General features: G+C 37.8%; 414 protein-coding genes, 6 tRNA genes and 1 riboswitch (2 of these 421 running past the window's edge). Of the genes, 182 read left to right on the top strand and 238 right to left on the bottom strand.

The features are described from left to right. The 3 genes from pruA to AC2S94_RS00995 all read left to right on the top strand — a co-directional run. On the top strand, positions 1 to 9 hold the end of the coding sequence (gene pruA, locus AC2S94_RS00985) for an L-glutamate gamma-semialdehyde dehydrogenase (RefSeq protein WP_484629652.1). The gene continues 1,635 nt to the left of window position 1, outside the view; the window shows 9 of its 1,644 coding nt (coding positions 1,636-1,644); its start codon lies off the left edge, out of view; the stop codon is at positions 7 to 9. A 294-nt stretch (positions 10 to 303) separates the two neighbouring features. After that, the gene (locus AC2S94_RS00990) at positions 304 to 10,413 is read left to right on the top strand and encodes an Ig-like domain-containing protein (RefSeq protein WP_484629653.1); all 10,110 of its coding nucleotides are present in this window, start codon (positions 304 to 306) and stop codon (positions 10,411 to 10,413) included. Positions 10,414 to 10,564: 151 nt separating this feature from the next. Next, a complete protein-coding gene (locus tag AC2S94_RS00995; RefSeq protein WP_484629654.1) occupies positions 10,565 to 17,107 on the top strand; it encodes a LamG-like jellyroll fold domain-containing protein in 6,543 nt (2,180 codons plus the stop codon). A 1-nt stretch (position 17,108) separates the two neighbouring features. Here the strand turns inward: AC2S94_RS00995 and rsmG are convergent, their stop codons facing one another. After that, a complete protein-coding gene (gene rsmG / locus AC2S94_RS01000) occupies positions 17,109 to 17,738 on the bottom strand; it encodes a 16S rRNA (guanine(527)-N(7))-methyltransferase RsmG (RefSeq protein WP_484629655.1) in 630 nt (209 codons plus the stop codon). Between the two features lie 159 nt (positions 17,739 to 17,897). Here rsmG and AC2S94_RS01005 point away from each other — a divergent pair, with 159 nt between their 5' ends. After that, entirely contained in the window at positions 17,898 to 19,085 is a 1,188-nt protein-coding gene (locus AC2S94_RS01005) for a pyridoxal phosphate-dependent aminotransferase (protein ID WP_484629656.1), read from the top strand. Between the two features lie 121 nt (positions 19,086 to 19,206). Then, positions 19,207 to 19,821: a hypothetical protein gene (locus tag AC2S94_RS01010; RefSeq protein WP_484629657.1), complete on the top strand. Its 615-nt coding sequence runs from the start codon at positions 19,207 to 19,209 to the stop codon at positions 19,819 to 19,821. Here AC2S94_RS01010 and AC2S94_RS01015 read toward each other — a convergent pair whose 3' ends face one another. Together AC2S94_RS01015 and trkA are read right to left on the bottom strand one after the other, a co-directional pair. Then, a complete protein-coding gene (locus AC2S94_RS01015) occupies positions 19,822 to 21,318 on the bottom strand; it encodes a TrkH family potassium uptake protein (protein ID WP_484629658.1) in 1,497 nt (498 codons plus the stop codon). Beyond that, a complete protein-coding gene (trkA, locus tag AC2S94_RS01020; RefSeq protein WP_484629659.1) occupies positions 21,318 to 22,667 on the bottom strand; it encodes a Trk system potassium transporter TrkA in 1,350 nt (449 codons plus the stop codon). The genes AC2S94_RS01015 and trkA overlap by 1 nt, the downstream gene beginning before the upstream one ends. 133 nt (positions 22,668 to 22,800) lie before the next feature. On the opposite strand from trkA, the gene ubiE reads away from it, so the two are divergent. Beyond that, on the top strand, positions 22,801 to 23,529 hold the full coding sequence (gene ubiE / locus AC2S94_RS01025) for a bifunctional demethylmenaquinone methyltransferase/2-methoxy-6-polyprenyl-1,4-benzoquinol methylase UbiE (RefSeq protein ID WP_484629660.1): 729 nt from the start codon (positions 22,801 to 22,803) through the stop codon (positions 23,527 to 23,529). 4 nt (positions 23,530 to 23,533) lie between these two features. Beyond that, positions 23,534 to 24,241 carry a type IX secretion/gliding motility protein PorT/SprT gene (porT, locus tag AC2S94_RS01030; protein WP_484629661.1) on the top strand — a complete coding sequence of 236 codons (708 nt, stop codon included), beginning with the start codon at positions 23,534 to 23,536 and terminating at the stop codon, positions 24,239 to 24,241. Here the strand turns inward: porT and AC2S94_RS01035 are convergent. Beyond that, positions 24,228 to 24,971, bottom strand: coding sequence for a TrmH family RNA methyltransferase (locus tag AC2S94_RS01035; protein WP_484629662.1), 744 nt, complete (start codon positions 24,969 to 24,971; stop codon positions 24,228 to 24,230). The genes porT and AC2S94_RS01035 overlap by 14 nt on opposite strands. 37 nt (positions 24,972 to 25,008) lie before the next feature. Between AC2S94_RS01035 and tamL the strand changes: the two genes are divergently transcribed. The 9 genes from tamL to AC2S94_RS01080 all read left to right on the top strand — a co-directional run bounded on the left by tamL (position 25,009) and on the right by AC2S94_RS01080 (position 35,948). Further along, entirely contained in the window at positions 25,009 to 27,573 is a 2,565-nt protein-coding gene (tamL, locus tag AC2S94_RS01040; RefSeq protein ID WP_484629663.1) for a translocation and assembly module lipoprotein TamL, read from the top strand. Positions 27,574 to 27,618: 45 nt separating this feature from the next. Further along, positions 27,619 to 28,686 carry a class II fructose-bisphosphate aldolase gene (gene fbaA, locus AC2S94_RS01045; RefSeq protein ID WP_484629664.1) on the top strand — a complete coding sequence of 356 codons (1,068 nt, stop codon included), beginning with the start codon at positions 27,619 to 27,621 and terminating at the stop codon, positions 28,684 to 28,686. An 86-nt stretch (positions 28,687 to 28,772) separates the two neighbouring features. Then, positions 28,773 to 29,630 (top strand): acetyl-CoA carboxylase, carboxyltransferase subunit beta, encoded by an 858-nt coding sequence (accD, locus tag AC2S94_RS01050; RefSeq protein WP_484629665.1) that lies wholly within the window; start codon positions 28,773 to 28,775, stop codon positions 29,628 to 29,630. Positions 29,631 to 29,741: 111 nt separating this feature from the next. After that, positions 29,742 to 30,011: a 30S ribosomal protein S15 gene (gene rpsO, locus AC2S94_RS01055; protein ID WP_484629666.1), complete on the top strand. Its 270-nt coding sequence runs from the start codon at positions 29,742 to 29,744 to the stop codon at positions 30,009 to 30,011. A gap of 201 nt (positions 30,012 to 30,212) precedes the next feature. Continuing rightward, positions 30,213 to 32,462 carry a polyribonucleotide nucleotidyltransferase gene (locus AC2S94_RS01060; protein ID WP_484629667.1) on the top strand — a complete coding sequence of 750 codons (2,250 nt, stop codon included), beginning with the start codon at positions 30,213 to 30,215 and terminating at the stop codon, positions 32,460 to 32,462. 330 nt (positions 32,463 to 32,792) lie between these two features. Next, positions 32,793 to 33,656 carry a sigma-70 family RNA polymerase sigma factor gene (locus AC2S94_RS01065; protein ID WP_072552879.1) on the top strand — a complete coding sequence of 288 codons (864 nt, stop codon included), beginning with the start codon at positions 32,793 to 32,795 and terminating at the stop codon, positions 33,654 to 33,656. A gap of 192 nt (positions 33,657 to 33,848) precedes the next feature. After that, complete coding sequence (locus AC2S94_RS01070; protein ID WP_484629668.1) at positions 33,849 to 34,250, top strand: BLUF domain-containing protein; 402 nt, start codon at positions 33,849 to 33,851, stop codon at positions 34,248 to 34,250. Positions 34,251 to 34,309: 59 nt separating this feature from the next. Further along, a complete protein-coding gene (gene rpe, locus AC2S94_RS01075) occupies positions 34,310 to 34,972 on the top strand; it encodes a ribulose-phosphate 3-epimerase (protein WP_484629669.1) in 663 nt (220 codons plus the stop codon). Further along, on the top strand, positions 34,959 to 35,948 hold the full coding sequence (locus AC2S94_RS01080; RefSeq protein ID WP_484629670.1) for a YpdA family putative bacillithiol disulfide reductase: 990 nt from the start codon (positions 34,959 to 34,961) through the stop codon (positions 35,946 to 35,948). Before rpe ends, AC2S94_RS01080 begins: the two co-directional genes overlap by 14 nt. Positions 35,949 to 36,004: 56 nt before the next feature. On the opposite strand, the gene AC2S94_RS01085 is transcribed toward AC2S94_RS01080, so the two are convergent. Next, positions 36,005 to 36,364: a hypothetical protein gene (locus AC2S94_RS01085; protein WP_484629671.1), complete on the bottom strand. Its 360-nt coding sequence runs from the start codon at positions 36,362 to 36,364 to the stop codon at positions 36,005 to 36,007. 231 nt (positions 36,365 to 36,595) lie between these two features. Here AC2S94_RS01085 and AC2S94_RS01090 point away from each other — a divergent pair, with 231 nt between their 5' ends. After that, on the top strand, positions 36,596 to 38,542 hold the full coding sequence (locus AC2S94_RS01090; protein ID WP_484629672.1) for a sensor histidine kinase: 1,947 nt from the start codon (positions 36,596 to 36,598) through the stop codon (positions 38,540 to 38,542). Positions 38,543 to 38,546: 4 nt separating this feature from the next. Next, a complete protein-coding gene (locus tag AC2S94_RS01095) occupies positions 38,547 to 39,212 on the top strand; it encodes a DNA-binding response regulator (protein ID WP_484629673.1) in 666 nt (221 codons plus the stop codon). Positions 39,213 to 39,326: 114 nt separating this feature from the next. Here the strand turns inward: AC2S94_RS01095 and AC2S94_RS01100 are convergent. Both AC2S94_RS01100 and AC2S94_RS01105 read right to left on the bottom strand, forming a co-directional pair. Next, a tRNA-Arg gene (locus AC2S94_RS01100) sits at positions 39,327 to 39,400 on the bottom strand. Positions 39,401 to 39,413: 13 nt separating this feature from the next. Further along, positions 39,414 to 39,863, bottom strand: coding sequence for a GatB/YqeY domain-containing protein (locus AC2S94_RS01105; protein ID WP_484629674.1), 450 nt, complete (start codon positions 39,861 to 39,863; stop codon positions 39,414 to 39,416). Positions 39,864 to 39,967: 104 nt separating this feature from the next. Between AC2S94_RS01105 and AC2S94_RS01110 the strand changes: the two genes are divergently transcribed. Continuing rightward, positions 39,968 to 40,882, top strand: coding sequence for an alpha/beta hydrolase (locus AC2S94_RS01110; protein WP_484629675.1), 915 nt, complete (start codon positions 39,968 to 39,970; stop codon positions 40,880 to 40,882). A gap of 277 nt (positions 40,883 to 41,159) precedes the next feature. On the opposite strand, the gene bglX is transcribed toward AC2S94_RS01110, so the two are convergent. From bglX to AC2S94_RS01145, 7 genes are all read right to left on the bottom strand, one after another. Then, positions 41,160 to 43,433 carry a beta-glucosidase BglX gene (bglX, locus tag AC2S94_RS01115; RefSeq protein ID WP_484629676.1) on the bottom strand — a complete coding sequence of 758 codons (2,274 nt, stop codon included), beginning with the start codon at positions 43,431 to 43,433 and terminating at the stop codon, positions 41,160 to 41,162. A 6-nt stretch (positions 43,434 to 43,439) separates the two neighbouring features. Next, positions 43,440 to 44,237 carry a carboxylesterase family protein gene (locus tag AC2S94_RS01120; RefSeq protein WP_484629677.1) on the bottom strand — a complete coding sequence of 266 codons (798 nt, stop codon included), beginning with the start codon at positions 44,235 to 44,237 and terminating at the stop codon, positions 43,440 to 43,442. Beyond that, the gene (locus AC2S94_RS01125; RefSeq protein ID WP_484629678.1) at positions 44,227 to 45,606 is read right to left on the bottom strand and encodes a glucoamylase family protein; all 1,380 of its coding nucleotides are present in this window, start codon (positions 45,604 to 45,606) and stop codon (positions 44,227 to 44,229) included. Before AC2S94_RS01125 ends, AC2S94_RS01120 begins: the two co-directional genes overlap by 11 nt. A 26-nt stretch (positions 45,607 to 45,632) precedes the next feature. Further along, on the bottom strand, positions 45,633 to 47,006 hold the full coding sequence (locus tag AC2S94_RS01130; protein WP_484629679.1) for a glucoamylase family protein: 1,374 nt from the start codon (positions 47,004 to 47,006) through the stop codon (positions 45,633 to 45,635). 1 nt (position 47,007) lies between these two features. Then, positions 47,008 to 48,456, bottom strand: a complete 1,449-nt coding sequence (locus AC2S94_RS01135) for a RagB/SusD family nutrient uptake outer membrane protein (protein ID WP_484629680.1) — start codon at positions 48,454 to 48,456, stop codon at positions 47,008 to 47,010. A gap of 10 nt (positions 48,457 to 48,466) precedes the next feature. Then, complete coding sequence (locus tag AC2S94_RS01140; RefSeq protein WP_484629681.1) at positions 48,467 to 51,460, bottom strand: SusC/RagA family TonB-linked outer membrane protein; 2,994 nt, start codon at positions 51,458 to 51,460, stop codon at positions 48,467 to 48,469. A 228-nt stretch (positions 51,461 to 51,688) separates the two neighbouring features. Further along, entirely contained in the window at positions 51,689 to 54,427 is a 2,739-nt protein-coding gene (locus AC2S94_RS01145) for a helix-turn-helix and ligand-binding sensor domain-containing protein (protein ID WP_484629682.1), read from the bottom strand. A gap of 90 nt (positions 54,428 to 54,517) precedes the next feature. Here AC2S94_RS01145 and AC2S94_RS01150 point away from each other — a divergent pair, with 90 nt between their 5' ends. From AC2S94_RS01150 to AC2S94_RS01170, 5 genes are all read left to right on the top strand, one after another. Beyond that, the gene (locus AC2S94_RS01150; RefSeq protein ID WP_484629683.1) at positions 54,518 to 56,218 is read left to right on the top strand and encodes a sulfatase family protein; all 1,701 of its coding nucleotides are present in this window, start codon (positions 54,518 to 54,520) and stop codon (positions 56,216 to 56,218) included. A gap of 90 nt (positions 56,219 to 56,308) precedes the next feature. Then, the gene (locus AC2S94_RS01155) at positions 56,309 to 57,568 is read left to right on the top strand and encodes a putative DNA modification/repair radical SAM protein (RefSeq protein WP_484629684.1); all 1,260 of its coding nucleotides are present in this window, start codon (positions 56,309 to 56,311) and stop codon (positions 57,566 to 57,568) included. Beyond that, positions 57,568 to 58,344 (top strand): TIGR03915 family putative DNA repair protein, encoded by a 777-nt coding sequence (locus AC2S94_RS01160; protein ID WP_484629685.1) that lies wholly within the window; start codon positions 57,568 to 57,570, stop codon positions 58,342 to 58,344. The genes AC2S94_RS01155 and AC2S94_RS01160 overlap by 1 nt, the downstream gene beginning before the upstream one ends. 84 nt (positions 58,345 to 58,428) lie before the next feature. After that, positions 58,429 to 58,647, top strand: a complete 219-nt coding sequence (locus tag AC2S94_RS01165; RefSeq protein WP_484629686.1) for a hypothetical protein — start codon at positions 58,429 to 58,431, stop codon at positions 58,645 to 58,647. Positions 58,648 to 58,721: 74 nt separating this feature from the next. Further along, positions 58,722 to 58,967 carry a hypothetical protein gene (locus AC2S94_RS01170; protein ID WP_484629687.1) on the top strand — a complete coding sequence of 82 codons (246 nt, stop codon included), beginning with the start codon at positions 58,722 to 58,724 and terminating at the stop codon, positions 58,965 to 58,967. A 47-nt stretch (positions 58,968 to 59,014) separates the two neighbouring features. Here the strand turns inward: AC2S94_RS01170 and AC2S94_RS01175 are convergent, their stop codons facing one another. The 14 genes from AC2S94_RS01175 to AC2S94_RS01240 form a co-directional block, all read right to left on the bottom strand. After that, positions 59,015 to 59,992, bottom strand: a complete 978-nt coding sequence (locus AC2S94_RS01175) for a polyprenyl synthetase family protein (protein WP_484629688.1) — start codon at positions 59,990 to 59,992, stop codon at positions 59,015 to 59,017. Between the two features lie 58 nt (positions 59,993 to 60,050). After that, complete coding sequence (rlmN, locus tag AC2S94_RS01180; protein WP_484629689.1) at positions 60,051 to 61,094, bottom strand: dual-specificity RNA methyltransferase RlmN; 1,044 nt, start codon at positions 61,092 to 61,094, stop codon at positions 60,051 to 60,053. 117 nt (positions 61,095 to 61,211) lie between these two features. Next, positions 61,212 to 62,261 (bottom strand): tRNA preQ1(34) S-adenosylmethionine ribosyltransferase-isomerase QueA, encoded by a 1,050-nt coding sequence (queA, locus tag AC2S94_RS01185; protein ID WP_484630883.1) that lies wholly within the window; start codon positions 62,259 to 62,261, stop codon positions 61,212 to 61,214. A 90-nt stretch (positions 62,262 to 62,351) separates the two neighbouring features. After that, entirely contained in the window at positions 62,352 to 63,569 is a 1,218-nt protein-coding gene (gene aroA, locus AC2S94_RS01190) for a 3-phosphoshikimate 1-carboxyvinyltransferase (RefSeq protein ID WP_484629690.1), read from the bottom strand. A gap of 30 nt (positions 63,570 to 63,599) precedes the next feature. Then, a complete protein-coding gene (locus tag AC2S94_RS01195; protein WP_484629691.1) occupies positions 63,600 to 63,854 on the bottom strand; it encodes a hypothetical protein in 255 nt (84 codons plus the stop codon). Then, entirely contained in the window at positions 63,854 to 64,180 is a 327-nt protein-coding gene (locus AC2S94_RS01200) for a nucleotide pyrophosphohydrolase (RefSeq protein ID WP_484629692.1), read from the bottom strand. The genes AC2S94_RS01195 and AC2S94_RS01200 overlap by 1 nt, the downstream gene beginning before the upstream one ends. After that, a complete protein-coding gene (locus AC2S94_RS01205) occupies positions 64,146 to 66,191 on the bottom strand; it encodes a DUF3857 domain-containing protein (RefSeq protein WP_484629693.1) in 2,046 nt (681 codons plus the stop codon). Before AC2S94_RS01205 ends, AC2S94_RS01200 begins: the two co-directional genes overlap by 35 nt. Before the next feature lie 4 nt (positions 66,192 to 66,195). After that, positions 66,196 to 68,112, bottom strand: a complete 1,917-nt coding sequence (locus AC2S94_RS01210; protein WP_484629694.1) for a DUF3857 domain-containing protein — start codon at positions 68,110 to 68,112, stop codon at positions 66,196 to 66,198. Positions 68,113 to 68,164: 52 nt separating this feature from the next. Continuing rightward, positions 68,165 to 68,617 (bottom strand): D-aminoacyl-tRNA deacylase, encoded by a 453-nt coding sequence (gene dtd / locus AC2S94_RS01215; RefSeq protein ID WP_484629695.1) that lies wholly within the window; start codon positions 68,615 to 68,617, stop codon positions 68,165 to 68,167. Next, on the bottom strand, positions 68,617 to 69,564 hold the full coding sequence (gene rsgA / locus AC2S94_RS01220) for a ribosome small subunit-dependent GTPase A (RefSeq protein WP_484629696.1): 948 nt from the start codon (positions 69,562 to 69,564) through the stop codon (positions 68,617 to 68,619). Before rsgA ends, dtd begins: the two co-directional genes overlap by 1 nt. A gap of 97 nt (positions 69,565 to 69,661) precedes the next feature. Further along, on the bottom strand, positions 69,662 to 70,750 hold the full coding sequence (locus AC2S94_RS01225) for a chorismate mutase (RefSeq protein ID WP_484629697.1): 1,089 nt from the start codon (positions 70,748 to 70,750) through the stop codon (positions 69,662 to 69,664). After that, positions 70,740 to 71,624, bottom strand: coding sequence for a prephenate dehydrogenase (locus AC2S94_RS01230; protein WP_484629698.1), 885 nt, complete (start codon positions 71,622 to 71,624; stop codon positions 70,740 to 70,742). Before AC2S94_RS01230 ends, AC2S94_RS01225 begins: the two co-directional genes overlap by 11 nt. Beyond that, complete coding sequence (locus AC2S94_RS01235) at positions 71,621 to 72,766, bottom strand: pyridoxal phosphate-dependent aminotransferase (protein ID WP_484629699.1); 1,146 nt, start codon at positions 72,764 to 72,766, stop codon at positions 71,621 to 71,623. The genes AC2S94_RS01230 and AC2S94_RS01235 overlap by 4 nt, the downstream gene beginning before the upstream one ends. After that, positions 72,763 to 73,590 carry a prephenate dehydratase gene (locus AC2S94_RS01240; RefSeq protein WP_484629700.1) on the bottom strand — a complete coding sequence of 276 codons (828 nt, stop codon included), beginning with the start codon at positions 73,588 to 73,590 and terminating at the stop codon, positions 72,763 to 72,765. Before AC2S94_RS01240 ends, AC2S94_RS01235 begins: the two co-directional genes overlap by 4 nt. 349 nt (positions 73,591 to 73,939) lie before the next feature. Here AC2S94_RS01240 and gldA point away from each other — a divergent pair, with 349 nt between their 5' ends. Continuing rightward, on the top strand, positions 73,940 to 74,857 hold the full coding sequence (gene gldA, locus AC2S94_RS01245) for a gliding motility-associated ABC transporter ATP-binding subunit GldA (RefSeq protein WP_484629701.1): 918 nt from the start codon (positions 73,940 to 73,942) through the stop codon (positions 74,855 to 74,857). On the opposite strand, the gene AC2S94_RS01250 is transcribed toward gldA, so the two are convergent. The 19 genes from AC2S94_RS01250 to AC2S94_RS01340 form a co-directional block, all read right to left on the bottom strand. Then, positions 74,844 to 75,593, bottom strand: a complete 750-nt coding sequence (locus AC2S94_RS01250; protein ID WP_484629702.1) for a head GIN domain-containing protein — start codon at positions 75,591 to 75,593, stop codon at positions 74,844 to 74,846. The two genes, gldA and AC2S94_RS01250, sit on opposite strands and share 14 nt — an antisense overlap. Beyond that, positions 75,590 to 76,693, bottom strand: a complete 1,104-nt coding sequence (locus AC2S94_RS01255) for an acyloxyacyl hydrolase (RefSeq protein ID WP_484629703.1) — start codon at positions 76,691 to 76,693, stop codon at positions 75,590 to 75,592. Before AC2S94_RS01255 ends, AC2S94_RS01250 begins: the two co-directional genes overlap by 4 nt. 59 nt (positions 76,694 to 76,752) lie before the next feature. Further along, entirely contained in the window at positions 76,753 to 77,709 is a 957-nt protein-coding gene (gene metF / locus AC2S94_RS01260; RefSeq protein WP_484629704.1) for a methylenetetrahydrofolate reductase [NAD(P)H], read from the bottom strand. A 140-nt stretch (positions 77,710 to 77,849) separates the two neighbouring features. Beyond that, positions 77,850 to 80,528, bottom strand: a complete 2,679-nt coding sequence (gene metH, locus AC2S94_RS01265) for a methionine synthase (protein WP_484629705.1) — start codon at positions 80,526 to 80,528, stop codon at positions 77,850 to 77,852. A gap of 1 nt (position 80,529) precedes the next feature. Continuing rightward, complete coding sequence (locus AC2S94_RS01270; RefSeq protein WP_484629706.1) at positions 80,530 to 81,543, bottom strand: homocysteine S-methyltransferase family protein; 1,014 nt, start codon at positions 81,541 to 81,543, stop codon at positions 80,530 to 80,532. 50 nt (positions 81,544 to 81,593) lie between these two features. Next, positions 81,594 to 81,698: riboswitch (SAM riboswitch) on the bottom strand. Between the two features lie 76 nt (positions 81,699 to 81,774). Then, a complete protein-coding gene (locus tag AC2S94_RS01275; protein WP_484629707.1) occupies positions 81,775 to 82,197 on the bottom strand; it encodes an OsmC family protein in 423 nt (140 codons plus the stop codon). 144 nt (positions 82,198 to 82,341) lie between these two features. Continuing rightward, the gene (locus AC2S94_RS01280) at positions 82,342 to 83,406 is read right to left on the bottom strand and encodes an NAD(P)/FAD-dependent oxidoreductase (RefSeq protein WP_484629708.1); all 1,065 of its coding nucleotides are present in this window, start codon (positions 83,404 to 83,406) and stop codon (positions 82,342 to 82,344) included. After that, positions 83,399 to 83,992, bottom strand: coding sequence for a precorrin-2 dehydrogenase/sirohydrochlorin ferrochelatase family protein (locus tag AC2S94_RS01285; protein ID WP_219550446.1), 594 nt, complete (start codon positions 83,990 to 83,992; stop codon positions 83,399 to 83,401). The genes AC2S94_RS01280 and AC2S94_RS01285 overlap by 8 nt, the downstream gene beginning before the upstream one ends. Positions 83,993 to 84,074: 82 nt before the next feature. Then, a complete protein-coding gene (gene cobA / locus AC2S94_RS01290) occupies positions 84,075 to 84,866 on the bottom strand; it encodes a uroporphyrinogen-III C-methyltransferase (RefSeq protein WP_484629709.1) in 792 nt (263 codons plus the stop codon). Beyond that, complete coding sequence (locus AC2S94_RS01295; protein WP_484629710.1) at positions 84,859 to 86,952, bottom strand: HEPN domain-containing protein; 2,094 nt, start codon at positions 86,950 to 86,952, stop codon at positions 84,859 to 84,861. The genes cobA and AC2S94_RS01295 overlap by 8 nt, the downstream gene beginning before the upstream one ends. Positions 86,953 to 87,236: 284 nt before the next feature. Continuing rightward, positions 87,237 to 88,481: a sulfate adenylyltransferase subunit 1 gene (locus AC2S94_RS01300; RefSeq protein WP_484629711.1), complete on the bottom strand. Its 1,245-nt coding sequence runs from the start codon at positions 88,479 to 88,481 to the stop codon at positions 87,237 to 87,239. A 10-nt stretch (positions 88,482 to 88,491) separates the two neighbouring features. Then, the gene (gene cysD / locus AC2S94_RS01305) at positions 88,492 to 89,391 is read right to left on the bottom strand and encodes a sulfate adenylyltransferase subunit CysD (protein ID WP_484629712.1); all 900 of its coding nucleotides are present in this window, start codon (positions 89,389 to 89,391) and stop codon (positions 88,492 to 88,494) included. Between the two features lie 10 nt (positions 89,392 to 89,401). Then, complete coding sequence (locus AC2S94_RS01310; RefSeq protein ID WP_484629713.1) at positions 89,402 to 90,031, bottom strand: phosphoadenosine phosphosulfate reductase domain-containing protein; 630 nt, start codon at positions 90,029 to 90,031, stop codon at positions 89,402 to 89,404. Positions 90,032 to 90,033: 2 nt separating this feature from the next. Further along, positions 90,034 to 90,291, bottom strand: coding sequence for a DUF2061 domain-containing protein (locus AC2S94_RS01315; protein ID WP_484629714.1), 258 nt, complete (start codon positions 90,289 to 90,291; stop codon positions 90,034 to 90,036). A 116-nt stretch (positions 90,292 to 90,407) separates the two neighbouring features. Continuing rightward, the gene (locus AC2S94_RS01320; protein WP_484629715.1) at positions 90,408 to 90,824 is read right to left on the bottom strand and encodes an RrF2 family transcriptional regulator; all 417 of its coding nucleotides are present in this window, start codon (positions 90,822 to 90,824) and stop codon (positions 90,408 to 90,410) included. A 35-nt stretch (positions 90,825 to 90,859) separates the two neighbouring features. Beyond that, positions 90,860 to 92,077 (bottom strand): trans-sulfuration enzyme family protein, encoded by a 1,218-nt coding sequence (locus AC2S94_RS01325; RefSeq protein ID WP_484629716.1) that lies wholly within the window; start codon positions 92,075 to 92,077, stop codon positions 90,860 to 90,862. Between the two features lie 6 nt (positions 92,078 to 92,083). Further along, entirely contained in the window at positions 92,084 to 93,157 is a 1,074-nt protein-coding gene (locus AC2S94_RS01330) for a homoserine dehydrogenase family protein (protein ID WP_484629717.1), read from the bottom strand. Next, positions 93,120 to 94,133 carry an alpha/beta fold hydrolase gene (locus AC2S94_RS01335; protein WP_484629718.1) on the bottom strand — a complete coding sequence of 338 codons (1,014 nt, stop codon included), beginning with the start codon at positions 94,131 to 94,133 and terminating at the stop codon, positions 93,120 to 93,122. The genes AC2S94_RS01330 and AC2S94_RS01335 overlap by 38 nt, the downstream gene beginning before the upstream one ends. A 66-nt stretch (positions 94,134 to 94,199) precedes the next feature. Then, on the bottom strand, positions 94,200 to 95,492 hold the full coding sequence (locus AC2S94_RS01340; protein ID WP_484629719.1) for an O-acetylhomoserine aminocarboxypropyltransferase/cysteine synthase family protein: 1,293 nt from the start codon (positions 95,490 to 95,492) through the stop codon (positions 94,200 to 94,202). A gap of 947 nt (positions 95,493 to 96,439) precedes the next feature. Here AC2S94_RS01340 and metK point away from each other — a divergent pair. The 11 genes from metK (at position 96,440) to AC2S94_RS01395 (ending at position 109,088) form a co-directional block, all read left to right on the top strand. After that, positions 96,440 to 97,702 carry a methionine adenosyltransferase gene (gene metK, locus AC2S94_RS01345; RefSeq protein ID WP_484629720.1) on the top strand — a complete coding sequence of 421 codons (1,263 nt, stop codon included), beginning with the start codon at positions 96,440 to 96,442 and terminating at the stop codon, positions 97,700 to 97,702. A 125-nt stretch (positions 97,703 to 97,827) separates the two neighbouring features. Continuing rightward, positions 97,828 to 99,192 (top strand): acyl-CoA dehydrogenase family protein, encoded by a 1,365-nt coding sequence (locus AC2S94_RS01350; protein ID WP_484629721.1) that lies wholly within the window; start codon positions 97,828 to 97,830, stop codon positions 99,190 to 99,192. A 21-nt stretch (positions 99,193 to 99,213) separates the two neighbouring features. Continuing rightward, entirely contained in the window at positions 99,214 to 100,143 is a 930-nt protein-coding gene (locus AC2S94_RS01355) for a 2-hydroxyacid dehydrogenase (protein WP_484629722.1), read from the top strand. 18 nt (positions 100,144 to 100,161) lie between these two features. Next, positions 100,162 to 100,608, top strand: a complete 447-nt coding sequence (locus tag AC2S94_RS01360) for a universal stress protein (protein WP_484629723.1) — start codon at positions 100,162 to 100,164, stop codon at positions 100,606 to 100,608. Between the two features lie 95 nt (positions 100,609 to 100,703). Continuing rightward, entirely contained in the window at positions 100,704 to 101,612 is a 909-nt protein-coding gene (locus tag AC2S94_RS01365; RefSeq protein ID WP_484630884.1) for a threonine/serine dehydratase family protein, read from the top strand. A gap of 47 nt (positions 101,613 to 101,659) precedes the next feature. After that, a complete protein-coding gene (locus AC2S94_RS01370) occupies positions 101,660 to 105,004 on the top strand; it encodes an amidohydrolase family protein (protein WP_484629724.1) in 3,345 nt (1,114 codons plus the stop codon). A 28-nt stretch (positions 105,005 to 105,032) separates the two neighbouring features. After that, complete coding sequence (locus AC2S94_RS01375; protein WP_484629725.1) at positions 105,033 to 106,838, top strand: SLC13 family permease; 1,806 nt, start codon at positions 105,033 to 105,035, stop codon at positions 106,836 to 106,838. Between the two features lie 2 nt (positions 106,839 to 106,840). Then, positions 106,841 to 107,173 carry a DUF202 domain-containing protein gene (locus AC2S94_RS01380; protein ID WP_484629726.1) on the top strand — a complete coding sequence of 111 codons (333 nt, stop codon included), beginning with the start codon at positions 106,841 to 106,843 and terminating at the stop codon, positions 107,171 to 107,173. A gap of 5 nt (positions 107,174 to 107,178) precedes the next feature. Next, complete coding sequence (locus AC2S94_RS01385; protein ID WP_484629727.1) at positions 107,179 to 107,538, top strand: DUF6122 family protein; 360 nt, start codon at positions 107,179 to 107,181, stop codon at positions 107,536 to 107,538. Positions 107,539 to 107,792: 254 nt separating this feature from the next. After that, on the top strand, positions 107,793 to 108,407 hold the full coding sequence (locus AC2S94_RS01390) for a deoxynucleoside kinase (protein ID WP_484629728.1): 615 nt from the start codon (positions 107,793 to 107,795) through the stop codon (positions 108,405 to 108,407). 12 nt (positions 108,408 to 108,419) lie between these two features. Further along, complete coding sequence (locus AC2S94_RS01395) at positions 108,420 to 109,088, top strand: sterol desaturase family protein (protein WP_484629729.1); 669 nt, start codon at positions 108,420 to 108,422, stop codon at positions 109,086 to 109,088. 69 nt (positions 109,089 to 109,157) lie between these two features. Here AC2S94_RS01395 and AC2S94_RS01400 read toward each other — a convergent pair whose 3' ends face one another. Together AC2S94_RS01400 and AC2S94_RS01405 are read right to left on the bottom strand one after the other, a co-directional pair. Next, positions 109,158 to 110,195, bottom strand: a complete 1,038-nt coding sequence (locus AC2S94_RS01400; RefSeq protein WP_484629730.1) for an App1 family protein phosphatidate phosphatase — start codon at positions 110,193 to 110,195, stop codon at positions 109,158 to 109,160. 103 nt (positions 110,196 to 110,298) lie between these two features. Next, positions 110,299 to 110,547 carry a DUF7218 family protein gene (locus tag AC2S94_RS01405; protein WP_484629731.1) on the bottom strand — a complete coding sequence of 83 codons (249 nt, stop codon included), beginning with the start codon at positions 110,545 to 110,547 and terminating at the stop codon, positions 110,299 to 110,301. A 309-nt stretch (positions 110,548 to 110,856) separates the two neighbouring features. Here AC2S94_RS01405 and AC2S94_RS01410 point away from each other — a divergent pair, with 309 nt between their 5' ends. Further along, positions 110,857 to 111,324 (top strand): hypothetical protein, encoded by a 468-nt coding sequence (locus AC2S94_RS01410; RefSeq protein WP_484629732.1) that lies wholly within the window; start codon positions 110,857 to 110,859, stop codon positions 111,322 to 111,324. A gap of 51 nt (positions 111,325 to 111,375) precedes the next feature. Here the strand turns inward: AC2S94_RS01410 and AC2S94_RS01415 are convergent, their stop codons facing one another. The 4 genes from AC2S94_RS01415 to AC2S94_RS01430 form a co-directional block, all read right to left on the bottom strand. Next, complete coding sequence (locus AC2S94_RS01415; protein ID WP_484629733.1) at positions 111,376 to 113,787, bottom strand: sodium-translocating pyrophosphatase; 2,412 nt, start codon at positions 113,785 to 113,787, stop codon at positions 111,376 to 111,378. Between the two features lie 133 nt (positions 113,788 to 113,920). Further along, positions 113,921 to 114,433: an inorganic diphosphatase gene (locus tag AC2S94_RS01420; protein ID WP_484629734.1), complete on the bottom strand. Its 513-nt coding sequence runs from the start codon at positions 114,431 to 114,433 to the stop codon at positions 113,921 to 113,923. A 68-nt stretch (positions 114,434 to 114,501) separates the two neighbouring features. Next, the gene (locus AC2S94_RS01425) at positions 114,502 to 116,994 is read right to left on the bottom strand and encodes a DUF5686 and carboxypeptidase-like regulatory domain-containing protein (RefSeq protein ID WP_484629735.1); all 2,493 of its coding nucleotides are present in this window, start codon (positions 116,992 to 116,994) and stop codon (positions 114,502 to 114,504) included. Between the two features lie 59 nt (positions 116,995 to 117,053). Continuing rightward, a complete protein-coding gene (locus AC2S94_RS01430) occupies positions 117,054 to 118,031 on the bottom strand; it encodes a pyruvate dehydrogenase complex E1 component subunit beta (RefSeq protein ID WP_484629736.1) in 978 nt (325 codons plus the stop codon). A 307-nt stretch (positions 118,032 to 118,338) separates the two neighbouring features. Here AC2S94_RS01430 and AC2S94_RS01435 point away from each other — a divergent pair, with 307 nt between their 5' ends. From AC2S94_RS01435 to AC2S94_RS01490, 12 genes are all read left to right on the top strand, one after another. Next, complete coding sequence (locus AC2S94_RS01435) at positions 118,339 to 119,085, top strand: electron transfer flavoprotein subunit beta/FixA family protein (protein ID WP_484629737.1); 747 nt, start codon at positions 118,339 to 118,341, stop codon at positions 119,083 to 119,085. 50 nt (positions 119,086 to 119,135) lie between these two features. Beyond that, the gene (locus tag AC2S94_RS01440) at positions 119,136 to 120,104 is read left to right on the top strand and encodes an electron transfer flavoprotein subunit alpha/FixB family protein (protein WP_484629738.1); all 969 of its coding nucleotides are present in this window, start codon (positions 119,136 to 119,138) and stop codon (positions 120,102 to 120,104) included. Between the two features lie 85 nt (positions 120,105 to 120,189). Further along, complete coding sequence (locus AC2S94_RS01445; protein WP_484629739.1) at positions 120,190 to 120,816, top strand: bifunctional nuclease family protein; 627 nt, start codon at positions 120,190 to 120,192, stop codon at positions 120,814 to 120,816. A gap of 6 nt (positions 120,817 to 120,822) precedes the next feature. Beyond that, positions 120,823 to 122,529 carry a NupC/NupG family nucleoside CNT transporter gene (locus tag AC2S94_RS01450; protein ID WP_484629740.1) on the top strand — a complete coding sequence of 569 codons (1,707 nt, stop codon included), beginning with the start codon at positions 120,823 to 120,825 and terminating at the stop codon, positions 122,527 to 122,529. Positions 122,530 to 122,654: 125 nt separating this feature from the next. Beyond that, positions 122,655 to 123,629 (top strand): YihY/virulence factor BrkB family protein, encoded by a 975-nt coding sequence (locus AC2S94_RS01455; RefSeq protein WP_484629741.1) that lies wholly within the window; start codon positions 122,655 to 122,657, stop codon positions 123,627 to 123,629. A 116-nt stretch (positions 123,630 to 123,745) separates the two neighbouring features. Further along, positions 123,746 to 124,570 carry a thymidylate synthase gene (locus tag AC2S94_RS01460; protein WP_484629742.1) on the top strand — a complete coding sequence of 275 codons (825 nt, stop codon included), beginning with the start codon at positions 123,746 to 123,748 and terminating at the stop codon, positions 124,568 to 124,570. 28 nt (positions 124,571 to 124,598) lie between these two features. Then, positions 124,599 to 124,976, top strand: a complete 378-nt coding sequence (locus AC2S94_RS01465) for an energy transducer TonB (RefSeq protein WP_484629743.1) — start codon at positions 124,599 to 124,601, stop codon at positions 124,974 to 124,976. A gap of 17 nt (positions 124,977 to 124,993) precedes the next feature. Next, entirely contained in the window at positions 124,994 to 125,404 is a 411-nt protein-coding gene (locus tag AC2S94_RS01470; protein ID WP_484629744.1) for an energy transducer TonB, read from the top strand. A gap of 1 nt (position 125,405) precedes the next feature. Beyond that, a complete protein-coding gene (locus AC2S94_RS01475; RefSeq protein WP_484629745.1) occupies positions 125,406 to 126,179 on the top strand; it encodes an energy transducer TonB in 774 nt (257 codons plus the stop codon). Between the two features lie 90 nt (positions 126,180 to 126,269). After that, complete coding sequence (gene egtB, locus AC2S94_RS01480) at positions 126,270 to 127,433, top strand: ergothioneine biosynthesis protein EgtB (RefSeq protein WP_484630885.1); 1,164 nt, start codon at positions 126,270 to 126,272, stop codon at positions 127,431 to 127,433. A gap of 6 nt (positions 127,434 to 127,439) precedes the next feature. Beyond that, positions 127,440 to 128,408, top strand: a complete 969-nt coding sequence (locus AC2S94_RS01485) for an L-histidine N(alpha)-methyltransferase (protein WP_484629746.1) — start codon at positions 127,440 to 127,442, stop codon at positions 128,406 to 128,408. Between the two features lie 17 nt (positions 128,409 to 128,425). After that, the gene (locus AC2S94_RS01490; protein WP_484629747.1) at positions 128,426 to 128,707 is read left to right on the top strand and encodes a DUF427 domain-containing protein; all 282 of its coding nucleotides are present in this window, start codon (positions 128,426 to 128,428) and stop codon (positions 128,705 to 128,707) included. 4 nt (positions 128,708 to 128,711) lie between these two features. Here the strand turns inward: AC2S94_RS01490 and AC2S94_RS01495 are convergent, their stop codons facing one another. Together AC2S94_RS01495 and AC2S94_RS01500 are read right to left on the bottom strand one after the other, a co-directional pair. Then, on the bottom strand, positions 128,712 to 129,002 hold the full coding sequence (locus tag AC2S94_RS01495) for an isoamylase early set domain-containing protein (protein WP_484629748.1): 291 nt from the start codon (positions 129,000 to 129,002) through the stop codon (positions 128,712 to 128,714). Positions 129,003 to 129,161: 159 nt separating this feature from the next. Then, positions 129,162 to 130,238 (bottom strand): aminotransferase class V-fold PLP-dependent enzyme, encoded by a 1,077-nt coding sequence (locus AC2S94_RS01500; protein WP_484629749.1) that lies wholly within the window; start codon positions 130,236 to 130,238, stop codon positions 129,162 to 129,164. Between the two features lie 63 nt (positions 130,239 to 130,301). Here AC2S94_RS01500 and AC2S94_RS01505 point away from each other — a divergent pair, with 63 nt between their 5' ends. The 6 genes from AC2S94_RS01505 (at position 130,302) to AC2S94_RS01530 (ending at position 136,272) form a co-directional block, all read left to right on the top strand. Next, positions 130,302 to 130,769: a 2TM domain-containing protein gene (locus AC2S94_RS01505; RefSeq protein WP_484629750.1), complete on the top strand. Its 468-nt coding sequence runs from the start codon at positions 130,302 to 130,304 to the stop codon at positions 130,767 to 130,769. Between the two features lie 6 nt (positions 130,770 to 130,775). Continuing rightward, positions 130,776 to 131,258 (top strand): dihydrofolate reductase, encoded by a 483-nt coding sequence (locus AC2S94_RS01510; RefSeq protein ID WP_484629751.1) that lies wholly within the window; start codon positions 130,776 to 130,778, stop codon positions 131,256 to 131,258. Then, positions 131,245 to 132,105 (top strand): fructosamine kinase family protein, encoded by an 861-nt coding sequence (locus AC2S94_RS01515; protein ID WP_484629752.1) that lies wholly within the window; start codon positions 131,245 to 131,247, stop codon positions 132,103 to 132,105. The genes AC2S94_RS01510 and AC2S94_RS01515 overlap by 14 nt, the downstream gene beginning before the upstream one ends. Positions 132,106 to 132,203: 98 nt before the next feature. After that, positions 132,204 to 132,704 carry a pyridoxamine 5'-phosphate oxidase family protein gene (locus AC2S94_RS01520; protein ID WP_484629753.1) on the top strand — a complete coding sequence of 167 codons (501 nt, stop codon included), beginning with the start codon at positions 132,204 to 132,206 and terminating at the stop codon, positions 132,702 to 132,704. Between the two features lie 91 nt (positions 132,705 to 132,795). Then, entirely contained in the window at positions 132,796 to 133,677 is an 882-nt protein-coding gene (gene fabD / locus AC2S94_RS01525) for an ACP S-malonyltransferase (protein WP_484629754.1), read from the top strand. Positions 133,678 to 133,884: 207 nt separating this feature from the next. Then, entirely contained in the window at positions 133,885 to 136,272 is a 2,388-nt protein-coding gene (locus AC2S94_RS01530; protein ID WP_484629755.1) for a hypothetical protein, read from the top strand. A 31-nt stretch (positions 136,273 to 136,303) separates the two neighbouring features. On the opposite strand, the gene AC2S94_RS01535 is transcribed toward AC2S94_RS01530, so the two are convergent. Together AC2S94_RS01535 and AC2S94_RS01540 are read right to left on the bottom strand one after the other, a co-directional pair. Continuing rightward, entirely contained in the window at positions 136,304 to 137,593 is a 1,290-nt protein-coding gene (locus AC2S94_RS01535; RefSeq protein ID WP_484629756.1) for a metal-dependent hydrolase family protein, read from the bottom strand. A gap of 114 nt (positions 137,594 to 137,707) precedes the next feature. Then, complete coding sequence (locus tag AC2S94_RS01540) at positions 137,708 to 138,838, bottom strand: DegT/DnrJ/EryC1/StrS family aminotransferase (protein WP_484629757.1); 1,131 nt, start codon at positions 138,836 to 138,838, stop codon at positions 137,708 to 137,710. A gap of 97 nt (positions 138,839 to 138,935) precedes the next feature. Here AC2S94_RS01540 and AC2S94_RS01545 point away from each other — a divergent pair, with 97 nt between their 5' ends. The 3 genes from AC2S94_RS01545 (at position 138,936) to AC2S94_RS01555 (ending at position 140,880) form a co-directional block, all read left to right on the top strand. Next, positions 138,936 to 140,159 carry a 3-deoxy-D-manno-octulosonic acid transferase gene (locus AC2S94_RS01545; RefSeq protein ID WP_484629758.1) on the top strand — a complete coding sequence of 408 codons (1,224 nt, stop codon included), beginning with the start codon at positions 138,936 to 138,938 and terminating at the stop codon, positions 140,157 to 140,159. A 109-nt stretch (positions 140,160 to 140,268) separates the two neighbouring features. Continuing rightward, the gene (locus AC2S94_RS01550) at positions 140,269 to 140,508 is read left to right on the top strand and encodes a hypothetical protein (protein WP_484629759.1); all 240 of its coding nucleotides are present in this window, start codon (positions 140,269 to 140,271) and stop codon (positions 140,506 to 140,508) included. 51 nt (positions 140,509 to 140,559) lie between these two features. Beyond that, a complete protein-coding gene (locus tag AC2S94_RS01555; protein WP_484629760.1) occupies positions 140,560 to 140,880 on the top strand; it encodes a hypothetical protein in 321 nt (106 codons plus the stop codon). A gap of 49 nt (positions 140,881 to 140,929) precedes the next feature. Here the strand turns inward: AC2S94_RS01555 and AC2S94_RS01560 are convergent, their stop codons facing one another. The 5 genes from AC2S94_RS01560 to AC2S94_RS01580 form a co-directional block, all read right to left on the bottom strand. Further along, entirely contained in the window at positions 140,930 to 141,697 is a 768-nt protein-coding gene (locus tag AC2S94_RS01560; protein WP_484629761.1) for an XRE family transcriptional regulator, read from the bottom strand. A gap of 82 nt (positions 141,698 to 141,779) precedes the next feature. After that, positions 141,780 to 143,768, bottom strand: a complete 1,989-nt coding sequence (locus tag AC2S94_RS01565) for a heavy metal translocating P-type ATPase (protein ID WP_484629762.1) — start codon at positions 143,766 to 143,768, stop codon at positions 141,780 to 141,782. 87 nt (positions 143,769 to 143,855) lie between these two features. Then, positions 143,856 to 144,272 carry a Fur family transcriptional regulator gene (locus tag AC2S94_RS01570; protein ID WP_484629763.1) on the bottom strand — a complete coding sequence of 139 codons (417 nt, stop codon included), beginning with the start codon at positions 144,270 to 144,272 and terminating at the stop codon, positions 143,856 to 143,858. Between the two features lie 105 nt (positions 144,273 to 144,377). After that, positions 144,378 to 144,572, bottom strand: coding sequence for a hypothetical protein (locus tag AC2S94_RS01575; RefSeq protein WP_484629764.1), 195 nt, complete (start codon positions 144,570 to 144,572; stop codon positions 144,378 to 144,380). A 109-nt stretch (positions 144,573 to 144,681) separates the two neighbouring features. Next, positions 144,682 to 145,023, bottom strand: coding sequence for a hypothetical protein (locus AC2S94_RS01580; protein WP_484629765.1), 342 nt, complete (start codon positions 145,021 to 145,023; stop codon positions 144,682 to 144,684). Between the two features lie 602 nt (positions 145,024 to 145,625). Between AC2S94_RS01580 and AC2S94_RS01585 the strand changes: the two genes are divergently transcribed. The 15 genes from AC2S94_RS01585 (at position 145,626) to AC2S94_RS01655 (ending at position 165,479) form a co-directional block, all read left to right on the top strand. Continuing rightward, positions 145,626 to 146,375: a LytR/AlgR family response regulator transcription factor gene (locus AC2S94_RS01585; protein ID WP_484629766.1), complete on the top strand. Its 750-nt coding sequence runs from the start codon at positions 145,626 to 145,628 to the stop codon at positions 146,373 to 146,375. After that, positions 146,353 to 149,322, top strand: coding sequence for a sensor histidine kinase (locus AC2S94_RS01590; protein WP_484629767.1), 2,970 nt, complete (start codon positions 146,353 to 146,355; stop codon positions 149,320 to 149,322). Before AC2S94_RS01585 ends, AC2S94_RS01590 begins: the two co-directional genes overlap by 23 nt. A 514-nt stretch (positions 149,323 to 149,836) precedes the next feature. Beyond that, positions 149,837 to 150,952 (top strand): DUF2914 domain-containing protein, encoded by a 1,116-nt coding sequence (locus tag AC2S94_RS01595; protein ID WP_484629768.1) that lies wholly within the window; start codon positions 149,837 to 149,839, stop codon positions 150,950 to 150,952. 498 nt (positions 150,953 to 151,450) lie between these two features. After that, positions 151,451 to 152,686, top strand: a complete 1,236-nt coding sequence (locus tag AC2S94_RS01600) for a tyrosine-type recombinase/integrase (RefSeq protein ID WP_484629769.1) — start codon at positions 151,451 to 151,453, stop codon at positions 152,684 to 152,686. After that, entirely contained in the window at positions 152,671 to 153,825 is a 1,155-nt protein-coding gene (locus AC2S94_RS01605) for a hypothetical protein (protein ID WP_484629770.1), read from the top strand. Before AC2S94_RS01600 ends, AC2S94_RS01605 begins: the two co-directional genes overlap by 16 nt. A 181-nt stretch (positions 153,826 to 154,006) precedes the next feature. Next, positions 154,007 to 154,297, top strand: coding sequence for a helix-turn-helix domain-containing protein (locus AC2S94_RS01610; RefSeq protein WP_484629771.1), 291 nt, complete (start codon positions 154,007 to 154,009; stop codon positions 154,295 to 154,297). Positions 154,298 to 154,398: 101 nt separating this feature from the next. Beyond that, positions 154,399 to 155,607, top strand: coding sequence for a primase-helicase family protein (locus AC2S94_RS01615; protein ID WP_484629772.1), 1,209 nt, complete (start codon positions 154,399 to 154,401; stop codon positions 155,605 to 155,607). 218 nt (positions 155,608 to 155,825) lie between these two features. Next, the gene (locus AC2S94_RS01620) at positions 155,826 to 156,728 is read left to right on the top strand and encodes a toprim domain-containing protein (RefSeq protein WP_484629773.1); all 903 of its coding nucleotides are present in this window, start codon (positions 155,826 to 155,828) and stop codon (positions 156,726 to 156,728) included. Positions 156,729 to 156,837: 109 nt separating this feature from the next. After that, complete coding sequence (locus tag AC2S94_RS01625) at positions 156,838 to 157,137, top strand: plasmid mobilization protein (RefSeq protein WP_484629774.1); 300 nt, start codon at positions 156,838 to 156,840, stop codon at positions 157,135 to 157,137. Next, positions 157,134 to 158,006 (top strand): relaxase/mobilization nuclease domain-containing protein, encoded by an 873-nt coding sequence (locus AC2S94_RS01630; protein WP_484629775.1) that lies wholly within the window; start codon positions 157,134 to 157,136, stop codon positions 158,004 to 158,006. Before AC2S94_RS01625 ends, AC2S94_RS01630 begins: the two co-directional genes overlap by 4 nt. Positions 158,007 to 158,023: 17 nt before the next feature. Then, positions 158,024 to 158,383, top strand: a complete 360-nt coding sequence (locus AC2S94_RS01635) for a hypothetical protein (RefSeq protein ID WP_484629776.1) — start codon at positions 158,024 to 158,026, stop codon at positions 158,381 to 158,383. A gap of 1,073 nt (positions 158,384 to 159,456) precedes the next feature. After that, the gene (locus tag AC2S94_RS01640; RefSeq protein ID WP_484629777.1) at positions 159,457 to 162,594 is read left to right on the top strand and encodes an Eco57I restriction-modification methylase domain-containing protein; all 3,138 of its coding nucleotides are present in this window, start codon (positions 159,457 to 159,459) and stop codon (positions 162,592 to 162,594) included. Positions 162,595 to 162,604: 10 nt separating this feature from the next. Then, entirely contained in the window at positions 162,605 to 163,186 is a 582-nt protein-coding gene (locus AC2S94_RS01645; RefSeq protein ID WP_484629778.1) for a hypothetical protein, read from the top strand. Then, a complete protein-coding gene (locus AC2S94_RS01650) occupies positions 163,183 to 164,523 on the top strand; it encodes a restriction endonuclease FokI C-terminal domain-containing protein (protein WP_484629779.1) in 1,341 nt (446 codons plus the stop codon). Before AC2S94_RS01645 ends, AC2S94_RS01650 begins: the two co-directional genes overlap by 4 nt. 44 nt (positions 164,524 to 164,567) lie before the next feature. Further along, the gene (locus AC2S94_RS01655; RefSeq protein ID WP_484629780.1) at positions 164,568 to 165,479 is read left to right on the top strand and encodes an FRG domain-containing protein; all 912 of its coding nucleotides are present in this window, start codon (positions 164,568 to 164,570) and stop codon (positions 165,477 to 165,479) included. Positions 165,480 to 165,803: 324 nt separating this feature from the next. On the opposite strand, the gene AC2S94_RS01660 is transcribed toward AC2S94_RS01655, so the two are convergent. The 11 genes from AC2S94_RS01660 to AC2S94_RS01710 all read right to left on the bottom strand — a co-directional run bounded on the left by AC2S94_RS01660 (position 165,804) and on the right by AC2S94_RS01710 (position 178,064). Then, a complete protein-coding gene (locus AC2S94_RS01660; protein ID WP_484629781.1) occupies positions 165,804 to 166,862 on the bottom strand; it encodes a DNA adenine methylase in 1,059 nt (352 codons plus the stop codon). After that, positions 166,850 to 168,586 (bottom strand): hypothetical protein, encoded by a 1,737-nt coding sequence (locus AC2S94_RS01665; RefSeq protein ID WP_484629782.1) that lies wholly within the window; start codon positions 168,584 to 168,586, stop codon positions 166,850 to 166,852. The genes AC2S94_RS01660 and AC2S94_RS01665 overlap by 13 nt, the downstream gene beginning before the upstream one ends. A 2-nt stretch (positions 168,587 to 168,588) precedes the next feature. After that, a complete protein-coding gene (locus AC2S94_RS01670; protein WP_484629783.1) occupies positions 168,589 to 170,154 on the bottom strand; it encodes a hypothetical protein in 1,566 nt (521 codons plus the stop codon). A gap of 13 nt (positions 170,155 to 170,167) precedes the next feature. Next, positions 170,168 to 171,250, bottom strand: a complete 1,083-nt coding sequence (locus AC2S94_RS01675) for a hypothetical protein (RefSeq protein WP_484629784.1) — start codon at positions 171,248 to 171,250, stop codon at positions 170,168 to 170,170. 155 nt (positions 171,251 to 171,405) lie between these two features. Further along, positions 171,406 to 171,494, bottom strand: a tRNA-Leu gene (locus AC2S94_RS01680). A 15-nt stretch (positions 171,495 to 171,509) separates the two neighbouring features. Then, a tRNA-Gly gene (locus tag AC2S94_RS01685) sits at positions 171,510 to 171,582 on the bottom strand. A 303-nt stretch (positions 171,583 to 171,885) separates the two neighbouring features. Beyond that, positions 171,886 to 174,465, bottom strand: a complete 2,580-nt coding sequence (gene mutS, locus AC2S94_RS01690) for a DNA mismatch repair protein MutS (protein WP_484630886.1) — start codon at positions 174,463 to 174,465, stop codon at positions 171,886 to 171,888. Between the two features lie 125 nt (positions 174,466 to 174,590). Further along, a complete protein-coding gene (locus AC2S94_RS01695; RefSeq protein WP_484629785.1) occupies positions 174,591 to 176,423 on the bottom strand; it encodes an ABC transporter ATP-binding protein in 1,833 nt (610 codons plus the stop codon). 181 nt (positions 176,424 to 176,604) lie between these two features. Next, the gene (locus AC2S94_RS01700; protein WP_484629786.1) at positions 176,605 to 177,165 is read right to left on the bottom strand and encodes a Pycsar system effector family protein; all 561 of its coding nucleotides are present in this window, start codon (positions 177,163 to 177,165) and stop codon (positions 176,605 to 176,607) included. 32 nt (positions 177,166 to 177,197) lie between these two features. Further along, on the bottom strand, positions 177,198 to 177,530 hold the full coding sequence (locus tag AC2S94_RS01705) for a hypothetical protein (protein WP_484629787.1): 333 nt from the start codon (positions 177,528 to 177,530) through the stop codon (positions 177,198 to 177,200). 102 nt (positions 177,531 to 177,632) lie between these two features. Then, positions 177,633 to 178,064, bottom strand: a complete 432-nt coding sequence (locus AC2S94_RS01710; protein ID WP_484629788.1) for a hypothetical protein — start codon at positions 178,062 to 178,064, stop codon at positions 177,633 to 177,635. 159 nt (positions 178,065 to 178,223) lie between these two features. On the opposite strand from AC2S94_RS01710, the gene AC2S94_RS01715 reads away from it, so the two are divergent. Next, a complete protein-coding gene (locus tag AC2S94_RS01715; RefSeq protein ID WP_484629789.1) occupies positions 178,224 to 178,769 on the top strand; it encodes an RNA methyltransferase in 546 nt (181 codons plus the stop codon). Here AC2S94_RS01715 and folK read toward each other — a convergent pair. Then, positions 178,766 to 179,902 carry a 2-amino-4-hydroxy-6-hydroxymethyldihydropteridine diphosphokinase gene (gene folK / locus AC2S94_RS01720; RefSeq protein ID WP_484629790.1) on the bottom strand — a complete coding sequence of 379 codons (1,137 nt, stop codon included), beginning with the start codon at positions 179,900 to 179,902 and terminating at the stop codon, positions 178,766 to 178,768. The two genes, AC2S94_RS01715 and folK, sit on opposite strands and share 4 nt — an antisense overlap. Positions 179,903 to 180,056: 154 nt before the next feature. On the opposite strand from folK, the gene AC2S94_RS01725 reads away from it, so the two are divergent. Continuing rightward, positions 180,057 to 180,713 carry a queuosine precursor transporter gene (locus AC2S94_RS01725; protein ID WP_484630887.1) on the top strand — a complete coding sequence of 219 codons (657 nt, stop codon included), beginning with the start codon at positions 180,057 to 180,059 and terminating at the stop codon, positions 180,711 to 180,713. A gap of 33 nt (positions 180,714 to 180,746) precedes the next feature. Then, the gene (locus AC2S94_RS01730; RefSeq protein ID WP_484629791.1) at positions 180,747 to 183,452 is read left to right on the top strand and encodes an AsmA family protein; all 2,706 of its coding nucleotides are present in this window, start codon (positions 180,747 to 180,749) and stop codon (positions 183,450 to 183,452) included. Positions 183,453 to 183,503: 51 nt separating this feature from the next. Here the strand turns inward: AC2S94_RS01730 and AC2S94_RS01735 are convergent, their stop codons facing one another. Continuing rightward, positions 183,504 to 184,301 (bottom strand): DUF2797 domain-containing protein, encoded by a 798-nt coding sequence (locus AC2S94_RS01735; RefSeq protein ID WP_484629792.1) that lies wholly within the window; start codon positions 184,299 to 184,301, stop codon positions 183,504 to 183,506. Between the two features lie 113 nt (positions 184,302 to 184,414). Here AC2S94_RS01735 and AC2S94_RS01740 point away from each other — a divergent pair, with 113 nt between their 5' ends. Continuing rightward, a complete protein-coding gene (locus AC2S94_RS01740) occupies positions 184,415 to 185,926 on the top strand; it encodes a GH3 auxin-responsive promoter family protein (protein ID WP_484629793.1) in 1,512 nt (503 codons plus the stop codon). Positions 185,927 to 185,937: 11 nt separating this feature from the next. After that, positions 185,938 to 186,534: a sugar O-acetyltransferase gene (locus AC2S94_RS01745; RefSeq protein ID WP_484629794.1), complete on the top strand. Its 597-nt coding sequence runs from the start codon at positions 185,938 to 185,940 to the stop codon at positions 186,532 to 186,534. Between the two features lie 57 nt (positions 186,535 to 186,591). Here AC2S94_RS01745 and hemL read toward each other — a convergent pair whose 3' ends face one another. The 4 genes from hemL to AC2S94_RS01765 form a co-directional block, all read right to left on the bottom strand. Continuing rightward, positions 186,592 to 187,881 carry a glutamate-1-semialdehyde 2,1-aminomutase gene (gene hemL, locus AC2S94_RS01750; RefSeq protein ID WP_484629795.1) on the bottom strand — a complete coding sequence of 430 codons (1,290 nt, stop codon included), beginning with the start codon at positions 187,879 to 187,881 and terminating at the stop codon, positions 186,592 to 186,594. An 86-nt stretch (positions 187,882 to 187,967) separates the two neighbouring features. Beyond that, positions 187,968 to 188,786 carry a glucosaminidase domain-containing protein gene (locus AC2S94_RS01755; protein WP_484629796.1) on the bottom strand — a complete coding sequence of 273 codons (819 nt, stop codon included), beginning with the start codon at positions 188,784 to 188,786 and terminating at the stop codon, positions 187,968 to 187,970. 1 nt (position 188,787) lies between these two features. After that, the gene (locus AC2S94_RS01760) at positions 188,788 to 189,717 is read right to left on the bottom strand and encodes a 1-aminocyclopropane-1-carboxylate deaminase/D-cysteine desulfhydrase (RefSeq protein ID WP_484629797.1); all 930 of its coding nucleotides are present in this window, start codon (positions 189,715 to 189,717) and stop codon (positions 188,788 to 188,790) included. Between the two features lie 151 nt (positions 189,718 to 189,868). Beyond that, complete coding sequence (locus AC2S94_RS01765; protein WP_484629798.1) at positions 189,869 to 190,195, bottom strand: hypothetical protein; 327 nt, start codon at positions 190,193 to 190,195, stop codon at positions 189,869 to 189,871. Between the two features lie 32 nt (positions 190,196 to 190,227). Between AC2S94_RS01765 and AC2S94_RS01770 the strand changes: the two genes are divergently transcribed. The 4 genes from AC2S94_RS01770 to AC2S94_RS01785 all read left to right on the top strand — a co-directional run bounded on the left by AC2S94_RS01770 (position 190,228) and on the right by AC2S94_RS01785 (position 194,838). Beyond that, a complete protein-coding gene (locus tag AC2S94_RS01770) occupies positions 190,228 to 190,398 on the top strand; it encodes a C1orf53 family protein (RefSeq protein WP_484629799.1) in 171 nt (56 codons plus the stop codon). 6 nt (positions 190,399 to 190,404) lie between these two features. Then, positions 190,405 to 192,393, top strand: coding sequence for a urocanate hydratase (locus AC2S94_RS01775; RefSeq protein WP_484629800.1), 1,989 nt, complete (start codon positions 190,405 to 190,407; stop codon positions 192,391 to 192,393). 26 nt (positions 192,394 to 192,419) lie between these two features. Continuing rightward, the gene (locus AC2S94_RS01780) at positions 192,420 to 192,962 is read left to right on the top strand and encodes a DUF4136 domain-containing protein (protein ID WP_484629801.1); all 543 of its coding nucleotides are present in this window, start codon (positions 192,420 to 192,422) and stop codon (positions 192,960 to 192,962) included. Between the two features lie 118 nt (positions 192,963 to 193,080). After that, positions 193,081 to 194,838, top strand: a complete 1,758-nt coding sequence (locus AC2S94_RS01785; RefSeq protein WP_484629802.1) for an aromatic amino acid hydroxylase — start codon at positions 193,081 to 193,083, stop codon at positions 194,836 to 194,838. Here the strand turns inward: AC2S94_RS01785 and AC2S94_RS01790 are convergent. The 3 genes from AC2S94_RS01790 to alaS all read right to left on the bottom strand — a co-directional run bounded on the left by AC2S94_RS01790 (position 194,835) and on the right by alaS (position 199,378). Beyond that, positions 194,835 to 195,449: a DUF4230 domain-containing protein gene (locus AC2S94_RS01790; RefSeq protein ID WP_484629803.1), complete on the bottom strand. Its 615-nt coding sequence runs from the start codon at positions 195,447 to 195,449 to the stop codon at positions 194,835 to 194,837. The genes AC2S94_RS01785 and AC2S94_RS01790 overlap by 4 nt on opposite strands. Positions 195,450 to 195,766: 317 nt before the next feature. Further along, positions 195,767 to 196,717, bottom strand: coding sequence for a GSCFA domain-containing protein (locus AC2S94_RS01795; RefSeq protein WP_484629804.1), 951 nt, complete (start codon positions 196,715 to 196,717; stop codon positions 195,767 to 195,769). A 45-nt stretch (positions 196,718 to 196,762) separates the two neighbouring features. After that, complete coding sequence (gene alaS, locus AC2S94_RS01800) at positions 196,763 to 199,378, bottom strand: alanine--tRNA ligase (protein ID WP_484629805.1); 2,616 nt, start codon at positions 199,376 to 199,378, stop codon at positions 196,763 to 196,765. Positions 199,379 to 199,509: 131 nt separating this feature from the next. On the opposite strand from alaS, the gene AC2S94_RS01805 reads away from it, so the two are divergent. From AC2S94_RS01805 to AC2S94_RS01830, 6 genes are read left to right on the top strand one after another with little or no spacing between them, the layout of a single operon-like run. After that, on the top strand, positions 199,510 to 200,487 hold the full coding sequence (locus tag AC2S94_RS01805) for a M23 family metallopeptidase (protein WP_484629806.1): 978 nt from the start codon (positions 199,510 to 199,512) through the stop codon (positions 200,485 to 200,487). Beyond that, a complete protein-coding gene (locus tag AC2S94_RS01810; RefSeq protein WP_484629807.1) occupies positions 200,487 to 200,816 on the top strand; it encodes a MerR family transcriptional regulator in 330 nt (109 codons plus the stop codon). The genes AC2S94_RS01805 and AC2S94_RS01810 overlap by 1 nt, the downstream gene beginning before the upstream one ends. 1 nt (position 200,817) lies before the next feature. After that, entirely contained in the window at positions 200,818 to 201,402 is a 585-nt protein-coding gene (locus AC2S94_RS01815) for a LemA family protein (protein ID WP_484629808.1), read from the top strand. Positions 201,403 to 201,406: 4 nt separating this feature from the next. After that, a complete protein-coding gene (locus tag AC2S94_RS01820; protein WP_484629809.1) occupies positions 201,407 to 201,850 on the top strand; it encodes a TPM domain-containing protein in 444 nt (147 codons plus the stop codon). After that, positions 201,810 to 202,646, top strand: a complete 837-nt coding sequence (locus AC2S94_RS01825; protein WP_484629810.1) for a TPM domain-containing protein — start codon at positions 201,810 to 201,812, stop codon at positions 202,644 to 202,646. The genes AC2S94_RS01820 and AC2S94_RS01825 overlap by 41 nt, the downstream gene beginning before the upstream one ends. 31 nt (positions 202,647 to 202,677) lie before the next feature. Beyond that, a complete protein-coding gene (locus AC2S94_RS01830; protein ID WP_484629811.1) occupies positions 202,678 to 203,250 on the top strand; it encodes a pentapeptide repeat-containing protein in 573 nt (190 codons plus the stop codon). Positions 203,251 to 203,319: 69 nt separating this feature from the next. Here AC2S94_RS01830 and clpX read toward each other — a convergent pair whose 3' ends face one another. The 8 genes from clpX to AC2S94_RS01870 all read right to left on the bottom strand — a co-directional run bounded on the left by clpX (position 203,320) and on the right by AC2S94_RS01870 (position 211,625). Then, positions 203,320 to 204,552, bottom strand: a complete 1,233-nt coding sequence (clpX, locus tag AC2S94_RS01835) for an ATP-dependent Clp protease ATP-binding subunit ClpX (protein ID WP_484630888.1) — start codon at positions 204,550 to 204,552, stop codon at positions 203,320 to 203,322. Positions 204,553 to 204,598: 46 nt separating this feature from the next. After that, positions 204,599 to 205,276 carry an ATP-dependent Clp endopeptidase proteolytic subunit ClpP gene (gene clpP, locus AC2S94_RS01840; protein WP_309560307.1) on the bottom strand — a complete coding sequence of 226 codons (678 nt, stop codon included), beginning with the start codon at positions 205,274 to 205,276 and terminating at the stop codon, positions 204,599 to 204,601. Between the two features lie 109 nt (positions 205,277 to 205,385). Then, complete coding sequence (gene tig, locus AC2S94_RS01845; protein WP_484629812.1) at positions 205,386 to 206,708, bottom strand: trigger factor; 1,323 nt, start codon at positions 206,706 to 206,708, stop codon at positions 205,386 to 205,388. Positions 206,709 to 206,793: 85 nt separating this feature from the next. Next, a complete protein-coding gene (locus AC2S94_RS01850) occupies positions 206,794 to 207,135 on the bottom strand; it encodes a phage holin family protein (protein WP_484629813.1) in 342 nt (113 codons plus the stop codon). Positions 207,136 to 207,220: 85 nt separating this feature from the next. After that, positions 207,221 to 208,771, bottom strand: coding sequence for a G-D-S-L family lipolytic protein (locus AC2S94_RS01855; protein ID WP_484629814.1), 1,551 nt, complete (start codon positions 208,769 to 208,771; stop codon positions 207,221 to 207,223). A gap of 7 nt (positions 208,772 to 208,778) precedes the next feature. Further along, on the bottom strand, positions 208,779 to 210,029 hold the full coding sequence (locus AC2S94_RS01860) for an OmpP1/FadL family transporter (protein WP_484629815.1): 1,251 nt from the start codon (positions 210,027 to 210,029) through the stop codon (positions 208,779 to 208,781). 120 nt (positions 210,030 to 210,149) lie between these two features. After that, entirely contained in the window at positions 210,150 to 210,911 is a 762-nt protein-coding gene (locus AC2S94_RS01865) for an alpha/beta fold hydrolase (protein ID WP_484629816.1), read from the bottom strand. Further along, on the bottom strand, positions 210,912 to 211,625 hold the full coding sequence (locus tag AC2S94_RS01870) for a pyridoxine 5'-phosphate synthase (RefSeq protein ID WP_484629817.1): 714 nt from the start codon (positions 211,623 to 211,625) through the stop codon (positions 210,912 to 210,914). A gap of 90 nt (positions 211,626 to 211,715) precedes the next feature. Between AC2S94_RS01870 and AC2S94_RS01875 the strand changes: the two genes are divergently transcribed. From AC2S94_RS01875 to murI, 8 genes are all read left to right on the top strand, one after another. Further along, on the top strand, positions 211,716 to 212,372 hold the full coding sequence (locus tag AC2S94_RS01875) for a CBS domain-containing protein (protein WP_484629818.1): 657 nt from the start codon (positions 211,716 to 211,718) through the stop codon (positions 212,370 to 212,372). Positions 212,373 to 212,375: 3 nt separating this feature from the next. Continuing rightward, entirely contained in the window at positions 212,376 to 213,260 is an 885-nt protein-coding gene (locus AC2S94_RS01880; protein ID WP_484629819.1) for an NAD kinase, read from the top strand. 100 nt (positions 213,261 to 213,360) lie between these two features. After that, positions 213,361 to 214,062 (top strand): type IX secretion system protein PorG, encoded by a 702-nt coding sequence (gene porG / locus AC2S94_RS01885; RefSeq protein WP_484629820.1) that lies wholly within the window; start codon positions 213,361 to 213,363, stop codon positions 214,060 to 214,062. Further along, positions 214,063 to 214,803 (top strand): undecaprenyl pyrophosphate synthase, encoded by a 741-nt coding sequence (gene uppS, locus AC2S94_RS01890; protein ID WP_484629821.1) that lies wholly within the window; start codon positions 214,063 to 214,065, stop codon positions 214,801 to 214,803. Positions 214,804 to 214,810: 7 nt separating this feature from the next. Continuing rightward, on the top strand, positions 214,811 to 217,432 hold the full coding sequence (locus tag AC2S94_RS01895) for a BamA/OMP85 family outer membrane protein (RefSeq protein WP_484629822.1): 2,622 nt from the start codon (positions 214,811 to 214,813) through the stop codon (positions 217,430 to 217,432). A gap of 31 nt (positions 217,433 to 217,463) precedes the next feature. Next, the gene (locus tag AC2S94_RS01900) at positions 217,464 to 218,273 is read left to right on the top strand and encodes an OmpH/Skp family outer membrane protein (protein WP_484629823.1); all 810 of its coding nucleotides are present in this window, start codon (positions 217,464 to 217,466) and stop codon (positions 218,271 to 218,273) included. Positions 218,274 to 218,310: 37 nt separating this feature from the next. Continuing rightward, positions 218,311 to 218,820, top strand: coding sequence for an OmpH/Skp family outer membrane protein (locus AC2S94_RS01905; RefSeq protein WP_309560294.1), 510 nt, complete (start codon positions 218,311 to 218,313; stop codon positions 218,818 to 218,820). A 73-nt stretch (positions 218,821 to 218,893) separates the two neighbouring features. Further along, positions 218,894 to 219,685, top strand: a complete 792-nt coding sequence (gene murI / locus AC2S94_RS01910; RefSeq protein ID WP_484629824.1) for a glutamate racemase — start codon at positions 218,894 to 218,896, stop codon at positions 219,683 to 219,685. Here murI and AC2S94_RS01915 read toward each other — a convergent pair. Further along, positions 219,682 to 220,731, bottom strand: coding sequence for a PorP/SprF family type IX secretion system membrane protein (locus AC2S94_RS01915; protein WP_484629825.1), 1,050 nt, complete (start codon positions 220,729 to 220,731; stop codon positions 219,682 to 219,684). The two genes, murI and AC2S94_RS01915, sit on opposite strands and share 4 nt — an antisense overlap. Before the next feature lie 61 nt (positions 220,732 to 220,792). On the opposite strand from AC2S94_RS01915, the gene AC2S94_RS01920 reads away from it, so the two are divergent. Then, a complete protein-coding gene (locus tag AC2S94_RS01920) occupies positions 220,793 to 221,707 on the top strand; it encodes a NifU family protein (protein ID WP_484629826.1) in 915 nt (304 codons plus the stop codon). 52 nt (positions 221,708 to 221,759) lie between these two features. On the opposite strand, the gene AC2S94_RS01925 is transcribed toward AC2S94_RS01920, so the two are convergent. After that, positions 221,760 to 224,030, bottom strand: a complete 2,271-nt coding sequence (locus AC2S94_RS01925; protein ID WP_484629827.1) for an anion permease — start codon at positions 224,028 to 224,030, stop codon at positions 221,760 to 221,762. Between the two features lie 170 nt (positions 224,031 to 224,200). Here AC2S94_RS01925 and AC2S94_RS01930 point away from each other — a divergent pair, with 170 nt between their 5' ends. Both AC2S94_RS01930 and AC2S94_RS01935 read left to right on the top strand, forming a co-directional pair. Then, on the top strand, positions 224,201 to 226,243 hold the full coding sequence (locus tag AC2S94_RS01930; RefSeq protein ID WP_484629828.1) for a thioredoxin domain-containing protein: 2,043 nt from the start codon (positions 224,201 to 224,203) through the stop codon (positions 226,241 to 226,243). A 72-nt stretch (positions 226,244 to 226,315) separates the two neighbouring features. Continuing rightward, positions 226,316 to 227,179: a mechanosensitive ion channel family protein gene (locus AC2S94_RS01935; RefSeq protein WP_484629829.1), complete on the top strand. Its 864-nt coding sequence runs from the start codon at positions 226,316 to 226,318 to the stop codon at positions 227,177 to 227,179. A gap of 10 nt (positions 227,180 to 227,189) precedes the next feature. Here the strand turns inward: AC2S94_RS01935 and tsaB are convergent, their stop codons facing one another. The 7 genes from tsaB to AC2S94_RS01970 all read right to left on the bottom strand — a co-directional run bounded on the left by tsaB (position 227,190) and on the right by AC2S94_RS01970 (position 234,990). Beyond that, the gene (gene tsaB, locus AC2S94_RS01940; RefSeq protein WP_484629830.1) at positions 227,190 to 227,849 is read right to left on the bottom strand and encodes a tRNA (adenosine(37)-N6)-threonylcarbamoyltransferase complex dimerization subunit type 1 TsaB; all 660 of its coding nucleotides are present in this window, start codon (positions 227,847 to 227,849) and stop codon (positions 227,190 to 227,192) included. Positions 227,850 to 227,860: 11 nt separating this feature from the next. Then, positions 227,861 to 229,141, bottom strand: a complete 1,281-nt coding sequence (locus AC2S94_RS01945; protein ID WP_484629831.1) for an efflux RND transporter periplasmic adaptor subunit — start codon at positions 229,139 to 229,141, stop codon at positions 227,861 to 227,863. A 3-nt stretch (positions 229,142 to 229,144) separates the two neighbouring features. Continuing rightward, entirely contained in the window at positions 229,145 to 230,581 is a 1,437-nt protein-coding gene (locus AC2S94_RS01950; protein WP_484629832.1) for a TolC family protein, read from the bottom strand. A 61-nt stretch (positions 230,582 to 230,642) separates the two neighbouring features. After that, positions 230,643 to 231,761, bottom strand: a complete 1,119-nt coding sequence (locus tag AC2S94_RS01955) for an efflux RND transporter periplasmic adaptor subunit (RefSeq protein WP_484629833.1) — start codon at positions 231,759 to 231,761, stop codon at positions 230,643 to 230,645. Between the two features lie 26 nt (positions 231,762 to 231,787). Then, positions 231,788 to 233,050 carry an ABC transporter permease gene (locus AC2S94_RS01960; RefSeq protein ID WP_484629834.1) on the bottom strand — a complete coding sequence of 421 codons (1,263 nt, stop codon included), beginning with the start codon at positions 233,048 to 233,050 and terminating at the stop codon, positions 231,788 to 231,790. Then, a complete protein-coding gene (locus AC2S94_RS01965) occupies positions 233,043 to 234,296 on the bottom strand; it encodes an ABC transporter permease (RefSeq protein WP_484629835.1) in 1,254 nt (417 codons plus the stop codon). The genes AC2S94_RS01960 and AC2S94_RS01965 overlap by 8 nt, the downstream gene beginning before the upstream one ends. Further along, positions 234,289 to 234,990 carry an ABC transporter ATP-binding protein gene (locus AC2S94_RS01970; protein WP_484629836.1) on the bottom strand — a complete coding sequence of 234 codons (702 nt, stop codon included), beginning with the start codon at positions 234,988 to 234,990 and terminating at the stop codon, positions 234,289 to 234,291. Before AC2S94_RS01970 ends, AC2S94_RS01965 begins: the two co-directional genes overlap by 8 nt. 183 nt (positions 234,991 to 235,173) lie before the next feature. Between AC2S94_RS01970 and AC2S94_RS01975 the strand changes: the two genes are divergently transcribed. Then, complete coding sequence (locus AC2S94_RS01975; protein ID WP_484629837.1) at positions 235,174 to 236,367, top strand: acyloxyacyl hydrolase; 1,194 nt, start codon at positions 235,174 to 235,176, stop codon at positions 236,365 to 236,367. A 9-nt stretch (positions 236,368 to 236,376) separates the two neighbouring features. Here the strand turns inward: AC2S94_RS01975 and AC2S94_RS01980 are convergent, their stop codons facing one another. From AC2S94_RS01980 to AC2S94_RS02055, 16 genes are all read right to left on the bottom strand, one after another. Beyond that, entirely contained in the window at positions 236,377 to 236,613 is a 237-nt protein-coding gene (locus tag AC2S94_RS01980; RefSeq protein ID WP_484630889.1) for a hypothetical protein, read from the bottom strand. A gap of 45 nt (positions 236,614 to 236,658) precedes the next feature. Further along, positions 236,659 to 237,198 carry a DUF420 domain-containing protein gene (locus tag AC2S94_RS01985; protein ID WP_484629838.1) on the bottom strand — a complete coding sequence of 180 codons (540 nt, stop codon included), beginning with the start codon at positions 237,196 to 237,198 and terminating at the stop codon, positions 236,659 to 236,661. Then, positions 237,195 to 237,929 (bottom strand): SCO family protein, encoded by a 735-nt coding sequence (locus AC2S94_RS01990; RefSeq protein ID WP_484629839.1) that lies wholly within the window; start codon positions 237,927 to 237,929, stop codon positions 237,195 to 237,197. The genes AC2S94_RS01985 and AC2S94_RS01990 overlap by 4 nt, the downstream gene beginning before the upstream one ends. Beyond that, on the bottom strand, positions 237,930 to 238,574 hold the full coding sequence (locus AC2S94_RS01995; RefSeq protein WP_484629840.1) for a hypothetical protein: 645 nt from the start codon (positions 238,572 to 238,574) through the stop codon (positions 237,930 to 237,932). A gap of 84 nt (positions 238,575 to 238,658) precedes the next feature. Next, on the bottom strand, positions 238,659 to 239,021 hold the full coding sequence (locus tag AC2S94_RS02000) for a cytochrome C oxidase subunit IV family protein (RefSeq protein WP_484629841.1): 363 nt from the start codon (positions 239,019 to 239,021) through the stop codon (positions 238,659 to 238,661). Between the two features lie 17 nt (positions 239,022 to 239,038). Further along, positions 239,039 to 240,019, bottom strand: coding sequence for a cytochrome c oxidase subunit 3 (locus AC2S94_RS02005; RefSeq protein WP_484629842.1), 981 nt, complete (start codon positions 240,017 to 240,019; stop codon positions 239,039 to 239,041). Between the two features lie 45 nt (positions 240,020 to 240,064). Beyond that, the gene (locus AC2S94_RS02010) at positions 240,065 to 240,646 is read right to left on the bottom strand and encodes a cytochrome c oxidase subunit 3 (RefSeq protein ID WP_484629843.1); all 582 of its coding nucleotides are present in this window, start codon (positions 240,644 to 240,646) and stop codon (positions 240,065 to 240,067) included. After that, positions 240,637 to 241,539 carry a heme o synthase gene (cyoE, locus tag AC2S94_RS02015; RefSeq protein ID WP_484629844.1) on the bottom strand — a complete coding sequence of 301 codons (903 nt, stop codon included), beginning with the start codon at positions 241,537 to 241,539 and terminating at the stop codon, positions 240,637 to 240,639. The genes AC2S94_RS02010 and cyoE overlap by 10 nt, the downstream gene beginning before the upstream one ends. An 88-nt stretch (positions 241,540 to 241,627) precedes the next feature. Then, entirely contained in the window at positions 241,628 to 243,748 is a 2,121-nt protein-coding gene (locus AC2S94_RS02020) for a gliding motility protein RemB (protein WP_484629845.1), read from the bottom strand. Positions 243,749 to 243,870: 122 nt separating this feature from the next. Then, on the bottom strand, positions 243,871 to 244,593 hold the full coding sequence (locus tag AC2S94_RS02025; protein ID WP_484629846.1) for an energy transducer TonB: 723 nt from the start codon (positions 244,591 to 244,593) through the stop codon (positions 243,871 to 243,873). A gap of 112 nt (positions 244,594 to 244,705) precedes the next feature. Beyond that, complete coding sequence (locus tag AC2S94_RS02030; protein ID WP_484629847.1) at positions 244,706 to 245,422, bottom strand: energy transducer TonB; 717 nt, start codon at positions 245,420 to 245,422, stop codon at positions 244,706 to 244,708. A 33-nt stretch (positions 245,423 to 245,455) separates the two neighbouring features. Continuing rightward, positions 245,456 to 245,854: a VanZ family protein gene (locus tag AC2S94_RS02035; protein WP_484629848.1), complete on the bottom strand. Its 399-nt coding sequence runs from the start codon at positions 245,852 to 245,854 to the stop codon at positions 245,456 to 245,458. Next, on the bottom strand, positions 245,844 to 246,224 hold the full coding sequence (gene gcvH / locus AC2S94_RS02040; protein WP_484629849.1) for a glycine cleavage system protein GcvH: 381 nt from the start codon (positions 246,222 to 246,224) through the stop codon (positions 245,844 to 245,846). Before gcvH ends, AC2S94_RS02035 begins: the two co-directional genes overlap by 11 nt. A 61-nt stretch (positions 246,225 to 246,285) precedes the next feature. Then, positions 246,286 to 253,440: a T9SS outer membrane translocon Sov/SprA gene (gene sov / locus AC2S94_RS02045; protein WP_484629850.1), complete on the bottom strand. Its 7,155-nt coding sequence runs from the start codon at positions 253,438 to 253,440 to the stop codon at positions 246,286 to 246,288. A 5-nt stretch (positions 253,441 to 253,445) separates the two neighbouring features. Then, complete coding sequence (gene ruvA, locus AC2S94_RS02050) at positions 253,446 to 254,027, bottom strand: Holliday junction branch migration protein RuvA (RefSeq protein ID WP_484629851.1); 582 nt, start codon at positions 254,025 to 254,027, stop codon at positions 253,446 to 253,448. Between the two features lie 90 nt (positions 254,028 to 254,117). Beyond that, positions 254,118 to 256,406: an NADP-dependent malic enzyme gene (locus tag AC2S94_RS02055; protein ID WP_484629852.1), complete on the bottom strand. Its 2,289-nt coding sequence runs from the start codon at positions 256,404 to 256,406 to the stop codon at positions 254,118 to 254,120. A 138-nt stretch (positions 256,407 to 256,544) separates the two neighbouring features. On the opposite strand from AC2S94_RS02055, the gene AC2S94_RS02060 reads away from it, so the two are divergent. Then, positions 256,545 to 257,318 carry an energy transducer TonB gene (locus AC2S94_RS02060; RefSeq protein WP_484629853.1) on the top strand — a complete coding sequence of 258 codons (774 nt, stop codon included), beginning with the start codon at positions 256,545 to 256,547 and terminating at the stop codon, positions 257,316 to 257,318. On the opposite strand, the gene queG is transcribed toward AC2S94_RS02060, so the two are convergent. From queG to AC2S94_RS02075, 3 genes are read right to left on the bottom strand one after another with little or no spacing between them, the layout of a single operon-like run. Beyond that, positions 257,315 to 258,244, bottom strand: a complete 930-nt coding sequence (gene queG / locus AC2S94_RS02065; RefSeq protein WP_484629854.1) for a tRNA epoxyqueuosine(34) reductase QueG — start codon at positions 258,242 to 258,244, stop codon at positions 257,315 to 257,317. The two genes, AC2S94_RS02060 and queG, sit on opposite strands and share 4 nt — an antisense overlap. Positions 258,245 to 258,285: 41 nt before the next feature. Then, the gene (locus tag AC2S94_RS02070) at positions 258,286 to 258,831 is read right to left on the bottom strand and encodes a hypothetical protein (protein ID WP_484629855.1); all 546 of its coding nucleotides are present in this window, start codon (positions 258,829 to 258,831) and stop codon (positions 258,286 to 258,288) included. Positions 258,832 to 258,863: 32 nt separating this feature from the next. After that, positions 258,864 to 259,283, bottom strand: coding sequence for a cupin domain-containing protein (locus AC2S94_RS02075; protein WP_484629856.1), 420 nt, complete (start codon positions 259,281 to 259,283; stop codon positions 258,864 to 258,866). A 91-nt stretch (positions 259,284 to 259,374) separates the two neighbouring features. Here AC2S94_RS02075 and AC2S94_RS02080 point away from each other — a divergent pair, with 91 nt between their 5' ends. After that, positions 259,375 to 259,974 (top strand): TetR/AcrR family transcriptional regulator, encoded by a 600-nt coding sequence (locus AC2S94_RS02080; RefSeq protein ID WP_484629857.1) that lies wholly within the window; start codon positions 259,375 to 259,377, stop codon positions 259,972 to 259,974. Between the two features lie 2 nt (positions 259,975 to 259,976). Here the strand turns inward: AC2S94_RS02080 and AC2S94_RS02085 are convergent, their stop codons facing one another. The 11 genes from AC2S94_RS02085 to AC2S94_RS02135 all read right to left on the bottom strand — a co-directional run bounded on the left by AC2S94_RS02085 (position 259,977) and on the right by AC2S94_RS02135 (position 275,664). Further along, positions 259,977 to 261,308 (bottom strand): cytochrome P450, encoded by a 1,332-nt coding sequence (locus AC2S94_RS02085; protein ID WP_484629858.1) that lies wholly within the window; start codon positions 261,306 to 261,308, stop codon positions 259,977 to 259,979. A 3-nt stretch (positions 261,309 to 261,311) separates the two neighbouring features. Further along, on the bottom strand, positions 261,312 to 262,340 hold the full coding sequence (gene ruvB / locus AC2S94_RS02090) for a Holliday junction branch migration DNA helicase RuvB (RefSeq protein WP_484629859.1): 1,029 nt from the start codon (positions 262,338 to 262,340) through the stop codon (positions 261,312 to 261,314). 6 nt (positions 262,341 to 262,346) lie between these two features. Further along, positions 262,347 to 263,519: a S41 family peptidase gene (locus AC2S94_RS02095; protein WP_484629860.1), complete on the bottom strand. Its 1,173-nt coding sequence runs from the start codon at positions 263,517 to 263,519 to the stop codon at positions 262,347 to 262,349. Between the two features lie 97 nt (positions 263,520 to 263,616). After that, the gene (locus AC2S94_RS02100; RefSeq protein ID WP_484629861.1) at positions 263,617 to 265,440 is read right to left on the bottom strand and encodes a cytochrome c oxidase subunit I; all 1,824 of its coding nucleotides are present in this window, start codon (positions 265,438 to 265,440) and stop codon (positions 263,617 to 263,619) included. 17 nt (positions 265,441 to 265,457) lie between these two features. Beyond that, entirely contained in the window at positions 265,458 to 266,645 is a 1,188-nt protein-coding gene (locus tag AC2S94_RS02105) for a cytochrome c oxidase subunit II (RefSeq protein ID WP_484629862.1), read from the bottom strand. Between the two features lie 33 nt (positions 266,646 to 266,678). Next, positions 266,679 to 268,076, bottom strand: coding sequence for a quinol:cytochrome C oxidoreductase (locus AC2S94_RS02110; RefSeq protein ID WP_484629863.1), 1,398 nt, complete (start codon positions 268,074 to 268,076; stop codon positions 266,679 to 266,681). A gap of 18 nt (positions 268,077 to 268,094) precedes the next feature. Then, positions 268,095 to 268,805, bottom strand: a complete 711-nt coding sequence (locus AC2S94_RS02115) for a c-type cytochrome (protein ID WP_484629864.1) — start codon at positions 268,803 to 268,805, stop codon at positions 268,095 to 268,097. Between the two features lie 12 nt (positions 268,806 to 268,817). After that, positions 268,818 to 269,339, bottom strand: a complete 522-nt coding sequence (locus AC2S94_RS02120; protein WP_484629865.1) for a DUF3341 domain-containing protein — start codon at positions 269,337 to 269,339, stop codon at positions 268,818 to 268,820. Positions 269,340 to 269,344: 5 nt separating this feature from the next. Next, positions 269,345 to 271,159, bottom strand: coding sequence for an NrfD/PsrC family molybdoenzyme membrane anchor subunit (gene nrfD / locus AC2S94_RS02125; RefSeq protein WP_484629866.1), 1,815 nt, complete (start codon positions 271,157 to 271,159; stop codon positions 269,345 to 269,347). A 35-nt stretch (positions 271,160 to 271,194) separates the two neighbouring features. Further along, the gene (locus tag AC2S94_RS02130) at positions 271,195 to 274,257 is read right to left on the bottom strand and encodes a TAT-variant-translocated molybdopterin oxidoreductase (protein ID WP_484629867.1); all 3,063 of its coding nucleotides are present in this window, start codon (positions 274,255 to 274,257) and stop codon (positions 271,195 to 271,197) included. 48 nt (positions 274,258 to 274,305) lie between these two features. Continuing rightward, positions 274,306 to 275,664: a c-type cytochrome gene (locus AC2S94_RS02135; RefSeq protein WP_484629868.1), complete on the bottom strand. Its 1,359-nt coding sequence runs from the start codon at positions 275,662 to 275,664 to the stop codon at positions 274,306 to 274,308. 226 nt (positions 275,665 to 275,890) lie between these two features. Here AC2S94_RS02135 and AC2S94_RS02140 point away from each other — a divergent pair, with 226 nt between their 5' ends. Further along, positions 275,891 to 276,280 carry an SPOR domain-containing protein gene (locus AC2S94_RS02140; protein ID WP_484629869.1) on the top strand — a complete coding sequence of 130 codons (390 nt, stop codon included), beginning with the start codon at positions 275,891 to 275,893 and terminating at the stop codon, positions 276,278 to 276,280. A gap of 68 nt (positions 276,281 to 276,348) precedes the next feature. Here the strand turns inward: AC2S94_RS02140 and infB are convergent, their stop codons facing one another. Genes infB through rimP form a run of 3 tightly spaced genes read right to left on the bottom strand, consistent with a single transcriptional unit; the run spans position 276,349 to position 280,875 of the window. Next, positions 276,349 to 279,117 carry a translation initiation factor IF-2 gene (infB, locus tag AC2S94_RS02145; RefSeq protein WP_484629870.1) on the bottom strand — a complete coding sequence of 923 codons (2,769 nt, stop codon included), beginning with the start codon at positions 279,115 to 279,117 and terminating at the stop codon, positions 276,349 to 276,351. A 51-nt stretch (positions 279,118 to 279,168) separates the two neighbouring features. Further along, positions 279,169 to 280,401, bottom strand: coding sequence for a transcription termination factor NusA (gene nusA / locus AC2S94_RS02150; RefSeq protein ID WP_309560249.1), 1,233 nt, complete (start codon positions 280,399 to 280,401; stop codon positions 279,169 to 279,171). 12 nt (positions 280,402 to 280,413) lie between these two features. Next, on the bottom strand, positions 280,414 to 280,875 hold the full coding sequence (gene rimP, locus AC2S94_RS02155) for a ribosome assembly cofactor RimP (RefSeq protein WP_484629871.1): 462 nt from the start codon (positions 280,873 to 280,875) through the stop codon (positions 280,414 to 280,416). Between the two features lie 157 nt (positions 280,876 to 281,032). Here rimP and AC2S94_RS02160 point away from each other — a divergent pair, with 157 nt between their 5' ends. After that, positions 281,033 to 281,860, top strand: a complete 828-nt coding sequence (locus tag AC2S94_RS02160; RefSeq protein WP_484629872.1) for a universal stress protein — start codon at positions 281,033 to 281,035, stop codon at positions 281,858 to 281,860. Here the strand turns inward: AC2S94_RS02160 and AC2S94_RS02165 are convergent. Beyond that, the gene (locus AC2S94_RS02165; protein ID WP_484629873.1) at positions 281,857 to 283,386 is read right to left on the bottom strand and encodes a hypothetical protein; all 1,530 of its coding nucleotides are present in this window, start codon (positions 283,384 to 283,386) and stop codon (positions 281,857 to 281,859) included. The two genes, AC2S94_RS02160 and AC2S94_RS02165, sit on opposite strands and share 4 nt — an antisense overlap. A 183-nt stretch (positions 283,387 to 283,569) precedes the next feature. On the opposite strand from AC2S94_RS02165, the gene AC2S94_RS02170 reads away from it, so the two are divergent. From AC2S94_RS02170 to AC2S94_RS02180, 3 genes are all read left to right on the top strand, one after another. Next, the gene (locus tag AC2S94_RS02170; RefSeq protein WP_484629874.1) at positions 283,570 to 283,785 is read left to right on the top strand and encodes a hypothetical protein; all 216 of its coding nucleotides are present in this window, start codon (positions 283,570 to 283,572) and stop codon (positions 283,783 to 283,785) included. Positions 283,786 to 283,870: 85 nt separating this feature from the next. Further along, the gene (locus tag AC2S94_RS02175; protein WP_484629875.1) at positions 283,871 to 284,488 is read left to right on the top strand and encodes a metallophosphatase domain-containing protein; all 618 of its coding nucleotides are present in this window, start codon (positions 283,871 to 283,873) and stop codon (positions 284,486 to 284,488) included. 137 nt (positions 284,489 to 284,625) lie between these two features. Then, on the top strand, positions 284,626 to 284,955 hold the full coding sequence (locus AC2S94_RS02180) for a hypothetical protein (RefSeq protein WP_484629876.1): 330 nt from the start codon (positions 284,626 to 284,628) through the stop codon (positions 284,953 to 284,955). 55 nt (positions 284,956 to 285,010) lie between these two features. Here the strand turns inward: AC2S94_RS02180 and AC2S94_RS02185 are convergent, their stop codons facing one another. The 25 genes from AC2S94_RS02185 to AC2S94_RS02305 all read right to left on the bottom strand — a co-directional run bounded on the left by AC2S94_RS02185 (position 285,011) and on the right by AC2S94_RS02305 (position 309,766). Continuing rightward, complete coding sequence (locus tag AC2S94_RS02185) at positions 285,011 to 285,397, bottom strand: response regulator (RefSeq protein ID WP_484629877.1); 387 nt, start codon at positions 285,395 to 285,397, stop codon at positions 285,011 to 285,013. Further along, positions 285,394 to 287,745 carry a PAS domain S-box protein gene (locus tag AC2S94_RS02190; protein ID WP_484629878.1) on the bottom strand — a complete coding sequence of 784 codons (2,352 nt, stop codon included), beginning with the start codon at positions 287,743 to 287,745 and terminating at the stop codon, positions 285,394 to 285,396. The genes AC2S94_RS02185 and AC2S94_RS02190 overlap by 4 nt, the downstream gene beginning before the upstream one ends. A 159-nt stretch (positions 287,746 to 287,904) precedes the next feature. Then, positions 287,905 to 289,260 (bottom strand): capsule assembly Wzi family protein, encoded by a 1,356-nt coding sequence (locus tag AC2S94_RS02195; protein ID WP_484629879.1) that lies wholly within the window; start codon positions 289,258 to 289,260, stop codon positions 287,905 to 287,907. Between the two features lie 48 nt (positions 289,261 to 289,308). Continuing rightward, a complete protein-coding gene (locus AC2S94_RS02200; protein WP_484629880.1) occupies positions 289,309 to 291,714 on the bottom strand; it encodes a GumC family protein in 2,406 nt (801 codons plus the stop codon). A 2-nt stretch (positions 291,715 to 291,716) separates the two neighbouring features. Then, a complete protein-coding gene (locus tag AC2S94_RS02205) occupies positions 291,717 to 292,508 on the bottom strand; it encodes a polysaccharide biosynthesis/export family protein (RefSeq protein WP_484629881.1) in 792 nt (263 codons plus the stop codon). A 60-nt stretch (positions 292,509 to 292,568) separates the two neighbouring features. Next, positions 292,569 to 293,693 carry a glycosyltransferase family 4 protein gene (locus AC2S94_RS02210; protein WP_484629882.1) on the bottom strand — a complete coding sequence of 375 codons (1,125 nt, stop codon included), beginning with the start codon at positions 293,691 to 293,693 and terminating at the stop codon, positions 292,569 to 292,571. A gap of 51 nt (positions 293,694 to 293,744) precedes the next feature. Next, positions 293,745 to 294,455 (bottom strand): WecB/TagA/CpsF family glycosyltransferase, encoded by a 711-nt coding sequence (locus AC2S94_RS02215; RefSeq protein WP_484629883.1) that lies wholly within the window; start codon positions 294,453 to 294,455, stop codon positions 293,745 to 293,747. Beyond that, the gene (locus tag AC2S94_RS02220; protein ID WP_484629884.1) at positions 294,452 to 295,021 is read right to left on the bottom strand and encodes an acyltransferase; all 570 of its coding nucleotides are present in this window, start codon (positions 295,019 to 295,021) and stop codon (positions 294,452 to 294,454) included. Before AC2S94_RS02220 ends, AC2S94_RS02215 begins: the two co-directional genes overlap by 4 nt. Next, a complete protein-coding gene (locus AC2S94_RS02225) occupies positions 294,996 to 295,943 on the bottom strand; it encodes a glycosyltransferase family protein (RefSeq protein ID WP_484629885.1) in 948 nt (315 codons plus the stop codon). The genes AC2S94_RS02220 and AC2S94_RS02225 overlap by 26 nt, the downstream gene beginning before the upstream one ends. Positions 295,944 to 295,945: 2 nt before the next feature. Next, complete coding sequence (locus tag AC2S94_RS02230) at positions 295,946 to 296,785, bottom strand: glycosyltransferase family 2 protein (protein WP_484629886.1); 840 nt, start codon at positions 296,783 to 296,785, stop codon at positions 295,946 to 295,948. Next, the gene (locus AC2S94_RS02235) at positions 296,748 to 297,995 is read right to left on the bottom strand and encodes a hypothetical protein (protein ID WP_484629887.1); all 1,248 of its coding nucleotides are present in this window, start codon (positions 297,993 to 297,995) and stop codon (positions 296,748 to 296,750) included. The genes AC2S94_RS02230 and AC2S94_RS02235 overlap by 38 nt, the downstream gene beginning before the upstream one ends. Continuing rightward, on the bottom strand, positions 297,992 to 298,942 hold the full coding sequence (locus tag AC2S94_RS02240) for a glycosyltransferase family 2 protein (protein ID WP_484629888.1): 951 nt from the start codon (positions 298,940 to 298,942) through the stop codon (positions 297,992 to 297,994). Before AC2S94_RS02240 ends, AC2S94_RS02235 begins: the two co-directional genes overlap by 4 nt. Positions 298,943 to 299,038: 96 nt before the next feature. After that, positions 299,039 to 299,542, bottom strand: coding sequence for an acyltransferase (locus AC2S94_RS02245; RefSeq protein ID WP_484629889.1), 504 nt, complete (start codon positions 299,540 to 299,542; stop codon positions 299,039 to 299,041). Between the two features lie 9 nt (positions 299,543 to 299,551). Then, a complete protein-coding gene (locus AC2S94_RS02250; RefSeq protein ID WP_484629890.1) occupies positions 299,552 to 300,361 on the bottom strand; it encodes a glycosyltransferase family 2 protein in 810 nt (269 codons plus the stop codon). After that, entirely contained in the window at positions 300,355 to 301,827 is a 1,473-nt protein-coding gene (locus AC2S94_RS02255; RefSeq protein WP_484629891.1) for a lipopolysaccharide biosynthesis protein, read from the bottom strand. The genes AC2S94_RS02250 and AC2S94_RS02255 overlap by 7 nt, the downstream gene beginning before the upstream one ends. A gap of 18 nt (positions 301,828 to 301,845) precedes the next feature. Further along, positions 301,846 to 302,178, bottom strand: coding sequence for a hypothetical protein (locus tag AC2S94_RS02260; protein ID WP_484629892.1), 333 nt, complete (start codon positions 302,176 to 302,178; stop codon positions 301,846 to 301,848). 144 nt (positions 302,179 to 302,322) lie between these two features. Next, positions 302,323 to 302,865, bottom strand: a complete 543-nt coding sequence (locus AC2S94_RS02265; RefSeq protein WP_484629893.1) for a GDP-mannose 4,6-dehydratase — start codon at positions 302,863 to 302,865, stop codon at positions 302,323 to 302,325. Position 302,866: 1 nt separating this feature from the next. Next, the gene (locus tag AC2S94_RS02270; protein ID WP_484629894.1) at positions 302,867 to 304,303 is read right to left on the bottom strand and encodes a nucleotide sugar dehydrogenase; all 1,437 of its coding nucleotides are present in this window, start codon (positions 304,301 to 304,303) and stop codon (positions 302,867 to 302,869) included. 71 nt (positions 304,304 to 304,374) lie between these two features. Further along, a complete protein-coding gene (locus AC2S94_RS02275; protein ID WP_484629895.1) occupies positions 304,375 to 305,328 on the bottom strand; it encodes a GDP-L-fucose synthase family protein in 954 nt (317 codons plus the stop codon). 53 nt (positions 305,329 to 305,381) lie between these two features. Continuing rightward, on the bottom strand, positions 305,382 to 306,497 hold the full coding sequence (gene gmd, locus AC2S94_RS02280) for a GDP-mannose 4,6-dehydratase (protein WP_484629896.1): 1,116 nt from the start codon (positions 306,495 to 306,497) through the stop codon (positions 305,382 to 305,384). A 4-nt stretch (positions 306,498 to 306,501) separates the two neighbouring features. Then, positions 306,502 to 307,500: a mannose-1-phosphate guanylyltransferase gene (locus AC2S94_RS02285; protein ID WP_484629897.1), complete on the bottom strand. Its 999-nt coding sequence runs from the start codon at positions 307,498 to 307,500 to the stop codon at positions 306,502 to 306,504. Between the two features lie 365 nt (positions 307,501 to 307,865). Then, complete coding sequence (locus tag AC2S94_RS02290; protein WP_484629898.1) at positions 307,866 to 308,123, bottom strand: NAD-dependent epimerase/dehydratase family protein; 258 nt, start codon at positions 308,121 to 308,123, stop codon at positions 307,866 to 307,868. Positions 308,124 to 308,275: 152 nt separating this feature from the next. Next, positions 308,276 to 308,953, bottom strand: coding sequence for an outer membrane beta-barrel protein (locus tag AC2S94_RS02295; RefSeq protein WP_484629899.1), 678 nt, complete (start codon positions 308,951 to 308,953; stop codon positions 308,276 to 308,278). A gap of 67 nt (positions 308,954 to 309,020) precedes the next feature. Beyond that, entirely contained in the window at positions 309,021 to 309,494 is a 474-nt protein-coding gene (locus AC2S94_RS02300) for a UpxY family transcription antiterminator (protein WP_484629900.1), read from the bottom strand. A gap of 199 nt (positions 309,495 to 309,693) precedes the next feature. Then, positions 309,694 to 309,766: transfer RNA gene (locus AC2S94_RS02305), tRNA-Gln, on the bottom strand. A 201-nt stretch (positions 309,767 to 309,967) separates the two neighbouring features. On the opposite strand from AC2S94_RS02305, the gene AC2S94_RS02310 reads away from it, so the two are divergent. Continuing rightward, positions 309,968 to 313,273 (top strand): glycosyltransferase family 117 protein, encoded by a 3,306-nt coding sequence (locus tag AC2S94_RS02310; protein ID WP_484629901.1) that lies wholly within the window; start codon positions 309,968 to 309,970, stop codon positions 313,271 to 313,273. A gap of 129 nt (positions 313,274 to 313,402) precedes the next feature. Then, complete coding sequence (locus tag AC2S94_RS02315; RefSeq protein WP_484629902.1) at positions 313,403 to 314,014, top strand: polysaccharide deacetylase family protein; 612 nt, start codon at positions 313,403 to 313,405, stop codon at positions 314,012 to 314,014. Here AC2S94_RS02315 and AC2S94_RS02320 read toward each other — a convergent pair. Beyond that, positions 313,998 to 314,294 carry a thioredoxin family protein gene (locus AC2S94_RS02320; RefSeq protein ID WP_484629903.1) on the bottom strand — a complete coding sequence of 99 codons (297 nt, stop codon included), beginning with the start codon at positions 314,292 to 314,294 and terminating at the stop codon, positions 313,998 to 314,000. The genes AC2S94_RS02315 and AC2S94_RS02320 overlap by 17 nt on opposite strands. 75 nt (positions 314,295 to 314,369) lie before the next feature. Beyond that, positions 314,370 to 315,596, bottom strand: coding sequence for a metallophosphoesterase (locus AC2S94_RS02325; protein WP_484629904.1), 1,227 nt, complete (start codon positions 315,594 to 315,596; stop codon positions 314,370 to 314,372). Positions 315,597 to 315,752: 156 nt separating this feature from the next. Between AC2S94_RS02325 and AC2S94_RS02330 the strand changes: the two genes are divergently transcribed. The 3 genes from AC2S94_RS02330 (at position 315,753) to AC2S94_RS02340 (ending at position 320,168) form a co-directional block, all read left to right on the top strand. Beyond that, the gene (locus AC2S94_RS02330; protein WP_484629905.1) at positions 315,753 to 316,730 is read left to right on the top strand and encodes a glycosylasparaginase; all 978 of its coding nucleotides are present in this window, start codon (positions 315,753 to 315,755) and stop codon (positions 316,728 to 316,730) included. Between the two features lie 90 nt (positions 316,731 to 316,820). Further along, positions 316,821 to 319,649, top strand: coding sequence for a DNA polymerase I (polA, locus tag AC2S94_RS02335; protein ID WP_484629906.1), 2,829 nt, complete (start codon positions 316,821 to 316,823; stop codon positions 319,647 to 319,649). Between the two features lie 9 nt (positions 319,650 to 319,658). Continuing rightward, on the top strand, positions 319,659 to 320,168 hold the full coding sequence (locus AC2S94_RS02340; protein ID WP_484629907.1) for a DUF3124 domain-containing protein: 510 nt from the start codon (positions 319,659 to 319,661) through the stop codon (positions 320,166 to 320,168). A gap of 205 nt (positions 320,169 to 320,373) precedes the next feature. Here AC2S94_RS02340 and AC2S94_RS02345 read toward each other — a convergent pair whose 3' ends face one another. Continuing rightward, positions 320,374 to 320,943, bottom strand: a complete 570-nt coding sequence (locus AC2S94_RS02345) for a DUF5004 domain-containing protein (RefSeq protein WP_484629908.1) — start codon at positions 320,941 to 320,943, stop codon at positions 320,374 to 320,376. 360 nt (positions 320,944 to 321,303) lie between these two features. Between AC2S94_RS02345 and rplM the strand changes: the two genes are divergently transcribed. The 9 genes from rplM to AC2S94_RS02390 all read left to right on the top strand — a co-directional run bounded on the left by rplM (position 321,304) and on the right by AC2S94_RS02390 (position 327,825). Beyond that, entirely contained in the window at positions 321,304 to 321,759 is a 456-nt protein-coding gene (rplM, locus tag AC2S94_RS02350) for a 50S ribosomal protein L13 (protein ID WP_484629909.1), read from the top strand. Next, positions 321,759 to 322,145 (top strand): 30S ribosomal protein S9, encoded by a 387-nt coding sequence (rpsI, locus tag AC2S94_RS02355; protein ID WP_484629910.1) that lies wholly within the window; start codon positions 321,759 to 321,761, stop codon positions 322,143 to 322,145. The genes rplM and rpsI overlap by 1 nt, the downstream gene beginning before the upstream one ends. 166 nt (positions 322,146 to 322,311) lie before the next feature. Then, on the top strand, positions 322,312 to 323,211 hold the full coding sequence (gene rpsB / locus AC2S94_RS02360) for a 30S ribosomal protein S2 (protein ID WP_484629911.1): 900 nt from the start codon (positions 322,312 to 322,314) through the stop codon (positions 323,209 to 323,211). A gap of 88 nt (positions 323,212 to 323,299) precedes the next feature. Beyond that, on the top strand, positions 323,300 to 324,124 hold the full coding sequence (gene tsf / locus AC2S94_RS02365; protein ID WP_484629912.1) for a translation elongation factor Ts: 825 nt from the start codon (positions 323,300 to 323,302) through the stop codon (positions 324,122 to 324,124). 117 nt (positions 324,125 to 324,241) lie between these two features. Next, positions 324,242 to 324,964 carry a tRNA1(Val) (adenine(37)-N6)-methyltransferase gene (locus AC2S94_RS02370; RefSeq protein ID WP_484629913.1) on the top strand — a complete coding sequence of 241 codons (723 nt, stop codon included), beginning with the start codon at positions 324,242 to 324,244 and terminating at the stop codon, positions 324,962 to 324,964. 156 nt (positions 324,965 to 325,120) lie between these two features. Further along, entirely contained in the window at positions 325,121 to 326,296 is a 1,176-nt protein-coding gene (locus AC2S94_RS02375) for an acyl-CoA dehydrogenase family protein (RefSeq protein WP_484629914.1), read from the top strand. 38 nt (positions 326,297 to 326,334) lie between these two features. After that, positions 326,335 to 326,538, top strand: coding sequence for an SRPBCC family protein (locus tag AC2S94_RS02380; protein ID WP_484630890.1), 204 nt, complete (start codon positions 326,335 to 326,337; stop codon positions 326,536 to 326,538). Positions 326,539 to 326,555: 17 nt separating this feature from the next. Further along, the gene (locus tag AC2S94_RS02385; RefSeq protein WP_484629915.1) at positions 326,556 to 326,744 is read left to right on the top strand and encodes a hypothetical protein; all 189 of its coding nucleotides are present in this window, start codon (positions 326,556 to 326,558) and stop codon (positions 326,742 to 326,744) included. 295 nt (positions 326,745 to 327,039) lie between these two features. Next, on the top strand, positions 327,040 to 327,825 hold the full coding sequence (locus AC2S94_RS02390; protein ID WP_484629916.1) for a DUF3050 domain-containing protein: 786 nt from the start codon (positions 327,040 to 327,042) through the stop codon (positions 327,823 to 327,825). 69 nt (positions 327,826 to 327,894) lie between these two features. Here AC2S94_RS02390 and AC2S94_RS02395 read toward each other — a convergent pair whose 3' ends face one another. The 7 genes from AC2S94_RS02395 to trmB form a co-directional block, all read right to left on the bottom strand. Next, positions 327,895 to 328,230: a 2Fe-2S iron-sulfur cluster-binding protein gene (locus AC2S94_RS02395; RefSeq protein ID WP_484629917.1), complete on the bottom strand. Its 336-nt coding sequence runs from the start codon at positions 328,228 to 328,230 to the stop codon at positions 327,895 to 327,897. Positions 328,231 to 328,288: 58 nt separating this feature from the next. After that, on the bottom strand, positions 328,289 to 329,350 hold the full coding sequence (locus tag AC2S94_RS02400) for an NAD(P)/FAD-dependent oxidoreductase (RefSeq protein ID WP_484629918.1): 1,062 nt from the start codon (positions 329,348 to 329,350) through the stop codon (positions 328,289 to 328,291). Between the two features lie 27 nt (positions 329,351 to 329,377). Then, positions 329,378 to 329,620: a NifU family protein gene (locus AC2S94_RS02405; protein ID WP_484629919.1), complete on the bottom strand. Its 243-nt coding sequence runs from the start codon at positions 329,618 to 329,620 to the stop codon at positions 329,378 to 329,380. After that, a complete protein-coding gene (locus tag AC2S94_RS02410; RefSeq protein ID WP_484629920.1) occupies positions 329,621 to 330,757 on the bottom strand; it encodes an Mrp/NBP35 family ATP-binding protein in 1,137 nt (378 codons plus the stop codon). A gap of 145 nt (positions 330,758 to 330,902) precedes the next feature. Beyond that, positions 330,903 to 331,235, bottom strand: coding sequence for an MGMT family protein (locus AC2S94_RS02415; RefSeq protein ID WP_484629921.1), 333 nt, complete (start codon positions 331,233 to 331,235; stop codon positions 330,903 to 330,905). Next, the gene (locus tag AC2S94_RS02420; RefSeq protein WP_484629922.1) at positions 331,235 to 331,858 is read right to left on the bottom strand and encodes a LysE family translocator; all 624 of its coding nucleotides are present in this window, start codon (positions 331,856 to 331,858) and stop codon (positions 331,235 to 331,237) included. The genes AC2S94_RS02415 and AC2S94_RS02420 overlap by 1 nt, the downstream gene beginning before the upstream one ends. Positions 331,859 to 331,864: 6 nt before the next feature. Then, entirely contained in the window at positions 331,865 to 332,539 is a 675-nt protein-coding gene (gene trmB / locus AC2S94_RS02425; RefSeq protein WP_484629923.1) for a tRNA (guanosine(46)-N7)-methyltransferase TrmB, read from the bottom strand. Positions 332,540 to 332,605: 66 nt separating this feature from the next. Between trmB and AC2S94_RS02430 the strand changes: the two genes are divergently transcribed. Then, a complete protein-coding gene (locus AC2S94_RS02430; RefSeq protein ID WP_484629924.1) occupies positions 332,606 to 333,667 on the top strand; it encodes a glycosyltransferase in 1,062 nt (353 codons plus the stop codon). Here the strand turns inward: AC2S94_RS02430 and AC2S94_RS02435 are convergent. Together AC2S94_RS02435 and AC2S94_RS02440 are read right to left on the bottom strand one after the other, a co-directional pair. Next, entirely contained in the window at positions 333,605 to 334,684 is a 1,080-nt protein-coding gene (locus AC2S94_RS02435; RefSeq protein WP_484629925.1) for a sensor histidine kinase, read from the bottom strand. The two genes, AC2S94_RS02430 and AC2S94_RS02435, sit on opposite strands and share 63 nt — an antisense overlap. After that, positions 334,684 to 335,367: a response regulator transcription factor gene (locus AC2S94_RS02440; protein WP_484629926.1), complete on the bottom strand. Its 684-nt coding sequence runs from the start codon at positions 335,365 to 335,367 to the stop codon at positions 334,684 to 334,686. Before AC2S94_RS02440 ends, AC2S94_RS02435 begins: the two co-directional genes overlap by 1 nt. Positions 335,368 to 335,544: 177 nt before the next feature. On the opposite strand from AC2S94_RS02440, the gene AC2S94_RS02445 reads away from it, so the two are divergent. The 4 genes from AC2S94_RS02445 to AC2S94_RS02460 all read left to right on the top strand — a co-directional run bounded on the left by AC2S94_RS02445 (position 335,545) and on the right by AC2S94_RS02460 (position 341,942). Further along, positions 335,545 to 338,343 carry a TonB-dependent receptor gene (locus AC2S94_RS02445; RefSeq protein ID WP_484629927.1) on the top strand — a complete coding sequence of 933 codons (2,799 nt, stop codon included), beginning with the start codon at positions 335,545 to 335,547 and terminating at the stop codon, positions 338,341 to 338,343. A 61-nt stretch (positions 338,344 to 338,404) separates the two neighbouring features. After that, positions 338,405 to 340,381, top strand: coding sequence for a hypothetical protein (locus AC2S94_RS02450; protein WP_484629928.1), 1,977 nt, complete (start codon positions 338,405 to 338,407; stop codon positions 340,379 to 340,381). 164 nt (positions 340,382 to 340,545) lie between these two features. Next, positions 340,546 to 340,884, top strand: a complete 339-nt coding sequence (locus tag AC2S94_RS02455) for a T9SS type A sorting domain-containing protein (protein ID WP_484629929.1) — start codon at positions 340,546 to 340,548, stop codon at positions 340,882 to 340,884. Between the two features lie 83 nt (positions 340,885 to 340,967). Next, positions 340,968 to 341,942, top strand: a complete 975-nt coding sequence (locus tag AC2S94_RS02460) for a LuxE/PaaK family acyltransferase (RefSeq protein ID WP_484629930.1) — start codon at positions 340,968 to 340,970, stop codon at positions 341,940 to 341,942. A 340-nt stretch (positions 341,943 to 342,282) separates the two neighbouring features. Here the strand turns inward: AC2S94_RS02460 and tyrS are convergent, their stop codons facing one another. Beyond that, a complete protein-coding gene (gene tyrS / locus AC2S94_RS02465; RefSeq protein WP_484629931.1) occupies positions 342,283 to 343,578 on the bottom strand; it encodes a tyrosine--tRNA ligase in 1,296 nt (431 codons plus the stop codon). 81 nt (positions 343,579 to 343,659) lie between these two features. On the opposite strand from tyrS, the gene AC2S94_RS02470 reads away from it, so the two are divergent. Further along, positions 343,660 to 344,673, top strand: a complete 1,014-nt coding sequence (locus AC2S94_RS02470; protein WP_484629932.1) for an NAD-dependent epimerase/dehydratase family protein — start codon at positions 343,660 to 343,662, stop codon at positions 344,671 to 344,673. Here the strand turns inward: AC2S94_RS02470 and AC2S94_RS02475 are convergent. The 3 genes from AC2S94_RS02475 to AC2S94_RS02485 are packed head-to-tail and all read right to left on the bottom strand — an operon-like array spanning position 344,670 to position 347,291. Next, entirely contained in the window at positions 344,670 to 345,227 is a 558-nt protein-coding gene (locus AC2S94_RS02475; protein ID WP_484629933.1) for a DUF4296 domain-containing protein, read from the bottom strand. The two genes, AC2S94_RS02470 and AC2S94_RS02475, sit on opposite strands and share 4 nt — an antisense overlap. Next, a complete protein-coding gene (locus AC2S94_RS02480) occupies positions 345,217 to 346,560 on the bottom strand; it encodes a dihydroorotase (protein ID WP_484629934.1) in 1,344 nt (447 codons plus the stop codon). Before AC2S94_RS02480 ends, AC2S94_RS02475 begins: the two co-directional genes overlap by 11 nt. Then, positions 346,560 to 347,291, bottom strand: a complete 732-nt coding sequence (locus AC2S94_RS02485; protein ID WP_484629935.1) for a polyprenol monophosphomannose synthase — start codon at positions 347,289 to 347,291, stop codon at positions 346,560 to 346,562. The genes AC2S94_RS02480 and AC2S94_RS02485 overlap by 1 nt, the downstream gene beginning before the upstream one ends. A 102-nt stretch (positions 347,292 to 347,393) precedes the next feature. Here AC2S94_RS02485 and AC2S94_RS02490 point away from each other — a divergent pair, with 102 nt between their 5' ends. Then, complete coding sequence (locus tag AC2S94_RS02490) at positions 347,394 to 348,047, top strand: DUF4271 domain-containing protein (protein WP_484629936.1); 654 nt, start codon at positions 347,394 to 347,396, stop codon at positions 348,045 to 348,047. A 24-nt stretch (positions 348,048 to 348,071) separates the two neighbouring features. Then, positions 348,072 to 348,818, top strand: coding sequence for a uroporphyrinogen-III synthase (locus AC2S94_RS02495; RefSeq protein ID WP_309560182.1), 747 nt, complete (start codon positions 348,072 to 348,074; stop codon positions 348,816 to 348,818). An 80-nt stretch (positions 348,819 to 348,898) separates the two neighbouring features. Here the strand turns inward: AC2S94_RS02495 and pckA are convergent, their stop codons facing one another. Together pckA and AC2S94_RS02505 are read right to left on the bottom strand one after the other, a co-directional pair. Further along, complete coding sequence (gene pckA / locus AC2S94_RS02500) at positions 348,899 to 350,497, bottom strand: phosphoenolpyruvate carboxykinase (ATP) (protein WP_484629937.1); 1,599 nt, start codon at positions 350,495 to 350,497, stop codon at positions 348,899 to 348,901. Between the two features lie 78 nt (positions 350,498 to 350,575). Then, a complete protein-coding gene (locus AC2S94_RS02505) occupies positions 350,576 to 350,965 on the bottom strand; it encodes a DUF423 domain-containing protein (RefSeq protein ID WP_484629938.1) in 390 nt (129 codons plus the stop codon). Between the two features lie 66 nt (positions 350,966 to 351,031). Between AC2S94_RS02505 and AC2S94_RS02510 the strand changes: the two genes are divergently transcribed. Together AC2S94_RS02510 and AC2S94_RS02515 are read left to right on the top strand one after the other, a co-directional pair. After that, complete coding sequence (locus tag AC2S94_RS02510) at positions 351,032 to 352,405, top strand: saccharopine dehydrogenase family protein (protein ID WP_484629939.1); 1,374 nt, start codon at positions 351,032 to 351,034, stop codon at positions 352,403 to 352,405. Positions 352,406 to 352,455: 50 nt separating this feature from the next. Continuing rightward, positions 352,456 to 352,926 (top strand): Lrp/AsnC ligand binding domain-containing protein, encoded by a 471-nt coding sequence (locus AC2S94_RS02515; RefSeq protein WP_484629940.1) that lies wholly within the window; start codon positions 352,456 to 352,458, stop codon positions 352,924 to 352,926. A gap of 56 nt (positions 352,927 to 352,982) precedes the next feature. On the opposite strand, the gene AC2S94_RS02520 is transcribed toward AC2S94_RS02515, so the two are convergent. Continuing rightward, the gene (locus AC2S94_RS02520) at positions 352,983 to 353,675 is read right to left on the bottom strand and encodes a zinc metallopeptidase (RefSeq protein WP_484629941.1); all 693 of its coding nucleotides are present in this window, start codon (positions 353,673 to 353,675) and stop codon (positions 352,983 to 352,985) included. Between the two features lie 196 nt (positions 353,676 to 353,871). On the opposite strand from AC2S94_RS02520, the gene pyrH reads away from it, so the two are divergent. The 8 genes from pyrH to AC2S94_RS02560 all read left to right on the top strand — a co-directional run bounded on the left by pyrH (position 353,872) and on the right by AC2S94_RS02560 (position 364,765). Then, a complete protein-coding gene (gene pyrH / locus AC2S94_RS02525; RefSeq protein ID WP_309560176.1) occupies positions 353,872 to 354,579 on the top strand; it encodes a UMP kinase in 708 nt (235 codons plus the stop codon). Between the two features lie 25 nt (positions 354,580 to 354,604). After that, positions 354,605 to 355,156 (top strand): ribosome recycling factor, encoded by a 552-nt coding sequence (gene frr, locus AC2S94_RS02530; protein WP_484629942.1) that lies wholly within the window; start codon positions 354,605 to 354,607, stop codon positions 355,154 to 355,156. A gap of 90 nt (positions 355,157 to 355,246) precedes the next feature. Then, positions 355,247 to 357,706, top strand: coding sequence for a DUF5686 family protein (locus tag AC2S94_RS02535; protein ID WP_484629943.1), 2,460 nt, complete (start codon positions 355,247 to 355,249; stop codon positions 357,704 to 357,706). Positions 357,707 to 357,782: 76 nt separating this feature from the next. After that, entirely contained in the window at positions 357,783 to 360,197 is a 2,415-nt protein-coding gene (locus tag AC2S94_RS02540) for an efflux RND transporter permease subunit (RefSeq protein ID WP_484629944.1), read from the top strand. 73 nt (positions 360,198 to 360,270) lie between these two features. Further along, positions 360,271 to 361,713, top strand: a complete 1,443-nt coding sequence (asnS, locus tag AC2S94_RS02545) for an asparagine--tRNA ligase (RefSeq protein WP_484629945.1) — start codon at positions 360,271 to 360,273, stop codon at positions 361,711 to 361,713. Positions 361,714 to 361,717: 4 nt separating this feature from the next. After that, entirely contained in the window at positions 361,718 to 362,587 is an 870-nt protein-coding gene (locus tag AC2S94_RS02550) for an RluA family pseudouridine synthase (protein ID WP_484629946.1), read from the top strand. An 82-nt stretch (positions 362,588 to 362,669) separates the two neighbouring features. Beyond that, complete coding sequence (gene rpoN, locus AC2S94_RS02555) at positions 362,670 to 364,127, top strand: RNA polymerase factor sigma-54 (protein WP_484629947.1); 1,458 nt, start codon at positions 362,670 to 362,672, stop codon at positions 364,125 to 364,127. Next, complete coding sequence (locus AC2S94_RS02560) at positions 364,127 to 364,765, top strand: hypothetical protein (RefSeq protein WP_484629948.1); 639 nt, start codon at positions 364,127 to 364,129, stop codon at positions 364,763 to 364,765. The genes rpoN and AC2S94_RS02560 overlap by 1 nt, the downstream gene beginning before the upstream one ends. Here the strand turns inward: AC2S94_RS02560 and AC2S94_RS02565 are convergent. The 11 genes from AC2S94_RS02565 to AC2S94_RS02615 all read right to left on the bottom strand — a co-directional run bounded on the left by AC2S94_RS02565 (position 364,728) and on the right by AC2S94_RS02615 (position 372,700). Next, the gene (locus AC2S94_RS02565) at positions 364,728 to 365,444 is read right to left on the bottom strand and encodes a porin family protein (protein ID WP_484629949.1); all 717 of its coding nucleotides are present in this window, start codon (positions 365,442 to 365,444) and stop codon (positions 364,728 to 364,730) included. The two genes, AC2S94_RS02560 and AC2S94_RS02565, sit on opposite strands and share 38 nt — an antisense overlap. A gap of 86 nt (positions 365,445 to 365,530) precedes the next feature. Beyond that, entirely contained in the window at positions 365,531 to 366,013 is a 483-nt protein-coding gene (locus AC2S94_RS02570) for an ExbD/TolR family protein (RefSeq protein ID WP_484629950.1), read from the bottom strand. Between the two features lie 30 nt (positions 366,014 to 366,043). Then, complete coding sequence (locus tag AC2S94_RS02575; RefSeq protein WP_484629951.1) at positions 366,044 to 366,652, bottom strand: biopolymer transporter ExbD; 609 nt, start codon at positions 366,650 to 366,652, stop codon at positions 366,044 to 366,046. Position 366,653: 1 nt separating this feature from the next. After that, positions 366,654 to 367,091 (bottom strand): hypothetical protein, encoded by a 438-nt coding sequence (locus AC2S94_RS02580; RefSeq protein WP_484629952.1) that lies wholly within the window; start codon positions 367,089 to 367,091, stop codon positions 366,654 to 366,656. 13 nt (positions 367,092 to 367,104) lie between these two features. Further along, positions 367,105 to 367,908 carry a MotA/TolQ/ExbB proton channel family protein gene (locus AC2S94_RS02585; RefSeq protein ID WP_309560164.1) on the bottom strand — a complete coding sequence of 268 codons (804 nt, stop codon included), beginning with the start codon at positions 367,906 to 367,908 and terminating at the stop codon, positions 367,105 to 367,107. A gap of 67 nt (positions 367,909 to 367,975) precedes the next feature. Next, a tRNA-Ser gene (locus AC2S94_RS02590) sits at positions 367,976 to 368,063 on the bottom strand. Positions 368,064 to 368,129: 66 nt separating this feature from the next. Beyond that, positions 368,130 to 369,158 (bottom strand): asparaginase, encoded by a 1,029-nt coding sequence (locus AC2S94_RS02595; protein ID WP_484629953.1) that lies wholly within the window; start codon positions 369,156 to 369,158, stop codon positions 368,130 to 368,132. Next, positions 369,148 to 370,284: a 1-acyl-sn-glycerol-3-phosphate acyltransferase gene (locus tag AC2S94_RS02600; protein WP_484629954.1), complete on the bottom strand. Its 1,137-nt coding sequence runs from the start codon at positions 370,282 to 370,284 to the stop codon at positions 369,148 to 369,150. Before AC2S94_RS02600 ends, AC2S94_RS02595 begins: the two co-directional genes overlap by 11 nt. A gap of 50 nt (positions 370,285 to 370,334) precedes the next feature. Further along, on the bottom strand, positions 370,335 to 371,102 hold the full coding sequence (locus tag AC2S94_RS02605; protein ID WP_484629955.1) for a TatD family hydrolase: 768 nt from the start codon (positions 371,100 to 371,102) through the stop codon (positions 370,335 to 370,337). 2 nt (positions 371,103 to 371,104) lie between these two features. Beyond that, a complete protein-coding gene (locus tag AC2S94_RS02610) occupies positions 371,105 to 372,145 on the bottom strand; it encodes a flavin-containing monooxygenase (RefSeq protein ID WP_484629956.1) in 1,041 nt (346 codons plus the stop codon). 57 nt (positions 372,146 to 372,202) lie between these two features. Beyond that, positions 372,203 to 372,700 carry a DUF456 domain-containing protein gene (locus AC2S94_RS02615; RefSeq protein WP_484629957.1) on the bottom strand — a complete coding sequence of 166 codons (498 nt, stop codon included), beginning with the start codon at positions 372,698 to 372,700 and terminating at the stop codon, positions 372,203 to 372,205. A 109-nt stretch (positions 372,701 to 372,809) separates the two neighbouring features. Here AC2S94_RS02615 and AC2S94_RS02620 point away from each other — a divergent pair, with 109 nt between their 5' ends. The 5 genes from AC2S94_RS02620 (at position 372,810) to AC2S94_RS02640 (ending at position 376,897) form a co-directional block, all read left to right on the top strand. Beyond that, positions 372,810 to 373,172: a BlaI/MecI/CopY family transcriptional regulator gene (locus AC2S94_RS02620; RefSeq protein ID WP_484629958.1), complete on the top strand. Its 363-nt coding sequence runs from the start codon at positions 372,810 to 372,812 to the stop codon at positions 373,170 to 373,172. Beyond that, positions 373,172 to 374,617, top strand: coding sequence for a M56 family metallopeptidase (locus AC2S94_RS02625; protein WP_484629959.1), 1,446 nt, complete (start codon positions 373,172 to 373,174; stop codon positions 374,615 to 374,617). The genes AC2S94_RS02620 and AC2S94_RS02625 overlap by 1 nt, the downstream gene beginning before the upstream one ends. A 17-nt stretch (positions 374,618 to 374,634) precedes the next feature. Beyond that, positions 374,635 to 375,135: an energy transducer TonB gene (locus AC2S94_RS02630; RefSeq protein ID WP_484629960.1), complete on the top strand. Its 501-nt coding sequence runs from the start codon at positions 374,635 to 374,637 to the stop codon at positions 375,133 to 375,135. A 19-nt stretch (positions 375,136 to 375,154) separates the two neighbouring features. Then, on the top strand, positions 375,155 to 376,300 hold the full coding sequence (locus AC2S94_RS02635; protein ID WP_484629961.1) for a tetratricopeptide repeat protein: 1,146 nt from the start codon (positions 375,155 to 375,157) through the stop codon (positions 376,298 to 376,300). A gap of 123 nt (positions 376,301 to 376,423) precedes the next feature. Continuing rightward, positions 376,424 to 376,897: a hypothetical protein gene (locus AC2S94_RS02640; protein WP_484629962.1), complete on the top strand. Its 474-nt coding sequence runs from the start codon at positions 376,424 to 376,426 to the stop codon at positions 376,895 to 376,897. Between the two features lie 9 nt (positions 376,898 to 376,906). Here the strand turns inward: AC2S94_RS02640 and AC2S94_RS02645 are convergent, their stop codons facing one another. Further along, on the bottom strand, positions 376,907 to 377,197 hold the full coding sequence (locus AC2S94_RS02645; RefSeq protein WP_484629963.1) for a YciI-like protein: 291 nt from the start codon (positions 377,195 to 377,197) through the stop codon (positions 376,907 to 376,909). 19 nt (positions 377,198 to 377,216) lie between these two features. Then, positions 377,217 to 378,359 carry a glycosyltransferase gene (locus AC2S94_RS02650; RefSeq protein ID WP_484629964.1) on the bottom strand — a complete coding sequence of 381 codons (1,143 nt, stop codon included), beginning with the start codon at positions 378,357 to 378,359 and terminating at the stop codon, positions 377,217 to 377,219. Between the two features lie 97 nt (positions 378,360 to 378,456). On the opposite strand from AC2S94_RS02650, the gene ruvC reads away from it, so the two are divergent. From ruvC to AC2S94_RS02705, 11 genes are all read left to right on the top strand, one after another. Next, positions 378,457 to 379,008: a crossover junction endodeoxyribonuclease RuvC gene (ruvC, locus tag AC2S94_RS02655; RefSeq protein ID WP_484630891.1), complete on the top strand. Its 552-nt coding sequence runs from the start codon at positions 378,457 to 378,459 to the stop codon at positions 379,006 to 379,008. Beyond that, positions 379,008 to 380,138, top strand: coding sequence for a radical SAM family heme chaperone HemW (gene hemW / locus AC2S94_RS02660; protein ID WP_484629965.1), 1,131 nt, complete (start codon positions 379,008 to 379,010; stop codon positions 380,136 to 380,138). The genes ruvC and hemW overlap by 1 nt, the downstream gene beginning before the upstream one ends. Before the next feature lie 153 nt (positions 380,139 to 380,291). Beyond that, on the top strand, positions 380,292 to 381,044 hold the full coding sequence (locus AC2S94_RS02665) for a cyclase family protein (protein WP_484629966.1): 753 nt from the start codon (positions 380,292 to 380,294) through the stop codon (positions 381,042 to 381,044). Further along, positions 381,041 to 381,391, top strand: a complete 351-nt coding sequence (locus tag AC2S94_RS02670; protein WP_484629967.1) for a DUF4260 domain-containing protein — start codon at positions 381,041 to 381,043, stop codon at positions 381,389 to 381,391. The genes AC2S94_RS02665 and AC2S94_RS02670 overlap by 4 nt, the downstream gene beginning before the upstream one ends. Before the next feature lies 1 nt (position 381,392). Beyond that, positions 381,393 to 382,013 carry a DUF4230 domain-containing protein gene (locus AC2S94_RS02675; RefSeq protein ID WP_484629968.1) on the top strand — a complete coding sequence of 207 codons (621 nt, stop codon included), beginning with the start codon at positions 381,393 to 381,395 and terminating at the stop codon, positions 382,011 to 382,013. 61 nt (positions 382,014 to 382,074) lie between these two features. Next, positions 382,075 to 382,437, top strand: coding sequence for an MmcQ/YjbR family DNA-binding protein (locus AC2S94_RS02680; protein ID WP_484629969.1), 363 nt, complete (start codon positions 382,075 to 382,077; stop codon positions 382,435 to 382,437). Beyond that, positions 382,434 to 384,212: a MutS-related protein gene (locus AC2S94_RS02685; RefSeq protein WP_484629970.1), complete on the top strand. Its 1,779-nt coding sequence runs from the start codon at positions 382,434 to 382,436 to the stop codon at positions 384,210 to 384,212. The genes AC2S94_RS02680 and AC2S94_RS02685 overlap by 4 nt, the downstream gene beginning before the upstream one ends. Next, the gene (locus AC2S94_RS02690) at positions 384,213 to 385,217 is read left to right on the top strand and encodes a metal-dependent hydrolase (protein ID WP_484629971.1); all 1,005 of its coding nucleotides are present in this window, start codon (positions 384,213 to 384,215) and stop codon (positions 385,215 to 385,217) included. Between the two features lie 24 nt (positions 385,218 to 385,241). Further along, the gene (locus tag AC2S94_RS02695) at positions 385,242 to 386,951 is read left to right on the top strand and encodes a DUF885 domain-containing protein (protein WP_484629972.1); all 1,710 of its coding nucleotides are present in this window, start codon (positions 385,242 to 385,244) and stop codon (positions 386,949 to 386,951) included. Between the two features lie 58 nt (positions 386,952 to 387,009). Beyond that, positions 387,010 to 387,588: a PhnA domain-containing protein gene (locus AC2S94_RS02700; RefSeq protein WP_484629973.1), complete on the top strand. Its 579-nt coding sequence runs from the start codon at positions 387,010 to 387,012 to the stop codon at positions 387,586 to 387,588. Positions 387,589 to 387,590: 2 nt separating this feature from the next. Continuing rightward, the gene (locus tag AC2S94_RS02705; RefSeq protein ID WP_484629974.1) at positions 387,591 to 387,809 is read left to right on the top strand and encodes a VF530 family protein; all 219 of its coding nucleotides are present in this window, start codon (positions 387,591 to 387,593) and stop codon (positions 387,807 to 387,809) included. A gap of 58 nt (positions 387,810 to 387,867) precedes the next feature. Here AC2S94_RS02705 and AC2S94_RS02710 read toward each other — a convergent pair whose 3' ends face one another. Both AC2S94_RS02710 and AC2S94_RS02715 read right to left on the bottom strand, forming a co-directional pair. Further along, positions 387,868 to 389,967, bottom strand: a complete 2,100-nt coding sequence (locus tag AC2S94_RS02710; protein WP_484629975.1) for a dipeptidyl-peptidase 3 family protein — start codon at positions 389,965 to 389,967, stop codon at positions 387,868 to 387,870. Positions 389,968 to 390,094: 127 nt separating this feature from the next. Then, a complete protein-coding gene (locus AC2S94_RS02715) occupies positions 390,095 to 391,486 on the bottom strand; it encodes a dipeptidase (RefSeq protein ID WP_484629976.1) in 1,392 nt (463 codons plus the stop codon). A 304-nt stretch (positions 391,487 to 391,790) separates the two neighbouring features. Between AC2S94_RS02715 and AC2S94_RS02720 the strand changes: the two genes are divergently transcribed. Continuing rightward, positions 391,791 to 391,872: transfer RNA gene (locus AC2S94_RS02720), tRNA-Leu, on the top strand. Between the two features lie 232 nt (positions 391,873 to 392,104). On the opposite strand, the gene AC2S94_RS02725 is transcribed toward AC2S94_RS02720, so the two are convergent. Then, a complete protein-coding gene (locus AC2S94_RS02725) occupies positions 392,105 to 392,533 on the bottom strand; it encodes a lipocalin family protein (RefSeq protein WP_484629977.1) in 429 nt (142 codons plus the stop codon). 844 nt (positions 392,534 to 393,377) lie between these two features. Between AC2S94_RS02725 and AC2S94_RS02730 the strand changes: the two genes are divergently transcribed. The 4 genes from AC2S94_RS02730 to AC2S94_RS02745 all read left to right on the top strand — a co-directional run bounded on the left by AC2S94_RS02730 (position 393,378) and on the right by AC2S94_RS02745 (position 396,303). After that, a complete protein-coding gene (locus tag AC2S94_RS02730) occupies positions 393,378 to 393,920 on the top strand; it encodes a hypothetical protein (protein WP_484629978.1) in 543 nt (180 codons plus the stop codon). Between the two features lie 227 nt (positions 393,921 to 394,147). Further along, on the top strand, positions 394,148 to 394,696 hold the full coding sequence (locus AC2S94_RS02735; protein WP_484629979.1) for a hypothetical protein: 549 nt from the start codon (positions 394,148 to 394,150) through the stop codon (positions 394,694 to 394,696). Between the two features lie 228 nt (positions 394,697 to 394,924). Next, complete coding sequence (locus AC2S94_RS02740) at positions 394,925 to 395,926, top strand: NADP-dependent oxidoreductase (RefSeq protein ID WP_484629980.1); 1,002 nt, start codon at positions 394,925 to 394,927, stop codon at positions 395,924 to 395,926. Positions 395,927 to 396,120: 194 nt separating this feature from the next. Continuing rightward, a complete protein-coding gene (locus tag AC2S94_RS02745; protein ID WP_484629981.1) occupies positions 396,121 to 396,303 on the top strand; it encodes a Lacal_2735 family protein in 183 nt (60 codons plus the stop codon). A 48-nt stretch (positions 396,304 to 396,351) separates the two neighbouring features. On the opposite strand, the gene AC2S94_RS02750 is transcribed toward AC2S94_RS02745, so the two are convergent. The 3 genes from AC2S94_RS02750 to AC2S94_RS02760 all read right to left on the bottom strand — a co-directional run bounded on the left by AC2S94_RS02750 (position 396,352) and on the right by AC2S94_RS02760 (position 400,357). Further along, positions 396,352 to 398,394: a response regulator gene (locus AC2S94_RS02750; RefSeq protein WP_484629982.1), complete on the bottom strand. Its 2,043-nt coding sequence runs from the start codon at positions 398,392 to 398,394 to the stop codon at positions 396,352 to 396,354. 153 nt (positions 398,395 to 398,547) lie between these two features. Then, the gene (locus AC2S94_RS02755; protein WP_484629983.1) at positions 398,548 to 399,669 is read right to left on the bottom strand and encodes a Gfo/Idh/MocA family protein; all 1,122 of its coding nucleotides are present in this window, start codon (positions 399,667 to 399,669) and stop codon (positions 398,548 to 398,550) included. Between the two features lie 58 nt (positions 399,670 to 399,727). Further along, positions 399,728 to 400,357, bottom strand: a complete 630-nt coding sequence (locus AC2S94_RS02760) for a class I SAM-dependent DNA methyltransferase (protein WP_484629984.1) — start codon at positions 400,355 to 400,357, stop codon at positions 399,728 to 399,730. A gap of 177 nt (positions 400,358 to 400,534) precedes the next feature. On the opposite strand from AC2S94_RS02760, the gene AC2S94_RS02765 reads away from it, so the two are divergent. Together AC2S94_RS02765 and AC2S94_RS02770 are read left to right on the top strand one after the other, a co-directional pair. Further along, positions 400,535 to 401,005: a hypothetical protein gene (locus AC2S94_RS02765; protein ID WP_484629985.1), complete on the top strand. Its 471-nt coding sequence runs from the start codon at positions 400,535 to 400,537 to the stop codon at positions 401,003 to 401,005. A gap of 8 nt (positions 401,006 to 401,013) precedes the next feature. Further along, a complete protein-coding gene (locus tag AC2S94_RS02770; RefSeq protein ID WP_484629986.1) occupies positions 401,014 to 402,861 on the top strand; it encodes an adenylate/guanylate cyclase domain-containing protein in 1,848 nt (615 codons plus the stop codon). 47 nt (positions 402,862 to 402,908) lie between these two features. On the opposite strand, the gene AC2S94_RS02775 is transcribed toward AC2S94_RS02770, so the two are convergent. Both AC2S94_RS02775 and AC2S94_RS02780 read right to left on the bottom strand, forming a co-directional pair. Continuing rightward, entirely contained in the window at positions 402,909 to 403,094 is a 186-nt protein-coding gene (locus AC2S94_RS02775; RefSeq protein ID WP_484629987.1) for a hypothetical protein, read from the bottom strand. A 205-nt stretch (positions 403,095 to 403,299) separates the two neighbouring features. Beyond that, positions 403,300 to 403,923 carry a CatA-like O-acetyltransferase gene (locus tag AC2S94_RS02780; protein ID WP_484629988.1) on the bottom strand — a complete coding sequence of 208 codons (624 nt, stop codon included), beginning with the start codon at positions 403,921 to 403,923 and terminating at the stop codon, positions 403,300 to 403,302. Between the two features lie 249 nt (positions 403,924 to 404,172). Here AC2S94_RS02780 and AC2S94_RS02785 point away from each other — a divergent pair, with 249 nt between their 5' ends. Together AC2S94_RS02785 and AC2S94_RS02790 are read left to right on the top strand one after the other, a co-directional pair. Next, positions 404,173 to 404,691 (top strand): DUF4494 domain-containing protein, encoded by a 519-nt coding sequence (locus tag AC2S94_RS02785; protein ID WP_484629989.1) that lies wholly within the window; start codon positions 404,173 to 404,175, stop codon positions 404,689 to 404,691. Between the two features lie 194 nt (positions 404,692 to 404,885). After that, positions 404,886 to 406,286 (top strand): glycosyltransferase family 2 protein, encoded by a 1,401-nt coding sequence (locus AC2S94_RS02790; RefSeq protein ID WP_484629990.1) that lies wholly within the window; start codon positions 404,886 to 404,888, stop codon positions 406,284 to 406,286. 89 nt (positions 406,287 to 406,375) lie between these two features. On the opposite strand, the gene AC2S94_RS02795 is transcribed toward AC2S94_RS02790, so the two are convergent. From AC2S94_RS02795 to AC2S94_RS02815, 5 genes are all read right to left on the bottom strand, one after another. Next, on the bottom strand, positions 406,376 to 406,621 hold the full coding sequence (locus tag AC2S94_RS02795; RefSeq protein ID WP_484629991.1) for a DUF4256 domain-containing protein: 246 nt from the start codon (positions 406,619 to 406,621) through the stop codon (positions 406,376 to 406,378). Between the two features lies 1 nt (position 406,622). Continuing rightward, positions 406,623 to 407,846: an outer membrane beta-barrel protein gene (locus AC2S94_RS02800; RefSeq protein WP_484629992.1), complete on the bottom strand. Its 1,224-nt coding sequence runs from the start codon at positions 407,844 to 407,846 to the stop codon at positions 406,623 to 406,625. Between the two features lie 110 nt (positions 407,847 to 407,956). After that, positions 407,957 to 408,865 (bottom strand): carbohydrate kinase family protein, encoded by a 909-nt coding sequence (locus tag AC2S94_RS02805; RefSeq protein WP_484629993.1) that lies wholly within the window; start codon positions 408,863 to 408,865, stop codon positions 407,957 to 407,959. A 14-nt stretch (positions 408,866 to 408,879) separates the two neighbouring features. Next, complete coding sequence (locus AC2S94_RS02810) at positions 408,880 to 410,484, bottom strand: glycoside hydrolase family 32 protein (protein ID WP_484629994.1); 1,605 nt, start codon at positions 410,482 to 410,484, stop codon at positions 408,880 to 408,882. Position 410,485: 1 nt separating this feature from the next. Then, entirely contained in the window at positions 410,486 to 411,826 is a 1,341-nt protein-coding gene (locus AC2S94_RS02815) for a sugar porter family MFS transporter (RefSeq protein WP_484629995.1), read from the bottom strand. A gap of 374 nt (positions 411,827 to 412,200) precedes the next feature. On the opposite strand from AC2S94_RS02815, the gene AC2S94_RS02820 reads away from it, so the two are divergent. Both AC2S94_RS02820 and AC2S94_RS02825 read left to right on the top strand, forming a co-directional pair. Further along, positions 412,201 to 412,689 (top strand): hypothetical protein, encoded by a 489-nt coding sequence (locus tag AC2S94_RS02820; RefSeq protein WP_484629996.1) that lies wholly within the window; start codon positions 412,201 to 412,203, stop codon positions 412,687 to 412,689. Between the two features lie 82 nt (positions 412,690 to 412,771). Continuing rightward, positions 412,772 to 413,488, top strand: a complete 717-nt coding sequence (locus tag AC2S94_RS02825) for a TerC family protein (protein WP_484629997.1) — start codon at positions 412,772 to 412,774, stop codon at positions 413,486 to 413,488. On the opposite strand, the gene AC2S94_RS02830 is transcribed toward AC2S94_RS02825, so the two are convergent. Genes AC2S94_RS02830 through AC2S94_RS02845 form a run of 4 tightly spaced genes read right to left on the bottom strand, consistent with a single transcriptional unit; the run spans position 413,485 to position 415,917 of the window. After that, positions 413,485 to 414,063: a DUF1989 domain-containing protein gene (locus AC2S94_RS02830; protein WP_484629998.1), complete on the bottom strand. Its 579-nt coding sequence runs from the start codon at positions 414,061 to 414,063 to the stop codon at positions 413,485 to 413,487. The genes AC2S94_RS02825 and AC2S94_RS02830 overlap by 4 nt on opposite strands. Before the next feature lie 10 nt (positions 414,064 to 414,073). Beyond that, entirely contained in the window at positions 414,074 to 414,691 is a 618-nt protein-coding gene (locus AC2S94_RS02835; protein ID WP_484629999.1) for an FMN-binding negative transcriptional regulator, read from the bottom strand. 3 nt (positions 414,692 to 414,694) lie between these two features. Continuing rightward, on the bottom strand, positions 414,695 to 415,384 hold the full coding sequence (gene gntA, locus AC2S94_RS02840) for a guanitoxin biosynthesis heme-dependent pre-guanitoxin N-hydroxylase GntA (protein ID WP_484630000.1): 690 nt from the start codon (positions 415,382 to 415,384) through the stop codon (positions 414,695 to 414,697). 11 nt (positions 415,385 to 415,395) lie between these two features. Further along, positions 415,396 to 415,917, bottom strand: coding sequence for a DUF421 domain-containing protein (locus AC2S94_RS02845; protein ID WP_484630001.1), 522 nt, complete (start codon positions 415,915 to 415,917; stop codon positions 415,396 to 415,398). Positions 415,918 to 416,123: 206 nt separating this feature from the next. Between AC2S94_RS02845 and AC2S94_RS02850 the strand changes: the two genes are divergently transcribed. Both AC2S94_RS02850 and AC2S94_RS02855 read left to right on the top strand, forming a co-directional pair. Then, a complete protein-coding gene (locus AC2S94_RS02850) occupies positions 416,124 to 416,837 on the top strand; it encodes a glycerophosphodiester phosphodiesterase (RefSeq protein WP_484630002.1) in 714 nt (237 codons plus the stop codon). A 60-nt stretch (positions 416,838 to 416,897) separates the two neighbouring features. After that, positions 416,898 to 418,127, top strand: a complete 1,230-nt coding sequence (locus AC2S94_RS02855; RefSeq protein WP_484630003.1) for a BaiN/RdsA family NAD(P)/FAD-dependent oxidoreductase — start codon at positions 416,898 to 416,900, stop codon at positions 418,125 to 418,127. Here the strand turns inward: AC2S94_RS02855 and AC2S94_RS02860 are convergent. Then, positions 418,096 to 418,575, bottom strand: a complete 480-nt coding sequence (locus AC2S94_RS02860) for a TspO/MBR family protein (RefSeq protein ID WP_484630004.1) — start codon at positions 418,573 to 418,575, stop codon at positions 418,096 to 418,098. The genes AC2S94_RS02855 and AC2S94_RS02860 overlap by 32 nt on opposite strands. Before the next feature lie 97 nt (positions 418,576 to 418,672). Here AC2S94_RS02860 and AC2S94_RS02865 point away from each other — a divergent pair, with 97 nt between their 5' ends. The 8 genes from AC2S94_RS02865 to AC2S94_RS02900 all read left to right on the top strand — a co-directional run bounded on the left by AC2S94_RS02865 (position 418,673) and on the right by AC2S94_RS02900 (position 426,878). After that, entirely contained in the window at positions 418,673 to 419,761 is a 1,089-nt protein-coding gene (locus tag AC2S94_RS02865) for a diphosphomevalonate decarboxylase (protein ID WP_484630005.1), read from the top strand. A gap of 49 nt (positions 419,762 to 419,810) precedes the next feature. Further along, complete coding sequence (locus tag AC2S94_RS02870; RefSeq protein WP_484630006.1) at positions 419,811 to 420,749, top strand: mevalonate kinase family protein; 939 nt, start codon at positions 419,811 to 419,813, stop codon at positions 420,747 to 420,749. 9 nt (positions 420,750 to 420,758) lie between these two features. Then, positions 420,759 to 421,664, top strand: coding sequence for a geranylgeranylglycerol-phosphate geranylgeranyltransferase (locus AC2S94_RS02875; protein ID WP_484630007.1), 906 nt, complete (start codon positions 420,759 to 420,761; stop codon positions 421,662 to 421,664). An 80-nt stretch (positions 421,665 to 421,744) separates the two neighbouring features. Next, entirely contained in the window at positions 421,745 to 422,584 is an 840-nt protein-coding gene (locus AC2S94_RS02880; protein WP_484630008.1) for a pseudouridine synthase, read from the top strand. Positions 422,585 to 422,858: 274 nt separating this feature from the next. After that, on the top strand, positions 422,859 to 424,262 hold the full coding sequence (locus AC2S94_RS02885; RefSeq protein ID WP_484630009.1) for an arginine decarboxylase: 1,404 nt from the start codon (positions 422,859 to 422,861) through the stop codon (positions 424,260 to 424,262). Positions 424,263 to 424,308: 46 nt separating this feature from the next. Then, on the top strand, positions 424,309 to 425,184 hold the full coding sequence (gene speB, locus AC2S94_RS02890) for an agmatinase (RefSeq protein WP_484630010.1): 876 nt from the start codon (positions 424,309 to 424,311) through the stop codon (positions 425,182 to 425,184). Then, positions 425,177 to 426,148, top strand: coding sequence for a deoxyhypusine synthase family protein (locus AC2S94_RS02895; protein WP_484630011.1), 972 nt, complete (start codon positions 425,177 to 425,179; stop codon positions 426,146 to 426,148). Before speB ends, AC2S94_RS02895 begins: the two co-directional genes overlap by 8 nt. 82 nt (positions 426,149 to 426,230) lie before the next feature. Continuing rightward, positions 426,231 to 426,878, top strand: a complete 648-nt coding sequence (locus AC2S94_RS02900; RefSeq protein ID WP_484630012.1) for a lipid-A-disaccharide synthase N-terminal domain-containing protein — start codon at positions 426,231 to 426,233, stop codon at positions 426,876 to 426,878. Here the strand turns inward: AC2S94_RS02900 and AC2S94_RS02905 are convergent. The 5 genes from AC2S94_RS02905 to AC2S94_RS02925 are packed head-to-tail and all read right to left on the bottom strand — an operon-like array spanning position 426,875 to position 433,370. Continuing rightward, entirely contained in the window at positions 426,875 to 428,233 is a 1,359-nt protein-coding gene (locus tag AC2S94_RS02905) for an MptA/MptB family glycosyltransferase (RefSeq protein ID WP_484630013.1), read from the bottom strand. The two genes, AC2S94_RS02900 and AC2S94_RS02905, sit on opposite strands and share 4 nt — an antisense overlap. A gap of 36 nt (positions 428,234 to 428,269) precedes the next feature. Continuing rightward, a complete protein-coding gene (locus AC2S94_RS02910; protein ID WP_484630014.1) occupies positions 428,270 to 429,736 on the bottom strand; it encodes a cellulose synthase family protein in 1,467 nt (488 codons plus the stop codon). Continuing rightward, positions 429,733 to 430,437, bottom strand: coding sequence for a glycosyltransferase family 2 protein (locus AC2S94_RS02915; RefSeq protein ID WP_484630015.1), 705 nt, complete (start codon positions 430,435 to 430,437; stop codon positions 429,733 to 429,735). The genes AC2S94_RS02910 and AC2S94_RS02915 overlap by 4 nt, the downstream gene beginning before the upstream one ends. Before the next feature lie 48 nt (positions 430,438 to 430,485). Further along, positions 430,486 to 432,081 (bottom strand): 4Fe-4S binding protein, encoded by a 1,596-nt coding sequence (locus AC2S94_RS02920; RefSeq protein ID WP_484630016.1) that lies wholly within the window; start codon positions 432,079 to 432,081, stop codon positions 430,486 to 430,488. Between the two features lie 2 nt (positions 432,082 to 432,083). Continuing rightward, positions 432,084 to 433,370: an NAD(P)/FAD-dependent oxidoreductase gene (locus AC2S94_RS02925; protein WP_484630017.1), complete on the bottom strand. Its 1,287-nt coding sequence runs from the start codon at positions 433,368 to 433,370 to the stop codon at positions 432,084 to 432,086. A 100-nt stretch (positions 433,371 to 433,470) separates the two neighbouring features. On the opposite strand from AC2S94_RS02925, the gene AC2S94_RS02930 reads away from it, so the two are divergent. Both AC2S94_RS02930 and AC2S94_RS02935 read left to right on the top strand, forming a co-directional pair. Next, complete coding sequence (locus AC2S94_RS02930) at positions 433,471 to 434,217, top strand: glycoside hydrolase family 113 (RefSeq protein ID WP_484630018.1); 747 nt, start codon at positions 433,471 to 433,473, stop codon at positions 434,215 to 434,217. A gap of 37 nt (positions 434,218 to 434,254) precedes the next feature. Beyond that, positions 434,255 to 434,503 carry a hypothetical protein gene (locus AC2S94_RS02935; protein ID WP_484630019.1) on the top strand — a complete coding sequence of 83 codons (249 nt, stop codon included), beginning with the start codon at positions 434,255 to 434,257 and terminating at the stop codon, positions 434,501 to 434,503. Here the strand turns inward: AC2S94_RS02935 and AC2S94_RS02940 are convergent. From AC2S94_RS02940 to AC2S94_RS02975, 8 genes are read right to left on the bottom strand one after another with little or no spacing between them, the layout of a single operon-like run. Beyond that, positions 434,493 to 435,179 carry a TIGR04283 family arsenosugar biosynthesis glycosyltransferase gene (locus AC2S94_RS02940; protein WP_484630020.1) on the bottom strand — a complete coding sequence of 229 codons (687 nt, stop codon included), beginning with the start codon at positions 435,177 to 435,179 and terminating at the stop codon, positions 434,493 to 434,495. The two genes, AC2S94_RS02935 and AC2S94_RS02940, sit on opposite strands and share 11 nt — an antisense overlap. A 9-nt stretch (positions 435,180 to 435,188) precedes the next feature. Continuing rightward, positions 435,189 to 435,980, bottom strand: coding sequence for a DUF547 domain-containing protein (locus AC2S94_RS02945; protein ID WP_484630021.1), 792 nt, complete (start codon positions 435,978 to 435,980; stop codon positions 435,189 to 435,191). 18 nt (positions 435,981 to 435,998) lie between these two features. Further along, the gene (gene arsM, locus AC2S94_RS02950; protein ID WP_484630022.1) at positions 435,999 to 436,967 is read right to left on the bottom strand and encodes an arsenosugar biosynthesis arsenite methyltransferase ArsM; all 969 of its coding nucleotides are present in this window, start codon (positions 436,965 to 436,967) and stop codon (positions 435,999 to 436,001) included. Position 436,968: 1 nt separating this feature from the next. Continuing rightward, complete coding sequence (locus tag AC2S94_RS02955) at positions 436,969 to 437,781, bottom strand: purine-nucleoside phosphorylase (protein ID WP_484630023.1); 813 nt, start codon at positions 437,779 to 437,781, stop codon at positions 436,969 to 436,971. Next, the gene (locus AC2S94_RS02960; protein ID WP_484630024.1) at positions 437,781 to 438,395 is read right to left on the bottom strand and encodes a TIGR04282 family arsenosugar biosynthesis glycosyltransferase; all 615 of its coding nucleotides are present in this window, start codon (positions 438,393 to 438,395) and stop codon (positions 437,781 to 437,783) included. Before AC2S94_RS02960 ends, AC2S94_RS02955 begins: the two co-directional genes overlap by 1 nt. After that, positions 438,396 to 438,890, bottom strand: coding sequence for a rhodanese-like domain-containing protein (locus tag AC2S94_RS02965; protein ID WP_484630025.1), 495 nt, complete (start codon positions 438,888 to 438,890; stop codon positions 438,396 to 438,398). A 10-nt stretch (positions 438,891 to 438,900) separates the two neighbouring features. Beyond that, on the bottom strand, positions 438,901 to 439,956 hold the full coding sequence (gene arsS / locus AC2S94_RS02970) for an arsenosugar biosynthesis radical SAM (seleno)protein ArsS (RefSeq protein ID WP_484630026.1): 1,056 nt from the start codon (positions 439,954 to 439,956) through the stop codon (positions 438,901 to 438,903). Positions 439,957 to 440,004: 48 nt separating this feature from the next. Then, positions 440,005 to 440,340 carry an arsenosugar biosynthesis-associated peroxidase-like protein gene (locus AC2S94_RS02975; RefSeq protein ID WP_309560090.1) on the bottom strand — a complete coding sequence of 112 codons (336 nt, stop codon included), beginning with the start codon at positions 440,338 to 440,340 and terminating at the stop codon, positions 440,005 to 440,007. Between the two features lie 512 nt (positions 440,341 to 440,852). On the opposite strand from AC2S94_RS02975, the gene AC2S94_RS02980 reads away from it, so the two are divergent. Next, positions 440,853 to 441,899, top strand: coding sequence for a helix-turn-helix domain-containing protein (locus AC2S94_RS02980; protein WP_484630027.1), 1,047 nt, complete (start codon positions 440,853 to 440,855; stop codon positions 441,897 to 441,899). A gap of 95 nt (positions 441,900 to 441,994) precedes the next feature. Here the strand turns inward: AC2S94_RS02980 and groL are convergent, their stop codons facing one another. From groL to miaB, 7 genes are all read right to left on the bottom strand, one after another. Then, complete coding sequence (gene groL / locus AC2S94_RS02985; protein WP_484630028.1) at positions 441,995 to 443,632, bottom strand: chaperonin GroEL; 1,638 nt, start codon at positions 443,630 to 443,632, stop codon at positions 441,995 to 441,997. 109 nt (positions 443,633 to 443,741) lie between these two features. Next, a complete protein-coding gene (locus AC2S94_RS02990) occupies positions 443,742 to 444,017 on the bottom strand; it encodes a co-chaperone GroES (protein ID WP_484630029.1) in 276 nt (91 codons plus the stop codon). Positions 444,018 to 444,171: 154 nt separating this feature from the next. Beyond that, on the bottom strand, positions 444,172 to 444,516 hold the full coding sequence (gene secG, locus AC2S94_RS02995; protein WP_484630030.1) for a preprotein translocase subunit SecG: 345 nt from the start codon (positions 444,514 to 444,516) through the stop codon (positions 444,172 to 444,174). Between the two features lie 2 nt (positions 444,517 to 444,518). Continuing rightward, positions 444,519 to 445,397, bottom strand: coding sequence for a hypothetical protein (locus tag AC2S94_RS03000; protein ID WP_484630031.1), 879 nt, complete (start codon positions 445,395 to 445,397; stop codon positions 444,519 to 444,521). Next, positions 445,397 to 445,903: an LptE family protein gene (locus AC2S94_RS03005; RefSeq protein WP_484630032.1), complete on the bottom strand. Its 507-nt coding sequence runs from the start codon at positions 445,901 to 445,903 to the stop codon at positions 445,397 to 445,399. The genes AC2S94_RS03000 and AC2S94_RS03005 overlap by 1 nt, the downstream gene beginning before the upstream one ends. A gap of 17 nt (positions 445,904 to 445,920) precedes the next feature. Then, complete coding sequence (locus tag AC2S94_RS03010) at positions 445,921 to 447,186, bottom strand: sigma-54 interaction domain-containing protein (RefSeq protein WP_484630033.1); 1,266 nt, start codon at positions 447,184 to 447,186, stop codon at positions 445,921 to 445,923. A gap of 30 nt (positions 447,187 to 447,216) precedes the next feature. Continuing rightward, positions 447,217 to 448,662, bottom strand: a complete 1,446-nt coding sequence (gene miaB / locus AC2S94_RS03015) for a tRNA (N6-isopentenyl adenosine(37)-C2)-methylthiotransferase MiaB (protein ID WP_484630034.1) — start codon at positions 448,660 to 448,662, stop codon at positions 447,217 to 447,219. A gap of 143 nt (positions 448,663 to 448,805) precedes the next feature. Here miaB and AC2S94_RS03020 point away from each other — a divergent pair, with 143 nt between their 5' ends. Then, complete coding sequence (locus tag AC2S94_RS03020) at positions 448,806 to 450,032, top strand: LVIVD repeat-containing protein (protein WP_484630035.1); 1,227 nt, start codon at positions 448,806 to 448,808, stop codon at positions 450,030 to 450,032. Positions 450,033 to 450,083: 51 nt separating this feature from the next. On the opposite strand, the gene AC2S94_RS03025 is transcribed toward AC2S94_RS03020, so the two are convergent. From AC2S94_RS03025 to AC2S94_RS03045, 5 genes are all read right to left on the bottom strand, one after another. After that, positions 450,084 to 451,640, bottom strand: coding sequence for a carboxylesterase/lipase family protein (locus AC2S94_RS03025; protein ID WP_484630036.1), 1,557 nt, complete (start codon positions 451,638 to 451,640; stop codon positions 450,084 to 450,086). A 35-nt stretch (positions 451,641 to 451,675) separates the two neighbouring features. After that, positions 451,676 to 451,975, bottom strand: a complete 300-nt coding sequence (locus AC2S94_RS03030; protein WP_484630037.1) for a TIGR03643 family protein — start codon at positions 451,973 to 451,975, stop codon at positions 451,676 to 451,678. Positions 451,976 to 452,073: 98 nt separating this feature from the next. Then, a complete protein-coding gene (rpmA, locus tag AC2S94_RS03035; protein ID WP_108170641.1) occupies positions 452,074 to 452,334 on the bottom strand; it encodes a 50S ribosomal protein L27 in 261 nt (86 codons plus the stop codon). A 26-nt stretch (positions 452,335 to 452,360) separates the two neighbouring features. Next, positions 452,361 to 452,882, bottom strand: coding sequence for a 50S ribosomal protein L21 (rplU, locus tag AC2S94_RS03040; RefSeq protein WP_484630038.1), 522 nt, complete (start codon positions 452,880 to 452,882; stop codon positions 452,361 to 452,363). A 116-nt stretch (positions 452,883 to 452,998) separates the two neighbouring features. Continuing rightward, positions 452,999 to 453,463 carry a DUF4199 domain-containing protein gene (locus AC2S94_RS03045; RefSeq protein WP_484630039.1) on the bottom strand — a complete coding sequence of 155 codons (465 nt, stop codon included), beginning with the start codon at positions 453,461 to 453,463 and terminating at the stop codon, positions 452,999 to 453,001. Between the two features lie 169 nt (positions 453,464 to 453,632). On the opposite strand from AC2S94_RS03045, the gene AC2S94_RS03050 reads away from it, so the two are divergent. Together AC2S94_RS03050 and AC2S94_RS03055 are read left to right on the top strand one after the other, a co-directional pair. Further along, complete coding sequence (locus tag AC2S94_RS03050; protein WP_484630040.1) at positions 453,633 to 454,955, top strand: M16 family metallopeptidase; 1,323 nt, start codon at positions 453,633 to 453,635, stop codon at positions 454,953 to 454,955. 20 nt (positions 454,956 to 454,975) lie between these two features. Next, positions 454,976 to 457,042: a M16 family metallopeptidase gene (locus AC2S94_RS03055; protein ID WP_484630041.1), complete on the top strand. Its 2,067-nt coding sequence runs from the start codon at positions 454,976 to 454,978 to the stop codon at positions 457,040 to 457,042. A 44-nt stretch (positions 457,043 to 457,086) separates the two neighbouring features. Here AC2S94_RS03055 and AC2S94_RS03060 read toward each other — a convergent pair whose 3' ends face one another. The 5 genes from AC2S94_RS03060 to mutY form a co-directional block, all read right to left on the bottom strand. Continuing rightward, positions 457,087 to 457,983, bottom strand: coding sequence for a DMT family transporter (locus tag AC2S94_RS03060; protein ID WP_484630042.1), 897 nt, complete (start codon positions 457,981 to 457,983; stop codon positions 457,087 to 457,089). 249 nt (positions 457,984 to 458,232) lie between these two features. After that, positions 458,233 to 458,799: a gliding motility lipoprotein GldD gene (gldD, locus tag AC2S94_RS03065; protein ID WP_484630043.1), complete on the bottom strand. Its 567-nt coding sequence runs from the start codon at positions 458,797 to 458,799 to the stop codon at positions 458,233 to 458,235. Further along, positions 458,796 to 460,118 (bottom strand): gliding motility-associated protein GldE, encoded by a 1,323-nt coding sequence (locus AC2S94_RS03070; RefSeq protein ID WP_484630044.1) that lies wholly within the window; start codon positions 460,116 to 460,118, stop codon positions 458,796 to 458,798. The genes gldD and AC2S94_RS03070 overlap by 4 nt, the downstream gene beginning before the upstream one ends. Positions 460,119 to 460,139: 21 nt before the next feature. After that, on the bottom strand, positions 460,140 to 460,610 hold the full coding sequence (locus AC2S94_RS03075; protein ID WP_484630045.1) for a single-stranded DNA-binding protein: 471 nt from the start codon (positions 460,608 to 460,610) through the stop codon (positions 460,140 to 460,142). Between the two features lie 109 nt (positions 460,611 to 460,719). Next, a protein-coding gene (mutY, locus tag AC2S94_RS03080) for an A/G-specific adenine glycosylase (protein ID WP_484630046.1) crosses the window boundary here: on the bottom strand, positions 460,720 to 461,373 show its 3' portion. The gene runs 399 nt beyond the window's last position; the window shows 654 of its 1,053 coding nt (coding positions 400-1,053); its start codon lies off the right edge, out of view; the stop codon is at positions 460,720 to 460,722.

The following is a 461,373-nucleotide window of genomic DNA, read 5'->3' on the forward strand; positions in this document are numbered from 1 at the left end:
GGCGAATAATTTTTCAATTAAGCCACAATTTCATAAAAACCGCTGCATGAGCAGCGGTTTTTTTATACCTTATTTTAAATCAGACCCTTAGAACCTAAGTAGTATTTTTCTTCTGTCTTTGTCGACTTTTAACGTTTTTTAGCGAATAATTGGCTAAAATTCAGAAAATTAAATTACATTTATCTGCTAAATCACTTTGCCCCAGTCCATTGTGATTGCATTTTTTAATACTGCCCCACAGTTTATTGCCCCTATTTAATACCCCTACACGTAAATTATTTATTGTAATTAAACCTTGAGACTATGGGTAAAAAATTACATGAGAAACTTTTATTTTTACTATTCTTTTTTCCCATTTTAGTTTGGGGACAGGAATGTCCAACTTCAGTTTCAATTAGTAGTAGTGAAGGGAATACTATATGCCAAGGGACTTCAGTAACGTATACCGCAACAACTAGCGGAGGAAGTGGAACTTTTACTTACCAATGGAAAATAGATGGGACCAATCAGGGCTCTGCTACCACAAGTAATACGTTTGTCACCAGCTCTTTATCGAATAATCAGTCTGTTTCTGTAGTTGTTACAGGCATAGACGGCACCTCTACAACTTGTAATTTAAGTAGCGAGATTTACACTATGGTGGTTAACCAAAATCGTACGGCCAGCGTAAGTATTGCTGCGGATAATACTAATGTATGCCCTGGGCAGACGGTTAATTTTAGTATTAATAATTCTGCGAATTTAGGATCCAACCCCGAATATACATGGCAACTTACTCGAGGAGGTAGCACCTCAACATTAGGCGATTCCAGTAGTTTCAGCTCTACAAATCTTCAAGACGGTGATCAAATACAATTGTTGGTCAACTCAAACATACCTTGTGTTAGTCCGATACCGGCGGTAAGTAACACCATAATTATTACATTAAAAACAGGAACCCCAGCCCAACCATCATCAATATCTGGCGCCGACTCTGTTTGCCCTGGCATTTCACAAACTTATTCTATCGCTTCTGTTACAAACGCTACTGAATACGAATGGAATTTGCCATCAGGATGGAGCGGTTCGTCCACTTCAAATTCTATTGACGTTATTACCGGTAGCAATGGGGGAACAATTAGTGTTACAGCAAAAAATGAATGTGGAACTAGCGAAGCAAGAACATTGACTGTAACCACAGAATCTCCTTCACCAGCTACACCGGGAACAATCACCGGGGATAACGCTGTATGCCCTGGAATATCAAAAACTTATTCTATTACAGATGTTACCGGCGCTACCGAATATATCTGGAATTTACCTTCAGGTTGGTCTGGTTCAAGTACAACTAATTCTATTACTGTTACAAGTGGATCTACTGGAAATGACGGGAATATTTCTGTGATCGCAAAAAATAGCTGTGGAGAGAGTTCTCCGCGCACATTACCCGTAACTGTAAAATCTGGAACGCCTTCTACTCCCTCCATAATTTCCGGAAGCCTTGAAGTGTGTCCAGGAATTACTCATACTTATTCGGTTCAAAATACAGCTGGAGTTACTTACAACTGGTCATTACCATCTGGATGGACAGGTTCCAGCACTTCAAACTCGATAGAGGTAGTGACCGGTACAATTGGCGGAGCTATCACCGTAACCGCTCAAAATGATTGCGGCACCAGTACTTCTTCAATTTTGAATGTCTCTATGAAAGCGGGCACACCTGCTACTCCGGGAAATTTTACTACAGGTCCTGCTGAAGTTTGTCCGGGAACTCAAGCCACATATACAGTTCCAGCCGTAACTGGAGCAAGCCAGTATATTTGGACCTTGCCAGAAGGGTTTTCAGCATCTAACCTTACCACTTCAACACCAACCATAATCGTCAATGCCGCCAATACTGGTTCTGGAAACATTGCGGTTAAGGCAACCAATGATTGTGGAATAAGTGCGGAAAGATCAATAGCAGTTAATATCAGCAATCCAGCGCCTGTGATGAATGGCAGTATAACCGGACCTGCAAATGTTTGTGCTGGCAGTACTAATCTTACTTACTCCATTCCTGCCATAGCGAATGCAACTTCTTACACATGGACCTTACCAGGCTCTGGATGGTCTATAACCAGTGCTCAAAATAATACAAATGTAATAACGGTAAAAGCAGGTACACTTTCCGGAAATATTACCGTTAAAGCATCAAATTCCTGTGGAACTAGTACTGCTACAACTTTCGCAGTAACAACGACCAGTGGGGTTCCTAACCAACCAGGAATTATAACCACAAATCTCACAAATTCAAAAATATGTCCTCCTCTAACAGGAGTTACTTTTGAAGTAGCCGGAGTTACAGGTTTATCTTATAAATGGACCTTGCCGGCAGGATTTGAAATAACTTCAGGCGAAGGAACTCGTAAAATAACAGTGAGAATTAATGCCAACACAGCATACGCAAGCAATTTAAAGGTTGAAGTTCAGGCTGTTAATGTTTGTGGCTTAAGTACTAAAAGAATCTACGAACCAATAGCAGTCGATAATTATGTACTGGCAGATCTGGGAGAGGATAAAACGGTATGCTCCGAAATAAGTCCTATTTCCATAGATGGATTTGTAAAATTTGGTAATGGAGCTGGAAAAATGAGGGTTACAAGTATTACCTCAACGGGTTCAGGAAGTTTTCAAAACTTACCAAGTAGTAACCAAAACGTTAATGATTTCACCTTTACTTATACGCCATCTACCGCAGACCTCAATGCAGGAAGCGTAACTTTAAATTTAACCACTGAGAAGCCTGGTGGAGCATGTCAGGCCGGAAAGGATGAAATGACCATCTATTTCAAAGATACTCCCACTGCTACAATTTCAGCTGATTCACCAATTTGTGCTGGAAATACTTCGACAGTTACTTTTGAAGGAACTCCTAATACAACAGTCACTTATACTATAAACAATGGAGCTGATCAAACCATTATTATTGGCAGTAGTGGCAGCGCAACTCTCACTACCGCGAACCTTAACAGTGATAGTATTTATAGTTTAAAAAGCATAAAATATTCCGAAGAACCGGAATGTATTGCTACAATTTCGGGAAGTGCGACCGTTGTCGCAACACAATTACCTACAGCGAATATAAGTTATGCTGGCCCCTTCTGTACATCTGAAGATTTAGCTCAGGAAGTTAACTTATCTGGAACCAATAACTACACCGGGGGAACATTTTCACAGCCTTCAGGTCTGAGTATTGATAGTTCAACGGGTGCCATCATCCCTAGTGCCAGTACACCGGGAGAATATACAGTAACTTACACTAGCCAATCTTCAGGTGGGTGTGAAGCTATTACCACAGAAACAACGGTTGTAATTCAACAAGAAACTTTTATCACAGGCCAACCTGTAAATACCAGAGCTTGTGCAGGCGACGAAATTAGTTTTGAAGTTATCGCTACAGGAGAAAACCTTAATTACCAATGGTATTTTGGATCTGTTGCAGATGGTAACGAAGTATCCGGAGGAAATTCTTCCGTTTTAACAATTTCTGGAATCACTAAATCTCAGCAAGGAAATTATTATGTAGTTGTAGATAACGCGGAAACCTGTTCTCCCGTAGAATCGGCTCCTGCAGAATTAATTGTAGATGATGAGATCATAATTGAAACTCAACCTGTCAGCACTAATGTTTGCGAGGGTGAAAATACCAGTTTGATCGTATCTGCCACAACTGGCGGTGAAGAACTTGACGGAACTTTTTCCTATCAATGGTACAGAGGTAATCCGGGATCAGGAACTGCTTTAACAGGATCAAACGCTGCTAGCTTACCGTTCAACAATGCAACTACAGATCTTTCTGGTGATTACTACGTAATTATTCAGGGCTCAGCTAATTTTACCTGTCAATCAATAACCTCAGAAGTAATAAATCTTACCGTAAGGCCTACTCCTACAGTTGAAATCAGCGGGAACACTTCAATTTGTGAAGGTTCTTCTGGTGAGATATTTTTCATCAATGGATCACCCAATACTGTTGTAACCTATACCCTTAACGGCGACAATACTAATCCAAAAACAATAAATCTTGATGCCTCTGGCGAGGCAGTTCTGGATACTGGTATTTTAAATGCTACTTCAAATTCAAATACTGAATTTGTTTATACATTAACTTCGGTTGCATATGCAGATGATCCTAATTGTTCAAATATTCTTTCCGGCAGTGCAACTATCACAGTTACTCCAGATCCAAGCGCAAATCTAAATTTTGCTGGAGATCAATTAGAATTCTGTACAAAAGATGATACAAAATACACTCCTATTTTGGATGGCCTGGGTAATTATTCTGGCGGAACATTCAGTGCTTCCAATGGCTTGAATGTTGATGCGGCAGATGGTTCTTTCACACCTTCAGCAAATTCTTCGGGAGATTATACAATTACTTATAAAATTCCTGCATCTGGTGGATGTGCGGAGAAGGATGTAAATATCGACATCAGCATATATGAGGAGGTATTGATTACTTCAGAACCTTTCAATGTTGGAATTTGTTCTACTGAAAACGCTGAATTTTCTGTTACTGCAAGTGGCGATAATTTGACTTACCAATGGTATAAAGATGGAAATCCAGTTTCCGGAGGTACTTCTGCCACGCTAAGCCTGCCGGTTGCAACTTCTGAAGACGCCGGAAGTTACTATGTTATAATTTCTGGAACTAACGCCTGTACTCCAACAGAAGATTCTCAGGTTCAGTCTGAAACTGTTACTCTGGTTGTAGATGAAGATATTGTTATTCTTGAACCAGCAGAAGACGTTGAGGTTTGTCTAACTGATGTAGCTAGTGAACAATTCACCTTTGTAGCTCACGCTAATGGTAAACCACTATTATTTGAATGGGTTTATGATGATGGCACTTTAGTTCCGGTAGACGGCAGTAAGTTTGTAAGTGAGGTCGAACAAGTTTCTGATTACAACGGAACAGGAATAGATGTTTATATGGGTACTTTGACCATTAATAATATTACTGAAGACGATGATGCTGCCTATGCTGTTAGAATTGATGGATCGGAAAATGATTTTAGCTGTCCTATAGCCGTTTCAAATTCGTTCAATCTAGACGTAAATCCATTACCCGGAGCACCTGTAGTCAATAACCCTGCTGAGTTTTGCTTAAACAGTGCTTCAACCCAGTTAACTGCAACTGGCTCAAATCTTACCTGGTATGATGCCGATGGTAATGAATTAGCAGATGCGCCAACACCTTCAACCGAAACCGCAGGTACTACTACTTATTTTGTAACTCAAAAGGATAGCTTCTGTGAAAGTCCGCAAGCCCAAATAGATGTCATCGTTCATGGTTTACCTTCTGCTCCACCAATCACTGCTGAAGAACAACTTGTTGAATACTGTCTTGGTGAAACTGCAACACCGTTAACTGCTACTGCAGATACAGGTCATACTATTAATTGGTATAATTCTGAAACCGATACCGAATCATTGAGCGAAATTCCAACTCCACAGACAACTGCACCAGGAGACATTGATTACTGGGTTAGCCAGACAAACGATATTACAGGTTGCGAAGGTCCAAAAGCAAAAATTATTATTTCAATAAAAAAGCTGCCTTCTGTAGTAGTTCCTGAAGAACAAACAATTTGTAGCGGTGATACAGTAATAGTAAATTTATCTGATCTCAATGATTCCGATCCTTCCTCAACCTCCTATAGCTGGAATTGGGAAGGCAATGATGGTGAGCCTTTAAGCGGCGCAGATCAAAGTTTATCTCCTGCTGTTTCAACTACTTACAATATAACTGCTTCTAATGAATTTGGCTGCGTAAACACTGCAACGATAATAATCAATGTTGATGATAGACCTGTAGGGGGAAGTATTGAAGGTACTGAAAGTGTATGTATTACTGGAAGCAGCCTTAATCTTAATCTTGTCAATTCAAACGGACCTATTGATCGCTGGGAATATCAGGAGGCTGGTTCAACTGAATGGATAGCGATAGCTGAAGAAAATCCAGATACAAATTATCAATCTGATAATATTTCTTCGGCAATGAGCTTTAGAGCAGTACTTGTTAATGGAGTATGTGAAGAGGTTTATTCAGAAGTCCATACGATAAGCGTTGATCAAGAGCCTGTAGCAGGAGAAATATTATTCAGAGGAACTGATAGAATGTTCATGATGTGTGAATTTCCAACCGAAGATTATTTAGTACCTCTTGAAACAGTAGGCACTTACATTGGTGAGATTGTTTCATGGCAGTATCGAAGAAATTCAGCTTCCACTTGGAATACTATTAAAAATTCTGATGGCTCCAACTTTACTGGTACATCACTTTCCGGAGGTCAGGTAAATACTGCAAGTAACAATGAATCAACCTTATTCAGGGTAGAAGTTAAAAGTGGCGCCTGTATGCCTAATGTTTTTTCAGATTATGCGACTTTAAGTGTAATCCCTTCTGACATCGCGCCATCTCCTGTTACAGTTCAGCCGGGAGAGATATGTTTTGGAGAATATGTAACGTTAAGTTCCAGCACTGGATATGGTGGTTCTGGAACATTCCAGGGAGGAGCATTTGATAATTCATCTATCGCCAATCACGGCTGGAGAGTTATGAGATATCCAGGTAATACTACTTATACATTTGAATCAGCAGCGGATAATATCAGACCAGATCGTTGGATGAGAACAAATCCACATGATTATCTAATGGCAAATCCGAATGGCAATGGCAACAATATTTACCAGAGATTTGATTCATGTTCATGTGATGATGGAAACAAAGGTTTTGCGATTGTTTCGGGTGATAACCCTTCTACGCTGGAAACTCCTGTTTTCAATCTTTATACTATGGATAATCCTGAACTAACCTTTGATCAAGCATATAATCTTACCTATGGTGATACACTTAGGGTTGAAATTTCTTTGGATGGAGGAAACACTTATACTGAAGAACCATTATTTGAAATCGGCGGACCTGCGAATCCAGGAGACCCACCGGTAACCAGTGGAAATTATGATAGGTTTGGTGATGACGGCCTGGGTTATCCAAATAACATGGTGATTGATTTGAGCAATTATGCCGGTTTAGGTAACCTTCGAATAAGATGGTTATATGACGGAACCACAGGTGGTATTTATACCATTGATGATATTGGTTTGCCAGAAGATCCTCAAAATGTTCAGCTAATTTGGTATTATGATGATAATCTTGAAGATCCGAATAATGCATTGGAACAAATTGGAGAGGTTAATGAGGCAACAGTGAGTTTTCAGCCCTATAAAATAGGTTGGAATTATTTTGAAGTACAGACCGCTCTGGTTTTCGATACCAATGGAGATCCATGCGAAAGTGCTGAAAACCGAGCTCCTGCAAAGGTTTATGTTTTTGATGCCTACACAACTACGGCAGAAGCTAACGTAGGAAGTTGTGGAAGTGCAGAGGTCCCATTGAAAGGAGTACTAACAGGTGGTCAGCAAGGAGTTATTACAGAATTCCCATTAGACGACAACTCTTCAGTGGCTTGGACTGTACTTCAATCTCCAGACGGTTACATTTTCTCTGAAGATCATTTTACAACTACCGGAGATGGATTAGCCATTGAAGATCCAAATGCCGTTTTCCTTCCACCAATTGAAGGAGATTATACTCTAGAATATACGATTACTCCAGATGAAAGAAACACTTGTACTATTGTTAGTGGATCTGTAAGCTTTTCTTTTATAGATTGTGTTACTCTTGATTTTGACGGAGTTGATGATTACGTAGATCTGGAAACTAATTATACTGGAAATTATTTTGTTGAAGCATGGATAAGACCATTTGACAGACCACTTCCAGGAGAAGCTGGAAATACTGATGCTACCAAAGGCTCTATTATTAGTGGACCTGGGTTTGATATAAGTATGGATAATCTTCCGTCTACAATAACACCGAATGGAAGATGGTATCACATTGCGGTTGCTAATAATGGTCAATTATGGATTGATGGTATTCCGTCGGGTTCTATTACAGTAAACGGAAATGGAAATAATAAGACTCTAATTGGAGCCAGGTGGAATGCTAATGAAAAAGTATCAGAGAATCATTTCTCAGGATGGATCGAAGAAGTTCGCATCTGGACTTCGCCTCCAGACGAGAGAGAAATCAGGTTCATGATGAACCAGAGAATTAAAATTGAAACCGGAGCTACAGCAGGTACCCCTATTGAAGGTGAAATAGTTCCAAATAAATCGGTTCCGGGAAGCTATTTAACAGACGGAAATGGTAATAACCTCCATCTTGAAAATGATAAATTAGAAACTTTCTACGATCAAACCTGGGGTGACCTCGCCGGATATTATAGATTATACTCTAATGATCCTGATCCTGATAACTTATTACCGGGTTATTTTGACGACGCTCTCAAACCTTCCGGCGGATACACACCAGACCATTCTATAAATAAAGTTCCAGGAAGGATGTATAATATTACAACAGATCAGGAAAACACATCTCCAACACCATATTATTCAGGGACAGACGCAACTTGGGCTGCTAATACAACCTGGTTACGACCAGATGTATGGGATTATCCAAATAGCGAATTTGATGGAACTGCTATAAATTGGAATATTGCAAAAATCAATCATAACATCACTTCTGATAGTAAAACGATTACCATGCTTGGATTACTTTCTGAAACTGAAGGCAAATTGCTAAAGATCAATGGAGACCATCCAATCACCATCACACATTATTTACTGCTAGATGGAAATATGGACCTTGTTGGAGATTCCCAATTATTACAGGATCATGGAAGTATTCTGGCTAACAGTAGTAAAGGCTGGGCTGAAATTGATCAGGAAGGTAGAAGAAGCAGTTTCAATTATAATTACTGGACAAGTCCACATAGTAACCAGGGCACAGATAACAATTCTGGTTTCATGATCAATAAGGTTTTAATGGATGGTACAGATCCTAACAACCCGAAAGCAATTAATTTTGGAAATGGATATTTTGTAGCTGATGGCGCTAGAACCAATCCTATAACAATTAGTAACGAATGGATATGGGATTTTAGAGGTGGACGAAACGATGATTATTCTGACTGGTTACACCTTGGATCAGATTATATGGAGATCGTTGGCGCCGGTTATTCGATGAAAGGAACAGATGGAACCGCAGGCCTTAATGCAAAACAAAATTATGTATTCCGCGGTAAACCAAATAATGGTAATATTCCAACAACAGATTTAAACATTGTAAGCGGAAGAGACTTTCTAGTTGGAAATCCTTACCCTTCTGCAATTGATGCTAATATATTCATTAAAGATAATCTTACGAAAGTAGGTGAATCAACAGGTAATAATGAAAATGGAGATAATGTTTTCAATGGCTCACTATATTATTGGGATCATTTTGGCGGACAAACACACATTTTAGCTGAATATATTGGAGGTTACGCTACCTGGAATTTATCTGGAGGATTGAAGGCTATTTCTAATGACTGGAGAATTAATGCAAATGATAACAAGCCTGGTGATGAGCACATACCGCAGCAATTTATTCCTGTAGCTCAAGGATTTTTCTTAAGTACCGTTGGTGGTGATGCATTTGGAGGCGATATTATATTTAAAAACACACAGAGAGTTTTTAAAACCACTACATCAGATCCTTCTGTATTTATGCAGCAAGAAGAGGAATATATAAAAGGACAGGTAAATAATCTGAAAGCTCCTTTAAATGATGATTCGAGGATGAAGATCAGATTAAAATTTGAATCTCCTAAAAAGTATTATCGTCAGATACTTGTAACTATGGATGAGAATACTACCAATGGATTCGATTTTGGTTATGATGCACCGCTCATAGAAAACAACATTGAAGACATGTACTGGTATTTCGATGAAAAAGCATATGTGATCCAGGGTGTTCCTAATTTTGAAAAAGAGCAGGTTTTGCCATTAGCCATCAAATCTCAGGAAGGTGGAGAATTTATTATTAAGATAGATGAGACAGAGAACTGGCCAACTGGTAAAGAGCTTTATTTAAAAGATAAAGCAAATGATAGTATTCATGATCTGCTGGCAGGTGAATATATTGGAAGCACTGATAAAAAAGGAGAAATCTCAGATAGATTTGAAATTGTATTCTACAAAGAAAAGGCTGAAATTCCAAATCCTGATGAAATCGTAAATCCTGATGGATTACCTGAAATTGACGGACTTGTAGGAATAAGTTATAGCACCTTTACAAAGCAGGTTAAAATTAGCAATTTTGATATGCTGGATGTTTCGAAAGTGATGATCTTTGACATGGGTGGTAAATTAATACAGGAATACGACGAATTACCTACTCAAAGAGAAATCTTATTAGGTATGCGCCCTGTAAGGTCTGGAATATATATCGTAAAAGTTTTTAGTGAGAATGGTATCTCAAATAAAAAAGTAGTTATAAAGTAAATTTTAATAGTGGAAATTCAGAAAATAGAAGCTTCTAATTCATTTCTATTCTACTGATTCAAAGAGCCTTATTATAACATTTTTTTAAATTTTTTATCCGTTTATCGATTTTATATGTATTTTTACCGACGAAAATCTAGATCGGTAGCCTATGTACAAAACTACTTGTGGACCCCAATTCCATAGTTTTAAGGCATTTTATATAATTCTATTCACCTTACTTAGTTGGTCTGGTGCTAGCCTGAATGCTCAAAACCTTAGTATTGACGTTAGTTCAAAAACAAATGCATCCTGCCCGGGAGCGTCTGATGGTTCTATTACTATTTCAGCCAGTGGCGGAGTCACCCCATATACCTATAACTGGTCTGGTCCCAACGGATATTCCACTAATGGTGTTAATTCAATTTCTGGAATAAAAGCTGGTTCCTACACCGTAGAAGTTACCGATAGTTCCGAGCCTGAACAGACTGCTTCACTACAGATAAGTATTAGTGATACAGATGATATTTCTCCAGAAATAACCGCACCTAACGATATTAGCGACTTTACCGATTCAAATAATTGCTTTGCCACCAATATTAATTTAGGAACTCCTTCCGCAAGTGATAATTGCGGGGTGGCTTCCGTAGAAAATGATGCTCCGGATCAATTCCCTATAGGCAGTACAACCGTTAAGTGGACTGTGACAGACCAATCAGGTAACGTTGCTACAGATACTCAAGAAGTAGTAATTTCTGATAATATAGATCCAACTATTACCGCTCCTGCAGACGTTCAGGCGAATACAGATTCAAATGACTGTATTGCCTCAAGTGTAAATATTGGATCTGCAACCACAAATGATAACTGTAATGTAGCATCTGTTGAAAATAACGCGCCTGCCGAATTTCCTTTAGGTGAAACAATTGTTACCTGGACAGTAAAAGATGACGCAGGGAATACGGCAACAGCTACTCAAAAGGTTTTTATTTCCGATAATACTAATCCAACAATTACGGCTCCTGCAGATGTTCAGGCAAATACAGATTCAAATGACTGTAATGCTTCTAACGTAAATTTAGGAACACCAAATACTAATGACAATTGCGGTGTAGATACTGTCGAAAATGATGCTCCCACTGATTTTTCAACAGGGGAGACTATAGTTACATGGACTGTTAAAGACAACGCCGGGAATACGGCAACAGCTACTCAAAAAGTAATAATATCCGACAAAACCAATCCTACGATTACAGCACCCGCAGATGTTCAGACTTTCACAGATTCTGACGATTGTAGCGCTTCAGGGTTGAATCTGGGTACACCTACCACTAGCGATAACTGCGAAGTAGCTTCTGTGGAAAATGATGCGCCTGCCGAATTTCCTTTAGGTGATACAATTGTAACCTGGACCGTTAAAGACGCTGCCGGTAATACAGCAATAGCTACTCAAAAAATTACAGTTTCAGACAATGTATTACCTATTATTACTGCAGGAAATAAAGTAGAAGCGACCAATGATACCGGATTATGCCAGGCTGGTTTGGGAATCGCTCCCGCTACAGCATCAGATAATTGTAGTGTGGGTAACCCGGTTGGAACTAGAAGTGATGGGCTTGGTCTAGACGAACCTTATCCAGTAGGAACCACCACGATTTCATGGAATGTAAAAGACGCTCAAGGGAATGCTGCAGAAACCGTCATTCAGGAGGTGATTGTAGCCGATAATGAGGCACCAGAAATTCCAACCATCGAAGATATTACTTGGGGCTGCGAATACACCGTTGATGCCCCTGTCACTATTGATAACTGTTCCGGCGAAATTACAGGAACTACTACAGATCCTATTACCTATTCTAACGCAGGAACTTATACAATTACCTGGAATTTTACCGATGAGAATGGTAACACTGCCCAGGCCACTCAAAAAATAACCATTCAGCCAATAGAAGCTGAAGCATCTAAGGTTGATGTACTTTGTAATGGTCTAGCTACCGGGGAAGTTGAAGCGATTGCCACGGGTGGAGTTGCCCCATTAAGTTACGATTGGGGTTCTCTTGGAACTGGTGCAAAAAAAACAGATCTGCCCGCAGGTAGCTATACAGTTACGGTTAGTGATGCTAATGGATGTGAAGCAGAACCTATTACGGTTATAGTAGAAGAACCAGACACTTTTGTTGAAATCACAGGAGTTCAGACAACTACAGGTTGCTTTGGGGAAAATAATGGTACTGCCACTGTTACAGTTCAGGGAGGTGTTGGATCTTATACTTATCTATGGGATAATGGTCAAACTGATGAAACCGCAACTGGACTAAGTCCGGGTGAGCATACGGTTACGGTTACTGATGCAAATGGCTGTTCAAAAGAAAGAACTTTTACAGTATCTGAGCCAGCCGAACTTTTAGTAACAGGATTTTTAACTACTGAAACCACTTCATTTGGATCTAACACAGGTAGTGCTACGGCGCAGGTTACCGGTGGAACACCAAACTATACTTTTGAGTGGACTGGAGGTCCAACCGGCAAGAAATATACTGGTCAAACTGCAAGAGATCTGGCGGCTGGAATATATACTGTTACCGTTACTGACGCCAACGGATGTACTGCAACTGGTAAAGTTGAGGTTGTAGATTCCCTAAGTGCTAACATTGTTCCAATTTCCCTTTGTGAGGGAGAGGATGTAATTAGAACTTCTACTTTTAGTGTGGACGGCGGTTCTGCTATTGGAGGAACTGCTCCTTATACGTATGAATGGAATTTTGGAGAAAGTGCTTCTCCAGCTACAGGAACCGGGGCCGGACCAATTGATGTGAAATACGGTCAGATTGGTGATAAATTGATCACCCTTACTGTAACCGATGCTAAGGGTAGAGAATTCACTCAACAAGTTATTCAATTTGTAGGAGGTTGTTTTGCAGATGACTGTGGATCTAATGACCTTGGACTTGATTATTACTTTATAGGTGATGCCAATCAGAATCCTATTTCTTCTAACGATCAGTGCGAACAGGTTGATCAGAAATTTATTTACATCAATTTTCCTACACAGGCCACTAGATATTCACTTCAGATAGAATTGATCTATTCCATAGAAAACCTGGAAACAGGAACTATAAATAATTATAAGGTTAAAGATTGCTTTTATGAATATGAAGCAATCCCTAAAACGGCCAAAACCTTTCCAATAGAATACAATTGCGGAGATGAGGTAAAAGTGGAAGGTGTTTATCTAACTTTTCAGAATAATGTGAATCGTGCATGCGGTACCACTGCTACTAACGGTAATGGAAATGGAAATGGAAATGGTGGCGATGGCGGAAATAACCCTAAATGTTTTTCAACCAATAATGAATCCACTGTAAGATCTCCTCTGTTTGCAATTGCCTTTGCCAATGAATTGCTTTGTAACGGAGCAATGAATGGAACTGTTACTTCAAGAGCTTCAGGTGGATCTGGTAATTATTCATTCGAATTACTTGATGAAAATGGAAACCTAGTTGAAGGTCCGCAATCTGACGGAACATTTGAAGAACAATACGGTGGTGATTATTTTGTAAGAGTTACAGACACCGACTCTAATGAAACTTTTACTTCTAAGAAGGTAACAATTGAGGAACCTTCAAACCCACTTACCCTCGAAATATCTTCACAGACAAATGTGAGTTGCTTTGGTGGAACTGACGGACAGGCTACATTAGTGGCTTCTGGCGGAACACCAGATTATATTTACGTATGGCCTGATGGTCAAACCACTGCAAATGCTACAAACTTAACTGCAGGTGAGTATGACGTAAGGGTTGTAGATGCCAATGGCTGTGAAGTTATCACTACAGTCGTAATTGAACAGCCTGTTGAAATTACACCGAATGCAGGACCAGATCAGGTTCTTGGATGTGGTTTCAGTTCGACTCAATTAGAAGCTGAAGAGAATCTTGATGAAAATGGTGAACCTGTGACTGGAAACTGGACAATTGTAAATGGTCCTGCAGGTGGTAGCTTCACAGACAGCACAGATCGCAATACTATATTTACAGGAGCTCAGGGAACTTATACGCTTAGATGGAGCGTTAGTTGCGGTAAATCTGATGATGTAAAAATTAGTTTCACATCCTGCAGCACCCTTGATTTCGATGGAGTAGATGATCACGTTAATTTTGGAGATAATTATGGTTTTACAAATGGTGCATTCACTGTTGAAGCTTGGATCAAACCTAAGTCTGATGACGGCACGAGAACTATCATGTCCAAAAAAGATATTGCTGATCCTACCTCAGGATTTGAACTAGTAATGGAAAATGGGGTGCCGAATTTTAAAACTTCAGGCTCTTCAAGTTTTACTAGTGATAAAATTGGAACTGATCGCTGGTACCACGTAGCCATTTCCTATGATGGATCTGCTTATAGTCTTTATGTAGATGGTTTGTTATTAGGCACTAATTCCGGAACAAGGCCATCTCCTACCTCAGCACCATTTTTACTGGGAGCTGTATACGATTCTGCTGAACCTAACTTACCTAAAAACCCATTCCATGGCTGGATAGAAGAAGTGAGATTATGGTCGAAGGCACTTTCAGCTAATCAGATTCAGTTAATGATGAATCAGCATATTTCTGAAAATAACAGTTCAGTAAAAGGTGAAGTATTACCAATTGTAACTCCAAACCTAGCCTGGAGCGATCTACAAGGATACTATAGATTACAACCTTCAGAAATTACAGGAGGCTTCACTGATGATAGAGCGTCAAATAAGGTGAAGGGTAGATTAATAAATATTACCACAACCCAGGAAACTACCGCACCGTTGCCATATTATTCAGCTAAGAACGGCAATTGGTGGGACAGCAATAATTGGGAAGAACCGGCAGTCTGGGATGCTCCTAACTCAACTGGAATAAACGGTGAAAAAATCGATTGGAACATTGCGGTTACATCTCATACGCTCACTTCAAATTATAAGGATATTGTCTTACTCGGTTTGATCTCTAAAAGCGGAACAGCTAGCAAATTAGATATGCAGGGTTCTGTAAATGACCAAACCGGAAATGAACTTTATATAAGTCATTATCTTGAACTAAACGGATTTATTGATCTTAATGGTGAATCACAACTGGTTCAACCTGAAGGAAGCATTTTGAAAGGATCACCAACCGGATACCTTGATCGCGACCAGCAAGGAACGGCAAATAGTTTTAATTATAACTATTGGACTCCTCCTGTTTCACTTCAAAGCAGTGATAACAATGCAGGATTCAAGCTTGAAGAAGTACTTCGAGATGGGACAAATACAAGTGAAGCTCCAAAAATAAGCTTTAATGCTCAATATCATTGGGCTGATGGAAACTACTCCGGAGTTAAAAGGATTAGTAGATATTGGTTATGGACTTTCAATGGTTTATCTAATGATTATAGCGATTGGACACCGATTTCTGAAACAGATCTAATTCCTGCTGGTCTGGGTTATACTATGAAAGGGACCACAGGCTATGTTGATGTAAATAAAAAACAAAATTATACCTTCCGTGGTAAACCGAATAATGGTGATATTCAACTTTCCGTAATCGCTGGAAATGATATTTTAATTGGTAATCCATATCCGTCTGCTATCGATGCAGTTCAATTTATCAATGATAATAGCAGCTCAATAAATGGGTCTATTTATTACTGGGACCACTTTGGTCCTTCTAATTCGCATTATCTGGAGGATTATGTGGGAGGCTATGCTGTATTCAATAAATCAGGTGGTGTAGCTACAGCTTCAACCAAAGGCTCAAGGGCTGTATCTGATGACTGGAGAATAGATGATACCGGAGAAGTCAGTGGAAAATCTGCTCCTGGCAGATACATTCCTGTAGGTCAGGCATTTTTTGTAACATCGAGTTCTGGTGGTAATATTACTTTTAAAAATAGCCATAGAGCATTTATACCTGAAGGTGATGGAAGATCCTTATTTCATAGCCAGGAACCTACAAATACTAAAGCACAGAAACCAAGGCAGAAGTATTCTGATGATAGCCGTTTTAAGATCAGGCTCAAATTTGAGTCTCCTAAAGGTTATCACAGGCAGATTTTAGTCACCGCAGATGCTAATAGTACTTCAGATTTTGATTTTGGATATGATGCTCCGCTTATTGACAATAATGTTGAGGATATGTACTGGATGATTGATGAAACCGAATTTGTGATCCAGGCTGTACCAAATTTCAATTTAGACCAGGTATTACCTATAGGTTTCAAAATTGCCCAAACAGGAGATTATGTCATCAAAATAGATGAACTGGAAAATATCAAAATGGAATTTGATATCTACCTAAGGGATAAACTGAACAATACCTATCATAATTTGAAAGAAGATTATAAAGCAACAGCTGAAGAAACGGGTATTTTTAATGACCGTTATGAAATTGTCTTCCAGAAACCAATGACTGAAAAGCCGGAAGAAGAAATTCCTTCTGAAATAGTTGAAGGACCTAATCTGGGCTTAAGCTATTTTAGGGATACTGATGAGATCGCGGTTATTAATCCTGATTTATTAGAAGTTGATTATGTTGAACTATATAGTATTTCAGGTCAGTTGATCAAAACTTTTGACGAAGTACCAACAGAAAGTTCTATTCTTTTAAGTATAAATCAAAAATTAAGTTCGGCAGTTTATATTGTGAAAATGTATTCTGGAGAAAAGACATATTTCAGAAAGGTCATCATCACGAAATAATTTAACCTCTATATTTCATTGGAAGATAGACCACTTTTTTAGTGTCAAAGAATTCTTCCTCAAAATAATCGGATAGCTCATAGACCTTCGCAGTGCGATAGTTTTTGAGCTCTTCGGTTAAATCACCACCCTTTAAATATAGAATACCATTTTTCCGATCGTGAATACTATCTTTTGCAATCTTTCCTTTTACCCATCTAACAAAAGTCGGCATTATAGCGACTGCTCTACTTACTATAAAATCGTAAGTGCCATTTAGTTCTTCCACTCTTTGATTGAAAGAGGTAACATTTTCGAGTCCTAATCCTTCCGTAACCTCATCAACAACTTTAATTTTCTTTCCGATAGAATCTACTAAATGAAAAGTGCTTTCCGGAAACATGATTGCCAAAGGAATTCCTGGAAAGCCACCACCAGTTCCAACATCAAGAATTTTAGAACCTGGTTCAAAATTTTGCACTTTAGCAATCCCAAGAGAATGGATCACATGTCGTAAATAAAGCTCATCGATATCCTTTCTGGAAACGACATTGATCTTTAAGTTCCAATCCTTATAAAGTTCTTCTAATTTCTCAAATTTTGAAATCTGATCTTGTGATAAATCAGGAAAATATTTCTTTAGTAATTCCAAGGCCATACATTTTCTGCAAAAGTAGTTATTTTTTATTGCTATTTTTTTTGAAAATGAGATTGACGGAATTTATAAAATTATAACTTTGAAATTATTCTCAACTACACTGAGAATCACGCGCAAAAAAACAGTTGCATCAGAAATTAAAAAATTAGAATCATGCAAGAAAAATTATCAGATCGCATTAACTCAATGGCTACCTCTCAAACCCTCGCAATGGCTGCGAAGGCGCGTGAATTAAAAGCAGAAGGAAAGGATATAATTGGCCTGAGCCTGGGAGAACCAGACTTTAATACGCCAGATTTTATTAAAGACGCAGCTATTCAGGCTATTAATGACAACTACAATTCATACACCCCTGTTGATGGTTACGTAGAATTGAAGGATGCTATCATTAATAAGTTCAAACGTGATAATGATCTTACATATGACAGATCGCAGATCGTAGTATCTACGGGAGCTAAACAATCGCTTGCGAATGTAGCGATGGTTGTACTAAACCCTGGAGATGAAGTGCTTCTTCCATGCCCTTACTGGGTTAGTTATGCTGAAATCGTGAAGTTAGCTGAAGGTGTGCCGGTAGAAGTCCCTACAAGTGTAGAAACAGATTTTAAAATTACTCCAGAACAATTAGAAGCTGCGATTACTCCTAAGACAAAAATGATCTGGTATAGCTCTCCTTGCAACCCTAGTGGAATGGTTTACAGCAAGGAAGAATTGAGAGCTCTGGCAGATGTTCTAAAAAAATATCCGGATATAATTGTGGTAAGTGATGAGATCTATGAGCATATTAATTTCGTTGGAGATCATGCTTCTATGGCGGGATTTGAAGATATGTATGATCGAACAGTTACGGTTAATGGAGTATCCAAAGCATTTGCGATGACTGGATGGAGAATAGGTTATATAGGAGCTCCGGCATATATCGCCAGGGCTTGTAATAAAATGCAGGGACAAATCACCAGTGGAGCGAATTGTATCGCTCAAAGAGCAGTTATCACTGCCCTTGAAGCACCGGTTAGCAAGATCAGTCATATGATCGATACTTTTAAAAGCCGTAGAAAACTAATCATTGATTTATTGAACGAAATTGACGGATTCGTGACTACAGAACCTGAAGGTGCTTTTTATGTATTCCCAAATGTTTCTTCATTCTTCGGAAAAAGTATAAATGGACATGAAATTAAGAATGCCACTGACTTCAGTATGTTTTTGCTAGAGGAGGCAAATGTAGCAACCGTTACCGGTAATGCATTTGGAAATCCTGAATGTATTAGAATTTCTTATGCTGCCAGCGAAGATCAGATCACTGAAGCCTTATCAAGGATCAAAAAGGCTTTATCTTAAAATTTACCTTCCATATAAAATTGAACCGGCTTTTATGCCGGTTTTTTTATGCTCTTAATTCGGAAAACTACTGTATTTAAAATTTAGCTTATTTTTAGAATATACTCTTCAGAATCTTTTTATGAAAAAACTGAAAATTACAACTTCAGCCAAAAAATATTTTTTTGAAATTTTGGTCGTTGCCTTCGGAGTGTTCTTGGGAATCATTGTAAGTGAAGCTATAGCCACTAACAAACAGAATAAACAAACTAAAAAGTCCATTGATTTTATAGTCAAGGAATTAAAACATAATCAGGAGGCTTTGGAAAGCTCTATTGCCTATCATGAAAAGCTCAAGGTGAGTTTTCAGAATCTAACCAGCGATGTGACAGAAGAGGAACTTCAGGAACCTTATTTCAAATCAAGATTCGCTCCCTTTAATAAAATTGAAGAATGGAAAGGCCCATCGATCCCAAAAATGCAAAATAGCATGTATGAAGCTGCCAAAACAGCTAATATTTTCCAGAATCTGGATCTGCAGAATCTTCAAGCGGTTTCACGAATTTATATTCGAATAAACGGATTTAATGATTTTCTGAATATCTGGTGGAATCGGTTTATGATGTTAGGAGCTGACACAAAAACGATGGATGTATTCATCAATTTCAATATACTTTTTTCAGATATTCTGGAATCTGAAAAAAATTTATCAAAAGATCTAGAAGCAGCAATCAATCAGCTGCAAGAAATAGATTAATTACCTATTTCTCCAGAAAAACGGAGTCAGGATAATAAGTACTGTAAATAATTCCAGCCTTCCTATAAGCATTAAAAAGGCAGTCCACCACTTTCCAAAATCTGGCAGCATATCAAAATTGTTCACGGGACTTAATCCGCCAAATGCCGGACCAATGTTACCAAGAGACGACGCGGCACCACCAATAGCAGTTTCAAAATCCAGACCTAAAGATGCTAAAACTACGGCCCCAATAATGAAAGACAGCATATAAAGAATAAAGAAGCCAAGAATATTGAATACAATCTCTTTGCTAATCGATTTGCCATTGAATCTCACCGGCAAAATAGCATTTGGATGCAACGTTCTCTTGAATTCTATGATTCCATTTTTGATCATAATGATGTGTCGCATTACTTTCACACCTCCGGCTGTTGAGCCAGCAGAACCTCCAAGAAAAAAAAGTCCGAAATATAAAATGGTGAGAAATGGAGTCCACATTGTATAATCTGCAGAAACAAATCCTGTTGTAGTGATCACGGTTAATACCTGAAAAAGTGAATGCCTGAAAGCACTTTCACCTTCTCCCCAGACCATTGGATGGTCTATGGATGAAATACTCACATCAGCTTCAAAATAAACGATTAAAGCTGAAATCGCTGTAAATCCAGCGATGAAAAAAATATACCACTTGAACTCATCATCATGTAAAACTTTACTAATTCTACCTTTAAAAGCGAAGTAGCTCAAAACGAAGTTACTTCCTGCAAGCAACATGAATAATATAATGATGTATTGAATAACAGGGTTGTCATTCCAGAATGCAAGGCTCGCATTTTTAGTAGAGAAACCACCCGTAGAGAGCGTACTAAAAGCATGATTTATCGCATCGAAAAAGGTCATTCCAGCCGCCCAGAGTAAAATGGTTTCAGCCACTGTGTAAGACACATAGATAAGCCATAATCTTTTTGCGGTATCGGTAATTCTAGGTTTTAATTTGTCTGCACTAGGCCCGGGAGATTCTGCGGTAAAAAGCTGCATACCCCCAATTCCCAATAAAGGCAGAATAGCAATTGCCAGAACAATAATTCCCATCCCTCCTATCCAATGTGTAAGACTACGCCAGAAAAGAATACCTTTTGGAATCGCTTCAATATCATTTAATATTGAAGCCCCGGTAGTGGTATAACCAGACATTGTTTCGAAAAAAGCATTAGTAAAGCTAGGAATCGATTCACTTACCAGATAGGGCAAACAACCGCTCAAAGCCATAAATATCCAACCAAAGGTCACAATTATATAACCTTCACGAATTTTCACTTCTTTGCTATGTCCACGCGTTGTGAACATCAACAAGGTACCTATAAACAAAGTGATTAGAGCTGCCGTTGATATTTCAAGGGTTACTCCGTCCTGGTAAAACCAACTTACTAAGGTCGCCAAGAGCATGAAGCCACCGTTGCAGAGTAGCAGCAAACCCATTACATGCAGAATTATTTTATAATTCAGTCTGGGCATTATAGAAACAGTTTTTCAACTTTATTGATAGATCTTGGCAAACAACACACTACAATTCTGTCACCTGGTTTGATAAGGAAATCTCCCAGGGCGATAAGACCTTCGCCATTTCTAATAATCCCACCGATAATAGCAGAACGCGGGAAATCCAGATCTTTAATCTTTTTATTACTTACCTGAGATTTTGGCTTCACAATAAATTCCAGGAGCTCAGCATTCATATTGTTCAATTTGGTCATGGCGACCACCTCTCCTTTACGAACAAATCTGAAAATATTATTTGCGGCAAGAAGCTTTTTATTTATTAAGGTATCGATCCCGATAGAATGACTTAACTGGAAGTAATCCATGTTTTCCACCAGGGAAATAGTTTTCTTAACACTTTTAGATTTAGCAACCAGACATGACATAATATTGGTTTCGGAATTTCCAGTTACCGCTATAAAAGCATCCATATCATGGATATTCTCTTCCTCGAGAAGTTCCACATTTCTACCATCACCGTTTATGATCAAAGTATCAGGCAATTCATCGGCTAGTTCATATGCTTTATCCCTGTCTTTTTCGACTAATTTAACTTTGAAATTGTTTCGACAAAGATCTCTTGCTGTTTTTCTTCCAATTTTACTTCCTCCAAGAACCATAACGTTCTTGATCTCCTGCTTAACCTTACCAGTTAATTTATATAATTCCTCCACCCCATTTTTTAGGGTAATAAAATATACCTGATCTCCATCCTTAAATTGGGTATCTCCCCTTGGGATCAATGTATATTGAGTTCCAAATCTTTGTATGGCAATGGGAACAAAATTTAATTCTGGAAAAATTTTGGCAGCTTCCTTCACAGTTTTACCAACAAAAGTTGCCGTTCTAGATAAGCTAACACCAATCATAGTTAATGCTCCTTCTTCAAATTCATAACTATCATTGAAAGCCGACTGATTGAGAAGCAATTCAATTTCTCGAGAAGCCAAAGCTTCCGGAGAAATTAGCTCATCAATTCCAAACCGGGTAAAACCAAGTTCTCCCTGGTTTTCCAAAAATTCAGTATTCGAAATTCTGGCAATCGTTCTTTTAGCTCCTAATTGTTTGGCTAGAACGCATACAGTAATATTAGTCGCCTCGCTGGAGGTTACACTAATTACCATATCGGTATGTTTTACCTGAGCTTCTTTTAGAATTTTAATAGAACTGGCATCACCCTTAACCGTTCTAATATCCAAGTGAGTATCTGCATAAGCCAGATTATCTCTGTTTGGGTCAATTAGCGTGATATCCTGAGATTCAAAGGAAAGTAATTTAGCTAAATGAAATCCTACTTCACCTGCACCGGCGATAATTATTTTCATATAACAGCTTCAAATTGTGAGGGCAAAGTTAAGCTATTTTAGAGAAACCAAAAATCAGATTTTAAAAGATAAAATTTTATTGATTAACAAGGTATTTTAAGCATATCGGTTATCTTTGAACCAAATTTTTTCTATGAGTAAGAAGGTAACACCTTATAAGGATTCTAAACTCACAAAGAAAAAACAGGTTGAGCAGATGTTTGACAACATATCCGGCAATTACGACGGACTCAACAGGGTTATTTCTTTAGGCACAGATGTAAAATGGAGAAAAAAGGTGGTTGCGACTGTTGCTGCGACCAATCCAGAAAGCATCCTTGATATTGCAACCGGAACAGGTGATCTCGCAATTCAGATGGTGAATACTGGCGCTCAGAGAATCGTAGGTTTAGACCTGTCTGAAGGAATGCTAAAGGTTGGACGACGAAAAATCGCTGAAAGAGGTATTGATGCAAAAATTGAAATGATCCAGGGAGATTCAGAAAATCTACCGTTTGAGGATAATTCATTTGATGCGATCACTGTGGCATTTGGGGTACGTAATTTTGAAAATCTGGAAAAAGGACTTGAAGAAATCTTAAGGGTTTTGAAACCCGGTGGTATTTTCGTAGTATTGGAAACTTCGGTGCCAACCAAATTTCCCTACAAACAGGGTTACCGTTTATATTCTAATCTTATTTTACCTGTTATCGGAAAAATTTTCTCGAAAGACAAAGACGCTTATTCCTATTTAAGTGAAAGTGCCGCTAATTTTCCATACGGAATTACTTTCAACAATATTTTAAAGAAAATCGGGTTTATAGATGTAGAAGATCTGCCACAAACATTTGGCGTTTCAACAATTTATATTGCTTCAAAGTAATACCATGAGAAAATTAATTGCGATAGTTCTTATTGCTTTAAGTTATAATACTGCTCAGTCGCAGATATTTTCCGGCGAACGTGTACTCAATCAACAGAATTTTGATCAGCAGCGTTGGTCTTGGGGATATTTTCTTGGACTTAACAGTTATGACTTTAATTTCGATTATGAAGAATACAATCCCAGTCCTGTAACCGGTCAGGATCTTATAGTTGAGACAAGAATGGGTTTCAATGTTGGGTTAATTGGGAATTTGCGATTAAATAACAATGTTGATCTAAGATTAGAGCCGGGAGTGAATTTCAGTACTCGAGGTTTTCAGGCGATCAGAGCGGATGCTGATACTTATAGGGAGATCAGTTCTACCTACGTTCATATTCCGTTATTGGTAAAATTCAACGCAAACAGGCTAAATAATTTCAGGCCGTTCGTTACAGGGGGTATCTCAACCTCTATTAATTTGAGCAGTAACGAAAATAACCCTGACGACAATAGTGCAGGCCAGTTTCGAATGACCACCAATACTTACTACTACGAAATTGGTTTTGGAATTGACCTATACCTGTATTATTTCAAATTATCTCCTTCCATTAGAGGCGTATTCGCCATTAACGATGAGTTAATTAGAGATGTTGATCCAAATAGTCTTTATACGGGAAATGTAGATAAAATGTCCACTAGAGCTATATTTGTCAATTTTACTTTTCAATAGTAAAAGACCTGCGTCTGAACTCACTTAGAACGATGGAAGTCGCTGTAGCTACATTTAAACTTTCAGTTTCCTGAAGGCTTCCAAATTGCGGGATGGTTATTTTTTTAGTAATAAGTTTTTGGATTTTTTCTGAAATTCCATTCGCCTCATTACCCATCACGATTATTCCTTCCTTTGGTAACTCTTGTGAATATATATTTTCACCATTTAACAAAGTTCCAATTATTGGAATTTCAGAATTATTTCTGAGAAGAATCTCCAGATCAGTATAACTTATTTTCACGCGAGTCATAGATCCCATACTTGCCTGAATCACTTTAGGATTATAACAATCAACAGTATCATTGGAACAGACTAGTTCATCAATTCCAAACCAGTCACATAAACGAATAATTGTTCCCAGATTTCCAGGATCACGAATACCATCAAGACAAACGATCAATCCCGAAATTTTTAAATCTGAAGGTCTCGGAATTTTGAAAATCGCCAATGCTTTTTGTGGCGATGAAAGAAAACTGATCTTTTTTAATTCATTTTCGGAAACCTCTTGAAATTTCTCATCCTCTACTTCAAAATTCAATTCGGTTGAAAATAGTGAAACCAGCTCAAAATCAGAATTCAGGAATTCCTTGACGCCTTTCACTCCTTCTACTGCAAAAAGTTCATGTTTATTTCTATACTTTTTTTGGGAAAGACTTTTTATTAACTTAATCTGGCTTTTGCTAAGCATTAAAAAAATGTATTTTTGAGCCACTAAACATCTTTGTTTGAAACGGCTTTTCGCAAAAATATTATTATTTTTTTTAACCTTCGTCTTAATAATTAGCTGTAACGCCGTAAAAAGACTGGATGCTGACCAAAATTTACTGGTCAAAAATGAAATATTCAGGAATGGTGAAGAAATAAAAGATTCCAGAATCTACAATCAGCTTTACCAAAAGCCTAATACCCGTATCCTAAACTTCCCTCTTGGGCTGCACGTTTACAACCTGGCTAGGCCTGATATCGATAGTATTCTCACGGTAAAATTTCTAGAAAACGAAAACAAGAAAAGAAAGTTGATAGGATTACTTTCTAAAAAACAGTTTGATAAATACCTGCATTCCCGAGGAGAATTTAACGACTGGCTGAAACGTACCGGAGAGTCGCCTGTTATCGTTAGTGAAGAGGATACAAAAAAATCTGTCAACAGGCTACAATCATGGTATTGGAATAATGGGTGGTTCAACGTAGAGACCGATTATAAAATTTTCCCGATCGAAGACAAAGAAAAAAGAGCGAGGGTTGAATATTATGTTACTCCTCATACACCTTACATCATAGATTCGATAAACACTGATATCACTTCCAAAGCATTGGATTCTTTGTACGAATTGCATAAAAACGAAAGTGCAATTAAATCTGGAGTTCAATACAACACCCTTGATTTTAATGCTGAAAGGGACCGACTTTCAGAACTTTTCAGAAATAATGGGGTTTATAATTTTGACCAGGAATACATCAGTTTTGATGCAGACACCGTTGAAACCGATTATAAAGTAAATACCACGCTAATCATCAAAAATCAGCGGAATAATGTTGGCGATAGCACTTCCAGAGTTCCGTTTAAGATACATAAAGTTAGCAAGGTTAATATTTTTACAGATTACGCGTACGCAAAGAGAAACGAAGTTCTTACAGACAGTTCTTTTCATGAGGGTTACTCTATGTACAGTTTCGACAAAATGCGGTATAAACCTGAAGCGATTAGCGATGCCATTTTTGTCAAGCCAGGAAATGTATATAGCGATACCGACAGAACACGGACTTACAACAGGTTAAATGCTTTGAGGATTTTTAAATATCCCGATATTCAATATACTTTAGATCCTGAAGATAGCACCAGAACTGACCTGGTTACGAATATTTTCCTTTCTCCTCTGCCTAAATATTCTTTAGGCTTTGATTTTGATGTATCGCAAAGTAACATTCAGGAATTTGGAATTGGTTTTGGAGGTTCATTCCTGATAAGGAATATTTTTGGCGGACTGGAAAATCTGGAATTATCCGGAAGGGGAAGTATCGCCTCTTCAACCGATGCTGCCGGAAGTAATAACGATAATCGATTTTTTGATATTACTGAAGTGGGTGCCGATATGAAATTAAGTCTGCCCAGGATATTTCTACCGATAGACACAGAAAGGATCATTCCTAAATATATGTCGCCCTTCACCAATATGAGCCTCGGTTTCAGTACCCAAAGAAATATAGGACTTGATAAACAAACATTTTCCGGAATACTGAATTATAGCTGGAAACCTTCAAGAAAGCTTTCCAATAGCTTTGATCTCTTGAATATTCAGTATGTCCGAAATTTAAATACTGAGAATTACTTTAATGTCTACCGAAATTCATTTGAGGAGCTGAATGAAATTGCCCGATCAAGTAATTTTCAATTCAACGATCCCAATGCACAACCAACATTGGAAATTCCTGACGAGGCTGATGAATTCATCAATTATGTGATTTCTGATGATTTTCCCAATACTGGACTGAATCTAGATAATTTTCTGAACGTCTTGGATATCTATGAGCGTAAGCTTAGACTTACCGAAAACAACCTGATTTTCGCTTCCGCATATACTTACTTATGGAATACCAGAGAAAGCCTATATGATAAGGAATTTTCACGTTTCCGATTTAAAATTGAAACTGCAGGAAATGTTCTTTCAGCATTATCGGGAATATTTGATTATGAACAAAATGAACAGGGTAAAGACAAAGTTTTAGGTGTTGCTTTTTCTCAGTATGTAAAAACTGAACTTGATTTTATCAAACATTGGGATATTGGCAAGGACCAGGTTTTTGCCGTTAGAAGTTTTGGAGGAATAGCAATTCCTTACGGTAACGCAACCAACATTCCGATAACTAAAACTTTCTTTGCTGGGGGACCTAACGATAACCGAGCATGGCAGGCTTACGATTTAGGACCAGGAAGTAGCGGAAGTATTTTAGAATTCAATGAAGCGAACATGAAACTGGCCTTTAATGCCGAATATCGCTTTGGTTTGATAGAAGATTTTAAAGGAGCTTTGTTTGTAGATGTTGGTAATATCTGGAATGTTCTGGATTCTAATACACTTGATGAATTTGTTTTTGAAGGATTTTCAGACCTGAAAGAGTTGGCAGTCGGGAGCGGTTTCGGACTCAGATACGACTTTAACTTTTTTGTACTTCGATTCGATATTGGCTTCAAAACACACGATCCCGCAAGAGCTGAAGGCGATCGATGGTTTCAGGAATATAATTTTAACCATGCCGTTTATAACGTAGGTATCAATTATCCTTTTTAAGCCAGTTTATTTTCTTATTTTTGTAAGTCTAATCAATAAAAAGTTATGAATCACAATATTAAACCAGGCGTAGCCACGGGAAAAGAAGTTCAGGAAATTTTTAATTATGCAAAGGAAAAAGGTTTTGCATTGCCGGCAGTAAATGTTATTGGATCAAGCAGTATTAATGCTGTTCTGGAAACTGCTGCTGAATTGAAATCTCCGGTTATCATTCAATTTTCAAATGGTGGTGCCCAGTTTAATGCTGGTAAAGGACTTTCAAATGAAAATGAAAAGGCTGCTATCGCTGGTGGTATTGCCGGTGCAAAGCATGTTCATGAAATGGCTAAAGCCTATGGAGCTACAGTAATTATGCACACAGACCACTGTGCGAAAAAACTACTTCCATGGATTGACGGTTTACTTGATGCCAGTGAAAAGCATTATGAGCAATTCGGAAAGCCTCTATACAGCTCACACATGATAGATCTTTCAGAGGAACCTCTTGAAGAAAACATCGAGATCTGTAAAGAATATTTACAAAGAATGTCTAAAATGGGCATGACTCTGGAAATTGAATTAGGAATTACCGGTGGTGAAGAAGACGGAGTTGATAATACAGATGTAGATTCTTCAAAACTTTATACCCAGCCAGAAGAGGTTGCTTACGCTTATGAAGAATTAAGCAAAGTAAGTGATCAATTTACGATTGCCGCAGCATTTGGAAATGTTCACGGAGTGTACAAACCGGGAAACGTAAAACTAACTCCAAAAATTCTTAAGAACTCTCAGGAGTATATCACAAAAAAATACAACGTAGAAGAAAATCACATAGATTTCGTCTTCCATGGAGGAAGCGGTTCTACAGTTGAAGAAATTAGAGAAGCAATTGGTTACGGTGTTATTAAAATGAATATTGATACAGATCTTCAATATGCCTTTTTGGAAGGAATTAGAGATTATATGGGTGAGAAGAAAGATTATCTTGCTACTCAAATTGGTAATCCTGATGGTGACGACGTACCAAATAAAAAATATTATGATCCTCGTAAATGGCTTCGTGAAGGAGAGCTTACTTTTAAAGCCAGACTTAAGAAGGCATTCGAAGATCTTAACAATGTAAATACATTATAGAACAAAATAAAAACAGCCCTTTTTGTATTGAAAAGGCTGTTTTTTATTGCCATAAGTTGAGAATCGGCAGATAAAAATTGAAAGAAATGGCTTGGTTTAAAAGGACACAAAAAGGAATACAGACCCCTACTGAACAGAAGAAAGATGTTCCTAAAGGTCTATGGTATAAATCACCAACAGGAAAGATTGTAGATGCTGAACAGCTGGAAAGCAATTTCTATGTTAGCCCTGAAGACGGATACCACGTTAGAATTGGAAGTAATGAATATTTCAAAATTCTTTTTGACGATAATAAATTCAAGGAATTAGATAAAGGGATGACTTCAAAAGATCCGTTGAATTTTGAAGACACGAAAAAATATACAGATAGACTTAAGGCAGCACAAGACAAAACCGGATTGAAAGATGCGGTTAGATGTGCCGTTGGAAAGTCTAAAGGCAAAGACCTGGTAGTTGCCTGTATGGATTTTAAATTCGTTGGTGGAAGTATGGGTTCAGTAGTTGGGGAGAAAATTGCCCGTGCTGCAGATCATGCTTTAAAAAATAAAATACCATTCATGATCATCTCAAAATCTGGAGGTGCAAGAATGCAGGAAGCCGCTTTATCTTTAATGCAGCTGGCAAAAACTTCAGTAAAGCTGGCGCAGCTGGCCGATGCTAAAATCCCTTATATATCCCTGGCTACAGATCCAACAACTGGTGGAACCACAGCTTCTTTTGCTATGCTTGGAGACATCAATATTTCTGAACCGGGAGCTTTGATAGGATTTGCAGGTCCTCGTGTGGTAAAAGATACTACAGGGAAAGATCTTCCAAAAGATTTTCAAACTGCTGAATTTTTAAAGGAAAAAGGCTTTTTAGACTTTATCACCAAGAGATCAGAATTGAAAGATAAAGTAAACCTTTATTTGGATCTTATTCAGAATCAACCTGTAAGAGCATAATTTGCCATAAATAAAAATACGGCATTCAATAGGTAATATTTAAATTAGTATTATCTTTGCCGCCTGACAGAAAAACTGTCAATACATAAAAATCATTTAAATAATATTGGAATGTATTTAACTAAAGAAAAGAAAGAAGAGATTTTCTCTAAGCACGGTAAAGGAAAGAATGATACCGGTTCAGCTGAAGGGCAAATCGCATTGTTCACTCACAGAATTGCTCACCTATCAGAACACCTTAAAACTAATCGTAAAGATTACAACACAGAACGTTCTCTAGTAAGATTGGTTGGTAAAAGAAGAAGTCTTCTAGACTACTTGATGAAAAAGGATATCATGAGGTATCGTGCCATCGTGAAGGAACTAGGATTAAGAAAATAATTTTCAGGGGGCTTTGTGCCCCCTTTTTTTATATATTAGATTGGCCTGATTAGGCTTTCAAAAATTGTCGCCCAGAGGGGTAGTTTTTCATTGGTCCACAAACAACTACACACAACACAACCCGGCCGTCCGGATGGCGGAGACCTTTGTTTAACTAAATGATCTGGTTGAAGTTATTCAGATCAAGAATTCGAAATTATTATGATTCCAAAAACATTTAAGGAGGTTATCGATTTAGGAGATGGTAGAACCATTTCCCTCGAGACCGGTAAATTGGCAAAACAGGCTCACGGGTCGGTTGTTGTTCAAATGGGTAATGCCATGTTGCTTTGTACGGTAGTGTCTTCATACACTCCTACCACTATGGATTTCTTTCCATTAACATTGGATTACCGTGAAAAATTTGCTGCTGCAGGTCTATTCCCAGGAGGTTACTTCAAAAGAGAAGCAAGACCAAGCAGTGAAGAAATTTTAGTAATGCGTTTAGTAGACCGTGTTTTGCGTCCACTTTTCCCTAAAGACTACAAATTCGAAACTCAGGTAATGATCCAGTTAATGTCTCATGACGATGAAGTTATGCCAGACGCATTAGCCGGACTAGCCGCATCTGCCGCTATTCAATTATCTGACATTCCTTTTGAAACTCCAATTTCAGAAGCAAGAGTTGCGAGAATTAATGGCGAATTTGTTCTAAACCCGAGTAGAGAAAAATTAGCTGAAGCAGATATGGACATCATGGTTGGTGCTTCTGCAGATTCTGTAATGATGGTTGAAGGACAGATGGACGAATGTTCAGAAGAAGAAATGGCTGAGGCTATCAAATTCGCACACGAAGCTATAAAAGTTCAGTGTGAAGCTCAGACTAGACTTGCTGAAGCATTTGGCAAAAAAGAAACTCGTGAGTATGAAGTAGCGGAAACCGATGAAGATCTTGAAAAGAAAATTCATGAGGCTACATACCAAAAAGCTTACGATATCGCGAAAAGCGGAACTAGCAAAAAAGAAAGAAGCCAGGCTTTTTCTGATCTGAAAGAAGAAGTTAAAGCTATGTTCTCTGAAGAGGAGTTAGAGGAGAAAGGTAAAATGATCTCTGGTTATTTTGCAGCAGCACATAAAAATGCTGTTCGTGACCTAACTCTTAAAGAAGGAATTAGACTTGACGGTAGAAAGACAGACGAAATTCGTCCTATCTGGTGTGAAGTTGATTACCTACCATCTACACATGGTTCAGCGATCTTTACACGTGGAGAAACGCAGGCATTAGCAACGGTAACGCTTGGTACTTCAAGAGAAGCGAACCAAGTAGATCTACCTACCCAACAGGGAGAAGAAACTTTCTATTTACATTATAACTTCCCTCCTTTCTCAACTGGAGAAGCTTACCCAATTAGAGGTACTTCTAGACGTGAGATTGGTCATGGAAACCTGGCTCAAAGAGCACTAAAAGGAATGATCCCAGCAGACTGCCCTTACACAGTACGTGTGGTGTCTGAAGTTTTAGAATCTAACGGTTCTTCTTCTATGGCAACGGTTTGTGCTGGAACTATGTCCTTAATGGATGCGGGTGTTCAACTTAAGAAACCAGTTTCTGGTATCGCTATGGGATTAATTTCTGATGGCGAGAATTACGCAGTACTTTCTGATATTTTAGGAGATGAAGATCACCTTGGTGATATGGACTTTAAAGTAACAGGTACTGAAGATGGTATTACAGCCTGCCAGATGGATATTAAGATCAAGGGACTTTCTTATGAGATCCTTGTAAACGCATTGAAACAAGCCAGAGCAGGAAGACTTCATATTCTTCAAAAACTTACTGAAACCATTCCAGCTCCTAATCAGAATGTAAAAGCACATTCTCCAAAAATCATTACCAGAAGAATTCCTAACGAATTTATTGGTGCATTGATTGGACCAGGTGGAAAAGTGATTCAGGAACTACAGAAAGAGACCAAAACAGAGATCGTGATCAATGAAGATCCGGTAACTGAAGAAGGTATTGTTGAAATTCTTGGAACTCAGCAGGAAGGTATCGACAAAGTTCTTGCAAAGATCGACTCTATCACTTTTAAACCTGAAAAAGGTAGCGTATACGAAGTGAAAGTGATCAAGATCCTTGATTTTGGTGCAGTAGTAGAATATGTAGATGCTCCAGGAAATGAAGTTTTACTTCACATTTCTGAACTTGCCTGGGAACGTACCAACGATGTAAATGACGTTGTGAAGATGGGAGATGTTCTTGACGTTAAGTACTTCGGGCTAGATCCTAAGACGAGAAAAGACAAGGTTTCCAGAAAAGCCCTTCTTCCAAAACCAGAAGGTTTTAAGGAAAGAGCTCCTAGGGACGATAAACGTGATAATCGTGGTTCACGCGACAATCGTGGCGGTAGAGATAACCGTAATCGTGATAATCGTCGTGATGACAGAAAACCAAGAGAAGATAGAGACTAATCTTTCTTCTAATATTTTTAAAAAGCCCATGTTTATCATGGGCTTTTTTTATTTCCGTAATTTTTTAAATCCCTGAAATTTTAGAGTATTATCAACGACTACACGTCTGCAGTAAAGAAAAATTTTATTTTTTTCGAATTTAATTTTACGTTAGGGATTGTAGGGGAAAGCCCACAGCGACTGGAAGGAGCGAGGACTTGAAACGAAAAGCCCGGCACGAAGTGCAACGCCCAAATTAAAAAATTTAATTTTTTTGTAACATTAAGAGTACTTCTTACGTACCATTATATACAAGAGCTATGCACAATTTAAAATCCAAGTAGAAGATAGATGAGACAACTGAAGATTACGAAGCAGGTTACCAACAGAGAAACCGCTTCGTTAGACAAGTATTTGCAAGAAATTGGAAAAGTAGACCTGATCACCGCTGATGAAGAGGTAGAATTGGCACAAAGAATTAAAGCGGGTGATAACCGTGCCTTAGAGAAACTAACGAAAGCGAACCTTCGTTTTGTAGTTTCTGTAGCAAAACAATATCAAAACCAGGGACTAACCCTTCCCGACCTTATTAATGAGGGTAACTTAGGACTTATTAAAGCTGCGAAACGTTTTGACGAAACTCGTGGATTTAAATTTATATCTTACGCCGTATGGTGGATTCGTCAATCTATCCTGCAAGCGTTAGCAGAACAATCTAGAATCGTTCGTCTACCGTTGAACAAAATTGGTTCAATAAATAAAATAAACAAGACTTTTGCTTTCTTAGAGCAGTCACATGAGCGTCCGCCAAGTGCTGAAGAGATCGCGAAAGAGCTTGACATGACGATTAACGACGTTAAGGAATCTATGAAAAATTCCGGGCGTCACGTATCTATGGATGCTCCATTAGTTGAAGGAGAAGATTCTAACCTATACGATGTATTACGTTCTGGTGAATCTCCAAATCCTGATAAGGAGTTATTGCATGAATCTCTAAGAACGGAGATAGAGCGTGCATTAGAAACTCTTACTCCGCGTGAAGCTGATGTGATCAGACTTTATTTTGGACTGGGAGATCAACATCCTATGACATTAGAAGAAATTGGCGAGACTTTTGATCTAACTAGAGAAAGAGTACGTCAAATTAAAGAAAAAGCCATTAGAAGATTAAAGCATACGTCTAGAAGTAAAATTTTAAAAACGTATCTTGGCTAAAATATTTAAAGCAACAACAGTTTAGTGACGGCGTGATGAACCGTCATGAAAATAACTGTTCGTTTTTTGATTGATGAATGACCCCGGAGTGATGACCGGGGTTTTTTCTTATATTATTGGAAGTGCACACTATTCTCTGTACTTTCCCTTTTCCGTGCAAAAGACCCTACATATATTTTAAAAGAATTTGATATGCGTTATGCCATAAGCTACGTGAGCTCAGCTGCCAGAGACCTATCGGAAGCAGAGATTGACGAAATACTTAAGGAGTCTGAATTTAAAAATAACAGCCGGGACATCACCGGTTTACTTTTATATTCTGAGGGTAACTTTTTCCAGGTAATTGAGGGCGAAAAGGTACAAATTGATCAATTATACCGTAGAATTCTCAAAGATTCCAGACATTTTAATGTAATCAAGCTTTTTGAAAAAGAAATTCACAAAGAGGCCTATGATGGCTATAAATCTAATTTCATTTCGGAAGATGCACGTTATAGCACTTCAGATTTCAAGTATTACCAGCATTATCTTGAAGTTCTGGATAAACCCGCAAAACAAGCTGCCTCTCAGATTTTAAAGTCATTTATTCAGTAAGAATTAGAGAAGCTCCTTTTTCTTAGTATTTTTGTGTACACAAACACAACAATACAATAATGAGCAACAAACTTATTGCCCCTTCAGTCCTGGCTTCAGATTTTGGAAATCTACAACGTGATGTAGAAATGATCAACAATAGTGAAGCAGACTGGTTTCATATTGATATCATGGATGGAGTTTTTGTTCCGAATATTTCATTTGGAATGCCCGTTCTTAAAGCTATAACACAGCACGCTAAAAAAACGATCGACGTTCATCTAATGATCGTGGATCCTGATAGATATATCAAGGAATTCGCGGAGTTAGGAGCAAATATTCTCACCGTTCATTACGAAGCATGTACTCATCTTCATAGAACACTTCAGGCTATCAAAGCTGAAGGTATGAAAGCCGGAGTTGCCATAAATCCTCATACCAATGTAGATCTTTTGAAAGATTGCATTAAAGATATCGACTTAGTTTGCGTAATGAGTGTAAACCCAGGTTTTGGCGGACAAAGTTTTATTGAACATACTTACAACAAAGTTCAGCGTCTTAAAGAAATCATTACCATGAACAATGCAGAGACTCTTATCGAGATTGACGGTGGTGTTACTGATAAGAATGCAGCGGAACTTGCAAAAGCAGGTGCAGATGTGCTAGTGGCAGGTAGTTTTGTATTTAAAGCTGAAGATCAACCCGAAACCATTAAAAACTTAAAGCAAATTGCAAATTCCTAATAAATTTCAAGTCGTAATCATTGGTGGCGGACCAATTGGAATTGCCTGTGCCCTCGAAGCAGAAAAAAAAGGCTTAAGCTATGTAATTCTGGAAAAAGGTTGTCTGGTAAATTCGCTATACCACTACCCTACCAATATGACGTTCTTTTCAACTTCAGAGAAACTGGAGTTAGATAATATTCCTTTTATAAGCAACAATCCTAAACCAGGGAAGAGAGAGGCTCTTGAATATTATAGACGGATTGTAACGAATAATGAAGTTAATATTCATCTTTTTGAAAAAGTTGTTGATATCAAGTCTGAAAATGATGTTCATACAGTAGTAAGCACTAAAACAGAATACCAAACGGAAAATGTAATTATTGCCACTGGTTTTTATGACATCCCAAATTATTTAGGCATTCCAGGAGAAGAACTTCCGAAAGTATCACATTATTATGGCGATCCGCATTATTATGCCACTCAGAAGACTGTAGTTGTAGGAGCCAGTAATTCAGCTGTAGATGCTGCTTTAGAAATTTATCGAAAAGGTGGCGATGTAACCATGGTAGTTAGAAAGCCGGAAATTGGAGAGCGAGTAAAATATTGGGTGAGACCGGATATCGTGAATAGAATTGAAGAAGGTAGTATTAAGGCCTATTTTAACTCTTCTTTAAAAGAGATCGATGAACATGAAGTCGTGATTCAAACTCCTGAAGGTGACCAAAAAATCGAAAATGATTTTGTTCTTCTTCTTACTGGTTACCGACCAAATTTTGGATTTCTGCAGGATATTGGAATAAAACTTTCTGATGATGGGAGAAAAATTCCATTTTACGATGGAGAGACCATGGAAACCAATATTCCGGGGATATTTTTAGCCGGGGTGATTTGTGGAGGTGTAGAAACTCATAAGTGGTTTATTGAAAACTCACGAGTTCATGCGAAAATGATCATGGATCATATAGGAAGTAAAAAAGAAACGAACGTAGAATAAATAAAAAAAGCAATTTTGATTTCTCAAAATTGCTTTATATCCGAGGGGTATAAATTTTACATTAGAACGACTGAATTCGATCCAATACCTTTTCTTTTCCCGATAAGCTTCCCGTAGAATTCAAGATCTTCCGAGTTATTTTTGAAAGAATGATCAACTTTTTTACCGATTTCATTTAGACTAAAAGAATAAACTTCGATCTCAGGATAGCCGGTAAAGTCATCAGACTTATCAATGCCAATCTCAATTTTCCCGCTAGCTTTATTATACATAACAAATTCAGCTGCAAAATTATGTCTTAAAAGTTCCATACAGTCTGTAGATAATTCGTTACATGCTTCACATTCGGAAACGAATTGCTTCACTAAATCCTGCAGAGAGGTTCTTAATTGATTAGAATTGAAATAAGCTGCCATAATTGTTCCTTTTTATTTGTGATGGCTAATTTATTGGTTAAGTATTCTTACAAAAACTATTTATAGTAGATTTAACGCTAAGGCTTAAAGAAAACAAAATTATTGAAGCTTTATTTTAAATTTTCATAATCCTGAATTACAATCAAATTTTTGTAAAATGAATCAAGAATTGAAGTAAATTTCGCGCGTTAATTATTTCGCATCCTAAATATTTTTAATATTTGTAAAGCTTTGAAAACGCAGGTAATTCCATACATTCGTGTCATGAAATTTTTATGGGCCAGGGTTATATTTCTGTTCGCAATTATTCTTACTGTTTCATGCGAATATGAATCAGGCGCGAACAAGAATATTAAAGTAGACGATGCCAGGCGCTTTTATGAAGAAGGTTCTACTACCAGAGACTTTGATAAGCAATTATTGTCCTACAAAAAAGGGCTGAAAATTTCAAAAGAAAATGGCGACTCTCTAACGCCATATTTCTATGAAAAACTGATTTACACTTTTAATAAGCTTAAGAGTTACCAGCCTGCCATAGCATATTCAGACTCATTACTTGATTATTCAATTAGCAAAGAAGATATAGATTTCCAGGTAAAAGCTTATCTGGCCAAAAGTGAGACATATAGAAATTTTAACAAGGATATAGATTGGTTTAAAAGTGCCTTTAGAGCTAAATCCCTTGCATCACAGTCCGATGATGACCGGTTATTAGGTTTAAGCTTAATATATATGGCTTCAGCTGAAGGCGCTATGGAAGATTTTCGCAGTTCCCAGGAGACTGCCACCAAATCTTTACAATATCTTGATGAAGAAAAGGATTCAATATATATAAGCGCGGCTTACGATCTAATTGGAAGAGCTTATATTTTCAATAATTTCTACAAAGATGCCATAAAAGAATTTGAGAATTCTTTGAGGTTCGCCGGAACAGACACAACCTGCATCCCCGTAATTCAAAATAATATTGCATTTACTTTATTTGAACTTGGTAAAGAAAAGAAGGCATTTGAAATTACCGAACAGCTGGCGGAGGAAGCCAGTGATCCTATTTTAAAAATATACACTAAAGATCTTCTATTATTCAACACATGGAAATTCAATAAGAATCTGGACATCGAAGAAGGACTATTGTTCAATCTCGAGGAGAGAAAGAAAATGGAAGATTTTCGCGGAGTAATAAGAAGTTACGAGCACCTATTAGCCTACTATGAAGAAAACGATATTAATAAGGCGATGGAAACTGCTGAAAAAATCTTGGATTATGATAAATATAATAGTGAACGGGCACAAAAAGAGGCTTATGAAACCCTGATCAACTATAGTCCTCCTCAAACATCTAAAGATTATTCCATAAAATATATAGGTTATAGAGATAGTATCGATCAGGCTAAACTTGAAATTCAAAATACCTTTGCTAAGATCAAATATGATGAGGAAAAGAAACAAAACGAAATAAATCAGCTTGTAGCAAAAAATAAAAAACAAGACCTGGAGGCAAAACATTTAAAAAATCAATTTGCAATCATCTTACTATTGGGACTACTTGTAATTGGAATTTCATGCTTCTATTTTTATCATCAAAAACAAAAACATAAAAAGGAAAAATTAGCTGAAATCTATCAAACGGAAACCCGTTTATCAAAAACCATTCATGATGAATTAGCGAATGATATATACAATCTCATGGGTAAATTGCAATCTAAAATTTCAGCTTCAGAAATGGATAAAATGGAAAATATTTACAATCGTACCCGTGATATTTCAAGGAAAAATAAAAGTATAGAAACAGATGAAAATTTCAATGCTGCCCTGTTCTCCATGCTTTCAGAAAATACCCCAAATAATACCAGGTTATTCCTAAAAGGTCTTGAAGATATAGAATGGAATAAAATCTCAACCGAGAAGAAGATCGTGATCTATAGAGTATTGCAGGAATTATTTATTAATATGAGCAAACATAGCAACGCCAGTTTTGTGAGTCTTCAATTTCAGAAAAAGGGTAAAAAGCTTAATATAGATTATTCAGATAATGGAAAAGGATTTGATCCTGAAGCCAAATATCGCAGCAACGGAATCCAAAATGTGGAAAACCGTATTTTTTCTATTCAGGGAAATATTAATTTTGAAACACAGGTTGAAAAAGGTTTAACCGTAGAAATTAATTTGCCAGCTTAAGTTCATGTTTAAAAAGGTTCTTATTGCAGAAGACATGGATACTGTAAATCATGCAGTTACCAGTGTATTGAAAGATCTGAAAATTGAAAATTTAGATCATGTTCAATATTGCGATAAGGCTTATATCCTGGCTAAAAAAGCCATGAATGAAAATGAACCTTATGACCTGCTCATATGTGACCTTTCTTTTAAAAAGGATCATCGTGATGAAAGTATAACTTCCGGACAGGAGCTCATTAGGATTCTTAAAGAGGAAGATCCAAATTTAAAAGTACTGGTTAATTCTATTGAAGATTCTCCACTTACGGTCACCAAGCTTTGGGATTCTGGAAATATCAATGCCTACGTTTGTAAAGACAGGAATGGAATGTCTTCCCTTAAAAAAGCCATAGAAGCCATCAACCGCAATAGAAAATATAATTCACCCAGTATTGAAGAAAAATTGAACAAGTCTAATACGTTCACTTTAAATGATTTTGAGATCAATCTTCTGGATTGTTTAGCGAAGGGAATGACTCAAGATGAAATACAAGAACATTACAAAAGCAATAACATAAAGCCAAGTAGTAAAAGTTCCATCGAGAAGCGACTAAAAGAACTAAAAGAAGAGTTCCAGGCGAATACTACGGCCCATTTAATTGGAATTGTAAAAGATTTAAGGCTTATTTAGAATTGTCAGACCACGAAGGATGGGTGGATTGAGTAGGGTCGGTTTACTTATCTGGTCTGGCATTTTAAAAATAAAAAATCCGTAAAACAATTTAGTTTTACGGATTTTTTTTTGTGACCCCGGCAGGATTCAAACCTGCAACCCTCAGAGCCGAAATCTGATGCGCTATTCAGTTGCGCCACGGGGCCGGAAATATAATATTTAGCTCAGTTTCTTTCGAACAATTGTTGAAATGGTTTTACCATCAGCTTTTCCAGCAAGTTTACCAGTAGCCATACCCATAACCTTCCCCATATCCTGCATTCCGGAAGCTCCAGTTTCTGCAATGATCTTATCAACCTCAGCTTCGATTTCTGCCTCGCTCATTTGTTCTGGCAGAAATTGCTCTATCACCTGCGCCTGCTCCAGTTCCGGCTCTGCAAGATCCTCTCTACCCTGTTCCTTATAAATCTGGGCGCTGTCTTTACGCTGCTTTACCAGTTTTTGCAAAAGTTTATTCTCTTCTTCCTCGGTTAAACCATTTTTTGAAGAAGATTCAGTATTTGCCAGTAAAATAGCTCCTTTCACAGCTCTTAAAGCTTCCAATTTCGAACTATCCTTTGCTTTCATCGCGGCTTTCATTTCAGCCATTACTTTTTCCTGTAAACTCATAATGCAAAAATTATTGGTGCGAAGATAAAATTTTATACTTGAATTCGCCACTAATTTATACCTTCAAAATTAAGTATATTCAGCGTTCTAAAAGAATAGATGCCATGAAACGAATTTTTATTTTCTCAATTTTATTTTTAATACTTCAAAGTACTGAAGCTCAGGAAAAATTTTTGGATAGCCTTTATGAGGTTGGAAAGGTTCAGACTGAAGTCTATGCTGAAAAAGACGGACAGGAATTGATAGTTGACCTATATCAACCTAATAATTCAGAAAAATCGAGACCATTAATCGTATTCATGCATGGCGGAGGTTTTTCTGGGGGAAGCCCGCAAAATCCTCAAGAGGTGAAATTCGCTGAAATAGCTGCGGCAAAAGGTTTCAATGTTGGCCTCATTTCTTATAGACTTACTAGAAAGGGACAGTCTTTTGGTTGTGATTACGAAGCCTCAGGAAAGATAAAAACCTTCCAATTAGCTGCCGAAGATTTTATGGATGCCATAGTATTCATGCAGGAAAATGCAAAAAGGCTAAAAATAGATCCGGATAAAATAATCGTTGGAGGAAGTAGCGCTGGTGCAGAGGCTGTGCTGAATGCGGTTTATAATTCAGATCTGATGTTCGATGATCAAAAGAAATATGCTGATATAAAATTTTCTGCAGTCATGTCATTAGCCGGCGCTATTGTAGACGCCCGATATTTGAATGAAAAGGAATCTATCCCAGGAATTTTCTTTCATGGCACCGATGATAATTTGGTACCTTATGCCTCTGCCCCACATCATTATTGTGATAATGAAAAGCCTGGTTATTTAATCCTGGATGGTTCAAAAACAATCACTGATAAGCTGGAAAACTTAGACCAATCGTTTCTTTTCTATACTTTTAAAGGTGCACGGCACGAGATTTCCGGAATGCCTTTCGCTGACCTTCCTGAAGTTTTCAAATTCCTGAAAGCAGTAGTTTTTGAAGATCAGAAAGTTCAGTTAAGGATATTTAAAGAAAAGAAAAATCAATAATCTTAAATCCTATTCCTTCTTTTCTTTTCATCTCATTCAAAAATTTTTTCACATGGATTGATCAAAACGACTTTTTACGGTTGATAATTTGATCTGGAAAGATCTGCAAAAAGGTACACTATCTATATCACACATTCGAAATATGGAAATATAAATTCTAATTAATGGTGAATTAGTTCAAAGCAATATAATCTGGCTACAGATAATGAAATTCGAATTAAAAAAGCCCCGAAGTAAAACCTAACTCCGGGGCCAAACAAACTAAAACTATGAGAATCTAGTTTTTGAGAGCAAAAGAGCCGTCAAACTCAGAATCTGATGTTCCACGAACAAAAAATTCGAATTCACCCGGCTCAAACACATGATCCAACTGTGAGTTATAAAATTTTAGATCTTCAGGAGTGATCGTAAAAGTTACCGTTTTAGACTCTCCTTTTTTCAACATTATTTTTTGAAATCCCTTTAATTCCTTTACCGGAGGGGTTACGCTTCTTACTTTATCGTGAATGTAAAGCTGAACTACTTCTTCTCCATCAAAATCTCCGGTATTGGTCACAGTCGCACTAATTTCAATTGAACCATTAGAATTTAGTTCTTCAGAACTTGACTTTACATCGCTATATTCAAAGGTGGTATAGCTTAAACCATAACCAAAAGGTATTAATGGTGAATTTGGAGCATCAAGGTAATTGGTTTTGAATTTTGCAAATTCCTCTGTAGGAGCTGGTCTACCGGTTGTTTTTACGCTATAATAAATTGGAACCTGTCCCACATTTCTAGGCCAGGTAGCCGTGATCTTTCCTGAAGGATTGTAATCACCAAATACTACATCAGCGACAGCGTTTCCAGCTTCCACTCCGGGATGCCATATCTGAAGAATACTTACCGGAAGATCCATCTCTTCTGAAATATCCAGCGGTCTTCCGCTCATCAATAAAAGTACTACTGGCTTTCCTGTTTTTGCCAATTCACGTATCAATCTTTTCTGACTGGAAGGAATAGTTATATCTGTTCTGCTCGCGGCTTCTCCACTCATTTCAGTAGCTTCTCCAACTACGGCAACGATAACATCTGAATTGTTCACCACATCCATAGCTTCCTTTAATAAAGCATCTGGAGACTTATCTGAAATACTCACTCTTTCTCCAAATACATTTACCTTTTTAGCAAAAGTTGAATCGTCCGAAATATTCGCTCCCTTCGCATACTCGATCTTGGCTTCTGGAGCCACATTTTTGAATCCCTGTAAGATGGGTACCGATAGAGATGGATCTCCAGTTGGAGCCCATGTTCCAAGCATGTTATTCTTATTGTCGGCCAATGGACCCACAAGGGCAATACTGGCATTTTTTGCTAATGGCAGAGTATTATTGTGTTTTTTTAGAAGTACAAAAGAACGGGAGGCAGCTTTTCGCGCCAAAGCTCTATTGTCTTCGGTAAGAATATCCTGCTCCGGCCTATTTGAGTCAAGGTATTTGTATGGATCTTCAAAGAGACCAAGTTTATGTTTGGCTACTAAAATTCTTCTGGCAGCTTCTGTAATTTCTGCTTCGGTAACTTTCCCTTCTTCTACAGATTTACCAAGCGTGGTTAAAAAACCTTCTCCAACCATATCCATATCCAGTCCGGCTTTCAGCGATAAAGCAGAAACCGCCTGAAGGTCACCAAGACCGTGCGCTATCATTTCATTTACCGAGGTATAATCAGAAACCACAAATCCGTTGAATCCCCATCTTTCTCGTAAAAGATCAGTCAAAAGCCATTTGTTTCCAGAGGCAGGAATTCCATCTACATCATTAAATGAACTCATTACACTGGCAACGCCCGCATCAATCGCGGCTTTATATGGTGGTAAATATTCATTAAACATTCGAAGACGGCTCATATCTACCGTATTATAATCTCTACCTGCTTCCGCAGCACCATATAAAGCGAAATGCTTTACGGTTGCAAGCATTGTTGAAGGATTTGTAAGATCATCTCCCTGGTAACCTTCTACAACCGCTTTTGCGATCTGAGATCCAAGATATGGATCTTCTCCCGCACCTTCGGCAATTCTACCCCATCTAGGATCGCGGGCAATATCAACCATAGGAGAAAAATTCCAGTTAATACCGTCTGCCGTAGCTTCCTTCGCGGCTAGTTGAGCAGATTGTTTTATCAATTCCATATCCCAGCTCGATGCTGTTCCCAGTGGAATCGGGAATGTAGTTTTATAGCCATGTATAACATCTGAACCAATTAATAAAGGAATCCCTAAACGTGTATCATTTACTGCATATTCCTGTGCAATTCTGATCTTATCAGGACCTGAAACACCAAATAGACCTCCAACATTACCGGCTTTGATCTTATCTTCTACGTTCTTGCTAACTACTGCACCAGTAGCAACTCCGCCACCGGGAGTTACCAGATTTAACTGGCCTATCTTTTCTTCAAGTGTCATTTTGGAAAGCAGTTCCTCGACTTCAGGCAATTTCTCCTGAGCCTGAATTACCACAGCTCCACCAATTAATAACAATAAGACACTTAGTTTTTTCTTCAATTTCATTCGTATTTATTTTTTTGATTGTTTGAATAGCCATTCCAGTAAGTAGGGCTCTGCAAATGCCGAATCCCAGCTATTGTGATTATCATCAGGATACAAAGATAACTTGGCGTTTCCTCCATAATGATTGATCTCTCTGGCCATTGCTTTTGAGAATTTTGGTGGTACGATATCATCTTTCTCACCATGAAATATCCAGATATTTAAACCGTCCTGATAATCCTTTGCAATCTCCGGGTTGGCACCTCCACAAATTGCAAAGGCTGCGGCAAACATTTCAGGTTTTTTATAAAGGATCTCATAAGTTCCCATACCTCCCATGGAAAGTCCTCCAACATAAACTCTATCCTTATTTACAAAATCCTTGGAGGTGATAGAATCCATTAATTTCATTACCAGGCTTAAAGATTTTGTTGGTTCTTCCTTATTGTTGAAATCAAATTGAAAAGGCATTGTATCTCTTTTCACCTCAACTTTAGCCCAGTAATCCTCTTTAGGCGCCTGTGGAAAAATTACAATAGCAGGATATTTTTCGCGATTTTCTTCTTTAAGAAAAAGATCACTTCCATGTACAAGCTGAGATTCATTATTATTACCTCTTTCGCCGGCGCCATGTAAGACTAAGACAACCGGATATTTTTCATCTTCTGAAAAGTTCTTCGGAAAAAGAATTCTATAATTCAGCGTATCATTTTCGGAAATAAAATGCTCTTTTTTAAAATCTTCCCTGGTTTGAGCAGTAGTATCTACGGTTGAAACTAGCATCAGTAAAAAAGCAACTATTGAAAAGCTTATTTTATTTTTCATATTCAAATCCTAAATTTTTTAATCCTTTTTGTACTTCCGGTGCACCCATAAAAAGATCCCAGATCAATCCAGATCTATAGTTTTCAATCATTACCAGCATTGGGCCCTGGTCTATAGCAAGATACCTGTCTGCGACCCACTTTTCGCCATCCAGGCTGAAAGCATCATAAAATCCGGCCGGACCCCATACTAGATCATTTAGATCTGTATAAAAATATCTCATTGCAGCTAAGGACTTTTCCGGAGTATATGGAATGGAACTGATGGCGGCGGTTGGAGAAACCACTCCTCTATCATTGTCCGGTGAATGCGCAGTATATCCTACACTACCATCCTCATTCCGGGTATAGCTTGCCGTTAATCCCCAGGAATTATTTGCATAAGTTTCAAACCTCTTCGGATTCTCCTGGCAATATTCATAATTTATAAGACTGTGATTCACATTGAGATCCCAGTAATTTGCATATTCATCTGAAAGTCCTTTAGGATTTAATCCCAGGTATGAATAATGTGCCCAAAACAACGGACCTCCCTTATCACCGCGGGTGTTGTGTTTTAATATTAAGGGCAAACCATATGCTTCAGCATCAGTAGTGATTTTGCCACTTCTCGCCCATCCATCATGATATACTTTCGGATCTATTGCATGATCTGGAGAGGAGGCTGCCATTACATAAGTTATCAGGCATTCATTGTAACCTTCTATCATAAAATCCATTTCCCATTCGTAGTCTGGTGACCAATGCCAGTAAATACCATCTTTATTATTCGTGTACCAATTCCATTCAATACCTTTCCAGAGCTCATCATATTTTTTAGCCACCGCCTTTTCTTCTTCTGATCCATTCTTTAAATACTCTCTCACCACAATAAAACCCTGGGCCAAAAAAGAAGTTTCAACGATATCTCCACCGTTATCTTTTTTTCCAAACGCCTGAACATCTCCGGTTTCACCATTTAGCCAGTGGGACCAGGCTCCATGAAATCTTGGAGCAGCATCTAAAAAATCTGCAATCTTATTTAACCTGGCAACAGCGGAATCACGGGGAATAAAACCTCTTTCTATTCCGGATACGATGCCCATAAGTCCAAATCCTGATCCACCGGTTGTTACTACATGCGCGTCATCCTTTGGATAATCTCCATCGGGATGATATCTTTCGCGGGCCATCCCGCTATTAGGTTCAGCATAGTCCCAGAAATATTTCAGGGTTTGTTTTTGAACCGTATCCATGAGAGCTTCATCAGATAGTTGCTGCCCTTTATCCTCAGTTTTTTCGGCGATTTCATCCTGGCGGTTCGCGCTATTTTTGCAAGCACTTACAAGGAAAAATCCGCAAACAGCTATGAGCAAAAAGTTTTTCAGCATTTTGTAATAATTAAATATTTAAGTAATTAATAGGTAAAACCTAGTTTATCCAGTCCTGCGCTTATTTCAGGGTTAGCCATAAAAAGATTCCACAGCAATTGAGTTCGATGATTCTCGATCATGGCAACAATTGTTCCTTGATCAATCGCCAGGTATCCGTCAGCATACCAGTTATATTCTTCGGAAAAAGCATCATAAAATCCCATTTCTCCCCATAGTTTATCTCCCTGTTCTTCATAGAAATATCTCAAAGCTGCCATCGATTCTTCCGGAGTGTATGGAAAAGAGGATAATGCCGCAGTTGGAGTTATCACTCCTAGATCATTAGTAGGACTATGAGCTGCATATCCATTTCTACTATCAGAAGCGGTTAATCCCCATGAATTTTCTCCATAACCTTCATAATTTTCAGGATTATTTACGCAGTAATTATAATTGATAAGACTGTGAGCTTCATTTTGATCCCAATATTGAGCATACTGATCCTGAAGATTTCTTGGATCCAGTCCAATGAAGGAATAATGACTGAAAAATAATGGTCCACCATAACTTGGCCCCATTGGCATATTTATTCCATAATGAAATCTATTAGTAACAATAGCTCCATTAGATGCCCATCCTTGAGTATAAATTTCTTTTGAGATTGGATATGTAGGAGAAGATGCCGCCAGAACATACACGATCAATGATTCATTCCAACCTTTTATTTGCAGGTTTATGGCAAACTGATTACTAGGTGACCAGTGCCAATAAAGCACGTTTTCACCTTGAGTATACCAGGTCCATTCTACCCCTTCCCAGATTTCTGTTATTCTTGAATTTATTTCCTGCTCTTTTTCCGAACCATCATCAAAATACTCACGGCAAATTAAAAGTCCCTGAATTAAAAATGCGGTTTCTACAAGATCACCACCATCATCCAGATCACTAAATGGCCTGGTATTAGCAGTATTTCCCATATACCAGTGTGAAAAAGCTCCGTGATAACGCGGAACAGTCTCCAGAAAATCAAGAATTTTTAAAAGCCGATCTGTAGCCTCTTCCCGACTAATCCAACCACGTTCTACCGCAGCAGGAAAAGAAGCGAGGCCAATACCTGTACCACCTGTAGTCACAATTAATGGGGAGTCTCCCCCATAAGCATCATCCTGCGATCTTTCTCGAGCCATACCACTGTTAGATTCTGCAAAATCCCAGAAATATTTAAATGTTTCTTTCTGAACAAGATCTAGCAATTCTGAATCAGAAAGTGAAGGAACCTCTTCAGGTTCCTCCGTTTCTGTCTCTTCAGGTTTTGGTTCAGGTTGATCGGGCACCACATTGGTACCCGAATCACTACTGCAACCTATTGTAGCTAAAAAAAACAATAAAAATCCTAAAAATCTAAGTCTCAAAATCATATTACCATCCTGGATTCTGTTCCAGTAATCCGCCACTTTGGGCTATCTGTTCCTGTGGGATAGGGAATAATTCGTGTTTATTTACTTCAAACGGTACTCCAAATGCCTGCATTACTTCTGCCGCTCTACCCTGGCGACGAAGGTCAAATATTCTATCTCCTTCCATGGCTAATTCCAGACGTCTTTCTTTATAAATATCCAATATGGTTAAGGTTTCAAGATCCTCCAATTCAGCGCGGTTTCTAATTTGGTTCACTCTTTCCAGCGCATTATCTACATTCCCTAATTCGAAAGCAGCTTCTGCATTGATCAATAGAACTTCACCGTATCTGATTAGTCTTACGTTCTTCTCTAAAGAACTTTGAGCATTGATATTGGTGTAAGCTTTTTGATTATATCTTTCATTAGTCACCGTTTCAGGAACCGGTCTACCATCATATAAAGTTTCACCTCTAAAAATGATAGTCCCATCCATTCTGGCATCACCCTCTTCGTAAGCATTAACTAGGTCTTCACTTGGGGAATTGAATCCCCAGCCCCAGCCTCCCTGGCCTCTGGCTCCTTGAGAAACACTATAATTTCCAACACCTAAACTTGGTAATTCTCCTCTACCCTGTATTTCAAAAATAGATTCAACTCCATTCTCAAACTCATCTTTCCAGATATCCTCGTAATTTGGTTCAAGCTGGTATTCTCCTGAATTAATAACTTCCTGAGAATAATCAAATGCAGCCTGCCATTCTTCCTGATAAAGTTTCACTTTAGACATTAGCGCTAAAGCTGCACCTTTAGGAGCTCTTCCTAATTGATTAGGAGCATAGGCACTCTTAACTGGCAGATTTTCTATAGCAAACATTAGATCTGCCTCTATAAAGTCATAAAGCTCTTCAACACTTGCTCGCTGATAAGCTCTATTAATATCCTCTTCGCTGTTTGGATCTGGAATAAAATCGATCAGTGGCACTCCTCCAAACATCTGTACCATTCTAAAATACATCAGACCTCTAAGAAAACGTGCCTCACCTATTAGTCTGTTTTTAAGATCTTCTTCAATGTCTACATCTGGCAATAAAAGGATTGCTCGATTGGCTCTAGCGATACCCTGATAGTGGTTTTCCCATAATAATCTAAAGGAAGCTTCACTTTCAGTGTAAGTGTATTCCGCGTGATTTTTCTGGTAAGTTCCAGTATCTCCGGGATCACTTCCCTTGTCTGCGTTATCTGAGGTAATCTCAGTAGCTCCGTACCATGGGAACGAGCTCATATTAAAACCAAGAAACTGGTTGTAAATCGCGTTTACTAATTGTGGGGCAACATCTGGATCTGATAATGCAACCTCTGGTGTCTCCTGTGCAGGATTAATATCAAGATAATCCTCTGCACAAGAAACGCATGTAAAAACAGTGGCTATCGCTACTATTAGTAATACTTTTCTATTTATAGTTTTCATAATTATTTTTTTATAAGCTTAAGTTTAATCCTAAAATAAATGACTTGGTTGCTGGATAAGCATTGAATTCTACACCCGCAAGACCTAGTGGTCCTCCAGGTAATTCCGGAGTATATCCAGAGAATGCCTGAGCAATAAATGGATTTTGTGCTGTAAAGTAAACTCTTGCGTTTCTAATGAAAACTTCTTCTGCAAGAGGTAGCGTATATCCTAGAGTGACGTTATTAATTCTAAAGAAGTCACCCGGTTCAAGGTAGTAATCTGAAGATAACGGTACGGCATTAAACGCAGCCGGCTCTGTATTTGATGGATTTTCTGGTGTCCATCTGTTATCAAATACTTCCTGTTCAATATTTTCATTACTGAACCTGTTGGCTTTTTTACCATTATAAACATAATTACCCCAATTCCCATAGCCATCTACGTTGAAATCAAAGTTTTTATATTTTGCGGAAATATTGAAACCTCCAAAATTCTTTGGCGTATAAGCCCCGAAAAATTTCTTGTCAGCATCATTAATAGTCCCGCTGCCATCAACATCATCATAAACAAATTCGCCATTTTCATCTACACCAGTAACATCTAACAACCAGAAACTACCAAGCGGCTGACCTTCAACTACTTTTTTCACGATCTGGCCGTTTCCAAGACTACCACCGGTATTTTCAGCGAAGAACTGGTTGGTAACTTTTTCAAGTTCGTTGCTATTGAAAGTAAGGTTACCTCCAATGCTATAGCTGAAATCTTCTCCAATATTATCACTCCAGTTTAAAGAAATCTCAACACCTTCGTTTCGAACCTGACCTGCAGGAGTAAGTGTGGTTCCACTAAACCCAAATGCATCTGGTAATTCAACCGGTAAAATAGCATTTCGGTTTAAACGGTTGTAATAATCGATCTCTCCAGAAAGTTTATTATCTAATAATCCAAATTCAAGACCTATATCAAATTCTTCCGTAGTTTCCCATGATAAAGCCGGGTCTATCAATTGATTGATGGTACCACCTTCATTGATCGATTCATCAGGACCTAATGGATAATTCAGTCCTGTAGCGAAAGTTAGAATGTTTAACGGCACGTTCTGGTTACCAAGTTCACCGAAACTACCTCTTAGTTTCAAAAAGCTAATTACTTCTGAATCCTGTAAAAAAGCTTCTTCTGAAATAACCCAACCGGCACCAACCGAGAAGAAATTACCCCATTTATTACCTTCCTGGAACTGGCTGGAACCATCACGTCTAAAAGTCGCAGTTAGTAAATATTTACTATTAAAATCATAATTCAATCTGGCAAAATAAGAATTCAATCTTATCAAGTTACCAGAACTACCTGATGATAGCTGCGGTTCTTCATCCCCATTATTAAGAAACCAGAAATCTTCCTGGGCAGGAACATTGTATCGAACCCCTCTTAAATATTCTCCATTCATAATTCCGTTCCAACCTAAAAGTTCTTCAACAGTCGTACCTAAGGTTAATTTGAAATTGTGCGCGTCATTGAAAGAATGATTCAGGGTTACGAAATTATCCAGTACCCAACGATAATCATTATTCTTGGTAACGGTTAATGTATTTTTCGGACTATCAACTGCATAGTCGTCTACAGTTCTTGTTGGATCTCCTGATAAAAATAAATCAAGGTTAGGAACGAAAGATCTGCTTCTAAAATATTCAGTTTCAATACCAAATCTTGAGGTGAAATCTATCCAATCTGCAATATCTGCTTCAATTGTGAAAGTTCCCTGTAATCTCAGATTATTTTGTTCCTGATTGTTATAGAACAAGTCTCTTACTGGATTTCCAACATTATTGATTCCAGTGGAGGAACCAAATTTACCAGCGAACTCACTTCCTTCCGGATATCTAACTGGAATAATGGGAGTTTGTTTGTATGCATTATTGAAAGCTCCAAAAGGCTTAGGAATCTCATCAGTTAAAGCTGCACTTACTTGCTGACGAAATTTAATCCTTTCAACAATGTCAAATTCAGTATTACTTCTTAAGGTCAACCTGTTGAAATCATTCCCTTGCAAAATCCCTTCCTCTTCGTAATATCCGGCACTAAAGAAAGTTCTTACTTTCTCGCTACCTGCAGTTAAGGATAAGTTATTGGAGGAAATACTACCAGTTCTGGTAATTTCATCAAACCAGTCTGTATTGAATTGCTGATTCTCGTCAAATCTTGGCTCATTACCATCTGCAATAAGAGCTTCGTTTGAATAGATCGCAAAAGATCTTGAATCTGCCATTTCAACTTTTCTCAGTTCTGATTTAACACCATAAGATGTCTCAACATTAATCTCTAATGCACCGGCTTTACCTTTTTTAGTAGTAACAATGATAACTCCATTCGCTCCTCGGTTACCATAAATAGCCAAAGATGATGCATCTTTAAGCACATCAATGTTCGTAATATCGTTAGGGTTAATGTTATCAATATTATCAGTTAAAATACCGTCAACTACATATAAAGGATTCTGACCACCAAAAGCAGTACCAAGACCTCTAATGAAAACATCAGGAGTAGAACCTGGTGCTCCAGAAGGTGTGATCTGCACTCCGGCAGCACGACCCTGAATAGATTGCATAGGTGAAGAAGCAGGCTGGCGGGTTATCTCTTCCGTATCAATACGGCTAATGCTACCTGTTAGATCCTGTTTTCGCTGACTACCATAACCTACTACTACAACTTCATCCAGCTGCCCAGCATCCTCTTGAAGAACAACGGAATAATCATTATTACTGGTAATTTCTACATCCTGAGGACTAAAACCCAGAAATGTTACGGTGAAAACATCACCAACCTCGACACCTTCTAAAGTGAAATTTCCGTCAAAGTCAGTTACATCGAAAATCTCCTTGCCGTTAACTTTTACTTCTGCGCCCGGCAATGGAACCTCATCAGCACCTGTTACGATACCGTTGATGGTTTTAGTTTGTTGTGCATGCGAGATTCCTGTTAGAAAAAAGAATATCACGCCTGCAAAGAATAGTTTTACTTTCATACTCGTTGGGTGTTTTTGCTTAATTTGTTTCAGAAAGATACGTAGACACTAAAATTTTACGCAAACGTTGTAGTACATAACTACTACATCAAACTAATTTAACATTTAAAACCCTATTTTTCAAGTATTTAAGAAAGTTTTGAAGTATTTATTTAAGAAAATATTTTAAGTATGATGTAGTAATGTAGTAGTAGAATTTAGGAAAATATTGAGGTGTTCTTTACGAATTTAGAAATTCTTTATAAGGAATTTTGTCAAATTTACATCGCTATCCAAATCCATCTTTTTTCGTAATCGATATCGATGCACCTCTACTCCTCGAACTGAAATCCCCATAAGTGGGGCAATTTCTTTAGAACTTAAATTCATTTTAAGATAGGAACACAACTTGAGATCTTTACTCGTTAGTTTTGGATATTGATCCAGAACATCCTTGAAAAAATCTTCATGAACTTCATTAAAATTAGTTTCAAATACTTTCCATTCATCTTTACTCTTAACCGCATTATTGATTTTATTCATAATGTGCTTTATGCGGAATTGATTGGAAAATTTGCTTTTATCCTTATTTAGTTCTCCTTGAATTTCCATAAGTACTTCATTCTTTTTAGCGGCCATCATAGTTGTATTTGCAAGCTCTTTACGCTTTAGATCAATCTCATGCATCAACCGCTCCTTTTCAATTCTGTTCAATCTTTCTGAATGCTCCTTTTCAAATTTCTCTTCTAATTGTAATTGATGCTTTTTCAATTTTTGCTGATTCAACCAATAGATCAATACAATTATTCCTATAAAAACCAGTATATAAATTGTTTTCATCCATACAGAAAAGTACCAGGGTGGTGCAATACTGAAATAAAATTTACTGGAGTTATTTAATTCCTCATTTGTACCAGAGGCTATAAGTGTTAATTCGTAATCGCCATGTTGCAAATTGCGAAGATCAATTTCTCCATCAGTAAAAATACCATCCAGAATTTCTTCACCTTCAAGATGATACTTAAGAACTGTGGCGTCAGAAACTGGCATTCCTGCCTTTAGATATAAATTTCGTGATTCTTTGAAAGGAATGACTGGCGTTTCTTCAAGTGAATAGCGCTTGTTCAAATCTGAAAACTGTTTTAAATACGGCTCACTTATCCACTGTTCAGATTTTTCTCCTTTTAATTGATATAGGTTGAGTTTAGCAAAGCCATCATTCAGGGTGATATAAAATATAGAATCGTTTTCCCTAATAAAATTTTCGTTAGATCTCACCAGCCGGTTTTTCAAACTTTCCTGGGGTAGTAATATTTCATTACCTCCAAGATCTGAAAAGATTAAAGAGCCGTCGTCAGAATTTGCGAAGACATATTCCGCATTATCTTCAAACAAAAGTCTTGAATCTTTATATTCATCGAGCTCCTCAAAAATTTCAAAATCAGATTTAAATGGATTGTATTTATACCAATTATTATTTACGTAAAGAATAATCTGCTTATTCAGTTCGTATAATTTGGGATTGAAGTTTGCCTTTCCACCTAAAGCAGAAATTTTCTCAATTTCCAGGTCCCTGAAGTTCTCGTGTTTGATGCGGTAAACGCCTTCATAGGGGTGAGCAGCCCAAATGGTTGAATTATCACTGATAATTACCTCCTTTACCGGAAAATTTACAGAAGAAACTTCAGTCATTTGCGAATTTTCAGGATCATAAAGACTCAACCCGGTATAATTAGCGATGAGTAATCGATTGGAAGCATCCTCTATTTTTTTAATGCTAAAACTACCAGTACGCGATTCCAATGGTATAAACTTGTCATCTACAATCTTGTAAATTCCCGTATTATGATTTGCAAAAAGAACATCATCAATAACCTCCAGGTTCCAGGTATGATCTTCAGCATTTTCAATCAGCTTTAAATTATTGTCTGAAAAACTATAAACCCCCGTATTGCTAGCGAGATAATACTTATTTCTATATTTCTGAAGGTCATATACTGCTCCCAATTCACCAGTATTATCAGTATAAAAGTTCAACGGCGCTTTTAGATCTATCATATCAACACCTTTATCCAATGCAAGCCATAATCTACCTTTATCATAATACATTCCAAGTGTAGTATTGTTTTGCAGACCGGAATTCCTATTTAATACTTTAATAGTATTTGTTTTTAGATTATACCTAATAACCCCATTTTTAATAGTACCTATCACGATCTCTTCATCTGAAACCGAAATAATATGATTAAGTTCAGCTCTTTCTAGTATTTCGTTCAATTTACTATCCGGAAATCTTGCAAAATTTTTATTGGAATAGGTAAAAAGCGACTCTTTCGCCGCTATAAAAAGTGTATCTCCCATAGCTTCAATATCTATAATATTGAGATCCATAATTAAAGACTGATCACCTGGCGCAGCTCTAATTTCGCCATTCTCCAGGTATGCGAGCCCTTCCCTACGCGGAGTCAAAACCAATTTATCCTGAAAAACACCTAAAGAGGTGGAAACGATATCCTGAACCTTCGTGATTTTATCATTTTGGTATTTATAGACCGCTCCGAAAGACCTGAAATAAATAGCATCATTGTAAGAGGTTATTTCCCAGAACTCATCGCTTTGCATCTCAAATTCGGCCATTAGCGGAGTCAGGCTTTGATAACCCATCCTACCATCTTTCAAGCGTTGCCAGTACCCAAATTCCTTATACGATCCGGTATAAATTCTGTTTGAATGGGGATATACTGATCTTATTATGGATTGACTTTCTAAAGGATATAATTCCCAGTTCAAACCATCATAGACTAACAATCCCTGATTATTTGCACTGTAGACAATTCCTTTTTCGTCTAGCGCTATATCCCAATTTTGACTAGCTGCAAGATATTCTGCCGGCGAAAAATTTTGTATGGGTGGTACAAGTTCCTGCGAATAGGCATGATTTGACATCAAAACTAATAAAATCAGGTACTTATAAATATTTAGTTCCATGCTAAAAATAAGTTTGTGCAGTCATTGTGCAGGTGAAAAGTAACATTTTTCAACGAAAACTTTCGTAATTTCCAATTCAAAATATTTCTTATGCAGCATTCAGTAAAAAAAAAATTTGTTCTACGATTTTCAATTTTTATCATCGTATTAAATCTATTCGGTTGTAAGGATCAAAATATTGAAAAAAGCGAAAGCACTTCTTCGGAACCTAAAAAACCAAATATTGTTTATATCATGACTGATGACCATGCTGCTCAGGCGATCAGCACTTATGGCCATCCCGTTAGCCAGTTGGCTCCAACTCCCAATATTGATCGCATCGCTGAAAATGGAGCAAAATTTTTAAATAATTTCTGTACCAACTCTATATGTGGACCTAGTAGGGCAGTGATTCTCACTGGGAAGTTCAGTCATATGAATGGTTTTAGAATGAATGGAGAAATATTTGACGGTTCTCAGCCTACATTACCTAAGTATCTGAAAAAAGCCGGTTATCAGACTGCGATAGTTGGGAAATGGCACCTGCATGGAAGACCCCAAGGTTTTGATTATTGGAACATTTTGAAAGATCAGGGAAATTATTACAATCCGGAGTTTATTCATGAGGAAGACACCAGTATTGTAAATGGTTATGCAACAGATATTATTACTGATATGGGCATAGACTGGATGGAGAAGAAAAGAAATAAGGATGAACCATTCTTTTTAATGGTACACCATAAAGCTCCGCACAGAAACTGGATGCCACCTTTAAGGCATATTAACACATATGATTCTGTGAAATTCCCATTACCTGATACTTATTTTTCCAAGCATGAAGATCAGATTGCCGCCCAGGAACAACTTCAGACCATTTATGAAGATATGTATGAAGGTCATGATCTCAAAATGACGGTGAAAAAAGGGAGCGATTCGCTAAGACATAATCCATGGAAAACAGATTTTGAAAGAATGACTCCAGAACAAAGAAAAGCCTGGAATGATGCTTACAGACCTAAAAATGATGCATTTCATGATGCCAATCTCACTGGAAAAGAATTGGCTGAATGGAAAGGTCAGCGCTATTTAAGAGATTATATGGGAACCGTTGCTGCTGTAGATGAAGGAGTTGGAAAAATATTAGATTATCTGGAAGAACAGGGTTTAACTGAAAACACAATAATTGTTTATACCACAGACCAGGGTTTTTACCTTGGAGAAAAGGGTTTCTTTGATAAGCGGTTTATGTATGAAGAGTCCTTGGCCATGCCTTTGCTGATGCAATTTCCAAACGGAATTAAAAAGGGGACAACTATAGATGAACTGACTCAGAATTTAGACTTCGCTCCAACCTTCCTGGATTATGCAGGCGCTGAAATACCTGAAACTATGCAAGGCAAATCGCTGAAGCCATTATTAGATGGTACTGAATCGAATGAGAGTTTTAGAGACGCCGTTTATTACCATTATTATGATTTTCCAGCATTTCACATGGTTAAACGACATTATGGGGTAAGAACCGAAAGGTATAAGCTTATCCATTTCTACGATGACATAGATACCTGGGAATTATATGATCTTGAAAAAGATCCTAAAGAAGAGAATAATCTCTATGGAGAACCGGAATACGCCGATATCCAAAAAGAACTACATAAAAAACTGAAATCTCTCCAGGATAAATATGAAGTAACAGAAAAGGAATTTGAAACAACTCCTAAAGAAAAAGTAGAACAGGCCTATAGAAATTTTGCAAGATTAGCTGGAGAAGATCCTGAAACTTATCCTGAAGAGAAAAAATCCAGTTTAAAATAAGCTCTTTTTAAGTTGATTAGAGTTAAAACTTGATAATCAGTATTTACTACTTAATTGGAATTTTTCCTATTTTTGGAAAAATTCCAATTTATGGACTTTGATCGCATAAAAGAAAAACTGAGTATACTTGCAGATGCTGCCAAGTATGATGTCTCCTGCTCCAGTAGCGGTAGTAAAAGAAAAAATACCAAAAAAGGTCTGGGAGATTCTTCTGGAATGGGTATTTGTCACTCTTATACACAAGATGGTCGCTGCGTTTCTTTATTAAAAATCTTACTTACCAATCATTGTATTTTTGATTGCGCCTATTGTGTTACTCGTAGAAGTAATGATATTAAGAGAGCTGCTTTCAAGGTTCAGGAAGTAGTAGATCTTACCATTAATTTTTACAGACGTAATTATATTGAAGGATTATTCCTAAGCTCCGGTATATTCAAAAGTCCTGATCATACAATGGAGAGGCTTATCCGCGTGGCAAAAAAATTACGTGAAGAAGAAAATTTTAATGGATACATCCATTTGAAAAGTATTCCAGGTGCCAGCGATGAACTGATGAGGGAAGCCGGATTATATGCTGACAGGTTAAGCGTTAACATCGAGATACCTACGAAGTCCGGATTAAAATTGCTAGCTCCAGAAAAAAATCATGAAGATTTCATGAAACCAATGAATAAGGTAAAAAATGAAATCATTCAATATAAACAGGAATCTAAATTTATAAAAAGTACTCCTAAATACGCACCCGCCGGGCAGAGCACCCAAATGATCGTGGGAGCCACCGGTGAAAGCGACCGTGATATCATGTATTCTTCTGCCTTCTTCTACAAGAACTATAATATGAAGCGGGTTTATTATTCCGGTTACGTCCCTATAAGCAACGATCCGCGTCTGCCCGCATTAAATTCGCAGGTTCCTATGCTTAGGGAAAATAGGTTATACCAAACCGACTGGCTTATGCGATTTTATGGATTCGATGTGAGAGAATTGCTGAACGATGATTTTCAATTTCTGGATATGGATATAGACCCAAAATTAAGTTGGGCTTTGCGGAACAGGCATCTTTTTCCGGTAGATATAAATAGAGTGGACAAACAGCTTTTATTAAGAATACCTGGAATCGGTTTGAAATCTGTCAATAAAATTCTGAATGCGCGGAAATTCCGAAAATTGAATTGGGATCATTTAAAGAAAATCGGGATCGCGTCTAACCGGGCTAAATATTTTATTACCTGCGATTCCAGAGAGAAAGAACTTAAAGACCTTTCCAGCGAAAGTTTAAAATCTATAATTATGCAGAATTCCCAGAGCAAATTCAGAAAAGATCTCAGCAACCAATTAAGTCTGTTTTAATGCAGCAGAAAGTATTGAAATATGATGGTAGTTTTATGGGATTTCTCACCTGCATCTTCAATGCCTACGAACAAAAATTAGAGGTTGTAGAAATTGTTCCTGCAGGGGAAGACCAAAAACAGCTTTTTAGCGAGACGGAAAAAATTTTTACTGAAGAACACAAGGCCCTTAGAGTTTTGAAAGGCTTGAAATCGAAAGTCTCCTCTAATGGACTAAGAAAAATAAAATGGGCATTTTTAAGTGAAGCACAAGGAATAGAGATCAAGTTATTTGAAATGATCAAATATGTTTTTAATTCAAAGAGTAAGGTAGATTTGGATTATTCACACCCGGTCGTGCTGTATATAGAGAATATTGCCAAACAGGTAGGCAGGGAGAAACATCGTATGGAGGCATTTGTCAGGTTTAGATTAACCAAAGATGATATCTATTTTGCCATAATTGAACCGGATTTTAATGTGCTGCCAATAATCACACCGCATTTTAAAAGCAGATATGCAGATCAAAAATGGTTAATTTATGATATAAAACGTAAGATAGGTGTCTATTATGACCTTACGAAAACCGAATATGTGTCTATAGATTTACCTGAAGATATGGGCATTTCTGGAGGAAATTCAGAATATTTTGAGGCTGGCGAAATCTATTTTCAGAAATTATGGAAAGAATATTTTGATTCCACAAATATCAAAAGCCGAGTAAATATGCGGCTTCACGTACAACACGTACCTAAAAGATATTGGAAATATTTAAGTGAAAAGAGTCCTTTTGCATAATCAAAATTTGTTTAACTTTGTTTCTTCAACTAATTAAACATTTTAACAATGAAAAAATTATTCTTACTATTTGCTGTTGCAACAATGTCACTTTCAATCTACTCTTGTAGAGAAACAACTGAGGAAAAAACCGAAGATGCTGTTGAATCTATGGGTGAAGATATGGAAAATGCTGCTGATGAAGCAGGAAACGAAATTGAAGAAGCTGGACAGGACGTAGAAAACGCTGCTGAGAACGCAGAAAATGAAATGGAAGAAGAAGTAGAAGGAACTGACGACATGAACGGTGACGATGATATGTAATCATCTTCTTTCTTTATAATATTAAAGCCATTCGTTTGAATGGCTTTTTTTAATTAACCCTTAATTTTATTGTAATGAAAAAAACAGTGATTTTAATTATGGCTGCAATATTCAGCCTTTCAATTTATTCTTGTCGTGAAACCACTCAGGAAAAAACTGAAGAAGCTGCTGAAGCGATAGGTGAAGATATCGAAGCAGGTGCTAAAGAAGCAGGCGAAAAAATCAAAAAAGGAGCTGAAAAAGTAGAACAGGAAATTGACGAGGAAATTCACGAAACAGATGACGTGAATGGTGAAGAAGCTACAGATGATGCTGCCTAATCTTATATAGCCATTATAAAAAAAGCGAAGATTTTAACTTCGCTTTTTTATTTTTTTCTCTCAATGACATAATTCACCATTAATTCTAAACTTTCTTTATATGGAGATTCCGGATAATCTTCCAGGATAATGAGGGCTTCACGTTGAAATTCCTTCATTCGCTTTACTGCATAGTCAAGACCTCCTTTTTCCCGAACAAAATCGATGACCTCTCTTACTCTCTTTCTATCCTTATTATGGTTTTTAACGGAGTTGATCACCCAATCACGCTCTTTCTTGGAAACAGTATTCAAAACATAGATCAAAGGCAATGTCATTTTCTGCTCTTTAATATCAATACCAGTTGGCTTTCCAATCTTTTGCGTTCCGTAGTCAAAAAGGTCATCCTTTATCTGAAACGCCATCCCGATCAATTCACCGAAACGACGCATTTTGGCAATTTCATTGCTTTCCGGTTTCACTGAAGCCGCACCAAGACTGCAACAAGCTGCAATTAGCGTAGCCGTTTTCTGCCTGATAATATCGTAATATACAGCTTCGGTTATATCCAGTCTTCTGGCTTTTTCGATCTGAAGAAGTTCTCCCTCACTCATTTCTTTAACCGCAACCGATATGATCTTTAACAGATCGAAATCATTATTATCAATAGAAAGTAATAAACCTTTAGATAACAGATAGTCTCCTACCAGTACGGCGATCTTATTTTTCCATAAGGCGTTGATACTGAAAAAACCTCTTCTTCTATTGGAATCGTCTACCACATCATCATGAACCAGCGTAGCGGTATGAATTAGTTCAATCACTGATGCTCCCCTATAGGTCCGCTCATTTACAGAACCTTCTGAAACCATTTTCGCTACAAGAAAAACGAACATCGGGCGCATCTGCTTACCCTTTCGATTTACAATATAATGCGTGATTCGATTTAGAAGGGCAACTTTAGAAGACATAGATTCGAAGAACTTTTTTTCAAAAAGTTCCATCTCTTTTTCCACGGGAAGTTTTATTTGGGAAATAACCTTCATAAAGGCCGTAAATATACATATTTATACCGAAGCAAAGCTCCGTAAAAAGCTCTTGAAATTAAGCTGATTTATTTGCCAGCTGACCGCAAGCGGCATCAATATCCTTACCTCGAGAGCGCCTTACTGTAACTGTAATTCCATTTCTTTCCAACATTTCCTGGTACATATCTGTAGCCTGAGAAGCTGCCTGTTGAAAATTCCCATCATCTATGGGATTATATTCAATAAGATTTACTTTGCAAGGCACATATTTACAGAATCTCACCAAAGCCTGAGCATCTTCCCTGGTATCATTAATATCTTTCCAGACGATATATTCATAAGTGATTCTGCTTTTGGTTTTTGAATACCAATATTCCAGGGCTTCACGTAAATCTTCCAATGGGAAAGTCTCATTAAATGGCATGATCTGGGTTCTCACTTCATTTCTCGCTGAATGTAAGGAAACAGCAAGTTTGATCTTGGCTTCATCATCAGCCAGCTTTTTGATCATTTTTGGAACTCCAGAAGTAGAAATAGTGATACGCTTAGGTGACATACCCAGGCCTTCAGGAGAAGTGATTTTCTCCACAGCCTTCATTACATTATTATAATTCATAAGTGGCTCACCCATTCCCATGAAAACAATGTTTGAAAGCGGTCTGTCGAAATATAGCCGACTTTCATTATCTATCGCCACTACCTGGTCATAAATTTCATCCGGATTCAGGTTTCTCATTCGCTTTAATTTAGCAGTTGCACAGAACTGGCAATCAAGGCTACAGCCTACCTGTGAAGAAACGCAAGCAGTAGTACGGGTTTTTGTAGGGATAAGTACAGACTCCACTGTTAAACTATCATGCAGTTTCACCGCATTTTTGATAGTACCATCACTACTTCTCTGCATTCTGTCTACCCGGATATGGTTAATGACAAAATTATCTTTTAGCATTTGCCTGGTTTCTTTTGAAATATTGGTCATATCATCAAAAGAATGTGCAGCCTTATTCCAAAGCCACTCGTAAACCTGGGTTCCGCGGAAAGATTTATCACCTTCAGAAACAAAGAATTTCTGAAGTTGTTCCTTGGTTAATGCCCTTATGTCTTTCTTCTTGTCTTTCACGCTGCTAAATTACAAAGTTAAAACCGAACCGTTTCAGTCTTTTAAAAATCAATAGCTTACAAAAAAGGCCATAAACCGGAATTTCGATTTATGGCCTTTGAATATATTGAGCGCTGATTATAAGATCAGCATCGCATCACCGTAAGTATAGAATCTGTATTTCTCCTTTACAGCTTCCTCATAAGCCTTCTTCATAAAATCATGACCTGCGAATGCAGAAACCATCATTAATAAAGTTGATTTTGGTGTGTGGAAGTTAGTGATCATACAATTCGCGATATTGAAATCGTATGGAGGGAAAATAAATTTATTGGTCCATCCACCAAATTCATTAAGTGTCTGATCAGATGATACAGCACTTTCCAATACTCGCATCACTGTGGTCCCTACCGCACAAACCTTACGTTTTTCAGATTTTGCAGTATTGATCACTTCGGTAGCATCTTTGGTAATGAATGCTTCCTCACTGTCCATTTTATGTTTTGAAAGATCTTCTACCTCAACCGGGCTGAAAGTTCCAAGACCCACGTGAAGTGTAACTTCAGCAAAATCAATTCCTTTGATCTCTAATCTTTTCAAAAGATGCTTTGAGAAGTGCAAACCTGCGGTTGGTGCAGCTACAGCACCTTCGTTTTTAGCATAGATAGTTTGATATCTTTCTTCATCTGAAGGCTCAACATCTCTTTTAATATACTTTGGAAGTGGAGTTTGCCCTAATTCCTTAAGTTTTTTTCTGAAGTCGCTGTAAGATCCATCGTAAAGGAATCTCAGCGTTCTACCTCTGGAAGTTGTATTATCTATTACTTCAGCGACAAGACTTTCGTCTTCCCCGAAGTAAAGTTTATTACCAATTCTGATCTTTCTTGCAGGATCCACAAGAACATCCCATAATTTGGTTTCAGGGTTAAGTTCTCTAAGTAGGAATACTTCGATTCTCGCACCTGTTTTTTCTTTATTACCGTATAATCTGGCAGGAAATACTTTGGTGTTATTAAGAACCATCACATCTTCTGGTTCAAAATAATCAATTAGATCTTTAAATTTTTTATGTTCAATCGTCTGCTCTTTTCGGTTTAGTACCATCAATCTCGACTCGTCGCGATTTTCAGATGGATACTCAGCCAAAAGTTCTGGTGGCAGTTCAAAATTGAAATTCGAAAGTTTCATTCCCATAGTTCCTGTTTTAAAAGGCGCAAATATACAATCTCAAGGTAGGGGTTGTCAAGTAAATGGAGATTTATTTGATAATAAAATAAATTATTGTACTAAAAAGTCTAATTCTTTGAGGTCTTTCCAAAAATCTGGGTACGACTTGGAAACTACATCGGCCTCTATTATTGAAATCGGAACTCTTTGCGCTAAAGGTGCAAAAGCCATAGCCATTCTATGATCATTATAGGTTTCTATTGCAACTTTCTTATTCAAAGAACTGCAAGGCAGTAAATGCAGGCAGTCATCTGTGATCTTTACTTCTGCTCCAAATTTTTCCATTTCATTTTTCAAAGCCTGCAACCTGTCTGTTTCTTTAATCTTAAGTGTATGCAAACCCTTTAATTCACATTCAAGACCAAGCGCCAGACATGTAACCGCAATGGTTTGGGCGATATCCGGAGAATTTCTCAGATCTTCACAAATTCTAACTGAGCGCGTGGATTTTTGCTTAGAAAGTATAATGCTATCTTTTTCAAAGGTGGTTTCCACACCAAAGTGTTTATAAATTTCAGCCAGGCAGGAATCACCCTGTCTACTGGTTTTTCTATAATTGGATAGTCTAAATTCAGCTGTTTCGGCAATAGCGGCGATACTATAGAAATAGGAAGCAGAACTCCAGTCTGATTCCACTGCAATGGTTGATGTCTTCAGATCTTTTGTAGGCTGAATAAAAATACGGTCATCTTTAAACTCGCCCTGTATGCCAGCGTGTTGCAGAATTTCAAGCGTCATTAGAATATAAGGTGTAGAGGTGATCTGCCCTTCCAGAATGATCTCCAAGCCTTTTGGCAAGGAAGCACCTATCAGCATTAATGCTGAAACATATTGGCTACTCACATTTGCCTGTAGTTTAACCGAGTCTACGTGTAATTTTTTTCCCTTGATGATCAAAGGCGGATACCCCGTTTCATTCTTGTATTCAATATCAGCGCCCATTCTTTGAAGTGCATCAACCAGCAACCTTATTGGTCTTTCCTTCATTCTTTTACTTCCGGTGATCTCTACCTCACAACCTTCTTTTGAGGCAAAATATGCTGTAAGAAATCGCATGGCAGTTCCGGCATGATGAATATCGATCAAGCCAGACCCCTGATCAAGAGCCTTTTTCAGGACCACAGTATCATCACTGTTAGAAAGATTTTCGATGGAAATATTAGGATACAAAGCCTGAAGAATTAGTAAGCGATTAGACTCACTTTTCGAGCCGGTGATCTTCAGGTTTGCCGATAGATTTTTACTGGGATTATGAATTGAAAGCGTCATTTCAGAAAATAAAAAAAATGAAATACTAAATTAGTCTTTCTTTTCTTTTCCACGAAACTGACCGAAGGCTAAAATGAAGCCATAAAGAAACGATGCCAGTAACTGACCGATCACAAAACGAACAAGCTTTCCATCTTCAGTTCTTTCTTTGAAAAAAGTTTCTACAGCAAAATGACCGTACTCAAAAAATATAGAGATCACATTATAAAGAATAAGAAAAGACAGGCCTAACCAGAAAACAGATTTCCAGAAAGACCTTTGTGAAATAATAGATTTAAATTTCATTATTTCAGCTTTTCATTATTCTTATGACGGTCTTTGTCTCGCTTGGTTTTGATATCAAGTTTTCTATCAAAAGCCTCCTGAAGGTCCACTCCGGTTTGATTGGCCAGGCAAAGCACTACAAAAACCACATCTGCAAGTTCTTCACCAAGATCTTTTTCCTTATCGCTTTCCTTTTCACTTTGCTCGCCGTATCGTCTCGCAATAATGCGAGCTACTTCACCGGTTTCTTCAGTTAGCTGAGCCATATTGGTTAATTCGTTGAAATAACGAACACCATGCTCCTTGATCCAGTTATCTACCGCTTTCTGCGCGTTCTTCAAGTCCATCAGTCGAAATTTTTCTCAAAACTATGCTTTCATTTTGTTTTTCAATAATGTTGTCATAAAACTTTTGGATTATTTCGTAGTCGCTCGGCTGGTAAACAGTTTGAGCGAGATTCACTTCAGAATCAATTCTAAGGTAACTTCCGCTTTGCTTGACAATATATTTGAATTGTCCTGCATTATCTTTTAACTTCACGATAGCACTTTCCGGAAGAGAAACCACTTCATAACCTTCAGGAATCATAATATTGACCAGGTTATGATTTTGTGTTGGAAAATCAAAGAAAATTGGATAGGTCCTTTTATCGGCTTTGAATTCATTTACTAATTGAGTCTTGAAGAACAAAGGTTTAAAATAAATCTTATCCCCAATTACCTCCTGGGCTTTGCTACTTTCAAAATTATAGGTTCTGGTAATTTCAGCTCCTACCTTTTCAAAGTCCTTCACCTCCGCATCTAAAATCGAATAGCTTGCCTGGGACTTAGAGAGATTAGTCAATGCATTGCCAGATGACTTATGCTTCATCCTGTAGTTCTTCGCATGTAAACCACCAAGATTGTTCATATACTTTCCTTTTATAGAATTCTCAGAAATTTGAACATTCATCACCGTATTGTCGACAGAATAATAATTAGGCTGAAGATTCACCCATTCTGAAGAACCATCTTCTTTAATCATTCTTCCCTGCCAGTTTCTTGCTCTTTTCGGTAATTCTCCAATACCGGCAGCTCTATCGGTCGCATCCAACAACAGAGTTTTTCCATCAATCTTTGCAGAGGCTAACAAATAGTTGAAACCATTTTTAGTTGGAAATGAAGGAACCCCGTTATTGGGAGTGCTTACTAGTACAGGATTTGCATCAATCTTGGCATATTTAAGCATGGAAACAAGTAATAGGTTCACATCTCCTGTATTACCTGAACCATCCTTATAAGCACTTTTTAAACCATTTTCGGTCACAAAACCTATGTAGTCATTCCATTTAACCTTTTGTTTTACGAATTGAAAAATAAGTTCGGCTTTTTTCATAGGGTCAGAAATTCCACCTACTAAAGCGTCTAACTCGTCATCATAGAAATTTGAATTCTTCAATTCTCTTTCAAACCCATTATCCAAATAAATAGATTTTGACACTCCTTCCCATGTGCTGGAAAAATTCTCTATTGGTGAATTCGGAAACTCGGTATATTTCAACTCCCAATCCAGGTATGCCGCATAATTCTCTAAATGATCCACATGGTTTTCCTCGATTAGTGATGGAATATTTTCCTGTTCAATGATGTATGAATTCTGCATGAATTCTACTGAATAACGGTTGGTTTTTACACTTTGATTTCTTGATGAACCAGGACGCGTAGTTTTTGAAAAACTTCTTTTGAATGGCTTTGAATCCTGATCAACTTTTACATAAAAAGCTGCTTTTGGATTATTGTAAACACCATAATTTAAATATTCCGGAACGGTTACTTTAACATCGATCTTATTTATAGGAATGCTATACTGCAACGGAATTCTATCTATGTACGTCGATAATTTATCTGAAGTGATCTTATATTCAAATTCAACCACACTTCCCTCTTTTACATTCGGCATGGTGAATTTTGTGACCTTCCTATATCTACTGGCATCTTCCTCGTAAATGTTATCACGATCAAGTTTTGTTTCTTCAACCTTTCCGTTTTCCAGGTTATAAGTGACTCCTTTAAGACTCACCACATTTTCATCAATATTTCCCTGGCTTGCGCTAATCTCTTTTGTAGCCCAGTCCATTCCATCTTTGTTATATATCTTGATCCTTTGATGATATTCTGAAATTATCTTAAAACCAGAAACCTGATTATAGTCATAATACGTTCTCTGGTAAGTGTAAAGAACGGCTGCATCTGCATCCTCTTCTAGAGGATGTTGCTTTTCTGAAACCTCCTCTTTGGAAACCTTTCCGAATTTATAATTTTGGGCTGTTGTCATTGCTCCTACCAGAAGAAAAAGAGCAAGAATAAATGGTCTAAACATTGATTTAGGATTTTGCATTATTTACTATTACCGCTTTCAGATTATTGAGCCTGCTCACCTTTCCTAAAAATTTTTGGAATTCAGCAAACCGGTCTTTTGGCCATTCTCCTTCTTTAATTATAAGAAGTCTTTCAATTTCAATGGCCTTTTTCTCCTCCTCTAAAGCAGTGATTTTAATTGAGAATTCTCCGAAATCTGAAGCAATATTCTGACTTTCTGGTAGGGCTTCGATATCAAAACCTTCAGGTAATTCGAAAATAAAATGATCTTTATAGGTTTTACCACGACTCACGTGCAATGGCATTGTTCTTTCTTTGGTAGGTCTTACATTTAAGCTTTGTTGCTGAATAAAATTCAAAGGAATTAGCAACCTGTTTCCGGCATTGGTAGCCAGCCGGTCCCCGGAAAATTTCAGATGCTCCTGAAATTCAATATTCTCACGATCATTTTCCAGCTGAATATCCTCAAATTTCAGGTTCTGGATGCGTGCCCAGCTCTCACGATAATATTCCTTAAGATCATCTTCTTTTCGATCTACCAGGTAAAATTTATCTCCATAAGGAACTCCAAAGGAAGACCTGGAAAAGTCGGCTACAAAACCACCATTTTCATTTAATTTCAGCCTGCAATCTCTCTGCTGAAGGTTTTCTTCAGCCTCATATTTTTTGGTCTTGATGATCTCACCACCATTTTTTGAAATTCGTAGCACATGACGATCATCTGTAAAATCTCCTAAATAGTTGAAAGGAGTTTTCTGGTTAGTACATTCCAGCCAGATATCGGTAGAATCCTGTCGAGGAATATTTAAAATAACATGATTTCCCTGCATCAAGGCAAAGTCCGGATTTATATCCCGTTTTCTTCCGCCGTAAACAACTGTATAATAAGAATCTATTCCCTGAGTTTTGAGTAAGGCTTTTGTGTAATTGGTAAGAGCTTTACAGTCACCATAACCAAGCTCGTCCACCGCGGTGGCATTTTCAGGTTCCCATCCGCCAATACCGTATTGCACAGATATGTACCTCGTTTTATCCTGAACATATTGGTAAATGATCCTGGCTTTTTCCTCAAGTGTTTTCGCATTTTTCGTAAGCGAACTTATTTCGGAAACCGTAGCTGCAGGAAGTTCATCATGACCCTCCACGAGGTTATCATACATCCATTTTCCAAAATTTTTCCAGTTTTCAGACCTTCCTCTTACCCCTTCAAGTTCAAAAACATCCAGAGAAAACAACACCTGAGGTACTATTTTGTCTAATCCAGGGCTTAAAGGTTCTGGCTTTCTCGCCTGAATATTCTTAACTGAATATGTAAAGTTTCCATCGGTGATTGAACTGGAAATATCAAAATCTTCAAAATTATATTCCTCATGCCTGATAGGAAATTTATTCGGGTTTTCTATTTCAAAAACAGCATTTTCAACACTAAGCTCATAACCTTCTATCGGAAACCAGCCATCCAGAAAAACAGAATTCTCTCTTTCAAATTCACTCGTATAAATAACGGTATAGGGATAATTTCTTGCAGTATAATCAAGGAAACTAACTCTTGAGTCTGAAAATAGTGTAGAAGAACCGTATGCGCTTACGTCATTAAAATCTTTCTGCTTGATTTTCCTGATCTCATTTCCATACTCATCCAGGATTAAAGCCTCCTGGTCTTTAATCGCATCGCCATCACTGTAATACTCATAAGCATCGATGAAAGACTCTCCATCCTGATTTAAAACTGTGATCACACGGGTAGTGTACGTTACAACCTTATCCAGTTCTTCTATAACTGTTTTTTGATGAAGTTTCCTGACGACAGCATCAGAATTCTCAAGTAATTCAGGGGCTATATTTGAAGTTGCATATTCCTGCTGTGCATAAGTTATCTGTAAAAATATCAGAAGCAGGAAATACAAAATTTTCTTGCGCATTATTTAAAATAGAATATCAATAAAGGCGCAATATATAAAATTTTAACTCTTTTTAACGTTTTTCTTTCGAATCAATTATAATTGTGACTGGTCCGTCGTTCAAAAGAGAGACTTTCATATCTGCTCCAAACTTACCTATACCCACGTCTTTTCCCAATTCCTGCTCAAATTTCGCAATGAATTTTAAATATTTTGGTTCGGCTATCTCTGGCTTGGCAGCTTTAATATAACTGGGACGGTTTCCTTTTTTAGTACTTGCATGCAAAGTAAACTGACTAACGATGATCGCATCACCATCTACAGTTTTTAAAGAATCGTTCATCACACCCTCATCATCATTAAAGATTCTCATATTGATGATCTTCCTACAGAGCCAGTCAATATCTTCATCGGTATCTTCTTCTTCTATTCCCAAAAGTATAAGTAAACCCTCGTGTATTACCGCGCATACTTTATGGTCTACGGTTACTGAAGCTTCTGAAACTCTCTGTATTACTGCTCTCATTATTTCTGATATTGATCTATACGGTAATTATCTTCCTCGCCTTCCATGATCTGCAAATAACTCTTATACCTGGACCAGGCAATTTCGCCATCTTCCAACGCTTGCTTGATCGCGCATTTTGGTTCTTCAATATGCAGACAATTATGAAACTTACAATCTTGTTTTCTTTCAAAGAACTCAGGAAAATAATCTCCGATCTCTTCTCTTTCCATATCTACAACTCCAAAACCTTTAATTCCAGGAGTGTCGATAATACGGGCATCGAATTTAAGATCGAACATTTCAGCAAATGTAGTGGTGTGCTGCCCCTGACTATGCTGTCTGGAAATTTCAGAGGTTTTGAGATCAAGGCTTGGTTCAATTGCATTGATAAGAGTTGATTTACCGGTTCCACTATGTCCTGAGATCATACTGGTTTTTCCGATCATCTTTTCTTTCACCTTGTCTACATTCTTGCCATTCTTTGCGGAGATCCCAATACATTCGTAACCGGCATTTCTATATAATTCAGCCAGGTATTTCACTTCAGCAAGTTCTTCAATAGTATAGCTATCAACTTTATTGAAAAGTAAAACCGCCGTAATATCATAAGCTTCAGCAGTAACCAGGAACCGATCTATAAAAGTTGTAAGCGTAGGTGGATTATTCAAGGTAACGAGGAGAAAAACCTGATCGATATTCGAAGCGATGATATGCGTTTGCTTCGAAAGGTTCACAGATTTTCTAATAATATAATTCTCCCGCTCCTTTATTTTTTTGATGACCCCAGTATTTCCTTCCAAACCTTCTTCAAGATCAAAAGTAACCTCATCTCCCACTGCTACTGGATTGGTGCTTTTAATTCCCTGAATTCTGAATTTACCTTTAATTCTACATTCGTAGAATGCACCATTTTCAGCCTTAACCTGATACCAGCTTCCTGTAGATTTGTAAACCGTTCCCTGCATTTATGCTAAATTATTCATATCCCGAATCATATATTATTTCCTGCAAATTTATAGGTTTAATTCAAGACTGCACATACTTGGCTATAATGCTTTCAAATTACCTGATTCCGTCGAGAATTTTTTGCTGGTGGTTGATTGATTCCTGGTGAATCGCTTTGAACATTCTCAACACGAATTCCTCGCTAAGCCCTTTCTCTTCACCTTCAAGAACCATTTTACCTAGAATTTCATTCCATCTTTTTGTCTGAAGGATCGCCACGTTCTGATCTTTTTTCACCTGACCGATTTCTTCTGAAATTTTCATTCTTTTTGAAAGAATCTCTAGGATCTGACTGTCGGTGATATCGATCTTAGACCTTAATGCGGTTAATTTATTCTGAAATTCCTCGCTTGCTGAAACTTCTTTTCTCACTTTTAGATCATTCATAATTTGAATTAATGTTTCCGGTGTAATTTGCTGCGCGGCATCACTCCAGGCCTTATCTGGTGTATGGTGAGTTTCCACCATAATTCCGTCGTAATTCAAATCTAAAGCAGTCTGGCAAAGATCAAATATGATATCTCTTCTGCCCGCAATATGAGATGGATCCAGGATTAATGGAAGATCTGGAAATTTATTTTGAAGTTCGATTGGAATCTGCCATTCCGGGTTGTTTCTGTATTTTGTTTTCTCATAAGCTGAAAAACCTCTGTGGATCACTCCTAGCTTATTAATATCTGCCGTATGCAATCTTTCAACTGCACCAAGCCATAGAGAAAGATCTGGATTAACCGGGTTTTTAACCAGTACGATCTTATCAGTTCCTTTAAGTGCATCTGCAATTTCCTGTACTATAAAAGGAGAGACGGTTGTTCTGGCTCCAATCCATAAAATATCAACGTCATGTTTCAACGCAAGATCCACGTGATTTGGATTGGCAACTTCAGTGGTTGTAAGCATTCCTGTTTCTTCCTTTGCTTTCTGAAGCCATTTTAACCCTAAAGCTCCCACGCCTTCAAAATTACCGGGCCTGGTTCTCGGTTTCCAGATTCCTGCTCTTAAAACAGTAGCATCGCTGTCTTTTAATTGATGGGCGATCGTTAATACCTGTTCTTCGGTTTCGGCGCTGCAAGGTCCTGCAATCACCAGGGGATGAGATAATCCGAAATCATCCAGCCATGTTCTGAGTTCTTTTTTATTTTCCATTTTCAACTATTTTAAATTCTTGGTTCTTATTTAATCCGTTTAATACTTCTCTAATATGATTCGTTCTCTCCATTTCACTGAATACTTCTTCAAAATTATCTTCATCCATCAGTTTTCTGAAATGTTTCAGATTTGAAATATATTCGTCTAAAGTTTCCATCACGTTCTTTTTATTCTGATGGAAAATTGGTGTCCACATAGCCGGAGAACTTTTTGCCAGCCTTACGGTTGAAGCAAAACCACTGCCTGCGAGATCAAAAATGTCGCGTTCATTCTTCTCTTTTTCCAGCACCGTTTTACCCAGCATAAATGAACTAATGTGAGATAGATGCGATACATATGCGATATGGCGATCATGCGAAGCAGGATCCATATACCTAATTCTCATCCCAATCGCCTGAAAAATTTCCAATGCTCTTTCCTGAAGCTTAAAAGCCGTTTTTTCAACTTCACATATGATATGTGTTTTATTTTTGAAAAGACCGTGAATGGACGCTTTAGGTCCTGAAAATTCAGTCCCTGCAATTGGATGGCCTGCCAGGTAATTTCTACGCTTTGGATGCTCTGCAACGATCTTACACAATTTCTCTTTGGTGGATCCTGCATCTACTACAACACAATCATCACTTACCAGATTTAGAACTTCAGGAAGTACTTTAAGCGAAACATCTACTGGAATGGCAAGAAAAACCATGTCTGCATTTCCCAGCTCGCTCATCTCTGCTTTTCTATCGATCAATCCCAGCTGATGAGCATCTTCTAAATGTTCATCATTTTCATCAATCCCAAAGATCTCGATAGTCTTGATAGCAGCCTTCAGGTCCAATGCGAAGGAACCTCCAATTAATCCCAGACCTATTACAAAAACCTTCATTTTCTTATTCTTTTTAGTGCTTTTTCTACCGCTTCAAGGGATGCACAAAGAGAAAATCTAACGTAACCTTCACCCTGATCTCCGAAAATAAATCCAGGAGTTATAAATATATCATGCTCATAAAGCAATTCGTCTACCACATCGGCCGAAGTTTTCCCTTCCGGAGCTTTAGCCCAGATAAAAAGACCAGCCTGGTCTTCTCTCGCTTCACATTCCAGCTCATTTACCAATTGCATTATCTTTGCTTTTCTTTCCGCATAGATCTTATTTTGCTCCTCAAACCATGATTCTGGCAATTTCAAGGCTTCTACTGCCCCAGCCTGAACAGGATAAAACATCCCGCTGTCCATATTCGATTTCACTTTTAGAACCGAATTAATATTTTTTTCACTTCCGGTTAGCATACCAACACGCCACCCGGCCATATTAAAACTCTTACTCAATGAATTCAATTCCATCACGTAATCACTTCGCCTCTCTTCATTCAAAATACTAATAGGTGCATCATTTTGAATAAAACTATATGGATTATCATTTACCACCAGGATCTTATTTTTTTCAGCAAAGCGAGTCAATTCTTTAAAGAATTCAGCTGTAGCCTTTGAACCCGTAGGCATATGAGGGTAATTCACCCACATCAATTTCACTTTATCCAGACCTTGTTTCTCCAATTCTGCTAAATCTGGCAACCATCCATTTTCCTCTTTCAGGCTGTAATTCCGTTCTTTAGCTTCAAGCAATTTGGCTACTGAACTATAAGTTGGATACCCGGGATCTGGCAAAAGCACTTCATCACCAGGATTCAAAAAAGCCATGGAAATGTGCATAATTCCTTCCTTACTACCCATTAGTGGAAGGATTTCAGTCTCAGGGTTCAGCTCTAATTGATAGTACTTCTTATAAAATCCAGTGATAGCATCACGCAACTTCTTGATACCTTTATAAGGCTGATATTGATGCGCACCATTATCTTTTAATGCTTTATTCAAAGCTTGAACCACAGCATTAGGAGGAGCAAGGTCTGGACTTCCAATCCCGAGATTGATAATATCCTTGCCTTGAGACCTCAAATCTGCCACCTCACGAAGCTTTTTTGAAAAGTAGTATTCCTGAACTGTATCCAGTCTTTTTGCCGTTATCATGACAAATTGTTTTTATAGATCCCTAAAATTTTTAATTCTTCAGTCATTAGTTTTAAAACACTTACCGCTTTATCAAAATCCTTTGGTTTTTCAAAAATGACATCCACGAAAAATGAATATTTCCATGGCTCATCAATAATTGGTAAGGATTGAATTTTAGTAAGGCTCAAGTATGAATCCCTTAGAATATTTAAAACCGAAACCAGGCTTCCCCTATCACTGCTTAGGTCAAATTTTAAAGATGCTTTATCCAGCTGAATTCCGTTCGGTTTTTGTCTTTCTCTGCCTAAGATTAGGAATCTCGTTGCGTTGCTTTTAATGGTATGAATTTCATGAGCCAGGATTTCCAAACCATACATTTGAGCAGCTGCCGGACTTGCCACAGCGGCCACTTTCATTTTACCTTCTTCGGAAATTCTTTTAGCAGCTTCCGCAGTATCTGCGTCCTCAATGAGTTTGATATGAGGATATTTCTTGAAAAATTCCTTGCACTGAAGCAAAGCCATTGGATGAGAAAAGACTTTTTTAATATCCTCGATTGTCTGACCTTCCAACGCCATGAGATTCATATTCACCGGCGTATAATGCTCCCCAATTATGCTAAGATTATATTCATCTATAAGAGCGTAATTTGGAAGAATGGAACCGGCAATACTGTTCTCTATCGCCATTACCGCCTCATCAGATTCCTTTGAAGACAGTTTCTGTGCCAGCTCATGAAATGATAGATGTTCCATGACTGAAACATCCTCATGATAATAATCCATGGCCACCAAATGGTGAAATGAACCTTTTATTCCCTGAATCCCGACTTTTTTATTCATATAGGTATAAATAAAAAAGTCCCGATCTAAGATCGAGACTTTTATATAATTCTATGTTTAAATTAATCATATAGCATTCCCGATCCTATCTCTGGTATAGAAATAAAAATAATAGAATGCGTTCCAATTAATTAATGTTGTCATTTGCAATAATAATGAAAGACTAAAGTAGCGCTTAAATTTTAGATTCAAAATAAAATGCGATCAAAATTTACAGTTTTCTGATATTCGGAAAATTCGCATGCTTTTAATCACAATTACAATTTTTAGCCTTCAATTTTCGTTGAAACTTTGAAATATTTTCATCGGTATCCCTGATTATTTATTCCTAATTTTGAATTCTGAAGCTATGTCTATATCCGTTAACAACATATCCAAACATTTTGGAAGCCAGAAAGCGCTGAACGAGATCAATTTTGATATTTCCAAAGGCGAGATTGTCGGATTTCTAGGTCCGAATGGAGCCGGGAAATCCACGCTTATGAAAATTCTGACTGGATATTTAACAGCAGATTCCGGAAAAGCAAATATCGACGGACTGGATCTGGAGGATAATGTAGCTGAAATTCAGAAACGAATAGGTTATCTGCCTGAGCACAACCCGCTTTATACTGAAATGTTCGTGAGGGAATATCTTCGCTTTAATGCTTCAGTATACAAAACGGATAAAAACCGCGTGGAAGAAGTGATCAAAATTACCGGGTTAACTCCTGAAGCGAATAAAAAAATAGACCAGCTTTCAAAAGGTTACCGCCAAAGAGTTGGCCTCGCCGCGGCACTTCTACACGATCCTGAAGTCTTGATCCTCGATGAGCCCACCACCGGCCTCGATCCAAACCAGTTAGTGGAGATTAGAAACCTGATAAAAAATATCGGCAGAAATAATGCTGAAGGTAAACCTGGCAAAACCGTCTTTCTCTCTACGCATATCATGCAGGAAGTTGAAGCCATTTGTGACCGGGTTATCATTATAAATAACGGTAATATTGTTGCCGACAAAAATCTGAATGAACTGCGCAAAGGGAATGATCAGATCATTTTTGTTGAATTTGATTACCGCATTGAAGAAGTAGCTCTACAAAGAATACCAAATCTGGTTTCTGCTAAAAACACCGGAGGATTTACTTATGAATTGATCTTTGATACTGAAAAAGACATGCGTCCGGCTGTATTTGATTTTGCCCATGATAACGGGTTAAAAACTCTTCAGCTGAATCAAAAGACCAAAAACCTGGAAAGTCTTTTCGCTGAGCTTACTCAAAAATAAGCCGACCTCTAAAATGCTCTTCCACATCAACTTCAGGAGGGCGATTTACAGAAATAATATCCCCATAACTAAAGATGTCTCCCTTAAGAATTTGCTGAGGATTCACAATAAGTTTGTTCGTACCGCGATGAAATAGATCATAATTTTGAACGATAAGATCTCTAGCTTCCAGTCGGCCATCTCCAGCGGCAAAAAATCCATCGAAATTTTCAACCTTGCCCGTTAAAAAGTAATGCGAATAATTATCATTAGTGATTCTTAGATTTTTTACCTCAAGGTCCAGAATAAAATCTCCGTTAGTATGGATTTCAGGATCCTGGTCCTGGTTTTCAGAAACAAGCCAAAGGTTGTCAAATTTCAATGTTCCAACGCTTTCTAACGGAATGTTTCCTGCATGACGCAGGTATTCAAGGTTTGGTGTGGTAATATAGATCTTCGTGATCCCGTAATCCCGAACCAAATTACAAACATTTTCATTTCTAAGCACCAGCTGACCTTCGACGACATCAGCAGTTATTTCATTCATTAGGTTCTTACCACTTTCTACCAGCACTTTTTGTTCTGCTCCCTGTTCGATGTAAAGTTTTATTTTATCGTAGACCAGAATTTCAGAAAATGGCGCAACTTCCATCTCCTGCTGAACAATTTCGCCGGCCTTTTGAAAACAGTCTCCGGCGTCTTCAGAATCACATCCTAAAAATCCTATTATCGCAAGAATAAATATCAACTTCTTCATAACCTGTATCCAATTGAAAATTCTACTGCTTCGGCATTTGCTCCGTGAGACCTAACTGTCGCTGAAGCCCACCAGCGATCTGTAATTTCTCGCTGCAAGCCCATTCGGTTATAAACCTGCTCCACATAATCTGTGTATGGATAATAAACGTAATAGCCTAAATGAGTGATCAGGGACATTTTATTAAAAGTGAGTTTATGACCTACAAACACTCCAACTCTTTTCGCATCTTCATCGCCAGTTGTTCCTTTTTGTGGAAAAGCAGCTGCCTGGTATTCTATGAATTCTTCAAGTGACCTGGATAAGAAAAGCTCAGCTCCTCCCTGTAAAGTGCTTTTGCGATTCAGCACTTTATCAGCATACGCCGAAAATGTTAGAAATGGTAATTTTGGAGAACCAACTACACCTGAAGTATTTATCCCGCTTCTCAAGGCGAAATTGTAATGAAACGGTTCAGTATATTTTTCTTTGGGTCCTCTCGGAATGTAATCCGGATGGTTTTCATGATCCAGTAAATAATTCAGACCTACATTAAAAGTAAAAGTATTGGTACTGTGATTCGGCGAACCAAGGTCGGCGTTCGAGTAATGTATGATGGTCACCCCGGCGTTTAGACCAAGCCCGCCAATAATATTCTCTTTGTGAATATTTCCCATTAAATAAGTAGAACTCAAAAACCGCGTTCCGTAGGCGTTATTCTGATAATTGGTCTCTGCATCGTAAGGATTGCTAGCGTATGCCACTCCCTGACCAATCCGGAACATCAAAAGCCTTTTTAAATAATAAAAACTAAAATGACCGTAAATTGAATAATTCTTACCGAGATAAGGGTTTTTCATATCCTGGTAAATGAAAGAATATCCAAAATCAGGATAATTATATCTCGCTTCCCATTTTTCCAATCCATAAGTCTTCCGGTTAAAACTCAGCAGAAAACCATTTGGATGATCGGTTATTAAATGGGCAATATCAGGATTGTGCTCTAAGATCGTACCGTAAAAGTAACTGGCATCTAAAGAAAAATACTTTTGAGGTTTCTCTTCCTGGGACTGCGCAAACAGGCAGCAGAAGAGGAAGAGCAAGGGGGCAAATCTTTTCATACGAAAGCAAATCTAACATATTTACGAAAAAAACTGCCTATTGGTTGAAATGTAATTCTCTAGAAAACTTCAGAAGCGATCTGCTGGATATTTGTGCTTTTTCCCATGGAATAATAATGCAGCACTGGCGCCCCTCCTTTGATAAGATCCTTACTTTGCTGAATACACCATTCAACACCTACTTGTCTTACTTCCTTATTATCCTTACATTTTTCCACTTCTCTTATAAGGCTATCGGGCATATCCACATGAAATCTATGTGGGATAATACTCAATTGCTTCTTGGTGGCCAATGGTTTCAATCCGGGGATTATTGGCACCGTAATACCGTTTTCCCTGCATTTTTCCACGAAATCAAAATATCGGTCATTATTAAAAAACATTTGTGTCACCACATATTCAGCCCCGGCTTCAATTTTCTCCTTCAAACGCTGAATGTCCTTGTCTATGCTCGGTGCTTCCATATGTTTTTCAGGATAACCCGCGACACCTACACAAAAATCGGTGTTATGACCTTTTTCGATCACCTCGTCAAGATATTTTCCCTTATTAAGTTCCACGATCTGGTTCACGAGGTCTTTGGCGAAAATATTCCCGTTTGCTTCCGGTTTAAAATAAGTTTCGCTTTTAACCGCATCTCCGCGTAAAGCCATAACGTTTTTAATTCCAAGAAAATCAAGGTCGATCAGGAAGTTTTCAGTATCCTCCTTGGAAAATCCTCCACATAGAATATGTGGAACCGCATCCACACCATATTTACTCTGGATGGCTGCACAAATCCCAACAGTTCCGGGTCTTTTACGTACGATCTTCTTTTCCAGCAAACCATTTTCTCTTTCTGAATACACGTATTCTTCCCGATGATAGGTCACATCAATAAATGGCGGATTGAATTCCATCAGGGGATCTATACTCTCGTATATTGAATTGATATTCTGTCCTTTTAATGGTGGCAGAATTTCAAAAGAGAATACGGTGCGGTCTTTAGCTGCCGCTAAGTGTTCGGTGATCTTCATTTATTCTAATTTCTATTTTCATTGGGGCGTTGCCTTTCGGCCGGGCTTTCCGCTCTATCTTTTTCTGAAGAAAAAGGATGCCGCTTCAATCCCTAACGCATTTATTTTTAATTACCGTTGTTCTATTATTCGTCATTCCTTTAATCAGCAATATTCGGGTTCAACCATTTTGCTGCTTCGCGATAATCTATTCCTTTTCGCTCCGCATAATCTTTCACCTGGTCTTCTTTTATTTTTCCCAATCCGAAATATCTCGCTTCAGGATTGGCAAAATAATACCCGCTTACACTGGCCGCTGGCCACATGGCCAGGCTTTCGGTAAGCTCTACTCCAATTTCTTCCTTTACCTGTAAAACTTCCCAGATAGTCAATTTTTCAAGATGATCCGGACAGGCCGGATAACCCGGGGCAGGACGAATTCCCTTATATGCTTCCTTGATCAATTCTTCGTTATTAAGATTTTCTTCCGAAGCATACCCCCAATTTTCTTTCCTGATCCTTTCATGCAGAAATTCCGCAAAAGCTTCTGCCAGCCGATCGGCGAGGGCTTTGATCATGATCGAATTATAATCATCATGTTCTTTTTCAAATTTTGCTGCCAGTTCCTGGGTTCCAAATCCCGTGGTCACACAAAAACAACCTATATAATCCTGAATTCCTGTTTCTTTAGGCGCGATAAAATCTGCCAGCGCAAAATTTGGTTGATCTCTATGTTTTTTTAATTGCTGCCTGAGTGTTCTGAAAACTTCTGTTTTCTCAACAGAGTCCTGCGGAAATTTCACCTCGATATCATCGTGATTGACCGTATTTGCTTCAAACAATCCAAAGATCGCCTTCGCTTTAAGCAGTTTTTCATCCAGAATTCTCTCGAGTAAAACCTGGGCATCATCAAATAAATTTTGTGCCTGCTCGCCAACCTTTTCATCTTTCAAAATATCAGGATAGCGACCATGCAGATCCCAGCTTCTAAAAAACGGACTCCAATCGATATATTTCGTCAACTTTTTCAACTCAAAATTCTCAATGATCTGTATTCCCGGTTTATTCGGCTTAAAGATTTCTGTTTTGTCCCAGTCGATTTGAAATTTATTCTTTCTGGCTTCTTCAATGTTTAGAAAAGACTTGACCTTACTTCTTTTGCTAAAATTCTTCCTAAAAACCTCATACTGTTCTTTCAGTTCGGCCTTATATTTTTCACGGGAGCTTTCTTTTAAAAGATCGCCAACCACGGTAACGGCACGGGAAGCGTCATTTACATGTGCAACCGCATGTTTGTACTGCGGATCTATTTTTACCGCCGTATGTGCTTTCGAAGTTGTCGCGCCACCAATCAATAACGGAACAGAAAAATCCTGCCGCTCCATTTCTTTGGCCAAGAACACCATTTCGTCCAGCGATGGAGTTATAAGTCCGCTAAGACCAATCACATCCACATTCTCTTTTTTGGCCGTTTCAATGATCTTTTCTGGAGGAACCATCACGCCGAGATCGATGATCTCGTAATTGTTACAACCTAAAACAACAGCCACGATATTTTTACCAATATCATGTACATCGCCTTTTACCGTGGCCATGAGAACCTTTCCAGCAGATTGTCGTTTATTCGATTTATCGGTTTCAATATATGGTAGCAGATGTGCAACTGCTTTTTTCATCACTCGCGCAGATTTTACCACCTGCGGAAGGAACATTTTTCCACTTCCGAACAGATCACCAACCACATTCATCCCGATCATCAAAGGACCTTCGATCACATCCAGGGGTTTTTCAGCTTCAATACGGGCCTGCTCAATATCTTCCAAAATGTAGGCATCCAGACCTTTTACGAGCGCATGCGTAATTCGTTCCTGCAAAGGTTTTTCACGCCAGGACAGATCTACTTTATTTTCCTTTTTTCGTCCAACAACATTTTCAGCAAAATCAAGTAATCGCTCGGTAGCATCTTCCCGTCGATCCAAAATCACGTCTTCTACATGCTCCAGCAGATCTTTCGGGATTTCATCATAAACCTCCAGCATTGAAGGATTCACGATCCCGATATTCATCCCTGCTTTGATCGCATGATATAAAAAAACTGAATGCATGGCTTCGCGAACTGGGTTGTTCCCACGAAATGAAAAGGAAACATTACTCACTCCGCCACTCACACTGCAATACGGTAAATTTTCTTTTACCCAGCGCGTACCTTCAATAAAATCGATGGCATTTCTTTTATGCTCATCCATTCCCGTTCCCACCGGGAAAATATTTAAATCGAAAATGATGTCCTCTGGAGGAAATTTTACTTTATTCACCAGAATATCGTAAGACCGCTTGGCAATTTCGATTCGGCGTTCATAATTATCTGCCTGCCCGGTTTCGTCGAATGCCATTACGATCACGGCGGCGCCGTAGCGTTTTATCTTTTTGGCATTTTCGATAAACTCCTGTTCTCCCTCTTTCAGGCTTATGGAATTAACCACGCATTTCCCCTGCACCACCTGAAGTCCGGCCTCAATAATTTCCCATTTTGAACTGTCTATCATAATAGGAACACGGGAAATATCGGGTTCAGCAACCAACAGATTCAGGAATTTGACCATGGCTTCTTTACCATCGATCAACCCATCGTCCATATTCACATCGATGATCTGGGCGCCATTATCAACTTGTTCGCGAGCGACATCCAGGGCTTCATCGAATTTTTCTTCCTTGATAAGCCGAAGGAATTTTTTAGATCCGGCGACATTGGTGCGTTCTCCAACATTTATAAAATTACTATCCGGTGTGATCACCAGTGGTTCGAGTCCGGAAAGTTTTAAAGGTCTTATTTCTGACATATTATGCGCTTTCAGATTGAAGTTGTGGTAAAACTCTGGGTTTGTAATTCGAAGCAATTTCAGCAATTGCTTTAATGTGATTTGGTGTAGTTCCGCAACAACCACCAAGAATATTCACTAAACCTTTTTCCAGATATTCTTTGATCTGTGAGGCCATTTCCTGTGCATCCTGGTCGTATTCTCCAAATGCATTTGGCAATCCGGCATTAGGATATGCTGAAACTCCGGAATTCGCGTATCTATTCAAAACTTCCAGATGCGGAGTCAATTGTTTTGCTCCCAAAGCGCAGTTAAATCCAACACTTAACAATGGAATATGTGAAACCGAAATAAGGAAAGCTTCGGCAGTCTGACCCGATAAAGTCCTTCCCGAAGCATCGGTAATTGTTCCGCTAACCATGATGGGAATATCAATATTCAGTTCCTCCTTCAGCTCCTCGATCGCAAAAAGAGCTGCCTTTGCATTCAACGTATCAAAAACGGTTTCTACAAGAAGAACATCCACACCACCTTCAATTAAAGCTTTTGCCTGTTGCTTATAAGCTTTCCGAAGTTCATCAAAAGAAATGGCGCGATATCCGGGATCATTCACATCCGGACTCATACTCGCCGTTTTATTGGTTGGACCAATTGCTCCCGCCACAAATCTTGGTTTTGAGGGATCTTCAGCAGTAACCTGTTCTGCCACACCTTTGGCAATCCTGGCTGACTCAAAATTGAGTTCGTAAACAAACTCTTCCATTTGATAATCTGCCATCGCGATAGTGGTTCCGGAGAAAGTATTGGTTTCCACAATATCGGCCCCAGCATCAAAATATTTACGATGAATGGTGGCAATCGCTTCAGGTTGGGTGATAGAAAGCAGGTCATTATTCCCTTTGAGAGAAACGGGCCAGTCGGCAAAACGCTGCCCACGGAAATCCTCTTCAGAAAATTTGTATTCCTGAAGCATGGTACCCATGGCACCGTCTAGTATTAATATTTTTTGAGAGAGTAACTCTTCTATTTTTGACATGATCTTGTAAATAAATCGATATCAAAAAAGAAGACTGGAAAGAATTCTGTTGGTTATCTATCCGAGACTGAACTCAGTAGAATGTAGCACCTTCTCCAAAAGGAGGGTTGCTAAGGTTTCACAGGGTCTAATCCCTCAACCTTTCTTGATAACGATTGTTAGTAAACAATGAACTTACGGGACAAATATAAAATTATAATGCACCCAAAAGCAAGGAATTAAGAAAATTTTCTATAAAACCTTTTCTCCATTTAATTGAATGGAATAACTGATCTCAGCAGCTTTTTCCAGCATTTTTGAAACCGAACAATATTTATCCATCGATAATTTTACTGCTCTTTCCACTTTAGCCGGAGGAATATCTCCTTTCAGAATAAAATCAAGCTGGATCTTTTTAAAAACATTTGGAATAGCTCCATCTTCACGGTATCCGTCAACCTCAACTCGAAGATCTTCCAGTTCGTGATTCTGCTTTTTAAGGATCATCACCACATCTATACTACTGCAACCTGCGATCCCTCTCAGAATTAAATCCATTGGACTGGAACCTTTTGGCTCCTCATCAGATTTATTGTCCAGGAGAACAATATTGCCACGCTCGTTTACAGTTTCAAATAGGTAATTATCGTTGATTCGTTTTAAGCTGATCTTCATATTCTCGAATTTTTATCAAAGATAGGAATTCTGCTTTTTCCCGCAGGTAACAATGGTTACCTTTAAATTTTTCTCAAAAGACGTAAAGCTGAACTTGTTTCAACTTCTCTACTAGAGATCCTGAACCAAGTTCAGGATGACATTCTAAACACTAATACTCTGAACAACTTCCCTTTTGGCTTCCTTCTTAGTTCCGTCGAATCCTTCCACACCTCCAACAGTGGTGTACTTTAAGACATATTTCTTATCAGGATAAATTCTCTGGTACGCACTCTGACACATGATCGCTGCCTCATGAAAACCGGAAAGGATCAGCTTCAGTTTTCCTTTATATGTATTTACATCACCAATCGCGTAAACGCCGGGAATGTTAGTTTGATAATCATAAGAATTATTTACTTTAATGGCATTCTTTTCAATCTCCAGTCCCCAGCTTCCAATAGGTCCTAGTTTTGGTGATAATCCAAAAAGCGGAATAAAATCATCAACCTCTCTGAATTCTTCTCCGCGAGCCTTGTCCTTATGACGGATTACCACCTGCTCCAGTTCATCTTCTCCTTTTAATCCAACAACTTCGGCATTCGTAATCATTTCAATTTTCCCAAGTTTTGCCAGTTCTGAAACTCTTTCTACGGAATCCAGTGCTCCACGGAATTCTTCCCTTCGGTGAACCAAGGCAACTTCTGAAGCAACATCTGCCAAATAAATAGCCCAGTCTAAAGCAGAATCTCCACCACCGGAAATCACAATTTTTCGATCGCGATACACTTCAGGATCTTTGATAAAATATGAAACCCCTTTATCTTCAAAATCTGAAATATTGGTAATAGGCGGTATTCTAGGTTCAAAAGAACCAAGTCCGCCGGCAATTGCAACTACAGGTGCATGATGCTGAGTTCCTTTGTTGGTGGTCACTATAAAGGTCCCATCATCTAGTTTTTCCAGAGTTTCTGCACGTTCACCAAGAGTGAATCCCGGCTCGAAAGGCTTGATCTGTTCCATGAGATTTTTCACCAGATCTCCCGCCAGGATCTCCGGAAAAGCCGGAATATCATAGATGGGTTTTTTTGGGTAAATTTCTGAACATTGCCCACCAGGTTGTGGAAGCGCATCTATCAAATGCGTTTTCAGCTTTAATAATCCCGCTTCAAACACGGTAAACAATCCGGTTGGTCCGGCCCCGATTATCAGGATATCTGTTTTAATCATCACTCTCTTTTTTTACGATTAAGGATTCTGTTATGGTATTCATCTGTTCCACTTTGGCTTCAAAATCACCTTTAATGGACTTTCTATATTCATTTAAATTTTCGACCATCTGGTTCACATTCTCAGGGATCACCTCCTCGAAAAACTGCCGTAACCGCTTTGCCGTGGTTGGCGACTTCCCGTTGGTTGAAATCGCGATTTTCACATGGCCTTTATTAACAATTCCGCCCATGTAGAAATCACAGAGTTCGGGGGTGTCGGCGATATTTGCCAGTAAAAATCTCTTTTTCGCGTGGCGGTGAACCCGTTTATTTAGTCTCGCATCGTTGGTCGCGGCGATCACGAAATGTTTTTTTCTCAGATATTTTCTTTTATACCTGCCTTTGATCAATTTCGCACCGTGTTTCTTTGCCAGTTCTTCCGTTTCCGGTAAAAACCATTTAGCTACGATCTCAACCTGTGCATTGGGACTTGATTTGAACAGAAAATGAAGTTTTTCATGTCCTACATTTCCGCCGCCAACCACCAGGATATTCAGTTTATTGACTTTTAGAAAAACCGGGTATAACTCGTTTCTTTCTTCCATTTTTTTTGATTCTCTTATCCGTCAAGCTGAACTTGTTTCAGCTTTTCATAGACCCTGAAACAAGTTCAAGATGACCATATATTTAGGCAACATTTACCTGAAGTGGTTTCGATTGCTGCGGAAGATTTTTTACATTCTGATAAACTTTCTGTAAAGCATTCGCTTCATTCACCACCTCACCAATTACTATAATCGCTGGAGATCCCAGTTGTTTTTCTGAAACGATCTTTTCAATGGATTTGATCGTTCCAAAACCTGATCTTTCATTCACTGTGGTTCCATTCTGAATAATTCCCACCGGAATATCCTGTTTTCCGAAGCCTTTAAAAACCTCAACAATTTCAGGGAGTTTTCCCAATCCCATTAATATCACAACCGTTGCTGTAGATTGAGCCGCCAGGCGAACGTCATTTGATAATTTCTTCTGAAACGTGGTTCCCGTAATCACCCAGAAACTCTCTGAAACTCCTCTTTGCGTAAGCGGGATACCAACATTTGCGGGCACCGCGATCGAAGAGGTAATTCCTGAAACGACTGCTGTTTCCAATCCGTTCTTCCTGGCAAAATTGATTTCTTCAGATCCTCTTCCAAATATAAATGGGTCACCACCCTTGAGTCTTACCACGTGGCCTCTTTCCAAAGCATATTTTACAATCAATTCATTAATCTCGTCCTGCGAGAAACGATGTTTGTTTTTTCGTTTTCCGACAAAAATATGTTCCGCTTGTGGCGCATATTCCAGCAGATCCCGATTGATCAAGGCATCGTAAAGAATTACGCTGGCCGACTTCAAAGTATTCAAAGCTTTTAAGGTGATCAATTCCGGATCTCCTGGTCCTGCTCCAACTACGGTTAATTTTGGTGAATTATACATTTTGTACCTCCTTTGTCCTAAATGCATCCACCCTCTTCAGGAACAAATGCGCCTCCTCTAAATATTTATTTGCAAAAGCCTCTGTCGGCTCATTTTCGTTCAATTGATAAGTGAATTCTTTGAAGGAAGTAGATAATTCAATTTTTTTGGTATCCACAAAAAACTCATCAAATTGAGAAATAATACCGGCCTGTGTATTTGTTTTCACGTCTTCTGAAAGCAGCAAAGCTTTGGCTGAGTTCACAATTGAAGTATAGGAATGGTAAATACTATCTGACCAATCATTTCTTTCTAGCGCAGTTTTCGCATTATCGATCTTTTCTTCACTTTCGAATAAGAGCGTCGCGATCAAATCGATCATCACCCCAGCGCATTCACCTACACCTACTTCTTTGATATATGGCGATTCATGGCCCCAGTCAACAAAATCATTCTCGCTGAGATTTGAAGTATCTGCCAGGTCTTTCAGCAGATCATAGAAATAGGTTTTCTCCCTACGGTCGTAATATTCCGCGAATTTTTCGTCAGTTTCTGAATTCGATTCAAAATCGTTCAGTAAAACCCTTAGCGCTTCCGGTCCTCTTTTACTCGGGACCTTCACCACTTTATCTGCGAATCTTCCCTGTCCGTTTCCAATTGTTCCGCCACCAAGCAATACCTGAAGTGCCGGAGCCACAGTTTTTCCAACCTTGATAGACATTCCCTGGAATCCAATTTCAGCCATATTATGCTGGCCGCAGGCGTTCATACATCCGCTGATCTTTATGGTAATATCCTTACTGTTGATGAATTGAGGATATTCTTCTTTTAAAACATCTTCCAGCACATCTGCAATTCCGGTACTGCTTGCAATTCCTAGATTACAGGTATCGGTACCCGGGCAGGCGGTGATATCGACTGTTTTGTTATAACCGGTTTCAGCATAGCCCAGTTTTTTCAATTCCGAATAAAAGAATGGCAGAAATTCTTCGCGAACGTGACGAATCAGAATATCCTGTCTAAGCGTTAACCTAATTTCGTTTCCGGCATATTTCTTAACCAAATCGGCCAGCTGTCTGGCGCCACCGGTGTAAAAATCTCCTAAAGGAACCCGGATTCCGATAGCGTATAAACCTTGCTGTTTCTGTTTTAAAACATTGGTTTGCTTCCAGGTTTCAAAATCTTGCTGATCTTCGATTTCCACAAAAGGAACTTTAACATCCAGCAAGGGTGGAGCAGCTTCAAATTTCTCAATTTCAAACTTTGGTTGTTTCTGAGACAAGGCGGTTTTCTGCTCTTCCACCAATTTCATAAAGGCTTCTTTCCCAATATCCTTAATTAGGAATTTCATTCTTGCTTTTAATCGCTTTGCTCGTTCGCCATGACGATCAAAGACGCGAAGCACACCTTCAATTAGCGGTATAATCTCTTCCGCTGGAAGAAAATCGTATAGTTCATCGGCATGTCTTGGCTGAGAACCGAGTCCGCCACCTAGCATCACTTTAAAACCGCGTTTTCCATCCTTCAGTTTGGCAATCAAACCTAGATCATGGATATAACTTAAAGCTGTATCCTCATCTGAAGAGGAGAAAGACATTTTAAATTTCCTTCCCATTTCCTGGCAGATAGGGTTTCGAAGAAAGAATTGAAATGCAGCGTGCGCATACGGCGAAACATCAAAAGACTCGTTTGGATCTATCCCCGCGGTTGGAGAAGCAGTAATATTTCTAACCGTATTTCCGCAAGCTTCCCTAAGAGTGACATCATCTTTCTCCAGTTGTGCCCAAAGCTCAGGAGTCCGGTCAAGATTCACGTAATGGATCTGGATATCCTGCCGGGTTGTGATATGCAATCGCCCTTTGGAATATTCATCAGATACATCGGCAATTCGATGTAACTGTTCAGAAGTTACCTTTCCAAACGGCAGTTTTATACGAACCATTTGAACACCCGATTGTCTTTGTCCGTAAACACCACGTGCAAGACGCAGGCTTCGGAATTTTTCTTCATCAGCCTTTCCTTCACGGAAAAGCTTGATCTTTTTCTCCAAATCCAGAATGTCTTTTTCAACTACAGGATTTTCAATTTCGGTTCTAAAACTTTGCATGATCTTATTATTTAAATTCTTCTACTTTGATAATTAATCTGCTTCTTTTGAGATGCTGAAACGAGTTCAGCAGGACGGCTTTTTTTTGAATTGTCACCCTGAACTTTTTTCAGGGTCTTTTCATTATTTCAAACATCTTAAATGAAAAAAGTCCTTTTTAGTTTTTCACTTAAAAGGACTTTTTATAATTCAGTTTATAAAATAGGCTTCTAAGTGTGAGGCGAATAGCACATACACATATTTGACAAAATGTTCACAATGAATTGTTTCACATTCCTTCTATTTTATTTAATAAATCCGACTCCCGCCGTAGTATTTGTCTGAGTATCCACCAGGATGAACCTTCCGTTCGAACGATTCTCAATATAACTATCAATAAAAATTGGTTTACTTAATTTCATCTTCACGTTACCAATGTCGTTTAGTTTTAAAGAAGTTGTATTTTCTTCCGAGTTGAAATTTGTATCCACATTGCCTTCAACTTGGTCTATTTTAGCTAAAATTCCATTAGTATTATGTTGTAAAACATATTTTGTTCCCGGTACCAGAGCCCGATTATCCATCCAGCAAACTGTTGCATCGAGAATCCTTGTTTCCTTTGGAACCTCGTTCGATTTTACTAACATATCTCCTCTGGCGACATTAATATCGTCTGCAAGACTTATGTTGACAGAACTACCCGCCGGAGCTTCATCGAATGAATTCTCGAAAAAGTGAATTTCTTTAATGGTTGATGTAGTCAAAGAAGGCAGCACTGTGACTTCATCACCAACTTTCAAACTACCACCACTAATTTTCCCGGCATACCCGCGATAATCATGATACTCATCAGTCTTAGGTCTTATCACCGTTTGAACTGAAAATCTGGCCTGACTTTGTTCTTCAAAATCTTCAGCTTTAAGGTTTTCCAGATGTTCCAGAATTGTCTGACCCTCATACCAAGGCATTGCGGTAGATTTTTCTGCAATATTTTCACCCCACAGTGCACTCACGGGAATAAAAGTCAGCTTCTGGTCTTCAAAATCACTTTTCGCTCTCAATTCTTCAAAATCCTGCACAATTCCATTAAAAACTTCTTCGGAATAATTTACCAGATCCATCTTATTTACCGCAACAATCACTTCTTTTACTCTCAATAAATTGTTAATAAAGAAATGCCTGTAAGTCTGCTCGATCACCCCTTTCCTGGCGTCAATTAAAATGATCGAGGTCTGAGAAGTTGAGGCTCCGGTTACCATGTTCCGGGTGTATTCAATATGACCAGGAGTATCAGCAATAATGTAACTTTTCTTAGGTGTTGAAAAGTATATATGGGCCACATCTATGGTAATTCCCTGCTCTCTTTCAGCGACAAGACCATCTGTAGCCAGGGAAAAATCAAGATAATCCAGACCGTTCCTTTTACTTACCTTTTCAATCGCTTCAATCTTATCTGAAGTCAGTGATTTTGTATCGTATAAAAGGCGACCAATCAAGGTACTTTTACCGTCATCAACACTTCCTGCTGTTGCTATTTTTAGAACTTCCATTTTGCTTTTTTTAGAAATAACCCTGTTGTTTTCTTGTTTCCATAGCGGCTTCTGACCTTTTATCGTCAATTCTGGCTCCTCTTTCAGAAATAGCTGAATCTCTAATTTCCTGAATGATCTTTTCTACCGTATCTGCTTCAGATTCTACAGCGGCGGTACAGGTAATATCACCAACGGTTCTGAATCTTACACGTTTTGTTTCTGTGGTTTCGTGATCGTCTTTATAAACATATTCTGAAGCCGTCCATATCAAGCCGTCACGTTCGAATATTTCGCGGTCGTGAGCAAAATAGATCGATGGAATCTCAATTTTCTCTGAAGCTATATAACTCCAAACGTCCAGTTCTGTCCAGTTTGAAATAGGGAAAACTCTAACATTCTGACCAATATCTATCCTTCCGTTGAGCATATCGAAAACTTCCGGACGCTGGTTCTTTTCATCCCATTCTCCAAAATCGTTTCTAACTGAAAATATTCGCTCTTTTGCCCTGGCCTTCTCCTCATCTCTACGAGCACCGCCAATACAGGCATCAAATTTGAATTCCTCGATGGCATTCAGAAGCGTATTAGTTTGTAGCGAATTCCGGCTGGAATATTTTCCTTTCTCCTCGATAGAAATTCCTTTGTCTATATCATCCTGAACTTTTCTAACGATGAGATTCAATCCAAGCTCTTCAACCAGGCGATCTCTAAATTCTATAGTTTCCGGAAAATTATGCCCGGTATCTATATGCATTAGCGGAAAAGGAATCTTAGCCGGATAAAATGACTTCTGAGCTAATCTTACCAGCGTAATGGAATCTTTTCCTCCTGAAAAAAGAAGAACAGGATTTTCAAATTGAGCCACCACTTCCCTGAAGATGTAAATAGCCTCGCTTTCTAGTGTATTTTGATTTAAAATTGAACTCATTTATAAACTTTTAAGCGTGTAAACCGCATTCTCTATTATCTAATACTTTGGTAGGATCGAAATATTTAAATTCATTAGGCAATCCATTTTTCTCTAAATAAACATCAAGCTCCTTATCTGAATAGTGATAAAAAGGACTCACCTTTAAAATTCCATCTTTACTATAACTCAGAATATTTATACTATCCCTGAATGTCGTCTGACCTTTCCTTAAGTTGGTGAACCAGACATCTGGTTTGTGTTCTGCCATTGCTCTTTGAAATGGCTCGAGTTTCACCTGACGGGTGAATTCTGCATGAAAAGAACTATCCACGGATGGAATTCCACCATTCACAGCATCTCTATAAGCCGCCGATTGTACCGGCGTATATAGTGAAATGTTGAGTTCTAAGGATTCTATCAATCCTTTTGCATGTTTGTAAGTTTGAGGCGTATTATAACCAGTATCGCACCAAATCACATCTATCCCCGGCTGAACTGAATTACATGCGTAAATTATAGAAGCTTCATAAGGACGAAAATTAGTAGTAACTACAGGTGATTTTGCTTTCTTTATGGCCCAGCCGATAATCTCTTCGGGCTTTGCTTCTTTAAAATTTTTATTGAGCTCTTTAAGCTCTTTGTCATTTATCCTTTCCATAACTATTCTTTTCCATAAGGAATTAAATTCCAGATTCTTTCATGCCCGAAATAGAGGATCATTTTAGTTACCAATTCTACTGAACCAATGGCCAGAGCAGTTTCAATCTGTCCCGTTAATATCCAAGATATCACTATAGTATCTATGGTTCCTACCATTCTCCAGCTAATAGTTTTTAAAATACTACGCATAGGTTTTTCCGTAGCCTTATCTCTTTTATATGTATTCTTCGCTTTAGAATGATTTAGTAACATCAACATAATCTCTTCATTAAAATTATAATCCTATAGATTTACTAGGTTTTTAGCAAAACTAGACTTCACTCGTTTAAACACCAATTAATTCCTTTATAAAAATCTTATTTTAACACTTCTCGCTATTGCACAAAGGCAATATCCTCCAGAGTATTTTCGCCAAGTACATTCAGTGAAGCGTCCCTAACCTGGATCATCAGCTTGTGCACTGAACAGGTATTTTCATCCGGACAATCATCACACTTTTCATAATAATTAAGGCTTACACAGGGAACCATCGCAATGGGTCCTTCCAGAACACGGATAACCGCGGTCATTCTGATCTCATCCGGTTCTTTGATGAGATAATAACCACCACCTTTTCCTTTTTTAGATCCCAGAAAACCCGATTTTCTCAATTCCAAAAGAATACTTTCAAGAAATTTCTGAGAAATATTTTCACTTTCAGCTATTTCTGAAGCCTGGACTGGTTTCCTGTCCTTTTTCCTGGCGATGTACGCCAGCGCCTTAATTCCGTACTTGGTCTTTTTGGAAAGCATGAGACGAATATAAAAATATTTTACCTTTGCCTTTCCTAATTATTCAATGCGTTTTTTAAATCATTAATAATATCATCAACATGTTCCAATCCAACGGAGATTCTTACTAATCCGTCACTAATTCCTGCTTCCAGTCGTTCATTTTCACTTAACTTACTATGTGTGGTTGATGCTGGATGCGTCACAATGGTACGCGTATCACCAAGATTAGCAGATCTTGAGCAAAGTTTTAGATTATCTATAAATCTTCGCCCAGCATCAATTCCTCCTTTTAATTCAAATGCCACCACATTTCCGCCCAATCTCATCTGTTTTTTCGCCACTTCATACTGTGGATGTGATTTCAGAAAAGGATATTTTACATTCCCGGTTTGCTCAACATTTTCCAGAAATTCAGCCACTTTCAAGGCATTTTCGCAATGTTTTTTCAACCGAACCGATAATGTTTCTAAGCTTTTTGAAAGTATCCAGGCATTAAATGGTGAAAGGGCCGGACCCGTATTTCTACTGAATAAATAGATTTCTCTTATTAAGTCTTCTTTTCCAACAGTAACTCCTCCGAGCACTCTTCCCTGGCCGTCGATCAATTTGGTAGCCGAATGTATCACCAGGTCGGCTCCGAATTTAATCGGGTTCTGAATATATGGCGTAGCAAAGCAATTATCGATGATTAATATGAGATCATGTTTTCTGGCAATTTTACCCAGATATTCCAGGTCCAGAATATCAACTCCGGGATTTGTAGGAGATTCTGCGAAAAGAATCTTTGTTTCCGGCTTTATATAATTTTCGATAGATTCCGGCTGATTCACATCAAAATAGGAATGTGAAATATTCCATTTCGGAAAATATTTGGTGAATAAACCATGCGTCGACCCGAATACAGATCTAGCTGCGACAATATGATCTCCGCTATTAAGCAAAGCCGCAAGGGTCGAAAAAACAGCGGCCATTCCGGTCGCGAAAGCAAAACCAGCTTCTGCACCTTCCATTTTAGTAACCTTTTCAATAAATTCTGAAGTGTTAGGGTTGCTATATCTGCTATAGATATTACGCTCCTTCTCCTCGGCAAAACTCGCCCTCATATCTTCTGAATCTTCAAATAAATAACTTGAAGTTAGATACAACGGCACTGAATGCTCCTGAAATTGCGTTCTTTCACTTTGAGTTCTTACGGCGATCGTTTCAAAATTCTCATGATAATAATCGTTAAAGTCACTTTTATCTTTCGCTATAGATTGTAGGTTGTCCATCTTATTTTAGTTTAATCGTTCAGATATTTTCAAAATATCTCCAAATACTCCTCTAGCGGTCACTTCTGCTCCCGCTCCTGCACCGCGAATCACTAACGGCTGATCCTTATAAGATTCTGTGTAGATCTCGAAAATATTATCGGCTCCCTCTATTTGTCCAAGGACCGAAGCTTTTGGCTCATTGATAAGCTTAGCTTCCAGGCTGTCCTTTTCCACATCCAGTTCTCCAATATATCTGAGCACTTCATCCTTTAATTTTTTAGATCTGTAGCCTGCAAAATGTCCATCCAGTTCTGAAATCCTGGAATTGAATTCTTCCAGCGTGGTATCTCCATTCAGTTGTTTAGGAATAAGAGATTCAATTTTCACTTCTTCGAATTCCTTTTTCAACTGAAGTTCTCGTGCCAGGATGAGCAATTTTCTGCCCACGTCCTTTCCGCTTAGATCGATACGGGCATCAGGTTCGGTATATCCTAAAATTCCCGCTTCTTCCAAGACTTTCGAAAACTCCTTATCTTCTTTTGAATAGGTATTGAAAATGTAGCTCAGAGATCCTGAAAACACTCCTCTTATTCTGGTGACCTTTTCTCCCGATAGATGAAGATTCCTAAGAGTTTCGACTATGGGAAGTCCGGCGCCAACATTCGTTTCGTAAATAAAATTTTTCTTGTTCTTTTTCAATTCATTTCTCAGCTCTGTATAAAATTCAGAAGACAATGTGTTCGCAACTTTATTGGCTGCGATAATGTGACTACCGGCTTGTACCAGGGCAAAATACCGTTGCGGAAACTCTTCACTGGCGGTGGTGTCTATGGAAACCAAATTTTCAAAATCATGTTTTTTAAAATATTCCTCGATCTCTTTAAAGGAATATTGCTTTGAGCTTTTTTTAAAACCTTTATTCCAATCAGACTTTATTCCATTTGAATTTAAAAGAGCATGCGAGGAATCGGCTACCAGAATCAATTTCACGATCAATCCTGAAGAATTTTTTAAATGTTCCTCAGAAATTGCTAATTGTTCCAGTAGTTTACTGCCTACTTTACCCGGCCCAAACAGAGCGAGATGTATTGTTTTCATAGTTTTGTGTAGTTACTTGAAATATTGGTTTTAAAAATCTGTTCAACTGATCTGTTTCGATTAAAAAAGCATCGTGGCCGTGGATAGACCTAATCTCGTGGATACTAATATTACTTTTCAATAAGGATAGCTCGACATAAGTATTCCAGTTCTCTTCCGCCAGAAAAAACAGGTCTGAATTCACCGTTACAATGTGGATATCACCTTTTATCCTGCTTGCCGCCTCCAGGTAATCCCCAGAACCATGAGTAATATCGATCGTGGTTAGCAAGTGATTCATCAATTTATATGATGGAAGTGTAAATCGATTTTTCAATTTCTCACCGTGATGCAAAAGCCAGTTCTCCACCTCGAATGCCTGATTTTCCTGATTCCTTTTACCTTTAAATTTTTGAGCTAAAGATTGTGGAGTACGATAAAAGGTCATCGCATGCATTCTGGCGTCGTGCACAGGGTTAGATGAATTATTCAGAATATGATCCTGGATACTGCAATTCGCCACCAGCCAGTCAGTAGATTTATAATCACAAGCGATCGGAATTATATTTTCAGCTAGCGCTGGTTTTAGAACTGCCAGTTCCCAGGCTAATGCTCCGCCTATACTTCCACCGATAATGGCAAAAAGTTTGGTGATATTCAGTTTTTCAAGAGCCTGAGCCTGTATCTCCGCGATATCCCTCAACCTGAATTCCTTGTAATTTTCAAAGAATTGATCTTCGTGACCTTTAAACCCGTTTCCCGGAATGTTGAATGCAAGGACACAAAACTTATCAATATCGATACACTTATTCTTACCAATTAGATCTTTCCACCAGCCTTTACTGCCAGTTACCAAAGAATTTCCCGTTAGCGCATGGTTTACAAGAATGATCGGGGCTTCTGTTGGTTTCTTTCCGAAGAACTGGTAACTCAGGTTTATATCCTGAACGGTTCCTGCGGAATTTTTAAAGTTTTCTATTTTAATCTCTTCAAGCATTTCTTTTAGTTTAAACCGGGAAAAGGTTTTCTGTACTTTTCCCGGATGTTTTAATCAACCAACATTTTAAACCAATGATTTCTTTTTAATTTGAGCGAAAGCCTCCTTCAGGTCATTCTTAAGATCTTCCACATCTTCTAATCCAACAGACAAGCGAACTAGATCTGGAGTCACTCCTGTTGAAACCTGCTCATCTTCTTTAAGTTGCTGATGTGTAGTACTCGCCGGGTGAATTATTAAAGATTTTGTATCTCCAATATTTGCCAATAATGAGAATACTTTAGCTTCGTCCACTACGGTTTTAGCAGCGTCAAAACCTCCTTTTAAACCGAATGTTACGAGTCCGCTCTGGCCCTCCGGCAGATATTCTTTAGCCAGTTTATAATAATTGCTATTTTCAAGTCCGGGATAATTAACCCATTCCACTTCTTCCTGTTCCTGAAGCCATTTGGCCAGTTCCAGTGCATTTTTACTATGTTCTTTAATTCTAATTTTTAAGGTTTCCAGACCCTGAATGATCTGGAAGGCGTTGAACGGACTTAAAGCTGCACCGTGATCTCTCAATCCTTCAATTCGCACCTTCGCTATAAATGCTGCTTCTTCAAGAGCTTCGTGGTAAACCAGTCCGTGGTAGCCTGGAGATGGTTCAGTGAATTCAGGAAATTTCCCATTTGCCCAGTCAAATTTACCGGCATCGATGATTACGCCACCAAGGGCAGTTCCATTACCATTGATATATTTTGTTAGAGAATGGATCACGATATCTGCACCGTGCTCAATAGGATTCAATAGATAAGGGGTAGCAACCGTATTGTCTACAATGAATGGAACCTTGAAAGCTTTTGCTTTTTTTGAGATCGATTTTAAATCTAAAACATCCAGTTTTGGATTTCCTAAAGACTCAGCAAAAAACACCCTTGTGTTTTCTTTCGCTGCTTTGGTGAAATTTGTTGGATCTGAAGGATCTACAAATGTTGTGGTGATCCCAAATCTTGGCAATGTATTTTTAAGAAGATTAAAAGTTCCGCCGTAAAGACTGCTGGAAGCCACGATATGATCGCCTGCTCGCAATAATGTTAGCAAAGCGGTATTAATTGCTGCTGTTCCAGATGCCGTCACTACTGCAGCGATTCCGCCTTCCAGGGCTGCTAGTCTCTGCTCCAGGATATCCAGCGTTGGATTATTAATTCTAGTATAAATATATCCCGGTTCGGCTAACGAGAAAAGTGCCGCCGCATGATCGGAATTATTAAATACATACGAAGTGGTTTGATAGAGTGGCACTGCTCTGGTTCCGCCATTTTGTTTTACATCGTGTCCTGCGTGTAATGCTTTTGTTGAAAAATTTTGAGTACTCATGATATTGCTTTTTAATGTTATTGAACTATTCCTAATAAAAAAGTCCCCCTGAAATGCTATTACCAGGGGGACTTTTAGAATTGAACTTTATAACTAATTAAATTCTTAAGTTTTGGCAATAGCGTTCCATGCGACGCATACACATCACATCCATACACATTATCATCATTAAGTTGCCAAAAGTTCTCATTAGTACTTTTAATTTTTCACTCAATCTGGGAGCTTGGTTATTTTACTGTTTCAATTTTTCCTTTTCGTCAAGCTGAAATTGTTTCAGCTTCTCAAAAGTCCTGAGTAAAGTTCAGGATGACATTATATTTTATTTCAACTTGAAAATCCGGATACAAAAAAAGCCGCTGCGGTTGGCAGCGGCTTTTTGCAATTATATCTTTTCAGTTTTATGCAATAGAGTTCGCTGCGGAAGGCTTCCACATCATACACATCATATTGCAAAAAGTTCTGATCATTTTCTTGTTTTCTGAATTACAAAGATATGCACGGAAATTTTTAAAATCCAAGTCTTTACCTGAAAATAAATTGGAAAAATTCTAAATCCTCTTATTTTGTTGGTGTTTTGAAAGCATTTTTTTTGCCTCGCTTTCTTCAATTCTAAAATGCGTTAGGGATTGAGCGGTTGTTTGAGCTCTCCCGATTTTTCATCGGGAAGCGAGCCGTGAAAGCCCGGCGCGAGCCAATTATGGCGAAGCGCAACGCCCAAATGAAATTGGTCACTATCAAAATTGGATAAATTGACGTTAAATCCATTTGGTATGATATGAATTTTTATACATTTGTACCCAACATATTGAAAGGGATAGATTTGACTGATTGCAACCCTATGATACTTGAAAAAGTATTTGAAAATGCTAAAGCAGAATGTTTACTACACTCCACTTAGCCCTTCACGTCAAATTTTACCGTTCTTATAATTTAAAAAAAGGAATTGAATGGCTTATTTATTTACTTCAGAGAGTGTTTCTGAAGGGCACCCGGATAAAATTGCAGATCAGATTAGTGATACCTTATTAGATAATTTTCTCGCATTTGACGGGGAATCTAAAGTTGCCTGTGAAACCCTGGTAACAACAGGACAGGTGGTGCTTGCTGGTGAAGTGCGAAGTAATACTTATTTAGATGTACAGAATATTGCCAGGGATGTGATCAATGATATTGGTTATACCAAAGGCGCTTATAAATTCAGTGGGGATTCCTGTGGTGTGATCTCTTTGATCCACGAGCAGTCGCAAGATATTTACCAGGGTGTAGATCGTGGGAATAAAGAAGAGCAAGGTGCTGGTGACCAGGGAATGATGTTTGGTTATGCGACCAATGAAACTGAAAATTATATGCCTCTTGCGCTGGATATTTCTCATAAGATCCTGATCGAACTTGCCAAACTTAGACGTGAAGGAAAGGAAATCGAATATCTGAGACCCGATTCTAAAAGTCAGGTAACTATTGAGTATAGCGATGATAACGTTCCACAAAGGATCGTGGCGATCGTGGTTTCTACTCAACATGACGATTTTGATGCTGATGACGAAAAAATGCTTTCGAAGATAAAAAAGGATATTATCGAGATCCTGATCCCGAGAGTAAAAGAGCAACTTCCGGAATATGTTCAGAAATTGTTCAATGACGATATCGTTTATCACATTAACCCAACCGGGAAATTTGTAATTGGAGGGCCTCATGGTGACGCCGGACTCACCGGTAGAAAGATCATCGTAGATACTTATGGTGGAAAAGGAGCTCACGGAGGTGGCGCATTTTCGGGAAAAGATCCTTCGAAAGTTGACCGTTCTGCTGCCTATGCTTCCAGACATATTGCAAAAAATTTAGTTGCTGCGGGCGTAGCTCCTGAAATACTGGTTCAGGTATCTTATGCGATTGGAGTGGTTGAACCAACTTCAATTTCAGTTTATACTTACGGAAAGAAAAATACAGATCTAACCGATGGGCAAATCGCAGAGAAAGTAAAAGAGATTTTTGACATGCGTCCTGCTGCTATAGAAGACAGATTGAAACTAAGAAATCCAATCTATCGTGAAACTGCGGCTTATGGGCACATGGGTAAAGAACCTCGCACGGTTACCAAGATATTTGAGAGTCCGTATAAAGGGAAGATTACCAAAGAAGTAGAATTATTTACCTGGGAAAAACTGGATTACGTTCATAAAGTAAAGGAAGCGATTTCCATCACCGAATAAATTTTATTTCACGTAAAAAATCAAGGCCGCCAACAAGCGGCCTTTTTTTATCATTTCTTCGGAAAACCTTAACAGCGGTGAGCTTTATTAATTCCTATTTTTAAAATTCACCAACTGGTTTTCCAATGTCCATTTTCAGAAAAGTAAAAAATACGATCAACCTGCTTAAGTCGGTTGACATGGATCAATTAGCTAAAATCAATGAAAAAATTGACCTGGCCGATGCCATGAAATCTTTAGGCAGTTTAGATGACCGTCAACTGGCCGGATTGATGAAAATGTTAAAAAGCAAAGGCAAAAAAGGCCAGCATGACCTCCCTCCTATTGATGGTGATTTTTACAATCTAGATCTGAAATTAACGAAAGAACAAAGAGAGATTCAATTAAAGGTTCGCAATTTCATGGAAGATGAAGTTAGACCTTTAGTGAATGATTACTGGAAGAAGGATCAGTTTCCATTTGAGGTGATTGAAAAATTCAGGGATCTGAATATCGTTGGAGTTCCTTATGAAGGTTATGGATGTCCTAATCTTCCGTTTCTAATGGAAGGAATTATAGCCCAGGAAATTGCCAGGGTGGATGTTTCGATTTCAACATTTTTTGGAGTCCATAGCGGTTTAGCAATGGGCTCTATTTATTTATGCGGAAGTGAAGAACAAAAGCAGGAATGGCTCCCAAAAATGCAGAAGATGGAAAAGATCGGAGCTTTTGGTCTTACGGAACCAAATGTTGGATCAGGAGTTGCTGGAGGTCTTGAAACTACCTGTAAGTTTGATGGAGAAAACTGGGTTCTGAAGGGACAGAAGAAATGGATCGGAAACGCAACATTTGCTGATGTGGTGGTAATTTGGGCCAGAGACCTGGATTCTAATCAGGTAAAAGGATTTTTAGTCAGAAAAGAAAATCCAGGTTTCAAAACTGAAAAGATTCAAGATAAAATGGCTTTGAGAATCGTTCAAAATGCCATTATCACCTTGACCGATTGTAAAATCCCGGAAAGTGACCGATTACAAAATGCTAACTCTTTTAAAGACACGGCAAATGTATTGAGAATGACCAGAGCCGGAGTTGCGTGGCAAGCTGTAGGATGTGCCAGAGGTGCTTACGAAAGTGCTCTGAAATACACAAAGAAAAGAGAGCAGTTTGGAAGACCAATCGCTTCTTTTCAGTTGATTCAGAATCATTTGGTAGAGATGTTGTCAAATCTTACTTCCATGCAAACTTTATGTTTCAGACTTTCCGAAATGCAGGATCAGGATATGCTAAAAGATGAGCATGCCAGTCTTGCGAAAGTTTATTGCAGTATGAGAATGCGCGACGTGGTTAGCCAGGCTCGCGAGGTTATGGGAGGAAACGGAATTTTATTAGAATATGATGTAGCGCGTTTTGTGGCAGATGCCGAAGCGATCTATAGTTACGAAGGAACTAAAGAAATTAATTCGCTTATTGTGGGCCGTGCCATTACAGGTTACAGTGCCTTTGTAAGCTAAAATGAAAAAGAAAACTAAATTATGTCTGTATTGATTGTATGTCCGGGGAAGGATCCGGAAAATTGGGTGGATGCCCTAAAAAATCAGCATCCAGGAATGAATGTATATGTTTATCCTGAGGATCATGATAATGAAGAAGTAGAATTCGCCTTGTCATGGAATCATCCCAGAGGACTGTATAAAAATTATCCAAATCTTAAAGTTATCGCCAGTATGGGCGCAGGTGTGGATCATATTTTAAGCGACGATGCACTACCTGAAGGAGTAAAGATCACCAAAGTTGTTGATGAAACATTAACCGAAGACATGGGTGATTTCGTACTAAGCCAGGTGATGAATCACATTAGAGGATTGCACCATTATGTGAAATCCCAAAGCAGAAAAGAATGGGAGAAATTTCAGTACAAGAGACCACAGGATACTACTGTTGGTATTATGGGACTTGGAGTGCTTGGTAACGCTGTAGCTGATAAACTACACAAGAATTTTTTCAAAATCAACGGATGGTCCAGAACTCAAAAGGATTGTGAAAATGTAAATTCTTACTATGGCAAGGATCAATTGGAGGAGTTTCTTGAAAGTTCTGAAATTTTGGTTTGTTTATTACCTTTAACAGAGGATACTGAAAATATTCTTAACGCAGATTTATTTGACATGTTACCTCAGGGTGCTTACATAATAAACGTAGGTAGAGGGGAACATTTAGTAGAACATGACCTAATGGAAATGATCGATAATGGTCATCTTTCCGGAGCTTCCTTGGATGTTTTCAGAGAAGAGCCGTTACCGGAAGAGCATCCTTTTTGGGAACATGACAAAATAAATATTACGCCTCACATCGCAAGTTTAACCAAGCCTGAATCTGTAGTTCCTCAAATTGCTGAGAACTACGACAGGATGAAAGAAGAAGAACCACTTAAAAACCAGGTGGAACTAGAGAAAGGTTACTAACAATTTAAGCTTTTACAGATGGATACAATGAAGAATATCATGGTTGCTGTCGATTTTAACGACAGTATTGGTGAGTTGATGGTTTACGCCGATAGCCTTGCGCAGAAATTTGGGTCTAAGGTGTGGGTTTTGCATGTTGCAGATCCAGAACCGGATTTTGTTGGTTACGAACCGGGACCCCAATATATTCGTGATATCAAAGCAGAAGAGTATCGCGAGGAGCACCATAATCTCCAGGAGATCTGTAAAAACTTTATAAGTGAAGATATTAAAGCGGATGCTTTGCTAATCCAGGGTTCTACTGTAGAAACTGTTTTAAACGAAGCAAAAAAACTAAATATTGATCTATTGATAGTGGGTACGCATAAGCATAGTTTTCTACATAATCTATTGCAAGAAAGCGTGTCTATGGAACTCATCAAAAAAGCTGAAATTCCTATGCTCACCATACCGATAGATGAATAAACTTTTATATAATTCCCCGAGATCTTCGGGGAATTTTTATTTTCACTCTAAACTTTAGAATCTTGAAAATAGAGAAATCCCATTTAGAAGAAGTTATGAGTCGGGTGAGTCCACATATCCATCGAACTCCCGTTTTAACTTCAAGTCTACTAAACCAGCTTTCTGAATGTGAGCTTTATTTTAAATGCGAGAATTTTCAGAAAATGGGTGCTTTCAAAATGAGAGGAGCTACAAATGCAATTTTAAATCTTTCAGAGAAGCAAAAACAAAAAGGAGTAGTTACACACAGCTCCGGAAATTTTGCCCAAGCGCTTTCACTTTCAGCTAAAAATTTAAAGGTTCCTGCATATATCGTCATGCCAGATTCGGCTCCTGAAGTTAAAAAAGCAGCGGTCAGAACCTATAAAGGTGAGATCACTGAATGTCTTTCTACATTAAAAGATCGGGAAGCTACAGCCAGTAAGATCCAGGAAAAAACGGGCGCAACTTTTATTCATCCTTCTAATGATATAGACGTTATTCTTGGACAGGGTACTGCAGCAATAGAGTTACTTGAAGATCATCCCAACCTGGATTTCATTGTTTGCCCTGTAGGAGGCGGTGGTTTGATTGCAGGGACTGCCTTAGCTGCAAGATATTTCGAAGACAATTGCAAGTGTATTGGCGCAGAACCAATGGAGGCAGATGATGCTTGGAGGTCTTTTAAAAGTGGTAAGATCGAATCTAATGACACCGCAAACACCATGGCCGATGGACTAAAAACCCAGCTCGGGGATCAGAATTTTCCAATTATATTGGAACATGTAGAAGATATTATTCGGGTTTCAGAAAATGAAATTAAGGAGGCTTTGAAACTTATTTGGGAACGCATGAAAATTATAGTAGAACCCTCCAGCGCCGTACCTCTTGCCGCAATTTTAAAAGAAAAGGAGAGGTTCAGAAATAAAAAAGTCGGTATTATTATTTCCGGCGGAAATGTTGATCTCAGCAAACTTCCATTTTAACCAAAAAAGAGTAGTCATAAATAATAAACAGCCCAACTTTCATCAAAATGAAAGATGCTGTATATTTAAGTACTATAAACTACTCAATCATGCATAATTACCGAAAGGTTTTAATCCTTTTACTCGTTCTGATCAGTTTTAATTCTGCTTTTGCACAAAAAGACGGGAAAAAAAATGAAAAATGGGATGTTTCTGACCCTTATCCCGATAACTGGAAGTTCAAAACTCTTCAATTAAATACCGATGAAGGAACCTGGATGAATCTGGACGTAAGTCCGGATGGGAAAACGATCGTTTTTGATCTTTTAGGTGACATCTATAAAATGCCCATAAGTGGTGGAAAAGCTACGATTCTTAGAACAGGAATTCCATATGAAGTTCAACCCCGATTCAGCCCGGACGGATCTAAGATCTCGTTTACCAGTGACGCCGGGGGCGGAGATAATATCTGGGTAATGGATACTGATGGTAAAAACGCAGAACAGATCACAGAGGAAAAATTTAGGTTGTTGAATAATGCGGTATGGACCGCCGATGGAAATTCGATCATTGCCAGAAAACATTTCACTTCTGGAAGATCCCTGGGAGCGGGTGAAATGTGGCAGTATCATATCGCTGCCAAGGGTGGAATTCAGCTTACCGAACGCAAGAACGATCAGCAGGATGTAAATGAACCTAGTATTACTTCAGATGGAAAATATCTTTTTTACAGTGAAGATATGTATCCCGGTGGTAATTTTCAGTATAACAAAGACCCGAACAAACAGATCTATGTTATTAAAAGATATGATTTTGAAACCGGAGAAACCATAATCATTACTGGTGGTCCAGGTGGCGCAGCGAGACCTGAAGTTTCACCGGATGGAAAAAAACTGGCCTTTGTAAAAAGAATTAGAACCAAATCTGTTCTATTCATCCATGACCTGGAAACAGGGGAAGAATGGCCCGTTTTTGACAAGCTAAGCAAAGATCAGCAGGAGGCCTGGGCGATTTTTGGAGTGTATCCAAACTACAGTTGGATGCCAAACAATAAAGAACTGGTTTTCTGGGCAAATGGAAAGATCAATAAAGTAAATATTGAAAATTACGAAGTTTCAGAAATTCCTTTTGAGGTATCTAATGAAATTAAGATCGCAGAAACTTTGCAAACAGATCACAAGGTATTCACTGAAAATTTTGATGCCAAAGTGATTCGCCATGCAGTGACCTCACCAGATGGAAAAACGCTGGTTTTCAATGCGGTTGGATATCTATGGAAAAAATCGCTACCGAACGGTAAACCTCAGCGCATCACCGATTCTGAAGATTTTGAGTTCGAACCTTCTTTTTCACCAGATGGAGAAAGCATTATTTATGTGAGCTGGGACGATGAGGAACTTGGAAGTATCAAAACCATTTCATTATCTGGAAACTCTGAAAAAACCTTAACCTCATCAAAAGGAATTTATCGAAATCCGTCTTATTCCAATGATGGCAAAATGATCGTTTTTTCAAAAGAAAGCGGAAACAGCGACCAGGGACAGACCTTTACTAAAGAACCCGGAGTTTATACGATGACTTCAGATGGTAAGAATGAAAAGAGACTGGTCAGGGAAGGATTATTCCCGATTTTTAATGCTAACGATTCAAGAGTATTCTTCCAGACCGGAGGTTACTTTTTTGGAAGTATCACTAAAAGTCTGAAAAGTGTTGACCTGAACGGAAAAGATGAAAGAACTCATATCAATTCAAAATATGCGAACCGAATTCTTCCAAGCCCGGATAATAAATGGATACTTTTCAGTAATCTTCACAAGGCATATGTAGCGCCATTTGCGATGACCGGCCAGCCGGTAGATCTAACACCAGACTCGAAAACCCTTCCGGTAACTCAGGTTACTAAAGACGCGGGCGTAAATCTGCACTGGTCCAATAACAGTAAGAATATCCACTGGACGCTAGGTGACGAATATTTTACCAACGATATAGAAAACAGGTTTACTTATCTTAAAAATTCCCCTGATTCCATTCCGCCTATGACGGAAAAAGGAACTAAGATCGGTTTAAAGATCAAAACTGATGTTCCGGAAGGCATGATTGCATTCACAAACGCTCGAATTATTACCATGAATGAAGGTGAAGTGATCGAAAATGGAAGCATTCTTATCAAAGGAAATAAAATTGAAGCCATAGGAGATTCAGAAGAGGTGAAAATACCAAATTCGGCGATGGTCTACAATGTTTCAGGAAAAACGATCATGCCGGGAATAGTTGATTCTCATGCGCATATTGGTGCTTTCAGGTACGGTCTCACTCCCAAAAAGCACTGGCCATCATATGCTAATCTTGCTTTTGGAGTAACCACGGCGCATGATCCTTCTGCTTTAAGTGAAACTGTTTTCGGCATTGCTGAACTTATAAAAAGCGGTGATATGTTTGGTCCAAGACTGTATTCTACGGGAATAATTTTATACGGGGCTGATGGAGATTTCAAAGCAGAAATCAATAGTATTGACGATGCCAGATCTGCAATTAGAAGAACCAAAGCTTTTGGGGCAACTTCTGTAAAAAGCTATAACCAACCGAGACGTGAGCAAAGACAACAGGTTCTGCTCGCAGCGAAAGAATTGAACATGAATGTGGTTCCCGAAGGTGGTTCTACGTTTTTCCACAATATGAATATGATCATAGACGGCCATACCGGAATTGAGCACAATATCCCGGTTGCACCGGTTTACAAAGATGTGCTGAGTCTGTGGAGTGCTTCGAATACCGGCTACACTCCTACCTTGATCGTAAACTACGGCGGAATTAACGGTGAATATATTTTTTACGATAAAGATAATGTCTGGGAAAATGAGCGATTGCTGACATTCACTCCAAGAGAACTGGTAGATTCCAGAGCTAGACACAGAACCAAGCTTCCTGAAGAAGAGTATGAAAATGGTCCCGTGCTGGTTTCAAAAACAGCAAAAGCACTTTCAGATGAAGGAGTAAAAGTAAATATGGGCGCACATGGACAGCTGCAAGGATTAGGAGCTCACTGGGAATTGTGGTTGCTTCAAATGGGTGGCATGAGCAACATGGAAGCTTTGAAAACAGCCACCATTAATGGTGCTCAATATATTGGAATGGATAAGGAAATAGGATCCCTGGAAAAAGGAAAGCTTGCTGACCTTATCGTACTGGAGAAAAATCCGCTGGAAGATATCAGGAATTCGGAGTCAGTAATTTATACGATGGTGAATGGAAGATTGTTTGATGCAAAAACTATGAACCAGATAGGTAATGAACCGGAAGAAAGAACTAACTTCTACTGGGAAAACAATAAATATAATTCCGCCTTTCAGTGGCACGAAAGCACTCAAAGCTTTAACAGACCTACTTGCATTTGCCATGGCACGCAAAATTAATGCTTAGCATGAGATAAAATCAATAAGGATGGAATTATATCTAACAGTCGGGATAATTATCATAGGGATCATTCTCTTTGTGCGCGATTATTTCTCGATAGATACCACTTCCATTATTATCATGGCTCTTTTTATAGTTTCAGGAGTCTTAAGTCCGGAAGAGGGATTTTCTGGATTTAATCACCCGGCAACTATCACGCTGGGCTGTATGTTTGTAGTAAGTGCCGCCGTTTTCAAATCTGGTGTGATCGATGGATTGAGTGCCAAACTCATTAAAATAGCACGGATTAATTATTTCCTTGCCCTGGTTTCATTGTGTATCACTTCTGCAGTTCTTTCAGCCTTTATAAATGATTCTGCTGTGGTGGCTATTTTAATTCCGGTAGCGTTGTTGGTTTGCCGAGAAGCGAATATCAGCCCGGCACGGCTTTTAATTCCTATATCATTTTCAGCATTATTCGGCGGAACCTGTACGCTGATTGGTACTTCCACCAATATCCTCGTGAGCAGCTATGCTGAAAAATTAGGATCTGAAGCCTTCGGCATGTTCGAATTTTCCCTTGCAGCTCTTTGTTTGCTTACCATTGGGATGACCTATATTTTCATTGTGGGGCCAATCTTATTGCCTAAAAGAGATCTGCCTGAAGACGCCGGACTTAAGAAGGAAGCTGAAAAATATATGGCCGAAATTGAACTTCTGAAAGAAAGTGATGATGTAGATGTTTCCATTTCAGAATCTAAACTGGTAAATGATTTTAAGGTTCAGATATTAAGAATTAAACGGAAGCATTATCGTGTTTATGAAATTAACGGAGAAACTGTTCTTCGAGAAAGTGACCTGATAAGAATTCTGGTGGATCCAGTGAACCTGGCGAAATTGAAGGTTAGAAAAGGTCTTAAGGTTATTGGCGATAAAGAAAATGTTCATAATGTCGCACCCAATGATAAGATCTCGCCTAAGAATAACACGCCTAACGAGGATAAGAAGATCTACGAGGTAATGATTCCCTATGGTTCTGAGCTTGCGGAAAGATCGATCAAACAATTAAATTTCAGAAGCACTTATTACGCTTCTGTTCTTGCTATTAGGCATCGAAAGGAAACGATCACAGAAGATGTCTCTCACGTGGTTTTAAAGGAAGGAGATATGATGCTTTTATTCGCATCAGAAAAAGCTATTTCCTTATTAACCAAAGAAAAACTGATAGTTACTCTTTCAGAATACCAGGGAAGAAGAGTTGATTACAAAAAGGCCGTTCCAGCACTACTTATTGTGATTGGTGTAGTGAGCGCTGCAGCTTTTAATATTACTTCCATTCTTATTAGCGCGATGGTTGGAAGTCTGCTGCTGGTCACTCTTACCATTTTGAAACCTCAGGAAGCTTACGAGGCGATCGAATGGAAGGTTATATTTATGATTGCCGGCGTACTTTCTATGGGTAAAGCCCTGGAAAAAACGGGTGGCTCAGATATCATTTCGCAATATATTTATGAGTCTTTAGGAACGATGGATCCAAGATGGACGCTGAGTCTGATTTTTCTTTTTACCTTTCTTTCCACCAATGTTTTATCGAGCAAAGCTGCGGCAGCCTTAATGACGCCCATTGTTATAAGTCTTGCCGCTGCCATGCAGGTGAGCGAAAAACCGTTTCTAATTGGTGTAATGTTCGCCTGTTCTCTTACCTTTATGACTCCGGTTAGCTACCCGGTAAATACTATGGTTTATGCTCCCGGAAATTACAGGTTCAGAGATTTTTTAAAGTTCGGAACTCCTCTTAACTTTATCATCTGGGTGGCAGCATCATTTGTGATCCCAATATTTTTTCCGTTTTGAATATGAGAAAAGTAAAACTCCACAATCCATTTAAGACCAGAATTATTGATGAAAAGCTTCTTCGGGAACATCTGGCTTTGGAAAGAACCAAATTGGCGAATGAAAGAACTCTGCTTTCATATATACGCGCCTCTATTTATTTGTTAATTAGCGGCCTCGCATTATTACAAATTAAAGATTACCAGGGAATAAGCCTTATGTGGGTTGGCTATCTATCTCTAATTATTTGTGTAGTTTTTCTTCTCGTTGGAATTTCGAGATATATAGCTCTTGAAAGAAAGCTTAACAGATTACTGAGACCAGACGATTCTGACAATACAGACCATTCAAAATAAGGCTGGTGATTCAACAGGTAGTTCATTATTCTTTACATTTTTTAGTCATAGGCGCTATAGCCTATTCTTACGACAAAAATAACTGGATCAAATACTGGCTGATTTTGGCAGCTACCATGCTGGTTGACCTTGATCATCTACTTGCCGACCCCATTTTTGATCCTGAAAGGTGCGGAATTGGATTTCATCCCTTACATTCAGAATTAGCAATCACAGCCTATGTTCTGGGAATGATATTTATAAAACAGAAAGTGATCAGGTTAATAAGTATTGGGTTGTTTTTCCATATGCTTACAGACCTTATAGATTGTATCTGGACCTATGCCAGGTGCGCTGGATGCGTTCAGGATTTCTTTAATTCTTAGCCGTTAACTAAAGTCTTATTTCGGTTTAGAAGTTATTAAATTTCACACTTATCACATTAGCTCTCAAACTTTAATTTTTATCTTCCGACGACTCAATTTTATGTATAATTTTTTGAATATGAATAGTTTAATACATCTCTACTTCAAATTTCCCAGATTCACAAAAAAATATCTTCAGTCTGGGTAGTATTTCTCTCATATTAATTCAATTATTTTATCTTTACAGTCCTTAATTCAGCCTAAGAAATCAAATTATGCATGTAGCCATAGCCGGAAACATTGGTGCAGGAAAAACCACTTTAACACGATTACTCGCAAAACATTACAATTGGGAACCTCAGTTTGAAGATGTTCTGGAAAACCCATATCTGGAAGACTTCTACAACAAAATGGAACGCTGGTCGTTTAACCTTCAGATCTATTTTTTGAATAGCAGGTTCAGACAGATTTTGCAGATCAGGGAAAGTGGAAAAAAGATCATTCAGGATAGAACTATCTACGAGGATGCATACATTTTCGCGCCTAACCTCCATGCTATGGGCCTAATGACGAACAGGGACTTTGAAAATTATAAATCTTTATTCGACCTGATGGAAAGCGTGGTACAGGGGCCAGATCTTCTTATTTATTTAAGAAGTAGCATCCCTAACCTTGTTGCACAAATTCATAGCCGCGGAAGAGATTATGAAAATACGATCTCTATTGATTATTTAAGCAGGCTTAACGAGCGTTACGAAGCCTGGGTGCATGATTATGATAAAGGTAATTTGCTGATTATTGATGTAGATAATATTAACTTTGTGGACAATCCAGAAGACCTGGGAGATATTATCAACCGTATTGATGGAGAGTTACACGGATTATTTTAAAGGAGAAAGAAAATGGAATCGACAAAATTAAGAAGACCTAAGCATAAGGGTTCACCAAAATTATTTGACAACCCTATACTTGAAAAACTAACTCATACCCACATTTCTATACCTCTGATCATTTTTGGAGTGATCGCTGCCGCATTGGTTTACTACGGAGTCATAGAAAAAGGATTTGAAGCTCCGGCGATGATTGGATTGTTCCTGGCGGGACTGTTCTTTTTTACATTTATCGAGTATGTGATGCACAGATACCTGTATCATATCCCTGCCACATCGCCTAGAAAACAGAAAATATCCTATACCATGCACGGAGTACATCATGATTATCCGAAGGATAAATCAAGACTTGCCATGCCTCCGCTTTTGAGCCTGATCATTGCAACAGTGTTGTTTATCATTTATCGTGCAGTACTTGGTGATTATGTATTTGGGTTTCTTGCCGGATTTTTAATTGGATATGCTGGTTATCTAGCGGTGCATTATTCTGTACACGCATTCAAAGTGCCAGATAATTTTTTAAAGATCTTATGGCATCACCACAGTATTCACCATTACAGAGAGCCAGATAGAGCTTTTGGTGTATCTTCCCCGTTATGGGACCAAATTTTCAGAACAATGCCTAGAAAATCTCCGACTAGCCAGAGAGCTGCTGTTGGAACAAGCATTGATCCTAGTTAGAAAAAATTGATCTAAAATATTGAAAATCCCGGTTTTGCCGGGATTTTTTATTTTTGAGTAGGATCGCTTTTACTGAATGAAACCATTTTCCCGTGCATGCTTTTCGGCTTCATTGGAGTCTTCTGCAAGTAAAACCGGAACCGAATCAAATTCATCAATAATACTTCTCACCCGCTCCATTCTTTTTTTATGTTTGACGCTTCGAAGATAGATAGCCAGAATCCTGTCTGAATACTGAGCCGCGATGTCTGTGTAAATACTCGCATCGTGTTCACCACTGTCGCCGATCAAAATAAATTTAAGGTCTGGATAAGTTTTTAAAATGTTCGTGATCTCCTTTTGCTTATGGGGTTTTTCAGGCTTCAGCGTACTTTCAAAAGGAGTTCTTAGATCACGTAAAAGAATAGGCCCTTTGGGAAATTTATTATATCCTAAGAACAATTTCAGGTATTCATACATATTCCATGGACTGTTACTTAAGTAGAACATTGGATTCTTATTCTTTCCACTTTTACCTTTATGTAATTTCTGATATAAATCTGGAGCATCTTTTAAAGGAATTCTTTTATAGGCATTGGTAAGCAGAGAATTCTTCAGCAAGCGCCATTTTAAAAACGAAGTCACGCCGGTGTGTAAAATTGTATCATCTATATCGCTGATGACACCAAATTCAGCATCCTTTTGTGGGACCAGAAATTCTCCACGAAACGGGTTCGCGATCAATTCGGTATTTTTTTCAACCTCGCTCCGGTAATAAATTTCATAATCTACCCATCCTTCTTCAGAAGCGTGTTCAGACAGGTTTTCCTCGATAGTTTTATCGAAAAGAAAATATCCTTCATCATTCGTTTGGGCGTTAAGGGTAATCTTATCCGGAATTCTTAATTCAATATCAGCATCAGGAATCTCGAAACTGTCAAATTGCTTCCAGGTATTTTTAATCGTTCTGTAAATAGATTGCTCTTTAACAATTTTCAGAGGCTCATTATCAAGCGCCCTGCCTTTTACATATAAATGGGAAAAAGTACCGTAACTGCGATAAGGAATTATATAAATCTGTTCCAGATTACGGTATCTTCCAATGATCTTCTTTAAACGTTTTATCATTAAAACATGAGCTTTGGAGTCAATTTACTTCTATTTCTGAAAAGCATTAATTTGAAGCGGAAGATTTATAAAACATTTAATAACTACCCAGGAATTTGTTCCTCTAATTATTCCTTAATGCTTTTATCAGCTCTTTTTTTGACATTTTACTTCTCCCTTCAATTCCAATCTCCTTCGCTTTTTGATAAAGTTCTTCCTTGGTTCTTTCTTCATATTTTTCAGCCTTTCCACCTTTTTTACCAGAATTGGGATCATTAGCGATCCTGGCTGCTTTTTGCTTACTCATACCCTGGTCCAGAAGTTCTTCATATTGTTCATCATTCTTTATACTGGGTCCATGATCTTTCGCCATAACTTTTCAATTTTAAATTTCATCTTAAATCTACAATTTCAAACATTTAAATTTCCTGAATGGCAGCTGATTAACCAGAAATTAACGATTAAAATTCATCTAATAAGCCTTATGAAATTCTGAACTTATTGATAATCTTTTTCTTACTCTCCTGAATTAAGTGCCAGTTTAGGCCATACTAAATATAAGTGTCTAAAATATTTTATAACTAAGCGTTAATAAGGTTAAAAAAGTGGCTGCAAAGAACAACTGACTATAAATTTGAATTTTGAAAATCATCTAGAAGAGAGAAAAAAGGAGGACTGAATTATGCATGTTGGAGAGAAGAAAAAGACCTTGAAATTACTGGAAAAATTAAGAGTTCACAATCATAAGAGTGCTTACATCTACAGGATATTTGCTGAAAATGAAAAAAGGCTTCTTCTAAAGAATTTCTATCGGAAGCTATATGAACAGAAACTGGATTTTCTTATTGAAATTGAAGAATCCATCGAATGCCTAAAAAAGGAAATATCACCTTTGAATGATCAAAGTGTTCTTTCATTTTACAAAAGGAAGAAATGTGAACTGTCCAAATTCTATATGAAGTATAAGCTTACGAACAGGTTTGCCGATATCCATAAGAGAGAATGGAAGGCTTTTCGGAAATACAATAAATATTTATCTAAAACCAGTCATGCGCTAGTAAGGGAATTAATTCTTGCTCATAAACACGGAATAAAGAAATATCTGAATGACATGAACTCTTCAGGAGTAATGAAATTTCCTATAGCATAAAAAAAACCTCTGCAAGTTTGCAGAGGTTTTTTTACAATTTCAGAAAATAGATTATTTGATTTCATCTACTTTATTTCGAACTTCTAATTCTGTTCCTTCAAATTCGAAAGTTTCAGTTACTTCTTCACCATTTTCATATTTCGTTACCACCACATAAGCAGTAACAAAATCATCTTCGGTATTTTTCTCCATTTTCACCTCCTTAGAGATCATTTGAGCATCAGAATTACTGACCATCGCAGTTTCTTCCTGATTCGGAATATCACTTTCTGTATGCCCCCCAAGTATTGGTGCAATCACAAGACCTATCAAACAGGTTAGTTTAATCAGGATATTCATCGATGGTCCGGAAGTATCCTTGAACGGATCTCCCACCGTATCACCAGTTACTGCAGCTTTATGCGCATCAGAACCTTTGTAGGTCATTTCACCGTTGATCATTACACCAGCTTCGAATGATTTTTTCGCGTTATCCCAGGCTCCACCGGCATTATTCTGGAAAATAGCCCAAAGTACACCGCTAACGGTTACCCCAGCCATATAACCTCCAAGCATTTCAGCAATCAATACATTATCATATCCAAAGATCATCGGCAGGAAAGCGATCAAAATTGGAAATCCGATCGTGATAACTCCGGGTAATAACATCTCTTTTAAAGCAGCTTCAGTAGAGATCGCCACACACTTATCATATTGTGGTTTTCCGGTTCCTTCCATGATACCTGGAATTTCTTTAAACTGCCTTCTTACTTCCCTCACCATTTGCATGGCGGCCTTCCCCACTGAACTCATTGCCAAGGCTGAAAATACAACAGGAACCATTCCCCCCACGAATAGCATCGCTAATACTGGAGCTTTGAATATGTTAATTCCGTCTATTCCCGTAAATGTCACATAAGCAGCGAAAAGTGCCAGCGAGGTTAATGCTGCCGAAGCGATCGCAAAACCTTTACCCGTTGCGGCAGTTGTATTTCCAACAGAGTCAAGAATATCAGTTCTCTCACGTACTTCTGAAGGTAGTTCACTCATTTCAGCAATTCCTCCGGCGTTATCAGCGATTGGCCCAAAAGCATCGATCGCTAATTGCATTGCGGTTGTAGCCATCATAGCAGAAGCAGCTAAAGCAACTCCGTAGAATCCTGCAAAAGCATACGATGCCCAAATAGCAATAGCAAATAGTAGAATTGAAAAGAATGTTGAGATCATCCCGGTTGAAAGTCCGGCAATAATATTTGTTGCAGCCCCGGTGCTGGAATTCTGAACGATCCCAAGTACAGGTTTTTTGCCAAGTCCCGTGTAATATTCAGTTACCGCAGAGATCACACCTCCAACGATAATACCTACAAGAGACGCATAAAAAACATTCAGGGAACTTATGGATACCATTTCAAAACCTTCCTGGCCTCCCACAAAGAATCCCATAGTCATAGGCTCTGCAGGCAACATCCAGGTCACCAGAAAATAACTGGCGATCGCCACAAGAATAATAGAAACCCAGTTACCAATATTCAAGGCTTTCTGAACTTCATTTTCTTTAGCATCATTAGAGCTGATTCTCACCAACAGCGTACCAATAATTGATATAATTATTCCAGCTCCTGCAATGGCCATTGGTAAAAGTATGGGTCCAATTCCTCCGAATCCTTCAGAAGTGATATCACCTCCCATATCTTCGATGATATAATTCCCCAGAACCATGGCGGCAAGTACGGTAGCTACATAACTACCAAAAAGGTCGGCTCCCATCCCAGCAACGTCCCCAACGTTATCACCAACGTTATCGGCAATAGTGGCCGGGTTACGAGGATCATCCTCAGGAATTCCAGCTTCCACTTTTCCAACAAGGTCGGCACCAACATCGGCTGCTTTCGTATAGATTCCTCCTCCAACACGAGCGAACAGCGCTATAGATTCTGCACCCAGTGAAAATCCTGCCAGAGTTTCCAGAACGATGGTCATCTGTTCCGTATTTGTCCATTCTCCACCCATGAAATAATGGAAGAAAAGAATAAAGAATCCGGTAAGACCTAAAACTGCCAGGCCGGCAACTCCGAGTCCCATAACGGTTCCTCCTCCAAAAGAAACATTTAGTGCTTTTGGCAGACTGGTTCTGGCTGCCTGGGTAGTTCTAACATTTGTCTGGGTTGCGATCTTCATTCCCATATTCCCGGCAAGTGCAGAGAAAAATGCTCCGAAGATAAATGCGACAATAATAAGGTAATGTGTGGTTGGAACGAAATAGGCGATTGCGGCAAGAGCAATACTCGCACCGATCACAAATAGAGTTAATAATTTATATTCTGCTTTTAAAAAGGCAAGAGCGCCTTCATAGATATGAGATGAGATTTCTTTCATTTTTCCGTCACCGGAATCCTGTTTCATCACCCAGGATCTTTTGACCCACATATAAATGAGTCCGATTATCGCCAGCACAGCAGGCATATAAATCATTATTGCTTCCATATTTTAGCTAGGTTAATTTGTTAATTATTTATTAATGCCAGCTAATGTAGTAAATTCAGCAATAATTAAAAAAGCAATAACTTTTTAAGGTTATTGCTTTTAATATCTCAATATATATGGAAAATATTTAGGATTATATACCAAAGCGGGATTTATCACCCTCATAGTTCTCAAAACGTTCCACACATTGTTTGATGATCTCGCGAGCTTCTTCAGCATCTCCAAAATCACCGGTATCTACTTTTTTCTTTTCAAGATCCTTATATACTTTGAAGAAATGTTCGATCTCTTTGATCATGTGACCATTCAATTCTTTAAGGTCGTTCAATCTGTTCCAGATAGGATCTGAAACCGGTACACAGATAATTTTTTCATCAGGACCTTTTTCGTCAGCCATGTGGAATACACCGATAGGTTTAACTTCCATCACAATACCAGGAAAAGTAGGTTCAGAAACCAGTACCAGTACATCAAGCGGATCTTCATCCAGCGCCAGGGTATTGGGAATGAACCCGTAATCTGCAGGATACATCATCGAAGAGAAGATCATCCTGTCGTAACGAACCTTCTTTAATTTAAAATCATATTCGTATTTGTTTCTACTCCCTTTAGGGATCTCGATCAATACATCAAAAGTATCAGACATTTTTATTTGTTTTCTTCATTAAAATTAAGGGCTGCAAATATAGTTAATTCTGATATTTAATTCCTTAACTAAAAGTGAAATCCGAAATCTATTGTAAAAGCCATGGATCTTGCATCGGGATTGTCAAAATAATTACCTCTAAAATGCACATCAAAACGCATAACTTTCAAAATGTTTCCTATACCCACGCTATACTCATAAAAAGGATCTGAATCTGGCGCGATAAGCGGTAAGCCGGATGCGTCAATATCTTTACTTTCCTGAGAAATATCTCCATAAACCGCTCTGAAACCTATAAGCTCCCTTAGGTTTAAATCCCTCAATAGTGGAATTCGGGAAAAAAGCCTTCCATTAAAGTTATGATCAATATGGATGGCCGAATAAGAATCAGTCACGAATTCATAGAAATCCAGGGTTGGGAAGGTATTGTAAAGTGCGAAATATGTCTGATTCCCGGGAACCACGCTTAACAGTCCAAGAGGAACTGCACCAAACGTTTTACCTGCTTCCAGACTCACGTTTGATCTACCAAAACCACCAACCAGAAGCGGCTGGTTGTAAAAGAACTGAAGTTTCTTGTATTCGAAATCACTCTTAAAGACATCTTTTACGCCTAAACTATAATTCAGGAACAGAGTTGGAAAGTCTTCTTCATTAACGACATTTCTCTCCACGCCAAAACCAGAGACCTTTCTTCCCGGTGTCCAAGTTAGAATGGTTGAAAGTTCAGTTTGATTTATTTCAGAATCGATAATGGTTCTTTCTTCATCCACGTAATAATCCAGGCTAAACTGTGGTGAAGCAGGTTTTAAAACCCTGTAATTTGCTCCTACTCTAACCTTGAAATTCTTTAAAGGTTCCATTTCAATAGCAAAAACGCTGAGATTTATAGAACTTAATTTGTCATTATCTCCCACATTCAGCAATGATGAAGAGGCGAGACTTCTTCCCAAAACATCTGTTGAATTGGTAAGGCTCGTTCCCAACTGTTCAACATCCCTCCTGTTTCCCCCGGTTAATATCAACCGGGAATTATGATCTAACAACACCTTACCTGAAATTCCGTATTTGAATTTATTATCCTTAAATCCATAGGCTCCATAAGCCTCAATTCTCCAGGGATCATTCTGCCCAAAATAGGTTCTACCACCAAACCTGGTTCTTACGCCTTCAACATCGTTAAATCCGAACGTTGAATAAATAGGCCCATAATCCCATCCATCAAATTCCACATAACCAGATTGCGCGATCGTGGCGATATTATATAATCTATTAAAGGCTTTGGTTTTGGTTAGACTATCTAACATAACATAAATGCCTTCTTCATCTTCATTCAATCGCTCCATACGATTTTCAGCCCAAAACTCTTCGCTTTTGTTATATGCTTCAGCCTGCGGATTATAAACCGGTTGCTGATAAAATGACGACGGCTTTTCCTTATTGAATTCGTATTCATCATATAACAGGGTTCGCTTGGCATAAATACCACGACTGGATTTCTTTTTATTCAGACCGAAATCTGCCATGAAGAAATCTTTTGTAATAAGAAAAACTGAATCATTCAGAACTTTAAAATCCTGCTCTATATAAACTTGTTTGATCCAGTTGATGTTGACATCTTTGGTTGTTTCGAGGTTGATATTTTTTACGGCCCAGGTGGTATCATTCACCCAAAAATCACCTTTGAAAGTAAGTTCATTTTCCCTTCTGGGATAATAGACAATATTATAACACCATTTATTATCTACATAAGCACTATCAGACAATACATAGTTATAAGTATCTATCCCGGTAGTGGAGATTGGACTCACAAAACTCTTATCGAAGAATTTTATGTAATTCTTGTAAATGTCATAGTCATCATATATATCCTTCACATAATCGATAAGATTTCTATTCTGACTGAATCCTGAATTCTTGTTCCCAAGCAAAACCTCTTTTTCCTGGTTCAGCTCATTATCGCCATATACTTTTGTGATGGACTCGTTGATGAACATAGGTAGATAGGTCTTTCCAGTAACGCGATTGGTATCTGCATAATCAAATATGAATTCCATCCCGTTAAAGATCCTGCTTTCTATAAGCGTACTGTCTATGGTATTGATATCAAATTCCAGCTTTTCATATTCTTTATAAGAATACTGTTCAAATGCATTAACTCCGTTACTTCTCCTGTTTTCCCAAACCTTTTTCAGAATATCTATAGCCGGATTATTTTTTTTAGAAGTCTTTCCGCGATAGATCACCACTTCATCCAGGCTGGAAGCTTCCTGTTCCAGCATGATCTCCATATCAAGATTCACGGAAGATTTTAAAGGCACTCTAAGGGTTTTATAACCGATGAATGAAATCACGATCGTATCAAAATCAGCAGCTGACTGAAGATAGAATTCACCATCTTCATTGGTGGTGGTTCCTTCCGACGAATTCGCAAAAACAACATTAGCGAAGGGAACGGTCTTTCCTGCATCATCATTTACCACACCGCCCACTTTAGTCTGAGCTTGTAGAAAATTGATACCGATAAGGAATATGAATAAAAAGTAGGCTTGTTTGCTCATTATTGGATAAAAAAAAACTTCATCTAAAAGATGAAGTTTCAAAGATAAGTTGATTAAGGTTACTTATACATTACCTTTTTCACAGCTTTAACAACATCTTCACTATTTGGAAGCCATTCCTTAAGAAGACCCGGTGAATATGGTGCCGGAGTGTCGGCAGTATTAAGTTTCACAATCGGAGCATCCAGGTAATCGAATGCTTTAGATTGCACCTGATAAGTGATCTCTGTAGCAACGTTACCGAATGGCCACGCCTCTTCAAGAATCACTAACCTATTTGTTTTCTTTACAGATTCCAGGATTGCATCATGATCCATAGGACGAACCGTTCTAAGATCGATGATCTCGCAGGAAATATCTTCTTCAGCTAATTGCTCAGCAGCTTTATATGCCTCTTTGATGATCTTACCAAAGGAAACGATCGTTACATCGGTTCCTTCTCTTTTGATGTCTGCTTTCCCAATTTCGATCAGGTATTCATCTTCTGGCACTTCACCTTTATCTCCATACATCTGCTCGCTTTCCATAAAAATTACTGGATCGTCATCACGTATGGCAGCTTTAAGAAGTCCTTTCGCATCATATGGATTAGAAGGAACGATCACCTTAAGACCTGGAGTATTTGCATACCAGCTTTCAAATGCCTGTGAGTGAGTAGCTCCAAGCTGACCCGCAGAACCTGTTGGCCCACGAAAAACGATTGGAATATTAAATTGTCCACCGCTCATCTGTCTCATCTTTGCGGCGTTATTTATGATCTGGTCAATTCCAACCAGAGAAAAGTTGAAAGTCATGAACTCAATGATAGGTCTGTTACCGTTCATGGCAGAACCTACTCCAATACCTGCAAAACCAAGTTCAGCAATTGGCGTATCGATAACTCTATCAGGACCAAATTCGTCAAGCATTCCTTTTGAAGCTTTATACGCCCCGTTATATTCGGCTACTTCCTCTCCCATTAAGTAGATGCTGTCATCGCGACGCATTTCTTCGCTCATAGCCTCGGCAACGGCTTCTCTAAATTGAATTGTCCTCATTATATAATATATTGTTTTTTATTCCTGCAAGGCAAAAATAGTAATTCATTAATGTATATACCATATTTGCCGATTAAAATTTTCGTAAGTATCCCAATCTGGAATTCTATTTAAAACTAGAAATAAGAAATCATATATTTTTACACAATAAATTGAAATATCCATACCTGAAGTCAACAAAACCTAATAATACCTTAAAATAGGGCCTGCATTTTATACTAATTTTATTATGCATGCATAGCTTTTTTTGATTAAAATTATTTACCTTCGTCAACGAAAACGTTTTATTAAAAAAAGAACTTTATATATGAAAATCTTAGTATGTATTAGTCACGTGCCTGACACTACATCGAAAATCAATTTCACTGATGGAGACACCAAATTCGATACAAATGGTGTTCAATTCGTAATTAACCCTAATGATGAATTTGGTCTTACTAGAGCGATGTGGTTTAAAGAGAAGCAAGGCGCGAGCGTAGATGTTGTAAATGTTGGTGGTGCTGAAACCGAACCTACTCTTAGGAAAGCTCTTGCAATTGGTGCAGATAGTGCCATTAGAGTAAATACTCCGGCAACTGATGGTTATCAGGTTGCTAAGGAACTTGCCAAAGTAGTTGAAGAAGGTAGTTATGATCTTGTAATTGCCGGAAGAGAGTCTATAGATTACAATGGCGGAATGGTACCCGGAATGTTAGCACAACTAATCAAAGCTAATTTTATCAATAACTGCATAAGCCTGGAAATCGATGGTGAGAAAGCCAAAGCAACTCGTGAGATAGATGGTGGTAAAGAAACTTTATCTACTTCTCTTCCACTTGTAATTGGTGGACAAAAAGGACTTGTTGAAGAAAGCGATCTTCGTATTCCTAACATGAGAGGAATTATGCAGGCTCGTAAGAAACCATTGAATGTAATGGAACCTGCTGACACTTCAGTTAAGACTGAAGCAGTGAAATTTGAAAAGCCTGCTCCAAAAGGAGAAGTTAAACTTATTGATCCTGAAAATCTGGATGAATTGATTGACCTATTGCACAACGAAGCAAAAGCGATCTAATCTAATTCCATCGGATCAAAAAGAATTTCAAAATTTAAAATCAAAAGAAAATGTCAGTTTTAGTATATATAGAATCAGAAGAAGGAAAATTTAAGAAAGCTTCCTACGAGGTCGCTTCTTATGCAAAAGGAGTTGCTGATAAGATGGGAACATCTGTTACAGCAATCGTATTTAATGCCGGAGATGTTTCTGAACTAGGAAACTATGGAGTAGAAAAAGTCCTAAACGTAAAGAACGATAAATTAAAGAATTTCAATGCTGAAGCTTTTTCAGATGCTGTAAAGCAAGCTGCTGAAAAAGAAGGATCAAAAGTTGTAGTATTGAGCCAGAGCGCAGACAGTAAATATTTAGCTCCATTATTGGCAGTTCAGCTTGAAGCGGGATATGCTTCTAATGTAGTTGAACTACCGGAAAGTACAGATCCATTTACCGTGAAAAGAACCGCTTTTACAAATAAAGCTTTCAATATCACGAAAATTACTACCGATGTAAAAATTATCGGACTTTCTAAAAACGCCTACGGATTAAAAGAATCTCAAGGTTCAGCAACTGAAGAGGAGTTTAGTCCTAATCTAACGGAAGAAGATTTTTCAGTGAATGTAGAATCTGTAGACAAAGCCACAGATAAGGTGACTATCGCAGATGCTGAAGTAGTTGTATCCGGTGGTCGTGGTCTTAAAGGACCGGAAAACTGGGGAATGATTGAAGAAATGGCAGATATTCTTGGGGCTGCAACCGCATGTTCCAAACCTGTAAGTGATATGGGATGGAGACCCCATAGTGAACACGTAGGACAAACAGGAAAGCCTGTTGCTTCCAATCTTTATATCGCTGTAGGAATTTCAGGAGCGATCCAGCACCTTGCCGGGATCAATGCCGCTAAAACTAAAGTGGTAATTAACAATGATCCAGAAGCACCTTTCTTTAAGGCTGCAGATTATGGAGTGGTTGGAGATGCCTTTGAAGTAGTACCTAAGCTAAATGAAAAATTGAAGGAATTTAAAGAGAAAAACGCATAATTTTCATAAATTGCGACCCATTAAGGGGCTGTCTAAATTTGGTAAATGTCCTTATTTTAGACAGCCTTTTTAATTTTACTGAAGTATGAGTTTAGTGCGACTGAATATAAAAGGTATATCTTATAGTCAAACACAAAACGGAGCTTACGCATTGATCCTCAACGAAGTTGGGGGTGAACGCAAGTTGCCTATTGTGATCGGGGCATTTGAAGCACAATCAATTGCAATAGCCCTGGAAAAGGAGATAAAACCTCCAAGACCTCTCACCCACGACCTTTTCAAGAATTTTTCAGATAGATTTGGCATTGTGGTGAAGCAGGTAATTATTCATAAACTGGTAGACGGCGTTTTCTATTCCAGCCTCATCTGTGAAAGAGAGGGTGTTGAAGAAATTATAGATGCAAGAACCAGTGATGCCATTGCATTGGCCCTGAGATTTGACGCGCCTATATTTACTTACAAGAATATTCTGGACAAAGCCGGTATCTACCTGAAAGCCGATGAAAAGCAGCGTGAACAGGAAGAAAAAGAAGAGGAAGAGATTATTGAAGAGGAACTTCTGAAAGAGGAAATTGAATTACCGTCTGACGATTCTACAGATTACAAAAAAATGTCGCTGGAAGAATTGAAAGAATTACTTTCCCAGGCTGTTAGCCATGAAGATTACGAAAAAGCCGCCCGCTTAAGGGACGAAATTTCCAAAAGAAAATAACCCGAAATGAACAAAATCTGGTGTTGCCTATTCCTGATCGTATTTTCTATTACATCAGCCTCCTCACAAACAATCTCCAAAAACTGGCAACTCGATACTTCCGCAGAAGGCCTAAGCCAGGAATCCATCTTTGGCGAGGCAGAACATATAAATTTTAATGAAGGTCAATTCACTTTTCTTGCTGAAAAAGGAGGTGACACGATAGCCAAAGGTGATTATCTGTATCAGAATAACCTGCTGGTACTTTTTTATAACAGCCCAAAGGATACCATTCAAAACCTAAGAGTTTCTGAACTTTCAGATTCTAATATGATCGTTTCATCTGGGGATTCTCAATACTCGCTAAATGCAGAAGATCAGGAAGCCTCTGAAGTTATTCCTGCTGAAACTGCCAAAGAAATGATCCCAAGTGCTGGAATCAGCACTTCAAGTATCGTTCGTGGAGGAATAGGAATGCTTTCATTGATCCTAATCGCCTTTCTTTTCAGTAGTAACCGTAGAGCGGTTAACTGGAAAACCGTAGGTATAGGACTGGCAGCGCAATTATTGCTTGCCATTGGAGTTTTGAAGATCACTATTGTTCAGAAAATTTTTGAATTTGTAGGAAACATTTTTGTAAAAATCCTCGAATTTACCGCCGCCGGTAGTGAATTTCTACTCGGTGGAATGATGGATGTAGACAGCTTTGGATTTATATTTTTATTCCAGGTGCTGCCAACAATAATCTTTTTCTCAGCCTTAACTTCGGTATTATTTTACCTTGGAGTAATCCAGATCGTCGTAAAAGGTATGGCCTGGATTTTAACCAAATTGCTAGGCATTTCAGGACCGGAAAGTTTGAGTGTTGCTGGAAACATTTTCCTAGGACAAACAGAGGCGCCCTTAATGATCAAAGCATACCTGGAAAGAATGACAAGGTCTGAAATTCTTTTGGTGATGGTTGGTGGAATGGCCACTGTTGCCGGTGGTGTACTCGCAGCCTATATTGGATTTTTAGGAGGAGATGATCCAGAACTTAGATTACAGTTTGCGAAACACCTTCTGGCCGCTTCAGTAATGGCTGCTCCGGGTGCGATCGTAATTTCTAAAATTCTCTATCCACAACAGGAATCTGTAAATACTGATGTGGAAGTTTCTTCTGAAAAAATAGGATCCAATATTCTCGATGCGATTGCCAATGGAACAACTGAAGGTTTAAAACTTGCCGCCAATGTAGCAGCAATGTTATTGGTGTTTATCGCCTTTATAGCGATGATCAACTTCATTCTTGGAAAAGTAGGAGCTATTACCACACTGAACAGTGTTATGGCTGAATATACCCCCTATTCAAAATTCTCCCTGGAATCAATTTTAGGGATCATTTTCGCTCCCCTTATGTGGCTAATTGGTGTAGCGAAAGAAGACATGATGCTGATGGGACAATTATTAGGTATCAAGCTTGCCGCCAGTGAATTTGTTGGTTATGTACAACTTGCAGATCTTAAAAACCCGGCCAATGCATTGAGCCTGAATTATGAAAAATCTGTGATCATGGCCACTTATATGCTCTGCGGATTTGCAAATTTTGCATCCATTGGTATTCAAATTGGTGGAATTGGTTCATTAGCGCCCGGACAGCGAAAGACCTTATCAGAATTTGGAATGAAAGCTCTTATTGGTGGTACATTGGCCTCATTGCTTTCTGCGACTATCGCCGGAATGATCATCGGATAGTATCACAAGTCTCAGTTTTTAGAAAACTTTCTAATTTCATTTTCTTTCAGGTGAGTTATAAATTCTAAATTGCCTTTCGGTTATTATTAGAACCGGCTGTATTGGTAACGAATCACCAGATGTAAATGAGCCAGAAAAAAACTAAATCTGTATATCGCGGGGAAGAAGCCCAGTGGCCTCATCATATCCCTCTAAAAGGATGGATAGATATTGGCAAACGGGTATGGCATGAAATGAAAGTTGATCACGTTCAAATAGTTTCTGCCGGAGTGGCATTCTATTTCTTTTTATCGATTTTCCCTACCATCGTTGCCGCGATCTCCATCTACAGCCTGGTACTTGAACCTTCCCAAATACAGGAACAGATCTCAAGATTAAATTTAATTCTTCCCGAAAAAGCCTTCGGGATGATCAGTGACATTTTAAGTCCGGTAATTCAGCAAACCCGCAAGGAAATAGGCTGGGGATTGTTCATAAGTATCCTCATCAGTATCTGGAGTGCGAACAAAGGAACTAATGCCCTTTTCCAGGGAGTCAATATCGCCTACGATGAAATTGAAAATAGGAACATTTTTAAGAAAAACCTCATCACTTTACTGTTCACCTTATGCGGACTTGTTTTAGGATTGATTAGTTTACTGATCGTCATCTTTTTCCCATTATTGATAGATAAACTCGGTTTCACTACTGAAATTGAAGATGTTCTTACCTGGTTTAGATGGGTGATCCTGGGAGTTATTTTGATTTCAACCTTAAGCATGGTCTATAAGATCGCTCCAAACAGACGAAGTCCAAGATTTAGGTGGGTTAGCTGGGGCGCAATTCTCGGTACGATTCTATGGCTCGCTGGCTCGATGGCGTTTTCCTGGTATGTAAGTAATTTTGGAAGTTACGATGATCTTTACGGAAGTTTCGCTGCAGTCGCGATTCTAATGCTTTGGTTATTCCTTACGGCCTTTATTGTTTTAATGGGTGCAGAGATCAATTCTGAAATGGAACACCAGACCCGATATGATACTACCATTGGAGCTGAAAAACCGATGGGAGAAAGAAACGCCTGGCATGCAGATCATTGTGCTGTAGACAAAGCTGAAGATTAGTTGATACAAAGTTGATAACTCTTCTCTATTCAGTTTAAAATCTCACCGTAATTTTTACTCATTTTGTTATTTTTATTGGAATTAAACCTGAAGTATTTCCGATAAAATTATCTCCTATGAAACAATATCATGATCTCCTTAAACATGTTTTAGAACACGGCGCACAGAAAGGAGACCGTACCGGCACAGGAACAAAAAGCGTATTTGGATACCAGATGAGATTTGACCTGAGCGAAGGTTTTCCAATGGTAACTACCAAAAAATTGCATTTAAAATCAATTATCTATGAACTGCTTTGGTTTCTTAAGGGAGATACTAACATCGAATATCTAAAAGAAAATGGTGTACGCATCTGGAATGAATGGGCAGATGAAAATGGAAATTTGGGACCGGTTTACGGTCATCAATGGAGAAACTGGAATAGCGAAGAAATAGACCAGATCAAAGAGATCGTACATACTTTAAAAAATAACCCGAATAGTAGAAGAATGCTGGTTTCTGCGTGGAACCCTTCAGTTCTACCGGATACTTCGGTTTCATTTTCAGAAAATGTTGCAAATGGAAAAGCGGCACTTCCCCCCTGTCATGCATTTTTTCAGTTCTACGTAGCCGATGGGAAATTATCCTGTCAATTATACCAAAGAAGTGCCGATATCTTTCTTGGAGTACCTTTCAATATAGCTTCCTATGCTTTGTTAACTATGATGATGGCCCAGGTTTGCGGATATAAACCTGGCGACTTTATACATACTTTTGGCGACGCACATATTTACAGCAATCATATGGAACAGGTCGAACTTCAGTTAAGTCGAGAGCCCAGACCGCTTCCAACCATGAAGATCAATCCTGAGGTAAAAGATATTTTTGATTTTAAGTTTGAAGATTTTATATTGGAGAATTACGATCCGCATCCAGGCATAAAAGCCAAGGTTGCGGTCTAGTTTAACCCTATAAAAATTTTAAATTATTATGAAGAAGTTAATTGTTATCACATGTTTTTTACTTGGAGGCGTTGCACTTTCTAATGCTCAGCAAACATCACCTGTTTGGCCTGGCTGCGAAAACAGCGAAGACGTAAAAAAATGTTTTAACCAGAAACTTTCCCAACATGTAAGTGAAAATTATGAATATCCTCAAAACGATGCCGGTGAATACATCAGAGGAAAAGTGACAATTTCCTTTGCCATAGATGAAAATGGCGAGGTTGTTGTAAATTCTATAGAAGGCGACGAACCACAGGTTAAAAAAGCTGCGAGGGAAATGATCATGAAAATTCCTAAAATGCAACCTGGAACCCTGAATGGTGAAGCAGACTCAAGAACCTTTACGGTTCCATTCAATTTCTAATTAAAATAAGATAAACCATGAAGAAGTTATTAATCATCGCATTCATGTTTGCAGGACTTAGTTCTTTTGCACAGGATGACGTTAGTGTAAAAGGGAATACTGTAAGCATGAAGGAAACCGCTCCGGTTTGGAATGGTTGCGAAGACAGTTCAGATAAAAAATCCTGTTTTAATAAAATGCTAATGCAGCATATTAAAGAAAACATCAAATACTCAAAGAACTCTAAGGGAGAATGGATTCGTGGTAAGGCCATTGTAAAAATGGAAGTGAATGAAAAAGGAAAAGTTGTGGTAAACTCTGTAGACAGCAAATATCCTGAATTAAAAGCGGAGGCAAAAAGACTGATGGAATCCATCCCACCAATGACTCCGGGAAAGCTAGGTGGTAAAGCCAAGTCTATCAAGTACACCATTCCTTTGACATTTTAGAATGAGAATAGTCAGCATATTTTTATTTTTAATATTAAGTAATACTGTAGCCAGATCTCAAGGATCAAATGATTTAATTTCATGGAAGGACATTCAATCACCTCCCATTTTTTCTGGTTGCGAAAATGCGGATTCTTCCAGTAATTGCTCCAAAGCATCACTGATCAATTTCATAAAAGATAATTTTGATTATGAAGTTATACCAGATTCTCTTGCTAGTCCAGCAATCAATTTTAAGTTAATAATTGGAACCAGCGGTAAGTTAAGATGGTCGTCAGTTCAAACGGAAAACGATGTGGTTAAACAAGAGGCTGAACGCATTTTGCAATCCCTTCCGCAGTTTAAACCAGGTTATCAGGATGGTAAACCTATGAATGTGATGACTAACATTCAAATTTTACTGAATAGAGTGCCTGGCGTTATGAAATTGAACCTGGTAGACACTCCTCCCATCCCTTCAAAATGCGTAAATGAAAGTGATAAAAAGAAATGTTTATCTGAATCGATTTCCAGATATGTAAATTCACATTTTGATACCCGATTAGTATTGAATTTAAAAGGAAGTCAGAACATTTTTAAAACTACCGTTAGTTTTGTGATTGATGAAAATGGCGAAATCAGGGATATTAAAGCTACCGGAGATACTGAATTAATGAATGAAGAAGCAATAAGAGTGGTTAAGGAGATCAATAGAATGCAACCGGCAAATTTTAATGATAAACCAGTTGCGGTGAGCTACCAATTACCAATTGTTATTGGTAGGAGCAGCCGATAATACTTTAACTCCACCTTAACGACTGATTGGCAAAGTCATTTTTAAAAAATTGTAAATTTGAGTGATACCCTAAAGTATCACTCTTTTTTTATGCTTTCACAGGAAAATCTCATTCAATTATTTAAAGAAACCAGGTCTGATTCGGAAAAGATTTGCTCCTTTCTGGAGACTGAAGATTATGTGGTACAACCTGTTGAAAATGTATCTCCACCAAAATGGCACCTTGGTCATACTACCTGGTTCTTTGAGGAATTTGTTCTAAAGGAATATGCAAAAGATCACAAGCTATTCGATAAGAATACTGCCTACGTTTTCAATAGCTATTATGAAAGTGTCGGCGAAAAAGTGATAAGAACTAACAGAGGTAATTTATCAAGGCCAACCGTTGCCTGGATCTATAAATTCAGGGAATATGTTACCAAAGAGATGCTGAAGTTTCTTAACGAGAATGAGCTGGATAAAAATATCCTGGAAGTTGTTGAGATTGGTTGTCATCATGAAAAGCAGCATCAGGAACTTTTGTATACCGACATCAAATATATTCTCGGAAACAATCCTTTATTCCCTAAATATAATGATGAATTCCAGGAAAATCTTATCGAAGATTTTGATAGAGAATGGATAGACATTTCCGAAGGAATCTATGAAATTGGCCATAAGTCGGATGATTTTTGTTATGATAATGAAAAGGGTGTCCACAAAGAATACCTGTGTGATTTTAGTATTTCTAATAAGCTTGTTACCAATCAGGAATTCGTTGAATTTATGGAAGATGGAGGTTATGACGATGTGCTTCTATGGCATGCCGAAGCCTGGGATTGGTTAGAGCAGTATAACATCAAATCTCCCGCGTACTGGCATAAAATTGATGGAAAATGGCATCAGTACACCCTAAATGGGCTGAAGAAAATTGACCTAAAAGCACCGGTCACCCATATTTCGTATTACGAGGCTTTCGCATACGCGCAATGGAAAGGAATGCGTTTGCCTACGGAAGCTGAATGGGAAACTGCGCAGGAAGAATTTGCCTGGGGAAGTCGATGGGAATGGACAGAAAGTGCATATTCTCCTTATCCCGATTATAAAAAACCTGAAGGAGCTCTTGGAGAATACAATGGCAAATTCATGGTGAATCAAAAAGTATTAAGAGGAGGTTCTGTAGCAACCTCCAGGAACCACACCAGACATACATACAGAAATTTTTTCCATCCGCAATTAAGATGGCAATTTACGGGCTTTAGACTGGTCAAATAAATTTATATGAAAAACCCACCGGAAACAATATTTGAATCGGCCTTTGCTGAAGACACGTATAAGGGATTGACGTCCTATCCAAAATATCTTCTATCCAAGTATATTTATGACAAAAATGGAGATAAGCTTTTCCAGAAAATAATGGAAATGCCTGAATATTATCTTACATCTTGTGAATTTGATATCCTGAAATTGAATGCAGAAAGCATCTCAAAATCTTTTAGCAGCGATGCTGGTTTTGACCTCATTGAACTTGGAGCTGGGGATGGTAAAAAAACCAAGATACTATTGAAGGAAATGGTATCAAAAGGTTATCAATTCGATTATTTGCCTATCGATATCAGTAGAAATGTGTTGGAAGAACTGGAAGAAGCTTTAAAAAGCGAAATTCCAGAAGTGAATGTGAACATCCAGGAAGGGACTTATTTTAAAACCCTGGAAAAACTTTCAGAATATAACACGCGTAAAAAGGTTATCATTTTCCTGGGAAGTAACATTGGAAATCTTTCCCATAAGGAAGCGGTAGATTTTCTTGAAAATATCGCGCAGGCTATGAGCGATGATGATATGCTTTTCATGGGATTTGATCAGAAAAAGAATCCACAAACCATCCTTGATGCTTATAATGATCCAGCTGGGATCACAGAGGAATTCAACAAGAATTTACTGGTAAGAATCAACCGGGAACTGGAGGGAGAATTTGACACTGATAAATTTCTCCATTGGGAATCCTACGATCCGGAAACTGGCACTGCCAAAAGCTTCCTCGTTAGCAAAGAGCAGCAACAAATCAACATCAAAAAACTTGGATTGGAAATCAGTTTTGATGCCTGGGAAACCATCCATACTGAAATATCTCAAAAATACGATGACTCTGTGGTGCGCTGGTTAGCGGATGAAGCCGGACTTAAAGTGGAGAAATCTTTTGGCGACAGAGAAGAATGCTACAAAAATTATATCTTTAGAAGAAAGTAACTTCTAATATTTTATAAATGAAAGCTATCTGGAACAATCAAGTGATCGCAGAAAGCAACAATACCAAGATCGTAGAAAACAATCATTATTTCCCACAGGAGGATATAAAGAAGCAATACTTTAAATCCAGCGATGAGCATACACGCTGCCCGTGGAAAGGCAAAGCCTCTTATTTCCATATAGAAGTTGATGGCGAAAAAAATGAAAATGCCGCCTGGTATTATCCGGAAGCCAGTTACGCCGCCAAGCCAATTGAAAATCACGTGGCTTTTTGGAAAGGCGTAAAGGTGACTGAATAATCCTCTAAACGATCACCACACTATTGTCTGATGCTGCAAAATCATTCCATTTATAAGCATCTGCTTCAGCATCGTTTACCCACTCCCCATCTACTTTGTATTTAAACTGGTATTCATTATCTACAGGTAAATTGAATTGACCTTTAAAATTTCCGTTCTTGTACTTTTTAAGTTCAGTTAAATTCCAGTCATTAAAATCTCCGGCCACTTGAACTTTATTGGCTTCTTTCGCTGGCAGGCAGAAGGTGATCTTACATTCCGGCTTTGATTTCAAATATTGTTTAGTTAAAGACATGCTTTATTTTTTTTACAGGTTTCACCAACCAAATTAAAATAATAAAGACCTATAAAACAATATATTTCAACATCTTAGCATCATTTTTTCGGAATTAAAAATTTTTCCGTGGAAAGTTAATCAAGTTGAAAATACGCAAACGATATAATTATTTTTTATCTAAATTTTCAATACCCGGAAAAGCTTATCCAGGTCTTCATCTGTATTAAAATAATGTAGACTTACTCGAATTCCGTCACCTCTTTGGGATGTAATCACTCCTTCTTCTCTCAATTTTGAAAAAAGTTTTTCATCTCCTTTAATATTAAATAAGGAAGAAAAATCTTCACGCTTCACTGTCCATTCTTCAAGAAGATTTGCGCTGGCAAACCTATCCATGGCGATCTTTTTCAAATGATCAATTTTTTCCTGGATAGCATCCATTCCCTTTTGATTGATAAGTTCTATTGCCGCTTTCAGACTTCCAAAGTTCAAAGTATCATAGTGGCCAGGTTCAAATTTACCGATGAAATTACCTTCGTGAGCTTTGTATTTGCCTTGCAAAGAGCCAAATCCAAGATGCTTAGGAGACAATTTACCCTGAACACTTTCATTGAAGAGCATGAATCCGTTTCCATACCCGGCATTCATCCACTTATAACAACTACTGATCACAATATCAATTCCGGTTTCATCGAAATTAAATTTCTCGGTTCCAAAATATTGAGTTCCATCAGCGATCAATATCAGATCTGGAAATCGCTCTTTTAGTTTTTTTAGAAAATCAATATTAAGCTTTACTCCGTTAATATATTGCACTATACTGAATGCGAAGAAATAAGGTTTTTCCTTTTCAATCTGTTCAATAATATTGTCTTCCAGGTTTTCATTTAATTCAGCGTAGACCACTTCAAAATTTCTGGATTCAACCGGCCAGTTGATAGATGGATAATCGTTTTTAATCAGCAGAGTCTTTTTCGGTTTATCCAGGCTTTCCAGTACGCTATTAAAACCATAAGAGAAATTCGGAATAAGGGCTACACGATTTGGCGCGCAGGCAAAGAAATTACCTAGACTTTCCCGAACACCGGTAAGCATCTCCCCCATTTTCTCTTTTAAAACACTTCCCTGGATCAAAAAATCCATATCATGTTCCTGTCTGAACTCCCAAACTCTTTCATGTAAAAGTCCGGAAGCTGCCGTATTCAGGTAAGTATATTGTTCCAATACCGGGAAGCCTTTTCTTAAATTATCCATAAGCCTTAGGAAGTTCTTTTTATAAAAATGTAAATTTGATACTACACTAATGTAATAGTAATTATGTTTTCTAAAAAGAAAAACACTTCAGAAGTAGATTACGAACAGCGAGAACTTTATGAAAATGCCAGAAGCAGGGCCAAGCAAAAAAAGCGGCTTTTTCAGCATTTCGTAATTTTCTTGATAGGTGCTGTGTTCCTAATAGTTCTAAATGTGGTGATTGGCTATCAGGAAGATTTCAAACCTCTTGGTTATAACTGGTTCGTATGGGCTGTTTTACTATGGACCTTATTGTTCCTTATTCATTTTTTCAATGTTTTTATTGTAAACAGTTTTATGGGAAAGGAATGGGAAACGAAGCAGGTAGATAAACTTGTAAAAAAACAACGAGCGAAAATTGCCAAACTGAAAGAACAGGTGGAAAAGGATCACCCAGCTCCCAGTACAAAGAGAGCTGACATCCATGTAGAAAGAACAGATTCCACCAAAAGAATTAGCCCGGAAGATCCGGATAGACCAATAAATAGTTAAGAAAAGATGCTTACCATAATTGCTGCTGCGGCAGAAAATAATGCTTTAGGAAAAGACAACGACCTCGTCTGGCACCTGCCCGATGACTTTAAAAGATTTAAATTACTTACTTCCGGACATCATATCCTTATGGGAAGAAAAACCTTTGAATCTTTTCCAAAATTACTGCCTAATAGAACTCATGTGATCATTACCCGCCAGGAAGATTATCATCCTGAAAATACCATTGTTGTTGGTTCTTTGGAAGAAGCGATCAGGGTTTCCAAATTAGATGAACAAGCCTTCATCATTGGCGGGGGTGAAATTTATAAAATGGGGATGGAATTCGCAGACAGAATTGAACTCACCAGGGTTCATGGAGAATTTGATGCGGACATTTATTTTCCGGAAATTGATAAAGAAAAATGGCAACTTGTAAAAGAAGAATTTCATGATAAGGATGAAAAGCATGATTATTCTTTTACTTACCTGACTTATGAGCGTAAATAATTTTCAACCACTTTTAAAGAATATTGCTGAAGAATTCGGAAAGCCCTTAAAAAATTTTTCTGCGCTCACGGGTGGAGATATTAATGAGGTATTTCTTATTGAAACCGAAACTGAGAAGTTTGTGGTTAAATTGAACGATAGTAAACGCTATCCAGGTATGTTCGAAGCGGAGAAATTAGGACTGGAAAGGCTTCGACAAACTTCTGCTATCGACGTTCCAGCACCTCTTAAAACCGGAACCAGTGATTCTTATTCCTATCTCATCCTGGAATTTATAGAATCTTCGGCTAAATCATCAGATTTTTGGGAATTATTCGGAGAGCAAATGGCAGAACTACATCGTAATTCTGCAGAAAATTTCGGGTTTGAAAAGGATAACTATATCGGTAGCCTGCCGCAATATAACTCGGCCAGAAAATCTGCTTCAGATTTCTATATTGATATGCGCCTGAAACCACAAATAGAAATGGCAGAAAATAAAGGTTTCAAATTAAATGTTTCAGAAAGCTTTTATAAGAATTGTCAGAATATAATTTCTGATGAACCAGCTGCATTAGTTCACGGAGACCTATGGAATGGAAATTACATTACAAATTCATCTGGCAAACCTTGTTTGATTGATCCTGCCGTGGCTTTTGCACCAAGGGAAATGGATCTTGGAATGATGAAGCTTTTTGGCGGATTTCAGGAAAAACTCTTTCATGTCTACAACGAAACCTATCCACTACAGGGAAACTGGCAGGAAAGAATTCCTTTATGGCAATTATATTATTTACTGGTTCATTTAAACATTTTTGGTGTCGGTTATAGATCACAAGTCACTTCCATTATTCAAAAATTCAGCTGATTTTACAATTCTTAACAGGAGCGAAACTTTTTTTAGGAGTTCATTAGCGCATCAGCCGTCATATCTAAAGTATCTTCATATCAAACAAAAAATTGACTATGAGTACTAAAAATTTGTATGACGATAAAGCGAGAGAAAAGATAAAGGAACTGGCAGAAGATATAGATTTCTGCATGCTGGTAACTAAATTGGACGAGAAGCCACTAAGCGCGATTCCAATGTCTACGAAAGAAGTTGACGATCATGGAGCGGTATGGTTCCTAAGTAAAAATGATAGTGAACATAACCGCAATATTGAAAAAGACAGCGATGTTCAGTTATTGTATAGCGGAACATCAGATATGGAGTTTTTAAGTATCTACGGAGAAGCTTTTATCGAAACCAATCGTGAAGTAATCAAGGAATTATATTCCAAAGCAGATAACGCTTGGTTTGACGGAGAAGATGACCCAAGTATTACGGCAATAAAAGTAAATCCGAAAGAAGCGTATTATTGGGACAATAAAGACAGCAAAATGGTTACGCTATTCAAACTTGGAATGGCAGCCGTTAGCGGAAACAACCAGGATATTGGTGAAAAAGGAAAATTAAATTTGTAAAGACTGTATTTGTCGGAAGAGACCTCATAACGAATCTTTGTTGTGAGGTCTTTTTATTTATACCTATTTTTGTTCACCTAAACCAATATTTATGAAAGCATATGTATTTCCCGGACAGGGAGCCCAGTTTTCGGGAATGGGATTGGATCTTTACGAGAAGTCTCCCGAAGCACAGGAACTGTTCAACCAGGCAAATGATATTCTTGGATTTTCCATCACAGATATAATGTTCGAAGGTTCTGCTGAAGACCTTAAAGAAACTAAAGTTACACAACCCGCAGTTTTTCTTCATTCAGTTATTTTAAGTAAAGTTCTTGGAGACAGCTTCAAGCCTGATATGGTTGCAGGACATTCCTTGGGTGAATTTTCTGCGCTTGTTGCTAACGGGGTTTTAAGCTTTGAAGAAGGTCTTAAACTGGTTTCCCAAAGAGCCCAGGCAATGCAGAAAGCTTGTGAATTAGAACCTTCTACTATGGCAGCAGTTCTTGGTCTGGAAGATGAAATGGTGGAATCTGTCTGTTCTGAGACTGAAGGCGTAGTTGTGGCTGCAAACTATAATTGCCCAGGACAGCTGGTAATTTCCGGAGCATACGATGCAGTAGAAAGAGCATGTGAAAACTTAAAAGAAAGAGGCGCGAGAAGAGCAATGATCTTACCTGTTGGTGGTGCTTTTCATTCTCCTTTAATGGAACCGGCGAGAAAGGATCTTGCTGCTGCCATAGAAAATTCAACTTTCAATAAGCCTATCTGCCCGGTATATCAAAATGTAAGCACATTTGCGGTAAACGATCCGGCAGAGATCAAAAAAAATCTTGTATTTCAATTGACCGCTCCGGTAAAATGGACTCAGTCGGTTCAAAATATGATAAAAGATGGAGCATCTGAATTTATTGAAGTTGGTCCAGGAAAAGTTTTACAAGGATTGGTGAAAAAGATCGATAGAGGAATGGAAACCTCATCAGCTTCTATTTAACTAACAATCAAAAACTTAATTCAAAGGCCTCCTGTTGGAGGCCTTTTTTATATTATAAAACAAAGGGATTTCTAAAGTTTATCTTCTTGAATTAAATGATCATCAAATTTTCTTAATCAGCATATTTTCCTAATTTGTTCGAAATTTCAGCCTTCTCTCCCTACAGTAAGGATTTTATCAATTTATTTATCAATCAAATTTATGCTTTTGAATTCGCAAAAAGTGTTTACAGGCCTTCTATTGGGCTTATTTTTCATCACCTCGGTCGCTCAAAACAGTCCGACATCTATCAAAAAATTAGAAACAGAATACGATCAGTATTTCAACAATCCTAGAGAATCAGTTTTTATACATCTGAATAAAAACAAGTTTTTTCAAAATGAGAATCTATGGTTCGCAACTTATATATATGATATTAAAAACAACATCCCTGGTTTTAAATCTACAAACCTGAATGTCCAGGTTTTTAATAGCACCGGTAGACAGATCGTGTCAAGAACCTATTATATTTTCCAGGGAAAATCTACCGGTAATATTGATCTGAATACGCTTGGTCTTGCTCCCGGCACTTACTTTATAAAAGCTTCTACTTCTTATATCCGGGAAATTGATGATTCACTGTCCGGAATTCAGGCTTTCCAAATTCTTGGAGAATCTGCAGATGTTGCAGAAAAGAATAATAATCCGAAATACGATCTGCAAATATTGCCAGAAGGTGGTCATATAGTTTCCGGTATTAGCAATTCTATCGCTGTGAAATTGAGCAGTTCTACAGATGTTTCAATGAATCAACTCGAAGGATTCGTTATTCGGAACCAGGACACCATCAGCAGATTTAAAACCAATAGGTTTGGTAATGCAAGTTTTACCGTACAACCTAATTTAAACGATGATCTAGAAGTCGCATTAATGGCTGAAAATGGTGATATAATAAAGGAAAAATTAAATGCAATAGAGGCCAAAGGAATCTCTATGACGGTCAAAGATTTTAATAAAGATATTCTCATATCACTGAAAACAAATACAGAGACCAGGAAACAAATTGGAAAGAAAAAGTTTTACACCGCAATTCACCAGGAAGGGAAAATGAAAGATTTTTCATTCTATTTTCCTGAAGGCAAATCTGAAGCAAACATCACTTTTCCCAAAGATTCTCTTTTTACAGGAGTGAATGTAATAAGCATCTTCAATGACTCTTTTGAACCCTTATTGGAAAGACTTGTTTTCAATCAGCCTGAAAAAGCGACTGATTTCAAGGTTTCAGGATCTAAAAAAGTTGGAGATTCTATAAAACTTAGGTTATCAAAACAGAATGAGACTGATAATACGGTATCCCTTAGCATATCGGTTTTACCCTCAGAAACAGAGGCATATGAAAAGAATTCAAGTATCATTTCTAAATTCTTGTTAGAGCCATATTTAATAGGTAAAGTACAGAACCCCGCATATTACTTTTCTGATGAATCTTCTGAAAGAAGAAGAATGTACGATCTGGATCTTTTACTGATGTCCCAGGGCTGGAGCCAGTATGACTGGAAAGACATATTCAAAGGTGAAAACAAAGATATATTGGAAAGAAAGCAAGGCTTTAGCATTAGAGGAACTGCTTATAAAAGAAATACTAAAAAAGAAAATGAATTGTTCTTAAGAAATGAATCTTCGGGAGAGTTTGGCATCATAGAAATCAAGGATGATAATACGTTTGAAATCGAAAATTTATTTATTGAAGACAGCACTAAGTTTTCAATAGGATTATTGAATGATCGGAATAACAAATTATCCAAACCTTCGGTCCAGTTCCAGGTCTATCCTGAAGTTTTAAATTCTGATCTGGAGGTGGACGACTTAAATGAGATGCTATACCGGCCTACAAAAAAAGTAAAACTCAGTATTCCAGATAATTTCATCAGTTCAACTGAAATGCTTGATACTATTGTTCTAAATGGAAAAAAAGCTAAAAAAGATAAAGAATTAAAAACTGGTAACAGATTAAGTGCTCTCGCAGAAGAATTCATTATCGACGAAAAAGACGAAATGTCTTATTATTATATTACCGATCTAATTGCACAAAATGGTTTTGTGGTTAGAAGAACCCCTGCTTCTGTTGAAATAAGATCGCGTGTTCCATTTAGCTTGAACGCCGTGCCACCACAGCCTAATATTTACCTTAATGGAGCGAGATTGATAGGCGATCTTGGAATTCTATATGATATTACTACAAGTCAGGTTGAATCTGTTTATATAAATAAATCTGCATCTGCAGGTAGAGGATTAAATGAAGGTGGAGGTGTAATTGAAATAAATCTTAAAAGAGGATCAAGTGCCGGAAGTAATCGTGATACTCTAAATTCAATCATCGCCAACAATGGTTATGAAACACAAAAGAAATATTACAATCCAAAATATAATTCCTATAATTCAGAATTATTTCAAAATTACGGCAGTATCGATTGGAAGCCAGAGATTTTTATGGATTCAGCCTATGTTGATTTCAAAATTCTAAACACTCTTCAGAAAAATGTAAAATTATATATTGAAGGTTTTACGGGTAATGGTGAGTTAATTTCAGAAATTATCGAATTAGAGATAAAATAAAAGGGTATCTATAAAATGAAGGAAGATTATATTATTCTTCCTTCATTTTATAAACCTTTCCTTCCTTCATCACAAAGGCTACATTCTCCAAGGTTTTAATATTATCGGTTGGATCTTCATCTACAGCAATGATATCAGCGTAGAATCCCTTAGCGATCTGGCCGCTCTCATTTTCCATTTTCAGGATTTTCGCAGGTATTATGGTAGCTACTTGTATGGCTTCCATTTCCGGCATTCCGGCTTCAACCATATAACCGAATTCTTTTGCGTTATCACCGTGTTTAAAAACTCCGGCATCTGTACCAAACGCAATTGGAACTCCCCTCTTATAAGCTTTAGAAAATGTATTCTGTATTTTAGGACCAATCTCCTTTGCTTTTGGAACTACCAGTTCAGGATAATAATTTTCTATTTCCGCTTTTTCCGTTACAAATTTACCGGCTGTGATCGTAGGAACCAGGTAAGCTCCTTTTTCTCTCATAAGATCCATGGTTTCCTCGCTCATTAAAGTTCCATGCTCAATGGTTAATACACCCGCTCTAACTGCACGTTGCATTCCTTCATCTCCATGAGCGTGGGCAGCAACATGATACCCATAATCTTTTGCCGTTTTCACGATCTCTTCAATTTCTTCATCAAAAAACTGCGGATTAGAACTACTCTTTGCCACACTTAGAACGCCGCCAGTTGCCGTAATTTTTATAAGGTCGGCTCCATTTTTATAACGTTGTCTCACCGCCTTTCTCGCATCTTCTATACCGTTCACTACCCCTTCTTTTGGTCCCGGATCACCCATCATATTATTATTCATTCCGTTGGTTGGATCTGCATGTCCTCCGGTAGTAGCCAAAGATTTCCCTGCTGTAAAAATTCTAGGTCCGGCAACTTTTCCTTTACTAATAGCATCGCGAAGAGCGATATTCACTCCGGAACCTCCAAGATCTCTCACCGTGGTAAATCCCGCCATTAAGGTTTTTTCAGCGAAGGCTACCGAACTCAGTGCATCATCAGCCGGATTATTGGTAAACCTCTGCAGGTATTTACTTGGATTAGTTTCACTTTCAAGGTGCACATGCATATCGGTTAGCCCAGGAAGCACCGTTTTATTTTTAAGATTGATCACTTCATCATCAGGATTCTCAGGATCTGAATATCCCTTTTGAACTTCCTTGATCTTATTCCCTGAAATTATAATTGTTTGTTCTTTTAGAACTTTTCCATTTTTAGTATCTACCAGTTTACCTGCATGAATATAGGTGTCCTGCGCGGTAAGATTTAATGAGAGAAGAATGATTGAAACGAGACTTAGTAGTTTTTTCATAGATAAGAATTAATGTTCTAAGCAATATAAAGAAAATATCAATCTCTCTTAAAAGCATTATTAGACAAAAAACCCGGCATTTAGCCGGGTTCCTGTTTTAATATAAGTTCTGAATTACTTCAAAAAATCAATAATTGTTTCTGTTATATGTTTGATCTGGTCGTCTTCCAGCTCCGTATGCATCGGTAAAGAGATAACTTCCTGCACCAACTGATTGGTCACAGTAAAATCTTCTTCCTTATATCTTTCATCTAAATATGCCTTTTGACGATGTAGCGGAATTGGATAATAGATACCAAATGGAATTCCTTTTTCCTGCAGGTGTTTCGCCAGGGCATCTCTTTTACCATTTTTAATTTTCAAGGTATACTGGTGGTAAACATGAGTGTCGCAATCTCCAGATCGCACTGGCGTAGAAATATGCTCATTCCCTTGAAAAGCATTGGAATACTTCAAAGCTGCTTCTTTTCTGGCTTCATTATAGATATCCAGATTTTTCAGTTTAGCCCTCAGCACCGCAGCTTGAAAACTATCTAATCTTGAATTCACTCCAACAACATCATGATGATAACGCTCATACATACCATGATTTACAATTCCGCGGATGGTATGGGCCAATTCATCATTATTGGTGAAGATCGCGCCACCATCTCCGTAGCATCCAAGGTTTTTAGATGGAAAGAAGGAAGTTGCTGCAACATCACCTATAGTACCAGCCTTACTGGTCTTACCCTCTTTAGTATGATAATCGGCGCCTATTGCCTGAGCATTATCTTCAATTACATATAGATCGTGCTCTTTGGCGATCTCCATGATCGCATCCATATTCGCGGTTTGTCCGAAAAGATGAACCGGCACGATCGCTTTGGTGTTTGGAGTAATGGCTTTTCTGATCTCTTCTGGATCAATATTAAAAGTTTCAGGATCAACATCAACCAGAACAGGAGTTAGCTGCAATAATGCGATCACCTCTACAGTAGCGGCAAAAGTAAAATCGGCAGTAATAACTTCATCTCCAGGTTTTAATCCAAGGCCCATCATTGCGATCTGAAGCGCATCGGTTCCATTGGCACAAGGAATCACATGCTTTACCCCAAGATAATCTTCCAGCTCCTTCTGAAATGTATGAACATGAGGCCCATTGATAAAGGAAGTTTCTTCCAGTATCTCCTGCATTCCTTTATTCACTTCATTCTTTATACCTTCGTATTGACCTTTAAGGTCAACCATTTGAATCTTTTTCATCTACAATATTTTTCAGGTCTACGAAAATACGAAATATAGGTCCTACTGGCAATCCATTTATTGGAAAGGCCTATTTTAGCATCATCAAGTTATTATTGTGCAGAAAATTTACAATGTATTAGTCAGACTAAGCGGAGTCGTTCTTAAATCGGCTGGTAAATTCAGTCCCAAGCTAAAGGAATTTTCAGAAGGCAGAAAGCATCTTTTTTCACAACTTGAAAGCGCCATTGACCCTGAAAAAAAGCATATCTGGATACACGCCGCCTCCCTGGGAGAATTTGAAATGGCTGTTCCCGTATTGGAAATGCTGAAACAAAAATATCCTGAACATAAAATGATTGTTAGCTTCTTTTCTCCTTCCGGATTTAAGAATAAGAAAAAACATCCGCTCGTAGATCATTTCACCTATTTGCCACTTGATACTCCGCAGAATGCGGAAAAGTTTCTAAAAATACTAAGGCCGGAATTGGCCTTTTTCATCAAATATGACTTCTGGCCAAACTTTCTGAATGAACTTAAAAGTAGAAAAATCCGGACTTTCCTGGTTTCTGGAAAATTCAGAAAAGACCAGGCCTTTTTTAAGTCTTATGGCAAATGGATGCTCAAATCGCTAGATGCTTTCGAACATTTTTTTGTTCAGAATGAGGAATCTGCCATATTACTTAAGAATGCCGGTTTCAATAATGTTACTGTTGGAGGTGATACAAGGTTCGACCGGGTAGCAGCCCAAATTGAAGCAGATAACAGGATAGAATTTATTGAAAACTTTAAAAATGACAGGATGCTCATGGTACTGGGAAGTACCTGGCCCGAAGATGAACAGCTTTTTAAAGATTTTATCAATAAATCTGTAAATATAAAATTCATCATTGCTCCTCACGAGATCAAAAATGAGAAGATCGATAAGCTCATATCAGAATTAAAACTTTCTACGATCAAATATTCTGATATGGAAAATAAAAATCTAGCAGACTATTCGATACTGATTTTGGATACCATCGGACTTCTTGGCAGAGCATACAGTTATGCGGATATCGCGTACGTTGGAGGAGCCGCCGGAAATACCGGTTTACACAATATTCTGGAGCCAGCCACTTTTGGAATTCCTATCGTTATTGGAGAAAATTTCAGCAAATTCCCTGAGGCTGAGCGATTAAGACAACTTGCCGGCTTGTTTTCTGTTAAAAATTCAGAAGAATTTACCGCGATAATGACCAAATTATATACCAATTCAGAATTTAGGGAGAAGTCTGGAATGATCGCCGGACACTTTATTAAAAGTAATACCGGAGCAACACGAATCTTAAAGGAACATCTTTAAAAACCGGTGATATTTCTATTAACATTCTTTGCTAAAAAAAAGTAAAAATTCATCGTTCGATTAGTTTTAGTTGTAATTTCGACCCCTATAACAAATAAACTAATAATCCATGAAACGATTATCAATTTTAGCCGGTGGGCTATTAATGTTTTCTGCAGTATTTACTTCTTGTAGGGATACTGCCGAAAAAGAAACAATTGTTAGGGAGGTTGAAGTAGAGAAAAAAGTAGAAACACCTGAAGAGGCTGAAGAAAGAGAAGGAATTCTTGAAAGAACGGCTAAAGAGGTAGATAAAGAAGTAAACAAAGAAATAAACGAAGAAATTGACAAGATCGGGGACGATAATTAATCAAATAACTTGTCACTATTTAATTGAATAACTAAACCAAAATTTAAAACGATGAAAAAACCAATAGTAATGCTGGCACTAATGTTCTCAATGGGAGTTGTTTTTACTTCTTGTAGAGACACAGCAAAAGAAAATGAAGCTGATGACATGGAAATGTCTGACGATATGGATGATGTGGCTGATGATATGGAAGATGCTGCAGACGACATGGATGATGTGAACGATGACAACAACAGCGTTGGTAACGATATCGAGCAAGCTGCAGATGATGCAGGTGATGCGGTAAAGAATGCAGCGAATGAAACTGGTGATGCAGTTGAAAACGCAGCTAACGAAGTTGGAGATGAAGTAAGCGGAAACGACGATTACTAATCGATTTGAACTAAAAAACTGAAAGCCCTTTCACACGAAAGGGCTTTTTTTATTGTTTAAAAGATTTCAATTCTCGTTTCAATTCATTCATAGATTGCTGTAATTCCTGAAACAGCCCGCTATTTGAAGGATTATCCAGATTGAAGGTAAGTTTTGAATTCACCTGCCAGATCTCCTGGATATCATGAACATTTATTTCCAACGGCAAATACTCTTCATTCAAGGAAATGAGCAAAACTTTTGATGGGTCTGGCATCTTCTGAAGTTTCTTCACCAATACAGAATCATACATCACTACCACATAAACCCGGTTATTGCTGGCTTCTTCAATACTCGGCACAGCTTTTCCCATCACCCATTCACCTGGACGATAATCTGGTAACATACTATCCCCTTCTATTTGAAAACCTCTGTAAGTAGCATTTCTGAATTCTGGCAATGGAATATCAAAAGCTGGAAGCTGATTATACCATTCCACATCCTGAACATTATGAGGGTAACCCGCGGCAGCTTTCTGATTTACCAGTACGATATTTTCATTATCGGCATTGTCAACAGTTACCACTTTAGGACTTACATCACCTTTTGAAATTTTAAGATACTTCTGCCCGCTCTCACCAAAAAGCCACAATGGATTGATGGCAAACTGCCTCAATAATTCCGCAACCACTTTCCCCGAAAGTTTGGTTCTACCCCGTTCTATATCTGCGGTAGAATTTTTAATACCAAGTAAACTGGCAAATTCAGATTGAGTAAAATTGTTTTCTTCACGCACTTCTTTAAAGTGCTTAATTTCAATAGATCCAGGTGTACCCATAATTGATTTATTAGGAATATTTCCAAAATTTAATCAAAAATATTGGATTTAATCCTATTTAACCAAAAAAGCTGAATATTTTTTAAATATTGCTATAATTATCTTTAAAGGCCAGCAAGCGTAAGGCATTAAGCACTACAACAATTGTAGAACCTTCATGGAATACGACTGCGATACCAATATTAGCCCAGCCAAAAATGGTAGCAGGCAAAAGTAAAGCCACCACCCCGAGACTTATCCATAAATTCTGTCTTACAATTTGTTGAGCTTTTCTACTAAGTGCAATTGCAAAAGGAAGTATTTCTAACTTATCTGCCATCAGAGCAATATCGGCAGTTTCCAGGGCAACATCACTTCCGGCCGCTCCCATAGCGATACCTACGGTACTATTGGCCATCGCCGGCGCATCATTGACTCCATCGCCGATCATAGCTATTTTTGATTCTTCTTTTTCCAGTTGTTTGATCCTTTCCACCTTTTCCTCCGGCAACAAACTACCATAAGCGTCAGTAAGTCCGATTTCGGAAGCCACTGCATTAGCTACTTCCTGATTATCCCCGGTAAGCATGATCATCTTCCTGATTCCAATCTTTTTTAATCTAGACAAGGTAGACTTCGCAGCTTGTCGGGGAGTATCCATCAATGCCACAATTCCGCTGAAATCATCTCCATGCTGAACCAGCATTACTGTTTTACCTTCAGTCTCAAGTTGTTTTACCTGTTCTTTTATTTTGGCAGGCACCAGTGAATTATCCTCGAATAGTTCAAGATTTCCTATCTGTACGAGTTTTCCGTTTACTTTACCCCTTATACCCTTACCTTGAACAGCCTCTGAATCATGAACTTCGGGGAAACCATTCAATTCGCTCATCTTTTCTTTACCGTCTCGCACCACAGCTTTAGCCAGAGGGTGATTACTGGAACTTTCCAGAGCAATTACCTTCCGTAGAAATTCATCATTCGATTGGCCATTCAAAAGGACCACATCGGTCATTTTTGGTTTTCCTTCAGTAAGAGTTCCCGTTTTATCAAACGCGATCGCTCTTAGAGTGCCTAGGTCTTCCAGTGGCTTCCCTCCTTTTATAAGAACACCTCCTTTGGCTGCTCGGGCTATTCCACTTAAAACAGCAGAAGGAGTCGAAATTGCCAGCGCACAGGGACTTGCGGCCACCAACGCTGCCATGGATCGATAAAAACTGTCTTGCCAGCTTTCATCCACCACTAAAAACGCAAAGTTTAACAGGACTATTAAAATGAGTACCGCAGGAACGTAATATTTCTCGAATTTATCGGTAAGCAACTGTGTTGGCGATTTCTTTTCCTGCGCTTCCTGAACCATATTAATGAGCCTGTTCAGGGTTGAATCCTGAGATTCCTTAATCACCCTGATCTCAATTGTATTATCGCCATTGATGGTACCGGCGTAAACCCTGTTCTTTTCTGGGATTTCAGAAATTGCTGAAAATTCCCTGTTGGCGTCCAAAACAGGTTCCTTATCTACCGGAATGCTTTCTCCAGTTATAGGCGCCTGGTTAATATTGGTTTTCCCCTTAATAAGAACACCATCAGCACTAACCGCAGAATTCGGTTTAATGCGAATCACGTCTCCCACTCTCAAAACCTCAATAGAGACCTCGTTATATTGATCACCTTCCTTTCGCAAGGCGATTTTTGGAGATAAATTGGTTAGTGATTCTATAGATTTCCGGGCTTTTGCCATGGCCAGATGTTCCAGGGCATGTCCCAGGCTAAAAAGAAATAATAACAAAGCACCTTCAGCCCACTTATCTAAAAGAGCAGCTCCCACTGCTGCCACCAGCATTAGAAAGTCAATTTCAAAGCGACCTTTGGCTATCTCGGTTGCCGCTTCTTTCAATGTATAATAACCACCAAGTCCATAAGAAATCAAGTAAGGAACCAGGATGAAAATAAAATCCAGATTTGAAAATTTGTCAATTAAAAATCCGATAAGTAGAAATAAACCACTGCCTAAAGCTAGGATGAGTTCAGTTCTTTCTCCAAAAATTCCATCGTTATGAGGTTCACAGCATCCGTGATTATGTCCAGACATTCTAATGATGTTTATGCTTATTAAACTTACAGACTTATCTGCAATTGAATGGCTAATTTAAGATGAAATTAATGCAATCTTAGTGCATTAAAGCTTACTGCATTTTTCACAGGTTCCCTTGATCACCAGGTTAATATCCTGGGAAATATATCCGGAAGGAAGACTGATATGCGGAATCTTGTGATCTGTGAGGCATATTGTCTCATTACAATTATTGCAATGAAAATGAAGATGTAGATCCTGTGCTTCCCCCGAATTTGTTAGAGGCTCATCAAGGGCATATTTTGGAACACCGGTACCGTCATCTATTTGGTGAACGATCCCGTTTTTTTCAAAGGTTTTAATAGTTCGATAAAGAGTGGTTCTTTCAGATTTATCGAATCCAGCTTCAATATCATTTAAGGTAAGAGCAGCTTTTCTATCCTGTAAAAATTTGTACATCAACAACCGTATGGCCGTTGGACGAATCTGATGCTTTTTCAGAACATTTTCAATCTCATTCATAGAAGAAAGCTTATGCTACAAATTTATAAGGATTATAATAAAAAATAAAAACCGCCACAATAATGTAACGGTTTTAAGACAAGTTCTAACAATAAAATTTTTAATTCAAGAACAGCATTTGCAAACATTTACTTTTGCCAGCTGCAATTTAGCTTTCGCTGTTTCAATTGCAAGATTTCCGTTTGGAAACATCCCCAGGTAAATTCTTCCAAGAACATCGGGGAGACTCTTGCAGGTTTCGGCGTGAATCCAGATCACTCCTTTGAGGTCTGGGTTCTTACCCAGGTAGTAAAATTTCATGCGGCAAAATAGATCAAACCCGATTTGAAGAATACGGTATTTGATATATTTTTTGATCCAATTCGTAATAAATTGTTAAATTTTTGTCGAACAGGATTAAACAGAAATTCTAGAAACCTTTTAATTGGAGAGCCCAGAATCCAATTATTAGAATTAGGGAAATAAACATTCCGCCGAAGATCATTAGCAAACCTCGATTTTCAACTTTTATGCTATTGATTTCTTCATTAAAAAATTGCTTTTCTACTTTTTCCATTTTAAGATAATTGTCCACACCCAGCCTGGATGCAATTTTACCTTTTGGAGTTAAGCGGATTTCTCCTCTTTTTGTAATTTCAATTAAATCGTTTTCGCGTAGGGTATTGATAAAATTAACCGAAGTATTTTGTCTTAATTCTGACACCATCATACCCTCTTGAAAATTTGCTACAGCTTTGATACTTGATTCCATATTAACACTTCATTAACTTTTTAGTAACACTAATTAACAAATTAAAATGGAGATTTCAAAGCCGAAATTGGACCGTTTGTAGCAAAAAAATGCTAAAAATTGATAATTAACATTTTTAGATTCTTAATTATAAATGTAAAATTTACGACAAATATCTCTTGCGCAATTAGTTGGCGAATATTTTAACAGTAACATACATTGATTTAACCTCTAAGAGATTTTATAAAAATTTTTATTTAATGAATAATTTTAACAGAAATCCGAGTATAATTAAATTTTAATCAAGAGCAAGAACAAAAAACAGCAGCCAAAATTATTTCAGAAAAATCGGGAATTTACAGATCATGTTCCTTTCAAATAATGCGGATAAATCAAAATCATTTCAAAGCGTGATAAAATTCAATCCTGGACTTTATGCTGAATGTTTGTTAATGATATGAATAACATTTTGAGTATTCAGTATCGAAGGTTTTAGTATGTAGTTACAAAAGAAATTCCATTTGAAATAAAAAAACGATATTTGAAAACTTTCAAAACAATCTAATGAAGTCAATTATTAAGCTTTTCTCTTTCGGAAAGTTTCTGACTAGAAATTCCTGCTTATGATAAAAGCCATTATCATTGATGATGAAGTAAATGCCCAGAATTTACTTGAAAAAACTCTCTACAAATATTTCCCAAATAAATTCAACATCGTGCAAAAATGCTCTTCGGTTGAGAGTGGCGTAACGGCCATAAAAAATTATGAGCCAGACCTTGTTTTTCTTGATATTCAAATGCCCGAAAAAAATGGATTTGAACTTTTCCGTTATTTCGATAAAGTGAATTTTGAAACCATTTTCATTACCGCCTATAGTCAGTTTGCGGTGAAGGCTATCAGGCAAAGTGCGCTGGATTATATACTAAAACCCATTAACCATGTAGATCTTGCCCAGGCTATCAAAAGATTTGAATCAAAAAGTGAACATAGTTTTGCTCAAAAAAAGCTTTCCTTATTGCTGGAGAATCTAAACGTAAACGATCAAAACACCAGCAAGATCGCTTTCCCAACTACAGAAGGATTTGAATTCATACATTCAAACCAAATTATATATTGCAAAGCGGAAAGCAATTATTGTAAGGTAAAACGCATTGATGGTTCTGAAAAGCTTACCGCCAGAACTCTAAAGTATGTAGAAGAAATTTTACCTGCTCATTTTGTGAGAATTCATAAAAGCTACGTCTTGAATCTTAACTTCGTGGTTAGGTACAACAAAATCCTTAAAGAAGTTGAAGTAACCAATGGAGAAAAATTACCAGTTTCATTCAGAAAAGAAGAAGAATTTTTAAATGCTGTTCTCCAGATTCAATAAACTTCTTTTACTCGTACTCCTAATTAGCTATAGTGTATTTTCTCAAAAATATCCGGGAAAAGTCTATAACGCTACCAATGTATTACCAAATAATACGATAAGATCCTTATTTGTAGATAGTACAAATACGCTGTGGATTGGAACCGACAACGGAATCGTTAGGAAAAAAAACGGGGTCTTTGAAAGTTATTTTGAAGAAGACGGGCTTGCCCTGAATAGCTGCTGGGCTATCTCTGAAGACAAATTTCAGAATAAATGGTTTGGAAGCTACGGAGCGGGAATAAGTATTTATGATGGAACAGAATTCAGAATTATTTCCGAAAAGGACGGACTGGTGCATAACGAGATCACCAAACTGTTTCCATATAAAGAATTTATGTATGTTGGCACCAGTGATGGCGTCTCCAGGATAAATATAGAGAACTACGAAGTTAGCTCCTGGAATTATTCAGAAACCGAAGACCTGTTCAGGGTGAGCGGATTTTTTGAGTATATGGGTCAGCTTTATTTAACCACATATAAAACCGGAATTTATTTAATTAATGAAGAGACAGACGGGCTTGATCTAAAAAAAGTTAATGACCGTAAACTGATCTATTCAGCTTACATTGAAAATGACAGTATTTATAGCAGCAATAAAGGTTATTTCAAAAAGGAGCATTTAGAGAGCTATCTTCATCAAAAAGAATCCGCGAATATTGATCGAGCAGGAAATTCGATCATTTGGGACCAGGTTCAGACTAAAAATGATAAAATGTTTGCGGCCGCCTGGGGTATTTTTGATACGAGTGGTGGCATCTTTGAAATAGACGGAAAGGAATTTATTTCCAGGGCTACAGATTTCAATATAAATAGCACTCAGGTAGTCTCATTAGAATATGATCCTCAACTGGACAAACTCTACATTGGAACTCTTGATGAAGGATTGCATGAGATCAACCTTAATAACGATATTAGTTTTCATCCGCTGCCTGGAGAAGTTCTGGGTTTTGCGCGTACAAAGAATTCTGCCGCTACCCTATCCAGCCAGGCTTTACAAATTATCGGCGGTTCATCAACCAGCATTGCTTTAGAACGCTTTAAAAAATGGCAGGAAAATTATGTCACTAAAGCTGCCGGAAAATTACCAAAACACGAAGATTCGTTCTACGAATTAGACTACGCAACCCCTGCTGAGGAGATCATTTTTTATGATATAAAAACATTTGAAGAAAATTATTGGGTGAATACTAATATTGGAATTTTTGCCATCACCAGTTTTGGCAAGCTCAAGCGTTATGTGCCCATACATTCTGAAGAAATAAATTTTACCGAGGATGGTAAACTTATTGAAACTCATCCCTATGGAGGAGTTAGAATTTATAGTGACCTGGACACTTTTGTGTATGATTATTACAGTCAGGAAGATCCGGTTACTCCAACAATGATCGTGAATAGTTTTAAAACTGAAGATAAAACCTATTTCCTATCTGTTTTTTCCGGACTTTATAAATGGGAAAATGACCGTTTTATTTCTTATCTGAACAGCGAAAGATGGAATGAAAAAAAGCTTAGGAATATTGTATCAATTGAGAACAACCTTGCTATTTCAACGGAATTTGGAGACATCTATATTGTTAATGATGACAAAAATTTTGAGGTTCTAAAGAAAATCCCGAGAGCCATAATCAAGGGAAACACTATTTCTTCTCTGAAATCATATAAAGATTACCTCATCATCGCAACTGAAAAAGGTCTTACCATTTTAAATGACAAAAGGCAAATTTTCGTGGATAAGGAACAGGGGCTAAATCAACCTACACTGGGCATAGATATATCTGAAAATCACTTATTCGTTGGTACCGAAGGCGGTTTTTATATTCTGGACCTGGAGAATATCATTGGCGCGGAGAGCGAAATAGCTGAACTTGAAATTACCGAAATCTATATCAATAATAAGGAAAGAACTCTGAAAGAGATCTCTGCAAAAAATGAGCTGAAATTAAATTATGACGAAAATACTATTCTGGTAAAATTCGGAACAAATGCTCATCCATTTCCAGATAAATTAAATTATCAATACCGACTTGATAAAAATGAAGAATGGAGTTTACCGAATTCTAAACCAGAGATCTTCCTCCCGTTTTTAAGTTCGTCAACTTATGATATTCAGGTGAAAGTTACAGATTTCAGTACGGGTTCAGAATATCAGCAAAAATTATTGAGCCTTTCTATCAAGCCTCCCTTCTGGAAAACATGGTGGTTTTACCTGCTCATTCTGATAGGGATCACAGTACTTATTTTAAGTATTTACCGCTATGAAATTCAGAAAAACAAAAGATTTGAGGCACAGAAAAGTTTGATACAAAAGCGTTTTGAGGAGACAAAAATGGAAGCGCTGCTTGCCCAGATGAATCCGCATTTTATTTTTAATGCCATGAATAGCATCCAGAATTTCATACTTGATAATGACGTGGAAAAAGCTTCGGAATTTCTAGGAGATTTTGCAAAATTAATAAGGCTGAATCTTGAGTACTGCACCAAACCGAAGATTTCCCTGGAAGAAGAAATTCAATACCTGCAGTCTTACATTAAAGTTGAAAACACCAGGTTTAACGATGCTGTAAATGTGAATTTTTATGTTGATCCTGATATCGATACTTTTGAGGTAGAAGTTCCTTCCATGCTCCTTCAAACTTTTATAGAAAATGTCTTTGTTCACGCATTTCCGCCGAAAATTGAAAATCCGGTTTTAAAAGTTTCTTTTAAGCAACTTGGCTCGGAAAAAATAGAATGCATGATCGAAGATAATGGCATCGGTTTTTCTAAAATTCCTGATAATTCACCACATCGATCAAAAGGTACAAGCCTGGCCAGGGAAAGGTTGGCGTTCATGGGATATGACCGTCAGAATTTACAGATTTCGTCTATAAGGGGAAAAGGAACATTAGTGATTTTAATTTTATAATAATCAACGATAACTTCCAAAATCGATACGTTTACTAACCCAAGTAGAAACAATTAAACATTCGATTTATTTTTGATCTCAATTAGAAGTAGTGGCGGCTTGTCTAAGTAAATTGATCTTTGGGTAGGGACTTAGGTTATTTACGAACTGTAGCGGTCACTACTCTATTTTTACTTCCTAATTTAAATTCAGCCGATACCTTAATAATTTCTGGAAACTTAATAAGCTACAGATTTAATTCTCAAGTTAGAACAGGAAATTAGAAATCGAATCAATCCTCATACTCAAAAGGAAACTATTGACTGCTTTTTTAGTTATTTATTATCGTGATCCATTGAATTAATTTAGATTTCAATCGCAGTAACAATGTACCATAGACAAATATTATTTCCCTTATTCCGGAATATTTCAAAAGATCCTAATTCCAAACTTTTTCATATACTCTTTGGCATTAAAGTCAAAAGAAATATTGGGATGATGTTTTTATCCTAAATTTGGCGCGGCTGAATAAAGTATGAAAAGAAAGTTAGTAAAATATAGAAATACCGCTTTTGGAAGGTTCATTTTTCGCAATCAGAAATATGCTCCCATTCTATTTTTTATGGGTGGTTTTGTTTTTGACACCCTTACCTTGGGGCGAATAGATCGAGTTTATGATACCGTGGTACTTTGCTCGCATATGACCTTATTATCCCTAACGCTTTATCTCTATAATACAGTAGATGAAGACAAATGGGAAGGCACTTTGATCAGGCGTTATTCTGAATATTTCCCGTTAGCCATCCAGTTCTTTTTTGGTGCACTTTCAAGTGCTTTTGTCATCTATTTTTTCAGAAGCGTGTCAATGTCGAGAACGATATTTTTCTTCATATTGCTGGTCCTGCTGTTATTTGCAAACGAGTTTCTTAAAAAGAAGATATCCAACAAATACCTTCAGTTCAGTGTTTACTTTTTTATCAGCTTTACCTTTTTTGCTTTTATTATTCCCACGCTGATAAAGGAGATGAATACCTCTATTTTTATCATTTCGGGGCTTATAAGTTTGGGGTGTACCCTAGCACTCATCATTTTTATTTACAGTTTAAGTCCGGTCACAAGAGCCGAGATAAGTCTGAAAAAACTGATCGGTTTAATTCTTTCTATCTATTTAACGATTAATGCATTTTACTATTTCAATCTTATTCCACCAGTGCCTTTGGCGATGGACACCGGCTTGGTTGCTCACGATGTGCGAAAAATAAATAATGAATACATGGTCACTTACGAGAAGAATCCCTGGTATATATTCTGGCGTAAACATGACGTCTCTTTCCATCGTCAGAAAGGTGGACGAGTTTTTGTATTCACTTCTGTTTTCGCCCCTACCAATTTAAAAAAAGCCATTTTTCATAGATGGAAATGGTACAATCCTAAAACCAGGAAATGGGAAATTACTGATGATATCGATTTTGAAGTTGCCGGTGGACGCGATCGAGGTTTCCGTGGATATACCTATAAAAACAACATGAAAGAAGGCCAGTGGAAAGTTGAAGTAATTACAGAAGAGGAACTAATACTTGGTATCGTGGATTTTGAGATCAAAAATACTGCTGAACCTCATAAAGTAGAACTGATAAAGAAATCTTTTTAACAACTGTCACCTCGTTGTTTTTTTATTACCAACCGTTAGTACTTAAGCTAGGTTTAAAGAGATAAGCTTCCTATTTTACTTCACAAGTTCGTTGTTTATATTAAATTCCCCACATTCCAGATTTGAAAACCCTAGCTGTGCCAATGATTCCCCCATAGTCTAAAGATAATTATATCATCCGGCCTATACATACTTTGAATTGAGGATTTTTTAAATCAGTCTTATCAAATGAATTTATTAACAATGAAACTGGATATTTTGAAAAAATTTTAATATACAACCATTATAAAATAAAAAAGCCCCTGCTGATGCAGAGGCTTTCAGTACTCGGAGCGGGAGTACCTATAATCTTGTACCCACCTAAATCGTCTTAAATCCCAGTATATTGCTATCATTGAATTGAGCAATATAAAATTAAATTTAATATATTCGTTTTGAACTCAAATTGGTTGCCCCTTTCGTTGCCCCTTTTTTGAGTTTAAATTTAAAGGAATCTAAATGCAAGTTTCATTTCATTTACGTAAAGACAAATTAACTAAAGCAGGTTCTGCTCCTGTAAGGATGCTGGTTACCCTAAATGGAATGAAGATCTTCAAAACCGTAAAGGGAGTAAAAATCGACCCGAGAGATTGGGATCTCAAAAAAGAAAGAGTAAAGCCGAATAGAAAAAATGAAGAGTATAATTTTCATATTGAGTTCAATAAGACTATAGATGAGCTTGAGCAAAAAATGAAAGCCATTTTTAGGTATTATTTATTGAACCAAATAGCACCGACTAAGGAAAATTTCTTAAGTCAATTAGAAAGTGGCTCTAATCCATCATTAAAGACTGACTTCTGGAGCTCCTTCGATGACTTTATTGAAAAAAGTAAGATCACAAAAGCCGAACGAACTGTAACCTCATATGTAACGGCTTATAGATACTTAAAAAAATTTCAGGAAACCACTAAGTACGAACTAACATTCAATACAATAGATGATAAGTTCTATGAGGAGTTTCAAGATTACTCTTATCAGGTCAGGGAAGTCAAGAATAGCTATGTTTCAATGATCATAAAAGTCCTAAAGACCTTTATGACATGGAGTTATAAAAAGAAATTGCACACTAACCTGGACTATAAAGAAATAGTTGCCAGGGAGGATGAAACAGAAGTTATCTTTTTAACCATGGAAGAGCTAATGGACCTTTTTAATCACGAATTTGATTCTGAAAAACTTGATCGGGCTAGAGATATCTATTGCTTTCAGTGTTTCACAAGTCTAAGAATAAGTGATATCCAGAATCTCGAAATTTCGAACATTTACCAAGACCATATCCAACTGAATATTCAGAAAACTAAACAGAACAACCATATTATACCCCTGATAAGTCACGCAAAGAAAATTCTTCACAAGTATAAGGACACCATTTATGAACCCATACCGAAGATTTCTTCTCAAAATCTGAACAATTATATAAAGAAATGCTGTAAAGAAGTTGGAATTGATTCTCCCATTCAAAAAACGAGATACGTAGGCCAAAAACGGGTCAGTGAGAACTTCAAAAAATATGAATTGATCACTAGTCACACCGCCCGTAAAACCTTCGTAACCAATAGTTTAATAATGGGAATGAGTCCTGTAGTAGTTAAAAATATTTCCGGACACAAAAAGGACAGCTCTTTTAGGAAGTACGTTAATATTTCCGATCAATTCAAGCAACAAGAACTAGATAAAACATGGAACAAAACTTAAGCTCCTTCCAATATTTCCCTAAAGAGTACGAGGAAAAATTACGTATACTTAGTCCAATTAACCGCTTATTCTATATGTGCCTGGCTGCCTCTCAGTTAGAAGACGGTACAGCTGAAATGTGTTCTATATCATCGGATGTTTCCGATCTAATATATCAACTTAGGGAAACATACTCATTGAATGACTATAGTAAAGCCATTAAAAATCAATGCATTTTAATCAATAAAAATGATGATTTACTTACCGCAAGTCCTCTCTTAATTGGTTTTGAAACATGGAAAGAAATAATGAAATATGAACTCTCCCTAATCCCTATTAATGAGAGAGAACAAGAATTAAAAAAATTCCTTGGGTCTTTAAAGGATCTATCCTTTCGCATTAATAACGATCATATTTTTAATGTCTTTGACTTACTACTATCATTAGATCATGTCTCTGAGTTTTCAGAAAAGGAGTTTGATTCAGATCTGACCTCATGGAATTCAGAACCTTTGGATTCGTTTGATTTAAATTATTTGGACACGATTGAGGAGCTTCTAGATGAAAAAGGGCATTACTATTTGGAATCTCTGGATACAGTAGTATATGACATCCCTATTAAAAGATACAGCGATTACCTAAAAACCATTGATCTTCTAGCTTTAAAAACTGAAGATCCAAAAGAAGTCCTTAGAAGAATTCAAGAACAAAATAGTAGAGAAAATGAAAGAATTCATTTAAGTAAAAGTCCAAATATGATTATCAAAGGGCTTATCTATCTACTCTCAAAAACTTACCCGGAAAAAGAGAAATCCGAACTTGCTCAATTTTCTACTCAGATAGTTGATTCTATTTTTGATACTGAAAATCACCCTAGCCAAGAATCTTTTACAGGCCTCGAGATTCAAAATAGTATTCTAGTGGACTACCTGATATTCCTCCAAAAGAATAGTTATATATATACCGAGAACATGAAAACTTCTATTCAGAAGGTGTTATCTCGACACATTAAATTTAATTTAAAAGGCGGTAGTTCATATCCAACCTTCAAAAGATTATACTATGACAGAACTCCTGAATCAGGCAATATTTTAAATCATAAGCCTACTTTTGGCGGTCTAACAACTGAAATTGCTCTTAAAAATGAAATGATTCACTAGTTCTCATGATAACTTTAAATATTATTTCAATCTTTAAATTCATTTTAAAAATCTTTTAATCAGATATTTAGGTATTTCAAAATGAGAACTTTCGAGTTCTCATTTTAGTTTAACCCTACTTGTTTCCAATTTAGCCACGGATATCCAAATGAAACCATGTCTAACTTAAAACCAATTTATTATGGGACAAGTAATACTGTATAGCCACACAGAGAAAGATCTGGAAAAGGTTATTGAAAAAGTGTACGTAAGATTCGCTAAGCAAAAGGGCTTACCGAATATATTGGATGAAAAAAATAATGATCGTCTAAATCAGAAACAGGCCGCAAAATTTTTAGGTATATCCGTTACCAGTATTATCGACTACAAGAAAAAAGGAATGATTCCTTATTATCAAATCGGCAGACATCCTTTTTTCTCAAAGAAAGAACTATTAGAGGTAGCCCGTCAGGGATATAAGTATTCAAAATAAAAAAGCGAAGAGTTGCAGCTCCTCGCTTCCTAATTTTTTATCACAATTTAATTCTAACATAAACTGTATGAGACAAATATACAGTTTAAAATCAAAACTGTATGGAAAAAAACATTAATTCCTATTCCAGGATAGCAGTGGATTACTATGAACTACAAGAAATACCCACTAGTCATGGAAAGAGTATAAAAAGACTAGTTAAGTGGAAAAGACAGACGATTATTGATGATTTTGGGAAAGATTCGCTTTCAAAAATTAAAAAATATAAAGGATTTGTATGCATACCCTCACATACTAATTTTAAACAAGTAGTCGGGAGTTTCTATAATAAATATCATCCCCTACCCTACATCCCCAAAGCGGGTCCCATCATACATACGCTAAAATTATTGAAACATATTTTCAGAGATCAACTAGAAGTTGGCCTAGATTATTTACAAATACTATACACTAATCCTTTGCAACAATTGCCAATTCTTTGCCTGGTTTCAAATAATAGAGAAACTGGTAAAAGTACATTTCTGAGTTGGCTCAAAGCTGTTTATGAAGACAATTCTACATTTTTAAATAATAGTAATGTAAGGAGTGGGTTTAATTCTGATTGGTCTGGAAAACTTTTAGTTTGTTTCGATGAAGTGCTTTTTAGATCATCTGAAATAACCGAGAAACTAAAATTTCTCAGCACATCAAAATGGGATAAAATGGAGAAGAAAGGTGTCGATAGAGTTGAAGTTGAAATGTTTTCAAAATTCATATTATGTAGCAATAATGAAGATAATTTTATCAAAATTGATCATCTAGCCACACGATTTTGGGTCATAAAGTTAAAATCAATCCCATTCAAGGATCCAGTTTTTGAAAAAAAAATGATTAATGAAATTCCTGCTTTTCTACATTTTCTTGAAAACAGAGTTTTATCTACAGAAAAAACTTCAAGGATGTGGTTTTCTTTTGATCAAATTAAAACACCTGCCTTTACAAAACTTGTCCAAAACAACAAGAACAAAGCTGAAAAGGAACTTGCCAATTTATGTTATATGATCATGGAGAAGTTATCCATGGACCAAATCAAAATTTGTCCAGATGATGCGGTGAGCTTTCTAAAAACAACCAGGGTAAAAAGCGACTTAACTGAAGTACGAAAAATTCTCAAGGAAAATTGGGGCTTGGAAAACGTTTCAAATAGCAATGGTTATGAAAAGATTCGGATTCATTCCAATGGCGATTTGAAATGCAGCAAATCAAAAGGCCGATACTATACTATTACCAAAGAGTTTTTAATACAAAATTTCGATGCTATTGATGACTAACACCCTTAAGATAAGACTTTATAGTATCTAAGAGTGTCATCAAAATTTCATCAAAAACTCATCAAAATCGATTCGATCCAATATAGGGTTGATCAAAAATTTAAAGTGATGACATATTGATGACATCCCTATCCCCTGCTATTATTGGTGCCGGGATAGGTTTGTCATCAATCATCAAAAAAAATCTAATTATTAACCTGCTTTTGAAAAAAAAAAATATGAATTGTAATCAAGCAAACAGAATCCCCCTCTACGAACTATTGGTGGATCTTGGAGTGACTAATACCGATTTAAATGATCGGGATGCCTGGTTCCTAAGTCCATTTAGGAAAGAAAAGAAAGCCTCCTTAAAAGTCAATCGGATCAAAAATGTATGGTGCGACCACGGATCAGATTTAGGCGGTACCGTTATAGACTTCATAATAATTTTAAAGAACTGTGACGAAAAGGAAGCACTGGCATTTTTAAGAAACTCTAATCACACACCATCTCCTTTTTCTTTTCACCAGCAAAAAGAATCCGCTGATGAGAAAAAACTGAATTATGAGATCGTAGAATTAACTGGTTTAAAGGATACCAGTTTGTTGAATTATCTTTTAGAAAGAAAGATCGACATCAACATTGCCAAGCAGTATTGCAAGGAAATGCATTATTACAATAAAAAAATAAAATCACAAAATGATAATAATGTAAAACAACAAAGCAATAAAACAGTAAAATTATATAAAACCATTGCCTTCGAGAATGACCAAAATGGTTGGGAAACAAGGAACCGATACTTCCCGAGATGTTTTATAACAAAGGCCATAACTACGATATCCAAATCCTCAGACATATTGAACGTATTTGAAGGATTCATGGACTTTCTTTCATATCTCACCCTGATGCCTCAAAAGTCTAATGAGGACTATCTCATTTTAAATACTACAGCCAAGGTTTCAGAGTCATTAAGACTTTTAAATCAATACAGCCTTGTAAAGACTTTTCTGGACAATGATGATTCAGGTCAACATGCCACCAGATTGATAGAGAAAAACTGCCAGGTTAGCTTCCAAAACATGAGCATTAGGTATGAAAATTTTGATGATGTAAATGATTATTTAAGACACTTAAAAAAATAAACAATATCGCGAATCCAGAGGTGTTTTTCACCGTACAAATCCAAGGATTTGAACGTCTTAAACCATCTGGTTTTTCTCCCGAAGGTCGCAAAATTTAAAACATTAAATCATGAATAGAAATAAACGAATGGAGTTCAGGGTCACCAACTCAGAATTCCTAATTATAAAAAAAAGGGCATACCAATCCGGTTGTACAGTTTCCAACTACTTGAGATATACAGCAATGAATTACAAACTATCACATAAACTGACCCTGGAGGAATTAGAGGTCTATAGATCACTGATCAAGTTTGGAGATAATTTCAGAAGGATAGACAATTATTTGAAGAAAGGGGATATCTCTGGAATGAAAGAGGAAACCAAAAAGACAGCAATAGAAATTCGTAAACATTTAAAAAAACTAAAATGATAAGTAAAGCCTACGCATGCCCAGGAGGGATAGACCTTTTTCGATACGTTGTTAACGAAAAGAAAGGGTATGAACTTTTTAGAAACGGATTATCTGGAGATTCACCTAAGGATCTAAATTCTGAAATGACCATCATTCAAAATCAGAATTTGAGGTGCAAGAAGAAAGCTATAAGTATAGTTCTATCACCTTCTATCAAAGACGGACAAACCATATCTGATGAAACTCTTCAAAATCTAACGAAGGATTTTTTAGAGAAGATGGATCTGGATCCTGATAAAAATCAATTCATAGCCTTTGTTCATACCGAAAAACAACACAAACATGTGCATATAATCATGAATCGTATCCAATATGATGGAACTGCACACAATGACAGTTTTATAAGTAAAACAGCTCAAAACGCTGCTCACGAAGTAGCACTGCAATATGGTTTGATCTCTGCTAGAACCATTCTGGAAAGGAAAAACCTTGAGAACAAAAGAATATCGAAAGAAGCAAAAGAACGTATTAAAAAGGCTCACTATTCTGTGATCAGTAAGAAGCCAAAAAACCTAATGCTCTATCAGAAGGAAATGGATGCTTATGGAATTAAAGTCATACCTACAATTAATAAACAAGGCAAAATTCAAGGATTCCGATTCGAGGACACCAAATTGGACAAAAACCTTAAAGCGAGTGAGGTTGATCGTAAAATTCAACTACATAAATTATATAACCTCGAGTCCCGAAAGATAACCGAAACTAAAGTTCGAGAACCTAAAGATTACAAATTCGATCATGATCTCTTTAAATCGATTATTTCAAAGATCGATCTGAACTACGATGAAAATCCCAATAAGAAGTACAATAGAAATCGTAAAAAATAAACCTTAAAACCAAAATCATGGCTAAAAAACCACAACCTAAAATCTACGAAACAATAGAAGTTCTAATTCCGGAAATACAAAAATTAAAAAAAGAAATAATCAAAAGAAATGAAACCTTGGAAAAGTCAATTAAGAAAATAGAATCAGTAAAGATCTTTTTTGATCATGAGAAGTTTGCAAAAACACAGAAAGGAACTTCAGAAGATTTAAAAAAGTATTCGGAAGATTTCAAAAATAAGATGGCCGAGATTAATTTGGAGATGGCACAATCAATTGAACGCAAGTATTCTAAAGAAAGATTATATATAATTATTTGGAGTTTTCTTCAAATGATAGTTACGGTGCTATCACTTTATTTGGTGATAAGTCAAAAATAGAACGAAAATTTTGCAGGTTCATTTCTGTTTGAAGTGTCACAGTAAACCCCAATCTCTGTATCAGGTGTTACGCAAGATTTAATCTCTGTTTGAAGTGTCACAGTAACTTTTAATCTCTGTTTCAAGTGTCACAGTAGACTCTAACCTCTGTTTCAAGTGTCACCGCAAAAAGTTAATCTCTGTTTCAAGTGTCACAGTAAACTTCAATCTCTGTATCAGGTGTTACGCAAGATTTAATCTCTGTTTGAAGTGTCACAGTAACTTTTAATCTCTGTTTCAAGTGTCACAGTAGACTCTAACCTCTGTTTCAAGTGTCACCGCAAAAAGTTAATCTCTGTTTCAAGTGTCACAGTAGACTCTAACCTCTGTTTCAAGTGTCACCGCAAAAAGTTAATCTCTGTTTCAAGTGTCACAGTAAACTTCAATCTCTGTATCAGGTGTTACGCAAGATTTAATCTCTGTTTGAAGTGTCACAGTAACTTTTAATCTCTGTTTCAAGTGTCACAGTAGACTCTAACCTCTGTTTCAAGTGTCACCGCAAAAAGTTAATCTCTGTTTCAAGTGTCACAGTAAACTTCAATCTCTGTATCAGGTGTTACGCAAGATTTAATCTCTGTTTGAAGTGTCACAGTAACTTTTAATCTCTGTTTCAAGTGTCACAGTAGACTCTAACCTCTGTTTCAAGTGTCACAGTAAACTTTAATCTCTGTATCAGGTGTTACGCAAGATTTAATCTCTGTTTGAAGTGTCACAGTAAACTCTAATCTCTGTATCAGGTGTTACGCAAGATTTAATCTCTGTTTGAAGTGTCACAGTAACTTTTAATCTCTGTTTCAAGTGTCACAGTAAACTCTAATCTCTGTATCAGGTGTTACTGCATGGATTTGATCTCGGTTTGAAGTGTCACAGTTGATTCAAATCTCTTTATCAATTTTAGTAAAAAGACTAATTATTTTTAAGTTAAATCGATTTTATAATTGCATTTGAAAAATAACAGATATTAGTTAGCTTTATGCGGTCGATCTATCACTTCCCTACGTAATCGGATTGATTAAAACTAACCTATCTATTTAATGCCTTTATATCAAACTTCAGTACTTAAAAATTACCTCAAGCTTCAGGATGATAAGATTGTAGATAAAGCCTATAAAAAATTCACTTCTTATTTTCAACATCCTGAAATTCAGGAAAATATCAGGAAATCGAAGGAAGAGCAATTTCAGGCCACATTTCTGAATGAACTTTTTGTGAGTATTTTAGGTTATACTTTAAACCCACATCCCGCTTATAATCTTACTACCGAATTTAAGAATGAATCTAATAACCGTAAGGCAGATGGTGCCATTCTTAAAAACGGTAATGCGATTGGTGTTATTGAACTGAAGGGAACCAATACGAAGCACCTTGAGGGAATAAGAAAACAGGCTTTTGATTACAAGGCCAACCAGAAGAATTGTGTATATGTGATTACTTCCAATTTCGAAAAGCTTCGGTTTTATATAAACGATGCTACCGAATTTTTGGAATTCGATCTTTTTGAACTTAACCGTGATGATTTTGGTTTACTATGGCTTTGCCTGAATCACGAAAATATCATGGGCGGACTTCCGCAAAAGATCAAGGAAGAATCTTTAGTGGAAGAAGAACAGATCACCAAAGAATTTTATAAAGATTATTCTGTTTTCAAGCGGGAACTGTACCGTGACCTGGTTCGCAGGAATGCGAAGAAATTGAAATCCATACGTCATTCTGAATTGGTTTCAGAATCGCTTGATGATGAGGATTTTCAAAAGGAGATCGACAGGCTGGAGAAAAATGTAAAACTCAGCCTTTTTAAAAAATCGCAGAAACTCATAGACCGTTTCCTGTTTATCTTCTTTGCGGAAGACCGTGGCCTGCTCCCACCAAATTCTATCATCCAGATTGTAAAACAGTGGGATATGCTGAAGGATATGGATGTAGACCAGTCATTGTATGAACGCTATAAAATCTATTTCAATTACCTGAATACCGGCCGGGAAGCCAAAGGAGAACATGCCGCGATCTTTGCCTACAATGGCGGACTTTTTAAGCCAGACCAGATCCTGGACATGCTGGAGATCGATAACGAACTGCTGCACCGCCACACTAGGAAGCTGGCAGGTTACGATTTTGAAAGTCAGGTAGACGTAAATATCCTTGGGCACATTTTCGAGAATTCGCTGAATGAAATTGAAAGCGTAAATGCCGAAATTGAAGGTGCCGACTTTGATAAGCAGAAAAGTAAGCGGAAAAAAGACGGAGTTTTCTATACGCCGAAATACATCACCAAATATATTGTTGAAAATACCGTAGGCAAGCTTTGCGAGGAAAAGAAAACCGAACTGGGTTTTAGAGAAGAAGAATATTTTAAAGGAAGAAGGAAACGACATAAGGCGACTTTAGAACAGCTTCTGAAAATTCTTGACAATTATCGTGAATGGCTACTGAAATTAACCATTTGTGATCCAGCCTGCGGGAGTGGTGCTTTTTTGAACCAGGCGCTGGATTTCCTGATTAAGGAACATCGTTATATCGACGAGATGCGCGGCAAATTGCTGGGCGAAAGTTTTAGGTTTCCGGGAATTGAAAATACCGTGCTTGAAAACAACATTTACGGCGTGGATATTAATGAAGAAAGCGTTGAAATTGCCAAATTAAGCCTTTGGCTCCGCACCGCCCGGCCACACCGAAAGCTGAATGACCTGAGCGATAATATTAAATGCGGAAACTCTCTTATAGACGATAAAAAAGTAGCCGGCGATAAAGCGTTTACCTGGGAAAAAGAATTTCCAGAAGTGTTTGACTCTTCGACAGGCTCAAGGGGAGGTTTTGATGTAGTGATTGGAAATCCACCTTACATTCCAACTGAGCTTATTGTCCAACTTGAAAAGGATTATTTAGAATTAAAATTTCAATCTGCCTACGGTAGAATAAATCTTTATCCTATATTTTATGAGCAAGGAATTCATCTTTTAAAGAGAAAAGGTTTATTGTCATTTATCACTCCCTATACAATTTTGAAAAATAAATACTATAAAGCTGCGAGAGAATTTATTTTAAAAAATACTTCTATTCGAACACTAATTGATTTTCGAGGCAATTTGGTTTTTGAAGATGCAGCGGTTGATTCAATAATTTTAAGCCTTGAGAATTATAAAAATCAAAATAACATTTTTGACTACATCCCAGAAACTAAAAATTTTCAGCAAGGTGAGTATATCTCTTTTGAATTTAGTCAACAAGAGATATTTGAAAATGACGATTTATCTTTAAATCTATCATCTTTTAGCAAGATAATTAAAAAATTATCCGAAGGCTGTGAGTCTTTAAAAGATATTGTCAATTTCAAACAAGGCATAATAACTGGAGGAAATAAAAAATTTATTACAAGCCAGAAGAGTGAATTAACCGAGAAAGTTCTAACAGGAAGTGATTTTAATCGATATTATTTAGAACCCAAAGGTGATTATATAATTTATGACTCTCAAAAATTACACAGACCTAGAATAAGAGAGATTTTTGAAAGAAAAGAAAAAATTCTTTTAAGGCAAACAGCATCATATCCTATTTGTACTATAGATAAGGAACAGTATTTCACACTGGATACTGTTCACAATGGTCTTATCACCAATGATGAATATTCCATAAATTATTTATTAGCCTTATTAAATAGTAAATTGTTAAGATTTATCTACGAAAATTCCATTAATGAGTCTGGGAAAGTTTTTGCACAAGTCAAGATCATGTATATTGATGAATTACCCATTAAGAAAACTAATTCTCATTTTCAATCAAAGTTCATTAAATCAACAAATAAAATGGTGGAATTCAATCAGTATCTATCTAATCTGAACAGAAAGTTTATTTCATATTTATTTTCTACTTATGCATTCGAAAAATTATCTCGAAAACTCCAAAATTGGCATGAATTGGAATTTGGCGAGTTTATTAAAGAGCTAAACAAAGCGATTAATAAAACGAATAAAGAACGAGAGAAAGAGGGAATGGAACCGGCAGCAACCTTGACCAAAAAAGACGAATTTGAGTGGATGGAACTGTTTGAAGAAAACAAGCAAAAAGCAGTCGCCCTTCAGCAGCAAATAGACGAAACCGACAGGAAAATAGATGCGATGGTGTATGAGCTTTACGGCTTAACGGAAGAAGAGATAAAAATTGTGGAGAATAGTTAAACTTAAATCTATGGAACCATTATTTGTCCTTGTCTTAGTAATCATTCTACTGTTAATAGTAATCATTCTTCAGACATTGAAAATTAAAGAACTTAACAATAGATTAAATGATTCTAAAATAGAATCATCTGAGACTAAAATGAAGGTTTCATCCAGAAATTTTGTGAAGGATGAAAACGTTTTGAAAAATAATGAAAACATTAATTTTAAAAAGCTCTCGAAGCCTAATGCCATCCGTATTGTGAACGATTATATAGGCTACAATGCTCTTTCTAAACTCAACACAAATTATGCTACGCTTAATACAGAATTAATGCGATGGTGGTTCGACATTCCTCCAAAAAAGTTTAGAAACGAATTACATTTAATTCTAGCAGATGAGAATACTTTTAAATGGATCAAATTACCTGCTCACATTGCGAAAGATCCACTTCGAAAATTTGCGATAAGAGAAGATAAGGGACTTATAGATATCTTAATCTCGGCAGAACCAGGATATAATTATATGAGAGATATCCGGTCAAACAGTACAAATTTCAATTTCGAGCCATTTGTTGAAAAAGAATTTAGATTTAAAATACCAAATAAATGATCAGGGATAACCAGAAGGATAAGATTCTAGAAATATGGAAAACTTATAATAAATCGGATAAAATAGTACTAGATACAAAAGGAAATCCTTTACCGAATATCGATGCGGAAAGGGAAAATGCGATAATAATACTTCTTGATTATATTCATAAATTTTTAAATGGAGATTGGGAAATTCATGAATTTAAAACAACTGTAGATAGTTTCAATAAAAGAAATAATCTTTGGGGATTTACGGCTGCTAAGGGTCAAATGTTTTTCAACCAGCTTGTACGTAATAATGATCATCAAATACGACAACTAACTTCTTTATTGAAAAAGGTAATAGTGAAACCTGTCGACCTTGAAGAAGCATTAAGGTATATCAAGTTATTAGAGAATCACTGTACAGAAATCTATAAAAATGCCTCCGATAGGAGAAAAGTAGCGAATCCAAGCTCTACAGGTTATTTTTTATCTTATTTCTGGCAAATTCAAAATCACCATGAGTGGCCTATAATATATACTTCTTTAATTATTGCTTTAGAAGAGTTAGATTTATGGAAATCATTCATTAATCAGCATGATGCTTATGCCTATTTTTTTAGTCTGAATGAAGAAATAAAGACTCTGATAGAAAAAGAAACCGGAAGTGTAGTTTCGAACTGGCAATTAGAGCATGCATTCTGGAAATATAAAGGTAACCCAAATAGAGATAAGAAAACATTAGTCGAGAAAAATACTCAACAGGAAACTATTGATGATGCGGAAACAAAATTAAGCTTAACAGCTAATTTCAAATTAGAAGACTATTTATTTCCAAAAGTTGCAAAACTTATAGAAGTTGGTACTGATTCAAATCAAAGTGCATCTTCCAAAGGAAGCGAATTCGAAAAATTAGTCGTTGAAATATTTAAATTAATGGATTTTGAGGTGGAACCCTTAGGGCAGGGTTATGGCCGAAATCCAGATGCAGTCATTAAATTCCCAGAAGATCATACAGCATTTCTGGTGGACGCAAAGGCTTACACCAATGGTTACAGTCTTGGCTTGGATGACAGGGCCATTAAAGAATATATATCTTATCATTCACCTCTCCTAAGAAAAGAGGGCTATACCAAATTAGGGTTTATAATAGTTAGTAACAGTTTCAAATCCAATTTCGAAGAATTTGTTAATGAGGTCACTTGGAATACAGAAATAAAAAGGTTCATTCTATTAACCTCAGAAGCTCTTCTATATCTACTTGCATACAAATCTAAGGATCGTTTAACTTTACCTAATATTATTGAAACACTCATTAGCTTAAATAATCCTATTTCAGCACAAGATATTATTGAAGAATATGATGATGTATAGAATTCCACAAAAGATTAACACATAAATTTTCTACTGATCATATTATGAAAAAAATAGAAGGTGAACTTCGTTCTCATTATCAGAAAAAAGTAAGTTTTCTAGAAGGAGGGACAGATCCGTTTCAAAGTGATTTTAAAGTTGGCACGAAAAAAGAATGGGATAGCATTGGTGCTAATGTTAGTAAGGTAAGGGCTAGTGAAGGATATGAAGTAAAATCGTTCCGTGACTTAATCGATCAAGTTGCATTAGTAACACTGAGAAACAAATCCTTCGAAATGTTTTATAGAGGGCAATCTAAGGATTATCTAAACAATCAACATATCTATTATAGTGATAGAAAACAAAAATCAACTATAATGCCTGGAATTTGTAGACCAGGCAGGAAAAATAATGGAAATCTTAAATACTCAATTAGAAAAAAAGAGGTTAAAAAAAGATATGATAAATTATACGACTTAATTGATTTTGTTAACAGGCGAATCCCAGTTAATTTGCCAGCGGAATATTACATGTCCATATTTCAGCATTATGAAGTTTGTCCGACTCCATTAATTGATATAACTCAATCATTACGTGTCGCTGCTACTTTTGCATTAAATAAATCAAGGACTGGTTACCTATATGTGTTTGGCCTTCCTTTTCCTAATCAAAGTATTTCATATTATACGGATCTAGGAATTATCTTATTGAAGTTACAAAATGTTGTTTCGGTAGAAGCAATCAGACCACGATATCAAGAAGGCTATTTAGTCGGTAAATTTCCCTTTACACGAGATAAAACCAAGAATGATGATCTAGCAAATAGAATGGTGGCAAAATTCAAATTAGATAATAATGATGGGAGATTTTGGGATAATTTTTTCCCACCGATGCCTGAAGAGGTATTATATCCAACTGAGGATAAATTAGAAATTAAAATAAAGAAGCTAGTAAGTGATTTCGAAAAGCTTACTTGAATGAATTTAAAGAAGGGCAATAAATATCAAAATTAACCACTATTAAAATACATTCCATATAATTCTCTCCTTCAGAGAGCATTATTAATGATCATTAGAATTGACTATTTCCAAAGTTTTGGTAATCGATGAGAAAATAGTGTAATATTATTTTGAGAAAATTATATGCTCCCTAACCCCTAAATTTTAGGGGCATTTCAATATTTTAAAGAGGTGCCATATCGAAAATTATTAGATCTTAATTCAGGTCTAGGGTAGCAAATATTAATGGTAGCTTGGTGTTATATCGAATAATATGAAAAAGATTTTCTTACTAAAACAAAATCAATGTAAATTCTCACAAACAATCACAATCTCCTTATTGAGCTTATTATTCTTACTTAAAGCATAATTATATTTACCTAAATTATGAGTTGTAACATTGAATTGGTCAAAATTATTTATCAAAGTTATAATTTCATCAATTGACGGAATCCCGTTATTACGATAGGATATAACTAGATGAGAATTCTCGTGATTTTCAATTAGATTTCTCATATCATTAATAAATCTTGATTTTTTTTCAAATTCATCTGATTTATTAAATTGAATTTCCCTATTATTTTTTTCGAAGTTTATATTTTCTGGAATATCGTAATAGTTTACCAAACCTTCCAGAAAATGGTATTTACTATGATATGATGTTGAATTTTTTTTGGTGAAATACGGAGGATCAATATAAACTAAATCTGTTCTTATAGGACAATCTGAAGCACTGTAACAATAGGCTGAGTTTTCTCTATTATTGGAAAAGCAAATATTATCTAATTCGATGATAAATCTTTCGAAAAGCTCCTTAAAGCTTCTCTCCCAAGTTTGCTTATTTCCAAAATTTCCATTAGTAAAATTTAATCTCATATTGAGATTATTTCTATGAAATAAGTTATATGGCCTTTTCATCAAGCAACTTTGAAAAAGTATATAAAAGGCACTACATTTCTTATTTTCATCTTCAAGCGCTAAAACGTTCTGAACATAAATATCTAATTGCTCATTTTCCTCATCTGTAAAATAAATACCATTGAAGTAATCAGAAATATAACTCTGATAATTTACTCCAGCTTTTGTTTCAAAAAGTTCGATAGCCTCATCGAGGCTTAATAAATTACTATTTTGTTCTATTAATTTTCTCCCAATAATCTCATTAAATCTGAAAATATCATTATAGAAAACCTGTTTGTTATTTAATTTTGCATAATATGCGAAAGAACCAGAACCTCCGAAAATATCTAAAACCGTGTCAAATTCTAACTGTGCATCATCCACTATAATATTCCAAATACGATCTACAATTTTACGTTTTGAACCATAATATCTTGTCTGGGGCAATATTATATCTGGCATAATTCTCTTAAATATTCATTTAACTTTTTAAGTTCTGGCTCAGCAATACATTCTAACTTCAAATCTTCATGCTTAAAAAATGGCACATCAAATTTATAAGGGATGACACCAAAACCTTCTCGCTTTCGATTATAAACTCCGTCTTCAGCATTAAAAAAATGTTTATAGTTATCCAAATTTTCATTACTTAACATTCCTAATAAGAAGAACCGAAAATTGGAAATATTGACCCCACTGATTTCTTTAAGTAGATCTATGTGCTTATTATATTTTTTTAAAGTTTGATAAACGTTGTCTTTCGAAAGGGTTGTTTTAGCTTCCAAAAAGTAGAATTCATCTTTATTAAAGATTATAAAATCAAATTCTGCATAAGAACTTTTCTGACCTTTTATATATAATTCTACATTAGATATATATGAAATTTTTAATTCATCTAAGATTTTTTCAATAATGTCTTCGTAATACTTTTCAATAAGATAAAAAGATAGTTCTGCCTTGAGAATATGGACTTTATTTTTACTTTTTGAAGTTGGACTAGAATTTACATATTTCTCAATCTTATTTTGATCTTTATGTCGAACGTAGTGAAGAAGATTATACTTTTTTCCAATTTTCTTTTTTGTGTATATTCCTAGAGACTCTTTTTCTTCTTGATGGTCTGGCACAAAGAAATTGAAATCATCAAAATGCTCCAGACTATCTATTAAAATAAAATCCTCAAAAAAGGCTTTATAATCATCTTGAATTTTAATCCCATTTCTGATGTAGAGATTATTTTGAATATTACAAAGCAACTTATTAAATTCAGGCTCATAACTTTTTGACCTAAAATCTTTAATTAAAGAAGTTTCTGTATTGGAGCCAGCCGTACGTTTTTTGAAAATGCTTTCATTAAAAATTCTCCAGAGGACTTGATCCTGGAATTCATTTTTTATATAACTCATGATATCCTCATGACCATGCTTGAAAAAAATATAATTTCCGACCCGAAGACCTAAAACTCGTTTATTCTCTTTAGTTCGAACTAAATAATATTCATCATTTTCTTTAAACTCTACTTCAGTGCATAGTTGGTGATCCAAATTCAACCATACATTATCGAAATCGAATAATTCCTTATAAATTTTGCTATCATCCAAATAGTCATAATTTAATTTGAAAAGGATAGGCTTAATCAAACCTGGTCGATTTACCTCAATGTAGTTACTATATCTCTTACTAAACTCATAAATTTCAGAAACACTTTTGATCGATTGCTTTAATTCATCACTTGAAAGGTACTTAATTAGATCTTGGATTAAATCTATTGATTTGAATCTTTCATTGATATTACCTTTAAATCCTGATTCGGGTATTGTTGTGTAAACAATAGAACTATCTTTTAAAAAGTAGATATATCCTTTAGTTCGCAATTCATTTAGAAACAAATCGCTCTTTAAGTAATGTTTATTAAGGCTGCTTGCTAGTGATTCGAAGAGGTGATTTTTGTTCTGAGTATAATTTCCTGATTCATCTTGATCAAGAAAATCATCTAAGTTAAAATCTATATTTTCGATAGCATCTTTATCAAATAATCCGACAGCTTTTTTTATTTCAGAATCTTCTGTATCGCTATTACATAACCGTTCAGAAACATCAAAACATAAATTAAAGAGAGCGACAATATATTGATCAAGATTTAAATTTATATTGTATGCGAATACTTCATTGTGATTCTCAAACATAATTATAAACTATAATTTGTGTAATTCTCAATAATTAATTTAAGTTCATTTTGGAATTCAAAACGTGATCGGTAGAGATCAAGGAGAGTAAAGAAATCTTCATAATCCTCTACATCTACAATTTCTATTTTATAGTTTTCCAACTTTGAGTAGTTTTCTAGATAGGTATAATTTAGCTCCATTCTAGTTGGAACAAATAGAGATACTTTCTGAACATTCAAATCCTTATCGTAATTTAATGCTTCGAGAATTCCATTAATTTTTATGATTTCTTGATCAAGTATAGATTTATCGTCATTAAAAATGAAGTAGCATAACGTATCAGTATTAAAATTGTAATAATACCTTAATTGACTTTTGAAATAATTGTCATTTTTGTATTCAAATTTGTACGCTAGACTTTCCAAATAATACTCAAGTGGATCAAAAAATTTCCTATGTAGATTTTTAAAGGCTTCAACATTAACCTTCAAATCATATTTTGATTCATCGAATATTTCCTTAAGCTCATATTTATTCAATAACTCATTTAATGACTTTTTATCTTCATTATTAAATATAATTTCAGAGATTTTTTGAATTAATTTCCGATTACTGTTAACATTGACTCTATCCTCCTTAGCTAGTTTACCAATTATTTCAGTTACATCCCTTTTCTCCTCAAATAAGCTCAATAAGTATTCAATAAGTTCCTTTTTATCTTTGCTTTTTGATATTGGTTGGATCGGAATAATATTTTGATGAATCCGAGAATAAAATGCTTCGTTAGTTTCTTGAATTTTACTTCCATCCGTTTTATCGGTCATGGCTAAAATTAAATAATGACCATTAACCTTGGTTGATAAATCATGTAATTCTCTCAGGGAGGTAAGAAAATTAGAAAAACGAACTTTCGATTTATCACTTATTCTTTCGACTTCATCTAAACAAAAGATTATATAAATATTCACTTCTGCTAACAGATTTAAAAACATTACAAGAATAGCACGTCTTTCATAATTTTTTAAATGCTTTAGAGACTCTTTATTAAAATATCTTTTACTATTCAATCTACCGGTACCCATATAAAACAATCGCTTTATATCTTCCCTTCCTTCTGCTTGAAACAATTTCAAAACATATTGCTTTATTGCCCCAAAATTATCATCATAATTATTTGCAATCTTAGAATGATCAAATGATTTATTTTTCAATTCTATTACAGCATCAATGATTTTATCTGTGTAATTATCTTCCAACATTGTTAGAAGATTAGTGAAAATATCGAAGTTATCTAGATCTGCTGGATATACTAAAACATCAATATCTGAATCTCTAACTTTTTGATAATACAACTTTAGATACTTAATAATATTTGTCTTACCATTACCATAATTCGCAATTAAAATAGAAGTTTGAAATCTTCCATTTTTAATATTTTCAATTTTTTCACCGACCTTATTTTTAACGTCTTCTTGATCTATTATATAATATGGCAATTCTGGAACTTTTCCTTCCTTAACATCCTCAACAAATGTCTTTGTAATATTAGTAGGTTGAAGCTTTTGCCATAATTTCAAATCGGACATAAGTTAAATTGATTTAGAATTTAATTTTTATATTTACTACTGGCCTATTCCTTACCTTAAATTGCCCCTTGGTAGAATGAGATTGAACGATATTATTAAAAAAAATTTTTAGAGTGTTTTTCTTTGCTTCATAAAATTCCGTAAGAAATTTTTGAAAAGAATTTTTACTCATTGGCATTTCATTTGCCATACTCTCTAGTGATGTAAATCCAAGTTCATTTTTAGGAGCTGATTTATATATTTTTATAAATAAATTGATGTTATCCTGAAGTCTACTTTGACTTCTTATGGCGTTTTTAGAATACAATTCAATAGTTCGTTTCAAGGAATCGAATTGCTGTTTCATCTGATTCTCTTCAATCAATCGCAAATATACTTTACGTATATTCAGATTTTTATCCAAAAGATCTAAATCATTCATCCAATGATGACGAACCTTATTGAAATTTGATTGACTTGCCTCAGTAAAGTTGAAATGTTTCAGATTAAACTGCTCAAATAGAAAATTATAATGAATATCAAATAGATTCAAATTATTAAAATTCTTTAAAGCTTTTTTAATCAAGGCTAGCGAAATAAAAAAATGAAAGTCATTTTCCATTATAGATAAAAAGAAAATATTCTTTTCCTTTCTACTTAATTTCAATTCATTACTCCTTAATCGAACCAACTCTTCTCCTCTTACACTAAGTAGATAGTCTTCATCTACAAAATCAAGCTTATCCTTTGCCAAATTAATAAAGTAAGAAGTAGCCTTATAACTATTGAAAATTGACTTTTGAACAATAGTATTTCGCTCCTCTAGAGATTTTTGAATTATGGATTTCTGTGAACCAATATCCAATCCATTAAGTTCTTCAAAAGAACTTGAAATTGCAATAGAAGAAGGAATTCCATGTACTAGTAAGTTATCATGCCTTTTATATAATTCAAAAAACTTCTTTAATTGATACAAATAGAACTCTGTATAAAAATCAGATTTTGCTATCCGACCATTTTTATTATACTTTTTGATAAAATTACAAACCCATTTGATTGAATTGAGGTTTTGATTATAAGGTCTATGAAGACTTTTTATGTAGAGAATTTTATTCAACTTAGGTGGGAAAGTCTTAATTCAATTAATTATTTTTTCAAAAAATGAAAGATAGGAAATATATTTATTTTAATCATTCAAACTAAAAAATGTTGCCCTTTTCGTTGCCCCTTTAAAACAAAAAACCCTCAAAATCAAATGATTAAGAGGGTCTCTGGTACTCGGAGCGGGACTTGAACCCGCACGACCGTTGCTGGTCATTGGATTTTAAGTCCAACGTGTCTACCAATTCCACCATCCGAGCGTAAGTTTATAAATGAGCGAAAAACGGGATTCGAACCCGCGACCTCCACCTTGGCAAGGTGGCGCTCTACCAACTGAGCTATTTTCGCGATTTTTAAGAACATTGCAATCTCGCCGGAGCGCTTATTGCGGAGGCAAATTTAAGACAAATCTTATAATGGCAAAGAATTTTTTAAGAAAAAAGCTGCCTGAAATTTTATTCATCACAAGCATTTCTGTTTACTGCCTTATAATGAGAAAAGAGCGGTGAAAAGTATTGTTGGAAAAAAACTTAAATCAACCATAATATGTAGAAACTGACTCGTCAGAACACCTTAAATAAAATGAGGTTTAGAAACAAGTTTAGTAGGACAGTTAACCATGACTAACTAGTAATGCTTCCCTTCCATTGATCAATGTTTATTGTTAATTGACAACATTCGTTTGATCTCATTCAGTTTCATCAAAGCTTCCACCGGGGTGAGTGTATCTATATCTATCCCCAGCAATTCTTGTTTTAGGTCTTCAAGCAACGGATCGTCCAAATTGAAGAAGCTCAATTGCATTTCGTCTTCTGCCGACTTCTTAAGAATTTCTCCTGAATCTTCCATGGAATGTGAAGCTTCCAGCTTTGCGAGGATTTTGTTCGCCCGGAGCAGCACCATTTGGGGCATCCCTGCCATCTTCGCTACATGTATTCCAAAACTGTGTTCACTACCACCCGGAACAAGTTTCCGCAGAAATAGAACATTATCCTTAAGCTCCTTTACCGAAACATTGAAATTTTTAATCCTATCAAAAGTCTCGCACATTTCATTAAGCTCGTGATAATGCGTCGCAAATAAGGTTTTAGGTTTTGCCGGGTGTTCGTGCAGGTATTCGCTAATCGCCCAGGCGATGGAAATCCCATCGTATGTGCTAGTCCCTCGTCCAATTTCATCAAGCAACACCAGGCTTCTATCTGAAATATTATTCAGAATACTAGCGGTTTCATTCATTTCTACCATAAAAGTAGATTCACCCATCGAAATATTATCGCTTGCTCCTACCCTGGTAAAAATTTTATCTACCAGTCCGATCTCTGCTGCCGTTGCCGGAACAAAACTTCCCATCTGGGCCATCAGCACGATCAGGGCGGTTTGTCTTAAGATTGCCGATTTACCACTCATATTAGGCCCGGTGATCATAATGATCTGCTGTTCTTCCCGGTCCAGATGTAAATTATTGGTGACATAAACTTCACCCGGAGGCAATTGCTTTTCAATCACCGGGTGCCTTCCATCTTCGATTTCCAAACAATAAGAATCTGAAATTACCGGCTTAGAATAATTCTCTGTTTGCGCCTGTTGCGCGAAAGAACAAAGGCAATCTAGCCTGGCGATCAACCTGGCATTTTGCTGAACAGGATCTATATATTCACCCATCCACGCTACCAGTTTCCCAAAGATTTCCTGTTCTAATTGCAAGATCTTCTCTTCGGCTCCCAGGATCTTAGACTCATATTCTTTCAACTCCTCGGTGATATATCTTTCGGCATTTACCAGGGTTTGTTTACGAGTCCATTCCGCAGGAACTTTATCTTTATGCGTATTCCTTACTTCAATATAATACCCGTAAACATTGTTATTACCAATTTTGAGAGAAGAGATTCCAGTTGTTTCGGTTTCCCTCTGGATCATATTATCCAGGTAATCTTTTCCGGAAAATGCAATATTTCGCAGATCATCCAGCTCTTTTGAAAAGCCTTTGGCGATCACGTTACCTTTCTGAACATTTACCGGTGCATCCTCACTAATACTTTCTGAAATCTTTTGTCGCAGGAGATCGCAGCCGTGCAGGTTATCACCAATTACTTTTAGAGCTTCATTATCGCAGTTTGACGCCAGTTCTTTTACCGGAAGTATCGCGTTCAAAGAATTTTTCAGCTGATTGACCTCACGCGGACTAATTCTTTGTGTGGCTACTTTGGAAATAAGTCTTTCAAGATCGCTGATCTCTCGAATCTGATCCTGGATATTTGCCAGGATCTCCGGATTTTTAATTAGAAAATCAACCACTTCCAGCCTTTTATTGATCATTTCTGAATTTTTTAAAGGAAGGGCCAGCCATCTTTTGAGGAGTCGGCCTCCCATAGGCGAAATAGTCTTATCAATAACATCCAGAAGAGTTACAGCGTTGGCCGCGGTAGAATGATATAGTTCCAGGTTCCTTATGGTAAACCTGTCCATCCATACATATTGCTCTTCTGCAATACGATTTATGGAAGTAATATGCTGAAGCCTGTGGTGCCTGGTTTCTGCCAGGTAATACAGAACGGCTCCGGAAGCGATCACTCCTTCTTCAAGGTGATCTACTCCAAAACCTTTAAGAGATTTGGTTTGAAAATGGGCATTCAGGGTTTCCTCGGCATAATCTGTTTTAAAGATCCAGTCGTCCAGGTAGAAACAATGCATGTCTTTCCCGAAACTCTCGTTGAATTCCTTTTTATATTTCTTTTGAACCAGTATTTCACTAGGTGAAAAATTCTGAAGTAGTTTATCAATATATTCTATGTTTCCCTGCGCGCACAAAAATTCACCGGTGGAGACATCCAGGAAGGAAACTCCAAGGATCTTTTTTCCGAAGTGAACGGCGCAAAGAAAATTGTTCGATTTACTCTGAAGGATATCATCGTTCATCGCTACACCCGGAGTGACCAATTCGGTCACTCCCCGTTTTACGATAGTTTTGGTCATCTTGGGATCTTCCAGCTGATCGCAGATCGCCACACGCTGACCAGCCTTCACCAGTTTAGGCAGATATGTATTCAGTGAGTGATGTGGAAATCCTGCTAATTCTGTCCGCTCTCCACCGTTATTTCGATTGGTAAGAACGATATTTAGAATTCGTGCGGCCTTTACCGCGTCTTCTCCGAAAGTTTCATAGAAATCCCCAACTCTGAAGAGCAACATCGCATCAGGATATTTAAGCTTGATGCTATTATACTGCTGCATTAAAGGAGTTACTTTCTGGGATTTTTTTGCTGCCAAAATGAAGGATTTTTATCGATCGCTAAAGTAAGTAAAGTATCGCATTTAAGTAAAAGCGATATTCGGCAATTTTCTAACCTCTTTAAATTTTACTGGTATCCCGCAGCCTGTAAATTAAAAAGTTCAGCGTAGAGCTTATCATTTTCCATCAGCTCCAGGTGGGTGCCAATTTCAAGCACCGCCCCATCTTTTAGAACCATGATCCTATCTGCAATACGCACGGTGCTGAACCTATGAGAAATGATCACCGCGGTCTTGCCTTCGGTAAGTTTGATAAAACGTTGGAAAGCCTCCGTTTCTGCACGAGCGTCCAGAGCGGAAGTAGGCTCATCTAGCACGAGCACCTCAGCATCTTTCATATAAGCCCGGGCTATCGCGATCTTTTGCCACTGTCCACCGGAAAGATCCTTTCCATGCTTGAATCTTTTACCTAATGGCTGGTCATATCCCAAGGGAAGATCTCCAACAACCTCCTGCGCAAGACTTTTTTCTGCAGCGCCATCTATTCTTTCCTGGTTCCCGATCTCCTGAATTTCACCCATGGCGATATTCTCCCGCAGCGTTAGTTCAAATTTCACGAAATCCTGAAAGATCACTCCAAAATACTGTCTGTAAGCCGCCTGGTCATATTTAGTGATTGGTATTCCGTCCAGAAGAATTTCTCCTTCGGTGGGTTCATAAAATTGCAAAAGTAATTTGATAAGTGTGGTTTTACCGGCACCGTTCTCTCCTACGAAGGCCAGCTTCTCGCCTGCTCTCAGTTCAAAATTGATATTTCGCACCACCCATTTTTCAGACTTTGGGTATTTGAATCCAACATTTTTAAACTCAAAGCCTTTTTTAATTTTCTCCGGAAGATCAAGTTTTCCATCCACAGAACTTTCTTCTAAAGCCAGGTCAAGAAACTCAAAATAATCCTGAAGATATAGTGCACTTTCCGTGATTGCCGTGAACCTGGTGAAAAACCCCTGTAATTTTGACCTAAGCCTGTTGAAAGATCCTGAAAGAAAAGTAAGGTCACCTAGGCTGAATATCCCGGCCACCGTTCTGAAAATTATAAATATATAAGCGCCATAATATGCGGCAGTCCCAATAACATTGAAAAATGAACCCCATCCCGCGCGTTGCTTAGCCAGACTTTTACTTTGTAAATAATATTTGTCTGAAAGTCCCTTGAACCGATCGGCCAGGTAATTGGACAAACCAAATAGTTTAACCTCTTTAGCCGTCACATCGCTGGCACCCGCATATCGCAAATAATCGAGTTCCCGGCGTTCTTGCGTCCAGCTTCTCGCCAGCGAATAACTGGTTCCGCTGAATTTGATCTCATTGATGATCGTCGGGATTATGGATACCACCAGAAGAATGATAAGCCAGGGTTCAAAAGCTACCACCCCGGCAAGCAGGGAAATTATTACGATCACATCTTCTCCCTGGGTTAAAATATTCGACATTAGTCCAACTCTTCCCGTAGTTTGTTGCCTGGCTCTTTCTAGTTTATCGTAAAATTCAGAATCTTCCAGCTGATCAAGATTCAATTCTGAAGTTTTCTTGATAATTTTTACTGATGTATCGATGGAATATTGATCTCCGAGCAAGGCATCGCTAAGACTAATTCCCCGGCTTAAAAGATCTGAAATAATGGCCAGTCCAAATTCTGCAGCCACCAATATCCACAATCTGTCAAGATCCTTGGATTCAGCAGATATCTGGATCACCACTTCATCAATGATTAGTTTTCCCAGCCAGAGCATCACCACCGGTAAGATCGCATTCAAAATTCTTCCAAACACATTGGAATAGAATAAGAGCGGGTTGACTTTGCGTATTTCCTGGAAGAATCTGGGAACGAATTTCAGGGAAGAAAAGCTTTCCTTAAAATTGATATTATTGGTTTCAAAAGATTTTTTAGGTCTGGGCAAATTTTCAGATTTAAATTCAGCGCAATTTAAGATAATCTCAAATTCAGCATGTTCTATGTCGGACGACCCCAACATTAATTTCAAAAAAAATGACACCACTGTGGTGCCATTTTTCGCTTCAACTAATTAACAAAATAATACTTGGTTTTATCTAGCATTTATCATTTCCACTAGCGTCCAATTAAATAAATGTGGCGATCACATAATAAACCACGATGATCAATAAGAAAATAAATTGCACAGCCAGGAATTTCAGCGCTTTTTGCACATTTCTGAATTTAAGGTTTGCGATCTTTGCGTTGATAAAAATCTGCTGACCCAATTGATCAAATAACTGATCCTCATCTATACTGATCGAAAAAAAGGTTTTTGAAAATTCTTTGATATCTCCAAATTTGGTGATCACGTCACCGAAAAAGAAGATATTCTTATCATATTTAGACTCTATCCTGGGCATAAAACACCGGATGCTAAAATAGATCGAAGCCACCGCACAGCTAAACCAGGTCGCCAGCAACAAATAAATGATCGTATCATTATCAAAATGATCCAGCACTAGATTAATATTCTGATAAACAAAATTGAGCAGGATCCCGTAAAATGAAAGGATCAAACCTGCTTTGATCTCTGAAGCTTTTATAAGACTGGAAACGTAACTGATACTCCCCCAGTAATGGTCAATAAGATCATCTGTATGCTTATTCTTTAAATGCTGAGAGGGTTTATTTTTTGGTTGGTCCATAGGCCACTTCAGGATTATGTATGCTCAAAATATTAATAAAGAATATTGTTCAGGATTTTATCCAGAGTATTCTCCATCTGGTTGAATTTTTTATCAGAAAAGAAAACCTCGAACATCTCTTTTCTTAATGCAACCAGCTCTTTATGCGAATATTCGTGAAGCACGAGATTATCCTGAATCTTCTCCAGGCTTTCATCTTCGCTGTCTTCCAAAAATTCGTGGTAAAGCCGATCAAAAGTTTTTCTGTCGGTTTTGTTTTTAATCACCTCCAGTTCCTCATCGGTAATATTGGAATCGGCGTTTGCACAAAGCATTAAAATATAGATCTGAAGTTCAGATTTTGACCAGTGTTTTTGCTCTTTCATAAAATCCTGTTTGGTTGGTTGTGTTGATGAAAAAATTCTGGTTATTTCGGTGCTAAAACAGATGGGATTGGGAAATCCCATCTGTTTTAAAATTTTTATTTTTTATTCCTTCCTCGCCATAGTATTATCCCAGGCCTCTACGTAAGAAAGGAATTCCTCTAATTTGGCCATGGCCTTATCCTGGCCACCGGCAATCTTCGCCATAGAAGTCATCCATTTTACATCACCTGGGGTGGTTTTCCAGTTCAGGGTTTCGATTCCATCTTCCATATCCCAGATCACCATCATATCATATTTTCCCATTGGGAAATTGTAGGCTACCGGCGGATCTATCCCTGCATCTTCATCTGCCTTGGCAAAATAATTATTGATGATGCCCATGGCAGGATCTTTTTTCATCGGCTTAAATTTGATGTAAGAAATGCTAACCCATTGTGGATTCTCATACTTTTCAGCCTTCATTTCCTGTGAAAAGCTGAAACTGCTTGCAAATAGAAATACAAAAACGGCAATTGTTGTTTTGAATAATTTCATAATGATTGGTTTTAGTTAATAACTGAACCATAACAAAAACAAGCATTTGTGTAAAATAGGGGGAAATATGAATTCTAATTTAGTGAAAAAATTATAAAGTTTTGACTTACAGTTAATTATATGATTAAAAATAACTGACCAAATTTCTATTTTTGCGGTATGGAAAAGAGAAAACTACGCAATAGCGAACTGGACAGGAAAAGTATAAATGAGTTCAAAGAAGCTAAAAAAACTCCGATCATCATTGTCCTTGATAATGTAAGAAGTCTTAACAATATTGGTTCTGTTTTTCGCACGGCCGATGCATTTCTTATCGAAAAAATATATCTCTGCGGAATTACCGCCCAACCACCACACAAAGACATTCAAAAGACTGCACTGGGCGCGACTGAAACTGTTTCCTGGGAATATGTTGAAGATTGTCTCGAACTTGTACAGCAATTAAAAGACGATGGAATTAAAGTTTATTCGATTGAACAAGCCGAGGGCGCTACCATGCTGAATGATTTCACCCCTGAAAGCGATAATAAGATCGCAGTAGTTTTTGGTAATGAAGTGAAAGGTGTTCAGCAAAAAGTGGTATCTGAAAGCGATGGCGTTATAGAAATACCGCAGCTTGGAAGCAAACATTCGCTTAATATCTCAGTAAGTACGGGAGTAGTTTTGTGGGATCTTTTTTCCAAGATGAATTCAGAAAAAGCCTAATTCGCAGCTTTATCAATTTCTGATAATAGCCATAGATAATCCTTGCGGTTAGAGACAAAATCCAGACCTGAAATATCGATCACCTGGACTTTCATATTGCTCTGGGATTTGATAAAATTAAGGTAGCTCTTATTGATATTGATGAGATATTCCGGTTGAATATTCTGTTCGTAATCACGTCCACGTTTTTTGATATTCTCCAATAATCTTTCCGTATTTTGATACAGGTAAATGTAAAGTTCAGGCTTTACCAGCTCTTTATACATTAGATGAAATAGCTTGTGATATAAAGAATATTCATCTTCATGCAGGGTAATTTTGGCAAAGATCAGCGACTTGAAAACATCGTAATCTGAGATCACAAAATCCTTAAAAAGGTCGTATTGTGCCAGGTCATCTGAAAGTTGCTGGTATCTGTCTGCCAGGAAAGACATTTCTAAAGAGAAAGCATAACGCTCCTTATTTTCATAAAATTTTGGTAGGAACGGGTTATCCTTGAACCTTTCTAAAATAAGCTTGGCATTGAAATCTTCGGAAACCATCGTAGAAAAACTGGTCTTTCCCGCGCCGATATTTCCTTCCACCGCAATATAATTACAGGCTGGGAAATTATAAGAATAAGCAGGTTTTTTCAGCGTTTCCGTAGTTATAGATATTTTGGAAGTATCTGCCGTTTCTTCTAATAACTGGCTGATCTTTTTTCCAGAAACCGGGTGTTTTTCATGAGCTGCAATATCATTTAAAGGCTGTAATACAAAACCACGGTTAGGAATTCCGGGATGTGGCACCTTTAGAGAATCTGTTTCGATCACTTTATCCTCAAATAGAAGAATATCGAGATCTATAGTCCTGTTCTGGTAATTTTCAGCATCGGCACGCTCTCTTCCCAGTTCAGTTTCTATTTGTAAAAGCTGGCGCAGAATTTCCTCAGCTTCCAGTCTTGTAGAAACCGATATACAAGAATTCAGAAAAGAATTTCCTTCAAAACCCCAGGCCGGAGTTTCATATATCTTTGAAATCTCGTCGATCCAACCAATATTTTCATGTATCTTTTGAAGGGCTTGTTGCATGAAACCAAGGCGGTTACCAAGGTTACTTCCCATTGCTATTATTACGGTTTTAGGGGATTTCAAAGCGGATTAAGAAAATTTTAATAGGTAGCGCCAAATAATTTCACAGCAAATTAAGCAAAACAAAAGCACATACTCTTAATTTTGATTAAAGACTTAATAACAAAATTTGGCAAAACACTACCTGAAAGATAAGCTTAAGGCTCAGCAAATTTATATGGTCCTAAGCGCTCTTTTTATCGCTTCCCTGGTTGTATCTAACCTCATCTTTCAAAAGTTTTTCTCCTGGGATTTTTTCGGATTATACACTTTTGAAATTTCGGTTGGGATATTGCCTTATCCGGTAACCTTTTTAATTACCGATATCATCAGTGAAGTCTATGGAAAAAAGAAAGCGAACCAGGTAGTAACCACGGGGATCTTCGCATCGTTCTTTTCATTATTGATAATCTTTGTGGCAGATGCAGTTCCGGCAACAGGGTGGTCGCCAATAAACAACTCCCTATTTGAAAAAGTGTTTGGAGCAACTGCTATTGCTGTTTTTGCATCCATGGTGGCTTACTTATTGGCTCAATATATAGACATACACCTGTTTCATTTCTGGAAAAGGTTAACGAAAGGAAAACACTTATGGTTGCGAAATAATTTTTCAACCTTTCTTTCGCAGTTCGTAGACACATTTTCGGTCTTGTTTTTGCTCTGTAGCTTTGGAAAGATCGATTGGGAATTATTTGGCGGACTGCTACTTAGCGGATTTTTATTCAAAGTACTGGTTGCCGCGTGTGATACACCATTTTTATATGCAGCAGTTTACGCATTTAGAAAACGCTTTGATCTTAAACCCGCTGAAGAGCTCAAATTTGAATCGGCTTAAAATTGATCAACAATAATTGTTATAATAATTAAGATGAAAAAGGCTTTAAAAATTTTTGGATTTATCATACTCACTATTATTATTCTTTTGGTAATAGCTCCTTTTGTTTTCGAATCACAACTGAAGGATCTCGTTAGAAAAACCCTGAACGAAAATCTCAATGCACAGGTAGATTTTGAAGATATCGACCTAAGCATGTTCAGGAGTTTTCCGCAGGCAACGCTGGTGATCGAAGATCTTAGCATCATCAATAATGAACCATTTAAAGGCGATACGCTAGCAACCGGTGAAGAAGTTACCCTGGAAATGTCTGTTAAAGAACTTTTCAAAAGCAGCGCGGAGGCAAAAAAAATAGATCAGCTTACCCTCAATAATGCTTTTATCAACATAAAAGTTGATTCGCTAGGGAACAATAATTACGATATCGCCATTGCAGATACCGCGACCACGAATTCAGAAAGTACTCCTTTCAGTCTTGATCTTAAACATTACGAGATCAATAATTCCAGGTTAAAATATAATGATGAACAGGCAAAGATCGGTCTGGAAGTTAAAAATCTGAATCACGAAGGAACAGGAGATTTTTCTCTGGATCAGTCTGAATTAGATACTTATTCTGAAGCATTGGTTTCACTGGATTACGATGGTGTGAATTATCTAAATCAGAACCAGGTAAGCCTGGATGCTGTCTTTCAGATGGATCTGGAAAATATGAAATATACGTTCCTGGAAAATGAGGCGAGGGTAAACCAGTTGCCATTGACCTTCGATGGTTATGTTCAGGTGAATAAAGAGGATACTGAAATGGATATCACCTTTAAAACACCTTCATCAGACTTTAAGAACTTCCTTGCAGTGATTCCCGAGATTTACGCTAAGAATATCGAGGACGTGGAAACTAATGGAGATTTTATAGTGAACGGTAGAATCTTCGGAAAGACAGATGATACGTATATCCCAAAATTGGATATAAAAATCACTTCCAATAATGCCTCTTTTAAATATCCAGATCTTCCAAAAAGTGTTCAAGACATAAGTCTGGACATGGAGATAATAAACGATTCCGGGCTTGCTGAAGAAACTTATATCAATATAAATAATGCGACTTTTAGAATAGACCAGGACAGGTTTTCTGCAAATGGTAACATCAGCAATATCACAGAAAATATGCTGGTAGACCTTGCTTTAAAAGGAACGGTGAACCTGGCTAATTTGAGTCAGGCATATCCCCTGGAGATGGAACAGGATCTTAACGGACTTCTTACCGCAGATATCCAGACGAGTTTTGATATGAATTCTATTGAAAATGAACAATATCAGAATGTAAAAAGTAGCGGTAAAGCTTCGATCAGGGATTTTAAATACAGATCACCTGAAATTCCAAATGAAGTTCAGATCGCCAATGCTGATATGAATTTTAACCAGGGAAATGTAAATGTTCCAAATTTAAAAATGACCACAGGTAAGACTGATCTTACTGCATCGGGAACCCTCCAGAATTTGATGGGATTCTTATTTACAGACCAACAATTAAAGGGTAATTTTCAGGTGCAGTCGAATACCTTCTCCGTAAACGACTTTATGGTCGCTGAAACTGAAGAGATCACTACTACAGATGAGGAAGGCAGGGAGCAAACTGTAGCAAAAACTACCGGAAAGGAAGCGGTAAAAGTTCCTTCTTTTCTGGATATGGAATTAAGATTTAATGCGAATACGGTTCTTTACGACAACCTGGAATTGAAAAATGCTAAAGGGCTATTGGTGATAAGAGATGAAACCGCCAGGCTTCAGGATATTTCCACGAATATTTTCAATGGAAGCATCGGTCTGAATGGACTGGTTTCAACTAAGAATCCAACTCCCGTATTCGAAATGGACCTGAATTTGAATTCACTGGATATCGCTTCATCTTTTAACGGATTGGAATTAATGCAAAATCTTGCTCCTCTGGCAAGTGCTATTGAAGGAAAACTTCAGTCTACTTTAAATATAAAAGGTAATTTGAATGACGACCTCACGCCTCAGTTGTCTAGTCTAGTTGGGAATGCGCTGGCTGAACTCCTAACAGCAGAGATCAATCCGGAAAAAGCAGCTTTACTAGCAAAACTGGATAGCCAGCTGAACTTTATCAATTTTGAAGATATAGATCTAAGTAAGTTAAAAACCAAACTGACTTTTAATGACGGAATGGTGCAGATCGCTCCAATGAATTTTAATATCAAAGGCATTGATTTCCAGGTAGCCGGAAGTCACGGGTTTGATATGAATATGAATTATGACCTGAAACTGGACGTTCCTGCCAAATATCTCGGATCTGAAGTGGGCAGCACTTTAGGAAAGCTTAGTGGTGAAAGCATTGAAAATACAACGGTAGAACTTCCAATTGGAATTACCGGTACTTTTAATAGTCCGCAGATCAAGTTGGATATGCAACAAGCGGTAAATAATCTTACTCAGAAAGTGGTTGCCCAGCAGAAGAAAAATCTTGAAAATAAAGCCGTAGATGCGATCAATGACATTCTGCAAGGGAAAAGAGATCCAAACAAACCTTTTAATAAGAATGATACTACTGCGGTAAATACGCAAAAAACTGATTCTACATCGGGAAATACGCCGATCACCAAAAGAGATTCTATAAATCAATCTCAGCAGAAACAAGTGCAGGATGCAGCAAAAAATATTCTGGGAGGTATTCTAAAGAATACAAAGAAGAAGGCCGATACAACATCAAATAATTAAAATAAAAAAGCAGTCTGTAGAAGACTGCTTTTTTATATTTTTCACTTAAAACTAAACGGCAACTTTTAATTCAACGACCAGACCTTCATTTCCTCGCACGTTGAAAACCGTACCGTCTTCAAAGATCAAATACTGACCTTTAATTCCTTTTAATATTCCTTCATAAAAAGGATTTTTTTCTAGGTTCAAGGATTTTACTTTCTCCGGAAATTGCTTCACCGGAAATTTTATTTCCGTTTCCTTATTACTGGCGATATAATATTCCCGTGCCTCTTCCGGGATAAATTCTTTCAGTTTTTCTCTCTCCTCTTCCAGGTTAAGATCAACAATATCGTTGGTCAACATCTTTCTCCAGTTCGTTTTGTCTGAAACATGATCTTTTAAAGCAACTTCTGTAATCCCTGCCAGATACCTGTTCGGAACCTCAACGATTTCAATCGCCTCATGTGCTCCCTGGTCTATCCATCGTGTTGGCACCTGATTTTTACGGGTGACTCCAACTTTTACATCGCTGGAATTCGCCAGGTAAACTATATGTGGCTGTAACTGCGCCCTCTTTTCATATTCCAGGTCACGATCTTCTTCATCCAGATGTGCTTTACTCAGCTCAGGTTTCATTACCCAATCACCTGCCTGAGGAATCGAACTAAAACAATCATAACAAAATCCCTGCCTGTAGATCTTCTTTTCCAGTCCGCAATTCAAACACTGATACCTCAAAAAGTTCAGGCTTATCTTTTTATCTATCAACTGGTTGAAATTGATAAAATCATTATCCCAGATTAGATAATACTGAACCACATCAGTGATTTCGGTCCTCATTTTCCTTAGAACTCCTTCGTATCTCATTTAATTTTTTGTTTTAAGACTGAATGAAATTTTTGCAGGCTTCAAAGTTTCGATTATTTTTAACCAAATAACCGAGCGCCCTTTAAATATAAGCGTTAAAGATAAGAAGAATAATGCCAATTCCATTAGTTAACTCGATAGCCTCATGGTTTCTTAAGAAGAGAATTCATCAGATGGAATTGTTCATTAAATATCCTAATGAAGTCCAAACCGAATTACTTAAAGAACTTCTTTCAAAAGCAAAAAACACCGAAATTGGTAAGCGTTATAACTTTTCCGAGATCAATTCTTACGAAACTTTTAGGCAGCGTGTTCCAATTCAGAAATATGAAGATTACCAGGACGTAATAGAGCGCAGTAGAAAGGGGGAATCGAATATTTTTTGGCCAACACCTATCAGATGGTTTGCAAAATCCAGCGGAACTACCAGCGCAAAAAGTAAATTCATCCCGGTAAGCCAGGATTCTTTGGAAGAATGTCACTATGCGGCCGGTAAAGATCTATTATGTATCTACCTGAATAATAATCCGCAGTCACAAATGTTCACAGGAAAAAGTTTAAGACTTGGAGGCAGCAAAGAGCTATACCAGGAAAATGGAACATCTTACGGAGACCTTTCTGCAATTCTCATAGATAACATGCCTTTCTGGGCAGAATTTAGCAGTACGCCGAGCAATGAAGTTTCTTTGATGCACGACTGGGAATATAAAATGCAGGCCATCGTTGATGAAACCATCAAGGAAAAAGTAACGAGTCTTGCCGGAGTTCCAAGCTGGATGCTGGTCCTGCTCAATAATGTACTTGAAACTACAGGTAAGCAAAGTCTGTTTGAAGTATGGCCTCACCTGGAAGCTTATTTTCATGGTGGTGTAAGTTTTGAGCCTTATGCATCGCAATATCAGAAGATCCTGCCAAAAGAAGATTTCCGGTTTTATGAGATATACAATGCTTCTGAAGGATTCTTTGCCTGTCAGGATCATAATGATACCAAAGACATGCTTTTAATGCTGGATTATGGTATTTTCTATGAATTCATCCCGATGGATAATTACGGAACCGATGAAGAGGTTGCCATCCCGCTTAGCGAAGTTGAAATTGGCAAAAATTATGCTGTGGTGATTACCACCAATGCCGGGCTGTGGAGATATAAGATAGGTGATACCGTGAGATTCACTGATGTGAATCCTTACCGCATCAAAGTTTCCGGAAGAACCAAGCACCATATCAATGTTTTTGGGGAGGAATTGATCATAGAAAATGCGGAATCAGCGCTTAAAAAAGTTTGCCTGGTCACCAATTGTGAGATCATGGATTATACGGTCGCGCCTATTTTTATGGAAGGGAAAGAAAAAGGTGCTCACGAGTGGATGGTTGAATTTAAAACACCTCCCAGAGATTTTGACAATTTTGTAAAACAACTGGATCTCGCATTACAGGAAGTGAATAGCGATTACGAGGCTAAACGTTATAATAATATGACGCTGAATATGCCTAAGATTCACCAGGCCAGAAAAGATCTTTTTTATGACTGGCTTAAAAAGCATGATAAACTTGGAGGGCAGCATAAGATTCCAAGACTTTCCAATTCCCGCACCTATCTGGAAGAACTGCTGAATATGTCTTAATATTAGTACCTATGGCTACAGAAAAAGAAAAAATGCTTTCCCAAAAGCCATATATCCCTTCTGATGAAGAACTTTCCAAAGAGCGTATGTTTGCTCAAACAACCTGTTTTAAAATAAATTCTACTTCGCCGGAATTAGTTGAAAATCGGAATGAGTTACTAAAAAAATTGCTGGGATCTACAGGAGAAAAATTCTATATAGAGCCGCCTTTTAATTGCGATTACGGCTACAACATTTCAATAGGAGAAAACTTTTACTCAAACTATAATAGCATAATCCTCGATTGTGCTGAAGTCAAAATTGGAGACAATGTAATGCTAGCTCCCAACGTGAGTATTTTCACCGCCGGTCATCCTCTAGATGCTGAAAAAAGAAATCAGGGTTGGGAATATGCAATTCCCGTAACTATTGGCAATAATGTCTGGATAGGCGGCAATACGGTAATTAATCCCGGAATTAATATTGGCGATAATACTGTAATTGGTTCGGGTAGTATTCTAACCAAAGATATTCCATCAAATGTGATCGCTGTGGGAAATCCGTGCAAGGTGATCAGGGAGATCACCGAAGATGACAGAGAATTCTATTTTAAAAAACGAAAATTCTAGAAATAGAAAATCCGGAAAACTTTCGCTTCCCGGATTGTATTATTAGTATGAAATTTTCTATAAATCTTTACTTACCTTATCTACGGCAGCGATCGTTTTGTCGAGATCCTCGTAAGATAATGCATCGCTAATGAACCAGGTCTCATAAGCACTTGGAGCGATATAAATTCCGTTTTCGAGCATTCCATGAAAGAATTTATTAAACGTTCCTAGGTTCGCAGATTTAGCCGCAGAATCAAAATCTGATACCGGTTCCTTACCAAAATGAACCGAAATCATGGAGCCCATCCTATTGATCGTGAAATCAATATTATTTTTAATCAGAACTTCCTCCATTCCATTATGCAGGTATTCAGTTTTCTTTTCAATACTTTCAAAGATCTCTCTTTTACTATCCAGTTCGGTCAGCATAGCTAAACCAGCTGCCATCGCAAGGGGATTTCCGCTTAAAGTCCCTGCCTGGTATACAGGGCCAATTGGTGCCAGGTAATCCATGATTTCATTTCTTGCAGCAAATGCTCCTACCGGCAATCCACCGCCAATAACTTTCCCGAAGCAAACAATATCAGCATTCACTCCAGCTCTCTCCTGAACTCCTCCCGGAGCAAGCCTGAATCCCGTCATCACTTCGTCAAAAACAAGCAAAATTCCAGTCTCGTCACAGATCTCTCTTAATCCTTCCAGAAATCCTTTAGCGGGAGGAATACATCCCATATTTCCTGCCACCGGCTCTAAAATAATACAGGCGATCTCGTCCTTATTGGCTTCAACAAGTTCTTTCACATTATCAAGATCATTATATTTTGCCAGCAATGTATCTTTTGCAGTGCCCTGGGTTACCCCGGGGCTATTGGGTGTGCCAAAAGTAACTGCACCACTTCCGGCCTGGATGAGGAATGAATCACTATGCCCATGATAACAACCAGCAAATTTGATGATCTTTTCCTTTCCGGTAAACCCGCGGGCAAGACGAACTGCGCTCATACAAGCTTCCGTTCCCGAATTTACCATCCTTATCTTATCGATATTAGGAACCATTTTTACTGCCAATTCAGCAATTTTGGTTTCAATTTCAGTAGGCGTTCCAAAGGAAGTTCCCTTTTTTGCCTTTTCTATGACCGCATCTATCACCGGCTTATGCGCGTGACCTAGAATTAGCGGCCCCCAGGAATTGATATAATCAATTAATTTATTTCCGTCTTCATCATACAGATAAGCGCCTTCAGCTTTTTCAACAAAAATTGGCTCTCCACCTACCGCTTTAAATGCTCTCACTGGAGAATTCACTCCGCCGGGAATAACCTTTTGCGCATCTGCGAATAACTGACTACTTCTCTTATAAATCATAAATTATTTTTTCACTTTTTTACTTAACCCTGAAATTGCTTCAAGTTCAACATTGCCAGATTCTAAAAATTAATCAGACTGGCGTTTTATTTTATACTTAAGATCTGTCCAATAGAAATCGTATTCCCATTGAGACCATTCATTCTTTTAATTTCTTCTACCGAGGTATTGTATTTTTTCGAAATTGAATACAAAGTATCTCCTTTCTGAACTACATGCGTTTCAGAATTTTCTGTCTCCTCAGGCTTTACTGTATATCTTGGAGAAGGTTTTTTGGTAATATCTGAATCATACTTATAAAGTTCATAGCGCTCTATCAAATCTATAAGTTTATCCGGATATCTACGGTCTGTTGCGTAACCAGCTTTCCTCAAACCTTTTGCCCAGCCTTTATAGTCATCTGCATCCAATTCGAACAATTCAGAATATCTGCCTCTTCCGGAAAGGAATAAAGAGTGATCCCGATAAGAATATTTTGCTTGTTTATATTTTCGAAAACATTCACCTCTTCTATCGTCGTCATGATAAACTTTTTCTCCATTCCAGTCGTGACATTTAATTCCGAAGTGATTATTTGCTCTTCGCGTTAACTCACCATTTCCTGCACCCGATTCCAGAATTCCCTGGGCTAATGTGATACTTGCCGGGATTTTATACAATCTCATTTCCTCCTGCGCAATAGAAGCATAATCTCTTATATAATCTTCCACACGATAATGGTAAGAATTTCTAGGCATCTCTTCCTTCACATCGTCTACCACTTCAGCCGGAGTTTCGCGATTCTCCTTTCCCCTATTATCTATTTCAACAGCATCCTTCTTTCTGGTCACCACTTTTTTCTTGCTTCCGCAGGAAGCTGTAAAAGCAATGATCAATACAAGGGCAAAACAGCGTGTGATTTTCATATCAATATTCAATTTGAGGCAGATCTTTTTTCTTTAAAAATCGGTTCATCCCTTCAATTCCCTGCAGTCCTCCCGTGTGGATCGCCAGAATTCTAGAATTCTCCGGAAAATACCCATTTTTTACGAGGTCAAAAATACCAAAAACTAATTTTCCGGTGTAGACAGGATCGAGATTGATTTTATATTTCTTGCTAAAATCATTCATAAAATTCACTAGTTCTGCACTCATTTTTGCATAACCTCCAAAATGATAGTTTTGTATGATCTCCCAATTATCCAGATTTACCAATTTTGAAACCTCATCTGGAAGATGAGCAGACTTTAAGGACGAAAAGCCTAAAACTCGTTGATCTTCTGAAGCTGAATTGATCAGGCCTGCAAGGGTTCCACCTGTTCCCACGGAAGAACAGATAAAATCAAAGTTGTCATCTTCCTCAATTAAAATCTCCTCACAGCCTTTTATGGCCAGATGATTCGTGCCTCCTTCAGGAATTATGTAGGCTTCAGGAAATTGCCTCTGTAATTTTATCAAAAACTCTTTGGAATCTTTTTTCCTATATTCTTCCCTGCTGATAAATGCAAAATCCATTCCGCAGGATCTGGAATATTTCAGAGTTGGACTCCAGTTTTCTTCAGAATTTTCCAACTCTGCCCCTCTTATAATTCCGATGGAATCAAATTCTAAAAGCTTTCCGGCCGCGGCGGTAGCTGAAATATGGTTGGAATGTGCCCCTCCAAAAGTCAAGATCTTTCTTTTCCCAAGTTCTTTAGCTTTAAGAAGATTGTATTTTAATTTTCGAAATTTATTACCGGAAACTTCAGGTTGCAGAAGATCTTCCCGTTTTATCCATAACTGAATACCTTTATCAATTTCAGTTACAAACTGATTGGGAATATTTTGAGAAATCGCATTTTCAAAAAAGTCCTGCATTCTGCAAAACTAATTGAACTGCTCCAGAAAATGATTATTAATGGCAAGAATATGGGCATCAGGCTGGACCTGATTTAGCTTCTCAAAAAAATATTGATTAAAAAAGAGATCCTGAAATAAATTCAAAAATGTCAATACTCTAAAAAAACTCTTACATGAACTTAAGAAAAGCCCAGAAAGTTCGGTTTTTAAGGTATTTAAGATCATTTTCCCGGCGGTAGGCCTCACGTTCAAAACTAATGTTGCGATAAGCCAGCATTCCGTCACGGCAATCTATATATCGAACAAAAAATTCGATAGCATACCAGACATAGAAAAAAATGACCAGCAATTCAAGCTGCTGCCTTAAATGGATTTTTTCATGATTCAGAAAAAAAGCGTCTTTCTTCAATTGCTTACAGTGCAGGATCACAAAGGGCCACAGACTTATGCCCTTAAACCTGCCGGAAAGCAACCTTTTGTTGACGATCAAAATCATGCTTTCAAGATAAGAAATTGTATTTTAGCCTCATGAATTTTCAGAAAAAAAGAATCCCGTTAGAAGATGGAGATTTTTACCTAACTCCTGAAGGCTATCGCTGTTTTACTGAACAATATCACCTAAAACGAGGTTATTGCTGCGAAAGCGGTTGCAGGCATTGTCCCTACGGCTACAACAAGAAAACTAACACACAAGAATAAGATTGAATGAATTTTAAGGATCAGATACTTGAAGGAATCCCGGACGAGTTACCGGCAGCAAAAGCATATGACGAATCTCTAAATCATGCGCCAAAACGCAAGGATATTTTAGATCCTGATGAGAAGAAACTGGCTTTGGAGAACGCCTTGAGATATTTTGATAAAAAGCATCATAAAACCCTCGTTCCTGAATTTAAGGAAGAGCTGGAAAAATATGGCCGAATTTATATGTATAGGTTCAAACCTGATTATGAATTTTTTGCCAGGCCAATTGATGAATATCCGGGAAAAAGTATACAAGCAAAAGGCATAATGCTCATGATCCAGAATAACCTTGATCCTGAAGTTGCCCAACATCCTGAAGAACTGATCACTTATGGTGGAAACGGTGCCGTATTCCAAAACTGGGCTCAATACAGGCTCACTATGAAATACCTGGCTGAAATGGATGATCATCAAACTTTGGCGATGTATTCTGGTCATCCCATGGGTTTATTCCCCTCACACCCTAATGCTCCTCGAGTTGTAGTTACCAATGGGATGATGATCCCTAATTACTCGCAACCTGATGACTGGGAGAAATTTAATGCGCTTGGCGTAACACAATATGGGCAGATGACCGCGGGAAGTTATATGTACATAGGTCCGCAGGGAATTGTTCACGGAACGACCATTACCGTATTAAATGCCGGTAGGAAGATCTCGATAAATGGTGAAGACCTGGCTGGAAAGCTATTTGTAACATCCGGACTTGGTGGAATGAGTGGTGCTCAGCCAAAAGCTGGAAATATTGCCGGCTGTATCACGGTATGTGCTGAAGTAAACCCCAAAGCAACCCAAACCAGACATAAACAAGGCTGGGTAGATGAGGTGATTGAAGATGTTAAAGAGCTTGCAAAAAGAGTTAAACAAGCAAAAGCAGACAAAGAAGTGATTTCCATCGCATACCAGGGAAATGTGGTAGAGATCTGGGAATACTTCGCTGAGAACAATATTCATATTGATCTTGGAAGTGATCAGACTTCGCTGCATAATCCATGGGCCGGAGGATATTATCCCGTTGGTTTAGGTTTCAAAGAGGCAAATGAAATGATGGCTGATAATCCTGGAAAATTCAAGGAAAAAGTTCAGGAAAGCCTCAGGAGGCAGGCATCGGCCATAAATAAGCATACCGAAAAAGGCACTTATTTCTTTGACTATGGAAACGCCTTTTTGCTGGAAGCCTCCCGTGCCGGGGCAGATATAATGAGCGAAGATGGAAAAGGATTCAGATATCCTAGTTATGTTCAGGATATCATGGGACCAATGTGTTTTGATTACGGTTTTGGACCTTTCAGATGGGTTTGCGCTTCCGGAAAGGATGAAGATCTTGAAAAAACAGATAAGATTGCAACTGAGGTACTCAAAAAACTAAAAGAGAACTCTCCTTCAGAAATTCAGCAACAGATGCAGGATAATATTCAGTGGATCAAAGGAGCTCAGGAAAACAAACTGGTGGTTGGTTCTAAGGCTAGAATACTTTATGCTGATGCAGAAGGAAGGATTGCCATCGCCAAAGCATTTAATGATGCGATAGGTCGAGGTGAAATTGGTCCGGTTGTGCTTGGACGTGACCATCATGATGTTTCCGGAACTGATTCACCTTACCGTGAAACCTCTAATATTTACGACGGTTCACGCTTTACAGCAGATATGGCAATTCAGAATGTAATTGGTGATAGCTTTCGTGGAGCAACCTGGGTTAGTATCCATAATGGTGGTGGCGTTGGTTGGGGAGAGGTTATCAATGGCGGCTTCGGCATGATTCTTGAAGGTGATAAGGCATCAGAAGATCGTTTAAAATCTATGCTATTCTGGGATGTAAATAACGGAATTGCTCGTAGATCATGGGCCAGGAATGAAGAAGCTATCTTCGCTGCGAAGCGCGCCATGGCTATGAATCCGCAATTAAAGGTTACTATTCCTAACCTGGTAGATCCGAAACTTCTGGATTAAAATTTATATAAATTAAAATCTAACCTATGAAATTTCTAAAAATTACTCCGGTAATACTGCTATTTACAGTTCTCTTAACCTCCTGCAGTAGTGTAAGAGTTGCTTCAGATTATGACCGTGAAGCTGACTTTTCAAAATATGGAACTTATGCTTTTTTTAAACCAGGTATAGATAAAGCGGAAATTTCTGATCTTGACAAGAAGAGGATCTTAAGAGCTATTGAAACTGAAATGGACAGAAAAGGATTTACAAAATCAGAGAATCCTGATCTTCTGGTAAGTATTTTCACCAAAACCAACGAGAATATCAATATTTATAATAATATGAACCCTTATTGGGGTTATGGTTGGGGTTGGAACCCGTGGTACTGGGGAAGCGGATTTAATACCGTAAACAGAACCAGCGAAGGAACCTTATATATCGATTTGATAGATTCTGAAGGAAAAGAACTGGTATGGCAGGGAATGGGAACAGCCGCCCTTGCTCGTGAGATGAATAAGAAACAGGAAAGAATCAATGAGATCGTAGCCAAGATCATGGAAAAATATCCTCCGGGAATGGAGAAATAAATATAAAATCTGAGCCCCTCTTACAGGGGCTTTTTTATGCCCACTCGCTAAGTAATTTCCTTCCCTTTCTGTATCTAATTTTGTACTTTTAACGCAAACGTTTTAGTTTAAACTTATCATGTTAGATAATATACAATCCAACGAAATATTAGACAGGCTTCCGGCCCATCTTCAGCAATATATAAAACCTCAGAATTATGACGATTATACCCCTATTAATCAGGCGGTATGGCGTTATGTTATGAGAAAGAACGTCGATTATCTGAGTAAGGTTGCCCATGATTCTTACCTGGTAGGTTTAAAGAAAACCGGGATATCTATAGACAGCATTCCTAATATGTATGGGATGAATCGTATTCTGGAGGAAATTGGCTGGGCGGCTGTTGCAGTGGACGGATTCATTCCTCCAGCAGCCTTTATGGAATTTCAGGCTTATAATGTACTCGTGATCGCTAGCGATATAAGGCAATTAGAGCATATAGAATATACTCCGGCTCCTGATATTATTCATGAAGGTGCAGGCCATGCTCCTATTATCGCCAATCCTGAATATGCAGAATACCTAAGACGTTTTGGTGAAATTGGTTGTAAAGCGATCTCAAGTTCACATGATTATGAAGTTTATGAAGCCATTCGTGAGCTTTCAATTCTTAAAGAAGCAGAAGATACACCGAAAGAGAAAATAGAAGAAGTTGAAAGGCGTGTTGATGAACTTCAGAAAGCAGACGTAAAGCCAAGTGAAATGGCTCAGATAAGAAATTTACATTGGTGGACAGTGGAATATGGCTTAATCGGCTCCCCGGAGGATCCAAAAATATACGGAGCAGGTTTGCTGTCTTCTATTGGCGAGAGCAAATCGTGTATGACTGAAGCTGTTAAGAAATTTCCTTATACCATAGAAGCAGCAAAAAAAGAATTTGATATCACCCAACCTCAACCACAATTATTTGTTACCCCAGATTTTGCGCATCTAAGCCTGGTTCTGGAAGAATTTGCAAATAAGATGGCACTTAGAAAAGGCGGATTGGAAGGAATTCAGAAACTAATAGATTCAAAGAACCTAGGAACCGTAGAGTTCAGTACAGGAATTCAGGTTTCAGGTAATTTTTCTAATGTTATAGAGCATGAAGGAAAGCCAATTTATATTCAAACAAGAGGCGAAACAGCACTTTCTTACAGGGAAAAAGAACTGGTTGGACATGGTGTATCCACTCACCCTGAAGGATTTGGATCACCAATTGGAACCTTGAAAGGCATCAACCTGGCCATTGAAGATATGAGTCCGCGTGACCTGAGAGCTTACGCGATTTATGAGGGGGAGAAAGTAAGTCTTGAATTTGACGGAGGCGTCAAAGTGGAAGGAGAAATCATTACCGGTACAAGAAACCTTCAGGGAAAGATAATTATTATCAGCTTTAAGAATTGTACCGTAACTTATAATGATAAAATTCTATTTCAACCGGAATGGGGAAGGTATGATATGGCCGTAGGAAAAGAAATTATTTCAGCTTTTGCAGGTCCTGCAGATCATGAATCATTTGACCTAATAACCCACACACCTTCCAGTACAACCATCAAGAGCAAGAAAACGCCTGAACGGGAAGAACTTGAATCATTATATAAATCAGTTCGGAATATCAGAAATGGTGAGAACACCAAATTCTCTCTTAGTGCAGCTTTTGACATTGTAAAAAAATATCATCCAAAAGATTGGTTGCTTTCCGTAGAGATCTATGAACTCGCGGTAGAAAATGATCAGAAATTAGCGGAGGAAGTGAAAGCGCGATTACTCAATATTAAAAAGGAACGACCGGAAGTTGCCCATTTAATTGATGATGGTATCGAAATGACAGAGTCAAAAATGGTAACTCCTTAAATTTTTAAATTTTCTAAAACTTCAGAACTTTCAATGGGTTGGTTCTCGTATTCGAGTGTCCAACCCATACTATTTGTAAGAATATAGATCTTTTGCAACTCGCTTACTAGCCGGTTTTTGGCATTTGTCTTCAAACTGGATTTTTCGATCTTCTCTTTTAATCCTTTTTCAACCCTGGTTTTGATCTTGTTATAATCTTCTGCTTCAAATTGGTTCAAATAATCCTGGGTAACATCATAGTATTTGATATTAGGATTGATGCTGATCTCTTCTTTAGGAACGTTCTTTATTATAACTCGTTTCCCTTCTTCGTCAACCTCAATGTCAAGTTTACTAAGGTCATAAGCGACACTAACTTCCGCATTAACTATGATCAGTGCTTTCTTACGAGCCGATAGAATGTCGAAATAAAAGCTTTTGGAGTTCTTATAAGTGAAAACCTGGGAAAAAGTACCTTCAGTAACCACAAGCTTACCAACATTTCTTATTTGTTCCTGAATAAGCGCAGTATTTGCTTCTAAACTTTCCTTTTCATCGTTTTTCTGATTCCAGTACATAAAACCCAAAATAACAACTGCAACCATTAAAACGGCCAAGAGAATATTCTTCATAAGATTTCGTTTAGAAGTAGGAAAGTAGAAAAAAACTGAGAAGTTGAGGATTTTTAAAGCTGAAAAGTAAGTTAAAATAACGCGGATAAAAAACTAAAGGACGGCCCCACCCGTCCTTTAGTATATTCTAAAATCTACCCCAACAAATTTTAGAAAACAAATCTTTATAATTATCTGATTATTCGTGTTCTACAAGAATAATAATAGACGTAAATTATTTAAGACCTGCGTTGTAAAAATACAAATAATTTATTTCACTACATTAAAATTAAGTTGCATTAATATTAAAATTTTAACAATCTCAGTAACGACAAGGGCTAAGAAAATGTTATTTCAGGGTGTTTTTTATGAATTTCCTCGATTTTAGCTTGTAATTGCGTAAGAAATTTCCTATGAGATGTCGAATTTTCTTCTCGGGGACGATGTGATAAAGCCTTCTGAATTTTGTCTATTTCGTGGTTAAGATCCCGAGCGGAATGAGATATCCAATTTTCAGAAAATCTAGTCCAGATATATTCAATTGCAAGCTCACTTAGGTGAATCATATCTTTTGCGTAGAATCTATAATCTCTGAGTTCGTCCACCATAATTTCATAAGAAGGAAAATAATAGGATCTTTTATTATTTTCCAGAAATTGATGAACTGCGGAGATCAAATGCGCCTTGCTTCTTTGATTTTCCTGAAAACCGTCTTTTAAATGTCTTACGGGTGATACGGTTAGAATTAACCTGGCATTCTGATTAATCTCGGAAATGCAATGACTAATTACCTCAAGATCATTTACAATTTCCTCAACCAACGACAACTCTTTCCTGAAGTTTTTTTGTGGTATTTTGTGACAATTCGCCGCGATTTGCTCGCTACCTTCTATTACATATCCCCAGGCGGTCCCAAGGCTAATAACCACAAAACCGGCTTTTTGAATAAAATCTCTACTCTGCTTCAACGCTGAATTCAGATCCTTTAGACATCCCTTCTGTGAATCTCGACGCATATCTGAATGTGCTTCCAGAGACTGCCAACCTTCATTGAATTCAAATATATCATTGGTCTTAAATTCTTCGTTATTAGACATTCTCTGAAAGAACTGCCTAATGGGAGACGGATGAAAAATTATACCTGTAGGATTCTGAAAATTTCTGAATTTGAACCAATCAAGTTTATTACCGATATTCTCTACAAAGCAAGAGCCTATCAAGAACGTTCCTGAAGAATGATCTATCTTCTGTTCACTTTCAACTACCGGTACTTTGGTTCTAAACTCCATAGCTTTAAATTAAAAAATCCCGGTGACTTACCGGGATTTGTTAGGTTATTTTATAAAGCTTTCTGCTTTCTGTAGTGCTTCATTTATTCCGGCAGGATTTTTCCCTCCGGCGGTTGCAAAAAATGGCTGGCCACCTCCGCCTCCCTGGATGTATTTACCAAGTTCACGAACTATCTGGCCGGCATTAAGATCACGCTCTTCAACCAAATTTTTAGAAATATAACAGGAAAGCAAAGCTTTTCCGTTTTGCTCAGTTCCGAATAAAATGAATAAGTCGTCAATTTCCTTTCCTAATTCAAAAGAAAGATCCTTGATTCCCGCAGCGTCCAGATCAACTTTCTTAGTTAGGAAATTAACTCCATTTACCGGCTTCACCTCATTCTTGAGATCAGACTTAAGATTTTTCGCTTTATCTTTTAAAAGGCTTTCTACCTGTCTTTTCAGACTTATATTCTCCTCCTGAAGGGAACTAATAGCCTTCACCGGATCATTCGCATTTTTCAATCCGCTTTTGATCTCTTCAAGGATATTGGTTTGTTCTTCAAAATATTTCATCGCAGCTTCCCCGGTGATAGCTTCTATTCTTCTAATTCCCGAAGCTACCGCAGATTCTCCCGTAATTTTAAAATACCAGATATCTGATGTATTCTGAACATGAGTACCGCCACATAATTCCATGGAATCGCCAAATCTAATGGCTCTAACTGAATCTCCGTATTTTTCACCAAATAGAGCAATCGCTCCCTGTTCCAAGGCCTCATTATAGGAAATACCGCGTTGCTCTTCCAGCTTCAAACTTTCACGTATTCTGGCGTTCACGAAATTCTGAGTTTTTTCTAATTCTTCCGCAGTAAGCTTGCTGAAATGAGAAAAATCAAATCTTAAATAGCCACTTTGAACCATGGATCCTTTTTGTTCTACGTGAGTTCCAAGAACACTTCTCAAAGCTTGATGCAATAAATGCGTAGCCGTATGATTTGAGGCGGTTTTCGATCTTTCTGTTTGATTTACGATCGCCTTAAAATCTGCTTCAATATTTTTAGGTAATTTTTTAGTGAAATGAATAATCTGGTTATTCTCTTTTTTGGTATCTACCACCTCGAAAGCTTCTCCTTCAGAAGAAAGAATAATTCCCTTATCTCCTACCTGACCACCGCCTTCGGGATAAAAAGGAGTTTTATCCAGCACTATCTGGAACATTTCTCCTTTCTTTTTAGATTCTACCTTTCGATATTTGGCGATCTTAACTTCAGCTTCCAACTCATCATATCCTATAAAAGCATTTTCGGCAACCGGATTTATTTCAATCCAGTCTCCGGCGCTCACTTGAGTAGCTTCCCTGGAGCGATCTTTCTGCTTTTTCAGCTCTGCATCAAAACCTTTTTCATCAAGCGCATATCCATTTTCTCTTAAAATTAGCGCGGTTAGATCTATAGGAAATCCAAAAGTATCGTAAAGCTCAAAAGCTTTTTCTCCCGAAATTGTTTTGTCATTTGAATCCTTCATCAAATTCTCGAGTAAGATCAATCCCTGATCCAGAGTTCTAAGAAAAGATGCTTCCTCTTCCTTGATCACATTTTCGATAAGCCCTTTTTGAGATCGTAGTTCAGGAAAGGAAAGTCCCATCTGTTCACTTAAAATACCAACCAGAGTATAGATGAATGGTTCCTTAATATTCAGGAAAGTGAAACCATACCTGATAGCTCTCCTTAGTATTCTTCTAATCACGTAACCTGCACCGGTATTGCTGGGCAATTGCCCATCAGCTATAGAAAATGACACAGCTCGCACATGATCTGCAATCACACGCATAGCGACATTGGTATCATCTGAAGCGCCATATTTTACTCCGGTAATATTTTCAATTTCCTTAAGTAAGGGCGTGAAAACATCGGTATCATAATTTGACTGTTTGTTCTGTAGCACCATGCACAAACGTTCAAAGCCCATCCCTGTATCAATATGCTTTGCCGGCAATTCTTCAAGATCACCGTTAGCCTTGCGATTGTATTGCATGAATACCAGGTTCCAGATCTCTACAACCTGAGGATGATCCATATTTACCAGATCTCTTCCCGGAGTTTTTGCTTTTTCTTCTGTTGACCTAATATCAATATGTATTTCGGAACAAGGTCCGCATGGTCCCTGGTCGCCCATTTCCCAGAAATTATCTTTTTTATTTCCGTAGATAATTCTCTCTTCAGGAACAATTTCTTTCCATAAATTCAAAGCCTCCGTATCAAGACCAAGTTTATCACTATCGTCGCTACCTTCAAATACCGATACATATAGAATTTCAGGATTTATTTTATAAACCTCGGTTAGTAATTCCCAGGCCCAGCTAATAGCTTCTTTTTTGAAATAGTCTCCAAAACTCCAGTTCCCAAGCATCTCGAACATCGTATGATGATAGGTATCATGCCCTACTTCTTCAAGATCGTTATGCTTTCCGCTAACACGTAGACACTTTTGAGTATCAGTTACCCTGTTGTTTTTCGGAACAGAATTTCCAAGGAAATATTCCTTGAATTGTACCATCCCGGCATTGGTGAACATCAAAGTTGGGTCGTCTTTTAAGACCATTGGCGCTGATGGCACTATGCTATGAGATTTAGATTTAAAAAACTCGAGAAACTGTTTTCGGATATCCTGTGACTTCATTCAGTTATTTTCTTGCAAAATTCATTAAATTATGAAGACGGCAAAACAATTCATATATTTGTTCGTTTACCGTATAAAATTACACGGTATTTCAGCCGTTTCTGGACGCAAAAATAGCATAAATTTAACTCATGTCGAAGGTTAAATATTATTACGATAGCGAGACCCTTTCTTACAAAAAGATCGAGCAAAAGAAAGGCAGGCGTTTAGGTATCGCCCTGCTTAGTATTACCGGTTCCTTTCTGGCCGGATTCATTCTCTTAATCATCTATCTGAATATTCCTCAGATCGAAACTCCTAAAGAAAAAGCGCTTAAGCGTGAATTACAAAATATGAAACTTCAGTATGGCCTTCTGAATAAAAAGATGGACCAGATCCAGGATGTGATGGCCAATATTGAGGACAGGGATAACAATATCTACCGCCTATATTTTGAAGCAAATCCAATACCTGAAGAACAGAGAAATGCTGGTTTTGGAGGTATTAACAGATATAAAGATCTTGAAGGATTTGATAACAGCAAGCTCATTAAAGAAACGACCAAAAGAATGGACATTCTTACTAAAAGGCTTGTGGTACAATCTAAATCACTGGACGAAATTGCAGAACTCGCTAAGGAAAAAGGTGAACTTTTGGAAGCTATCCCGGCTATCCAACCGGTGAATAATGAGGATCTGAGCAGAATCGCTTCCGGCTATGGATGGAGAACTGACCCATTCACGAAAGTGAAAAAATTCCATTACGGGATGGATTTTACTGCACCAAGAGGAACTCCTGTCTATGCAACCGGCGACGGAAGAGTGATTAGAGCAGATAGCAGATCTACAGGTTACGGCAACCATATTAGAATAGATCATGGTTACGGCTACACCAGCCTTTATGGGCATTTATATAAATACAATGTTCGCAGAGGACAAAGAGTAAAAAGAGGTGATGTTATCGGTTTCGTTGGAAGTACAGGACGTTCTGAAGCTCCACACCTTCACTATGAAATTTTCAAAGATGATAACAGGATCAATCCAATAAACTTCTATTACGGAAATCTTTCTCCCGAGGAATTCGGCGAGGTATTGGAAAGAGCCCAAAGAGAAAATCAATCGCTTGATTAATGCACATAAACCTTCCTGAAAAGCGTTACTACAGCATAGGCGAAGTTGCCGAAGCGTTCAAAGTAAATACTTCCCTGATACGATTCTGGGAAAAGGAATTTGATGTGATCAAACCTAAAAAGAACGCAAAGGGAAATAGAAAGTTCACCCCGGAAGATATCAGGAACCTTGAACTTATCTTTCACCTGGTAAAAGAAAGAGGATTTACGCTTGAAGGAGCAAAAATTCACCTTAAGGAAGAAAAACAAAAAACACTATCCAATTTTGAGATCATAAGAAAACTGGAAAGTGTAAAAGCTGAACTAATTAACCTAAAAAACCAATTGTAATATGAAAAAGTGGCTAATCCCCATAGGAATAATTGTAGTACTGATTATTTTGATCGCCTCACCTTATAACGGGTTGGTGGATAAAGAAGAAAATGCTGAACAAGCCTGGAATAATGTTGAAAGTTCTTACCAGAGAAGAAATGACCTGATTGGTAACCTTGTAAAAACTGTGGAAGGTGCTGCAGATTTTGAACGTGGGACATTAACCGATGTTATTGAAGCTCGTGCAAAGGCAACTTCAGTTAATGTAGACGCCAGCAATTTAGATGCAGCCCAGATCAAACAATACCAGGAAGCTCAACAGGGAGTTACTTCAGCATTATCAAGGTTACTGGTAACGGTAGAAAGATATCCAGACCTGAAGGCAAATCAAAATTTCCTGCAGTTACAGTCACAACTGGAAGGTACAGAAAATCGTATCAATGTTGCTCGTGACCGCTTTAATGAGGCCGTGGCTAATTACGAAAAAAGCCGTAGAAAATTCCCGAGCAATATTACAGCTGCTTTATTCGGATTTGATGAAATGGACGGTTTTGAAGCCGATGCGGGAGCTGAAAATGCACCAGACGTAGAATTCGATTTTTAAGATAATGAGCAAACAAAGCGAAGCTTTTCTTAGCAAATCTGAGGAAGAAGAAATTGTAGATGCCATAAGAACGGCTGAAAGAACCACCAGCGGAGAAATCCGCGTTCATTTGGAACCAAGCACCGGCGATCAGGATATTTTTGATAGGGCTATGGAAGTTTTTCACGCCCTAAAAATGGACAATACAAAACAAGACAACGGTGTTCTAATCTATGTTGCTGTGGAAGACCGAAATTTTGTGATCTACGGAGACAAAGGTATCAATGACGTGGTTGCAGACGATTTCTGGGAAAGCACGAAAGATTTAATTGTTTCCCATTTTAAAAAAGGTCATTATAAAGATGGCCTGGTAGAAGGAATTATCAAAGCTGGTGAGCAGCTGCAAAAGCATTTTCCATGGAACGAAAATGATACGAACGAATTATCTGATCAAATTTCTAAAGGCTAAGCTTATCAAACAATATATATTTTTATTCATTCTTTTCATTGGATTCACCGCAATTGCACAACGTGATATCCCACCTAAACCTTCAGATCAAACCAGCGTTTATGATGAGGCCGATATACTTTCATCTTCTGAAGAAAAAAGACTGGAACAAAAGCTTATCAATTACGCAGATACTACATCCACCCAGATTGTTATTGTCACCATAGAATCTTTGCAAGGTGAATATGAGGGAACTTATGCTGCGCACTGGGCGCACGAATGGGGAATTGGCCAGAGTGAAAAAGACAATGGTTTACTCGTACTAATAGCTCAGAAAGAAAGGAAGATCTGGATAACTACAGGTTACGGACTTGAAGCTTATCTTACCGATGCAAAATCTAAAGAAATCATTGAGCTTATTATCCTTCCTGAATTCAGGAATGGCAATATTTACGCCGGACTCAATAAAGGGACTACTGCAATTTTCCAGGTTTTAAACGGCACTTTTAAAGGCGCGCCGGGAAGAAAAGGTTCTGGTGGCGGAATTCCGTTTAAAGCTATTGTAGTGCTTTTCATTTTCATCATGATCATCATCTCCATGTTCAATAAAAGAGGTGGCGGAAGAAATGGTGGAAGAAGGACCGGTAGAAGTGTACTTTGGGACGCAATTATTCTAAGTTCTCTTGGTCGAGGTAGTTTTGGCGGCGGAGGCGGCTTTGGAGGAAGTTCTGGCGGAGGCTTTGGCGGAGGCGGCGGTTTTGGCGGCGGCTTCGGCGGAGGTGGTTTTGGAGGCGGTGGCGCTGGTGGTAGCTGGTAAAATAATCTTTCCGAATATTTAAATCTCCAGAATGAACGACGCTTTTTTCGAAGAAGAAAATTTTGAAAACATAAGCTTCGTAGATATAAAATTTATCATTGCAGATTACGAAAACTGCACTTTCAATAACTGCAACTTTTCAGAAATCACTTTGAACGGATCAAAATTTACCGATTGTGATTTTAAGGATTGTGATCTTAGTAATGTAAAAGTCAACGGAACTGCTTTTCAGGATTGCAACTTTCATAACTGTAAAATGATAGGAATTCGCTTTGAAAGCTGCGAGGCTTTTGGCTTCTCCATATCTGCCAGTAATTGTATTTTAGATCATTCCAGTTTTTTTCAGCTGAAAATTCCGCGAACCGATTTTAGCAATTCCAGGCTTCGAAACACAGATTTTTCTGAAGCTTTCCTAATCAATTCAAATTTTAGGGATTGTGATCTTTTAGAGGCGATCTTTGTAAATTCTAACCTTGAAAACACCGATTTCAGAAATGCAATAAATTATTGTATTGATCCTGAAAATAATAAGATCCAAGGCGCAAAATTTTCACTTCCAGAAGTAACCGGATTATTGGAAAAGTATCACATCCAGATTGAATAATTCAAAAGAAGAAATAAAAAAAGCCACCTAAATAAGGTGGCTTTTTTTATAGAATTAGTTATCTCTCTATTAAGAAACTGCCTTCAGTTTACTCATAGTAGATTTATTCAATTTATCATTAGCATATTCTCTGGTAACCGTAAACTGATCTTCTTCACTTTCAGGAAGTTCGAACATCGCATCAGTTAAAATAGCTTCGCAAAGAGAACGAAGACCTCGAGCACCAAGCTTGTATTCAACTGCCTTGTCTACGATATAGTCTAATGCTTCATCGGTAATATCGAATTCGATATCATCCATTTCAAACAGTTTCTTGTACTGCTTTACGATGGCATTTTTCGGTTCAGTAAGAATTGCACGAAGCGTTTTTCTGTCCAGAGGATTCATGAAAGTAAGTGCCGGTAAACGACCAATAATTTCAGGGATCAATCCAAACTCTTTTAGGTCTTTCGGAATAATGTATTTCAAAAGATTGGTACGCTCAATAGAATCTTCACTCTTAGAAGCACTGAAGCCAACCGCCTGCATATTTAAACGCTTACTGATGATCCTTTCAATTCCATCAAAAGCACCACCGGCAATAAACAAGATGTTTTCAGTATTTACCTCGATAAATTTCTGATCAGGATGTTTACGACCTCCTTTTGGCGGCACGTTCACTGTGGTACCTTCCAGCAACTTCAATAATGCCTGCTGAACACCTTCCCCGGAAACATCACGAGTAATTGATGGATTGTCGCTTTTTCTGGCAATCTTATCTATTTCATCAATAAACACGATACCTCTCTGAGCTTTTTCTGTATTGTAATCCGCCGCTTGTAGTAGCCTGGTAAGAATACCTTCTACATCTTCACCTACGTAACCCGCTTCGGTCAAAACCGTAGCATCCACGATAGCAAGAGGCACATTAAGCATCTTCGCAATCGTTCTGGCCATAAGGGTTTTACCAGTACCGGTCTCCCCTACCATCACAATGTTACTTTTCTGGATCTCTACATCATCATCGCTTTCCGGTTGTAATAACCTTTTGTAGTGATTATATACAGCAACCGACATCACTTTTTTAGTTTCTTCCTGACCAATGATGTATTCATCCAAAAACGATTTGATCGATTTTGGTTTACTTAACATCAGGTCTGAAGAAAGCTCTCTTGCTTCTCCCTGCTTGGATTCTTCCACTACAATTCCGTGAGCCTGTTCGATACAGCGATCACAAATATGTGCGTCTAAACCAGCTATAAGCAGATTTGTCTCGGGCTTTTTTCTACCACAAAAGGAACATTCTAGATCTTCTTTCGCCATCATTTAAATTTTCGGGGTAATCACTTCTTCTAAAGTAAATTACAATTTATCCTTCTCTTTTTAAAATTTCGTCTATCATTCCGTATTCTTTGGCCTTTTCAGCTTTCATCCAGTAATCACGATCACTATCCTCATGAACTTTCTCGTAAGTCTGCCCTGAATGTTTGGCAATGATATTATATAATTCCTCTTTTAAGGTTACTATTTCTCTTGCTGTGATCTCTATATCGCTAGCCTGTCCCTGAGCACCACCCATTGGCTGGTGAATCATCACACGGCAGTGAGGAAGACCACTTCTTTTTCCTGCTTCTCCCGCACACAATAATACAGCTCCCATAGAAGCCGCCATTCCTGTACAGATAGTAGCAACATCAGGTTTTATAAACTGCATGGTATCATAAATACCAAGACCAGCATATACACTTCCTCCTGGAGAATTGATATATATCTGAATATCTTTAGAGGCATCTGTACTCTCTAAAAATAACAATTGTGCCTGCACTATGTTAGCTACCTGCTCATTGATTCCGGTTCCCAGGAAAATGATCCTGTCCATCATCAACCTTGAGAAAACATCCATAGCCACGGCATTCATCTGGCGTTCTTCTATAATGTTAGGAGTCATGCCCTGTGGCAACATACTACTAACGATCTTATCGTAATAATTGCTGTTTATATTATGATCTGAGACAGCATATTTTCGAAATTCCTTTCCGTAGTCCATCAATTTTTTATTGTTTTCTTTTGTAATTAGTATCCCGATATAAGCCAAAAAAAGGCGTTACCCCGGTTGAGTTAACGCCTTAAAGATAGGTAATATATCGTAAAAAGGCTTACTTATAAATAGCTTTCACAAATTCTTCGTAAGTAACCTCTTTTTCATCAAATTTCATGTTCTCCTTGTAAAATGCAAGAAGCTTTTCATTCATCAATTGTTCTGAAAGTCTTTTTACCTCATCCTGGTTAGATAGAATTCTTGCAGAAATATCATCAAGTTCTTTCTGAGAAGGATCCATCTGCCCGAATTGAGCCATTTGTTGTTTGATCTTTTCTGAAGTGAATTCTTTAAGATCGTTAAAATCTACATTCAGATTATTATCATTTACAACCTTTCCTTCGATCAATTGATAACGAAGTCCTTTTTCGCTTTTTTCGTACTCTTCTTTCGCCTCTTCTTCAGTCATTGGTTTTTCACCAACTGTCTGGATCCACTTTTGAAGAAATTCTTTTGGCAATTCAAAGTTCGTAGCTTCAATTAAAGCTTCAGTAATATCGTTCATCAATTGCTGATCACTCTGCTGCTGAAACTGCTTCGCTGCATCTTCCTTTATCTTTTCTTTCAATTCAGTCACCGACTTTACTTTGTCTTTTCCAAAAAGCTTGTCAAATAATTCCTGGTCAAGATCTGCAAGTTCTCTTTCGTTAACTTCAGAAATAGTGAATTCAACTTCGATATCAAGATCGTGAGCTTTATCGTGTTCAATTCCTAAATGATTGATCAAGGCGTGATCATCTTCAAATAGATTCTTAGTTTTTAGCGTGATCGTGTCGCCAACTTTAGAACCTACGAATTTATTCAGGTTACGTTTTCCTTTAATATTCTCCAGTTCGATAGTGGTCTCTTTTTCGATACCTTCTTCTTCATTTTTGAAAGTACCTGCAACCGTATCTCCTTCAGCAACCTCATCTTTAGTTTTCAGTTTACCGTATTGCTTCTGGATGCTGGTAATCTGATCGTTCACCATCTTCTCATCTGCAACAATATTGTATTTGGTAACCGGCTTCTTTAGATCAAGATCTACGTCAAATTCCGGTGCGATTCCAAGTTCGAACTCAAAGCTGTAATTATCGCTTTCCCAGTCAAAATTTTCCTGCTCTTTAGGAAGCGGGTTCCCAAGAACGTCCAGTTTCTCTTCTGTAAGGTATTTGTTAAGACTTTCCTGAAGCAATTTGTTAACTTCATCAACCAATACGGCTTGCCCATATTGCTTCTTAACCATCCCCATAGGTACATGACCTTTTCTAAAACCGGGAATATTGGCATTCTTACGGTAATCCTTTAAAATCTTCTCTACTTTACCGGCATAATCTTCTTTCGCGATATCAACTTTAACTACCGCATTTAATTCATCAATATTCTCTCTGGTAATATTCATTTTGATCTGTTATAAAAATTGGAGTGCAAAATTACGTTTTTTATTAAAGTCTGCAAACTTTCAAAATGTTGAAATTCAGTTAAATCTAATCCTTTTTAAGAATTGAGAAGAGTATTGATTGTATTAGAGACAGTAACAAACTAAATATGATTGCCATAAGCCACCCATCAACATCGAAACCTCCTACAAATCCATCAGCTAAGAAAATGATCACTGCATTTATAATCAGTAAGAATAATCCCAGAGTTAATATAGTTACAGGAAGGGTTAAAAGCACCAGAATTGGTTTTACAATAAAATTCAGCAAAGCAAGTACTAGCGCTACAATAATTGCGGTTAAATAACTATCTACACTTACTCCCGGTAACACCTTTGCCAGAATTACAACCGCAAGCGCAGTAAGCAATAGTCTTAAAATGAAATTCATAATTTTAATTGTTGGTTATTGGTAAAGTTGCAAAAAAAAGGTCGGGAAAATCCCGACCTTTTTAAAATTTATATCAAATTTAATACTACTGAATGTTGTTGTTTATTGTTACGGTACCATAACTTCCAACATCCACATTTGGTACTTCCGCACCATAAGTAGCATTGATTTCATTTACGATCTCATTAGCAATAACTGCATAACCTCTTGGAGTTAAATGCACCCCGTCAAGAGAGAAAGCACCTCCAGACACAAAAGTCGAAGAAATTGGTACTCCCTGGTACATAGTTCCACCGTCGGCACCAATCGTTGCTAAAAGAGAATTTGCATCAACCAGTCCTAAAGAATAGTTCTGAGCGATTGCAGCGATAGCTCCATTGTATTGAGCAGTTACCTGGGCAACCAATGCCTGCTCAGAAGCAGTAAGAACATGCTGGTCTCCTAGCGGTACAGAAACTCCATTAATCAACATCGGGTTGTTATTCACGGTAGTACCAATCAATGATGATGATGTTAAAGGAATAAGATCTGAAGGAGTAGCCTGTCTTAATTGACCAAGTAAAGCTGCAGTTTGTGGATCCAGGCTAAATGGTGCCTGCTGAAGAACGCCACTAATATCTGTAAGATCTTCATCAACAATCGTCACAAAGTTCTGAGAACCTTCAGCGAAAGTGATCTTTCTGCTGTTGGCTTCAGCTTCAGTTAATAATCCTGCCTGAACAAGTCCAGGTAAGATTTGAGTATTATAAGCTCCAAATTGCGCATTTAATGCTCCAGCAGTTGCAGCATCTAATGGAATCGGGTTTGTTGGAACAACATTGAAAAATGGAATATCAGTAACATTAGGAATATTGATCAATACTCCTTCAGCGCCAAGACCATCTTCACCTGCTAGTTGAGAAACCAATGAATTGTATACAAAAGCGAAGGCATTTGCATCTGTAATATCATTAGGACCGTATTTTGTAAAGTCGGTCACATTCTCCTGGTAAACACCAACACCACCTGAAGTAGCATAACTCAACACATCGTTGTTACCAATCCAAAGTGTAAAGAAAGTTGGATTCTGAGCAATTGCATCTCCAAGAACTGTAGCAGTTTCTGAAGAAGCAAATCTTGCGAAATAAGGGTTTGCAGCACCTGTCGCCACACCAGCTACATTACCGTAACCAGGAGCAAGAAGATGATAAGACTTAGCACCAGGCACTCCCATGTTACCAAAAGATCCGCTAAGTTTAGCTGAAACTTCTGTAGTTGGAGTTCCATTATATCTTGCTGGACGAGCCGTTGCAAGAGATTCTCCTCCTAGTACGAATCTTGGCTCAGCGATCTGGTTTCCACCTAATAGCAATCCACCAACATTATCATTTACGAGCGGCTGAGTGAATTCCATCGTTTCCTGTGTCAAAGCAAATTTGCTTGCCAGAATATTTGGATAAGAAGTCTCCTGACCTGTAATATAGAGGGCTCCATCAGCATAACCAGCCGTCAGAGAGTTCCCTAAAGCTACATAGTTAGAAAAATCTGCATCGCCATTACTGTAAACATTCCCGTCTTCAATTGGATTTTCTAATTCAGGCTCACAGGAAACGATCCCAAGGGCCAGAATAGCTATATATTTAAAATAGTTTTTCATCGTCAAATTATATTTTAATAGTTACACCTAAACCTGGCACAAATGCGCTAGACTTATAAGTCCCTTCGAAAGGAACATTTTGTCCGTTTTCCTGATAGTAGTCATAAGACTCATCTACTTCTTCAAACTTACTATAAAGGAAAGAAGCATCGATCGCAATATTATCTGAAACGTTCACTGAAAGTCCTCCGGTAAAGTTGTTTGAATCATTTCTAGGTGTTTCAGGAGCAAAATATCCTGATTGTACCGGTGATTCATCGAAATAGTAACCAGCTCTCAAGGTAAAGATATCATTAGCGGTATATTGAAGACCAAATCTATAAATAGAAGAATCTTCATAATTCCTTGGGTTTACTGAATCTGGAGTTCCAGGCGCAGCAAAATCTACATCAAGAGATTCGTATACTCCCCAGAATGTTCTGTTATAATCGAAAGCAAATAACCACTTATCGTTTAATTGGTAAGAAGCTCCAATGGTCAATTCAGCAGGTAGAGGTAATTCCGCATCAAAAGTAGTATCAGGGAAAGACGTTAAAGGTGAATTTGGAATATTCTGAAAATCTGCTTCGCCGCTTTCAGCTTCCACGATAATCTCTGAGCGGTAATTAATACCAATATTCAGGCTATCAATAGGACTCCACATTGCTCCTGCAGACCAACCCCAGGCGCTAACACCAGAAGCATCAATAGTAACATTAGAACGGTTTCCTTCAAGATCTGTAAGAGTTCTGTTCAGGTTTCTATTGAAGTTAACCGATCCACTTACGTAAATAGGTCCACCACCAACAGATAGGTTATCAGTAATTTTATAAGAAGCTAACGCCTGCACATAAATAGCAGCTAACTCAATATCATTAACAAGATGAGACCCTGCCCAATCTTTTTCCCATTCTACAGAACTTCCGTAAGGAGTGTAAGCCGCAAGACCAACACTAAATTTTTCACTCAATTTATAGGAAAAATAAGCATAGAAAGGGGTTCCTACTGGGCTGTCGGTTCTAGCCATCTGCCCAAACTCTTCATTTTGCCATACTACATCAGAGAATACAGCACTCACACCAACGGCAGCATTGATCTTGTCTTCAAGAAAAACCAAACCTGCAGGGTTAAAGAAGGCCAATTCCGCATTATTCACCACAGCAACTCCAGTGTGTCCCATAGCAAGTCCACGCTGACCTTGTAGACTTACCCTGTAACCACCGGCATAATTAACCGCCGTGGCCATAACAAACAGGCCAAGTAAAAATAGTCTTTTCATAATTTAATTAGGATTATATTTAATATGTCTTAAAAAGCTCGTCCAAAAATAGCATAAAATACATATTATGCAATATTTTGACGCTATTTATTATGCATACATAATAAATTTAGAAAGATTTTAAACAAATTGGATTACGGCCTTATAGAAGTCTTTCATATTTTCAGCATGAACCCAATGGCCAGCCTTGGAAACTGTTTCAATTCTAGCCTCCGGAAAATGCTTTTTAATAAGCGGTTCTTCAGCTTTGGTGATATAATCTGAGAGCTCACCATTAATAAATAATGTTGGACCGTTATAAATTGCATCCTGTGGCAAGGCTCTTCCTACCTGTTCTATATTGGTTTTTAGGGAATCCAGATTCATCCGAAGCGACAACTTTTCCTTGGTTTTCCAATAAAGATTTTTCAATAAGAACAATCTTACACCGGTTTCCTTGATATATTTTTCCAGAAAATCTTCAGCATCTCCCCGTGAAGTCAAATTCGCTTCATCAAGCGCAGTGAGTCCTTTTAAAATTTGCTGATGATGTGGCGCGTAATATTTTGGAGCGATATCCACGATCACTAATTTTTCAACCAGGCTTTCATTTTCGCAGGCAAGCAACATTGCAGTCTTCCCTCCCATAGAATGCCCCATCAAAGTAATTTTATCAAGGTTATGAGTTTCGCAGTATTCAACCACGTCTGCGGCCATCAATTCATACGAGAATTCATCACTATGCGGACTTTTCCCATGATTACGCTGATCAATTAAATGCACCTGAAAACCATCTTCGGCAAATTTCTTACCTAAAGTTTTCCAGTTATCGCTCATTCCCAAAAATCCGTGAAGAATTAGCAAAGGCTTACCTTCACCCAGTATTACCGAATGTAATTTCATTTATTTCAATAGTTTTAAATATTGCTGAATTGTTTTTTCCAATCCCATGTAAAGTGCTTCTGAAATCAATGCATGACCAATGGAAACTTCAGCCAGATGAGGAACATGATCTTTAAAGAACTTAATATTATCCAGAGAAAGATCGTGCCCGGCATTGATCCCCAATCCTAATTGATTTGCCAGCTCCGCACACTCTGCATATGGACTTGCCGCATTCTTATCTCCCTTAGCATAATCCACAGCAAAAGATTCCGTATAAAGCTCAATGCGATTGGTTCCTGTTTCCGCAGCGCCTTCGATCATTTTTCTAACCGGATCCACGAAAATAGATGTTCTGATTCCATTAGAATTGAATTCAGCGATCACTTCCTTTAAATAGTCCTTATTTTTAATAGTATCCCAACCAGCATTGGAAGTTATGGCATCTTCGGCATCGGGAACCAGCGTAACCTGCGCAGGTTTCACCTCCAGAACCAGGTCTATAAATTGCTGGATTGGTTTTCCTTCAATATTGAATTCCGTAGTAAGTTCCGGTTTCAACTCCCTCGCATCAGCATAACGAATATGACGTTCATCGGGCCTTGGGTGAACGGTAATCCCTTCTGCTCCAAAAGATTCTATTCTTTTCGCCGCTTCGAGAACATTGGGAACATCTCCACCGCGAGCATTTCTCAGCGTGGCGATCTTATTAATATTTACGCTTAATTTGGTCATTTTAACTTCATTTATTTATCAAAAATACAAAGTGCAGTCTGCTTCAATGAATTTTATTTTGATTAATTTGCATAAAAGGAACAGATAGAAATGAGTTTGAAAGAGTACATATTGAATGATGTTGAGATAATTAATGTTTCCGAAAAAATTGGTGAGGTACAGAAATTTTTCAACCAGTTAACCTTCACCCACCTGCCCGTGGAAAGCGACGGAATTTACATTGGATGTATTTCAGAGAATGATGTTAGATGTTTCGAAAACAACAAAACTCTGGATGATTATCGCTACGCCCTTGAAGGATTTTACGTTAAGGAAAGTAATTATTGGCTGGATAGTCTTGAGGCTTTTGCTCAGAATAATTCGAACATCTTACCGGTTTTAGACGAAGACAATACATACATGGGCTATGTTGAGTTGAATGAAATGATTTCGCTTTTTAAAGAAACTCCGTTTTTGAATGAACCCGGGAATATTTTAGTGATTGAAAAAGCCTTTAAAGACTATACTTTTGGCGAAGTAAGCCAGATCGTGGAAATGAATAATGCTCATTTATTAGGAGCTTTTGTTTCCAAAATGGAAGAAGATATGGCGCAGATCACTCTGAAGATCACTCCTTCCGGAATGAATGAGATCATCCAGGCATTTAGAAGGTACGGCTACATTATAATTTCAGAACACCAGGAAGATACATTTAATAAGAATTTGAAGGATCGTTCTAAATATTTGGATAAATACCTGAACATATAATTTATGAAAATAGGCATTTACGGTCAGTTCTATCACGCTAATGCAGCTCAATATATAGGTCAGCTTCTGGAGTTACTCGATAAAAAAAATATCGAGGTTTTTATCGAAGAAGATTTCCTAAAACTCATTCACAGCAATAATAATATTGAAAAGGACTATAAGCACTTCAGCGCATTTGAAGAGCTGGACAGCTCCTTTGACCTGTTTTTTTGTATTGGTGGAGACGGTACGATCTTAAAATCCATCAATTACATTCGTAATCTGGATATACCTATTGTGGGGATAAATACAGGAAGACTTGGCTTTTTAGCTACCATCCAAAAAGAACAGATCGAGAGCACTTTGGAAGAAATTCTGGAGAAAAAATTCAGCCTTTCGCCAAGGTCTGTGTTAACCATGGAAACGAACCCTAAAAGTTTCGATCCGGTCTTTTCCCATATCGCGCTCAATGAAATTGCGGTAAGCAGGAAGAATACTACTTCCATGATCACCGTAGATACCTGGCTTGACGATCAATATCTTACTTCCTACTGGGCCGACGGACTTATTATCGCGACTCCAACCGGTTCTACAGGATATTCATTAAGTTGTGGCGGCCCTGTGATTACGCCGGACGCAGACTCATTGGTAATCACTCCCATAGCGCCGCATAACCTTAATGCACGACCACTAGTCATTAAAGACCATACAACAATAAAATTAAAGGTTTCAGGCCGTGGAAAAGAACATTTAGTTTCCATGGACTCCAGAATCGCTACCCTGCAAAACGATACTGAAATCATTATAAAAAAGGCGCCCTACACCATAAATTTTGTAGAACTACAGGAAGACAGTTTTCTAAATACCCTAAGAAAAAAACTTCTTTGGGGCGAAGACAAAAGGAATTAAGCAATAAATACTTCCAAAAACTGTTTATACGTATGTACAAATCTGCTCAAATTATTGCAGAGCAAACAGAATTGTTATATTTGCAAACTTTTGAAAACCTATGAGGTACCTAATCGCATTTGTGTTAATGGCGTTTTTTACAGTGAGTTCCTATTCTCAGCAAGTTGAGGTTGGTGCTTTTGCCGGCGGCGCAAATTTTATTGGAGATGTTGGTAAAACCAATTATATCCTGCCGAATTCACCGGTAGGAGGCTTAATTGCCAAGTGGAACCGAAGCTCCAGGCATGCATTGAGATTAACCTTGTTATACGCTCAAATTTCAGCGGATGATGAAAAATCTGATGATACCAGAAGGCAGCAAAGAGGTTATTCATTTGAAAATAATATAGCGGAAGCTTCTTTAGGTCTGGAATTCAATTTTTATGATTTTGACCTGACCGACCCACTGCCTCAAAAAACCCCCTATTTATATACAGGGATCACCTATTTTAGGGCAGATCACCTGTATCTTGAAAATGGAAGGGCGAACAATCTGGTGAATCAGGATGCCTCAAACTGGGAATTTGCAATTCCTATGGTCATGGGTTATAAGGAAGCTGTAACCGAACATATTATCGGAGCCATTGAAATTGGTGCAAGGTATACCTTTACTGATAATCTGGACGGAAGCTGGCCGGAAGAATATTTAGGAAGAAGAGAACCGGCAGCGGAATTTGGAAATAGAAATACAAACGACTGGTATGTATTTACCGGGATATCGTTCACTTTTACATTCGGGCGAAAGCCATGTTATTGCTTTTAAATGAAATATAAAGACAATTTAAACCTTGAAAAATTACCCGAACACATTGCCATCATCATGGATGGTAATGGTAGATGGGCTAAGCAAAAAGGTTTCCTTAGAGCTTCAGGACATAAAGAAGGCACTAAGGCAGTAAGAGACGTCGTAGAAGGTTGTGCTGAAATTGGAGTGAAAAATCTTACCCTTTACGCTTTCTCTACTGAAAATTGGAACAGACCAAAACTAGAAGTCGACACCCTTATGAAACTTCTTGTTTCTTCTTTAAAAAAGGAGATCAAGACCCTCAAAGACAATAACATCAAACTTAATTGTATAGGTAATATTTCCAGCCTTCCGAAGAAAGCCAGGCAGGAATTACTGGATGTAATTGAAAAAACAGCTACCAACAACCGAATGACCTTGACTCTTGCGTTAAGCTATGGAAGTCGTGAAGAAATCACCAATTCTATAAAGCAAATTGCAACGAAGGTTAAAACTGGAGAATTATCTGAAGATGCTATTGATGAATCGGTTATAAATGAGCATCTTTACACCCGAAATTTACCAGACGTGGATCTTTTGATCCGTACCAGCGGTGAACAGCGTATAAGCAACTTCCTATTATGGCAGATTGCTTATGCCGAATTGTATTTTACGAAAATCTTATGGCCTGATTACCGAAGGGAAGATCTTTTTGAAGCCATATACAACTATCAAAACAGAGAAAGAAGATTTGGAAAAACAAGTGAGCAACTCAGTTAGTGCATTCATGACAAGAAAGATTTTTACACTTTTTGCAATTTTTTTCATTTTCAGTATAGCTGCCAAAGCACAGGACCTACCCCTTGGAGATTCGAAAAAATACACCATTGGAGATATCAAGGTTACCGGTACTACAACCTATAATGAGAAAACTGTAATTACTTATACAGGTCTTAAAGAGGGAGAAGAAATTTATATTCCGGGAGAAAAATTACGAGATGTAATTAATAAACTCTGGAAACTTGATTTATTCAGCGATATTAATTTTTACATCACGAATGTGGAAGGAAATGTGGCTGATCTGGAATTAGAGATCAAGGAAGTACCCGTTCTTAACCAGGTTAAATTCACCGGGATCAAAAAGAAAAGTGAGCGTGAAGACCTTATTGATGAGAATGATCTAAAGCCGGGCGTAAAGGTTAATGAAAACCTTATCACTACTACTCAAAATTACATTCAGAATAAATTCAAGAAAGAAGGTTACTTCAATACGAATGTTGATATTCGAACTTCTGAAGTTGTAGACTCTACCAATTCAAATAAGGTGAATATGGTAGTAGATATCGACAAGGGAAATCGAGTTAAGATCGCTGACATTGAAATTATCGGGAATGATAAACTATCTGATGCGAAGTTGAAACGTAACATGAAGAACACCAAGGAAAAAAGGTTCTACAGGTTCTGGAAGCGTTCAAAATTCGTTAGATCAGATTACCAGCAAGATAAAATTTCTTTGATCGACAAGTATAAGGAAGAAGGTTATAGAGATGCCCGTATAATTTCAGATACATTGACCAAGGTTGGCGAAGATGATATTGCGCTTACTTTAAACGTAGAAGAAGGTAACCAGTATTATATCGGTGAAATAGATTTCCTTGGAAATACTGCTTATACTGATGAAGCTCTTGGTAGAGTTTTGGGACTTGAAACCGGTGATATCTACAACGGAGTTCTTATAGACGAAAGAATACAGGGTAGAGAACCGAATAAATCTTCGGTTGCCAACCTTTATCAAAATAATGGTTATTTGTTCTCAAATATTGATCTTGTTGAAACCAATGTATATAATGATACCATCGATTTTGAAGTTAGAATAGTAGAAGGAAAAGAAGCTTATTTCGATGAAATTAGAGTGACCGGAAACGAAAAAACGAAAGATCATGTGATCTATCGTGAGATGAGAACAAAGCCGGGACAAAAATACAGTCAAGAAGCAGTGGTTGCTACGGTTCGTGAACTTGGGGCACTTGGTTTCTTTGATGCTGAGCAATTGAGTCCAGAGTTTGTTGATCCAGATCCGAGAGAAGGAACTCTAAGCCTCGAATACCAGGTGGTTGAAGCTGGAGCCAGCCAGATTGAACTACAAGGTGGTTATGGCGGTGGTGGTTTCATTGGAACTTTAGGACTATCGTTCAATAACTTCTCCATCCAGGGATTATTTGATAAAGACGCATATGATCCAATACCAATGGGTGACGGTCAGTCGCTTTCATTAAGAGCACAGGCCAGTACTTTCTATCAAACTTACAGCCTGTCTTTCAGAGAACCATGGTTAGGGGGTAAAAGACCGGTGAGTTTATCTACTTCTTTCAGTTATACGAGACAATTCTTATTCGACTATATTGAAAGAGAAGCTGATAAAACGAGAAGTTTTGATATTCTTGGAGTGAGCGTAGGTCTTGCAAAAAGACTTACGGCGCCAGATCAATACGTAACGATCGCCAATAATGTCGGTTTCCAGAGATATAATCTGAACAACTATAATACAGGACTATTTACATTTGGTAATGGTCACTCTAACAACCTTTATTACCAGTTAGGAATTACCAGAGATAACACAGCCTTTAACCCGATTTTCCCTACCAGGGGATCTAAATTTGCATTTACCGCAAAATTAACGCCTCCTTACTCTTTATGGAACGGTGTTGATTACGGGAATCTCGAAAATATGGATGAATACCAGCTGAGAGACGATAACGGAAATCTTATCGATAATCAGGGCAATCGTGTGACACGTGAAAACTCAGTTCCAGACCAGGAAAAAGTTGACCAGAAGAAATATAACTGGTTGGAATTTTATAAAATTAAATTAGATGGTAGCTGGTATGAAACTCTAGCGAGTTTTGGACCAAGTAGCAACCTTGTTCTTAGAACCCATGCTGAATTTGGATTCCTGGGAGCTTACAATAATGAAAGAGGTGTTCCACCATTTGAACGTTTCTACCTTGGTGGTGACGGACTTGGTGCCTACAGCCTTGATGGTAGAGAGACGATACAGCTAAGAGGTTATCCAAACCAGTCTGTAGTACCTTTAGACAGACCGGCAGATGAAAGAGATGATGGTGCGGTGATCTACAACAAATACTCACTGGAGCTTCGTTTCCCAATTACATTAAAACCTGCTGCGTCTATTTATGCGTTATCGTTCCTGGAAGCCGGAGCTACTTATGACAATTTTAGAGACTATAATCCGTTTCAGTTAAATAGATCTGCAGGAGTTGGACTAAGAATATTCATGCCAACCTTCGGATTATTAGGTATTGACTTTGGATATGGATTTGACGAAGTAGTTGGTCAGCCAGGTCCAAATGGATGGGAAACACACTTTATCATAGGTCAACAGTTTTAATTTGGCACGATATTTTCTATATTCGATTTAAATGAAAAAAAGAATAGTATCCATAGTAGCAATTGCAGCACTTAGCGTATCATCGCTAATGGCTCAAAAAAGCATCAGGCTTGGCTATATAGACATGGAATACATTCTTGAAAATGTTCCGGAATATCAACAAGCAAGTAGACAACTTGACAATCGAGTTCAGGAATGGAAGGCTGAAGCTGAAGCAAAAATGCAAAAGGTGGAAGACATGAAGACGCGGCTTGATAATGAAAGGGCTCTTCTTACTAAAGAATTGATCGAAGAACGTGAAGCAGAGATTGCCTATATGGAGCAACAAGCCAGAGAATATCAACAAAATAGGTTTGGCCCAAATGGTGATTATATGATCCAGAAAAAGCAATTGGTAAGACCAATTCAGGATCAGGTCTTCACCGCTGTTCAGCAGATAGCTGAGAATAGGAATTTAGATTTCGTTTTTGATCGCACGGCAGATATTGGAATGATATATGCAGATAAACAGTACGATGTTAGTGAAACTGTTCTAAGAACGATTAAAAGGACTGCGAACCGCGAACAACTTGAAAGTAAAGATGAGATCGAGGAATTTGAACGCGAGGAAAACAGAACTGTTGAGCAGGACAAAGAAATTACGGAACGAGAAGAATTAGTTAAGCAGCGAAAAAACGAACGTGAAGCTTTTATCGAGGAAAGAAAAAGAGAAAGAGATTCACTAAAGGCGGCAAGACAAAAAGAATTTGAAGATAGAAGAGCCAAAATACTGGCTGAAAGAGAAAGAAAAAGAGATTCTATCATCAAAGCAAGAGAACAAAAGAACGATACGATAAATTAAATTTTTTAAACCTTAATTAAACTTAACGAAGATTACAATGAAACAATTCAGAACACTTTTTATAGCTTTAGCTTTAATGATTGGCGCTACTGCTTTCACAAATGCACAGTCTAAGGTTGCACATATCGCTACTCAAGATCTAGTACAATCATTACCTGAGTATAAAGGCGCGATGGATCAGCTTCAAAAACTGGAAAAAACTTATGATGCAGAGATAAAAGACATGTTATCTGAAGCTCAAAGTACAATGCAGCGTTACGAAGCAGAAGCAAATACTAAGTCTGAAGAAGAGAACCAAAAGAGAGCTACAGAACTTCAAGCTGCTCAAAGAAGAATTCAGGAGCATAGTTCAAAGGCAAGACAGGATCTTCAGAAAAAAGAAACTGATCTTCTTAGACCAATCCTTGAAAAAGTTCGTACAGCTATCCAGAAGGTAGCAAGAGCTAAAGGTTACGATTACGTTCTAGATTCTACAACTGGAACTGGAGTACTTCTAGCTGATGGTTATGATCTAATGCCAGACGTAAAAAAAGAATTAGGACTTTAATTACAGACCATTTCAGATAAAATTTTCAAAAACTGCGTACAAACCTGTACGCAGTTTTTATTTTTGTAATAATATGAACGATCCGAGGCCTATTGGTATTTTTGATTCAGGTGTTGGCGGAACTTCCATTTGGAAAGAAATTCACCGTCTTTTACCTTCCGAGAAAACTATCTATTTATCTGATAGCCTTAATGCTCCCTACGGAATAAAAACGCAGGAGAAGATCATTCAGCTTTCTATTAAGAATACAGAGAAACTTCTGAAAATGAATTGCAAGCTTATTGTCGTGGCTTGTAATACCGCCACCACAAATGCCATCAAGGTTTTACGATCAACTTATGACGTTCCTTTTATTGGTATTGAGCCGGCCATTAAACCTGCAGCTTTGAAAAGCACCAATAAGGCAATTGGGATTCTGGCAACGCGCGGAACGCTTACCAGCGAATTATTTGCTCAAACTTCAGAATTATACACCAAAGATATTAAGGTTATTGAAGTTGAGGGAAATGGCCTTGTAGAACTTATTGAAAGCGGGAAAAAAGACTCAGACGAAACCAGGGAGTTACTGGAGATCCTTTTGGCACCAATGATTGAGGCCAGTATAGATTATCTGGTTCTTGGTTGCAGCCACTACCCTTACCTCATCCCTTTACTTACCGAAATTCTTCCACCGGAAGTAAAAATAATAGATTCTGGAGAAGCGGTTGCCCGCCAAACCAAGGCTATTTTGGATAATAACGGAATTCTGAATACGAGCGAGCTAATCAACACCCCTGAATTTTATACCAATATAGAACCACAGGTACTTTCTGATATTATAAATGCTGATAAGAATTCTTATAAAGTAGAAATCTTGGACTTTTAATTATTGATCGCAGGACATTTACAGTGATATCGCTCCCTGCTTTCTCCGAAGTTATATCCTAAAGTGATCTGGTGGAAACCACCATTACTAAGCACGATAGAATTCATTTGATAGCTGTAAGTATAACCGAAAACAAATTTCTTGTAATTAATTCCCACAAAAGGAGTGATATAGCGTAATTGCTGATTATTAACCTGCTCGCCATTTTCGGTATATTCTGCACTTTCAAATCCGTTACGATAAGAAAGTCCACCCCATAATTTGCCTTCTTCAAGTTCGTAATAAGCTTTTGCATTTAGATCCAACGCCATTTCATTGGTCGCCTCCCTTGCCTGAAACAAAATAGATGGTTCAAAACTCCAGGGATCATATTGATTTAAAGAGAACACATAACCTGCAGAAAAAAGGTATTTTCTCATATTACTGGGTACCGCATCCGAATAAAATAATTCCCTACGTACGGATAGAATATTCTTTGCAGCAAAATGGAAATAAAGGTCCCGTACATAATAAGAAATTCCAAAATCCATATTCGCGAAAATATCAGAATCATTATCGCCGATCAAAGGATCAAATCGGGTAAACCCGCTTGTATCGAGTCTATGCTGGATCACTCCGGCACTTAAACCAAAAGATAACTGGTTGAGATCTACCGTACTTCTAGAAAACATTAAATGATAAGCAAAAGTCGCATAACCTCCAATCTTGGAATAATTTCCATTTTCATCTCTGAACAAGATCCCTCCCACACCAATTTTATCATTGACCCTGGAATTATATGCCAGTGTTTGTAAGTTGGGTGCCTCCTCCACGTCGAACCACTGCTGCCTGGCAGTAAGTCTTATTTTATCATAATTGGAAGCCCCCGCCATGGAAGGATGAATGAGATATAAATTGTCGGTAAGATAATCGGAATAGGTAGGAATAATCTCCTGGGCCTTCATTGCCGAAATATTAACGAAAACAGTCAACAATAAAAACCAAGAAAACTTTAGAAAAATAGGACGTTTGAAATATGGCCCTGAAATGTTAGTGTTACTCCCCATAAAGGCTGTAAATATATGTAATAGCTAGTTTTTCTTTAGTATTTTTGTCAAAAATTTTGAAATGAACGATTTCAGTATCAACATAGTAAGAACAACCACGCCTTCGATTGTAAAATTTGAAGCTGACAAGTTTCTTACACGTCACGAAAACTTCGAATTTAAGAATATAGACGAGGCTTCCAGGTCGCCGTTGGCGCAGCAACTATTTTATCTCCCATTTGTTAAAACGGTTTATATCGCACAAAATTTCATTGCCATAGAAAAATATGACATCGTGGAATGGGAAGATGTAGAAAAAGAAGTAGCTGAACAAATTAAAACTTACCTGAATAAAGGTGGTGAAGTGATCAAGGAAGTTAAGGCATCTTCTGGAAAAGTACCGGTTACGGTTTATGCTGAAAGCACACCGAACCCGGCAGTGATGAAATTTGTCGCCAACAAAAAGCTCGTATTAAAATCGGTTGAATTTAAGAACATCGATGAAGCTAAGAATGCTCCACTTGTTCAGAAACTTTTCCATTTCCCATTCGTAAAAGAGGTTTTCATTGATGAAAACTACGTTTCTATCCAGAAGTATGATATGGCTGGATGGGAAGAGATCACCCTGGAATTAAGAGAGTTTATCAAGAATTATATCGAGGAAGGAAATGAGGTTCTAACCGCGGAAACGGTTGAGGCTACAAATAAAGCTTCCAAAACGCAGGAAGGCAAAACCGCTGAATTTGATCATTTAGACGACACATCTCAGCAAGTAATTGCCATTTTGGACGAATACATAAAACCAGCTGTCGCTAGTGACGGTGGAAATATTCTTTTCGATAGCTACAACGAAGATAACAAAACTGTTCGCGTGATCCTTCAGGGAGCATGTAGCGGTTGTCCTTCTTCAACGATGACCTTGAAAAGCGGTATTGAAACCATGCTCCGAGACATGATGCGAGGAAAAGTAGAATATGTGGAAGCCGTAAACGGTTAACTCCAAAAAAATGTGGAAATAAAAAAATCCCTTTTTCAAGGGATTTTTTTATTTAATAGGTTGTGGTCCTTGCTTCATTATAGAATTCCTGAAACAATTGTAACAAACTCATCGTGGAACCAATGAGATCTTTTGTTTCCAGAAGAATACCGAAATAAAGCTTGGTATTCTTTGGACTGGATTCTGAAGTTCTGATCCTTTCAATCTGCTTCTGAATAAGATCGCTCACATAATCCATCAATTCCTGTTTCTCATTCAGCAAATTATTGATATTTCCGAATTCATTATTATCAAAAGTCTCGGTGATCTCATCAAAAAGGATCTGCATCTTATCATCAACTTTTTTCAGATCTCTAATTTGGTTGAATTTTAAATTTTTGTGATTATTATGGACGTGGTTATAACTGTTTCTCGTTATAAATCCGATTGACTGAACCATATCCTGTAAATAATCCAACGTAAGGATATAGAATTTACTAGCTTCAACGGAATCTTCATCAAGCGATTTGATAAAATAGAAGATATTGTCTTTCAATTCATCAACTTCAGTTTCGAGCTTTTCAATTCGTTTATAATTCTTTTTCAGTTTACTAAGATCGTAGTACCCCAATTGATCAACTGTTTTGGAATACATTTTATTGATGCCTCCAATTACATTAGAAATATTCTCAGAAGTCTCTGAAGTGATCTCGTTGATCGTAATGATATCGCTCTTCTTGAATTTCTTTTTAGTTTTTTCCTCTTTTGCTTTTTTCGAATGCAGAATACCGCTTCTCACTACCAGCACGATAGCAACAATTATTAAGACAGCTAGAGCAATTGGACCTCCGTAGTAAATTATAGAAGCAAAGATTGCAGCTGCTGTGAAGGCTACAATTGCAGTTACAAACCAGCCACCAATTACATTTAATACTCCGGCAACTCTGTAAACTGCACTTTCACGATCCCAGGCTCTGTCGGCCAGTGAGCTACCCATTGCCACCATAAAAGTCACATAGGTAGTTGAAAGAGGTAATTTCATATTCGTACCAATAGAAATTAGTACGCTCGCCACCACTAAATTTACTGAAGCCCTAACCATATCAAAAGCCGGAGCATCAATTCTTCGATTTTTAAGATGTGCGGTTGGTTTATCAAATTTGTTTTCGATCTTTTGCTTCATACTTCTTGGCAGAACTGTAGAAACGGCATTTCCAAATAACACCGAATATCTAACGATCCCTCTTGAAAGCCAGTTTGGTTCAAATCGTTCCACTCCGTCTCCCTGTCTCGCTAAATTGATTCCTGTATCAACTACAGAACGTGCTTTACTTGAAAACCATAAAGTGATCACCATAATTGCCCCGGCAGCGATTAATAAAATTTCCGGCGTAGGAACACTCCCAGACAACCCAGTCATGGCAAATTCTGAAGGTAAGATTCCAGTTGCTTCATGTGCACTTTGCCAAAGATCATAAGACTGCCATGCAGCAATGGGAACACCAATAAAGTTTACGAGATCATTACCGGCAAAAGCCAATGCAAGGGCAAAGGTTCCAATGATAATGATCAGCCTAAGAATATTTACTTTGAAAACACTCATCAGCAATTGAGAAAGTGCCGTAAATATTACAAATCCAATAAGCACGATAATTAATGTGTGCGTATTAATGTAATCCATGGTTCCTTCCGAAATAAAGGGAACGCTTTTCATTCCCTTTATTACAATGAAGTAAAGGATCGCAGTAAGCGATAATCCTCCAAAAGCTGATCCGAAATATTTAATCTTTTTTTCGAACTGAAATGAAAAAACAAGTCGGGAAATATATTGCACAATAGCTCCAATAAGGAATGCAATGACCACCGCCATCAAAATCCCTATGATAATCTCAGTAGCTTTTGAAGTATTGATATATTCAGTTAATAGGCTAAGGTCCCCGTTGCTCTCTTTGTAAATTTTGATAGCAGCCATACAAACGGCAGCTCCAAGCAATTCAAAAACTATAGAAACAGTGGTTGAAGTTGGAAGTCCGAGGGAATTGAAAAAGTCCAGCAAAAGCACGTCGGTGATCATCACCGCCATGAAAATAATCATGATTTCTTCAAAGTAGAACTGGCCGGGCATAAATATCCCTTTTCGCGCCACTTCCATCAGTCCGCTGGAAAATATAGCTCCTATGGCCACACCAAGACTGGCGACAATAAGAATGGTTCTCATCGATATTGCCTTGGAACCAATGGCTGAATTAAGAAAGTTAATTGCGTCGTTGCTAACTCCAACAACTAAGTCTGTAATCGCAAGGGCCAAAAGTGCCACTAACATTACCAGGTAAATGTCTTCCATAAAAAATAGATCAATTATCAGCCTGCAAAATTTAAAATTATATTTTACAAAAGCCGGGAGCCTAAAGTTATTAAAAGATTATTATTCAGGGCTTATTTAAGCTTTTCTTATATAATCACTAATTTTAATGCATTCCTCTCTATTTAATCCTGAAAAAATTTCTTTTTAAAATGAGCAACCCAGAATATACAAATGATCTTATCCATGAAACCAGTCCCTATTTGCTTCAGCATGCGCATAACCCTGTAAACTGGAAAGCCTGGAATGACGATAGCCTGGATTTTGCTGAAAAGGAAAATATACTATTGCTCATTAGCGTAGGTTATTCAGCATGCCACTGGTGTCATGTGATGGAGCACGAAAGCTTTGAGGATTCTGAAGTGGCAGAAGTCATGAATGCCAATTATATAAATATCAAGGTAGATCGCGAGGAACGGCCTGATGTTGACCAGGTTTACATGAACGCCGTACAGGTAATGACGGGCATGGGTGGCTGGCCCATGAATGTAGTCGCTTTACCAGACGGCAGACCAGTTTGGGGTGGTACATACTTTAGAAAAGAGCAATGGATGGACGCTTTGAATCAAATCGCGCATCTCTATAAAACTCAACCGGAAAAACTAATTGAATATGCAGATAAGCTGGAACAGGGTTTAAAACAGATCCAGATCATTCAACCGTCTGAAAACCCCGAAAAACTTAACAGAGATTTTTTTGTTCCCATCATCAATAAATGGAAAACTACCTTCGATAAAAAACATGGTGGCTATCAGAGAGCTCCAAAATTCATGATGCCGAATAATTATGAATTCCTAATGCGTTATGCATTTCAGAATTCAGATGAAGAATTGATGGATCATTGCATTTTCACACTCAACAAGATTTCATGGGGAGGAGTTTTTGATCCAATTGAAGGCGGTTTTTCCAGGTACTCGGTAGATGAAAAGTGGCACGTTCCTCATTTTGAAAAGATGCTTTATGATAACGCGCAACTGGTTCGGCTTTATTCCAGAGCTTTTAAACTAACAGGAAAAACCTGGTTTAAAAAAGTGGTTGAAAAAAGCCTGGAATACATCAAAGCCGAAATGACCGATTCGTCCGGAGCTTTTTATTCTGCACTGGATGCTGATAGCGAAAACGATCAAGGCCATTTGGAGGAAGGAGCCTATTACGTTTGGACTCGGGAAGAACTTGAAAGCATTCTTGAAAATGATTTTGAAATATTCGCTCATTTCTACAATATCAACAAAACAGGCAAATGGGAGGAAAATAATTATGTTTTGATACGAACAGCCTCTGTAGAAAAACTGGCCGAAGATCTGAATATTTCTGAAAGCGAACTGGAAATGATAATATCACGAAGTAACAAAAAGTTGAAGTCGGCACGATCTAAACGAAAAAAGCCAGGCCTCGATGATAAATCTCTTACCTCATGGAACGCTTTAATGATCAGTGGATATGCTGAAGCCTTCAAAGCATTTCAAAATCAAGAATATCTGAATGCTGCTCGAAATAATGCAGAATTCATCCTGAATAATCAGATTCAGGATAATGGCAGACTTTTACATTCCTATAAAAATGGGAAAAGCACCATCAATGCTTATCTGGAAGATTATGCTTTCAGTATTACCGCATTTTTAGACCTATATGAAGCGAGTTTTGATGAGAAATTCCTGAAAACGGCAGAAGAGTTATTAAAGATCGTGGAAGACGATTTTAAGGACACCTCTTCAGGTCTATATTTTTTCAAATCCAGAAAAGATAGAAAGCTAGTGACTCGAAACCTCGAAATTACCGATAATGTAATTTCAGCCTCTAATTCTGAAATGGCCAAAAACCTTTTCCGATTAGGAAAATTAAAAGGAGATCAGGATTTGATCACGAAATCTGAGAAAATGTTGCTGGCAGTGAAAGATCAAATTCAGGAACATCCTCATTCCTATTCTAATTGGTTAGACCTCGCCATGAACTTCACTTTTCCTTTTTATGAAGTTGCCATAACCGGTGAAAAATTCAGAAATATGGCAAAGAGTTTTCATACCAATTACCTGCAAAATATTGTAATTGCTGGTACTCACTCAGCATCTAAATTGCCATTATTAAAGGAGCGTTTGGTGAAAGATAAAAATCTGATCTATATTTGTGAAAAAGGAACTTGCCAACTTCCATTAAGTTCGGAGAGTGAGTCATTACAACTGATTCGGCAATTTTAACAAAAGTTATAGAGGAAATAAACTCTATTTTTTTACAATTAGAACTTAAATAAAAAAACTAACAGAAATTTTATGGAAAAGCTGAATAGCTGGGGCGATATCGTCAAAGAATACGGAGCTAAATTTATCGATTACCTTCCAACTCTAATTGGAGCGATTGTATTACTCTTTTTAGGACTTTGGGTAATTAAACTTATTGTAAAATACCTTCAGAAATTATTCGAGAAGAAGGATTACGATCCTACGCTTGAAAAATTCACTGTAAATGCTGCAAGTTGGGGTCTAAAGATCATTCTTTTTGTTCTTGTGATCACACAACTGGGCGTGGAAAGTGCTTCTCTGGTAGCTGCTATTGGTGCCGCTGGTTTAGCAATTGGTCTTGCATTACAGGGATCTCTGGCTAATCTCGCCGGTGGAGTTTTGATCATTGTGCTTAAACCATTTAAAGTTGGTGACTGGATCGAAGCGCAGGGCGTTTCAGGATCTGTAGTTGAGATCTCATTGTTCTATACTAAACTGGACACTTTCGGAAATCAGCGTGTGGTAATCCCGAATGGTGAATTGAGTAATGATAATATCACGAACTACTCCTTCAATAAGACTAGAAAAGAAAACCTTTCTTTCGGTATCTCTTATGATGATGACATTAAGAAAGCTAAAGAAGTGCTTACCAATTTAGTGATGGAACAGGAAAATGTATTGAAAGATCCTGCACCGCAGATTATAGTTTCAGAACTTGGAGATAGTTCAGTTAATTTCTCTGTAAGATATTTTGCTGAACTACCTAATTTCTGGGATCTGCACTGGTATATGATCGAAGAAGGTAAAATTAGACTTGAAGAGGCTGGAATGACTATTCCTTACCCACAAAGAGATGTTTATCTTTATGATCAAACCAAGATGAGAGGAACAGTTAGAGAAAAGAAATCTGAATAGATAAAACTCTTTAACCCGCAATAAAGTCTTTAAGATAATAAGGCTCAAAGTAAGCGACATCTTCGGTGTCGCTTTTTTGATGCTTGAATTCTGCCAATTCAGCCATTTCTTTAGCTGAAGGAAATTGCTGCTTATGAAATACAGCGTTAGAATGATTGCAGATATCTTCAAATTTCGCAACTCCGTTACCGATAAAATGAACCTTCGATTTTTCCAGGTATTGTTGAAAAGAATTTTCGTCTAAAACCTGCGCTTCGGTAGCTCTAACCTGATTAAGGTCTGAATCGAAAACTGCAGAATATACTTCCATCCTTCTCGCGTCAAGCATGGAAATGATCATTCCATCTTCCTTCTTCAATTTAAAGGCAAGAAGATCAAGAGTTGGAATTGAAATTAGAGGTATGTCCAGTGAGAAACAAAGCCCTTTGGCTGCTGAAACACCAATTCTAAGCCCTGTGTAAGACCCGGGACCTTTACTTACCGCAATCGCATCAAGCTCATCTTTGCTGATGCCGGCATCTGCCAAAGCTTCATTGATGAATAAATGTAATTTTTCTGCGTGGGAATAATTCTTACTATTATCTTCTTTAAGAGATAGGATCTTTCCATCTTTTGCTACCCCAACTGAACAATTAGTGGTAGCGGTCTCCAGACATAATATCGTTGCCAAAATTTGCGTATTTATTCGGTTTCTTTCTCCGCCTTTTCGTTCTTCACTTCTATTTCGTCCCCAGAATCTAAACTTTTCGTCACCGTGCTGTATGGCCCGGTAATAACGACGTCTCCTTTTTTCAGTCCTTTTTTGATCTCAATGTTTGAGTCATCCTGAATTCCGGTTTCTACAACGCGGAGTTTAGCTTTTCCGCCGTCTTTAACAAATACACATTCAAATTTTTCATCATTATTTCCAGAAGGTTTATCAGTAAATGATTTTTTGGTTGAAGTCGTATCGCTTTTAATAACTATAGAACTGATAGGAATACCGATCACGTCCATACGTTTATTTGTAATAATATCTACCGTTGCCGTCATTCCCGGTCTGAAAGGAGAATAATTCTCCGGTTTTCCTTCCATAAGATCTGTGTATGAATCTTTCAGAATTCTAACCTTCACCTTGAAATTTGTAACCTGGTCTGTGGTTAGCGTATTATCAGCACTATTTGAAATTTCAGTAACCACACCTTTAAATTCTCTTCCAAGATAGGCGTCAACCTCAACAATAGTAGAATCTCCTACAGAAACCTTTACGATATCATTTTCATTCACATCAACCTCGACCTCCATATTTTCAAGATTGGCTACGCGAAGAATTTCGGTTCCTGCCATTTGCTGGGTTCCAACAACTCTTTCTCCAAGTTCAGCATCCAGCTTGGAAATAGTTCCCGTCATTGGCGCGTAAATATTGGTTCTTCCAAGGTTATCCTGTGCTTCGGTTACCGTAGCAGCACTACTCTGCATGCTATAATAGGAAGATTCTTTGTTTGCCTGAGCCATTTCATAATTAGAAACTACTCCGTCCCATTCAGCTTTTGAAATAACTCCTTTTTCGAATAAAGTTTTATTTCGGTTATAATCAGCTTCCGCCTGTTTTAAATTCGCCTGAGTCTGCGCATAATTCGCTCTGGAATTCTGATAACTTGCGCGGGCTCTTTGTACGTTAGACTGATAAATATCAGGATTTACTCGAACCAGCAAATCTCCTTTTTGAACACTTTGACCTTCCACCACAGGTAATTCTATGATCTCTCCGGAAACTTCGGAAGAAAGTTTAACTTCAACTTCAGGCTGAATCTTTCCAGTAGCTGAAACAGTTTCAGTAATATCTATAGGCTGGATCTCTGTGATCTCAACCTCTTTGATATTCGCTGATTTTCCGAACCAACCGGCTTTTTTACCAATTACCAGAACAATAATCAAGGCTACTACAACCCCAAGAATGATGAAAAGTGTCTTTTTATTCATTATTTAAAATTTTAAATCCCGAACCGGAATTCCAAAATACAATTCTACAACCTTTAATTTAAAAATATAGTCGTATTTAGCCCTCAAGGCTTCTCTCTGTGTGTTTTCGTAACGAATCTTCGCCTGACTGAAATCAAAAGCATTGGTCAATCCTACATCATAACGTTCTGTAGCATATTCGTAAGCTTTTGCCTGTGCTTCAGAAGCTACCAGTGCTGCTTCATAAGCTTCAAAAGCACCTTTAGCATCCGTATAAGCCTGGTAAACATTGGCTTCCAGGTCTAATTCTGCCTGCTCTAACTGATATTCAGCGCGTTTTACATTTATTTCGTTTCTTCTTACCTGGTTCCTTGTGGCAAATCCATTCAGAATCGGCACATTCAACTGGAATCCATAGCTAATACCGTCGTTTCGGTAAAGTTGCTCAATAAACGGCAACGGACTACCTAATGTTGGGATCGTATTTGGTGCCACTACAATTTCCTGAGAACCCTCAACTACTCCAATCTGTCTTGTTGGCTCATTAGGATCTAGCACAGCCCCGGTTATTCTTCCCTGCCCGGTTTCCCTGGTATTGTAATTAAAAAATGCATTCAGCGTTGGCATGTAAGCTCCTTTAGCAAGCTCTACATCCTTTTCAGCCAGTTCCATATTGGCTTCTGCGATCCTGATCTCTGAACGTTCTTCTTTTGCTCTTTGAACTACCTCATCAGCAGAATTTTCAAGAATTTCATTTCCGAATACATCATAATCGCGATCTACAATATCGAAATTCTTATAATCCTGGATTCCCAGAATCTGAGCTAAGCTGATCAATGAGATCTGGATCTGATTTTCTGCAAGGATCATACGCTGCTTTTCATCAGCCATGGTTGCTCTTATCTCCAAAAGATCTCCTTCTGGAAGAACTCCTGCATCTACAAGATCCTGTGTTCTTTGAAGCTGCTCAACGGTTACTTCATTTTGCGCACGAAGCACCTCAAGATTCTGTTTATTAAACAATACCTGTAAATAAGAATCGGCTACAAAAAGAGCAATATCATCCTGCATCTTATCCAGCGAATATTCATTAGCCATTCTCGAAATCCTGGCTCTTTGTAGTTGTTTGAAATTTCTTAATCCGTCAAAAAGAGTAATACCTGCAGTAACTCCGGCAGAAAAGTTTCTTACCGTCTGATTTTGAAGGATACCGGTAGTAACGTTCTGGGTTAAACCTGTATTCCAGGAGTTAGATGCCTGTGCATTAATACTCGGAATAAAATTTCCCAGGGCATCCCTCTTTTCAATGTCTGAAACTTCCAGGTCAAGCTCAGATTGCTTTACCTGAATATTGTTCTCCAGCGCGTAATTAACACACTCTTCTAAAGTCCACTCCTTTTGTTGCGCACTTAAATGGCTGCAAAAAAGCAATAGTATGGATATTAAGCTAAAATTCTTCATAATGTTATTCTGTAAGATATGTCTGTAAAATGTGTAGGTTGTTACACCAGGAATAAATTTTCTAGTTTTGAGCGATGTTCATTGCAGGTTTCAACTGGTTCCAAACCTTGATCTTATCTCCTTTTTCTACCCCGCTAATCACTTCTACATTGATCCCGTCACTAACTCCAAGTTCAACATCCTGTCTTTTGAACTCCTGGTCTCCAGTCATTATTTCAACATATGGCTCCTGTGTTTCAGAATCAAATTGAACTAGCGCTTCTTTGATGGAAAGCACATTTTCAGCTTTCGCCAGGATGATCGATGCGTTGGCACTTAATCCTGCACGGATGAAAGTAGTATCTGCTTTGCTCAAGGTCCCTTTGATCTCGAATTGAATAGCTCCATTTTCCTCCACTCCTTTTGGCGCTATATAATCAAGCACCGCATCAAAGGATTTATTTTCAATCGCTCCTACAGTTACCTGAAGAGGTAACTCTTCCTTGATCTTTCCAACCTCGCTTTCATCAACTTTCCCTTCGAAGATCATTTCATTTACATCTGCCAGAGTAGCGATGGTAGTTCCATCATTAAAATTGTTACTTTCAATCACTTGATTTCCGGTTTTTACAGGAACATCCAGCACCATTCCTTCTACGGTAGATCTAATTAAGGTATTCGCCGCACTTCCAATTCCGCTGGTAGTTCCTGTACGAACAATCTCATAGTTCTGTTGAGCTGATTTATAATTCTGTTCTGCTCTCTTAAAGCTAACTTCAGCAGCATCAAAATCATTAGCTGCGATCACGCCTTTATCGAAAAGCTCCTTTTGTCTTTCAAATACTTTTCTTTCGTTTTCAAGGTTGATCCTTGCGGTTGCCACAGCGTCTTTAGCACTTTGAAGTGAAGAAACATTAGGGATCACCCTGATCTTGGCGATTAGATCTCCTGCCTTGATCTTGTCTCCTGCTTCAATATATATTTCATCGATGATTCCAGAAATATTCGGCTTGATAAGTACTTCTTCTTTCGGAACAATTTTTCCCGTAGCAACTGTTTTTTTGATGATAGTCTTTTCAGTAGGCTCCTCTGTCTCGTAGACAACGGGATCTTCCTGATTTTTTTGATACAAATAGTACAATGCGCCCACAAAGGTTACCGCGATAAGCACTAAAATTCCGATGGTTACAAATTTTTTCATTTTTTGATTGTGTTTCTATTTACTTTCTATTCAGTACGCAAAGCATCTACAGGTTTCACCTTGATCGCATGCTGTGCTGGGATTAGACCGGCCAGTAAACCGGATATTATTAATATGGTTAAGGCTATTATTACCACGCCGAGGTTGACCGACGGATTTAAGAACATCATTTCTGAAGTATCCATATTATCGAGCTGAAGATTTACCAGCCAGATAACTCCGGTGGCCAGGATAATACCGGCCATTCCTGAAATAATGGTAAGAAAAATAGATTCCATTAGGATCTGACCTCTGATAGACCATGGTGTTGCTCCTAAAGCACGACGAACGCCGATTTCATTGGTTCTTTCTTTTACCACGATGAGCATGATATTACTGATCCCGATAATTCCTGAAAGCAGGACAAGTACCCCCACAAAATAAGCCACGGCTTTTAAGGCTACAAATAGTCCGTTCACCTTGCTGAATTCCTGATAAAGATCAAAATTACCTACTGCACGATCATCTTCAGGATGAATCGTATGTCTACTTTTTATAATGTCTATAATATTACCTTTCAGGTTCGTAATTGAAGAACCATCTTTTGCGGTAATAGCCATCCAGCCTACTTTATTTCCGCGATTGAAAGCCTGGGAAAATGCGGTAAATGGCACATAGATCTCTTTCTGACCTTCTTCTGCATCTCCGCCCCTGCTTTTTTTCTTGTAAGTCCCGATGACCATGAAGTTCACGCCATTGATCTTGATATAAGTACCTAGCGGATCTTCTCCCTTATCATATAAGGCAGATTCCACTCCGTCACCTATGATTGCGACTTTTCGTTTTCCGTCTATATCTGAATAATTCAAAAATCTTCCTGAAGTGATATCCATGGTTTCCTGCTGAATAATTTCAGGATAATCTCCATAAACATTAAATGCTCCGCTATTTAATCCACGAACCACATTATTATCTCCTCCAAAACCACCAAGCTGATTTCTTGGAGATACAAATCTTAATCCCGGAACCTGTTCCTTGATCGCAGCCACATCCTCTATCTCAAAACTGTATCTGCGGCCTTTCGGCATTCCTTTATACGGTTTAGAAGCAACCTGTGTCCACATGAACATGGTATTGGTCGCGATTCCACTAAAACCCTGTTTAACTCCGTTTTCAAGTCCTTTTCCCGCGGCTAGTAGAATAACAAGGATAAAAATCCCCCATAAAACACCAAAGGCGGTTAAAATGGTTCTGAACCAGTTTGCGGTTAAGGCTTCTATAATTTCTTCCCAACGATCCCTGCTAAACATATAATTCGTCTCTTAAAGCTGTTATCGGTTTGATTCTCGCAGCTCTCCATGCGGGAAAAAATCCGGCAAGGGCACCTGCAATTACGAGTATGAAAACTGTATTTATAGCTACAGTAAAGTTCACTGTTGGATTGTATATGTACTGGGTTTCAATAGCGGGACCAACAAATTCGAGTAAAGCCAGACTGAAAATCAGTCCTAAAAATCCGGCAATAGCTGTTACAAAAATGGATTCATGCAGAATCATACCAATGATTGACATTGGCTGTGCACCAAGAGCTTTTCTAATCCCGATTTCGCGAGTACGCTCTTTTACGATGATCAGCATAATATTACTCACCCCAACAACTCCAGCGATAATGGTACAGATACCCACTCCCCAGAAAAAAAACTTGATCATATCCATAAGGGTGAAGAACCTCTTTGCGTTTTCAAGACTATTATTGATATAAAGTGCGCTGGTATCATCTGGCGCTATGGTATGTCTTGATTTTAAAAACTCTTCCAGATCAGCAGAGAACTGCGTTGATGCAGCCACAGCCTTGTCAAAATCTTCTTCCGGATTTAAAGTAAGATATAACCGGTCTATATTATTTCCCGCTCCAAAAGCTTTTTGAGCTGTGGTAATAGGAACAACAGCCCTGGTCTCTTCTCTTTCTCCTCCGGGATCTGTATAAACTCCAACAACCTTAAAATTAACTCCCGAAACCTGTACGATTTCGCCGATAGGATCTTTATCCTTGAAAAGATCCATTTTTATACGGTTACCAATCACCATGGTTTTTTCAGAATTATCCAAATCATTTAGATCGATAAATCTTCCGCTTACCAGTGAAATATTTTCAAGATCCTGATATGCCGGGAAACTTCCGCGCACCTCATAAGAGCCTGATTCCTTTCCGTAGTTAAGCACCATCCCCCAGTTTTGAAATGTAGAGGCTGCCTTGTCTAATCTATCTCCATATAATTGAAGAATCTTGTTGTAGTCTTCATTCTTCATCTGTATCCTTCTTCCAGGATTCAGTCCTTTATATTCCTTGGAAGTAACGCCGGGAAATACATAAATAAGGTTGGAAGCATCCTGCTCAAACTCACGAGCGATCCCATTACGCATTCCCTCACCAATACCCAGTAAAATAACCAAAATGAATATCCCGGAAGCAACGCTAAGTCCTGTTAGAAATGTTCGCAGTTTATTCTTACGAATCGTTTCGAAGATTTCGTTCCACCTGTCTAAATCAAACATTTTCTATGGCTCTTACCTGTGAAACTACCGTATCTTCTATTATTACACCATCTTTCAGATTTACGATCCTTTTGGTCATCTGGGCGATATCATGTTCATGGGTGACCACCAGAATGGTTCTTCCGTCATCGTTGATTTGCTGAATAAGATCCATAACTTCATAAGAAGTTTTTGTATCCAGCGCTCCCGTAGGCTCATCGGCTAGTAAAACTTTTGGATCGCTGGCAAGAGCTCTTGCAATGGCAACCCTCTGTTTCTGTCCACCTGAAAGTTCATTTGGTAAATGTCCTGCCCAATCTGCAAGCCCAACTTTTTCCAGGTAACTAATTGCTCTATCCATGCGTTCACCACGGGAAAAACCCTGGTAATAGAGGGGTAGAGCGACATTATCCAAAGCTGTTTTGTAGGATATAAGGTTGAAAGACTGGAAAATAAAACCCAAAAATTTGTTCCGGTATTTTGCAGCTTTTTTCTCGTTAAGATTCTTAATCGGCACACCGTCAAGAATATAAGAGCCTTCATCAGCTTCATCCAGCATCCCCAAAATATTAAGAAGCGTCGATTTTCCTGATCCTGAAGAACCCATGATAGATACGAGCTCACCTTCCTTTACATCCAAATTAATTCCCTTAAGAACATGAAGAGAATTAGCTCCCATTTTATAGGATTTGTGAAGATTTGATATTTCGATCATGATTGATGGTTGTTAAATAGAGAAATGACTCTCTAATTAATAAGACTACCAAAAAATTAAAATGTTACAGTTATGTTATAAAAATCATATAATCTTTCTGTTTCTTTGCCGGGATTAATCCCTGAAACTGGCTTAAATCATAAAATCCCGTAATCTATTGTAATTATTCTACCTGTGCGTTTCATGAAAAAGACCTTTTCATTTCTGTTCCTATTGCTATTTTTTAAATCTTCCTATTCCTTTCAGAAAACTGAAGAAAAGAATTCTCTTGACGGCCTCTATTTATCGGCGAATTTTGGAGTAATCAATGTAAAATATACTGAAGATCTTCTACGAGGAAATCTTGAAACTACCGGAATTACAGGAAGAAATGCCTTTGCCGGTAGATTTTCCGTAGGTTACCATGTAACAGACAAATGGGATGTGGAATTTAGTGTGATGCGACCGGGAGCATGGGTGCAGTACGAATTTGATGAACCCAGAAAATTCGATAAATCAGTATGGACCAATATCTGGGCATTAAGCGGAAGGAGAAACTTCAGGTTGTTCAGCAATACCAGATTATATGTGGAAGCGGGAGTTAGCAATGTCGCGCGAACGGGCTTTAAAATCAATCAGGAAGTCGTAATACCATCTATAAGATATATCTACCCGATCGCTTCTACCGGGTTGCTCTATCCTATTTCCTCAAAAATCGATGCTTCTGTAAATTTTACTTATTCTCCGAAAAATGACAAATTCGATCAACCCTCTACAAGTTTCCTTGCCGGTGGTATCGTATATCATGTTAGAGAAGCTTCAGAAGAAATAAAATCCTCTTATTTAAATACTAAATACGCTTTCCCAGATCATTTATTCCAAATAGGGTATGCTTCAGATTTCGCTGGTTTTGATATCAATCGGCAATTCTCCAGCGGACTGGATACCAGTATTCCAATTTTCTGGCTTGGTGATGTTTTTGTAGAAAATGGGATCTCGGCGTTTTATCAGAAGAATATTTTTCATACAGAAAAAAGTTTTTCATTCAGTGCAGGAGCCAGTATGTCTTATTACAATACCCAAAAAGGTGATTCGTTCTATACAGTTTCAGTATTCCCTGTGATAAAGTGGTGGTTCTTAAGAACGAAGCCGGTAGACCTTTATTTCAATTATTCACTGATTGGGCCAGCATATGTATCTTCGAGTATTCTTGATTATATCGATACCGGGGAAGAATTTACTTTCCAGGATTTTATGGGAATCGGATTTTTGTTCGGTAAAGAAAGAAATTACAATCTGGACCTGAAGATAGCTCATTTTTCCAATGGAAATATCTTCACTGAAAATCCAGGTGTAGCAGTTCCGCTTTCCATAAATTTTGGATACGCTCTCTACTAAATTCAGAAACTAGGAAATAGATTTTTTTCGCTTCTTACGGGAACGATAGATAAAGTAACCAACACCTCCTATAAGCAGGTAAGGAAAAATCATGAGATAAAGAATTCCGTCGTTTATACCTTTGGCAGTACTTTGATCGGCTTCACTTTCGAGAACCGCGCGACACATCGCACATTGCGCCTCAGCGAATTCCGGCACCAGGAAAAGTACCAGAAAGATTATAAGTATGTATTTCAAATTCTTCATCATCAACTCAATTTCTCAAATACATGCAAAATTAACCAATTTTGATCAATAGTATGGCATCATAAACAGAAACACCAGTACACCGGTTACAGCAACATACAGCCAGATTGGAAACGTATACCTCGCAACTTTTGAATGTTTTTTATACTGGCCGCTAAGACCACGATACATTGTAAAAAGAACCAATGGCACTATAATTCCGGAAAGAACGATATGCGTAATAAGTATAAAAAAATACACATACCTCAAAATCCCCTCACCGCCATATGGAACCGGTTCATTACTGATCTTTGATAGCACATAACTTAGAAGAAATACAACGGAAAGACCAAAAGCAGCGATCATCGTATTTCTATGTTCCAGGTATTTTTCGGCTTTCATGTAAAAATACCCGATTATCAATAGAACGGCAGTTAGGAAATTCAATATTCCGTGGAAAAGCGGGAACGTGATCGCATCTACACCGAACATATTGTAACGTTCCGGCAATAACATTAGAACCAGTACAATTACCGGCACCGCAATGGAAAGCCCTATAATTACAGGTACCGCAACCTTATCTGATGACTTTATTGTTGTTTTCAAAGTAACTTCTTTATATCCTCAATTAATATATCGATCTGCGGTTCCTCTTCTCCCTGGACTACAGACTTATTCCTTTCTACAGAACCCCTGTAATAAATCACCGGGTTACCAAATTGATCTTTTCGAGACCTGATATATCCATCCTGATCTACCAGTGCAAACATTCCTTGATGAGCAAATCCTCCGGCTGCATCTGCATCTTCTCCTGCATAAAGTCCAAAACCTTTATTCGCCAGGTCGTAGATCTTTTCTCTATCCCCGGTCATGAGGTTCCAGTTAGGATGATCTATACCATAATTTTCAGCATATTCTGATAGAACTTCCGGAGTATCATGTGCAGGATCTATACTAAATGAAGCGATCCCAAAATCATCTTTATTTTCAAATTCATCCTGAATTTCCACCAGATTCTTATTCATGATAGGACAGATGGTTGGGCAGGTGGTAAAAAAGAATTCTACCAGGTAAACCTTACCTTTATAATCCGCATTATTTATGGTATCACCATATTGATTCACAAATTCAAATTGCGGAGCTTTCTTACGCTCACCATCAATTTCTATATAAGACAAGGCCTCACCTGAATCTTTAATCGATTTTTCCCGTTTTTGATTGAGTCGGTCAGATTTTACTACTTCATCTTCGCTAATCCTATCAATGATCTTCGGAATGAATAGAATTCCGAAAACAAGGATCACCAGAGATATTCCAACGTATGAGTAATTTTTCATCTATTTTTTTCTTTCCGAATTATTTCTTTTTAAAGCCAGTCTGTATTCCGCCAGGATCACCTTTACATCATCATTCATTTTGTTATTCAGCTCGGCCACATCCCTGGAATCATAACCGTAAAGTTCGCCATAATCTTCATCGTCATCCCTACCGCGAAGGTTAAGGTCTTTATCAACTATGAAAACATAGGGAGTATGATTTTTCTCATCCAATTTATGCGGAGTATCAAAACTCTGAAAAACCTCCGAAATTTTTTCCGGACTGGCGTATGCGATCTTCCATTTTGAAGACTCGGTGATCTTATTGAAACTTTGAATGTATTCTGTAGTTTCCTCCCTTGCTTCTTCGGGTAGGATCAGGACAAACTGAAAATCATCAAAATCGTAGTATTTCTCGAGGATCTTCTTATCCAGATTGAAAGTGTTTCCCTTTATATTTTCCAGGTCTGAACCAAAAAAGGCTACGACATTAATATGATTTTTAAAAGAGATTGGTTCTTCTGAATCTGTAGTAAAATTGGAAATATCCTTTACATTTTCAGTTAACACAGGAAGCTTGGCAAAATTGTTCTTTCCGGAAGCAAAAAACAAGTATGCGGTAATTGGAAGGGCAAATAGAATACCGAGTACCAGAAACTTTTTCATAAGCTGAAAACCAGTTTTACAAGGGGCCACAAAAATAAAAAGACGGTTTCATAAAACCGCCTTTTCAAATACTTTTAACTTTTGTTAAAAATCCCAGGCTACATGACCAGACTTGTAAACGTCATAAATGTAACCACCTTCAGTAAGAAGGATGAAGATCAAATAACAAATTAAGAATACCGCAGTCCAAACGATTGCTCTACGCATTCCTTTGGTTTCATGCTCAAGGTGCATGAACGCCCATGCGATATAGTATGCTTTATATATGGTAAGGATAATGAAGATCCAGTTAAGCAACTTCATTCCTAAAAGATAAGTGTCAGTTAAAATTTCTGGTTTAATGATACCCAGAATAACTTCAATAATTGTTACTACTGAAAGAATTGCGAAAACTGACCAGATCCTTTTGCTTGCCGATCCGTGATTATGTGTTGTATCGTGAGCCATAATAATTTATTTCAGAATTAAACCAGGTAAAAGAATGTAAATACAAATACCCATACAAGGTCTACAAAGTGCCAGTAAAGTCCAACTTTTTCAACCATCTCGTAACTTCCTCTTCTCTCGTAAGTACCAATGATCACGTTAAAGAAAATGATGATATTAATGATCACCCCTGAAAATACGTGGAATCCATGGAATCCTGTAATGAAGAAAAAGAAATCTGCAAATAAAGGTGCTCCATATTCATTTTCAGAAAGGTTAGCTCCTTCTACGGTTCCTATTGCTTCATTATTCAATTTCATTAATGATTCTTCTCTGGTAAGAATTGTTTTCTCACCTTCTTCGGTAAGTATTTGTGTTCTTATTAGAAGATCCTCATTTTGAATAAATCCTGCTTTTACTTCATTAAGGCTATAAGTTGGAAGCGACTCACCAGAGTCGAACCAAATACCATTGTTAGCTTCATGCTCTACCCTATCTCCGGCGATTGGCACGGCAATTTCAGATAAAGCTACGCGCTCTCCTTCACCATCAATGAACTGAAGAATATTTCCTCCTTTGGTTGTTACTGCTCCGTATTCCCCGCTAATGAAGTTTTTCCACTCCCAGGCCTGAGATCCAACGAAAATCAAACCACCAATAATGGTAAGAAACATGTAAATAGTTACTTTCCCTTTTTTCATATGATGACCGGCGTCTACCGCCAAAACCATCGTCACAGATGAGAAAATAAGTATAAATGTCATCAAGGCCACATAATACATAGGAGCGTCAACTCCATGTAAAAATGGGAAGTGAGTAAACACCTCATCGGCGATTGGCCATGAATCGATGAATTTAAATCTTGAAAAACCGTAAGCGGCAAGGAATCCTGAAAATGTTAAAGCATCAGAAAGGATGAAAAACCACATCATCATCTTTCCGTAACTTGCTTTTAGTGGTTGATTACCACCACCCCAGGTTTTACCTTCTGTGCCTGTTCTAACGACAGTAGCCTCCATAGAAGTAGTTTAATGTTAAAGGATGCGCAAAAATACGCAATTTTATTATCTAAAGAAATATAAAAAGAAAATCAAGTAAAGCCACAGCAGGTCAACGAAATGCCAGAAAGTCGCACCTAGCTCAAATCCAAGCATTTGTCCTGCTTTATAGCGTTGTTTAAAATGGTTATAAATTAAGACCAAAAGCACTATTATTCCTATTGCCAGGTGAGCAAGATGCGCTAAAACAAGCACATAGATGAAAGAAGTTGTAATGGAACTTTCACTACCTGTAAAATAATATCCTTCCTGAATGATCTCCGAAAAGCTGTAAAATTGAAATACCACGAATAGGATTGCCAAGATCAAAGTCCCTATTAGAAACGCACTGGCATTTTTCCTGTTACCAGACTTAATCATCCTTTTACTCAAAATAAGAGTAAGGCTACTTCCTATGATCACCAGCGTGCTCCATAAAAATGAGATCGGCAGTTCAAAATCTGTAAGCCAGTCTGGCCTGTTCTTACTTACCACATAGGCACTGGTAAGACCGGCAAAGGTCATCACCATACTAATAATCCCGAACCAGAGCATCATTTTTTTCGCCCGGCCGTGCTTCTTTTCTTCAGATCCCTGAGTTAAATCCATTGTCTAATAAATTTATCCAATACGTATACAATTTGCAGCAGCGTGATATAAGACACACTCGCAAACATTAATTTTTTAGCTGCTTCCGCAGTTTTTTCTTTATATAATTTGATCGCGTAATAAAGCATTCCCATTCCTAGCAGGAAAATAATTATTCCTGAAACCGGAGAGAGCATCAGCTTACCCGTTACCCCAAATACCGGGATCAATGAAACCAAGATCGTCCAGCAGGTATATAGGATAATTTGAACAGCTGTCCCACGGTCACGCTTTCCGGTAGGTAACATAAAGAAACCTCCTTTTTTATAATCATCAAACAACCACCATCCTATCGCCCAAAAATGCGGAAATTGCCAAAAAAACTGGATCATGAATAAAGTTCCCGGCTCAATACTGAAACTACCTGATGCCGCAACCCAACCTAACATAAACGGAATTGCTCCCGGGAAAGCTCCTACAAACACAGAAAGTGGTGTTTTTGTCTTAAGCGGAGTATAAATACTTACATATAGAAATATACTTATAGCCCCAAACATGGCAGTTTTTGGATTGATAACATAAAGCACTATCAAGCCTAAAACAGTAAATATACTGGCAATGCTAAAAGCAACTGGAACAGTCATCCTACCAGCCGGTAATGGCCTGTTTTTGGTTCTATCCATCAACGCATCAAGGTTCCTTTCGATGATCTGGTTATATGCATTAGAAGCACCAACCATAAGATATCCACCAATGGCAAGCAAAGTAACAACGACAAAATCTATATTATCTGCTCCCAGGAAGTATCCGGCAACCGAAGAAAAAACTACGCTGATAGCAAGTCTCATCTTGGTTATTTCCTTAAAATCTGATAGAATGGAAGCGTTAGGATTATGTACGCGAGTGTTGCTCAAAAAAGCTTTTTTTTAACTGGCGCAAAGATACTCCTTAATTAGGTTTTAGCAAGGAAGGCAATGTGTTAATTTTCAGGCATGAAAATCCTTAATAATCAAAGTACCAGTTAAAAATATCGGTTCTTAGTCCAAAATTGATCCAGGTGGTAGAGTTTTCAAAATTGGTTACTGTCTTTGCCTGCGGATTAAAATCACGATATATAAAGCTGGCGAACAATTTTAAATTTGTGGTTGGATTCACGACGTAACCTGCTTCAAGTTCAGAATAGAATGAGTTCGTAGTATTCCCCTGGCCAATCCTTACCCCAGAATCAAATGGTCGGTCAACTTCAGTTCTATAAATATCCTGCCCGTAATAATCTCCGTTTTCTGAAAAATCAAAACCTCTTTTACCATAGATAAATTTGGCTGAACCATACCAACGGTCTTTTCTATAACGCGCTATCCCAATAATTTCCCTGAAGTTCGCTCCCCAGAGATGCGCCATAGACTGGTTATTATGCCCGTAATTTAATGTTATGGAATTATGTGAATAAGTATAAGGTCGTACCTGGTTATATTCTGCCTGCAGGTAAAGATCATCGACTCCAAAAGCACTGAAATATTTAAAACCTGCCTGAAAGCCCAGTTTATTTTTCCAGCTTCCATCACCACCAAAAACATCTGCTGAAGAAAATTCATCGATCAGCCACTGCCCGTAAGCATACATCTGGTTCGAAAATTTATATTTCCCGGTCAATCCAATAATGGCATTACCGCCATCTGCACCCGTGGCAAATTCAATAGCACGGTAAAAAATAACCGGATTCAGATAATTAAGGTCGAAACCTCGATCATTATCGTTTTCCCACATTACCGACTCAAAGAAACCAAGATTCAACCTTTTGGTCACATTCAAACTAAGGTAATGATTAGCAATATACTTGGTTCTGAAAGAACCGCTATTCACCACCTCAGGTCGAACATCTCGTAAAGACATCCAGGTGTTCGTGTATTTTATTTTCCAGAATTTCGTATTCAGTTTCAGATAAGGATATGGTGTTGGATTATCGCTCAAAAGCAATGATCTATATCCGTCTCCAATAAAATTATTCCCATGACCAAACTGGATATTTATAAAATCTGATGGTGTAAATGATAAATAACCTTCAGCCACAGGATAATCATAACCATCATCCATAAAAGTTTTGGCAATTCCTCTTCCCGGAACAATGGCCGGGTCTCCTCCTGCCGGTCTAATGGATTCCGCATAATTATTATAATACTGCGCAAACCTTCCCTGGTTCTCATAAATGACGGAATAGAAATTGAACTTTTTCCCAAGTCCTCCCTGGATGATCAACTCCCTGGAATTATTATATGTGAAATCATGTTCGGTTTGTTCAAAATCCTTTCCTATCTGAAGATCGAAACCAGGATCCAAGGTAAACCAGTAGTCATCGGTCTGAAACCTGATTAAATGCTCATTCCATAGTTTTCTTCCCGCAAGCGTATTTCTATCCTGAAGTAACTCATCCCGGTGAGATTTAAAATCATAATAAGGATTCACCTCTGCAAACATCAAAGGTTTTGAAGCCGAATGTGTATTCGTTCCAACTTCATTGAAGGCGGCATCAAAACGACTATAAAATTCATGGGAAAGCGGGATATTTATCTGACTGGTATAACGCGGACTCGTAAATTCATCAGACTTAATTCTTTCATATTCTGAAAGCGCATTTGATTCTTCTTCTGTAATCAATTGATCATTTTCAACTTTCAGTTCAATTTCATCATCCTCATCAACTGGCTCTAAAAGAACATTATTCTGCAGAGGTATCTTCAGAGGCATCTTGAACTGCATATGAATTGGCCTCCCGTTGTAAGTGGCCGGTTTAACATCGGGGAGAGCTTCAAACACTCGTTTCGTTTCTTCCTTCAGTTCATCATAGGCAGCATCCATATAAATGAGCTGAAATTCGCCTGACTCATCAACTTCAAAAATTATGGTGAGCTGACCTTTGTAATTTTCAGTCTGTACAATTTCAGGAACTTGGAAATTAGCTTTAATGAAATTCACCAAGGTTTGATTGAAACATGTTTCCTGGTTTGCATAATCTATGTTTGCACATTCTTCAAATTCCGGATAAATTTCAGAAGATAGATTTACATCTTGCGCGCTGAGTTGAAGACTTAATAAAACAAATGGAAGAAGTAAGATATACTTCATATGCCGGGGACCTATGTTTAATGATTTACGGGTGTAATATACATTTTTTCCAAAAGGGATTTTGTATAAAACAAAAAATCCCGGCGTTTGCCGGGATTTTAAACTTGTATATCAATAGTAATTTAGTCCTGAACTTTAAATGCAATTGGAAGTGAGTACATAACACCTACCGGTTTACCACGTTGCTTACCTGGTTTCATTTTAGGCAAACTGTTGATCACTCTCGCAGCTTCCTGCTCAAGTCTAGGGTGCGGAGCACGAGCTCTTACCTGACCGATATTTCCTTTTTCATCAATTCTAAACTGAACAATAACACGGTTAATTCCGCTAAGTCCAAGTTCTGCTCCAAGATCTGTATCAAACTCTTTGTTTACATATCTACTGATCTTTTCACTCATACATTGCTTACGCTCATTGTTGTTACTTAAGTTTTCACAACCTGGGAAAATTGGCACATCTTCAATAACCGCGAAAGGCACATCTTCTACTTCTTCCTCTACAGGAGCCTCAACAACTTCTTCCACTTCAACGATCTCATCAAGATTGGTTTCGGTAGATTCAATTTCATCTTCCTCAACATCTTCCTCATCTTCCACTACCTCGATAATTTCCGGTGCCGGTGGTGGTGGTGGAGGTGGTGGTGGTGTATTCTGCATTTCAGTAATTGGCACATCCTCTTCTTCAAGGGCGTCCATATTTACCTGTCCTATATCTATATTTTCAGGGTCATAAGTCTTCCACTCTATTGCCTGCCAAGTAATTAGCAGTACAACAATAAGACCCAGCTGCAGATAAAGAGTTCTATTCCTGTTTAAATCAGCCTTTGGATTTTTCTTAGGTTCCATAATGCGTTATATTGTTAAGGGTTGCTAAAATAAAGATTTTTTCTAAAAAACTAAATTTATCTGGGATAATAAGTAACAAAACTTCGGTTAATTCACAAACCGTTCATTTTCATTACTGAACTTTAAACCTGATTGGAATCGTATAAGAAACCGGAACAGGCTTACCTCGTTGTTTACCAGGCTCCATGACAGGCAATTCTCTAATTACTCTGCGAGCCTCTTTTTCGAGTTCAGGATGTGGAGCTCTGGTTTGAATCTGCTCAACTTTTCCTTCGGTGTTGACTACAAACATAACAAACACAAGATTTGTTCCAGTAAGCCCTAACTCGCTACCTAATCCCGTATCAAACTCCTTATTTACAAATTTACTGATTTTTGAACTCATGCAGGATTTACGTTCAGAGTTATCTTTCAAATTTTCGCATCCTGGGAAAATAGGAACATCTTCAATAAAATCGAAAGGAACATTTACCGGTTCTTCAGGCTCATCTGGTTCTTCGATTTCAGAAGGCTCTAAAATATCATCCAGGTCAATTTCTGTAGGTTTTACCAGATCTTCCTCTATATCTGAGTCATTCGGTATTTCTTCAATTACATCCACGACCGTTTTAGGAGGCGGTGGTGGAGTATTTTCCGGCACAATTACTACGGGCGGCGTTTCTTCTTCAACATCATCGATGTTAATAACAGGGTCTACATAAGATTTCTCATCATAAGTTTTCCACTGAAATGCCTGAAGGGTCAAAAAAAGTACTAGGATAAGCCCTATTTGGAGAAACAGGACCCATCTCCGACGAAGGTCGGCTTTCGGGTTTTTCTTAGGTTTCATAAAACAGTTTAGTTAATAAAGGTTATAATTTAGCTAGGCTACTTTCTGCTTCACCTTTTTTACCGTCGGCGCCATGACTATAAAAAAGAAAACAGCAAGTAAAATACCAGTTGAATTTGCCAGAGCATCCCACCAATCGGGTGTCCTGTAACTGGTTAGGGTTCCTTGCAAAACCTCAATTAACATACCAAATATGAAACAAGCTAGTGCTACCCACCATAAATTGGAGGTATACCGCTTAAAATCTGGATTTTTAAAAAGAAAAAATAGCTTCCACAAGAAGGCTAAAAACAAATATGCTCCGGCGTGGAGCATTTTGTCTGTTGGATCAAACCCGCCTACACTTACCTTGAAGTCCATTACAATAAGAGAAAAATAGGTAATGGCACTGGTGTAGAGAAGCGCGGCTACAAAAATTATTTTAGCTACCAATTACTTCCTTGTATTCATCAGCAGATAAAAGATCATCTAATTCTGAAGTGTCGGAAAGTTTGATTTTAATCATCCATCCTTCCCCATAAGGATCTTCATTTACTTTTTCCGGCTCATCTTCAAGGCTGTCATTAAATTCAATGATCTCACCTGAAACCGGCATGTATAGATCTGAAACCGTTTTTACAGCTTCAACTGTACCGAAAACCTCTTCTTTTTCAAGAGTCTCGTCTAATGTTTCAACCTCAACATAAACGATATCCCCAAGCTCTCCCTGGGCAAAATCTGTAACTCCAATAATTGCGGTGTCGCCATCAATCTTAACCCACTCGTGGTCTTTAGTGTACTTTAATTCTTGTGGAATATTCATAGTATAGTTTTATAAGATCGCAAAGTTAGTTTTTTAGCCGAATTCTTCAAATATGCCTTCGTTAATTTCCGAAATTATATATAAGCGTAAATCCGGACCTGATCGTAGTTTGCGGAAAGGCCGTAGAAACAGCATATTCTGAAAATGTATGATCGTAGTAGAACCTTGCCGTAAGGTTTCTGGTAAAGGCATAATCTGCCTTGAAATTGATAGACCAGATATCCTGACCGGAAATTGTTTGCGCGTTGGCCAGGTCCAGATATCTTATAATGGTCCTGTTCTTTCTATAGGAAACATCAGCCCTGAAGTTCAAATCACTACTTAAAACCCTTCTGGTACCACCCAGAGCTGTGGCGATCTTCAAATCTTTGATCCTGTATCCCAATCCAAGAGTATATTCATTTCCGCTGTATTCCGTTAGCAGATTATTATCAAAACTGAAAGCCAGGGAACGATCTTTTTCCATTTCAGCCAGGATCTGGATATTGCCCTTGGTTTCAAAATCCAGCCTCGCCAAAGGCGTGAATAGTTCGGTCAATACAAGGTTTGAAAACAAGATAGGATTCTTAAAGTCCCCAGCCTGATTTACTTCCTGGGGATTGGCAGGATCGTAATCAAGATTTGTTTGGAACTGGTTCAATGTATAATCAGACCTATACCCATGATTTAAAGAAAACCTCCTGAATTTATCTCGGAACCATTCCAACCTCATCAAACCGGTATATTTCAAATTCCAGTTTGGCAGCGGAAAACTCCTTAAGGCGCCTAATTTCACACTTCCAGCATCCTGACCAGAATACGCAGCCACGAAAGCCGGAAGTAATACTGCCTGGTTCGTTTTACCAATTCCTCTAGGAAAGCCATCTTCATCTACATCTGTTGGATCAAGCCCTCTCTCACGCGCTAGCCTCTGCGCAACTTCAAGTCGGTTATCTCTGAATTGCTGAAAAATATCTGAGCTGGTTTCCGTGGAATTATTGAAAGCTGTTTTAATAAGAATCGTGGAAATATTTAGGTTCCCAAAAGTATAAGGTGTGAGCGACTGATATTCCAGAGTATTCGGATCTACCTTGTAATTTTCTGAATAGTTCTCTGAATAATTTTTTCTACCGGTTAGCTCAATAGTCAAATCCGGTAAAAATCCTAGTCCTGCCTGGTAATCTAATTGTTCATTTTTAAGCGCGGTATACTGCTGGTTGAAATTCTGGAAAAGCGTTAACCAGCCTCTTTCCGCAGCCAGATATCTGATATCATCCTGAAGTCCGAAGGTAAATCCGGCAGTAGGTCTGAAAGTACCCATAAAACCAATGCTCTCAGTGTAACCCGGAAGAAAAATACCACGACTGTTTCGATAATTTACCTGAAAGGTTTTTATACCGGTCACCACGCTAATGAAAGTGTTGTAACCTTTGTTAGACTTGGATTTTGGCTTTGGCGCTGCTTCTTCGGCTTCCTCGCCCGGAGGTCCCAATGTTGGTACTCCCCGACTTCTTTCCTGGATGGTTTTTGCCGCACTCTCATTCTTCTTTTCTACAAGACCGAAATAATTATAAAGATCCTGCATGTTCAAATTTGCGTTGATCTGGTGCGTGTTGGAGTTCTGAACGCTATTACCAATATCTGGCACCCCTTCTAGTTGCTGGAATACCCTGGAACCTCTTTGCCATTGGAAATCTCCGGTATACGAATAGGTAGCATTTACAAATCGCAGTACAGGGATCTTATCAAATGGCAGCTGGTAATTTACCTGGAGGCTTTGATAATGCAGGTTTGGCTCTCCAATATTGAAGAAATCGTCCCAAAGACCTATACTGTTATCTGCAAAACCTTCCTCGTCTATATAGTTCCTGATAATACGGTTATTACTGGCGTTAAACGAGAAATTCAAAGATCTGGTTAGATTGTAATTTACTCCATACTGCCAGTCAAATAAATAATTTCTCTGATAAAGGGTCGGGATTTGAATATCATCTGCGCCCAATTCCAGCGATCTGAATCTTTGCTCATTATACTGCCTAAAAATATTGGAACTCGCATTAATATTTGTTGGCAGATAATTGATATTGAAATCTCTGAAAATAGCAAAATAATCACTGCTATCCAGAACAGCGATATTCTTTAAAGGCTCGATTGTTTTTTCTGGGAAGTTGTATTCATAGGTCCCTCCAACACGCACACTCTTATCTACACTCTCTTCAACTTCAAAATCACGATGATTCACCTGATTGTAAGAGGTTGAAAAGGCAAAGTTCTCTACATCATAAGGCATTGGTGTTTTTTCACCAACCCTTTCCTTTCTTAACCCGATCACATTAACACTTTCTCGTTTAGTGTAAGACTGAGATTGCTTTTCAACCCGATCTCTTTCTTCTGGATCCTGGATATTTGCCAGCCTGGTATCCAGTTCCACATCCAAAAATTCCTGATCATATTTTGGCGTGATTAGCTCCTCTCCTCTGCTGTAATTCACCGGAACTTTAATTCCCCATTTCTTCGGAAGCAATTGTCCCATATTCACGTTGGTCACAAAATCGTATTGTTGCAGGTCTTCCCTGCTACGCTGATTTGGTCCTTGTTCAAGACTTCCAAAACCAACTGTACTTCTTCTTCCGGTAGCTGAAACATTCGCGAAATCTGCCAGATTACTGTCCATGCTAACAACTCCGGCCCAACCGCCTTCATTCTTTAAGTCTGATAGCCTTAGCTCATTGAACCAAACTTCACCACAAAGATCGGTCACGCCCTCTTTGTTGGTCCCGTTCTTCACCCCTACCATTAATAATCTAATATTTCCAAAACTAGGATTACCCTTTACTCCCAGTCTTAGCTGTCCCATATCATAAGCCGCTTCAGCATCTACCGAAAGCAATTCTTCGGTAAAGAAATTAAGATCTGTAGAAGTTAAGGATGGATCACCCAAAACTGCAGTTTTTATCTGCTGAAGAAGATCAAGTTCCAGGTTTAGCCTGTTTATTTCTGGCCAGATCTCTTCTGGAGTTGATGCCCCAAAAAGCGTTGGCGAAAGCGGAATTTCGATCTGGTAGAAGTTATCTGTAAAATCGGTTCCCATTCTAACAAACGCAACTAGCTGACCATCTTTTAAAGGCGCTCTGTTCACCAGAGATTCAGCATGCAGAAACATTTCCAAATTCTTATACTGACGCATATCGATCTGGAAATTCTTATAAACGGCTCTGGCATCCTGCGGCTGAAGATCACAAGTCCTCAAAGAAAGGGACTGCTCATTCTGTCTGATATTGGAATTGCTCTGGTATAATTCTTCTCTCTGAACTCCGGGTGGCAACACATAAGGAATAGGCAGCCTGTTTTCGTTCTCTTCGATATTAACTGCGTTCACCTCGAAAAGCGTATTTGGGTTTTCAATCTGGCTTTGGTCTTCAAACAGACTTTGATTATAACGCCTGTAATCGCCTCTAACCAGGTCCATAGTCCCAAATCTCAAAATCGTTTCCTGCTGGAAATCTGAAAGGAACATTCTAATAAACCGGATAGATCTAAAATCTGCAATTCCTCCCACCGCTTCAGTTGGTTCAAAAATGGGGATCTTGAATTGTAACCATCTAACTGGTAATTCCTGTCCATTTCTCAGTGTAACATCCAGCTCCTTAACATCGGTGATATACTGGTTGTTATCGATATTCATTCCCTGGAAAAATGGGATCTCATATTCAAAATAACTATTGATGGTATTCATCGTGTTGTCACGATTTATATCTTCAGTAGTTGGTAAAGTGGTATTCCCACGATCGGTATCGGTTACCTGTGTTGGCGAGTTTCCTTCAGTCCCGTTGTAATTTCTATATCGCTGGAGGATACTTCCTTCAGTATTCAGAAAATATTCATAATTATCTGCAGATGGATCGGGAAGTCCGGCAAAATCAGGAAACTTTAATCCCTCTGCAGCATCCAGTATCCCGTCATAACCTGCATCCTGAAGAGTTCTGGCATCACCTTCCGTATCAAACGCATATACCAGAGAATTATCAGCCGGGACTTCTCCAAAATTTGTGGTGATGGTATTCGCGTCGCCCTCTCCTTCGGGCAAACCATTCTCATATTGCTTTCTTCCATCTTTCAGAACATCTTCCGAAATATTTCCTAAGTTAAAATTGATCGTTCCGCGTGAATTTCCTGAATTCTCAGAATAGATATATGGGTCCATTACCCAGAACTGAATATATTCCACATTAGACTGTTCAAAATTTGTGGTGTTGATGGCACGCATGATCCCACCGAAGTTTCCTCCTGGATTTGGAAGATTATTAGTGCCTGAGGCAGCAGGATTATAGTTATAAGGGCCACGTTCAGTAGGATCGTAGGCAAGGTCCATAGTGTAAACCACCTGTGGCTGCCCCTGAACTACATCGGTATTCGGGAAGATCTCACTTAAAGCAACTCTTCTAGCAGCATAAGTTGAAATATCTGAATCACTGATCCCGTCAGGTCTTCGGTTACTGTAAAAAATCGGGTCTATGGTATACCAGGCCAATTTCCCTCTTTTATAACCTACGGAAAGATCACCGTTGGCCAATTCTCCGCCAAAACCAATGGGCACACTGGAAAGCTCCCAGCTTAACGGGTTATTGATATCTATGGAAGTCTGTGCCGCTTCAAAATCGTCAATATAAGTTGTCGCTTTTCCGTCAAAATCGTTGGATGCCGGTGATCCCGGAAGAAGATATGCAAATTCACCCCTAACCGAAACATTCGATTTTACATCGGTATCAATATTTGGAAGTTTGTTCACCAGCCTGGTAAGAAAAGGAACTTCTGTGCTATAATTAAGATTTAGCCCTAGAATGGTATTATTGATCGGCTCGTAGCTATAGTTTGCTTTCTGAGTAAGCGGACGCTCTTTCAGGTTTATAAAAGTACCTCCAATCAAAAAGTTCTCGTTGAACTGATGTTCCACATTCAAACCTGTGAATCGCTTGGTTTGCTGACCGAATAGTGCGTTGTTTTCAGTATTTACCTGGATCGGGATATCAGAAGCGAGAAGAGCTTCATCAAGGATCTGAACCCTTCCGAGCTCATAATTCACCACATAATCCACTCCTTCCTGAAGGATTCTTCCTCCGGCAGTTACCGTAACCGATCCCGGCGGAAGATTGAAACCAATCGGAATTCCTTCTACCTCGGCAGACTTATATCTACCCTTTAACTGAAATTTATTTTTATCGGCCTCTTCCTGTTCTGCCTGTGTTTTAGTAGTTCGGTACATTGCCCGGAAAACGTATCGCTGCTGATTCTCGTTCCAGGTTTCGGGTAAAGTGTAATCTTCAGTTCCACTATTCGGAGTTTCATCCAGCTTTCGGAATAAATGACTACCAAAAGGTTCAACAGTGGTAAATATTATATTTCCATTCTGAGGATCTATCGTGATCTGAGGTACATAATCGAAAAAACCATCTCCTCCATTTATTGGATCATTATTACTATTTAATCGATCCAGTCTGAAAACACGCAATAATGGAGTTTGAGTTACATCTTCAGGCAAAGTGGTTCCTTCTACAGGCTTGATATAGTTTAGAGGCTGAGGATCTGTATAAAGAATATTCATCCTGAAATCCTGGCGCTCCAATTGATAGGCTCCGAGACTATAAATATTCTTCATCATTAAATCCCAGATAGGCTCGTTCACATTGGTAATCGTGCTTTTAAGCATTTTCACCACAAGATTCTGACTCGCTCTAGGATTCGTACCGGTATCAGGTTGCTGGCCGGTATCTTCATTGGTAGCATTCACCCCATCATTGGCAAATTCCCCAACCTGGTAAACCTGTCCGTTGATAGTATATTGAAAAGCCACACCCAAAACTTCATCATTGCTCAGCCGTTGATTCAGGGAAATATATCCCAATTGAGTGTTTACCGTATACTCGTTTGGCTTTAATTGCCTTGCATTTTCCAGTTTTGCATAATCTGTTCCTTCAGAAACCGTAATGGGACCAAAACCCTGATCTACGGTAGAAATATCTCTTATGGCAGGTGTAAGCACAGATTCTCCTGCACCAGTAATTCCGAAGGGATTCAAATCATTTACCCGGTTATCTGGAAATGCACCTGGCGGCTGATTAAAAAATCCTCCCGGCGGGTTATCCAGACCTACATTTCCAGGAACGTTGGTTTCCCCAAGATCCTGAATGGCCACAATATTCCTGGTATCCTGAATGTTCTGGATATTATTTGTACGGTTGGTCACCCAAACCTGAATTCTTTTGATCTGAATATTGGTGTTGATAAACGGGTAATTCTTCAGGGCGTCATCATAAGTATCACGGAAGTAATGTGCTAAAAAGAAATGCCTGTCCTGATCGTAATCCAGCGCGAATTTCTCAAAGTCTTCAACGGTGGCACCGCCTTCAACATTTACAGTTCTTCTTTCCGATTTCTGTTCAGAAAATACACCCGTGATCCTCGTTTTCCCGAATTGTAATTCAGTTTTGAAACCAAATAGACTTTGAGCTCCTTGAATTAAGGCATTATTCAAAGGCATGTTTACGTTACCAACCTCTATTTTCTGAATAATATCATCTTCGTTGGGAGTATACTCTAGCTTCAGCTGATTCTGAAAATCAAAAGTAGATTCAGTATCATAATTAGCAGTAACCTGAAGTCTCTCGCCAATCTGTCCCAACATGCTGAGACTTATTCTCTGGTCAAAATCAAAGGAAAGATTTCGCTGGTTTCTGGGTGAAAATGCCGGATTATCCTGCTTAGTGTAAAGCAACCCAAGATCGAGTTCCACCGAACCCTGGGGGACAATATTTATTTCAGAGCCACCAAAAATGGTTTCGAAAAAATTATTATTTACATAGAAGTCTGGTAACAGGTCACGCTGAATATCTTCTGCACCTTCTTTTCTTCCGGAAAGGGCATCATTTTTGAGCTTGAAATATTTACGCATTTCCTCCTGAAGCACCAGGTCTTCATATTCCTGCGGAGTTAAAACAAGCGGCAAACCAAGGTTGATCCTTCCTAAACTTTCTTTGTAGAAATAACGGTTAAGGATAGGGTCATATTCATATTTTGCCTCTATACTTTCAGGGTCGGGAAGGCTGATATCACCGAGCACATAGCCGGTGCTAGTGGTATCCTGAGGTGTGTCCTGCGCTACCGCATCTAAAGAAAATGCGAATAATATCAGGAAGGTTAGGCGTACCGGTAAAGACAATTTCGGGTAATTGTTCCTCAATTTACTTACAGCTTTTTTAGTGCCAGTTTTATAATAGATTCTACGGTAGAGTCAGGATCATCTTTAAGTATCTTCTCTACAACTTTACCAGCCTGGCGTCTGTTGTAACCTAAGATCTCTAAAGCAGATAACGCTTCTTCCTTGTTCGTATTGCTTTGAGACACAAAAACTTCATCATCACCAAGAATTTTCAAAACCTTGTCTTTAAGATCCAGAATCACTCTTTGGGCGGTTTTTGCCCCAATCCCCTTCACACTTTGTATTGTTGGTACATCACCGGAAGCGATGGCTTCAGTAATTTCCCTGGGTTGAAGCGATGAAAGCATCATCCTGGCGGTACTTGTTCCTACTCCCGAAACTGAGATCAATAACCTGAATATTTCTCTTTCTGATTTTTCAATAAAACCGTATAAAGTATGAGAATCTTCCTTTACCTGAAGATGTGTATATAAACTCACGGCTTCAGACTCTGGAATTAATGAAAAGGTGTGGAGCGAAATATTTACAGTGTAACCAATCCCGTTGCATTCAATTACAACATATGTAGGATTTTTTTCAATTAATTGCCCTTTTAAATGATGGATCATGAAAAAAACTTATGTTCAATCTCAAATGTAGTAAAATAAACTAAAGGCAGAAATCTACTTTCTGCCTTTTGATTTGAGGGTTTATGTGGATTATTTTTTGAGTCGCTTTTCCTTCTCCTGAGCGTCTACCACTGCCACCGCAGCCATATTCACCATCTCTTCTACACTGGCTCCAAGCTGTAAAATATGTACCGGTTTCTTCATACCCATCATGATTGGCCCAATAGAATCGACATTATTCAACTCTTTTATAAGTTTATAAGTGCTATTTGCCGAGTCCAGGTCCGGATAGATCAAAGTATTTACTTTCTTGCCGGCGAGCTTTGAAAATGGGAATTTACTCTGCAGCATTTCACGATTTAAAGCGAAATCTGTCTGTAATTCTCCATCTACATTTAGTTCTGGATGAAATCTATGTAAATACGAAACTGCATCCTTTACTTTCTTAGCTCTCGGATCTTTGGACGAACCAAAATTCGCGTAAGAGATCATGGCAATTACTGGTTCCATACCAAATAACTGAACAGTACGCGCGGTCATTTGAGCAATCTTGGCCAGATCTTTTGCTGGAGGATCTATATTTATGGAGGTATCACTAATAAAAATAGGGCCTCTGGAAGTGTTCATTACATTGGTCGCAGCAACCCTTGAAACTCCTTTAGCCATTCCTATTAATTCAAGCATCGGTTTTACCACCGTTGGGTAAGCACGGGAATATCCTGAAAGCAATGCATCAGCATCACCTTCATTCACCATCATAGCCGCAAAATAATTACGCTCACGCATTAATTTTTCTGCGTCGTATTTCGTAACTCCATTTCTATGCCTTGTCTCCCAATATTTTTGAGCATAAGCAACCCTATGCTCTTCTTCTTCATCAGATTTTGGATCTATGATCAACACCTCTTCCTCTTCAAAATCTATCTCAGCCATCAATTCCTTGATCACTTCTCTTCGACCAAGTAGAATTGGAACTCCAATTCCTTCATCACGAACAATCTGGGCAGCTTTTAGCACATCCAGGTGATCTGCTTCAGCAAATACAATTCTTTTTGGATTTGTCTTTGCCCGGTTAAGCAGCAAACGGGTAATTTTGTTTTCATTCCCCATTCTTTCCAGCAACTCTTCTTCGTAACGTTGCCAATCCTGAATATCCTGCCTGGCAACTCCACTTTCCATCGCAGCTTTCGCTACAGCAGGTGGCACCTTGGCGATCAGTCTTGGATCAAATGGTTTTGGAATAATATAATCTGCACCGAAATTTAGGCGGGTTTCACCATAGGCGATATTCACCTGTTCCGGCACCGCTTCTTTGGCAAGTTCAGCAAGAGCTTTTACCGCAGCTTTTTTCATTTCCTCGTTGATCTTTGTCGCCCTTACATCAAGCGCTCCACGGAAAATAAAAGGAAACCCAAGTACATTGTTAACCTGATTAGGATGATCACTTCGGCCGGTAGCCATGATAATATCCTTCCTGGTATCCATCGCCAGTTGATAATCTATCTCCGGATTTGGATTAGCCATGGCAAATACGATAGGACGCTTGGCCATGCTTTTCAACATTTCAGGAGAAACGATATCCGCAATTGAAAGTCCAACGAAGACATCAGCGTTTTTCATAGCTTCTTCCAAGGTGTCTATTTTTCGTGCAGTAGCAAATTCAGCTTTTTCCTCGGAAAGATTCGAGCGGTCTTTTCTAATCACACCTTTACTATCCAGCATCACAATATTTTCTGCCTTCGCACCAAATGCTTTGTACAGTTTAGTACATGAAACCGCAGCAGCACCGGCTCCACTGATAACGATCTTTACCTTTTCGATCTTCTTTTTGGCAAGTTCCAGCGCATTCAATAAGGCAGCGGCAGAAATTATAGCCGTTCCATGCTGATCATCGTGCATTACAGGTATATCCAGCTCAGCTTTCAGACGCTGTTCTATTTCAAAAGCTTCAGGAGCTTTGATATCTTCAAGGTTGATACCTCCAAAAGTTGGGGCAATATTCTTAACTGTCTCAATGAATTTATCGACGTCTTTGGTATCGACTTCAATATCAAAAACATCAATATCTGCAAAGATCTTAAAGAGCAGTCCCTTTCCTTCCATCACCGGCTTCGATGCCTCCGGTCCAATATCACCAAGTCCCAGAACTGCGGTCCCATTGGAGATCACGGCAACGAGATTACCTTTGGTAGTATATTTATAAGCGTTCTCTTTATCCTTTTCTATCTCCAGGCAAGGTTCAGCAACTCCCGGAGAATACGCCAGCGAAAGATCTCTCTGGGTAGCGTATTTCTTAGTTGGTACAACTTCAATTTTTCCTGGCTTCGGTTTCGCGTGGTAAACCAGTGCCTCTCTTCTCTTCCTGGAAGTGTTACTCATAATTATCTTTTTTCAGCTGACAAGCAAAGTTAACAAGGTTACCTTCTTAAATAAAATAATAAAGGCAAAAGCTTCCTAGTTAAGGCAAAATTTAAGAATCCTATTTTTTTACCTAAATTCGAGTTCTAAACATACTTCATGAAAAAATTGTTATTACTGGTATTTCTTGCAATACCATTCACCCAGACTTTTGCTCAAAATTTATCCATTCAAAATGTAGACACCGCTCCCAAACTTAAAGCTGAATGTCTAAAAGATGATTCAACTGAATGCTTTGAAAAGTCTATCATGAATTATATCAGGACTAATTTAGATATCACTAAGCTAGTTTATGATGAAGGAGGTGCAGCTTACGCACAATTTGTTGTGACGGAGGAAGGAAAAATTACAGATATTAGAACAAGATCAACCTCCAAACCGCTTGAAAAAGAAGCTAAACGTCTAATCAAGAAACTTAAAATCAAGGAACCAGCGGTAAAGAATGGTGAAAATGTTTCAATTATATATACTGTACCTGTAACATTCCAAAAAAGACAGTTTAATGATTATGATGAATTTCTGGCTAATGAAACTGCAGGGAAAGAATTTATAGAGCTAACCGATGTATACAAAGCTCCCAGAGTTTCAGGATGCGAATCAGACAAAGTCTGTTTAAAAGAAATGATTCAAAATAAGATTTTAAAGAAACTAAAGGATGAAAAATTCAATAGTAGCGAAATAAGACTATTAAATCTCAGCTTTGTAATTAATAAAGATTCTGAAATAACCAATATTATGGCAATGGTTCCGAATGCTAAAATGCAGAAATTAACAAAATCGGTTTTAGAAACTATTAAAATTGAAAGCCCAGGTTTAGATGAAAATGGAAATGCTGTAGATGTACTACTGAAATACAAATTCAGTAATATTTAATCATTTTTCAAAAAGCTGATATTTCTTTTTAAACCTTCGAATTTTGTCCTTTTCACTGCAGATTTTCTGAAAATTTCATTGAAGGTTTCCCTGGTGATCTCTTCCCAATCCTTTTTATCATTTTCGATAAGATCGGGATGCGGATTAAATAAAGGCTCGTTATGCGGTTTTGAAAAACGATTCCAGGGACATACATCCTGGCAAACATCGCAACCAAACATCCAGTCGTCAAACTGGTTTTTATAAGAATTTGGCAGCTCATCTTTCAGCTCAATCGTGAAGTAAGAAATGCATTTGCTTCCGTCAACTTTATAAGGTTCTACGATGGCATTCGTAGGACAGGCATCAATACAGGCGGTGCAGCTTCCGCAGTGATCGGTTACGGGAGTGTCATATTCAAGATCCAGATCAACTATAAGCTCTGCAATAAAATAAAATGAACCGGTCTTTTTTGATAGAAGGTTCGAATGTTTTCCTATCCAGCCGAGTCCGCTTTTCGCTGCCCAGGCTTTATCTAAAACCGGTGCCGAATCTACAAAAGCGCGACCATGAAATTCACCAATTTGTTCCTGCAAAGAAGAAAGCATTTGCTTAAGCTTGTCTTTAATTACAAAATGATAATCTCTGCCATAGGCATATTTACTGATCTTGTAAGACTCATCATTTTGAAAATCTGAAGGATAATAATTGAGCAATAAAGAAATAACACTTTTAGAGCCGGGAACAAGTTTTGTTGGATCGAGACGCTTATCGAAATAGTTTTCCATATAACACATTTCGCCATGCATATTTTGATTCAGCCAGCTTTCCAGTCGCGGAGCTTCTTCTTCCAGAAATTCAGCTTTACTGATTCCACAAGAAAGAAAGCCGAGGCGCTTGGCTTCGGCTTTGATTAAACTGGAATATTTTTGAGCTGATGTATTCAAAATTGAACTTTGATCAGCTAATTTAAAATTAATATTGGAGATTATTGCAGTATAGGATTATATGGCGCAAAAACTCCATCCGGGTTTTCCAGACCTACCCATGCATGTAAGGTCCATCCACCAGCGGTACAGTTTAAATGCCAGTGATCCTGGTCCCCCAAAAATCCATCGGTTGGCGGTGTATGATCTCCTTCCGGACCGCAATCTTCTACAGGAATTAAATATTCTGCAGCAACAAATTGCATCACACCGTTTTCATCTGGATGATATACCAGGATCTCTGGTTTTAAAATTTCGAAATTCATATCTACATACTCAAATTTCGCGTAATGTATTCCCATCCCTTCTATCAGTGGACTTACTGCTACATAGCCCTGATCTACAGCCACATCAAAATTATGGAATCTGCGCATCGCTTTGGTTAGCATTTCTAACTGAGCTTCCGGAGTCGTGGCTTTTTCCAGTTTAAAATCATAAACTTCAATCGAATCAATTCCTGAATCTGTATCTGTGCTGCAGGAAAAGAATAACCCGGCGGAAAGGATTAATAATAACTGAACCTTTCGGAAAAGAAAATTTGTATTCATACTATTTAGAATTGGTTAATAAAATATCGTTATCAGCCTAGCTGAATTTTCATATCATAATCAGGCGCTTTCTCAAGAACCTCCTGAATAATTTCGGGAGCGACAGATTTTTGCATCGCATCTGGCTGATCTTCATCCACTCCGTATTGCTGAAAAAATTCGGCAAAACCTTTTGGGCTATGCACGTTTATCCATTTGCATATTTTCTCTCCTGAATTTTTAAAGGTGTGCAGCGTTCCCTGCGGAATATCGATTGATTCTCCAACTTTCACCTTCTTCAGTTCTCCGTTAATTATAAAGTCCATTTCACCTTCAACAATCAGGAAGGTTTCATGATATTTCTCATGATAATGCGGAGGTGGACCCGGCACATTTGGTGCCGATTCCCCCATGGCTAAATCGTAATCTGCTGATAATTGATGACACAAAACTTTATGACCTAACACCCACATATTGAATATTTTAATTAAACTTATGAGATAATTGTCTCGTAAATATATTTTTAAATTTTCATATCTCAAAATATTATAAGACTTTTGTCTCATGAAAGAGAAATATTTAAATAGCGGAAGGAAAAACCAAAAGCATAAAACCAGGGACAGGATCCTGGCAAGTGCTCAGAATTTACTGGCAGAAGGAAAAGAATTTACCCTGGAAGACGTCGCCAAAGAGACCGGAATTTCCAGGGCGACGATTTACAGGTATTTTTCCAATATTGATCTGTTAGCTTCAGAAGCAGGTTTGGATCTAAATACCAAAGATTCCGAAGAAATTCTGGAAGACGTGAAAACACTTAATACCAAAAAGGCGATCCTGGAAATTCAGAATTATTGTAATGACCTGGCCATTGAGAACGAACCGGGTTTCAGGAAATACCTGAGCGCAACTCTAAATGTACCTGATGATAAAAAAACCCGGGGCGCACGTCGAAAATCGACACTCGCCATGCTTTTTAAAGAAAAAGGAATTCGTTTGCCAAAAGATGAGATAGAGAAGATTTCGAATATCGCCACAGTGCTTATGGGAATCGAGGCACTTATCGTCACCAAAGATGTTTGCCGACTCAATAATAAATCCTCCAAAGATCTTCTGAACTGGGGACTAGAACATATTTTAAATTCTGTATTGAACGAAAACGAATAAATTTATCGCCTTATGAATTTCAAAATGGCGTTCTTCGGCTTTAAAGTAATCAAAGGCTTGATGTCAATCTCTTCGTAAACCGGTTCAAATTTAAACCTGGACACCAGGTCTGAAACGGCAATGATCATTTCAAACATCGCAAAATTATTTCCTATACATTTTCTAGGACCTGCTCCAAAAGGAAAGTATTGAGAAGAATACTTTCTGCCTCCGTCCTCAAAACGTTCAGGTAGAAAATCATCGGGATTCTCCCACAGATCAGGATGACGGTGAATTTCATGAACCGAAAAAAGCAAATTCTCTCCTGGCTCTAAGATCATCCCGTTAAATTCATCTTTCTCCACATTTACGCGGTCAATAAAATAAGCCGGAGGATATAATCTCATTCCCTCTTCTATCACCTGCTGTGAGACTTTTGAATTCATCACAAATTCCATGAGATCTTCAGAAGTATTATCAAGACTATTTCTTTCCTGCAATATTTTTTCCTGCCACTTGGGATTATGCGCCAGCAGTTGTGCAATAAAAGTTAATGCATTGGAAGTAGTTTCATGCCCGGCAGTAAAAAGAATCAGGATCTCATCGATCAACTGCTCCTCATCCATGGAATTACCATCTTCATAACGAGCGTCCAAAAGCATATCCAGAAGATCGTCATAACGCTCACCAGAATCACGGCGCTCTTTCACCATTCTTTTCAGTATCTCCCTAGCCTCTGCAGTTAACTTCAAATATGAATCAATTTTGCCACTTGCCCTGAACCACCAGCCTAAATATGGCTGTCTAAGTTCCTTTACCAGCATTTTCTGAGCAGACTCGGTAATGTATTGAAGCCTGTTAATTTCAGTTTGATTGGCAGCGCTGCTGAAAAGTGATTTTACCACGGTTTGAAAAGCGAGGTCATTGAAAATTGGAAAAATATCGATTTCCTTTCCCGTATCAATTTTATCATATTCGGCATTGATCGCCTCTTTGATGGAATCGAGCAGATTAGCAAGGTGCTTTTTGTGGAATGCAGGCTGAATTAGTTTACGCTGCTTTTTCCAGTGATCACCATCTGAAGTAAGCAAACCTTTGCCCACATATTTCGCAAGGTCTTTGGTCTGAATTTCAGATTTGATAAAATTTCGCTGGTTCTTCTGAAGTACATATTCCAGGAAACCTGCATCGCGGGTAAAGATGACCGATTTATTGAAACCAATGTTCAGCCGGAATATATCTCCTTTATCAGTAAAATTCTTATGATGAAACGGCAGCGGATTTTTAAGAATATTAGCTGAATGTTTAAGAAACCGAAGCAAAGAAACTTCAGGTATTTTACCGTTTTCAGCCATAGATCATTGATTAAAAAGTCCGCCCTGGGTACTTCCTTTTATTCGTCCCAGGTGTTTATATGCATGTTCAGTTACTTCCCTTCCACGCGGAGTTCTATAAATAAAACCCTGCTGAATTAGAAAAGGCTCGTAAACTTCTTCGATGGTTTCCGCGCTTTCGCTTACTGCAGTCGCCAGCGTGGTGATCCCAACAGGACCTCCTTTGAATTTATCGATTATGGTCGCCAGAATCTTATTATCCATTTCGTCAAGTCCGTGTGCATCCACATTTAATGCTTTCAATCCAAATTTAGCAATTTCGATATCGATCTTTCCATTTCCCTTGATCTGCGCAAAATCACGAACCCTGCGTAGCAAGGCATTGGCAATTCTTGGAGTTCCACGACTTCTTCCTGCAATTTCTATAGCCGCTTCCTGGGTGATCGGAACTCTTAAAATATCTGAACTTCTTTCAACAATTCCGGAAAGCAATTCCGTAGTATAATATTGCAATCGGCTGGAAATTCCAAATCTCGCCCGCATGGGAGCGGTAAGAAGTCCGCTTCTGGTTGTAGCTCCAATCAGGGTAAAAGGATTCAAATTGATCTGAACCGTTCTGGCATTTGGCCCGGTTTCGATCATGATATCAATACGATAATCTTCCATCGCTGAATACAGATATTCCTCTACAATCGGACTCAATCTATGGATCTCATCAATAAAAAGAATATCTCTTTCTTCCAGATTGGTAAGCAAGCCGGCAAGATCTCCCGGTTTGTCCAATACAGGACCCGAGGTGATCTTTATTCCAACATTCAACTCATTGGCCAGTATATGTGCTAAAGTAGTCTTACCTAATCCAGGAGGACCATGAAATAGAGTGTGATCTAAGGCCTCTTCACGCAAATTAGCTGCCTGAACAAAAACCTGAAGATTTTCCAGCACCTGCTCCTGGCCGGCAAAGTCATTAAAACTAAGGGGCCTGAGCGCTCTTTCAATATCAAATTCTTCCGGAGAGAAATTGTCTCCGCTCGCATCGAGATTTTCGTTCATAGTAATTTAATTATTCTGAATATAATCTTCAGTCTGACTTATCCAGTCTGAGTCTGGTTTTAAAATGACATCCGGTTGTACGCCTACCGATTCATATTGCAGGTATTTTTTATCCTTTTTAATCGTAAAAAATCCGGTTAACAGTTCACAGGGAAATTCATAGGTTTCTCCAAGTTCGTAAGCAATAGTTCCACTGGTTGGGCGACCAAGAATAATAGTATTATCAAAATCTCTGAGCCTTAGTGCAAACTGCTCAGCATTACTCGTGGTTACACCATTTACGAGAACATAAATATTGGATTTTTTATAATTCTTTCTAAGATATTTAAATAGAATATCTGAATTTCGATCTCCTCCTCCACCATTATTTCGAAGATCAATGATGATTTTTGAAGTCACTTTTTCATCTTCAAGGGATTTATAAAATTCTTCAGCTTCAGAAAGGACAGGATTGAAACCGGAAAAACTTCCAATTCGAAGATAAGTTATATCTCCAGACCTGCGGATGCTATAATTCTCTTCGTCCAAATTATTTTCATAATCCACCGTTTCAGGATTTTTCCGCAAATTAAGTTTGGAGATATATCCATCGAAAATTTCCAACGGAAAGGTATACAGTGTTTTATCTGTTGGAAAGCCAATAGAAGCCAGATATTTATTCTTAGCGTATGGAAGCATTTTGCCCAAAATTTCACCGGCTTTCCAAACCTTTCCGGAATTAAGATTCAGCACCAAATAAGCATCCTCCTCTTTTACCAATGCAATTTCAAAATCATCTCGCGAGTAAATTCCTTCCGGAGAATCTTTTGGTTTAAGGCGGAGATCATTTTTTAAAGTTTTTATATCTCCCTTATAAATCGGAAACTCATTGTATAAAGTATCGCCATTTTTAACCGTAAATAAGGGGTCAGAGTAAATTCTATTATGTCTATCATTAAGACTAACCAGCAATTTGCTTAATTTCTGAAAACATTCGAAAACTGATTCACTTACCTCGCTTTTCTCCAGGATCTGTTGATAGGTCTTCTCAAAGTTGGAGGCATTATTTCCGACTTTGTATGCGGGAAGATCTCTTGCAGTTTCAGCCAAAAATTGAATATTTTCCCGGCAATTACATGTTTCCTGCGCATTAGATAATGTGACTATGGATATAAATAAAATAGAAAATAGTGATTTCATAGGCCGTAAAAAGGTATCGAAAATATACGATAATGGAAACATTAGAAAACAAAAAAGCCTCTTCGAAAAGAGGCTTTTTAATTTATATGAATTTCGACTAGTGATTCAATTCTTCTTCGCCATCCTGTAATGGAGTGATCTGCGAAACGAAGTCCTGACCTTTAATCACATATTCTCCGTCCTCACGAGTCTTAGAGTAATCGTAAGCCCAACGATAAACTGAAGGAATCTTTCCTGGCCAGTTTCCGTGGATGTGCTCTACCGGAGTAGTCCATTCCAGAGTATTCGATTTCCAAGGATTCTGAACTGCTTTCTTTCCGAAGAAAATAGAGTTAAAGAAATTATAGATAAATACAATTTGCACCAAGGCAGTGATGATAGCAGCTACTGTAATAATAGTATTTACATCAGCATAATCATCAAAATATGGAAATTCAGTATTTGTATAATAACGTCTTGGAAGACCAGCAATACCGATAAAGTGCATTGGGAAGAAAACTCCGTATGCTCCTACCGCTGTTACCCAGAAGTGAATATAACCAAGGTTCTTATTCATCATTCTACCGAACATTTTCGGGAACCAGTGATATACACCGGCAAATAGTCCGTAAAGTGCAGAGATACCCATTACCAGGTGGAAGTGAGCCACTACAAAGTAAGTATCATGAACGTTGATATCCAGCGTTGAATCTCCAAGGATGATACCAGTTAGACCACCAGTTATGAAAGTAGATACAAGACCGATAGAGAAAAGCATACCAGGGTTCATCTGTAAATTACCTTTCCATAACGTAGTGATATAGTTAAAAGCTTTTACTGCTGAAGGAATCGCGATTAATAAAGTTGTAAAGGTAAACACAGATCCTAGGAATGGGTTCATTCCTGAGATAAACATGTGGTGACCCCAAACAATAGTTGAAAGGAATGCGATCGCTAATATAGATGCAACCATCGCTCGGTAACCAAAGATAGGTTTACGCGAGTTAGTTGAAATAATTTCTGACGTAATACCAAGTGCAGGTAGAAGTACAATATATACTTCCGGGTGTCCTAAGAACCAGAACAGGTGCTCAAATAAAACCGGAGAACCACCTTGATGGCTTAACACCTCTCCCTGGATGAAAATATCACTTAAGAAGAATGAAGTTCCAAAACTTCTATCCATTATCAAGAGTAATGCAGCAGAAAGTAATACCGGGAATGAAACCACACCGATAATTGCTGTTACAAAGAATGCCCAGATAGTTAAAGGAAGCCTGGTCATTGACATACCTTCAGTTCTCAGGTTGATTACCGTAACGATATAATTAAGTGAACCTAATAATGAAGAAGCAATGAAGATCGCCATAGAAACTAACCATAGAGTCATCCCTGTTCCAGAACCACTTATAGCCTGTGGTAAAGCACTTAATGGAGGATAGATCGTCCAACCTGCCATCGCCGGCCCTGATTCCACAAATAATGAACTTAGCATGATCACACTTGAAAGGAAGAATAACCAGTAAGAAACCATGTTAAGGAATCCCGAAGCCATATCTCGTGCACCAATTTGCAACGGAATAAGTAAGTTTGAGAATGTACCACTCAAACCTGCAGTCAATACGAAGAATACCATTATGGTACCATGTATTGTAACCAGGGCAAGATACATACTTGGAGTCATTACCCCATCTGGAGCCCATTTATCACCAAGTAGCGCTTCGAAGATCCAGAAAGACTGTTCTGGCCATGCAAGCTGAATACGGAACAGGATAGACATCCCGATACCGATGATTCCCATGATAAGTCCGGTAATAAGATATTGCTTGGCAATCATCTTATGATCCTGACTGAAAATGTACTTTGTTATAAAAGTCTCTTTATGATGATGTCCGTGATCGTCGTGGTGATCGTGTGCCGGTGCTGTTGCAATTGCTGACATATCTTTAATTCTTTATCTTAGTTTTGTTCGTTTTCTACTACAGCCACTGCATCACTTTCCTGTGGCTCCTCTGTTTCATTATCCTGCTCTGAAGGTGCTTCCTCTTCGGTTTCAGTTTCTTCTGAAGCATCAGAATTGCTATTCTGATCTTCCATCGTACTACCAAAAGTTGGTTGCTCTTCAAGCCATGCATTAAAATCCTCTTCAGATTCTACTATGATCTTCATTTGCATATTATAGTGAGCCTGCCCACATATCTTATTACAAAGAAGGAAATAGTCAAATTCATAAGAATCTAAAGTAGGCTCTCCACTTGCTAAAAGTTCTTTATTACGTTCGTTTCTCTCTTCATTTACACTCTTCACCTTATCCACCATGTATTCACTTTCTCTCATCTCTTCAGTAGTGATAGTTGGAGTGAAACCAAACTGAGTGATCATTCCCGGCACAACGTTCATCTGCGCTCTAAAGAATGGGAAGTAAGCTGAGTGAAGTACATCCTGTGAACGGAATTTGAAAAGTACCGGTTTTCCAACTGGCAAATGTAATTCTGTTACGATCTTATCATCCTCTCCGTAAGAATCAGATTCATCAACCCCTAACTGGTTTACACCTTCAATGAAACGAACATTCGCTTTTCCTAAAGTATTATCTTCTCCTGAGTATCTGGCTCTCCAGTCAAACTGATATGCATAAAGTTCGATTACCATTGGATCTTCATCTTCGTTGATATTCATAATATCACTCCAAGTAAATAATCCGTAGATAATAAGACCTGCAAGAACAATTACCGGGATAATCGTCCAGATAAATTCTAGTTTGTCGTTATCTGCATAAAATAGGGCCTTCTGAGTTTTTCTACCCTTGTACTTGTAAGCGAAGAAGTGAAGAAGTCCCTGAGTGATCACCTGCACCACCATGATAAGGGCGATAGAGATGAACATAAGAGTATCGTATTCACCACCATGCTCAGAGGCTGACTCCGGCAGGTAGAATCTTCCGTATTCCCAGAAGCAGAAAATGGTAATTACATAAAGGAAAATTACGAAAGCAAGCATCAATATCCCATGCAGCTTGTTATCCTTATCATTTGCAACCTGAGAAGTATCGGCATCGGGTCTCTGAGATAACTGAAAGATCTTCGAGATCTGCCAACCTGTTACGGCCAGAAGTGCTAGTACTATGATTACTAAAAATACGGTCATTTTTTAAGTTCTTCTTTAAACAATCAATCTTAATTAATAATGGTAATGCTTACTCTCCTTGATAAATGGATTTCCTTTTACGAGCAGCGGTGCTTTGGTAAGGGCATTGAAAACCACAAAAGTAAACAAGCCACCAAACAACAATACTGCACTTATTTCAGGAATTCCAATAAACCATGACTCTCCTACTGTTGCAGGCATCACTAAAACATATACGTTAAGGTAATGACCACAAAGAATGATTATTCCGGTCATGATCACGAACCAGTTAACTCTCTTATAGTCACTGTTCATCAAAAGAAGAACAGGGAACAGGAAGTTCGTTACAAGCATTCCGAAGAATGGTAACTGGTAATCTTCCATTCTCTGGATAAAGTATACAACTTCTTCAGGAATATTAGAGTACCAGATCAGCATGAACTGAGAGAACCAAAGGTACGTCCAGAAAATACTGATACCGAACATGAACTTCGCCAGGTCATGAATATGACTGTTGTTCACGAACTCAAGATAATTTCTTGATTTAAGGTAAATAGTTACGATGGCAATAGTTGTGATCGCAGATACAAATAAACTTGCGAAAACGAACCATCCAAATAATGTACTAAACCAGTGTGGATCTAAACTCATGATCCAGTCCCAGGACATCATAGATTCAGTTACTATGAAGAATACTAGGAAACCAGCAGCAAGCTTAAAGTTCTTTTTAAAGTAAACAAGATCTGTAGCGTCATCCATTCTGATAGAGTTCTTTCTCAACAGGTGTCTGAAGAAGATCCAACCTCCAAGGTAGATCGCAGCTCTAATCAGGAAGAAAGGCACATTTAGATATGCTGTTTTCGCCTGAATGATCTCATCATGAGCTACAACTTCAGGATCCATCCACACAAACAAGTGGTTTAAATGAAGTCCTGAAAGCACTAATAAAACAAATACAATAATTCCTCCAGGTAGAAGGTAAGCGGTAATCGCTTCCATTACTCTGAAAAGAACCGGAGACCAACCTGCCTGCGCCGCATATTGAATTGCGTAGAAAGCAAGAGCCCCAAGCGATATCATAAAGAAAAAGAATGCAGCTACATATAAAGCAGCCCATGGCTTATTCTGTAATTGGTGTAAAATATGTTCGTAGTGCTCATCATCATGAGAAGCCTCTTCACCGTGAGCTCCTTCAGCACCATGATCTGCAGTGGCAGTTTCCTCGTGAGAATCGTGAGCTTCAGTTTCCATCCGGGCATTATCCCCTCCAGGAAGCTGTTCTACATTCACCTCATGAGTACTTTCTTCGCCATGTTCACCATGAGAAGCCATCATTTCTTTGACATCCTCTACGGTTTCCGGTGCGGCGATGAATCCATAAATGAGACCTATTGCGCCAACAATCATACAAATGATTGCCGTTAATTTTAATTTACTGGATAGCGTATACATATCGATAGATCTAAATCTTTATTCTTGAGTTTCGGTTTGGTTGTTTGCAGCTTCCTGCCCGTTTTCATTGTCTTGCATAGACTCTTCCTCATCTCCATATGGAGAAACTTTGGCATCTGCTCTGGAAGGAAGAAGTTGAGTTTGCTCTTCTTCATATTCTCTTTCAGGCTTTCCTTCCAACTGATCTTTAAGGCTCATCACATAATGATCTATTTGCCAACGTTCCTTGATGGAAGTTTGAGCAGCATAAGATCCCATGTTATTGATCCCGTAATACATTACGTGATAAACACTACCTTCGGTAATTGCACGCCCGGCATCATCATAAGATGGTATACCAAGAATCTTTTCACGTTCTGCAAGAATTCCTTTACCGTCACCTTTATCACCGTGACAAACCGCACAATAAATAGTGTAAAGCGACTTACCTTCAGCCAGGTTTTCCTGAGTATAAGGAAGTGGATTCTTAAGATTTGCTTTTGCATCTGCAGATCCTTCCGGAGTATTTTCATAATCGTAAGGCATCCAACCACGAGGCACAGTACCTTCTACAGGTAATTTAGCTTCCTGACCGTTCTCGAAAACGTCGTACTCACCGTAAGCTTCGTAACCTACCGGCTCATACATATCAGGCATGTACTGATAGTTTGGATCCTCCTTGTCATGGCAGGAAACAATTGCAAAGCCAAGCAGACAAAATCCTATAGTTTTATGGAACAAACTTCTCATTATCACTATTTATTATTCTATTAATTTAATTTCAGATGCACCAGTTTGATATAAAAAGTCGGTTAGGTCATCTATATTATGATTGGCAGCATCAACTTCCATTAAGAACACATCATCTGTGGTTCTTACATCTGGGTTTTCAGCTTTTTTGAATGGCCATAATTTACTTCTCATGTAAAAGGTGATCACCATAAGGTGAGCTGCAAAGAATACAGTTAATTCGAACATAATTGGCACAAACGCCGGCATGTTCTGGAAGAAACTGAAACTTGGTTTACCTCCAATATCCTGTGGCCAGTCTTCTATCATGATAAAGTTCATCATAGCGATCGCTACAGAAAGTCCAACCAAACCATACATAAATGATGTGATGGCAAGTCTTGTTGGAGCAAGTCCCATTGCCTTATCAAGTCCGTGTACCGGAAATGGGCAATAGATCTCACCAATATGATAGCGTGCTTCACGAATCTGTTTTACGGCTTGTAAAAGCAGATCGTCATCTCTGTAAATAGCGTGTAAAACTTTAGATGCCATCCTTATTATTTATTTTTTAGTTTGTTTGCCTGGGCAACCCATCCTTCTCTATTTTCTTCGATAGGGAAGTTTTCGATCACTTCATCAAGCAATTCAAAATCCTGTTCTTTTAATTTACTTACCTGATCAAAAAGATAGATCCCAACCTGGTGTAAATGCTGCTGTAATAGCGGTCCAACATTTTTCAGTTTAGTAAGATCATCTGCTTCCTGAGTTTTTGGATCATAAGTTCCAATTCTTGAAAGCATTTCATCAATTCGGTCTTTAGTAACTTCAGAAACCACCATTCCGTCTGCATTCACAGTCTCCTCATGTGGATGATCTGCCTCTACTTTCTTGGTGTGTTCAGTATCTTCGATTTTGTGGTGAATTCCCGCCTCTTCATTAGTTTTAGGATTTCTACCTACTGCCTGCGGATCGTAATGTAGTACATCATCTCCGTGCTCAGCTCTTAATTTCTTATACTTTTCTCCAGAAGCCTTCAGTATTGTTTTAACCTCTGCCTGTGCGATCACTGGGAACGAACGAGCGTAAAGAAGGAACAATACAAAGAAGAATCCAATGGTACCGATAAAGATCCCTATATCTACAAATGTTGGAGAGAACATCGTCCATGAAGATGGAAGGTAATCACGGTGAAGCGAGGTCACGATAATTACGAAACGCTCAAACCACATCCCAATATTTACAACGATAGAAATAAAGAAAGAGAACATGATACTGGTACGCAGTTTCTTGAACCACATGAATTGTGGAGAGAATACGTTACAGGTCATCATACTCCAATATGCCCACCAGTAAGGCCCGGTAGCCCTGTTAAGGAATGCATACTGTTCGTATTCAACACCTGAATACCATGCAATCACTAACTCGGTAATATATGCAGTACCCACGATAGAACCTGTAATCATGATTACAATGTTCATCAATTCGATATGCTGAATAGTAATATAGTCTTCTAAATTAGAAACCTTTCTCATGATGATAAGCAAGGTGTTCACCATGGCAAATCCAGAGAAGATCGCACCCGCAACGAAGTAAGGAGGGAAAATGGTAGTATGCCATCCCGGGATTACCGAAGTTGCGAAGTCAAAAGATACAATGGTGTGTACAGAAAGTACCAGTGGTGTTGCAAGACCTGCAAGTACCAAAGATACTTCTTCAAAACGTTGCCAGTCTTTAGCACGTCCACTCCATCCAAAAGATAATATTCCGTAAACTCTTCTTGTAAAAGGCGTAATTGCTCTATCACGGATCATCGCGAAATCTGGCAACAATCCAGTCCACCAGAAAACAAGTGATACTGAAAGATATGTAGAGATCGCAAATACATCCCAAAGAAGTGGTGAGTTAAAGTTCACCCAAAGAGATCCAAACTGGTTAGGTATTGGAAGTACCCAATATGCCAGCCACGGACGCCCCATGTGAATTAATGGGAAAAGACCCGCCTGCATTACAGAGAAAATGGTCATTGCCTCTGCAGACCTGTTAATCGCCATTCTCCATTTTTGACGGAACAGTAAAAGTACCGCGGAAATAAGTGTACCGGCGTGACCAATACCTACCCACCATACAAAGTTGGTAATATCCCAGGCCCAACCTACTGTTTTGTTTAATCCCCAGGTACCAATACCTGTAGAAATAGTGTAAACTATACATCCAACACCCCAAAGAAAGGCAACAAGCGAGATAGCAAAAACTATCCACCAGGTTTTATTAGCCCTTCCTTCCACCGGAGCAGCAACATCCACTGTCACATCGTGATAGCTTTTGTTCCCGGTAACTAGAGGCTTTCGTATAGGTGCTTCGTAATGAGACATATCCTTATCTGATTGATTCTTAGTTATTCGTTAATTTAAGCTTCGGTTGTATTTCTAACTTTTGTCTGGTACATCACGTTTGGTTTCGTACCTACATACTCAAGCAGATGATACATCCTGTCATCATTTTTCTTTTCCAGAACTTTTGAGTCCTCGTTATTCACATCTCCAAAGACCATTGCACCTTTATCACATGCAGCCGAACAAGCAGTCTGGAATTCACCGTCTTTAATTGTTCTACCATCACGCTTAGCGTCAAGGATCGTTTTTTGAGTTTTCTGAATACACATAGAACATTTCTCCATAACCCCTCTAGAACGCACAGTAACATCTGGGTTAAGCACCATTCTTCCAAGGTCATTGTTCATGTGGTAATCAAATTCATCGTTCTGTGCATAGTTGAACCAGTTGAAACGACGAACCTTATAAGGACAGTTATTTGCACAATATCTTGTACCAACACATCTGTTATAAATCATTTGGTTCTGACCCTGTCTTCCGTGTGAAGTTGCCGCTACAGGACACACAGTTTCACATGGAGCGTGGTTACAGTGCTGACACATTACCGGCTGGAATACAACCTGAGGATTATCAGCTGGCTGCTCGAGTTCACCAAATTCTGAAAGTGAACTACCAAGGCCTTCAATATTTTCTTTTTTCTCAAGATCGTTAGTGAAAGAATCTTCAGAAGAGAAATAACGGTCTATACGCAACCAGTGCATATCTCTCGATTTTCTCACCTCTTCTCTACCAACAACAGGAACGTTATTTTCAGAATGACAAGCGATCACACAAGCACCACAACCTGTACAGGCGTTAAGATCTATACTAAGGTTAAAGTGTGGACCGGTTGATCTGTCAAAACTTTCCCAGATATCAACATCTGGAGAAGTCACCGGAGTTTCCTGGTGATCTAAAGATACTTCCGGAACTGCATTCCAAACATGAGCATCTTTAGTATTGAAAACCTCAAGTGTGGTTTCCTTTATAATATCACCTCTACCCATTAAGGTATTGTGAAGCTGAACACATGCAAACTCATGCACTCCAGCAGTCTTTTCGATCTTAACTTTTTGAACAGAACTGAAATTCTTATACAATGGATAAGCATTTACTCCTGTTTGCATTTCAGCCTGAATTCCAGCTTTTCTACCATAACCAAGCGCAAGACCAACAGATCCTTTCGCCTGACCAGGCATAATATAAACAGGAACATTCTGAACTACCGTATCACCAACTGTTAGGTTTACATAACTTCCGTTAAGCCCACCGTTGGCAACATTTTCATTTTCAAGACCTAATTCTTCAGCATCAGCTTTAGAAACAGTTACGTAGTTATCCCAGCTAGCTCTAGAAAGCGGATCTGGTAATTCCTGTAACCATGGATTGTTAGCCTGTTGCCCATCACCAATCGCAGTATTGGTATAAAGCGTTAATTCAAAACCATCACCTTCCATCTCATCCATATTGAATGATACTGAAGAAGATGTTGAATTCCCAGAATTTGAAACAGTTACCGGTGAACTTGCCTCAAAAACTCCATCATGAAGAACTTCGTTCCAGTTTCTATCTCCCAATCCACCAGACCAGGTCTCCTTAATGTATTCATTATAGGTCATGTCATTATCTGTCCATCTCAGAAGCGTATCCTGAAATTGTCTGGTATCAAATAATGGTCTTATAGTAGGCTGCATCAAGCTGAATGATTTTTCAGAAAACTGAATATCTCCCCAGCTCTCCAGGTAATGCGGAGTAGCAGCAACGTATTTACTTAATTTAGAAGTCTCATCGGTTCTGGTAGCAAAATCCACTACAGTATCCACCTTCTTAAGACTTTCAGCGAATTCCTTACCGTTTGGCAAAGTATGAACCGGATTAAGACCAGCGATTAGAAGAGCGCCAACATTTCCATTCTTCATATCTTCAACCAATTGGGCAACTTCAGAAGCATTACCCTGACGGATCACTCTTGCATTAGAAGTATCCATCACCTGGCTACCAAGAGCTTCGTTGATTTCCAACGCCCATTTTTGAGCCTCTTCATCTGGAATTCCACAAACTACAACCGCGCCACTTCCTGATTTTCTCAACTGACTAGCAGCTTTTACCACAGCATCGTCAATATTTGAAGGAAGGTCGCTCGTAGAAGAACCTCCGGCAATATACCCTCTCAAAGCAGACATCACAGCCTTTTGCTGAGACGGCTTCAACGGAACACGCTTATCTGCATTGGCTCCGGTTAGAGACATATTAGACTCAAACTGAATATGACGAGACATTTCGCCATTTTCAGGAATTCTTGTTTTTGCAAAAGCGGCATCATACCCACCACCTTGCCAGTCAGCAAGAAAATCTGCACCAACTCCAACTACTGTTTTCGATTTTGAGAAATCATAGTTTGGCAATGCACGTCTTCCGTATTTAGACTGAAAAGCATTCAGAGCAGCATCTTCAGAAACTGTGTCATACACTACGTGACGAACATTTCCATATTTTGAAGAAAACTCCTGAATTAACTTTGAAGTTGAAGGACTAGCAAATGTTTGCGTAAGTAGAACGATCTCTCCACTTGCATTATCAAGCGCAGAACCAACCTCACGGTCAAATTCTTCCCAGGAAACATTTCTTCCTTCAATCATCGGGCGTTTCACCCTTTTTGTATCATATAAAGAAAGTACCGAAGCGTGAACGCGGGCATTAACCCCGCCTTTGAACTTCGATAGATCATTATTTTCAATTTTAATTGGTCGACCCTCACGAGTTTTCACCAACACGCTTGCGAAGTCGAAACCATCAGCAATCGTAGATGCGTAATAGTTCGCGATTCCAGGCACAATCCTTTCAGGTTGCACCACGTAAGGAATAGACTTGGTCACAGGGCCTTCGCAGGCAGCCAGTGATGCCGCTGCTGTACTGAATCCAACATACTTAAGGAAGTCTCTTCTTGAAGTTTTTGAATCTCCAAGTTTCTCTTTATCCCCAAGGAAGTCCTCTACCGGGATCTCCTCAGCAAATTCCTTTTGTTGGAGCGTCTCAACAACAGAGCTGTTTTCATTTAGCTCTTCAACACTTTTCCAGTATTTCTTGTTTGATGACATATTATATCTAGATATTAGCTTCTTAATTTACACCTGAACTTCAGGATTTTAATAGTGACACTTACCACATTCCAATCCGCCCATCTGAGCAGCAGTAAGCTCTTCTACACCATATTTTTTAGATAACTCCTCGTGGATCTTTTCGTAATATTCATTACCCTCGATCCTGATATTGGTTTCACGGTGACAGTTAATACACCATCCCATAGTTAAAGGAGCATTTTGATATACGATTTCCATCTCTTCAATAGGACCGTGACATTTCTGACATTCGATTCCCGCAACACTTACGTGCTGAGAGTGGTTAAAGTATGCGAAATCCGGAAGATTATGAATACGCACCCACTTCACAGGCTTCTCTTCTCCAGAATAAGTTCTGGAAGCAGGATCCCATCCGGCAGCAGCATATAATTTCTGAATTTCCTTATCGTAAAATTCTTTTGAATATTCTTCAGTAGCAGTTTCAGGAGCCACTTCAGCAATTGCCTTATGACAGTTCATACAAACATTTAAAGAAGGAATTCCAGAATGTTTTGATGTCCTAGCTGAAGAGTGACAATATTTACATTCAATCTCGTTATCACCTGCGTGAATTCTGTGAGAATAATGTATCGGCTGAATTGGCTGATAACCTTTATCAACACCAACCTGCATTAAAAATCCGTAAGCAAAGTAACCCACTGCCAAAAGCACTACGATAGCACTAACCAGCACTAGGAATTGATTTTCAACAAATGCTTTATAGATCGGTTTTCTTTTCGGCTTCTCAGGAATCACAATTCCGGAAGCGTCTGCGAAATTTCTAAGCGTCTTATTAACCAGGAATAATACAAGCAATAATAGAGCCAGTACAAATACTAAAATTCCCAGGATCACATCTGTAGAAACTCCACCAGATCCACCTGAAGCTCCGGCATCGCCAGCCGCTCCACCCGCAGCAGCTTGTGGCTCAGGTTTTGGTTGCTCTACATAAGCAAGAATATTGTCAATATCACCATCAGACAACTGAGGGAAAGCAGGCATCGCCGTTTGCCCCCACTCTTCATAAATGGCGTTTGCTTCAGCATCTCCACTTGCGATCAACGCAGCTGAGTTCTTTACCCATTCGTGGATCCAAGACATATCGTGTCTATCTGTCACACCATTTAAGGCAGGACCAATAGAATTTGAATACGGTTTGTGACATGCAGCACATAAAGAATTAAATAACTCCTTACCCGCAGCTGGATCACCTAAACTTGAAGCCGCAGCATCTGCAGCAGCAGCCTCCTGACCCGCTCCAGCCTGAGCAGTGGTATCTTGTGCCTCCTGTTCTTGCGAGAACCCGGATACGGTGAATGTCAATAAAAATGCTACGCTTAATAGTAGTTGTCGCGAAGTTGAATGGCGGAAAATCACCTTTTTCATATTATAAGTTCGATTAACGTCTAAACTTTGGTACGGTTTTTACACTCAGTATTTTAGGGCTAAAAACCTAAAAAGGTACCTTTAAATTCAGGCACAAAAGTAATACTTATAGACGATTTTAGGAATGTTACATAAGTGTTAATAGGTAATTTATATTAGTTCTAAATAATAAATTACAACCTGTTTAAGTTATTTAATTTTACATTTGTCAAAAAGCTAAAATATTATGAGAAAAACAAATTCTGCATTCCTTTTGATTATCGCTGTTTTTCTATTCTTTTCCAACGGAAAAATGAATGCTCAACAAGGTAATGTTCAGATTCAACAAAATGAAAAGATCGAAAAGCTAATGGAGGTAAAGTCTGAGCTCAACGAGAATAATAAGATTGGTGATCGGTTTGTGATCCAGCTTTTTTATGGTGATAACGGTGAAGCGAGCGAAGTGATTCAAAAATATAAAACGCTCTATTCTTATCCTTCTCAGATCACTTATGAAGCACCAAATTATAAAGTTTGGGTTGGAAATTTCAGAAGCCGCCTGGAAGCAGACAGAGCCCTTTTAAAAGTAAAAGAGAACTTCCCTTCCGCATTTATTCCGAAGCCACAGAGAAAATAATATTCCCATATATTTCATAAAAAAAGCGACTTATTTCTAAGTCGCTTTTTTTATTTATGATTCTAATATTATTTAGATTTCAGAGTTTTCTTAACCTCAACTTCTCTAAAGGCTTCGATTACATCTCCTTCTCTAATATCATTGTAATTCTTAACCTGCATACCACAATCATAACCTTTCTTAACTTCTTTCACATCATCTTTAAAACGTTTCAGTGAAGCAAGTTCTCCGGTGTAAACAACCACGCCATCTCTAATCAATCTAACTCCGGCACTTCTATAAATAGTTCCTGAAGTCACCATACAACCTGCAATTGTTCCGATCTTCGAGATCTTGAAAGTTTCTCTGATCTCTGCTGTACCGGTAATCTCTTCCTTCAATTCTGGAGAAAGCATACCTTCCATCGCATCCTTAAGATCGTTGATCGCATCGTAGATGATCGAATAAGTTCTGATATCGATTTCCTCTTTATCAGCAACCATTCTAGCATTTCCAGCAGGTCTTACGTTAAATCCGATAATAACCGCATCTGAAGCTGAAGCTAACAATACATCACTTTCTGTGATTGCTCCCACTCCTTTGTGTATGATATTCACCTGGATCTCTTCCGTAGAAAGTTTCTGGAAGGAATCTGTAAGAGCTTCCACAGAACCATCCACATCACCTTTCAGGATAATATTAAGCTCTTTAAAGTCACCAAGCGCAATTCTACGTCCAATCTCATCAAGAGTAATGTGACGCTGAGTTCTTACATTCTGCTCACGCTGTAGTTGTGTACGTCTTGCTGCGATGTCTTTTGCTTCACGCTCGTCTTCCATTACCTTGAAGGTGTCACCTGCCTGAGGTGCTCCATCAAGACCCAGAATTGAAACAGGAGTAGAAGGTCCAGCTTCTTTCACCTCATTTCCGCGTTCATCGTGCATTGCTTTAACCTTACCGCTATTTCTACCGGCCAATACGTAATCTCCAACTTTTAATGTACCTCCCTGAACCAGGATCGTAGCTACGTAACCTCTACCCTTATCAAGGAAAGCTTCCACTACCGTACCCTTGGCCAGTTTCTTAGGATTAGCCTGCAATTCCAGAATTTCAGCTTCCAGAAGTACTTTTTCGAGTAATTCTTTCACACCGGTTCCAGTTTTTGCAGAAATATCGTGAGACTGAATTTTACCTCCCCAATCTTCAACCAGAAGATCCATGGAAGCAAGTTTTTCTTTAATCTTTTCAGGGTTTGCCGTTGGCAAGTCTGATTTATTGATCGCAAAGATAATTGGAACTCCCGCAGCCTGAGCGTGAGAGATCGCCTCTTTCGTTTGCGGCATCACATCATCATCTGCAGCGATCACAATAATCGCGATATCTGTAACCTGAGCACCACGTGCACGCATCGCCGTAAAGGCTTCGTGACCTGGTGTATCAAGGAAAGCAATCTTCTGTCCGCCTTCCAGTTTCACTCCGTAAGCCCCGATGTGCTGAGTAATACCACCACTTTCACCTGCAATAACATTCTCCTTACGAATATAATCCAGAAGGGAAGTCTTACCGTGGTCTACGTGACCCATCACCGTTACTATTGGAGCTCTTGTTTCAAGATCTTCCGGATTTTCTTCTACTTCTTCAACAGTTTCTTCAACATCTGCCGTAGTAAATTCAACCTCGTAACCAAATTCTTCAGCAACGATACTTAATGTTTCAGCATCTAGACGCTGATTCATCGTTACCATCATTCCAAGAGACATACATGCCGAGATAACCTGTGTAACAGATACATCCATCATGGTTGCAACTTCACTTACCGTAACAAACTCGGTTACTTTTAAGATCTTCTCGTCAGACTCCTGTTGAGCAAGATCTTGCTCAGAACGCTGTCTGTGCTCGTCACGTTTCTGTCTTCTATATTTTGCACCTTTACCTTTAGAAGATTTCCCCTGAAGTTTTTCAAGTGTTTCACGCACTTGCTTTTGTACTTCTTCCTCAGTAGGCTCCTCTTTAGTTATTGGTTTACTTCTTCTTTTACCACCTTTGTTTCCACCACGCTGGTTTCCACCTCCACCTTTTACATCTTTACTGATGCGACGACGGCGCTTTTTACGCTTGTCCTTATCATCTTTTTTATCGTCTTTCTTCTCATCCTTCTTCTTAACAGGCTTTTTGAATTGAGATAAATCGATCTTTTTTCCGGTGAAGTTTGGACCATCAAGTTTAGTATACTTGGTTTCGATCCTGTCTGAAGTTTTTTCTTCTGAACCTTCAGACTTTTCAGAAGTCTTGGATTCTTCAGATTTAGCTTCCTGAGGTTTAGCTTCTTCCTTCTTAGGTTCTGCTTTTTTATCCTCTTTTGGCTTTTCTTCAGCTTTAGCCGCTGGCTTTTCTTCTTGCTTGGTCTCTTCAGCTTTTTTGACAGGTTCTTCCGCTGGAGTTTCCTTAGTATCTTCTTTAGAGGCTTCGGCTTCTTTGTCTTTAGTTTTCTCACCTGGTTTCTTATCCAGATCGATCTTACCGACAGTCTTCGGACCTTCAAGCTTGGCTCTGGAAGTAACAGCCTCTTCCTCTTTCTCCTTCTTCACCTCTTCAGCCTTACGCTTCTCTTCGATCTCCTTACGCAGCTCTTCCTTCTCTTTCTTTCTCTCCTCTCCAACTTCTTTAGAAGCAACCTTTTTACTCTTGTCGGTTTGGAATTCATCAGAAAGCACCTCGTAGATTTCTCCCGAGATCTTGGTAGTTGGACGTGCATCTATCTCGTAGCCTTTGGAATTAAGATATTCCACAGCCCTGTCTAACGAGATATTGAACTCACGTAGAACTTTATTTAATCGCGTTGTTTTCGCTTCTGCCATAAATTGCCCTCTAAATTAACCTCTTTTAATGTAAACTTTATTAAAAAAATATTATTCTTCAAATTCTGAACGAAGAACGGCCATTACATCTTTAATGGTTTCTTCTTCAAGGTCTGTACGACGAACCAGGTCATTCACGTCCTGCTCCAATACAGCCTTTGCAGTATCCAGACCAATTTTTGAAAATTCAGCGATCACCCAATCTTCAATCTCGTCTGTAAACTCTTTTAACTCAACATCTTCTTCAACACCTTCGCGGTAAACATCAATTTCATAACCTGTCAATTGACCTGCTAATCTAATATTATGCCCACCTCTACCAATAGCTTTAGAAACTTCTTCCGGCTTCAGCATTACCTCAGCAGTCTTAGCTTCTTCATCCATTTTAATGGAAGTTATTTTCGCCGGACTCAATGCTCGGGTGATAAATAACTGCTCATTATTGGTGAAATTAATCACATCAATATTCTCATTCCCCAATTCACGTACGATACTGTGAATTCTGGAACCTTTCATACCAACACAAGCTCCAACAGGATCGATTCTATCATCATAAGAATCTACCGCTACTTTCGCTTTTTCTCCAGGAACACGAACTACTTTTTTGATAGTAATCAAACCATCGAATACTTCCGGGATTTCCTGTTCGAATAATTTCTCAAGGAAACCGGGAGCGGTTCTGGACATTATGATTGTAGGCTTATTACCTTTTAATTCGACACTCTCAATAATTCCTCTAACATTCTCTCCTTTTCGGAAGAAATCTGAAGGAATCTGGCGGTCTTTAGGAAGCACGATCTCATTCCCTTCATCATCAAGAAGAATGATTGCTCTGTGCCTAATATGGTGAACTTCTGCAGTATAAATCTCTCCTTCAAGATCTTTAAACTGCTTGTAAATATTCGTATTGTCATGCTCATGAATCTTTGAGATCAAATTCTGACGCAGTGCCAGAATTGCTCTTCTACCAAGATCTGCAAGCTTCACTTCTTCAGAAACATCTTCACCAACCTCAAAGTCTGGTTCAATCTTTCTTGCTTGAGTAAGAGATATTTCCCTGTTAGAATCTTCTACTTCACCATCTGCAACCACTATACGGTTTCTCCAAATTTCAAGATCCCCTTTATCAGGGTTTACAATAATATCAAAATTATCGTCTTCTCCATACTTTTTCTTTAAAGCATTTCTAAAAACATCCTCCAAGATCGCCATCAGCGTAACACGATCTATAAGTTTATCATCTTTAAACTCTGAGAATGACTCAATCAACGCGATATTTTCCATATCAATTTGTGATTAAAATGTTATTTTAACTTTAGCTTCCACAATATCAGCATAAGGCAAAACCGCCTCCTTCTGTACTGTTACTTTCCCTTTACCAACCGGCTTAGGCTCTCTTGCTTTCCATGAAAGCTTTATTTCATTTTCATCAGCAGAAACGAGATCGGCTTCAAACTTTTCGTTTTCCGTCTTCACTTTTAATCTGCGACCAATATTCTTTTTGTATTGTCTCGGCATGCTTAGAGGCTCAGAGACTCCTGCCGAAGTAACTTCAAGAGAAAAATCTTCCTCTTCCCTGTCCAGGTTATGCTCAATAGCACGGCTCACCATGATACAGTCGTTTACCGAAACACCTTCATCACCGTCCAATACTATCTTGATATGATTGGCGGAGTTCACTTCAAGGCTGATTAAAAATAATGAATTATTTTCTTCAAATACCTTCTCTGCTAACTTTTCTACCTTCTCCTTCAGCATGGTTATAAAAAGAGGGGACTTCTGTCCCCTCGCTGTACTTTTTTAGTTTCAACGCTGCAAATATAGCAATATTTTCCAAGTATAAAAACGTGGAAATAAATGAAATATTCTTTGTAAATTTAATAGAGCTTTAATTATTAAGCCATTACCTTCAATCATGAAAAATATTCTAGTTCCTACAGACTTTAGTGACCAGGCTGAAATAGCTCTGAAAGTCGCTGCACAACTAGCCAGAAAATTCGATGGCGAGATCTTTCTACTACACATGCTGGAATTACCTCTTCAGCTCATAGATCCCGTGAATGGTAGTAGCCAGAATATTCCTGAAGCTATTTTCTTTCTGAAATTAGCTCACCAGCGTTTTTCAAAAATATTGCGTGAACCTTATCTCAAAGGGATTAAAGTTCATGAAACTGTAGAATTTCACAGGGCTTTTGATGGGATTATGGAAATTGGAAAGGAAAAAAAATGTGACCTGATCGTTATGGGTTCTCATGGTGCCAGTGGATTCCAGGAAATGTTTATAGGATCGAATACTGAAAAAGTTGTCCGACATTCAGAAATTCCTGTACTAGTCATAAAAAATGAGATCGAGGACTTCAAAATAAAGAATTTTGTTTTCGCTACAGATGCCAATGCAGACCATAAGCATGTCTTAAAAAAGGCGATTAAATTTTCAGAAACAATAGAAGCGAATTTGCATCTTCTATTTGTAAACACTCCTAATGACTTTATGACCAGCGAAGAAGCTACCAAAAGAATCAATGATTTTGCAAAAGATTCATCACCGGATCATTACGAGATACATATATATAATGACATAAGTGTAGAAAAAGGAATCCTGAATTTTGCTAATAAAATTGATGCCGGACTTTTAGGAATTGGAACTCACGGTCGCAAAGGCCTTGCCCATTTTTTTAACGGGAGCATTAGTGAAGACCTGGTAAATCATGCAAATCGCCCTGTTGTGACTTTCAAGATCTAGAGAAAAGATTTTAAAGCTCCATTCTTTAATAGATTCCAAAGGTAATTCCAGAAAGATTTTGTTTTATCTCTGGTAAAACTGATCTCTTTATAATTTGCTTTCTTATTGATCGCTTTATTTTTTACGATAAGATTTGCCAGTGCCGAGATCACTTTATTCTTCTCCTGTCCATTCTTTTTCAGAACTTCTACCTTAAAATCTTTGTATTCCAGCTTCATGTCTCCACTTCCCTGGTTGTCATTTCCGTAGAAATTAAAATACATATCTAAAATTTCACCTTTCGCTTCAATATTCATAGCGGGCTTCATAAACCTGTTCATCTGCTCGGCAGCCAGCCTTCCCATATTTCCGGTGATATGAAACCTGTCGCTTTTATCACTAATATCAAATTCCATCGTAACATTAAGTGGAGCCTGCTTCATAAAATTAGCATCAGCCTTCAATACCGTCTGAGGGAAGCTTTCTCTACCCAGATCAATATTGGTGATATTGCTTAGTTGAGCATTAAGGTCAGAAAAATCTACCACGCCACTTTTACGATCAGCATGAATTCGCTCCTCATATCTTATATAAGAATTTTCCACCACGATACTATCTAATTTAAGCAGAATAGGCATTTTCCTAATCATGGCGCTATAAAGTGGCTTAGTGCTGTTATCATCTGGCTGAAGCTTATCTCTATATATGTCAAAATTTGCACCGCTAATTCGGGTGAGATGATTCTGAACTTTTAAGGAATCATTTTGCATAGACCAGTTAAAACTGTCCATATATAATGAATCGACTGTTAGCTCGTACCTGTCTTTCTCAACCGGAGTCGTTTTTTGGTGCTCAGCTTTAGAATATTTTGGAGATATCCTGAATTTTTTGATATGCACCTTATTATTATCAATCACAAAATCGGCAGCGGAGAGTACATGTCTCGGATCAAGGTCATAAAAAATACTATCTGCATTTAGCAATATCAGATCATAATTAAAAGGAACAGATTCTTTTAGAGTTTCTGCATTCACACGAACCTGCTGCATTTTCACATCTCTTATCTTGGTATATAGTCGATGTTCTGAACTGTCTTTTTCGAATATCTGAAAACTACCTCCCTTAATTCGAACATTTTTGATTACCAGTTTATTTTTAAACTCTGTAGATTTCTCTTTTTTAGTGGCAGTTAAATCTTCTTTCTCCTTTTTAAAATTATAGACCTTAACAACGGGATTTGAAATACTCAGTTCGCCAATGATGATATCCTTATTTGTTATATAATCCCAGAGTTGAATATCATCAAGAAGAATCTTATCTACCTTTAGACTTTTACCTTTTACCAGGAATGAAGGATTAGTAACCTCCGCTCTTCGATTTAAAAGCTTCACATCAACCTTTTGATAGGTAGCACTTGCTTTCTTAAGATTATCTTCTATACTTTTTTTGATCCTGCTTTCAAGGTAATTATTAGTAAGGAATAAGGCTAAGGCAATTACCCCTATTCCTATTAAAATACCTACCGCAAATTTTGTCTTTTTCTTCAATTGAGTCTTGATTTTCAAAACCAATTTACAATTCAAGGCGGTTTAGAAACCCCTGTTTAAGATTATTTAACTTAAAAGATTGTAATACAGATGTTACCAAAGTTAAATTTTCGTCAAACTTAATTTTTTACTTCCGCGATATAGGCATTCCGTAGTATATTTGAACCAAATCAAAAAAAGGAAATGTTTTTAAAAGTTGGTATAAAAGTTTTGTTTGTGATCATAGAGATCTTTTTAGGTTTTTACAGTTTGGTAATTACTGAAAGTCTTCTGATCAAATTCTTATTTTTTGCAGTAACTGCTGCAATTATTGCTTTTGCCATGCTAAAAACCATCAATAAAATTTTACCTACAGATAAAGCTTTGATGGAAATCCAAGCCGACAAAAAGGATCTATAAAATTCTATATAAATGCAATACAGATCCGTTGACGACCTCAACGGATTTTTTTTATTTAATTTGCCATTCATTCTAATAAAAATTTATGAGGCTTGTCTGCCTTTCAGATACCCACAATTTTCATCACGATGTAATTATTCCTGAAGGAGATATTCTAATTCACGCAGGAGATTGTACCGATGGTGGAACCAGAAATGAGACAGATAATTTTTTAAAATGGTTTTCAGCTCAACCTCATGAGTACAAAATCCTGGTTCCGGGAAATCATGACTTTTATTTCGAAAAATCAGAATATCTAGAAAGAGTACCGTCAAATATTAATCTTTTGATTAACGACGGGATGGAAATAAAAGGAACCAATTTTTGGGGTTCTCCGGTAACTCCAGGATTGGAAAATTGGGCATTTAATAAAGAGCGCGGATTAGAGATTAGAAAATTTTGGAAATTGATCCCTCCCCAAACCGATATTTTGATAACTCATACTCCTCCTTATGGAATTCTTGACGAAATTAGTAGCGGTATAAAATTAGGTTGCGAAGAATTGGTACAAACTTTAAAGGTTGTTCAGCCAAAACTACATTTATTTGGACATATCCACCATGCGGCCGGCAGCACAAAACGTTCAAATACTAAGTTTTTTAACTTATCGATTTTAGACGAACGCCACCGTATCATGCATTCCCCGCTAATTTTGGATGTGTAATCTAAATTTAATCTTAAGAATATCCCTATCAAGTTAAAAATTTATTAACGAGGGAAGTATTACATTTTTTTTAACAGCTTTTGCCCTGTCTAGTAGTAATTTAGCCTCAGAAGAAAATGTCGAATAAAGGATTACTTATGAATAGATTTACTACCCCGGAGATTCTTGATGAAGTCAAAAATCTAATTTCTTACAGCATAATTAACAGGACTCAGGAAAACTCAAATTTCCAGACAATGCACCGTGCGATTATCAAGAAGTATTTTGAAGCTAAGAATGTAAATATTAATTATAAAGATCAAACTATAGATTTACAATTACCAGTAGGTCAAAGAAAATATACCAGTATTACATTTGAATGTCAGGATTTGGAGAGATTTCTAAGATCATGTCTGAAAAAAGATGAAAAAAGCATTTTCTTTTATCAGAATATCCTGAACCATTACAATATCACTACTGCGGCGTAAAAAATTACCCCAATTCTATATCAATACAAGCCTTGGTCCCTACACCGGGCTTTTTTTATGGAATGGCATTACCTATTTCCTTCAATTTCTCAACACTGAGTGGTTTAGATAAAAATCCGGACACCTTAGGAAATTCTTCAATTTTATCTTTATCAGAATAAGCTATGGACGAGGTAACAATGTACACCTGACTTGTTTCATACAGCAATGGATAGGTATTTTCCAATTCGCTTAAAAACTGCCAGCCATCCATTATAGGCATATTAATATCCAGTAATATAACTGAAGGTAGATTTTTCGATTGTTCTTGCAGACATTGCAGGGCATCTGTAGCACACATAAAGTACGATATTTGGTCAAATATCTTAGCTTTTGAGATGAGCCTCTTAATGATCATTTGATAGATCTCATCATCGTCAATGATACAGATACTTTTTATCATTTAAACCTTACTTTAAAACTGGTCCCAACGCCTGGTTCACTTTCCACATCAACTGTCCCACCCATGGCATTAATCTGATTCTTGGTAATGAACAATCCAACACCTCGAGAATCTTTTCGGTCTGAAAAGGTTTTATATAATCCAAAAACCTTCTCGCCATGCTTCTGTAGATCAATTCCAATACCATTATCTCGTATTTCTAGCACCCATTGTTTATCATCCCTGTAACCCGTAAGTTCAACAACCGGAGATCTTTCAGGATCACTATATCGTAAGGCATTAGTAAGAAAGTTCAGAAGAACGCTTTCCATGTAGGCCGAATTGAAGGACACATTCATCTCCTCAGGAACCCTGGTGATGATTTTCGCTCGTTTTGACTTTATCTGCAAACTCAGAATATCCAGCGCCTGATCAATGAATTCTAAAACATTTACTGATTCAGCCTTAATATCCATATTTGTATTGATGGAGACCACTTCATTCAGATCATGTAAGGACTGATCAAGGTTCTTAGAAACCTTTTTCAGAAGTCCAACATAAGTATCCTTTTCGTCCTGGGACTCTTCAGATTCGTATAGCTCAAGGATGGACGACATATTACTGGAATGGGATCGAAGATTATGAGAAACGATATAGGCGAAGTTAAGCAGTCGCTTATTTTGTTCCATCACAAGTTCATAAGACTTCACGAGGTTCATTTCTGCTTCTTTCTTACCGGTTACATCTCTTAAATTGATTACGAAACCATTCACATTCTGAACATGCAGCATGTTTGTAAGAGTAGCATTCACCCAGAACCAATTATTCTCTGCGTCTTTAACCCTTAAAATAATATCGGTAATAGGCACGTTTGGTTTTGTATAACCGAGTTCTACCTTAGACCGCAAAAGGTCGTGATCATCCGGATGAATATAATACAAAACTCCATTAGCTGAAAAATCTATCTGCTCGTACTTTGAAATTTTGGCCAGAGAAGGAGAATAATATTTTACCTTGTTTTGATCATCAACAATTAGAATGATCTCATTAGAGTTTTCTACCAGAGAACGAAAACGATTCTCATTGTCTATCAGTTTTTGTTTCGCTTTAACTCTTGCAGAAATATCTTCTACCAAGGCGATATGACTGGAAACTTCTTCCCCGACCTCCCAAAGCGGAGAAACATTAATTCTTACCCAAATTAGATTTCCATCTTTCCGTTCGAGTCTTTTTTCCAGGCTATACTGGCGTATCTCATCCTGGCTTAAACGCCGCATTAATTCTGTGTTCTCTACCAGATCATCGGGATGCGAAATCATCTTGTAGTCCATCTGCTTAAGTTCCTCCTCAGAATACCCGAGCAAATCCTGAAATTTTTTGTTAGCTTCAAGGATCATCCCATTTGTGGAATTGACCCTGGCCATACCTATAGCTGCCTGATTGAATATGGTTCTAAAATGTAATTCACTTTTCGCGAGTTCCCCGGCTTGCTCCTTCACCAATTTCTGAAGTTCTGCCGGTTGCTTAAGACTATTATAAACAATCCATCCCAGAGCTCCGGAAATCACCAAAATCATGATCGCCACTGGAATGATCGTATAAAATGGTTTATACGGATTTACAGGAATAATGTAGATTTTCCAGTCTCCATCCTGAAGGACCAGATTTTCAGAATAAGACTTATCTAACTCTGTCGTTTCATCCAAAAAGAATTCTTCCTTTCCTGTTACCGGATTTATTTTAGAAAATTGAAATCTGTATTGATCTCCGGCAAGATCTTCCAGCCCGGACTGATTTACCAGATTTTCAAAATGAATAAGAACCGCTACAAAACCCCAGAATTCGTTTTTCTTAAAAACAGGAAGTCTACCGATTATAGCAAGTCCGCCTTGCCTGAGCTCCAGAGGACCGGCAAAAAACATTCTTTTGCGCTCTATAGCTATAAAAGCTTCACCGTTACGCGTACTGTCTTGTAAGATATTGTAATTAAGAGCGTCTTTATTCTCTTCGTAAGGATATACCTTGGTAATGATTCCGTCAGGAACTATTTCTATAGCATCAATATTGGGATTATTATCCACTAACTGAGGAGCCACCTCATCAAAGTTTTCAATTTTACCATCTTCGTCTATTTGGAGCGCCAGGGATAAAGCGGCGGAGTAACTATATTTTAAAGATTGATCAATATTTTGCTCGGCAACACCAATAATGGATGCCATTTCCTTCTGCCTATCATCCAGCAGAATCTGATAACGTTGCCAGAGCATAAAAAAACCCGCCATTAAGAGCAGCAGGAATGTTAGAAAACCTATTAAAACAGGTCTACTTTTCACTCTAGAAGTAGTAGGGTTTTCTATCGTTTTTACCATCAAATTATATTAGCAGGCTATAATTTTGGATAAGTTTTTCATTTAAGCACGCCAAATATACCTAAATAACTGGAAAATAGGATTTTTAGTAAGGAAGTCTTGATTCTAAAATAAAAAACCTGGGTAAATACCCAGGTTTTGCAATTATATGATTGAAAACTAAAATTGTTTTGAAAGACTTACCCCTGCACCGAAATTAGGGCTGTTTTCAGAATTAAAATCGGCTCCAAGAATCAAATTCAAGGTCACAGGCATTTTTATTAATCTAAATTCAGAGTATAAATTAATATTATCTTCCTTTATCAATTGACTTTCAGCTGGTACTCTGTACAAGCCTTCTTTATTTACATAACTCACTAAGAACTTATATGGTATCGTTTTTTGTAAATATGATATACTTCCACTGAATCCTATATGATGAGCCAAAAATTTGTTACCGACTATATAATTTAATTCTGGATCGTAAGTAAAAAAAGGGGCTCCTATAACCCGTCCCTTATAGGTCCAGCCAAAAGGATAAACGCCATTATTAAAATAATTATCATAGAGATGTGGTCCAACCTTATTCTTGTCTAGAACATGAAAAAACTCGTAAATAACTGAATTTATGAGATTATCAGATTCCGTAGTTTCATAATACAAAGCATACCGACCATCCGGAAAATTAGCCAGCCTACTCCCTGAACCATCTTCGAAAAGATTATTAAATAAGAATGAGATTGAATAGTTTCTGAATTTTTTATGAAGACTTAATTCCCACGAACCTAGGTGATTGCCCAAAGCATTAGCCTGATCAGATTCAACGGAATTATCTCCGCCTCCACGTCCTGTTACTACCTTCAGATAATCGGAAAATTCTTCAGGCTGGTCGCCAAACCTCTCTGAACTACCTCCCCATTGCACGAAATGTCTTAAACCTGCTTTAATAGTCCAGGAGTTATCAGGCTTGTAAAGCAGCTGGATTCTTTTGTGATGAAGCCGCACATTTTCTGCCCCTGTATTATCGCCTAAATAGGATTCACTCCAATAAAACTCAAAGCCAATTTTTTTACTATCGAATAGAAATATAGGGCTTGAAGTTTCAAGTTTTATTCCTGGTATTGGTCTTGAATTTAACGACCATATAATATTCTTATTGGAAGCACTTGAACCATTGAGAACTTCTGCTTCTTGCTTTGCTCCCACAACTAATCGCAGCCAATCTATTTCAAGCTGTGCATACAGCTCATCTATAGAGAAATTATCAGAATCTCCATCTGAATAAAAAAATCCGCCTCCAACTTCAAGATTTGTATTTTCGGAAAATTCGTAGTTTGCTTTAGCGTTAATCCATGTACTAAAATTAGAAGATTGGTCTTTTCTTCCTCTTTGATTGGAATAAAACCAGAATGGCAAATCTTCATTTTCGGCATAATAACCTTCTAAGGTCGCACTTCCGCTAAATTCAAACTGACCAAAACTGAGCTGTGACCAGATCATGAGGATCAATACTAAAAACTTGACTTTTATTTGCATAAAAAAAGCCCTGATCAATTCAGGGCGTATTTTAAAAACTAATTATTATTACCAGATTGCCGCTTTGTTTCTTAACCTGGTAAGAAAAGATTTTTTCTCTTCTCCGTAGGCATAACCGTACTTATTCCCATAACCGAAATTAGCCCACTTAACATCATTCAATACAAAACTTACGTCATGTAGTTTCCCGTCATTCTTGGAGTCAACTGCAAAATTCAGTAATTTCTTTTCGGTATAGCCCGCGCGAACAACATAAAGAGTAAGATCTGCCCATTTATTGATGAGGAAGGTATCTGTAACCAATAAAGATGGAGCTGTATCAACTATTACGTAGTCATACATCGCTTCCAGTTCCTTAAACATCTCACCGGTCTTTTCCCTTCTCCATAATTCTGAAGGGTTTGGGGGAATCGTACCAGAAGGAAGTAATTCCAAGTTTGGATTGTCAACATTTGTCTGTCGAATTAAATCCTGGAGTTTCAAATTATCGTTAGCTAAATAATCGCTAACCCCAATATGTTCTCGTGCATCAGCTTCAAATCTTTGCAATTGCGGATTACGAAGATCAGCTCCTACCAATAGAACTTTTTTATTAGTATTAGCCAAGGTAGCGGCCAGGTTAAAAGAAACTAAGGTTTTACCTTCTCCCTTTACCGTTGAAGTCACGAAAATGGTATTTCCCTGCCTTTTGTCTGCAGTATTTTCAATTAAATACTGAAGGTTCGTAAGTAAAATTCGAAAAGATTCTGCAAGTACACTACGATCATTTTTCAGGATCATTTCTCCATCTTTCTTGGAAACACTTGGGATCTCACCAACTACTGGAATATCTGAAGTAACCTTCTCAATATCTTCCCTGCTCTTTACTTTATTACTTAAGAGACCTTTCAGGTAAATAATTAGAAATGGGATCAATAACCCCAGAATCAAACCTGCAAGCAGAATAATTTTTGGTTTTGGAGAAATAGGAGCGACAGATGAATATGCACGGTCAACAATTTTTGCTTTTGGTGCTGTAACGGCAAGACTTAAAGAATTCTCTTCTCTCTTCTGAAGCAAGAAAAGATATAGTGATTCCTTAATATTCTGCTGCCTTTCTATTCCTCTATATTGTCTTTCTTTTGCCGGAACTGCAGAGATCTTTGAGTTGATTACTGAACCCTGGCGCTCTAATTCCTGTTGTGAAACTCTAAGGTTGGATCTCAACCTTTCAAAACTTGCCAGAACATTACCTCTTATCTGATCTATCTGGCTGTTGAGTCTTTTTACGATCGGGTTTTTTTCCGTAGACCCGCTTAATATCCTGTTTCTCTCTAATACAAGATTATTATATTCTTCTATACTCGAATTTACCGACTTTTCTTCAATTCCTAAATTCGCAGGCAACAGATCAGATCCCGAATCTGAATTTAGATAACTTATCATTGTATTTACCAATTCAAGCTGAGTCCCTATTTCCTGCTCGCGCTTATTGTAATCACTAACATTCTCAATGAACATTTCAGATTCAGCCTCTATATCTGTAAGTCGATTAGCTTCTTTGAACTCCTCCTTACCTGTTTCTACTGAGTCAAGCTCTCCATTAATTATCTGTAACCTCTCATCAATAAATTCAGCCGTATTTCTGGCAACTAGGTTTTTATCTTCAATTGCATCCCTGTTATATTCATAAATTAACTGATCCAGAATATCCTGTGCTTTCTCTTTTACAGAATCATCCAGGCCTAATTCAATTAAACTGGAATTTTTGTCAGTAAGATTTATTTGAAGTTTTGTGCGATAATTTGAAACTACAGATTCTAAAGTGGAAAACTTAACATTAAGGTTAGGCATTTCCTCTTCTTCATTTAAAATAAAGTCCGCATTTTCAACCAGGATAATATCAGCAAAAGGAATTTCCATAGGCTGCCCTATTTTACCTTCAAAAACTTCCTCTGATTCAATATTAGTGAGTAAAATTTTTCCATTCTCATTGCTCTGAATATCAAATTGACTACCAACGCTTTTGGCATAAGTTTTCAATCGATTTTCATCCAATTTAAGAACTTCGATAAAATAAGGTGAATGAGAATAAAGCTCAGGACTCTTTACCGCATTGCCATCTAAATACGTGACATTAAGATTTAAAGCCTTCACCACATCGGTCATCATCCTCTTGGATTTGAGTATTCCTATCTCATTTTCAATAGAATTTGTTCCCATGCCACCTAGTAATCCAAGATCAGCAAATGCAGCCATTTCACTAGAAGGTGATTTAGACTTCTCGTCCTTTATAATTATACTCGCAATGGTATGAAATGTAGGTGTTGTTAATTTTAGATAACTAAAGGCCAGGATAACACATATAAGAACTCCCAACACAAACCAGGGCCAGTGCTTCAAATATCTCTCCAGTTCCTCTCGCAGATCTATTTCTTCTTCTTTGGGGCGATTATTGTAATTTATCTGAGCCATAATTAATTTGTTATTAAAACTGCAAGTGAAATTAGTACCGAGGCGATGCTTATATAGACACCGGCATTTCGGTTGTAACTCGCCGATTGCATTTGAGCACCATTGGGCTCTATATACACTACATCATTCTGCTGTAAATAATAAAAAGGGGAATATATTACGTTTGGATCTGTTAGATCAAGATACTCATGTACCTTCTTACCATTTTCCTCTCTCATCACCAAAACATTGTCTCTTCTGCCGTAGATGGTTAAGTCACCGGCAAAACCAAGAGCTTTAGGTAAACTTAAATACTCATCCCGAACATCAAATGTACCGGGCATCATTACTTCACCAAGAACACTCACCTGGAAATTTACCAATCGTACGTTCACAATAGGATTCTGAACATATTCCGAAATTTGTTTTTTTAATTTTCCAGAAAGTTCCTGCCGGTTCAGTCCTGCTACAGAGACCGTACCTAGAACAGGAAACTCAATATTACCTTCTGAATCTACTAAATAAGTTTGTAACTGTTGTCTACCATTTACCGAAAGTCCTCCTAACTCAGCACCACCTTGTGGAACTCCAATTACCGGTAAATTAAAAGGCATTGCCGCTTCCTGTTCCGCAGCCGACACGCTAATAGTTAAAAGATCATTATGCTTTATACGAAGACCTTTGTTTTGATTTTCTTCTAAAGCTTCACTAGCTTCGTCCATGCCCTGGAAGTATACAATTTCCTTTCTGGACACACATGAAGAGACCAGAAGAAAGCTTATAAATGTTAAAGTAAATAATTTGGGGTACTTCATGTTTTTCAAAATTTCTGCGAAGTTAAGTTTTTTCAATCGTTAAAAAAATGTGAAAATAAATTATGCGTAGGATTTAACCTGCTGGATCTGATTCGCCTTTTTTCTTAATCCTCCAAATATGAGAACTACTAAAAGTGCGATTACTGAGATAGCGATTAGTAAGTAATCATGTAACAAGTAGTTGCTAAGAATTATAAAACTGGCAATTATAAAGATATTAAGTACAGCCAAACTAAAACTAGCTTTGAAATGAGAAAGTCCTAAATCAAGAAGGATATGATGAATATGATTTCGATCTGCTTCAAAAGGACTTCTGCCGTCAATTACTCTTAAAATCATCACTCTTAATGTATCGAACAACGGAATGAATAATACTGAAGCTAAGTAAACCAGCCTCCCATTATTTAAATAAGCGACCTTGGAATCAAACGGCAACGCAATCACTTTTAAAGTAAGACAGGCTAATACTAATCCTATAATTAATGAACCAGAATCTCCCATAAAAATTTTATTCTTCCCTCTTGAAAAGTTAAATCTTAAATATGCCGCCAGAATACCGGCAACGGTTACGCTAATCAGAACAAAATAAGGATTGCCCGATGAATAAAAGGCTAAAGCAAATGCAAGACTCATTACTATTCCGGCCATTGAAGCCAGGCCATCTATCCCATCAATTAAATTATAGGCATTTATAACGGCTACAACTATTAATGCACTTATAAAGTATCCAATTACTTCAGGAACCTCATAAATACCGAATAAACCATGCAGACTGGTGATTTGTAATTCCGGAGAAAAAACGAGGAAGAAGGCAGCACTTAATTGTCCAAAAAGTTTTACCCTGGCTGTAGAAATAACCAGGTCATCTTTTAAGCCCACCATAAACAAAAGAGTTGCAGCGACAATCAAATGATTACCAGTAAAGGTAGTTTTTACACTTTGCAGAACAGAAACAATTAAAACCAAAACCATAAAAAAGGCTACGCCCCCAAAATTAGGAATCAGTTTATCATGAGAACTTCTCTCATTAATAGTTTTCATAAGATTCTTTTCCTTAGTAACCCATAATACCTTTGGTATAAAATAAAATGTAGCCAGGAAAGCGATCCCAAAAACGCATAAAACAAAGAACAGATAGTTGCTTCGAAATAATCTCAGGATTACTTCGTGATCAAGGATGTTCATAAAGATTTGGTATTTAGGTCAGTATGATAAACCTATTGATAGGGCAAGAGGCTAATTAAGATTAAACTTTGCTTTAATAACTTCAAATATAAACTCCGGTGTAGAAATTAAATTTCTTGCAGCCAATCTTTTTGGCTCCTTCAGAAATCGAGGCAGCCATTCTAAACCGCACTTGATCCAAAATTTTGAAGGGCGTTTTACGGTACCGGCATAAAAATCAAACACAGCGCCAATAGAGCAAATAATATTTGCATTAAGTTCATCATTGTTTTGATAGACCCACTTTTCTTGTTTTGGAGCTGTCATACCCACAAACAGAACATCAGGTGAAACCGCATTAACCTTATCGCACATTAAATAATTATCGTCTTCGGTGAAAACCGGTTTATACGGTGGTGAAAAACTATGAACCTTGACATTTGGATATTCCTTTGCAGCTTTTTGATGAATTTTTTCTAAGGTTTCCGGAGCAGCTCCTAAAAAAAAACATGTCCCCCCGGTCTCATTTAAATGCTCCATTAAATTCAAAAAGAGATCATAACCTGCAATTTTTTTAATTTTTTTACAGTTTAAAATTCTCGATGCTATTACAATTCCAATTCCATCAGGAAGCAATAGGTCACTTTCTTTAAGAGCCATTTCGAAATCAGAATCTTTTTTTGCAACACAATAGGAATGAGGATTTATTGTATTTACTATAGTCTTCTGATTGTTTATAAGACTTGGGTAATTGGACGCAATTTGATATCCTAATAAATTCATTTAGTACCTTTCAAACTTTTATCGTGTTCTCGCTGTTCAATTTCAGTAAATCGATATTTTATATGTTTAGCTGGGTTTCCTCCTACAATGCTAAAAGGCTCAACATCTTTCGTAACAACAGCTCCGGCCGCCACAATGGATCCACGTCCTATTTTAACTCCACTCAAAATGATTGAACCGTAACCAACCCAAACATCGTCTTCTATTATCACTTTTGAATTTAGCCCCTTCCACGAATAAGAATCATCTCTAATTTGGGATGCTAACCTTATTGGCACCCCGACTTGTTCGTAATGATGGTCATATTTTCCAACTAAAGCAACATTATTTCCGAAAATAACATTATCACCAATTTCTGCATTACATTCAATTTGAGAGTAACGTCCTATATAAAAGTTCTCTCCGATGGTAATGGAATTTTTCGCCCATAAACAAACTCTTCTACCAGCATGAAAATTTTTTCCAATCTCATAGCTTTTCCATAGAATTGTTTTTAAAAAATAGAGTCGAATGTTTTTTAAACACTTAATTATCATCCCTCTAAAATAATTTAGCTTTAATTTCATTTAAAACTAATTTTCTTCCTTGAGATTTCAAGAGTAAATTAAGCCTGTATTTCAATTTGTACCCTTTAGAAAAGTATTTTAGGAATCGACCATCAAAATCCTGTAAATCAATTATATTACTAAAGTTAAATGAATGACATTCTGAGTAATCAAGGCAAGCTTTGTATGCTGAAATTGTTCCACAGTGGGTGCCCGTATTATTAAAGCCAATATTATTTACCTTAGATAATAATGGGAAAGCAGACTTCTTATTTAAAAGATAATTTGAGAAGACCCACCTTATATACCAAGAATTATTATCCCCTCTTAGAGATCCTAATAGCATATTTTTAACGTCATCACCATTTTGACAAATAAAGTTTTCCATTAAGTTGGAATCACCCTCTATTCTCTCTTTTATTTTAGTTTTGTTAAATAATTGCGAATCCCACCTATCTGACCAAGTTGCCCACCCCCAAGGAAAAGCCCTTGAATGATAATATATCCCATCATTATTCAAATTGATTCCATCAATTTTAGGTGAATAACCGTTTATTGCGTAAATATCTTTCCTATCCTTGTAATAGTTTAATCCTTCATTTAGAAATGATAAAAAATTTCCGGTGGTTTGTAAGTCATCTTCAACTACAATTACTTTCCCGTACTTCTGTACAATGTCTGTAACTCCTTCAATAATTGAGTTAGCTAACCCTTTATTGACTGTAGATTCCTGAATAATAATGTGATTAAATCCTTGAATTCCTTTCAAATATTCACGAACTTCTTGAACTTTTAATTCTTCTTCTTTATTACGAGGGCCATCTGAGAATATAAAAAGATCACTTTTGTACGCTAAATTATTTTTCCTTAAATATTGAACAGTCCTTTTTGTCTCTCTAAGGCGGTTGAATGTAAATAAGCAAATTGGCGCTAACTGTGACATATCTATGCTATCCGGTGGTATAAATTAGGAAATAACATTTTGGCATATGCTTTTAAAGCAAACACCAGCCATTTATGCCCCCAAAAATTTTTTCGAAATATTATATACTCCTTGATATTTAAACCACGAGGAGAATGCATCAATTCCCAGCGTTTTTTAAGGGGGGTATCTGGGTTACACCATTTTGGGATGCCTTCATTAGGCAGACAGGTAGCTGAATATTCTTTTGTGGTGTAGCACATAAAACCCTCTTTAGCCGCACGCAAACCATAATCAAAATCTCCTATTCCGTGTGTATAATCTTTCGACAGGTTGCCAAGTGTTGCATGGATAGCAGCAGGTACGAGTACTGCATTTCCGTTTAAATATTTACATTTCTGGACTATACCGTTTGGAATAACCGGCCCTTTTTCTGTTCTTCCCCCGTATGAGAAGATGTTTATATTCTGATGCGTCCTACAGGCAGCAGTTATAATAACTTCGTTGGATTCCAAAAATCTCGCACGTCTATAAGCATCAATAATTTTTGCTAACCCGTTGTGGTCTAAAATGGTGTCATCATTTAACCAAAGGTAATACTGGTAATCCCTTCTATGCACAGCTGTATTCCAGGCCAACCGCATGCCCTGGTTCCAAAAAAGAGAACCTGTTCCTTGAAGTACCCGAACCGCAGGGAATTTCCTAGATACTGCTTCAGCTGTACCATCTGTCGACCCATCATCAACCAGATAAGCTTCAATAGAAAATCCAACAGGAATATGGCTTTGAAAAAGTGATTCCAGACATTTTAGAGTTTTCTCTTTCCTATTGTGGCAGGTAAGCAGAACCGCTATATACTTCATATCTAATATTATCTACAAAAAACTGCGTTTTAATCGACTCAGGAATAAAGAAGAGTCCCAAAAAAATTGGGAAATTTAAAAATGACTCCCCTTGTAAGCATAAAAGTATAACTAGGGTGAAAATTAGAGATTCATAATTTTTTGAGCCAGCTTTAAATCCTTTATATATTTTATACAGGTAGGTAAGAAAAAAAAGAATTCCAACCTTTGCTATAAAATCCGACATTCCATTACCCATTCCAGAAGCGAATTCTTGATGCCAAGGAGCTTTACTAAATCTTGTAGATTGATGGAGTCCCCATCCTGTCAAAGGTCTTTCTTTAATATACTCCCAATCAAACACTAACGATCCAAACCTATTAATTTGCCAATTTCCCTCATCATTAGAAACTGCTTCCATTTGATGTAATATTTTACTTGATAAAAAATCAAATTTTTGAAAACTTCGAACAGTGATAAATGCCACCAAGGGAATTAGTAGAGGAAAAATCAGCTTCGCATACTTCGAATTACCTTGTATGTAAGATTTCCACAATACAATAAGTCCTAAAATGGCCGAACAAATGTAGCCTGTCGTAGAAAAAGTGGAAATAACTCCTACGAATAAAATTATATAGTACTTGGTAAAATTCAAATTATACTTTCTCCATTCTGAAATTAGTAAAATAAGTGCCAGAATTATATATCCTGAAAAAGCTCCAGGTTCCCAAAAAAAACCAGCGTTCCGCAAATCCATGAAATTATGGACACCTATATTGTGCCTGATCTCCCCCGAAACACCGAATAAATTTTCTAAAGGTGAAAATAATTTGTAAAACGAAGGTAAAATAACAGAGGGAAGAAAAAATATTAGGCTTAATAGCACCAAGTTTTTAATGCTTTTCACATAGAACAAGGAGAAATCAGCAATTCCAGTAAATAAGACAAAACCAATATAAAGTTTAATTATGAACCCTATATAAGTAGGCAAATTCAAAATTTGAAAATGAAATATTTGAAGAAGAAAAATTATTGCAAAAGTAGAGACCAGAATTAAAAACGAATTTAATTTTACTATCAGTCTCTTTCTATAAAGAAAGGTTAGATAGATAGCAAAAATTATTAATAGTAATTCATAGCTATCCTGCTTGGTAAAAACCTGATTACCTGATAGGCAAAGACCTAAAATTACATTGAACTTTGCGAGGAAATTAGCTCTATTAAATTTCATTGAACTAATTTGTGATAAACCGGAGCAAACAAGGATTTTATTATTTGCCTTCCTCCATAAAGTCCAATATTAATAAAACCTATTTTTTTGGTGAGATAAGAATAGCATAATTTAAAACCCTCAGAATTTTTGTTTCTAATATTGCGTACAGCCAGTTCAGTTATAATTTTCTTTCTATAAGAATTGCAAAATTTATCGCTATTGGATTTTCCCATTATGTCGGTTAAATAAATTTTCCATTTAGATAAAAACTCTTCAATCACCTCTATTCTCCTCGAAACATCAGTGACCATACTTTCTTTTTCGTCATATACGAAAGTCTTAGTTAAAGGCTTATCGACTCCCTCACATTCAAATCCGGCTTTTGACATCTTTAACCAAAAATCATGATCTACAAAAGACTTTAGGGATTCATCATAACCATTAATTTCTCGAATGAGGGATAATTTGTATAAACCACTTGAAGGTATAGTGGAAAGTTTACCAAATTTTATATTTTCCTCAATTTTTCCTTGCATTACTGGTTTATGGTAGAAAATTTTATTTAGACTTCTGTTTTCAATGACACAACCGGAATATACAACTGCTAATTCACCCCTATTGTTTCTTGCTTTTTTAAACGCCTCTAGTCTCTCTTGAATAGAGTTTTCTTTCAATTCATCATCATCATCACAATGAGCAAAATATTGCCCTTTAGCTACTTTAATGGCGGAATTTCTCGCTGCAGCTAATCCTTTATTTTTTTCATGATTAATGAGTTTCATTCGACTATCTAAGCATAAAATTTCTTTTTCAAGTACTTCCTTAGTATTATCGGATGAGCCATCATTAACAATTATTAATTCAAAATTTTGGTGAGATTGAGAGAGAATAGATTTAACTGTATTTCTTATTAATCCAGCTCTATTGAAAGTTGTTACACAGATTGTTACTGAAGGTTGTTTCATAAAAAAATTAGATTTACTTTTTTTAAAAGGTTTTAAAAAGCACTTTACTCCAAGGAATTCTTTGTTGTAATAATATCAAAGAATGTTTTTTTTTTGTTAAAGGTACTTAATGATTTTTGCAGGGACACCTCCAATAAGTATATTACTTTCTGAGAAGGACCTTGTTACAACAGATCCGGCAGCGATGACAACATTGTTCCCTGTAATTCTTACACCTCCCAATATTATTACTCCGGTGCCAATCCAACAATGGTCACCAATAACTATATTTTTATCTAGGTGTATATCTTCAATAGGATGATTTTTTTGATTTAGCCATTTATCTAGATCATAACCTGAAGTCATTAATTTAGCGAAAGAGCTAATTGTGCAATAATCCCCAATAGTTATCTTAGCTTCTTTCCTCGCGTTTAAAAAGCAATCCTCATTTATTTTCACTTCTTTTCCCAATAAAATATTTTCCACCCCCCTGATCATAGGTCTTTTTAAACCATAAAAAATAGCTGAATCCCCACCAGATCCAAAGTTCTTTCTTAAATATTTTCTATATGATCTTGTATAGATACGTTGAAAATAGTTCAATGATTTTATCCAAAACATAAAAAAGATTTAATAGGCCCACCCAAAACGGATATAATTTTTTAGCGAGCTTACAATGCGATTTAGCCCTAACTTTGGATACTTAATGAAAGTTTTTCTATATTTTAAAATTAAGTATATATTCGCCTTAAGGGTTTTATTCAAACTCTTCAAATTAACATTTGTCGTAATTCTATCTTCACCAAACTCATTCACTGCAGTAGTTATATCTGAAGAAAAGTGGACGTTATAACCATATTTTATTATGCACGTCCTATAAAACTCACTGTCAATACCTCTTGGCATCTTAATATCAAAACCTCCTACCCTTTCTAAAATACTTTTCTTGGTCATTACTGTTGGAGTATAGATAATTCCATTACCAGAAAGAATATGTTTTATTAAGTCCTTAGGCTCAGAGATGATCTTATCTTTAAAATTAATTTCATCAGAATAACATCTTACACTAGTGCAAGAAATAGCAAGATTTCTGTTTTTTGGATTTATAAATATGGAAATCTGTTTCTTTAGCTTGTTTGGATCCAACCAAAAATCATCATCATCCATTGTTGCAATATATTCACCTTTTGAATTAGTCCACGCGGTATTTCGGGCTGCTGGTAACTTTTTATTTACATCATGCCTAATTACCCTAATTCTAGGATCTTTTCTTTTCAAGTCATTCAGAACTTCCTGAGTTTTATCAGTTGATGCATCATCTACAATAATGATCTCTAAATTTCTATAATCCTGACTAATAACTGATTCTACACATCTTGTTAATAAGTGTGCTCGATTATGAGTTGTTATATTTACACTAATTAATGGTTCCTTTACCATTTTTTATAAGGTATTACTAATTTTATTTGGTCTAAAGTTTTATTATTAGAATATTTTAAGAACAAAATTATCACTAAAAGATAGGTTAACGTAAACGTAAATAACAGAATAATCAATCTACTCAAACCTGGGTCCAAGTACGTTCTGAATATCAAACCAGTCAACACCATTACAATCACAAGAATAAAAACGAGGGTATAGTTCCCAAGTAGGGATTCTATAGAAAAATTTAAATACTTTTTTAAATAGTATATATATGTTGTAAAAAACATCAAATTGGAGAATAACACTGCAATAGATAGTTTTACTAATGTAAAGTTATAATAAAGCATTAGGCATCCGCTCATCAACGCTATCAACCTTATAACTGAAAGTTTAAAAGACAGGTTAGGTCTACCAATTCCATTAAATAACCCCGTATTCGGAATGCATAATCCCCGGAAAATAGTTCCTAAAGCCAAAATTTTTAATGGCATAATCATTGGTAACCAATTTTCGCCTAATATTTCTTTCACGAAATCTTCGCCTATAAATATTAGAATTATTGACAGAGGAACAATTATTAGATATAGAATTAAACTAGATCTTAAATATGCGCTTCTTGTTCTTTCAAGGTCAAATCCTATTTTAGCAAACGCAGGAAAAAAAACACTCCCTAAGGCCTTTCCGATTTCTATTATAGGTTTATTTGCGATTGTGAATGCTAATGTATATATGCCCAATTTACTAGGCGATAAAGCTTTGGCAGCAATAAATGTGTCCAATTCCATCGAAAAAAATGCCACAACGCTACCTACAAGTATCCACTTACCAAATTGAAACATTTTTTTAAATTGATTTTTGTTAATTCTAATTGATGGGCTATATGGCATTAAAAAATAGGACACAACCATCTGAACAAAAGAGCCAAAAATTGTCCCGTAGACTATTGCCCATACATTCTGTATTACAATTGCAAGAGGAATAGTAATAAAAAGAGGACCAATTAAATTTGAAATTTCAAAAATAAACTGTTTCTTAAAAACCAGTTCTTTTTGCAGGTATATTATTTTTATACTTGATAGACTTTTAATTAGTGGGACAAGAGCAAATGCTCTAATAATATTAATAGCCTCTGTCTTATTAAAAAAATCTGCAATTAATGAAGAAGAAAAAAATATAACAGTGAAAATGATGAGGCCTCTTAACACTTCAGCCGTAAAAGCAGTATCTAAAAATTTTGAAGTATTCTCTTCGCTTTCTTGAATTAAGGATTGTTTAATTCCAACTTCACTTAAGGCCGAAAGAAAGGAAATAGTGATAATCCCTACCGATACAAGACCGAAATCTTCCGGGCTCAATATTCTTGCAAGAATTAAGGATGTAATAGTGGAAATCCCTCGGTTTGCCATTTTGAGCAAAATCATCCAACTACTACCTTCTAAAACTTTGAGAGTTAGATTTTTTTCTTTTTTAGCTTTTATCATCTTTAGTTCATAACTTAATTAGTTCTGATGATAATTTTCATACCAGCTGATAAATTTTTTTACACCGCTATTAATGTCTGTAGCGCTTTCATATCCCATTTCATTCAGTCCCTTAATATCTGCCCATGTTTGAGGTACATCACCAGGCTGCATCGGCAAATATTCTTTTTCTGCCGTGATATCCAATGAATTCTCTATCGCACCTATGAAATCTCCAAGATTTTGAGGCGTTTCATTACCAATATTAGCTAGTCTATAGGCAGGTTTATTATCCCTTCGAGATGGAGGAGATTTCAATACAATGTTGATACCTAAAATGATATCATCGATATAGGTAAAATCGCGACTCATATTCCCATTATTGAACGCCTTAATTGGTTTTCCTGAATAATGGCCTTATTAAATAAATAGATCCCATATCCGGTCTTCCCCATGGTTCATAAACAGTAAAAAACTTAGACCGGTTGATGGAATTCCATATAGGTGACTATAAGTTTATGCCATCAACTCATTTGACTTCTTTGTGGCAGCATATAAACTAATCGGATAGTCCACATTATCATTTTCAGAAAAAGGTACTTTTTTATTTTCCCCATATACAATGGAGCTAATTGCATATAGTAAATGCCTAATTTCATTGTGCCTGCAACATTCCAGAATATTCAAGAATCCTACGATATTAGAATCTATATAAGCCTCAGGATTTTTTAGACTATAACTAACCCCAGCTTGAGCAGCCAGATTACATACTATATCGAATTGAGATTGTTCAAATAGCAATGGTAAATTTTCTCTATCTTCAAGATTGAGTCTAATAAATTTTAAATTATCCCCATGAATTGATGAAGAGGAAGTCTCATTAAAAATCTCCGCCTCACTTCTTTCAATTCCCAATTCCTTTAGTCGGGCATATTTAAGATTAACATCGTAATAATCATTCATATTGTCAAGACCTATCACAGAGTGACCATTTTTTAGTAAAGATTCACAAAGATGAAATCCAATAAACCCAGCTGCACCGGTAACCAAGATCTTCATTTTATACAATTTCGGTAACTAAATTCTTTTTTGTTTGTTGCCCTGAAAGTCCAATTGCAGATATATTAAAGCCAATCTCTTTTAACTCCATAATATCCAGAATTTTCCTTCCATCAAATATAAATGCAGGTTTCAACATGGAATAATATACTCTCTGCCAATCGAGTTTCTTAAACTCATCCCATTCTGTTAGAATCGCAGTAGCATGTGCTGCATCTGTAGCTTCTTCAGAAGTTCTAACCACCTTTAATAATTTTCTATTATCTGCTTCATTTCTTGTCCCCAAATAATCCAGATCCGCATAGATCTGCTCTTGAGTAACTTTGGGATCATACACCACAACCTCAGCCTGTTCATTGAGCAGGTAATCGGCTACATAAATGGCTGCAGACTCCCTGCTATCATTGGTATCCTTCTTAAAGGCCCAACCCAATATGGCAATCTTTTTACCGGAAACTGTATTAAATAAAGTCTTCACAATATTAGCTGCAAATCTTCTTTTTTGGTGATCATTCATGATGATCACCTGCTCCCAGTAATCGGCTACTTCATTTAGCCCAAAAGACTGTGCAATATAAACCAGGTTGAGAATATCCTTTTGAAAACAGGATCCTCCAAAGCCTACAGAAGCTTTAAGAAATTTAGAGCCAATCCTGGAGTCCATGCCTATTGCTTTAGATATTTCGTTTACATCTGCACCGGTATGTTCACTAAGCTCGCTCATAGCATTGATACTGGAAACACGTTGAGCAAGAAAAGCATTGGCGGTCAGCTTTGATAATTCAGAGGACCAGACATTGGTAGTCAGAATCTGTTCCTTTGACACCCAGTGCGCATATATATCAACCAGTGACTGCATGGCCTCTCTTCCTTCTTCAGTATCCAAATCGCCACCTATCAAAACCCTATCTGGGTCCAAAAGATCTTTAACTGCGGTGCCTTCTGCCAGAAATTCCGGATTTGAAAGGATCTGAAAATTTACACCGTTACCGGTATTTTCCAGGATGCTCTTTAAAGCTTCCGCAGTTCTAACCGGAAGGGTAGATTTTTCAACGATAATTTTATCGTTGATCGCTAACCTGGCAATCTGGCGTGCACAAAGCTCGATCCATTTAAGATCGGCAGCCATACCCTTACCAATTCCATAAGTTTTGGTTGGCGTATTTACCGAAATAAAGATCATATCTGCTTTATTGATGGCAGCATCTACATTGGCAGAAAAAAACAAATTTCTGCCTCTAGCTTCAGCTACTATATCTGAAAGTCCTGGTTCGTAGATCGGGATATTTTCCACATTATCGTCATTCCAGGCGGCGATCCGCTTTTCGTTGATGTCAACAACAGTTACATTAATATCGGGACACTTTTGTGCGATGACCGCCATAGTAGGTCCTCCTACGTAGCCAGCGCCGATACAACAGATGTTTTTAATTCTCATTTAACCCGATAGTTAACCAAAAGTTCTCGATACACTCTCCTGTAGTAGAGTAATCGAACTGACGGTTGTTTTTATAATTTTACTTGTTTGAATTTTTTCTGGTTATCCAAGAACCAATGATAGGTCATTAAGATACCGGTTTCCAGATCTATTGAAGCTCTCCAGCCAGCATCTTTCATCTTTTCTACATTCATCAGCTTACGCGGAGTGCCATCAGGTTTTGAGCTATCCCAGATGATCTCTCCCTTATGACCCACTATATTTTGTATAGTCTCTGCAAGTTCCTTTATTGTTAGATCTTTTCCAGTACCTACGTTATATAGATTTTCAGATAATTTATTTTCCAAGGCAAAAAAAACTGCATCTGCCAGGTCATCTACATAAAGAAATTCCCGCATAGGGCTTCCTGAACCCCATAGTTCTACAGGTGCATTATCATTCAGCTTGGCTTCATGGAATTTCCTGACCATCGCGGGAAGCACGTGGGAAGTCCTTAGATCAAAATTATCATGACTACCGTAAAGGTTTGTCGGCATCAGGCTTACATAATCTTTTCCGAACTGTTTTCTTATTGCTTCACAAGCTTTAACTCCGGCAATCTTAGCAATAGCATACCATACGTTGGTAGGCTCCAGGCTATCGGTAAGCAAATATTCTTCCTTCAGCGGTTGGGGTGCATATTTTGGATAGATACATGAACTACCTAAAAAAATAAATTTCTGAACGTTGGCTTTATGAGAAAAATCGATCAGGTTATTCTGGATTTGTAGGTTCTCCATCAAAAACTGGTAAGGATAGTCATTATTAGCAAGAATACCTCCTACCCTGGCTGCTGCATCAATGACCACTTCAGGTTTTTCGGCTTGGAAAAACTCCTTGACGGATTTTTGATCCCGAAGATCCAATCTCTTTGAGGTTTTACCAATCAGATTAGTGTAGCCTTCAGCCTCCAGTTTTCTCCAGATGGCTGAACCTACCATTCCTCTGTGGCCGGCGATGTATATTTTGGTTTGCTTACTTAGCATATTTTATTTTCTGTTAAGAGACCCTGAAACAAGTTCAAGGTGAAGTGTGCTGTTTATTCGAAATAGTTCATGATACGATAACCCCCTTCTTTTAAATACTGATCTTTTTTCATCAGCTTTAGATCGCTTTGCATCATATCTTTTACAAGCGCCGGAAGATCATATTCCGGTGTCCAGCCTAATTTCGTATTTGCCTTTGTAGCATCTCCTATTAAAAGATCAACTTCGGTAGGACGGAAATATTTTGGATCAACTGCCAGAACTTCCCTTCCGGTTTCAATTTTATAATCCGGGTTCGAACAGGACTTCACATAAGCTTTCTCATCAATACCTTCTCCATTGAACTCTAATTCTATCCCAGCTTCGGCAAATGCCATTTTTACAAAATCCCTAACGGTAGTGGTTTTCCCGGTAGCGATCACCCAGTCTTCGGCTTCATCTGCCTGCAGGATCATCCACATCATTCTTACGTAATCCTTGGCATGCCCCCAATCTCTTTTTGCATCCAGATTCCCCAGGTAGAATTTATCTTGTAACCCCAAGGCTATCCTTGAAGCTGCACGTGTAATTTTACGTGTTACAAAGGTTTCCCCTCGTATCGGAGATTCATGATTAAAAAGGATCCCATTACAAGCATACATCCCATAGGCCTCTCTATAATTTACCGTGATCCAGTAAGCATACATTTTTGCAACTGCATAAGGCGAACGAGGATAAAATGGAGTAGTTTCAGATTGTGGAACTTCCTGTACTTTACCATAAAGCTCCGAAGTAGAAGCCTGATAAATTCTCGTTTTCTTCTCAAGACCAAGTAAGCGAACTGCATCAAGAATTCTCAAGGTTCCTAAACCATCGGCATTACCGGTATATTCAGGAGTTTCAAAAGAAACGGCTACATGGCTCATCGCAGCAAGATTATATATCTCATCTGGCTGGATCTCCTGTATAAGTCTTATAAGATTCGTAGAGTCTGTCATATCGCCATAATGAAGAATGAATTTCAAATTCTCTTCATGAGGATCCTGGTACAAGTGATCTACCCTATCTGTATTGAATAGTGAAGCTCTACGTTTTAAACCATGAACCGTGTATCCTTTCTTTAATAAAAACTCACTTAGGTAAGCTCCATCCTGCCCGGTCGCGCCGGTAATCAATGCTACTTTACTCATTTAATTATACTAATGCTGAATCTGATAATTCCAGCTGATTATATATTTTTTTAACATCCTGAGAATGTTCTATTGAAACTACTAAGTTAGCATCAGGTGTACAAACTAGAATTGAATTATGCAAACCTACAAATGCCGTATAATTACTGGAACCAATTATCATATTGCCATTATCATCCTTAGGATGACCTTGCTCAGATAGATAATCGTAGATGGCTTCAAAACTACCCATATCGCTCCACTCAAATGTAGAGGGCACTACCTTAATTTTATCACTTTGCTCCATCACAGCATAATCAACACTAATTGATGGAATCTTTAAAGAATCTTCGTAATTAAGTTCTCCACTTTTATTATTTAGCCAAGCCTGCCTGGATGCTTGAAAAACTTCAGGCTCACATTTCTTCAATTCTTCAAGAAATACACCAGCTTTAAAACAAAACATACCACTATTCCAAAGAAAATTTCCCGATTTTAAAAAACTCATTGCAGATTCCAAATCAGGCTTTTCTCTAAATGACACTACATCCTCACCCTTATTTTCAATATAACCAAAACCTGTTTCAGGTTTTATAGGTTTTATTCCAAATGTGGTAATAAAACCTTCTTTAGCTAATTCGATTGCTCGTTTCAAAGCACTGGTATACTCCTTACCTTCCTTGATTATATGATCTGCCGGAGTAACTAGCAAAACATCCTCTGGCTGGGATTCAAAAGCTGAAAAAGCGATGGCCGGCGCAGTATTACGAGGTGTTGCTTCAATAATATTGGTGTAAGAACCCTTACCAAGTTTTTTCAAACATTGCATGGAAAGGCTATTATTATCTATATTCCCAACAACAGTTAATTTTGAGGAAAAAGATTCATTTCTTTTTACTGTAAGCTCAAATAATGAGCATCCACCAAAAAGGTTAATATATTGCTTTGGACTTGACTTTCTTGAAAGAGGCCAGAGCCTACTTCCAACACCACCGGTGAGTATAACGTGAATAATATCAGACATTGAAATATTTTAAGATGAAAATAGGGCTCCGCCGACGTGAGTCACAGAAAGACTCTCGTTAGGAAATTTTTGTAAAAACCTGATAGGAAAAAATTATTCAGAACTGAATAATTCTAATAAGTAGGGTTTAAGTTCAGGTTAAATTTAGGCCGCAAAAATACTTCACTCAATAAGTTCAATCAAAATATAAATGTTAAAATTTTAACTTTGAATTAAGAAATATTAACTACTGAGTTGCAGCCATTTTATATGACTTAATTGTTATTGAAATAACAAAGAAAGGATTGTTTTATTCCGGAGGAGAAATCCTCATCAGCCTTCTAGCCTAATTCTTTTTCAATTTTAGAAGCATCAATAGCGTATCTTCAATCATGTCCGGCTCTGTCTTCTAAATTCATTGTAATAAAAGAAAATTTCCCGAAAAGATCGCTTTTAATAATTTGATTGTAGGCAAATCCTGCGTTGTCCTTCAGACCTAGCTCAGCGAGTCTCGCCATTTTAAGCTCCTGACTGTAATAATCATTTATATTATCAAGCCCAATAACTTCATGCCCTTCTTTCAGCAGTTTACCGCATAAGTGAAAACCAATAAAACCTGCCGCGCCTGTTACGAGTATTTTCATTTAAAATTTTTCCACTGAAATTGAATAATGGCCAAAAATACCAGTTTTAGAATTTATGACTTTAAAAGATTGGGATTATTTGAAAAGATTGTAAAATGCATATCTAGATTTCTCATCAATAAGAAAAAGCCTTCAAGATATTAAACGTTCAATTAATTATAACAATTACCTTTTTGTCTTCCGGAACTAAGATCACTTCCAAATAGCTTATAACTTAAGCTAAGCATGAATTGATTTAACCTACCCTCATCAAAGTATGAAGTATTAAAATCTCCGTCGAAGCTCACCCTTTGATAATCCTCGGATGGTAAAGTGAAGTCATATCGAAGATCAATCTGCAACCTGTTCAAATTAAATTTTAATCCAGCCTGGGCAGCCAAATTACTATGATCATCAAGTAAAGGATCAGAAACACCTTCAAGGTTTTTGTTTAAAACGTGCTGATAGGCCGGCCCCGCAAATACATCTATAGAACCGTAAATATTATAACCTACCAATAACGGAACGCTAACTTTTTCAAGACTATAAACGGAAGAAAAGTCTGAAAATTCAAATACCCCATTTGCCTTATGATAGAATGCCTCAGGTCTTAACATCCATTTCCCAAAATTTAATTCCACGAAAAGTCCTCCCTGATATCCTAAATCGGATTCTGCACTGATTTGAGTACCATTACGATAAATTTCAGAGCCGTTATCGTTGAGACTATAATTGACCCCTCCTTTTAAACCGACACTGAATTCCTGAGCATGAACTGAAAATGAAGAGACAAAAAGCAGAATAAAAATGAAGAAATTAAAACTGGAATTTATTTGGGGACGAAAAATCATCAATATATAATATTTAAAGTTTTGGAGCTATTGGCTTACAAATAATTATCAAATCAACTGTATCATTTTAAACTACATCCTGAACATTCGCCGTCAAAGTCCAGCCGAGATCGTTTAGAATCAGTTTTAATTTTTTATTACCTACCTCCTTTATAATAGCTTTTTTAGTAGCCAGCTTCCCTGATTTTATCTCAACTTCATCACCTTCCTGAAGTTTACTAACTTCAAAATCACCTAACCGGTCATTATTTAACCAGGATTTTATAGCTTCAATCTCTTCTTCTTTTGCTACCGCAGGTTTTTGAAGCCATTTTAAATAACCGATAACCCCGGGAGCATTAAAAACTAGATTTCTCTCTTTATCCGAAATATTGATAAAAATATATGATTTAAAAAGTGGCACCGTTACTTTCTTCTTTCTGTCACTCCATTGCCTAACTTCAGTGATCACCGGACAATACACTTCCAGACCGTTTCTTTCAAGAAGTTGAGCAGATTTTATCTCATGTTGTGGTTTTGTACGAACTACATACCAGGGCATACTGCGATCTTTTTATAATTTCTGAATTTCTCGCAGTAGGGTTGGTGGAGAAATTTGTGTTGCAAATATCTTAATTTCTATTCCGGGTACAAAAAGGATTTATTCAATTTTCATTTTACCCTTATTAGAAAAATGGACTTTTAACTAATTTATTGTTCCATAAATAAAAAAGCCCAAACTTTTCAGTTTGGGCTTTTTGTTGGCCTACTAGGGCTCGAACCTAGACTCTTCTGGACCAAAACCAGACGTGTTGCCAGTTACACCATAGGCCAATGCTTAAATGCGGATGCAAATTTAAGACAAACTTTATTTTACACAAACTTTTTACTGAAATTTTCCTGAAAAAATCACATACTTTTTATTTACGCTTCATTTTCAGCATTTTCCAAAATAAATGCTTTTATCCAACGTTTTTAAAGCATTCAGCATTTTATTATTAAATTCGCCACTTTAGTACAACCACACGAGTATTTATGATTGATTTTAACTTTGGTAAGTGGAGCAAAATTCTGGGATGGCTGGTATTTATTATTGCTCTAACCACCTATACACTTACTTTGGAACCAACGGCAAGTTTCTGGGATGCCGGTGAATATATTGCGACTTCTGCAAATCTTGAAGTAGGTCACCCTCCGGGAGCGCCTTTTTATCAGATGATGGGAGCTTTCTTTTCCACCTTTGCTGCAGATAATACTCAGGTCGCTTTAATGGTTAATTTCATGTCTGGCTTTGCCAGCGCGATAGCAGTCATGTTCATGTTCTGGTCTATCTGTCTTTTGGTTTTAAAATTTGCCGGCCCAGTCGCCAAGCTGAATTCTTCAAAAAAAATTGCCGTTTTAGGTAGCGGACTTGTTGGTTCGCTGGCCTTTACATTCACTGATAGTTTCTGGTTCAATGCCGTAGAAGCTGAAGTTTACGCCATGGCCGCCTGCTTTATGTCGGTCATGTTCTATTTAGGCCTTCTCTGGGAGCGTGATATGTTTACCCCACGTGGAAACCGTTGGATCATTTTGATCTCTCTGGTAATCGGACTTTCCTTTGGAGTGCATTTCATGGGACTATTGACGCTGCCTGCTATCGGGTTCCTGTATTTTTTTAAGAACTATAAAAAAGTTACCGTTAAGAATTTCATCATCGCCAATATTGTAGTAGTTGCCGTCCTAATGTTCATTTTTAAACTGCTTTTACCCTACACTCTTACTTTCTTTTCGGCTTCAGAATTATTTTTCACGAACAGCCTTGGAATGCCATTTAACACCGGAACGATCGTAGCTTTATTAGTGATTATTGCTGCATTCTATTTCGGAATAAATTACACACGAAAAAAGAATTTCTATAAATACAACACACTTCTTCTTTGCGTCCTATTTGTTTTGATAGGATTTTCGAGTTGGGTGATGCTTCCTATTAGGAGTAATGCGCCAACCGTGATCAATGAAAACAGCCCGGACAACGCCCGTGAACTTCTAGCATATTATAACAGGGAACAGTATGGGGAAACTCATTTATTTTACGGACCTCAGTGGTCTGAAATGTATTCTAACCTGGATCCGGATAATCCATACGAAGATGCTAAACCTAAGTATGAAAAAGATGAGGAACTGGGGAAATACGTGATCGTAAATGACTGGAAAAATGCCAAGCAGAATCTGGATGACGATCATAAAGCGATTCTACCTAGAATGTGGAGCACGGAGCACGCCGTTAATTATATGGAATTCACCGGCCCTCTGAACTTCAAGATAAAATCTGAATATCAGGGTGAAGAGAGATTGATCCAGGCGGTAAATGATTTTAAAACCCAGTTTTCCAGGGGAGAACGTGACATGGAAGATTATCATAATTTTCTGCGCCAGATGAGCGATTACCTGGATGTGGAAAAACCAACATTTGCTGAAAATCTCGGTTATTTTCTGGAGTACCAGGTCGGCTACATGTACTGGAGATATTTTATGTGGAATTTCACCGGAAGACAGGACGATATTCAGGGAAAATATAATGACCTCCACGGGAACTGGATAAGCGGCATAGATTTCATAGACGAGATGCATATTGGAAGCCAGGACAACCTGCCTTCAGATGTAAAAAATAATAAAGCGAGAAACACTTATTTCTTCCTTCCATTATTATTAGGATTGATAGGTCTTGTTTTTCATTTGAAAAGAGATCAGAAGAATTTCTGGGTTTTGATGGTGTTTTTTCTGTTCACGGGAATTGCCTTGAAAGTCTACCTGAATGAACGCCCTTTTGAACCGCGTGAAAGAGATTATGCGCTGGTAGGATCATTTTATGTTTTTGCCATCTGGATAGGCTTCGGAGTCTATGCCATTTTTGATAAACTTCGGAATTACATCAGTCCAAAAATTCTGGCGCCTGCGGTTGTCGTTGTCAGTCTATTATGTGTGCCTACTTTACTGGCTTCAGAAAACTGGGATGACCACGACAGGTCTGGAAGGGACACAGCATTAACCATGGCTCGAATGTACCTTGATTCCGTAGATGAAAATGGTATATTATTTACCATTGGAGATAATGATACTTTTGCGCTCTGGTACGTTCAGCAGGTTGAAAAATACCGAACTGATGTTCGAATTATCAACACCAGCCTTCTGGCTACTGACTGGTATATAGATCAGATGAAACGCAAAGCTTTTGAAAGTGATGCCATCCCTTCACAGCTGGAAAATAAATTTTACAATGGTAAGAACGATGCGATTTTCTTACGTGAAGTAACTCAGGATACTATCCCGATTGGCACGTGGATGAATTATATAGAGAATGAAGATCCGCGAACCATGGCAGAATTGCAAAGTGGAGCCATGATCAATACTTTCCCATCGAGGTATGTGAGAATTCCTGTAGATAAGGAAACAGTACTTAAAAATAATATTGTTGATAGGTCTGAAGCAGATCAGATCGTAGATCACATAGATATTGCCATTGGAGACCAGATTCTTTATAAGAATAGAATTCTAATGCTAGATATCCTGGCGAACAACAACTGGGAAAGACCTATCTATTTCACCGGTGGAAGCTTTGGAGACGAAGATTACCTGTGGATGAAAGATTACCTGCAACTGGAAGGGGTGACCTATAAGCTGGTACCAATACGTACACCGCTGGATCCTCGAAATCCATTTGACATGGGTAGAGTGAATACCGAGAAAATGTACAATATTGTTAAGAACTGGGATTGGGGTAATATGGGATCAAAAGATATCTACCATGATCCTGAAACCCGTAAGAATTCAATCACTTACAGAAGTAACCTGGCCCGACTTACTGAAAACCTTCTAAACGAAGGGGATACCATTCACGCGAAGGAGATCCTGGATCTGGGAATGGAAAAAATGCCTCTAGAGTATTACGAATACTACACTTTGTTGGAGCCATTTATTACTGGTTATTATGAGGTCAATGAACCTGAAAAAGCTCGTGACATTTGGGAAAAAGTGACTAAGAAATATCAGGAAAATCTAACTTATTTCAGCAGCTGGGATGTGGAAAGACAATATATGTATGCCGATGAGATCATCACAGATATGGAACGTTATCGTGGACTGGTAGATATTATGATGGTTTATGAAGACCGTGAAACGGCGATGAAAAAGGCTGAAGAATTTAATAATTACCTGAAGTTATTCAGACATTTCTATCGAGAAGATGAGGAAATTGATGCTGAAATGAGGTCGCCACAGGAAGAGATCCTACAAGGACTTGATGGCGCTGTTCCGGTAGAAAGTCCTTTGGATAGTTCGTCTATAGATAGTCTGGAATAAAATCAATTAAATTGAACAAATCAAACTGCTCAGGATCAAAGGTTTTGAGCAGTTTTTAGTTTATAGCCAGGCTTCTAATTTGTATCTTCCTATTTGATGAACTTTTTTCTACCTAAATATCCTTCTTTATTGAAAATTCTTTATCCTGAAAGGATTTCCAGGATCGAGAATTCCAATGCCATTTACCTCACTTTTGATGACGGACCAGTTCCTGAAATAACACCATGGGTTTTGAATATTTTAAAGGAATATAATGCCAAAGCCAGCTTCTTCTGTATTGGAGATAACGTCCAAAAGTATCCTGAAATATTTAATCGAATAATTGAAGAAGGCCACATTGTTGGAAATCATACCTACAATCATCTTAATGGTTGGAAAACTAAAAAAACTGAATACCTCAATAATACTTTAAAAGCGCAGAAAGTTGCAACCAAAATCAATCCCAAATCAAGCAATTTATTCAGACCGCCTTATGGAAAGATCAAAAATGCCCAGGCAAAAGCAATAAAAAAAGAAGGATTTAAAATCGTGGTCTGGGATGTAATTAGTGGTGATTATGACAGGAAGATCAGTGAAAAACAATGCCTAAAAAATGTTATTGAAAATACCGAAGCTGGGAGTACGATCGTATTTCATGACAGCATCAAAGCCTCAACAAACCTCAAAGCTACTTTACCAAAAGTACTGGAGTATTATTCAGAAAAAGGTATGGAATTTAGAAGTCTTAAAGATGTTCTTTAAGTAAACCGATAAGAGTATTGGCGTCCTGCTCGCCACTATGCCGCCATTTCATCTCTCCAGATTTATAGATCATCAAAGTAGGAAGTCCTTTAACTCGTAAAGCTTCGGCCAACTGTGAATTCTTATCTACATCGATCTTTATCACTTTCGCTTTATCTCCCATAGCCGCAGCAACATCTCTAAGCACAGGATGCATCGCCACAGAAGCGTCGTTCCATTCTGTATAGAAGTCCAGAAGCACTGGGACATTCAGGTCTACTAATTCACCAAATTTTGACATAATTCAGGATTTATTTTCAGCGCATGGTTATTACCACGTATGCCAGCTTTAATCAAATATAGGAAATTCTTCTAATTATGCGGGTTTCGAACCTTTTTTCAATTCAATTACGCTAATTTCAGGCCAAATCCCAACTCTTCCCGGATAAGCCAGAAATCCGAAACCGCGATTTACATTGATATATCTTCCGGCCTCTTCATAAATTCCAGCCCAGTGTTTATACCTGTATTGAACCGGACTCCATTTAAACCAACCCGGAATCTCAATTCCGAACTGCATTCCGTGGGTATGTCCGCTCATCGTTAAATGATACTTTTTAGAGTTGTTCTTCACTTCCTGTTCCCAATGGGATGGATCGTGACTCAATAAGATCTTAAATTCATTATCATCTATCTCCTGCCCGGCTTTCTGAAGATCACCTGCTTTTTTAAATCCGCCGGCTCCCCAATTCTCCACTCCAACCAGCGCTATTCGTTCGCCATTCTTTTCGATATACCTGCTTTCATTCAGCATTAAATTCCAGCCCATTTCCGCATGAGTTTGCTTTAATTTTTCCAGGTTCTGAACTTTTGCTTCGGCACTTTCCCAATTATGGTAATCGCCGTAATCATGATTTCCTAAAATGGAAAAAACACCATCCGGTGCATTGATCTCAGAAAAAAGCCCTTTCCAGTTTTCCATTTCTGAAGCCTTGTTATTCACCAGGTCTCCGGTAAATACCACCAGATCGCTCTCCTGCTCTTTTAAAAGATCAACTCCATATCTAATCTTGTTCTTATTATCAAAACTACCGCTATGAATATCACTGATCTGGCTGATCCTGTAGCCGTCAAAAGCATCAGGAAGATCTTCAAAATATAAGGTATATCTCAATACTCTGAAATTATACCTTCCCTTATACATTCCATACAACAATCCTGCAAAAGGTATGGCTGCCAGCCCTATCGCAATGGTGCTAATAAATTTTCTTCGCGAGGGCATCTCAAAATTTTCTGAATTGCCGAAGAATTTTTCAAATCCTGCCATGGGAATTCTAACGATATCTTCACCAAGCATCACTATGGAAAGCACGATCTTTCCGACGAAAAACGCCAGGAAAATTCCAATTGCATACCCACGACCACCTCCAAAACCATCATTTGGAGCAGGTTGATTAAACTGATAGATTAAATTCGCTATTACAATTGCCGAGATAAAAAAGTAAATTACAGCAACCCAGATATTTTTTGAAAAGACTCTTAAAGCCTGATAAGCATATAAATCAATAACCAGGAATATGGCTATGAGGATGAACCAACGCATTGAAGAAATTTTTCACGAAGATAAGCCTTAAGCCTTTTCGATAATTACGATTAACGATAATTTAAACTGATGGTATTTTAGACTTTAGTAATTGCCAGATTTCGGTTTTGTTTCGGTGTATGCAACACCTATATTTATAGCAAGTATAGCTGAAAAATGAAAAGAAGAAATTTCATAAAGAATACTGGAATAGCGGGAGCTGCTTTAAGCACCAGTCCTTCCCTATTTTCTAAACCCATTTTAAAAGAATTTAATATGACTCAAAAATATCCAGTTGCGGTGGCGACCTGGAACTTTCAGAATGCCACGAAAATGGCCGGAAGCATTTTAGAAAAAGGAGGCTCGGCCCTTGATGCTGTTGAAAAAGGCGTGATGGTTGAAGAAGCGAATCTCAAAAATTCCACAGTTGGTGACGGCGGAGCTCCAGACAGGGATGGAAATGTTACTTTGGATGCCTGTATCATGTCTCCTGATGGAAATGCCGGTGCAGTGGTTTACCTCAAGGAAATTGCTCACCCCGTTTCTGTAGCGCGTAAGGTAATGGAAGAAACTCCTCATGTGATGCTTGCTGGAGAAGGAGCCTTACAATTCGCTATTCAGCAGGGATTCAAGAAAAAAAATCTTCTCACCGAAGAATCTGAAAAGGCATGGAAAGAATGGCTGGAGCACAAAGAATATAAACCCATCATAAATATTGAAAATCACGATACCATAGGAATGCTTTGTATGGATGAAAATGGAGATATCGCCGGAGCCTGCACTACTTCAGGTTTATCTTATAAAATGAATGGCCGCGTGGGAGATTCTCCGATCATTGGTGCAGGTTTGTTCCTGGATAACGAAATTGGTGGTGCCGTGGGAACGGGAATGGGTGAAGCCATCATGAAAAGTGTTGGAAGTTTTTTGATCGTAGAATTGATGCGTCAGGGAAAATCCCCACAGGAAGCCTGCAAGGAAGCAGTGATGAGAACAGTTGAAAAAGCTCCGAATCATAAAGATTTTCAGATCGCTTATGTCGCAATGAATAAAAAAGGCGAAATAGGATCTTACTGTATTCATAAAGGTTTCAGCTATGCTAAGTTTCATAAAGGAGAAAGCACCAACAATCCCAGCGAATCCTATTTAGATTCATAAATCGGGGATTTATCCCGTTTTACTTTAAGCAGGAGTGATTTTATCTTTGTAGTTTTGAAATATTCTCAAATTTATATTTAAATAATTCAGATGGCCGATCAAAAACGCCTTTTTTTACTAGACGCATACGCTTTAATTTTCCGCGGATATTACGCCTTTATTAAAAATCCTAGGATCAATTCCAAAGGATTCAATACGTCTGCGATCATGGGTTTCACCAATTCACTTTTTGATGTCATCAGAAGGGAAAAGCCAGACCATTTAGCCGTATGTTTCGATAAAGATGGCAGCGAGGCCAGGACTGAAATGTTTTCAGAATATAAAGCGAACCGCGATGAAACTCCGGAGCCAATTCGCGAAGCAATTCCTATTATTCAGGATATTCTTAAAGCCATGCATATTCCGGTTGTGGAATGCGCCGGGATGGAAGCCGATGATATCATTGGTACACTGGCGAAACAGGCTGAAAAAGAGAATTACCAGGTTTATATGGTTACACCAGATAAGGATTTTGCCCAGCTGGTTTCTGAGAACATCTTTATGTACCGCCCGGCCCGAATGGGGAATGGTATCGAGATCTGGGGAATTCCTGAAGTTCAGAAGAAATTTGAAGTGGAAAGACCGGAGCAGGTGATCGATTTCCTAGGAATGATGGGTGATTCTGTAGACAATATCCCTGGACTTCCCGGGGTTGGTGAAAAGACCGCTAAAAAATTCATCAAAAAATATGGCAGCATGGAAGGTCTTCTGGAAAATACAGATGATCTGAAAGGAAAGATGAAAGAAAAAGTGATCGATAATGCTGAATTGGGACGCCTTTCTAAAAAACTTGCCACCATATTCACCGATTGTGACGTTAAATTTCATGCTGAGGATTACGAGCTTTCGATGCCTGACGGTGAAAAAGTTCAGGAGATATTTGATGAATTGGAATTCCGAAGACTTAAAGATCAGTTCATTAAACTTTTCAGCGGAGAGGAAGACACACCTCAAACCCAGGTGACAAATTCTCCTTCTGCCAAAAAGAACGCACAGGCAACTGCGGGAGCAGGTCAATTCTCATTATTTGGAGGTGACGGTGAAGAGATCGAAAGAACTTCTTCCAGAACCAATCTATCAGACACACCTCATTTTTATCAATTGCTTAAAACTGAAATGGCGCGAAAGATCTTTATTGAAAGACTGCTGAAACAGAAGAGCGTTTGTTTTGATACTGAAACTACCAGTCTCAATCCGCTGGAGGCCCAATTGGTGGGAATCGCATTCTCATGGGAAGCTGGAAAAGGATTTTATATACCGTTTCCGGAAGAAAAAGAAGAAGCACAAAAATTGATCGAGGAGCTGAGAGAGTTTTTCGAAAATGATAAAATTGAAAAAATAGGTCAAAACCTGAAATATGATATTGAGGTTTTAGACAAATACAATGTGGAAGTGAAAGGTCCGCTTTTTGACACCATGATCGCGCATTACCTGATCAACCCTGATATGCGCCATAATATGGATGTGTTGGCGGAAACCTATCTCAACTATACTCCTCAGCCAATTTCAGAATTGATCGGTAAGAAAGGTAAAAATCAGGGCAACATGAGAGATGTTGATCTTGACAAGCAAACCGAATATGCATCTGAAGACGCCGATATTACGTTTCAGCTAAAAAACTTTTTCGAAAAGGAATTAGAAGAAGCTGAAACCAGGAAGTTGTTTGATGATATCGAAATTCCATTAGTTCAGGTATTGGCAGATATGGAATTAGAAGGCATCAGACTTGATGAGAAATACCTGAAATCGCTTTCCGAAGCATTGGCTAAAGACATTAAAGATCTTGAAACAAAGATTTACGAAGCGGCCGGAGAAGAATTCCTGATCAGCTCTCCAAAGCAACTCGGGATCATTCTATTTGAAAAAATGGAACTTTCCAAGAAGCCGAAAAAAACCAAGACGGGACAGTACTCAACCAGCGAAGATGTGCTTTCCGGACTTGCCGCCGAACATGATATTGTGCAACATGTACTTGATTACCGTGGGCTGGTAAAACTGCAGAACACTTATGTAGATGCGCTACCAAACCAGGTTGAAAAAACCACCGGTCGCGTGCATACAGATTATGTACAAACAACTGCGGCTACAGGAAGATTAAGCTCGAATAATCCTAATCTTCAAAATATCCCGATCAGGACTGAAAGAGGAAGACAGGTTAGAAAGGCTTTTGTTCCTAGGGATGAAAATTACGTTTTGCTTGCTGCCGATTATTCACAGATAGAACTTAGAATTATCGCAGCTTTGAGCGAAGAAGATAATATGATCCAGGCTTTTAAGAATGGGGAAGACATTCACGCTTCTACTGCTGCTAGAGTTTTCAACGTTCCGTTAGAAGAAGTAACACGTGAGCAGAGAAGCAATGCGAAAACTGTGAATTTCGGGATCATCTACGGTGTTTCTGCATTTGGATTGAGTAACCAAACCTCACTTTCCAGAAGTGAATCAAAAGAATTAATAGACACCTATTATAGGACCTATCCAAAATTGAGCAATTTCATTGCAGATCAGGTGGAATTTGCCCGTCAGAACGGATATGTATCAACAATTCTTGGAAGACGAAGGTATTTGAAAGACATAAATTCCCGAAACCAGGTTGTTCGTGGTGCCGCAGAACGAAATGCTGTGAACGCTCCGATACAGGGAAGCGCTGCAGATATCATTAAACTTGCCATGATCAATATTCATAAAAAACTGAAAGAAGAGAATTACAAGACCAAAATGCTTCTTCAGGTGCATGATGAATTGGTATTCGATGCGCACAAAGAGGAATTGGAAAAAGTGAAGAAAATGATCAAATCCGAAATGGAGAACGCTTATAAACTGGAAGTTCCGTTAGATGTAGATCTTGGAATTGGAGAAAACTGGCTGGAAGCACATTAATTAAGGATTATGAAAAAGGGAATTTTACTCATACTTCTTGCCGCATTTGCTTCTTCATGTGAGGATCAAAAAAACATCAGTTCTTATGATCCAGTAGACTGGGAGGCTCGCGGAGTAGAAAATTCTGTGACCGATTCTTTAAGGAAAGGACAATCATATCTTTCGGTTTATTCAGAAATATATAGCCAGACAGAACACAGGACACATAATCTTACTTCTACGGTAAGCATGAGAAATGTTGATATGAAAGACACGATTTATATCGATAAAGCTGAATATTTCAATACCAAAGGAGAACCTATTCGTATCTATTTTGACCATCCAATTTTTATCGCACCAATGGAAACTGTAGAGATCGTGGTAGACGAAACTGATATGGAGGGCGGAACCGGTGCAAATTTCATCTTTGAATGGTCTACGAAAGAAACTTCTCCGGAACCATTATTCGAAGGAGTAATGATCTCAACTTCGGGGCAACAGGGACTTTCGTTTACAAGTAAGGGAGTCCGCATTAAATAGCTAGATCTCCTTTTCTGATCACTACTAAATTATGAATCCTCAAGCGCTTTGGTTAGAAAATTCATCTGAATATTCAACCTTAACCAAGACTATTGACAAAAGCGGCGATTTCTCAAGAAACCATATAATTTCAAATAAAAAAACCTCGCAGATTCACCTGCGAGGTTTTTCAAACTAACACTAAAACTACAATTAGATTGATATACTAGGATTTAGTATACTCAAGTTCTAAAATTCTTATTGGTGAAGCCTGTGTATTTCCAGGATCATTCACATATTGATTTGACTCGATTTTGGTGACTTCAAAAGAAAACTTATTTGTTTCCAGATTGATCAGTTTCTTATGCTCATAGGTAGCACCATTGATCACCATTTTCAAAATCAAACTGTCATTACTAACTTCCCAATCGCCGCTATCCATTCTATCTGAAAGGCAGGAAAATTTATTTTCCCCGGTTCCAGATTCGAATGTCATCTGTGCGTTGTTAGTTACAAACGTATTATCAGCATCAAATGTTATACTCATTGTGTTAAAACAATCGGTTTCATCCAGTAAATTTTTACTGAATACTGTATCGTCGTCTAAATCCACGGCTGTATCGGCCATCATTCCGGTAAGTTGCCAATGACCAATCATATCATTCGCAGTAACGGCAGTTGCATTACTCACCTTCAATTGGGAGTCCATAGACATTTCATCCTTGCTACAGCTAGCCGTAGCCAGGATGATCAGGCCAAAGCTAGCTAAAGCTTTAACCTTAAGTAGGTTATTCATTCTCATAGGGCATTTAGATTTTCGCTACAAAACTAAATAACAAGTATTTATTTTATGACTTTTTTAACATCAAAATTGACGTTAATCGATTTTTAACGTTTTTTATCGGCTAAAATTAAGTTGAATAATACCATTTGTCATTGAAACCACTTACAAATGCATTCATCACAAAAAAAGGATTTGGATGAAAAAATGTACTGCCGTAGATTTGACTGAGAATCAAGCCTTTCAAAGCAAATAAAATAATCTTTTCGCTATTTGCTATTAGAATTTATAATTGTACATTTGCACCCCTGTTTTCCCGATTGAGATTCGGGTAAATGGGATTGGAATGTTTAATAATTAGTAAAATCAATTGGTGTGGACACATTAAGTTACAAAACAGTATCGGCTAACAAAGCCACCAGAACCAAAGAATGGGTTGTGGTAGATGCTGAAGGACAAAATTTAGGTCGTCTTGCTTCTAAAGTAGCATACCTACTAAGAGGAAAGCACAAGCCTAACTTCACCCCACACGTTGACTGCGGAGACAATGTTATTGTTTTAAACGCACAATTAGTCAACTTGACCGGAAAGAAATGGGACGCGAAAGAATACATCCGTCACACAGGCCACCCGGGTGGGCAAAAAAGTCTAACGGCTGCCGAATTATTCGAAAAAAGTCCTGAGAGACTTGTCGAAAAGGCAATCAAAGGAATGCTTCCTAAGAACAAACTTGGAGCAGACCTATTCAGAAATTTAAAGGTTTATGTTGGATCTGAACACGATCACGAAGCTCAAAAACCTAAAACTATTAACTTAAACGACGTTAAGTAATGGAGGTAATTCACAAAATTGGCCGTAGAAAAACAGCTGTGGCCCGTGTATATGTTTCAGAAGGAAAAGGAAACATTACTGTAAACAAGAAAGACCTTAAAGATTACTTCACAACTGGAACACTTCAATATAAAGTGAACCAGCCAATGATGCTAACCGAAAACGAAGGAAACTTCGACGTTAAAATTAACGTATACGGTGGTGGTATCACTGGACAGGCTGAAGCAATCCGTCTTGCACTATCCAGAGCTATGGTAGCGCTAGACCAGGAAAACCATGGCGCTCTTAAGCCAGAAGGTCTTCTTACAAGAGATCCACGTATGGTAGAACGTAAGAAATTCGGTCAGAAGAAAGCCCGTAAGAAATTCCAGTTCTCTAAACGTTAATCTTATTACCGGATTGATTTCCGGGAAGTTCATAAAAAAATTAATTTTTTGTTGTTATTCTGTCCCTGCCGGGCAGAAGTTAGTTTAGCATCTAAACAGCCAGGGCCGTACTGAAAAGTAGCCACCTGGATGTTGCTATCTCAACAGAACGTAAACTATTACAAAAATGGCAAACAAAGTAGAAGTAAAAGAATTACTTGATGCTGGTGTTCATTTTGGACACTTAACCAGACGTTGGAACCCGAACATGGCCCCATACATTTATATGGAGCGTAACGGAATCCACATCATCAACTTATATAAAAGTGCTGCTAAAATGCAGGAAGCAGGTGATGCTCTTGCAAAGATCGCAGCAAGCGGAAGAAAGATCCTTTTCGTAGCTACAAAGAAACAAGCGAAAGAGATCGTTGCTGAACAGGCTGAAAAAGCAAACATGCCTTATATCACTGAGCGTTGGCCTGGTGGTATGCTTACAAACTTCGTAACTATCCGTAAAGCTGTTAAAAAAATGGCTTCTATTGATAGAATGAAGAAAGACGGAACTTTTAACTCTCTTTCTAAAAAAGAGCGTTTACAGGTAGATCGTCTTAGAGCTAAGCTAGAAAAGAACTTAGGTTCTATCGCAGACATGTCAAGACTTCCAGCTGCGCTTTTCGTTGTAGATACTACACGTGAGCACATCGCGATCAAAGAAGCACAAAAACTAAACATTCCAATTTTTGCGATGGTAGATACCAACTCCGATCCACGTGAGGTTGATTATTTAATTCCATCTAACGACGATGCTTCTAAATCTATTAGCAAAGTTGTTTCTTATGTTGCAGATTCTATCGTAGAAGGTCTTTCTGAAAGAAAGTCTAACAAAGACTCTAAGAAGAAAGAAGAGAAAGCTTCAAAAGAAGGAAAAGAGGACAAAGCTCCTAAAGCTAAAAAGGAGAAGAAAGCTGAAGTTCCTTCAAAAGATGCCGAAGATAAAAAGGCAATGAAAGAAGCTAAGAAAGATGTAAGGCTTGAATCTAAAAGCGAAACTTTAGATAAAGCAAAATCATCTAACGAAGAAGAATAAAATAACGTTTTCATAAAATCTAAAAGTCGTTTAGTTTCTTCCTTTACAGTGAGTTTCTAAACGACTTTTTTAAATAAAAGACAATATTATGGCTAAGATAACCGCCGCTGAAGTAAATAAATTAAGAAAAGCTACTGGTGCAGGAATGATGGACTGCAAGAAAGCATTAGTTGAAGCTGATGGTGATTTTGACGCTGCAATCGAACTGCTTCGTAAGAAAGGTCAGAAAGTTGCTGCAAAAAGAGCCGACAGAGAATCTTCTGAAGGAGCTGCTATCGCACAGGTAAACGGAGACAACACTAAAGGTGTGATCATCTCTCTAAACTGTGAGACAGACTTCGTTGCTAAAAATGATGACTTCATCAAATTAGCTAATGATTTCGCTGATATGGCACTGAACTATTCTTCAAAAGAAGAATTATTAGCTGCAGATTACAAAGGGATCACTGTAAAAGACAAACTTACTGAGCAAACAGGAGTTATCGGTGAGAAGATCGAGATCGGTGCATTCAAAACTTTAGAAGCTCCATTCGTAGGATCTTACATCCACGCTGGTAACAAGATCGCTGTTCTTACAGGTCTTTCTAAGAATGTAGATGGCGCTGAAGAAGCTGCTAAGAACGTTTCTATGCAGGCTGCTGCGATGAACCCGGTTGCTCTTAACGAAGACGGTGTTGATCAGGCAACTATCGATAAAGAGATCGAGATCGCTAAAGACACTTTGAGAGAAGAAGGAAAGCCAGAAAACATGCTTGACAAAATCGCTCAGGGAAAACTTCAGCGTTTCTTTAAAGATAACACTTTGGTGCACCAGGCGTACATCAAAGACAACAAGCAAAGCGTTGCAGATTACGTTAAATCTGTAGATAGCGACCTTGAAGTTGTAGGATTTGAAAGAGTAGCTTTAGGATAAGTTTATTCAATATAATTTTAGAAAAGAGGTTTTATTCATTTAAAACCTCTTTTTTTATACCCTATTTTTGCATCATCAAGCTGAACTTGTTTCAGGATGCCTAAAATCTTCTATTAAATGTCTCAAAAACCATTTCAATTCAAACAGTTTAGCGTAGACCAGAATCGCTGCGCCATGAAAATAGGAACCGATGGAGTTCTTCTGGGAGCATGGTCGTCTCTTGATCATCAGCCTGAAAGTATTCTGGATATTGGCACCGGGACCGGGCTTATCGCCTTAATGATGGCACAGAGATCTGATGCTGAACTCGTAGACGCAATAGAGATCGAAGAAAATGCTTATGAGCAGGCGGTAGAAAATTTTGAAAAAAGTGATTGGGGCGATCGTCTTTTCTGTTACCATGCAGCTTTTGATGAATTTGTAGACGAAATGCAGGATGAGGAAAAATATGACCTCATTATTTCTAATCCGCCTTTCTATTCTGAAGATTATAAAACTGGCGATGAAAATCGTGATCAGGCGAGGTTTGCAGATGCACTTCCATTAGAAGAACTCATAGCAGGAGCGTCTCTCCTACTTTCAGCAAAAGGACATTTTGACCTAATTATTCCTGTTGCGGAAGATAACAAAGCAATTGAAATAGCCAATTCCCATAACTTATTCCCTATTAAAATCACGAGGGTTAGAGGCACGGCAGCATCACCAATCAAAAGAAGCCTGATTAGTTTTGGTTTCGAGAAAATAGAACCGGAAATCGATGAACTAATCCTGGAAATTTCCAGGCATAATTACACTGACGAATTTAAGGCTCTGGTTAAAGATTTTTATATAAAGTTATAAATCTCAGTCTGGAATCGTCACCCTGAACTCTGTTCAGGCTCTCATAATACTTACTGAAACGAGTTCAGCTTTAGGAATCGATTCAAAATCAAACTCCGAATAAAAGATTGCTTCTCATAAAAGACTTGGTTACATTTGTTGGAAACACTACACAAAATGAAACCAGATCTTTTCCAGGCTCCTGATTATTACAATCTTGATGAGCTGTTGACAGATGAACATAAAATGGTACGTGATGCCACGCGCGAGTTTGTTAAGCGTGAAATTTCACCAATTATAGAAGAATCAGCACAAAAAGCTGAATTTCCAAAACAATTATTAAACGGACTTGCTGAAATTGGGGCTTTTGGACCATATATTCCAGAAGAATATGGCGGCGCAGGTTTAGACCAGATTTCTTATGGTTTGATCATGCAGGAAATTGAGCGTGGAGACAGCGGAATTCGTTCAACTGCTTCAGTTCAATCTTCTTTAGTGATGTATCCAATTTTCAAATATGGTACTGAAGAGCAAAAAAAGAAATTTCTTCCAAAACTGGCCTCCGGAGAAATGATTGGTTGTTTTGGATTAACCGAACCAGATCATGGCTCGAATCCAGGAGGAATGACCACAAATTTCAAAGACAAAGGAGATCATTTTTTATTGAATGGAGCCAAAATGTGGATCTCCAACTCTCCTTTCGCAGATATCGCTATAGTCTGGGCTAAAAATGAAGAAGGCAGAATTCACGGACTGATCGTGGAAAGAAGTATGGAAGGTTTTACTACCCCGGAAACTCACAACAAATGGTCACTTCGTGCCAGCGCTACCGGAGAACTTATTTTCGACAATGTAAAAGTTCCAAAAGAAAACCTGATGCCTAACAAATCTGGATTAGGAGCGCCACTTGGATGTCTTGACTCTGCACGTTACGGAATTGCCTGGGGAGCGATTGGAGCTGCTATGGATTGTTATGATACGGCCCTGAGATATGCCAAAGAAAGAGAACAATTTGGTGTGCCAATTGCTTCAAAACAACTTCAACAGAAAAAACTGGCAGAGATGATCACTGAGATTACCAAAGCTCAATTAATGGCGTGGAGATTGGGGACCCTAAGAAATGAAGGAAAAGCTACTTCTGCACAGATCTCCATGGCGAAAAGAAACAATGTGGAAATGGCCGTTAAAATTGCACGAGAAGCAAGACAGGTTCTTGGTGGTATGGGAATTACCGGTGAATATAGCATCATGAGACACATGATGAATCTTGAAAGTGTAATCACTTACGAAGGCACTCACGATATTCATCTTTTGATCACAGGAATGGATATTACAGGACATGCCGCATTTTAAATTCAAATAATATGAAAAAAGTTTATTTTCAAATTTAGATTGATTGCCCCAGGGATGAGGTATTTTCTCTAATGCTTGATAAAGAGCATTATCGCAAATGGACTGCAGAATTGAACCCAACCTCACACTATGAAGGCACATGGGAAGAAGGCAGCAAAATTTTATTTCTTGGAGAAACCGAAGATGGCGAGAAGGCAGGAATGCAAAGTGAGATTGCGAAAATGGAACCCGCTAATTTGTAAGCATCACACATCTTGGAATGATTGAAAAAGGCAAGGAAACTCCCTTTGAGAAAAAACTTTATGAGAATTATTATTTCGAAGAAAAAGATGGATCAACTTTGCTAAAAGTAGAAATGGATACTGAAGATGATTGGATAGACTACTTTAGTAAAACCTGGCCCAAAGCACTTCAAAAATTAAAACAGGTTTGTGAAGATATTTGTTAAACTATAAAAGATCAAAGCAGGGGCAACGTTTACAACGTTTGCCCTTTTTATATTTTTCGCAGCATTTTTTCTTTAAAGGCTTTGGCCGTTTGGCCACCACGCCTTCCACTCTTAAATAATCTTTGGATTTATTAGAATAGAATACGATCACATTTATAATTTCTTCAATTTCAGAAGCCATATTTTTAATATACCTCAAAAGGCTGATTTTCTGAGTTAAACAAGCTATAAAAACCCTCTAAGATTTTCTAAATAGCCTATCAGCATTTAACTTTGCAAAAAAATTGAAGAAATTATGATTAAAGAGATAAACGAAAGTTTAGAGCCTCTAACCAACCAGTTAATTAATCATTCTTTATACAAAAAGATCAATTCACCCAGGCAGCTTCAAATCTTTATGGAGCATCATGTATTTGCCGTATGGGATTTTATGTCTTTGCTTACAGCATTGCAGGAGAGACTAACCAAAACCACTAATCCATGGTTACCCGTTGGAAATCCGGAAACAAGATATCTTATTAATGAAATCGTTCTTGCTGAAGAAACCGACATTAATATGAAGGGAGAAAGGCAAAGCCATTTTGAAATGTACTTGGATGCAATGACGGCCGCAGGAGCAGACAAAGCGAAAGTTGAAGATCTACTCATGCAAGTTACACACGGCACCGACATCTTCCTGATCATTGCTACAAGCAAACTTCCTATTAGTATCAAGCAATTTCTAAAACATACTTTTGAAGTTGTATATAGCAGGGAACCCCACAAGATCGCATCAGCATTCACCTTTGGACGAGAGGGATTAATTCCAGACATGTTCTCATCGATCATTGAGAAAGTGCAGCAAAACTTTCCTGAAGACGATTTGAGTTTGTTCAAATATTATTTTGATAGACATATCGAGCTAGACGGAGATGAGCATGGACCTATGGCATTTAAAATGGTAGAGGAGCTTTGTGAAAATGATGAAAGAAAGTGGCAGGAAGTGATAGATACAGCGAAAAAATCACTGGAAAGCAGACTGAAGCTCTGGGATGGAATTGAAGCTGAAATAGAAGCTAAATCTCAGCTGGAGCCAGCTTGAAATATTTAATTTAAAGCATAAAAAAATCCTGGATAAATATTCAGGATTTTTTCTTTGTATATAATCTTCTTATTCCGAAGCCGGAGCAATTCTTACCTCGAGACCATCAAGCCCGGAGGTGATGGGTATCTGACAACTTAGCCTACTATTCTCTTCCACAAAAAAGGCCTGATCCAGCATATCTTCTTCCTCATAACTTTTTTCAGGAAGCATATGTTCAAAATTCAGAATATAACATTGGCAGGAAGCGCACATAGCCATTCCACCACAAATCCCGATCGTTCCTTCTGGTGCCAATTCAAACGAACGGATCACCTCCATCAGGTTCATATTCATATCTGTGGGCGCATCAACTACGTGAGCTTCTCCATCGCGGTCTATAATGGTGATTTTAACGTCTGACATATATTTACTATAAACTTAAATATCATCATTCTGAACTTATTTCAGAATGACTATCCTGCTAATTTATACTTTTTACTACTTCTCTTTTTGCTTCTTTTTTACTTCCGTCGAAACCGCTTACACCACTCACCGTAGTATATTTCATCACATATTTCTTATCAGGATTAATACGCTGATAGGCACTCTGACACATGATAGCTGCCTCATGGAATCCGCAGAGAATAAGCTTTAATTTTCCTTTATAGGTATTTACATCCCCGATGGCGTAAATTCCAGGGATATTGGTTTGATAATCATAAGCATTATCAACTTTGATCGCGTTCTTTTCAATTTCCAGTCCCCAATTCGCAATAGGTCCTAATTTTGGCGACAATCCGAATAATGGAATAAAATGATCTGTATCCTTGATCTCTTCATCTCTGGCTTTATCTTTATGACGAATTACTACTGATTCTAGCTCATCATCTCCTTTCAAATCAACAACCTCAGCATCAGTAATAAGATTGATCTTTCCAATTTTTGAAAGTTCCTCTACTTTTTCTACTGAATCCAAAGCTCCACGAAAATCTTTTCTACGATGCACCAAAGAAACTTCAGAAGCAACATCAGCAAGGAATATACTCCAGTCTAATGCTGAATCTCCTCCCCCGGCGATCACAACTTTTTTATCTCTGTAAACTTCAGGATCCCTGATAATGTAAGCAACACCTTTATTTTCATAATCTTTAATAGAAGGAATAGGCGGTTTTCTTGGCTCAAAACTACCAAGCCCGCCAGCGATCACTACTACCGGAGCGTGATGCTTGGTACCTTTACTGGTTGTTACGATAAAACTTCCATCTTCCTGCTTATCGATAGTTTCAGCTCTTTCTCCCAGAGTAAAACCAGGCTCGAAAGGTTTAATCTGTTCCATCAAGTTATCTACTAGATCTCCAGCAAGAACTTCCGGAAAACCCGGAATATCGTAAATAGGCTTCTTTGGATATATTTCGGAACACTGACCTCCCGGCTGCGGAAGTGCATCGATAAGATGACATTTCAGTTTTAATAATCCTGCTTCAAATACGGCAAAAAGACCTGTTGGCCCAGCGCCTATGATAAGTATATCAGTTTTAATCATGCTTCAATTCATTAAAAGGCTGGCAGACTATCTCTCAACATTTACCACCTTCTCAATTTGGGGTACATACTTTTTAATGGTCATTTCCACGCCACTCTTCAAAGTCATCTGGTTAACCGTACAGCCAACACATGCTCCTTCAAGCTGGACCTTTACCAGGCGATCATCTTCAATGGAAACTAATGAGATATTCCCTCCATCACTTTCAAGAAATGGTCGGATTTCGGCCAAAGCCTTCTCAACATTTATTTTAACTTCTTCGCTCGTCATTTATTTCTTATTAACAGCGCTACATCCGGCCATTGTGGTAATTTTAATGGCTTCAGTTGGAGGCAGATCCTTGTTTCTGTTTACGGTTTCCTGCACCATATTTCTGGTAATTCCTTCAAAAGCGCTCTCCAAAGGAGTTGCCGTTTGCAGAGCTGCAGGTCTACCTATATCCCCTGATTCTCTCAGGCTCTGTACCAGTGGAATTTCTCCAAGGAATGGAACTTTAAGATCTTCAGACAAATTTTTCGCTCCTTCCTTTCCAAAAATATAGTATTTATTTTCCGGTAATTCTTCAGGTGTAAAATAAGCCATATTTTCGATGATCCCTAAAACAGGTACGTTGATACTTTCCTGCTGGAACATAGCCACTCCTTTTTTAGCATCTGCCAAAGCAACATTTTGAGGAGTACTTACAATCACAGAACCCGTTATTGGCAATGATTGCATAATAGATAGGTGAATATCACCAGTTCCCGGAGGAAGATCTATCAGCATGAAATCCAGCTCACCCCAATCTGCATCAAAAATCATTTGATTTAATGCTTTTGCTGCCATCGGTCCTCTCCACACTACTGCTTGATTAGGCTTGGTAAAGAAACCTATAGAAAGAATCTTTACACCATAATTCTCAACAGGCTTCATTTTAGACTTTCCGTTAACGTTAACTGAAAGCGGTTTTTCAGCTTCCACGTCGAACATCATTGGGGTTGACGGACCATAAATATCCGCATCCAGTATACCAACTTTAAAGCCCATTTTAGAAAGTGTTACCGCAAGGTTTGAAGTTACAGTAGATTTTCCTACTCCACCTTTTCCAGAAGCAACCGCAATAATATTCTTGATCCCGGGAATTGCTTTTCCTTTGATCTCAGGCTTTTTCTTTTCTGGAGCCTGCACTTTAATATTTACTTTAACCTTGGCCTTTTCATAAACCTTCTCGTGAATTACCTTCATCACATCCACTTCAGCTCTTTTTTTGATATGAAGTGCCGGTGTACTTAAAACAAGATCAACAACAACCTCGTCGCCAAAAGTCATTACATTTTGAACTGCGCCGCTTTCAACCATATTACTTCCTTCACCTGCTACAGATATGGTTTCCAGGGCCTTTAAAATCTCTTTTCTGTCTAATTTCATATATGAATTTTAATCAGATTCTTTTGCTTATGTAGACTGATTCTAAATGCAAATATAGGTGGAAAAGCTAAGAATACGAAGAATTTAGCCATTTTAGATTTATGTGGTAATAGGTGGAAATTATAGCTTGAAATCGGCTAATTTGTTAGGGAAGCTCTTTCATTGGGTCCCAGAAATATTTCTCGAAATCCACGATCTGAAGATCATTTACAGGCACACCTTCTTCTTCCAGCAATTGTTGCATAGCATTAGTTCCACCAAAATGATGTTTGCCGGTTAGAACTCCGTTACGATTTACTACTCTGTGAGCTGGAATGTCTTCCAGGTTGTGGGAAGAATTCATTGCCCAACCTACCATACGCGCACTTTTTGCAGCCCCAAGATATTTGGCGATAGCGCCATAAGAAGTTACCCGGCCCCGGGGAATAAGTTTACACACCTCGTAAACTCTTTCAAAAAATCCGGAATTATCGCTCATTAGGAATTAAAAATTCTTACCAGTGCCACGATAATTAAAACGAGCATCAGGCCTGCCATGAAATAATTGGAATATTTCGCAAAAGATTCGGCTTTCTTTTCAATTTTATCGAAAAGCACCACATATATATAAAGCGAGGTAAAACTACCTGCACAGGCAGCCAGAGCAAAGGAAATGATCAAAGACCAGTCATATTCCATACCACCGCTAAGATTCATGGTTCCGGCGATAGCTACAAAATACGGGATTGGAAACACATTTAACGCGGCGATCAGCATTCCTTTAAAAACACTGTTCGCATTCGCTTTCTGACGATTATGATTGATCCCTTTTTTGTGTCGTGCCTGAATAAAGAAATATACGGCCAGAATGCAGAAAACCACCAGCCCGGCTCTCAACAACATTCTACGAATAAAAGGATGATCAAAAATGTATTTAGCCAAGAGAACCGCGATAAAAGCCTGGATCAAAATTACGATTGCCGCTCCTATCGCTACATAAAACCCATTTTTCTTACCTTTTTCCACGCAGGTTTTAGCAACGGTCATATTCACTAAACCAGGCGGAACCACTCCAATAAAAGCGGCCAGATAAGTAATTAGGAAAAGTTTTGTTTCTTCCAATACCCCTTAATTAATCTTAAATCGAATATACGTAATCGGTTTTCCTTTTTCAAGGTACTGTTTTTCGTAGAAAGTCTGAATACCTGTTACCTCTTTTGGTGAATATTCATTTGAATAGATATCGTGATGCGCATACAACACCTCGTGACCTTCACCATGCAAGAGGCCAAGGGTATAGCCATGCATAAATTCAGAATCGGTTTTTAAATGCATTATTCCCTCTGCATTCAGAATGTTTTTATACCTCTGAAGAAATTCGGTATTGGTGAGCCTGTGCTTGGTTCTTTTATACTTGATCTGCGGATCTGGAAAGGTGATCCAGATCTCACTAACCTCACCAGCTGCAAAAATATATTCAATAAGTTCTATTTGAGTTCGAATAAAAGCCACATTACTTAATCCATCTTCCAGTGCCGTTTTGGCGCCACGCCAGAATCTTGCTCCCTTGATGTCTATCCCAATAAAGTTCTTTTCAGGATTTTGCCTGGCCAGCTCTACAGTATATTCACCTTTTCCGCAACCTAGTTCAAGAACGACCGGGTGATCATTTTTGAAGAATTTTTCGCTCCATTTACCTTTTAATTCAAATTGATTATCGGTTAGCTCTTCCCTGGAAGGCTGGATAACATTTTCGAATTTCTCGTTTTCCTTAAAGCGCTTAAGTTTATTCTTGCTTCCCACTAAAAATTAATATTTTGGTAAAATTAAATAAAATCACCCAGCTGTCTATAAGAATACATTTGTAATATGCGAAAGAAGAGAATATTGGTGGCTGCGCTAAATTGGGGTTTAGGTCACGCTGCCAGATGTATTCCCATCATAAGAGAACTTCAGCTAAATGGTTATGAGCCAGTTATAGCCTCAGACGGTCCAGCCTTGGAACTTCTGAAAAAAGAATTCCCGCATTTAAATCATATTGAACTTCCTTCTTACAATATTCAATATACCAAGAACGGAATTTACCTTAAATGGAAAATGATCATGGATAGTCCCAGGATTGTTAAAGCAATTCGCGAAGAAAAAAAGCTAACCAGTGACATCGTTAAAAAATACAATATCAAAGGCATCATTTCAGATAATAGACTGGGAGTTCGATGTAAAAAATTAAGAACTAATGTCTTTCTAACCCATCAACTGAATGTATTAAGTGGAAACACATCTTTTCTTAGCAGCTATCTGCATCAGCAATATATTAGCAAGTTCGATCAATGCTGGGTTCCAGATGTTTCCGGAAAGAATAATTTAAGCGGAATCCTGGGACATTTGAAGAAAATGCCGGAAAATGTCAAATACATCGGTCCTTTGAGCCGAATGGAAAAAAGGAATACGCCTGAATTCTTTGATTTTCTTGTACTTCTAAGCGGACCTGAACCTCAACGTTCTATCCTGGAATCTATTTTGCTGAAAGAGTTTAGAAATTCAGAAGCCAGGATTCTATTTATAAGGGGGGTATTTACAGATGAGATCCTGGATTTCCCGAATAGCAATATCAATATCAAAAACAATCTCTATGGAAAAGCTCTTCAGGAAGCTATGAATGCCAGCAAATATATTGTATCAAGGTCTGGTTACTCTACTTTGATGGACCTTGCAAAACTGGAGAAAAAGGCGTTTTTCATTCCCACGCCGGGACAAAACGAACAGGAATACCTTGCTAACAGATTATCTAAATTGGGAATCGCGCCTTTTAGTAAACAGGAAGATTTTGACCTGACGCAACTTCGAAAAATAGAAGATTACAAAGGTTTAAGTGATTTCGGGGATCACGTTGTCTTCAGGGATCTTTTTTCTTTTTTCGAGGGTAAATGAGAATTCACTTCCTACACCAAAAACACTCTCCACATAGATCTTTTCACCATGAGCTTCCAGGATATGTTTTACAATAGAAAGCCCAAGTCCGGAGCCACCTTCTTTTCTTGAACCGCTTTTATCAACTCGGTAAAAACGTTCAAAAAGTCTCGGAATATTTTCCTTTTCTATTCCTTCCCCATTATCGGTAACCCGAACGATCACTTTGTTCTTAATCAAATTCTCGATACTAATCTCGGTGGTACCTCCTTTTTTTCCGTATTTGATAGAGTTCACGATCAAATTTGTAAGTACCTGCTGAATTCTTTCCCGGTCTGCCCTTACATATATTGGTTCTTCATAGTCAAGATCAAAAGTTAGGGTAATTTCCTTTTTTGCTGCTTTCATCTCAAGAAGATCAAAAGAAGCCTGAATCAACTCAACGATATCAAAAGACTCATAACGCAAATGCAGATCCCCGGTTTCCAGCTTAGTGATCATATCGAGATCTTTTACTATATAAATGAGCCTTTCGACCCCTTTATTCGCACGAGCTAAATATTTTTTACGGATAGCTTTATCCTTATGCGCACCATCAAGCAAGGTCAGTATATATCCTTGAACGGTGAATAACGGAGTTTTAAGCTCATGGGAAACATTCCCCATGAATTCTTTACGGTAAGCTTCTCTAACCTTTAAGGTTTCAATTTCCAACTTTTTGTCTTCAGCAAATTTTTTCACCTCACGGGTCAAGCTGGACATGTCTGTAGTGATCTGATCCCTGCTCAGAGTTTTCGAATCTAATAAGGACACATTGTCGTAAACCTTTTTTATCCTGCGATAGATAAACCGTTCAACTCTATACTGAATGATTAGGAAAGTGAATAGGTAACAGAAAATAGCAAATATCAGCATGGAGATCCAGAGCGACTGGATCTCTAAAAGTGAAAAAACAGCCATGATCGCCGTAAGAAATACACAGATATAAAGGGCGGTTCTAAGAGCAAAGCGATATGAACGTTTAAACTTATGCGACATTAAACTACAAATTTATAGCCTACTCCTTTAATAGTCTTGATCTTTTCATCACCTATCTTTTCCCGTAATTTTCGAATATGAACATCAATAGTTCTCCCTCCAACTACAATATCGTTGCCCCAAACATTATCAAGAATATCTTCACGAGTAAAAACCTTTCCTGGTTTTGAAGCTAATAAGGAAAGTAATTCAAATTCTTTTCTCGGTAATCCCATCTCCTCACCATTCTGAACGATTTTGTATTCTTCACGATTAATGGTGATATCTCCAAGTTTAACCACATTTTCTGACGTTTCTTCATCACGGTATCTCCTTAACAGTGCCTTTACCTTGCTTACCAGAACTTTTGGCTTGATGGGTTTGGTAATGTAATCATCAGCTCCAGCATCAAAACCGGCCATTTGCGAATAATCTTCTCCCCTAGCGGTAAGGAAAGCGATGATCGTTCCTTCCATGTCTGGCATCTTTCTTATCTGTTCACAAGCCTCAATACCATCCATTTCCGGCATCATAACATCTAAGATTATTAGATGAGGCTTTTTTTTACGAGCAAGTTTTACGGCATCTGCACCATTATCTGCAGTGATCACGTCGTAACCTTCAGAAGAGAGGTTGTAGCCCACTATTTCGAGGATATCCGGCTCATCATCTACTAATAAAATCTGAATGTCTTTTTTCTTCATAACGTATTAAGATGTGGTTAAGAGCTCATAAAATTAACCAATAATTTGAACTATAAGGTCATTAACACATTAGTAACATTAAACTAACTCTTTAATGACAAATGATTAATTCTTAGATAACATCGCTTATGGGTCTTCACCGTTTATTTGCAGCGAGATTTTATAGCAAAAACAAAAATGAAAAAATTCTTATTACTATCATTCTTATTAATTGTAAGTGTAATGCATGCTCAGGATAGCACTACCGGGTCTATTGCTGGTAAACTATCTGACCGTGAAATGAGCGGAGAGCCACTTCCATTTGCAAATGTTTTGATAAAAGGTACAGCTAAAGGTACTACGTCAGATTATGACGGATTATACCTACTAGATAACTTAGAGCCAGGAACATATACTGTAGTATTCAGCTTTGTTGGATATGAAACGCTTGAAGTTCCTAATGTTGTTGTTGAAGCAGGAAAAGTTACCGAAGTAAATACAGATCTTGGTTCCAGCGCCGCAGCATTAGATGAAGTAGTGATCACTACAGTTTCAAGAAGGGATTCTGAAGTAGCACTTCTGGTAGAACAAAAAAATTCAGTTGAAATTAAAGAGAGCATCGGAGCTCAGGAATTAGCCAAATTGGGAGTATCCGATGCTGCTACAGCAACTACAAAGATCTCCGGAGTTTCCAGCAGTGAAGCTTCAGGAGATATTTTTGTTAGAGGTCTTGGAGATCGTTATCTGTATACAACGATGAATGGATTACCAATTCCATCTGATGATGTAGAACGTAAGAACATCGATCTTGGACTTTTCCCAACCAGGGTAATTCAGAATATCAGTATTAGTAAAACATATGCTGCTCAGAATTCATCAGACCAGGCTTCGGGAAGCGTTGATATCACCTCCAGAGAATTAAGAGGTTCCAGTGAATTAGACCTTGGTCTTCAAATTGGAGCTAATACTAACGCGGTTGGTCAGTTTGGAGACTTCAAAGTTTCTCCAAACCAGGATGATGTTTATTTCGGATTTTACGACCAGTTGATCCCTACTCAATACAGTCTAAATAACCAGGATTGGGATCCAAAAGATGCCGCTTTCCCAATGAACAGGAAATACGCCTTAACTGCAGGAAAGAAATTTGGAGATTTTAAGGTGCTTTTTACTGCCTCTAATTCTACTGCTTTTGAATATAATCAAGGTGTTTTCAAATATTACAGAGCAAACATTCTTGAAGATCAATTTACCGACGCTACCAACTATACTAAAACTGACAATAACACGGCATTGTTAGACCTTGGATATGATTTCAACGACAATAACCGAATTAAAGTTACCAGTCTTTTCATCAATAAGGTAACAGACCAGGTTTTTGAAGCAGGTAGAAACGGAATGGGAGAAGTTGAAGATGAGGATGATTTTGATCCTACTCTAAACCAGTTCATCCGTGACCAGAACATCAAACAAACGAGACTTTGGGTAAATCAATTGCACGGTTCTCACGATATGTGGGAAGGAAAGAATGAAATTGACTGGGCCGTTGGTTATAACATGGTAGATGCAGATGAGCCAAACCGAATAAGAAACGAGATCAACTTTAAAGAAGGAGATATTCAGCTGGCTCAAACAGGACAATATCAGCAAAGAAAATCTATTCAGGAGATCGAAGATTCTGAATTGAATGCCCTGATAAAAGACAAATACAACTTTATCGCTGAGGATAATGAAGAAGGAAAAGTTTTCAATGTGACTTTCGGTGGAAACTATCGTAATAAAGAACGAACTTTCTATTCAAGGTTCTATGGTGCGGAAGAGTTAACCTACAACACTGTAAAACCAAATTCGCTGGATAACCTAACCGAAGTATTTACTACAGAAAACTTCAATAATGATCTTTTGAATTTCAATGAAAGATCTGCCGACCGATATAATGCTGTTCTTGAATCAGGATCAGGATACGCTTCTGTAAATTACGGAAACGATGTTTGGAATCTGAATGTTGGCGCTAGATATCAGAGAGACCAGATAGATGTAGCTTTTGATGTAAACAACTATTCTCCAAATGCACCAAAATATGTTCAGAAGATCTATGATAATATTTATCCTAGTATTAACCTGAAATATTCTCCAAACGAAGATTCAAACATCAGGTTAGCGGCGAGTAAAACGATCACTCTACCAGAATTTAAAGAGATTGCTCCGTTTGAATATGTTTCTCCAACTGCACAGGTTACAAAAGGTAATCCAGATCTGGAAGCTTCGAACAACTATAATCTTGATCTGAAATACGAGTTTTTCCCAAGTTCAGGAGAACTTCTTTCACTTACAGGGTTTTACAAAAAGATCAAGGACCCTATAAACAAAGCTCAGCAAAGAGGTGCTGCCGGGATCTTTTCTTACTTCAACGCAGGAGAGGAAGCAAATATCTACGGGCTGGAGTTGGAAGCAAGAATGGATGTGATCGAAAACGAAAATGAAGCAGGACTGGATATGTCGGTTTCTACCAATATCACCAGAATGTGGCATAAACAAGACTTGAAAGATGTTTTTGATAATGGTGTATATAACTACACATTCAGATACGGTGGAAAAGACGAAATAGGTCTTCAGGGAGCTTCAGACTGGATCCTGAACTCATCTATCAACGTGTCCACAGAAACAGAAAACCCATTCAGAGCAAGCCTTGTTGGAGCCTACGCGTCAGACAAGATCTTTGCACTTGGTAACCCTGAAACTACAAATCTTGACCTGATTGATATGGATTACAATGATGAGATCATGGAAAAAGGTTTTGTAACCCTGGACCTTATCATGTCTAAACAGCTTGGGGACAACTGGGAATTTGAATTTAAAGGACAGAACTTACTTAATCCAGAAATAGAAAGATATCAGGCTATTAAGCCTATGTCTGGTGACTTGCCGGAAACTAACCAAACCGTGCGCTCATACACCAGAGGTTCTATCTTGACATTAGGAGTAAGCTATACATTTTAACCACTTATAAATTAACCTTTAACACAACTCAAATTAAATTTTGAAATCAAAAACAACAAAAATGAAAAGCGTAAAAAACCTATTGTATTTATCGGTATTGTCATTAGGATTAATGGCAACTTCGTGTAGTGACGATGCAAACATCGATCTTATAGACGATACAGATGATGCTCCCGCAACAGGAGGTACAGATCTTAATGGGACTCTTGAGGAAGACATGACTCTTGATGCTTCAAAAACATACAATCTAACCGGAACGTTTTCAGTTGAATCTGGTGTGACTTTAACAATACCTGCCGGAACTGAGATCGTAGCCGATGCAACTTCAAGTGCAAGTGATGAAACTGAGGTTTATATCGTGGTTCAAAAAGGTGGAAATATTGAGATCAATGGTACTTCCAGTTCACCAGTAATTATGAGAGCGGCAAGTAATCGTGCAGGAAGCTGGGGTGGTCTTGTGATCGCTGGTAATGCTTCAACCACTGCAGGATCAGATGCTGAGGCCGAAGTTGGTGGAATTATCTACGGAGGAACTGACGATTCTGATAGTTCAGGATCTATTAACTATCTTGTTCTAAGGGATGCCGGTGCTTCAATTAACCCGGAATCTCAATATAACGGACTTTCTTTATATGCTGTTGGTTCAGGAACTTCCATTCAAAACCTTGCTATTATCAACGGAGCTGATGATGGAGTAGAATTTTTCGGAGGAACTGTTTCCGTAACTAATCTATACCTGGAAGACAACGAAGATGATGCTGTAGACTGGACTGAAGGATGGAGCGGAACTATCACGAATACTTACGTACTTCACACGATCGGAAACTTCTCTACTGCGATCGAGGCAGACGGCGAAGACAATAATCCAAGAATCAATAATTTCACGGCAGTTTCTACAACTGGCGGAACAGCTTTACAATTCAAAAAGAATTCAGGGGCTACCATTACTGGACTTTCACTTTCAGGATACGGTAAATCATTAGATATTGCTGATGATAACAGAACCGATCTTTCAAATATCCAGATCAACGGAGCTGATGCTGATAAAGCAAATGCTTACGCAGGTACTCCAACAGTAGATGCATCTACTTTCAACTGGATAGATAACCGAGGCGCCGTATCTGTATTGCCAAGTTCAATAGACACCGATTTTAGCCTAGATGGAAATACTCAATATGTACTTAGCGGAATCATGTCTGTAGAAGATGGAGCTACGCTAACAATTCCTGCGGGAACAAGAATCACTGCAAGAAGTGATAGCGAAACTGAAGCTACAAGCATCTATATCGTAGTTCAAAAGGGCGGAATGATAGATATCCAGGGAACTGAAAGCAATCCTGTAATCATGGAGTCTAATTCCGGACAGTCTGGAAGCTGGGGTGGTCTTGTGATCGCTGGTGATGCTCCAACTACCGCAGGTAATAATGCTGAAGCTGAAGTAGGTGGAATTAAATACGGTGGTACTACTACAGACGATAATTCAGGTTCTATTGAATATCTTATCCTTAAGGATGCCGGGGCTTCTATCAATCCTGAATCTCAGTATAACGGACTTTCTCTTTATGCTGTTGGTTCCGGAACTACAATTGAAAATATAGCAATTTTGAACGGTGCAGATGACGGCGTTGAATTTTTCGGAGGAACTGTTTCTGTAACTAACATCTACCTGGAAGATAACGAAGACGACGCTGTAGACTGGACTGAAGGATGGAATGGAACGATCACTAACACTTACGTGTTACATACCATCGGAAATTTCTCAACTGCTATTGAGGCAGACGGTGAAAACAATAATCCACAGATCGTGAATTTCACTGCAGTTTCTGAAACTGGTGGAACTGCTTTACAGTTTAAAAAGAATTCTGGTGCTACCATTACTGGTCTATCTTTGACTGGATACGAAACTGTCCTTGATATTGCTGATGACAACAGAACAGATCTGTCCGGAATTCAAATCGAGGGAATGGCTGCCACTTTAGAGGCTACTTATGAGGTTGATGCAACTGTAGATGTAGCAATTTTTGACTGGGCAAACTAAAAACAGAGTAGCGCTATAATAATTTGAATATCAATAATTAGCCAAAATAAAAGGGTTGCCAAGCGCAGCCCTTTTTTATTTCTCTAAAAATTCCAGGAACTTAGATTTTATGGCAAGATTTTTGAAATTTTATTTGTAAGTTTGTCTAAACCTCGATCAAAAGAATGAAGCAAAAATACTTATTCACCTTTTTTCTTGTTTGTTTCCTGATGATTGCCGCCCCGGCAACTGCTCAGGAATTTGATCGTGCACCACAGCGAACAGAAATTCCTATTGATGGTCTGTCAATTTATCCTAACCCTGTAACTGGAGGAAAAGTTTATATTTCTTCGACAAAAAATCAGGAGAAGATCATAGACATCTATAATGTGTTGGGAAAACCTGTTCAGAAAGCTCGTTTAAGAGGTAGAGAATTAGATGTTTCAACCTTGACTCCAGGTATTTATATTCTTAAGATCCAGGAAGGTAAAGCAAAGGCAACAAGAAAGCTGGTTGTAAAATAATTTTTTTTCCTTTTCAATTTTAAACGGCTTCTATTTCAGAGGCTTTTTTTATTCCTTAATTTTGAGCAAAACTTCTAATACCCATGCTTGAAAAGAAAATTTTTGAGATCTCCAATAATTCTGATTTTGAGAGAACAGCATTAGAAGTTTACAAATATCAGTTCAATAACAATGAAGTTTACCGGGAATTTTCAGTACATCTGAAAAAAAATCCTGATAATGTTAGCAATGTTGCAGCTATCCCATTTTTGCCAATTGAATTCTTTAAAAGCAAAAAAATAGTGAGCGAAGATCGAGATCCTCAAATCGTTTTCACAAGTAGTGGCACCACTGGCTCCAATACTAGCAAACATTATGTTACTAATCTTGATCTTTATGAAGAGAGCTTCTTGAAAACTTTCAGAAAGTTTTATGGAGACCCTTCAGAATATATTTTCCTGGCTCTACTACCCTCTTATCTGGAAAGACAAGGCTCTTCTCTAATCTATATGGCTGAACACTTAATTAACGCATCTAATCATTCCGAGAGCGGATTTTACCTTGACGAGCTTGAATCTCTATCTAATAAGCTAATGCAACTTGATTCAGGTTCTAAGAAAGTTTTTTTGATCGGTGTTTCATTCGCATTGCTTGATTTAATTGAAGCAAAAAAGTTCCAGCTTAAGAATACCATTATTATGGAAACCGGCGGAATGAAAGGTCGTAGAAAAGAAATGATCCGGGAAGAACTTCATGCGCATCTAAAGAAAGGTTTTGGTGTGGATGCTATTCACAGCGAGTATGGAATGACCGAATTACTTTCACAAGCCTATTCAGATGGTCATGGTATTTTTGACTGTCCGCCATGGATGAAAATTCTCATTCGCGATCCCGAAGACGCGCTTACTTATCTTCCTAACAACAAAACCGGAGGAATCAATGTGATTGACCTGGCTAACCTAAATTCCTGCTCATTTATTGCTACTCAGGACCTGGGAAGAATAAAAAATGACGAAATCGAGATACTGGGAAGGTTTGATAACAGTGACGTAAGAGGTTGTAATTTACTTTTATTATAAAAAAATTCAATCTGCTGTAAAGTTTCAGAAAAAATTACGACGTAACTAGTGCAAAATGAAATTGATACCAAATCAATTCACTTTTGCAGGCTAAGTGAAATTTTTCATATTAGATTGGTTAGTTAGTTACGAAGCCTTCAGAATTTCATCTGAAGGCTTTCGTTTTTTTTAAATCTATTCCGCTTAAACCTTATAAAAAAAGGTGAGATAGAGAATCATTCCCATTGCTATGGCAAAGATGACCACGCTAACGATATTTTCAGTTTTAGAATTATCCATATCTTCAATAATACTTACGTAATTAGTCCTGATACGGTTTAAAACCAATATTTTAATGAAATTATTTCGCCTGAATAATATAAGTGTTTTTCTTTCCCTTATTCAGGATCACATATTTGCCATTTATAAGATCTTCACTTGTGATCTTGTAATCTTCCTTAACTTTCTCCTTGTTTACTGAAACCGAATTCTCTTTTAAGGCTCTTCTGGCCTCTCCGTTGGAATTCAAAAATCCGGTCTTGGCAGATAGGGCCGCGATCATATCCAGTCCTTCTTCAATTTCACTTATAGAAACCTCAGCCTGAGGAACCCCTTCAAAAATATCTAAAAAGGTAGCTTCATCAAGCTTTCTAAAATCATCTGCGGTACTTTTCCCGAACAGCACTTCAGAAGCCGCCAGGGCATTCTCATATTCAGCTTCAGAATGCACCATACTGGTCACTTCTTTTCCAAGTACTTTTTGCAATTCTCTTTTATGAGGCGCTTCCCTGTGCTTTTCGATCAGGCTTTCGATTTCATTCTTGCTCAGAAAAGTAAAGATCTTAATATATTTTTCAGCATCTTCATCGCTGGTATTCAACCAGTATTGGTAGAATTTATAAGGAGAAGTTCTGTTAGCATCAAGCCAAACATTCCCACCTTCGGTTTTACCGAATTTCGTACCGTCTGCCTTGGTGATCAAAGGGCAGGTAAGAGCATAGCCCTTCCCGTCTCCTATCCTTCTGATAAGTTCAGTTCCTGTGGTAATATTTCCCCACTGATCGCTTCCACCCATTTGAAGCGTACAGCCTTTTTCTCTGAATAGGTGGAGAAAATCGTATCCCTGAACCAACTGGTAGGTGAATTCTGTAAATGACATCCCCTCAGATGAATCTGATGACAATCTTTTCTTCACCGAGTCTTTCGCCATCATGTAGTTCACTGTGATATGTTTTCCCACATCCCTGATAAAATCAAGAAATGAGAAATCTTTCATCCAGTCGTAATTATTCACCAGCACTGCGGCGTTATCCATATCTGAATCAAAATCCAAAAACCTTGAAAGCTGTTCTTTCAATGAATCCTGGTTATGTCTTAATGTTTTTTCATCTAAAAGATTTCGTTCCGCAGATTTTCCTGAAGGATCACCAATCATTCCGGTTGCGCCTCCAACTAAAGCATAAGGTTTATGCCCGGCAAGTTGAAAATGCCTTAACATCATTACTCCAACTAAATGCCCAATATGTAGTGAATCTGCGGTAGGATCTATTCCCACATAGGCAGACCGCATTTCTTCCATTAAATGTTCTTCTGTTCCTGGCATGGCATCATGCAACATTCCTCTCCAGGTTAATTCTTCAACGAAATTCTTTTCCATATTCTAATAATTCAGATAAAAACAGCCGTAAAGATACCATTTACTCTTATTTTTCCTAAGTGCTTTAGCTATATTTACCACATGATTTTGGTAACAGGAGGAACCGGTTTGGTTGGTTCCCATCTATTATTTGAACTGGCACGCCGAGAGGAAAATCTGAAGGCCACGATGAGGTCTTCCAGTGATCTGTCTCAGGTTAGAAAAGTATTTGGATATTATACTAATAAGTCTGAAGCAGATAAACTTTTTAACCGGGTAAATTGGATTACTGCAGATATCAATGATATTCCCGCATTAAGCCAGGCTTTTGAAAATATAACTGAAGTTTACCATTGCGCTGCCCTGGTTTCCTTTGACCCATCAGATGAGAAAAAGCTCAGAAAAATAAATATTGAAGGGACTGCGAATGTGGTTAATCTTTGCATCGCCAACGGAATTAAAAAACTTTGCCATGTAAGTAGTGTGGCGGCCATCGGATCTTCTTCAAAAAATGGCAGCCTTGATGAAACCGCCAAATGGAATCCAGAAGAAAATCACAATGATTACGCGATCTCCAAATATGGGGCTGAAATTGAAGTTTGGCGTGGTACCCAGGAAGGAGTGAATTCTGTAATTGTAAATCCCGGAGTCATTATTGGTCCAGGGTTTTGGAGTTCTGGAACCGGAAAGATATTCTCAAAGATCGATAACGGCTTGAAGTACCATTTTCCGAAAGTCACCGGTTTCGTTGGAGTTCAAGATGTTGTAAAAAGCATGATCCAGTTAATGAAATCTGAAGTATGCAATGAACAATTTATCCTCGTTTCTGAAAATATAAGCTTTGAAAAGGTTTTCAAAAATTCAGCCCAGGCTTTGGGCAAACCTGCTCCTTCAAAGAAACTAACAAAATCCATGATCACCATAGGCTGGATAATTCAGAAAATTGGAAGTTTATTCGGTATGAAAAGACAGATTACCAGAGATTCTATCAACGGCTTGTTCGAAGAAACTTATTTTGACAATTCAAAGCTCAGAAAAGAATTGAATTTTGAATTTACACCAATGGATAAAGTGCTTGAAGAAACCGCAAAGGTTTACTACAATGAAAATAGCTAATTAGAAGATCCCTCAGTAGAAACTGCCGGAGGTATCAAACTGTCTAACTCCTGTTCTTTCAATTCCTCCATTTCCCTGCGTTTTATGGAATCTAAACGAATTGAATCCCTTAGTCTCGGATTTCGCTTTAAAGAATCTATTAATTTAATGGAATCCTTTTCAGCTTTCATAATACTATCTTCTATTCTAACTTCAACATCACGCAAAGAATCAAGTTTATTTTTCATGATCTGCACCCGAGCTTTAACGCTGTCATAGATTACTTCATATTGGGCGTAATTCTCAGAATACCAGTTGTTGCTACGCTCAAATTGTAGACTATCTATACCGAATTTTTCGAAAATATAGTTGTCCGGATTCAAACCTGTAGCTTCTAGCTTTTGCTTGTTATAATTCCTGGCAGCGTGAAGCAGGGAAACCTCTGTAAGTACATCGATCATTTTTGATTCTGGAATAAGATCATCAGGCTTTTCGGATTTTTTCAGATCCTGGCAGGAGACGGAAAAAATTAAAAAACTTAAAAGCAGGATAATATTATTTCCTTTAACGATCAAAACTTAATTTTTCAGCAATTTGAGTAAATGGAGTATGCTTGAAATTTTTATAAACAAGTTTTCCGTTCACGAATGTGTGCGTAATCCTGGATTTAAAAGTAGTTCCTTCAAATGGTGACCACTGACACTTAGAAAAAATGTTATCAGGTTGAACAGCCCATGGAGAATTAAGGTCTACCAGCACAAGGTCTGCTTTATAACCTTCTCTAATAAATCCACGTTTTTCAACATCGAATAAAATCGCCGGGTTATGGCAGGCTTTTTCTACAATTTTCTCCAGAGATATTTTTCCCTGGTGATGCATTTGCAGTAATGCCGGTAAGGCATGCTGAACTAAAGGACCACCACTAGGCGCTTTCGTGTAAACGTTCTTTTTTTCCTCCTTGGTATGAGGAGCGTGATCTGTAGCCAGAACATCTAAGTGATTATCCAGCAGACCAGCGAGCAGCGCTTCCTGATCTTTTTTGGTCTTTACCGCAGGATTCCATTTTATAAATGTTCCCTTTTTTCCGTAATCTGAATCATTGAACCATAAGTGATGTATGCACACCTCGGCCGTGATCTTTTTATCTTTTAAAGGTTTTTTATTATTGAAAAGACTTAATTCTTTTGCTGTGGAAACATGGAAAACATGAAGTCTTGCTCCAGTTTTCTTTGCTAAAGCGACCGCTCTAGATGAAGATTTGTAACATGCTTCCTCACTTCTGATCTTTGGGTGAAGTTCAATAGGAATATCATCTCCGTAACGTTCAATGCAATCCTCTAGATTCTTTTTGATAGTCGCTTCATCTTCGCAATGAGCAGCAATAAGAACAGGAGATTTTTTAAAGATCTGTTCTAAAACTTTCTCATCATCTACCAGCATATTACCAGTTGAAGAACCAAGAAATAATTTTAGGGCAGGTACATTTTTAGGATCTATTTTTTCAATCTCGCTTAGATTGTCATTAGTCCCACCAAACATAAATGAATAATTCGCATAAGAAGTTTCAGAAGCTATTTTGAATTTTGCCTCCAATTCTTCCATAGTTGTAGTTTGAGGAAGTGTATTTGGCATTTCAATAAAAGAAGTGATACCTCCTGCAACTGCAGCTTTAGAACCGGTTTCAATAGATTCCTTATGAGTTAGTCCAGGTTCTCTGAAATGCACCTGATCATCTATAAGACCAGGTAGTAAATAGGTGCCCTCAGCATCAAAAATGTTTACATCCGGAGATTTGGCACTTATACTTTCAGAAATTTCTGAGATGATCCCGTCTTCAATAAAAACATCACCATCAAAAATTTTCCCTTCGTTTACAATCTTTGCGTTCTTGATTAAAACCTTCTTCATTAGACTTTTTTCCTGTTAAACAGACTTTTGAGCTTCATTTTAATTACCCCAAAAACGGCTTCTGAAATTATGGAGCCGCTCATTTTCGAAGTTCCCCTGGTTCTATCTGTGAATATCACGGGAACTTCCAAAATTTTAAAATTATGAAGATGAGCTTTGAACTTCATCTCAATCTGGAAGGCATAGCCAACAAACTGAATTTTGTTGAGATCTATGGTCTCCAGGACTTCTCTTTTATAACACACAAAACCTGCTGTGGTATCCTGAATATCCATCCCGGTTACCAGTCTCACATAACGTGACGCCAGCCAGGACATCAAAACCCGATTCATGGGCCAGTTGATCACATTAACTCCGGTTATATACCGGGAACCAATGGCAACCGCTGCACCATCCCTTTTACAGGTATTATATAATCTTATGAGATCGTTTGGATTATGGGAAAAGTCGGCATCCATTTCGAAGATATAATCATAATCCCTTTCTAATGCCCACTTAAATCCATGGATATAGGCCGTACCTAGACCCTGTTTACCAACTCTCTCTTCAATGAACAAACTGTCAGGATATTCAGCCTGCAATGTCCTTACCCGGGTTGCAGTACCATCGGGAGAATTATCATCTACTACCAGAATATGAAACTTCCTTCTTTGAGAGAACACATTTCTTATGATGCGTTCAATATTCTCGATTTCATTAAAGGTGGGTATAATAATTATCCCATTTACCATTCCCAAATATTTTGCACAAATGTATGCAAATTAAAACTTCAAAACTTTAAGTTGAGGCGCCGGAATAAAGGTCAAAATTTTACATTTGTAAAAATTTATTTCATGCAGGCGACCGAAAGAATTTACGAATATCAGGATTGGATCACTGTCGTTTTCCTGATCTGTTTTGTTCTTCTGGTCCTCGCCAAGTTATTATTTCCTCAGCGATTTGATGAATTCACAGCCTTACTCAACTCCGGCAAATTTATAGCCTTTAAAGGAAAAGAGAATAAGGCTTTTCACGGTTTTAACATATTATTATTAACGGTACAGGCACTGGCAGTTTCAGTGTTTTTATATGTAGCCTACACTCATTTTTTTGAAGTTACTTCAACTCCACTTATTATTTTCATCAGGATCTTAACTGCTTATTTCTGTTTGATTTTAATAAAAGCGGGTGTAGAAAAGATCATCGGCAATATTTTTGACCTGGATGAAAAAATAGACTATTACCTATTTCAAAAATTCAGTTACCGTAATTTCATCGCTTTATTTGTCCTGGCGGCTTCTTTATTTTTAATTTATTCGGTAAACCCTTCCTCCATAATTATAGGTATCATAGGAATCACGGCGATTCTTGCAAACACTATCGGCCTGATTATCATATATAGAAGAAATCAAAGTGTGCTTAGCGCTAATTGGTTCTATTTTATTTTGTACCTTTGCGCACTTGAAATCGCCCCTTATATTATTTTGTACAAGCTAATTACAATTTAAAAAGGATCTAATAAAGTTTTATATATGAAAGTGAAAACAATTTTGGTTTCTCAGCCTGAACCTAAGGTCGAAAATTCTCCTTACTTCGAGCTAGAGGAAAAGCAAAAAGTTAAAATTGATTTCATCCCTTTTATTCATGTAGAAGGCGTACCTTCTAAGGAGGTAAGACAACAAAAGGTTGATCTTACCAATTATTCGGCTATTATACTTACCAGCCGAAATGCAGTAGACCATTTTTTCAGAATTGCTGAAGAAATGAGATTTAAAGTACCAGATACGCTCAAATATTTCTGTTTAAGTGAAGCTGTTGCTTATTATCTTCAGAAGTATGTGGTTTATCGAAAGCGTAAGATTTATGTAGGGAAGAGAACATTCGCAGAGCTGGCTCCTTTAATTAAGAAGTATAAGAATGAGAAGTTTCTTTTACCTTCTTCAGACATGCTGAAACCAGATGTTCCAAAAACACTGAATAAACTCGGCGTAGAATGGAAAAAAGCTGTTTTTTACAGGACGGTAGTTAGTGACCTTTCTCACCTGAAAGATGTGACTTATGACATCCTTGTTTTCTTCAGCCCTAGTGGAATCAAATCTCTTTTTGAAAACTTTCCAGATTTCAAACAAAACGATACTAGAATAGCTGTTTTTGGTAATACTACTATTAAAGCGGCGAAAGAACACGGTCTTGTGGTAAACATTAAAGCTCCAACACCGGAGACTCCAAGTATGACCATGGCGATCAACAAATATATTAGTGAAGTAAATAAGAAATAATTACTTTCCTTCAGGATAAAACATAAAAAATCCGGTCAGTTGACCGGATTTTTTGTTTTCAACTTCTAACAAATTAACACTTATTCTACCGGAGCTCCATTCATAATCTCTTCATTTGCGTATTCTTCAAACTTACTGAAGTTCTTTCTGAAGAAACTTGAAAGTTCTTTTGCTTTTAGGTCGTAAGCATTCTGATCTTTCCAGGTATTTTTAGGATTCAGAACTTCTGAAGGCACACATTCACAGGTCTTTGGCATTTGCAATCCAAAAATTTCATGCTTTTCATATTCTACATCGTCCAGTTTCCCTTCCAATGCAGAACTAATCATTTCACGTGTATATTTTAGTTTCATTCGGCTACCAACTCCATAAGGTCCGCCGGTCCATCCAGTATTTACCAACCATACGTTCACGTTGGCATCTTTCATCTTTTTACTAAGCATTTCGGCATATTCAGTTGGATGCAAAGGCATAAATGGCGCTCCAAAACAAGCAGAAAAGCTTGGTACAGGTTCATCAACACCTGCTTCAGTTCCGGCAACTTTTGCTGTATATCCACTTATAAAATGGTATGCAGCTTGTCCCGGAGTTAATTTGCTGATTGGAGGCAATACTCCAAATGCATCTGCCGTAAGGAAAAATATGTTCTTCGGGTTTTCCCCCGTAGATGGCTCTTGGATATTATGAATATGATGAATTGGATAGCTTACTCTCGTATTCTGAGTGATCGTGGTATTTTCAAAATCCACATTTCCGTTTTCATCCAGCACCACATTTTCCAGAATAGCTCCGGGCTTAATCGCACGGTAGATATCAGGTTCATTTTCTTCTGAAAGATTGATCACTTTTGCATAACATCCTCCTTCAAAATTGAAAATAGTATTTTCTTCTGTCCAGCCATGTTCGTCATCACCAATTAACTTTCTTTCAGGATCTGCGGAAAGCGTGGTTTTCCCTGTTCCCGATAATCCGAAGAAAATAGCTGTATCACCATCTTCACCTACGTTGGCAGAACAGTGCATTGGCAAAGTATTTTTATAAACTGGAAGTATAAAATTCAAGGCAGAAAAAATTCCTTTCTTGATCTCTCCGGTATAACCTGTTCCTCCAATTAAAGCAATCTTTTTACTGAAATTAAGAATCGCAAAATTTTCCTGTCTTGTTCCATCTACATCCGGATCTGCTTTGAATCCAGGTGCGTTCACAATTAGCCAGTCTTCCTTAAAATCATCTAATTCTTCATCCTCTGCTCGTAAGAACATATTAAAGGCGAAAAGGTTAGACCATGGATATTCGTTGATTACACGAATATTCAGGCGGTAAGCGTTATCGGCACATGCATAAGCATCCCTGGCATAGACTTCTTTTCCATTAAGATAAGCGGTTACTTTATCGTAAAGTTTATCGAACTTCTCAGGATCAAATGGAATGTTTATATCTCCCCACCAAACTTTATCTTTGGTTACTTCATCTTTAACGATGAATCTATCCTTTGGAGACCTTCCAGTAAACTCACCGGTATTGACAGCCAAAGCTCCAAATGAGCTTTCAACTCCCATCCCGAGTCTTAAAGTTTCTTCATGTAGTTCTTGCGGAGATAGCTGATAATGTACTGTGGCATTTTTAATCCCGTAATCCTCTAACGAAATCGTTTTCGTAATTTGGGTGTTATCGACCATAAAAAAATCAATTCTGTTGTTTGTTTAGGCGTACAAAAGTAAAAATCTTAGATAGATAAAACGTTAAACAGTTTTAATTTATTTCTTTTTTAACTTTATGAATCTCAGCAATAAAATGGCCCATCCCAGGATTAGCAAGGTACCACCTAAGGGTGTGATTAATGCGAAGGAAGTAAAATCTATACCTGTCAGGCTTCCGGTAGTTAAAAGATAGATGGATCCTGAAAACAATACCACCCCTAAACAAAAGAGATAAAATATCAAATTAAGTGATCTTTCAGGAAAGAATTTAAAACCACCGATTATTAGCAGTAAAAAAGCATGATACATCTGAAATCTCACCCCGGTTTCGAAAGAATTGATTGATTCTGCAGAAATTGAATCCTTTAGTCCGTGCGCTGCAAAAGCTCCTAAAATAACTGCCAGTAATCCAAAAATTGCTCCGGTGATCAAAAATTTCCTGTTCATACTTTCAATTTTATTTGACTCAAAGTTTTAATACATTCGTTCAACTACACAAAACTAACTTAATTTATGCGAGAAATTTTAATTGTGGGAGCAGGAAAATCTACCTCTGTTCTCATTAATTACCTGCTACAGCAGGCCGACAAAGAAGATCTTTTTTTAAGAATTGGGGACATAGACCTCGAGAATGCCAAAAGTGCCTGTAATGATCATGTGAAATGCGAAGCTTTTGAACTTGATGTTTTTAAGGCCGAAAGCAGAGAACCGGCAATAAAAAGAGCTGATATTGTGATCTCCATGTTGCCCGCCAGATTTCATATTGAAGTGGCGAAAGATTGCCTGAAATTCGGTAAAAACATGGTTACTGCATCCTATATAAGTGACGAGATGAAAGCTCTGGATGAAGAGGTTACATCAAAAGGTCTTGTTTTTATGAACGAGATTGGAGTAGATCCTGGAATAGATCATATGAGTGCGATGCAGGTGATAGATCGTATTCGTGATAACGGCGGAAAAATCCTGCTTTTTGAATCTTTTACCGGTGGCCTGGTAGCTCCGGAAAGCGATGATAATCTATGGAATTACAAATTTACCTGGAATCCAAGAAATGTTGTTGTCGCAGGGCAAGGCGGTGTCGCAGAATTTATCCAGGAAGGAAAGTATAAATACATCCCTTACCATAGATTATTCCGTAGAACTGAATTTTTGCAAGTGGAAGGTCACGGAAAATTTGAAGGTTATGCAAATAGAAACTCTCTTAAATACCAAAGGATTTATGGACTTGAAGATGCATTAACCTTATATAGAGGAACCATTAGAAAAGTAGGTTTCAGCCGTGCATGGAATATGTTTGTTCAATTAGGAATGACCGATGACAGTTTCGAGATGAAAAATTCAGAAGATATGAGCTATCGGGATTTCATAAATTCATTTCTACCCTATTCTCCTAGTGACTCCGTAGAACTTAAAGTACGCCATAATCTGAAAATTGATCAGGATGATATCATGTGGGATAAATTGATCGAACTGGACCTGTTCAATCCTGATAAAAAGATCGGGATCAAAAATGCGACTCCGGCCCAGGCGCTTCAAAAAATCTTAATAGATAAGTGGTCTTTGTCCAAGGATGATAAAGATATGATCGTAATGTACCATAAGTTTGGTTATGAATTGAACGGTGAGAAAAAACAGATCGACTCAACGATGGTTCATATAGGAGAAGATCAGTCTAAAACCGCTATGGCTAAAACGGTTGGTTTACCTGTTGCTCTGGCTGCAATCATGATTCTGAATGGAGAAATTAAAACTCCGGGAGTTCAATTACCAATACAGAAGGAAGTGTATGGCCCACTCCTAAAAAAACTGGAAGAGCATGATATCAAATTTAAAGAAAAAGAGACCGAATATTTGGGATATAACCCATTTGGAGAGGTAGGCAATTAGAATTGGAAAGCATTTTTTGTATTTTAGCTTAACGACCAAAAATTTAACCTATGAAGATTGTAAATGATAATGTTAAGCTTGATGGAATTGATAAAACCATTCTCAATTTCCTCATGAAAGATGCTAAAAAACCAATTTTAGAAATAGCAAAAAATATCGGTATCACCGGGGCTGCCGTCCACCAAAGATTAAGAAAACTTGAAAAATCAGGATTGATCGAAGGTTCAAAGATGATGCTGGACGCACGTTTACTTGGCTATAAAACCATGGCTTTCGTGGGAGTTTATTTAGATAAAGCAGTTAGTAATCCACAAGCAGTGAAAAAACTGAGTGAAATTCCGGAAGTGATCGAATGCCATTATACTACAGGGAACTGGTCTATTTTCCTGAAAATTCTCTGTACAGATAACGAGCATTTAATGCATGTTTTAAACAAAAACATCCAGGCCATCGAAGGTGTTTCTAGAACAGAAACATTTATCTCCTTAAATCAGCAGATAGACAGGCAGATCAAGATTTAGAAATAAGAAAGGCAGCTATTTCTAGCAGCCTTTCTTTATTCAATTTTGTGTTTCAATTAATCTCTTCCTAAAAATATACTTACAAAGTATAGCAAGGTTGCCAGAGAACCAATTGCGGCAACCACGTAAGTTCTGGCGGCCCATTTTAGTGAATCTTCCGCAGCGTCATGTTCAGAAGCGGTTAGCATATTTTCGGTTTCAAGCCAGACCAATGCCCTCTTACTAGCATCATATTCCACAGGTAATGTAATAAAGCTAAACAATGTACCCATACCATACATGATGATACCGATAAGCAATACAGTTTGGCCTACTCCAACGCCTACCATCGTCATAAGAATCAAACCTCCAAAAATTGCCCATTGGGACAATTTAGAAGCTACGCTCACCACTGGCACCAACTTACTTCTCATCTGCAACCAGCTGTATGCTTTCGCATGCTGCACCGCGTGGCCACATTCGTGTGCCGCAACAGCTGCAGCCGCTGCATTTCTTTGAGAATAAACTCCTTCACTAAGATTTACCGTTTTCTTGGAAGGATTATAATGATCTGAAAGCATTCCCGGAGTTGAGATCACCTTTACATCTGTAATCCCATTATCACGGAGCATTTTTTCCGCGATCTCCTTACCGCTCATCCCATTCTGAAGATGAACTTTCGAGTATTTTTTAAATTTACTTTTGAGCTTATTGCTCACATACATGCTTACTATAAAAATAAGTCCTGCAATTATATAATATCCTAACATCGTATTTTAAGTTTGTCGGTTTTAATGAGATTTAAATATATCAAAAATCTAGCCATTAGAATCATCTGACAGCCCTCGGAAGCCAAAGCTCACGTTAATAATTATTAAAACTCTCTGAATGAATTTCAAAATAGTCGCATTATATTTCACAAATTCAGATATTAGCTATATTTGCAACGATTAATAAAAATCAGCTATGCAATACGAAAGAATACTTTTAAAACTATCAGGAGAAGCTCTAATGGGAAACCGCCAATATGGCATCGATCCGGAGCGACTGGCAGAATATGCCGCAGAAATCAAATCGGTAGTTGATAAAGGTGTTGAATTAGCGATTGTCATTGGTGGAGGGAATATTTTTAGAGGTGTTGCCGGAGCTAGCCGCGGAATGGACAGAGTGCAGGGTGACCATATGGGAATGCTTGCAACTGTGATAAACGGTCTTGCTTTACAAAGTGCCCTTGAAGATGCAGATATTCAAACTAGGTTACAATCGGCCATAAAAATCAATGAAGTAGCAGAACCTTTTATTCGTCGTAAGGCGATAAGACACCTGGAAAAAGGCAGGGTGGTGATTTTTGGAGGTGGTACTGGAAATCCCTATTTCACTACAGATTCAGCTGCTGTTTTAAGAGCAATCGAAATCAAGGCAGATGTAATCCTAAAAGGAACTCGTGTTGATGGGATCTATACTTCAGACCCGGAAAAAGATAAAGGAGCAACCAAATTCGATTTCATTACATTTGAAGATGTAATCAAAAAAGGACTGAAAGTAATGGATACTACAGCCTTTACGCTAAGTCAGGAAAACGAATTACCAATAATAGTTTTCGATATGAACAAACCGGGCAACCTGCTTAAAGTTGCTACCGGAGAACGTGTTGGAACCAAAGTGAACTTATAAATTTCAAATAGTAAATTAGATTAAAATGGATGAAGTTGAATTTATTCTAGAAGAAGCAAAAGAAGGAATGGAAAAAGCCATTGCGCATCTTAAAAAACAACTTTCAAATATACGTGCCGGGAAAGCCAATCCAAGTATGCTTGGAAGTGTAATGGTTGAATATTATGGATCGCAAACGCCTTTGCAGCAAGTTGCAAACGTGAATACTCCTGATGCCAGAACACTTTCCATTCAACCTTTTGAGAAAAGTCTTATCCACGAGATCGAAAAAGGAATTATGATGGCAAACCTTGGTTTTAACCCGATGAATAATGGGGAGAGCGTGATCATCAATGTTCCACCACTTACCGAGGAAAGAAGAAAACAGCTATCCAAGCAAGCTAAAGCTGAAGCAGAGGACGCCAAAGTTGGTGTGAGAAACGACAGAAAGCAGGCTATGCAGGAATTAAAAAAACAGGACATCTCTGAAGACTTATTAAAAAGTTCTGAAGAAGATGTTCAGGAATTAACGAATTCGTACATTGAAAGAATAGATAAGATTCTTTCAGTAAAAGAAACAGAGATCATGACCGTATAATGGTCTCTAAATCACATAAGTTTGCCGGAATAAATCTGATCTAAACCCAGATTTGCTCCGGCATTTTTTATTTATAGCTATCAACCAACCATGCGAAACCCTCTTCTTATATTCTTATTATTAGTTGCCACAAATATGCTTGGCCAGAATATTATTCCGGGAAGAGTAATAAATAAAGAAACAAGGAAACCTCTTGCCTATGCTGAGATCAATCTAAAAAAGGGAGGTCAGATCCTTACCAATATTGATGGAAGCTTTGAATTAAGACTTTCTGAAGACAGTGATAGTCTGCGCATCTCCTATGTTGGCTTCAAAACTATCAATATCCAAGTGAGCAAAGCTACACGGTATCTACAAATTGGGATGACTCCAAAATATGAAAAACTTGAAACCGTAACAATTTCAGATCGGCCGAATCCTGCTGAAGCATTAATCGAAAAAGCAATTCAAAAAAGGGATTTAAATGATCCTGAAAAAGTACTTTCAGGATATAAATACAAATCTTACAATAAGTTCATTATAGACAATGAGTTTAATGGCATTAATCTGCAGGCAGATTCTACTTCTTCCGCAATTCAAACTATTATCAATGACGGCCGGGCGTACCTTTCTGAAAAAGTTTCGGAGCATACATATTCAGTTAACAAAGGTCGTCGCGAAGATGTTATAGGAATTAAAACTGCCGGATTCAATAGGCCGGTGTATAATGTTCTGGCGATGGAAGTAAATCCATTTTCATTATATCAAAAAGATTACGAGCTGTACAAAACAAAATATGCCGGACCTCTGGCAAATAACGCTCTACGAAACTATGATTACCAGATCCTGGATACCATAAATTCAGAAAGACCTGCTTACATGGTATATTTTAAACCTAAACGGGAGCAGGTAGTTGCAGGCCTGGAAGGTATCTTATACCTGGATACGGAAAGCCTGGCAATTCAGAAAGCTATTGCTCAATTACTAGGAGCTATCAAACTTGAAGTGACGCACACTTATCAATATTATCCTGAAAAAGATATTTGGTTTCCTTCTGAACAATCTACCAGGATTCGACCTGGTGCCGGTGGAAAAGAAATTTCAGTTTTTGGAGGAACTATCTCTGTTGGAGCAGTTCAAAAAGACGGCGGATTGCTCAATACCATTTTCGGTTCTAAGGAAGCTTCAGGAGATCTTTACCTGAATTCGACGACTAAAAATTACAACATCGATCTTGATTATAATGCCGATGTCTCAAAATCTGATGCAGACATCAATGTATATTCAGAATCATCAAATAAGGATGCAAGTTTCTGGGAACAGAATAGGAGAATTGATTTTACTTCAAGAGATGAAGCGACCAGGGAAAAAGTTGACAGTCTCATTAAAGTCGGAGATGTAGAACGAAAAATTGAGATCAAAAAAGCAATGGCTAACGGATACTATCCGATTGGATTCTGGGATCTGGACCTGAGTAAGATCTTTAAATTCAATAATTATGAAGGAATCAGGCTTGGAATTGGTGGAAAAACCAACGATAGGGTTTCTGAAAATTTCAATATCAATGGTTATACAACTTATGGCTTTAAGGATGAGGTTCTGAAATATGCGATCGGCACACAGATCTATTTGAATAAACAAAATGGGACATTCCTGAACTTCAATTTTGCCAGAGATATCAGGGAGGTTGCTTCTTTTAATTATTTAAAAGGTCAGAATACATTTTCTATTCTGGAACCAAGGTTTGTAAATATCAATTTCTTTTATAATTATCGCAGATATTCTGCAGGTATAGAACATAGATTCACACCTAAACTAGACACCCAGCTACGTATTTCCAGGGAAGATATCTGGCAAACAAAAAACTATATATTTGTTGAACAATCTCGGGAATATAGGGATTACGACCTTACTACGGCTACCTTCTCTTTTCTTTGGAGACCATTTTCAAGGTTTCTGAATACGCCTGATGGAAATATTCTTCTTGAAAAGGATTTTCCGCAGTTTACGGGCCAAATAGAACAGAGCTTTTCAGTATTGAGCGGTGATTTTACCTTCACCAGATTAGGATTGAAAGCCGAACATGAGATCAAAAGACTCGATAATTCCAGAACTGAATTTATTCTTGAAGGAAATTATGCTTTTGGAAATATCCCGCTCACGCACGTTTTTCACTCCTATCCAAACAATCCGAATCGCAGCAGTATTTTTAGAAGATTTTCAGTAGCGGGAAGGAATAGTTTTGAAACCATGTATTTCAACGAATTCTATAGCACCAGCCAGGCGATGCTCCATGTAAGACATCAACTGAGACCTTTCAAAATCTCGAAAAGCTTTCAGCCAGAGCTTGTTTTTATATCCAGGCATGCCATTGGAGATTTTGAAGATCCGGAAAAACATCAAAATGTAAATTTTAATACGCTGGAACATGGATATTCTGAAGCAGGGCTGGAACTTAATAAGTTATTCGCCGGTTTTGGTTTAAGTACAGCCTATAGATATGGCGCTTATCATCTTCCAACCTTCAAGGAAAATTTCAGTTTTAAATTTACACTGCAGCTGGAGCTTTAATAATTCGCAGATTAATCATTTAATTACAAACTAATTAAAGAAGCTTTTTTTACCTTTGCGCCGCTAAAATGAAGCCATGCAAAAGATCTTTAGCTTTGGATTCTGGAACTCCATCGCCAGTCTTATTTTAAGAAACAGAATTGTAATTCTTATTTTGATAGGAATTGCGACTTTTCTGCTTTCTACCCAATGGAAAAACATGCGTTTTTCCTATACCGAGGCGAATTTAATGCCCGATGATCACGAGGTAAATATTAATTATAATGATTTTCTGGATAAGTTTGGAGAAGAAGGAAACCTCATTTTGCTTGGAGTACAGGATTCAGCCTTATTCACTCCTGAAAAATTCAAGGCGTGGAACGAGTTAACGGATAGTCTTACCAAATTTCCGGAAGTAGATCATATTATCTCGCCGGCCAGCCTTCAGGAACTCAAAAAATTTGAAGATCCTAAGCGTTTTGAAATGGTCCCGGTGCTCGAGGATAAATCTCCAAGCGCTTCTGAGCTTAAGGATTTTGAAAATAAACTTTTCACGTCCCTGCCTTTTTATGAGAACCTAGTTTATAGCTCCCATTCGAATACCATTCAATCTGCTCTATATCTAAACAAGGAACTGGTGAATACAAAAGCCAGGAAGATCTTTGTGCTGGAAGAGTTAGATCCAATGATCAAGGAATTTGAGGACAAATACAATATTGATGTTAGGGTTTCTGGGATGCCCTATATTCGAACACTAAATGCTCAGAATATCGTGGATGAGATCGGATTGTTCATCCTGGCCGCGCTGATAGTCACTTCGCTTATTTTCTTTTTCTTTTTCAGATCTATAAGAGCAACCATTATTTCTATGGTTACCGTGTGTATTGGAGTAATGTGGGCCTTCGGAGTCATTGGGCTATTACATTACGAGATCACAATTTTGACTGCACTAATTCCTCCGTTGATCATAGTAATTGGGATACCAAACTGTATTTTCCTGATAAATAAATATCAGCAGGAAATAAAAAATCATGGAAACCAGGCAAAGTCATTACAAAGGGTAATTACGAAAGTCGGGAATGCGACCTTGATGACGAATGTTACCACTGCTTCAGGATTTGCAACCTTTATTTTAACCGATAGCCAGTTGTTAAGAGAATTTGGGGTGGTAGCATCGATTAATATCCTGGCAATTTTCATTTTAAGCTTATTGATCATCCCGATCATTTATAGCTATTTAAGGCCTCCGAGAGACAGACATTTAAAACATCTTAATACAAGGTGGATTGGAGGATTTGTGAACTGGATGGAAAATATGGTTCGCAATCACAGGATCGCTATCTATATTTCATCAGTTTCGTTACTTGTTCTGAGCATCATTGGGATTTATACTATTAAAGTTTCAGGAAGTATTCTTGAAGACATGCCTCAGAATACCCAGTTCTTCAAAGACGTGAAATTCTTTGAAAGGGAATTTGACGGAGTCATGCCTTTGGAAATATTGATAGACACCAAGCGACCAAAAGGAGTGATGAAGCTTGCGACCTTAAAAAGGATGGAAGAACTTGAAAATTTTATTCAGGAGGTTCCAGAACTTTCCAAACCGCTTTCGGTAAACAGGCTCGTTAAATATTCAAAACAGGCTTATTATAACGGTAATCCAAAATACTACCAGTTACCAACCAGCCAGGAAAGAAACTTTATCATGCCTTATGCAAAAGGTCTTTCTTCAAGTGAAGGAATCATGCAGTCCTATGTAGATTCCACCGGACAATACGCCAGGATCACCACTTTCATGAAAGATGTTGGTACAGAGAAAATGGAAGAGATAGAAAATGATCTTTTACCTCAGATACAAAAGATTTTTCCTGAAGAAAGATACAATGTTTCGATCACCGGTAAAGCTTTGCTTTTTCAGAAGGGAACCAATTATCTGGTTAAAAATTTAATCATTTCATTAGGCTTGGCAATCTTGCTGATCGCTGGCTTAATGGCCTGGATGTTCAGAAGTTTCAGAATGATCATCATTTCTCTTGTTCCAAACCTATTACCATTATTGGTAACAGCCGGGGTCATGGGATTCCTGGGAGTTCCCATCAAACCTTCTACCATATTGGTCTTTAGTATCGCCTTCGGAATTTCTGTAGATGATACCATTCATTTTCTGGCAAAATACAGGCAAGAATTAAAAGCTAATAACTGGAAGATCAAACGCTCGGTTTATGCGGCTTTGAGAGAAACCGGGGTGAGTATGTTCTATACTTCGATCGTATTATTCTTTGGGTTTTCTGTATTCATGATTAGTAGTTTCGGCGGAACGGTGGCCCTGGGCGGATTAGTTTCAGCAACTTTATTATTCGCCATGCTGGCCAACCTACTTCTATTACCGTCCTTACTGCTTTCTTTGGAACGTAGTATTGCCAACAAGAAGACCTTGAAGGAACCGGCGATGAAAATCATTGAAACCGAAGAAGACGAGAAAAATTATAAATCTGAGAAGCAAAAGAATTAAAATGTTAATAAAACGGCCTGCTTGCTAAGCTTCAGGCGAAAAACTATCTTTGTTTTTTCTAAATTTCAACTAAATGATACAAGCAAAAATCGCTGAAATACTGAAAAGCGATCAGTTTTTACAGGAATACCATGTTCAAGGTTGGGTGCGCTCTTTCAGAAGCAATAGATTTATCGCACTTAATGATGGTTCAACCCTAAAAAACCTTCAGTGTGTTATCGATTTTGAAAATACTGATGAGAGTCTCATTAAAAGAATAAACGTAGGTGCTGCGATTTCTGTAAAAGGGACTCTTAAGGAGAGCCAGGGAAGCGGACAACGCGTGGAAATTGAAGTTACCGAGATCAAAATTCTTGGAGACGCTAACCCAGAAGAGGTTAAATTTACCATTCTTTCTCCTAAAAAGCACAGTCTGGAAAAGCTGAGAGAGCAGGCACATCTAAGAGTTCGTACAAATACTTTTGGGGCGGTAATGAGAGTTAGAAGCAAACTCTCTTTTGCAGTTCACCAATATTTTCAGCAGAAGAATTTCTATTACGTAAACACTCCTATTATTACGGGAAGTGATGCTGAAGGTGCCGGTGAAATGTTTCGCGTTTCTTCGTTAGACATGAAGAATCCACCGAAAAATGAAGATGGAAGCATCAATTACAGGGAAGATTTCTTTGGGAAAGAAACGAATCTTACCGTTTCCGGACAGCTGGAAGCAGAGACTTTCGCATTAGGTCTGGGCCAGGTTTATACTTTTGGACCAACCTTTAGAGCTGAAAATTCAAATACTTCGCGTCATCTTGCAGAATTCTGGATGATCGAGCCAGAAGTTGCTTTCTGTGATCTGGACCAGAACATGGATCTTGCTGAAGATTTTATTAAATATGTGCTGAAATACGTTCTTGAAAATTGTAAAGAAGATCTTGAATTTCTTGCAGAAAGACAGGAAAATGAAGATAAGCTGAAGCCAAAAGCAGAACGTAGCGATATGACGCTTCTGGAGAAATTGAATTTTGTTCTGGACAATAATTTTAAGAGAGTAAGTTATACCGAGGCAATTGAGATCCTTAAGAACTCTAAACCTAACAAAAAGAAAAAATTCAATTATATCATTGAAGAATGGGGTGCGGATCTTCAAAGTGAACATGAGAGATATCTAGTTGAGAAACATTTTAAATCTCCGGTAATTCTGTTTGATTATCCTGCGAAGATCAAGGCTTTCTACATGAGATTGAATGAAGATGGAAAAACGGTTAGAGCGATGGACATCCTTTTCCCTGGAATTGGTGAGATCGTTGGTGGAAGTCAGCGTGAAGAGCGTTTGGATGTTCTGAAAGAAAAAATGGCCGAACTTGATATTCCTGAGGAAGAACTTTGGTGGTATTTAGATACAAGAAAATTTGGCACCTGTGTTCATAGTGGATTTGGATTAGGCTTTGAAAGACTTGTACAGTTCACCACTGGAATGGGTAATATCAGGGATGTAATTCCTTTCCCTCGTACACCACAAAACGCAGAATTTTAATTCTTTGAAAATATTAGAATCGCATATAGTTCCTGCAATCTCTGAAAAAATTAGATTGCAGGAATATGCGGTTTCTATCTTCACTTCCGTTAAAACCCGTAGCGGAATAAAAAAAGCCATCAAAAAGAATCTTCTTCTCATTGATGGGGAAATTGCAAAAACTGGCGATTGGATTCAGGAAGGTCAGAAACTTCAACTCCTCAAAAACACTTCGGAAGAAAAAAAGATCTTCAAACTGGATTTTGAGGTTTTGTTCGAAGATGAGTTTATCGCCGTCATTAACAAACCTCCCGGATTTCCCACCAGCGGAAATTATTTCAAAACTATAGAGAACGCCTTACCCAATAATCTAAAAAAATCCAGCGAGCTAGACGCTCTACCCTATCCATTACCTGCTCATCGACTGGATAATCCAACTTCCGGAATTCTACTGTGCGCGAAAACAAGGAATAGTCTTATTAATTTACAGCAGGGTTTTGCTGAAAAGACCATTAAAAAAACCTATTACGCGATAGTTCGCGGCAAGATAACTGAGAGCCTTGAACTTGAAAACAAAATTGAAGCTAAGGAAGCAATCACCCTGGTAGATCCTATCAAAATTTATAAAATTGATGCGGAGTATTATACGTTGGTAAAATTAAATCCGTTAACAGGAAGAACTCATCAATTGAGAATTCATTTGAGTGAAAATAATAATCCAATTGTGGGTGACACGATTTACGGAATTACAGAAAAAGGATATTTTCAGGGGAAGAGTTTGTATCTGTTTGCCGGCGGAATTTTATTTCAGCATCCGGTGACAAAAAAGCAACTGAAATTCGAACTTCAACTTCCCAAAAAATTCAGGAACCTAGACTATTACAGGGCGCATTAACAAAAATTTACCACAAACATAAGATGTGCCAAAGTCGAGTTGGCCTCTATTTTCCTTATTTTTGTTATACAAGCAAAAGTTTATGCTAAAGCAACAATTAAATTTTAAATTATCCCAGAAGCTATCTCCGCAGCAGATCCAGCTTATGAAACTTATTCAATTACCTACGCAGGCATTTGAACAAAGGATCAAAGAGGAACTGGAAGAAAATCCTGCACTCGAGGACGGAAAGGAAGAGAGAATTGATGAATACGATGATCTGGGAAATGAAAATTCTGAAGACGATTACGATAATGATACTATAGAGACTGAAATTGATGTTGACGAATATCTTAGCGATGATGAAATTCCAAGTTATCGCCTAAACGCAAACAATTACAGTCCCGATGATGATGACAAACAGGTTCCTTATGCTGCAGGAACTTCATTTACGCAACATTTAAAAAACCAGTTGAGCACATTCCGGTTTGAAGAAACCGAACAGGAGATTGCAGAATTTCTAGTTGGAAGCGTTGATGAAAGCGGTTATATAAGAAGAAGTGTTCAAGATATTGTAGACGACCTTGCTTTTACGCAGAATATCTATACCGATGAGGAAACCGTCGAAAAAGTGCTGAAAAAAGTGCAAAAATTGGATCCAGCAGGTGTTGCCGCCAGGAGCCTGGAGGAATGCCTTTTGATTCAGCTTCGCAGAAAAGAGCCAACCAAGCAGGTTGAGCTGGCCATAGATATTATGGAAAGGTCTTTTGACCACTTTAGCAAAAAACACTACAAAAAGCTTTTATCTCGTCACGATATTACTGAAGATGAGTTAAGAGATGCCATAGAAGTTATTGAGCATTTGAATCCAAAACCAGGTGGATCTTATTCAGGAAATACCCGAATGGTTGAACACGTGATCCCGGATTTTACGATCAAGATCGAAGACGGTGAATTACAATTGACGCTGAACGGTAGGAATGCCCCAGAAATGCATATTTCCAGAGATTATAACAATATGCTTAAGGGCTATAAGGAGTCTAAGGAAAAAACCAAAGCCCAGAAAGATGCAGTGATGTTCATCAAACAAAAGCTGGATGCGGCAAAATGGTTTATAGAAGCTATTAAGCAACGTCAACAAACTTTAATGGTTACAATGAGCTCTATAATGAATTATCAGAAAGAGTACTTTTTAACTGGTGATGAGCGTAATCTCAGGCCTATGATCCTAAAAGATATTGCAGACGAGATCGAAATGGATGTTTCGACGGTCTCTAGAGTGGCAAATTCAAAATATGTTGATACACCTTACGGAACAAAATTAATCAAGGAATTCTTCTCTGAATCTATGACCAATGATCAGGGAGAAGAAGTCTCTACCCGTGAGATCAAGAAGATCCTGGAAATGTCTATTGAAGAGGAAAATAAACGCAAACCTTTAACCGATGAAAAACTGGCAAAGGTTCTGAAAGATAAAGGTTATCCTATTGCAAGGAGAACTGTAGCAAAATACAGGGAACAACTGGACATTCCTGTAGCTAGATTGCGTAAAGAAATTTGATGAAGTTAATACTTAAGCTTGCCTCTTATATATTTCACCCTCTCTGGATGCCATTTCTAGGGAGTTTATTTTATTTCCTGCTAATACCAAGATATTTCCCGGAAGAGATCGTTAAGGCAAAGCTCATGGCTATAGCCATCATAACCATTTTTATCCCGATTGTATTTTACTTTTTACTTAAAAATTTAGGCAAGGCCAGTAATATATTTCTGGACCAGGTGAAAGAGCGCAGATGGCCATTGTTCTTTTTTATCCTTCTGAATTTTATGGTTTTACACCAGATCCTGAATATTTATAATTATCCGGGATTATTCTACTACTTCATAGGAATTCTGGTATCTGCAATTATAAGTTATATGTTTACATGGATCAATGTAAAAGTAAGCTTGCATATGGTAGGAATGGCTGGCTTACTGATGTTTGTGGTAGGTTTTTGTGCCTATTTTCATCTGTATTTTATCTACACCATCAGTTTCCTTATCATTGCGACAGGCTTAACAGCTTCCTCGAGATTATATAATAAGGCACACAATTCAGGAGAGCTTATGATTGGCTTTCTTGTAGGCTTGATTCCTCAAATAATTGCATTCAGCCTTTGGTTTAAAGAATATAGAATGTCAGACCTATTTTCAGCGTAGAGAGATCAATAGATTCTCCATTAAGCTCCGCATCTTTAAAAAAGGGATTTAAGGCATAATAGAACTGGAAATTGAAGGTATTATAGCCAAAAGTAAAAGTAGCTCCCAAACGGAATCTATTCAGCTCTGAAAGGTCATTGATGATTACTTCCTGCTCTGGATCCTTATACCTGCTTCTAAAATTATACATATAACCAAGTCTGACTCCTGAATAAATTCTCCAGAACTTATAGGTCTCAGGTGTTGAAGTTCTCCATCTGAATTCTACAGGAGCTTCAATTAATTGTGTAGTAAACCTGTTCCTGGTATAATCTTCGTTATTCTCCAGGCTCATAAAATTTGTAGAACCATCTTCATTCTTACCGATAAAAAGATTTTGTCCATAGGTATTTATAGACCAGCCCAATCCAATCCCAAGGGCAACATTTCTTCTTTCATTCAGGGGAAAATCCCTTATAAAACCGACATTCAACCCACCTGAAAAACTTTCCTGGTCAATATTTGAAGGTTTGTTGGTAACCAGGTTAAAATGAAACCCTGCGTAAAATTGGTCTTCCCTGTATAGACTATCAATGGTAAAAGGTACCGAATCCGGGATCTTGTACCGGTCTTCATCTTGGGCATGTAGAAATAAAGGCCCTAAAAGAATAAAAAACAGTAGAAGGTTTTTATAGTTCATAAAAAATAAATCTGAAGTTTAAATATAAAAAAACATCCTGTCTGGAATACCCAAACAGGATGCTTTATATAATTAAATCGAAAAGATTATTCTACGTTCTGCTGAGCATCACCCACTACGGTTGTGTAGTTGATCTTTAATGCATCGGCTTTACGCAATTCTTGTTTGATATCTGAAACAAGACCCATATTAGTCTCTTCATCTACTTTTAATGCAGTAGTTAAGTAAGGAATTAATTCCTCCCTCTTAGACTCTCTTTCAGAATAGATAAATTGCTGTACTTCTTCAACACTTGCAAATTTATCATTTAACTGAATACGGGCTTCTGTTCCATATTTAGCCTGGTATCTTTTGCTCGGTTTCCCGGCGTAGATATACATGATCAAATCTTTCTTATCAAGCTTCTCAACCTGATCTGCAAACGGTAATTTGTTTTCAATCATTAAAGTATTGTCACGCATTACTGTTGCGACCATAAAGAAAAATAAGAGCATGAAAACGATATCAGGTAAAGATGCCGTACTAATAGCGGGCAATTCTCCAGACTTTTTCTTTTTAAATTTAGACATAATTAAAGTCGTTTTCGTTTATTAAAAGCTCTAGCTTTTTGGTTCGGCTTCAGATAATTTCTGAGGAATCATATCCTGAATAACATCGATCTTCTCTTTTAAGGCTTCTTTATCGCCGTTAAAACTAGGATCGTTGTACTTCTTCTCCATCTCCACGAAAGTCATCCCATACATTCTCTGTGCTTCACGATCTCTCAGCTGATTGTAAGCAGCCACAAGTTCGTTCTGTACAGCAATATATGTTCCGTACTCCGTTCCACGGTTGTTCATCAAGGAAATAATAGCCTTCTGAGGATTCACAGATGATGCAGGATCTTTAGCACCTTGACAGAAGCTACAAGCTTCATCTCCAGTACCCGCACCGTTATCTAAGAACTCAACAGCTGCTTCCTGAAGTTCAGAAAGCTCCATCTCTTCCTCTTCTACCAATAGTTGGTTATTACTGTTAACCTCTACTGTAAAAATGTTACGTTGTTTAATAATCGGAGGCTCAACGTCTTCAGGTTGCCATTGCGGCAATTTCCTACTTATCCCGCTATCTGTTTCAATGGTAGTAGTTACCAGGAAAAAGATAAGAAGTAAGAAGGCAATGTCCGCCATAGACCCCGCGTTAACTTCCGGTGCTGATCTCTTTGCCATATTATTTAGCCAATTTTTTGATTCCAGAGAATACCATTGCAGCGATAGCAATTCCAGCCAGGATGTAGAAAGTAATTAAACCTGCTCCAACCCAATGATCGCCAGATGCTGAAAGCATACTACCGTCTTTAAGTTCTTTTGCTGTACCGTCACTTAAAACGTAAGCAACGACCACGATCACTAAAAATGATCCAATAGCAATAATAGTGTTCTTAATATTACCTCTGAATAAACCTACGATCACAAATATTCCAACTAGCACGACTACGGCTAATAGAACCAAGTAAGCAATCCACATGTAAGGGTCTAAATGACTACCTTGAAGGTCTGCCGAGGCTTTAATGGCATCGTCACCGGTAGCGATAATTCTTCCCAGAAGAATCATCCCTATCACACCAATAACAAGTGCCAGATATTTTAATATTTTATGTAAGGTCATAATTTACTTTGTCTTAGATTCTTTTTTTATTCTTGTAAGCTACTAACATATCGATAAGAAGGATAGAAGCATCTTCCATATCGTTTACGATACTGTCTATCTTAGCGATGATATAGTTGTAGAAAATCTGAAGAATAATCGCAACGATCAAACCAAATACTGTAGTAAGAAGTGCTACTTTAATACCTCCTGCCACAAGTGATGGCTGCATATCTCCTGCTGCTTCAATACGGTCAAAAGCCTGAATCATCCCGATTACAGTACCCATGAACCCAAGCATAGGAGCCAATGCGATAAATAAAGAAACCCAAGATACGTTCTTCTCTAGTTGTCCCATTTGAACACCTCCGTAAGCAACTACTGCTTTTTCTGCAGCTTCGATGCTTTCGTCAGCTCTATCAAGTCCTTGATAGTAAATAGAAGCAACAGGTCCTTTTGTATTTCTACAAACTTCTTTAGCTGCTTCGATACCACCACTATTAAGTGCATCCTCAACATTTTGAGCAAGCTTTCTAGTGTTAGTAGTTGAAAGATTTAAAAAGATAATTCTCTCAATGGCAATTGCCAAACCAAGAATTAAACACAATAGAACGATCCCCATAAAGGCAGGACCACCTTCGATGAAACGTTTTTTAAGCTCCTGGTGAAAACCAAGCTCTTCTTCTTCCAATTCATCACCGGCTGCTGCTTCCTCGTCATCCTGTACAAAGGTCACAATCGTTCCTGGCAAAGTATTAGCGCTGTTAGCCGCCTGTAGATTGTAGGTTCCAAGAACCGTAATCGCGGCGATTACCAAAATAGAAAATAATCTTTTCATTACTGTTTGTCTTAATTTAATTAGTTAAAGGGTTAAAGATATAAATTATTTTTAATAAAACACTTAGCAGAGAGGAAGGGATTCGAACCCTCGATACGCTTGTGACGTATACACACTTTCCAGGCGTGCGCCTTCGACCACTCGGCCACCTCTCTGTTTCTTGTTTCGGGGCGGCAAATAACAAAAAAAAACCGTTCCCGTCAAGTATGACACCGTTAATTTTAAGACATTTCACCCCTTAATGAGGTTTCGTAAATTGTCTTGAACACTTTAGGAGACAAATCCTTTCCTAATAAGTACATTAATTTTGAGACCGCAGCCTCTGTAGTGATATCCTTTCCAGACACCACTCCTATTTTTTTTAAACCTACGCTTGTTTCGTACTGACCCATCGTCACACTGCCTCCAACGCACTGAGTAACATTCACAACCCTCAATCCGTTCCTGATCTTTTCCTTTAAAATATTCAAAAACCATGGTGCGTTTGGGGCATTCCCGCTACCAAAAGTTTCCAGCACCACACCTTTCAGGTTTGGCTTGGATAAAATATATTCAACCGTACTTTCACTGATTCCCGGAAATATTTTCAACACCAACACCTCATCATTGAAACCTGTATGCAACTTGGTTTTTTGTTTCCTGTTCGGTTTCCAAAGTGCTTTGTAATTCACTGATAAATATACTCCTGATTCAGCCAGAGCCGGATGATTCATGGAAGAAAACGCCTGAAAATGCTCAGCGTTGATCTTCGTGGTTCTGTTCGCTCGATAGAGTTTATATTCAAAATACAATCCAACTTCAGAAATTACCGGCTTGCCATTTTTCTGCAATCCAGCAATCTGAATGCTGGTGATCAAATTCTCCTTGGCATCTGTTCTTAGATCTCCGATAGGCAGTTGTGAACCAGTAAAGATTATTGGTTTGGTTAAGTTTTCAAACATAAAACTAAGTGCTGATGCCGTATATGACATCGTATCACTTCCGTGCAATACCACAAAACCATCATAATCCTGGTAATGCTCATCGATCGTTTTAGCGATCTTTTCCCAGTATTCAGGATTCATATTTGAAGAATCAATAGGATCTTCAAAACTCAAGGTCTCGATCTCATGTTCAAGGATCTTCAACTCCGGAATATTCTGTAAAAGCTCATCAAAATTGAAAGCTTTTAAGGCACCGGTATCATAATCCTTGATCATACCAATGGTACCGCCGGTATATATTAGCAGTATTCTTGAACTATTCTTCATTCAAAGACATTTTATTGATCACCGGATTTGCGTACATCAATAAATAACTATTCAGAGCCAAAGGGTTTTTCACGTCCACTCTTCTGCTTATTCTCCTGTCAAACTGCCTTTTTTCCTTTTCAGTATATTCACTTATAAAGCGCTCTTCATTTTTCAGAAGATCATAAGCGATATAATTTGAAGGCCACAATTTATAATTCTTATATATCGCTTTGTCTATTAAAGAAGCAACTTCTTTTAGCTGATCATTAATTGAAAGATCCTTTTCTCGTATGGAAGCAAAATCTTTTTCCGTTAGAACAGAACCTGCATTGATCTGAATTCGGCCTTTTTGCCCCATTGCTCCCTGCATAATACTGTTGAAGTCTTCGTTAGCAGATTTCTTATATTCCTCTTTCATCCTTTTTGCCAGAACTTCCGGCATTTTCAGCATATCTGTAGGATCAAATTCATAAGACATGGCTACTGGCACAATCTTCATTTTAACGAAGTAATCCAGGATATCCATATCTCCTTTTGCCATTCCCGCCATTTTTAAAACTCCCTGTTGGGTAAAATCATTCCCATCTTTGGTTCGGCCTTCTCGCTGAGCCATCCACACCGAACGATCTTCTTCAAATAGCAAATGCCTTATATATTCTGAAAGTTTCATGGAACTTTTCAGCATTTCCCGTGGACTTTGATTTCTAAGCACCAGGAAATTCCTGTTCAGCTTTGAAAGTGCCATCAGGAAAGGTTTTTTCACTAAGTTGTCTCCGATTGCTGAAGCAGTCATGGTGAGATCATGATCGTGCAGCGTATAATTAATAAGAGAAGTATCCAGGATGATATCGCGATGATTGGATATATAAAAATAGGATTCTGAAGAGTTCAACTCCTGAAATCCATCATCGGTTAATCCTTCACTCGTCTTCTCTAATACTTTTTCTACGGTAAGATAAATTACCTTGCTCTGAAAGTCGGAAATCGAATGGCATTCCTTTAAAATTGCTTCAATTTCGCCAGTTTTCATATCTGGGAAAGTAAATTGTAGCAGGGCTTTTACCATTGGATGCTTCATGTATTCCTGCAACGCAGGATTTACTTCTTCATCCTTGTAAAATCTTATATCGTCAAAATTCTGCACCTATTTCAAAAATTATTTCAACAAATGAACAAAATTTCTGTTTAACAGCTTTAAATTCCGAAAACTTCCTTCGAGTTTTTTGTGGTTATTTCTGCAATCTTTTCCACTGGGAGATCATACAATTCTGCCAGTTTCTCTGCAACCTTCAAAATATACACCGGGTCGTTACGTTTTCCGCGGAAAGGTTTTGGTGCCAGGTAAGGGGAATCTGTTTCTAATACAATTTCATCAATAGAAATCTGATTCAGGAATTTATCGATACCGCCATTCTTAAAAGTAACCACTCCTCCAATTCCTAGTTTCATATTATAGGAAAGCGCCTTTAAAGCCTGCTCATGAGTTCCGGTAAAACAGTGAAATATACCGAAAAGCTTATCATCTTTCTCAGATTCCAGCACTTCGAATATTTCATCAAAAGCTTCACGGCAATGAATCACTATCGGTAAGCCTTTTTTCTTGGCCAGCTGTATCTGTCTTTTAAATGCCTCTTTCTGAATTTCCAGCGTTGATTTATCCCAGTAAAGATCTATCCCTATTTCCCCAACGGCATAAAAATCTCTTTTCGAAAATTCTTCTTCAATATGCTTCAGTTCTTCTTCGTAATTTTCCTTGACATGAGTTGGATGAAGTCCCATCATCAGGAAAATGTTCTCCGGAAATGATTTTTCCAGCTCGTACATTCGCTGCGTAGTTTCAGAATCTATTGCAGGAATAAAAAAGCGTTCAATATTATTATTGATCGCATGCTGAATAACTTCTTTTCGATCTTCATCAAAAGAATCACTATATAAATGAGTGTGTGTGTCTGTAATTATCATTCTTATTCTTTATTTTTTATATGATCTGCCAGATATTCCGCATCTTTTTTGATCCCGCCCAGTGTTGCCGAACCACGGGTATGCAGCCAGGGAAGTCCTATAAAATATAATCCGTCAATATTACTCACGCCGCGATAATGCTTGGGATAGCCATTTTTCGCCAGCTCCAGACCTTCAATCCAGTTAAAATTAGGTCGGTAGCCTGTAGCCCAGATGATATTCCTGATATCTGAGATCTTCTTGTTCTCTGTATAAATTAGTTCTCCTTCGGCATTCTTGGTTTTACCCACAGCCTGCACATTATCCCTTTCCAGAATTTCTTTCACATCTGTTCCAATGACAGGCTGCCTGGACTTCGAAATTTTTCTTCCCAACCAGGTATCTCTGCTAAAACTCAAGAAACCCGATTTGGTAAACCACCACCACAAGGTTTTTCCTAAGATCTCCTGGGGCAATACTTTCACGTCTGTGGTTCCTGAAAAATAAACTCCGCGTTGCTCCTGAGAAACCTCATCCAAGATTTGAAATCCGCTATCTCCTGCTCCTACTACCATCGCTTTTCCTTCCTGAAGCTGATCGGGATTTTTGTAATAATTACTATGGATCTGAAAAATCTCTCCGTCTATCTTTTTTGAAAATGGTGGCGTATAAGGAATATGAAATGGCCCTGTGGCAATTACCACATTTTTTGTCTTCATCTCACCTTCAGAACTTTCAAGAACAAAATGATCTTCACGTTGAGAAATATTCCTAACCAGTGTATTCAACTGAACCGGAATCTGAAATTCTTCAACATAATCCTTAAAATATTGAGCTACTTCGGTCTTTGAAGGATAATGGCCTTTCTCAGCAGGAAAATCCATGCCAGGCATATTATTAAATTCAGACGGAGTAAATAAGGTAAGGGAATCCCATCTATTTAGCCAGGAAGCTCCAATTTCTGACTCTTTATCCAGGACCAGGAAATCTTTACCCTGCTCCTTGAGATAATATGCCATGGCCAATCCAGCCTGTGCAGCACCTACAACTATAAAATCCAACATTCCTTTACATTTTTTGCAAAAGTAAGGTTTTTAAAGCATACTGAAAATCAGTCATTACTAGAAGATGATCTCTTTATAATTCCAGAATTGATAAAGAAACAAGATAAGAAAAGCGAAGGTAACAATGAATTCCATAAAGCTTGAGGCGAGCAATCCTAGAAATGAGCCAAACGCAGCTTTTCCTGCAACCCGGGAACTACTTTTATTCAGGATTTCACCAATGAATGCACCTATAAACGGACAGATCAATATAGCAAATGGAAAAGGAGCAAAGATCCCAATGATCAAACCAATGGTTGCGCCGATCATTCCTTTGCGGCTTCCTCCAAATTTTTTCGTACCCATCGCCGGAATGATAAGATTCAAAACATAGAAGAGAATAGCAACGGCAAGTGTAATCCCCAGGAACAGGTAATTGATCCCTACTCCCGGAATCAGGTAAAAAATCAATAATCCTATCCAACTTAAAGGTACTCCAGGCAAAACCGGGAGAAAACTACCCAGTATTCCTAAGATCATAAATATGGCTGCAGCTGCTAAAAGTAATATTTCCATTTCTAGTATTTGACGAACGAAGATAATCAACTTAATTTCAATTTTTAACTAAAATATTAGTTTAAACTAAAAAGTTAGTTTATATTAGCAGAAACAAATTCATCCTACAATGAAGCAATTAACGAAAGCTGAAGAAGAGATCATGCAAATTCTCTGGGAGCTAAAAGAGGCGAATGTTGCCAGCATCATCAAGAAAATGCCGGAACCAAAGCCTGCATACAATACCGTTTCTACGATTGTTCGAATACTTGAAAACAAGGAGTTTGTTGATCATAGACAGAAAGGTAAAGGTTATATATACTTTCCTGTTGTGGAGAAAGAAACATATAGTAACCAGAGTATGAACCAGCTGGTTAATAACTACTTCAACGGTTCTTTTAAAAGTATGGTGTCATTTTTCATGAAAAAAAATGACATGAGTACCAAGGAACTGGAGGCGATTCTAAAGGAAATTGATAAAAAGGACGCGTAATGGCACATTATATATTACAGATCATATTTTTCCAGCTATTTTTTTTACTGGTTTACGAATTTTTTCTGAAGAAAGAGACATTTTTCAACTATAACCGTTTGTATTTATTGGTAACGCCAATACTGGCTTTTCTAATACCATGGTTGAGACTGGAATTCCTGGTTGAAGCGGTTCCGGAAAACGCCAGGATCATCATCCCGAAAATGATCAGTTCGCAACCGGATATTTACAGGGAAACGCTGCCAACCGTTACTATCTATGGAGAAAGCGGACTACAGCTAAACTGGTGGCTCATCACATATTTCACGGGATTTGGATTATCCTTGTTACTTTTTATAAGGAAGTATTTAAATCTGAATAAACTTTTCAGCTTTAGGCAGATTGTCCGTGAAAAGGATTTTAGGATCATCGAAATACCAAATTCCAATGCTGCTTATACTTTTTTCAATACCGTATTTCTAGGCGACCAGCTTTCAGAAGCAGAAAAACAGCACATCTTATCACACGAACTGGTACATGTTAAAGAAAAACACAGCCTGGACCTGATCTTCTTTGAAATTCTTAAGATCATATTCTGGTTTAATCCGCTCATCTATATCTATCAAAACAGGATTGCCGGACTCCACGAATTTATTGCAGACGAAGAAGTGGTAAAAACCACGGAAAGAAGAACATATTATGAGCAACTGCTGAATACGGCTTTCAGCACTCAGAATATTTCATTTATCAATCAATTTTTTAATCATTCATTAATCAAAAAACGAATTATTATGTTACAGAAAAACAAATCATCAAAACTTTCCAAGTTCAAATTTTTAATGGTCATCCCATTAATGTTGGCAATGCTTACTTATGTTGCGTGCTCGGATGATAATTCTGCCGATATACAGTCAGAGAATAAACCCACAACCACTTCAGAAATAATTGCTGAATTAAAAGCGCATCTGGAAAATAAGGAAAGTCTAACCAAGGAAGAAAAGGAGCAATTTATGCAGCTATTAAAGAGGCGTCAGGAATTATTGATAGCTGAAGGGAACAAAAAATATCTTACTGAAAAACCTGATTACAGCATGTATAATGACAGAGATGATGTTCCTTTCGCCGTGATAGATAAAGCACCCGCTTTTCCAGGTTGTGACCAGTGGGTGGACGATCCAAGAAAAAATTGCACAAGCAACGAGATCTCAAAATTTGTAAATGAGAACTTCAATACTGGTCTTGGTAAAGAACTGGGTCTTACTGGTATTAATCGTGTTATTGTTCAATTCAAAATAAACAATACTGGTAAAGTTGTGGAGGTTAAGGCAAGAGCATCTCACCCGGCACTTGAAGAAGAAGCCAAAAGAGTAATTTCAAGCATGCCAGATATGATTCCGGGAGAACAGAATGGGAAGCCGGTAAATGTGATGTACTCATTGCCTATCGCCTTCAAGGTTACCGAATAATTTTAAAATTTTTAATTATGAAATCGAAAACAATTAATTACAACTTAGCATTTTTATTCATGTTCATTTCCCTAATGGGATTTGGACAAGAGAAGAATAATTCTGAAGACATCGACACCTACCCTTTTGCAGTGGCAGAACAAGTTCCGGCATTTCCGGGATGTGAGCAACTAAATGGTAAAGCCATGAAGGACTGTACGGTAGAAAAGATCACGAATCATGTAAACAAGAATTTCAATACGGCCTTAGGCAAAGAATTAAAAATAGAAGGAGTTACCCGTATTGTAGTTCAGTTTAAAATAGATGAAACCGGGAATATAACTGAGGTTAGATCACGCTCCCTGGCAGATAAGGCAGATGTAAGAGAAATTCTTCAGAATGAGGCTAACCGAGTTGTGAGCAGTCTACCTAAAATGCAGCCGGGACAGAAAGATGGTAAAGACATCGCAATCATGTATTCTTTACCCATAGCTTTTGCTGTTCCAGAAGAAAACAAGAAAGAGAATAAGAAAGGCTAAATTATCAAAACCTTAATTTGTGAAAATTAGATTTTTAATAGTTCTGGTTTTAGGTTGTTCACTGACGGTTTCTTCCCAGGAAGAAACTATAAAGGCTGCGGACAGCCTTTTTTCTTTTGGAAAACGATCTGAAGCTATAGAATTACTCGACGTAATAGAACCAAAATCAGAGAAAGTATATTTAAAACTTGCTAAACTTCAGCAGGCAAATTCTCAGAATGAAGACGCTTTGGTGAATTATAAAAAAGTAATTGAAAAAAATCCCGATCGAATACTGACTACTATTGATTATGGTGAATTGCTTTTAGAAACCGGGAAAGCCGATGAGGCAGATAGCCTTTTCAGTAACCTAAGCGAAAAATATCCTGAAAATCCCGGATTTTTATATCGAATTGGTTTAGCCAAGGAAAAACAAAAAGATAGCACCGCGTTTAAGTATTATTACAAAACCCTTAGTAAGGATATTACCCACCAGGGAGCGTTATACAAAGTGGCTAAAAATTATTTGCAGAATGGAAAATCTTACAACGCCATTACGTATTGCAACGAAGGTTTAGCTGTTCGACCAAATAATGCCTCGCTTTTGTCAATTTTAGGCCAGGCTTATTCAAGGTCCCTGCAGTTTGAAAAATCCATTAAACCCTACGAGAAACTAATCGAACTTGGAGAAGGTTCCGAATTTATACTGGAAAAACTGGCGAAATCTTACCGCGTCACCGGGCAGGATGATAAGGCTATTGAAACCTACGAAAAAATGCTGGAGATCAATGAATACAATTCAGGTTTTCATAGCAATCTTGGGGCTCTTTATTTTCAAAAGAATGAAATGGAAAAAGCACAAGATCATTTCTCCAAGGCTTTAATGATAAAGGATCAACCGGTAGACAGAGAATACTTAAACTTAGGATTAATTCAGAAAGACAAAGAGAAATTTAAAGAGGCATTGCAGTTTTTTGAAAATGCCATAAAGGAAAATCCTGAGAATGAAAGAGCTATTCTTGAACGCGCCATTGCTGCAGATGCCTATTTTGAGGATAAAGAGGCTGTTTTAAATTTATACGAGTCATATTTAGAGAAGTTTGGAGAGAATGGCAGAAACGATATGCTTTCGGTTGCTCGCTATAGGATTAGCGAATTAAAAAGTGAAATTCACCAGGCGAAATAAAGTCTTTCCCACTTATAGCATAAGCTTCTGAATGTTGAAAATCAGGTTAAAATATTTTAATTCAGTCAATTTTTCCTAACCTGCTATATTTCACTATTTTTGGAATCCGAAAGCGGATTGCCAATGAAAAAAGTTTTACTTTTTGTATTTACTTTAATACTTACTTCCTGCAATTTTGAAACTAAGAAGATCTCTTCTGAAGAGGTTCTGGAGCAGGAATCCCGTTCCCTGAACTGGAAGGAGGTTGATGAGTATCCCGCATTCGAAAACTGCCAGGATAAAACCGATCTTGCCGCCGCCAAGAATTGTTTCGAAAGGCAGGTCGCTACAACCATCTATTCCTTTCTGGCGAGCCAGCAACCTGTGGTTACAGAAAGTATCAACGACACCCTTTACCTGTATTTAGAGATCACCAAAGAAGGAAAACCGCAGATAGATTCGGTAAAAATAGATACTACGGTTACCAACCAGCTTCCTGAAATAGAACAATGGTTGAAACAAAGCATCGATTCACTTCCAAAGATCTATCCGGCCAGTAAAAGAGGAATTCCTGTTTCTACCGTTTTTAAAATGCCAGTTGTGGTAAAAGCTGAATAACGCTCTAGATCAGTTTTCTAATTTACTACCAATTACCGCGTTCCATTTCCTGACCTCCCACTTTTTGATCAATCCATTTTTTACGTAAGGATCGTTTTCAGCAAAATTGTAAGCAAGGTTTGCATGATCTCCATAAAAGATCAAAATGGCCTTATCTGCAGGCTCCTCTAGTGCACCACCTAAAACCAACTTACCTTTTTCAGCCAATTCTTTTGCCATTCCAAGATGTTCCGCACGATAGTGGCCACGGTCCCGGAGATAATTATCAGCTAATTCATAAGTAAGGATATAATAATTCATGCTATAATTTTAATATAAGTTATCGTCTAAATTTTCTTCCTTTCCATTCATAGCCTTTAAATAATGAAATTATTGCCACATATACGCTGAAAAATGGATATGCAATACTGCTCCAGAGGTAATGCCGCATCAAATTTTTCCGTTTCATAAATTTCGCCGACTTATAGATCATTATAAAATCGATATTGAATTTTATTAGGAAAATGAACATTAGGAACTGAAAAGGAAAAAAGTTTAGAAAAGACAGAATCGTAAATATGATAAGGAAAAGGTTCATCAGGAAAACAATAATCCCGGTAGATTTTGCGAAAAAACTGCTGTATGAAGATGTCTTTGCGGCCCATCTTATTCTTTGCTGAATTAGATCCTTAAAACTTTTCTGATAACGTGTATAAACTATTGCCCTTTCAGATTTGATAAAAAATACCTTTTTGCCAGTTTTTCTGAACCGCTGTAAAAGAAACACATCATCTCCACTGGCTATTTCATTATTTTTAGAAAAGCCAGACAGTTGCTGAAATGAACTTTTCCGATAGCAAAGATTTGCCGCGTTACACATAAATGCTTTATCCAGTCCGAACGCTCCAACAGTCGAAGCCTGCAAACTCATAAAGTCCATTTCCTCAAAATTCTGAAAATAGGATTTCTTGATTCCAATATCCTGTTTAAACCCAACCGGTGCCGCCATCATTTCGGCATTTTTCTGCTGGATCGCTTCATCAAAAAACTGCAGCCATTTGGATGGCAGGATACAATCAGCATCTGTTGTCGCGATATATTCAAAACTGGAACTATCGATGGCAGTCTGGATCGCATCCTTTTTTGGCGAATTGGTTTTCCGTACATTTTCCAATAATACAATTCTTAGTTCATGAAAATCTGATCTAAACTTTTCAGCAAGTATTTTTGATTCGTCTTTAGACTCATCATTCACCAGGATTATTTCAAATTTTGAGGCCGGATAATTGAGATGAGACAAGCTTTTGAATAGTTCCGTGAGATTTTCAGCCTCATTCCTAAATGGGATAATGATAGAAAATGAGTTTTTTGAAGTGAGTCCTTTTAATTTAAAATCCCCTACTCTGTTCCATCCAATTAAAAAGGCAACGATTAGTCCTAGATAGACTGCCGTAATTGATCCGAGAAAGATCAGCAAAAGCATAACCGATAAGTTTGATGCTGCCAAGACAGAATTGTTTAGCTTTGTGAAAGTCCCAAATTAGGTAATTTTTGTGAGCAAATCTTCGGAAAAATCAGTTTTGAAAAGCGAAAGGATCATCCTTGGTATCGACCCTGGAACCACGATCATGGGTTTCGGACTCATCAAAGTGGAAAACAAAAAAATGAGTTTTATCCAGATGAATGAACTTCAGTTATCAAAATATAAAGACCACTATAAAAAACTTAAACTGATCTTTGAGCGAACCATTGAGCTAATAGATAATTATCATCCTGATGAGATTGCCATTGAAGCTCCTTTCTTCGGAAAAAACGTGCAGTCCATGCTAAAATTAGGACGTGCTCAGGGAGTCGCCATGGCTGCCGGACTTTCCCGAGAAATCCCAATCACCGAATATTTGCCTAAAAAGATCAAAATGGCCATTACGGGAAATGGAAATGCCAGTAAAGAACAGGTGGCAAAAATGTTACAGAGTCAGTTGAAGATAGGTGAACTTCCTAAAAACCTGGATGCTACAGATGGACTTGCTGCCGCGGTATGTCATTTCTATAATTCAGGAAAAACTGAAATTGGGAAAAGCTACACCGGATGGGATGCTTTCATAAAACAGAATCCGAAAAGGATTAAATAATGGCTGGTATTTATATCCACATACCATTTTGCAAGCAGGCCTGTCATTATTGTGATTTTCATTTTTCTACCTCCACAAAAAAAAAATCTCAACTGGTAGAAATGCTCTGTAAAGAGTTACAACTAAGAAAGAATGAAATTGGGCAAGAAATTCAGACCATATATTTTGGTGGCGGAACTCCTTCCCTGCTGAATTCTGATGAGTTAGTTCTCATTTTTAAAACAATTTTCGAAAATTTTGAAGTTTCAGAAAATGCCGAGATCACTCTGGAAGCAAATCCTGATGATCTTACTGAAGAAGTGATAAAAATGCTGGATGCTTCCCCGGTGAATCGCTTAAGTATTGGAGTTCAATCATTTTTTGAGGATGATCTGAAATTGATGAACCGCGCCCATAATTCTGAAGAAGCTTTGAGTTCATTAAAATTAGCGAAGCAGTATTTTGATAATATCAGCATTGACCTTATCTACGGAATTCCGGGTCAGTCTAATCAAGAATGGATAGACAACCTGGAAACCGCGCTTCAACTTGATATCCCGCATATTTCCAGTTATGCGCTCACTGTGGAACCAAAGACTGCCTTGGAAAGTTTTATTGAAAAAGGAAAAGTAAAACCAGTGGAAGACGAAACTTACCGGGAGCAATTTGATATTCTGGTCAACAAGCTCACCTCGAACGGATTTGAACATTATGAATTCTCCAATTATGGTAAACCCGGTTATCATTCACAAAACAATATGGCTTACTGGCTGGGGAAGCCTTATCTGGGAATTGGTCCATCAGCACATTCTTATGACGGAACTTCCAGAAAATGGAATATCAGCAACAACAACCTTTATATCAACGCAATCGAAGCGGATAAAATCCCTCAGCAAACTGAGAAGCTTTCTATAACAGATTCCTATAACGAATTTGTAATGACCAGACTCCGTACGAAATTCGGAGTTTCCACGGACGATCTTCAGGAGAAATTTGGTGAAAAATATAAAAATCATTTTTTGACTGAAACGTCAAAATTTCTGGAAGACGGACTTATGGAAAACCGAGAGGCAACTTTTCATATTACACAGAAAGGAAAATTTTTAAGTGACGGGATCGCTGCGGAGCTTTTTTATATAGATATGGATTAATACATAAAATGATATCCATAACTCGATTCCTATTCCATTGAGATGCTGAAGCAAGTTCAGCATGACAAATTCTAAGCCCAGAAATAATTCTGAATTGTCCATTATCAATTATCAACTAACAATGCTACATTTGTTAAGACCAATCGATCTAACATGTTAGCTACTATATGCCATAATGGTAATTCTTATACCATAGATTTCTCCAGGCCTCTGGATATTTCCATAAGTCTGCGCGGAGATCATAAAAATCCGATGGCCTGGTATTTAAAACACCCGGAAATTAAACCGGTGATAGATGGCGATTTTATTGGGAAAGTGAGTAAGGGATCTTCGGTGAATTTCAATAACATCTGGTTCAATCCGCACGCGCACGCCACGCATACTGAATGCGTAGGCCACATCAGTAACGAAACACATACTATCCAGCAGCATTTAAAAACTTTCTTTTTCAAGGCTGAACTTATTTCTATAGAACCTCAGAAAAAAGGTGAGGATCTGGTTTTCACGAAAGATCAATTTCAGAAAAACTTAAAAAATTTGGATGCCGAAGCTCTTGTTCTGAGAACGCTTCCGAATTACATCGGTAAGATTTCCAGAAATCATTCGCATACCAACTGGCCTTATATTGAGGAAGATGCGATGATCTATATTCGTGAATTGGGGATCAAACACTTCCTGATAGACCAGCCTTCAGTAGATAAAGAGAAGGACGAAGGGAAATTGCTCTCACATAAGGCCTTTTGGGATTATCCAAAAAATACAAGATTTGATGCAACCATTACAGAACTTATCTATGTCCCGAATAAAATTGAGGATGGAAAATATTTTTTAAATCTTCAGCCTGCTTCTTTCGAAAACGATGCGGCACCCTGCAAACCAGTGCTTTACAAAATTATTGAAGCATGAATATAATTTTAAAACTGGAAGAATTGGCAATGTTATTTCTGGGAGCCTGGGCATTCAGCTTTCAGGAACTTAGCTGGTGGTGGTTTACAGGATTATTCTTTCTGCCAGATATTGGGATGCTTGGCTACCTTGTAAATAATAAAGTCGGCGCATTTTTTTATAATATTTTTCATCACAAAGGCCTGGCGGTAGTCATTGGCTTACTTGGAATTTATCTTAAATTGCAGGAACTGGAAGTTGCCGGCGTTATTTTGTTTGCGCACTCCAGTTTTGATCGGTTGCTGGGTTATGGTTTAAAGTACGAGAAAGGCTTTAAATTTACACACCTGGGAGAAATAGGAAATTAATATGGAATTACTCTTTATTGGCCTGGCCGTTGGTGCCGTGATTGCCTACTTTATTTTCGCTGCTTTCAATAAGGAGCGCTCGAAACTTAAAACCAGTGAGCAGTCGGTGGTTTTAATGGATAAGATCAAAAGTGTCTGCAAGTTCATAAGCATTGAAGGTGACTTTTCTGAAATTTACCACTACGAGAATTTGAAGGAGAAGTACCTAAGTCTTATCCTGGGAAAAAAGAAAGCCATCGTCCTCGTAAATGCAAAGGCACATATTGGCTTTGACCTTAGCAAAATACAGATGCAAAGTGATAATGAGCAGAAAAAGATCATTCTCACTAATTTTCCGCAGCCGGAATTGCTAACAATTGAAACAGATTTTAAATATTACGACAAGCGTGAAGGTTGGGCAAACCCTTTTACCACTTCAGACCTGACAGATATTAATCGTGATGCAAAAAAAGCTATCGTAGATAAAATCCCACAAAGCGGACTTATGGACCAGGCAAGAAAAGAAGCGCTGGATACCATAGTTTTGATGGAAAAGATCGTAGAGACCATTGGATGGAAATTGGATTATACAGCACTCACTATTGATAATACTGAAAAGAAGAAGATAGAAAAAGGCGTTTAAGATGCTGAATCTAGTCAGGCATGACGATTTTGACCTTATTTCAGGGTCTAAGAATTAAATAATGAACATCGATACTTTCAGAGATTATTGCCTTGCGAAAAAAGGAGTTACCGAAGGTCTTCCCTTCGGCCCCGATAATCTTGTATTAAAGGTAATGGGCAAAATGTTTTCCATTGTTTCCCTGGATGAAGTTCCGCTGCGAGCGAATCTGAAATGTGATCCGGATAGAGCGATTGAACTACGTGAGGAATATGAAGAAAATATTATCCCGGGTTATCACATGAACAAGCAACACTGGAACACCCTTGTGCTGGACGGAAGTCTGGACCCAAAACTTGTTTTTAAGCTGATAGACCATTCTTATGAGCTTGTTGTGAAAGGGCTTACCAAAAAATTGAAAAAGGAACTTGAAGATTTACAATGACAAAAGCTGAAGAATTTTACTCCTCCCAAGAGGCAAAATATTCCGAGTTAAAAAAACAGATCTCTAAAAAATTAACATTATCGAGCAGTCTTCGATTGATTGTTTTCCTGGGCATCTGTGCTGCGATTTACTTTTTTTATAACAACATAAATATCCTTTTACCACTGCTAATAGCATTAATAGCTGCATTCCTCTTTTTGATCTCCAGGCATTCAGATCTGAAAAAAGAAAAAGATAAATTAAAGGCGTTGGTGGATATCAATAAACTTGAACTTAGGATCCTAAAAACAAGGGATTTTTCAGACCTCGCAGACGGCAAGAAATTTGAACCGGCAGAGCATGCCTTTGCCCAGGATATTGACCTTTTCGGAAGGAAATCTTTTTTCCAATTCCTGAACAGAACTGCCTTGAAGGAAGGAAAAGCTAGGCTTGCCCGTATACTTCTGGCCAATAAGACCAGCGATATTTTGAAAAAACAGGAAGCAATTCAGGAACTTGCTTCCAAAACAGAATGGCGCCAGAATTATTCAGCTACCGCTACCCTCGTCAAAACAGAAACCGATTCAAAATTCATCCTTACCTGGTTGAAAAATTATAAAAGTTTTGTACCGAAGATCATGAAATGGCTGCCTACAGTTTTTTCGATACTATCAATTACTGTACTGGCGCTTTTCTATTTTGATATCATCGGTGGCTCGCAGGTATTGTTATGGTTTATAATAGGCGTTTTAATAAGTGGTATTTTTCTGAAAAAAGTAAACGAACTTTCTGAAAATGTGAGTAAAGTGCAGGACACTTTTCAGCAATATCACCAGCTACTTGATTTCCTGGAGACAGAAGAATTTGAATCGGAATTGATGCAAGAGGTGAAAGATTCCATTACTTCAGAATCTAAAAAAGCTTCGGTTATTTTGAAGGAATTTTCCAAGGCTATCGATGCCCTGGATCAACGAAATAACCTGATTTTCGGGATCTTCGGGAACGGATTTTTACTTTGGGATCTAAGACAATCCTATAAACTGGAAAAATGGATTCAGCAGCATCATGCCGCGGTAGAAAATTGGTTCGAAGCGGTTGAAAGAACAGATGCTTATAACAGCCTGGGAAATTTCGCTTTTAATCACCAACATTATACCTATCCCGAAATCCTGCCGATTGGTCACGGAACTCAAGCGAAAGAACTTGGTCATCCTCTGCTGGATCCTTCCAAGAGAATCGACAATGACTTCAGGATTGACGGCAACCAGTTCTTTATCATCACCGGTGCGAATATGGCTGGAAAAAGTACTTTTCTAAGAACCGTAGCTCTTCAAATCGTAATGTCGAATATCGGACTTCCGGTTTGCGCAAGAATCTGCAAATATTCGCCAATAAAACTTATCACCAGCATGCGTACGAGCGATTCCCTGGGCGATGATGAATCTTATTTCTTTTCAGAATTAAAGAGGCTGAAATTCATCGTGGATCAGATACAGACCGAAAATTATTTTATCATCCTGGATGAAATTCTGAAGGGAACTAACAGCACAGATAAAGCGATTGGTTCAAGGAAATTCGTTCAACGACTTGTTGATACTAATTCTACAGGAATAATTGCCACCCACGACCTTAGTTTATGTGAAATTAGCCAGGAATTAGAGCAGGTAGAAAATTACTATTTTGACGCTGAAATTGTAAATGATGAATTGCATTTTGATTATCATTTGAAAGATGGTGTTTGTAAAAATATGAATGCCTCATTCCTGCTCCGAAAAATGAAAATAGTGGAAGAATAAATGGATTCATTAACCCAGATCGTATTAGGAGCAGCCGTTGGTGAAGCGGTACTCGGCAGGAAAGTCGGTAATAAAGCCATGCTTTACGGAGCGATCGCCGGAACGATCCCAGACCTCGATACGTTTGTTGGTAATTTTTTTGATACTATCACGGCTATAGAGATCCATCGTGGATTTTCTCATTCCATTATTTTCGCGATCATTTTCGCTCCCGTTTTTGGTTGGATCATTTCGAAGATCGAAACAAAATCTGAAGCTTCCTGGAAGAACTGGTCCTGGCTTATGTTCTGGGGTTTGGTAACACATCCGCTGCTTGATGCGCATACCACCTGGGGAACTCAGCTATTCTGGCCTTTCGATCTCAGGCTGGCATACAAGAATATATTTGTAATAGATCCGCTTTACACCTTGCCATTCCTGGTGTTTCTAATCATGGCAATGCGCTTTAAACGAAACGATCCTAAACGCACAAAATATAACCGCCTCGGGCTAATTGTAAGCAGCATATATCTGTTGTTGATCACTCCAGCTCTAAAATTCTATACGTTTCAGAAATTTGAAAATGCGTTGGAAAATCAAAATATCACCTATGAGCGAATGGACACCAGGCCTACTCCCTTGAATTCAATTTTATGGACCGCGAATATTGAAACTAAAGATTCTTTTCTAATTGGTAACTATTCCATTTTTGATACGCAACCCATAGATTTTTACAGCGTTCCAAAAAACTATGATCTGGCGAGCGAACTGAGTGATGATCCAAATCTTAACAGATTGATCCAGATAAGTGAGGGCTGGTATACTTTTTCCAAAGAAAACGGCAATCTTTATTTTAATGATCTACGTTTCGGGACTATGGATGTTGAAGATCCTGATTCTCAATTTATATTCAGCTACAAATTGGCCAAAGAGCACGGCGAACTAACCGCCACCGAAACTGAAAAGGAAATGACCGATGCCAAAAACCTATTGCCAAGACTTTGGGCACGCATTCTCGGTAATTAATTATATTTAGGAAAAAATCAGTTTATGCGAGCCCTTCCGGCATTTCTTGCCTTTATTATTCTTTTTTCAAGTTCCTTATTTGCTCAGAAAAATTCTAAATCTCTGGAAAAGATCATTGAAAAATTTGAGCACTATCAATCCTATAAAAGGTCTGATTATCCTTTAGGTCTATATACCGAAAAACGCTATAAGGACAATGCAGAATTCGCGGAAGAACTTTTAAAAAGTCTGGAAAAAATTAATTCTTCTGAGCTTTCAGAATCTGAAAATATCTCGGCCGCGCTTTTGAAGTATGACCTTAAGAATACGGTTGAAACCTACAAATTCAAGGCATATTTGAATCCATTATTATCTGATGCCGGATTTCACCTTAGCCTGAATTACCATATTCGCGATCTGAATAACTATGCCCAGGTAAGAGCATATTTGAACAAGCTAAATGCCATCCCACAATACGTTGATCAGCATTTCATATTATTAAGAGAAGGATTGAAAGAAGGCATCACCCAGCCGAGAGTGATCTTTGAAGGATATGAAAATACATACGATAGCCAGATCGTAGACGACTACAAAAAAAGTTATTTCTATCAGCCTTTTGAGAATCTGCCTTCAGGTCTTTCTGAAACTCAAAAAGATTCAGTTTTGACAGCAGCTGAAAAAGCGATCACTAAAAACGTGATCCCGGAATTTAAGCGGATAAAGAAATTCTTTGAAACGGAATATTTACCTAAAACACGAAAAACATTAGGAGTTTCAGAAAGACCCAATGGCGAAGCATATTACGATTATCTACTGGAATATTATACCACATTAGACCTCAGCGCTGATGAAGTTCATAATATCGGTTTGAGTGAAGTAAAAAGGATCAATACAGAAATGAAAAAAGTAATGGCCAAAACCAATTTTGAAGGAACTTTTTCAGAATTCTTTGATTTCCTAAGGACCGATGAGCAATTTTATGCTCAAACCCCTGAAGAATTGCTGATGTTCGCCAGGGATATTGCCAAAAGGATCGATGCGAAATTACCGGCATATTTCAGTAAACTTCCACGTAAACCCTACGGAGTTGCTGAAGTTCCTGCTGCTATCGCTCCCAAGTATACAACCGGAAGATACATTGGCGCCTCCAATGATACGCAGCCGGGGTATTACTGGGTAAATACTTACGATCTACCCAGCCGACCAAAATATGTTTTACCCTCATTAACGGCGCATGAAGCAGTTCCTGGGCATCATTTACAGATCTCTTTAAACAATGAACTAGGAGAAGAAATTCCTGAATTCAGAAGGAGATTTTATATTTCCGCTTTTGGTGAAGGCTGGGGATTGTATTCGGAATTCCTGGCTGAAGAAATGGGAATTTATCGCAATCCTTATGAGCTCTTCGGTAAACTCACTTACGAACAATGGCGTGCCTGCCGACTGGTCGTAGATACCGGGATCCATGCGAAAGGCTGGACGAGAGAACAGGCGGTTGATTTTATGAAAAAAAATACTGCACTTTCCATTCATGAGATCAATACCGAAGTAGATCGTTATATCTCCTGGCCTGGTCAGGCGGTTTCTTATAAGATCGGCGAACTAAAGATCCGTGAACTACGAAAGAAAGCTGAAGAAGCATTAGGTCCTGACTTCGATATCAGGAAATTTCATGAGGTCATCCTGGAAGAAGGAGTAGTAACCTTACCAATTCTAGAGAAACGAGTAATGGATTATATCAAATCTAATTCTTAAATCTTTATAAGACTCAAAGTTTGAGTTTAAACTATCTTTGCAGCTTAATTCAGTTAAAATGACCATTGAAGAAAGCCTGAGAGAACGCAGTGATTCTACTTGTGAATTGTGCGGAAATACAGATAATTTAAATGTTTTCGAAATTCCTAATTCACCTGAAGAAGGATTGGAAAGCAGCATTCTTATTTGTGAAACCTGTAAAGAACAGATTGAAGATCCAGAAAAAGTTGAACCAAATCATTGGCGTTGTTTAAATGACTCCATGTGGAATACCGTTCCCGCAGTTCAGGTGATGGCCTGGAGAATGCTCAACAGATTAAAAGCTGAAGGCTGGCCGCAAGACCTTCTGGATATGATGTATATGGAAGATGAAGTTAAGAACTGGGCGAAAGCCGGAGTTCAGGAAGAAAAAGCTGAAAACTCAATAGTACATAAGGATAGTAACGGAGCGATTATAGAGGCCGGAGATACTGTGGTTCTTACCAAAGACCTCAACGTAAAAGGTTCAAGCTTAACCGCAAAAAGAGGAACTGCTGTAAGAAGGGTTTCACTGGTTCATGACAATGCCGAACAGATCGAAGGAAAAGTTGAAGGTCAGCAGATCGTGATACTTACCAAATTTGTTAAAAAAGTATAAGCTTGGAGAAACAACCGAATAATCCTTTACACGGAGTTAAACTGGCTACCATCGTGGAAGAGTTGCACAAATATTATGGCTGGGACGGTCTTGCCGATCGCATTAATATCAATTGTTTTAAAAGCAATCCTACGGTGAAATCAAGTTTGAAGTTTTTACGCAGAACTCCTTGGGCCAGAGAGAAAGTGGAAAGGCTTTATTTGAAGACAAATTTTGAATAATATTTTAAACAAAAAGCCCGGCGATTGCCGGGCTTTTATATTTCAGAAGAATTAAATCTTACATTTCAGCTGCTTCAGCAGTCTCTTCTTTTTCACCTTGTTTACTTTCTGTTTCAGCCTTTTTCTTTTCAGTTAAAAAGCTATAATCTTTAGCATAATCCATCATCTGCTTTTCGAAAGATTCCGGCTGAGTCACTTTAATTGCGGTGATCTCACCGTTTTCGTCCATTTCAGGAACCAGAACAGGATTGATAAACCCGCTGTATGGAGCCGACTTGAATTTTTCGTTTCTCTCCAAGATTTCTTTGTGAAGATCCTGGTTTACTTTTACTCCGTAGTTCTCCACCAGATTTTTAGCTGCCTCGTAATCACCTTCAGATTTTATTCTCTGGGTTTCTTTAAGCAGTTCTCCAAAAAGCTCGCGTAGTTTCTGGTAATCCTTGATATCGTAATAAGTTTTACCGTCTTTTTCAACTTTTTCGATCACGCCTTCTTCCTTGCCATTTTCGAAAACCCATGCGCTTACCCACTGGCGGTTTCTCATATGAGCTTCTTCAACATCGTCTCCAAGCTCCAATCTCACCAATTGAGTTACCAACCCGTTTCGGATATAATCGTTATAAGCAGCTTTTCCAAGCTCTTCAGCATTGTCTGTGAGTCCAAGTTCCTCAAGTTTTGGATCCATCAGGTAATAAAGTCCTACAAGATCTGCACGACCTTCTTCCAGCGTAGAAGCATAACTTTTCAAAGTTTCCTTTGTAGTTCCAACTCCCTGATTCAACTGACCTGAAGCATGACCTACCACTTCATGTAGTGCGGTATGAAGTTTATCAGCCTGGTTTCCATATTTTTCTGAAAGGGCAACTTCCTCTTCATCATGAGCAAATTCCTTAAGTTTATCGGTTCCGCCGGCATTTTCATAAGCATTGATGATGTTTCCTAGAGAAACAGACTTACTTCCATGAGCTTTTCTTATCCAACTTGAATTAGGAAGGTTTACCCCTATTGGCGTACTTGGAGAAGCGTCTCCCGCTTCACCCGCCACGATCACTGTTTTATAAGTTACCCCAACTACAGAATCTTTTTTATGCTCATCCATGATCGGAGAATTATCCTCGAACCACTGAACGTTCTTTTCTACCACGCTCATCTTTTCAGACATATCAAAATCCTTGATCTGAATAATGCTTTCGTAAGAACCGGTATAACCCTTTGGATCGTTATACACTTCAATGAATGAATTGATATAATCGATATTTCCTTCGGTAGCTTCTACCCAGGCCACGTTATAATCATCCCAGGTTTGAAGATCTCCGGTTTTGTAATATTCGATTAAAAGACCTAAAGCATTTGCTTGCTTTTCATTTTCAGCAACGCCTTTGGCTTTTTCCAGCCACATTACGATCTCATCGATCGCGTCACCATAAAGTCCGCCACTTTTATAAACTTTTTCAACCAGCTTTCCGTTTTCCTTAACCAGTTTCGTATTGATCCCGTAAGCAAGTGGTTTTTCTGCATTCGGAGATTTCTTGTTCGCGTAAAATTCGTCTACCTCAGCAGCGGTTACGCCTTCGCCATACATATTTATGGCAGAACCTTCAATTAGTCCGTCAGCCTCATTCAGGTTGACTTTTTTAGCATCCTTATCGTTGAAGATCACTTCGTAAGCTTCACCCGTAAGATCGGTATTAGTTTCTTTCAGCAAAGTATCAAAATACTCCTTGCTGAATCCCGGCTTGAGCTTAGCATTTGAATAGTGATGGTGAATCCCGTTGCTAAACCAAACCCTTTTCAGGTAAGTTTCGAAAGCTTTCCAGTCTTCAGAAGAAGTATCGCCATCATAATTCGAGTAGATATTCTCCAAGGCTTCACGAATCTTCAGGTTATGACGATAGTTCTGATCCCAGATAATATCACGACCTGAAAGTCCCGCCTGGGTAAGGTAATAAACTAATTTCTGCTCTTTAAGGCTTAGGTTTTCCCAGCCCGGGATCTGATAACGCAGGATCTTAAGATCTGCAAATTCATCAGCTTTAAACTGAAAATCTTCCTGTGAAGTCTCTTCTGTCTGGGCTACATCCTCATTTTTTTTATCCTCATTACAGGATACAAACGTCAGTGCCGTAGCTAAAAGACAGGTACTTAATATTTTGTTCATGTTGTTAAAATTTGAGGCGCAAAGATATAAAAACGGGGAACCAAATCTTAAAAAATCTGATTCCCCGTTGTTTCTGATTATATGTAGGAAGGACCCTGAAACAAGCTCAGGGTGATGTCCTATAGATCTATTTTTTACTCATTTCAGTAAAATGTTTATAAAACCATGGAATGGTCTCGATCCCTTTCAAGTAGTTCCATACGCCAAAATGTTCATTTGGAGAATGGATCGCATCAGTATCAAGTCCGAAGCCCATAAGGATGATCTTACTTTCAAGTTCTTTCTCGAAAAGGGAAACGATCGGGATACTTCCGCCACTCCTCTGAGGAATTGGAGTTTTCCCGAAGGTCTCTTCATAAGCTGCACTTGCCGCCTGGTAACCTACGGTATCGATTGGAGTCACATAAGGATATCCACCGTGATGCGGCTTCACTTCCACTGTAACTGAATCTGGCGCAAGGCTTTCAAAATGCTTTTTGAACAATTCAGTGATCTCTTTCCAGTCCTGGTCTGGTACCAGCCGCATGGAAATCTTTGCATAGGCTTTTGATGGTAATACCGTTTTGGCTCCTTCTCCAATATAACCTCCCCACATTCCATTCACATCTAGCGTTGGCCTTATGGAGCCTCTTTCCAGCGTAGAGTATCCTTTTTCACCATGCACATCCTTAATATCAAGTTTCTCCTTATATTCTTCTAAACTGAAAGGAGCTTCCGCCATTTTCGATCTTTCTTCTTCGCTTAGGTTTTCCACTTTATCATAAAAACCAGGAATGGTGATATGATTATTCTCATCGGTGAGTTGAGCGATCATCTGACTGAGAATATTCAGTGGATTCGCTACCGCACCTCCGTATAATCCTGAATGCAAATCACGATTTGCGCCGGTCACTTCCACTTCAACATAAGAAAGTCCGCGAAGGCCTGTGGTGATAGACGGTGTATCTTTCGAGATCATCCCGGTATCTGAAATAAGGATCACATCATTCTGAAGTTTTTCTTTGTTTTCCTTTATCCACCAGTCCAGATTTTCACTTCCAACCTCTTCCTCACCCTCGATCATGAACTTTACGTTGCAAGGCAATTCATTATTCTTCGTCATGTATTCCATCGCTTTCACGTGCATAAACATCTGTCCTTTATCATCACAGGAACCACGGGCGAAGATCGCGCCTTCCGGATGAATTTTGGTTTCCTTGATCACCGGTTCAAAAGGTGGAGAATCCCAAAGGTCTAAAGGATCTGGCGGCTGAACATCATAATGCCCGTATACCAACACAGTAGGTAAGTTTTTATCTATGATCTTTTCCGCGTATACTACAGGATGACCAGGAGTTGGTGAAACTTCTGCCTTATCGCAGCCCGCTTCCAGCAACCTGGCTTTTACCGCGTCTGCAGCTTTCAACATATCAGATTTATAGGCAGGATCTGCTGAAATGGAAGGGATCTTTAAAAGATCAACCAGCTCATCCAGGAACCTGTCTTTATTTTTTTCTAAGTATTCTTTAATTGAATCCATGAATTAATTTTCGAGTTTGGGTAAAGTTACTAAGTTCTCTTTGGAATTTCAGTATGGAATTCTGCGCTGTTTCTTAAGTGTGAGCCAAATTTTCCCGGGAATTCTAAAAATATTATGAAAACAGGAGCAGCTGTAAATCAGCCTCTTGAAAACAGCTGAATTGCGGTCGGTAAGAAATCAGTAAATTTTTTCAATATTTTCTTCGATCACTATTTGAAATTTAAAAACTATAATTATATTTGCACCCGCTTAAGTAATTAAGCAGGGAATAACAACGAGTCCTAAGTGTTGTGAAACTTTAAATGCGGGCGTGGTGGAATTGGTAGACACGCTAGACTTAGGATCTAGTGCCGCGAGGTGTGAAGGTTCGAGTCCTTTCGCCCGCACGAAAAAAGCCGACTATTTTTAGTCGGCTTTTTTATTTTCTGAAATTTGCAACTCTCTTACTGCCATTATTAATCGAACATTAAAATTGCGATTATTCGGGAGTTATTAATAGCTTAGAAATACAAATATTCTGGAAATATCGATTTAACTACATTAATTTAAATGTGATATTTCCTTAAAAAATGCTGTGAAAGACTTCATTCAAAATAAGCGGAATTGAAAAAGATGGATTTAGTTTTTTAATTTTTCAAACTTAATTTTGAAACCTTCTTCTCCACCAGATCTTATTAGAACTAATTCATTATTGGTGAGTGACGATATGGTTGAAGAACTTTGAGCAATATTACAAGCTTCCTCAAAATTTAGAACTAATTGCCTATTTTCCAGGTCAACTGAATAAACTCCATTGCATTGCGGTGTTGAAGTATTAATGAAAGTATTATCGCCTAAAAAAGTTAAGCTATATCGATCATTTTGAGGAATTGGTCTAAATAGTTCGAATTCATTCCCGGAATTATCACTTATTTCTATAGCATTCCAGGTTCCGATTAGATTATTTTTCTCAATATTCAATTGTAAATCAGAATCAGTTTTATCATCATCAGTACACGATGAAAACGATACACCGAGTAACAAGAAAAAAAATACGAGTTTTCTCATTTGAATTTTTTAGATATAAAAGGTAGTTATAAATCATACTTTGAACAAAATCACTATAGCCAAGGGTTAATTGCAATTAGGTCTCACCGTTAGAATGAAAATAATTAACTTGACCTACCATCCAGTACAAAGCCGACAAATCAAGGTTCTTAAATTTGCAAGTGGTGATAAGCGCGACTGTTGCGATTATTACTGAGAAAATTTCTGGAAAAAATAATTCTGAATTCAAAAATTAGAGAATCCCTTCAACATTACTATGAAATCTCATTTAAGTAAATTTTACAACGATCAGGTTTACTACAATTTTCACTTAAAAAATCTTGAGGTTGAAGACTCAAAAAATAAAGCCCTCTGGAGTACGGGTTTATTAGCGGGAATCTATGTTTTTTTTCTCTATATTTTTTTGTTGAACATGATAAATCAACTGTTTTTTAATTTTCCCAATACAAGACTTATCGGATTAATTGTGATAACAGCATTTGTATTGATAAATATAGTTTGGATAAAATGGTTTTTACCCAATTACTTAAACTTTGATGAGAATTTTAAAAATTTCAATTCAGATAAATTAAAGTCTGTCAAAAATTACAATTTGAAAATCGCGATAATCGCAGGTGGCTATGCAACTATTATGTTTATCCTAATTAGACTAAGCAACATTTATATATTTTTTTATAAGTAATCGGTACATTTTAAATAGGTTTCATCGCCTATAGCCGGTAGCGTTAGCATGAAAATTATCCTATTTTAAAGAAATACTCAATCGTTGAATTTCGCCCTGTTCTTCGCCCACTTTCGATTTTCAAGACCATTGTGTATTTTCAGAAACTGAAAGATCTATTTTATGAAAATTTTTTTCTATTTATCGATATTGATTCTGTTCAACTCATGTGCTGAAAATCAACAGGAATTGTTAATAGGCAGACAGTTTTCAGATCATAAAAAAATAAAAAGTTTAAAGGACTTCACTAAAGTTTCTGATACAACTTTTCATATCCATAAGGAAATTGATAATGAATATAGTTTATTGAATTTGAAGAAAGATGACCATGATCTTATCGTTTATTCCCGGATAAAATCAGATAATAACGAAGAAAGATCATATACTATTTTAGATACTCTAATTATCAATTCGGCGAATTCAGCACAAGTAACAATTGGATATTGTGAATTTGAAAAGGAAAATCAAAGTGCGGGAAATATTATAGCCCTCGTCGAAAAAATTGATAGTAAAAAAATGTTCAATCAGCGTATTAAAGCTGCCTGGAGGGCAAATACAAAAACTGAAAAAATTGAAGCTCTAGCTAATATAAAGGATCTACAATGTATTAATGCCTGGTACGACGGTGAGAATAAAACCCTTACTTTTGATGGATTAGGAAATTAGAATTACACTACAACAGCGATTTATCTCAATTCCTGGTTTAGGAGCAATTATCCCTTAGAGATCCGGAAGCAAAAATGTCATCTAATAGGTTCGTTTATGCTTATTCCAGCAATGAAAAATAACCGAGAATATTAGTGACAAACTCAACTAACGATTACAAAATTTTATAATGCACAATTTTTAAAATGAAAGGCACCTTCTCCATATTTCAAAAATGTAGTCTATTTATGTGTCTTTTAATTATTGGCTGTTGTAATGAGGACTTAACTGGATCCTATAAATTAAATGAAGATGCCAGAACACTTGTTCCATTTACAGATTATAAAGAGCTGAATTATAACAATGAATCAGGTCAGTGGGTCATAGCTAATACTCAGCCACGAATTTTAGAAACTAAAACTGATAAACCTGGTCCTGATAGCTGTCAATATTCAGAATATGAAACTTTAAGTAATTACATAAATTTTCAAAATCCTGAATTTTCTATAAAGATTGATTTGTCATCACGAAATGGTAAGGAATATTTCGGATTAACTTATCTCGAAGTTGGAAATAACGGTTCGATTGAAAATTTCAATTTGGAGAATTATAATATTTCAATGGTTGATTTTCAAGAGGCTAAAAAAGACACTACAATTTTTGAATTCGCCTTCCGTGATGTCTATATATTTTCCAATGAAGAAAACAGAAAAATTAAAACTATAGTCTATTCATCCTCAGCAAATGGCATAGAATTTATTGAATTCAAAGATGGATCATTTTTGAAATTAGAATAATTCAAATGAGCAATAATCGATTATCGATCACTATAATCGAATGAGAATTCGTTGAAATCCATATTAGATTAAAGAAATTATTAAATGATCGGTTTATCTCAAATTCAGGTTAAAAAATAGGTGATTTTAAAAATGAAAGGTAGCTTTATCAATCTGGCGCATCTGATAATTAAAAAGTTTCGAAAGATGTGACTCAGCAATAGGAAAAAGTTAACTCGCAAAATCATTATGAAAGCATTACAAATCACAAAATACGGAGATCTTAAAGACAGCCTGAAAATCGCAGATGTAGATAAACCGGAAATTTCAGATACCGAAATTTTGATCGCAGTAAAGGCTGCCGCGCTTAATCCTATAGATTATAAAATAGTTCAAGGCCACTTGAAAGACTTGCTTCAGCTGGACCTCCCTTCAGGAATTGGTTACGATGTAAGCGGAGAAGTGGTGGAAGTAGGCGCCAAGGTCAAAGGTTTTAAAGAAGGTGACGAAGTTTTCACCCGGGTTCCGCAGGAATATATGGGTTCTGTAGCTGAATTTGTGGCCGTAGACAGTAATGTGCTTGCACTTAAACCTGAAAACGTAACTTTTGAAAAAGCCTCATCTTTGCCACTTGCAGGAATTACTGCGATGCAGGCTTTAGAAAAAGCTGGATTGAAGAAAGATGACAGGATATTAATTCATGCCGGTTCTGGCGGCGTGGGAAGTTTCGCCGTGCAGTATGCCAAAGCAAAAGGCGCGATCGTCTATACCACTACCAGCAGTACTAACCTGGAATGGGTGAAGGCTTTGGGAGCAGATCGAGTGATAGATTATGAGAACGAGGACTACAAAGAAGTGGCCAATAACCTGGATATCGTTTTTGATACCCTGGGAGACGATTATACTTTTGAAGCTTTTGAAATTATTAAAGAAGGCGGATGTGTGACCTCTATTGTTGGACCACCAGATGAAAAAAGCGCTAAACAAATGGGCATGAAAGATTACCAATTACCTGAAAAACTGGATAAGCTCATCGAAGAGAAATCGGCAACCTATAAGTTTACCTGGATGCAACCAAATGCGGAACAATTGAAAGAGATCAAGGCAATGGTGGAAGATCGTAGCATAAGACCGGTCATAGATCTTGTTTATTCATTCGAAGATGCCGTAAAGGCTTTCGAATATTTAGCTACCGGAAGAGCGCAGGGTAAGTTAATTGTGAGCCTGGCCGAAACCTTTGAACATAATTAATTAAAATAAGTTCATCATTTGATCGAATCTGAAATGGTATTCTCATAATCCCAGAAAAGATAAGATCACTGATAATTTTTAAAGAGCTGGAAGCAAATTTTCAGCTCTTTTTTTATGCAAAATGACATTATAAAAAATAATGATATCCTCAGGGAATTAATTTGACCAGCTTATGCGTATCTTAAGAAGAAAAAATGTTCGGATTATTTAAGAAAAAATCAAAAATTGAAAAGCTGCAGTTGGAATATAAAAAGCTACTGGAAGAATCGCATAGATTATCTACTTCAAACCGTAGTTTGAGCGATGATAAAGCATACGAGGCGAATGAAATTCTAAAAGAAATTGACAAGCTAAAAGCTGAACAGAAAAACTCATAAAGTCAGCTCAAAATTTAATTGGATAAAATTCAGAATAAATCTTTTGCATTAAAATTCTGAAAGGTGTTTTTTCAGCATTGCCAAAAGCCGATTTTCCTCTATAGGTTTATTAATATAGTCATTACAGCCCAAGCTCAGAGCAATTTCACGGTAACCTTCTTTCGAAAAAGCGGTCTGGGCGATGATAGGTATCTGTTGATCAAAATTCCGAATCTTCTTGGTAGCATCTAGTCCGCTTAATTTTGGCATTTTTAGATCCATCAAGATCAGGTCTATTTCTGAATTATTCTTAGCGATATCTACGGCTTCCTCCCCATCATGAGCGCGAATGCTGTTTAATCCCGCTTTTTTTAAATATTTTGAGATGAGCAAATAGCTAATGTTATCATCTTCAGCAACCAGGATATTCCGGTTTAAAAGCCTTTCTGGTAATTCAACCTTTGGTAAAGCTTTTTCTTTTTTTGCTTTTTCATAGGGAACCGAAAAAAAGAAAGTACTGCCCTTGCCAATTTCAGATTCAATCCAAATATCCCCTTTAATAAGATCGATATATTCCTTCACGATGGAAAGTCCAAGCCCGGAGCCTTCAAAATCCCTGTTCAGTTCCTGGTTACCCTGAACAAAAGGATTAAAAATCGTTTTCAGCCTTTCTTCGGAAATACCTTTCCCGGTATCCCTTACAAAAAATATCAACTCATCTTTTTTAATATAATTACCAAAATCCACTTTCCCGGAATCACAAAATTTAATAGCGTTGCTCAGCAGGTTTGTGAGAATTCCATCAAGAATATTCCTATCTGAACTGATTAACGCTTCCGGTCCTTTAATATGCTCCTGAAGTTCAAAGGCAATTTCCTTCTCCCTGGCCATAGGCTGGAAAAATTGAAGATGGTAGCTCATCACTTCCTCCACATTTACCTGCTTTATTTTCACCTCAACGATCCTTGACCTTATCCTGGAAAACTCCAGAATATTATTGATCGTGGTCAATAAACGTTTTCCGCTTTTTTCTACAATCCGGATATAGCTTTTCTGGGAATTCTCATCCAGGTTTTCCATTCTCATAAGCCTCATAAAACCTAGAATACCGTTCATGGGAGTGCGGATCTCATGAGACATATTTTGTAAAAATGCGGTTTTTAACCGCTCACTTTCTTCAGATTTCTCCTTTGCCTTTATCAGCTCGGCATTGCGATGTTCAAGTTCCTTCGTTTTCTGCCGGACTTCACGCCTAAGTAGAAAAACAAATATGAAGACAAGGAGCAATGCGACAAAAAGCCCAATAATGATCCATTTTAAATATACCGGAAAGGGTTCGCTTACATCATTATTAAACCAATCGTGGATGATTTCATAATATTCTGAATCTGGATCATTCTTTAGCTCCGAAAGGTTTTTATCAAAAATCTTTATCAGATTGGAATCAGCATCTTTTGAAAAAGCCAGGTACAGGTTTCCTGGTCTCAGCATGATACCGGTAGCGACAATATTTTTCTCGTCATAGAGTTCTGAAAAATAAAAGAACCTGGTGGCTACCAATGCATCAATTTCAGAATTTTTCAAGGCAGCAATACTTTCAGGATAGGTTGTGAAAGAAACCAGTTCATAATCAATGTCCAGTTCATTTTTTAATTCATTGGTCAGGTACTGCTCCTGTACAGAACCCTGAAGCACACCGATTCGTTTATTAGCAAGATCAGTCACTATCCCTATGTTTTTAGAAGGGTTGGTATAAACTTCCAGCCAGGAAGAAATGATCGGAACTTTATTCAATTTTAAAAGCGTGTCTCGGGATTCGGAAAAGGCGACATCAGGCATGATATCTATAGAACCGTTTTTCAGAGCAGTTAGAAGTGCAGACCAGTCATTATAAACATAACGGATCTCTAAATTTTCTCTTTCTGCGATATGACTGATAATATCAATGAAAATCCCATCGGCATCCCCATTTTCATTAGTGAAAACCTTTGGTGGGTTTTCATAAACTCCCACGTTAAGATATTTTCTAACTGTATCTTTTTGCTGTCCCAGGCCAGTATAGATACCAAGAAGGCAGAAAATCCAGAGGAGCAGAAAGGGTCGATTTTTCATTTAAAATTGATAGCAGCAATCATTTTACATAGTATTATTAGGCCTAATTTCTCAAATATATATAAATATTGATTAGGGCAATGGCTCACCTAATACTCTCTAGAAAATTATTTAAACCTGGTATAAACCTGAAGATCAGATTTAAACATGCGCTTATTCCGAAGAAGCATCAATATAGATCGTCTTGCCAGTTTTAGAACTTCTTAGAGCAGCATCAAGGATTTCCATGACGATCATATTATTCTCCAGAGAACTTAAAGCATATTCTTCAAGAATAATCTCTTCTTTTATAACTGCTCTAAAAAGCGAGAAAGGATCATTAAACGGATATTTTCTTTCTTCCAGGGTTAATTTCTCTTCTTCAAAACCGTCGTATCCTTCAGCCATCCTCACGCGCAGGTCATGACGATTGTCTGCGTAGATGACGCCGTTGAGTCCGTAGATCTCCATATCTTTTCTTCCAATTGGCCAATTCCAGGAGGCTTCGATCAAGGCATTAGAATCATCATAGGTAAGAATGATATTAGCCTCATCGTCTACTTCAGGATTATTCTCTGCCTGAAGTTGCTGCGTTACCGCGGTCACCGAATTAGGTTTTTTGCCATTTTTGAGCCAGGTCATTAGGTTAGCGCCATAGCAACCAAAATCCATAAGAGCACCTGCTCCATTTTGTTTGGGATCCAGCAACCAGTTGAGAAACTCCTCGTTGATCCCTAGCTTCCTTGGCCCTTTGTGTCCATCCCGAACTATCACTTTTCGTAGATCTCCAATCTTATCATCTTTCAGCATTTCATAAGCTCTATGATTGGTAGGATACCAGGTTGTTTCGTAATTGGTGAGTAGATGAATATCATGTTTTTTGGCTAGTTCCTGCATTTTTTTAGCATGATCCAGACTTACTGCCAGCGGTTTCTCAACCATCACATGTATTCCCTTCGGAGCAAAAAATTCGACCACTTCCAGATGTTCGTAGATACTGCCGAATGCAGCTACAGCTTCAGGATTAGTATTCGCTATAAAATCTTCCATACTTGCATAAACAAGATCCATTGAAAAACCATGTTGCTTGGAATATCTCTCGGCAAGCATTTTATCTGGCTCCACGATTCCTACAATTTCAACATCGCCTATATCTTCTCTCCCCAGGATCCAGTGAACATGGGTATGGGTTAAACCTATGACCCCTAATTTTAAAGGGGCACTCTGCGATTGTGAATGGAATTCTGAAAATGACAGAAGACTCATGATTAAAAATAATCCGGTTTTAAATTTCATTACCTTTTTTGTTTATCAATTTATAATAGTTGATTCTGCAAATCGCAGGATTAGGTGGTTATTTTTCAGCAATTAGAACAAGATCTTTGAGACCATCTTTGTTATTAATGTTTTCAATCCTCTCGGAATATAAAATTTTAAGCTGAAAGGTATCCAGAAGAAAAACCAGGTCTTTTTCCAGGTAGAAATAAGTTGGAAGTTTTTCCCCTGGATTACTGGATGAACCCATATTTCCTGAATTTTTATAGTCATCTTCCATCAGGCTTACATATAAAATTCCGCCTTTTTTCAGTTTCACCTGAGCATCTTTCAAAAATCCTTTTAATTCTTTTTTGGAAAGATAGGGCAAACAAAATCCAGCGATCATACCATCAAATTTCTTTTCTATCCCACCTATTTCCCCCACATTCATCAATTTAAAATGAGCTTCCGGATTATATTTTCTGGCAATAGAAAGCATATTTTCCGAAATATCAATTCCAATAATATTTAGATCAGGCTTCACATCAAGCAGGTATCGGGTGATATTTCCGGGTCCGCAACCAACATCCAGAACCTGCGATCTATTTCCTTCCAGCTTTTCCACAAAAAAGTCCAGAGAATCAGCATATAGAGATACAGACATGTATTTTTTGGCATAGGCACCAGCATATTTATCAAATATGGACTGAATATTATTTTTACTCATGTCATTCGACTGATTCACAGTATTTTGATGATTTTTTAGACTATTTTATTTAGTTCTCTTCACCTTTCTGAATTAAATCAGAAAAAAAGACTAAATTAGACATTCCCTATTTTATTTAGCTGATTAACAGTTAAATACATGAACACTTTCCTGCGAGTACCAACCAAAAACAACATTATGAAATTAAACGTTACGATTCTCAGCCTTTGCCTCAGTATTCTTTTTCTCTCCTGGTCTTCTTTTTCCCAGGGTAATCCCATGATCACACTGGAAGTAGATACCGAAAATATCAATGCAGACAATATTGATGAAACTGCAACCTTTGGTCAGCCTTCAGAAACTAAAAATAAAGATTTTACCCTGGATGTTCGCATGGGAGATGTAATTATCTGGCAGGGAGCAGCAACTCCTTCCAGCGGCGGATTGGTTAGAATTAAACTCTTTCGCCATGATGATGGGGTAAAACTGCTTGGAACTGGTAGAATAAGCGATCAAAATAATACCGGCGTGATTGTGGGAAGAGTTCAGGATGGTGCACCGGGAGATATTGAAAAATATAGCCTGAAATTTGAAGTTCGCAAGCGTGGTTCTCAGGAATGGACAGAATACACTATAGATCCTAAATTAAAATTAATCCCTTCAGAATAAATCACTCTATGCTGAAACGGAATGGATGGCATATTTCATTGTCGCTTAACAGGATTTTCTGGATGCTGTTACTATGCCTCACCATGTCTTTTTCAGATATAAATGCTCAGGAACAAGCTATTGCCGATAGTTTAGAGATTCTCTACGAGAAAGGTTCAAATAATATTCGAAAGGACCTGAAAGTACTCAAGCAACTTGCAGAAAATTACATAGAACCCGCCAAAAAACTTAAATATTCACGAGTGCTTATAAAAGCCGCGAAAGAGGTAGATAGTACGAGATATATTTATTCCGGATTGCTACAGCAGGGTAATGCATATCAGTCGAAAGGAGATTTCAGTAATTCTCTCGATAGTTATTTTCAGGCGGCAAAACTGGCCAGGACAGACCAGGAAGCAGGCATCATAAAGCTCACCATAGCAGATGTCTATTCTCTAACCAAAAATTATAAGAGATCTGTAGGCTATTACGACGAAGCCATTAAGTACTTCAGAAAAGCCGGTGATCCCATTCCTCTGGGCTCCGCGCTATTTAATGCCGGCGATGGATATCTTAAGTCCAATGACCTGGATAAAGCACTGGCTTATATCCTCGAGGCTGAATCCATATTTCTGGAACAGGGATTTGAGATTGGAGCCGCTTATTGTACAGGAACTCTAGGTTTGATCTATGCCAAACAGGGTGAAAACGAGAAAGCTGAAGCCAATATTAAAAAAGCGATACAGACCCTGGAAAGAGAGGAAGATTATTCTCCAATTTGTGAATTTCTCACCGGAATGTCTGAGATCTATACTGAAAAAGACCAGGATTCTATCGCTGCAGAATTTGCCCTTTTAAGTCGCGATCTGGCAAAGACCTATGGATACAAAAATGAGGTTATTCAGGCCAACCTGAAACTTTCCGAGATTTACGAAAAAACCGGCAATTTCCCTGAAGCCTACAGATCATACAAAGAGTATATTACATTCAGGGATAGTGTGATCAATGTATCCACAGCTCAAAGCATGGCTGGTTTAAGAGCAGATTATGAGGTTTCACAAAAACAAGCTGAAGTAGATCTTTTGAACGAGCAGCGAAAGAATCAGCAACTAGTGGTGATATCTATTGCCGTTGCCTCATTTTTGATCTGTTTGCTGGCTTTCGGACTTTATCGCAGGAATCGATTCATCAAAAGAACCAGCGCTATTATAGAAAAGGAAAAAAACAGGTCAGAGTTATTATTGCTGAACATCTTACCTGAAGAGACAGCAAAAGAACTGAAGAAAAATGGTAAAGTGAGAGCCCAGAAATTTGAATCGGTCACCGTACTTTTCGCCGATTTTAAAAGATTTACCCTTATTGCGGAAAAACTTCCGCCGGAAAGACTTATTAAAACCATCGATTATTACTTCTCAAAATTTGACACGATCATGGAAAAGTATGATATCGAAAAGATAAAAACGATTGGCGACAGTTATATGGCAGCCAGCGGACTTCCATTTCCTACGAAAGATCATGCTTATCGCATTTTGATGGCCGCATTTGAAATGACACAATTCGTTAAGGATACCAAAGAAAATTCACTGTATGACGATGCCGATTTTGACGTACGCATTGGTTTAAATTCGGGCCCGGTAGTGGCCGGTGTGGTAGGCACTAAAAAATTCGCTTATGATATTTGGGGAGACACAGTGAATATCGCCGCGCGAATGGAATCACATTCAGAAGTTGGCCGCATCAATATTTCTGAAAATACTTATGACCTTATCAAAGACAAATTTGAATGCGAATATCGCGGTGAAGTTGAGGTAAAAAATGGCAGAATCCTTAAAATGTTTTACGTAAATATCGCGAAGGAAAATAAAATGGTTGGTTAGATTTCCTTTCGAAAACTCAACCAAATTAAAGAACAGCCAGGTTAAGTTTATTCCGCTCTTAAACTGGACTTTCTAGCTCTTGGATGGGTGATCAGTTTTCCGGTAATACTCCAGCCAATACCAAGGCCAACAAGCATTCCTGCCACTAAATGAACGTCTGTTCTGGGAAATAGATAACCGATTAGAATTCCGCTGATAATAGCCAGAATACCGAAAATTCGCACTTTATTCATGATTACATCGTTGTGGTCTTGTAATCAAAATGCTAGTAGGGCTCACATTTTTGTAGGTTAGACCAGATTTGGACCATAAACATAAACAATAATTTGAAATCAAAAAGCATTTCAACGCTGAAAATTAGCATATTAGCCAGAAAACAGAGAAAGATCAGAGCAAACTCAAACTTTTAGCACTATCATTGAGGAGGTTTTTAGCAATCTATTGATTTAATAATTCCTGAAATTTCTCCACGAATAATCCTACATGATAGCCATCCATTAGCGCATGATGCACATGAATAGATACAGGCATCATTCTTTTTCCATTCTCAATACTTAATCTACCAAATGAGATCTTCGGGCAGGAGTCTCCTTTTTGAAAACTTCTGGAGTGTGACAATGAAGTAAATTTTACCCAGGGAATGGCCGAATAATGAACTTCATCAAAGCGTACTTTTTCTAACATGAGTCCGCTTCCAGATCTTATACGCATCATTTCGTTTTCCGCATTTTTCAGGAAAATCCCTAAATCTTCATCATGAATAATACTTGAAAAGCCAAATGTATTATCTTCCCGACTTATCGTCGCAGAGGCATTTATCCGGTCATAAATAAAAACTTTATCGCCTTCTATCCGATATTTAAAGGATTCAATAGAATTTACCGTTTTTGAAGCGAGATACAGGTAATACAGAAAAAACGAGATATTCTCCCTTTTACTTTTTTCATAGGCGTTGGTGACATCAAAATCAACTGTAATTCCGAAAAAAGGTTCTTCAAACTTAGAGAAGAATTCAAAATGTTCTTTCCTATTCCAGGTATGAATATCCAATTCAGTTTTCATAATACCAGATTTTTAGTTTTACAAGAGGTTTCAAAATTATCATTTTAAAACCTGTAAAAACCTATAATTATTGACAGTATTCAAATTAGATCATGATAAGAATTTGTCAATTGCCTGAATACTATCAGCTTAAAAATTTCTAATAATTACTGGCTATTTCATTCGTTTGAATTTGTGAATATCTATTTCCAGTTTTGCAATGGCAAAATCCAAGAACGTCTATATTTGGCCTCCCAAAAAATAAAAGACATGAGCGTAATTTGGTATGAGTGTAAAGTTAAATACAGAAAAACACACGAAAATGGTGACAGCAAAATAACCACAGAGAATTATCTGCTGGACGCTGTTTCATATACAGAAGCTGAAGCAAGGATCACGGAAGAAATGGCCGCTTACACCAGTGAGGAATTTAAGATCACAAATATTAAGGTGGCTAACTTCTCTGAAGTTCATCCATTTGAAAATTCAGATCGTTGGTTCAAATCTAAAGTTTCATTGATCTCTTATGATGATGAAAGCGGGAAGGAAAAGAAATCTAATATCTATATGCTTATCCAGGCGAACGATGTAAAGGAAGCCTTTGAAAATACAGAGCAGGCCCTACAAAATACAACCGGAGATTATACAATCCCTGCAATTTCGGAATCTCCAATATTAGACGTCTTCCCATACTTTACCGGCGACGAAGAAGAAGCAGAAAAATTTGCAACTATTAAAGATTCTGAACCTGTAGAAGAAGAGGTTCTGGAAGAAGAAGAAGTTGCTTAAAAACGCAGGAGGTTGTCTTATAAAAATTGAGGCAACCTCTACACTTATGAGGATTTTCACACAAGCCTTGTGGAGAAAAACTACCCAGTCTCCAAATTTTCAGCAATCGCAATCAACTTGTAATCAATTGATTTATACACTGGCATGAGACTTGCTAGTGTGCCACTCAGTACGATTTAATCTAATCTAGCAATATGAATACTAGCTATAAAAATTTAGCACATAATTTTCCAGGAACTTCTATTGAAGACATTCCAATAAAGAAAAAACGAAATGTTTGGGGCATTGTTGTTTTATTGAGCACTTTTATTCTAATGATCGGGGCTGCTTTTCTGGTTTTCGATCTGCAAAGTGATTTCACTGCATATAATACCGAGAGATTAAATACCACATGGGGATTCATATTTTCAATAATCGCAGCTGCTTTATTTCTTTACAGAGGCGCTTTTTTTATCTATAACCTTTACCTCTATTTTCGTTATAAGCCAATAAAATCTGTAAGTGATGAAAAATTGCCTGCAACCACGGTAATTGTTCCTGCTTACAACGAAGGAAAACAGGTTTATGCAACTCTGATGAGTCTTGCAGCGAGTGATTTTCCGGAAAGTAAACTTCAATTGTTGGCGATAGACGACGGTAGTAAAGATGATACCTGGCACTGGATGCAGGAAGCGAAAAAGGTTTTGGGAGACCGAGTTACTATTTTTCAGCAACCTGAAAACAAGGGAAAAAGACATGCTTTATATCGTGGATTCAACATTGGTAACGGTGAAGTGTTTGTAACCGTAGATAGCGATTCTGTGGTAAATGAAGATACATTACGTAACCTGGTAAGTCCATTCGTAGTCAATAAAAAATGTGGCGCCGTAGCTGGGAACATTCGAGTATTAAATAATCAAAAAGCACTGCTTCCAAAAATGCTGAACGTGAATTTTGTGCTTAGTTTCGAATTCATGCGTTCCGCGGAAAGCACTTTGGAATCTGTACTTTGTACTCCGGGAGCCCTGGCAGCTTATAGAAGTTCTGCAGTATTCGAATGTCTGCCGGAGTGGATTAACCAGACTTTTATGGGACAGAAATCAGATATTGGTGAAGATAGAGCCATGACCAATATGATCCTGAAACGTGGAAATCACGTACTATTCCAGAGAAATGCATATGCTTATACCAACGTTCCTGAAAAATATAATGGACTTTATAAAATGTTCATTAGATGGGGAAGAAGTAACGTAAGAGAGAACATTGCGATGTCTAAATATGTATTCACGAATTTTAGAGAAGGATCAAAAATAGGATCAAGGTTATTATTTATAAACCAGTTCCTAAAAATTATAATGAGCTATCCTCTAATCTTCCTAATGTTATTCTTTGTAGCCACGCATCCGGTATTATTTATCAGCTCAACACTATTAAGCATATTTATATTATCCAGTTTCCCGGCATTATTCTACGCTAAAAGATACAAGTCTACAGAATCTTTCTGGGCCTATTCATATAGCATATTATATACCTTTGGATTGTTCTGGATTACACCCTATGCCATTGCCACAGCAAGTAAAAGTGGTTGGTTGACCAGAGAACTGAGTCAGAAGTGATAAGATCAAAATTGTTTAAAAAAGGCGCTCATTTCAGCTGAAATGAGCGCCTTTTTTAATTCTATGAACTGTTTCTATAATTCCAGTAATCATCTGAAACCTCTGGAACGATAATAAGATTCAGCACTAATGTGGTAGATAAAAATCTGCCCGGATCTGAAATCTCCAAATAGAGGACCACCAAGTTTAATCATCTTCATGAGTTCTGATCCAGCTGGAAGTTTTAGTATATAATCCCTCCAATTTCTGAAGTTCTTGATACTGATTCGCGTCCAGCGTTTCAGTACGATCTCTTGGAAAATAAAAGACCTCGAACCTGCGTAATCGTAATACATTTTAGAAGAACGAGTATCCCAGGATCACTGAAAAGGTTTTATACTCAGAACTCCATTGTGTAAATTGCCCTAGAAGTTCCCTGCTGGTCTGATATCTCAATTCCAGGGAAAACCTGTCATTATATTTATATCCAAGACCCAAAGCATAATTCGGCTCGCTCTCTATTTCCAATTTATTGAAATCACTTCCATTGATAGCCCTGGTAAACTTGATCTCAGATTCATTTGAAAAGTCTATTACATAAGCAAAGTTGGCAAATATTTTCGAGTTTTCATTTATAAAGAAATAATGCCTTACCCCGATCGGCAATTCAATTGAACTATAATCTACTTCTGAATTTAGTTCACCTCCGGAAACTGTCTCAACCTCCGTAGTGATATTAGTTGTATAGGATTGATAGGTTGGCTCAATAAAAACGCTCCATTTATTCTTGTTGAATGGTAAGATTAGCTCCGCCTCAATTCCAATCCCAAAAGACAATTCATTGTCAAAATCTGTATTTCGAAGGCTGGATGAAGGATTTGAGATACTAAGACTGGAATTATTTAATCTTGGTCTAATGTTTAGATTAAAAAGGTCTCTTTTATTCTTCGGGCGATAGTCAATAAAATCCGCATTCTTACATTCATTATACTCTTCGAAAAAATTATATAAGTTTCGCTGATCATAATCCAGATCTTCAAGTTGAGACATCCCAATATTCTCACATTTCAGATTGTTCCAGATTTGCTGTCTAAATTGGTTATTCTCGGCAATATTTCCATTTGGCGTAAGATATTTTTTCCACACCAGCTGGGTGATCCTGCCATCTTCTTTTTTGTAAAAAAATCGCTCCAGCCCGCCATCTTTATAGAGATAAAGATTCGCATCACCCTCGATCAATACCTTTAAAAAAAGTTCTTCCTCATTCATTACCGGCGCATTATTTTTTCTCAGATCGCTTAAACGTTCTGAACTCCTATCTATGTCTACGGTAGCGCGGATGAACTTTGCATAATTATCAATTCCAAATTCCTGTACATTGTTAATTCCAGTAGTTTTTTCTTCTGAATTTTCACCGTTTCTATAATTGAATTCTGTAGGATTGCTACGACAGTCTTTATTCTTGATCTGAACTTCCCGACGGTCACCTGAATTATTTATGATATAACCGTTTTCAAAAATAACCTGTGCCGAAGCACCATAGCTCAGCAATAATGCGAGCATGCATAAAAATTTATTCATTTAAAATTGATTGAAATTGATAGTAGTATTCTGTATTCTAAAATAAAAAAGGGCTAATATAATAGAATAAATTATACTAACCCTTTACTGTAAAATTTACTGGCAGAAAATTACTTTTCAGCAGATCTCATTGGATTCATGAAATTATTCAAAACTACTTCTGAAATTTCCGGGTTTGCTCCCTCTTTTGATGCTACTAATGCTCCCACAGCACAGGCTTTATCCAGCGCGGTTTGTGGCTCCTCCCCCTGCAATAGTTTAGCTAGTAAAGTACCCAAGAAAGAATCACCGGCACCAACTGTATCTTTAACTTTGATCTTATATCCGGAATTATAATACAGTTTTTTATCATGCATCAATACTGCTCCATGTCTACCTTTGGTAACACAGATTTGCCTGGCATTTGATTTTACTGCTACAAATAATAGATTCTGTTCCAGCGAATTATATTGAGAACCCATCATCTCTGCAATTTCAAAAAGTTCATCATCATTGAACTTTAAAAATTCTGCATGTCGAATTAATTCCAGTAATAATTCCTTATTGTAGTGAGGAGGTCTCAGGTTGAAGTCAAGCACTCTGAATTTTGCTTTCGGAATCAGTTCAAAAAGTGTATTACGGCTTATCTCATCCCTGCAAACAAGGCTTCCGAAGATGAAGGCGTCTGAATTTTTTACTGCAGTGATCATGGAATCGGTCAACTCGATCTTATCCCAGGCAGAAGGATAATTGATATTATAGGTCGCAGAGCCACTTGCCGAAAGACTAACCTTCACCACTCCTGTTGGTCGCTGCTCATCTCTTAAAATATTCCCGGTCTCAATATTTCTTGCATTCAGATAATTCAGTAATTCGTCCCCGTTCTCATCCACACCAACTTTGCTGATCATTTCGGTATCAATTCCCATACTGCTTAACCGGCTGGCGACATTTAAAGGCGCACCGCCAATTCTCTCCATATCAGGAAATACATCTAACAGGATCTCTCCAAAACAAACCGCTTTTATATTTTTACTCATAATCTTTTTTAAACCTATTGAAATTTAAGTTCATATGCTTCCAAATCTCCAATCGCAAAATTTTGGTCTTCAGATGCTACAGATAGCCTGATCCATGGATGATTTGGAAAGAATATTTCCGTCATCACCGTGGTTCCATCATCAAAGAACATTTCAATAGATGTTTTGTCGATGATAAAAAGGACTCCCAGATCTTTTGCATCAGAAATTCTCGGCGCTGTAGAATTTTTTTCCGTGAATTTTTCAGAAAAATCTATCTGCCCGGCTTGAGACCTATCCACACTAAATTTCTTTTCGGCGTGATTGTAATTAACCACAAATTCTTCATTTTCGTCATTGGATAGAATAAAATTATAACTGGTGTCTTTCAAATCCTTTATCCTGAATTTCACTTCAGCCTTAGCCAGATCAATTTGAGAAGAATCAAGAATAACAGATTTCGATTCTATTTTAATTTCTCCTTTTTTAATTTCTGAAGACCTGTAGTTATCCAGTTCCTTTACCGGCAGTGATTTCACAAGGTATTGATCATCTTCCTGTACAAGTTGAAGCTCCCGGGCGACCGTCATCGCACTTCTCCAGGTTTCTGTTGGTACTTCCTGTGCATATAACCAGTTAGACATCCAGCCTAAAAACAATTTTCTACCATCTTCCTGCGGAACATTAGACCAGGTAACTCCAGCATAATTATCTCTACCGAAATCTATCCAAAATTGGTGTTTTTCTTCCAGCGATTCCATGTTCTTTTCCGGAGTAAAGGTCTTTCCATCAAAATCTCCCACAAAATATTGCGTTCCTGAACCTCCATTATATCCTCCCGGATTCAAGCTCTGTATAAGAACCCATTTAGTTTCCCCGGTTCCCTGAACTTCCATCGGGAAGAAATCTGGGCATTCCCAAACGCCATCGTGCGCGCCTGTTCCCTGTCCAAATTCAGATAATTTTTTCCACTCCTTTAAATCCTGTGAACTATAAAAAAGTGTTTTTTCACGAGTTGCTAGTGCCATCAACCATTGATTATTAATTGCATCCCAGGTCACTTTTGGATCTCTGAAATCTATAATTCCAGGATTTGGGATCACCGGATTACCTTCATATTTTGTCCAGGTAAACCCCTCGTCCAGACTATAAGCAATCGCCTGAGACTGGTAATCTTCTTCTTTATTTTCTGCACCAACAGGATCATGGTAAGTGAAAATTGCAATTACCGGAGCTTTGCCATCTTCACCGAAACCGGAAGTATTATTCCTGTCTACCACGGCACTTCCTGAAAAAATATATCCTTTTTCATCAGGGTATAGCGCGATATCCTGCTCTTCCCAGGTGATCATATCCTTACTGGTGGCATGGCCCCAGTGCATGGGCCCCCAAATATTGTCTTCAGGGTAATATTGAAAATAGAGATGATAAGTCCCGTTCAGGTAGAACATTCCGTTAGGATCATTCATCCAGTTCTTTTCTGGAGTAAAATGAAAATTCGGTCTAAAATCTTCATCTGTCTGCACCTGTGCGGTTTTCTTATCATTGGATTCCTCTTCTTTTTTATTCTCATCCTTACAGGAATTGAATACTAGAAGGGATAAACCTAAGAGAATAATGGGCTTAAATATTCTTTTCATATTAATTAGTTGACGTTGAAATCTTTTCTTTTAAAGATAATTCTTCTGCAAGTTGTTCGAGTGATTTTCCTTTGGTTTCAGGCATCATAAATATCACGAATAACAATTGAAGTACCATCATAAACGCGAAAAATGCAAAAACATATCCCGGACCAATGGTCGAGAATAAAAACGGAATGGAAGAAGGAATGATCGCTGCAAGCACCCAATGTGTCGAAGAACCGAATGCCTGTCCCGATGCTCTTAACCTGTTCGGGAAAATTTCAGAAATGAATACCCAGATCACCGCTCCCTGTCCTATCGCATGTGATGCTATGAAAAGGAATAAAAATATAGGCACCCATAATCCACCCCAATTCAGAAAAAATGCTGCAGCCACCAACGAAAGTGAAATAATATAACCTATGGAACCATAAACCATTAATTGTCTTCTACCCAGCCTGTCTATAAGAAACACACCCAATAATGTAAATAAAAGGTTTACCACTCCAATACCAATACTGCTTAAAAGAGCTGTACTTTCTCCAAGTCCTGCCGATTCAAAGATTCTTGGAGCATAATATAAAAATGCATTAATCCCAGAAAGTTGGTTAAAGAAAGCAATTAGAAATGCCAGTATTAACGGAAATCTGTATTTTTTCATAAATATATTCTCACCGGTCTTTTCTATGTCATTCTGATGTTTGATCTCTGCCACTTTACTACTAACATCTATATCTGGATTAATGACTTCCAGAACACTTTTCGCCTCTGCCATTTTACCTTTAGACACCAGCCAGCGCGGACTTCTGGGAATAAAAAATACGAATATGCAATAGACAAACGCAGGAATGGCTTCCACTCCAACCATCCATCTCCAAGGCTCCTCACCAGTATTTCGAAGTAAATAATTTGAAAGAAATGCGATCAATATACCCAGAACGATATTGAATTGATAAAGCGAAACCAGTTTACCACGCTGATCTGCCGGGGCAATTTCTGAAACGTATGCTGGGGCCGCTATCGTTGAAGCTCCCACACCTAGTCCGCCCAGAAATCTGAAAAAAGCAAAACTGATAGGATCATCTACCAGGGCCGAACCTAAAGCTGAAATAAAATATAGAAAGCCGATGACCATCAAGGTATTCTTTCTTCCAAATTTATTGGTAGGGATACCTCCGAAAATAGCTCCAACTACCGTTCCCCACAATGCCATCGCCATTACTACTGAACCATGAAATGCATCTGAAGTATTCCACAACGCCTGAAGTTGTTTATCTGCTCCTGAAATCACCACTGTGTCAAATCCAAAAAGAAAGCCGGCAAGAGCCGCGCTGATAGACCAGGTAAGAATTTTATTCATATAAGAATTATTAAAAATGAAAACTTCCGGGATATTTTCATAAAAATGAAAAAATAAGCTTACAGTTTATAAGATAACGTAAATATTTTGCGGTAGAATTTATAAATTTTTTAATGAATATTCCGCTGAAATAAATAGAATTCATGTTTTTCTCACAATCAGGTATCAGTATAGATCTAGCTTATTGAATAACTTCAGAATAAAATTACTTCTTCAAAGGTGAATTTTTTGATCTAATATCTATTTTATTAATGCTTTAAAAAGCTTCATTTTTTATTAGTATATTCATAACCAACCAGAATTCAACAGCTTAAGCGACCTTAAAATTTTATTCAGAACCTGATACCGTTATGGCCGCGGATTAATTTTCATGAATGAAAAAGTTTTTATTATTGTCGCTTTTGATGCTCCCTATTCATGTATTCTCTCAATACTGGATTAGCCGGGAAGACACCTATTTTTTTGTCAGTTCTGGACTGGACGTGAGAAATGCCATCTTTGGTGGTACCGTAAATCCAGCGGCTTATGATGGTACATGGTCTGTCGGTTATCGAAATGAAAATTTCAGTATTCTGGCTTATTATGAAACCTTTTCAGCAATCAGGTATGAATCTGCCGGAGTAAATCCGGGTTATGTTTTTAGACCGGGAAAAATGCTAATTCCGGTTGCAGATGTTTCGGTTTCCTTTATTAGAAGACCTTGGAAAATCTATCCTTCCCTGGCAATAAATAACAGACTTGAATTTCACTTTTCGAGATTCTTTGTTTATCTACGAGGTGAATCGCGATGGCGAACAGACTACGACTTTTTCCAATTTTCTGTATATGGCGGACTTAGTTTTAAATTTGGATTTCCAAAATAATGCCTGGCTAGTAGGTTTGTAGAAATTTTAACTAGCACAGATTTATTTTTATATAATTTTGAAGCATTAATTACCTGCTTCTATGGAAATATTCATGCAACCAGATACCTGGGTCGCCTTACTTACGCTTACCTTTTTGGAGATTGTCCTGGGAATAGACAATATCATATTTATTTCTTTAGTTGCCGGAAAAGTAAAGGAAGAAAATCAGAAAAAGGCCAGAATTGGAGGACTTTCTATCGCCTTGATCATGAGAATTCTCTTGTTATTGAGTATCACCTGGATCATCGGTCTTACTGAGCCCGTATTGACAGTAGCTGATTTTGAACTGAGCTGGCGAGATATTATTCTTATTTCCGGAGGTATATTTTTGCTAGTGAAAAGTACCCTGGAAATACATCATAAAGTTGAAGGACAAACTGAAAATACTCCCAGTGGTAAAAAAGCGGCGAGCCTTTCTTTTACTTCAGCAATTATCCAGATAGTTTTACTAGACCTGGTATTTTCATTTGATTCCATTCTCACCGCCGTGGGACTTACAGATCAGATCATTCTTATGATCATCGCTGTGGTGGTTGCGATTATTGTAATGATGATCTTCGCCAAACCAGTTGGTGAATTTGTAAATAATCATCCAACTATCCAGATCCTCGCTTTATCATTTCTAATTCTTATTGGAGTGATGCTTATTGTTGAAGGTGCACATTATCACGTGCCTAAAGGCTATATTTACTTCGCAGTATTCTTTTCTTTAGCGATCGAAATGCTAAATATGAGGTATCGGAAAAAAAATGTTTAATCCAGGATCTCGTAATGAATCGGTTTAAAGCTTCCTCCGTTACTATCTTCAGCAGAACAGGCCGTAAGACCTACGATAAGATCCATTTTTGCTTCAAAGATCACATAATCGCCTGCCTTACTTAGTGGTGGTTCCACAGATATTTTTCCGAATTTGTCAAATTGCACATTCATGAAAATATTAAAAGCAGTAGGAATTTCATCGGGTTCTATTCCGAATTTTTCCAGGTTGGTATACAAATTTTCAAAACAGCTTGGATGATATTCGTCGTTGCTGTACATGATCTTGAAAGTTTCGGGACTGCACGGAGCTAAGAGGAAATCATTTCTTCCGTTTGTATCTTCCAGGATCTCCATCATCTTATTGCTTCGGTTGCTCCAGATATAATTAGCCTTGGTGATTAGAATGCTTTCCTCAAAATCCATGGTTTTACCACTCGAAATCTTTTCCCTTTTATCCTCAGCGTTAAACAATACCATATCACTGACCTGCTCACCTTTTGGATCGATTACTTTCAATAACTGACCTTTATTCAGTTTAAAAGCTGCTCCACTCTGCTTTTCTATTATTTCCATCTACTTCAATTTAACCGATCTTGTTTTCTTTTTTTATTTCTTCGGAAAGTTTTCTCGCATTAGAATCTCCAGAATTCTCAAGCTTTTCAACTGTCCTCCTAATGTCATGCTCTGGATAAGATTGATGCAATTTAGCAATACCCTGAACATTTTGCGGTTCTAACCAGAATCCGGTGATCAGTGGTAAATGATCCTCTACCATTTTGTGCGGTATATCCTTATAATAAAGAGGCTTTTCCTGATCGTCCTCAAACCTCGATACAAGTTTATCCAGGGATTTTTCCAGTTCCTGTCTACTCTGCAATCTAATCCTGGCATTCACATGCACAGCGGAGTAATCCCAGGTGCTTATGTCTTTTTCTTTATACCAAGAAGATGAAATATAGGCATGTGCTCCCTGAAAAATAATTAGAGCCTCTGCTCCATCTTTTAAATCTTTGAATTGCTCATTATGATTTGCTATATGCGAAAAGAGTACCCAATTATCAGCATCACCCTCAAGAAGCACAGGAACATGTGTAGCCTGAAGCTTATCTCCATTCATCACAAAGGTTGCGAAAGGATGATTTTTAATGAACGAATAAATAAATTCGCGATCATCTTTCCGGTATTTTGAGGGTCTGTACATTCATTAATTTTTATGATGAAAAGGGCACTTCCACTCCTTTTCTACTTTTCTCCCGCTATATTGTTTGGCTTCACTATTATTTCCAAAATCTTCCAGCATTGGATTTATGTGACCCTGAAGTTTTTTATCGCGATCACGTATCCTATCCCTAACAGTATCATAACTACCCATTTCTCTCAATTTTTCGAACTGCCAGTGCAGATTGAAGGTTAAAGTAGGATATGGGCTCTGCCTCGCCATACGAGAAGAATTGGGGTGCAAACCAACTACGTAAAAAGCTTTACCAGCAATACTAAAACTGAAATTCTCATCTTCTGGATCTTCATTTACTTCTGGATCCCAATCTGTTTTATCCAGCTTATGTAGATATTGCAATTGCTTCCATAGTTGTTTTTCAAAACTAATTTCGGAATATTCCGGAGATTCAGGAAATACAGCCATAAATGTTTTGAAATCGTTAGATTCAAAATCATAATCCTCGATATACTTTTCTATATCTTTTAATAGTTCCTTGGTAGTTTCCGGCGAACCCATTTCCCGATAAGTTTTCAATTCAACTTTATCCATACTGAAAACTGTTTTCGCCATCATACAGGGATGATCGTTTTTCAGAATAAATTTTTCATACTCTTGTTTGATCCTGATTTCTTCAGAGATCGAAGCTCGTTTCCTTTTTACATCAATCATTTGCATCGTCTTCAATTTTATCTTTTTACATCCTTTATCAACCAGTCTTCCAGCTCCTCATCCATATCACCGGTATGCAAAACTGAAATATCGCCGGTTGCTTCAAATACCACAGCTCTTACTTCTTTTAATCTGATAACGTTAGTTTCCCTTAATTTAGACCGCAGATCTTCTTCCGTAACTCTTGATTTTTTAAGGTTCTCATGAATAATATTCTGACCATCCATCAATAAAAGAGGCGCGTTATCTACCATATCGCGTACAGGTTTGAATCTTCTGAAGATCGCTACCAGTAGTTGCAGACTGTAAATTATCGCAAGACCCATAATACCATTCCAGAGACTTACACTTTTTGATAGCACCGTGGTTGCGATCATAGATCCAAGTGCCACGGTCATGGCAAAGTCAAAACTGGACATTTTAGAAAAACTCCTTTTACCGGCAATTCTGGTGAAAATTATTATCGCGATATAGATCCCTATAGCTGTTAGTACAATTGCTAACATTGAACTCCACTCGAAGGCAAACCATTTCTTCATAATTTCTAGTTTTTATATTGAGTGAAATTGGCTAAATAGAAGAGCTCTTTAGCACCGAACACTGTTGATTTTCTGGTTGACTCCTAAATTAGTCAGTAAGCAACCTAATTAAATGTTAAGCCTTCATAATCCTTTCAAAATTTTGGACATAATCAGCCGATTAAGCTAATATATCTTTCGAATGAATTATTTCAATACTTTTGAGTATGACTGATTTTTTAAAAATAGGCCATCGCGGTGCCAAAGCTCATCTGGCAGAAAACACCCTGGAGAGTATTCAGAAAGCTCTTGATTTCGGAGTGGATATGATCGAGATAGATGTTCATAAGTGCACTAGTGGCGATTTATGGGTGATCCATGATTTCACCTTAGATCGCACGACAAATGGTAGCGGAGAGATCGCTAAAAAATCTTCGGAAGAACTAAAAAAATTAAAGATCGAAGGCAAATACAAAATTCCACAATTAACCGATGTGCTCGACCTCATCAAAGGTAAATGCCTTATTAATATTGAACTCAAGGGACTGAGTACAGCCGAGCCTGTCTGTAAACTGGTAAAAGAAAAGATCAATTCAGGTCATTGGAAATATTCAGATTTCATCATTTCCAGTTTCCAGAAAAATGAATTATTTGAAGTGAGGAAAATTGACGAAGAAGTACCTATTGCTGTGCTCAGTAAAGCGAGTGTTCCAGAAGCAATTGAGGTAGGTAAACTTTTGAAAGCTTCAGCAATTCACCCATCACTAGGTATCATAACCCGCGACAATACAAAATTAAGCCAGGACCACGGTTTTATGGTTAATGTCTGGACGGTGAATGAAAGGGAAGATATTCAGAGAATGATAGATTTCGGGGTGAACGGGATCATTTCAGATTATCCAGACCGGCTTAATAACCCGGTTTTAAACCTGAAACCCTGAAAAAACTTCGTCCTTCAGGATTATCTGGCTATTTTTGCGATTGAAATTTAAGTCAGGATTTTGAAAAAATACGATATCATAATTGTCGGCGGTGGCGCTGCAGGTTTTTTTACCGCTATCAATGCAGCTGAAAACGATCCCTCTTTAAAGATCCTGATCCTGGAACGTGGAAAAGAAGTCCTCACTAAAGTAAAGGTTTCGGGCGGCGGAAGATGCAACGTCACCCATGCAGAATTTATTCCGGCCGAGCTTGTAAAACGCTATCCTCGTGGGGAAAAGGAATTACGCGGTCCTTTCCATAATTTCATGACTGGCGATACCATTGCCTGGTTCGAGCAGCGTGGCATAGAACTGAAAACCGAAGAGGATGGAAGGATGTTCCCAGTAACGGATAGTTCAGAAACCATCATTGAATGTTTTAAAAGAGAATGTAAGCGCCTCAACATCCAGGTAGAAAAGGGTACGAGTCTGAAAAAATTTCAAAAAAATGATGATCTCTGGGAGATCAACACTAACACTTCCACTTATCACAGCTCTCAATTAATGCTGGCTACAGGAAGCAATTCTAAGGTCTGGAATTTGCTCGAAGAAATGGGACACCATATCGTTCCAGCAGTTCCATCTTTATTCACTTTTAATATAAAGGATAAAAGAATAGACGGTTTAGCAGGGATTTCTTCAGATGCCGAAGTAAAAATTATCGGGGAAAATCTTGAAAGTTCCGGTCCTTTATTGATCACCCATTGGGGAATGAGCGGTCCTGGAATCTTGAAATTATCGGCCTGGGGAGCAAGACAGTTGAACAATCTGAATTATAATTTTCAGATCGAAGTGAATTGGATCCCCGGAAATTCTATGGATGATACTTTAAAAGATCTTAAAGAGCTAAAATTCTCTAATTCCAAACAACAGGTCTCTAAAAGACCACAATTTGATCTACCAAAAAGACTTTGGCATAGTATGGTAGATGCTTCAGAAATAAAACCTGAAATAAAATGGGCCGATCTCAATAAGATCCAATTGAAAAATTTGGCTGAAGAACTAACTTCAGCAAGATTCAGAGTTGAAGGAAAAAGTACTTTTAAAGAGGAATTTGTAACCGCTGGAGGAATTGATTTAAAAGAGGTAGATTTCAAAACCTTGGAAAGTAAAATTCTGAAAGACCTTTATTTCGCTGGAGAAATCCTGAACATTGATGCGATCACTGGAGGATTCAATTTTCAGAATGCCTGGACCGGTGGTTTTCTTGCCGCTAAAGCTATGAGTTCAAACGCCAGATCTCGAAATTGAACACAATAGCGAAAAGCACCCAAACTACATAAGGAATAAGAAGCCAGGCCGCAGTATTATTCACGATCCTGAACCAACGAATGGTAATAAGGATTAAAATAAACAGCACAACAAGATCCAGCAAAGCTATCAATGGTTTTTCGAGCGCAAAGAATAGCAAGAACCAGAACCCGTTAAGAAATAATTGAAATCCGAAGTGATATAAAGCGGTTTTTACCCACTTGTGATAAAAACCTTTGCTCCATACGATCCCCGCCGCGACTCCCATCAAAACATACATGAAAAGCCAGATAGAACTGAAGATATCTTCTTCAATATGAAACCAGGGTTTTTTGAGTCCAGGATACCATTCTGCAATTCCTGTCTGCGTAGCCACGATACCCATAAAGCCAAAAATGAGACAAATCCCTACTGCAAAAGAACTTCTTATGAACAGTTTTTTAGTCATAATTGGCTGGTTGAATTCACTAAAATAGGAATTATTTTGAATTCTTTAACCTGTTCGGGATGACATAAAAGTTTAACTTTGGCAAAAATTTTTAAGGATGACCGAAAAGGATTTTATCCCTAAGCGAGACACGAAAAAGATCAAATCGGGAGAAGTTACCTGGCAATCTCCAAGCAATATTGCGCTTGTAAAGTATTGGGGTAAAAAGGAAAATCAAATTCCGGCAAACCCTTCCATTAGCTTTACACTAAAAAATTGTCACAGTATTACCACTTTAAAGTACGAATTGAAGCAGGAATCTTCTGAAAATGAAGAATATGATTTTAAATTCTTTTTTGAGGGTAAAAAGAAGGAAGATTTCAAACCAAAGATCATTAAATTTTTTGAAAGAATCGAGTCATATTGCCCATATCTGAAAGATTATAAATTCGAGATACATAGTGAAAATTCATTTCCTCATAGCAGTGGAATAGCATCTTCAGCAAGCGGTATGAGTGCACTGGCACTTTGCGTGATGACCCTCGAAAGAGAAATTTCTGAAGAGATAGATCAGGAATACTTCAACAAAAAAGCCTCGTTTCTGGCCAGGTTAGGTTCAGGAAGTGCAAGCCGAAGTATTGAAGGTCCTTTGGTGGTTTGGGGTGAACATGAAAGAATTGACGGAGCCTCAAATTTATTTGGTGAAAGTTATCCTTTTGAAATTCATGATGTTTTTAAGAGCTACCAGGATACGATTCTTCTAGTTGATAAAGGTGAAAAACAGGTAAGCAGCACGGTTGGTCACAACCTGATGCACGGACATCCTTTCGCTGAACAAAGATTTCAGCAGGCAGATGATAACCTTACCAATCTTATTCCTATTCTTAAGTCTGGTGACCTAACAGAATTTATAAAAATCGTAGAAAGCGAAGCCTTAAGTCTGCATGCGATGATGATGAGCAGTCAGCCTTATTTTATCCTGATGAAACCGAACACATTGGAGATTATCAACAGGATCTGGTCCTTTAGAGAAAATACGAATATTCCTGTTTGTTTCACTTTGGATGCCGGCGCGAACGTTCATGTTCTATACCCTGATAATCACAAGGATAAAGTTTTAGAATTCATTAATAATGAGTTAGTTGCATATTGTCAAAACGGACATTATATTTGCGACCAAGTTGGTGATGGCGCAAAAATGTTGTAATTTTAATACGTTTTTGGCCCGTCTATTACTTACAAGAGCTTAGATACTTATGAAAGGACCTCTATTTTATTCAAAAATCCTTCTCTTCGGAGAGTATGGGATCATTAAGGATTCCAAGGGTTTATCGATTCCTTATAACTTTTACAATGGTGCTTTGAAGCTTGATGAAAATCTAAGCGACGTGGCGAAAAAGTCTAATGAAAATCTTAGAAAATTCGCTGCTTATCTTGAAGCTCTTCAGGAAAATTCACCTGAATTGGTTCAATTTGATCTTGAAGACCTGAGAAAAGACATATCTAATGGAATGTATTTTGACTCCAGTATTCCCCAGGGTTACGGAGTTGGAAGTAGTGGTGCCTTAGTTGCAGCTATTTATGACAAATATGCAACAGACAAGATCACAGTTCTTGAAAACCTTACCAGAGACAAGCTTTTAAAGCTTAAAAAGATCTTTGGGGAAATGGAATCTTTTTTCCACGGAAAATCTTCCGGACTTGATCCGTTGAATTCTTATTTAAGCATTCCGATTCTGATCAATTCAAAAGAAAATATCGAACCTGCTGGAATTCCTTCTCAAACGGAAAATGGCACTGGAGCGGTATTTTTATTGGATAGCGGAATCACCGGAGACACCGCGCCAATGGTAAGCATCTTTATGGAAAACATGAAACAGGAACCTTTCAGAAAAATGCTGAAAGATCAGTTCGTAAAACAAACCGATGCCTGTGTAGATGATTTCCTCAAAGGAGATGTGAAATCTCTTTTTTCCAACGTTAAAAAACTTTCTCATACTGTCCTGGATAACTTCAAACCTATGATTCCTGCACAATTCCATAAACTTTGGAAGAAAGGAATCGAAACAAACGACTACTATTTAAAACTATGTGGTTCAGGTGGTGGAGGTTACATTCTTGGATTTACCGAGGATATCGAAAAAGCCAGAAAAGCCTTAAAAGATTACAATTTAGAAGTAGTATATAACTTCTAAATTTAGCTTATGGCGTCTACTGCTAACAAGCGCTTATTACTGAAGATATTCAGCCTTTTTTCGGTAGTGAGAGGTTACAATATTCTGGTAGTAGTTATCGCCCAATATCTTACTTCAGCATTTATACTTGCTCATGACAAACCACTGAGAGAAGTATTATTTGACCCGAATTTATTCTTTTTGATCCTGGCCTCTTCCAGTGTGATCGCTTCAGGGTATATCATCAATAATTTTTACGATAGCGAAAAGGATCTTATCAACCGGCCCAAGAAAACGATGCTGGACAGGATCGTGAGTCAGCGCACCAAACTCTCAGTATATTTCATCCTGAATTTTGCCGCGATCTTTTTTGCCAGTTACGTATCTTTTAGAGCGGTTTTATTCTTTTCTATCTACATTTTTGTGATCTGGCTTTATTCGCACAGGTTGAAAAAAATACTTTTCTTAGGAAACCTGGTTGCTTCTATTTTAACGATCACTCCGTTTTTCGTCATTTTCATTTATTACAAAAACTTTGAGACGGTAATTTTTATACACGCCACATTTCTGTACCTCATGATCGTAATGCGGGAATTGGTGAAGGATCTTGAAAATATGCAGGGCGATCTGGTTCAGAATTATCAAACCATTCCGCTGGTTTATGGTGAAAAATGGAGCAAATTCTGCCTGGCCGTATGCACCTTGCTGGCAATCATTCCTATTTTTCTCCTTATCACCAGGTTTGAGACCGGCTACATGGATTACTATTTCTATTCTTCCTTCCTCCTGCTCATCATATTCCTGCTTATGCTTTATTTCAGCAAGGCCAAATGGCAATATTTATTATTGCATAATATTCTGAAACTGATCATCGTCACAGGAGTTTTCAGCATACTTTTAATCGATATAGATGAAGTTCTGGCGAGGGTATTTTAGATAAACCGCTCATTCTAAAACTTTTCTCAAATACTTGGCTTCCTCATTGGGGATAATGTATCTTTGCAAAAAATTACGCGATGAGTAGAAACGACAGATCTTCAGGCAAAAAATATAGTGGAAGACAAGGCGGAGGCCAGAAAAAGAAATCCTTTGCCAGAGGAAATGCTCCCATTAAACCAAAGATGGAAAAAAGCCCTCTTTCTAATAAGGAAGGGATTCGTCTCAACAAATACATCGCAAATTCCGGGGTTTGCTCTCGTAGAGATGCAGATATGTACATCGCTGCCGGAAATGTTATGGTTAACGGTAAGACCATTACTGAAATGGGATACCGCGTAAAACTTGAAGATGATGTACGTTTTGACGGAAGAAGGCTAAACCCTGAAAAACCTGAATATATTTTACTAAATAAACCAGCTGGCTTCTTTGTTACCGGCAATCCTGAAAAAGGAGGAAGAACTGTTATGGAACTTGTTTCCAAAGCAACTTCAGCAAAGGTGAGCCCTGTTGGTAAACTGGATAATCAAGCTAAGGGCTTATTGCTTTTCACCAATGACGGTACATTAGCCAAAAAACTGGCTAAACCAAAAAATGGAATCCGTCAGATCTACCAGGTGACTTTAAACAAAAATCTCACTAAAGAAGATCTTGAGAACATCTCAAAGGGAGTTTATATCGAAGGCTCAAAAGTTACCATTACAAGCATCAGTTTTATCGAGGATAAGCCTCATAATGAAGTTGGTATCGAACTTTACAGTATTAAAGAACATATCGTAACCAGAATTTTCAAAAGTCTTGGTTATGAAGTTGAGAGTCTTGATCGCGTTGTTTTCGGCGGACTCACCAAGAAAGATCTGGGACGCGGCAGAACCAGAAATCTCACGCAGCAAGAGGTGATCAATCTGGGCATGCATTAATTTAAATTTTCAGTATTTCATTCTGTTTTTTTAATACATTTACCTCGTCAAAAACCGAGGCAGTTACGCCTGCTTCTTTTCGATTTTTATGTAATTGAACAGAATTTCATTTTTTCAATCTGAAAAAATTTCAGCTACTAATCCTGAAGCGCATTTCCTATTATTAGATCAGGTTTCAGGTTCTCTCGTTTTATTCTTAACATTTATTTACCAGTCGATTCTTTTGACCCTATAAATTATTATCTAATTTTTAGCCTTAAATCATTTTAAGAAATTGAATACCAAGTACAGCGATCTAATTGACCAAACTTATTACTTCCCTCAGGAAGAATTTACACTGGAAGGAGCAGAACTAAAATTCCATGACATAGACCTTATGGAATTAGTGAAAAAATACGGAGCTCCACTTAAATTCACATATTTACCTAAGATATCTCAAAATATAAATCGTGCTAAAGGTTGGTTCAAATCTGCCATAGAAAAACACGATTATAAAGGAACTTACAATTATTGCTATTGCACTAAAAGTTCTCATTTTGAACATGTTTTAAATGAAGCATTGAAAAATGATATCCATATTGAAACGTCTTCCGCTTTCGACATCAACATTGTTGAAAAACTTAAAAAAGCAGGAAAGATATCTGATGATAGATGGGTGATCTGTAATGGTTTTAAAAGAGATCAGTACGTAGATAATATAAGTAGACTTCTGAACGGCGGTCATAAGAACTGTCTCCCGGTAATAGATAATTACGAGGAATTGGAATTGCTTTCAGAAAAGATTGAAGGTAAATTCCAGGTAGGAATTAGAATTGCTTCAGAAGAAGAACCAAAATTTGAATTTTATACTTCAAGATTAGGGATTGGATATAAGAACATTGTTCCGTTTTATAATAAACAGATCAAGGAAAATGACCAGGTAGAACTGAAAATGCTTCACTTTTTCATCAATACCGGTATCCGTGACACTGCCTATTACTGGAACGAATTGAATAAATGTCTTAAAGTTTATATCGCGCTTAAGAAAGTAAGTCCGAATCTGGATAGCCTCAACATTGGTGGTGGATTCCCAATCAAGAATTCACTTGCATTTGAGTATGACTATGCTTATATGGTAGAAGAGATCATAAACCAGATCAAACTTACCTGTGAAGAGGCTGAAGTAGATGTGCCACATATTTTTACCGAATTTGGCAGTTTTACCGTTGGGGAAAGCGGTGGAGCGATCTACGAAGTCTTATATCAAAAGCAACAGAATGATCGTGAAAAATGGAATATGATCAATTCATCTTTCATCACTACACTTCCAGATACATGGGCGATCAGTAAAAAATTCGTGATGCTGGCCGTGAATCGCTGGAACGATGAATATGAAAGAGTTCTTTTGGGAGGGTTAACCTGCGACAGTGACGATTATTACAATTCAGAACAACATACCAATGCCATTTATCTTCCGAAGTTCAAAAAAGAAAAACCTTTGTATATAGGATTTTTCAATACTGGAGCTTATCAGGATACTATTGGCGGTTTTGGCGGATTACAACACTGTTTGATTCCGCAGCCAAAGCATATTCTTATAGATAAGGATGAAAATGGTGAATTTACCACGAGGCTATTCAGCGAGCAACAGAATTCTGAAGATATGCTGAGCATTCTTGGATACGACAGAAACAATTAAAATTTTATAACTTTAAAAATCAACTAACTAATCAATTCAATTAGCCATGAGCAAAAAGAATTATGCCGGGATACCCGATAAATACGCTCGTATAGACGAAGCAAAAGTGGTATTGATTCCTGTTCCCTATGATGGTACCAGTACCTGGCAAAAAGGCGCCGATAAGGGCCCTGATGCATTTTTAGACGCTTCAGAAAACATGGAGCTTTACGACATTGAAACACGCAGCGAGGTGTACAAAAAAGGTATTTACCTGGCACCACCTGTAACCGAAGATTCTTCGCCTGAAAAAATGGTGGAAGCCGTTTACAAGACGACCAAGAACTACATCAAGCAAGACAAATTTGTAACCCTGTTTGGTGGTGAACATTCAGTTTCAATAGGTAGCATTAGAGCATTTAACGAGTCCTTTGAAGATCTTACGGTTGTTCAGCTAGATGCCCACGCCGATCTTAGACCGGAATATGAAGGCTCTAAATGCAATCACGCCTGTGCTATGCACGAAGCAAGCAAAAATACAAACCTTTTACAGGTAGGAATTCGTTCTATGGATATTTCAGAAAATGATCATATGGATGAAAACCAGGTGTATTTTGCTCATGACCTATATGAAGATTGGCAGGATGATGCTATTGGCCAGATGACGCCAAACGTATTTATTACGATAGACCTGGACGCGTTTGACCCAAGTATCATGCCTTCTACAGGAACTCCCGAACCGGGAGGATTATTCTGGTATGAAACGCTGGAATTCCTGAAAATGATGTTCAAAAAGAAAAATGTTGTAGGATTTGACATTGTGGAACTTTGTCCTAATGAAAAAGAGAAATCTTCAGATTTTCTTGCGGCAAAGCTTTACTATAAAATGTTAAGCTACAAATTCAAATATCAAAATTACAACGAAGAAGACGAAGATGAGTAAAGGACAGATCTCACAATTCATAGAGAAATATTATTTACACTTTAATGCTGCAGCTCTTGTAGATGCCGCAAAAGATTACGAAAAACAACTGGAGAACGGTTCAAAAATGCTGGTTTCCCTGGCAGGTGCAATGAGTACTGCTGAACTTGGGAAGATCTTTGCAGAAATGATTCGCCAGGATAAAGTTCATATCATTTCCTGTACTGGTGCAAACCTTGAGGAAGACGTGATGAACCTGGTTGCCCATTCGCACTATAAAAGAGTTCCTAATTACCGTGACCTTACTCCGCAGGATGAATGGGATCTTCTGGAAAAGGGTTTAAATCGTGTAACCGATACCTGTATTCCTGAAGAAGAAGCTTTTAGAAGAATTCAGGAGCATATTTTCAAAATATGGAAAGATGCTGAAGAAAAAGGAGAACGCTATTTTCCGCATGAATTCCTGCACAAATTACTTTTAAGCGGAGTAATGGAAGAGCATTACGAAATAGATCTAAAAGATTCATGGATGTATGCTGCGGCCGAAAAGAATCTGCCAATGGTAGTTCCTGGTTGGGAAGATAGCACGCTGGGAAATATTTTCGCTTCTTACGTATTGAAAGGTGAATTAAAAGCCAGCACCATGAGATCTGGTATCGAGTATATGACTTTCCTAGCCGACTGGTATACTGATAATTCTGAAAATGGCATTGGATTCTTCCAGATTGGTGGAGGTATTGCCGGCGATTTCCCAATTTGTGTGGTGCCAATGTTATATCAGGATATGGAAAGAACTGAAACTCCTTTCTGGAGCTATTTCTGCCAGATCTCAGATTCTACAACTAGTTACGGATCCTATTCCGGTGCGGTTCCAAACGAAAAAATAACCTGGGGTAAATTAGATATCAATACTCCGAAACATATTATTGAAAGTGACGCAACAATAGTTGCTCCCCTGGTTTTTGCATATCTGCTGGATATGTAATTAACAAATAATTACAGGAAGTTAAGGCTGTTCAGTATTAATTATTACCTAATATTGAACAGCCTTTTTTAATTGAAGATTTATGGAGAACTGGCCGATATTTGCCATTGGATTTTTAGCGCAACTGCTGTTTTCTGCCAGGTTGATCTCTCAATGGTTCCTTTCTGAAAAATCAAAGAAGGTTGAAACTCCCGTATTATTCTGGAAGCTAAGTTTACTGGCCTCTATCCTTCTTTTCACCTATGGTTATTTGCGTGAAGATCTTGCCATCATGTTGGGTCAGTTTCTCATTTACGGTATTTACTGGCGTAATCTTAATTTAATGGGCGAATGGCACGAACGAAATATTTTTTTTAAGATCCTAGTAGTCGCTTTTCCCTTCGGAATTGCCGCCTACATTTGGTTTTTTGGAACTCTACGCTGGAGTGACCTTTTCAAAACTGAAAATATTGCTGGCTGGCTCATCGCTTTAGGTATTCTTGCCCAGATCATCTATACTTCCAGATTCTTTTACCAATGGTATCATTCTGAAAAAAACCAGGAGTCATCGCTACCCATGGGATTCTGGGTATTGAGCTTGATCGGATCTGCCCTTCTGTTCACCTACGGAATATTCAGAGAAGACCCAGTGCTTATTGCTGCACATTTCTTTGGCGCGATCATTTACATGAGAGACATGTATCTACTGAAAAAATCGGATGCGCAGGTCGGAGAAAAATTTGAAGCTTAATCCACTTTCGATTTGATAGGCAACCAGGACAAATCTTTAAAGAAGAAATAAGCAACGATTAAATATTCTATAGCGATCAACCATAAGTTCTCCTGATATTCAGGATTGGAATAAGCGTAATAACTGAGCATTATTACTGCAGACCATATCAACATATATTTATACTCCGTAAAGACGCTTAGAAGCAATGGAATTGCCAGGTACCAAGGATGAACCGTAGTTGAAAGCAACAGATAAGAGGTAACTGCAAAAAGCATATTTGTTAGCAACTGTTTTGTGTTCTGATTTTTTCTCAAAAATGTCAATCCTAGAATGATCAAAATGGTAACGATCGGTAGAACCTTTCCAGCGGTTTCAATGATGTTATATCCTTTCACCTGGAATCCTATCCAGCGAATGATATAATAAATACTGGCATTAAATTCAAATTTCCCGAACCATAAGCCTATACTTGCCATAAAATTCGAAAAAACCTCTGGTGAATAAAAGGGTATAAATGTCAGGATAACTGTAAATGAAACTATCACGTAATAAAGAATCAGTTTCTTAAAGCTGAGTTCATTTTTTCTAGAGTTGAAATAGCCGAAAAATAAGGGCAGCAGCATTAACGGCAGCAATTTTATAGAAATAGAAAGTGCAAAAATTAGTGCACTCAAGATCCATTTACCGCGGTGTAACAAATACAGTGAGAGCACGAGAAAGAAAACCATAACCGATTCAAAATGGAGATTTCCAGTCATCTCGATGATCACGAACGGATTCAGGATAAACCAGAAAATACGGTGTTCTGGCAACCCTAAGGATTTTAATAATTTCCTTCCAAAGATCAAGATTCCAATATCAGAAAAAATTATAATCAATCTAAAAATGATCACCGCACCAAGTATACTGGCATTAGAAAACCAGCCTGCAATTGCAAAAATGAACTGATTTAAAGGCGGATAATTTGAAAAATGTCCTGCACTTAATTTTCCCATTCCAGATAAAAGTTCATCTGCTTGAGGGATCTGAAAACCTTGAATTTCGATTAGATTATTGGGTATATATTGATATGGATTCCATCCATCTGCGATTAGCCTTCCGTCCCAGATAAACCTTAAATAATCTTGGGATAATACTGGAAGTGCGAATAAAAAAATGAGTCGGAAACCAATTGCCAGGCCGGTTAGAATTCGGAGATCAAATTTTAACATCTGCACCAGTTTGTAAAACATAAAGCATAGAGCCCCATAAATTCCCATCAACCGGAAAAAATCTGTACGAACAAGATCATAGCCGAAAACAAAATAAAATGCGACACAGGAAAGTGTCAATAAGATCGGGATCTTGTATAATTTAAAGAAGCTTAAATTCATTTAGTAGCGATCGGCGTTCGGCTAAAATAGGAAATTTTAAGCGCGGATACTTTTAAAAAACACAAAGCCAAAACCTGAAAAAAGCATTAAATGAAAGATCAGTAATCCATAATCGTTCAGCTTGAAGGCGCTCCAGATGGCAAAACCAAAATAGACAAAAAGCAGTCCTTCAATAATAACATTCTTGGAAAAACGCTGAGTGAGATATGAATTACCTTTCCATGAATCTTTAATAGAACTGATATTGAATTTTGGCGTTCTGATAAATTCAGATTTCTTACCGAAATGACCTTCCAGCACGGCGAGAGTGTTATGCACTGAAAATCCCATGGCAATAGAAAAAAACGTGATAAACATCCCGATAAACTTCAAAAAGCTTTTAAATCCTTTTCCATGAATCTTGGAATAGGCTACATAATAACAAGCGAAAAAGATAAATGTGCTAATCGCGAAACCAGCCATCAAATTGAAATACCACGAGAATGCGGGATTGTTGTTTTTAATATAGAGAACCGGAACACTTAAAATTCCCAGTAACAATACGATCAGGAACATACTGGAATTCAATAAATGAAAAAATCCATGGAATTTGGTCGAAAATGAAACACCTGGATCTCTGAGTAATTTTCCATAATTTTTTCTGAAATTCTCTGCTGCGCCTTTATTCCATCTAAATTGCTGGCTACGTGCTGCGCTAATAACTACCGGTAATTCTGCCGGAGTTTCTACATTTTCAAGATATTTAAATTCCCATTTTTTCATCTGGGCGCGATAACTCAGGTCCAGATCTTCAGTTAATGTATCACCGCTCCAGTTCCCCGCATCCAGAATACATTCCTTTCTCCAGATTCCTGCAGTCCCGTTGAAGTTGATGAAATTCCTGCCAAAATTCCTGCCGGTCTGCTCCAGGATAAAATGAAAATCTAATGCAAAGGCCTGGATCCTGGTAAGCAATGAATAATCCCGATTAAGATGCCCCCAACGAGTTTGCACCACACCAATTTTCGGATTTTTGAAGTATGGCAGAGTTTGCTTCAACCAGTCTTTTCCCGGTACAAAATCTGAATCAAAAACCGCGACATATTCGCCTTTAGCAATTTTCAAACCTTCCTTAAGAGCACCCGCCTTAAATCCAGCACGGTTCTCACGCCTGATATGCTGAATATCTAATCCTGATTGCTGCAAATTGGTAATAATTTCAGCAGTTTTTTGGACGGAATGATCGGTAGAATCATCCAATACCTGGATCTCCAGTTTATCTTTTGGATAATTGATACGGGCTATATTTTTCAGTAACCTTTCAACTACATAATATTCATTATAAAGGGGTAACTGGATAGTAACTTGAGGCAATTGTTCTGAAGTAAAATCAAACTTCTCAGCCTTTTCTGTAGACTTTGTAGCCTTAAGATAATTGATTAACAGATGCAGCTGTGAAAGGCTATAAATAAAAATAACGAGTAAAGCCAGAGTATAAACTATGATTACCGCTAAATCTATCATTTAAAACTATATTTAAAAATCCAACCAAGAATCTTCACGCCTGCAAAGATAGCACCTTTGACTGTTCCTGAAACTTTTGAGACACCAATCCTGTTTCTGTAATGCACAGGCACCTCAGCATAGCTTAAATTTTGTCGTAAAGCTTTCAACTGCATTTCAACCGTCCAGCCATAAGTCTTGTCTTCCATGTTTAGCTGAAGCAGTTTTTCATATTTGATCGCTCTGAATGGACCAAGATCTGTAAACCTGGAACCGAAAATTAACTTCATCAGGCTTGTAGCTAACCAGTTTCCGAATCTCTGTGGAAAGGTCATCGAACCATTCTCTCTCCAACTGGAAACTCTTGCTCCCACAACGAAATCTTTATTATCCAGAATAATAGGATTCAGAATTTCATCCATTTCATCCGGATAATCTGAATAATCACCATCTAGAAAGACGATAATATCGGGTTTTTCCTCCTGTTTTGAAATATAATCCATGCCTTTTAAACAGGCATAACCATAACCTTTTCGATCTTCAGAAAGGACCGTAGCACCAGCATTCCTGGCATTTTCCTCTGTTTCATCTGTTGAATTATTGCTAACCACGATCACCTCATCCACAATTTCGGGAATATCAGCGATCACCAGCGGGATGGAATCGGCTTCGTTAAATGCAGGAATAATTACCTTGATCAAAGGCGTATTTGCGGTTTGCAAAATTCAGAGTTTTAAAGGAAGTGCGAAAATAAGCTAATTCCTTACATTTTAGTTGCTCTTCTGATTGATTAGATCCAGTAGGTCTATATTATCTCCAAGGATGGCATCTTCTGAATCTATCCTGTTCTTTTGAGAGCCATTTTCAAGTTTTAAAACACCACGTGGGCAAACGGCGGAACATATCCCGCAACCAACACAACTTGATCTTACAATATTTTGACCTTTCTGAGCATACGCGCGAACATCTATTCCCATTTCACAATAAGTGGAACAATTTCCGCAGGAAATACATTGTCCGCCATTTGTAGTGATCCTGAATTTAGAAAAAAGTCGCTGCTGCATTCCTAAAATTGCTGCCATAGGGCACCCAAATCTGCACCAGACACGATTACCAAAAATTGGATAAAATCCGGTACCAATCACGCCACTAAAAATAGAGCCAATCAGAAATCCGTAGGCGACCCGCAAACTTTCCGCATTGAAAAGAAACAGGTTATTTCCGCTCATATAATGAAACCCGATTAAAGAAAGAATGATCACCAAATAACCGATCGCTCCATATCTCGCGTCCTTATCTAATTCTTCCCTTTTAAAATACCAGATCCCTGCAAACAATAAGGTTAAAAATGCGGCAACTCCAATGAGAAAAACATCCCTGGTAAGCCAGTATTTATTTGGGTCATAACCCAGATAGGTGTAGATCACCGCAGTGGTCATTAACACAACAAAAACCAGCACACTATGAATAACCCAGCGTTCTACTTTCCACGCAAACTGACTCTTGTCTGATAGATGTCTGTAGGGATCTCCGGCAGTTTCGGCAAGACCGCCACAACCGCAAACCCAGCTGCAGTACCAGCGTTTACCATACTTATAAGTAAGAATTGGCGTGATCACGAAAATAGAAGCGATCCCAAATAATAGTAACGCAAGTCCAATATTACCTGAGGAGATAAAACCATCAACCCGGTATTGTTCAAAATTATAATAGTTGAGAGGCCATATATTTTTAAGATCGTAGTAAGGCAAATTGAAACCTTCACCATTCAATCTGGCCATGAATTCGGGAATGAGAAAGGCAAAGGCAGTTTGAAAAAACATTACTGAAACGGTACGAAGTTTCTCATAACGATTATGCCGGTATTTCCAGATGAATTTTACTCCAAAAGCCACGATAGCAATAGTATAAAGTGTTCCATATACAAACCACTGACTTGCTGGATTCCCGCTTAGCAGTCTGCTCAATGGATCAAAAAGAGCGATCAAACCTGTATTATCTCCTTCACTGCGAAGTCCAAGATATTCCGGATAGAAATAGAGAATAATATAGAAACCCGTGAGTGCGATTCCTGCGAGCCAGGCAAGATAGCCTCTATTGGTCATGGATTTGAACCAAACTCCGTCATTCTTTATCCCTTCATGCTTGCCGGCATAGGCCGCTTTTGCGAACCAGATAATTCCACCAGTTATTGAAGCCAATGAAATACTAAGCCATAAAGTTTTATTTGGAAAATTGATATTCAGAGTAGCGAGCAATAGAATTAGAAGTCCCGACATTCCCAGGAAAGTAGCTAACTTCTGTTGTGTATTGATCGCTTTGGGAGCATCTCCTGTTAGCGCCATATTGTGTTCAATCCTGCTCATTTCTATGCTTCCTGTAGATTATTTTTAAAACTTCTGAATATTTCTTTTTCGTGGCGATCATAAAATTCTGGGTCAAAATTGGCAAGTTTCAAATTTGCCAGAACATGATCAATCTTCCTTTCCTCATTCAGCCATAGATCAAAGATCTCCTGTCTCATTCTGATTCCGAAGGTATTGATACCTAAAAATTTTTTAGAGTCTTTATCGTAAGAAATAGTGATTGCTTTCGGTTCGGTTTGATGTCTCCAGTAGAAATGCTGTTCATTTGCTTTTGGCCTTGGCCAGACCCAACCGTATGTCTGATATTCAACATCAAAGAATTTAGCCGAGTTGAACCAGTTTCCTGGCTGATATGCAGTACGCTCTCCGGTTAATGTTCTGGCCAGCGTTTCTCCCATAATCCTGCCGGTATACCAGACAGCTTCAACAGCTTTTCGCTGACCAATAGGATTTTTTTGCTGAGCGCAATCCCCAATTGCATAAACGTCTGGAAGGTTTGTTTCCAGAAATTCATTCACCAAAATTCCCCTATCTGTTTCCAGTTCTGAATCCTTCAAAAAATCAATATTTGGCCTCACACCTGCACAAAGCCCGACTAACTGGCAATCAATTTCTTCGCCATCCTTAGTAATTATGGCTCTAACCCTGCCATCTTCATCAGGAAGTATTTTGTCTAATTCTGTATGGTGCCTAAGATCTACACCATGAGAAGAGATATGTTCTGAAATCAATTCAGCTTCAGGCAATGGTAAAACATTATTCCAGAATGCATTTTCCCGAACCAGAAAGGTAACATCAATTTCACGTGTTCTAAGCATTTCTGCTAATTCCACTCCAATTAATCCTCCACCAACAATTACCGCTTTTTTAGTGAATCTGGTATTTTCTTCTAGCTCTATCAGGTCTTGCTTTGACACCAGGCCCTGGACGCCTTTCAGATCTTCTCCTTCCCAGCCGAACTTATTATACACAGAACCAGTAGCGATGATCAACTTATCATATTCCAAAGGTTCGCCTGAAGAAAACCGCAATTTCTTATTTTTGAAATCTATTTTTTCTACCCAGGCTTTTTTCAACGCAATACGGTTTTTCGCCCAAAACCAATCTTCATACGGTTTCAAGTGTTCCCATTTCATGTGGCCCATATAAACATACATTAATGCCGTGCGGGAAAAGAAATAATCAGACTCTCCTGAAATTACCGTAATTTGATGATCGGAAGATTTACGAATATGTCGGGCAGCGGTAATTCCCGCGATTCCGTTTCCAATAATTACAATATGCTCCATTAATTTTTCTAATTTGGCGAAAGGCCGGATAGCATTTGAGTAAAGTAAGCTGAAAATAGCCAGAATCCCAAGTGTATAAAGCTTTTTATAATTCTAAAATATGGCCAGAAAAGCAAGTTTTCTTTTACTGAATTTAATGTTGCTGACCTTCAGCATAAATCTATGTTCTTGCCAGGCAGAGATTCCTATAAAAAAGATCAACGGTATAAGCCTAGTGGCTTCCAGAGATAGTCTTGATAGAAAACATATCGAACCAATTTTAAAAGTAAATGCTAATTCGGTGGCGCTTATGCCCTATGCTTTTATTCGAGATAAAAAAGATCCGCAGCTGCTATTCAATTTAAACAGGCAATGGTTTGGGGAACGTGCCGAAGGAATTGAGCACAGTATTCAGCTTTTGAGAGAGCAAGATCTGCAAATTATGATGAAACCGCATCTCTGGATTAGAAATGGTGAATTTACAGGCGATCTAAAGTTTGAAAATGAGGCCGAATGGCAAAAATTTGAAAATTCGTACAGAGAATATATGATGCTGTATGCAAAGATTTCTGAAGAACAACATATTGAGATCTTTTGTATAGGAACAGAACTATACAATTTTGTTAAGGCCAGACCGGATTTCTGGAGATCGCTTATCAAAGATATCAGAAAAGTTTATGCTGGAAAACTTGTTTATGCTGAAAACTGGGATAAAGTAGATCAGGTTGATATTTGGAATCAACTTGATTACATTGGTGTAGATGCCTATTTCCCGATTAGTGATAAGGATTCTCCTACCGAAACAGAAATTTCAGAAGGATGGATAAATCATAAAAAAATGCTTTCCAATTTATCTTCAGAGATATGATAAAAAAGTAATTTTCACAGAGTATGGTTATAGAAGTATGGATTTCGCCCTAAAGGAGCCATGGAATTCTGGTAGAGAAAATTCCAGAACAAATCATAATCTGCAGGCCAGAGGACTAAAAATTCTGTATGAAGAAATTTGGCCTGAAAACTGGTTTGCCGGAGGATATTTGTGGAAATGGCATCATCCTGAAAATTCTGGCGGAATAGACAATGATCGCTTTACTCCACAAAATAAACCCGCGGAAAACATCATTATGGAGTATTACAAAAAATTCAGGAACTAACTCGTTTGTAGTAGTGACTGTAGAGTTCCTCGGCGGTGGCTCCTCTTCTTCTTTTCCAGTAGATCTCTATAAAAAGCTTTTGTGTGTTCCAAACTCCGAGCCGATTGTAGAGCCTGGCAGAAGTAGTGATCCAGCTTTTAATCACACTGAATTGCTTCTTTTCATAGAGCCTTTTTATGATCTCGTTATCTTCATAAACCTTGTAGGTCTCGTCAAATCCACCAATTTCCTCAAAAAGTTCTCTTTCTACGAACAGAGATTGATCACCACCGCGACAACTAATGTGATTCACTTTGGTAAAATATCCCATGAGATTTAACCACCAGTGATCTTTATCAAATTTCATCTGAAAACATCCCGCTTTCTTACCTGTTTCAACCTCCTTCACGATAAGGGAATCAAAATTTTCTGGAGGAAAACTATCTGCATGAAGAAAATACAGGATATTACCTTCAGCCAATTTCGCACCTGTATTCATTTGAACGGCACGGCCTTTTTCAGAAGGTACATAAAAAACCTTAGGGTGATTCTTGGCAATATTAGCAGTACCATCAGTGCTTCCGCCATCAACTACAATAATCTGAGCAACCTGGCCTGAAGAATAAGCTTCCAGATGCTTTAGTAGCATTGGAAGCTGTTGTTCTTCATTGTATACCGGAATGATAATACTTATCATCTGGACTGATTATTTTGCATCATTCAAATTCCAGTTGTATTCTTTATAAGAAATATTTGCCCCGGAATTGATCTTTGTATTTGAATACTCGTTAATGTAATCTATCACAGTTCCGTTTTCTTTAAAATCTTTCTTGTACCAATCGAAGATAGAAGAAAGTTTAGCGGAGTTCTTGGAGATCTCATTTTTATCAGAATTGATAAATTCCATGGTTACCTTTTCCAGTTGCTCTTCAATCTTGTCTGCCGTATACGCTTCATTCAGTAATTTTGGACAGGAAATAGATGCACAGTTTATGGCAAAATGAATTCTTGGTTCATTCATTTTTCGCAGGATACTGTTTTCAATTCCCCCCAGTGAAATTTCGGTATCTCCCACCTTAATGAATTCTGAAGTCCACGGGCTATCAATATCCTTTATGCTTTTTACCGGATAATTTCTCAGGATAAGGTCTACCGTATAAGCATTATATAAATTGATGTAATAAGCAAGTAATTCATTAGTGCCCCAATCTTCGGAAGGTGCCTGGGATGACAATAACTTTAAATATTCATCCAGTTTAGAACGATCATTTTTAAAGCCTTGATAATCTACCATTCCACTGGCACTTACATGCTTTTTCAGCAAATTGTTCCAGACAGAATGGTCTATAATCGGTTCTTTTTCAGCAGAATTTTGTTCGGAAACATCTGGAGCAGGAAGTCCCTTGGCATTAAGACCTGCACTGGAGATCAGATTACAGGATGCAAACATACAGGCACCTGAAATTAGAACGGTAATACTTAAAATGATCTTTTTCATAGCTTTAAATTTCAAATGTTAGCAGCAACCACCGCCATCGTAATGAAAAGTGGATTCACTAATAAATATATCGTCTCTTCCTAATGAAGCCAGGGCATTTGCAGTTTTATCACAAATCGCCAAAGGTTGATTTTTCATCAAAACATGACCTTTTTTGTCATCAAAATGATCATCCTCGCCATAATATATAGCTGCTTTACCTGTAAAAATACACGGTCCGTCTTCCGGCATGGGATCTTTGATCGCCGCGACTTCAATAGACTCTATATATACGAGTTCTTCGGTTGGATAGTTTTTAGGATCCAGAATTCGATAAGGTTTTCTGGCCCTGATCTCTATAGTTCCAAATCCGGCATCGGTAAGAGCTTTTACATAGTCCTTGATAGACAAGCTACCGCTTAAGCAAAGCGCTCGCAGCCTTTCATCGTTCCTAAGTTCATCGTTCATCTCCTGTTCACAAGTAGGATCGCTCATCACAAGCTTGCCGTGTGGTTTTAAAACACGATACATTTCCTTGAGAGCTTTGGTAAGTTCTTCGGTCTTGAAAATATTGAAAAGGCAATTTTGCGCGGCCACATCTATTGAATTATCTTCTACCGGCAATTCTGTAGCATCCCCTTTTTTTAGGTCTACGAACTCAGACTTAAACCATGGATTCATTTCCTCTGCTTCCTTAAAATTCTTTCTGGAAGCTTCCAGCATTTCATCTACCACATCTATACCCACAACCCCAGATTTTTGCCTGGAAAAGTAAGCAAATTGTAAAAGCTCCATTCCGCCTCCAACACCAACATATAGAATTCTTGGATCGTTGGTAAGATCTCTGGCATGAACGGTGGTTCCACAACCATAGTTCATCTCCTGCATGATCTTCGGGATTTTCAATCCCGGCAATTCCCAAATAGGATTTGTAGTGCAGCATAAACCAACATCTGGAGTTAAAGCCGCATCTCTATATACATCTTTCGTAGTTTCTAAATAACTCATCTTATATATTCTGAAGTAATTCTTTAAATAATTTTACCATGTTCGGCTCTGCCATGGCAGCATTTGCCAATATATTCTGAATATCCACTTTTTCGAGGTTATCAGGATCTCCCTGATCAGTAATTACAGAAATCGCGGAAACGGGAATGTCCAGGTGATTTGCAACAATCACTTCAGGAACGGTGCTCATTCCCACCGCATCTGCTCCAATGAGTTTCAAATACCTATATTCTGCCCTTGTTTCGAGCTGAGGCCCAAGTACCGAAGCATAGACACCTTTATGCAAGGTTATGCTATTCTTTTTGGCAGCTTCTTCAAAAATGCTGTTCATTTCTGAATTATAAGGTTCGCTCATATCCACAAACCTTTCACCTAGTTTTTCAACTCCGTGGAATGCAAGTGGTGAACCGCCCTGAAGGTTAATATGATCATCAATAAGCATCAATTCACCTTCCTTAAAATCCAGGTTAATGGCACCCGAAGCATTTGAAACCAATAATTTCTTCATCCCTAAACGCTTCATTACTCGTACCGGATAAGTCACATCAAAAAGACTGTAACCTTCATAAAGATGAAATCTGCCCTGCATTATGATCACTTTCTTACCTTCAAGCGTACCAAAAACGAGTTTTCCTTTATGAAATTCTACCGTTGCCGTAGGAAAATATGGAATATGATTATAACTGGCTTCCACCTCTATTTCCACATCATCAAGAAGTTTACCCAATCCTGTTCCAAGTATGATCCCTACTTCCGGTTCTCCAAAACCTTTTGACTTTAGATAGTCTACAGATTCATTTATTCTGTCTGTCATTATTTTATAAATTTTTGAAACGCAGGATGATCCTTTATATCATCCAACAGATCCACATCATTGCGGGTTTCCAATAGTGCGACCTTACAGCCTTCAAGATCTTTCAAAGTATCTTCTAATACACTGGAAGTTCCCCATTCTTTATTTTTAAACACGTCCGAATTTAAGGATTTCATTCCGAATAAATAATATCCTCCATCCTGCGCCGGGCCGATCACATATTCGTGATCATCTAATTCTCGAAAAGCTTTCTCAATATCTTCAGAATTGATATCGTACATGTCACTTCCAATAATTACTATTTTCCTAAATCCATTCTGAAAACCAGCATTAAAAGAATGCTGCATTCTAATTCCAAGATCATCGCCTTCCTGCTTTCTTTTTTCAAAAAGTTCATTATTCCAGATATCGTCTTTATTGACCGAATCGGAATAATAAACCTGCTTTGAAGAATTGACTTCCGAAGTGAATTTTACGGTATGATCTAAAAGAAAATTATAGACATCCAAAGCCTTTTCATTCCCAAGATCTTTGGCCAGCCTTGTTTTGACTTTCCCGGCAACCGGATTTTTAGTAAAAATGAGAAGTAGATTCTCCTTATTCAGTTTCTTCACTTAATAAATTTTTTCGCCCTTTTTCAGCCATTTAGCCCAATGCTTAGAGAATGCATGGACCTTTTCAGTTTCGTTACCACTAGAATCCAAAACCGGAAGATCGCTATTTTTCCATTCAAAAATACCTCCATATAAATTCTGAATATCGTTATATCCTGCTTTTTGAAGTTTTCTGCCAATATTTTCAGATCTTATTCCGAGAGAACAATAGACAACCACCTTCTTATTCTTCGGAATATTGTTCAGGACAGACTCATCAAAATCATCATAACCAACATATATGGAATTTTCCAGATGACTTACCTCAAACTCTTCCTTTTCGCGGGCATCCAGGATAATAACCTCATCATCCAGCTGATACATTCTTAATTCCTGAACTGATATATACGGAATCTCACCAGAGTTGTATTTTGAAAGCAATTCAGAAAGTGACGCCTGGGCGTATGACTGTCCGGCTATCAACAGAAACAGGTAAATTAAAAAGTGATTTTTCAATATGTGAAGCTTAGGTTACCGTTCCCTGGCAGCTACTACCGGCACCAGCAGTACAACCATAACAATGTTGTGAAATGATGATCTCTCTATCGTTCAATAAATCTTCATTGTATTCACTAATATGCTGAACTTTACTATTTACCTTCAATTCCAGCATTTGGTTGAAGTCACAGTCATATAACCAGCCGTCCCAGCTAATGGAAATGGTATTTGTACACATCACATTTTCCAAAGCTGCAGGATTATAGGCATCTACCAGAGCATACATATAATCTTCATAATTGTCTGATGCTATAAGGTATTCCAGAAACCTACTTATTGGAAGGTTGGTGATTGCAAACAAGTTGTCAAAATCAATATTGAAATCCTCTTTTAGAGCTTCTTTAAAATCCTTTTCCATCGCACCCTGATCTGTAGGCAGGAAGGCGCCTGATGGGTTATAAACCAGATCCAGCTTTAAACCTGTTCCTTCCTGGGCATAACCTACCGCGTTCAGCATTTGCAGAGCTTTGATAGACTTGTCAAATACACCGCTCCCTCGCTGTTTATCTGTTTTTTCCCGCTTATAAAAAGGAAGGGAGGAAACTACATGAACATTGTGTTTTTTGAAAAATTCTGGCAGATCATGATATTTCTTGTTGGCAAGAATGATGGTAAGGTTAGATCTTACAATAAAATCTTTGATTCCCGCCTTGGCCGCTTCTTCCACGAACCAACGAAAATTCGGATTCATTTCCGGAGCTCCACCAGTTAGATCAAGAGTATGCGCTCCAGTGGTTTTTATAACCTCCAAACATTGTTGCATGGTTTCCCTGGTCATGATCTCCTTGCGGTCTGGCCCGGCATCTACGTGACAATGCGAGCATACCTGGTTACACATGTAACCAAGGTTAAGCTGAAGAATTTCCAGCTTCTTAGGTTTTAAAGGAAATTTTCCGGTTTCAGCAATCTTTTCTCTGAATCGCGGTAATTCGCCTTCTTTGAAAATACCATTGCTAAGAAATTTAAGTTGATTCTGTGGGCTCGAAAGGTCATCCTTTCTTGCCTTAAGGGACTTCGTTAACATAAAATGTATTTCTTGCTTAGAAAGTTAGTTCAGTTTTTCTGAATTAACTTACATACTAAGCTTTTTGTATTTATTCATCATTTGCACTCCATGCACTAGCGTTGCGCCGCTTTCTATAGCAGCACCGGCATGAACAGCTTCCATCATCTCTTCTTTGGTGATCCCCCGTTGAAGTCCGTCTTTGGTATATGCATCAATGCAATAAGGACATTTTACCACGTGCGCCACGGCAAGCGCGATCAATGATTTCTCCCTTGCTGATAGAGCCCCTTCTTCGAAAACCTTTCCATAATAATCGAAAAATTTCTTTCCCAGATCTTCACTCCATTCTGTAATTTCACCAAACTTTCGAAGGTCGGCAGGATCATAATAATTTTTGGACATAATTTTTTATCGTTTAAGCCTTTTAAATATTTACGGAAATATAAGGCAATTAGTTTTAAAGATTTACCACACCAGTAACAGAAAGGATGATAAGTAAAAAAACGATAATAATTAGTATAACAATCCACAATTTTGAACGAGAGTTCTCAGTCCTAGTTTCTGTTGATTGATTTCTTCCTGATTCACTTTTTTTATGATCAGTTGGAACGGGAGACGATCTGTCTTTATCTGCACTCATAATTTTTGTTTTCAATCAATTTAGCGTCTATAGGCGCGATAGAAAAAGTTTTAACAAATAATTCTAAATCAGGAAATTTAATTGAAAAAGCCTAAAAACCTCTGGAAAGCGGCGCCACAATAACGTTTTTCGCATTACAATTATCTCAAACAATGATAACTTTAGAAAGAATTCTTAATTTTTTCACACAAATTATAATTTTACATCCCTATTTATATAAAATTATTTGTTAAAAATCGCTTAACTTTAGAAAGCGATAATTTGGAGTTTACGAATGAGAATTGATGTAAAAACATTGCCGGTTAATGAAATCCTTGAGGACATTGCCGAATCACTACAAACTGAGTTAAAAAATAACAGCGGAGAATTATCCATTGAGTTACCTGAACATATAGGTGAAGGATATATAAGAGGTGTTAGTTTCGATTCAGGGATGGGCTTTGTTACATATAACTGTAAGTTCTTCGAAGATGTTGAAATTCACTTTTCTCTGAACACCGTACATCCATTGAAATTTATCTTTTGTTCAGAAGGTAGCGTGGGTCACTGTTTTCAGAATAAAGAAAAGGTACACACAATTGATACTTACCAGAATATCGTGGTGAGTAGTCATGGTTATGACGGACATATCCTTTATTTCAAGAAAGATGTACCAACTCATGTTTCCAGCCTGGAAATCATACGTTCAATCTTCACGCATAGATCTAATTACGATTTCAAAGATCTGGATCCTACTCTTAAAGAATTGTTCAAAGATGCAGTTTCCAAGAAACAGTTCTATTACCAGGGAAATTACAGTATAAAGGCTGCAGACCTGATGGAAGATATCAATTCTAACGATTATACAGGTTTCTTGAGAAATCTTTTCCTGGAAGGTAAAACATTTGAAATGCTGGTAATCCAGATCGCTCAATATGAGGATGATGAAAATGGAGAAAATCTACCTCAGATTCTTAGAAAGTCTGATATTGAAAAAGTAGATTATGTCGCTAAAAGAATTCAGGGAGATCTTAGTACCAACCTTACCGTAGAAACGCTAGCCAAGGAAGCAGGTACGAACGTGAATAAACTTCAGGAAGGATTCAAGTATGTTTATAATCTTACGGTTAATAAATACATGCAACATGTAAAGCTGGAAGCAGCGAAAGAAATGCTGAAACTTTCTGAAAAGAACATTTCTGAAATCGTGACTTCCATAGGCCTCAACAACCGAAGTTATTTCTCTAAGATCTTTAAAGAAAAATATGGCGTTAGCCCCAAATATTTCCTTAAGAGCAAAAAGAACCTAAAGGATGCAGAAGTGGAAGAAGAACAGGATTAATATCAACTTCTCAATCCTTTCATAATTTTTAGAAAGTAATAAATAAAAAAAGCCCGGTATAATTTACCGGGCTTTTTAGTTTTATATGAATGAGATTACATCATTCCAGGCATACCTCCGCCCATTCCTTGTGGCATTCCACCACCTTTTTCATCTTCAGGAAGGTCGATAAGTGCACACTCTGTAGTCAAGATCATTCCGGCAACAGAAGCAGCATTTTCAAGAGCTACTCTAGTTACTTTCTTAGGATCGATAATCCCGGCTTTCATCATATCTACGTAAGTATCAGTCTTCGCATCATATCCGAAGTCTTTCTTACCTTCAAGAACTTTGTTGATCACCACAGATCCTTCTCCACCTGCATTTTCTACGATGGTTCTTAGTGGAGCTTCGATAGCTCTAGAAACGATCTGAACTCCTGTAGATTCATCAGCATTTTCAGTCTTGATCTTCGCAAGTACGGCCTGAGCTCTAACTAAAGCTACACCACCACCTGCAACGATTCCTTCTTCAACAGCCGCTCTGGTTGCGTGAAGAGCATCATCTACTCTATCTTTCTTTTCTTTCATTTCAACTTCTGAAGCAGCACCAACATATAGTACAGCCACCCCTCCTGCTAACTTAGCAAGACGCTCCTGAAGTTTTTCTCTATCGTAATCTGAAGTTGTAGATTCTACCTGAGCTTTGATCTGGTTTACTCTTTCCTTAATAGCCTTATCATCTCCAGCTCCGTTTACGATGGTAGTATTATCCTTATCGATCGCTACTTTTTCAGCAGTACCTAACATATCGATAGTCGCGTTTTCTAAAGAGAATCCTCTTTCTTCCGAAATTACAGTTCCTCCGGTTAGTATTGCGATATCTTCAAGCATTGCTTTTCTTCTGTCCCCAAATCCTGGAGCTTTCACTGCAGCGATTTTAAGCGATCCACGAAGTTTGTTAACTACAAGAGTTGCAAGTGCTTCTCCGTCTACGTCTTCAGCAATGATCAATAGTGGTTTTCCAGATTGAGCTACTGGCTCAAGAACAGGAAGTAGATCTTTCATTGAAGAAATCTTCTTATCAAAAAGTAGAATATAAGGATCTTCAAGATCTGCAGTCATTTTCTCTGAATTCGTTACGAAATACGGAGAAAGGTAACCTCTGTCAAATTGCATACCTTCAACCACATCAACGTGAGTTTCAGTACCCTTTGCTTCTTCTACGGTGATAACTCCTTCTTTTCCAACCTTTCCGAATGCCTGCGCGATCAAATCACCAATTACATCGTCATTATTAGCAGAAATAGAAGCTACCTGCTTGATTTTCTCTGAAGAATCACCAACTTCCTTTGTTTGTTTTGCAAGATCTTTAGTTAGAGACTCAACAGCCTTGTCAATTCCTCTTTTAAGATCCATAGGATTTGCGCCTGCAGCAACATTCTTAAGACCTTCTTTTACGATAGCCTGAGCAAGAACTGTTGCAGTAGTAGTACCATCGCCGGCAAGATCATTGGTTTTAGAAGCAACTTCTTTTACCATTTGAGCTCCCATATTCTCAAGTGGGTCTTCCAGCTCGATTTCTTTTGCTACAGTTACACCATCTTTAGTTACAGTTGGCGCTCCAAATGATTTACTAATGATCACATTACGACCTTTAGGTCCTAAAGTCACCTTTACCGCATTGGCCAATGCATCTACTCCACGTTTGATCCCGTTACGGGCCTGGATGTCAAATTTTATATCTTTTGCCATTTTTATAAATTTTAATTTTCAGAAAGCTAATTCTGAAAAACTGTGGTTAATTAATTTTTGTTGAATAAATACCTTACCGGATGTAAGGCAAAATCTAATGGTTTGAAACTTATACTATCGCAAGTATATCATCTTCCCGCATGATAAGGTAATCTGTACCTTCAAGCTTTAATTCTGTACCGGCATATTTACCATAAAGTACCATATCACCAACCTTAACGGTCATTTCGTGATCTTTGGTTCCTTTTCCTACAGCTACTACCTTTCCTCTTTGAGGTTTTTCTTTAGCAGTTTCAGGAATGATAATACCAGATGCAGTTTTATTCTCTGCAGCAACAGGTTCAATTACAACCCTATCTGAAAGCGGTTTAACGTTTAGTCCCATTTTTTTCGAAATTTTATTATAGGTTAATTAAATTTTTAATCGTCGGTTAGGGATATTTCTAAAATTATGCCAGTAGCATATTTCTGCCAATACCAAATAAAAAATGCCAGCTTGTCATAAGCTGGCATTTTCTAAATATAATATTTTGTAAAAATTACTGAGAACTGTCAGTTTGAGCCGGTTGTTGCGCCGGAGTCTGAGTTGCAGGAACTTCAGTATTTACAGGCTCATCACTTTCAAAAACTCTGGTTCCTGCCTCAGCAGGAGCATCCATAATAGTTACATTAGAAAGTAATATAAGCACCAATAGTAATGTTGCAAGTGTCCAGGTACTTTTGTCTAGAAAATCTGTAGTTTTCTTTACGCCTCCCATTTGCTGACCTCCGCCACCAAAAGATGAAGAAAGACCTCCTCCTTTAGGGTTCTGTACCATGATCACAACTACCAGCAAAAATGCTACGATAATTATTAAAGCTAAAAAAATAGTGAATGTACTCATTCTTATTCGTTATTAGTGTCTTGTAATTTCTCTATTGCCCGAATTTGGTCTGCAAAGAAACCACTTTTTTCGGGATTTTTCAAAATTAATATTTTATATGCCTGAGTAGCTTTTTTATAGTTTTTTTGTTCCAGGTAAACCTTTGCTAAAGTCTCTGTCATCAATGACTCAGGAGCAGTAAGACTCTCTTCGGCCAGGTTGGCTTTATTAGCAGTTTTCCCAGGTTTTATCTTCGGATTTTTAGAAATGAACTCCTCTATCAGTTCAAATTTTCGCAATCGCGATTCATCTGTTTCCGGTTCAGATTTTTTCTCTTCTCTTTCAACCGGTTCTGCCCTGGTCAATTTCAACCATTCTGAAAAAGAGTGGGATTCCTTTCCATCAAATTCCAAAGGCTTTCCAATCCCAAGCTCTTCCTCTGTATTCTTATCTCCTTCTCTATTATTTTCTTCTGGTATTTCAGTTTTCACCGCTCTTTCAAACAGAGCCGGATCCATCACCCTTTCAGATTCAGATTGCTTCATTTTTATAGCCTCGTTGATATCAAGACTACGCTTACCGTGAACTTCTTCGGCTTCATAAACGGTGATCTGCTTCAATCTTTCTTCCTGTTCCCTGATCTGCTTAGCGATCTGGTTCTGATTAAATTCCGGGGAAGTGATAAAATCAAATAAAATACTCCTATCTGTAGTATAGGCGGCGGTTTTTTTCAGGGCATCATTATAACTAAATTCCTGATGCTCTTTCAATCCTTTTAACCTGATGGCACGAGCCGCCTGGAAATAAGGTGCTTTCGTTAGAATTTTTTCAATTTCACGGGTTTGCTCTGAAGTAATTTCCTCAGGATTATCTAATAGATATGTAAGTTCCTTTACATCCATTACCAGTCGGTCAGCGCCGCGTTAAAAATATCCTGAGTAAGCCGTGTATAGATTTCATCCAGTGCAGTTTCAAGGGCAGCACCTACAAGCTGCGTCTGGGCAGGATAATCATAATAAAATGAAAACCTGTTTTCAAAATCCTTTTCAGGCTCAAGAGTATTATAATATCTTACGTTCACTGAAATGGTCAACCTGTTCTGGGCCGCGGTATTTTCAGCAGTTGCCGACATCGGTGAAATATAATATTCGGTAATTTCACCTTCAAAGATCAAATCTCCATTTGACGGTTGCAAGCTTAAACTCGTTTGATTCTGAATAAGATCCTGAAGAGAATTTGTAAAGATTCTATCGATTCCCGGTTCTACAAGATCGGCATTATTCTGAAAAAAGTTCACCTGGAAACTTTCAGCTTCCCCGGTATCTGCACCGGTGAATGAATAAACTCCGCAAGACTGAAAAAGAAAAGTGAATGCGATTAGACTTGCGAAAATGAATAATTTCTTCATAGAATAAAAACCTGTGATTATAGATTATATTGTTTGATCTTACGGTAAAGTGTTCTTTCGCTTATTCCAAGTTCTTCAGCGGCAGCTTTGCGTTTTCCGCTGTGTCTTTCCAAAGATTTTTTAATAAGTTCCAATTCCTTGTCCTGTAAAGAAAGTGTTTCTTCCTCCTCGATCTCTTCGGCAAAGTAGTACTTATCTTTTTCATCTTGTCTCGTCGGGGAAGAATTTTGCTGCGGAATTTGAAGTACGTTCAATTCATCCTCATCTATATCTGCTTCATCAATATCGTCGCCGCTATTTCCGTAGATCTTCTGAATTAGTCCTTCGTTTTCATCCTGAACCTGCTTACTATCTCCCTCCTGCATTAATTTCAGAGTAAGTTTTTTAAGATCGTTCAGATCATTTTTCATATCGAAAAGAACCTTGTAAAGAATTTCCCTTTCATTACTAAAATCGCCTTCTTTCTTTTTGTCTGAAATGATCGCGGGAAGATTACTTCCAACATCCGGAAGATAATGTCTTAGATCTTCAGCACTGATACTCCTGTTCTGCTCCAGCACTGAAATTTGTTCTGCAATATTTCTAAGCTGTCGAATATTTCCACCCCAGCGATATTTCTGAAGTAAAGCCACGGCATCATCGTCCAGCTTGATCGTTGGCATTTTATATTTTAACCCGAAGTCTGAAGCAAATTTTCTGAATAATAAATGAATATCATCCTTCCTTTCCCGAAGAGGAGGAAGATTTATTTCTACCGTACTCAAACGATAATAAAGGTCTTCCCTGAATTTGTCTTTCTGAATGGATTCGAACATGTTGATATTCGTAGCCGCAACAATTCTCACATTCGTTTTCTGAACTTTTGAAGAACCCACCTTGATAAACTCCCCATTTTCCAGAACCCGAAGCAATCTCACCTGTGTTGGAAGTGGCAGTTCTCCTACCTCATCAAGAAAGATCGTACCACCATCGGCAACTTCAAAATAACCATTCCTGGTTTGTGTTGCGCCGGTAAACGCTCCTTTTTCATGTCCAAAAAGTTCACTATCAATGGTTCCTTCAGGAATTGCTCCACAGTTCACTGCGATATATTTCCCATGTTTCCTATGCGAAAGGGCATGGATGATCTTCGGAATACTTTCCTTACCAACACCACTTTCACCGGTTACCAGAACCGAAATATCAGTAGGCGCTACCTGAATAGCCTTTTCTACTGCCCGGTTAAGTTTTGGATCGTCACCTATGATCCCGAATCTTTGTTTAATTGCCTGAACTGATTCCATATATTCTAGATCCTGATATTCAGGAATTATTTAATTATTATCACTTAAACCTATTGCCTCCCCAATTAGCGTGGCGCTTGTGCAATCGTAAACCTTTACATTCACAAAATCACCAATCTTATAGTTCTCTTTTGGAAAAACAGTAACCGTATTACGTTCGTTTCTCCCGCTCCAGTGAGCAGAAGACTTTTTTGATTCTTTTTCAACAAGCACTTCTACTACCGTTCCCACTGCCTGCTTGGTATTTCTCCTACTATGTTTTTGCTGAAGATCCACGATCTCCTGAAGTCTCCTCTTTTTCACTTCTTCCGGAACATCATCCTCCAATTTTCTTTCAGCCATTGTTCCAGGTCTTTCAGAATAAGTGAACATATAACCAAAATCATATTTCACGTACTCCATTAGAGAAAGTGTATCCTGGTGATCTTCTTCAGTTTCAGTTGGGAAGCCAGCGATAAGGTCATGAGAAATTCCACAATTCGGGATCAACTCTTTTATGTTATCTATAAGTCTGAAGTATTCTTCTCGAGTATGCAGTCGATTCATTTTCTTCAAAATTCGATCACTTCCACTCTGAACTGGCAAATGAATATAATTACAGATATTTCGATATTTCGACATTACTTCAATCACATCCATCGTCATATCCTGAGGATTGGAAGTCGAAAACCTGATTCTCATTTTCGGCTGGGCTTCAGCAACAAGTTTTAAAAGTCCGGCAAAATTTGTCGCCGTTGCTTTCTGAATTTCAGTAGCATTTTTAAAATCCTTTTTCAATCCACCGCCATACCATAAATAACTGTCTACATTCTGGCCAAGCAGGGTGATCTCCTTATATCCTTTCGCCGCAAGATCATTCACTTCTTCCACGATACTTTGAGGATCTCGACTTCTTTCTCTTCCGCGGGTAAAAGGCACCACACAAAAAGTACACATATTATCACAGCCTCTTGTAATAGATACAAAAGCTGAAACTCCATTAGTCTGAAGTCTTACCGGAGAGATATCACCATAAGTTTCCTCTTTACTCAAAATCACGTTGATGGCATCTCTACCTTCTTCTACTTCATTGATAAGATTTGGAAGATCCTTATAAGCATCGGGGCCAACCACAAGATCAACGATCTTTTCTTCTTCCAGAAATTTACTTTTTAAACGCTCTGCCATACAGCCAAGAACTCCTACCTTCATTCCCGGATTGGTTCTTTTTACAGCGTTGTATTTCTCAAGACGTTTGCGAACAGTTTGCTCTGCTTTTTCCCTAATTGAACAGGTATTTACCAATACAAGATCTGCTTCTTCAAGTTTCTGAGTGGTATTATATCCCTCTTTTGAAAGAATTGAAGCCACGATTTCGCTATCACTAAAGTTCATCGCGCAGCCGTAACTTTCTATAAATAATTTTCGACTATTATCAGCCTTAGGCTCCATTACCAAAGAGTTTCCCTGCTTTTTTTCGTCTATAATCTTCTCCATAGTTCTTTAATAACCTGTCGGTTTTTAGATTGGCAAAGATAGGACTAAACACTGTTCTGACAAAGTGACAGAAAAAAATTTATAAATCTCTGCGCAACCATTTTTAAAATTCTGCATCTACTATACAACTAACCTGGTTTACGATGAAAAATCTATTACTTCCGCTCTTACTGATTTTCATTTGTTTTACATCCTGCGAAGATGATAAAGAATCTGATCTCGCAAATGTGGCCGTGCCGGTTACGCAAAGCCTCGCAGATTTCAGAGCATCAGTAAAAGTCCAGGAGCCGAGGAACATTATAGAATCAGGTAAGATCTACGCCTGGAAAGATTATATATTCATCAATGATAAAAACGAAGGTGTTCATATTATAGATAACACCGATCCTTTCAATCCACAAAACATCAAGTTCCTGAAAATTCCTCGTAATATGGACATCGCCATTAAAGACGAGAAACTTTTTGCCGATAACGGTATGGACCTGGTTGTTTTCGATATCAGTAATATCGAAAAAATATACGAAGTTGGAAGGGTTCAGAATGTTTTCCCTAATTATTATTCATCTGCACCGGCGGGCGCAAATTATGTAGATTTCGAAAACTTTGATCCTTCAAAAGAGGTAATTGTAGGTTACCTGATGGAAACTCGCAAGATCGAATATGCTTATACAACAGATACCTGGACGGCCGCCGAGACTCAAAGTTCTTACGCAGGTGGCACCGGAACTGGCGGAAGCATGGCAAGATTTAGCATTGATCAAAATATGCTGTATGTAGCCGATGATTCATCACTTTCAACATTCGATATTTCGTCTCCGGAAAACCCAACGAGACTTTATAATGAATATGTAGGATGGCAGGTTGAAACCATCTTCAATTACGACAATCATCTTTACCTGGGAAGCAGCACCGGAATGTATATCTATGACCTTGAAGATCCAGCTAAACCGAATAAGGTTTCATTTCTTCAACATGTTCAGGGATGTGACCCGGTCGTGGTTAAAGACAATTATGCCTACGTCACGATTAGAGGCGGCAATGCCTGCGGACAGGACAGCAACCAACTTGATATTGTTGATATTGCTGACAAATCAAATCCTCAGGTAGTGAGTACCTACCAGATGGAAAATCCGTACGGCCTGGGAATAAATGATAACTGGCTATTTGTATGCGATGGTAACGCCGGACTTAAGATTTACGACATAGAAGACACCCCTAACCTTGAGTATATCAATCAATTCAGCAACATTAACACCTATGATGTCATCCCCCTTGATGAGAGGTTACTTATGGTTGGGGACAATATACTTTACCAGTACTCCTATAAGGGTAACGAGGTTAATTTGATCAGCAGTTTTGCTTTGAATTAATTCCCTTTTTTGTTTGGTTTTTTAGAAATCCCTGTGTAAAAGCAGGGATTTTTAATTTTGGGCATTACCGTAAGAAGTATCTAGAAATTCGTAGCGTTTTTCGACTTCTGAATTCTCCACTCTGAAATTTTCATCCATGATCAAAACCGGCGGATTATCATCTGATGGTTTTATCGCAGGCCACTCTACAAGACCGGCTCCATTTGGATCTCCAGATTTAATAAAATTAACCAGATATTGTTGAATCGTTTCTGAAATTTTAAAATCTGTTTCTGTTAAATATGGAAATTGGTCTTTTGAGAGATTCCCGAGGAAATACTCGATTTCTGATGCGTGAGGAGCACCAACTGGTTGGTAAGAAGAGTTTGGATCTGAAGGCCGTATTCTGCTGAATAAATAACGATACACCGGCTGTTCAGAATTATTCACATGCAAATCTGCCCATTTCCAGGTACTGTAAGAAATAAACCTATCTGATGCCAGTTCTGCAGCCATTAATTTCACATCCTCATCGGTTTTTGGATTATATAATTGAAACACTTCTTCTGAGCTTTCAGGATATAATTCGGCTAATTTCGATTTATAATTTTCGAGATTCATGGTTTTATCCTGCATCACAGCTTCTCCACCAACTTCAGCCGAATTCCATCCCACAAGAAGAGGAATTTGTGCCTGTTCTTGAACTCTAAAAATTTCAGGTAAGGTTTTCGGAAGAAAATAATTATCTATTACCGTTGGAAAACCAAATCGCCCGGATTCCTGATAAATCTTATATACTGTTTCTGTTGGTAATTCTCTGAATTCAGAAAAAGAATAGCCCACTTTTTTCAGGAAATCGACTCCAATCTGTTCAGCCTCAGTTAACGAAACTGGCGCAAGAGTTGGATTAATGGAAGCACCGCTTTCTCCGATCGCTCCCGCTAGAAAATCCTTAGAAAGAGGCGAAGCCATTTGAGCACTTACAGAGATAGATCCAGCAGATTCACCTGCAATCGTAATTTTTTCAGGATCTCCTCCAAAATTTTCAATATTCTCGTAAACCCATTTTAATGCGGCAGACTGGTCTAGCAAGCCGTAATTCCCTGAAGCGTTATAATCTGATGCTGCGCTTAGTTCCGGATGCGCAAAAAATCCGAAGATGTTTAAGCGATAATTTACAGTTACACTCACTATCCCCTGTTTAGCCAGAGCCGCCCCATCATATCTCGGTTCTGAGCCATCACCGGCTACAAAGCCACCACCGTAAAAATATACCAGAACAGGAAGTTCCTTATCATCGTCTAGATCTGGTGTCCAGATATTCAAATACAGGCAATCTTCACTTTTTCCCTCTCCGCGATAGATCATATCTCCAAAAACATTGGTTTGCACCGCAGAGGGAGCGAATTTCTTGGTTTCTTTAACTCCTTTCCATTCTTCCATTTCTTTCGGTGCATGCCACCTTAGAGATCCAACGGGTGGTTGCGCATAGGGAACTCCCAGGAAATAGTTTAAGTCATCTTTAAACTCACCTTCAATTTTCCCATTTTCAGTTTCAACGATTACGTTCTGGGAAATAACGATGGTGGGAAGCAATAAGCAACAAAGAATTAGAAGGTGATTTTTCATTTTGAGAAAGATTGTTTTTTTAAAAATACAACAATTTAATATTTCTTTTTCGAAATTCTGTTACCTGTGATTTGTCGCTGGCGATCACTTTTGAATCTCTGTACTTCGTCATTATCTCTTAATTTTTCGTGCTTAGTTTTTCTACCCTGCACTCTTGCCCGCCATTTTCTCCAGTTTCGGGGATGCATTTGCTCCTGCATGAATTTGATTACCTCCTTTTCGGTTAAACCAAATTGATACTCAATAGCTTCAAACGTGGTTCTATCTTCCCAGGCCATTGAAATGATACGGTCTATTTCTCTTTCATTAAAATTATTTTCCTTTGTAATACTCATTTGTCTAACTTTTTGATCATAAATTTAAACATTTTTATTCTAATCATAAAAAAACCCTCTCCAGTTGGAAAGGGTTTTTATATAAGATCAAGTTTTAATTAAGCTTCGAAAGGCTCAATTGAAACATAAGATTTATCATCTTTTTTCTTAGTGAATTTCACGATACCATCAATCTTGGCATGTAAAGTATGGTCTTTTCCTGCATACACATTGTCACCTGGACGATGCGCAGTACCTCTTTGTCTTACGATAATATTTCCAGCAACAGCAGCCTGTCCTCCGAAGATCTTCACACCTAAGCGTTTCGATTCTGATTCTCTACCGTTCTTGGAACTACCAACTCCTTTTTTATGTGCCATTTTATTTCGTTTTTAGTAGTTTAAACTTAGCTTAATGCAGCAATTAATTCTGCTTTCTTCATAGAAGAATAACCTTCGATACCTTTATCTTTTGCCATTTCTTTCAGCTCTACCACTGTGTACTGGCTAAGGTCTTCTGATTTCTTATCAGATTTGGTTTCAGTCTTCTTAGATTCTTTTTTTGCTTCTTCTTTCTTAGGCTCAGCCTTTTTAGTTGAAGTAGCTTTCTTCCCTCCTTTAAGGTCAATTCCTTCAATAAGAATTTCAGTAAGAGCCTGACGGTGACCATTCTTCACACGGTAACCTTTACGTCTTTTCTTTTTGAATACGATAACCTTATCACCTTTTAAGTGACGGTTGATCTTTGCTCCTACTAGAGCTCCATCTATAGCCGGGGCGCCAACGGTTACGTCATCACCATCTGCAGTAAGTAAAACTTTATCAAAAGAGATACTATCTCCTTCTTTACCTGCTAAACGATTAACATAAACCTTCTGGTCTTTTGCAACTTTAAATTGCTGCCCTGCTATCTCTACAATTGCGTACATAGCGTATAATTAATTATTTAAATACTTAAAATTGTCACTTCCGTTTTCACGCAAGCGGGTGCAAATATAATTCTAATTAATTAATTGACAAAGGTTTTTTGTCTTTTCAGAAGTTACTATAATGTATGTTTTTTGGCCTCCTTAGTATTCCAGGAATCTTTGAATAATTGCATATATGCTAAAGTAAGCACCAGGCTGGTAGCAAATCCCATCACGGCAACTACAAACAGGACTATTCCAATGCTTGTATTATAGTCGGTGATCCAAACAGTGATCAAATCATCAAGAAATCCTGGATTAAACTCTGTTGAATAAAATCCGAAGAAGATCGTAAATATAATGGTGGCATTGAATCCGGTTAGGAGGCTAGCCATAAATCCTTTCTGATATTTGAATTTATTACCTTTATGCAACCTGTAATGTTTTACTGCTTCAAACATTCCATAACCCATGATAACTCCGTTGAACAAACTGTAGATAGGATTTATGTGGGCTCCAAATAGGGATAAAATTAAAAAATAGGCAATTAGTCCAGCAGCAATAGCTACTCCGTATTTTATAGGAATACTGAATTTATTCATAGCTTTTAAAGGTTTTAGAGGTAAATTTCCAAAAATTGTGGCGGTTTTTGCCTTAATAGCATGTTAATTTTAACACATATCGCACACTTATAAAATTTAGTAATTAAATATGTAACTTTTTACCCTTAATCGTTACTTATTAATACAATTGAAAAAAACCTATTTTAAAATGATTAACAAACTAAGACTTGTTGCCTGCTTTTTCCTTGTCGGAATTGTAGGTTTCGCTCAGGAAGTAGAATTCACTGAGTATGATTTAGACAACGGGTTGCACGTGATCCTTCACCAGGATAATTCGGCTCCGGTTGTTACAACTTCAGTAATGTATCACGTAGGAGGAAAAGATCGTGAAGATGGTAGAACCGGAATGGCACATTTCTTTGAGCACCTTCTTTTTGAGGGTACAGAAAACATCCCTAACGGAAAGTGGTTTGAAATCGTAAGTTCTCATGGAGGAAGCAATAATGCGAACACCAGCCAGGATAGAACTTATTATTATGAAGTTTTCCCTTCTAATAACCTGGAGCTTGGTTTATGGATGGAGTCTGAAAGAATGCTTCACCCAATCATCGGTCAGAAAGGTGTAGACACTCAGAACGAAGTTGTAAAAGAAGAAAGAAGACTTCGATATGACAATTCTCCTTACGGTAACCTTTTACAGTCTATGCAGGAGAACATGTTCGAAAAGCATCCATACAAGGATCCAAATGTTGGGTACATGGAAGATCTTGACGCTGCTACGCTTGATGAATTCAAAGCATATTTCGACAAATATTATGTGCCAAACAACGCAGTATTAGTTGTAGCAGGTGATATTGACATAGACAAGACAAAGAAAATGATCAAGGATTATTTCGGGCCTATTGAAAGAGGTGAAGAAATTACCAGAGATTACCCGAAAGAAGATCCAATTACAGAACAGATCAATGCGAAGGCTTACGATTCTAACATTCAGATCCCGGCTTCAGTAATTGGTTACAGAACTCCATCTTTTACTAAAAAAGATTCTTACGTTCTAAATATGATCTCTGATTATTTGAGTAACGGTAACAGTTCAAAGCTTTATAAGAAACTTGTGGACGAACAAAAGCAGGCTCTTCAAATTGGTGCTTTCAATCTTGAGCAGGAAGATTACGGGATGTACCTAATCTTCGGAATTCCTCTTGGAGATACACCTCTTGACACGCTAAACGCAGAGATTGAAGAAGAAATCGCAAAGCTTAGAGAAGAAATGATCTCAGAAAGTGATTTCCAGAAACTTCAGAATAAAGCTGAAAATAGCTTCGTAAACTCAAACTCTAGTGTTGCCGGAATTGCAAACTCACTGGCTAGAAATTATTTATTATATGGTGATACAGACCTTATTAATGATGAGATCGAAATTTACCGTTCTATCACTCGCGAAGATATCAAGAGAGTGGCGAATGAATATTTAAAGCCAAACCAGAGAGTAGTATTAGACTATTTACCTGCTAGCGAACAAGCAGAATAATAAAACTAAAATTGAAGATAATGAGAAAAAATATATTAACTCTTGCAGCAGTTCTAACGCTTTCTGTTGGAGTTTCAGCTCAAATAGACCGCAGTAAAATGCCCGAACCGGGACCTGCACCAAAAGTGAATGTAGACGAACCTGAAACCTTTGATCTAGATAATGGATTACAGGTGATGATCGTTGAAAATCACAAATTGCCACGTGTGGCGATGTCTTTAAGATTTGATAATCCTCCGCATTCTGAAGGAGCAAAAGCCGGAGTTTCCGGAATTACAGGAGATCTTCTTGGAACAGGAACTAAGAATATGTCTAAGGACGAGTTCAACGAAAAAGTTGATTACCTGGGAGCAAGACTTAACTTTTATTCTGGTGGAGCCAGTGCAAACACACTTTCTAAATATTTTCCTGAAGTTTTAGCTTTGATGGCAGACGGGATGGTAAATGCACAATTTACCCAGGAAGAGTTTGATAAGTCTAAAGCGAGAACTATAGACGGTTTAAAAAGCAGTGAAAAAGATGTTTCTTACAATGCAAGAAGAGTTCGCTCTGCACTTGCTTATGGAAAAGATCATCCTTACGGTGAGTTTTCTACTCAGGAAACGGTTAATTCCATCGAGCTTGCTGATGTAAAGTCTTACTACAGTAAATGGTTCTCTCCTAAAAACGCCTATTTGGTGGTTGTTGGAGATGTAGACGAAGATGATGTTAAAGACCTTGTGAAGAAGCACTTTTCCAGCTGGAAAGGTAACGCAACTCCAGAAGCGAAATTACCTGAAGTATCTAATGTAGATCAGACTGAGATCAACTTCATAGATATGCCAAATGCAGTACAGAGTGAGATCGCTGTAGTAAACACTATCAATCTTAAGAAAAAAGATGACGATTATTTCCCTGTTCTTGTAGCTAACAAGATCCTTGGTGGAGGTGGTGAAGCAAGACTTTTCCTTAACCTTCGTGAAGATAAAGGATATACATACGGAGCTTACTCAAGCACTGGAAATGATAAATATGCTTCTACTTTCGTTGCTAGCGCTAGCGTAAGAAATGAAGTAACAGACAGTTCTGTGGTTGCATTTTTAGACGAGATCTACAAAATGAGAAACGAACAGGTTACAGATAAGGAGCTGGAAAATGCGAAAGCTAAAATTACTGGTGACTTCGTTCTTTCTCTTGAGCAGCCTTCAACTATTGCAAATTTTGCAATGGAAATTGAAACTGAAGATCTTGATGATAATTTCTACGAAGAATATCTTGAGAAGATCGATGAGGTAACAAAAGAAGATGTGCAAAGAGTTGCCAAGAAATACTTCATGGCAGATAATTCAAGAATTGTAATCGCTGGTAAAGGATCTGATGTTCTTGAGAATCTTGAGAAAATGAATTACAAGGGAAAAACTTTCCCGATCAACTACTACAATAGATTTGGTGAGAAAACTGAGAAGCCTCAGGCTAAAAAGGTAGATCCATCTGTATCTGCTGAAACTGTTTTCAATAAATACATTGAAGCTATTGGAGGTGAAGAAGCCGTAAAATCTGTAGAAAGCGTTGTAATGCTTGCTCAGGCTGAAGTTCAGGGAATGAAATTAGATCTTGAAATGAAAAGAACTAATAATGGTAAAATGAACCAGACCATTTCTATGGGCGGTAATGTGATGAACAAACAGGTATTTGACGGTGAAAGCGGATTTGTAATGGCTCAGGGCCAGAAAATGCCTTTCAATGAGGAGCAGATCAAAGCTGCTAAAGCAGATGCTAATCCTTTCCCGGAACTAACAGTAGGTAATGCTGAAGTTACAGGTATTGAAAAAGTAGATGGTAAAGATGCTTACGTTGTAAAAATTGATGATAGTAACAAAAGCTTCTATTCTGTTGATAGCGGACTTAAAGTTCAGACTGTAAAAACAGTGAGTCAGGCAGGTCAGTCAATGACTATTCCTACCGGATACAGCAACTACCAGGAAGTAAAAGGAGTTAAATTTCCATACACGATTTCTCAAAGCATGGGACCTCAATCTTTTGAGTTCAATGTTTCTGAAATTATGGTGAACGAAGGGATTTCTGAAGAAGATTTCGCTACAGAATAATTCTTCTACCTTCCAAATATAAAGCCCCGTTTTCGGGGCTTTTTTTATGTGGCTTGTTTTCTGAATTTGGATAGAATATCTTTTGATCTGTTTACTATAAATACACCGATCAATATGATAAAAGAAGAAAAAAGCTGCCAGAAACTAAAAACCTCTCCATCCAGAATTCCCCAGCCCAGAGCGACAACCGGAATTGTATAAGTTACCGATGTGGTAAAGACAGGATCTGAAATTTGTACCAGCTTATTAAAAATGATCATGGCCACGCCAGTCCCCACTACTCCAAGAATTCCTACATAAATAAGTGAAGATTCGACCGAACTGTCAAGATCTGAAAATTTAAAACCAGATAAGAATAGAATGATGAGAGCCGGTATTAACAAAACTGAAAAGTTTCCAGCAGTAATTCCCAAAGGAGAAATATCGCTCATCCTAGTTTTCAGAATATTCACATTCATCGCGTAACAGGCAGTTGCCAGAATAACTAAAAAGGAATAAAAATAATTCTGATCAGGATTTATGCTGGCACCACTAAAAATCAATCCTACCGTTCCCAGCAATCCTATAACGACTCCTGCAATTTTATTCTGAGTAAATACTGATCTGAAAAATAGCACTCCAAAGATGAGAGTCAATAATGGTGTGGTAGCATTCAGAATGGATGCGATAGCGCTGTCAATTTCAGTTTCAGCAAAAGAAAAAAGATATACCGGAAAAAATGAGCCAAGGAATCCAGAAAATACGATCCATTTCCACTGCTTTTTGCTAAGCATGCGTAGGCTTTTAAAACCGACGAGGATCAGGAATACAGCTGCAAAAATGATCCTGAAAGAACCTACTTGTAAAGCAGATAAACCGATAAGTGCTTTTTTGATCAGGATAAAAGAGCTTCCCCAAACTAAGGAAAGAATGACCAGATAGATCCATTTTATGTTCTTCAACACCAGAATTTTTAAATGAGAATGCGAAGATATATTTAATGAGCGGATGAAAAATGAAAAATCCATCAAGATCAAATCGAAATGGATTTATATTAAGGTTAACCAGTTTTAATTATTGGTTTTCAATAGGTAGTATCGGGAATTGTTTAAACATTTCATCTCTCTGTCAATTGACAATTCGTCCAGCCTATTATATCATCTCACATCAAGCCACCTGTGACCTTCAGCAAACAAGGAATATTTTTTAGTTTACGATTTCCAGCGTAAACTCTCCATCAGATGTCTGATGTCTTGTTTAAGATACTCGGCAGCCGGAACAATCGAGTCGAAATTGGGAAGACTATTAAAATAGACAGACCCGGTAATAAAGTGGTCTGTACTGTCTGTAAGATAGAATTGAGCCTGGGAAGCGGCATTTCCATCTACCTCGTAAAATATGCCATAGGTATCATGGATCTCATTGGTATAAACATCACCTTCAATCACATCAGCCTTTATAGTATGCTGCAAAGGCAATTTTTGAGCATCCATCAATAAGGAATCGAGATTATTCTGAACAGGCTGATATGTGAGAAAGATCGCTCCATTCATCGCTTTGTAATTGAGATCTATCCAACAAGGAATCCTGTTTCTGGATGGAGATATTTCAGCTTCGGTATTCATTTCAAAAGAATAGGGACAACCGATATCAATTCTTCGGTATTTCGCTTCAGGATAATCCAGGGCAAGGAAACCTTTGGGTTTAGGTTGAGGATCGTCTTTGCAGGAAACACAGAAAAGTAAAATTCCTAAGATTGCAAAAATCAAATTTCTCATACCGGTGCAATACTCAATTTTATTTGTTTGATTCTTTTATCGTCAATCACCTCAATTATAAAGGAATAATTGAGAAATATAATCTCATCATTCTTTTTCGGGAAGCCTCCAGATATCTCCAGTAAAAATCCTGCCAGTGTATCTGCCTCTCCTTTCTGATCTTCAAAGACTGTTGGGTCTTCGATCTTAGCGATCTTATAGAAATCTTTTAAAGGTGTCTTACCCTCAAAAACGAAGTTGTTTTCATCAAGCTTCGAATAAATAAGATCTTCATCATCAAATTCATCACTAATATCTCCTACGATCTCTTCGATGATATCTTCCAGGGAAATCAATCCGCTGGTTCCCCCATACTCATCTACAACGATGGCAAGGTGATTTTTCTTATTCTTGAAGTCATTTAAAAGGTCGTCCAGTTTTTTATTTTCAGGAACAAAATAAGGCTCTCTTAAAAGACTGGTCCATTCAAAATTCTTTTTGTTCAGATATGGCAAAAGATCCTTGATATAGAGAATACCTGTCACATTATCCACATTCTCCTTATATACAGGTATTCTGGAATATCCGTTTTCGATGATCTCCGGAATAATGTCTGAATAATTACTTTCTTCATTCAAAGCGAAAATATCCATTCGAGGTCTCATTACCTGTTTCGTATCTGTATTCCCAAAACTCACGATCCCCTGGAGAATTTTCTGCTCTTCTCGGGTAGTATCTTCTTCACTCGTTAATTCTAGGGCTTGTGAAAGATGATCGATACTAATAAAAGATCTTTGCTTTCCGAATTTATCGTGAAAATATAAAGTAACTGCCCGCATTGGCGTACTTAAAGGTGAGAAAAAACTATCCAGAAAATTTATTGGATAGGCCATAAAATTTGAAAACTGAACCTTGTTCCTGCTGGCGTAAACTTTCGGCAAAATCTCTCCAAACAGGAGAATTAAAAAGGTTACCAGTCCAACTTCAAAAAAGAATCTTAGATCCACACCGTAAACTTCTGTGTTGATCCCGGCAAATAAATCATCAGCGAGACTATCAAAAAGAAGAACTATAGCAATGTTTATAAAGTTATTCGCTACCAGAATGGTGGCGAGAAGCTTTTTAGGCTTTTCAAGAAGATTAATAACGATATTCTGTGTCTTTGATCTCTTTCCATCCTCAGTGATAAAATTCGCCGGAGTAAGAGAAAAGAATGCCACTTCTGCCCCAGAAATTAAGGCAGAACATAGCAATAGCACAAATAAAGATATTAAGCTTATAAGATGGGTAATTCCCATTGTGGTCCACAACAAAAGCAAACTGGGAGGTTCCGAATCCAAAGGCAAAGATTTTAATTAAACTTAGAATGGCAAATCATCTTCCTCTTCTTCCTGGGAATATGACTCATTCTTATTTGCAAAGTTATCATTTTTAGGTTTAGACTGAGTATTTCCAGACATTTGAGAGTTGCCGGAAGGCTCAGCACTAGACTCATTTTTAGGAGTCAGGAAAGTGAATTCTGTACAGTGAATTTCTGTAGAATACTTTTCAGCTCCAGAATCGTCCTGCCATTTACGCGTTTTAATGCGCCCTTCAACATAAACCTTATCTCCTTTTTTCAAATACTTCTCACAGATCTCTGCAGCTTTATTTCTAACAACCACATTATGCCATTCAGTATTCGTAACGCGCTCACCAGTGGTGCGATTCGTATAGCTTTCATTAGTAGCCAGCGGAAATCTTCCTATAGAACCTCCACCTTCAAAATAATGCATTTTCACGTCATCTCCTGTGTGCCCTATCAGCATTACTTTGTTTAATGTACCTGTCATTACTTATATTTTTAGATACCGATCACCGGTAATTTAAATTAAATTTATTCTAAAATACTAAAAATTTCTGCCTGTAATTGCAAAAACGGTCAAAGATATAAACAAGCAACTATTTATAAGCATCCGGAAGGTATTCATTCAGAAAATTTTCGATTAGCACTGGCACAGGGTAATTCTGAACCTCTTCAAGGTGTACAGAATTCACACTTTTTACTTCAGAGTTAATGATCCAGAATCGCGTATGTAAATGTTGGTGAGAAAGCTTATGTATTACAGGCACTTCATTAAAAAGGGTTAACTCAATATTTTCATCAGAAATTAATGATGGGAAATCCTCCAGTTTTCTAAGTTCCTGCTCCTCAATTAGTCCATCTGTTTCTACTAATGGAAATTGATATAATCCATTCCAGATGCCCTTTCCAGTTCTCTGCTCGAGAATCGTTTTCTCATCATCCAGATTAAAAACAAGATAATTGAAATACCTTTTTCTAACTTTTGTTTTCTTCAGCTTAACTGGTAATTCTTTGATCCTGTCATTTTTCAAGGCGAGACATTTATCATCAAAAGGGCAGGTTTCACATTTAGGATTCTGAGGTTTACAATGAAGTGCCCCAAATTCCATGATCGCCTGGTTGAAAGTTGCAGGATCTTGCTTATCCAATAATTCCTGGGCAAGTTTTTTGAATTCCTTGATTCCCTGCGTACTATTTATAGGAGTATCTAAGCCGAAAATTCTTGATAAAACTCTGTATACATTTCCATC

This window comes from Christiangramia pacifica, assembly GCF_057221535.1.

What these genes read in the sequence shown, in the direction of transcription:
- AC2S94_RS00990 (WP_484629653.1), top strand. Translation starts at nt 304, where the DNA reads ATGGGTAAAAAATTACATGAGAAACTTTTATTTTTACTATTCTTTTTT.
- AC2S94_RS00995 (WP_484629654.1), top strand. Translation starts at nt 10,565, where the DNA reads ATGTACAAAACTACTTGTGGACCCCAATTCCATAGTTTTAAGGCATTT.
- AC2S94_RS01005 (WP_484629656.1), top strand. Translation starts at nt 17,898, where the DNA reads ATGCAAGAAAAATTATCAGATCGCATTAACTCAATGGCTACCTCTCAA.
- AC2S94_RS01010 (WP_484629657.1), top strand. Translation starts at nt 19,207, where the DNA reads ATGAAAAAACTGAAAATTACAACTTCAGCCAAAAAATATTTTTTTGAA.
- AC2S94_RS01015 (WP_484629658.1), bottom strand. Translation starts at nt 21,318, where the DNA reads ATGCCCAGACTGAATTATAAAATAATTCTGCATGTAATGGGTTTGCTG.
- trkA (WP_484629659.1), bottom strand. Translation starts at nt 22,667, where the DNA reads ATGAAAATAATTATCGCCGGTGCAGGTGAAGTAGGATTTCATTTAGCT.
- ubiE (WP_484629660.1), top strand. Translation starts at nt 22,801, where the DNA reads ATGAGTAAGAAGGTAACACCTTATAAGGATTCTAAACTCACAAAGAAA.
- porT (WP_484629661.1), top strand. Translation starts at nt 23,534, where the DNA reads ATGAGAAAATTAATTGCGATAGTTCTTATTGCTTTAAGTTATAATACT.
- AC2S94_RS01035 (WP_484629662.1), bottom strand. Translation starts at nt 24,971, where the DNA reads ATGCTTAGCAAAAGCCAGATTAAGTTAATAAAAAGTCTTTCCCAAAAA.
- fbaA (WP_484629664.1), top strand. Translation starts at nt 27,619, where the DNA reads ATGAATCACAATATTAAACCAGGCGTAGCCACGGGAAAAGAAGTTCAG.
- accD (WP_484629665.1), top strand. Translation starts at nt 28,773, where the DNA reads ATGGCTTGGTTTAAAAGGACACAAAAAGGAATACAGACCCCTACTGAA.
- rpsO (WP_484629666.1), top strand. Translation starts at nt 29,742, where the DNA reads ATGTATTTAACTAAAGAAAAGAAAGAAGAGATTTTCTCTAAGCACGGT.
- AC2S94_RS01060 (WP_484629667.1), top strand. Translation starts at nt 30,213, where the DNA reads ATGATTCCAAAAACATTTAAGGAGGTTATCGATTTAGGAGATGGTAGA.
- AC2S94_RS01065 (WP_072552879.1), top strand. Translation starts at nt 32,793, where the DNA reads ATGAGACAACTGAAGATTACGAAGCAGGTTACCAACAGAGAAACCGCT.
- AC2S94_RS01070 (WP_484629668.1), top strand. Translation starts at nt 33,849, where the DNA reads ATGCGTTATGCCATAAGCTACGTGAGCTCAGCTGCCAGAGACCTATCG.
- rpe (WP_484629669.1), top strand. Translation starts at nt 34,310, where the DNA reads ATGAGCAACAAACTTATTGCCCCTTCAGTCCTGGCTTCAGATTTTGGA.
- AC2S94_RS01085 (WP_484629671.1), bottom strand. Translation starts at nt 36,364, where the DNA reads ATGGCAGCTTATTTCAATTCTAATCAATTAAGAACCTCTCTGCAGGAT.
- AC2S94_RS01095 (WP_484629673.1), top strand. Translation starts at nt 38,547, where the DNA reads ATGTTTAAAAAGGTTCTTATTGCAGAAGACATGGATACTGTAAATCAT.
- AC2S94_RS01105 (WP_484629674.1), bottom strand. Translation starts at nt 39,863, where the DNA reads ATGAGTTTACAGGAAAAAGTAATGGCTGAAATGAAAGCCGCGATGAAA.
- AC2S94_RS01110 (WP_484629675.1), top strand. Translation starts at nt 39,968, where the DNA reads ATGAAACGAATTTTTATTTTCTCAATTTTATTTTTAATACTTCAAAGT.
- bglX (WP_484629676.1), bottom strand. Translation starts at nt 43,433, where the DNA reads ATGAAATTGAAGAAAAAACTAAGTGTCTTATTGTTATTAATTGGTGGA.
- AC2S94_RS01120 (WP_484629677.1), bottom strand. Translation starts at nt 44,237, where the DNA reads ATGAAAAATAAAATAAGCTTTTCAATAGTTGCTTTTTTACTGATGCTA.
- AC2S94_RS01125 (WP_484629678.1), bottom strand. Translation starts at nt 45,606, where the DNA reads ATGCTGAAAAACTTTTTGCTCATAGCTGTTTGCGGATTTTTCCTTGTA.
- AC2S94_RS01130 (WP_484629679.1), bottom strand. Translation starts at nt 47,006, where the DNA reads ATGATTTTGAGACTTAGATTTTTAGGATTTTTATTGTTTTTTTTAGCT.
- AC2S94_RS01135 (WP_484629680.1), bottom strand. Translation starts at nt 48,456, where the DNA reads ATGAAAACTATAAATAGAAAAGTATTACTAATAGTAGCGATAGCCACT.
- AC2S94_RS01140 (WP_484629681.1), bottom strand. Translation starts at nt 51,460, where the DNA reads ATGAAAGTAAAACTATTCTTTGCAGGCGTGATATTCTTTTTTCTAACA.
- AC2S94_RS01145 (WP_484629682.1), bottom strand. Translation starts at nt 54,427, where the DNA reads ATGGAACTAAATATTTATAAGTACCTGATTTTATTAGTTTTGATGTCA.
- AC2S94_RS01150 (WP_484629683.1), top strand. Translation starts at nt 54,518, where the DNA reads ATGCAGCATTCAGTAAAAAAAAAATTTGTTCTACGATTTTCAATTTTT.
- AC2S94_RS01155 (WP_484629684.1), top strand. Translation starts at nt 56,309, where the DNA reads ATGGACTTTGATCGCATAAAAGAAAAACTGAGTATACTTGCAGATGCT.
- AC2S94_RS01160 (WP_484629685.1), top strand. Translation starts at nt 57,568, where the DNA reads ATGCAGCAGAAAGTATTGAAATATGATGGTAGTTTTATGGGATTTCTC.
- AC2S94_RS01165 (WP_484629686.1), top strand. Translation starts at nt 58,429, where the DNA reads ATGTCACTTTCAATCTACTCTTGTAGAGAAACAACTGAGGAAAAAACC.
- AC2S94_RS01170 (WP_484629687.1), top strand. Translation starts at nt 58,722, where the DNA reads ATGAAAAAAACAGTGATTTTAATTATGGCTGCAATATTCAGCCTTTCA.
- AC2S94_RS01175 (WP_484629688.1), bottom strand. Translation starts at nt 59,992, where the DNA reads ATGAAGGTTATTTCCCAAATAAAACTTCCCGTGGAAAAAGAGATGGAA.
- queA (WP_484630883.1), bottom strand. Translation starts at nt 62,261, where the DNA reads ATGAAACTTTCGAATTTCAATTTTGAACTGCCACCAGAACTTTTGGCT.
- aroA (WP_484629690.1), bottom strand. Translation starts at nt 63,569, where the DNA reads ATGACGCTTTCAATTCATAATCCCAGTAAAAATCTATCGGCAAACCTG.
- AC2S94_RS01195 (WP_484629691.1), bottom strand. Translation starts at nt 63,854, where the DNA reads ATGAAATTTAAATCTATTATTTCACAAAGGTCTTTCTGGAAATCTGTT.
- AC2S94_RS01200 (WP_484629692.1), bottom strand. Translation starts at nt 64,180, where the DNA reads ATGGACTTGAAGAACGCGCAGAAAGCGGTAGATAACTGGATCAAGGAG.
- AC2S94_RS01205 (WP_484629693.1), bottom strand. Translation starts at nt 66,191, where the DNA reads ATGTTTAGACCATTTATTCTTGCTCTTTTTCTTCTGGTAGGAGCAATG.
- AC2S94_RS01210 (WP_484629694.1), bottom strand. Translation starts at nt 68,112, where the DNA reads ATGCGCAAGAAAATTTTGTATTTCCTGCTTCTGATATTTTTACAGATA.
- dtd (WP_484629695.1), bottom strand. Translation starts at nt 68,617, where the DNA reads ATGAGAGCAGTAATACAGAGAGTTTCAGAAGCTTCAGTAACCGTAGAC.
- rsgA (WP_484629696.1), bottom strand. Translation starts at nt 69,564, where the DNA reads ATGCAGGGAACGGTTTACAAATCTACAGGAAGCTGGTATCAGGTTAAG.
- AC2S94_RS01225 (WP_484629697.1), bottom strand. Translation starts at nt 70,750, where the DNA reads ATGGAAAATAAAAAAGAACTCAGAACATGGCTGGATGATTTCGGATTA.
- AC2S94_RS01230 (WP_484629698.1), bottom strand. Translation starts at nt 71,624, where the DNA reads ATGAAGGTTTTTGTAATAGGTCTGGGATTAATTGGAGGTTCCTTCGCA.
- AC2S94_RS01235 (WP_484629699.1), bottom strand. Translation starts at nt 72,766, where the DNA reads ATGATAACGGCAAAAAGACTGGATACAGTTCAGGAATACTACTTTTCA.
- AC2S94_RS01240 (WP_484629700.1), bottom strand. Translation starts at nt 73,590, where the DNA reads ATGAATAAAAAAGTCGGGATTCAGGGAATAAAAGGTTCATTTCACCAT.
- gldA (WP_484629701.1), top strand. Translation starts at nt 73,940, where the DNA reads ATGTCTATATCCGTTAACAACATATCCAAACATTTTGGAAGCCAGAAA.
- AC2S94_RS01250 (WP_484629702.1), bottom strand. Translation starts at nt 75,593, where the DNA reads ATGAAGAAGTTGATATTTATTCTTGCGATAATAGGATTTTTAGGATGT.
- AC2S94_RS01255 (WP_484629703.1), bottom strand. Translation starts at nt 76,693, where the DNA reads ATGAAAAGATTTGCCCCCTTGCTCTTCCTCTTCTGCTGCCTGTTTGCG.
- metF (WP_484629704.1), bottom strand. Translation starts at nt 77,709, where the DNA reads ATGAAGATCACCGAACACTTAGCGGCAGCTAAAGACCGCACCGTATTC.
- metH (WP_484629705.1), bottom strand. Translation starts at nt 80,528, where the DNA reads ATGTCAGAAATAAGACCTTTAAAACTTTCCGGACTCGAACCACTGGTG.
- AC2S94_RS01270 (WP_484629706.1), bottom strand. Translation starts at nt 81,543, where the DNA reads ATGTCAAAAATAGAAGAGTTACTCTCTCAAAAAATATTAATACTAGAC.
- AC2S94_RS01275 (WP_484629707.1), bottom strand. Translation starts at nt 82,197, where the DNA reads ATGAAGATCAGCTTAAAACGAATCAACGATAATTACCTATTTGAAACT.
- AC2S94_RS01280 (WP_484629708.1), bottom strand. Translation starts at nt 83,406, where the DNA reads ATGATTAAAACAGATATCCTGATAATCGGGGCCGGACCAACCGGATTG.
- AC2S94_RS01285 (WP_219550446.1), bottom strand. Translation starts at nt 83,992, where the DNA reads ATGGAAGAAAGAAACGAGTTATACCCGGTTTTTCTAAAAGTCAATAAA.
- cobA (WP_484629709.1), bottom strand. Translation starts at nt 84,866, where the DNA reads ATGTATAATTCACCAAAATTAACCGTAGTTGGAGCAGGACCAGGAGAT.
- AC2S94_RS01295 (WP_484629710.1), bottom strand. Translation starts at nt 86,952, where the DNA reads ATGCAAAGTTTTAGAACCGAAATTGAAAATCCTGTAGTTGAAAAAGAC.
- AC2S94_RS01300 (WP_484629711.1), bottom strand. Translation starts at nt 88,481, where the DNA reads ATGGAAGTTCTAAAAATAGCAACAGCAGGAAGTGTTGATGACGGTAAA.
- cysD (WP_484629712.1), bottom strand. Translation starts at nt 89,391, where the DNA reads ATGAGTTCAATTTTAAATCAAAATACACTAGAAAGCGAGGCTATTTAC.
- AC2S94_RS01310 (WP_484629713.1), bottom strand. Translation starts at nt 90,031, where the DNA reads ATGGAAAGGATAAATGACAAAGAGCTTAAAGAGCTCAATAAAAATTTT.
- AC2S94_RS01315 (WP_484629714.1), bottom strand. Translation starts at nt 90,291, where the DNA reads ATGTTGATGTTACTAAATCATTCTAAAGCGAAGAATACATATAAAAGA.
- AC2S94_RS01320 (WP_484629715.1), bottom strand. Translation starts at nt 90,824, where the DNA reads ATGCTTTCCAAAAAGACCAAGTACGGAATTAAGGCGCTGGCGTACATC.
- AC2S94_RS01325 (WP_484629716.1), bottom strand. Translation starts at nt 92,077, where the DNA reads ATGGACAACCTACAATCTATAGCGAAAGATAAAAGTGACTTTAACGAT.
- AC2S94_RS01330 (WP_484629717.1), bottom strand. Translation starts at nt 93,157, where the DNA reads ATGAAAACAATACATCTCGCTCTGTTTGGGCCGGGTAAAGTAGGCAGT.
- AC2S94_RS01335 (WP_484629718.1), bottom strand. Translation starts at nt 94,133, where the DNA reads ATGCTTGAAGAGATTAAAATAGAAAACTTTAAAAATTCCGCAGGAACC.
- AC2S94_RS01340 (WP_484629719.1), bottom strand. Translation starts at nt 95,492, where the DNA reads ATGAGTACTCAAAATTTTTCAACAAAAGCATTACACGCAGGACACGAT.
- metK (WP_484629720.1), top strand. Translation starts at nt 96,440, where the DNA reads ATGGCTTATTTATTTACTTCAGAGAGTGTTTCTGAAGGGCACCCGGAT.
- AC2S94_RS01350 (WP_484629721.1), top strand. Translation starts at nt 97,828, where the DNA reads ATGTCCATTTTCAGAAAAGTAAAAAATACGATCAACCTGCTTAAGTCG.
- AC2S94_RS01355 (WP_484629722.1), top strand. Translation starts at nt 99,214, where the DNA reads ATGTCTGTATTGATTGTATGTCCGGGGAAGGATCCGGAAAATTGGGTG.
- AC2S94_RS01360 (WP_484629723.1), top strand. Translation starts at nt 100,162, where the DNA reads ATGGATACAATGAAGAATATCATGGTTGCTGTCGATTTTAACGACAGT.
- AC2S94_RS01365 (WP_484630884.1), top strand. Translation starts at nt 100,704, where the DNA reads ATGAGTCGGGTGAGTCCACATATCCATCGAACTCCCGTTTTAACTTCA.
- AC2S94_RS01370 (WP_484629724.1), top strand. Translation starts at nt 101,660, where the DNA reads ATGAAAGATGCTGTATATTTAAGTACTATAAACTACTCAATCATGCAT.
- AC2S94_RS01375 (WP_484629725.1), top strand. Translation starts at nt 105,033, where the DNA reads ATGGAATTATATCTAACAGTCGGGATAATTATCATAGGGATCATTCTC.
- AC2S94_RS01380 (WP_484629726.1), top strand. Translation starts at nt 106,841, where the DNA reads ATGAGAAAAGTAAAACTCCACAATCCATTTAAGACCAGAATTATTGAT.
- AC2S94_RS01390 (WP_484629728.1), top strand. Translation starts at nt 107,793, where the DNA reads ATGCATGTAGCCATAGCCGGAAACATTGGTGCAGGAAAAACCACTTTA.
- AC2S94_RS01395 (WP_484629729.1), top strand. Translation starts at nt 108,420, where the DNA reads ATGGAATCGACAAAATTAAGAAGACCTAAGCATAAGGGTTCACCAAAA.
- AC2S94_RS01400 (WP_484629730.1), bottom strand. Translation starts at nt 110,195, where the DNA reads ATGATAAAACGTTTAAAGAAGATCATTGGAAGATACCGTAATCTGGAA.
- AC2S94_RS01405 (WP_484629731.1), bottom strand. Translation starts at nt 110,547, where the DNA reads ATGGCGAAAGATCATGGACCCAGTATAAAGAATGATGAACAATATGAA.
- AC2S94_RS01410 (WP_484629732.1), top strand. Translation starts at nt 110,857, where the DNA reads ATGCATGTTGGAGAGAAGAAAAAGACCTTGAAATTACTGGAAAAATTA.
- AC2S94_RS01415 (WP_484629733.1), bottom strand. Translation starts at nt 113,787, where the DNA reads ATGGAAGCAATAATGATTTATATGCCTGCTGTGCTGGCGATAATCGGA.
- AC2S94_RS01420 (WP_484629734.1), bottom strand. Translation starts at nt 114,433, where the DNA reads ATGTCTGATACTTTTGATGTATTGATCGAGATCCCTAAAGGGAGTAGA.
- AC2S94_RS01425 (WP_484629735.1), bottom strand. Translation starts at nt 116,994, where the DNA reads ATGAGCAAACAAGCCTACTTTTTATTCATATTCCTTATCGGTATCAAT.
- AC2S94_RS01430 (WP_484629736.1), bottom strand. Translation starts at nt 118,031, where the DNA reads ATGAGGACAATTCAATTTAGAGAAGCCGTTGCCGAGGCTATGAGCGAA.
- AC2S94_RS01435 (WP_484629737.1), top strand. Translation starts at nt 118,339, where the DNA reads ATGAAAATCTTAGTATGTATTAGTCACGTGCCTGACACTACATCGAAA.
- AC2S94_RS01440 (WP_484629738.1), top strand. Translation starts at nt 119,136, where the DNA reads ATGTCAGTTTTAGTATATATAGAATCAGAAGAAGGAAAATTTAAGAAA.
- AC2S94_RS01445 (WP_484629739.1), top strand. Translation starts at nt 120,190, where the DNA reads ATGAGTTTAGTGCGACTGAATATAAAAGGTATATCTTATAGTCAAACA.
- AC2S94_RS01450 (WP_484629740.1), top strand. Translation starts at nt 120,823, where the DNA reads ATGAACAAAATCTGGTGTTGCCTATTCCTGATCGTATTTTCTATTACA.
- AC2S94_RS01455 (WP_484629741.1), top strand. Translation starts at nt 122,655, where the DNA reads ATGAGCCAGAAAAAAACTAAATCTGTATATCGCGGGGAAGAAGCCCAG.
- AC2S94_RS01460 (WP_484629742.1), top strand. Translation starts at nt 123,746, where the DNA reads ATGAAACAATATCATGATCTCCTTAAACATGTTTTAGAACACGGCGCA.
- AC2S94_RS01465 (WP_484629743.1), top strand. Translation starts at nt 124,599, where the DNA reads ATGAAGAAGTTAATTGTTATCACATGTTTTTTACTTGGAGGCGTTGCA.
- AC2S94_RS01470 (WP_484629744.1), top strand. Translation starts at nt 124,994, where the DNA reads ATGAAGAAGTTATTAATCATCGCATTCATGTTTGCAGGACTTAGTTCT.
- AC2S94_RS01475 (WP_484629745.1), top strand. Translation starts at nt 125,406, where the DNA reads ATGAGAATAGTCAGCATATTTTTATTTTTAATATTAAGTAATACTGTA.
- egtB (WP_484630885.1), top strand. Translation starts at nt 126,270, where the DNA reads ATGCTTTCACAGGAAAATCTCATTCAATTATTTAAAGAAACCAGGTCT.
- AC2S94_RS01485 (WP_484629746.1), top strand. Translation starts at nt 127,440, where the DNA reads ATGAAAAACCCACCGGAAACAATATTTGAATCGGCCTTTGCTGAAGAC.
- AC2S94_RS01490 (WP_484629747.1), top strand. Translation starts at nt 128,426, where the DNA reads ATGAAAGCTATCTGGAACAATCAAGTGATCGCAGAAAGCAACAATACC.
- AC2S94_RS01495 (WP_484629748.1), bottom strand. Translation starts at nt 129,002, where the DNA reads ATGTCTTTAACTAAACAATATTTGAAATCAAAGCCGGAATGTAAGATC.
- AC2S94_RS01500 (WP_484629749.1), bottom strand. Translation starts at nt 130,238, where the DNA reads ATGGATAATTTAAGAAAAGGCTTCCCGGTATTGGAACAATATACTTAC.
- AC2S94_RS01505 (WP_484629750.1), top strand. Translation starts at nt 130,302, where the DNA reads ATGTTTTCTAAAAAGAAAAACACTTCAGAAGTAGATTACGAACAGCGA.
- AC2S94_RS01510 (WP_484629751.1), top strand. Translation starts at nt 130,776, where the DNA reads ATGCTTACCATAATTGCTGCTGCGGCAGAAAATAATGCTTTAGGAAAA.
- AC2S94_RS01515 (WP_484629752.1), top strand. Translation starts at nt 131,245, where the DNA reads ATGAGCGTAAATAATTTTCAACCACTTTTAAAGAATATTGCTGAAGAA.
- AC2S94_RS01520 (WP_484629753.1), top strand. Translation starts at nt 132,204, where the DNA reads ATGAGTACTAAAAATTTGTATGACGATAAAGCGAGAGAAAAGATAAAG.
- fabD (WP_484629754.1), top strand. Translation starts at nt 132,796, where the DNA reads ATGAAAGCATATGTATTTCCCGGACAGGGAGCCCAGTTTTCGGGAATG.
- AC2S94_RS01535 (WP_484629756.1), bottom strand. Translation starts at nt 137,593, where the DNA reads ATGAAAAAACTACTAAGTCTCGTTTCAATCATTCTTCTCTCATTAAAT.
- AC2S94_RS01540 (WP_484629757.1), bottom strand. Translation starts at nt 138,838, where the DNA reads ATGAAAAAGATTCAAATGGTTGACCTTAAAGGTCAATACGAAGGTATA.
- AC2S94_RS01550 (WP_484629759.1), top strand. Translation starts at nt 140,269, where the DNA reads ATGAAACGATTATCAATTTTAGCCGGTGGGCTATTAATGTTTTCTGCA.
- AC2S94_RS01555 (WP_484629760.1), top strand. Translation starts at nt 140,560, where the DNA reads ATGAAAAAACCAATAGTAATGCTGGCACTAATGTTCTCAATGGGAGTT.
- AC2S94_RS01560 (WP_484629761.1), bottom strand. Translation starts at nt 141,697, where the DNA reads ATGGGTACACCTGGATCTATTGAAATTAAGCACTTTAAAGAAGTGCGT.
- AC2S94_RS01565 (WP_484629762.1), bottom strand. Translation starts at nt 143,768, where the DNA reads ATGTCTGGACATAATCACGGATGCTGTGAACCTCATAACGATGGAATT.
- AC2S94_RS01570 (WP_484629763.1), bottom strand. Translation starts at nt 144,272, where the DNA reads ATGAATGAGATTGAAAATGTTCTGAAAAAGCATCAGATTCGTCCAACG.
- AC2S94_RS01575 (WP_484629764.1), bottom strand. Translation starts at nt 144,572, where the DNA reads ATGAAATTTTACTACCTGGGTAAGAACCCAGACCTCAAAGGAGTGATC.
- AC2S94_RS01580 (WP_484629765.1), bottom strand. Translation starts at nt 145,023, where the DNA reads ATGGAATCAAGTATCAAAGCTGTAGCAAATTTTCAAGAGGGTATGATG.
- AC2S94_RS01585 (WP_484629766.1), top strand. Translation starts at nt 145,626, where the DNA reads ATGATAAAAGCCATTATCATTGATGATGAAGTAAATGCCCAGAATTTA.
- AC2S94_RS01590 (WP_484629767.1), top strand. Translation starts at nt 146,353, where the DNA reads ATGCTGTTCTCCAGATTCAATAAACTTCTTTTACTCGTACTCCTAATT.
- AC2S94_RS01595 (WP_484629768.1), top strand. Translation starts at nt 149,837, where the DNA reads ATGAAAAGAAAGTTAGTAAAATATAGAAATACCGCTTTTGGAAGGTTC.
- AC2S94_RS01600 (WP_484629769.1), top strand. Translation starts at nt 151,451, where the DNA reads ATGCAAGTTTCATTTCATTTACGTAAAGACAAATTAACTAAAGCAGGT.
- AC2S94_RS01605 (WP_484629770.1), top strand. Translation starts at nt 152,671, where the DNA reads ATGGAACAAAACTTAAGCTCCTTCCAATATTTCCCTAAAGAGTACGAG.
- AC2S94_RS01610 (WP_484629771.1), top strand. Translation starts at nt 154,007, where the DNA reads ATGGGACAAGTAATACTGTATAGCCACACAGAGAAAGATCTGGAAAAG.
- AC2S94_RS01615 (WP_484629772.1), top strand. Translation starts at nt 154,399, where the DNA reads ATGGAAAAAAACATTAATTCCTATTCCAGGATAGCAGTGGATTACTAT.
- AC2S94_RS01620 (WP_484629773.1), top strand. Translation starts at nt 155,826, where the DNA reads ATGAATTGTAATCAAGCAAACAGAATCCCCCTCTACGAACTATTGGTG.
- AC2S94_RS01625 (WP_484629774.1), top strand. Translation starts at nt 156,838, where the DNA reads ATGAATAGAAATAAACGAATGGAGTTCAGGGTCACCAACTCAGAATTC.
- AC2S94_RS01630 (WP_484629775.1), top strand. Translation starts at nt 157,134, where the DNA reads ATGATAAGTAAAGCCTACGCATGCCCAGGAGGGATAGACCTTTTTCGA.
- AC2S94_RS01635 (WP_484629776.1), top strand. Translation starts at nt 158,024, where the DNA reads ATGGCTAAAAAACCACAACCTAAAATCTACGAAACAATAGAAGTTCTA.
- AC2S94_RS01640 (WP_484629777.1), top strand. Translation starts at nt 159,457, where the DNA reads ATGCCTTTATATCAAACTTCAGTACTTAAAAATTACCTCAAGCTTCAG.
- AC2S94_RS01645 (WP_484629778.1), top strand. Translation starts at nt 162,605, where the DNA reads ATGGAACCATTATTTGTCCTTGTCTTAGTAATCATTCTACTGTTAATA.
- AC2S94_RS01650 (WP_484629779.1), top strand. Translation starts at nt 163,183, where the DNA reads ATGATCAGGGATAACCAGAAGGATAAGATTCTAGAAATATGGAAAACT.
- AC2S94_RS01655 (WP_484629780.1), top strand. Translation starts at nt 164,568, where the DNA reads ATGAAAAAAATAGAAGGTGAACTTCGTTCTCATTATCAGAAAAAAGTA.
- AC2S94_RS01660 (WP_484629781.1), bottom strand. Translation starts at nt 166,862, where the DNA reads ATGCCAGATATAATATTGCCCCAGACAAGATATTATGGTTCAAAACGT.
- AC2S94_RS01665 (WP_484629782.1), bottom strand. Translation starts at nt 168,586, where the DNA reads ATGTTTGAGAATCACAATGAAGTATTCGCATACAATATAAATTTAAAT.
- AC2S94_RS01670 (WP_484629783.1), bottom strand. Translation starts at nt 170,154, where the DNA reads ATGTCCGATTTGAAATTATGGCAAAAGCTTCAACCTACTAATATTACA.
- mutS (WP_484630886.1), bottom strand. Translation starts at nt 174,465, where the DNA reads ATGCAGCAGTATAATAGCATCAAGCTTAAATATCCTGATGCGATGTTG.
- AC2S94_RS01700 (WP_484629786.1), bottom strand. Translation starts at nt 177,165, where the DNA reads ATGGACCAACCAAAAAATAAACCCTCTCAGCATTTAAAGAATAAGCAT.
- AC2S94_RS01705 (WP_484629787.1), bottom strand. Translation starts at nt 177,530, where the DNA reads ATGAAAGAGCAAAAACACTGGTCAAAATCTGAACTTCAGATCTATATT.
- AC2S94_RS01710 (WP_484629788.1), bottom strand. Translation starts at nt 178,064, where the DNA reads ATGAAATTATTCAAAACAACAATTGCCGTTTTTGTATTTCTATTTGCA.
- AC2S94_RS01715 (WP_484629789.1), top strand. Translation starts at nt 178,224, where the DNA reads ATGGAAAAGAGAAAACTACGCAATAGCGAACTGGACAGGAAAAGTATA.
- AC2S94_RS01725 (WP_484630887.1), top strand. Translation starts at nt 180,057, where the DNA reads ATGGTCCTAAGCGCTCTTTTTATCGCTTCCCTGGTTGTATCTAACCTC.
- AC2S94_RS01730 (WP_484629791.1), top strand. Translation starts at nt 180,747, where the DNA reads ATGAAAAAGGCTTTAAAAATTTTTGGATTTATCATACTCACTATTATT.
- AC2S94_RS01735 (WP_484629792.1), bottom strand. Translation starts at nt 184,301, where the DNA reads ATGAGATACGAAGGAGTTCTAAGGAAAATGAGGACCGAAATCACTGAT.
- AC2S94_RS01740 (WP_484629793.1), top strand. Translation starts at nt 184,415, where the DNA reads ATGCCAATTCCATTAGTTAACTCGATAGCCTCATGGTTTCTTAAGAAG.
- AC2S94_RS01745 (WP_484629794.1), top strand. Translation starts at nt 185,938, where the DNA reads ATGGCTACAGAAAAAGAAAAAATGCTTTCCCAAAAGCCATATATCCCT.
- hemL (WP_484629795.1), bottom strand. Translation starts at nt 187,881, where the DNA reads ATGATTTATAAGAGAAGTAGTCAGTTATTCGCAGATGCGCAAAAGGTT.
- AC2S94_RS01755 (WP_484629796.1), bottom strand. Translation starts at nt 188,786, where the DNA reads ATGAAAATCACACGCTGTTTTGCCCTTGTATTGATCATTGCTTTTACA.
- AC2S94_RS01760 (WP_484629797.1), bottom strand. Translation starts at nt 189,717, where the DNA reads ATGCAGGACTTTTTTGAAAATGCGATTTCTCAAAATATTCCCAATCAG.
- AC2S94_RS01765 (WP_484629798.1), bottom strand. Translation starts at nt 190,195, where the DNA reads ATGATTTTGATCGTCAACAAAAGGTTGCTTTCCGGCAGGTTTAAGGGC.
- AC2S94_RS01770 (WP_484629799.1), top strand. Translation starts at nt 190,228, where the DNA reads ATGAATTTTCAGAAAAAAAGAATCCCGTTAGAAGATGGAGATTTTTAC.
- AC2S94_RS01775 (WP_484629800.1), top strand. Translation starts at nt 190,405, where the DNA reads ATGAATTTTAAGGATCAGATACTTGAAGGAATCCCGGACGAGTTACCG.
- AC2S94_RS01780 (WP_484629801.1), top strand. Translation starts at nt 192,420, where the DNA reads ATGAAATTTCTAAAAATTACTCCGGTAATACTGCTATTTACAGTTCTC.
- AC2S94_RS01785 (WP_484629802.1), top strand. Translation starts at nt 193,081, where the DNA reads ATGTTAGATAATATACAATCCAACGAAATATTAGACAGGCTTCCGGCC.
- AC2S94_RS01790 (WP_484629803.1), bottom strand. Translation starts at nt 195,449, where the DNA reads ATGAAGAATATTCTCTTGGCCGTTTTAATGGTTGCAGTTGTTATTTTG.
- AC2S94_RS01795 (WP_484629804.1), bottom strand. Translation starts at nt 196,717, where the DNA reads ATGGAGTTTAGAACCAAAGTACCGGTAGTTGAAAGTGAACAGAAGATA.
- alaS (WP_484629805.1), bottom strand. Translation starts at nt 199,378, where the DNA reads ATGAAGTCACAGGATATCCGAAAACAGTTTCTCGAGTTTTTTAAATCT.
- AC2S94_RS01805 (WP_484629806.1), top strand. Translation starts at nt 199,510, where the DNA reads ATGTCGAAGGTTAAATATTATTACGATAGCGAGACCCTTTCTTACAAA.
- AC2S94_RS01810 (WP_484629807.1), top strand. Translation starts at nt 200,487, where the DNA reads ATGCACATAAACCTTCCTGAAAAGCGTTACTACAGCATAGGCGAAGTT.
- AC2S94_RS01815 (WP_484629808.1), top strand. Translation starts at nt 200,818, where the DNA reads ATGAAAAAGTGGCTAATCCCCATAGGAATAATTGTAGTACTGATTATT.
- AC2S94_RS01820 (WP_484629809.1), top strand. Translation starts at nt 201,407, where the DNA reads ATGAGCAAACAAAGCGAAGCTTTTCTTAGCAAATCTGAGGAAGAAGAA.
- AC2S94_RS01825 (WP_484629810.1), top strand. Translation starts at nt 201,810, where the DNA reads ATGATACGAACGAATTATCTGATCAAATTTCTAAAGGCTAAGCTTATC.
- AC2S94_RS01830 (WP_484629811.1), top strand. Translation starts at nt 202,678, where the DNA reads ATGAACGACGCTTTTTTCGAAGAAGAAAATTTTGAAAACATAAGCTTC.
- clpX (WP_484630888.1), bottom strand. Translation starts at nt 204,552, where the DNA reads ATGGCGAAAGAAGATCTAGAATGTTCCTTTTGTGGTAGAAAAAAGCCC.
- clpP (WP_309560307.1), bottom strand. Translation starts at nt 205,276, where the DNA reads ATGGACTACGGAAAGGAATTTCGAAAATATGCTGTCTCAGATCATAAT.
- tig (WP_484629812.1), bottom strand. Translation starts at nt 206,708, where the DNA reads ATGAATATTACCAGAGAGAATATTGATGAATTAAATGCGGTAGTTAAA.
- AC2S94_RS01850 (WP_484629813.1), bottom strand. Translation starts at nt 207,135, where the DNA reads ATGAATTTCATTTTAAGACTATTGCTTACTGCGCTTGCGGTTGTAATT.
- AC2S94_RS01855 (WP_484629814.1), bottom strand. Translation starts at nt 208,771, where the DNA reads ATGAAAAACTATTTTAAATATATAGCTATTCTGGCCCTTGGGATCGTT.
- AC2S94_RS01860 (WP_484629815.1), bottom strand. Translation starts at nt 210,029, where the DNA reads ATGAAAAGACTATTTTTACTTGGCCTGTTTGTTATGGCCACGGCGGTT.
- AC2S94_RS01865 (WP_484629816.1), bottom strand. Translation starts at nt 210,911, where the DNA reads ATGAAATTACATTCGGTAATACTGGGTGAAGGTAAGCCTTTGCTAATT.
- AC2S94_RS01870 (WP_484629817.1), bottom strand. Translation starts at nt 211,625, where the DNA reads ATGACCAAATTAAGCGTAAATATTAATAAGATCGCCACGCTGAGAAAT.
- AC2S94_RS01875 (WP_484629818.1), top strand. Translation starts at nt 211,716, where the DNA reads ATGAGTTTGAAAGAGTACATATTGAATGATGTTGAGATAATTAATGTT.
- AC2S94_RS01880 (WP_484629819.1), top strand. Translation starts at nt 212,376, where the DNA reads ATGAAAATAGGCATTTACGGTCAGTTCTATCACGCTAATGCAGCTCAA.
- porG (WP_484629820.1), top strand. Translation starts at nt 213,361, where the DNA reads ATGAGGTACCTAATCGCATTTGTGTTAATGGCGTTTTTTACAGTGAGT.
- uppS (WP_484629821.1), top strand. Translation starts at nt 214,063, where the DNA reads ATGAAATATAAAGACAATTTAAACCTTGAAAAATTACCCGAACACATT.
- AC2S94_RS01895 (WP_484629822.1), top strand. Translation starts at nt 214,811, where the DNA reads ATGACAAGAAAGATTTTTACACTTTTTGCAATTTTTTTCATTTTCAGT.
- AC2S94_RS01900 (WP_484629823.1), top strand. Translation starts at nt 217,464, where the DNA reads ATGAAAAAAAGAATAGTATCCATAGTAGCAATTGCAGCACTTAGCGTA.
- AC2S94_RS01905 (WP_309560294.1), top strand. Translation starts at nt 218,311, where the DNA reads ATGAAACAATTCAGAACACTTTTTATAGCTTTAGCTTTAATGATTGGC.
- murI (WP_484629824.1), top strand. Translation starts at nt 218,894, where the DNA reads ATGAACGATCCGAGGCCTATTGGTATTTTTGATTCAGGTGTTGGCGGA.
- AC2S94_RS01915 (WP_484629825.1), bottom strand. Translation starts at nt 220,731, where the DNA reads ATGGGGAGTAACACTAACATTTCAGGGCCATATTTCAAACGTCCTATT.
- AC2S94_RS01920 (WP_484629826.1), top strand. Translation starts at nt 220,793, where the DNA reads ATGAACGATTTCAGTATCAACATAGTAAGAACAACCACGCCTTCGATT.
- AC2S94_RS01925 (WP_484629827.1), bottom strand. Translation starts at nt 224,030, where the DNA reads ATGGAAGACATTTACCTGGTAATGTTAGTGGCACTTTTGGCCCTTGCG.
- AC2S94_RS01930 (WP_484629828.1), top strand. Translation starts at nt 224,201, where the DNA reads ATGAGCAACCCAGAATATACAAATGATCTTATCCATGAAACCAGTCCC.
- AC2S94_RS01935 (WP_484629829.1), top strand. Translation starts at nt 226,316, where the DNA reads ATGGAAAAGCTGAATAGCTGGGGCGATATCGTCAAAGAATACGGAGCT.
- AC2S94_RS01945 (WP_484629831.1), bottom strand. Translation starts at nt 229,141, where the DNA reads ATGAATAAAAAGACACTTTTCATCATTCTTGGGGTTGTAGTAGCCTTG.
- AC2S94_RS01950 (WP_484629832.1), bottom strand. Translation starts at nt 230,581, where the DNA reads ATGAAGAATTTTAGCTTAATATCCATACTATTGCTTTTTTGCAGCCAT.
- AC2S94_RS01955 (WP_484629833.1), bottom strand. Translation starts at nt 231,761, where the DNA reads ATGAAAAAATTTGTAACCATCGGAATTTTAGTGCTTATCGCGGTAACC.
- AC2S94_RS01960 (WP_484629834.1), bottom strand. Translation starts at nt 233,050, where the DNA reads ATGTTTAGCAGGGATCGTTGGGAAGAAATTATAGAAGCCTTAACCGCA.
- AC2S94_RS01965 (WP_484629835.1), bottom strand. Translation starts at nt 234,296, where the DNA reads ATGTTTGATTTAGACAGGTGGAACGAAATCTTCGAAACGATTCGTAAG.
- AC2S94_RS01970 (WP_484629836.1), bottom strand. Translation starts at nt 234,990, where the DNA reads ATGATCGAAATATCAAATCTTCACAAATCCTATAAAATGGGAGCTAAT.
- AC2S94_RS01975 (WP_484629837.1), top strand. Translation starts at nt 235,174, where the DNA reads ATGAAAAAGACCTTTTCATTTCTGTTCCTATTGCTATTTTTTAAATCT.
- AC2S94_RS01980 (WP_484630889.1), bottom strand. Translation starts at nt 236,613, where the DNA reads ATGAAGAATTTGAAATACATACTTATAATCTTTCTGGTACTTTTCCTG.
- AC2S94_RS01990 (WP_484629839.1), bottom strand. Translation starts at nt 237,929, where the DNA reads ATGAAAAATTACTCATACGTTGGAATATCTCTGGTGATCCTTGTTTTC.
- AC2S94_RS01995 (WP_484629840.1), bottom strand. Translation starts at nt 238,574, where the DNA reads ATGAAAAAGTTTCTGGTACTCGGTATTCTATTTGCCCTTCCAATTACC.
- AC2S94_RS02000 (WP_484629841.1), bottom strand. Translation starts at nt 239,021, where the DNA reads ATGGCTCACGATACAACACATAATCACGGATCGGCAAGCAAAAGGATC.
- AC2S94_RS02005 (WP_484629842.1), bottom strand. Translation starts at nt 240,019, where the DNA reads ATGGAGGCTACTGTCGTTAGAACAGGCACAGAAGGTAAAACCTGGGGT.
- AC2S94_RS02010 (WP_484629843.1), bottom strand. Translation starts at nt 240,646, where the DNA reads ATGGATTTAACTCAGGGATCTGAAGAAAAGAAGCACGGCCGGGCGAAA.
- AC2S94_RS02020 (WP_484629845.1), bottom strand. Translation starts at nt 243,748, where the DNA reads ATGAAGTATATCTTACTTCTTCCATTTGTTTTATTAAGTCTTCAACTC.
- AC2S94_RS02025 (WP_484629846.1), bottom strand. Translation starts at nt 244,593, where the DNA reads ATGGAACCTAAGAAAAATCCAAAGGCTGATTTAAACAGGAATAGAACT.
- AC2S94_RS02030 (WP_484629847.1), bottom strand. Translation starts at nt 245,422, where the DNA reads ATGAAACCTAAGAAAAACCCGAAAGCCGACCTTCGTCGGAGATGGGTC.
- gcvH (WP_484629849.1), bottom strand. Translation starts at nt 246,224, where the DNA reads ATGAATATTCCACAAGAATTAAAGTACACTAAAGACCACGAGTGGGTT.
- ruvA (WP_484629851.1), bottom strand. Translation starts at nt 254,027, where the DNA reads ATGATCCATCATTTAAAAGGGCAATTAATTGAAAAAAATCCTACATAT.
- AC2S94_RS02055 (WP_484629852.1), bottom strand. Translation starts at nt 256,406, where the DNA reads ATGAGTAACACTTCCAGGAAGAGAAGAGAGGCACTGGTTTACCACGCG.
- AC2S94_RS02060 (WP_484629853.1), top strand. Translation starts at nt 256,545, where the DNA reads ATGAAAAAATTGTTATTACTGGTATTTCTTGCAATACCATTCACCCAG.
- AC2S94_RS02070 (WP_484629855.1), bottom strand. Translation starts at nt 258,831, where the DNA reads ATGAATACAAATTTTCTTTTCCGAAAGGTTCAGTTATTATTAATCCTT.
- AC2S94_RS02075 (WP_484629856.1), bottom strand. Translation starts at nt 259,283, where the DNA reads ATGTGGGTGTTAGGTCATAAAGTTTTGTGTCATCAATTATCAGCAGAT.
- AC2S94_RS02080 (WP_484629857.1), top strand. Translation starts at nt 259,375, where the DNA reads ATGAAAGAGAAATATTTAAATAGCGGAAGGAAAAACCAAAAGCATAAA.
- AC2S94_RS02085 (WP_484629858.1), bottom strand. Translation starts at nt 261,308, where the DNA reads ATGGCTGAAAACGGTAAAATACCTGAAGTTTCTTTGCTTCGGTTTCTT.
- ruvB (WP_484629859.1), bottom strand. Translation starts at nt 262,340, where the DNA reads ATGAACGAAAATCTCGATGCGAGCGGAGACAATTTCTCTCCGGAAGAA.
- AC2S94_RS02095 (WP_484629860.1), bottom strand. Translation starts at nt 263,519, where the DNA reads ATGAAATCACTATTTTCTATTTTATTTATATCCATAGTCACATTATCT.
- AC2S94_RS02100 (WP_484629861.1), bottom strand. Translation starts at nt 265,440, where the DNA reads ATGTCAGCAATTGCAACAGCACCGGCACACGATCACCACGACGATCAC.
- AC2S94_RS02105 (WP_484629862.1), bottom strand. Translation starts at nt 266,645, where the DNA reads ATGACCGTATTTTTAGTAATCATAGTACTAGCACTTCTGGCCGTAACA.
- AC2S94_RS02110 (WP_484629863.1), bottom strand. Translation starts at nt 268,076, where the DNA reads ATGTATACGCTATCCAGTAAATTAAAATTAACGGCAATCATTTGTATG.
- AC2S94_RS02115 (WP_484629864.1), bottom strand. Translation starts at nt 268,805, where the DNA reads ATGAGAAGTTTGTTCCATAAAACTATAGGATTTTGTCTGCTTGGCTTT.
- AC2S94_RS02120 (WP_484629865.1), bottom strand. Translation starts at nt 269,339, where the DNA reads ATGGCATCTAAAGTTTTACACGCTATTTACAGAGATGACGATCTGCTT.
- nrfD (WP_484629866.1), bottom strand. Translation starts at nt 271,159, where the DNA reads ATGTCTCATTACGAAGCACCTATACGAAAGCCTCTAGTTACCGGGAAC.
- AC2S94_RS02130 (WP_484629867.1), bottom strand. Translation starts at nt 274,257, where the DNA reads ATGTCATCAAACAAGAAATACTGGAAAAGTGTTGAAGAGCTAAATGAA.
- AC2S94_RS02135 (WP_484629868.1), bottom strand. Translation starts at nt 275,664, where the DNA reads ATGAAAAAGGTGATTTTCCGCCATTCAACTTCGCGACAACTACTATTA.
- AC2S94_RS02140 (WP_484629869.1), top strand. Translation starts at nt 275,891, where the DNA reads ATGAGAAAAACAAATTCTGCATTCCTTTTGATTATCGCTGTTTTTCTA.
- infB (WP_484629870.1), bottom strand. Translation starts at nt 279,117, where the DNA reads ATGGCAGAAGCGAAAACAACGCGATTAAATAAAGTTCTACGTGAGTTC.
- nusA (WP_309560249.1), bottom strand. Translation starts at nt 280,401, where the DNA reads ATGGAAAATATCGCGTTGATTGAGTCATTCTCAGAGTTTAAAGATGAT.
- rimP (WP_484629871.1), bottom strand. Translation starts at nt 280,875, where the DNA reads ATGCTGAAGGAGAAGGTAGAAAAGTTAGCAGAGAAGGTATTTGAAGAA.
- AC2S94_RS02160 (WP_484629872.1), top strand. Translation starts at nt 281,033, where the DNA reads ATGAAAAATATTCTAGTTCCTACAGACTTTAGTGACCAGGCTGAAATA.
- AC2S94_RS02170 (WP_484629874.1), top strand. Translation starts at nt 283,570, where the DNA reads ATGTTTTTAAAAGTTGGTATAAAAGTTTTGTTTGTGATCATAGAGATC.
- AC2S94_RS02175 (WP_484629875.1), top strand. Translation starts at nt 283,871, where the DNA reads ATGAGGCTTGTCTGCCTTTCAGATACCCACAATTTTCATCACGATGTA.
- AC2S94_RS02180 (WP_484629876.1), top strand. Translation starts at nt 284,626, where the DNA reads ATGAATAGATTTACTACCCCGGAGATTCTTGATGAAGTCAAAAATCTA.
- AC2S94_RS02185 (WP_484629877.1), bottom strand. Translation starts at nt 285,397, where the DNA reads ATGATAAAAAGTATCTGTATCATTGACGATGATGAGATCTATCAAATG.
- AC2S94_RS02190 (WP_484629878.1), bottom strand. Translation starts at nt 287,745, where the DNA reads ATGGTAAAAACGATAGAAAACCCTACTACTTCTAGAGTGAAAAGTAGA.
- AC2S94_RS02195 (WP_484629879.1), bottom strand. Translation starts at nt 289,260, where the DNA reads ATGCAAATAAAAGTCAAGTTTTTAGTATTGATCCTCATGATCTGGTCA.
- AC2S94_RS02200 (WP_484629880.1), bottom strand. Translation starts at nt 291,714, where the DNA reads ATGGCTCAGATAAATTACAATAATCGCCCCAAAGAAGAAGAAATAGAT.
- AC2S94_RS02205 (WP_484629881.1), bottom strand. Translation starts at nt 292,508, where the DNA reads ATGAAGTACCCCAAATTATTTACTTTAACATTTATAAGCTTTCTTCTG.
- AC2S94_RS02210 (WP_484629882.1), bottom strand. Translation starts at nt 293,693, where the DNA reads ATGAACATCCTTGATCACGAAGTAATCCTGAGATTATTTCGAAGCAAC.
- AC2S94_RS02215 (WP_484629883.1), bottom strand. Translation starts at nt 294,455, where the DNA reads ATGAATTTATTAGGATATCAAATTGCGTCCAATTACCCAAGTCTTATA.
- AC2S94_RS02220 (WP_484629884.1), bottom strand. Translation starts at nt 295,021, where the DNA reads ATGAAATTAAAGCTAAATTATTTTAGAGGGATGATAATTAAGTGTTTA.
- AC2S94_RS02225 (WP_484629885.1), bottom strand. Translation starts at nt 295,943, where the DNA reads ATGTCACAGTTAGCGCCAATTTGCTTATTTACATTCAACCGCCTTAGA.
- AC2S94_RS02230 (WP_484629886.1), bottom strand. Translation starts at nt 296,785, where the DNA reads ATGAAGTATATAGCGGTTCTGCTTACCTGCCACAATAGGAAAGAGAAA.
- AC2S94_RS02235 (WP_484629887.1), bottom strand. Translation starts at nt 297,995, where the DNA reads ATGAAATTTAATAGAGCTAATTTCCTCGCAAAGTTCAATGTAATTTTA.
- AC2S94_RS02240 (WP_484629888.1), bottom strand. Translation starts at nt 298,942, where the DNA reads ATGAAACAACCTTCAGTAACAATCTGTGTAACAACTTTCAATAGAGCT.
- AC2S94_RS02245 (WP_484629889.1), bottom strand. Translation starts at nt 299,542, where the DNA reads ATGTTTTGGATAAAATCATTGAACTATTTTCAACGTATCTATACAAGA.
- AC2S94_RS02250 (WP_484629890.1), bottom strand. Translation starts at nt 300,361, where the DNA reads ATGGTAAAGGAACCATTAATTAGTGTAAATATAACAACTCATAATCGA.
- AC2S94_RS02255 (WP_484629891.1), bottom strand. Translation starts at nt 301,827, where the DNA reads ATGATAAAAGCTAAAAAAGAAAAAAATCTAACTCTCAAAGTTTTAGAA.
- AC2S94_RS02260 (WP_484629892.1), bottom strand. Translation starts at nt 302,178, where the DNA reads ATGAGTCGCGATTTTACCTATATCGATGATATCATTTTAGGTATCAAC.
- AC2S94_RS02265 (WP_484629893.1), bottom strand. Translation starts at nt 302,865, where the DNA reads ATGAAGATCTTGGTTACCGGTGCAGCTGGGTTTATTGGATTTCATCTT.
- AC2S94_RS02270 (WP_484629894.1), bottom strand. Translation starts at nt 304,303, where the DNA reads ATGAGAATTAAAAACATCTGTTGTATCGGCGCTGGCTACGTAGGAGGA.
- AC2S94_RS02275 (WP_484629895.1), bottom strand. Translation starts at nt 305,328, where the DNA reads ATGCTAAGTAAGCAAACCAAAATATACATCGCCGGCCACAGAGGAATG.
- gmd (WP_484629896.1), bottom strand. Translation starts at nt 306,497, where the DNA reads ATGAGTAAAGTAGCATTGATTACCGGCGCGACCGGGCAGGATGGAGCT.
- AC2S94_RS02285 (WP_484629897.1), bottom strand. Translation starts at nt 307,500, where the DNA reads ATGTCTGATATTATTCACGTTATACTCACCGGTGGTGTTGGAAGTAGG.
- AC2S94_RS02290 (WP_484629898.1), bottom strand. Translation starts at nt 308,123, where the DNA reads ATGAAAATACTCGTAACAGGCGCGGCAGGTTTTATTGGTTTTCACTTA.
- AC2S94_RS02295 (WP_484629899.1), bottom strand. Translation starts at nt 308,953, where the DNA reads ATGATTTTTCGTCCCCAAATAAATTCCAGTTTTAATTTCTTCATTTTT.
- AC2S94_RS02300 (WP_484629900.1), bottom strand. Translation starts at nt 309,494, where the DNA reads ATGCCCTGGTATGTAGTTCGTACAAAACCACAACATGAGATAAAATCT.
- AC2S94_RS02310 (WP_484629901.1), top strand. Translation starts at nt 309,968, where the DNA reads ATGATTGATTTTAACTTTGGTAAGTGGAGCAAAATTCTGGGATGGCTG.
- AC2S94_RS02320 (WP_484629903.1), bottom strand. Translation starts at nt 314,294, where the DNA reads ATGTCAAAATTTGGTGAATTAGTAGACCTGAATGTCCCAGTGCTTCTG.
- AC2S94_RS02325 (WP_484629904.1), bottom strand. Translation starts at nt 315,596, where the DNA reads ATGCGTTGGTTCATCCTCATAGCCATATTCCTGGTTATTGATTTATAT.
- AC2S94_RS02330 (WP_484629905.1), top strand. Translation starts at nt 315,753, where the DNA reads ATGAAAAGAAGAAATTTCATAAAGAATACTGGAATAGCGGGAGCTGCT.
- polA (WP_484629906.1), top strand. Translation starts at nt 316,821, where the DNA reads ATGGCCGATCAAAAACGCCTTTTTTTACTAGACGCATACGCTTTAATT.
- AC2S94_RS02340 (WP_484629907.1), top strand. Translation starts at nt 319,659, where the DNA reads ATGAAAAAGGGAATTTTACTCATACTTCTTGCCGCATTTGCTTCTTCA.
- AC2S94_RS02345 (WP_484629908.1), bottom strand. Translation starts at nt 320,943, where the DNA reads ATGAATAACCTACTTAAGGTTAAAGCTTTAGCTAGCTTTGGCCTGATC.
- rpsI (WP_484629910.1), top strand. Translation starts at nt 321,759, where the DNA reads ATGGAGGTAATTCACAAAATTGGCCGTAGAAAAACAGCTGTGGCCCGT.
- rpsB (WP_484629911.1), top strand. Translation starts at nt 322,312, where the DNA reads ATGGCAAACAAAGTAGAAGTAAAAGAATTACTTGATGCTGGTGTTCAT.
- tsf (WP_484629912.1), top strand. Translation starts at nt 323,300, where the DNA reads ATGGCTAAGATAACCGCCGCTGAAGTAAATAAATTAAGAAAAGCTACT.
- AC2S94_RS02370 (WP_484629913.1), top strand. Translation starts at nt 324,242, where the DNA reads ATGTCTCAAAAACCATTTCAATTCAAACAGTTTAGCGTAGACCAGAAT.
- AC2S94_RS02375 (WP_484629914.1), top strand. Translation starts at nt 325,121, where the DNA reads ATGAAACCAGATCTTTTCCAGGCTCCTGATTATTACAATCTTGATGAG.
- AC2S94_RS02385 (WP_484629915.1), top strand. Translation starts at nt 326,556, where the DNA reads ATGATTGAAAAAGGCAAGGAAACTCCCTTTGAGAAAAAACTTTATGAG.
- AC2S94_RS02390 (WP_484629916.1), top strand. Translation starts at nt 327,040, where the DNA reads ATGATTAAAGAGATAAACGAAAGTTTAGAGCCTCTAACCAACCAGTTA.
- AC2S94_RS02395 (WP_484629917.1), bottom strand. Translation starts at nt 328,230, where the DNA reads ATGTCAGACGTTAAAATCACCATTATAGACCGCGATGGAGAAGCTCAC.
- AC2S94_RS02400 (WP_484629918.1), bottom strand. Translation starts at nt 329,350, where the DNA reads ATGATTAAAACTGATATACTTATCATAGGCGCTGGGCCAACAGGTCTT.
- AC2S94_RS02405 (WP_484629919.1), bottom strand. Translation starts at nt 329,620, where the DNA reads ATGACGAGCGAAGAAGTTAAAATAAATGTTGAGAAGGCTTTGGCCGAA.
- AC2S94_RS02410 (WP_484629920.1), bottom strand. Translation starts at nt 330,757, where the DNA reads ATGAAATTAGACAGAAAAGAGATTTTAAAGGCCCTGGAAACCATATCT.
- AC2S94_RS02415 (WP_484629921.1), bottom strand. Translation starts at nt 331,235, where the DNA reads ATGAGCGATAATTCCGGATTTTTTGAAAGAGTTTACGAGGTGTGTAAA.
- AC2S94_RS02430 (WP_484629924.1), top strand. Translation starts at nt 332,606, where the DNA reads ATGCGAAAGAAGAGAATATTGGTGGCTGCGCTAAATTGGGGTTTAGGT.
- AC2S94_RS02435 (WP_484629925.1), bottom strand. Translation starts at nt 334,684, where the DNA reads ATGTCGCATAAGTTTAAACGTTCATATCGCTTTGCTCTTAGAACCGCC.
- AC2S94_RS02440 (WP_484629926.1), bottom strand. Translation starts at nt 335,367, where the DNA reads ATGAAGAAAAAAGACATTCAGATTTTATTAGTAGATGATGAGCCGGAT.
- AC2S94_RS02445 (WP_484629927.1), top strand. Translation starts at nt 335,545, where the DNA reads ATGAAAAAATTCTTATTACTATCATTCTTATTAATTGTAAGTGTAATG.
- AC2S94_RS02450 (WP_484629928.1), top strand. Translation starts at nt 338,405, where the DNA reads ATGAAAAGCGTAAAAAACCTATTGTATTTATCGGTATTGTCATTAGGA.
- AC2S94_RS02455 (WP_484629929.1), top strand. Translation starts at nt 340,546, where the DNA reads ATGAAGCAAAAATACTTATTCACCTTTTTTCTTGTTTGTTTCCTGATG.
- AC2S94_RS02460 (WP_484629930.1), top strand. Translation starts at nt 340,968, where the DNA reads ATGCTTGAAAAGAAAATTTTTGAGATCTCCAATAATTCTGATTTTGAG.
- tyrS (WP_484629931.1), bottom strand. Translation starts at nt 343,578, where the DNA reads ATGGAAAAGAATTTCGTTGAAGAATTAACCTGGAGAGGAATGTTGCAT.
- AC2S94_RS02470 (WP_484629932.1), top strand. Translation starts at nt 343,660, where the DNA reads ATGATTTTGGTAACAGGAGGAACCGGTTTGGTTGGTTCCCATCTATTA.
- AC2S94_RS02480 (WP_484629934.1), bottom strand. Translation starts at nt 346,560, where the DNA reads ATGAAGAAGGTTTTAATCAAGAACGCAAAGATTGTAAACGAAGGGAAA.
- AC2S94_RS02485 (WP_484629935.1), bottom strand. Translation starts at nt 347,291, where the DNA reads ATGGTAAATGGGATAATTATTATACCCACCTTTAATGAAATCGAGAAT.
- AC2S94_RS02490 (WP_484629936.1), top strand. Translation starts at nt 347,394, where the DNA reads ATGCAGGCGACCGAAAGAATTTACGAATATCAGGATTGGATCACTGTC.
- AC2S94_RS02495 (WP_309560182.1), top strand. Translation starts at nt 348,072, where the DNA reads ATGAAAGTGAAAACAATTTTGGTTTCTCAGCCTGAACCTAAGGTCGAA.
- pckA (WP_484629937.1), bottom strand. Translation starts at nt 350,497, where the DNA reads ATGGTCGATAACACCCAAATTACGAAAACGATTTCGTTAGAGGATTAC.
- AC2S94_RS02505 (WP_484629938.1), bottom strand. Translation starts at nt 350,965, where the DNA reads ATGAACAGGAAATTTTTGATCACCGGAGCAATTTTTGGATTACTGGCA.
- AC2S94_RS02510 (WP_484629939.1), top strand. Translation starts at nt 351,032, where the DNA reads ATGCGAGAAATTTTAATTGTGGGAGCAGGAAAATCTACCTCTGTTCTC.
- AC2S94_RS02515 (WP_484629940.1), top strand. Translation starts at nt 352,456, where the DNA reads ATGAAGATTGTAAATGATAATGTTAAGCTTGATGGAATTGATAAAACC.
- AC2S94_RS02520 (WP_484629941.1), bottom strand. Translation starts at nt 353,675, where the DNA reads ATGTTAGGATATTATATAATTGCAGGACTTATTTTTATAGTAAGCATG.
- pyrH (WP_309560176.1), top strand. Translation starts at nt 353,872, where the DNA reads ATGCAATACGAAAGAATACTTTTAAAACTATCAGGAGAAGCTCTAATG.
- frr (WP_484629942.1), top strand. Translation starts at nt 354,605, where the DNA reads ATGGATGAAGTTGAATTTATTCTAGAAGAAGCAAAAGAAGGAATGGAA.
- AC2S94_RS02535 (WP_484629943.1), top strand. Translation starts at nt 355,247, where the DNA reads ATGCGAAACCCTCTTCTTATATTCTTATTATTAGTTGCCACAAATATG.
- AC2S94_RS02540 (WP_484629944.1), top strand. Translation starts at nt 357,783, where the DNA reads ATGCAAAAGATCTTTAGCTTTGGATTCTGGAACTCCATCGCCAGTCTT.
- asnS (WP_484629945.1), top strand. Translation starts at nt 360,271, where the DNA reads ATGATACAAGCAAAAATCGCTGAAATACTGAAAAGCGATCAGTTTTTA.
- rpoN (WP_484629947.1), top strand. Translation starts at nt 362,670, where the DNA reads ATGCTAAAGCAACAATTAAATTTTAAATTATCCCAGAAGCTATCTCCG.
- AC2S94_RS02560 (WP_484629948.1), top strand. Translation starts at nt 364,127, where the DNA reads ATGAAGTTAATACTTAAGCTTGCCTCTTATATATTTCACCCTCTCTGG.
- AC2S94_RS02565 (WP_484629949.1), bottom strand. Translation starts at nt 365,444, where the DNA reads ATGAACTATAAAAACCTTCTACTGTTTTTTATTCTTTTAGGGCCTTTA.
- AC2S94_RS02570 (WP_484629950.1), bottom strand. Translation starts at nt 366,013, where the DNA reads ATGTCTAAATTTAAAAAGAAAAAGTCTGGAGAATTGCCCGCTATTAGT.
- AC2S94_RS02575 (WP_484629951.1), bottom strand. Translation starts at nt 366,652, where the DNA reads ATGGCAAAGAGATCAGCACCGGAAGTTAACGCGGGGTCTATGGCGGAC.
- AC2S94_RS02580 (WP_484629952.1), bottom strand. Translation starts at nt 367,091, where the DNA reads ATGACCTTACATAAAATATTAAAATATCTGGCACTTGTTATTGGTGTG.
- AC2S94_RS02585 (WP_309560164.1), bottom strand. Translation starts at nt 367,908, where the DNA reads ATGAAAAGATTATTTTCTATTTTGGTAATCGCCGCGATTACGGTTCTT.
- AC2S94_RS02595 (WP_484629953.1), bottom strand. Translation starts at nt 369,158, where the DNA reads ATGAAGAATAGTTCAAGAATACTGCTAATATATACCGGCGGTACCATT.
- AC2S94_RS02605 (WP_484629955.1), bottom strand. Translation starts at nt 371,102, where the DNA reads ATGATAATTACAGACACACACACTCATTTATATAGTGATTCTTTTGAT.
- AC2S94_RS02610 (WP_484629956.1), bottom strand. Translation starts at nt 372,145, where the DNA reads ATGTTGGATTTTATAGTTGTAGGTGCTGCACAGGCTGGATTGGCCATG.
- AC2S94_RS02615 (WP_484629957.1), bottom strand. Translation starts at nt 372,700, where the DNA reads ATGGAAATATTACTTTTAGCAGCTGCAGCCATATTTATGATCTTAGGA.
- AC2S94_RS02620 (WP_484629958.1), top strand. Translation starts at nt 372,810, where the DNA reads ATGAAGCAATTAACGAAAGCTGAAGAAGAGATCATGCAAATTCTCTGG.
- AC2S94_RS02625 (WP_484629959.1), top strand. Translation starts at nt 373,172, where the DNA reads ATGGCACATTATATATTACAGATCATATTTTTCCAGCTATTTTTTTTA.
- AC2S94_RS02630 (WP_484629960.1), top strand. Translation starts at nt 374,635, where the DNA reads ATGAAATCGAAAACAATTAATTACAACTTAGCATTTTTATTCATGTTC.
- AC2S94_RS02640 (WP_484629962.1), top strand. Translation starts at nt 376,424, where the DNA reads ATGAAAAAAGTTTTACTTTTTGTATTTACTTTAATACTTACTTCCTGC.
- AC2S94_RS02645 (WP_484629963.1), bottom strand. Translation starts at nt 377,197, where the DNA reads ATGAATTATTATATCCTTACTTATGAATTAGCTGATAATTATCTCCGG.
- AC2S94_RS02650 (WP_484629964.1), bottom strand. Translation starts at nt 378,359, where the DNA reads ATGCTTTTGCTGATCTTTCTCGGATCAATTACGGCAGTCTATCTAGGA.
- hemW (WP_484629965.1), top strand. Translation starts at nt 379,008, where the DNA reads ATGGCTGGTATTTATATCCACATACCATTTTGCAAGCAGGCCTGTCAT.
- AC2S94_RS02665 (WP_484629966.1), top strand. Translation starts at nt 380,292, where the DNA reads ATGTTAGCTACTATATGCCATAATGGTAATTCTTATACCATAGATTTC.
- AC2S94_RS02670 (WP_484629967.1), top strand. Translation starts at nt 381,041, where the DNA reads ATGAATATAATTTTAAAACTGGAAGAATTGGCAATGTTATTTCTGGGA.
- AC2S94_RS02675 (WP_484629968.1), top strand. Translation starts at nt 381,393, where the DNA reads ATGGAATTACTCTTTATTGGCCTGGCCGTTGGTGCCGTGATTGCCTAC.
- AC2S94_RS02680 (WP_484629969.1), top strand. Translation starts at nt 382,075, where the DNA reads ATGAACATCGATACTTTCAGAGATTATTGCCTTGCGAAAAAAGGAGTT.
- AC2S94_RS02685 (WP_484629970.1), top strand. Translation starts at nt 382,434, where the DNA reads ATGACAAAAGCTGAAGAATTTTACTCCTCCCAAGAGGCAAAATATTCC.
- AC2S94_RS02690 (WP_484629971.1), top strand. Translation starts at nt 384,213, where the DNA reads ATGGATTCATTAACCCAGATCGTATTAGGAGCAGCCGTTGGTGAAGCG.
- AC2S94_RS02695 (WP_484629972.1), top strand. Translation starts at nt 385,242, where the DNA reads ATGCGAGCCCTTCCGGCATTTCTTGCCTTTATTATTCTTTTTTCAAGT.
- AC2S94_RS02700 (WP_484629973.1), top strand. Translation starts at nt 387,010, where the DNA reads ATGACCATTGAAGAAAGCCTGAGAGAACGCAGTGATTCTACTTGTGAA.
- AC2S94_RS02710 (WP_484629975.1), bottom strand. Translation starts at nt 389,967, where the DNA reads ATGAACAAAATATTAAGTACCTGTCTTTTAGCTACGGCACTGACGTTT.
- AC2S94_RS02715 (WP_484629976.1), bottom strand. Translation starts at nt 391,486, where the DNA reads ATGGATTCAATTAAAGAATACTTAGAAAAAAATAAAGACAGGTTCCTG.
- AC2S94_RS02725 (WP_484629977.1), bottom strand. Translation starts at nt 392,533, where the DNA reads ATGAGAAAACTCGTATTTTTTTTCTTGTTACTCGGTGTATCGTTTTCA.
- AC2S94_RS02730 (WP_484629978.1), top strand. Translation starts at nt 393,378, where the DNA reads ATGAAAATTTTTTTCTATTTATCGATATTGATTCTGTTCAACTCATGT.
- AC2S94_RS02735 (WP_484629979.1), top strand. Translation starts at nt 394,148, where the DNA reads ATGTGTCTTTTAATTATTGGCTGTTGTAATGAGGACTTAACTGGATCC.
- AC2S94_RS02740 (WP_484629980.1), top strand. Translation starts at nt 394,925, where the DNA reads ATGAAAGCATTACAAATCACAAAATACGGAGATCTTAAAGACAGCCTG.
- AC2S94_RS02745 (WP_484629981.1), top strand. Translation starts at nt 396,121, where the DNA reads ATGTTCGGATTATTTAAGAAAAAATCAAAAATTGAAAAGCTGCAGTTG.
- AC2S94_RS02750 (WP_484629982.1), bottom strand. Translation starts at nt 398,394, where the DNA reads ATGAAAAATCGACCCTTTCTGCTCCTCTGGATTTTCTGCCTTCTTGGT.
- AC2S94_RS02755 (WP_484629983.1), bottom strand. Translation starts at nt 399,669, where the DNA reads ATGAAATTTAAAACCGGATTATTTTTAATCATGAGTCTTCTGTCATTT.
- AC2S94_RS02760 (WP_484629984.1), bottom strand. Translation starts at nt 400,357, where the DNA reads ATGAGTAAAAATAATATTCAGTCCATATTTGATAAATATGCTGGTGCC.
- AC2S94_RS02765 (WP_484629985.1), top strand. Translation starts at nt 400,535, where the DNA reads ATGAAATTAAACGTTACGATTCTCAGCCTTTGCCTCAGTATTCTTTTT.
- AC2S94_RS02770 (WP_484629986.1), top strand. Translation starts at nt 401,014, where the DNA reads ATGCTGAAACGGAATGGATGGCATATTTCATTGTCGCTTAACAGGATT.
- AC2S94_RS02775 (WP_484629987.1), bottom strand. Translation starts at nt 403,094, where the DNA reads ATGAATAAAGTGCGAATTTTCGGTATTCTGGCTATTATCAGCGGAATT.
- AC2S94_RS02780 (WP_484629988.1), bottom strand. Translation starts at nt 403,923, where the DNA reads ATGAAAACTGAATTGGATATTCATACCTGGAATAGGAAAGAACATTTT.
- AC2S94_RS02785 (WP_484629989.1), top strand. Translation starts at nt 404,173, where the DNA reads ATGAGCGTAATTTGGTATGAGTGTAAAGTTAAATACAGAAAAACACAC.
- AC2S94_RS02790 (WP_484629990.1), top strand. Translation starts at nt 404,886, where the DNA reads ATGAATACTAGCTATAAAAATTTAGCACATAATTTTCCAGGAACTTCT.
- AC2S94_RS02795 (WP_484629991.1), bottom strand. Translation starts at nt 406,621, where the DNA reads ATGTATTACGATTACGCAGGTTCGAGGTCTTTTATTTTCCAAGAGATC.
- AC2S94_RS02800 (WP_484629992.1), bottom strand. Translation starts at nt 407,846, where the DNA reads ATGAATAAATTTTTATGCATGCTCGCATTATTGCTGAGCTATGGTGCT.
- AC2S94_RS02805 (WP_484629993.1), bottom strand. Translation starts at nt 408,865, where the DNA reads ATGAGTAAAAATATAAAAGCGGTTTGTTTTGGAGAGATCCTGTTAGAT.
- AC2S94_RS02810 (WP_484629994.1), bottom strand. Translation starts at nt 410,484, where the DNA reads ATGAAAAGAATATTTAAGCCCATTATTCTCTTAGGTTTATCCCTTCTA.
- AC2S94_RS02815 (WP_484629995.1), bottom strand. Translation starts at nt 411,826, where the DNA reads ATGAATAAAATTCTTACCTGGTCTATCAGCGCGGCTCTTGCCGGCTTT.
- AC2S94_RS02820 (WP_484629996.1), top strand. Translation starts at nt 412,201, where the DNA reads ATGAAAAAGTTTTTATTATTGTCGCTTTTGATGCTCCCTATTCATGTA.
- AC2S94_RS02825 (WP_484629997.1), top strand. Translation starts at nt 412,772, where the DNA reads ATGGAAATATTCATGCAACCAGATACCTGGGTCGCCTTACTTACGCTT.
- AC2S94_RS02830 (WP_484629998.1), bottom strand. Translation starts at nt 414,063, where the DNA reads ATGGAAATAATAGAAAAGCAGAGTGGAGCAGCTTTTAAACTGAATAAA.
- AC2S94_RS02835 (WP_484629999.1), bottom strand. Translation starts at nt 414,691, where the DNA reads ATGTACAGACCCTCAAAATACCGGAAAGATGATCGCGAATTTATTTAT.
- gntA (WP_484630000.1), bottom strand. Translation starts at nt 415,384, where the DNA reads ATGCAAATGATTGATGTAAAAAGGAAACGAGCTTCGATCTCTGAAGAA.
- AC2S94_RS02845 (WP_484630001.1), bottom strand. Translation starts at nt 415,917, where the DNA reads ATGAAGAAATGGTTTGCCTTCGAGTGGAGTTCAATGTTAGCAATTGTA.
- AC2S94_RS02850 (WP_484630002.1), top strand. Translation starts at nt 416,124, where the DNA reads ATGACTGATTTTTTAAAAATAGGCCATCGCGGTGCCAAAGCTCATCTG.
- AC2S94_RS02860 (WP_484630004.1), bottom strand. Translation starts at nt 418,575, where the DNA reads ATGACTAAAAAACTGTTCATAAGAAGTTCTTTTGCAGTAGGGATTTGT.
- AC2S94_RS02865 (WP_484630005.1), top strand. Translation starts at nt 418,673, where the DNA reads ATGACCGAAAAGGATTTTATCCCTAAGCGAGACACGAAAAAGATCAAA.
- AC2S94_RS02870 (WP_484630006.1), top strand. Translation starts at nt 419,811, where the DNA reads ATGAAAGGACCTCTATTTTATTCAAAAATCCTTCTCTTCGGAGAGTAT.
- AC2S94_RS02875 (WP_484630007.1), top strand. Translation starts at nt 420,759, where the DNA reads ATGGCGTCTACTGCTAACAAGCGCTTATTACTGAAGATATTCAGCCTT.
- AC2S94_RS02880 (WP_484630008.1), top strand. Translation starts at nt 421,745, where the DNA reads ATGAGTAGAAACGACAGATCTTCAGGCAAAAAATATAGTGGAAGACAA.
- speB (WP_484630010.1), top strand. Translation starts at nt 424,309, where the DNA reads ATGAGCAAAAAGAATTATGCCGGGATACCCGATAAATACGCTCGTATA.
- AC2S94_RS02895 (WP_484630011.1), top strand. Translation starts at nt 425,177, where the DNA reads ATGAGTAAAGGACAGATCTCACAATTCATAGAGAAATATTATTTACAC.
- AC2S94_RS02900 (WP_484630012.1), top strand. Translation starts at nt 426,231, where the DNA reads ATGGAGAACTGGCCGATATTTGCCATTGGATTTTTAGCGCAACTGCTG.
- AC2S94_RS02905 (WP_484630013.1), bottom strand. Translation starts at nt 428,233, where the DNA reads ATGAATTTAAGCTTCTTTAAATTATACAAGATCCCGATCTTATTGACA.
- AC2S94_RS02910 (WP_484630014.1), bottom strand. Translation starts at nt 429,736, where the DNA reads ATGATAGATTTAGCGGTAATCATAGTTTATACTCTGGCTTTACTCGTT.
- AC2S94_RS02920 (WP_484630016.1), bottom strand. Translation starts at nt 432,081, where the DNA reads ATGAGCAGGATTGAACACAATATGGCGCTAACAGGAGATGCTCCCAAA.
- AC2S94_RS02925 (WP_484630017.1), bottom strand. Translation starts at nt 433,370, where the DNA reads ATGGAGCATATTGTAATTATTGGAAACGGAATCGCGGGAATTACCGCT.
- AC2S94_RS02930 (WP_484630018.1), top strand. Translation starts at nt 433,471, where the DNA reads ATGGCCAGAAAAGCAAGTTTTCTTTTACTGAATTTAATGTTGCTGACC.
- AC2S94_RS02935 (WP_484630019.1), top strand. Translation starts at nt 434,255, where the DNA reads ATGGATTTCGCCCTAAAGGAGCCATGGAATTCTGGTAGAGAAAATTCC.
- AC2S94_RS02940 (WP_484630020.1), bottom strand. Translation starts at nt 435,179, where the DNA reads ATGATAAGTATTATCATTCCGGTATACAATGAAGAACAACAGCTTCCA.
- AC2S94_RS02945 (WP_484630021.1), bottom strand. Translation starts at nt 435,980, where the DNA reads ATGAAAAAGATCATTTTAAGTATTACCGTTCTAATTTCAGGTGCCTGT.
- arsM (WP_484630022.1), bottom strand. Translation starts at nt 436,967, where the DNA reads ATGAGTTATTTAGAAACTACGAAAGATGTATATAGAGATGCGGCTTTA.
- AC2S94_RS02955 (WP_484630023.1), bottom strand. Translation starts at nt 437,781, where the DNA reads ATGACAGACAGAATAAATGAATCTGTAGACTATCTAAAGTCAAAAGGT.
- arsS (WP_484630026.1), bottom strand. Translation starts at nt 439,956, where the DNA reads ATGTTAACGAAGTCCCTTAAGGCAAGAAAGGATGACCTTTCGAGCCCA.
- AC2S94_RS02975 (WP_309560090.1), bottom strand. Translation starts at nt 440,340, where the DNA reads ATGTCCAAAAATTATTATGATCCTGCCGACCTTCGAAAGTTTGGTGAA.
- AC2S94_RS02980 (WP_484630027.1), top strand. Translation starts at nt 440,853, where the DNA reads ATGAGAATTGATGTAAAAACATTGCCGGTTAATGAAATCCTTGAGGAC.
- groL (WP_484630028.1), bottom strand. Translation starts at nt 443,632, where the DNA reads ATGGCAAAAGATATAAAATTTGACATCCAGGCCCGTAACGGGATCAAA.
- AC2S94_RS02990 (WP_484630029.1), bottom strand. Translation starts at nt 444,017, where the DNA reads ATGGGACTAAACGTTAAACCGCTTTCAGATAGGGTTGTAATTGAACCT.
- secG (WP_484630030.1), bottom strand. Translation starts at nt 444,516, where the DNA reads ATGAGTACATTCACTATTTTTTTAGCTTTAATAATTATCGTAGCATTT.
- AC2S94_RS03000 (WP_484630031.1), bottom strand. Translation starts at nt 445,397, where the DNA reads ATGGATGTAAAGGAACTTACATATCTATTAGATAATCCTGAGGAAATT.
- AC2S94_RS03005 (WP_484630032.1), bottom strand. Translation starts at nt 445,903, where the DNA reads ATGAAGAAATTATTCATTTTCGCAAGTCTAATCGCATTCACTTTTCTT.
- AC2S94_RS03010 (WP_484630033.1), bottom strand. Translation starts at nt 447,186, where the DNA reads ATGGAATCAGTTCAGGCAATTAAACAAAGATTCGGGATCATAGGTGAC.
- miaB (WP_484630034.1), bottom strand. Translation starts at nt 448,662, where the DNA reads ATGGAGAAGATTATAGACGAAAAAAAGCAGGGAAACTCTTTGGTAATG.
- AC2S94_RS03020 (WP_484630035.1), top strand. Translation starts at nt 448,806, where the DNA reads ATGAAAAATCTATTACTTCCGCTCTTACTGATTTTCATTTGTTTTACA.
- AC2S94_RS03025 (WP_484630036.1), bottom strand. Translation starts at nt 451,640, where the DNA reads ATGAAAAATCACCTTCTAATTCTTTGTTGCTTATTGCTTCCCACCATC.
- AC2S94_RS03030 (WP_484630037.1), bottom strand. Translation starts at nt 451,975, where the DNA reads ATGAGTATTACAAAGGAAAATAATTTTAATGAAAGAGAAATAGACCGT.
- rpmA (WP_108170641.1), bottom strand. Translation starts at nt 452,334, where the DNA reads ATGGCACATAAAAAAGGAGTTGGTAGTTCCAAGAACGGTAGAGAATCA.
- rplU (WP_484630038.1), bottom strand. Translation starts at nt 452,882, where the DNA reads ATGTACGCAATTGTAGAGATAGCAGGGCAGCAATTTAAAGTTGCAAAA.
- AC2S94_RS03045 (WP_484630039.1), bottom strand. Translation starts at nt 453,463, where the DNA reads ATGAATAAATTCAGTATTCCTATAAAATACGGAGTAGCTATTGCTGCT.
- AC2S94_RS03050 (WP_484630040.1), top strand. Translation starts at nt 453,633, where the DNA reads ATGATTAACAAACTAAGACTTGTTGCCTGCTTTTTCCTTGTCGGAATT.
- AC2S94_RS03055 (WP_484630041.1), top strand. Translation starts at nt 454,976, where the DNA reads ATGAGAAAAAATATATTAACTCTTGCAGCAGTTCTAACGCTTTCTGTT.
- gldD (WP_484630043.1), bottom strand. Translation starts at nt 458,799, where the DNA reads ATGAGAAATTTGATTTTTGCAATCTTAGGAATTTTACTTTTCTGTGTT.
- AC2S94_RS03075 (WP_484630045.1), bottom strand. Translation starts at nt 460,610, where the DNA reads ATGACAGGTACATTAAACAAAGTAATGCTGATAGGGCACACAGGAGAT.